Origin of the sequence: Mesorhizobium sp. M0074, from assembly GCF_040322975.1 — a bacterium.
Taxonomy (GTDB): domain Bacteria; phylum Pseudomonadota; class Alphaproteobacteria; order Rhizobiales; family Rhizobiaceae; genus Mesorhizobium.
In genome coordinates, this window is sequence record NZ_JAMYUM010000001.1 from 1 (window position 1) to 444,731 (window position 444,731).

General features: G+C 62.8%; 423 protein-coding genes, 4 tRNA genes and 8 pseudogenes (1 of these 435 running past the window's edge). 240 read left to right on the forward strand and 195 right to left on the reverse strand.

All coding sequences use genetic code 11. The features are described 5' to 3' along the window. Positions 1-171 precede the first annotated feature (171 nt). From rpoD to NKJ73_RS00015, 3 genes are all read right to left on the reverse strand, one after another. Positions 172-2,193: an RNA polymerase sigma factor RpoD gene (gene rpoD, locus NKJ73_RS00005; RefSeq protein ID WP_023678297.1), complete on the reverse strand. Its 2,022-nt coding sequence runs from the start codon at positions 2,191-2,193 to the stop codon at positions 172-174. A gap of 374 nt (positions 2,194-2,567) precedes the next feature. Beyond that, positions 2,568-4,529 (reverse strand): DNA primase, encoded by a 1,962-nt coding sequence (gene dnaG / locus NKJ73_RS00010; RefSeq protein ID WP_352567921.1) that lies wholly within the window; start codon positions 4,527-4,529, stop codon positions 2,568-2,570. A 157-nt stretch (positions 4,530-4,686) separates the two neighbouring features. Further along, positions 4,687-5,058 (reverse strand): RcnB family protein, encoded by a 372-nt coding sequence (locus tag NKJ73_RS00015; protein WP_352567922.1) that lies wholly within the window; start codon positions 5,056-5,058, stop codon positions 4,687-4,689. Positions 5,059-5,436: 378 nt separating this feature from the next. Between NKJ73_RS00015 and NKJ73_RS00020 the strand changes: the two genes are divergently transcribed. The 3 genes from NKJ73_RS00020 to NKJ73_RS00030 all read left to right on the forward strand — a co-directional run bounded on the left by NKJ73_RS00020 (position 5,437) and on the right by NKJ73_RS00030 (position 8,753). Beyond that, positions 5,437-7,101, forward strand: coding sequence for a Na/Pi cotransporter family protein (locus NKJ73_RS00020; protein WP_352567923.1), 1,665 nt, complete (start codon positions 5,437-5,439; stop codon positions 7,099-7,101). Between the two features lie 132 nt (positions 7,102-7,233). Continuing rightward, the gene (locus tag NKJ73_RS00025; RefSeq protein WP_023678301.1) at positions 7,234-7,443 is read left to right on the forward strand and encodes a DUF2061 domain-containing protein; all 210 of its coding nucleotides are present in this window, start codon (positions 7,234-7,236) and stop codon (positions 7,441-7,443) included. A 128-nt stretch (positions 7,444-7,571) separates the two neighbouring features. After that, entirely contained in the window at positions 7,572-8,753 is a 1,182-nt protein-coding gene (locus NKJ73_RS00030; protein ID WP_352567925.1) for an MFS transporter, read from the forward strand. Between the two features lie 2 nt (positions 8,754-8,755). On the opposite strand, the gene NKJ73_RS00035 is transcribed toward NKJ73_RS00030, so the two are convergent. After that, positions 8,756-9,313, reverse strand: a complete 558-nt coding sequence (locus tag NKJ73_RS00035) for a GNAT family N-acetyltransferase (RefSeq protein ID WP_352567926.1) — start codon at positions 9,311-9,313, stop codon at positions 8,756-8,758. Positions 9,314-9,369: 56 nt separating this feature from the next. Beyond that, entirely contained in the window at positions 9,370-9,819 is a 450-nt protein-coding gene (locus tag NKJ73_RS00040; RefSeq protein ID WP_352567927.1) for a GatB/YqeY domain-containing protein, read from the reverse strand. 318 nt (positions 9,820-10,137) lie between these two features. On the opposite strand from NKJ73_RS00040, the gene carA reads away from it, so the two are divergent. Next, positions 10,138-11,355 carry a glutamine-hydrolyzing carbamoyl-phosphate synthase small subunit gene (carA, locus tag NKJ73_RS00045; RefSeq protein ID WP_352567928.1) on the forward strand — a complete coding sequence of 406 codons (1,218 nt, stop codon included), beginning with the start codon at positions 10,138-10,140 and terminating at the stop codon, positions 11,353-11,355. 54 nt (positions 11,356-11,409) lie between these two features. On the opposite strand, the gene NKJ73_RS00050 is transcribed toward carA, so the two are convergent. The 3 genes from NKJ73_RS00050 to mntR all read right to left on the reverse strand — a co-directional run bounded on the left by NKJ73_RS00050 (position 11,410) and on the right by mntR (position 14,427). After that, positions 11,410-12,678 carry a TCR/Tet family MFS transporter gene (locus tag NKJ73_RS00050; RefSeq protein ID WP_352567929.1) on the reverse strand — a complete coding sequence of 423 codons (1,269 nt, stop codon included), beginning with the start codon at positions 12,676-12,678 and terminating at the stop codon, positions 11,410-11,412. Between the two features lie 150 nt (positions 12,679-12,828). Next, the gene (ypfJ, locus tag NKJ73_RS00055) at positions 12,829-13,746 is read right to left on the reverse strand and encodes a KPN_02809 family neutral zinc metallopeptidase (RefSeq protein ID WP_352567930.1); all 918 of its coding nucleotides are present in this window, start codon (positions 13,744-13,746) and stop codon (positions 12,829-12,831) included. A gap of 225 nt (positions 13,747-13,971) precedes the next feature. Next, positions 13,972-14,427 (reverse strand): manganese-binding transcriptional regulator MntR, encoded by a 456-nt coding sequence (gene mntR, locus NKJ73_RS00060; RefSeq protein ID WP_023678308.1) that lies wholly within the window; start codon positions 14,425-14,427, stop codon positions 13,972-13,974. Positions 14,428-14,663: 236 nt separating this feature from the next. On the opposite strand from mntR, the gene NKJ73_RS00065 reads away from it, so the two are divergent. After that, positions 14,664-16,031: an Nramp family divalent metal transporter gene (locus NKJ73_RS00065; protein WP_352450711.1), complete on the forward strand. Its 1,368-nt coding sequence runs from the start codon at positions 14,664-14,666 to the stop codon at positions 16,029-16,031. A gap of 153 nt (positions 16,032-16,184) precedes the next feature. After that, the gene (locus NKJ73_RS00070; RefSeq protein ID WP_352567931.1) at positions 16,185-16,838 is read left to right on the forward strand and encodes a dihydrofolate reductase family protein; all 654 of its coding nucleotides are present in this window, start codon (positions 16,185-16,187) and stop codon (positions 16,836-16,838) included. Positions 16,839-16,891: 53 nt separating this feature from the next. Here the strand turns inward: NKJ73_RS00070 and NKJ73_RS00075 are convergent, their stop codons facing one another. Then, positions 16,892-17,761 (reverse strand): LysR family transcriptional regulator, encoded by an 870-nt coding sequence (locus NKJ73_RS00075; RefSeq protein WP_352567932.1) that lies wholly within the window; start codon positions 17,759-17,761, stop codon positions 16,892-16,894. A gap of 92 nt (positions 17,762-17,853) precedes the next feature. Here NKJ73_RS00075 and NKJ73_RS00080 point away from each other — a divergent pair, with 92 nt between their 5' ends. Continuing rightward, positions 17,854-18,453: a LysE family translocator gene (locus tag NKJ73_RS00080; protein ID WP_352567933.1), complete on the forward strand. Its 600-nt coding sequence runs from the start codon at positions 17,854-17,856 to the stop codon at positions 18,451-18,453. Here NKJ73_RS00080 and NKJ73_RS00085 read toward each other — a convergent pair. Together NKJ73_RS00085 and NKJ73_RS00090 are read right to left on the reverse strand one after the other, a co-directional pair. Further along, complete coding sequence (locus tag NKJ73_RS00085) at positions 18,428-18,640, reverse strand: hypothetical protein (RefSeq protein ID WP_352567934.1); 213 nt, start codon at positions 18,638-18,640, stop codon at positions 18,428-18,430. The genes NKJ73_RS00080 and NKJ73_RS00085 overlap by 26 nt on opposite strands. Positions 18,641-18,786: 146 nt before the next feature. Then, the gene (locus tag NKJ73_RS00090) at positions 18,787-19,965 is read right to left on the reverse strand and encodes an MFS transporter (RefSeq protein ID WP_352457527.1); all 1,179 of its coding nucleotides are present in this window, start codon (positions 19,963-19,965) and stop codon (positions 18,787-18,789) included. Between the two features lie 193 nt (positions 19,966-20,158). On the opposite strand from NKJ73_RS00090, the gene NKJ73_RS00095 reads away from it, so the two are divergent. Together NKJ73_RS00095 and NKJ73_RS00100 are read left to right on the forward strand one after the other, a co-directional pair. Then, positions 20,159-20,512 (forward strand): ArsR/SmtB family transcription factor, encoded by a 354-nt coding sequence (locus NKJ73_RS00095; protein WP_352457526.1) that lies wholly within the window; start codon positions 20,159-20,161, stop codon positions 20,510-20,512. Between the two features lie 94 nt (positions 20,513-20,606). Beyond that, positions 20,607-21,353 carry a metallophosphoesterase family protein gene (locus NKJ73_RS00100; RefSeq protein WP_352567935.1) on the forward strand — a complete coding sequence of 249 codons (747 nt, stop codon included), beginning with the start codon at positions 20,607-20,609 and terminating at the stop codon, positions 21,351-21,353. Between the two features lie 66 nt (positions 21,354-21,419). Here NKJ73_RS00100 and NKJ73_RS00105 read toward each other — a convergent pair whose 3' ends face one another. Further along, a complete protein-coding gene (locus NKJ73_RS00105; RefSeq protein WP_352567936.1) occupies positions 21,420-23,804 on the reverse strand; it encodes a DNA/RNA non-specific endonuclease in 2,385 nt (794 codons plus the stop codon). A 263-nt stretch (positions 23,805-24,067) separates the two neighbouring features. On the opposite strand from NKJ73_RS00105, the gene NKJ73_RS00110 reads away from it, so the two are divergent. The 4 genes from NKJ73_RS00110 (at position 24,068) to NKJ73_RS00125 (ending at position 30,689) form a co-directional block, all read left to right on the forward strand. After that, on the forward strand, positions 24,068-24,958 hold the full coding sequence (locus tag NKJ73_RS00110; RefSeq protein WP_352567937.1) for an SH3 domain-containing protein: 891 nt from the start codon (positions 24,068-24,070) through the stop codon (positions 24,956-24,958). A 231-nt stretch (positions 24,959-25,189) separates the two neighbouring features. Beyond that, positions 25,190-28,693: a carbamoyl-phosphate synthase large subunit gene (gene carB, locus NKJ73_RS00115; protein WP_352567938.1), complete on the forward strand. Its 3,504-nt coding sequence runs from the start codon at positions 25,190-25,192 to the stop codon at positions 28,691-28,693. Positions 28,694-28,887: 194 nt separating this feature from the next. Continuing rightward, on the forward strand, positions 28,888-29,799 hold the full coding sequence (locus NKJ73_RS00120; RefSeq protein ID WP_352567939.1) for a potassium channel family protein: 912 nt from the start codon (positions 28,888-28,890) through the stop codon (positions 29,797-29,799). Further along, on the forward strand, positions 29,796-30,689 hold the full coding sequence (locus NKJ73_RS00125; RefSeq protein ID WP_352567940.1) for a hypothetical protein: 894 nt from the start codon (positions 29,796-29,798) through the stop codon (positions 30,687-30,689). The genes NKJ73_RS00120 and NKJ73_RS00125 overlap by 4 nt, the downstream gene beginning before the upstream one ends. 25 nt (positions 30,690-30,714) lie before the next feature. On the opposite strand, the gene NKJ73_RS00130 is transcribed toward NKJ73_RS00125, so the two are convergent. The 5 genes from NKJ73_RS00130 to NKJ73_RS00150 form a co-directional block, all read right to left on the reverse strand. Further along, positions 30,715-31,065 carry a Rid family hydrolase gene (locus tag NKJ73_RS00130; protein WP_352567941.1) on the reverse strand — a complete coding sequence of 117 codons (351 nt, stop codon included), beginning with the start codon at positions 31,063-31,065 and terminating at the stop codon, positions 30,715-30,717. Between the two features lie 68 nt (positions 31,066-31,133). After that, complete coding sequence (locus NKJ73_RS00135; protein WP_352567942.1) at positions 31,134-31,598, reverse strand: hypothetical protein; 465 nt, start codon at positions 31,596-31,598, stop codon at positions 31,134-31,136. After that, positions 31,599-31,982, reverse strand: coding sequence for a DUF6152 family protein (locus tag NKJ73_RS00140; protein WP_352567943.1), 384 nt, complete (start codon positions 31,980-31,982; stop codon positions 31,599-31,601). Between the two features lie 351 nt (positions 31,983-32,333). After that, complete coding sequence (locus NKJ73_RS00145) at positions 32,334-32,822, reverse strand: GNAT family N-acetyltransferase (protein WP_352567944.1); 489 nt, start codon at positions 32,820-32,822, stop codon at positions 32,334-32,336. Then, the gene (locus NKJ73_RS00150) at positions 32,815-33,591 is read right to left on the reverse strand and encodes a transglycosylase SLT domain-containing protein (RefSeq protein ID WP_352567945.1); all 777 of its coding nucleotides are present in this window, start codon (positions 33,589-33,591) and stop codon (positions 32,815-32,817) included. Before NKJ73_RS00150 ends, NKJ73_RS00145 begins: the two co-directional genes overlap by 8 nt. A 207-nt stretch (positions 33,592-33,798) precedes the next feature. On the opposite strand from NKJ73_RS00150, the gene NKJ73_RS00155 reads away from it, so the two are divergent. Beyond that, a complete protein-coding gene (locus NKJ73_RS00155; protein WP_352567946.1) occupies positions 33,799-34,368 on the forward strand; it encodes a methylated-DNA--[protein]-cysteine S-methyltransferase in 570 nt (189 codons plus the stop codon). 53 nt (positions 34,369-34,421) lie between these two features. Here NKJ73_RS00155 and NKJ73_RS00160 read toward each other — a convergent pair whose 3' ends face one another. Continuing rightward, a complete protein-coding gene (locus NKJ73_RS00160; protein WP_352567947.1) occupies positions 34,422-34,748 on the reverse strand; it encodes a hypothetical protein in 327 nt (108 codons plus the stop codon). 300 nt (positions 34,749-35,048) lie between these two features. Between NKJ73_RS00160 and NKJ73_RS00165 the strand changes: the two genes are divergently transcribed. Both NKJ73_RS00165 and NKJ73_RS00170 read left to right on the forward strand, forming a co-directional pair. Continuing rightward, positions 35,049-35,261 carry a cold-shock protein gene (locus NKJ73_RS00165; protein ID WP_023678332.1) on the forward strand — a complete coding sequence of 71 codons (213 nt, stop codon included), beginning with the start codon at positions 35,049-35,051 and terminating at the stop codon, positions 35,259-35,261. A 277-nt stretch (positions 35,262-35,538) separates the two neighbouring features. Then, entirely contained in the window at positions 35,539-35,739 is a 201-nt protein-coding gene (locus NKJ73_RS00170; protein WP_352567948.1) for a hypothetical protein, read from the forward strand. A gap of 177 nt (positions 35,740-35,916) precedes the next feature. Here NKJ73_RS00170 and NKJ73_RS00175 read toward each other — a convergent pair whose 3' ends face one another. The 3 genes from NKJ73_RS00175 to NKJ73_RS00185 form a co-directional block, all read right to left on the reverse strand. After that, positions 35,917-36,525 (reverse strand): glutathione S-transferase family protein, encoded by a 609-nt coding sequence (locus NKJ73_RS00175; RefSeq protein WP_352567949.1) that lies wholly within the window; start codon positions 36,523-36,525, stop codon positions 35,917-35,919. Positions 36,526-36,642: 117 nt separating this feature from the next. After that, positions 36,643-37,497, reverse strand: coding sequence for an EAL domain-containing protein (locus NKJ73_RS00180; protein WP_352567951.1), 855 nt, complete (start codon positions 37,495-37,497; stop codon positions 36,643-36,645). Then, the gene (locus tag NKJ73_RS00185) at positions 37,494-38,387 is read right to left on the reverse strand and encodes an EAL domain-containing protein (RefSeq protein WP_352567952.1); all 894 of its coding nucleotides are present in this window, start codon (positions 38,385-38,387) and stop codon (positions 37,494-37,496) included. Before NKJ73_RS00185 ends, NKJ73_RS00180 begins: the two co-directional genes overlap by 4 nt. Before the next feature lie 203 nt (positions 38,388-38,590). Between NKJ73_RS00185 and NKJ73_RS00190 the strand changes: the two genes are divergently transcribed. Next, positions 38,591-39,793 (forward strand): pyridoxal phosphate-dependent aminotransferase, encoded by a 1,203-nt coding sequence (locus NKJ73_RS00190; RefSeq protein WP_352567953.1) that lies wholly within the window; start codon positions 38,591-38,593, stop codon positions 39,791-39,793. Between the two features lie 6 nt (positions 39,794-39,799). Here NKJ73_RS00190 and NKJ73_RS00195 read toward each other — a convergent pair whose 3' ends face one another. Both NKJ73_RS00195 and NKJ73_RS00200 read right to left on the reverse strand, forming a co-directional pair. Then, positions 39,800-40,195 carry a (R)-mandelonitrile lyase gene (locus NKJ73_RS00195; protein WP_352567954.1) on the reverse strand — a complete coding sequence of 132 codons (396 nt, stop codon included), beginning with the start codon at positions 40,193-40,195 and terminating at the stop codon, positions 39,800-39,802. A gap of 30 nt (positions 40,196-40,225) precedes the next feature. Continuing rightward, on the reverse strand, positions 40,226-40,822 hold the full coding sequence (locus NKJ73_RS00200; protein WP_352567955.1) for a methyltransferase family protein: 597 nt from the start codon (positions 40,820-40,822) through the stop codon (positions 40,226-40,228). A gap of 147 nt (positions 40,823-40,969) precedes the next feature. Here NKJ73_RS00200 and NKJ73_RS00205 point away from each other — a divergent pair, with 147 nt between their 5' ends. From NKJ73_RS00205 to NKJ73_RS00215, 3 genes are all read left to right on the forward strand, one after another. Continuing rightward, the gene (locus tag NKJ73_RS00205) at positions 40,970-41,836 is read left to right on the forward strand and encodes an alpha/beta fold hydrolase (RefSeq protein WP_352567956.1); all 867 of its coding nucleotides are present in this window, start codon (positions 40,970-40,972) and stop codon (positions 41,834-41,836) included. 163 nt (positions 41,837-41,999) lie between these two features. Beyond that, positions 42,000-44,051, forward strand: coding sequence for an elongation factor G (locus NKJ73_RS00210; protein WP_352458409.1), 2,052 nt, complete (start codon positions 42,000-42,002; stop codon positions 44,049-44,051). An 817-nt stretch (positions 44,052-44,868) separates the two neighbouring features. Next, on the forward strand, positions 44,869-45,366 hold the full coding sequence (locus NKJ73_RS00215) for a methyltransferase family protein (RefSeq protein WP_352567957.1): 498 nt from the start codon (positions 44,869-44,871) through the stop codon (positions 45,364-45,366). 19 nt (positions 45,367-45,385) lie between these two features. On the opposite strand, the gene NKJ73_RS00220 is transcribed toward NKJ73_RS00215, so the two are convergent. Next, entirely contained in the window at positions 45,386-46,138 is a 753-nt protein-coding gene (locus NKJ73_RS00220) for an SDR family oxidoreductase (protein WP_352567958.1), read from the reverse strand. Between the two features lie 121 nt (positions 46,139-46,259). On the opposite strand from NKJ73_RS00220, the gene NKJ73_RS00225 reads away from it, so the two are divergent. Then, positions 46,260-46,904 (forward strand): TetR/AcrR family transcriptional regulator, encoded by a 645-nt coding sequence (locus NKJ73_RS00225; protein WP_352567959.1) that lies wholly within the window; start codon positions 46,260-46,262, stop codon positions 46,902-46,904. Between the two features lie 104 nt (positions 46,905-47,008). Here the strand turns inward: NKJ73_RS00225 and NKJ73_RS00230 are convergent, their stop codons facing one another. Continuing rightward, complete coding sequence (locus tag NKJ73_RS00230) at positions 47,009-47,905, reverse strand: LysR family transcriptional regulator (protein ID WP_023678345.1); 897 nt, start codon at positions 47,903-47,905, stop codon at positions 47,009-47,011. A gap of 98 nt (positions 47,906-48,003) precedes the next feature. Next, on the reverse strand, positions 48,004-48,978 hold the full coding sequence (gene trxB / locus NKJ73_RS00235) for a thioredoxin-disulfide reductase (RefSeq protein WP_352567960.1): 975 nt from the start codon (positions 48,976-48,978) through the stop codon (positions 48,004-48,006). Between the two features lie 255 nt (positions 48,979-49,233). On the opposite strand from trxB, the gene NKJ73_RS00240 reads away from it, so the two are divergent. Further along, positions 49,234-49,710 carry an Lrp/AsnC family transcriptional regulator gene (locus tag NKJ73_RS00240; RefSeq protein WP_023678347.1) on the forward strand — a complete coding sequence of 159 codons (477 nt, stop codon included), beginning with the start codon at positions 49,234-49,236 and terminating at the stop codon, positions 49,708-49,710. Positions 49,711-50,019: 309 nt separating this feature from the next. Here the strand turns inward: NKJ73_RS00240 and NKJ73_RS00245 are convergent, their stop codons facing one another. From NKJ73_RS00245 to NKJ73_RS00255, 3 genes are all read right to left on the reverse strand, one after another. Beyond that, complete coding sequence (locus tag NKJ73_RS00245; RefSeq protein ID WP_023678348.1) at positions 50,020-50,595, reverse strand: D-sedoheptulose-7-phosphate isomerase; 576 nt, start codon at positions 50,593-50,595, stop codon at positions 50,020-50,022. Positions 50,596-50,602: 7 nt separating this feature from the next. Beyond that, positions 50,603-52,081, reverse strand: coding sequence for a D-glycero-beta-D-manno-heptose-7-phosphate kinase (gene rfaE1 / locus NKJ73_RS00250; protein WP_352567961.1), 1,479 nt, complete (start codon positions 52,079-52,081; stop codon positions 50,603-50,605). 139 nt (positions 52,082-52,220) lie between these two features. Next, positions 52,221-52,853, reverse strand: coding sequence for a LysE family translocator (locus tag NKJ73_RS00255; RefSeq protein ID WP_352567962.1), 633 nt, complete (start codon positions 52,851-52,853; stop codon positions 52,221-52,223). Positions 52,854-53,030: 177 nt separating this feature from the next. Between NKJ73_RS00255 and rfaD the strand changes: the two genes are divergently transcribed. From rfaD to waaC, 3 genes are read left to right on the forward strand one after another with little or no spacing between them, the layout of a single operon-like run. Further along, positions 53,031-53,981, forward strand: coding sequence for an ADP-glyceromanno-heptose 6-epimerase (gene rfaD, locus NKJ73_RS00260; protein ID WP_023678351.1), 951 nt, complete (start codon positions 53,031-53,033; stop codon positions 53,979-53,981). Beyond that, positions 53,954-54,961, forward strand: a complete 1,008-nt coding sequence (gene waaF / locus NKJ73_RS00265) for a lipopolysaccharide heptosyltransferase II (protein ID WP_023678352.1) — start codon at positions 53,954-53,956, stop codon at positions 54,959-54,961. The genes rfaD and waaF overlap by 28 nt, the downstream gene beginning before the upstream one ends. Beyond that, entirely contained in the window at positions 54,958-55,941 is a 984-nt protein-coding gene (gene waaC / locus NKJ73_RS00270) for a lipopolysaccharide heptosyltransferase I (RefSeq protein WP_352567963.1), read from the forward strand. The genes waaF and waaC overlap by 4 nt, the downstream gene beginning before the upstream one ends. A 207-nt stretch (positions 55,942-56,148) precedes the next feature. Here waaC and greA read toward each other — a convergent pair whose 3' ends face one another. Beyond that, positions 56,149-56,622 (reverse strand): transcription elongation factor GreA, encoded by a 474-nt coding sequence (greA, locus tag NKJ73_RS00275; RefSeq protein WP_023719113.1) that lies wholly within the window; start codon positions 56,620-56,622, stop codon positions 56,149-56,151. Between the two features lie 328 nt (positions 56,623-56,950). Next, positions 56,951-57,502 (reverse strand): tetratricopeptide repeat protein, encoded by a 552-nt coding sequence (locus tag NKJ73_RS00280; protein WP_352567965.1) that lies wholly within the window; start codon positions 57,500-57,502, stop codon positions 56,951-56,953. A gap of 234 nt (positions 57,503-57,736) precedes the next feature. Here NKJ73_RS00280 and NKJ73_RS00285 point away from each other — a divergent pair, with 234 nt between their 5' ends. The 4 genes from NKJ73_RS00285 to NKJ73_RS00300 all read left to right on the forward strand — a co-directional run bounded on the left by NKJ73_RS00285 (position 57,737) and on the right by NKJ73_RS00300 (position 60,876). Beyond that, positions 57,737-58,162 (forward strand): DUF3775 domain-containing protein, encoded by a 426-nt coding sequence (locus NKJ73_RS00285; protein ID WP_023678354.1) that lies wholly within the window; start codon positions 57,737-57,739, stop codon positions 58,160-58,162. A gap of 427 nt (positions 58,163-58,589) precedes the next feature. Then, complete coding sequence (locus NKJ73_RS34200; RefSeq protein WP_023678355.1) at positions 58,590-59,135, forward strand: extensin-like domain-containing protein; 546 nt, start codon at positions 58,590-58,592, stop codon at positions 59,133-59,135. 112 nt (positions 59,136-59,247) lie between these two features. Then, on the forward strand, positions 59,248-60,102 hold the full coding sequence (locus NKJ73_RS00295) for an extensin-like domain-containing protein (RefSeq protein WP_023678356.1): 855 nt from the start codon (positions 59,248-59,250) through the stop codon (positions 60,100-60,102). A 66-nt stretch (positions 60,103-60,168) separates the two neighbouring features. Further along, the gene (locus NKJ73_RS00300) at positions 60,169-60,876 is read left to right on the forward strand and encodes an LssY C-terminal domain-containing protein (RefSeq protein ID WP_352567966.1); all 708 of its coding nucleotides are present in this window, start codon (positions 60,169-60,171) and stop codon (positions 60,874-60,876) included. A gap of 47 nt (positions 60,877-60,923) precedes the next feature. Here the strand turns inward: NKJ73_RS00300 and NKJ73_RS00305 are convergent, their stop codons facing one another. Then, positions 60,924-61,943 (reverse strand): zinc-dependent alcohol dehydrogenase family protein, encoded by a 1,020-nt coding sequence (locus tag NKJ73_RS00305; protein WP_352567967.1) that lies wholly within the window; start codon positions 61,941-61,943, stop codon positions 60,924-60,926. Positions 61,944-62,070: 127 nt separating this feature from the next. On the opposite strand from NKJ73_RS00305, the gene NKJ73_RS00310 reads away from it, so the two are divergent. The 3 genes from NKJ73_RS00310 (at position 62,071) to NKJ73_RS00320 (ending at position 65,196) form a co-directional block, all read left to right on the forward strand. Continuing rightward, complete coding sequence (locus NKJ73_RS00310; protein WP_352456967.1) at positions 62,071-63,012, forward strand: LysR family transcriptional regulator; 942 nt, start codon at positions 62,071-62,073, stop codon at positions 63,010-63,012. Between the two features lie 59 nt (positions 63,013-63,071). Further along, a complete protein-coding gene (locus tag NKJ73_RS00315; protein ID WP_352456966.1) occupies positions 63,072-64,382 on the forward strand; it encodes a hemolysin family protein in 1,311 nt (436 codons plus the stop codon). A 76-nt stretch (positions 64,383-64,458) separates the two neighbouring features. Then, positions 64,459-65,196, forward strand: coding sequence for a class I SAM-dependent DNA methyltransferase (locus NKJ73_RS00320; protein ID WP_352456965.1), 738 nt, complete (start codon positions 64,459-64,461; stop codon positions 65,194-65,196). Positions 65,197-65,329: 133 nt separating this feature from the next. Here the strand turns inward: NKJ73_RS00320 and arr are convergent, their stop codons facing one another. Beyond that, complete coding sequence (arr, locus tag NKJ73_RS00325; protein WP_502905361.1) at positions 65,330-65,737, reverse strand: NAD(+)--rifampin ADP-ribosyltransferase; 408 nt, start codon at positions 65,735-65,737, stop codon at positions 65,330-65,332. Positions 65,738-65,951: 214 nt separating this feature from the next. Between arr and NKJ73_RS00330 the strand changes: the two genes are divergently transcribed. Beyond that, positions 65,952-66,245, forward strand: coding sequence for a hypothetical protein (locus tag NKJ73_RS00330; protein ID WP_352567969.1), 294 nt, complete (start codon positions 65,952-65,954; stop codon positions 66,243-66,245). 52 nt (positions 66,246-66,297) lie between these two features. Here the strand turns inward: NKJ73_RS00330 and NKJ73_RS00335 are convergent, their stop codons facing one another. Then, a complete protein-coding gene (locus NKJ73_RS00335; protein WP_352450454.1) occupies positions 66,298-66,588 on the reverse strand; it encodes a hypothetical protein in 291 nt (96 codons plus the stop codon). A gap of 428 nt (positions 66,589-67,016) precedes the next feature. Here NKJ73_RS00335 and NKJ73_RS00340 point away from each other — a divergent pair, with 428 nt between their 5' ends. From NKJ73_RS00340 to NKJ73_RS00350, 3 genes are all read left to right on the forward strand, one after another. Then, complete coding sequence (locus NKJ73_RS00340) at positions 67,017-69,014, forward strand: ABC transporter ATP-binding protein/permease (RefSeq protein ID WP_352456961.1); 1,998 nt, start codon at positions 67,017-67,019, stop codon at positions 69,012-69,014. Positions 69,015-69,272: 258 nt separating this feature from the next. Next, positions 69,273-69,746 carry a VOC family protein gene (locus NKJ73_RS00345; protein ID WP_352450557.1) on the forward strand — a complete coding sequence of 158 codons (474 nt, stop codon included), beginning with the start codon at positions 69,273-69,275 and terminating at the stop codon, positions 69,744-69,746. Between the two features lie 95 nt (positions 69,747-69,841). After that, positions 69,842-70,612 (forward strand): class I SAM-dependent methyltransferase, encoded by a 771-nt coding sequence (locus tag NKJ73_RS00350; RefSeq protein ID WP_352568301.1) that lies wholly within the window; start codon positions 69,842-69,844, stop codon positions 70,610-70,612. A gap of 39 nt (positions 70,613-70,651) precedes the next feature. Here NKJ73_RS00350 and gcvA read toward each other — a convergent pair whose 3' ends face one another. Next, positions 70,652-71,545, reverse strand: coding sequence for a transcriptional regulator GcvA (gene gcvA / locus NKJ73_RS00355; RefSeq protein WP_352568303.1), 894 nt, complete (start codon positions 71,543-71,545; stop codon positions 70,652-70,654). A gap of 207 nt (positions 71,546-71,752) precedes the next feature. Between gcvA and NKJ73_RS00360 the strand changes: the two genes are divergently transcribed. The 5 genes from NKJ73_RS00360 (at position 71,753) to NKJ73_RS00380 (ending at position 74,881) form a co-directional block, all read left to right on the forward strand. After that, positions 71,753-71,938, forward strand: coding sequence for a DUF1127 domain-containing protein (locus tag NKJ73_RS00360; protein WP_352567970.1), 186 nt, complete (start codon positions 71,753-71,755; stop codon positions 71,936-71,938). Positions 71,939-72,010: 72 nt separating this feature from the next. Next, the gene (locus NKJ73_RS00365; protein WP_352567971.1) at positions 72,011-72,496 is read left to right on the forward strand and encodes a VOC family protein; all 486 of its coding nucleotides are present in this window, start codon (positions 72,011-72,013) and stop codon (positions 72,494-72,496) included. Positions 72,497-72,532: 36 nt separating this feature from the next. After that, positions 72,533-73,258 (forward strand): SDR family oxidoreductase, encoded by a 726-nt coding sequence (locus tag NKJ73_RS00370; protein WP_352567972.1) that lies wholly within the window; start codon positions 72,533-72,535, stop codon positions 73,256-73,258. Between the two features lie 234 nt (positions 73,259-73,492). Further along, entirely contained in the window at positions 73,493-73,927 is a 435-nt protein-coding gene (locus NKJ73_RS00375) for an FKBP-type peptidyl-prolyl cis-trans isomerase (protein ID WP_352567973.1), read from the forward strand. 225 nt (positions 73,928-74,152) lie between these two features. Further along, positions 74,153-74,881, forward strand: coding sequence for an HAD family acid phosphatase (locus NKJ73_RS00380; protein ID WP_352568304.1), 729 nt, complete (start codon positions 74,153-74,155; stop codon positions 74,879-74,881). Between the two features lie 49 nt (positions 74,882-74,930). Here the strand turns inward: NKJ73_RS00380 and NKJ73_RS00385 are convergent, their stop codons facing one another. Then, on the reverse strand, positions 74,931-75,911 hold the full coding sequence (locus tag NKJ73_RS00385) for a quinone oxidoreductase family protein (RefSeq protein ID WP_352567974.1): 981 nt from the start codon (positions 75,909-75,911) through the stop codon (positions 74,931-74,933). A 98-nt stretch (positions 75,912-76,009) separates the two neighbouring features. Between NKJ73_RS00385 and NKJ73_RS00390 the strand changes: the two are divergent. Then, positions 76,010-76,403: pseudogene (locus tag NKJ73_RS00390) on the forward strand (winged helix-turn-helix transcriptional regulator). Between the two features lie 74 nt (positions 76,404-76,477). Here the strand turns inward: NKJ73_RS00390 and NKJ73_RS00395 are convergent. Beyond that, positions 76,478-77,083 (reverse strand): NADPH-dependent FMN reductase, encoded by a 606-nt coding sequence (locus NKJ73_RS00395; RefSeq protein ID WP_023678377.1) that lies wholly within the window; start codon positions 77,081-77,083, stop codon positions 76,478-76,480. 91 nt (positions 77,084-77,174) lie between these two features. Here NKJ73_RS00395 and NKJ73_RS00400 point away from each other — a divergent pair, with 91 nt between their 5' ends. Continuing rightward, the gene (locus NKJ73_RS00400; RefSeq protein WP_352450465.1) at positions 77,175-77,543 is read left to right on the forward strand and encodes a winged helix-turn-helix transcriptional regulator; all 369 of its coding nucleotides are present in this window, start codon (positions 77,175-77,177) and stop codon (positions 77,541-77,543) included. Between the two features lie 49 nt (positions 77,544-77,592). Here NKJ73_RS00400 and NKJ73_RS00405 read toward each other — a convergent pair whose 3' ends face one another. The 4 genes from NKJ73_RS00405 to NKJ73_RS00420 all read right to left on the reverse strand — a co-directional run bounded on the left by NKJ73_RS00405 (position 77,593) and on the right by NKJ73_RS00420 (position 80,333). Further along, a complete protein-coding gene (locus tag NKJ73_RS00405; protein ID WP_352567975.1) occupies positions 77,593-77,913 on the reverse strand; it encodes a hypothetical protein in 321 nt (106 codons plus the stop codon). A gap of 143 nt (positions 77,914-78,056) precedes the next feature. After that, entirely contained in the window at positions 78,057-78,452 is a 396-nt protein-coding gene (locus NKJ73_RS00410; protein ID WP_023678380.1) for an acyl-CoA thioesterase, read from the reverse strand. A 139-nt stretch (positions 78,453-78,591) separates the two neighbouring features. Beyond that, entirely contained in the window at positions 78,592-79,254 is a 663-nt protein-coding gene (locus tag NKJ73_RS00415; RefSeq protein ID WP_352567976.1) for a hypothetical protein, read from the reverse strand. A gap of 125 nt (positions 79,255-79,379) precedes the next feature. Beyond that, on the reverse strand, positions 79,380-80,333 hold the full coding sequence (locus NKJ73_RS00420; RefSeq protein WP_352567978.1) for a LysR family transcriptional regulator: 954 nt from the start codon (positions 80,331-80,333) through the stop codon (positions 79,380-79,382). A 106-nt stretch (positions 80,334-80,439) separates the two neighbouring features. Between NKJ73_RS00420 and NKJ73_RS00425 the strand changes: the two genes are divergently transcribed. Further along, positions 80,440-81,231: an alpha/beta fold hydrolase gene (locus NKJ73_RS00425; RefSeq protein ID WP_352567979.1), complete on the forward strand. Its 792-nt coding sequence runs from the start codon at positions 80,440-80,442 to the stop codon at positions 81,229-81,231. Between the two features lie 106 nt (positions 81,232-81,337). After that, on the forward strand, positions 81,338-81,922 hold the full coding sequence (locus NKJ73_RS00430) for a GNAT family N-acetyltransferase (protein WP_036244776.1): 585 nt from the start codon (positions 81,338-81,340) through the stop codon (positions 81,920-81,922). A gap of 16 nt (positions 81,923-81,938) precedes the next feature. Here the strand turns inward: NKJ73_RS00430 and NKJ73_RS00435 are convergent, their stop codons facing one another. Then, positions 81,939-82,619 (reverse strand): hypothetical protein, encoded by a 681-nt coding sequence (locus NKJ73_RS00435; RefSeq protein WP_023719152.1) that lies wholly within the window; start codon positions 82,617-82,619, stop codon positions 81,939-81,941. A 322-nt stretch (positions 82,620-82,941) separates the two neighbouring features. Here NKJ73_RS00435 and NKJ73_RS00440 point away from each other — a divergent pair, with 322 nt between their 5' ends. The 4 genes from NKJ73_RS00440 to NKJ73_RS00455 all read left to right on the forward strand — a co-directional run bounded on the left by NKJ73_RS00440 (position 82,942) and on the right by NKJ73_RS00455 (position 87,446). Next, the gene (locus tag NKJ73_RS00440; protein WP_352567980.1) at positions 82,942-83,544 is read left to right on the forward strand and encodes an SMI1/KNR4 family protein; all 603 of its coding nucleotides are present in this window, start codon (positions 82,942-82,944) and stop codon (positions 83,542-83,544) included. 332 nt (positions 83,545-83,876) lie between these two features. After that, positions 83,877-84,479, forward strand: coding sequence for an SMI1/KNR4 family protein (locus tag NKJ73_RS00445; RefSeq protein WP_352567981.1), 603 nt, complete (start codon positions 83,877-83,879; stop codon positions 84,477-84,479). A 142-nt stretch (positions 84,480-84,621) separates the two neighbouring features. Then, a complete protein-coding gene (locus NKJ73_RS00450) occupies positions 84,622-86,238 on the forward strand; it encodes a GMC family oxidoreductase (RefSeq protein WP_352567982.1) in 1,617 nt (538 codons plus the stop codon). Further along, positions 86,235-87,446, forward strand: coding sequence for a mandelate racemase/muconate lactonizing enzyme family protein (locus tag NKJ73_RS00455; protein ID WP_352567983.1), 1,212 nt, complete (start codon positions 86,235-86,237; stop codon positions 87,444-87,446). The genes NKJ73_RS00450 and NKJ73_RS00455 overlap by 4 nt, the downstream gene beginning before the upstream one ends. 99 nt (positions 87,447-87,545) lie before the next feature. On the opposite strand, the gene NKJ73_RS00460 is transcribed toward NKJ73_RS00455, so the two are convergent. After that, entirely contained in the window at positions 87,546-88,484 is a 939-nt protein-coding gene (locus tag NKJ73_RS00460) for a diacylglycerol/lipid kinase family protein (protein ID WP_352567985.1), read from the reverse strand. Positions 88,485-89,219: 735 nt separating this feature from the next. Here NKJ73_RS00460 and NKJ73_RS00465 point away from each other — a divergent pair. The 3 genes from NKJ73_RS00465 (at position 89,220) to NKJ73_RS00475 (ending at position 91,467) form a co-directional block, all read left to right on the forward strand. Then, a complete protein-coding gene (locus NKJ73_RS00465) occupies positions 89,220-89,654 on the forward strand; it encodes a DUF4383 domain-containing protein (protein WP_023719157.1) in 435 nt (144 codons plus the stop codon). Between the two features lie 6 nt (positions 89,655-89,660). Next, positions 89,661-90,791, forward strand: a complete 1,131-nt coding sequence (locus NKJ73_RS00470) for a hypothetical protein (RefSeq protein ID WP_352567986.1) — start codon at positions 89,661-89,663, stop codon at positions 90,789-90,791. Positions 90,792-90,951: 160 nt separating this feature from the next. Then, positions 90,952-91,467 (forward strand): hypothetical protein, encoded by a 516-nt coding sequence (locus NKJ73_RS00475; protein ID WP_352567987.1) that lies wholly within the window; start codon positions 90,952-90,954, stop codon positions 91,465-91,467. 8 nt (positions 91,468-91,475) lie between these two features. Here NKJ73_RS00475 and NKJ73_RS00480 read toward each other — a convergent pair whose 3' ends face one another. Further along, positions 91,476-93,098 carry an FAD-binding oxidoreductase gene (locus NKJ73_RS00480; protein ID WP_352567988.1) on the reverse strand — a complete coding sequence of 541 codons (1,623 nt, stop codon included), beginning with the start codon at positions 93,096-93,098 and terminating at the stop codon, positions 91,476-91,478. 431 nt (positions 93,099-93,529) lie between these two features. Between NKJ73_RS00480 and NKJ73_RS00485 the strand changes: the two genes are divergently transcribed. After that, a complete protein-coding gene (locus tag NKJ73_RS00485) occupies positions 93,530-93,703 on the forward strand; it encodes a DUF2314 domain-containing protein (protein ID WP_352567989.1) in 174 nt (57 codons plus the stop codon). 26 nt (positions 93,704-93,729) lie between these two features. Here the strand turns inward: NKJ73_RS00485 and NKJ73_RS00490 are convergent, their stop codons facing one another. Then, positions 93,730-94,701 (reverse strand): hypothetical protein, encoded by a 972-nt coding sequence (locus tag NKJ73_RS00490; RefSeq protein WP_352567990.1) that lies wholly within the window; start codon positions 94,699-94,701, stop codon positions 93,730-93,732. Positions 94,702-94,762: 61 nt separating this feature from the next. After that, positions 94,763-95,803 (reverse strand): CapA family protein, encoded by a 1,041-nt coding sequence (locus tag NKJ73_RS00495; protein ID WP_352567991.1) that lies wholly within the window; start codon positions 95,801-95,803, stop codon positions 94,763-94,765. A 161-nt stretch (positions 95,804-95,964) separates the two neighbouring features. Here NKJ73_RS00495 and NKJ73_RS00500 point away from each other — a divergent pair, with 161 nt between their 5' ends. The 6 genes from NKJ73_RS00500 (at position 95,965) to NKJ73_RS00525 (ending at position 103,847) form a co-directional block, all read left to right on the forward strand. Then, positions 95,965-97,218 carry a hypothetical protein gene (locus NKJ73_RS00500; RefSeq protein WP_352567992.1) on the forward strand — a complete coding sequence of 418 codons (1,254 nt, stop codon included), beginning with the start codon at positions 95,965-95,967 and terminating at the stop codon, positions 97,216-97,218. A 113-nt stretch (positions 97,219-97,331) separates the two neighbouring features. Continuing rightward, complete coding sequence (gene uvrB, locus NKJ73_RS00505) at positions 97,332-100,631, forward strand: excinuclease ABC subunit UvrB (RefSeq protein ID WP_352567993.1); 3,300 nt, start codon at positions 97,332-97,334, stop codon at positions 100,629-100,631. 441 nt (positions 100,632-101,072) lie between these two features. After that, a complete protein-coding gene (locus NKJ73_RS00510) occupies positions 101,073-102,602 on the forward strand; it encodes an ABC-F family ATP-binding cassette domain-containing protein (RefSeq protein WP_352567994.1) in 1,530 nt (509 codons plus the stop codon). Between the two features lie 104 nt (positions 102,603-102,706). After that, positions 102,707-102,880 (forward strand): hypothetical protein, encoded by a 174-nt coding sequence (locus NKJ73_RS00515; RefSeq protein ID WP_352567995.1) that lies wholly within the window; start codon positions 102,707-102,709, stop codon positions 102,878-102,880. 128 nt (positions 102,881-103,008) lie between these two features. Further along, positions 103,009-103,437, forward strand: a complete 429-nt coding sequence (locus tag NKJ73_RS00520; RefSeq protein WP_352567996.1) for a VOC family protein — start codon at positions 103,009-103,011, stop codon at positions 103,435-103,437. A gap of 56 nt (positions 103,438-103,493) precedes the next feature. Further along, entirely contained in the window at positions 103,494-103,847 is a 354-nt protein-coding gene (locus NKJ73_RS00525) for a DUF1428 domain-containing protein (protein WP_023678403.1), read from the forward strand. On the opposite strand, the gene NKJ73_RS00530 is transcribed toward NKJ73_RS00525, so the two are convergent. The 3 genes from NKJ73_RS00530 to NKJ73_RS00540 all read right to left on the reverse strand — a co-directional run bounded on the left by NKJ73_RS00530 (position 103,834) and on the right by NKJ73_RS00540 (position 106,133). After that, on the reverse strand, positions 103,834-105,489 hold the full coding sequence (locus NKJ73_RS00530; RefSeq protein WP_352567997.1) for a tetratricopeptide repeat-containing sulfotransferase family protein: 1,656 nt from the start codon (positions 105,487-105,489) through the stop codon (positions 103,834-103,836). The genes NKJ73_RS00525 and NKJ73_RS00530 overlap by 14 nt on opposite strands. Before the next feature lie 184 nt (positions 105,490-105,673). Continuing rightward, positions 105,674-105,940, reverse strand: a complete 267-nt coding sequence (locus tag NKJ73_RS00535; protein ID WP_352567998.1) for a DUF1488 family protein — start codon at positions 105,938-105,940, stop codon at positions 105,674-105,676. Between the two features lie 10 nt (positions 105,941-105,950). Further along, positions 105,951-106,133, reverse strand: coding sequence for a hypothetical protein (locus NKJ73_RS00540; protein ID WP_023678406.1), 183 nt, complete (start codon positions 106,131-106,133; stop codon positions 105,951-105,953). Between the two features lie 367 nt (positions 106,134-106,500). Here NKJ73_RS00540 and NKJ73_RS00545 point away from each other — a divergent pair, with 367 nt between their 5' ends. Beyond that, positions 106,501-106,767, forward strand: coding sequence for a hypothetical protein (locus tag NKJ73_RS00545; RefSeq protein ID WP_023678407.1), 267 nt, complete (start codon positions 106,501-106,503; stop codon positions 106,765-106,767). Next, positions 106,764-107,009 (forward strand): hypothetical protein, encoded by a 246-nt coding sequence (locus NKJ73_RS00550; RefSeq protein ID WP_023678408.1) that lies wholly within the window; start codon positions 106,764-106,766, stop codon positions 107,007-107,009. The genes NKJ73_RS00545 and NKJ73_RS00550 overlap by 4 nt, the downstream gene beginning before the upstream one ends. 138 nt (positions 107,010-107,147) lie before the next feature. On the opposite strand, the gene NKJ73_RS00555 is transcribed toward NKJ73_RS00550, so the two are convergent. Then, entirely contained in the window at positions 107,148-107,549 is a 402-nt protein-coding gene (locus tag NKJ73_RS00555) for a Kazal-type serine protease inhibitor family protein (protein WP_352456930.1), read from the reverse strand. 491 nt (positions 107,550-108,040) lie between these two features. Between NKJ73_RS00555 and NKJ73_RS00560 the strand changes: the two genes are divergently transcribed. The 3 genes from NKJ73_RS00560 to NKJ73_RS00570 all read left to right on the forward strand — a co-directional run bounded on the left by NKJ73_RS00560 (position 108,041) and on the right by NKJ73_RS00570 (position 109,295). Then, on the forward strand, positions 108,041-108,253 hold the full coding sequence (locus tag NKJ73_RS00560) for a cold-shock protein (RefSeq protein ID WP_006202520.1): 213 nt from the start codon (positions 108,041-108,043) through the stop codon (positions 108,251-108,253). A 227-nt stretch (positions 108,254-108,480) separates the two neighbouring features. Continuing rightward, positions 108,481-108,693, forward strand: a complete 213-nt coding sequence (locus NKJ73_RS00565; protein ID WP_006202521.1) for a cold-shock protein — start codon at positions 108,481-108,483, stop codon at positions 108,691-108,693. Between the two features lie 191 nt (positions 108,694-108,884). Then, a complete protein-coding gene (locus NKJ73_RS00570) occupies positions 108,885-109,295 on the forward strand; it encodes a BA14K family protein (protein WP_352567999.1) in 411 nt (136 codons plus the stop codon). Positions 109,296-109,363: 68 nt separating this feature from the next. On the opposite strand, the gene NKJ73_RS00575 is transcribed toward NKJ73_RS00570, so the two are convergent. The 3 genes from NKJ73_RS00575 to NKJ73_RS00585 all read right to left on the reverse strand — a co-directional run bounded on the left by NKJ73_RS00575 (position 109,364) and on the right by NKJ73_RS00585 (position 111,532). Next, positions 109,364-110,005 (reverse strand): MBL fold metallo-hydrolase, encoded by a 642-nt coding sequence (locus NKJ73_RS00575; protein ID WP_352568000.1) that lies wholly within the window; start codon positions 110,003-110,005, stop codon positions 109,364-109,366. Positions 110,006-110,181: 176 nt separating this feature from the next. Continuing rightward, positions 110,182-110,493, reverse strand: a complete 312-nt coding sequence (locus NKJ73_RS00580; protein WP_023678412.1) for a hypothetical protein — start codon at positions 110,491-110,493, stop codon at positions 110,182-110,184. A 145-nt stretch (positions 110,494-110,638) separates the two neighbouring features. Then, complete coding sequence (locus NKJ73_RS00585) at positions 110,639-111,532, reverse strand: branched-chain amino acid aminotransferase (RefSeq protein WP_352568001.1); 894 nt, start codon at positions 111,530-111,532, stop codon at positions 110,639-110,641. Between the two features lie 249 nt (positions 111,533-111,781). Between NKJ73_RS00585 and NKJ73_RS00590 the strand changes: the two genes are divergently transcribed. The 4 genes from NKJ73_RS00590 (at position 111,782) to NKJ73_RS00605 (ending at position 115,710) form a co-directional block, all read left to right on the forward strand. Further along, a complete protein-coding gene (locus NKJ73_RS00590; RefSeq protein WP_023678414.1) occupies positions 111,782-112,309 on the forward strand; it encodes a MarR family winged helix-turn-helix transcriptional regulator in 528 nt (175 codons plus the stop codon). Then, complete coding sequence (locus NKJ73_RS00595) at positions 112,296-113,015, forward strand: response regulator (protein WP_023678415.1); 720 nt, start codon at positions 112,296-112,298, stop codon at positions 113,013-113,015. Before NKJ73_RS00590 ends, NKJ73_RS00595 begins: the two co-directional genes overlap by 14 nt. Before the next feature lie 51 nt (positions 113,016-113,066). Next, positions 113,067-114,482 (forward strand): ATP-binding protein, encoded by a 1,416-nt coding sequence (locus tag NKJ73_RS00600; RefSeq protein ID WP_023678416.1) that lies wholly within the window; start codon positions 113,067-113,069, stop codon positions 114,480-114,482. A gap of 205 nt (positions 114,483-114,687) precedes the next feature. Further along, entirely contained in the window at positions 114,688-115,710 is a 1,023-nt protein-coding gene (locus NKJ73_RS00605; protein WP_352568002.1) for a glycosyltransferase family 4 protein, read from the forward strand. 12 nt (positions 115,711-115,722) lie between these two features. On the opposite strand, the gene NKJ73_RS00610 is transcribed toward NKJ73_RS00605, so the two are convergent. From NKJ73_RS00610 to NKJ73_RS00620, 3 genes are all read right to left on the reverse strand, one after another. Next, complete coding sequence (locus NKJ73_RS00610; protein ID WP_352568003.1) at positions 115,723-116,082, reverse strand: tRNA-binding protein; 360 nt, start codon at positions 116,080-116,082, stop codon at positions 115,723-115,725. Between the two features lie 6 nt (positions 116,083-116,088). Next, on the reverse strand, positions 116,089-116,589 hold the full coding sequence (locus NKJ73_RS00615) for a type III secretion system chaperone family protein (RefSeq protein ID WP_023678420.1): 501 nt from the start codon (positions 116,587-116,589) through the stop codon (positions 116,089-116,091). 331 nt (positions 116,590-116,920) lie between these two features. Next, positions 116,921-117,223, reverse strand: a complete 303-nt coding sequence (locus tag NKJ73_RS00620; RefSeq protein ID WP_352469829.1) for an accessory factor UbiK family protein — start codon at positions 117,221-117,223, stop codon at positions 116,921-116,923. A gap of 131 nt (positions 117,224-117,354) precedes the next feature. Here NKJ73_RS00620 and lgt point away from each other — a divergent pair, with 131 nt between their 5' ends. The 6 genes from lgt to NKJ73_RS00650 all read left to right on the forward strand — a co-directional run bounded on the left by lgt (position 117,355) and on the right by NKJ73_RS00650 (position 123,249). Further along, the gene (gene lgt / locus NKJ73_RS00625; protein WP_352450498.1) at positions 117,355-118,206 is read left to right on the forward strand and encodes a prolipoprotein diacylglyceryl transferase; all 852 of its coding nucleotides are present in this window, start codon (positions 117,355-117,357) and stop codon (positions 118,204-118,206) included. Beyond that, complete coding sequence (locus tag NKJ73_RS00630) at positions 118,203-119,291, forward strand: class I SAM-dependent methyltransferase (protein WP_352568004.1); 1,089 nt, start codon at positions 118,203-118,205, stop codon at positions 119,289-119,291. Before lgt ends, NKJ73_RS00630 begins: the two co-directional genes overlap by 4 nt. Positions 119,292-119,361: 70 nt before the next feature. After that, complete coding sequence (gene pgeF, locus NKJ73_RS00635) at positions 119,362-120,234, forward strand: peptidoglycan editing factor PgeF (RefSeq protein WP_352568305.1); 873 nt, start codon at positions 119,362-119,364, stop codon at positions 120,232-120,234. After that, positions 120,234-121,385, forward strand: a complete 1,152-nt coding sequence (locus tag NKJ73_RS00640) for a M24 family metallopeptidase (protein WP_023678425.1) — start codon at positions 120,234-120,236, stop codon at positions 121,383-121,385. The genes pgeF and NKJ73_RS00640 overlap by 1 nt, the downstream gene beginning before the upstream one ends. Before the next feature lie 54 nt (positions 121,386-121,439). Continuing rightward, complete coding sequence (locus NKJ73_RS00645) at positions 121,440-122,060, forward strand: hypothetical protein (RefSeq protein ID WP_352568005.1); 621 nt, start codon at positions 121,440-121,442, stop codon at positions 122,058-122,060. 253 nt (positions 122,061-122,313) lie between these two features. Then, positions 122,314-123,249, forward strand: coding sequence for a ribose-phosphate pyrophosphokinase (locus tag NKJ73_RS00650; protein WP_023678427.1), 936 nt, complete (start codon positions 122,314-122,316; stop codon positions 123,247-123,249). Between the two features lie 97 nt (positions 123,250-123,346). On the opposite strand, the gene NKJ73_RS00655 is transcribed toward NKJ73_RS00650, so the two are convergent. Next, the gene (locus NKJ73_RS00655) at positions 123,347-124,228 is read right to left on the reverse strand and encodes an AraC family transcriptional regulator (RefSeq protein WP_023678428.1); all 882 of its coding nucleotides are present in this window, start codon (positions 124,226-124,228) and stop codon (positions 123,347-123,349) included. Between the two features lie 128 nt (positions 124,229-124,356). Here NKJ73_RS00655 and NKJ73_RS00660 point away from each other — a divergent pair, with 128 nt between their 5' ends. After that, positions 124,357-125,607, forward strand: coding sequence for an MFS transporter (locus tag NKJ73_RS00660; protein WP_352568006.1), 1,251 nt, complete (start codon positions 124,357-124,359; stop codon positions 125,605-125,607). Positions 125,608-125,730: 123 nt separating this feature from the next. Here the strand turns inward: NKJ73_RS00660 and NKJ73_RS00665 are convergent, their stop codons facing one another. Further along, positions 125,731-126,921, reverse strand: a complete 1,191-nt coding sequence (locus tag NKJ73_RS00665) for a glycerate kinase family protein (RefSeq protein WP_352568007.1) — start codon at positions 126,919-126,921, stop codon at positions 125,731-125,733. 1 nt (position 126,922) lies between these two features. Continuing rightward, a complete protein-coding gene (locus tag NKJ73_RS00670; RefSeq protein WP_245274752.1) occupies positions 126,923-128,347 on the reverse strand; it encodes an SLC13 family permease in 1,425 nt (474 codons plus the stop codon). A gap of 206 nt (positions 128,348-128,553) precedes the next feature. Between NKJ73_RS00670 and NKJ73_RS00675 the strand changes: the two genes are divergently transcribed. Beyond that, on the forward strand, positions 128,554-130,158 hold the full coding sequence (locus NKJ73_RS00675) for a sensor histidine kinase (protein ID WP_352568008.1): 1,605 nt from the start codon (positions 128,554-128,556) through the stop codon (positions 130,156-130,158). After that, positions 130,136-130,816 (forward strand): response regulator transcription factor, encoded by a 681-nt coding sequence (locus NKJ73_RS00680; RefSeq protein ID WP_023678433.1) that lies wholly within the window; start codon positions 130,136-130,138, stop codon positions 130,814-130,816. Before NKJ73_RS00675 ends, NKJ73_RS00680 begins: the two co-directional genes overlap by 23 nt. 212 nt (positions 130,817-131,028) lie before the next feature. Here the strand turns inward: NKJ73_RS00680 and NKJ73_RS00685 are convergent, their stop codons facing one another. After that, positions 131,029-131,706 carry an ArsR/SmtB family transcription factor gene (locus tag NKJ73_RS00685; RefSeq protein ID WP_031212133.1) on the reverse strand — a complete coding sequence of 226 codons (678 nt, stop codon included), beginning with the start codon at positions 131,704-131,706 and terminating at the stop codon, positions 131,029-131,031. 95 nt (positions 131,707-131,801) lie between these two features. On the opposite strand from NKJ73_RS00685, the gene NKJ73_RS00690 reads away from it, so the two are divergent. The 8 genes from NKJ73_RS00690 (at position 131,802) to NKJ73_RS00725 (ending at position 137,937) form a co-directional block, all read left to right on the forward strand. Continuing rightward, positions 131,802-132,296 carry a DUF2938 domain-containing protein gene (locus NKJ73_RS00690; protein WP_023678437.1) on the forward strand — a complete coding sequence of 165 codons (495 nt, stop codon included), beginning with the start codon at positions 131,802-131,804 and terminating at the stop codon, positions 132,294-132,296. A gap of 244 nt (positions 132,297-132,540) precedes the next feature. Further along, positions 132,541-133,185: a 50S ribosomal protein L25/general stress protein Ctc gene (locus NKJ73_RS00695; protein ID WP_352469743.1), complete on the forward strand. Its 645-nt coding sequence runs from the start codon at positions 132,541-132,543 to the stop codon at positions 133,183-133,185. A gap of 23 nt (positions 133,186-133,208) precedes the next feature. Continuing rightward, positions 133,209-133,934: an aminoacyl-tRNA hydrolase gene (pth, locus tag NKJ73_RS00700; protein ID WP_352568009.1), complete on the forward strand. Its 726-nt coding sequence runs from the start codon at positions 133,209-133,211 to the stop codon at positions 133,932-133,934. Between the two features lie 3 nt (positions 133,935-133,937). Beyond that, complete coding sequence (locus NKJ73_RS00705) at positions 133,938-134,501, forward strand: hypothetical protein (protein WP_352568010.1); 564 nt, start codon at positions 133,938-133,940, stop codon at positions 134,499-134,501. A gap of 77 nt (positions 134,502-134,578) precedes the next feature. Then, the gene (gene ychF / locus NKJ73_RS00710; protein WP_352568011.1) at positions 134,579-135,682 is read left to right on the forward strand and encodes a redox-regulated ATPase YchF; all 1,104 of its coding nucleotides are present in this window, start codon (positions 134,579-134,581) and stop codon (positions 135,680-135,682) included. Between the two features lie 217 nt (positions 135,683-135,899). After that, entirely contained in the window at positions 135,900-136,874 is a 975-nt protein-coding gene (gene corA / locus NKJ73_RS00715) for a magnesium/cobalt transporter CorA (RefSeq protein ID WP_352508136.1), read from the forward strand. 134 nt (positions 136,875-137,008) lie between these two features. Further along, positions 137,009-137,470: a MaoC family dehydratase gene (locus NKJ73_RS00720; protein ID WP_352568012.1), complete on the forward strand. Its 462-nt coding sequence runs from the start codon at positions 137,009-137,011 to the stop codon at positions 137,468-137,470. Continuing rightward, positions 137,467-137,937: a MaoC family dehydratase gene (locus NKJ73_RS00725; RefSeq protein WP_023678444.1), complete on the forward strand. Its 471-nt coding sequence runs from the start codon at positions 137,467-137,469 to the stop codon at positions 137,935-137,937. Before NKJ73_RS00720 ends, NKJ73_RS00725 begins: the two co-directional genes overlap by 4 nt. A gap of 43 nt (positions 137,938-137,980) precedes the next feature. Here the strand turns inward: NKJ73_RS00725 and NKJ73_RS00730 are convergent, their stop codons facing one another. The 4 genes from NKJ73_RS00730 to petA all read right to left on the reverse strand — a co-directional run bounded on the left by NKJ73_RS00730 (position 137,981) and on the right by petA (position 141,579). After that, positions 137,981-138,526 carry an adenine phosphoribosyltransferase gene (locus NKJ73_RS00730; protein WP_023679476.1) on the reverse strand — a complete coding sequence of 182 codons (546 nt, stop codon included), beginning with the start codon at positions 138,524-138,526 and terminating at the stop codon, positions 137,981-137,983. Positions 138,527-138,739: 213 nt separating this feature from the next. After that, the gene (locus NKJ73_RS00735) at positions 138,740-139,612 is read right to left on the reverse strand and encodes a cytochrome c1 (protein ID WP_023679477.1); all 873 of its coding nucleotides are present in this window, start codon (positions 139,610-139,612) and stop codon (positions 138,740-138,742) included. 88 nt (positions 139,613-139,700) lie between these two features. After that, on the reverse strand, positions 139,701-141,002 hold the full coding sequence (locus NKJ73_RS00740; RefSeq protein WP_352568013.1) for a cytochrome b: 1,302 nt from the start codon (positions 141,000-141,002) through the stop codon (positions 139,701-139,703). Positions 141,003-141,018: 16 nt separating this feature from the next. Continuing rightward, positions 141,019-141,579, reverse strand: coding sequence for a ubiquinol-cytochrome c reductase iron-sulfur subunit (gene petA, locus NKJ73_RS00745; RefSeq protein WP_023679478.1), 561 nt, complete (start codon positions 141,577-141,579; stop codon positions 141,019-141,021). 280 nt (positions 141,580-141,859) lie between these two features. Here petA and NKJ73_RS00750 point away from each other — a divergent pair, with 280 nt between their 5' ends. Next, on the forward strand, positions 141,860-142,216 hold the full coding sequence (locus tag NKJ73_RS00750; protein ID WP_023679479.1) for a cupin domain-containing protein: 357 nt from the start codon (positions 141,860-141,862) through the stop codon (positions 142,214-142,216). Positions 142,217-142,243: 27 nt separating this feature from the next. Here NKJ73_RS00750 and NKJ73_RS00755 read toward each other — a convergent pair whose 3' ends face one another. From NKJ73_RS00755 to NKJ73_RS00770, 4 genes are read right to left on the reverse strand one after another with little or no spacing between them, the layout of a single operon-like run. Next, on the reverse strand, positions 142,244-142,558 hold the full coding sequence (locus NKJ73_RS00755) for a DUF6665 family protein (protein ID WP_352568014.1): 315 nt from the start codon (positions 142,556-142,558) through the stop codon (positions 142,244-142,246). 24 nt (positions 142,559-142,582) lie between these two features. Further along, entirely contained in the window at positions 142,583-144,463 is a 1,881-nt protein-coding gene (locus tag NKJ73_RS00760) for an ABC transporter ATP-binding protein (protein ID WP_352568015.1), read from the reverse strand. Further along, positions 144,460-146,349: an ABC transporter ATP-binding protein gene (locus tag NKJ73_RS00765; RefSeq protein ID WP_352568016.1), complete on the reverse strand. Its 1,890-nt coding sequence runs from the start codon at positions 146,347-146,349 to the stop codon at positions 144,460-144,462. Before NKJ73_RS00765 ends, NKJ73_RS00760 begins: the two co-directional genes overlap by 4 nt. Before the next feature lie 26 nt (positions 146,350-146,375). Next, positions 146,376-146,918 carry a hypothetical protein gene (locus tag NKJ73_RS00770; protein WP_031212588.1) on the reverse strand — a complete coding sequence of 181 codons (543 nt, stop codon included), beginning with the start codon at positions 146,916-146,918 and terminating at the stop codon, positions 146,376-146,378. 283 nt (positions 146,919-147,201) lie between these two features. Between NKJ73_RS00770 and NKJ73_RS00775 the strand changes: the two genes are divergently transcribed. From NKJ73_RS00775 to NKJ73_RS00785, 3 genes are all read left to right on the forward strand, one after another. Further along, positions 147,202-147,660: a tRNA (cytidine(34)-2'-O)-methyltransferase gene (locus tag NKJ73_RS00775; RefSeq protein ID WP_023679484.1), complete on the forward strand. Its 459-nt coding sequence runs from the start codon at positions 147,202-147,204 to the stop codon at positions 147,658-147,660. A gap of 170 nt (positions 147,661-147,830) precedes the next feature. Continuing rightward, the gene (gene soxR, locus NKJ73_RS00780; protein WP_023679485.1) at positions 147,831-148,274 is read left to right on the forward strand and encodes a redox-sensitive transcriptional activator SoxR; all 444 of its coding nucleotides are present in this window, start codon (positions 147,831-147,833) and stop codon (positions 148,272-148,274) included. 119 nt (positions 148,275-148,393) lie between these two features. After that, complete coding sequence (locus NKJ73_RS00785; RefSeq protein ID WP_156937440.1) at positions 148,394-148,744, forward strand: hypothetical protein; 351 nt, start codon at positions 148,394-148,396, stop codon at positions 148,742-148,744. 36 nt (positions 148,745-148,780) lie between these two features. Here the strand turns inward: NKJ73_RS00785 and NKJ73_RS00790 are convergent, their stop codons facing one another. Then, on the reverse strand, positions 148,781-149,038 hold the full coding sequence (locus tag NKJ73_RS00790; protein WP_023679487.1) for a hypothetical protein: 258 nt from the start codon (positions 149,036-149,038) through the stop codon (positions 148,781-148,783). A gap of 103 nt (positions 149,039-149,141) precedes the next feature. Here NKJ73_RS00790 and hemF point away from each other — a divergent pair, with 103 nt between their 5' ends. From hemF to NKJ73_RS00805, 3 genes are all read left to right on the forward strand, one after another. Next, positions 149,142-150,056, forward strand: coding sequence for an oxygen-dependent coproporphyrinogen oxidase (hemF, locus tag NKJ73_RS00795; RefSeq protein WP_352456466.1), 915 nt, complete (start codon positions 149,142-149,144; stop codon positions 150,054-150,056). 257 nt (positions 150,057-150,313) lie between these two features. Next, positions 150,314-150,574 (forward strand): DUF1344 domain-containing protein, encoded by a 261-nt coding sequence (locus NKJ73_RS00800; protein WP_023679489.1) that lies wholly within the window; start codon positions 150,314-150,316, stop codon positions 150,572-150,574. A gap of 280 nt (positions 150,575-150,854) precedes the next feature. Further along, positions 150,855-151,040, forward strand: coding sequence for a DUF1059 domain-containing protein (locus NKJ73_RS00805; protein WP_023679490.1), 186 nt, complete (start codon positions 150,855-150,857; stop codon positions 151,038-151,040). A 3-nt stretch (positions 151,041-151,043) separates the two neighbouring features. On the opposite strand, the gene NKJ73_RS00810 is transcribed toward NKJ73_RS00805, so the two are convergent. Genes NKJ73_RS00810 through NKJ73_RS00820 form a run of 3 tightly spaced genes read right to left on the reverse strand, consistent with a single transcriptional unit; the run spans position 151,044 to position 153,584 of the window. After that, positions 151,044-152,312 (reverse strand): CCA tRNA nucleotidyltransferase, encoded by a 1,269-nt coding sequence (locus NKJ73_RS00810; RefSeq protein ID WP_352568017.1) that lies wholly within the window; start codon positions 152,310-152,312, stop codon positions 151,044-151,046. Continuing rightward, positions 152,309-152,941: a CoA pyrophosphatase gene (locus NKJ73_RS00815; protein WP_023679492.1), complete on the reverse strand. Its 633-nt coding sequence runs from the start codon at positions 152,939-152,941 to the stop codon at positions 152,309-152,311. Before NKJ73_RS00815 ends, NKJ73_RS00810 begins: the two co-directional genes overlap by 4 nt. 13 nt (positions 152,942-152,954) lie before the next feature. Continuing rightward, a complete protein-coding gene (locus NKJ73_RS00820; RefSeq protein ID WP_023679493.1) occupies positions 152,955-153,584 on the reverse strand; it encodes a DUF1285 domain-containing protein in 630 nt (209 codons plus the stop codon). A 146-nt stretch (positions 153,585-153,730) separates the two neighbouring features. Here NKJ73_RS00820 and NKJ73_RS00825 point away from each other — a divergent pair, with 146 nt between their 5' ends. From NKJ73_RS00825 to NKJ73_RS00840, 4 genes are read left to right on the forward strand one after another with little or no spacing between them, the layout of a single operon-like run. Then, complete coding sequence (locus NKJ73_RS00825; protein WP_023679494.1) at positions 153,731-154,735, forward strand: AAA family ATPase; 1,005 nt, start codon at positions 153,731-153,733, stop codon at positions 154,733-154,735. After that, positions 154,735-155,649, forward strand: coding sequence for a DUF58 domain-containing protein (locus tag NKJ73_RS00830; protein ID WP_352568018.1), 915 nt, complete (start codon positions 154,735-154,737; stop codon positions 155,647-155,649). The genes NKJ73_RS00825 and NKJ73_RS00830 overlap by 1 nt, the downstream gene beginning before the upstream one ends. Further along, the gene (locus NKJ73_RS00835; RefSeq protein WP_352568019.1) at positions 155,646-158,468 is read left to right on the forward strand and encodes a DUF4159 domain-containing protein; all 2,823 of its coding nucleotides are present in this window, start codon (positions 155,646-155,648) and stop codon (positions 158,466-158,468) included. Before NKJ73_RS00830 ends, NKJ73_RS00835 begins: the two co-directional genes overlap by 4 nt. A gap of 3 nt (positions 158,469-158,471) precedes the next feature. After that, complete coding sequence (locus tag NKJ73_RS00840; RefSeq protein WP_352456452.1) at positions 158,472-160,559, forward strand: hypothetical protein; 2,088 nt, start codon at positions 158,472-158,474, stop codon at positions 160,557-160,559. A 172-nt stretch (positions 160,560-160,731) separates the two neighbouring features. Here NKJ73_RS00840 and clpS read toward each other — a convergent pair whose 3' ends face one another. From clpS to NKJ73_RS00855, 3 genes are all read right to left on the reverse strand, one after another. Then, positions 160,732-161,037, reverse strand: coding sequence for an ATP-dependent Clp protease adapter ClpS (gene clpS, locus NKJ73_RS00845; RefSeq protein ID WP_023679498.1), 306 nt, complete (start codon positions 161,035-161,037; stop codon positions 160,732-160,734). Between the two features lie 257 nt (positions 161,038-161,294). After that, entirely contained in the window at positions 161,295-161,510 is a 216-nt protein-coding gene (locus tag NKJ73_RS00850) for a hypothetical protein (RefSeq protein ID WP_352456451.1), read from the reverse strand. A gap of 34 nt (positions 161,511-161,544) precedes the next feature. After that, positions 161,545-161,889 carry a hypothetical protein gene (locus tag NKJ73_RS00855; RefSeq protein ID WP_023679500.1) on the reverse strand — a complete coding sequence of 115 codons (345 nt, stop codon included), beginning with the start codon at positions 161,887-161,889 and terminating at the stop codon, positions 161,545-161,547. A 237-nt stretch (positions 161,890-162,126) separates the two neighbouring features. Between NKJ73_RS00855 and NKJ73_RS00860 the strand changes: the two genes are divergently transcribed. Then, positions 162,127-162,843, forward strand: a complete 717-nt coding sequence (locus tag NKJ73_RS00860) for a response regulator (RefSeq protein WP_352568020.1) — start codon at positions 162,127-162,129, stop codon at positions 162,841-162,843. Then, positions 162,840-164,249, forward strand: a complete 1,410-nt coding sequence (locus NKJ73_RS00865; RefSeq protein ID WP_023679502.1) for an ATP-binding protein — start codon at positions 162,840-162,842, stop codon at positions 164,247-164,249. The genes NKJ73_RS00860 and NKJ73_RS00865 overlap by 4 nt, the downstream gene beginning before the upstream one ends. A gap of 236 nt (positions 164,250-164,485) precedes the next feature. On the opposite strand, the gene choV is transcribed toward NKJ73_RS00865, so the two are convergent. The 3 genes from choV to NKJ73_RS00880 all read right to left on the reverse strand — a co-directional run bounded on the left by choV (position 164,486) and on the right by NKJ73_RS00880 (position 167,572). Next, on the reverse strand, positions 164,486-165,667 hold the full coding sequence (gene choV, locus NKJ73_RS00870) for a choline ABC transporter ATP-binding protein (RefSeq protein WP_023679503.1): 1,182 nt from the start codon (positions 165,665-165,667) through the stop codon (positions 164,486-164,488). Further along, positions 165,664-166,518 carry a choline ABC transporter permease subunit gene (choW, locus tag NKJ73_RS00875; protein WP_254819158.1) on the reverse strand — a complete coding sequence of 285 codons (855 nt, stop codon included), beginning with the start codon at positions 166,516-166,518 and terminating at the stop codon, positions 165,664-165,666. Before choW ends, choV begins: the two co-directional genes overlap by 4 nt. A gap of 118 nt (positions 166,519-166,636) precedes the next feature. Further along, the gene (locus NKJ73_RS00880; protein WP_023679505.1) at positions 166,637-167,572 is read right to left on the reverse strand and encodes a choline ABC transporter substrate-binding protein; all 936 of its coding nucleotides are present in this window, start codon (positions 167,570-167,572) and stop codon (positions 166,637-166,639) included. 237 nt (positions 167,573-167,809) lie between these two features. Here NKJ73_RS00880 and NKJ73_RS00885 point away from each other — a divergent pair, with 237 nt between their 5' ends. From NKJ73_RS00885 to NKJ73_RS00925, 9 genes are all read left to right on the forward strand, one after another. Continuing rightward, positions 167,810-168,421: a thymidine kinase gene (locus tag NKJ73_RS00885; RefSeq protein ID WP_023679506.1), complete on the forward strand. Its 612-nt coding sequence runs from the start codon at positions 167,810-167,812 to the stop codon at positions 168,419-168,421. Positions 168,422-168,548: 127 nt separating this feature from the next. Further along, a complete protein-coding gene (locus tag NKJ73_RS00890) occupies positions 168,549-168,938 on the forward strand; it encodes a c-type cytochrome (protein ID WP_023679507.1) in 390 nt (129 codons plus the stop codon). Positions 168,939-169,153: 215 nt separating this feature from the next. After that, positions 169,154-170,242: a hypothetical protein gene (locus NKJ73_RS00895; protein ID WP_023679508.1), complete on the forward strand. Its 1,089-nt coding sequence runs from the start codon at positions 169,154-169,156 to the stop codon at positions 170,240-170,242. Positions 170,243-170,277: 35 nt separating this feature from the next. Continuing rightward, positions 170,278-171,423 carry a hypothetical protein gene (locus NKJ73_RS00900; RefSeq protein ID WP_023679509.1) on the forward strand — a complete coding sequence of 382 codons (1,146 nt, stop codon included), beginning with the start codon at positions 170,278-170,280 and terminating at the stop codon, positions 171,421-171,423. Between the two features lie 24 nt (positions 171,424-171,447). Then, entirely contained in the window at positions 171,448-173,358 is a 1,911-nt protein-coding gene (locus tag NKJ73_RS00905) for an AAA family ATPase (RefSeq protein ID WP_352568021.1), read from the forward strand. A 137-nt stretch (positions 173,359-173,495) separates the two neighbouring features. Continuing rightward, positions 173,496-173,912: an endonuclease domain-containing protein gene (locus NKJ73_RS00910; protein ID WP_352568022.1), complete on the forward strand. Its 417-nt coding sequence runs from the start codon at positions 173,496-173,498 to the stop codon at positions 173,910-173,912. Between the two features lie 109 nt (positions 173,913-174,021). Beyond that, entirely contained in the window at positions 174,022-175,326 is a 1,305-nt protein-coding gene (locus tag NKJ73_RS00915) for a DUF6638 family protein (RefSeq protein WP_352568023.1), read from the forward strand. 15 nt (positions 175,327-175,341) lie between these two features. Next, a complete protein-coding gene (locus tag NKJ73_RS00920) occupies positions 175,342-176,466 on the forward strand; it encodes a DUF2333 family protein (protein WP_023679513.1) in 1,125 nt (374 codons plus the stop codon). Positions 176,467-176,773: 307 nt separating this feature from the next. Then, a complete protein-coding gene (locus NKJ73_RS00925) occupies positions 176,774-178,453 on the forward strand; it encodes a formate--tetrahydrofolate ligase (protein WP_023679514.1) in 1,680 nt (559 codons plus the stop codon). A gap of 78 nt (positions 178,454-178,531) precedes the next feature. Here NKJ73_RS00925 and NKJ73_RS00930 read toward each other — a convergent pair whose 3' ends face one another. After that, complete coding sequence (locus NKJ73_RS00930) at positions 178,532-179,179, reverse strand: cysteine hydrolase family protein (protein ID WP_352568024.1); 648 nt, start codon at positions 179,177-179,179, stop codon at positions 178,532-178,534. Positions 179,180-179,307: 128 nt separating this feature from the next. On the opposite strand from NKJ73_RS00930, the gene NKJ73_RS00935 reads away from it, so the two are divergent. The 3 genes from NKJ73_RS00935 to NKJ73_RS00945 all read left to right on the forward strand — a co-directional run bounded on the left by NKJ73_RS00935 (position 179,308) and on the right by NKJ73_RS00945 (position 181,470). Next, positions 179,308-180,297: a helix-turn-helix domain-containing protein gene (locus tag NKJ73_RS00935; protein ID WP_352568026.1), complete on the forward strand. Its 990-nt coding sequence runs from the start codon at positions 179,308-179,310 to the stop codon at positions 180,295-180,297. 187 nt (positions 180,298-180,484) lie between these two features. Continuing rightward, positions 180,485-180,964, forward strand: a complete 480-nt coding sequence (gene parS, locus NKJ73_RS00940; RefSeq protein WP_502898015.1) for a type II RES/Xre toxin-antitoxin system antitoxin — start codon at positions 180,485-180,487, stop codon at positions 180,962-180,964. After that, positions 180,961-181,470, forward strand: coding sequence for an RES family NAD+ phosphorylase (locus NKJ73_RS00945; protein WP_352568027.1), 510 nt, complete (start codon positions 180,961-180,963; stop codon positions 181,468-181,470). The genes parS and NKJ73_RS00945 overlap by 4 nt, the downstream gene beginning before the upstream one ends. Positions 181,471-181,528: 58 nt before the next feature. On the opposite strand, the gene NKJ73_RS00950 is transcribed toward NKJ73_RS00945, so the two are convergent. Then, positions 181,529-182,086 carry a sugar O-acetyltransferase gene (locus NKJ73_RS00950; RefSeq protein ID WP_352568028.1) on the reverse strand — a complete coding sequence of 186 codons (558 nt, stop codon included), beginning with the start codon at positions 182,084-182,086 and terminating at the stop codon, positions 181,529-181,531. A gap of 147 nt (positions 182,087-182,233) precedes the next feature. Here NKJ73_RS00950 and NKJ73_RS00955 point away from each other — a divergent pair, with 147 nt between their 5' ends. From NKJ73_RS00955 to NKJ73_RS00965, 3 genes are all read left to right on the forward strand, one after another. Next, complete coding sequence (locus NKJ73_RS00955) at positions 182,234-182,695, forward strand: membrane protein (protein ID WP_023679520.1); 462 nt, start codon at positions 182,234-182,236, stop codon at positions 182,693-182,695. Continuing rightward, positions 182,692-184,068: an FAD-containing oxidoreductase gene (locus NKJ73_RS00960; RefSeq protein WP_352568029.1), complete on the forward strand. Its 1,377-nt coding sequence runs from the start codon at positions 182,692-182,694 to the stop codon at positions 184,066-184,068. Before NKJ73_RS00955 ends, NKJ73_RS00960 begins: the two co-directional genes overlap by 4 nt. Positions 184,069-184,169: 101 nt before the next feature. Next, a complete protein-coding gene (locus NKJ73_RS00965; protein WP_352568030.1) occupies positions 184,170-185,219 on the forward strand; it encodes a M14 family metallopeptidase in 1,050 nt (349 codons plus the stop codon). A gap of 14 nt (positions 185,220-185,233) precedes the next feature. Here NKJ73_RS00965 and NKJ73_RS00970 read toward each other — a convergent pair whose 3' ends face one another. Further along, positions 185,234-186,004 (reverse strand): isocitrate lyase/PEP mutase family protein, encoded by a 771-nt coding sequence (locus tag NKJ73_RS00970; RefSeq protein WP_352568032.1) that lies wholly within the window; start codon positions 186,002-186,004, stop codon positions 185,234-185,236. Between the two features lie 320 nt (positions 186,005-186,324). Between NKJ73_RS00970 and NKJ73_RS00975 the strand changes: the two genes are divergently transcribed. Both NKJ73_RS00975 and NKJ73_RS00980 read left to right on the forward strand, forming a co-directional pair. After that, positions 186,325-188,514 carry an anthranilate synthase gene (locus tag NKJ73_RS00975; RefSeq protein WP_352568033.1) on the forward strand — a complete coding sequence of 730 codons (2,190 nt, stop codon included), beginning with the start codon at positions 186,325-186,327 and terminating at the stop codon, positions 188,512-188,514. 32 nt (positions 188,515-188,546) lie between these two features. Beyond that, a complete protein-coding gene (locus NKJ73_RS00980; RefSeq protein ID WP_502894484.1) occupies positions 188,547-189,476 on the forward strand; it encodes a cation diffusion facilitator family transporter in 930 nt (309 codons plus the stop codon). 230 nt (positions 189,477-189,706) lie between these two features. Here NKJ73_RS00980 and NKJ73_RS00985 read toward each other — a convergent pair whose 3' ends face one another. Then, positions 189,707-190,789 (reverse strand): hypothetical protein, encoded by a 1,083-nt coding sequence (locus NKJ73_RS00985; protein ID WP_352568034.1) that lies wholly within the window; start codon positions 190,787-190,789, stop codon positions 189,707-189,709. Positions 190,790-190,890: 101 nt separating this feature from the next. Here NKJ73_RS00985 and NKJ73_RS00990 point away from each other — a divergent pair, with 101 nt between their 5' ends. From NKJ73_RS00990 to NKJ73_RS01015, 6 genes are all read left to right on the forward strand, one after another. Beyond that, positions 190,891-191,349, forward strand: a complete 459-nt coding sequence (locus NKJ73_RS00990; protein ID WP_352456435.1) for a DsrE family protein — start codon at positions 190,891-190,893, stop codon at positions 191,347-191,349. 171 nt (positions 191,350-191,520) lie between these two features. Continuing rightward, on the forward strand, positions 191,521-192,318 hold the full coding sequence (locus NKJ73_RS00995) for an SDR family NAD(P)-dependent oxidoreductase (RefSeq protein ID WP_352568035.1): 798 nt from the start codon (positions 191,521-191,523) through the stop codon (positions 192,316-192,318). A gap of 49 nt (positions 192,319-192,367) precedes the next feature. Then, entirely contained in the window at positions 192,368-192,676 is a 309-nt protein-coding gene (locus NKJ73_RS01000; RefSeq protein WP_352450553.1) for a putative quinol monooxygenase, read from the forward strand. Positions 192,677-192,948: 272 nt separating this feature from the next. After that, the gene (locus NKJ73_RS01005) at positions 192,949-194,037 is read left to right on the forward strand and encodes an AbrB family transcriptional regulator (protein ID WP_352568036.1); all 1,089 of its coding nucleotides are present in this window, start codon (positions 192,949-192,951) and stop codon (positions 194,035-194,037) included. A gap of 186 nt (positions 194,038-194,223) precedes the next feature. Further along, positions 194,224-196,311: a TonB-dependent siderophore receptor gene (locus NKJ73_RS01010; RefSeq protein ID WP_352568037.1), complete on the forward strand. Its 2,088-nt coding sequence runs from the start codon at positions 194,224-194,226 to the stop codon at positions 196,309-196,311. Next, positions 196,311-197,525: an MFS transporter gene (locus NKJ73_RS01015; RefSeq protein ID WP_352568038.1), complete on the forward strand. Its 1,215-nt coding sequence runs from the start codon at positions 196,311-196,313 to the stop codon at positions 197,523-197,525. The genes NKJ73_RS01010 and NKJ73_RS01015 overlap by 1 nt, the downstream gene beginning before the upstream one ends. Before the next feature lie 257 nt (positions 197,526-197,782). Here the strand turns inward: NKJ73_RS01015 and NKJ73_RS01020 are convergent, their stop codons facing one another. Both NKJ73_RS01020 and NKJ73_RS01025 read right to left on the reverse strand, forming a co-directional pair. Continuing rightward, positions 197,783-198,859: a siderophore-interacting protein gene (locus tag NKJ73_RS01020; protein WP_352568039.1), complete on the reverse strand. Its 1,077-nt coding sequence runs from the start codon at positions 198,857-198,859 to the stop codon at positions 197,783-197,785. 204 nt (positions 198,860-199,063) lie between these two features. After that, positions 199,064-199,149, reverse strand: a tRNA-OTHER gene (locus tag NKJ73_RS01025). A 78-nt stretch (positions 199,150-199,227) separates the two neighbouring features. Between NKJ73_RS01025 and NKJ73_RS01030 the strand changes: the two are divergent. Beyond that, a pseudogene (locus NKJ73_RS01030) lies at positions 199,228-199,347 on the forward strand (IS5/IS1182 family transposase); the annotation flags it as partial. A 30-nt stretch (positions 199,348-199,377) separates the two neighbouring features. Here NKJ73_RS01030 and NKJ73_RS01035 read toward each other — a convergent pair. Both NKJ73_RS01035 and NKJ73_RS01040 read right to left on the reverse strand, forming a co-directional pair. Beyond that, a complete protein-coding gene (locus tag NKJ73_RS01035) occupies positions 199,378-200,154 on the reverse strand; it encodes an esterase family protein (RefSeq protein WP_352568040.1) in 777 nt (258 codons plus the stop codon). A 4-nt stretch (positions 200,155-200,158) separates the two neighbouring features. After that, positions 200,159-201,325, reverse strand: coding sequence for an ATP-grasp domain-containing protein (locus tag NKJ73_RS01040; protein WP_352568041.1), 1,167 nt, complete (start codon positions 201,323-201,325; stop codon positions 200,159-200,161). A gap of 810 nt (positions 201,326-202,135) precedes the next feature. On the opposite strand from NKJ73_RS01040, the gene leuA reads away from it, so the two are divergent. From leuA to NKJ73_RS01060, 4 genes are all read left to right on the forward strand, one after another. After that, positions 202,136-203,872, forward strand: a complete 1,737-nt coding sequence (leuA, locus tag NKJ73_RS01045) for a 2-isopropylmalate synthase (RefSeq protein ID WP_352568042.1) — start codon at positions 202,136-202,138, stop codon at positions 203,870-203,872. A 142-nt stretch (positions 203,873-204,014) separates the two neighbouring features. Beyond that, positions 204,015-205,811, forward strand: coding sequence for a tetratricopeptide repeat protein (locus NKJ73_RS01050; protein WP_352568043.1), 1,797 nt, complete (start codon positions 204,015-204,017; stop codon positions 205,809-205,811). A gap of 226 nt (positions 205,812-206,037) precedes the next feature. Further along, on the forward strand, positions 206,038-206,841 hold the full coding sequence (locus NKJ73_RS01055) for an alpha/beta fold hydrolase (protein WP_352568044.1): 804 nt from the start codon (positions 206,038-206,040) through the stop codon (positions 206,839-206,841). 134 nt (positions 206,842-206,975) lie between these two features. Beyond that, complete coding sequence (locus tag NKJ73_RS01060; protein ID WP_352568045.1) at positions 206,976-207,593, forward strand: hypothetical protein; 618 nt, start codon at positions 206,976-206,978, stop codon at positions 207,591-207,593. Between the two features lie 76 nt (positions 207,594-207,669). Here the strand turns inward: NKJ73_RS01060 and NKJ73_RS01065 are convergent, their stop codons facing one another. Then, entirely contained in the window at positions 207,670-208,614 is a 945-nt protein-coding gene (locus NKJ73_RS01065; protein ID WP_352568307.1) for a metallophosphoesterase family protein, read from the reverse strand. A gap of 53 nt (positions 208,615-208,667) precedes the next feature. Between NKJ73_RS01065 and NKJ73_RS01070 the strand changes: the two genes are divergently transcribed. Both NKJ73_RS01070 and NKJ73_RS01075 read left to right on the forward strand, forming a co-directional pair. Next, positions 208,668-209,168, forward strand: coding sequence for an NUDIX domain-containing protein (locus tag NKJ73_RS01070; protein ID WP_352568046.1), 501 nt, complete (start codon positions 208,668-208,670; stop codon positions 209,166-209,168). A gap of 91 nt (positions 209,169-209,259) precedes the next feature. Beyond that, positions 209,260-209,733: an ABZJ_00895 family protein gene (locus NKJ73_RS01075; protein WP_352568047.1), complete on the forward strand. Its 474-nt coding sequence runs from the start codon at positions 209,260-209,262 to the stop codon at positions 209,731-209,733. A 10-nt stretch (positions 209,734-209,743) separates the two neighbouring features. On the opposite strand, the gene NKJ73_RS01080 is transcribed toward NKJ73_RS01075, so the two are convergent. Further along, entirely contained in the window at positions 209,744-210,733 is a 990-nt protein-coding gene (locus NKJ73_RS01080; protein WP_352568048.1) for a glutathione S-transferase family protein, read from the reverse strand. 282 nt (positions 210,734-211,015) lie between these two features. On the opposite strand from NKJ73_RS01080, the gene NKJ73_RS01085 reads away from it, so the two are divergent. The 4 genes from NKJ73_RS01085 to NKJ73_RS01100 all read left to right on the forward strand — a co-directional run bounded on the left by NKJ73_RS01085 (position 211,016) and on the right by NKJ73_RS01100 (position 213,685). Continuing rightward, positions 211,016-211,570, forward strand: a complete 555-nt coding sequence (locus NKJ73_RS01085; protein ID WP_352568049.1) for a GNAT family N-acetyltransferase — start codon at positions 211,016-211,018, stop codon at positions 211,568-211,570. Positions 211,571-211,633: 63 nt separating this feature from the next. Then, entirely contained in the window at positions 211,634-212,395 is a 762-nt protein-coding gene (locus tag NKJ73_RS01090; RefSeq protein ID WP_023679551.1) for a 3-hydroxyacyl-CoA dehydrogenase, read from the forward strand. A gap of 16 nt (positions 212,396-212,411) precedes the next feature. Further along, a complete protein-coding gene (locus NKJ73_RS01095; RefSeq protein WP_352568050.1) occupies positions 212,412-213,173 on the forward strand; it encodes a HugZ family pyridoxamine 5'-phosphate oxidase in 762 nt (253 codons plus the stop codon). Between the two features lie 173 nt (positions 213,174-213,346). Further along, positions 213,347-213,685: an ArsR/SmtB family transcription factor gene (locus NKJ73_RS01100; RefSeq protein ID WP_023679553.1), complete on the forward strand. Its 339-nt coding sequence runs from the start codon at positions 213,347-213,349 to the stop codon at positions 213,683-213,685. A gap of 71 nt (positions 213,686-213,756) precedes the next feature. Here NKJ73_RS01100 and NKJ73_RS01105 read toward each other — a convergent pair whose 3' ends face one another. Continuing rightward, the gene (locus NKJ73_RS01105; protein ID WP_352568051.1) at positions 213,757-214,761 is read right to left on the reverse strand and encodes a L,D-transpeptidase; all 1,005 of its coding nucleotides are present in this window, start codon (positions 214,759-214,761) and stop codon (positions 213,757-213,759) included. A 311-nt stretch (positions 214,762-215,072) separates the two neighbouring features. Between NKJ73_RS01105 and NKJ73_RS01110 the strand changes: the two genes are divergently transcribed. Further along, positions 215,073-215,870, forward strand: a complete 798-nt coding sequence (locus NKJ73_RS01110) for a TrmH family RNA methyltransferase (protein WP_352568052.1) — start codon at positions 215,073-215,075, stop codon at positions 215,868-215,870. A 33-nt stretch (positions 215,871-215,903) separates the two neighbouring features. Here the strand turns inward: NKJ73_RS01110 and NKJ73_RS01115 are convergent, their stop codons facing one another. Beyond that, a complete protein-coding gene (locus NKJ73_RS01115) occupies positions 215,904-217,067 on the reverse strand; it encodes a coiled-coil domain-containing protein (protein WP_352568053.1) in 1,164 nt (387 codons plus the stop codon). 147 nt (positions 217,068-217,214) lie between these two features. Next, complete coding sequence (locus NKJ73_RS01120; protein WP_023679557.1) at positions 217,215-217,796, reverse strand: DUF1134 domain-containing protein; 582 nt, start codon at positions 217,794-217,796, stop codon at positions 217,215-217,217. A 339-nt stretch (positions 217,797-218,135) separates the two neighbouring features. Between NKJ73_RS01120 and chpT the strand changes: the two genes are divergently transcribed. Continuing rightward, entirely contained in the window at positions 218,136-218,765 is a 630-nt protein-coding gene (gene chpT, locus NKJ73_RS01125; protein WP_023679558.1) for a histidine phosphotransferase ChpT, read from the forward strand. A 240-nt stretch (positions 218,766-219,005) separates the two neighbouring features. Continuing rightward, on the forward strand, positions 219,006-219,374 hold the full coding sequence (locus tag NKJ73_RS01130) for a response regulator (protein ID WP_023679559.1): 369 nt from the start codon (positions 219,006-219,008) through the stop codon (positions 219,372-219,374). 104 nt (positions 219,375-219,478) lie between these two features. Here the strand turns inward: NKJ73_RS01130 and ctrA are convergent, their stop codons facing one another. Then, positions 219,479-220,174 carry a response regulator transcription factor CtrA gene (ctrA, locus tag NKJ73_RS01135; protein ID WP_006203583.1) on the reverse strand — a complete coding sequence of 232 codons (696 nt, stop codon included), beginning with the start codon at positions 220,172-220,174 and terminating at the stop codon, positions 219,479-219,481. Between the two features lie 451 nt (positions 220,175-220,625). On the opposite strand from ctrA, the gene NKJ73_RS01140 reads away from it, so the two are divergent. Next, a complete protein-coding gene (locus tag NKJ73_RS01140; RefSeq protein ID WP_023719275.1) occupies positions 220,626-221,003 on the forward strand; it encodes a flagellar export protein FliJ in 378 nt (125 codons plus the stop codon). Between the two features lie 62 nt (positions 221,004-221,065). Here the strand turns inward: NKJ73_RS01140 and NKJ73_RS01145 are convergent, their stop codons facing one another. Beyond that, entirely contained in the window at positions 221,066-221,461 is a 396-nt protein-coding gene (locus tag NKJ73_RS01145) for a winged helix-turn-helix transcriptional regulator (RefSeq protein WP_352568054.1), read from the reverse strand. Positions 221,462-221,554: 93 nt separating this feature from the next. Between NKJ73_RS01145 and NKJ73_RS01150 the strand changes: the two genes are divergently transcribed. Further along, complete coding sequence (locus NKJ73_RS01150) at positions 221,555-222,481, forward strand: NADP-dependent oxidoreductase (RefSeq protein ID WP_352568055.1); 927 nt, start codon at positions 221,555-221,557, stop codon at positions 222,479-222,481. Between the two features lie 57 nt (positions 222,482-222,538). Here NKJ73_RS01150 and sciP read toward each other — a convergent pair whose 3' ends face one another. After that, complete coding sequence (sciP, locus tag NKJ73_RS01155; RefSeq protein WP_023679563.1) at positions 222,539-222,814, reverse strand: CtrA inhibitor SciP; 276 nt, start codon at positions 222,812-222,814, stop codon at positions 222,539-222,541. A 261-nt stretch (positions 222,815-223,075) separates the two neighbouring features. On the opposite strand from sciP, the gene mnmA reads away from it, so the two are divergent. Then, a complete protein-coding gene (gene mnmA, locus NKJ73_RS01160) occupies positions 223,076-224,266 on the forward strand; it encodes a tRNA 2-thiouridine(34) synthase MnmA (RefSeq protein WP_023679564.1) in 1,191 nt (396 codons plus the stop codon). Between the two features lie 13 nt (positions 224,267-224,279). Here the strand turns inward: mnmA and NKJ73_RS01165 are convergent, their stop codons facing one another. Beyond that, positions 224,280-225,254, reverse strand: coding sequence for a Gfo/Idh/MocA family protein (locus NKJ73_RS01165; RefSeq protein ID WP_352452922.1), 975 nt, complete (start codon positions 225,252-225,254; stop codon positions 224,280-224,282). A gap of 236 nt (positions 225,255-225,490) precedes the next feature. Here NKJ73_RS01165 and NKJ73_RS01170 point away from each other — a divergent pair. Continuing rightward, positions 225,491-225,567 (forward strand) — tRNA-Met (locus NKJ73_RS01170). On the opposite strand, the gene NKJ73_RS01175 is transcribed toward NKJ73_RS01170, so the two are convergent. Continuing rightward, the gene (locus NKJ73_RS01175; RefSeq protein WP_352568056.1) at positions 225,562-226,032 is read right to left on the reverse strand and encodes a hypothetical protein; all 471 of its coding nucleotides are present in this window, start codon (positions 226,030-226,032) and stop codon (positions 225,562-225,564) included. The genes NKJ73_RS01170 and NKJ73_RS01175 overlap by 6 nt on opposite strands. 209 nt (positions 226,033-226,241) lie before the next feature. Here NKJ73_RS01175 and NKJ73_RS01180 point away from each other — a divergent pair, with 209 nt between their 5' ends. The 7 genes from NKJ73_RS01180 to NKJ73_RS01210 are packed head-to-tail and all read left to right on the forward strand — an operon-like array spanning position 226,242 to position 233,719. Continuing rightward, on the forward strand, positions 226,242-226,556 hold the full coding sequence (locus NKJ73_RS01180) for a helix-turn-helix domain-containing protein (RefSeq protein ID WP_023675522.1): 315 nt from the start codon (positions 226,242-226,244) through the stop codon (positions 226,554-226,556). Next, positions 226,553-228,574: a hydrogenase 4 subunit B gene (gene hyfB / locus NKJ73_RS01185; protein WP_502896717.1), complete on the forward strand. Its 2,022-nt coding sequence runs from the start codon at positions 226,553-226,555 to the stop codon at positions 228,572-228,574. The genes NKJ73_RS01180 and hyfB overlap by 4 nt, the downstream gene beginning before the upstream one ends. Further along, positions 228,565-229,521 (forward strand): respiratory chain complex I subunit 1 family protein, encoded by a 957-nt coding sequence (locus NKJ73_RS01190; protein ID WP_352568057.1) that lies wholly within the window; start codon positions 228,565-228,567, stop codon positions 229,519-229,521. Before hyfB ends, NKJ73_RS01190 begins: the two co-directional genes overlap by 10 nt. After that, positions 229,521-230,183: a hydrogenase-4 component E gene (locus NKJ73_RS01195; RefSeq protein WP_023675519.1), complete on the forward strand. Its 663-nt coding sequence runs from the start codon at positions 229,521-229,523 to the stop codon at positions 230,181-230,183. The genes NKJ73_RS01190 and NKJ73_RS01195 overlap by 1 nt, the downstream gene beginning before the upstream one ends. After that, entirely contained in the window at positions 230,180-231,631 is a 1,452-nt protein-coding gene (locus NKJ73_RS01200; protein ID WP_023675518.1) for a hydrogenase 4 subunit F, read from the forward strand. Before NKJ73_RS01195 ends, NKJ73_RS01200 begins: the two co-directional genes overlap by 4 nt. An 18-nt stretch (positions 231,632-231,649) precedes the next feature. After that, on the forward strand, positions 231,650-233,167 hold the full coding sequence (locus NKJ73_RS01205) for a hydrogenase large subunit (RefSeq protein WP_352568058.1): 1,518 nt from the start codon (positions 231,650-231,652) through the stop codon (positions 233,165-233,167). Positions 233,168-233,179: 12 nt separating this feature from the next. Next, positions 233,180-233,719, forward strand: a complete 540-nt coding sequence (locus NKJ73_RS01210; RefSeq protein ID WP_023675516.1) for an NADH-quinone oxidoreductase subunit B family protein — start codon at positions 233,180-233,182, stop codon at positions 233,717-233,719. Here the strand turns inward: NKJ73_RS01210 and NKJ73_RS01215 are convergent, their stop codons facing one another. The 3 genes and pseudogenes from NKJ73_RS01215 to NKJ73_RS01225 all read right to left on the reverse strand — a co-directional run bounded on the left by NKJ73_RS01215 (position 233,720) and on the right by NKJ73_RS01225 (position 236,168). Further along, positions 233,720-234,253: a hypothetical protein gene (locus NKJ73_RS01215; protein ID WP_352568059.1), complete on the reverse strand. Its 534-nt coding sequence runs from the start codon at positions 234,251-234,253 to the stop codon at positions 233,720-233,722. It lies immediately after the preceding gene. Positions 234,254-234,484: 231 nt separating this feature from the next. Beyond that, positions 234,485-234,739: pseudogene (locus NKJ73_RS01220) on the reverse strand (FAD-dependent oxidoreductase); the annotation flags it as partial. A 97-nt stretch (positions 234,740-234,836) separates the two neighbouring features. Then, on the reverse strand, positions 234,837-236,168 hold the full coding sequence (locus tag NKJ73_RS01225; protein ID WP_352568060.1) for a PQQ-dependent sugar dehydrogenase: 1,332 nt from the start codon (positions 236,166-236,168) through the stop codon (positions 234,837-234,839). 398 nt (positions 236,169-236,566) lie between these two features. Between NKJ73_RS01225 and NKJ73_RS01230 the strand changes: the two genes are divergently transcribed. Beyond that, entirely contained in the window at positions 236,567-237,526 is a 960-nt protein-coding gene (locus NKJ73_RS01230; protein ID WP_031211408.1) for a DMT family transporter, read from the forward strand. 68 nt (positions 237,527-237,594) lie between these two features. Here NKJ73_RS01230 and NKJ73_RS01235 read toward each other — a convergent pair whose 3' ends face one another. Further along, positions 237,595-238,614 (reverse strand): ROK family protein, encoded by a 1,020-nt coding sequence (locus NKJ73_RS01235; RefSeq protein ID WP_352568309.1) that lies wholly within the window; start codon positions 238,612-238,614, stop codon positions 237,595-237,597. A gap of 3 nt (positions 238,615-238,617) precedes the next feature. Further along, positions 238,618-238,833, reverse strand: a pseudogene (locus NKJ73_RS01240) (ArsR family transcriptional regulator); the annotation flags it as partial. A gap of 101 nt (positions 238,834-238,934) precedes the next feature. Between NKJ73_RS01240 and NKJ73_RS01245 the strand changes: the two are divergent. The 12 genes from NKJ73_RS01245 to NKJ73_RS01300 all read left to right on the forward strand — a co-directional run bounded on the left by NKJ73_RS01245 (position 238,935) and on the right by NKJ73_RS01300 (position 251,505). After that, positions 238,935-240,200: an ABC transporter substrate-binding protein gene (locus tag NKJ73_RS01245; protein WP_023675509.1), complete on the forward strand. Its 1,266-nt coding sequence runs from the start codon at positions 238,935-238,937 to the stop codon at positions 240,198-240,200. Positions 240,201-240,257: 57 nt separating this feature from the next. Further along, complete coding sequence (locus NKJ73_RS01250; RefSeq protein WP_352568061.1) at positions 240,258-241,196, forward strand: carbohydrate ABC transporter permease; 939 nt, start codon at positions 240,258-240,260, stop codon at positions 241,194-241,196. Then, a complete protein-coding gene (locus NKJ73_RS01255; protein ID WP_352568062.1) occupies positions 241,189-242,121 on the forward strand; it encodes a carbohydrate ABC transporter permease in 933 nt (310 codons plus the stop codon). The genes NKJ73_RS01250 and NKJ73_RS01255 overlap by 8 nt, the downstream gene beginning before the upstream one ends. A 10-nt stretch (positions 242,122-242,131) precedes the next feature. After that, positions 242,132-243,229: an ABC transporter ATP-binding protein gene (locus tag NKJ73_RS01260; protein WP_352454145.1), complete on the forward strand. Its 1,098-nt coding sequence runs from the start codon at positions 242,132-242,134 to the stop codon at positions 243,227-243,229. Between the two features lie 4 nt (positions 243,230-243,233). Continuing rightward, on the forward strand, positions 243,234-244,007 hold the full coding sequence (locus NKJ73_RS01265; protein ID WP_352454144.1) for an SDR family NAD(P)-dependent oxidoreductase: 774 nt from the start codon (positions 243,234-243,236) through the stop codon (positions 244,005-244,007). A 37-nt stretch (positions 244,008-244,044) separates the two neighbouring features. After that, complete coding sequence (locus tag NKJ73_RS01270; protein ID WP_352448127.1) at positions 244,045-245,046, forward strand: sugar phosphate isomerase/epimerase family protein; 1,002 nt, start codon at positions 244,045-244,047, stop codon at positions 245,044-245,046. Then, positions 245,043-245,855 (forward strand): SDR family NAD(P)-dependent oxidoreductase, encoded by an 813-nt coding sequence (locus NKJ73_RS01275; protein ID WP_352448128.1) that lies wholly within the window; start codon positions 245,043-245,045, stop codon positions 245,853-245,855. Before NKJ73_RS01270 ends, NKJ73_RS01275 begins: the two co-directional genes overlap by 4 nt. Positions 245,856-246,055: 200 nt before the next feature. Then, positions 246,056-247,303: an ABC transporter substrate-binding protein gene (locus NKJ73_RS01280; protein ID WP_352454143.1), complete on the forward strand. Its 1,248-nt coding sequence runs from the start codon at positions 246,056-246,058 to the stop codon at positions 247,301-247,303. A gap of 4 nt (positions 247,304-247,307) precedes the next feature. After that, entirely contained in the window at positions 247,308-248,261 is a 954-nt protein-coding gene (locus tag NKJ73_RS01285; RefSeq protein WP_023675501.1) for a carbohydrate ABC transporter permease, read from the forward strand. 7 nt (positions 248,262-248,268) lie between these two features. Beyond that, positions 248,269-249,084 (forward strand): carbohydrate ABC transporter permease, encoded by an 816-nt coding sequence (locus tag NKJ73_RS01290; protein WP_352568064.1) that lies wholly within the window; start codon positions 248,269-248,271, stop codon positions 249,082-249,084. 22 nt (positions 249,085-249,106) lie between these two features. Next, positions 249,107-250,441, forward strand: a complete 1,335-nt coding sequence (locus NKJ73_RS01295) for a sulfatase family protein (RefSeq protein ID WP_352568065.1) — start codon at positions 249,107-249,109, stop codon at positions 250,439-250,441. 68 nt (positions 250,442-250,509) lie between these two features. Continuing rightward, positions 250,510-251,505, forward strand: a complete 996-nt coding sequence (locus NKJ73_RS01300) for a LacI family DNA-binding transcriptional regulator (RefSeq protein ID WP_352568066.1) — start codon at positions 250,510-250,512, stop codon at positions 251,503-251,505. A 12-nt stretch (positions 251,506-251,517) separates the two neighbouring features. Here NKJ73_RS01300 and NKJ73_RS01305 read toward each other — a convergent pair. Continuing rightward, a pseudogene (locus NKJ73_RS01305) lies at positions 251,518-251,957 on the reverse strand (DUF2267 domain-containing protein). A gap of 120 nt (positions 251,958-252,077) precedes the next feature. Next, the gene (locus NKJ73_RS01310) at positions 252,078-252,392 is read right to left on the reverse strand and encodes a hypothetical protein (RefSeq protein ID WP_352568067.1); all 315 of its coding nucleotides are present in this window, start codon (positions 252,390-252,392) and stop codon (positions 252,078-252,080) included. Positions 252,393-252,692: 300 nt separating this feature from the next. Between NKJ73_RS01310 and NKJ73_RS01315 the strand changes: the two genes are divergently transcribed. Further along, positions 252,693-253,064, forward strand: a complete 372-nt coding sequence (locus NKJ73_RS01315) for a VOC family protein (protein WP_352568068.1) — start codon at positions 252,693-252,695, stop codon at positions 253,062-253,064. A 76-nt stretch (positions 253,065-253,140) separates the two neighbouring features. Here NKJ73_RS01315 and NKJ73_RS01320 read toward each other — a convergent pair whose 3' ends face one another. The 5 genes from NKJ73_RS01320 to NKJ73_RS01340 all read right to left on the reverse strand — a co-directional run bounded on the left by NKJ73_RS01320 (position 253,141) and on the right by NKJ73_RS01340 (position 258,578). Further along, a complete protein-coding gene (locus NKJ73_RS01320; RefSeq protein ID WP_352568069.1) occupies positions 253,141-254,337 on the reverse strand; it encodes a glycoside hydrolase family 172 protein in 1,197 nt (398 codons plus the stop codon). Positions 254,338-254,361: 24 nt separating this feature from the next. Continuing rightward, positions 254,362-255,204 (reverse strand): carbohydrate ABC transporter permease, encoded by an 843-nt coding sequence (locus NKJ73_RS01325; protein WP_352568070.1) that lies wholly within the window; start codon positions 255,202-255,204, stop codon positions 254,362-254,364. After that, a complete protein-coding gene (locus tag NKJ73_RS01330; protein WP_352568071.1) occupies positions 255,197-256,123 on the reverse strand; it encodes a carbohydrate ABC transporter permease in 927 nt (308 codons plus the stop codon). The genes NKJ73_RS01325 and NKJ73_RS01330 overlap by 8 nt, the downstream gene beginning before the upstream one ends. A gap of 21 nt (positions 256,124-256,144) precedes the next feature. Then, on the reverse strand, positions 256,145-257,500 hold the full coding sequence (locus NKJ73_RS01335) for an ABC transporter substrate-binding protein (RefSeq protein WP_352539309.1): 1,356 nt from the start codon (positions 257,498-257,500) through the stop codon (positions 256,145-256,147). A 73-nt stretch (positions 257,501-257,573) separates the two neighbouring features. Further along, positions 257,574-258,578 (reverse strand): LacI family DNA-binding transcriptional regulator, encoded by a 1,005-nt coding sequence (locus NKJ73_RS01340; RefSeq protein WP_352568072.1) that lies wholly within the window; start codon positions 258,576-258,578, stop codon positions 257,574-257,576. Between the two features lie 807 nt (positions 258,579-259,385). On the opposite strand from NKJ73_RS01340, the gene NKJ73_RS01345 reads away from it, so the two are divergent. Continuing rightward, positions 259,386-259,931, forward strand: coding sequence for a hypothetical protein (locus NKJ73_RS01345; protein WP_352568073.1), 546 nt, complete (start codon positions 259,386-259,388; stop codon positions 259,929-259,931). 39 nt (positions 259,932-259,970) lie between these two features. On the opposite strand, the gene NKJ73_RS01350 is transcribed toward NKJ73_RS01345, so the two are convergent. The 3 genes from NKJ73_RS01350 to NKJ73_RS01360 form a co-directional block, all read right to left on the reverse strand. Beyond that, positions 259,971-260,645, reverse strand: a complete 675-nt coding sequence (locus tag NKJ73_RS01350) for a LuxR C-terminal-related transcriptional regulator (RefSeq protein WP_352448141.1) — start codon at positions 260,643-260,645, stop codon at positions 259,971-259,973. Further along, complete coding sequence (locus tag NKJ73_RS01355) at positions 260,642-262,084, reverse strand: sensor histidine kinase (protein WP_352568074.1); 1,443 nt, start codon at positions 262,082-262,084, stop codon at positions 260,642-260,644. Before NKJ73_RS01355 ends, NKJ73_RS01350 begins: the two co-directional genes overlap by 4 nt. 148 nt (positions 262,085-262,232) lie before the next feature. Further along, positions 262,233-263,750, reverse strand: a complete 1,518-nt coding sequence (locus NKJ73_RS01360; RefSeq protein WP_352568075.1) for a S10 family peptidase — start codon at positions 263,748-263,750, stop codon at positions 262,233-262,235. Positions 263,751-264,029: 279 nt separating this feature from the next. Here NKJ73_RS01360 and NKJ73_RS01365 point away from each other — a divergent pair, with 279 nt between their 5' ends. Beyond that, complete coding sequence (locus NKJ73_RS01365; RefSeq protein WP_352469597.1) at positions 264,030-264,527, forward strand: hypothetical protein; 498 nt, start codon at positions 264,030-264,032, stop codon at positions 264,525-264,527. Positions 264,528-264,640: 113 nt separating this feature from the next. Here NKJ73_RS01365 and NKJ73_RS01370 read toward each other — a convergent pair whose 3' ends face one another. Beyond that, positions 264,641-265,975 (reverse strand): four-carbon acid sugar kinase family protein, encoded by a 1,335-nt coding sequence (locus NKJ73_RS01370; protein ID WP_352568076.1) that lies wholly within the window; start codon positions 265,973-265,975, stop codon positions 264,641-264,643. 4 nt (positions 265,976-265,979) lie between these two features. Further along, entirely contained in the window at positions 265,980-267,254 is a 1,275-nt protein-coding gene (gene oiaX / locus NKJ73_RS01375) for a 3-oxo-isoapionate-4-phosphate decarboxylase OiaX (protein ID WP_352568077.1), read from the reverse strand. A 183-nt stretch (positions 267,255-267,437) separates the two neighbouring features. Between oiaX and NKJ73_RS01380 the strand changes: the two genes are divergently transcribed. Together NKJ73_RS01380 and NKJ73_RS01385 are read left to right on the forward strand one after the other, a co-directional pair. Continuing rightward, on the forward strand, positions 267,438-268,151 hold the full coding sequence (locus NKJ73_RS01380) for a transcriptional regulator NanR (RefSeq protein ID WP_352454127.1): 714 nt from the start codon (positions 267,438-267,440) through the stop codon (positions 268,149-268,151). Positions 268,152-268,460: 309 nt separating this feature from the next. After that, on the forward strand, positions 268,461-269,429 hold the full coding sequence (locus tag NKJ73_RS01385) for a GlxA family transcriptional regulator (RefSeq protein ID WP_352568078.1): 969 nt from the start codon (positions 268,461-268,463) through the stop codon (positions 269,427-269,429). A 77-nt stretch (positions 269,430-269,506) separates the two neighbouring features. Here the strand turns inward: NKJ73_RS01385 and apnL are convergent, their stop codons facing one another. The 7 genes from apnL to NKJ73_RS01420 all read right to left on the reverse strand — a co-directional run bounded on the left by apnL (position 269,507) and on the right by NKJ73_RS01420 (position 277,847). Further along, entirely contained in the window at positions 269,507-271,414 is a 1,908-nt protein-coding gene (apnL, locus tag NKJ73_RS01390; protein ID WP_352568079.1) for a D-apionate lactonase, read from the reverse strand. Then, a complete protein-coding gene (locus NKJ73_RS01395; RefSeq protein ID WP_352568080.1) occupies positions 271,411-272,445 on the reverse strand; it encodes a Gfo/Idh/MocA family protein in 1,035 nt (344 codons plus the stop codon). Before NKJ73_RS01395 ends, apnL begins: the two co-directional genes overlap by 4 nt. Before the next feature lies 1 nt (position 272,446). After that, on the reverse strand, positions 272,447-273,511 hold the full coding sequence (locus NKJ73_RS01400) for an ABC transporter permease (protein ID WP_352568081.1): 1,065 nt from the start codon (positions 273,509-273,511) through the stop codon (positions 272,447-272,449). Next, the gene (locus tag NKJ73_RS01405; protein ID WP_352568082.1) at positions 273,508-275,052 is read right to left on the reverse strand and encodes a sugar ABC transporter ATP-binding protein; all 1,545 of its coding nucleotides are present in this window, start codon (positions 275,050-275,052) and stop codon (positions 273,508-273,510) included. Before NKJ73_RS01405 ends, NKJ73_RS01400 begins: the two co-directional genes overlap by 4 nt. After that, positions 275,049-275,702: a DUF2291 family protein gene (locus tag NKJ73_RS01410; RefSeq protein ID WP_023675476.1), complete on the reverse strand. Its 654-nt coding sequence runs from the start codon at positions 275,700-275,702 to the stop codon at positions 275,049-275,051. Before NKJ73_RS01410 ends, NKJ73_RS01405 begins: the two co-directional genes overlap by 4 nt. Before the next feature lie 112 nt (positions 275,703-275,814). Continuing rightward, the gene (locus NKJ73_RS01415; RefSeq protein WP_023675475.1) at positions 275,815-276,756 is read right to left on the reverse strand and encodes a D-ribose ABC transporter substrate-binding protein; all 942 of its coding nucleotides are present in this window, start codon (positions 276,754-276,756) and stop codon (positions 275,815-275,817) included. Between the two features lie 263 nt (positions 276,757-277,019). After that, positions 277,020-277,847 (reverse strand): phosphogluconate dehydrogenase C-terminal domain-containing protein, encoded by an 828-nt coding sequence (locus tag NKJ73_RS01420; RefSeq protein ID WP_352568083.1) that lies wholly within the window; start codon positions 277,845-277,847, stop codon positions 277,020-277,022. Positions 277,848-278,176: 329 nt separating this feature from the next. Here NKJ73_RS01420 and NKJ73_RS01425 point away from each other — a divergent pair, with 329 nt between their 5' ends. From NKJ73_RS01425 to NKJ73_RS01435, 3 genes are all read left to right on the forward strand, one after another. Next, the gene (locus NKJ73_RS01425; protein WP_352568084.1) at positions 278,177-278,851 is read left to right on the forward strand and encodes a DUF2161 domain-containing phosphodiesterase; all 675 of its coding nucleotides are present in this window, start codon (positions 278,177-278,179) and stop codon (positions 278,849-278,851) included. A 147-nt stretch (positions 278,852-278,998) separates the two neighbouring features. Continuing rightward, positions 278,999-279,424, forward strand: coding sequence for a hypothetical protein (locus tag NKJ73_RS01430; RefSeq protein ID WP_023675471.1), 426 nt, complete (start codon positions 278,999-279,001; stop codon positions 279,422-279,424). Positions 279,425-279,490: 66 nt separating this feature from the next. Next, positions 279,491-280,681: an NADH-quinone oxidoreductase subunit D gene (locus NKJ73_RS01435; protein ID WP_352568086.1), complete on the forward strand. Its 1,191-nt coding sequence runs from the start codon at positions 279,491-279,493 to the stop codon at positions 280,679-280,681. Between the two features lie 286 nt (positions 280,682-280,967). On the opposite strand, the gene NKJ73_RS01440 is transcribed toward NKJ73_RS01435, so the two are convergent. Further along, entirely contained in the window at positions 280,968-281,399 is a 432-nt protein-coding gene (locus tag NKJ73_RS01440; RefSeq protein ID WP_023675469.1) for a hypothetical protein, read from the reverse strand. 475 nt (positions 281,400-281,874) lie between these two features. Between NKJ73_RS01440 and NKJ73_RS01445 the strand changes: the two genes are divergently transcribed. From NKJ73_RS01445 to NKJ73_RS01455, 3 genes are read left to right on the forward strand one after another with little or no spacing between them, the layout of a single operon-like run. Beyond that, positions 281,875-282,843 (forward strand): HlyD family secretion protein, encoded by a 969-nt coding sequence (locus NKJ73_RS01445; RefSeq protein WP_352568087.1) that lies wholly within the window; start codon positions 281,875-281,877, stop codon positions 282,841-282,843. Further along, a complete protein-coding gene (locus NKJ73_RS01450; protein ID WP_352568088.1) occupies positions 282,840-284,453 on the forward strand; it encodes a DHA2 family efflux MFS transporter permease subunit in 1,614 nt (537 codons plus the stop codon). Before NKJ73_RS01445 ends, NKJ73_RS01450 begins: the two co-directional genes overlap by 4 nt. Before the next feature lie 60 nt (positions 284,454-284,513). Further along, the gene (locus NKJ73_RS01455; protein WP_084640998.1) at positions 284,514-284,681 is read left to right on the forward strand and encodes a hypothetical protein; all 168 of its coding nucleotides are present in this window, start codon (positions 284,514-284,516) and stop codon (positions 284,679-284,681) included. Positions 284,682-284,685: 4 nt separating this feature from the next. Here NKJ73_RS01455 and NKJ73_RS01460 read toward each other — a convergent pair whose 3' ends face one another. Together NKJ73_RS01460 and NKJ73_RS01465 are read right to left on the reverse strand one after the other, a co-directional pair. Continuing rightward, entirely contained in the window at positions 284,686-285,438 is a 753-nt protein-coding gene (locus tag NKJ73_RS01460) for a metallophosphoesterase family protein (protein WP_023675466.1), read from the reverse strand. Further along, complete coding sequence (locus NKJ73_RS01465) at positions 285,431-286,243, reverse strand: nucleotidyltransferase family protein (protein WP_352448162.1); 813 nt, start codon at positions 286,241-286,243, stop codon at positions 285,431-285,433. The genes NKJ73_RS01460 and NKJ73_RS01465 overlap by 8 nt, the downstream gene beginning before the upstream one ends. Positions 286,244-286,949: 706 nt before the next feature. On the opposite strand from NKJ73_RS01465, the gene NKJ73_RS01470 reads away from it, so the two are divergent. Further along, the gene (locus NKJ73_RS01470) at positions 286,950-287,813 is read left to right on the forward strand and encodes a hypothetical protein (protein ID WP_352568089.1); all 864 of its coding nucleotides are present in this window, start codon (positions 286,950-286,952) and stop codon (positions 287,811-287,813) included. A 59-nt stretch (positions 287,814-287,872) separates the two neighbouring features. Here the strand turns inward: NKJ73_RS01470 and amaB are convergent, their stop codons facing one another. The 16 genes from amaB to NKJ73_RS01550 all read right to left on the reverse strand — a co-directional run bounded on the left by amaB (position 287,873) and on the right by NKJ73_RS01550 (position 311,691). Then, positions 287,873-289,387 carry an L-piperidine-6-carboxylate dehydrogenase gene (amaB, locus tag NKJ73_RS01475; RefSeq protein WP_352568310.1) on the reverse strand — a complete coding sequence of 505 codons (1,515 nt, stop codon included), beginning with the start codon at positions 289,385-289,387 and terminating at the stop codon, positions 287,873-287,875. 183 nt (positions 289,388-289,570) lie between these two features. Then, entirely contained in the window at positions 289,571-290,845 is a 1,275-nt protein-coding gene (locus NKJ73_RS01480; RefSeq protein WP_352568090.1) for an RNA polymerase sigma factor, read from the reverse strand. Beyond that, positions 290,842-291,216, reverse strand: coding sequence for a YciI family protein (locus NKJ73_RS01485; protein ID WP_292663532.1), 375 nt, complete (start codon positions 291,214-291,216; stop codon positions 290,842-290,844). Before NKJ73_RS01485 ends, NKJ73_RS01480 begins: the two co-directional genes overlap by 4 nt. An 87-nt stretch (positions 291,217-291,303) precedes the next feature. Next, positions 291,304-292,422, reverse strand: a complete 1,119-nt coding sequence (locus tag NKJ73_RS01490) for a DNA topoisomerase IB (RefSeq protein ID WP_352568091.1) — start codon at positions 292,420-292,422, stop codon at positions 291,304-291,306. 118 nt (positions 292,423-292,540) lie between these two features. Further along, on the reverse strand, positions 292,541-293,425 hold the full coding sequence (locus NKJ73_RS01495) for a transglutaminase family protein (RefSeq protein ID WP_352448166.1): 885 nt from the start codon (positions 293,423-293,425) through the stop codon (positions 292,541-292,543). A gap of 7 nt (positions 293,426-293,432) precedes the next feature. Further along, entirely contained in the window at positions 293,433-295,844 is a 2,412-nt protein-coding gene (locus NKJ73_RS01500) for a circularly permuted type 2 ATP-grasp protein (protein ID WP_352454108.1), read from the reverse strand. A gap of 6 nt (positions 295,845-295,850) precedes the next feature. Further along, complete coding sequence (locus NKJ73_RS01505; protein WP_352568092.1) at positions 295,851-299,222, reverse strand: transglutaminase family protein; 3,372 nt, start codon at positions 299,220-299,222, stop codon at positions 295,851-295,853. 446 nt (positions 299,223-299,668) lie between these two features. Continuing rightward, positions 299,669-300,859, reverse strand: coding sequence for an acyl-CoA dehydrogenase (locus NKJ73_RS01510; RefSeq protein ID WP_352454106.1), 1,191 nt, complete (start codon positions 300,857-300,859; stop codon positions 299,669-299,671). A gap of 242 nt (positions 300,860-301,101) precedes the next feature. Beyond that, entirely contained in the window at positions 301,102-303,414 is a 2,313-nt protein-coding gene (locus NKJ73_RS01515; protein WP_023675457.1) for a Tex family protein, read from the reverse strand. Positions 303,415-303,533: 119 nt separating this feature from the next. Then, a complete protein-coding gene (locus NKJ73_RS01520; protein WP_352568093.1) occupies positions 303,534-304,715 on the reverse strand; it encodes a serine hydrolase domain-containing protein in 1,182 nt (393 codons plus the stop codon). Positions 304,716-304,741: 26 nt separating this feature from the next. Beyond that, positions 304,742-305,938, reverse strand: coding sequence for a serine hydrolase domain-containing protein (locus tag NKJ73_RS01525; RefSeq protein ID WP_352568094.1), 1,197 nt, complete (start codon positions 305,936-305,938; stop codon positions 304,742-304,744). A 62-nt stretch (positions 305,939-306,000) separates the two neighbouring features. Then, on the reverse strand, positions 306,001-307,029 hold the full coding sequence (locus NKJ73_RS01530; protein WP_352568095.1) for an extracellular solute-binding protein: 1,029 nt from the start codon (positions 307,027-307,029) through the stop codon (positions 306,001-306,003). A 27-nt stretch (positions 307,030-307,056) separates the two neighbouring features. Beyond that, positions 307,057-307,869 carry an ABC transporter permease gene (locus NKJ73_RS01535; protein WP_023675453.1) on the reverse strand — a complete coding sequence of 271 codons (813 nt, stop codon included), beginning with the start codon at positions 307,867-307,869 and terminating at the stop codon, positions 307,057-307,059. Beyond that, positions 307,862-308,791: an ABC transporter permease gene (locus NKJ73_RS01540; RefSeq protein ID WP_023675452.1), complete on the reverse strand. Its 930-nt coding sequence runs from the start codon at positions 308,789-308,791 to the stop codon at positions 307,862-307,864. The genes NKJ73_RS01535 and NKJ73_RS01540 overlap by 8 nt, the downstream gene beginning before the upstream one ends. Continuing rightward, the gene (locus NKJ73_RS01545; protein WP_352568311.1) at positions 308,791-309,885 is read right to left on the reverse strand and encodes an ABC transporter ATP-binding protein; all 1,095 of its coding nucleotides are present in this window, start codon (positions 309,883-309,885) and stop codon (positions 308,791-308,793) included. Before NKJ73_RS01545 ends, NKJ73_RS01540 begins: the two co-directional genes overlap by 1 nt. Positions 309,886-309,987: 102 nt before the next feature. After that, a complete protein-coding gene (locus NKJ73_RS01550; RefSeq protein ID WP_352568096.1) occupies positions 309,988-311,691 on the reverse strand; it encodes an amidohydrolase in 1,704 nt (567 codons plus the stop codon). Positions 311,692-311,832: 141 nt separating this feature from the next. On the opposite strand from NKJ73_RS01550, the gene NKJ73_RS01555 reads away from it, so the two are divergent. Together NKJ73_RS01555 and NKJ73_RS01560 are read left to right on the forward strand one after the other, a co-directional pair. Further along, positions 311,833-312,864, forward strand: a complete 1,032-nt coding sequence (locus tag NKJ73_RS01555; RefSeq protein WP_352448177.1) for a histone deacetylase family protein — start codon at positions 311,833-311,835, stop codon at positions 312,862-312,864. 231 nt (positions 312,865-313,095) lie between these two features. Next, entirely contained in the window at positions 313,096-314,739 is a 1,644-nt protein-coding gene (locus NKJ73_RS01560; RefSeq protein WP_352568097.1) for an MFS transporter, read from the forward strand. Between the two features lie 220 nt (positions 314,740-314,959). Here NKJ73_RS01560 and NKJ73_RS01565 read toward each other — a convergent pair whose 3' ends face one another. Continuing rightward, the gene (locus tag NKJ73_RS01565) at positions 314,960-317,260 is read right to left on the reverse strand and encodes a hypothetical protein (protein WP_023675446.1); all 2,301 of its coding nucleotides are present in this window, start codon (positions 317,258-317,260) and stop codon (positions 314,960-314,962) included. A 327-nt stretch (positions 317,261-317,587) separates the two neighbouring features. Here NKJ73_RS01565 and NKJ73_RS01570 point away from each other — a divergent pair, with 327 nt between their 5' ends. The 4 genes from NKJ73_RS01570 to NKJ73_RS01585 are packed head-to-tail and all read left to right on the forward strand — an operon-like array spanning position 317,588 to position 321,436. Beyond that, on the forward strand, positions 317,588-318,448 hold the full coding sequence (locus NKJ73_RS01570; RefSeq protein ID WP_352568098.1) for an FAD binding domain-containing protein: 861 nt from the start codon (positions 317,588-317,590) through the stop codon (positions 318,446-318,448). Then, positions 318,448-318,924 (forward strand): (2Fe-2S)-binding protein, encoded by a 477-nt coding sequence (locus NKJ73_RS01575; RefSeq protein WP_023675443.1) that lies wholly within the window; start codon positions 318,448-318,450, stop codon positions 318,922-318,924. Before NKJ73_RS01570 ends, NKJ73_RS01575 begins: the two co-directional genes overlap by 1 nt. A gap of 2 nt (positions 318,925-318,926) precedes the next feature. Next, positions 318,927-321,191, forward strand: a complete 2,265-nt coding sequence (locus NKJ73_RS01580) for a xanthine dehydrogenase family protein molybdopterin-binding subunit (protein ID WP_352568099.1) — start codon at positions 318,927-318,929, stop codon at positions 321,189-321,191. Further along, entirely contained in the window at positions 321,191-321,436 is a 246-nt protein-coding gene (locus NKJ73_RS01585) for a MoaD/ThiS family protein (protein ID WP_023675441.1), read from the forward strand. Before NKJ73_RS01580 ends, NKJ73_RS01585 begins: the two co-directional genes overlap by 1 nt. A gap of 274 nt (positions 321,437-321,710) precedes the next feature. Here the strand turns inward: NKJ73_RS01585 and NKJ73_RS01590 are convergent, their stop codons facing one another. Next, positions 321,711-322,604, reverse strand: coding sequence for a LysR family transcriptional regulator (locus tag NKJ73_RS01590; protein ID WP_352568101.1), 894 nt, complete (start codon positions 322,602-322,604; stop codon positions 321,711-321,713). A gap of 150 nt (positions 322,605-322,754) precedes the next feature. On the opposite strand from NKJ73_RS01590, the gene NKJ73_RS01595 reads away from it, so the two are divergent. The 8 genes and pseudogenes from NKJ73_RS01595 to NKJ73_RS01630 all read left to right on the forward strand — a co-directional run bounded on the left by NKJ73_RS01595 (position 322,755) and on the right by NKJ73_RS01630 (position 328,703). Beyond that, positions 322,755-323,945: an MFS transporter gene (locus NKJ73_RS01595; protein ID WP_352568102.1), complete on the forward strand. Its 1,191-nt coding sequence runs from the start codon at positions 322,755-322,757 to the stop codon at positions 323,943-323,945. Next, positions 323,942-324,412, forward strand: coding sequence for a cyclophilin-like fold protein (locus NKJ73_RS01600; RefSeq protein WP_023675438.1), 471 nt, complete (start codon positions 323,942-323,944; stop codon positions 324,410-324,412). Before NKJ73_RS01595 ends, NKJ73_RS01600 begins: the two co-directional genes overlap by 4 nt. 12 nt (positions 324,413-324,424) lie before the next feature. Next, positions 324,425-324,821: pseudogene (locus NKJ73_RS01605) on the forward strand ((R)-mandelonitrile lyase). 26 nt (positions 324,822-324,847) lie between these two features. Beyond that, complete coding sequence (locus tag NKJ73_RS01610; RefSeq protein ID WP_352568103.1) at positions 324,848-325,864, forward strand: zinc-dependent alcohol dehydrogenase family protein; 1,017 nt, start codon at positions 324,848-324,850, stop codon at positions 325,862-325,864. Positions 325,865-325,928: 64 nt separating this feature from the next. Beyond that, positions 325,929-326,351, forward strand: coding sequence for a lipocalin-like domain-containing protein (locus NKJ73_RS01615; RefSeq protein ID WP_352568104.1), 423 nt, complete (start codon positions 325,929-325,931; stop codon positions 326,349-326,351). A 40-nt stretch (positions 326,352-326,391) separates the two neighbouring features. After that, on the forward strand, positions 326,392-327,573 hold the full coding sequence (locus NKJ73_RS01620) for an arabinose transporter (RefSeq protein WP_352568106.1): 1,182 nt from the start codon (positions 326,392-326,394) through the stop codon (positions 327,571-327,573). A 6-nt stretch (positions 327,574-327,579) separates the two neighbouring features. Next, positions 327,580-327,939, forward strand: coding sequence for a GNAT family N-acetyltransferase (locus NKJ73_RS01625; RefSeq protein ID WP_352568312.1), 360 nt, complete (start codon positions 327,580-327,582; stop codon positions 327,937-327,939). A 200-nt stretch (positions 327,940-328,139) separates the two neighbouring features. After that, the gene (locus NKJ73_RS01630; RefSeq protein ID WP_352568107.1) at positions 328,140-328,703 is read left to right on the forward strand and encodes a GNAT family N-acetyltransferase; all 564 of its coding nucleotides are present in this window, start codon (positions 328,140-328,142) and stop codon (positions 328,701-328,703) included. A gap of 90 nt (positions 328,704-328,793) precedes the next feature. Here NKJ73_RS01630 and NKJ73_RS01635 read toward each other — a convergent pair whose 3' ends face one another. Both NKJ73_RS01635 and NKJ73_RS01640 read right to left on the reverse strand, forming a co-directional pair. Next, positions 328,794-329,192 (reverse strand): GFA family protein, encoded by a 399-nt coding sequence (locus NKJ73_RS01635; RefSeq protein WP_352568108.1) that lies wholly within the window; start codon positions 329,190-329,192, stop codon positions 328,794-328,796. A 238-nt stretch (positions 329,193-329,430) separates the two neighbouring features. Beyond that, the gene (locus NKJ73_RS01640; protein ID WP_352568109.1) at positions 329,431-329,883 is read right to left on the reverse strand and encodes an Lrp/AsnC family transcriptional regulator; all 453 of its coding nucleotides are present in this window, start codon (positions 329,881-329,883) and stop codon (positions 329,431-329,433) included. Positions 329,884-330,001: 118 nt separating this feature from the next. On the opposite strand from NKJ73_RS01640, the gene NKJ73_RS01645 reads away from it, so the two are divergent. Continuing rightward, entirely contained in the window at positions 330,002-331,012 is a 1,011-nt protein-coding gene (locus NKJ73_RS01645; RefSeq protein ID WP_352568110.1) for a nucleoside recognition domain-containing protein, read from the forward strand. Positions 331,013-331,069: 57 nt separating this feature from the next. Here the strand turns inward: NKJ73_RS01645 and NKJ73_RS01650 are convergent, their stop codons facing one another. Further along, positions 331,070-332,803, reverse strand: a complete 1,734-nt coding sequence (locus NKJ73_RS01650; RefSeq protein WP_502896705.1) for a chloride channel protein — start codon at positions 332,801-332,803, stop codon at positions 331,070-331,072. Positions 332,804-333,121: 318 nt separating this feature from the next. Between NKJ73_RS01650 and NKJ73_RS01655 the strand changes: the two genes are divergently transcribed. Beyond that, a complete protein-coding gene (locus NKJ73_RS01655) occupies positions 333,122-333,406 on the forward strand; it encodes an SCP2 sterol-binding domain-containing protein (protein WP_352524570.1) in 285 nt (94 codons plus the stop codon). 54 nt (positions 333,407-333,460) lie between these two features. Here the strand turns inward: NKJ73_RS01655 and NKJ73_RS01660 are convergent, their stop codons facing one another. Further along, positions 333,461-334,003, reverse strand: coding sequence for a GNAT family N-acetyltransferase (locus tag NKJ73_RS01660; RefSeq protein ID WP_352568313.1), 543 nt, complete (start codon positions 334,001-334,003; stop codon positions 333,461-333,463). Between the two features lie 283 nt (positions 334,004-334,286). After that, the gene (gene odc2 / locus NKJ73_RS01665) at positions 334,287-335,420 is read right to left on the reverse strand and encodes an ornithine/lysine decarboxylase (RefSeq protein ID WP_352568111.1); all 1,134 of its coding nucleotides are present in this window, start codon (positions 335,418-335,420) and stop codon (positions 334,287-334,289) included. Between the two features lie 563 nt (positions 335,421-335,983). On the opposite strand from odc2, the gene NKJ73_RS01670 reads away from it, so the two are divergent. The 4 genes from NKJ73_RS01670 (at position 335,984) to NKJ73_RS01685 (ending at position 339,993) form a co-directional block, all read left to right on the forward strand. After that, positions 335,984-337,183: an amidase gene (locus tag NKJ73_RS01670; protein ID WP_352568113.1), complete on the forward strand. Its 1,200-nt coding sequence runs from the start codon at positions 335,984-335,986 to the stop codon at positions 337,181-337,183. Position 337,184: 1 nt separating this feature from the next. Beyond that, positions 337,185-338,084, forward strand: a complete 900-nt coding sequence (locus NKJ73_RS01675; RefSeq protein ID WP_352568114.1) for a LysR family transcriptional regulator — start codon at positions 337,185-337,187, stop codon at positions 338,082-338,084. A gap of 86 nt (positions 338,085-338,170) precedes the next feature. Next, the gene (locus NKJ73_RS01680) at positions 338,171-338,839 is read left to right on the forward strand and encodes a DUF1007 family protein (protein ID WP_352568115.1); all 669 of its coding nucleotides are present in this window, start codon (positions 338,171-338,173) and stop codon (positions 338,837-338,839) included. After that, positions 338,836-339,993 (forward strand): nickel/cobalt transporter, encoded by a 1,158-nt coding sequence (locus tag NKJ73_RS01685; protein WP_352568314.1) that lies wholly within the window; start codon positions 338,836-338,838, stop codon positions 339,991-339,993. The genes NKJ73_RS01680 and NKJ73_RS01685 overlap by 4 nt, the downstream gene beginning before the upstream one ends. 174 nt (positions 339,994-340,167) lie before the next feature. Here the strand turns inward: NKJ73_RS01685 and denD are convergent, their stop codons facing one another. The 4 genes from denD to NKJ73_RS01705 form a co-directional block, all read right to left on the reverse strand. After that, positions 340,168-341,139, reverse strand: coding sequence for a D-erythronate dehydrogenase (denD, locus tag NKJ73_RS01690; RefSeq protein ID WP_352568116.1), 972 nt, complete (start codon positions 341,137-341,139; stop codon positions 340,168-340,170). A gap of 1 nt (position 341,140) precedes the next feature. Next, positions 341,141-341,347, reverse strand: coding sequence for a hypothetical protein (locus NKJ73_RS01695; RefSeq protein ID WP_352448198.1), 207 nt, complete (start codon positions 341,345-341,347; stop codon positions 341,141-341,143). 62 nt (positions 341,348-341,409) lie between these two features. Then, a complete protein-coding gene (locus NKJ73_RS01700) occupies positions 341,410-342,393 on the reverse strand; it encodes a cation diffusion facilitator family transporter (protein ID WP_352568118.1) in 984 nt (327 codons plus the stop codon). A 114-nt stretch (positions 342,394-342,507) separates the two neighbouring features. Further along, positions 342,508-343,194, reverse strand: a complete 687-nt coding sequence (locus NKJ73_RS01705; protein ID WP_352568119.1) for a GNAT family N-acetyltransferase — start codon at positions 343,192-343,194, stop codon at positions 342,508-342,510. An 83-nt stretch (positions 343,195-343,277) separates the two neighbouring features. Between NKJ73_RS01705 and NKJ73_RS01710 the strand changes: the two genes are divergently transcribed. Further along, positions 343,278-344,462 (forward strand): pyridoxal phosphate-dependent aminotransferase, encoded by a 1,185-nt coding sequence (locus NKJ73_RS01710; protein ID WP_352568120.1) that lies wholly within the window; start codon positions 343,278-343,280, stop codon positions 344,460-344,462. Between the two features lie 22 nt (positions 344,463-344,484). Continuing rightward, positions 344,485-344,865, forward strand: coding sequence for a YciI family protein (locus NKJ73_RS01715; RefSeq protein WP_352568121.1), 381 nt, complete (start codon positions 344,485-344,487; stop codon positions 344,863-344,865). A 22-nt stretch (positions 344,866-344,887) separates the two neighbouring features. Here NKJ73_RS01715 and NKJ73_RS01720 read toward each other — a convergent pair whose 3' ends face one another. Beyond that, positions 344,888-345,643: an SDR family oxidoreductase gene (locus NKJ73_RS01720; RefSeq protein ID WP_352568122.1), complete on the reverse strand. Its 756-nt coding sequence runs from the start codon at positions 345,641-345,643 to the stop codon at positions 344,888-344,890. A 221-nt stretch (positions 345,644-345,864) separates the two neighbouring features. After that, a complete protein-coding gene (locus NKJ73_RS01725; protein ID WP_352568123.1) occupies positions 345,865-346,611 on the reverse strand; it encodes a tellurite resistance TerB family protein in 747 nt (248 codons plus the stop codon). Between the two features lie 255 nt (positions 346,612-346,866). Between NKJ73_RS01725 and NKJ73_RS01730 the strand changes: the two genes are divergently transcribed. Continuing rightward, positions 346,867-347,226 carry a YybH family protein gene (locus NKJ73_RS01730; RefSeq protein ID WP_352568124.1) on the forward strand — a complete coding sequence of 120 codons (360 nt, stop codon included), beginning with the start codon at positions 346,867-346,869 and terminating at the stop codon, positions 347,224-347,226. 22 nt (positions 347,227-347,248) lie between these two features. Here NKJ73_RS01730 and trhO read toward each other — a convergent pair whose 3' ends face one another. Then, entirely contained in the window at positions 347,249-348,169 is a 921-nt protein-coding gene (gene trhO, locus NKJ73_RS01735) for an oxygen-dependent tRNA uridine(34) hydroxylase TrhO (protein WP_502894478.1), read from the reverse strand. 169 nt (positions 348,170-348,338) lie between these two features. On the opposite strand from trhO, the gene NKJ73_RS01740 reads away from it, so the two are divergent. After that, positions 348,339-348,977, forward strand: coding sequence for a 2-dehydro-3-deoxy-phosphogluconate aldolase (locus NKJ73_RS01740; RefSeq protein WP_352568126.1), 639 nt, complete (start codon positions 348,339-348,341; stop codon positions 348,975-348,977). Positions 348,978-349,028: 51 nt separating this feature from the next. Here the strand turns inward: NKJ73_RS01740 and NKJ73_RS01745 are convergent. The 3 genes from NKJ73_RS01745 to NKJ73_RS01755 form a co-directional block, all read right to left on the reverse strand. Beyond that, positions 349,029-349,102, reverse strand: a tRNA-Gln gene (locus tag NKJ73_RS01745). A gap of 84 nt (positions 349,103-349,186) precedes the next feature. Continuing rightward, the gene (gene mepK, locus NKJ73_RS01750; RefSeq protein ID WP_352568127.1) at positions 349,187-351,040 is read right to left on the reverse strand and encodes a peptidoglycan L,D-endopeptidase MepK; all 1,854 of its coding nucleotides are present in this window, start codon (positions 351,038-351,040) and stop codon (positions 349,187-349,189) included. 359 nt (positions 351,041-351,399) lie between these two features. After that, positions 351,400-352,977, reverse strand: a complete 1,578-nt coding sequence (locus NKJ73_RS01755; RefSeq protein WP_352568129.1) for a sigma-54-dependent transcriptional regulator — start codon at positions 352,975-352,977, stop codon at positions 351,400-351,402. 152 nt (positions 352,978-353,129) lie between these two features. Here NKJ73_RS01755 and NKJ73_RS01760 point away from each other — a divergent pair, with 152 nt between their 5' ends. From NKJ73_RS01760 to NKJ73_RS01785, 6 genes are all read left to right on the forward strand, one after another. Next, positions 353,130-354,965: a M3 family oligoendopeptidase gene (locus NKJ73_RS01760; protein WP_352454076.1), complete on the forward strand. Its 1,836-nt coding sequence runs from the start codon at positions 353,130-353,132 to the stop codon at positions 354,963-354,965. Positions 354,966-355,356: 391 nt separating this feature from the next. After that, the gene (locus NKJ73_RS01765; protein WP_352568130.1) at positions 355,357-356,145 is read left to right on the forward strand and encodes a helix-hairpin-helix domain-containing protein; all 789 of its coding nucleotides are present in this window, start codon (positions 355,357-355,359) and stop codon (positions 356,143-356,145) included. 155 nt (positions 356,146-356,300) lie between these two features. Continuing rightward, positions 356,301-357,452, forward strand: coding sequence for an aminodeoxychorismate synthase component I (locus tag NKJ73_RS01770; protein WP_352454074.1), 1,152 nt, complete (start codon positions 356,301-356,303; stop codon positions 357,450-357,452). Continuing rightward, complete coding sequence (locus NKJ73_RS01775) at positions 357,401-358,063, forward strand: aminotransferase class IV family protein (protein WP_352568132.1); 663 nt, start codon at positions 357,401-357,403, stop codon at positions 358,061-358,063. Before NKJ73_RS01770 ends, NKJ73_RS01775 begins: the two co-directional genes overlap by 52 nt. Positions 358,064-358,080: 17 nt before the next feature. Beyond that, a complete protein-coding gene (locus tag NKJ73_RS01780; RefSeq protein WP_352454072.1) occupies positions 358,081-358,368 on the forward strand; it encodes a YciI family protein in 288 nt (95 codons plus the stop codon). After that, positions 358,365-359,303 (forward strand): heme-dependent oxidative N-demethylase family protein, encoded by a 939-nt coding sequence (locus NKJ73_RS01785; RefSeq protein WP_352568133.1) that lies wholly within the window; start codon positions 358,365-358,367, stop codon positions 359,301-359,303. The genes NKJ73_RS01780 and NKJ73_RS01785 overlap by 4 nt, the downstream gene beginning before the upstream one ends. Positions 359,304-359,401: 98 nt before the next feature. Here the strand turns inward: NKJ73_RS01785 and NKJ73_RS01790 are convergent, their stop codons facing one another. Next, positions 359,402-359,845 (reverse strand): DUF6640 family protein, encoded by a 444-nt coding sequence (locus NKJ73_RS01790; protein WP_352568134.1) that lies wholly within the window; start codon positions 359,843-359,845, stop codon positions 359,402-359,404. Positions 359,846-360,003: 158 nt separating this feature from the next. Between NKJ73_RS01790 and NKJ73_RS01795 the strand changes: the two genes are divergently transcribed. From NKJ73_RS01795 to NKJ73_RS01825, 7 genes are all read left to right on the forward strand, one after another. Then, on the forward strand, positions 360,004-360,510 hold the full coding sequence (locus NKJ73_RS01795) for a substrate-binding domain-containing protein (RefSeq protein ID WP_352568135.1): 507 nt from the start codon (positions 360,004-360,006) through the stop codon (positions 360,508-360,510). Between the two features lie 391 nt (positions 360,511-360,901). Continuing rightward, positions 360,902-362,347 carry a homospermidine synthase gene (locus NKJ73_RS01800; RefSeq protein WP_352568136.1) on the forward strand — a complete coding sequence of 482 codons (1,446 nt, stop codon included), beginning with the start codon at positions 360,902-360,904 and terminating at the stop codon, positions 362,345-362,347. A 186-nt stretch (positions 362,348-362,533) separates the two neighbouring features. Next, positions 362,534-362,908, forward strand: a complete 375-nt coding sequence (gene omp10 / locus NKJ73_RS01805; protein ID WP_023720183.1) for an outer membrane lipoprotein Omp10 — start codon at positions 362,534-362,536, stop codon at positions 362,906-362,908. 189 nt (positions 362,909-363,097) lie between these two features. Beyond that, on the forward strand, positions 363,098-365,125 hold the full coding sequence (locus NKJ73_RS01810; protein ID WP_352568137.1) for a 5'-nucleotidase C-terminal domain-containing protein: 2,028 nt from the start codon (positions 363,098-363,100) through the stop codon (positions 365,123-365,125). Between the two features lie 150 nt (positions 365,126-365,275). Next, complete coding sequence (gene hemH, locus NKJ73_RS01815; RefSeq protein WP_352568139.1) at positions 365,276-366,340, forward strand: ferrochelatase; 1,065 nt, start codon at positions 365,276-365,278, stop codon at positions 366,338-366,340. 130 nt (positions 366,341-366,470) lie between these two features. Continuing rightward, positions 366,471-367,421, forward strand: coding sequence for an SPFH domain-containing protein (locus NKJ73_RS01820; protein ID WP_352568140.1), 951 nt, complete (start codon positions 366,471-366,473; stop codon positions 367,419-367,421). A gap of 10 nt (positions 367,422-367,431) precedes the next feature. Further along, positions 367,432-367,896 carry an NfeD family protein gene (locus NKJ73_RS01825; protein ID WP_352568141.1) on the forward strand — a complete coding sequence of 155 codons (465 nt, stop codon included), beginning with the start codon at positions 367,432-367,434 and terminating at the stop codon, positions 367,894-367,896. Positions 367,897-367,903: 7 nt separating this feature from the next. Here the strand turns inward: NKJ73_RS01825 and NKJ73_RS01830 are convergent, their stop codons facing one another. After that, positions 367,904-368,905: a KpsF/GutQ family sugar-phosphate isomerase gene (locus NKJ73_RS01830; RefSeq protein ID WP_352568315.1), complete on the reverse strand. Its 1,002-nt coding sequence runs from the start codon at positions 368,903-368,905 to the stop codon at positions 367,904-367,906. 150 nt (positions 368,906-369,055) lie between these two features. Here NKJ73_RS01830 and NKJ73_RS01835 point away from each other — a divergent pair, with 150 nt between their 5' ends. Further along, entirely contained in the window at positions 369,056-370,822 is a 1,767-nt protein-coding gene (locus tag NKJ73_RS01835; protein ID WP_352568142.1) for an outer membrane beta-barrel protein, read from the forward strand. A 132-nt stretch (positions 370,823-370,954) separates the two neighbouring features. Here the strand turns inward: NKJ73_RS01835 and galU are convergent, their stop codons facing one another. Continuing rightward, complete coding sequence (gene galU / locus NKJ73_RS01840) at positions 370,955-371,860, reverse strand: UTP--glucose-1-phosphate uridylyltransferase GalU (RefSeq protein WP_023675387.1); 906 nt, start codon at positions 371,858-371,860, stop codon at positions 370,955-370,957. Positions 371,861-372,067: 207 nt separating this feature from the next. On the opposite strand from galU, the gene NKJ73_RS01845 reads away from it, so the two are divergent. After that, positions 372,068-373,294 (forward strand): lytic murein transglycosylase, encoded by a 1,227-nt coding sequence (locus tag NKJ73_RS01845; RefSeq protein ID WP_352568143.1) that lies wholly within the window; start codon positions 372,068-372,070, stop codon positions 373,292-373,294. Between the two features lie 26 nt (positions 373,295-373,320). Beyond that, the gene (locus NKJ73_RS01850) at positions 373,321-374,568 is read left to right on the forward strand and encodes an SGNH/GDSL hydrolase family protein (protein WP_352568145.1); all 1,248 of its coding nucleotides are present in this window, start codon (positions 373,321-373,323) and stop codon (positions 374,566-374,568) included. 22 nt (positions 374,569-374,590) lie between these two features. On the opposite strand, the gene NKJ73_RS01855 is transcribed toward NKJ73_RS01850, so the two are convergent. Further along, positions 374,591-376,045 (reverse strand): glutamate synthase subunit beta, encoded by a 1,455-nt coding sequence (locus tag NKJ73_RS01855; protein WP_352448228.1) that lies wholly within the window; start codon positions 376,043-376,045, stop codon positions 374,591-374,593. Between the two features lie 143 nt (positions 376,046-376,188). Further along, positions 376,189-380,919 carry a glutamate synthase large subunit gene (gene gltB, locus NKJ73_RS01860; protein ID WP_352568147.1) on the reverse strand — a complete coding sequence of 1,577 codons (4,731 nt, stop codon included), beginning with the start codon at positions 380,917-380,919 and terminating at the stop codon, positions 376,189-376,191. A 475-nt stretch (positions 380,920-381,394) separates the two neighbouring features. On the opposite strand from gltB, the gene NKJ73_RS01865 reads away from it, so the two are divergent. Next, positions 381,395-382,447, forward strand: a complete 1,053-nt coding sequence (locus NKJ73_RS01865; RefSeq protein WP_352568148.1) for a threonine aldolase family protein — start codon at positions 381,395-381,397, stop codon at positions 382,445-382,447. A gap of 89 nt (positions 382,448-382,536) precedes the next feature. Here NKJ73_RS01865 and NKJ73_RS01870 read toward each other — a convergent pair whose 3' ends face one another. Next, positions 382,537-383,001 carry an Hsp20 family protein gene (locus tag NKJ73_RS01870; protein WP_023675381.1) on the reverse strand — a complete coding sequence of 155 codons (465 nt, stop codon included), beginning with the start codon at positions 382,999-383,001 and terminating at the stop codon, positions 382,537-382,539. Between the two features lie 474 nt (positions 383,002-383,475). Here NKJ73_RS01870 and NKJ73_RS01875 point away from each other — a divergent pair, with 474 nt between their 5' ends. Next, the gene (locus NKJ73_RS01875) at positions 383,476-384,447 is read left to right on the forward strand and encodes an alpha/beta fold hydrolase (protein ID WP_352568149.1); all 972 of its coding nucleotides are present in this window, start codon (positions 383,476-383,478) and stop codon (positions 384,445-384,447) included. 20 nt (positions 384,448-384,467) lie between these two features. Here NKJ73_RS01875 and NKJ73_RS01880 read toward each other — a convergent pair whose 3' ends face one another. From NKJ73_RS01880 to NKJ73_RS01890, 3 genes are all read right to left on the reverse strand, one after another. After that, a complete protein-coding gene (locus tag NKJ73_RS01880) occupies positions 384,468-384,659 on the reverse strand; it encodes a hypothetical protein (RefSeq protein ID WP_352568151.1) in 192 nt (63 codons plus the stop codon). A 419-nt stretch (positions 384,660-385,078) separates the two neighbouring features. Further along, entirely contained in the window at positions 385,079-385,852 is a 774-nt protein-coding gene (gene hisN / locus NKJ73_RS01885; protein WP_352568152.1) for a histidinol-phosphatase, read from the reverse strand. Positions 385,853-386,180: 328 nt separating this feature from the next. Further along, positions 386,181-387,122 (reverse strand): N-formylglutamate amidohydrolase, encoded by a 942-nt coding sequence (locus NKJ73_RS01890; protein WP_352488728.1) that lies wholly within the window; start codon positions 387,120-387,122, stop codon positions 386,181-386,183. Between the two features lie 153 nt (positions 387,123-387,275). On the opposite strand from NKJ73_RS01890, the gene cpdR reads away from it, so the two are divergent. Next, a complete protein-coding gene (cpdR, locus tag NKJ73_RS01895; protein WP_006199474.1) occupies positions 387,276-387,638 on the forward strand; it encodes a cell cycle two-component system response regulator CpdR in 363 nt (120 codons plus the stop codon). A 104-nt stretch (positions 387,639-387,742) separates the two neighbouring features. Next, positions 387,743-387,817: transfer RNA gene (locus NKJ73_RS01900), tRNA-Val, on the forward strand. A gap of 66 nt (positions 387,818-387,883) precedes the next feature. On the opposite strand, the gene fcl is transcribed toward NKJ73_RS01900, so the two are convergent. Next, positions 387,884-388,846: a GDP-L-fucose synthase gene (gene fcl, locus NKJ73_RS01905; RefSeq protein WP_352568153.1), complete on the reverse strand. Its 963-nt coding sequence runs from the start codon at positions 388,844-388,846 to the stop codon at positions 387,884-387,886. Between the two features lie 163 nt (positions 388,847-389,009). Next, complete coding sequence (locus NKJ73_RS01910; protein WP_352568154.1) at positions 389,010-390,164, reverse strand: dihydrodipicolinate synthase family protein; 1,155 nt, start codon at positions 390,162-390,164, stop codon at positions 389,010-389,012. A gap of 242 nt (positions 390,165-390,406) precedes the next feature. On the opposite strand from NKJ73_RS01910, the gene NKJ73_RS01915 reads away from it, so the two are divergent. The 13 genes from NKJ73_RS01915 to NKJ73_RS01975 all read left to right on the forward strand — a co-directional run bounded on the left by NKJ73_RS01915 (position 390,407) and on the right by NKJ73_RS01975 (position 405,088). After that, entirely contained in the window at positions 390,407-391,462 is a 1,056-nt protein-coding gene (locus NKJ73_RS01915) for a LacI family DNA-binding transcriptional regulator (RefSeq protein ID WP_352568155.1), read from the forward strand. Then, complete coding sequence (locus NKJ73_RS01920; RefSeq protein ID WP_352568156.1) at positions 391,459-392,475, forward strand: Gfo/Idh/MocA family protein; 1,017 nt, start codon at positions 391,459-391,461, stop codon at positions 392,473-392,475. The genes NKJ73_RS01915 and NKJ73_RS01920 overlap by 4 nt, the downstream gene beginning before the upstream one ends. Continuing rightward, entirely contained in the window at positions 392,472-394,073 is a 1,602-nt protein-coding gene (locus tag NKJ73_RS01925; protein WP_352568157.1) for an acyl CoA:acetate/3-ketoacid CoA transferase, read from the forward strand. Before NKJ73_RS01920 ends, NKJ73_RS01925 begins: the two co-directional genes overlap by 4 nt. Then, complete coding sequence (locus NKJ73_RS01930; RefSeq protein WP_352568158.1) at positions 394,066-394,842, forward strand: enoyl-CoA hydratase/isomerase family protein; 777 nt, start codon at positions 394,066-394,068, stop codon at positions 394,840-394,842. Before NKJ73_RS01925 ends, NKJ73_RS01930 begins: the two co-directional genes overlap by 8 nt. Positions 394,843-394,857: 15 nt before the next feature. Next, positions 394,858-396,369 carry an aldehyde dehydrogenase family protein gene (locus NKJ73_RS01935; protein ID WP_352568159.1) on the forward strand — a complete coding sequence of 504 codons (1,512 nt, stop codon included), beginning with the start codon at positions 394,858-394,860 and terminating at the stop codon, positions 396,367-396,369. A 59-nt stretch (positions 396,370-396,428) separates the two neighbouring features. Beyond that, positions 396,429-397,682 carry an ABC transporter substrate-binding protein gene (locus tag NKJ73_RS01940; protein ID WP_031194023.1) on the forward strand — a complete coding sequence of 418 codons (1,254 nt, stop codon included), beginning with the start codon at positions 396,429-396,431 and terminating at the stop codon, positions 397,680-397,682. Positions 397,683-397,826: 144 nt separating this feature from the next. Beyond that, the gene (locus NKJ73_RS01945) at positions 397,827-398,786 is read left to right on the forward strand and encodes a carbohydrate ABC transporter permease (protein ID WP_023675368.1); all 960 of its coding nucleotides are present in this window, start codon (positions 397,827-397,829) and stop codon (positions 398,784-398,786) included. Further along, a complete protein-coding gene (locus NKJ73_RS01950; protein ID WP_023675367.1) occupies positions 398,783-399,727 on the forward strand; it encodes a carbohydrate ABC transporter permease in 945 nt (314 codons plus the stop codon). Before NKJ73_RS01945 ends, NKJ73_RS01950 begins: the two co-directional genes overlap by 4 nt. A 4-nt stretch (positions 399,728-399,731) precedes the next feature. Then, positions 399,732-400,847 (forward strand): ABC transporter ATP-binding protein, encoded by a 1,116-nt coding sequence (locus tag NKJ73_RS01955; RefSeq protein ID WP_023675366.1) that lies wholly within the window; start codon positions 399,732-399,734, stop codon positions 400,845-400,847. 5 nt (positions 400,848-400,852) lie between these two features. After that, positions 400,853-402,367, forward strand: coding sequence for a GMC oxidoreductase (locus NKJ73_RS01960; RefSeq protein ID WP_352568160.1), 1,515 nt, complete (start codon positions 400,853-400,855; stop codon positions 402,365-402,367). Further along, positions 402,364-403,125 (forward strand): 3-ketoacyl-ACP reductase, encoded by a 762-nt coding sequence (locus tag NKJ73_RS01965; RefSeq protein ID WP_352568161.1) that lies wholly within the window; start codon positions 402,364-402,366, stop codon positions 403,123-403,125. The genes NKJ73_RS01960 and NKJ73_RS01965 overlap by 4 nt, the downstream gene beginning before the upstream one ends. 12 nt (positions 403,126-403,137) lie before the next feature. Further along, a complete protein-coding gene (locus tag NKJ73_RS01970) occupies positions 403,138-404,766 on the forward strand; it encodes a GMC family oxidoreductase (protein WP_352568162.1) in 1,629 nt (542 codons plus the stop codon). 10 nt (positions 404,767-404,776) lie between these two features. Further along, complete coding sequence (locus NKJ73_RS01975) at positions 404,777-405,088, forward strand: Dabb family protein (RefSeq protein ID WP_352448247.1); 312 nt, start codon at positions 404,777-404,779, stop codon at positions 405,086-405,088. Here NKJ73_RS01975 and NKJ73_RS01980 read toward each other — a convergent pair whose 3' ends face one another. The 15 genes from NKJ73_RS01980 to NKJ73_RS02050 all read right to left on the reverse strand — a co-directional run bounded on the left by NKJ73_RS01980 (position 405,089) and on the right by NKJ73_RS02050 (position 420,816). After that, entirely contained in the window at positions 405,089-405,934 is an 846-nt protein-coding gene (locus NKJ73_RS01980; RefSeq protein ID WP_352568163.1) for an EamA family transporter, read from the reverse strand. Positions 405,935-405,941: 7 nt separating this feature from the next. Beyond that, positions 405,942-406,856 carry an endonuclease/exonuclease/phosphatase family protein gene (locus NKJ73_RS01985; RefSeq protein WP_352568164.1) on the reverse strand — a complete coding sequence of 305 codons (915 nt, stop codon included), beginning with the start codon at positions 406,854-406,856 and terminating at the stop codon, positions 405,942-405,944. 89 nt (positions 406,857-406,945) lie between these two features. Further along, positions 406,946-408,496, reverse strand: coding sequence for a cation:proton antiporter (locus NKJ73_RS01990; RefSeq protein ID WP_352568165.1), 1,551 nt, complete (start codon positions 408,494-408,496; stop codon positions 406,946-406,948). 183 nt (positions 408,497-408,679) lie between these two features. Next, complete coding sequence (locus NKJ73_RS01995; protein WP_023675358.1) at positions 408,680-409,744, reverse strand: ABC transporter ATP-binding protein; 1,065 nt, start codon at positions 409,742-409,744, stop codon at positions 408,680-408,682. Positions 409,745-409,759: 15 nt separating this feature from the next. Next, positions 409,760-410,551 carry an ABC transporter permease gene (locus NKJ73_RS02000; protein WP_352568166.1) on the reverse strand — a complete coding sequence of 264 codons (792 nt, stop codon included), beginning with the start codon at positions 410,549-410,551 and terminating at the stop codon, positions 409,760-409,762. Further along, positions 410,548-411,462 carry an ABC transporter permease gene (locus NKJ73_RS02005; RefSeq protein ID WP_023675356.1) on the reverse strand — a complete coding sequence of 305 codons (915 nt, stop codon included), beginning with the start codon at positions 411,460-411,462 and terminating at the stop codon, positions 410,548-410,550. The genes NKJ73_RS02000 and NKJ73_RS02005 overlap by 4 nt, the downstream gene beginning before the upstream one ends. 64 nt (positions 411,463-411,526) lie before the next feature. Further along, positions 411,527-412,633 (reverse strand): ABC transporter substrate-binding protein, encoded by a 1,107-nt coding sequence (locus NKJ73_RS02010; protein WP_352568167.1) that lies wholly within the window; start codon positions 412,631-412,633, stop codon positions 411,527-411,529. A gap of 242 nt (positions 412,634-412,875) precedes the next feature. Next, a complete protein-coding gene (locus NKJ73_RS02015) occupies positions 412,876-414,048 on the reverse strand; it encodes an iron-containing alcohol dehydrogenase (RefSeq protein ID WP_352568168.1) in 1,173 nt (390 codons plus the stop codon). Between the two features lie 38 nt (positions 414,049-414,086). Further along, complete coding sequence (locus NKJ73_RS02020; protein ID WP_352568169.1) at positions 414,087-414,578, reverse strand: DUF2569 domain-containing protein; 492 nt, start codon at positions 414,576-414,578, stop codon at positions 414,087-414,089. Between the two features lie 42 nt (positions 414,579-414,620). After that, positions 414,621-416,057, reverse strand: coding sequence for an aldehyde dehydrogenase family protein (locus NKJ73_RS02025; RefSeq protein ID WP_352568170.1), 1,437 nt, complete (start codon positions 416,055-416,057; stop codon positions 414,621-414,623). Continuing rightward, positions 416,020-416,445, reverse strand: a complete 426-nt coding sequence (locus NKJ73_RS02030; RefSeq protein WP_352506370.1) for a type II toxin-antitoxin system VapC family toxin — start codon at positions 416,443-416,445, stop codon at positions 416,020-416,022. The genes NKJ73_RS02025 and NKJ73_RS02030 overlap by 38 nt, the downstream gene beginning before the upstream one ends. After that, complete coding sequence (locus NKJ73_RS02035) at positions 416,429-416,824, reverse strand: helix-turn-helix domain-containing protein (RefSeq protein ID WP_352568171.1); 396 nt, start codon at positions 416,822-416,824, stop codon at positions 416,429-416,431. Before NKJ73_RS02035 ends, NKJ73_RS02030 begins: the two co-directional genes overlap by 17 nt. A gap of 111 nt (positions 416,825-416,935) precedes the next feature. Then, complete coding sequence (locus NKJ73_RS02040) at positions 416,936-418,306, reverse strand: glutamine synthetase family protein (protein ID WP_352568172.1); 1,371 nt, start codon at positions 418,304-418,306, stop codon at positions 416,936-416,938. 100 nt (positions 418,307-418,406) lie between these two features. Further along, on the reverse strand, positions 418,407-419,969 hold the full coding sequence (locus NKJ73_RS02045; RefSeq protein WP_352568173.1) for an amino acid permease: 1,563 nt from the start codon (positions 419,967-419,969) through the stop codon (positions 418,407-418,409). A gap of 22 nt (positions 419,970-419,991) precedes the next feature. Beyond that, positions 419,992-420,816 (reverse strand): N-formylglutamate amidohydrolase, encoded by an 825-nt coding sequence (locus tag NKJ73_RS02050; RefSeq protein WP_352448256.1) that lies wholly within the window; start codon positions 420,814-420,816, stop codon positions 419,992-419,994. A gap of 145 nt (positions 420,817-420,961) precedes the next feature. On the opposite strand from NKJ73_RS02050, the gene NKJ73_RS02055 reads away from it, so the two are divergent. The 3 genes from NKJ73_RS02055 to NKJ73_RS02065 all read left to right on the forward strand — a co-directional run bounded on the left by NKJ73_RS02055 (position 420,962) and on the right by NKJ73_RS02065 (position 423,644). Then, positions 420,962-421,789: a MurR/RpiR family transcriptional regulator gene (locus NKJ73_RS02055; protein ID WP_352448257.1), complete on the forward strand. Its 828-nt coding sequence runs from the start codon at positions 420,962-420,964 to the stop codon at positions 421,787-421,789. A 505-nt stretch (positions 421,790-422,294) separates the two neighbouring features. Beyond that, positions 422,295-423,110, forward strand: coding sequence for an SDR family oxidoreductase (locus NKJ73_RS02060; RefSeq protein WP_352568174.1), 816 nt, complete (start codon positions 422,295-422,297; stop codon positions 423,108-423,110). A gap of 39 nt (positions 423,111-423,149) precedes the next feature. Further along, positions 423,150-423,644 carry a MaoC family dehydratase gene (locus tag NKJ73_RS02065; protein WP_031211357.1) on the forward strand — a complete coding sequence of 165 codons (495 nt, stop codon included), beginning with the start codon at positions 423,150-423,152 and terminating at the stop codon, positions 423,642-423,644. A gap of 41 nt (positions 423,645-423,685) precedes the next feature. On the opposite strand, the gene NKJ73_RS02070 is transcribed toward NKJ73_RS02065, so the two are convergent. Then, entirely contained in the window at positions 423,686-424,387 is a 702-nt protein-coding gene (locus NKJ73_RS02070; RefSeq protein ID WP_352469493.1) for a hypothetical protein, read from the reverse strand. A 189-nt stretch (positions 424,388-424,576) separates the two neighbouring features. Between NKJ73_RS02070 and NKJ73_RS02075 the strand changes: the two genes are divergently transcribed. Beyond that, complete coding sequence (locus NKJ73_RS02075) at positions 424,577-425,218, forward strand: TetR/AcrR family transcriptional regulator (RefSeq protein ID WP_352568175.1); 642 nt, start codon at positions 424,577-424,579, stop codon at positions 425,216-425,218. 180 nt (positions 425,219-425,398) lie between these two features. Further along, positions 425,399-425,638, forward strand: coding sequence for a DUF680 domain-containing protein (locus NKJ73_RS02080; RefSeq protein WP_352469490.1), 240 nt, complete (start codon positions 425,399-425,401; stop codon positions 425,636-425,638). Between the two features lie 102 nt (positions 425,639-425,740). On the opposite strand, the gene NKJ73_RS02085 is transcribed toward NKJ73_RS02080, so the two are convergent. From NKJ73_RS02085 to NKJ73_RS02110, 6 genes are read right to left on the reverse strand one after another with little or no spacing between them, the layout of a single operon-like run. Then, positions 425,741-425,953 carry a hypothetical protein gene (locus NKJ73_RS02085; RefSeq protein ID WP_352568176.1) on the reverse strand — a complete coding sequence of 71 codons (213 nt, stop codon included), beginning with the start codon at positions 425,951-425,953 and terminating at the stop codon, positions 425,741-425,743. Between the two features lie 53 nt (positions 425,954-426,006). Then, on the reverse strand, positions 426,007-426,585 hold the full coding sequence (locus NKJ73_RS02090) for a sarcosine oxidase subunit gamma (protein ID WP_023675340.1): 579 nt from the start codon (positions 426,583-426,585) through the stop codon (positions 426,007-426,009). After that, positions 426,578-429,571 (reverse strand): sarcosine oxidase subunit alpha, encoded by a 2,994-nt coding sequence (locus NKJ73_RS02095; protein ID WP_352568177.1) that lies wholly within the window; start codon positions 429,569-429,571, stop codon positions 426,578-426,580. Before NKJ73_RS02095 ends, NKJ73_RS02090 begins: the two co-directional genes overlap by 8 nt. Continuing rightward, positions 429,568-429,864, reverse strand: coding sequence for a sarcosine oxidase subunit delta (locus tag NKJ73_RS02100; protein WP_292519105.1), 297 nt, complete (start codon positions 429,862-429,864; stop codon positions 429,568-429,570). Before NKJ73_RS02100 ends, NKJ73_RS02095 begins: the two co-directional genes overlap by 4 nt. Positions 429,865-429,872: 8 nt before the next feature. Continuing rightward, a complete protein-coding gene (locus NKJ73_RS02105; protein ID WP_023675337.1) occupies positions 429,873-430,295 on the reverse strand; it encodes a hypothetical protein in 423 nt (140 codons plus the stop codon). Then, on the reverse strand, positions 430,295-431,548 hold the full coding sequence (locus tag NKJ73_RS02110) for a sarcosine oxidase subunit beta (RefSeq protein WP_352568178.1): 1,254 nt from the start codon (positions 431,546-431,548) through the stop codon (positions 430,295-430,297). Before NKJ73_RS02110 ends, NKJ73_RS02105 begins: the two co-directional genes overlap by 1 nt. A gap of 200 nt (positions 431,549-431,748) precedes the next feature. Between NKJ73_RS02110 and NKJ73_RS02115 the strand changes: the two genes are divergently transcribed. Beyond that, on the forward strand, positions 431,749-432,123 hold the full coding sequence (locus NKJ73_RS02115; RefSeq protein WP_352568179.1) for a YrdB family protein: 375 nt from the start codon (positions 431,749-431,751) through the stop codon (positions 432,121-432,123). Between the two features lie 48 nt (positions 432,124-432,171). Here the strand turns inward: NKJ73_RS02115 and NKJ73_RS02120 are convergent, their stop codons facing one another. Further along, positions 432,172-432,912, reverse strand: a complete 741-nt coding sequence (locus NKJ73_RS02120; RefSeq protein WP_352568180.1) for a hypothetical protein — start codon at positions 432,910-432,912, stop codon at positions 432,172-432,174. Between the two features lie 196 nt (positions 432,913-433,108). Between NKJ73_RS02120 and NKJ73_RS02125 the strand changes: the two are divergent. From NKJ73_RS02125 to NKJ73_RS02145, 5 genes and pseudogenes are all read left to right on the forward strand, one after another. Beyond that, positions 433,109-433,866: pseudogene (locus NKJ73_RS02125) on the forward strand (SDR family oxidoreductase). 110 nt (positions 433,867-433,976) lie between these two features. Beyond that, complete coding sequence (locus NKJ73_RS02130) at positions 433,977-434,363, forward strand: SET domain-containing protein (protein ID WP_352454023.1); 387 nt, start codon at positions 433,977-433,979, stop codon at positions 434,361-434,363. 264 nt (positions 434,364-434,627) lie between these two features. After that, positions 434,628-434,900 carry a 30S ribosomal protein S21 gene (gene rpsU, locus NKJ73_RS02135; protein WP_023675331.1) on the forward strand — a complete coding sequence of 91 codons (273 nt, stop codon included), beginning with the start codon at positions 434,628-434,630 and terminating at the stop codon, positions 434,898-434,900. Positions 434,901-435,061: 161 nt separating this feature from the next. Continuing rightward, positions 435,062-435,907 (forward strand): tetratricopeptide repeat protein, encoded by an 846-nt coding sequence (locus NKJ73_RS02140; protein WP_352469482.1) that lies wholly within the window; start codon positions 435,062-435,064, stop codon positions 435,905-435,907. A gap of 136 nt (positions 435,908-436,043) precedes the next feature. Then, complete coding sequence (locus tag NKJ73_RS02145) at positions 436,044-436,517, forward strand: DUF992 domain-containing protein (RefSeq protein ID WP_352469481.1); 474 nt, start codon at positions 436,044-436,046, stop codon at positions 436,515-436,517. 147 nt (positions 436,518-436,664) lie between these two features. Here NKJ73_RS02145 and NKJ73_RS02150 read toward each other — a convergent pair whose 3' ends face one another. Genes NKJ73_RS02150 through NKJ73_RS02160 form a run of 3 tightly spaced genes read right to left on the reverse strand, consistent with a single transcriptional unit; the run spans position 436,665 to position 440,086 of the window. Further along, the gene (locus NKJ73_RS02150) at positions 436,665-437,843 is read right to left on the reverse strand and encodes an ABC transporter permease (protein ID WP_352568181.1); all 1,179 of its coding nucleotides are present in this window, start codon (positions 437,841-437,843) and stop codon (positions 436,665-436,667) included. A gap of 37 nt (positions 437,844-437,880) precedes the next feature. Then, a complete protein-coding gene (locus NKJ73_RS02155; protein WP_352568182.1) occupies positions 437,881-438,624 on the reverse strand; it encodes an ABC transporter ATP-binding protein in 744 nt (247 codons plus the stop codon). A gap of 7 nt (positions 438,625-438,631) precedes the next feature. Beyond that, positions 438,632-440,086 (reverse strand): efflux RND transporter periplasmic adaptor subunit, encoded by a 1,455-nt coding sequence (locus NKJ73_RS02160; protein WP_352568183.1) that lies wholly within the window; start codon positions 440,084-440,086, stop codon positions 438,632-438,634. A gap of 1,177 nt (positions 440,087-441,263) precedes the next feature. On the opposite strand from NKJ73_RS02160, the pseudogene NKJ73_RS02165 reads away from it, so the two are divergent. After that, positions 441,264-441,971: pseudogene (locus NKJ73_RS02165) on the forward strand (MFS transporter); the annotation flags it as partial. Here the strand turns inward: NKJ73_RS02165 and coaBC are convergent. Further along, positions 441,968-443,425 (reverse strand): bifunctional phosphopantothenoylcysteine decarboxylase/phosphopantothenate--cysteine ligase CoaBC, encoded by a 1,458-nt coding sequence (gene coaBC / locus NKJ73_RS02170; protein WP_352568184.1) that lies wholly within the window; start codon positions 443,423-443,425, stop codon positions 441,968-441,970. The pseudogene NKJ73_RS02165 and the gene coaBC overlap by 4 nt on opposite strands. Positions 443,426-443,490: 65 nt before the next feature. Continuing rightward, positions 443,491-444,731: the 3' portion of a 2-polyprenylphenol 6-hydroxylase gene (gene ubiB / locus NKJ73_RS02175; protein ID WP_352568185.1), read on the reverse strand. The gene runs 334 nt beyond the window's last position; 1,241 of the gene's 1,575 nt are visible here — the last part of the coding sequence; its start codon lies off the right edge, out of view; the stop codon is at positions 443,491-443,493.

Here is a 444,731-nt window from a genome sequence, read left to right on the forward strand (position 1 = left end):
ACCGCTTCGACGCACCTCCTGCAACAAACAGAAGCGGACATCTGATGTGCTACAAAAACCGGACAACTTGAAAAGCTACCGACAGAGCGGCGCGTTCAATCGTGATCGCCTCTGCCCAAACGGAAAAGGGCGCCACCGGCGCCCTTGAAACTGCTTATCCGTCACCCGGCCTCAGCTGTCGAGGAAGCTTCTGAGCTTGCGCGACCGGCTCGGGTGCTTGAGCTTGCGCAGCGCCTTGGCTTCGATCTGGCGGATGCGCTCGCGGGTGACCGAGAATTGCTGGCCGACCTCTTCAAGCGTGTGGTCGGTGTTCATGCCGATGCCGAAGCGCATTCTGAGCACGCGCTCTTCGCGCGGCGTCAGCGAGGCCAGCACGCGCGTCGTCGTCTCGCGCAAATTGGCCTGGATCGCCGCGTCGATCGGCAGGATCGCCATCTTGTCCTCGATGAAATCGCCGAGATGCGAATCCTCCTCGTCGCCAACCGGCGTTTCGAGCGAGATCGGCTCCTTGGCGATCTTCAGCACCTTGCGCACTTTTTCCAGCGGCATTGCGAGTTTTTCCGCCAGTTCTTCCGGCGTCGGCTCACGGCCGATCTCATGCAGCATCTGGCGCGAGGTGCGCACGATCTTGTTGATCGTTTCGATCATGTGCACCGGAATGCGGATGGTGCGCGCCTGGTCGGCGATCGAACGGGTGATCGCCTGCCGGATCCACCACGTCGCGTAGGTCGAGAACTTGTAGCCGCGGCGGTATTCGAATTTGTCGACCGCCTTCATCAGGCCGATATTGCCTTCCTGGATCAGGTCGAGGAACTGCAGGCCGCGATTGGTGTATTTCTTGGCGATGGAGATGACGAGGCGCAGATTGGCCTCGACCATTTCCTTCTTGGCGATCGCGGCTTCGCGCTCGCCCTTCTGCACCTGGTTGACGATCTTGCGGAATTCCTGGATCGAAATCGCCGTCTCGGTGGCGAGGTTCTGGATCTCGGCGCGCAGGTCGCGGATGGCGTCCTTCTCGTTCTTGGTGAATTCCTTCCAGCCGCGCGAAGTCAAATTGCCGATCGAGCGGGTCCAGTTCGGATCGAGCTCCGAGCCCTGATATTCCTTGAGGAATTCCTCGCGGCGCACGCCATAGCTTTCGGCCAGCCGCAACAGCTTGCCTTCGTTCTGCACCAGGCGCTTGTTGATGTCGTAGAGCTGCTCGACCAGCGCCTCGATGCGCGCCGTGTTCAAGGACAGCGACTTCACCGCCTTGATCAGTTGGTCCTTCAATTCCTTCAGCCGGCGGTCCTGACTGGGCGACAGCGTGCCCGCGGCGGCCAGCCGGTTCTCGACCTGCTGGTCCTGCAGCTTGCGCAGTTTCTTGTAGGTGTCGGCAATGACGTCGAGCGTCTCCATCACCTGCGGGCGCAGTTCCGCTTCCATGGCCGCCAGCGACAGGCTCGCCTCGTCATCGTCTTCCTCGTCGTCGTCCACCAGGCCACGCGTGTCGCCGCCGACATTGGTGATGTCGTCCTCGTCCTCGCGCGAACGGCGCGACTTTTCCTCGGTCTTGGCTTCCTCGATACGCTCGACAACCGGCGCCTGCTTGGCCTCCGGCCCGGCATAGGTCGCCTCGAGGTCGATGATCTCGCGCAGCAGGATCTTCGATTCGTTGAGCTCGTCACGCCAGATGATGATGGCCTGGAAAGTCAGCGGGCTTTCGCAAAGGCCCGCGATCATCGTCTCGCGGCCGGCCTCGATGCGCTTGGCGATCGCGATTTCGCCCTCGCGCGACAGAAGCTCCACCGAGCCCATCTCGCGCAGATACATGCGGACCGGATCGTCGGTTCGGTCGGTCGGCTCTTTCTTGGTCGTGGTGGCGGCGACGGCGGTGCCGGTCTGCTCGGCGAGCTCGTTGGCGTCTTCCTCGGCATCAGCGGCGGTGTCGGCGGCTTCGGGCTCCTCGCCCTGCTCGTCGTCCTCGACCACGTTGATGCCCATGTCGGAAAGCATGGCCATCGTGTCCTCGATCTGCTCGGAGGTCACTTCCTCCGAGGGCAGCACCGAATTCAGCTCGTCCATGGTGACATAACCGCGCTTCTTGGCGGCCTTGATCATCTTCTTGACAGCATCGTCGGAAAGGTCGAGCAGAGGGCCATCGGTCGCGGCCTCGCGTTCGGTCTCGACTTCTTCCTTTTCTTTTGTCGCCATAGTCTTTATTTTCTCCAAGCGGCTGAGTATCAAAGCCGCGTAAGCTGCCGGTCCGGTCAAATTGGATGCGCTCCTTCCAGAACGCGCTTTACCGGGCCAGTAACTGCATCTCTCGTTAAGTCCAGATTAACCCTGATATCTGTGGCAAGCTGACTGCCTGTCCAGTGATCAGTACCTTACATCGCTGCATTCCCGTCGATGCCGGGGCGGGTTAACGTTTCGAATCGACCTGATTCCGCCATTCTGCCGGAAGGTCAAGCGCCTCTCGCATGATTCGCATGAAAAAAGCGAATCAATTACCCGACTTAGAGCACCGCACGCTTGATTCAACGCGCAAGCACGGCCTTACATTTCAGTCTTCTGGAGGCTTCGATCTAAACGCGCCCAGCTCTGCCCGACGATACGCCAAACCCTTCGATCAGCGCTTCCGTTGCCTGCACATCACGAAATTGCGCCTGGATTTCGACCAGGTGCCGGTAATTTTCGTCCGTGGGATCGCTGGCGAGCGCTGCTTCCGCCTGCTTCAGCTCCTTATGTAAGGTGCGCGCGCTGCGCTGCAAGTGGAGAGCTTGGCTGAACGCATCGCGAGCATCGTCGAGTGCTGCCGTTTCCAGCGCCGGCCATTGCCGCGCACGTTTGATCAGCGCCACCGCGCGCTGCCAGATCTCACCGCAGCCGGCCCGCTCGATCGTCGCGATTACAGCCTCGCGGTTGTTGGCCATATCGTGCGCCATGGCGTCGAGGATGGCCGCATGCAGCCGCTTCAGATCGGAATTGGCGAGATCGAGGAACTCGACATGGGCGAAATTCTCGTCGATCAGCACGGGATGGTTGACGAGGGCCGCAATGATCGTCGCCTCGCGCACCGACATGCCCTCGCCGCCGCGTTTGACCAGCGCCGAGCGGCCGAGGCTTTCGGTGATCGCGGTGCGCCCACCGGCACCGCCGCCACGTGCAAACTGTCCGCCGGGTGCTGAGACCCTGCCCGGGAAGCGCTCACCGGGCCGTCCGTCCTGACGTCCCTGGCGTCCGCGCTGGGCACCGAAGAAGCTCTGCACGCGCTCGCGCATTTCCTGTTGGTAGTGATAGCGAAGGCTCTCGTCGCGGATGCGGCTGGTCAGTTCGCGTAGCGTCTTTTCGAGCTCCGCCCGCCGTTCCGGCGTGTCGAAGATGCCGCCGGCGGTCTCGCGCATCCACAAGAGGTCGGCCAGCGGCCGCGCCTCGGAAAGCACGGCGCGGAACGCATCCGGCCCGTCACCCTTGACCAGATCGTCGGGATCCTTGCCCTCCGGCAGCAGGGCGAAGCGCACGGAGCGGCCTGCCTGGACCGCCGGCAGCGCCATGTCGGCGGCGCGCCACGCTGCCTTCAACCCGGCTTGGTCGCCGTCGAAGCACAGCACCGGCTCGCCAGCCATGCGCCATAGAAGTTCGAGCTGGTTTTCAGTCAACGCGGTGCCGAGCGGCGCCACCACGTTTTCGAAGCCGGCCTGCGCCAGCGCGATCACATCCATGTAGCCTTCGACGGCAATGACGGTGCCGCCCTTGGCCAGCGCCCCCTTTCCCAGTGCTTGCCGCGCACGGGCGAAATTGTAGAGCACGTTGCCCTTGTGGAAGAGCTCCGTATCGGGCGAGTTCATATATTTGGCCAGCGCATCCGGCGCCAGTGCCCGCCCTCCGAAGGCGATGATCTTGCCCCTGGAATCCGGGATCGGGAACATGATGCGGTCGCGGAACCAATCATAGGAAACCGGGACGTCGTCGCCATGGCGCACCAGCCCGCACGCCTCGATGTCGGCCTTGGGGACACCCTTGGCGGCAAGATGCTCCTTCAGCGCATTGCGGCTGTCGGGGGCATAGCCGAGGCGGAAAGACTGCTGCGTCGCCGGTGTCAGCCCCCGGTCGCGCAGATAGGCGCGGGCCTTTGCCCCTTCCGGTCCCTGCAGCCGTTCCTGGAAGAACGCCGTCGCCATCTCCATGACGTCAGTCAGGCTGGCGCGTTCCTTTTCGCGCCGCTCCTCCTGGGCATCGCGAACCGGCATCGGCACGCCGGCCATGTCGGCGATCTTCTCGACCGCTTCAGGAAAGCTCATCCCGTCAAGTTCGGTCAGGAACTTGAAATGGTCGCCCGAAACCGAGCAGCCGAAGCAATGGTAGCGGCCCTTCTTGTCCTCGCAGTGGAAGGACGGGCTCTTCTCGCCATGGAAGGGACAGCACGCCCAATAGTCGCCGCGCGGCGCGTTAGTCTTCTTCCTGTCCCACGCGACGCGCTGGCCGATCACCGAAGAAATCGGCACGCGGTCGCGGATCTCGTCGAGGAAAGCAGGTGGAAAGCGCATGGGGGGACAGCCCGTTTGGCCTCCATATAATCACACGGGCGAAGCCCGACGACTCCTAATGGCGATCATACCCGGTTTTCACAGGCCAAAAAGAGAAGGCGGCCCGCGGGCCGCCTTCTCGATCTAAACCGACGCAGCGCGGTCAGCCGTTCCGGGCTCATTGCGCGGCGATAGCACCGAAGATCAGGCCGGAGAGAACGCTGACCAGCAGATAGTCGTTGCCGACCCGGATCCATTCCTGCCCGGGACCCGGACGGCGCAGGCCATAGTGGCGATAGTCGCGGATCGGCTGGTGACGCTTCCAGCTGGAATATCTCTGGCCGTTGCGCCAATGGCTGCGCTTCACGACGATCTTTTTCTTCACTACGACGCGCTTGTTCACGTCGACATGCCTGCCGGGCCTTTGCCAGTCGACCTGGCTGTAGTTCGACTGCGGCGCGTTTGGTGTGTTCAGAGGTGCAGCCTGGCCCTGCCAGGTGGTTGCAGCCAGCATCGAGAAGGCAATGGCGGAAAGAACGACGCGTTTCATGGCGGGTACTCCTTGGTTGTCGATGCCTAGGGAATAGAGCCGGACGGATGAACCGAAACTGAACACCGAGATTACGTTTTCGTAATGATTTCTTATATTTAGAACGACTAATTCAGCGCTACCTTTAAAGCTGGCATCCGCGAATGGACGCATGACCCGCCGCAACTCCGCAGTCTATGCAACCATTTTGTCAGCCATCCATTTCCGACACGCTCCGTCGCGTGCCAACAGGCGTCGGAACCGGGCAAAATTTATTATTCGGCTAAAATAAATCGGAGTAATATCAACCTCTGCAATGTCCACGATTCGCGCCCACTTTTGCACCCTTGACGTCACGGCGCCCGCGTCGCTGGCATCTGTTGGGTTGCGGGGTCGGGCATGAGTGGCTCTGTCGTTTTGCTGCACCTTGCCGGTGCGGTCGCATTGATGCTGTTTGCCACCCGTTTGGTGAAGACCGGCGTCGAGCGCGCCTATGGCGATGTGCTGCGCCACAAACTGCGCGCCACAATGCGCAATCCGTTCATGGCGGTTCTGGCCGGCTGCGGCCTGGCTGTCGCGCTGCAAAGCTCGACCGCCGTCACCTTGCTGGTCGGCTCATTCGCCGGCTCCGGTATTGTCAGCGGCATGTCGGGCCAGCTTGCGGTGCGCGGCGCCGAGATCGGCTCAGCACTGGTGGTCAAGCTGCTCACCTTCGATCTGTCGCTGCTGGTGCCGATCTGCCTGGTCGCCGGCACCGTCATGTTCATGGCCACCGAGCGGCGCGACTGGCGCCAGTTCGGCCGCATCCTGGTCGGCATCGGCCTGCTGCTTCTGTCGCTGGAGATGATCGGCCAGGCGTCGGAGCCACTGCGCCAGAGCACGCTGATGCCGCTCATCGTCGATTACTTCTCCGGCGATCCGGTCACCGCCTATCTTCTGGCGGCGTTGGTCACCTGGCTGTTCCATTCCTCGATCGCCGCGGTGCTGCTGATGGTGACGCTGGCCGGCCGCGGCTTCATCCCGCCCGAACTCGGCATCGTGCTGGTGCTCGGTGTCAATCTCGGCTCTTCGATCATCGCGCCGCTTCTAACCCGCAACGCAGAACCCGGCGTTCGTATCGTGCCGATCGGCAATCTCCTGATGCGCGGCATGGGTTCGCTGATGATGCTGATCCTGTTCCTGACGTTCAAGCCGCCGGTCGCCTTCTTGGGCAGCACGGTGCCCGAGCAGATCGTCAATGCCCACATTGTCTTCAACATCCTGATCCTGATCGCCGGCCTACCGCTGGCGAGCCTGGTCTATCGCGCCTCGGAAAGGATCGTGGCGTTGGGCACCAAGCCCCAGGAAGCTAACGCGCTCGACGTCGTCGAGCTTTCGGCGCTCAACGAAAGTGCGCTCGACGTGCCGAGCCAGGCATTGGCCAACGCCACCCGCGAGGTGGTGCGGGTCTGCGAAACGGTCGAGATCATGCTGAAACGGATCATCGAGCTCTATGAGAGCGCCGATGCCGACAAGATCGGCGCGTTGGCCGCACTCGACGACCGTGTCGACAGGAAGCACGCTGCGATCAAGCTCTATCTGGCCAAGGTCACCAAGAACCCGTTGAGCGAGGACGAGGCGCTGCGTTGCCAGGAGCTGATCGGCGCCTGCGTCAAGCTGGAGCAGGTCGGCGACATCATCGTGCGCAACATGTTGGTCCACGTGAAGAAGAAATTCGAGCGCGGGCTGGAGTTCACGCCGGAAGGATGGCGTGAGCTTTGCGCCTTCCATGGCTTGGTGCTTGCCAATGCCAGGCTTGCCTTCAACGTGCTGGTGTCCCGCGATCCGGAGACCGCTCGCCAGTTGGTGCTGGAAAAGGACCGGCTGCGCGACCGCGAGAAGGAAACCAGCCAGAGCCATTTCGTGCGGCTGCGCGACGGCACCCCCAAGAGCGTCGAGACCAGTTCGATCCATCTCGACACCATTCGCGACCTCAAGCAGATCAACTCGCTGCTCGCCTCGATGGCCTATCCCGTACTTGAAGAGCGCGGCCTGCTCACCGGTTCGCGGCTGAAGGCTGGATAGATTGCGTCCACAGGCCGGGTAGCTTCAGAACATCGCCTATGAAAATTGCTGTGGGCCAATGCGCAAAAATTATCTTTGCGCCACCTCCTGTCTGTCGGCTAAAGATCGCCGCATCTACCGCAAGGAAAGTCGATGGACACCCATTCTCGCAGCTTCGCCAAAGCGCTTTCCTGGCGCGTCACCGGCACCATCGACACGATGATCATTTCGCTCGTCGTGACCGGAAGCATCAAGCTCGCCGCGGCCATCGGCCTGACCGAGGTCGTCACCAAGTCGCTGCTCTACTATCTTCACGAGCGAGCGTGGCTGAAAATTCCTTATGGAAGGAAGGCAGCCGCCTAGCTCTTGCCTCCGCGGCGGGCGCCTGACCGGCGATCAAGAAAAGCTAAAGCGGCGTCGACAATTTCTGGATTGCCCGCTGCCCTCATCCGTGGTTTGAGGCCACCTTATCCGAGGATCGCCTTTCCGCCATGCTCCCCCTCATTGCCCTGTTCATTGCCGCCTTCGCCTTCGGCACCACCGAATTCGTCATCGCCGGCGTGCTGCCGCAGGTGGCGGAGGGCCTTGGCGTCGCGATCCCGACCGCCGGCTATCTCGTTTCCGGCTATGCCGGCGGCATTGCAGTCGGCGGCCCGCTGCTGGCGCTCGCCACCAAAAGGTTCTCCCGCAAGGCCCTGCTGCTTGGACTGACTGCAGCCTTCACCATCGGCCAGGCCGCCTGCGCGCTGGCGCCCGACTTCGCCTCGATGCTGCTGTTGCGGATAGCGGTGGCCGTGGCGCATGGCGCCTATTTCGGCGTTGCCATGGTGGTGGCCGTCGGCCTCGTGCGCGAAGACCAGCGCGGCATGGCGGTGGCGCTGATCCTGTCCGGCCTCACCGTATCGAACGTAATCGGCGTTCCGGCCGGCACGGCAATCGGCAACATCTGGGGATGGCGTGCGACATTCTGGGTGATGTGCGCGCTCGGTGTGGTGGCCTTCACGACAATCGGCGCCCTGCTGCCGCGCAAGACGGGATCGTCGAGCCCGTCGGCGAGCCTTGGAAGCGAGGTCCGCGTGCTCGCACGCCAGCAGGTCTGGACCTCGCTCATTATTATGCTGATGCTGATGATCGGCCAGTTCGGCCTGTTCACCTACATCACGCCGACGCTGCTTGAGGTCACAGGCCTCGACGAGAAATGGATACCTTGGGTGCTCTTGCTCAATGGGGTCGGCGCAACGATCGGCGTCTTCGTCGGCGGGCGGCTCGCCGACTGGAAGCTGATGCCGTCGCTCATCGCCATGCTTTTCCTACAGGCGGCAATGCTCGCCTTGATCTACGCTGTCAGCCCTTACCCGCTGCCGATGGTGATAGCGATCTTCGTCTGGGGCGGCCTCAACTTTGCCATCGGCACGCCGATCCAGACCCGCATCCTGACCTGGACCGCAGACGCCTCCAACCTTGCCTCGTCGCTCATCCCGTCGGGCTTCAATGTCGGCATCGCGCTCGCCGCATCGCTCGGCGCGGCGATGCTCAATGCCGGCTATGGCTATCGCAGCCTGCCGGTGGTTGGCGCGATCGCCATGCTGGTCGCGGTCGCGGTTGCGCTTGCCTCGCATGTCTGGGAATGGCGAAGCCGGGCTGCGCCGCCGCTGCCGGCTGCCGCCGAATAGGGCTACAGATCGATCCGGTAGCGCAGGCTTTCCGCGCCGCCATAGGCGGCGTCCTCGAAGAAACGCCCGACGAGCCGGCCGCCATTGGCCAGAACGACCTTCTGCGAGGGCACATTGTGAGGCTTGCAGGTGATTTCGACGAAGGGCAGGCCAACCGCCCTCGCCTCCACCAGCATCAGCCGCAGCGCCTCGGTCGCATAGCCGCGTCCCCGTTTCCACGGCACCACCGCATAGCCGATGTGGCCGAGCACATGCGACGGCAGCGCCGCGGTGCCGTGCTGCCAGCGCAGGCCGATTGAGCCTGCGACTTCCCCGTCCCAGATCCAGCGCCGGAATCCGGGCAGCCGCGGCACCGTCGAACCGTCGGGCAAGGTGATCGGCGGTCCCTTGCCATCGGAATCGTCGAGATCGCCAAGGAAAGTCGCTGGATCCTTTTCGATAGCCGCAAGCTGCTCGCGCGTCGCGTCGAGCAGCCGCACATTGTCCGGCGACCAGCCGCGCTCGAGGGCCGCCTTGTAGGACGGCAGGTGTTCAAGCGCCGGTTTGACGAGTTTGATCACGGGCGCGAGCTTTTGGCTGCCGGATTGCGGGCGCGACGGCAAGGGCCTTCGGCAGCTTACTGAAGCAGGCTCTTGACGATGCCGCTCGCCTCGGAAAAATCCATCTGACCGGCGTATTTCTCCTTGAGCGCCGCCATCACCTTGCCCATATCCTTGACGCCGCTGGCGCCGGTCTCGGCGATGGCGGAACGGACGGCGCTTTCCGTCTCGGCCTGACCCAGTTGCGTCGGCAGGAAGTCGCGGATGATGGCCATCTCGTCGCGCTCCTGCGCTGCAAGCTCCGGCCGCTTGCCGTCATCGAACGCCTTGGCCGATTCTTCGCGCTGCTTCACCATCTTGGCCAGGATCTGCAGGATTTCGTCGTCGCTGGCCGGCTCCTTGCCGGCGCCGCGATTGGCGATGTCGCGATCATGAATGGCCGCCTGGATCAGCCGCAATGTCGGCAGCCGGCGCTTGTCCTGCGCCTTCATCGCACTCTTCAGGGATTCGGCGATTTTGCCTCGCATGGTGCTTTCTCCTTCGAATGCCGCGGACAATAGTCGTGCCGATAGCTCAAGGCAAATTCGATAGCGTCCGGCAAACCGCTGATATTATTCGACGAAATAAATCCAGGCACGCACGGCGCGGCATCATTGACCGCCTTGGCGCCTTCCCCTATGTACTGGGCCTTGCATGAATTGAATTCTAGTGCACGTCGCCCAAAAATGCGTAGCGGTTTTGGCAACGACAGGCACAAATGAAAACTTAGCGCGCCGAGGCTGTGAGATCGCCGCTTCGCGCCTTTTGTTGCGCCGACTGAGGGCGCAACCTTTAGGAGTGCCGCCATGGCAACGAAGACAGCCGCGTCGACCCCCCCTTGGGCCAGCGAGAGGCCGACAGCCCTGCTGGTGCTGGCCGACGGCACTGTCATAGAGGGCCGCGGTCTGGGCGCCACCGGCTCCGCCGTCGCCGAGGTCTGCTTCAACACCGCGCTGACCGGCTACCAGGAGATACTCACCGACCCATCCTATGCCGGCCAGATCGTCACTTTCACCTTTCCGCATATCGGCAATATCGGCACCAATGACGAAGACATCGAGGACCTCAACCCGCTGGCCCGCGCCGGCGCCGTCGGCGCCGTGTTCAAGGCCGATGTCACCAACCCGTCGAATTACCGCGCCGGAACCGGTCTCGACCAGTGGCTGAAGAAGCGCGGCATCGTCGCACTTTCGGGCATCGACACGCGGGCGCTGACCGCGCTGATCCGCGAAAAGGGCATGCCCAATGCCGTCATCGCGCACGCGCCCGACGGTATCTTCGACGTCGATGACCTCAAGCGCCGCGCCGCCGCATGGTCAGGGCTTATCGGGCTTGATCTCGCCAAGGAGGTGACCTCCGGCCAGTCATCGGTCTGGCGCGAGACGCCCTGGGTCTGGAACGAGGGCTTTGGCGAACAGGCTGATCCGTCGATGCACGTCGTTGCCGTCGACTACGGCGTCAAGCGCAACATATTGCGCCTGCTGGCCGGCCTCGGCGCCAAGGTCACTGTGGTGCCGGCAAAAACCGGCGCCGAGGAGATCCTGGCGATGCGGCCCGACGGCATTTTTCTATCCAACGGCCCCGGCGATCCGGAAGCCACCGGCGACTACGCCGTTCCGGTCATCCAGGATCTGTTGAAGACCGAAATCCCGCTTTTCGGCATCTGCCTCGGCCACCAGATGCTGGCGCTGGCGCTGGGCGGCAAGACCGCAAAAATGCATCAGGGCCACCACGGCGCCAATCATCCTGTCAAGGACCACACCACCGGCAAGGTCGAGATCGTCTCGATGAACCATGGCTTTGCCGTCGACGCCGACTCATTGCCGAGCGGCGTCGAGGAAACGCATGTCTCGCTGTTCGACGGTTCGAATTGCGGCATTGCGCTCACCGGCAGGCCGGTCTTCTCGGTCCAGCATCATCCCGAAGCCTCGCCCGGCCCGCAGGATTCGCACTATCTGTTTCGCCGCTTCGTCAATCTCATCCGCGAAAAGCGCGGCGAGCCGGCACTGGCCGAGCGTGTTTAGCGCATGCGCAAAAACGGATTTGATTGACGGCGCCGGCCGGGCTCCCGGCGCCGATCAAGCCCCGTCCGTCACCGCTTCCTGCGCGTGCATGCGTTTGACTTCCTTCGGCGTCGGCTTGGCCACCCTGGTGACGAAGACGACGAGCGCCAGCGTGAGGAAAATCGCGCCGAGCAGATACGGGGCACCGCCGAAAGCTACGGGCGCGCTCGGCCCCGTGAACCAGGAAAAGATCGCCGTATAAAGCAGCGGTGTGATGATCGAGGTGATCGAGAAGATCGAGGTCATTGCGCCCTGGAGTTCGCCCTGGGCGGAAGGTGGCACCTTGGCGGCCGCAAGGCTTCTGAGCGGCGGGTCGGCCAACGCCTCGAGACATCCGACGACGATCACTGCATAGATCATCCAGCCTTGTGACGCGAAGGCGTAGCCGAAGGCGCTGAGTGCGGTAAATGCCAGACCGATTACCGCCGTCTTCCACTCGCCAAGCTTAGGGATCACGCGCGGCAGGACTGTCGCCATGACGATCGCCCCGCACAGGCCGAAGGCGCCGAGCGAGAAGCCGATCTGTTGTTCGCTCCAGCCATAGCGATAACTGGAGACGAACGACCAGACCGCAGGATACATCATGTGCCCCAGCGTCATCAGAAAGAAGACAAGTCCGATCCAGCCGATACCTTCGTAGTTGCGCATCTGGACGAGCGTGCCGACCGGGTTCGCGCGTTTCCACTCGAAGCGGCGACGGTGCTTGTTATCAAGTGTTTCCGGCAACAGAAACAGCGCGATCAGAAAGTTTGCGAAAGCAAGCCCGGCAGCGAAATAGAACGGCACACGCGGCCCGAACGTGCCGAGCAACCCGCCCAGAACCGGCCCTATGACGAAGCCGACGCCGAAAGCAATGCCGAGCAGCCCGAAATTCTTCGCACGATTTTCGTCGGTCGAGATATCGGCAATGAACGCCGATGTCGTGGAATAACTGGCGCCGGAAATGCCGGCCAGCACGCGGCCGATGAACAGCATCGGATAGGACCAGGCGATAGCGCAGATCAGATTGTCGATAGCGAACGTCAGCACCGAGGCGAGCAGAATTGGCCGCCGCCCGAACCGGTCGCTCAACCCGCCCATCACTGGTGCGAAAACGAACTGCATTGCCGCATAGACGAAGAACAGCCAGCCGCCCTCGATAGCCGCCTCGCTGATGCCGACGCCGGTCAATTCCCTGAGATAGGCCGGCAGCACCGGCATAATGATGCCGAAGCCGATGACGTCGAGCAGCAGGGTGGTGAAAACAAGCGCAAGGCCCCGCCTGGCGGTTTTGGGGTCTATCATGATGGTATCTCCTCGGGCCGCCCGAGCGAACGGGAACACACCTTATAGGCGAGCACATCGCTGGGAACAATGAGGGAACGGGCCGAGTGCTTTCATCCTGACATCCCCTGACTGCGATCCAGTCTCTCGGATTACGAGAAAACCGGCGGCTCAGATCGGGTTGTTGAACGTGTCGCAGTCCGAAAGCTTGCCGTTCTGGAAGCCTCGCGCCAGCCAGGTCTGCCGCTGCTGCGACGTGCCGTGGTTGAAGCTTTCCGGCACGACGTAGCCCTGCATCTTCTTCTGCAGCGTGTCGTCGCCGATCTGCTTGGCGGCGTTCAGTGCCTCCGCCATGTCGCCCTGCTCCAAAATGCCCTTCTGACCGGTGAAATGCGCCCAGATGCCGGCAAAGCAGTCGGCCTGCAACTCGACCTGCACCGACATGTGGTTGGCGTCGGCTTCGCTCATATTCTGCCGCATCTGGTTGAATTTGGGCAGGATGCCGACCAGGTTCTGCACGTGGTGGCCGACCTCATGCGCGATCACATAGGCCTGTGCGAAATCGCCCGAGGCACCGAACTGCTGATCGAGCTGCTGGAAGAAGGTGGTGTCGAGATAGACTTTGCGATCGTTGGGACAGTAGAATGGTCCGGCCGCTGACGAGGCAGAGCCGCAAGCAGAGCCGATCCGTCCGCTGAACAGGACCAGTTTTGGATCTTGATAGGTCAGGCCCTCGGACTGAAAAATACCGGTCCACGTGTCCTCGGTCTCGGCCAGCACAGTCGACACGAACTGCTTCATCTCGTCGGAGGCGGGCGCACCGGTGCCGCCGCCTTGCGCACCGCTATTGTCGGTGATCTGACCGCCGCCGGGCTGCAAGCCGCTGTTATCGAGGATCTGACTCGGGTCGAAGCCGAAATACCACCCTGCCAGGAAAATCAACCCTACGATGATAATGCCCGACATGCCGCCGCCGCCGGCGCGACCGCCGATCGGGATGCGAAACTGCCCCGGCCCGCCGCCAAGCCCGCCGCTCTGGCCGCGCTCGTCCTCGACATTGTCACTCTGACGACGGCCCTTCCAGAGCATGGCAACCCCCGTGATGCAATTTTCCGGCCGATCGGGCCGTGTCCCGGTTCGATCGGACACGACAACAATTATCTCAACGGTTACGCCAAGTCACAGTATTTTTCGTGCGAACAAGCAATGCTTGCTGACGCTTGCCTGCTCTGGCCGAGACATCGCAAGGTCTGTGCCGTTCACCCTGCTCATGGGAAGCGAGAGTCGCGCGAAGAGATACGCTGGCCGTGCTTTTCAGCGGGCGGCGATTATTGCCTTGCGAAAGGCTTCGAGCGTCTCGGCGCTGACATGATGCTCGATGCCCTCGGCGTCGATGCGCGCCGTCTCGGCGCTGACCCCGAGCGAGCGCAGGAAGGCCTCGACGGTCTGGTGGCGAATGCGGCTCTCTTCCGCAACCTTGCGGCCGGCATCGGTCAGGAACACGCCGCGATAAGGCTTCCGGGAGACCAGCCCGTCGGCGCACAGCCGCGTCAGCATTTTCGCCACCGTCGGCTGAGCGACGCCGAGCCGTGCCGCGATATCGACCTGGCGCGCCTCGTTGCCATCCTCGATCAGGTCGGCGATGAGCTCGACATAATCCTCGACCAGCGCGCTGCGGCGCGCTTCACGCGTCTGCCTGAAGCCTTCCGAGTGGATTTCTGCGTCAGGCAGCGGCTTTTCGCGAGGAACCGGTCTTTTCTTCAGCGCCAATACGCGCTCCTCCCGGCAGTTTGAATCGACATTGCGGTCATAACACGGAACCCTATTGGTTCTGGCCGTTTATTTCCATTCGGTGGCCGGCGCAACCGGCGTTCACTGCCGTTCCGGCCGCACGGCCAAGCGGCCACAAGAAAAAGCTCAGACAATGAAATATAGCATATTGCATAATGTTCAGCCGTGGCATAGATAAGGAGACAACATCGATCGTTCCAGCGGAAAGCCATTTCATGTCGGAAGCCGAAGCCACCTCAGCCCCCCGGTCCATGTGGCGATTTGCCCGCCCGGAGGACGACGAGCAGCCCAGCCTTCGCGAAGTCAACGCAACGATCGCGGTGCCGCACTCGGGGATCTGGCTTCGCCGGCTGTTCGCCTTCATGGGGCCGGGCTACATGGTTTCGGTCGGCTATATGGATCCGGGCAATTGGGCGACCGACCTCGCCGGCGGGGCCCAATTCGGCTACACGCTGCTTTTCATCATCATGTTGTCGAACCTGATGGCGATCCTGCTGCAGGCACTCGCCGCCCGGCTCGGCATCGCCACCGGCCGCGACCTTGCGCAGGCGTGCCGCGCCTATTATCCGCGACCGGTCAATTTCATGCTTTGGGTCGCTTGCGAATTGGCCATCATTGCCTGCGACCTGGCCGAGGTCATTGGCACGGCGATCGCCTTGCAACTGCTGTTCGGGATTCCGCTGATCGGCGGCGCCATTATCACCGCGCTCGATGCCTTCCTGCTGCTGCTGCTGATGAACAAGGGCTTCCGTTTCCTCGAGGCCTTCATCATAGCGCTTTTGATTATCATCTTCGGCTGCTTCGCCATTCAGATCTTTGCCGCCGCCCCGCCGGTCGGCTCCATCCTGCACGCGATGTTCGTGCCGTCGTCCGAGATCGTCACCAATCCGGCCATGCTCTACATCGCCATCGGCATCATCGGCGCCACGGTGATGCCGCACAATCTCTATCTGCATTCCTCGATCGTGCAGACCCGCGCCTATGAGCGCACCGATCGCGGTAAGCGCGACGCCATCAAATGGGCGACGACCGACTCGACCATCGCGCTGATACTGGCGTTGTTCGTCAATGCTTCCATCCTGATCGTGTCGGCGGTGGCGTTCCACGGCACCGGTCATCATGACGTTGCCGAGATCGGCCAGGCCTTCGAGCTTCTGTCGCCGCTGCTTGGCCTCGGCATCGCTTCCATCCTGTTTGCCGTAGCGCTGCTCGCCTCCGGCCTGAACTCGACGGTGACGGCGACGCTCGCCGGCCAGATCGTGATGGAAGGGTTCTTGCGGCTGCGCATCCCGCAATGGGCGCGCCGCCTGCTGACGCGCGGCATCGCCATCATCCCGGTAGTGGTGGTCACCGCGCTCTATGGCGAGAAGGGAACCGGCCAGTTGCTGGTCTTCAGCCAGGTAATCCTGTCGATGCAGCTCCCCTTCGCTGTCGTACCGCTGGTGCAGTTCGTCTCGGACAAGCGCAAGATGGGCAATTTCGCCATTTCCCGCGCCGTTGCCGTGCTGGCCTGGGTGGTCGCCGGGCTCATCCTGGTGCTCAACTTCAAGCTGCTCTACGATACGGTCGTTGGCTTGGGCTGAGCGTTCTCGGCTCCAAGCTGAGACGATAAGGTCGGCAGTCATCCGCCCTTCCAACCCTGGAAATTTGCCGGCCGCTGTCGGATAAATGTCCGTTCGCCCGTCCTTGGCTCGAACTCCGGCCATGACGGCACGGATCAGGGAAAGGGAGCTCCAATGAGGAAGATCATCGCCGCAACATTCGTCAGCCTCGACGGCGTCATGCAGGCGCCCGGCGGCCCGCAAGAGGACCCTGTCGGCGGCTTCAAATTCGGCGGCTGGACGTTTCACTACTGGGACGATGTGATGGGCGCCGCGATGGGCGAGACGTTTTCAAAACCGTTCGCGCTGCTTCTCGGCCGCAAGACTTACGACATCTTCGCCGCCCACTGGCCTTATCAGAAGAATGATCCGATCGCCGACAGCTTCAACGCCGTCACCAAATATGTGGCGACGCACAGGCCGGATTCGCTGTCCTGGCAAAACAGCCAGCCGCTCGGCAGCGATGTCGTGGCGACGTTGCGCCGGATGAAGCAGGAGGACGGCCCCGACCTGCTCATTCAGGGATCGAGCGAGCTGATCCAGACCTTGCTCGCCAATGACCTGATCGACGAGATCAGCTTGCTGATCTTCCCGCTGGTGCTGGGCAAGGGCAAAAAACTGTTCGGCAGCGGCACGATACCTGCCGCCTTCAAGCTGACCCGTTCGCAGGCATCGACCACCGACGTCCTCATGGCGAGCTATGAACGCTCCGGCGAGATCAAGACCGGGTCATTTGCCACGGAGCAGCCGTCCGAAGCCGAGATCGAGCGGCGCAAGAACTGGAAGTAGATGCCGCGGGGCGATCAAGGACGGCTGAACACTGGCCGTCCTTTTTGCTGTTTTTAAGCCGCCTCTCGTCGCCCTGCCAACCCATCGCGGAGGTGGCCCGCGAATGCCAGTGCAGCCGGCGCGACGTCGTGCTTCGGCAAATGCAGATTGATCGAAAAATTCGGCAATGACGGCAGCTCCGGATCGTTGGCCAAAATGTCGAGGTCGACAGGCACGGTCGACGCCAACCAGGTGGTGACGGCCAAGTCCGAACGCACCGTCGCCGTCGTCGCGTCGATGCTGCCGTTTTCGAATACGGTGCGCCATTCCAGCCCATGCTCGTTAAGCGCCTCCAGCACCACCGGGCGGAACGCACAGGTCTCGGCGACCATCGAAACCGGCAAGGGCCGCTTGCCGCGGGCGGCGCCGCCTTTGGCGCCGACCCAGACCAGCCGGTCGACAACAAGGCATTCACCGGCCGACCGACCGATCGGCTCCTCGATCACCGCGAGCTCTATAGTGCCGGTCGCCAAGGCTGCGGCCAACTCTGGCGACGAAGCACAGACAAGCGAGATCTCGACCTGCGGATAGGCCTCGGCATAGGCCTTCAGCACCGGCGCAAGCAAGGTGCCGACAAGGTCGTACGGCACCCCGAGCCGCACCTGACCGGCAACCGCATCGCCCGCCATCTCCGCCAGGATCTCGTCATTGAGGGAAAGCAGGCGCTTGCCCTTGCCGAACAATCGCTCGCCGGAGCGGGTCAATCGCAATCCGCGCCGATCGCGATCGAACAGGCTGCAGCCGAGAACCTCTTCCAAACGCTTGATCTGCTGGCTGACGGCACCTTGCGTCAAATGCAGCGCGTTGGCCGCCGCCGTCATGCTGGCCTTGTCGGCAACGGTGACGAAGGTTCGAACCAGGGCAGTATCGAGGTTGCGGAGCATCCGGCTATTATATTTGCTAATACAGATCATAGCAAACATTGCATTTACTGATGAGCCAAACAGCCTACCGTGCAGGCTTCAAAGGAAGCAGCATGTTTGAAACCGTCCTTCCCCTCGTCCTGTTCGCGCTGGTCTCAACCTCAACGCCCGGCATGGCCACGACCTTATCGACGGCGTCCGGCGCGCAGTTCGGCTTTCGCCGCTCTATCCCGCTGATGGCCGGGAGTGCGGCCGGCTTGGCCACGGTGGCTGCGGCAGGTGCTGCCGGGCTCGCCAGTCTGCTGGCTGCCGCTCCTTCGCTGCAACTGGCAATGAAAATGGCCGGTACCCTCTATCTGACGTGGCTTGCCCTCAAGATCGGCCGCAGCGGTCCGCCCAACCTGGACGTGGCCATGGCAAAGCCGAACAGCTTTTTGGGCGGCGCCGGCCTGCAATGGATGAACCCAAAGGGCTGGGCCATGGGGCTGGGAGCGGCGGCATCCTTTGCCGCGCTCGCCAACGGGCCGCTGCAGCTCGCCGTGCTGCTCGGCACGGTCTTCGGCCTTGCAGCGGCCCTATCGCTGGCGGCGTGGTGCGTGGCGGGCACGCTGCTCGCCCGGTTGCTGCGAACCGAGCGGCAGTGGCGCATGCTCAACGCCGTGCTTGGCCTGCTGCTGGCCGCCTCGATCATCCCGATGTGGCGGACAGCGTAAGATCAGTCTTTAGCCATGTCAGGCAGCGTAACGCGCCGCCGGCTTGCCCGCCAGAAGACTGCCGAAGAAGCCTTGCGGACGCGAAGAAAGGCACCCCCCCGGCAATATCGGCAAGACCCGGTGCCGTGAATGCTTCACCTTTTTCCAGGCCAACCAGCGCTGCATCGACCAGATCGTCGGCGGTCATGACGATTTCTTGCGGAACGTCGGCGAGGTCGCTTCCGGCAACTTCCCAGAATTCGGCACTGGACGAAATCGCCGCGCTGGATTTTGACGCACCGCCGCCGCGACTTGAACTATCGGCGGCCGGCAGCCAAGCTTTGCTAACAAGCCTTACTCGGCCGGCATCGCCACCGGACGCGCCGCCAGGTGGCCCGCCAGCACGACGCCCAGACCGACGATCGGGAATGCCGCCGCGACCACGCCGAGGTCGGCCGGTGCGCCATAGCGCAGCACCGCGGCGCCGACCACGGCACCCAGTGCCACGCCGAGATAGAGCGCCGAAGCGTTCAGCGACAGCACGATTGGCGCGGCATCGGGCGCCAGCTTGATGATGCGGCTGGCCTGCGCCGGCGGGAATGCCCAGCCGACGATGCCCCACGGCACCATCATGGCCATCAATGCCGGCCCGGCGATCTCGCGCGGCAGGAACATCGGGATCAGCGAAAACGTGACCAGCATCGCGGCACTCAGCGCCAGTGACCAGCAGACGGTGCGCGTCGCGCCGAAACGGTCGGCGGCCTGACCGCCGCCGATATTGCCGATGACCGCGCCAACGCCGAAAGCGAGCAGCATTCCGGGAAGCGCGATCGGGTTCAGTCCGCCGCCTTCGATCGCGAGCGGCGCGACAAAGGCAAAGACGGTGAAGGCGCCGATCAGGGCCAGGATGGTCGTCACCAGGATAGGCATGACGCCGGGGCGAAGTGCCGCTGCCAACCGCATCCGGAGCGGCAGCCTGGTGCCGACGATGCCGCGCGGCAGCCGGTACCACAGGATCGCGCCGGCGAGCGCACCAAGGCCGGCGATGGCAAAGAAGGTGCCGCGCCAGCCGGCAACCGTCGCAACGAGCGCGCCGAGCGGTGCTCCGACCGCGACCGCAACCGTAGTGCCGCCGACGACCACGGCAATGGCGCGGGCGCGGTGATGATCGTCGACAAGCGCAACGGCCGTTCCCTGTGCGGTCGCCGCGAACAAGCCTGACGACAGCGCCATGACGATGCGCGCGATCAACAGCAATTCGAAGGAGGAGCTTAGCGCCGCGGCGACGTTGCCCAACACGAAGAACACCAGCGTCCACAGGATGACGCGGCGCCGGTCCCATTCGCCGGTCAGCGTTGCCAGGATCGGCGTGCCGATCGCATAGGCGAGCGCAAACGCGGTGATCAGCGTGCCGGCGAGCGGAACGGAGATGGCGGCATCCTTTGCAATGTCGGGCAAAAGGCTGGAGATGACGAAACCTTCGGTCGAAATCGTGAACGATCCGAGCGCAAGCCAGATGAGGCGCTTATCCATGGCAATTTCCTTAGTTCAAAGGTTATTGAACAATTGGACATAACAGGGCATGATGTCAATAAAGCCGCTGCAAAATAGCCGAACCATCCTGACAGCCCGGTGTCAGGACGGGGCGACGGGACGAAACTATGTGTCCATTAGCCACGAGAGAAGATGCGTTGAAATCGGCTCCGAATGTGCTTAATTCCTGGGCATGACCTTGCCCCATCCCACCGCCGACCAGATCAGCCTGCCGAACGTGCTTGCCGTGCTCGGCGACCCGACGCGACTGGCCATCGTGCGCTATCTCGCCAGCAAAGAGGGCGTGCCGCTGAATTGCAGCCGGTTCCTCGATCTCTGCTCGAAGACCAATCTGAGCTACCATTTGGCCAAGCTGCGTGAGGCCGGCGTCACCCGCACCGAGGCGGTTGGAACCAGCCGGCTGATCACGCTGCGCCGTGACGATCTCGACCGCCGCTTCCCGGGCCTGCTCGATAGTGTTATTGCCGCGGCCGGCGACGCATCGTTGCCGGCGGTCGGCGGCCACGAGATCGAAGTCCGCGCCTGAACGACCCGAAGCTGGGTTCCGCTCTCGCTCGCCTCGCGAGGCGAGCAAAGTAGCTTCACCCGCCCTCCAGCCATTCCAATTAACGGAGCCTGCCATGCGCATTGCCGTCCTCGCCGACATCCACGGCAATGTCCTGGCGCTCGACGCCGTGCTCGATGATCTGCGGCAGCGCGGCGGCGCCGACCTCATCGTCAATCTCGGCGATTGCGTTTCCGGCCCGCTCTGGCCGCGCGAGACCATGGAGAGGCTCGAGACGCTCGACCTGCCGACGGTGCGCGGCAACCACGACCGCCGCGTTGCCCGCGACACCGCCGACGAGACCATGTGGCCGTCCGACCGCTACGCGCAGGAACGGCTGACCGCAGGCCAGCGCAAGGCGCTGTTCGCGCTGCCCCTCACGCTGGAAGTCGCGCCCGGCATACTCGCCTTCCATGCCCGGCCCGACCACGACGAAAAATACCTGACTGACGCGATCGTCGACGGCCGGCTGGTGCGCGCGCCGCTGGTCGCAATCGGGCGGCGCCTCGGCGCGATCGATCCCGCCTGCCGCATCATGCTTTGCGGCCACAGCCATCGCAGCGAGCTGGTCCGCATTCCCGGCGGTCCGGTCATCTTCAACCCGGGCAGCATCGGCTGCCCGGCCTATCACGATGATACGCCGCCGGCGCATGTCTCCGAGCAGGGCTCGCCGCACGCCCGCTACGGCATCGTCGACTTGCACCCCGACAGTTTCGAAGCCATCGCCGTCGATTATGACCACGAGGCGGCGGCGCGCCAGGCCGAGCAGGCGGGACGGCCCGAATGGGCTCACGCGCTGCGCACCGGCTTCATGCCGGGCTGAGCTTGCTCATGCCTAGCTGAACGGATGACCGCCTTCGAGCGGCAGAAGTCGCGACCGGTCCAATCTTCAGTTGCCAGACGCGGATCGCTTCGATCGCTTGGCAGGACGTCGGGTGCTGGCCGCCGAAGTCTTTGAAGACTTTGGCCGTGACGTCTTGGGCGCCAGTTGCCTCGGGTTGAAAGTCTGTGCTGGAACCGATTCGGAGCCGGCCCGAATGTCGGCGTCGCGCACCTGCTGGCCAAAGTTCAGGCCGGTCAGCTCTTCAATCTCGGCCACCGTCGAAAGGAACTCCGATACCCTGGCAATTTCAAGCGGGTCATCGAATGCCTCGGCACGCTCGCCGAACGCTTCGGGCATCACTTCCAAAACCGGCTTCTGGTCCGCCAGCAGCGCGATGGCGCGCAGGCCAGCTTGATCGGACCACAGCGCGATCTTCCAGAACTTCAGCGGAACATGGCTGTCGAAGCGGTAGGGAGGATCGTCCTCGCCGAACACTGGCCCGGCAAACACCGTGACACGGCCTCGCGTCGTATAGGCGTTGCGCAGCACATAGGTTTCTACCGCGCGCCATCTCAACTTCCCTTTGGAGCCGGGATGGTTAAGCGAGCTTCCTTGATTGAAGAAGCCGACTTGCGGCGCAGCATTGGTATAAAAGAACGTGTCGCGTTCTGCCGCGACCGCCTCCTGATCGACGCCCCATGCGGGGTCGCCGCGAAGTGTAATATGGCCCTTCTGGAACATTCGAGCGATTCGTTCCTTGGATTTTGCGACGGGAAATCCAGGCACATTCTGGCTCGAATAGAATTCCTGGTTCATCTGCTCGCCAAGGTCGATGCGCCGATCCGGCCGGAAAGCATCGCTGGCTTCCGAACCGGAAATCGACTCCACCCCCAATTCGACAAGCGACGGGTTGTCGATGACCGTCTTGTCCTCACGATTGACCGCCTTGGTGCGGGATCCATCGATATTGCAGGCGGTGACGAAGGCAAGCCTGCGATCGGCGTTCATCAAGATCGAAAAATGATGGTAGCGCAATTCGTGTGGGTCCTCTCCCGGTTTGGCAAGAAGGTTCTTGGCCAACCGGTAGGGTGAATTGGTAACCGTCGGCATTGCCAGGACAAAGCCCGGTATGAAGCCGGGCTCATACCCTCCACGATCGTCGAAATCCTCTGTTTTCCAACCCGCGGCCTCGGCGATGGCCACCTTCCCGGGTTCGCTTGCCGGGCCTTTGCCGTCGTTTCGTCTCGCATCGCCTCCGTCGATCAGCGGCGCCCGGACATTTATCTCGACGGGAAAAGTCCAGGTGACCGAGCCATCGGCATTGTGTCTCGTCGCCGGCGGATTGCGATCCGGTTCCGGCCGCTGCACCGGCTTGTCCGGCACATCTTCGCGAATATCGGCGTTCAGCCGAACTGTCTCGTCCATCATGCGCGGCATGCCGGCCCAAATCGCCAGAGCTTGCGAAACCGCCGATGCCGAGGAGCCCGGCAGCTTGGACTTTCTAGCACCCAGATCGTCAACGATGGCGCTGATCCGTATGCCTTCATTGATCTCGCGGGCAAGCGCATAGCCACCTATGCCCGTCACCTCGTGGAACGGGCCGGCCCAATGGTGCAGGGCGATAGGTTCCCATTCATTGTTGAAGACCGGGGAGCCGGACGAACCCTGTTCGGTGTCGGCGACATAGTGCAGCACTTGCACCGTTTCGTCGCGGGCCACCAGCCGGTTTTCACGCAACACCAGTTCCTTGAAGCGGCCATCGGGATGCTGGACGATGTTGGCGATTTCGCCGAGCATATGCTTGTCGCGCGCATCCGACAGCGAGATAAAACCGAACTCCCCCAGTTCCTTTGGACCGGAACGCCGCTCGCCGACTCCGATCAGCGTATAGTCCAGACGCTCTATGCTATCGGTCACGAAACAGGATTCAGGATCGAACAGGAACGTCGTCGGCGTGCGCACGGCATTCGCACCGTCCTGCTCATAATCGAACTGGACCTGGAAGCGCCGGGAATCCGCCGGCGACGAAATCACATGGTTGTTTGTGAGGAACAGCCTTGGCCCGACCAGAAAACCCGATCCTTGTGGATTGCCGTTGAGAAAGGCAACGCGGCCAACCGCATCGGCAGCACGGCGCCCACGCTCGAGGAATGCGACCCCGATGAAATCGAGCGTTGGGCCGAGAATTGCCTCCGGCCCTGGCTGCTTGGCGGCGGCCTTTCTTTCCCCGGCAGACCTCATGTCGATCGCTGCCGATATCATCTCCGCTTCGGTGCGGCTGAGCGACGCCTTTACCTGCAACCTGTCGAGGCGCCTGGAGAGGGTCTGTTCGGCGGCCAGCGGATTGCCGTTGGCGATGTGGCCAAGTGAAGCCTCAATCTCGGCGCGCGTTTTCTTGATACGCTGGCGAACTATGTTTTCCACCTGCGCAAATGTTTCAAGGTCGACCATATTGCCCTCCTCAACCTTACTTGAGAGAGTGCATATTTACATGAAATGTGCAATATTTTGCCGGCTGTTAGTTCACGGAAGTGGCCTGGTCGCGATTCAACACGCGGCACCTTTTCGGGCTTACACAGCGCCGTCTCGTCGCCTATAAAAACCGGCTGGCGTGCGATGGCGCTTTCGTGCCTGGCCGCGCCTTCGGCAATTGAACCTACCGCCCATGGCAGATGATTAGGCGCACAGTAACACTCCCGACGACGCTGCTTGCGATGGTTGCCGCTCCGCTGATGCTGGCGGAGTTGCCGGCCAACGGCCAGGAGCCGGAGCCCATCATCTCGATTGTGACGGGTCTTGCTCCGGATGATCTCCTGAACGTGCGCGCCACGGCGTCGGCCATGGGCAAGGTCGAGGCGCGGTTGCCGAGTGGATCGAGCGTGAAAAATCTCGGCTGCGGCGACGTCAGCGGCCACAAGTGGTGCAAGGTCCAAGACATTGACGACCCGAAGCTGAGCGGATGGGCTCCCGCACGCTACCTCGACCCTATTAATCCCCAGCAAGTGACGCCCCAGGCGGCAGCCGATACGGAGAGCCCTGCCTCTCAACCGCTGCCCGACCTGACAACGCGCCTCGGCGCAACCGGTCCCGAAACGGCGCTGAACTCCGCTGACGCAATCGGCAAGGTGGCGATCGAGGATGCTTACCGCTTGGCCCTGGCCGCTGGAAACCCCTCGACTGGACAGGTTGATGGATCGCCGCCCGTGGCTGCGGACCCCGTCCGGAATTTCGGCGCGGCCAACGCGGCGCCCCCGGCCGACGCACAGACCGTTGCGCGGCTTCAGCCGCCGGGGACACCGGTACCCGGTGCCGGCAACGCCATCCCCTGCGCGCGCTATCTCGGCCAGCCGATGACCAGCTGCAAGGCAGACGTCGTGCGCACCGGCGACAAGACCGACGTGACCGTGACCTGGCCCGATGGCGGCACGCGCATCATCAGCTTCAAGGCCGGCAAGCCGGCCGGTGCGGACGCGCCCGGCGAATTCCGCTTCACCCGCGAGGGCAGCCTGAACATGATCCGCGTCGGTGCTTCCGAACGCTTCGAGATCACGGACCAGTTGGCGCTGGGGGATAGTGGTAAGGGGAATAAGGCAGTAGGGCAGTAGGGCAATATGCTTAAGGGCGCTCGAACCTCTGCCCTACTGCCCTACTGCCCTACTGCCCTACTGCCCTACTGCCCTACTGCCCTACTGCCCTACCCGCATTTTAGGGGGTTACATCCGGCAAAACTCTTCCCTATAAGGCCCTCCTAGCCTGATACCAGAATCGCGCGCACAACCGGCCGGGTCATCCCGTCCGGCTTTTTGTGCAAGCCGCCCGCCGAACGGACCCTCGACATGCCAAGACGCACCGACATCAAGTCGATCCTGATCATCGGGGCCGGCCCCATCGTCATCGGCCAGGCCTGCGAGTTCGACTATTCCGGCACCCAGGCCTGCAAGGCGCTGAAGGAAGAGGGTTTTCGCGTTATCCTGGTCAATTCCAATCCGGCCACCATCATGACCGATCCGGAACTGGCCGACGCCACGTACATCGAGCCGATCACGCCCGAAGTGGTGGCCAAGATCATCGCCAAGGAGCGGCCGGACGCGCTGCTGCCGACCATGGGCGGCCAGACCGCGCTCAACACCGCTTTGTCGCTGCGCCGCATGGGCGTGCTCGACCGCTATCAGGTCGAGATGATCGGCGCCGACGCCACCGCAATCGACAAGGCTGAGGACCGCGCGCTGTTTCGCGAGGCGATGAACAAGATCGGCCTGGAAACGCCGAAGTCGATGCTGGCCAACGCCACCGACGTCAAGAATGCCGACCGCAAGACGCACGAGGCCGAGCGCGCCGCGCTGAAGGCGGAAAAGCCCGAAAATCTCGACGCCGCGCTCGATGCTCTGGAAACGCGCTGGAACCTCGGTGAGGGCGACCGCAAGCAGCGCTATATCAGCCATGCCATGGCGATTGCAGCACAAGCGCTCGACCATGTCGGCCTGCCCGCAATTATCCGCCCCTCCTTCACCATGGGCGGCACCGGCGGCGGCATCGCCTACAACCGCGCCGAATTCTTCGAGATCGTCCAGTCCGGCCTCGACGCCTCGCCGACCACCGAAGTGCTGATCGAGGAGAGCGTGCTCGGCTGGAAGGAGTATGAGATGGAGGTTGTCCGCGACAAAGCCGACAACTGCATCATCATCTGCTCGATCGAGAACATCGACCCGATGGGCGTGCATACCGGCGACTCGATCACCGTCGCCCCGGCGCTGACGCTGACCGACAAAGAGTACCAGATGATGCGCAACGCCTCGATCGCGGTGCTGCGCGAGATCGGCGTCGAGACCGGCGGCTCCAACGTGCAGTTCGCCGTCAACCCGGCAGACGGCCGCCTGGTGGTGATCGAGATGAACCCGCGCGTCTCGCGCTCGTCGGCGCTGGCTTCCAAGGCGACCGGTTTCCCGATCGCCAAGATCGCCGCCAAGCTCGCTGTCGGCTACACGCTGGACGAGCTGGAGAACGACATCACCGGCGGCGCCACGCCGGCCTCGTTCGAGCCGAGCATCGACTATGTCGTCACCAAAATCCCGCGCTTTGCCTTCGAGAAATTCCCCGGCGCCGAGCCGGTGCTGACCACCTCGATGAAGTCGGTCGGCGAGGTCATGGCCATCGGCCGCACTTTCCAAGAATCGCTGCAGAAAGCGCTACGCGGGCTGGAAACCGGCCTGACCGGGCTGGACGAAATCGAGATCCCCGGCATCGGCCATGGCAGCACGGCCGCCAGCCACGTCGACGACCGCAACGCCATCCGCGCCGCCTTGGGCACGCCGACGCCGGACCGGCTGCGCATGGTGGCGCAGGCGATCCGCATGGGCACCTCGCTGGAAGACGTGCACGCGATGTGCAAGATCGACCCGTGGTTCCTCGAACAGATCGCCGGCATTCTCGACATGGAAGCGCGCATCCGCGAGCACGGAATTCCCGAGGACGCCGCCAATCTGCGCATGCTGAAGGCGATGGGTTTTTCGGACGCGCGCCTCGCGTCGCTGGTCAGGAAGGATGTCGAAGAGATCCAGAAGATTCGCGACAAGCTCGACGTTCATCCCGTCTACAAGCGTATCGACACTTGCGCCGCCGAGTTCGCCTCGCCCACCGCCTACATGTATTCGACCTATGAGGTGCCGTTTGCCGGCGCGCTCGCCAACGAGGCTCAGGTCTCGTCGCGCAAAAAAGTCGTTATCCTCGGCGGCGGTCCGAACCGCATCGGCCAGGGCATCGAGTTCGACTATTGCTGCTGCCATGCCGCCTTTGCGCTGCGCGACGCCGGCTTCGAGGCGATCATGGTCAACTGCAACCCGGAGACCGTGTCGACCGACTACGACACCTCCGACCGGCTCTATTTCGAGCCGCTGACGCCGGAGGACGTGCTGGAGATATTGCGCGCCGAACAGGCGGCCGGCGAGCTGGTCGGCGTCATCGTCCAGTTCGGCGGCCAGACGCCGCTAAAGCTGGCGGATGCGCTGGAAAAGGCCGGCATCCCGATCCTCGGCACCTCGCCCGACATGATCGATCTCGCCGAGGACCGCGACCGTTTCCAGAAGCTGTTGCACAAGCTAGGCCTCAGCCAGCCGAAGAACGGCATTGCCTATTCGGTCGAGCAGGCCCGCCTCGTCGCCGGCGAGCTCGGCTTCCCGCTTGTGGTGCGCCCGTCCTACGTGCTCGGCGGCCGCGCCATGCAGATCATTCACGACGAGAGCATGCTGCAATCCTATCTGCTCGACACCGTGCCCGGCCTGGTGCCGGAGGACATCAAGCAAAAATACCCCAACGACAAGACCGGCCAGATCAACACGCTGCTCGGCAAGAACCCGCTGCTGTTCGACACCTATCTCTCAGGCGCCATCGAGGTCGATGTCGATTGCCTCTGCGACGGCAAGTCGACCTACGTCTCCGGCATATTGGAGCACATCGAGGAGGCCGGCATCCATTCGGGCGACTCGGCCTGCTCGCTGCCGGTGCATTCGCTGCCATCGGAACTCGTCGACGAGCTGGAGCGCCAGACGGCAGCACTTGCCCGGGCGCTCAATGTCGGCGGCCTGATGAACGTGCAGTACGCGATCAAGGACGGCACCGTCTATGTGCTGGAAGTCAACCCGCGCGCGTCGCGCACCGTGCCCTTCGTCGCCAAGACCATCGGGCGGCCGATTGCAAAGATTGCTGCCCGCATCATGGCCGGCGAAAGCCTGGAAGACGCCTTCGCCCATTACGGCGCCATGCCCGACCCGCGCAATCCCGGCCACATCGCCGTAAAGGAAGCGGTATTCCCGTTCGCCCGCTTCCCCGGTGTCGACATCCTGCTCGGCCCGGAAATGCGCTCGACCGGCGAGGTCATGGGCCTCGACCGCGACTTCGCGCTGGCCTTCGCCAAGAGCCAACTAGGGGCGGGTGTTGATCTCCCCCGCGCGGGCACGCTGTTTGTCTCGGTGCGCGACGAGGACAAGAAAGGCATCTTGCCGGCGGTCAAGCGCCTCGCCGGCCAGGGCTTCAAGGTGCTCGCCACCTCCGGAACCGCGCGCTTCCTCGCCGAAAACGGCGTCGCCGCGGAGAAGATAAACAAGGTGCTGGAAGGCCGCCCGCACATCGAAGACGCCATCCGCAACCGCCAGGTCCAGATCGTCTTCAACACCACGGACGGCCAGAAGGCGGTGTCGGACTCGAAGTCGCTGCGCCGCGCGACGCTGATGCAGAAGGTGCCGTATTACACGACGCTGTCGGGTGCGGCTGCAGTGGCCGAGGCGATTGCCGCGCTGCGGGCTGGGAGCCTCGAGGTGAGGCCGCTGCAGGAGTATTTTGCGTAGCCGATTAGCCAATCTCCCTCCTTGTGGGGGAGATGGCCGGCAGGCCAGAGGGGGGCGCTGTCCCGCCAACATTGCGATTTCTCCGTGAGGCCTCTCGGCGCTGACGCGCTGATCCACCTTCTCCGACACCAGCCGTTGCGTGAACACACGTGACATGAGATGACTTAAGAATTCTGCCGTTTCGGACTACCAACTTGACGCACAGTCCTGATCCTTTCTTCACGCTTAAACCAGGCTATTCCGTAGTCACGACGGCGGCTGAGTTCTTTTCTATTATCTCAAACTCTAAATCTGGCGTGGTAAAAGACATACTTTTTGAGCCGAACCTCCTTAAGCCGGCGGACAAAAATTCCCGCAAAATTTCTGACTTGACGTTCGAAAACGTTAGTTTTTCGAAAAAGGAAATTCAAGACATAGTCTTCGACAATTGTACATTTGTTGAATGTTTGTTTATACATACCACAGTACGAAAGTGTGAATTTATTAAATGCACCTTTGTAAGAACTAACGTTAATAAAATAACCATCATAGATAGCTATTTAGATCCAGATTCATTCTTAAGATGCCTTGACAAACGAAGACATCAAAATATCGGAGTGCGCCTTTATCAACAACTAATGAACAACAGTGACGATCAGCGCCAGCCAATATTTGAAGCGAAGGCGCGCTTTATGTTCTTTCGCTGGAGACGATACGAACTAAAATATTTGCTGAATAAACCTCAAACATTCAAATGGAGACCGAAAGAGGTATATATTCACCGCGCGCTAATATCTCAGATAGCGTATAGCAAAATTTGGGAATTCGCTTTCGGATCAGGAATTCGACTTTCTTCATATGTGAGAACCGTGTTGTTTGTAATAATCTCTCTTTCGATAATTAATTGGCTCCTCGCGGAGAGGCTCGGACTGAAATTCGGCGATATTCAAGTTGAGAGATTTTCTGACGCTTTGTATTTTACAATAATTACCCTGACCACGCTTGGATACGGCGATATCACTCCCAAGACGGAAATCGGCCGATTAGCCGTGGCGGGATATGCCATATTGGGCTTCGCATTGTTCGCGATACTAGCGTCAATGATCACGCGCAAGGTAGCACCATGACACAAGTGGTCGAGTCCATCTGTGTATTTGGTTCGCACGCTCGTCGATCATCTGACGTCATCAGCGACGGCGACCTATTAATTATATCCTCCAACGATCATCAACTTGACAGGTTGAGTAGCGAATGGTCAGCCAAAGGCTGGTCCGTAGCCGCATACTCGCCGGATCGGTTCTTGAGGATTTGTGGCGAGGGAAGCCTTTTTGTTCAACACATCAAACAGGAGGCAATCTTCCTTCAAGATGATGGGCGTTGGTTGGCCAGTACACTTGAGACTTACAGGCCATGCCCATACTATTCTACCGAACGGGACGATGCCAAATGGATGATCTTTGCATTGCTGCGGGCGAGTCCGACGCTTGATTCACGATACTGCGACGCCGATATTCTCTTTAGCTTGTTTAGAAACGCAGCCATATATATGTGCGCCTCGGAAGGTAGATATGAGTTCGACTACGCCAATTTGGTGAGCGAGCTAAGTTCCAGGTTCGGATTATGCACAAGTGAGCAAGAGGCACTGCTTTCCCTCCGACAGCTCAAGTGGGAATATCGCCAGCGTCTCGCCGGACGATTCCGGATTTCTGCCGTGGCCGTCGCTCGGGAGATCGCCATCAATTTTTTCGCGCAAGAACCCATTGGAGCAGTTGACGAGACTAGCCCGCTCAGGCTCCTCGGGGCCGGCTACGCGACATTAAGGGATGTCGAAAAGAAACTAGTGGCATATTATTCCACCCGAGAACTTGACGGGCAGATCGGCCATCCGGAAATCGACCAGATCTGGCAGAACGTGTTGCAGCCTTCCGGCTACCCTCGCAAATTCTCCCAGATATCCTGCGCGCAACTGCGTGACATTGACTGCGTATTAGCCTCGAAAGGCCGCGTCATCGCTTAGATAGCACCATACAACAGCGCCTCCTCTATAGTGCAGTTGCTCCCGTCAACTCCGCGCCTTGCCCTTGCCGTAAAATCCATGTGGTTCCACAGGATCTCGCACGTGCCGATGGAGCATGGGTCCTGGCGTAGATGCGCACCATCACGACATAGTCCAGCGAGGTGCCCGCCGCTTCCAGGCAGTGTTTCAGCGCCTTCAGCGATGCCTCGGTCTGCGTTTCGATGTCACCGCGCACCAACTCGCCGGTCACCATATCCACCGGCGGCGTCGCCGAGATGAACACGAAACCGTTGACCCTGACCGCCGTCGTGCACGGCAGGCCGAGCGCCTGCACCTTTGCCGACATCACCGGCACCTCGATGACTTCTTTCTTCATGGCAAGCCTCCCTGGATTTGTCGGGAGCTCGCCAGTCCGCTCTGGAAGCGACAGTGCCGCCGCTCACCTCAGCCGAGAAACCCAATAAGCCGCCCCGCAAACAGCACAGCCGTCCACAGCACAAGCGAAAGTACAGCGAGCACGGTCCCGGCCCCACCGGCCGGCTCGTCACTGCCTTTTACGCGGCGCACGAAGACAAGGAAGTTGGCGCCGGCGAGGAGGATGAGTGTCATCTTGGTGAGGAAGATCGGCATCACCGCATACTCGCTCGCCCTGACTGAAAACAGCAGCGACCCCGTGACAAGCGCTCCGCCAAACGCGCCCAATGCCACGCGGCGCAGCAGCGCGACGAACGCCGCCTGCGGCAGCGCGCGGAAGGCGCCCAGGATCCTGAGATCCATGAGCCAGACGCTGGTCAGCAGCGCGCCGACCGACATGATGTGGAGCGCATTGACGATGGGATAGGCGACGAAGGAGGCCTTCAGTCCCCGCACCAAAGCGAGTTGCTCGATGCCGACAAATAACCCGTCCATTCAGGCCGGCGGCACGCGGTCGGGATAGACGTCATAGGTCTTGCCGCCGACGATGACGCGGACTGCCTTCATGCGTTTTTCGCTCTCGTCGCGCGAGCGGTGGCCGATCGCGGCCACCTCGTTGCCAACCTTGGCGACCTCCTCGGTGAGGCCGGCGGCGATCGTGCGGGACGGCGGCGCCATCTCCACCCGCCACACCTCGCCCTCGGCATCGACGTCCAGGGTGGCGTGCGGATTGCCGATATAGATGGCCGTTATCTTGCCCCGGAGTTCGAAAAACCCGTCCTGCGTCCACGACCAGCCGTGATGGGCATAGGCTGCGGTGGCGGCGGCCAGGATCACCGCCGCTGCGAGCGTGACGCTCCGGTTGAAAGGTGACTGCATCGCTCGTCTCCTCGGTACCGGCACTAGAGGGTAGGTCAGCGCGCTGCAGCGTCAAATCACATGAGGGCCTTTTGGTTCGCTGCGCTCCACAGCCATGGCAACGGCATGGATCCTAGGGTCTGCGCTCCGCTTCGCGTTCGCTCCGCCCTAGGACGACGAAGCGAGGGGAGGTTTCCAGCCAATCTCCAACGCCCGCGATTGGCCTTCATGCCACTGTGCCCTTCGTCATCCTAGGGCGGAGCAGGAGCGAAGCGACGTCGCGGAGACCCTAGGATCCATGCCGTTACCTTTGAGCGTCGCAGCCTCAGCTGAATATCAACACACTTATCCGAAGCCAGCTTTGCCCCGCCTTCACCCCGCCCAATCCACCTCGACCATCCCCAGCCGCTGATAGAGCCGGACGGCGGCGGCGTTCTCCACCGTATTGGTCTTGAGATCGACATGCTCGGCGCCCCGCGCGCGAAACTCGGCGAAGGCGTGGCGCATCAGCGCCTCGGCGATGCCCTTGCCGCGTGCCTCGGGGTGGACGGCAAGGTCCTTGACGAAAGCCCGCGTCCAGCAGAGCGCCGCGCCCGCCAGCCGGCCCTTGCCGTCGATGACCAGGAAACACAAAGCTGGGTCGAATTCCGCGTCGCCCGAAATGCGCGGCCACCATTCGTCGAACGGCCCGTCGGTGCCGTCGTCAAACACCGCGGTCAACAGCGTATGCAAAGCGAGTGCATCGGCGGCTTCGAAGGCGCGCATGAAAAAACCTTCGGGCCAGCGCGGCGCCAGAAGCGTGTCGTCGAGAATCTTGCGCAGGCGGATGTCGTTTGGCGCCGGCGGGCGCGGCTCAGGCATCGGGCTGCATGCGGCGGCGCAGGCTTTCGCTGCCGAGGCCGGTTTCGCCGAGCATCCCCTTGCGCTTGGCGTCGTAATAATAGCCGCTCTGGTAGAGCCGGTCGGCGCGCTTGGGGTTGCCGCCTGAGACCAGCCAGGCGCCGCGCAGATATTTCACCGCATATTTCAGATTGGTCTCGGCGTCGAACAGGCCGCTTGCCGGCCCGTCATAGCCCATGCCGCGCGCCGTCGCGTGCTTGATCTGCATCAGCCCCCAATGGCCGTGATTGTAGGCTTTCGGGTTGAAGGTGCTCTCGCGGTTGACGACATGGCGCACCAGATCGACCGGCACCTGGTAGAGCGCGGAATATTTCTCGATCAGCCGCTCGATCTCGCTGCGGCCGCCGGCGTTCGACTGACCCTCGGTGGGGTTGGTCGCCGCCAGAACGGCCGGGTTCTGCGGCACCGTATAGGAGACCGGCTGAACGCCGGGCATGGCCGCGGTCTGTTGGCTGACCGGCATGGCGACGGCTGGCGTCGCGGTAACAGGCTGGGCATTGGCGGTCATGACGGCGGGGGTAGTTGCCGCCAGCGGCGTCGGCCCGGCAAAGGCGGCGGCCGGCTCGACCGGCAGCGCCGCCGTCTGGGCGACGCCGGACGGTTCCGGCAGCACCGAAACCGTGTCGGGCAGCGCCATCGTAAAGCCGGCGTCGGTATTGGCCTTATTTTCGGTAAAGGCCGGCGCCGGGGTCACCGGCGAAGTCGAGGTGCAGCCGCTGAGAGCGGCCACGGCCAACACCGCCACTAGGACGGGAAAGAGAAATTTTGCTGGCAAGCCGCGCTCGGGTCCGGTTCGTCGGGTGTTAAGAAGTCCTTACACCAGCATCTTTCCCCGGGCAATCCGCGGCATTCGACCGTTTTCGGGTGGCGAGCCGGGCCGGGAAATGCGATATTGTTCTGGATTTGTACTTCGAAGGATTCCGGAAAGGAGCACGCCATGGACGCCTCTCATGCCACCGCCGGCCACGCGGTCTTCGAAACCGTGCTCGGCTTCATGGGCATCGCCTGGAGCGAAGCCGGGCTGACCCGGCTCTGCCTGCCGCAGCGCAATCGCGACGCGGTCGAGCGCCGGCTGCTACGCCGTGCCGCCGCCGACCAAGCAGCGAAGCCCGAGCCGCAATGGGTTGCCGAGCTGATCGCGTCGATCAAGGCCTATGCCGCCGGCGGGGATATCGATTTCTCCGGCGTGCCGGTCGATCTCAGCGGCGTCGACGAGTTCCGCCTGGCGATCTATGATGCCGCGCGAAAACTCGCCTTCGGCGAAACCACCACCTATGGCGAACTGGCCAAACGCGCCGGCCATGCCGGGCTGGCGCGTGAGACGGGCGCCGCACTCGGCGCCAACCCGGTGCCGCTGGTCATCCCTTGCCATCGCATCCTTGCCGCCGGCGGCAAGATCGGCGGCTTTTCCGCCCCTGGCGGCTCGGCCACCAAGGAAAAGATGCTGGCCATGGAAGGCGTGCGCGTCGGCCCGCCGCCCCCGGCGCAGGTGTCGTTCGGGTTTTAGGTGTGCTGATATTCAGGTGATGCCGGTACCCCGGCGCACCCATCTCGACCAGCCTAGTCCGGAAGCAGGCGCCGGCGGAAGCGCCGATCGAATTCCACCCGCTTGCATTTATAGACGGTGCACGAATTCGTATCGGCACTCGGCACGGAGGCCCGCGCCCTGACCTCGCCGATGTCGCAGAATTGCTGGCTCCGCACGTAACGGTCGTAGAGCGCCAGCCCCGGCACGCGCGCCGATCTGTAGCGCAGGATGACCGCGCCCTCGCGCGCGATCGTCGCCTGCACCTTGCCGCAGCTCATACGGGTCGGGTCGTAGCGCGAGACGGCCTGCGCCTCGGAAGCCACCAGCGTCAAGCACGCGGTAAGCAGAACGATTTTCATGGGCCCTCTCCCCAAAACCCGGTCGCGCCCGAAGCCGACGCGATCCTCCCGGGTCAGGCGCGCAACAACGACGCTCTCACGCGATTGGGGCGGCCGTTGGGCAGCGTTGCCGCCGCGCCATTTTCCGCCCCGTCTTGTTTTTTGCGCGAAAGCATATTATATGCGGTCCATTGATATTTCGGCCGATCGATCCGGGCCTCGCGATATTCGCGTTTGCTGACGTTCTATCTCCAAAATCTCGATACAAACCGGCTGGGTTTCGGTCCAGTCAAACTAAAGCAAACGTAAAGGACTATCGAAATGGCAACAGGTACGGTCAAGTGGTTTAATTCCACCAAGGGTTTCGGCTTCATTCAGCCTGACAGCGGCGGCGCGGACGTTTTCGTTCACATCTCCGCAGTCGAGCGTGCTGGACTGTCGACCCTGGTTGAAGGCCAGAAGATCAACTTCGAGATCGAGCAGGACCGCCGCACTGGCAAGTCGTCCGCTGGATCTCTGAGCAAGGCAGCCTGATTTTGCGAATGGCGCGCGCCGGGCTAACCCCGGGGGCGCGCGGCAAGTCACGGATGTACTGGCGGTCGCGCGAGAAGCGCGCCGGAGCGGAAGACCCCGACAAGCCGAAGCAGCAGATTGCTGCCGGCCCGGCCAAAACGCTCCCGATCAGGCTACCAAGCATGGGAAGGCGGGATTTTGTCCCGCCTTTTTGCTGTCTGGATTCCAGTGAACTGCCGCCTTGGTCCTATGGGCCACTTCGTGGTTGTTTTTACCCCGGTCATGGTACCATCGACCCGTGAGCGAGCTTGAACAGATTGAGAAATCCATCGCCGAACTAAGCCCCGAAGAGCTCAAGGCGTTTGCCGCATGGTTCGAGGCGCTGCAGGCCGACATGTGGGACCGTCAGTTCGAAGCCGACGCCAAGGGCGGCAGACTGGACAAGCTTGCCGAGCAGGCATTGACTGATCATCGCGCCGGCCGGACCCGGCCTCTGTGAATCATTTTGCCACTCCCTCGTTTTGGGAGGCCTACGCAAAACTGCCCTCGTTAATCAGAGCAAAGGCGTGCGAGCATTCACGCCACCGGCCGAAGGCCGCAAGCCCGACCGGGCGTCGCGCCTGTAGGCGCGCCCCGTCCGGAGCAGCCGCGAAGCGGCGACAGCGTGAGGACAGAACTACCCCACCCACTCCAGCGGCACATGCCCCGGGTCGGCCTCGACCCGTCGCAGCCAGGCGGCCACCGCCGGATAGGCGTCGAGCTGAAACCCGCCCGTCTCGGCCGTATGCGTATAGGCATAGAGCGCAACGTCGGCGACGCTGAGCGCATCGCCGGCGAAGAAGCTGCTCCCGGCCAGGTGCTTGTCCATGACGCCGAGCGCCTTGTTGCCGCGCTCCAGCGTCACCGCCAGCCGCTCGGGCGTTGCGTCCTTGGCTCTTTCAGGGAAGGTCAGCAGCGCCCTGCGCACGGCGATATAAGGCTCGTGGCTGTATTGCTCGAAGAACAGCCACTGATAGGCCAGCGCGCGTTCGTATCTGTCCGCCGGCAGAAACCGCGTGCCTTCGGCGAGATGGAGCAGGATGGCATTGGATTCGGCCAGCCGGCGGCCGTCGTCGAGTTCGAGCAGCGGCACCATGGCGTTCGGGTTTTTCGCGACATAGTCGGGCTTGCGCGTGTCGCCGGTGTGCGAGCTGACCTCGACATTGGTGAAAGCGATGCCGAGCTTGGCCATCAACAGGCGCGGCTTGTAGCAATTGCCGCTGTCGATCATTCCATAGAGTATCATCGGTGCTCCCCCTTGCTCGCAACCACCCGTCTCAGGGATTGATCCAGCCTCTATCGCGGCAGCGGCGGCTTCATCCAGTGATTTGTTTTGGCGTAACTATCAGCGCCGCTGATGCATTCATCCGAACAAGGGGATGACGTTGTTATCCCTGGCAAGCAGCCTGTCGATCGACAGAGGCTCCTCGTCGAACAGCGTACCGGCCAGCGCCGGCCGGGCAAGGTAAAAGCCCTGCAGCAGGTCGACGCCGCCATCCAGCGCGACGCGCAGATGCGTGGCGTTCTCGACGCCTTCGACCAGCACCTTGGCGCCACGGTCGTGCAGTGCCGAAACCAGCGGCCGGAAAAACCGCTCGGCGGCGGCATGGCGGCAGAATTCTGCGAACCAGGTGCCGTCGATCTTGACGATGTCGGGCTGCACCAGCGCTACCCTTTCTTCGGTCGAATGCCCGGTGCCGAAATCGTCGATGGCGATGCGGACGCCGTCGCGCCGCATCTCGCGCGCCAGGCTGACAAGCACCTTGTCGCCGGCCGCCTGCTCGGTGATCTCGCAGACCAGCATGCCGGGATGCAGGCCGAAATCCGTCAGATGCCTGGTCATCAGCCTGATTTCGGCCAGCGCCCGTGCGGGGTCATCGTTGATCAGCGGATTGTAGTTGAAGAAGAGGTCGAGCCCGTCGACGCCGATGTTGCGGAAGTTGCGCAAATGCAGCACCCGGCACATGGTTTCGACAAACAGCCGATCCGCTGCCGGCACGCCTTCGAAGAACATTTGCGGCGCCACCGGCCTGCCTGCACGATGCGGCTCGATCAGTCCCTCGACCGCGACGGCGGCGAGAAACCTGCCACGCGGCGCGAAGACCGGCTGGTAGGCGCTCCTCAGCCGGAATGCGCCGTAGACGCCATATTCAATGCCGACCTCGTCGGCAAAGGTCGCTTCGCCGACCTTGCGCCGCATGTCGGCCCGCCCGGTCACGATGCCACCCTGCGGCCAAAGGTCCGCATCGGCCGCCGCGATGGCGAAACGGCCGCGGGAACTTTTTCCTTATCGGGCGACACCGCTGATGCTTGCCCGGCCTTGTCGAAGACGTGAAAGCTGGTCGGTGCAAGCTCCGGGCGTGCCAGCACGAAGCCTTGCACCATCGAGGCGCCCGACTTTTCGGCAAGCTCAAGCTGCCAGCCCGTCTCGATGCCCTCGAATACCGTACGGATGCCTTGCTCTTCGAAGCTTGTCACCATAGCGGTCAGCAAGGCGAAGCCGGCACCGGACTCCATCAGCGTCATGATCCAGTCGGCGTCGAACTTGACGATGTCTGGCCTGAGTTCCTTGATGCGATTGATGTCGGATTCGTCCGCGCCGTAATCGTCGACGGCAATGCGCAAACCATTGCCCCTGAGCGCCTCGACGAAATTGTAGAGCGTTTCCTGCGACGCCGATTTCTGCTCGGTGACCTCGCAGACGACGCGGCGCGGATCGATGTCGGCCTCGTGCAGCACCAGCCGCATGTCGCGCAGCGCCTTGTCGGCGATGCTGCGGTCGGTGAACACCGATGGATCGAAATTGATGAAGATGGAGGCGTCTCGCGGCAGGCAGGCGCCGGCGTTCAGAAGGTGCAGCGTCCGTGTCAGCGCCTCGATATGCAGGCGGTCGACCGCCGGACAGCTGTTGAAGAAACTCATTGGCGGCTGCGGCTCGCCTTCGCGGAACGGCCGGATCAGCCCCTCGAACGCGACGACGGAAAGCTTGCCCTTGTTGAAGGCGAAGATCGGCTGGAACGCGCTTTGCAGCGTATAGACCCCCCAGACACCGCTGGCGGTGCCGTCATCATGGCGGATGATATGGGCAAGCCCGATGCTGCGCGTCACGGTTCCTCGCTATGCGAGACTGGCGGACCGGCCACGGTCCTGCCGTTCTAGCTTTTACCGATCGTTGGTGAATTTATTGTTGCCAGCATTGCGCGCTGGCTCATTCGACAATGCCTGCGCTGGGCTTGCGCTTGACAAGATGATGCGACATGAGAGGCGCCGCGGCGCCGTCGCCGCGCCGGTCTTTTCTGGAGATATCTGTCATGGCCTTTCTTGCCGACGCACTTTCCCGCGTAAAGCCTTCCGCGACCATCGCGGTGACGCAGAAGGCGCGCGAGCTGAAAAACGCTGGCCGCGACGTGATCGGGCTGGGCGCCGGCGAACCGGACTTCGACACCCCCGACAACATCAAGAACGCCGCGATCGAGGCCATCCGCCGAGGCGAGACGAAGTATCCGCCGGTATCCGGCATCGTGCCGCTGCGCGATGCGATCGCAAAAAAATTCAAGCGCGAGAACAATCTCGACTACCGGCCGGAGCAGACCATCGTCGGCACCGGCGGCAAGCAGATCCTGTTCAACGCCTTCATGGCGACGCTGAACCCCGGTGACGAGGTAATCATCCCGCGGCCCTACTGGGTGAGCTATCCCGAAATGGTGGCGATCTGCGGCGGCACCTCGGCCTTTGCCGACACCTCCATCGACAACGGCTTCAAGCTGACGGCGGCCGTGCTGGAAAAGGCGATCACGCCGCGCACCAAATGGCTGTTGATGAACTCGCCTTCCAACCCTTCGGGCGCCGCCTACACCGAAGCGGAACTCAAGAGCCTGGCCGACGTGCTGTTGAAGCACCCGCATGTCTGGGTGCTGACCGACGACATGTACGAGCACCTGACTTATGGCGACTTCGTCTTCAAGACCATCGCCGAGGTCGAGCCTAAGCTCTATGAGCGCACGCTGACGATGAACGGCGTGTCGAAGGCCTATGCCATGACCGGCTGGCGCATCGGCTACGCGGCAGGCCCGGTGCCGCTGATCAAGGCGATGGACATGATCCAGGGCCAGCAGACCTCCGGCGCCTGCACCATCGCCCAATGGGCGGCGGTCGAAGCGCTGAACGGCCCGCAGGATTTCATCCCGAAGAACAAGGCGATCTTCCAGGGCCGGCGCGATCTCGTCGTCTCGATGCTCAACCAGGCGCGCGGCATCACCTGTCCGTCGCCGGAGGGTGCGTTCTACGTCTATCCCTCCTGTGCCCAGCTGATCGGGAGGAAGACCAAGAGCAGCAAGGTGATCGACAGCGACGAAACCTTCTGCTCGGAACTGCTCGAGGCCGAGGGCGTGGCGGTTGTTTTCGGCTCGGCCTTTGGCCTCGGCCCGAACTTCCGCATCTCCTACGCCACGTCGGAGGCTCTGCTCGAAGAGGCCTGCACGCGCATCCAGCGCTTTACCGCCGCGCTGGTCTGAGACGTTTCAGCCGCCATACTGCTCGTCGTTCACCTTCTCCAGCCAATCGACATGCACACCCTCGAGCGCCTCCTGCATGGCGATGTGGGTCACCGCCGATTTGGGCGCGGCGCCGTGCCAGTGCTTTTCGCCGGCCGCAAAGGAGATGACGTCGCCGGCCCTGACCTCCTGCAGCGGGCCGCCCCAGCTTTGCACGAGACCGGCACCGGACGTGACATAGAGCGTCTGGCCGAGCGGATGCGTGTGCCAGTGGGTGCGGGCGCCGGGCTCGAAGCTGACCAGCGTGGCTCTGAGCCGCGCCGGCGCCTCTTTCTCGATGATCGGCGTCTGCAAAACCCGGCCAGTGAAGTATTTTTCCGGCGCAACAATCGTCGGCACGCTGCCGCAGGCAATAATCTTCATCGTCGCAAGTCCTCGATTCAATCCAGTGTCTTAGACCCTACCACTTTCGTCCGATGCCGGCTGCATCTCCTGCCGGCTGCGGGCAAAACGCGGCCAGAACAGACCGGTCCGCGTGCGGTAAACGTCGTAGGCATCGGCCAACCTTGTCCGCGAAAATTTACGCTCTTCGTCCAAGGCTGCGATCACGTAGATCGTAACGATGCCGGCGACCGGCACCACCGCCCAGACCGACCAGGTCGCGATACCCCATCCGATCCAGAAGATGATGTAGGACGTGTAGAACGGATGCCGGACATGGAGATAAGGGCCTTCGGTCACCAGGCTGTCGGGATTGTCAGGATCGAATGCGAACCGCAGCCGCGCCTTGCGGGAGACCGAGATCGCCCACCAGAACAGCGCCGAGCTTGCCAGTTCGATGGCGAGCCCGCCGATCTTCGCCGCCACCGGCTGCCGCTCGATCCACAGCAGCGCAAGAAAGAACAGCGCCGTGCCGACCACGACGGCCGAAATGATCATCGCGCCTTGAGACATGGTCTGCGACTGGAAATGCGCGCGCATCGACCAGGCATATTGCCCGAGCGTCGCGATGCTGCTGATCGAGAGGAGAAGGTCGAGCGTGGATTCCATCATCAGGGTCCCGGGGTTAGCTGTGGTGGATTCGTTCATCATACCCGGCGCAAGCCGAGAAATCATTTCTTAACCACCGTTCTAAACAACATGGTGACCTCGGCATGCGATGTTGACCTGGAGACAATCCCAAGGTCCAAACCAGATATGGCCGTTTCCCACCGCACGATCCGCACGCCGCAAGCGGATTTGCGCCTCAGCCAGTCGTCGGGACCCGGCATCCCGCTTGTCCTGATCCACGGCTCGGGCAGTTCGCGCGCCGTATTCGCCCGCCAGTTCGACAGCCCGTTGGCCGCTGCCCATCGGTTGATTGCTTTCGACCTGCCCGGCCATGGCGAATCGTCGGACGCCCGCGATCCGGCGACGGACTACACCATCGCCGGCCTTGCCCAATCGGCGGCTCAGCTCCTCGATGTTTTGGGGATCGGCCGCGCCGTCGTCTTCGGCTGGTCGCTTGGCGGGCACGTGGCAATCGAACTCGCGAGTTTTCACCGCGCCGTCGGCGGGCTGATGCTGACCGGCGCGCCGCCGGTATCGAAGGGTCCTTTCGGCATGCTGCGCGGCTTCCACGCGCATTGGGACATGCTGCTGGCGTCCAAAAAGACGTATTCCGAACGCGATGCCGAGCGCTTCGAGACGCTGTGTTTCGGCGACACCGCCGATCCGTCCTTTCGCCAAGCCATCCTGCGCACCGACGGCCGGCTGCGCGCCGCGGTGACGCGCGGCATGCTCACCGGCAAGGGCGCCGACCAGAGACAGGTGGTCGAGCAAGCCGCGTTTCCGGTCGCTATCGTCAATGGCGAGAACGATCCGTTCGTCCGGCTCGGCTATTTTGAGACGCTCGCATACGGCTCGCTGTGGGAGCATTGCCACATCGTCTCCGGCGCCGGGCATGCGCCTTTCTGGGAGCGTGCGGACCTGTTCAATCCGTTGCTCGCGCGCTTTGCCGAGACGGTGGCGGTGCAGCGCGTGGACGCACCCCCGCTGGCGTCGCGCCTGACCGGCACCGGCTGAACCGGCCCCAACTTCAAATCCCTTCAACCTCAAATCCCTTGCCCTCCCGGCCTGCCCGTGGGACGATGCCCTTTGGGTAGGTGGCAAATTGAAAAAAGCCTCGCCCGCGACGGCCGACAGGCCGGCCGCCGCTCACAGGGAAACGCCTGAGTGGAGGTCAGCCATGGGTACTCGCGCCGGAGGACGACGCACGGGACCGAAATGCATTGCCATAGTCGGTCCCTTCGCAAGCGGTAAGACGACACTTCTCGAAGCCATACTCGCCCGTACAGGCGCCATTCCCCGCCAGAATCCCGTTTCGTCCGGAAATACCGTTTCCGATCATTCGCCCGAGGCGCGCGCTCACGGCATGAGCGTCGAGGCGACCTTCGCCACCACCGATTTCATGGGCGAGCCGTTCACCTTCGTCGATTGTCCCGGCTCCATCGAATTCTCCTTCGAAGCCGAGCCGGTGCTGGCCGCCTGCGACGTCGCCGTGGTCGTTGCCGAGGCCGACGAGAAGAAGATCCCTGCCCTGCAGCTGATCATGCGCAAGCTCGACGATCTCGGCGTGCCGCGCATGCTGTTCCTGAACAAGGTCGACAAGGCGATAGCAGGTGTGCGCGACACGCTGAAGATGCTGCAGCCGGCAAGCTCGGTGCCATTGCTGCTGCGCCAGATCCCGCTGCGCAAGGACGGCGTCGTCATCGGCTCGATCGACCTCGCTCTGGAACGTGCCTACATCTACCGCGAATATGCCGAGAGCGAGGTCGCCCAGATCCCGAGCGACGACAAGGCGCGCGAGCTCGAGGCGCGCTTTTCCATGCTGGAGACGCTCGCCGACCATGACGACCGGCTGATGGAGCAATTGCTGGACGAGATTGAACCGCCGAAGGATGCGATCTTCGACGATCTTGCCGCCGACCTGCGCGACGGCATGGTGACGCCGGTGCTGATCGGCACCGCCGAGAAGGGCAATGGCGTGCTGCGCCTGTTGAAGGCGATCCGTCACGACGCACCCGACATCGAGGCGACGCGCCAGCGCCTCGGCGCTCCCGATGGCAATGCCACCGTGGTCCAGGTGATGAAGACCATCCACACCGCGCATGGCGGCAAGCTGTCTGTGTCGCGCATCCTGTCCGGCCAGGTCGCCGACGCCGCCGAGCTGTTCCTTTCCAATGGCGAAACGGCAAAGGTCTCCGGCATCTACAAGATGCTCGGCAAGGACCAGGTCAAGCTGACTTCGGCCAAGGCCGGCGACACGGTCGCGCTCGGCAAGCTGGACGCCGTCAGGACCGGCCAGACGCTGAGCTCGACCAAGGGCGGCATCCAGCCGCTGGTCACGCTGGCGCCGCCGCAACCGGTCTTCGCCTTCGCGCTGCGGCCGAAAGAGCGCAAGGACGAGGTCAAGATGTCGGCGGCCATCCAGCGCCTGGCCGAGGAAGATCCCTCACTCAACCTGCATCACAACCAGGATTCGGCCGAAACCGTGCTGTCCGGCCATGGCGAGATGCATCTGCGCGTCGTGCGCGAGCGGCTGGAAGGCAAGAACCAGATCCCGGTCGAAGGCCATGTGCCGGCCGTGCCCTACCGCGAGACGATCCGCAAAGCGACGCAGCAGCGCGGCCGCCACAAGAAACAATCAGGCGGCCACGGCCAGTTCGGCGACGTCGTGATTGAGATCAAACCGCTGCCGCGCGGGTCAGGCTTCCAGTTCACCGATACGATCACCGGCGGCGTCGTGCCGAAGACCTACATCCAGTCGGTCGAGACCGGCGTGCGTGACTACCTGAAGTCCGGGCCGCTCGGCTTCCCGGTCGTCGATGTTGCCGTCAACCTTTCCGACGGCTCCTACCATGCGGTCGATTCGTCCGACATGGCCTTCCAGATGGCGGCGAAGCTGGCGATGAAAGAAGGCATGGCCGCGTGCTCGCCGGTGCTGCTCGAGCCGGTGATGAAGGTCGAGATCGTCACGCCGTCCGACGCGACGTCGAAGATCATTGCGCTGATCCCGCAACGGCGCGGCCAGATCCTCGGCTACGACGCGCGGCCCGACTGGCCCGGATGGGACGTCGTCGAGGCGACCATGCCGCAAGCCGAGATCGGCGACCTCATCATCGAGCTGCGCTCGGCCACGGCGGGTGTCGCCAGCTACCGGGCCGTCTTCGACCACATGGCCGAACTCACCGGCCGGTTGGCCGACGAGGCGCTGAACGCCAACGGCAAGGCCGCCTGAGCTGCCTTTGCGGCCCAACAGGAAACGGCGCCCGGATCTCCGGGGCGCCGTTTCTTGCGGACCGTCTTCGTGGGAGGCGAAACGGCAGGTCCGCCGCATGCTTGCCGCCGGTGTTTTGGCGGAGGAAGGTTCGGACGCGGTAGCTGCCTGAGCCCGGGTCGTCCGAGTGATGCCCCCATCCCCCGGACGAGCCACACCGCGTCCTGTGCTCTGCTTAATCGATTTGGCGCGCCCGCGGGATGTTACCCGAGGTTACATGTCACTGTTACGCGACCGTTCCGGCCGATTTTCTGGCGATGTGTTGGTTTCGGGCAACAAAAAAGCCGGATCAATGAAGACCCGGCTGAGTTTGATTGGAAGTGCCTGTTAAGGCTAACCTCCAGAGGGGAACACTCGAGAGCGCTAATGGGAGGAGAACGCGCTCAGGAGATGATCTACATATGTGCTCTTCATGCCCAAGAAACAAGCATCTATTTTGCAACACTCACATGCAAAAAGGCGCCGGCTGTGGTCTAATCCGTCCCGAAGCGCAATAGGACCAGTTGAATCGCTGAAATACAGCCTGCGGCAAGGCAAAAATCGATCCGCGGCCGCGAATCAGCAGCGATTCCTGCTCGGAAAGTCGAAAAACGCAGGATGACGTGGAATCGTGCAGCACGCGTTTGTTTTTTCGGCAGCCAGACCTTGCTGGTGCATGCCGCCCAAAAGCCCGCCATCGAGCTTGACCTGAGGGTGCAGCGGTTTGGGTTACATGCCGGACAAGACCTGCAGCGCGTTGCAGGAGACCGTTCAAGGCCGCGCCCGTAAGGAGAGCTATATGCGAGCCACTTCGGCGATCGCCGGCAGCGTCATCTTCCTTGCTGTAGCGCCCGGCGTGGTCGCCGGACTGTTGCCTTGGCTGCTGACCGATCGCTATCGCCTGCCCTGGTCGAGACTGCCCGGTTTCGTTCCTGTGGGCTGGCTGCTGGTTGTCGCCGGCACAGCCATACTGCTGCACGCCTTTGCCCGGTTTGCCCTGGAGGGCCTGGGTACGCCCGCCCCGGTCGCGCCGACCGAAAGGCTGGTCGTCGGCGGCATCTACCGCCATGTCCGCAATCCGATGTACATCGCCGTGCTGTCGATCGTCCTCGGCCAGGCACTGCTGTTTTCGAGCTGGACGGTCGCCGCCTATCTAGTCATCGCCGCGGCCGCCATGATCTCCTTCGTGAGACTATATGAGGAACCGACGCTTGCCCGCCGCTACGGTGACGAATACGAGGCCTACCGCCGTGCCGTACCAGGCTGGCTGCCCCGCCTGACACCTTGGCGCGGCTGAAGCAGGCTCCAAGGCAACGTCACCACGGCAGCGGGCCGTCCTCGTTCGAGAACGTGCCCGTCGGACCGTTCGCGTCGAGAAGCGCGAGGCGCACGGGCTCCCGCGCGGCCTGTTCGACGGTGCGCGGACCTTCGAAGTTGTTGAGCTCCGTCGCGGTGTAGCCCGGGCAGGCAGCGTTGACCTTGATGCCGGTCTCCTCGAGCTCGATGGCGAAGGCGAGCGTCATCGCGTTGACGGCCGTCTTCGACGGGTTGTAAACGGCGCCAAACGACGTGCGGTACGGAAAGGCCGGATCCGCGTTCAATGTCAGCGAGCCGGCGCCGCTCGATACGTTGACGATACGCGCCGCCGGGGCCTCACGAAGGAGCCGCAGCATCGCTTGCGTGACGGCGACGATGCCAAACACGTTCGTCTCGAACACCGCGCGTACGTCGTCGAGAGACGCAACACTCGGGCGGCCCGAGTTGATGATCTCCTCGAGCGGCCTGCCCGGCTTTCCCGCATGGGAGATGCCGGCATTGTTCACCAGCACGTCGAGGCGGCCGAGTTCGATGCGGATGCGCTCTGCCGCGGCGGCGATCGACGCCTGGTCGGTGACGTCGAGCTGCAGAGCGTGGGCATCCTCTCCGATGCTATTTGCGGCTGCCTCGGCATGCTCGAGCCTGCGCGATCCTACGAGCACGGTAAGGCCGTTCGCCGCGAGGTCCTTGGCGATCTGAAGACCGATGCCCTTGTTGGCCCCGGTGACCAGGGCGACGGGTTTGTCCTGCATGGTAATCTCCTTTTGTGCACCGATGTGTGGCCAACACCGATTTGCCGTGCTAGATACAAGTCAAACGGAACCACGTTCCACATATATCCGGAACAAGGTTCCGTTTGCAAGAGGTAATTTGATGGGCGAAAAAACGCCGAACGGCAAAACGGATCAAGGCGATGGTCTGGAACCCCGCGACCGCGCGGATCGCAACGTGCGCGCCGACGCACGGCGCAACATCGACGCGTTGCTCCGGGCGGCCATGGCGGTGTTCGCGACCTCCGGCGTGGAGGCTCCGGTGCGAGAGATCGCGGAAAAGGCTGGCGTCGGCGTCGGCACCGTCTACCGCCACTTTCCACAGCGCTCGGACCTGATCGTGGCCGTCTTCCGTCACGAGGTTGACGCCTGTGCGGACGCCGCACCGGTCCTGGCCAGAGAGCATAGGCCCGGTGAAGCGCTCGCCCTGTGGATGCAGCGCTATGTGGATTTCATCACGGCAAAACGCGGCCTCGCGGCAGCCCTGTACTCAGGCAATCCGGCATTCGACACTTTGCCTGCCTATTTCAACCAACGGCTCCGGCCCGCGCTTCAAACATTGCTGGAGGCGGCGGCCGCGGCCGGCGAGGTGCGCGCCGATATCGAGCCGGGCGACCTGTTAGGGGCGGCCGCCAGCCTTGCCATGCCGGCACACGGCGGCGGCCCTGCCCAGGCGCGGCGCATGGTTGCCCTGCTCGTAGACGGTTTGCGCTACGGCGCCAGCACGCTGGCGGATACGCGTTCCTAAAGCGCGTTGCGTTCGACCGACGTCATGCGACGCGCTTTAGGTTCTTGTTTGATGCATGTCGTTATCGCAAAACCGCTGCACACTTTTGCGCGACATGCATTAAATCAGAACGACCAGCTGCGCGCCTTGGCGATGATGAAATCGCGGAAGACATGCAGCTTCGCCTGGTTCTTCATCGCGTCGGGATAGGCGAAATAGGTATCGAAGGACGGCACTTCGGTCTCGGGCAGCAACTGCACCAGCCCGGAATCCTTGCTGACCACGTAATCGGGCAGCATGGCGATGCCGGCGCCGCCCTGCACCGCCCGCTTGATCGACAATATGTCGTTGATCTGCAGCGTCGGCACCCTTTGCCCGCCTTCGAAATCGCCGACCGTCTCCAGCCAGTTCAGTTCCGACAGATGCGCCGGCACCGGCACGCCGAAGGTGACGATGCGATGGGTTTTCAGCTCGGCGATCGAATTCGGCTTGCCGTATTTGTTTACATAGGATGGCGCCGCGTAGAGATGAAAATGCACGGTGAACAGGCGGCGCTGGATGAGGTCGGGCTGCTGCGGCTGGCGCAGCCGGATGGCGCAGTCGGCCTGGCGCATCGTGAGATCGAGCTCCTCATTGGCCAGGATGAGCTGCAGGCTGACCTCGGGATAGAGCTCGATGAATTCCTGCACGCGCTCGGTCAGCCAGCCGGCGCCGAGGCCGACCGTGGTCGTCACCCTGAGCACGCCGGAGGGCCGGTCCTTGGTTTCGGTCAGTCGCGACTTGATGGTTTCGAGCTTCATCAGCACGTCGTGCGCCGTGCGGAACAGCATCTCGCCCTGCTCGGTCAGCACCAGGCCGCGGGCGTGGCGATTGAACAGCGGCACGCCGACGTCATGCTCGAGCGCGCTGACCTGCCGCGAGATCGCCGATTGCGACAAATGCAGTGTCTCGGCGGCATGGGTGAACGACCCCGCTTCCGCCGCGGCGTGAAACACGCGTAGCTTGTCCCAATCCAACGCCATGATTTCCCCTCGTCCTGTTTTCTGGCGTCCGCCTGTTTTCGGCGTCTGAATGAAAAATCAGGCTTTTGCGCGGCTTTTCTCAGCCGCTTATCGAACAATCACTCCGCCGCTTCGCGGTGAACCTCGATCCCCGCCAGATATTTTTCCGCCTCGAGCGCGGCCATGCAACCGAGCCCGGCCGCCGTCACCGCCTGGCGGTAGATGTCGTCGGTCACGTCGCCGGCGGCGAACACGCCCGGCATGTCGGTGCGGGTCGAATCCGGCGCCGTCCACAGATAGCCGTTCGGCTTCTGCTTCAGCTTGCCGGCAAACAGCTCGACCGCCGGCGCGTGGCCGATCGCCACGAACACGCCGTCGACCACCAGATGCATCTCCTGCCCGGTCACCACGTTGCGCAGCTTCAGCCCTTCGACCGAAGGCGGCAGCGGCGCCTTGCCGGGCCTGCCGGTGATCTCGTCGATCACCGTGTCCCAGATGACGCGGATATTATCTTTCCGCAGCAGCCGCTCGCGCAGGATGCGCTCGGCGCGGAAATCGCTGCGCCTGTGGATGACGGTGACGCTCTTGGCCAGGTTGGAGAGATAGAGCGCTTCCTCCACCGCCGAATTGCCGCCGCCGATCACCGCGACATCCTTGCCGCGATAGAAGAAGCCGTCGCAGGTGGCGCAGGCCGAAACGCCAAATCCCATGAAGGTCTGTTCGCTCGGGATGCCCAGCCATTTGGCCTGCGCGCCGGTGGCGATGATCAGCGCGTCGGCGGTATAGATCGTGCCGGAATCGCCCTTGGCGCGGAACGGCCGCACGTTGAGGTCGACCTCGGTGATGATGTCGTTGACGATGTCGGTGCCGACATGCTCGGCCTGCCTGAGCATCTCGCTCATTAGCCATGGACCCTGGATCGGTGCGGCGAAGCCCGGATAGTTTTCGACATCGGTGGTGATCATCAGTTGCCCGCCCTGCTGCAGGCCGGCGACCAGCATCGGCTTGAGCATGGCGCGGGCGGCATAGATCGCCGCCGTATAGCCGGCGGGGCCGGAGCCGATGATGAGAACAGGCGCGTGCTTGGTGATCATGAAAAACCTCTGCGGGGAGCAGCCATGGATTGTGGCATGAACTCTCATCGATTGTTGCGCGTAATGTAAGTGTTGCCTGCGACGCCAGCAAGGCAAGTTGCCGTTCGTCCCCGGAAAGCTTCGGCGCCGGCGACGGCGACAAGCAACCCGCAGCAAGATGATGCGAAAATCCTCGATCCAGCGGATGGAATAGACAGCAAAGTCGTTTAATTACAAAGTCGCGAAAGATTCTTTCGCGTCACCACGGAAGCCACCATGCCGATCAAGGCCGATCTCGATGCTATCGACTGGAAGATCCTGCGCGAGCTTCAGCAGGACGGACGCATGACCAACGTCGAACTGTCGAGCCGCGTCGGCATTTCGGCGCCGCCGTGCCTGCGCCGCGTCAGGCGGCTGGAAGAGGCCGGCATCATCCGCGGCTACCGCGCTTTGCTCAACGCTCCGGCGCTCGGCCTCGACGTCGTCGCCTTCTGTCTGATCGGCCTGCATCACCAGGCCGACGCCGAACTCAAGACCTTCGCCGAGCGCACCCGTGGCTGGCCGATCGTGCGCGACGCCTGGATGGTGTCGGGCGAGTCCGATTTCCTGCTGCATTGCGTGGCGAGCGATCTCGGCACCTTCCAGACCTTCGTTATCGAGGAACTGGCCTCGGCCCCCAATGTCGATACGGTGCGAACCGCGCTGACCATCCGCCGGGTCAAAGACGAAGGGTTGGTGGCGTTTTCGGCCTGAGAGACCAGGCAAAGCAGCTGCGAAACAAAAACCCGGAAACAAAAAACCCGCCTCGGCGGGCGGGATCGTCGGTGGAATCATCACCATACTGAAAATAGTAGCATAGCTGCCGGCACAAAGCAAGAACAAAATTGCCTGCCTTCATTCCAGCTTGGGTTCCTCGCCCCACGAAAGTGGGGAGAGGTGGCTCGGCGAAGCCGAGACGGAGAGGGGAACCGCGCTCTACGAAGCCCCCTCTCCGGCCGCTGCGCGGCCACCTCTCCCCCGCTTCGCGGTGGGCGAGGAACCCAGGTCCTGAGAGTTCGAGGATCACCCCGCGTCGCAGAGGCGCGTTTCGACCATTTCGCACAAATGGTGGTAGAGGCACAAATGCCCCTGCTGGATGATCGGCGTCGAGGTCGAGGGTACGTTGAGCAGGATGTCGGAGAGCGGCTTCAGCTTGCCGCCGGTATCGCCGGTCAGGCTGATCACCGTCATGCCCATCATGCGCGCTTGCTGGGCGGCGGCGAGGATGCTTGGCGAATTGCCGCTGGTCGAGATGGCGAGCAGCACGGCGCCCGCCGAACCATGCGCCTCGACCTGGCGCGCAAACACCGTGTCGAAGCCGTAATCATTGCCCCAGGCGGTCAGCACCGCCGCGTTGGCCGGCAGCGCGATGACGTTGTAGGCCTTGCGCTCCCTGAGGAAGCGGCCGACCAGCTCGCCGGCGATATGGATGGCGTCGCTGGCCGAACCGCCATTGCCTGCTATCAGCAGCGCCTTGCCCTGCGAAAGCGCGGCGACGACGGCGCTGACCGCCCGCTCCATCTCGCTGGTCAGGTCACGCTCGACCATCGCCGAAATCGCGGCCGCCGAGCGGGCCAGGTAATCGTTCAGTTCGGACATGAAACCCTCAGTTCCCGGCGCGCAATCTGCCGATGGTGCCGGTCGTGCTCTTGCCGGCGACGAGGTCGACCAGCACGACGCGCCCGCCGGCCTTCTGCACGACATCGGCGCCAACCACCTGATCGACCGTATAGTCGGCGCCCTTGACCAGTATGTCGGGGCTCAGCGCCTCGATCAGCGAAAGCGGCGTATCCTCCTCGAAGATGACGACGGCGTCGACCGAGGCAAGTGCTGCCAGCACGCAGGCCCGGTCATGCTGGTCGTTGACCGGGCGCCCCGGCCCTTTCAGCCGGCGCACCGAGGCATCGCTGTTGAGGCCGAGCACCAGCCGGTCGCACTGGCTGCGGGCCGCATGCAACAGGCTGACATGGCCGGCATGCAGGATATCGAAACAGCCATTGGTGAAGCCGACGCTCAAGCCCTCGTCTTTCCAGCCCGCCACCAGCCGCGCGGCGGCGGCGGCATCGAGGATCGCATCCAAGTGGGCGACCGGACCATGCGAGCGAAACAGCGCACCCGTGAGTTCCTCGATCGTCAGCCGCGCCGTGCCGCGCTTGCCGACGACAACACCGCCGGCGGCGTTGGCGATTGATCCTGCCATGACGCGGTCGGCGCCTGCTGCAAGTCCCAGTGCAAACGTCGCGATCACCGTGTCGCCGGCGCCCGAAACGTCGAACACTTCGCGCGCCTGCGTGGCGATATGGCGGGCGTCGTCCGCACCGATGACGCTCATGCCCTTTTCGCTGCGCGTCGCGACGACGAAATCGAAACCGTGCGTCGAAATCAGCTGGCGTGCCGCCGCCTCGATCTCGTCGTCGGCAAACACTGCGCGGCCGACCGCCTCGCCGAGTTCCTTGCGGTTGGGCGTGATTGCCGTCGCGCCGGCATAACGCGCATAGTCGCGGCCCTTCGGATCGATCAGCACCGGCTTGCCCGCTTGCCGGCAGATCGAGATCAGTTCGCCGGCGACACCGTCGAGCAGCACGCCCTTGCCATAGTCGGACAGGATGACGATGTCGGCCCGCGCCAGCGCTTCGCGAAAATGCCCGACCAATGCCGCGCGCTCGGCATCGCCCAGCGGCTTGATTTCCTCTTCGTCGAAACGCAGCACCTGCTGGTTGAGCGCGCTGAAGCGGCTTTTGGACGACGTCATGCGATCGGCATCCTGCGCCAGCCCGCCGGTGTCGACGCCAAAGTCGCCGAGCATGCGCATGAGGTTCTTGCCGGCCTCGTCAGCGCCGATCACCGAGACCGGTATCACGGCAGCGCCGAGCGAAACGATGTTGGCGACGACATTGCCGGCGCCGCCCATCGCCAGCGTTTCGCCGCGCCCGTGCAGCACGGGGATCGGCGCTTCCGGCGAAATGCGCTCGATCACGCCGTTGACGAAACGGTCGAGGATGAAATCGCCGACCACCAGCACGGTGGCGCCACCGAAGCGCGAAATGGCGCGGTGAAGAGGTTCGGGAGAGGGCAGCTTGATCATGTCAACGCGTGGGAGAGCCGATTTTCAGTGACGGGGGATTCGATTGGCAGGGCCGGCCGTTCATGGCGATGCCGATATACCGCAATTTCAGCCGACGCAACGGCAGGCCTTCGAGCGATCGCCGCGGCGAGACAGTGCGTCAGCTTTTCTGCAACGCGACATGCACGCCCAGCCCAACAAGCATCGTACCGCCGGCGCGCCGCATCAGGCGCTGCGCCCGGCTCGACTGCCGCAGCCTGGCGATCACCGCGCCGGCCAGCACCACGCAAACAATGTCGGCCGACGAGAACATCAAATTGACGATCGTTCCAAGCACGACGAACTGCAGCCAGACCGGAAACGCTGCCGAGGCATCGATGAATTGCGGCAGGAACGCCATGAAGAAAATCGCCGTTTTCGGGTTGAGCACCTCGACGGCAACGCTCTCGAAAAACGCGCGGCGGGCGGATTTCGGCTGAATTCCCGGCAAGACAACGTCGCCTTGCGCCTTGGCGCGAAACAAAGAAACACCGAGCCAGATCAGATACAGCGCACCGACCAGCTTGACCGCCATGTAAAGCACCGGCACGGCATGGAAAAGCACCGACAGGCCGACGGCGGCGGCGAAGACATGAACGTAACCGCCGAGATGGATGCCGAGCGCCGCCATCAGCCCGGACCAGCGGCCGCGCGCCATGGTTTGCGCGGCGGCATAGAGCATGGCGGGACCGGGGATATAGGCGAAGATCGCCGTGGTGGCGAAAAAGGCGACAAGCAGTTCGGTTGACGGCATTACCTTGCTCCTGTCACGCTTCGCCGGTGGTCACCGACTGAAGCGAGAGCTTTGCGGCGGCACTGTGGCGCTCATCCGGCCGCCCCGCCACCTGCTTTGTCGACAGCCCGGCCCGCCTCCCCTATAAGGCCAGAATCCCACAAGGGCTACAACCGGCACAAGGTACCAGAGGCTTTCATGATCATCGTCACGGGCGGCGCCGGCATGATCGGTTCCAACATCGTCGCCGCGCTCAACGCCGACGGTTTCAGCGACATCCTCGTCGTCGACGACCTCACCGACGGCCACAAGATCGCCAACCTCGCCGATCTCGAGATCGCCGATTATCTCGACAAGGACGATTTTCTGGCGCGGATGGAGGCCGGCGACCTCGGCCGCATCGAGGCGGTTTTCCACCAGGGTGCCTGCTCGACCACCACCGAATGGAACGGCAAGTTCATGATGGAGGTCAACTACACCTATTCGAAGCGCCTGCTGCACGCCTGCCTGGCCCTGCGCGTGCCGTTTCTCTATGCCTCCTCCGCTTCCGTCTATGGCGGCGGCGCCGAGTTCCGCGAGGAGCCGCAATACGAACGCCCGCTCAACGTCTATGCCTATTCGAAAAAGCTGTTCGACGACTATGTCCGCCGTACCGTGTTCGATACCGACCATTCGCCGGTGGCGGGCCTGCGTTATTTCAACGTCTACGGACCGCGCGAGGCGCATAAGGGCGCCATGGCCTCTGTCGCCTTCCATCTGTTCAACCAAGTCGAGCAAGGGCAGAACCCGAAGCTGTTCGGCGCCTATGGTGGTTTCGGGCCCGGCGAGCAGAGCCGCGACTTCATCCATGTCGGCGATGTCGCCGACGTCAATCTGTGGCTGTGGAAACGCGGCTCGAGCGGCATCTTCAACTGCGGCACAGGCAAGGCTCAGCCGTTCCGCGCCATTGCCGAAACGGTGATCGATACGCTCGGCCAAGGCCAGATCGAGTTCATCGAGTTTCCCGACCACCTCAAGGGCAGCTACCAGAGCTTTACGCAAGCTGATATGTCCCGCTTGCGCGCAGCCGGTTACAATGGCCAGTTCCGCACAGTGGAAACCGGCGTCAGAGACTATGTCGAATGGCTGAAAGCCCAACGATCCTCGTGATCGGCCCACGCTGGGTGGGCGACATGGTGATGGCGCAGTGCCTGTTCCAGGCGCTGAGGGAGCTTCATCCGAACGCCGCCATCGACGTGCTGGCGCCGGCGTGGGCAGCACCGCTGGTCAAGCGCATGCCCGAAATCCGCCAGCAGATCGACCTGCCGCTGCAATCCGGCACGTTCGAATTCCGCACCCGAAGGCGCTTCGGCCGCCTGCTGCGCGGCCGCTACGACATGGCCTTTGTCCTGCCGGGAAGCTGGAAGTCGGCGCTGATCCCGTTCTTTGCCGGCATTCCGCGCCGTGTCGGCCATCTCAAGGAAATGCGCTACGGGCTACTGACCGACATCGTGCCCTTGCCCGATCGCCTGAAACGGCGCACCGCGCAGGCCTATTTCAGCCTTGCCCGTGGTGGCGCCTTCCAGGCGCCGAAGCTCGCCGTCGATCAAGCCAGCCAGGCGGCACTGCTCAGCCGTTTCGGGCTGACAGCGGGGAAATTCGTGGCAGTCATGCCCGGCGCAGAATTCGGCCCGGCCAAGCGCTGGCCGAGCGAACACTATGCCGGCCTTGCCCGTGAGATGATGGCGAAAGGGTTTGGCGTCGCGCTGTTCGGGTCGAAGAACGACGCTGGGGTGACGGCTGAAATCGCCGCGCTGGCTCCGGGCGCCGTCGATCTTGCCGGCCAGACGCGGCTCGAGGATGCCATCGACCTGATCGCGGCGGCGAGGCTCGCCGTCTCCAACGACAGCGGGCTGATGCATGTCGCCGCCGCCGTCGGCACGCCGGTAGTCGCCGTTTACGGCTCGACCTCGCCGCAGAACACGCCGCCGCTCGCCGAGCGCCGCGAACTGCTCTGGCTCGGCCTGTCCTGTTCGCCCTGCCACAAAAAAATCTGCCCGCTCGGTCATCTCAACTGCCTGAACACGCTGGAGGTCGAACGCGTCGTGGCGGCGGCGGAGCGGCTGCTGGAAATGCCGGCCGCCGCATGAAAGTGCTGATCGTCAAGACATCGTCCATGGGCGACGTCATCCACACCTTCCCGGCGATCGAGGACGCGCGCCGCGCTCGGCCGGATATCTCCTTCGACTGGTGTGTCGAAGAGGCATTTGCCGGCATCGTGGCGCTGCATCCAGCCATCCAAACCATCCACAGCGTGGCGATCCGGCGCTGGCGCAGGAAGCTGCTCGAGCCCGGCACATGGCGGGAAGTGGTCGGCTTGCGCCGCGCCTTGCGCGATTGCCGCTACGACCTCGTCCTCGATGCACAAGGCTTGCTGAAATCGGCGCTGGTGGCGCGGCTGGCGGCAGCCCCGGTCGCCGGGTTCGATCGGTCGAGCGCCCGCGAGCCTTCGGCAAGCCTGTTTCATGGCCATCGCTATGCCGTGCCGCGCGGCCTGCATGCCATCGAGCGCACGAAACGCCTGTTCGGGCTGGCGCTCGGCTACGAGCCGGATTTTTCCAGGCTTGAATCGGGTATCGCGCCGCCAGCCGGAAGATCGACTTTTGCCGGTGAAAAGACCGCCTTCCTGCTGCACGGCACCAGCCGCGAGGACAAGAAATGGCCGGTCGCGGACTGGATCGAAACCGCCCGCCTGCTGGTGAACATGGGAATGACGCCGGTCACCACCTGGTCGAACGACCGGGAACAGGCGGTTGCCGAGGCGATCGCCCGCGCCATTTCGCAAACCGTGGTGGTTCCCAGGTCGCCGCTAGCCGAGATCGCCGCCGTCATCGGCGGCTCGGCGCTGGTCATCGGCGCCGACACCGGCCTGACCCATCTCGCCAGCGCTTTCGGCCTGCCGACGGTGGCGATATTCCTCGCTACCGAGCCTGGCCTGACCGGTCCGCGCGGGCCATTCTCATCGACGCTGCTAGCCAGGCCCGGCCACAGCGTCACGCCGCCGGAGGTGATGGCGGAAGCCGAAAGGCTTGTGGAGCGCCAGACGCTTGGTCAGGCCGGTGGCCGCTGATTTGCTCAATCAATTCAATCGGAAAGGTCAGCGTTGCCCCTTCCCTTCTCCCCTTGTGGGAGAAGGTGGATTGGCGCGCAGCGCCAAGACGGATGAGGGGTGTTGGACGGAGTGCGGAGGGAGCCAAGCTGGAACACCCCTCATCCGACCTCGCTTCGCGAGGCCACCTTCTCCCACAAGGGGAGAAGGCAGAGCAGCGCCAATCCCCTAGATGAACTGCACCTGGACGATCTCGTAGCCCCTGGCGCCGCCTGGCGCATTGACCTCAATGGCGTCGCCGACTTCCTTGCCGATCAGGGCGCGGGCGATCGGCGAGGAGATCGAGATGCGGCCGGACTTCACGTCCGCTTCCTGGTCGCCGACGATCTGGTAGGTCTTTTTCTCCTCGGTATCCTCGTCGACCAGCACCACGGTGGCGCCGAACTTGACCTTGTCGCCGCTGAGCTTGGTGACGTCGATCACCTCGGCCCGCGCGATCAGGTCCTCGAGTTCGTTGACCCGGCCCTCATTGAGGCTCTGTGCCTCTTTTGCCGCGTGATATTCGGCATTTTCGGATAGGTCGCCATGCGAGCGCGCTTCGGAAATCGCCTCGATGATACGCGGCCGCTCCTGTTGCTGGCGCCAGCGCAGTTCTTCCTTCAATGACGCGAACCCCTCGCCTGTCATCGGGACCTTGTTCATAATGCCTGACCTTTCCTGCCGCCGCCCCCGCAATCGGGAGCGACCTTGTCGATGGTACAAAAAGAAAACGGTCCGGCAGCCTCGGGCTAACGGAACCGTCTCACCACAATTTCGCAAGATATAGCAATCTTCGCGGGTTTTTCACGTCCAAAAAGTCGGTTTTTGAAAAATCATCCACCGATTGCACGGCTGACCCCACGTCAAGCGGCGGTTTCCAAGATCGTATCGTGTACCGTGATGCCAAATCTCGGTTGTGGCCAACATGTGCAGCACAGCAAAAAACCGGCTGCGATCGCTCACAGCCGGTTATGAGGAGCGTTCCGGAGGATCAGCTCCTCATGAAATGATCGATCTGCTCCGACAGCATGCCGTATTCGCGAGACCCCTTGCCCGTGCGCTTCTCGATCTCGCGGAGCTGTTCCTGGGCGCCGGCAAGATCGCCGATCTGCAGGTGCGCCTCGCCGAGATATTCGCGCACCAGCGTGTAATTCGGGTCGATGCGCAGCGCTTCCTCGTAATAGCCGAGGCCGACGGTGACGCGGCCGGAATGGCGGTGCGAATAGCCGAGATAATTGAGGATGCGCGGATCCTGCTTGTTGGCGGCGAGGCTGAGCACGCCGATCGCCTCGTCGTAGCGTCCATCCATCGCCAGCGCGCGACCGGCATCGTAGATGCTGTCGTCGTCCAGCATGCCTTGCTTCGGGGAGACGCATTTCTTCTGTTTCTTGTCCCACGCCTCCCCCTTCTTGCACTGGGACTGGCCGCCGCCATTGCCGCCGCCACCGCCACCTCCCCCGCCTTCACCAGCCGAAAACGCCGGAGCCACAATCAGCGGCAGGGCGGCGATGGCCATGGCGTAAATCAGCAATCGTCTGCGCATCGAATTCTCCTTTGAACCTGACAATGCAACACTAACGCCGGCCCAACGCCGTTTCGTCCCGGAAAATGTCATCCTATCTCAAAACCGCGATCTCTCCCAGCAAGGCCATCTTATCCGGGAAGAGAGGGCATCGAAATCATGCTTCACGATCAACGCCGCCGCGCAAGATAATGTGACGAGCGCTGCAAATCCGCTATCATCGGGCCGACCGAGCACGAAGCAGGGAGACGGCCGGTGCAGCAACGCGTTGAACGAGACTGGGAGCTTTCGATCGGTCCCGACACCGTGCGCCTGTTCATCCTGAAGGCGAAGGCGCTCAGCGCCGCCGTCAACGAAGACTATGCCGACGGCGCCGAGCACGAGGTAGAGCTCGACGGCAACGCGCACGACAACCACCATCATGACGGCCTTGCCGAGGAAAGCTCCGAAGATCTCACCGAAGAAGAACTGCGCGAGCTGATCGACGATCTCAATGTCGACGAAGCGGCCGAACTGATTGCGTTGGCCTGGGTCGGCCGCGGCGACTATGACGCGACGGAATGGACGGACGCGCTGTCCGCCGCCCGCGAGCGCGCCAACAAGCGCACGGCAAAATATCTGCTCGGCATGCCGCTGCTGGCGGACTGGCTCGAGGAAGGCTTGGAAGCGATCGGCGCGTGACGGCGCGGTTACCGATTGTGATCGGCCGCCCCCCTCGCTCAAGGCAACTTCCCTGCATTCTGGCCGTTGCGACGTAATGGCGGCGTTTGGCTTTTTCAGATTGGGCAGATTGCTGCTGGCCGTTGCGGCTACGCCGCTGGCGGGACCCGTTTTAGCCAAGGCACCCGACCTACCGCAAACTGCACCAGTTCCGCAGCTCAACCAGCAAGTCACTCCGCCGCCACCAACCGAGATCCCGGTCCCCGAACCGCGCCCGGAGGATGCTCCGGAGCCGCCGGCGATTGCACCGCAGCCGCCCGAAAAGCCGGCACGGGCTGAGCCGCCGGCAGGCCCACCAGGCGCGCCACCAAACCCGGCCGAGGCAGACGAGAAGGCGGAGCAAAAAATCCTTCCTGATCCTCGATCGGCCGCCATTGCCGGGAGAGAAATGCCGGCCGAGGAATTGGCCTGCCGCAGGCGGCTGAAGTCGATGGGCGTCGATTTCGAGGAGCGCAAGCCAGAGCATGATACGTCAGTCGGTTGCTCGATCCCCTACCCGATCGCGCTGAAGACGCTCGGCAAATCCATCGCCATCGGCCCGGAGCCCGAGCTGAATTGCCAGATGGCGGAAGCGGCCGCCCGCTTTGCTGCGTCCGTCATCCAGCCTGCCGCAAAGGCCGAGTTCGGCGCGGATATTAAATCGATCGGCCAGGCCTCCGCCTTTGTCTGCCGGTCGCGCAATGGCGGCGGCAAATTGTCGGAGCACGCCTTCGGCAACGCGCTCGACATCGCCAGCTTCAAGCTTTCGGACGGGAAGGAGATCGATGTCGGCCCGGCGCCGCCGGAAAAGGACGCGAAATTCCTGAACGCAGTGCGCAAGGCAGCCTGCGGACCGTTCAAGACCGTGCTTGGCCCCGGCAGCGACGCCGATCATTCGCAGCATCTCCACTTCGACCTCGAACCGCGCCGCAACGGTGGTACGTTTTGCCAGTGACCTTAGCCTATGGGGGCGCCGCAATTTGGCCGCAGGCGTGAACGGCGCCGCTGATTTTTCCTTTACTCTTCAGGTTTAGAGTCTGTGCCATCTGGGGACAGGAACCCTTCCGATGGCCGGGCTATTTCGCGCTGCGCTTGCCGCTGTGCGGCACACAGAATGCGCGCGCATAGCCGGCAGGCTTGCCGCCCTGCTTGCCATTGCGGCGGTCTCGGCCTGCAATACCGGCAGCGTGCTGTCGCTGCAGCCGGCCGTCGATGTCGGCAGCCAGACCGCTGCCGTCCCGCCCAATTCCGACCCGCAATATTCCGGCGCGCAAGATTCCGGGCCGCAATATTCGGGTATGCAGCGCCTCGTCCCGTCCAATCCCTTTATGACGGCCGCCTATCCGCGCCTGGACAACCCGATGTCGCCGGCCGAACAGATGCCGGCCACAGAGATCGATTGCCGCAAGGAATTGAAACGCCTCGGCGTCGTCTACACCGACGTTGCGCCGATCCATGAAGGCCAGTGCGGGATCGACTATCCGGTCAAGGTCTCGGCCATCGGCAGTGTCGAGATGAAGCCGGCCGCGACGCTGACCTGCGACATGGCCGCCACCTTTGCCGGCTGGACCAGGAACGAACTCGTGCCGTCGGCCCGCTGGCGCTATTTCTCAGGCGTCAAGACCATCCACCAGGGCTCGAGCTATTCCTGCCGCAGGATTGCCGGCGAAGGTGTTTTGTCGGAACACGGCAAGGGCAATGCGCTCGACGTGATGAGCATCGAACTCAACAATGGCGACGATATCGACGTCCGCAAGCCCGGCCTGTTCGCCTTCCGCACCCGCGGCTTCCTCAACAATGTCCGCGCCGACGGCTGCCAGTATTTCACCACCGTGCTCGGCCCCGGCTACAATTACGATCACCGCAACCATTTCCATTTCGACATCAAGAACCGCAAGAACGGCTATCGCGCCTGCCGCTGATTGCAGCCCCTGCCCAAGACTTGCTGCGCCGGTTAAGATGGTGCGCAGACGCTTGGGTGGTGCCTCTTGAGCCAACGAAGCCTGCGACGACGTGCAACGACCTGGCTGGTGGCATGCTGTGCCGCCTATCTTTCGCTCGCCTATTTCGCCGCGCCTGAGTTCTGGACGTTGCGGGACCGCAATTTTCGCAATCAGCAATTCGAGATGGTGACGCACACGCCGCAAGGCATTCCGGGCGATCCGATCAATGTCGGCCTTGTCGGCACCAAGAAGGAGCTTGTCCATGCTTTTGCCGTCGCCGGCTGGGATACGGCAGACGCCATCACGCTGAAGACGGCCATCGAAATCGGCGAAAGCGTGCTGTTTGACCGCCCCTATCCCGACGCGCCGGTCAGCCGGCTGCTGTTCGAAGGCCGCGCCCAGGACCTCGCCTTCGAAAAGCCGGTCGGTGACAGCGCCGACCGGCGCCACCATGTCCGCTTCTGGCAGACCGATGCGACCGGAGACGACGGCCGGCCGCTCTGGCTCGGCTCGGCAAGCTTCGACCGCGGCGTCGGCCTCAGCCATGACACCGGCGCGATCACTCATCACATCGGCCCCGACATCGACGCCGAGCGCGATGGGCTGATGCGCGACCTCTCCGCCGCCGGCATGCTGATCTCGACCAGCGAGATACCAGGCGTCGGCGCCACAAAGGCCGGGCGCAACGGCGAAGGCGATCCCTATTTCACCGACGGCAAGACCATCATCGGCGTCCTGCTGCAACTGCCGTAGGCGCGCGATCAGCCTTCCCGTCTGACAGCCATTTCGTCCCGACGGGCTCAGGGCACGGTGATCACGATCTTGCCGAACGGTCCCGTCTCCAGACGCTCGAATGCCTGCGGCACCTCGTCGAAGCCAAACACCTTGTCGATCACCGGCTTGATCGCGAGCGTCTCGATCGCCTGGTTCATTCGCTCGAAAGCGCGGCGGTGGCCGATCGATATGCCCTGGACGACGATCCGGTTGCGCAGGAACGGAATGATCGGGAAACTGAGCTCCATGCTGCCGAGAAGGCCGATGAGCGACAGCCTGCCGTCGGCGCCCAGCGCATTGAGCGAGCGCCGCGCATTGTCGCCGCCGACCATTTCCAGCACATGCCTGACGCCGGCCCCGTTTGTCAGTTCGCGCGCAGCCTCGTCCCATGCCGGCTGGCTGCGATAATTGATCGCCTTCCAGGCGCCGAGCGCCTTCGCCCGCTCGACCTTCTCGTCGCTGATCGAGGTGACGATGGCGCGCAGGCCGAAGGCGGCGGCAAATTGCAGCGCAAACAGCGACACGCCGCCGGTGCCCTGGATGAGAACGGTTTCCCCCGGGATCGGCTTGGCCGCCTCGACCAGCGCGAACCACGCCGTCAGCGCCGCGATCGGCAGCGTCGATGCCTCGACGTCGCTGAGCGACGGCGGCGCCGCCACGGCGGCATCCTCATGAAAAAGCACATGCTCGGACAGCATGCCGGGCAGTGACGAACCAAGCGTATGCTTGTGCAGCACCGGCGGGGCGTCGCCGTCCGGCCAGTCGGCGATCACCTGGCCGAGCACGCGCTGCCCGATGCCGAAGCGGCTGACTTCGCTGCCGGTGGCGACTACTTCGCCTACCGCGTCCGATGTCGGCACGAACGGAAAGCTGAGGTCCGGTATCAGCACGCCATCGACGATCATCCTGTCCTTGTAATTCAGCGATACCGCTGTGACGCGTACCAGAAGATCATGCGGCCCGGGTTGGGGCAGCTTTCCATCAGCCGGCTTCAACCTGGACAGGCCGAAACCGTTCATCTGCCAGGATCTGTTTTCGGTGCTCATTTGGTTCGCGCTCCGTGGTTGATGATTGCGCGAGACATTTACGCCGTTTCACTATGGAGAAAAGTGCTTCCATGTGGCATGTTCTGCAACAGATTAAGGAGCAAAACTCTACAATAGGAGCGCTTCATTGGAATCGGCCAATTTGCAAGGCATCGTCGCATTCGTTCACGCGGTGGAGGCCGGCAGCTTCACCGGCGCTGGCGCACGGCTGCATGTCACCAAATCGGCGGTCGGCAAGTCGATCGCGCAGCTGGAACAGCGATTGGGCGTCCGCCTGCTCAACCGCACCACCCGCAGCCTCAGCCCGACCAGCGAGGGCCTGAGCTATTACGAAGCCTGCGTCAGGGCACTGGCCGAGATCGAAGCCGCCCGGTCGCTGTTGGCATCGCGCAAGCAGGTGCCTTCCGGGCGGCTGCGCGTCGACCTGCCTTTGGCCTTCGGCCGGCGGTGCGTCGCCCCGCTGCTGTTCGACATTTCCAAAAAATTCCCGGACCTGACGATGGAAATCTCGTTCAACGACCGGCGCGTCGACCTGATCGAGGAAGGCATCGACCTGGCGGTGCGTATGGGCGACCTCGACGACAGCTTGTCGATCGCCGCGCGCCGCATCTATGCCCAACGTTCGGCCATCTGCGCCGCCCCCGCCTATCTCGACGCCCATGGCAGGCCGCTATCGATCGAGGACCTGGCCAGGCACAGCCTCATCGGCTACGGCCGCGACGGCACGGTCCATCCCTGGACAGTCAGGCATGTCGACGGCCGTCTCGAAAAATTCGCGCCCAAGGCGCGGCTGGTGCTCGGCCACGGCGAACCGATGCTCGATGCGGTACTGGCCGGCTGCGGCATCGTCTATCTGCCGACATGGCTGACGGCCGACAGCATCAGGCGCGGCGAGCTCGAAATGGTTCTGTCGGACTGTCTTGTCGAAAACACCGTGGTGCATGCCATCTGGCCGGTAACACGCAATCTCGCGCCAAAGGTGCGCGTCGTCGTCGACGCCCTGATCGAGCATTTTTCCGCGCCGCCCTGGGATGCGGCATGGGTGCCGCCTGATTGCCCGGCTCGCTAAATTTAAAAAGCGCGACCGTCCTATTTTCGAAAACCGCGCGGCAATGCTATGGACCCGGCATGCTTTATGCTGAAATTGCCATCGTGGTCGTCCTCATCTGCGTGAACGGCCTTCTGTCGATGTCCGAACTCGCCATCGTCTCGTCGCGGCCGGCGCGCCTCAAGACGATGATCGACCGCAACGTCAAGGGCGCCGGCCGGGCCCTGGCGCTCGGCGCCAATCCGGGAAAATTCCTGTCCTCGGTGCAGATCGGCATCACTTTGGTCGGCGTCTTGTCCGGTGCCTTTTCCGGCGCCACGCTCGGCGAGCGGCTGGCCACCTCCCTGGCGTCGGCCGGCATCCGCGAAAGCCTCGCCGATCCGCTCGGCGTCGGCATCGTCGTCGCCCTCATCACCTATGGCTCGCTGATCATCGGCGAACTGGTGCCCAAGCAGATCGCATTGCGCGACCCCGAACGGGTAGCCGTCAGGGTCGCCCCGGCAATGACCATCCTCGCCAGCGTCTCGGCGCCGCTGGTCTTCCTGCTCGATTTTTCCGGCCGCGCCCTCCTGTGGCTGCTTGGCCAGCGCGGTCAGAGCGAGGATAAGGTCACCGACGAGGAGATCAAGATGCTGGTCGCCGAAGCCGAGCACCACGGCACCATCGAATCCGACGAACGGCGGATGATCGCCGGCGTCATGCGGCTCGGCGACCGTGCCGTGCGCGCGGTGATGACGCCGCGCACCGAGGTCGACTGGATCAATCTGCAATCCGACGAGGCGGCCATCAGGAAGCTGCTGATGGACACCCAGCATTCGCGCCTGCCGGCCGGCGACGGCGGCGTCGACGCCATGATCGGCGTCGTCCAGACCCGCGACGTGCTGGCCGCAATGCTCGGCGGCCGCGCTCTCGACCCGCGCCGGCACGTGCGGGCCGCGCCGATCGTGCATGACCAGGCCGACGCGCTGGACGTGCTTGCGACGCTGAAGGAATCCGACGTGCCGATGGCGCTGGTGCATGACGAATACGGCCATTTCGAAGGCATCGTCACCCCGGCCGACATTCTGGAAGCGATCACCGGCGTCTTCCGTTCGGATCTCGACGCCGGCGAAGAGGAAAACGCCGTCAAGCGCGAGGACGGCTCATGGCTGCTCGCCGGCTACATGCAGGCCGACGAGATGGCAGAGGTCCTCGGCATCGACCTGCCTGAGAGCCGCGATTACGAAACCGTCGCCGGCTATGTGCTGTCGCATTTGCACCATCTGCCGGCGACCGGCGAATGTGTCGACGCGCAAGGCTGGCGCTTCGAGGTCGTCGACCTCGACGGCCGCCGCATCGACAAGCTCATCGCCACCCGCCTGCCCGGCCGCCACCGCGAGGTCGTGCGGTAACGATCGACGCGACTTATGGGCTATATGCTCGCGGCGACGCCGCTCGCACAGTCAAAGTTGATTGGGAATACCGCCTATGGTCGACCACCTTTTCGCCGACCCATATCTCGCTGCCGTCTACGACGCCTGGCACCCGAGATCTGCGCGCGACGACTATGATTTCTACCTGCCCCGCATTCTAACAGCAGACGCGGTGCTTGATGTCGGATGTGGAACGGGCACCCTCCTTCACGAGGCACGCCTGGCCGGACATTCAGGGCGGCTCTGCGGCATCGACCCAGCACCCGGCGTGTTGAATCGCGCACGAACGCGCGCGGATATCGAATGGGTTCTCGGCGATCTCCAATCGGCCGGCTGGACAGCCGAGTTTGATCTCATTGTGATGACGGGGCACGCATTCCAGGCCCTTGTCAGCGACGAAGACCTGAGGGATTTCATGGCGGCTGTCCGACACGCCCTTGTGCCAGGCGGATGCTTCGCGTTCGAAACGCGGAACCCTTCGGTGCGGGCGTGGGAGCACTGGACACCCGAAAATGCGGTCGTCGTTGAGCTGCCTGACGGGTCGCTGGTGCAGATCACAACAGAGGTGATCATGCGGTTCGATGGACAGACGGTGACATTCACCCACAGGTTCGGCGGAAAGCATCCGAGCCTTCCGCAAGTTAGTCGCAGCACCTTGCGATTCCTCGAGACGGACGCCTTATCGAGCCTGCTGGGGAACGCGGGGCTACGGATCGAACAGCAATTCGGCGGCTTTGACGGCAGCCCACTTGGCCCTTCGAGCCCAGAGATCATCACGTTCGCGACGAGATGAAAAGGAGCATCCGCTCTCCAGCCCTGCAAGCAACGACAACTCGCGGACCCATTGCGGACGTGGAGCCGTATTTCGCGGGGACTGCCGCCGACCGTAGGTCAGAGCCAAGCTTGGCAATCGCAGAACTCAGCGATCAATCGATTGCCTCGATACCTTGTGCCTTCAGCCGTTCGAGATGGTCCTTCATCTCTTTCAGCCGCTCGGGGGAGTGGCCCTGCCACTCGGTGACCTCGCCCGTGATCCTGAGCGGCTCGCGGCAGCGATAGGACTGCGTCGGATTGCCGGGAAATTTCTTGTCCGTAAGATTGGGGTCGTCCATCACCGGGCCGGTTGGTTCCACGATGTAGATCCTTTCGCGTCCGTCACCGGCGGCCAGTTCTGCACCCCAGATAGCCGCATCCAGAGTGCCGGTTAGATAGACCCAGGCTGCCTGCTTTCGCGCCCCGTAATTGGAGCTGTAACCGGCTTCGATCAGGTCTCCCGGTTTAAGGTCGGCCCGGGTGCCGTGGTAGAATTGGCGCGGCTGGTCGGAGGCTGTCATCGGCTCGCTACTCATCCTCGTTGTCTCAGGCATCATGGTGTCGTGGCGCGCACTATTTCATGCACGTCATCGAATCAAGCCTCCGGCCGCGCGGTTATCGGACGTCCGCGCTCAGCGCTCCCGACACCCATTCCGGTCATACCGCCCGATGCGCGCTAGCGGTCGGCTGCCGGCGCGGTTATTATCGGCGCCTGCACCGTCGCTAAGGTGGAAAATGGATCTGCAAGCCTTCAGGGAATCGATTGCGAAACCACAGCCGCCAGCCGGCTTGAGCCCTGCCCTGCAGGCGCTGTGGTGGGATGCAAAGGGCGATTGGGCTAAGGCGCACGAGTGCGCGCAGCAGCGCGACGATACGGCGGGCATGCACGTGCATGCCTATCTCCACCGCAAGGAAGGCGACCAGTCGAATGCGGAATATTGGTATCGCCGCAGCAACGCGGCGCCGTCGACCTTAACGCTTGACGAGGAATGGCAAGAGTTGGCACGTACATTTTTGCAGCAAAGCTGACGCTTGCTCAGTCATCGTAAAATAGCCGGTCCTGCATCCACTCTCCGGGGTTTCAGCTGGCGCCCTGTGGCTTGTCCCTGCCGTTCCATTCCGCATTGCGCGCCTGCGCCTCTTCGGCGATCAGCTTGAACTCCCGCATCTTCGCAGCTTCGATGGCGAATGCGCGGCTTGGCAGGACGCCAGGGTCCTCCTGACTGTTCTGAAACTGAAAACGGGCCTCCAGTTCGGCCCATATTCGCTCGGGTGCCGTATCCTTGCTGGCAAGCAGTGCAACGACCAGCGCCAGAGTCTCGCGCTGGGCGTTCAGCCGCCCTTCGATCTCTTCATTCGGCAATTCGGACATGCGGGTCGCTTCCAGTTTCTGGCTCAACGGCAAAATCGCACCCTTGTTCCGGAACTCGGGGCTGGCGCGGTCCGGCTGGGCAGCAGATGCTCGCAATCGCAATCGAGATGATCTCTCCTCCTCGATCCTGTTGACTCGGGCCGATGGCACTTCTCGCGCCGCTTGCGTCCAGCCTCTTCGAATGCAGCATGCGGACAAATCTTGAGAGCCTGAAGCGAATTCTCGAGACCGCAGCAGGTGATGCTTTGTTGCAGACTGACCCGCAGCCGACGCTCGGCGGTCTGCCCCGCAACGATCAAAGCCTGTCATCGAGAACGACCATAGGCTGCTGCGAGCACCGGAACAGCTGAGAAGCCTTGGCGTTGTTGGCATCTGGGATCTCGAGCGGACGCTATGAAACCTTCTGATTTTTAAGCCGTTATCGCCGGATGCCCGAGGCTAAATTTAAGCTGAAATCGGTTGACGGCGCCCAATCGCGCGATGCCGAGAAGTCGCGCCGCGAGAAACAGTCGACTGTCGAAGTCGCGTCCGAGGTCGTCGGCGAGCCCGCGCCGCCGCCGGATGTCACCGAACCCGATCCTGAGCTGACACCTGAAGAGGCCGAGCGGGCGCGCAAGAGATACCTGCTTAAGCGCTTCTGGATCAGCGCGCGCGGTTACTGGAGCGGCAGTGGCGACAGGGTCGCCTGGCCGTTGACGATCGGGCTGTTGGTCCTGATCGTCGCCAATGTCGGCTTCCAGTATGGGATCAATGTCTGGAATCGCGCAATTTTCGACGCCATTGAGCAACGCAATGCCCACACCGTATATTGGCTGAGCGCCGTATTCCTGCCACTCGTGATCGGAAGCGCCAGCCTTGTGGTGGCACAAGTCTTCTTTCGCATGAGGATACAGCGCCGCTGGCGGTCCTGGCTCACCACCGCGGTCATCGCGCGCTGGCTCGCAAGCGGCCGCTACTATCAGCTGAACCTCGTCGGCGGCGATCATAGCAACCCCGAAGCCCGCATCGCCGAGGATTTGCGGATTGCCACCGAATCGCCCGTCGATTTCATCGCCGGTGTCATCGTCGCATTTCTGTCGGCCTCGACCTTCATCGTGGTGCTGTGGACGATCGGCGGCGCCCTGACCCTGACGATTGCAGGTTCGACGGTCACCATTCCCGGCTTCCTGGTCATCACCGCAGTGCTCTATTCCGCGATCACGTCCACTTCGATGGCGGTCATTGGCCGCCATTTCGTCCACCTCTCCGAGGGAAAAAATCAGGCGGAAGCCGAGTTCCGCTACACGCTGACGCGCGTGCGGGAAAACGGCGAGAGCATCGCATTGCTCGGCGGCGAGGAGGAGGAGCGCAGCGGCATGGACAAGACATTTGCCCATGTGCTCAGGCAATGGGCGCTCCTTGCAGGCCAGCACATGCGCACGGCGCTGGTGTCTCAGGGGTCGAGCCTGTTTGCGCCTGTCGTGCCGGTCTTGCTTTGCGCTCCAAAGTTCCTCGAAGGCAGCATGACACTTGGACAGGTCATGCAGGCTGCCTCGGCCTTTGCCATCGTGCAGGGCGCGTTCGGATGGCTGGTCGACAACTATCCCCGTCTCGCCGATTGGAACGCCTGTGCACGGCGCATCGCCTCGCTGATGATGTCGCTCGACGGGCTCGAGCGCGCGGAACAGAGCAACACGCTGGGACGCATAAAGCGCGGCGAGACCGGCGGCGATGCGATGCTCAGCCTGAACAATCTCTCCGTGTCGCTCGACGACGGCACCGCCGTGGTCAAGGAAACCGAGGTCGTGATCGAACCAGGCGAGCGGGTGCTCGTCGCCGGCGAATCCGGCTCGGGCAAGAGTACGTTGGTGCGGGCCGTCGCGGGTCTGTGGCCATGGGGTAGCGGCAGCGTCAACATCCGCGCCGACAGACGGTTGTTCATGTTGCCGCAACGGCCCTACATCCCGACCGGGACGCTTCGCCGCGCTGTCGCCTATCCAGGCGCCGCCGACAACTGGACGCTGGATAAGATCAAGGCTGCCCTCGACAAGGTGGGACTCGACTACCTCAACGACCGGATCGAGGAGGACGCGCCATGGGACCAGACCTTGTCGGGTGGCGAAAAGCAGCGCCTCGCCTTCGCGCGTCTTCTGCTGCACCGCCCCGATATCATCGTGCTGGACGAGGCAACGTCGGCACTCGACGAGAAGAGCCAGGACAAGATGATGGAGATGATTATTCGCGAATTGCCGAAGGTCACCATCATAAGCGTAGCGCACCGCGCCGAGCTGGAGGCCTTCCACAGCCGCAAGATCACATTGGAGCGGCACAAGGGCGGCGCAAAACTTGTCAGCGATATCGAACTCGTCCCGCGCAAGGACAGACGGAACTTGCTCATGCGCCTTCTGAGGCAACGGCGCGCCAACGGAAAGCCAGCGCGACCTTGAGCAAAGCGGCGCTGCCCTACGCAAAGAGTGAGGCCGCCGGTCGGAGCAGGCGGACCATCGCCGATTCGAGTCACTGCCCGCATCTGGTCCTGAAAGCACCAGCCGTGGTACCTTGATTCCGGGCAGCTGCTGCTGCCGGAACGTCGATGGCACGAGCGCATTTCCATGTCCGGTGCAACGCCGAGGCCAGCTGTGAAAAACCCGGGTTGATTTCAAAAGCCCCGATTGATTTCGAAAGCAAAGGGACCAGCAATGACAATCGCCAAGAACACGATCTGCCTTTGGTACGACAAGGACGCCGAGGCTGCGGCCCGCTTCTATTCCGAGATTTTTCCCGACAGTTCGGTGAAATCCGTCCACCGCGCTCCCAGCGACTACCCGTCCGGCAAGGCAGGCGACGTGCTGACGGTCGAGTTCACGGTCGCCGGCATCCCCTGTCTCGGCCTCAATGGCGGGCCCGCGTTTAAACACAACGAAGCCTTCTCCTTCCAGATCGCCACCGACGATCAGCAGGAGACCGACCGCTATTGGAACGCCATCGTCGGCAATGGCGGCCAGGAAAGTGCCTGCGGCTGGTGCAAGGACAAATGGGGCATCTCCTGGCAAATCACGCCGCGCGTGCTGACCGAAGCGATGGCCGCCGGCGGCGATGAAGCAAAGCGCGCATTCGAGGCGATGATGGAGATGAAGAAAATCGACGTTGCAGCGATCGAGGCGGCGCGGCGCGGCTGACAGTTCGGGGGTGGCCCGACGCGAAAAGATCAGGGCAGAGCGGCCGGAAATGCTGCCGGCCCATCATCTCCAGGCAGGCGTGCGATGGTGCTGAACTGCGCTGCGTCTACGACGCCGAACTGCGACGGCACAACGAGGTCTTCAGGGCTGCGGTCAAGGTGGGAACGCGCGATCGCGTGCTCGATATCGGATGCGGTTCGGGACAATCCTCTCGTGATGCTGCCCGTGTCGCGGTGGAAGGCAGCGTGCTCGGCGTGGACGTATCGGCGCAGATGCTCGAGATCGCCCGGAAGTGTAGCGCGAAAGAGGGATTGCGAAACCTCGCCTTTGAGCGCGGCGATGCGCAATTGCTGGTATTTCCGCCTGCCGGCTTCGATCTGTGCATTAGTCGATTTGGAGTGATGTTCTTTGCCGATCCGGCGGCGGCGTTCGCCAATATCGCCCGGGCGATGCGACCAGGGGCACGTCTTGTGTGGATGGTATGGCGATGCCAGGACCGTAACGAGTGGGCAACTGCCATTCAGCGGGCAATTGCGCCGGGGACCGCCATATCGGGGGGCGCCGCCACCCCGTTTTCGCTTGGCGACCCCGCCATCACCGCGGAGATCTTGCGTGCATCCGGTTTTGTTTCGGTCGACTTTGCCGAAGTGCATGAGCCGGTCTTCTACGGCCAGGACGTCGATGTGGCCTATGACGCTTTGCTTGGCCTGCAACTGGTCAAGGATCCGCTCGCCCGCGCAGATGTGGATGTCGACGCGCCGCTGCGGCGGTTGCGCGATCTGCTCGACGCGCATTTGACCGCGGACGGTGTGCTTTTCGACTCGCGTGCCTGGATCGTCACCGCGTTTCGGGCGAGCCGATGGTGACTGCGCGATGTAGACGATCCTGTTCTCTCGGCCTTTCCGTCAGTCCATTTGCGGCGCGACTTCTGAGAGCAGCCAATCCCGAAAAGCCTTGACTTTGCGCTGACGGATCGCCTCTGGCGGGTAGACGAAATAGAAGCTGGAGGGGGATTTCAGGGCGTGGCCGAAGGGGCGGACGAGTCGCCCGGCGGCAAGGTCGGCCGCAACGAGCATGGTCCGGCCGAGCACCACCCCCTCGCCTTGTGCGGCCGACTCCATGGCAAAGGTGGCAGAGTCAAAGGTAATCCCGCTCTGCGGGTCAACGCCCTCGACCCCGGCGCTTGCCAGCCAGGTCGCCCAGTCGATCGGAAAGCTGTCACGGATCAGCGTGTGGTGTTTGAGGTCCTGAGGCGTGCGGAGCGGATGTGCACCCTCAAGAAGCTTTGGGCTGCACACTGGAAACACCTCCTCGCCGGTGAGGAACTCCGACGTGAGCCCCGGATAGTTTCCGTTGCCATAACGGACGGCGACATCGATGCCGTCGCCGAGGAAGTTGGTCAGCTTCCCGCTTGTCGAAACCCGCACATCCACGTCGCTATGCGCACGGTGAAAGCGATAGAGGCGCGGCACCAGCCATCTCCCCGCAAAGCCATCGGAGGTGCTGACGTTCAATGTCGAGCTCGAATAGCGGGCTGTTGCTGCAGCGGTGGCGGTGGCCAACTGGGCGAGCGCCTCGCGCACCGCCCGCACATAGGGTTCGCCGACGGCTGTCAGGCTCACCGAACGCGTACCGCGCTCGAACAGCTGCACACCGAGCTGATCCTCAAGATTCTTGATCGCCCGGCTGATCGCACCGTGGGTGACATGAAGTTCCTCTGCCGCCTTGGAGAAACTCAACAGGCGCGCCGCGGCCTCGAAACTTGGCAAGGTGGTGAGGGGAGGCAGCTTCCGGGGCATGGATCGATACCTGTACGTGTGAGTGATGCTCACACATTGTCGCCGATAAGTCGTTTGTCGTCCAGGCCAGAAGCCGGCATGTTTGCTCGCGTAATCAGTCATTCACCGCCGCTGCAAAAGGCGAGTTTGATGTGACTGATACTCTCGCTGACGAAAGTCGCGGGGCAACTGCTGAAACCAAAACTGCCGCCACTCTGGGAGAGCACCATGAACGCCAAACGAGTTGAACCCATCGTCGACGTCCTGACCGGCATGGCCGGCCGCATCCTCGCCTCGAGCAGCCGGCGCCGGACCGGGCGGCAGATTGCACGCTTCTCGACCCGCCGGCTCGAAGACCTCGGATTTGCCCGCGACTGGGACGGCTCGGTCTATCGGCCGTCGGACCACCGCTAGCCTGAACGAAAGCAACAGCGGACAGGCTCTTCGCCAAAGATCGCTGTCGCAAGGAATTAACGGAGAACGGACATGGCCACCATCCACCCATTCCTCTGGTTCAACACCGATGCGGAGCAAGCCCGCGACTTCTATCTCTCGGTCTTCAAGAACAGCAAAGCGCTCCAGACCATCGAATACACCGACTGGGTGTCCGGAACCAACAAGACGGTCCCGCATGCCACCTTCGATTTCGAGCTCGAAGGACTGCACCTTACTGCGCTCAATGCCGGGCCGCAGCCGCCCTTCAACGAGCGGCTCTCGCTCTACATCGAGACCAGGGACCAGGCCGAGACCGACTACTACTATGAGGCGCTCACCGCCGGCGGCGGCAGGGCACAACCCTGTGGCTGGCTCACCGACAGATACGGCGTCTACTGGCAGGTCATCCCGGAAATCCTGCCGCGGCTCAGTACCGATCCGGATCGCGAAAAGGCCAACCGCGTCCGGCAGGCGATGTATGGGATGCGCAAGATCATCATCGCCGAGCTCGAAGCCGCCTACGCCGGCAAGGCCTGACTCTCCCACCGCAATCGCAACGAACGGAGAACCCTCATGACATCGCTCGTGGACAGGAAAGTCATCGTCGTCGGCGGTAGTTCCGGCATCGGTCTCGGCGTCGCGGAAGCTGCTCTCAACGGCGGAGCGAAGGTCGTGATCGTCGGACGCTCGCCCGAGAAACTGCTGGCTGCCGAACGGACGCTCAATGCGGGCCGCGTGACAAGCGTGGTCGCCGACATGACCGACGAAGCGGACGTCGCTCGCCTGTTCGACGAGGTCGGTCCCTTCGATCACCTCGTATCGACCGCCGGAACACTGCCGCCCGGCGATCCCATCGGCAGTACCGACATGGAGGCTGTGCGAGGCTTCGTCGATAACAAGCTGATTGGCGCCGTCTTGCTCTCCAAGCACGCTGTGCGCACCCTGAAAGCCGGCGGCTCGATGACCTTCACCTCGGGAATAAATAAGGATCGGCCGCCGGTGCCGGGAGGCTCGGTCGTCTCCGCGATTGCCGGTTCATTCAGCTACTTCGCCCGCGCCCTGGCGCTCGAACTGGCCCCGACGCGCGTCAATGTCGTGTCGCCCGGATGGGTCGACACACCGATGTGGGACATTGTTGGAGAAGCCAAATCCAGCTTCTTTGCCGACATGGCTGCCCGGTTGCCATCGAGAAAAATTCCGACCGCTGCGGACGTCGCCGCCGCCTACCTCTACCTCATGGAAAGCGACTTCACCACCGGCGAGACGATCCGCATCGATGGCGGCCATAACCTGATCTAGCCGCCATTTGCACGCCGCCTGAATGGGTTGAGCCGGCATGACCGCTAGTCCGGTGCACTGCTGCCGAAGGCGACGAACGCCGGCGGGTCATGCCGGCGTCGCTCAATCGGGGTTTACATCGGCAGCCAGGTCCCTAGTTTTAGCGTTTCGCGCCGCGCACCTAAGTGCGTGGATGATCGAGGACGGGACCGTGAGCTTTGGCCGGCCCCTCGAAACTTTCAAAGGATGGCTATCATGACACAGGCCAAGAATGGCGACACCGTGCGCATTAATTACAATGGACGCCTGGCAGACGGCACCCAATTCGATTCTTCCGGCAACGAACCGCTGCAATTCACGCTGGGTGAAGGACAAGTGATCCCTGGTCTTGAAACCCATGTCGAGGGCATGGAGGTGGGCGCGAAAAGCACCGTGACTGTTCCCGCCGAGGCCGCCTATGGCCCCCACCGCCCCGAAGCGGTCATGACCATCGACCGCGGCCGCGTGCCAGACAACATCAACGTCGATATCGGCACTCGATTGCAGGTCAGAACCTCGGAAGGGCGCCCGATGCCGGTAACAGTCGTCGGCGTGGACGACACCAGCGTCAAGCTCGACGGCAATCATCCGTTGGCCGGACGGGATCTGGTGTTCGACGTTGAACTGGTCGAGATCGTTCAGGCGGCGTAGGACACGGCCAAGGCCGCGGTGGCTATGATTTCGGGTGACGCGCTTCTGCTGGCGGTTTCGGCGGTGCGTCACCTGTCGGAGGGAAAGACCGCGACGGCGGAAATCGTGTTACACCAACCCATAGAGACATTCGGCATCTGGAATGTCCAATTCAGCGTCGCAGTTTCGAGGACCTGTGGAAGACCTCGCTTGACAGCCGACTTCTCGTGACAGCAAAGTCTCGTGATGCGGGCGATTGGCTGGAATAGAATTGCGCGTGCCGGGGCAATCGTGCTGATGATCGGCACAAATGTTCCTGCGCCGGCGCGTTCCGACTCGCTCCTTCTCACAAGCCCGTCCCAGCCAGCCAATGTCGGCGATGCGATGCTGGCGGCTGCCAATTATCATGATTCCGGCGACTATGACCGCGACCTGGCCACTGTGGCGAAGCAGGCAGGCGACTGGGTCATCAAGCGCGCAATGGAGGTGCCTCGGCCCGCACTGGTGCTCGATATCGACGAGACGGCTTTGGCCAACTGGGAAGTGATCACACGTGACAATTTCGGCCGCCCGATTGGCGGCGCCTGCGACATCGCAATCGACGGTCCCTGTGGCTGGGCCGCCTGGGATCAGCTTGCGAAGGATCCGGCCATCGACGCCGTGCTGGAGGTCTTCCGGCAGGCACGAGCGGCGAAAGTCGCGGTGTTCTTCATCACCGGACGTCCGGAGGACCAGCGTCAGGCAACCGAACAGAACCTGCAGTCGGCCGGCTATGCCGGCTACGAGCACCTTTACATGGTCCAGCCTGGGGCCAAATACGGCTCCGCCGCAGATTTCAAGGCACCCATAAGGGCCGAAATCGAAAAGGCCGGCTACACGATAATTGCCAATGTCGGTGACCAGCCATCCGACCTGTTCGGTGGGCATGCCGAGAAGCTGTTCCTGCTGCCTAATCCGTTCTACCGGGTTCGCTGACGGCCGGAACGGCACAAGCCCGGATCCTCGGCTCCTTGCCGAGCACCTACTAAGGTATCAGGACAACTTTGCCGGTCGCGCCGCGCTCGTCCAGCAGGCGATGTGCGTGGCTGGCCTGGTCGAGCGGGAAGCGGCCACCTTTGGTCACCATAAGCTGACCACCAGCGGCCAGATCGAAAAGCTCCAAAAGGCAGTCACGGAGACCGTCCGTAGACAGCAACGGCAGCAGGGCAAAACCCTTCAGCGACTGGTTGCGACCGATCATCGCCTCCATCTCCGGGGCGCCGAGCGCGTATCTGCCAAGTGCTGCAAACACCAACTCTCCGCGAGGTGCCAGAGCCTCCAGCGCAACCGCCGTCAGCGGGCCGCCGACAATGTCGTAGATGATGTCGACGCCAGCGCCACCTGTCGCTGCCCGGACGTGCACCGGCCAATCCGTGTTGCTGTAGTCGACGGCAGCATCGGATCCCAGCGACAAAGCAAGGTCGAGCTTGGCCTTGCTGCCGGCTGCCGCGATGACACGGCTAGCGCCGGCGCGCTTGGCAAGCTGGACGAGCAACGAACCGACGCCGCCCGCGGCAGCGGCGACCAGCACCGATCTGCCGGCCGGCGGGCTTTGCCGCGATAGATACAATGCCGTCAGTCCTTGCACCATCAATGCCGTCGCGTTTTCGAACGAGAGCGAATCCGGCAAGGGCACGGTCAGGCTTGCGTCGATCGTCACATACTCGGCATAGCCGCCAAACGGGCGGCTCGAGGCGAACAACGGTGCGGCGACGCGCGTGCCGAGCAAGGAAGCGTCCGCCCCCTGGCCAAGCGCCTCCACGATCCCGGCGGCCTCGACGCCAGGGATCATCGGCAGTTGCGGCGTCACCGCATAGCGATCCGCGCGCATCAGCACTTCGAAGAAATTCACCCCGGCCGCATGAACGCGGACCAACACTTCGCCGGCTTGCGGCTCAGGCTTCGGCACCGCGACTATGTCGAGAACGTCGGGCCCGCCGAAGCGGCTCAGTTGAATGGCTCTCATCGCATGCACCGATCGCTGTTGGCATCGGCCGCTGTTTGCCACTATCTGCCTGGCTTCGACTACACACCGATTTGTCCGCTGCTGACCGGGAGGTGACCATGGCCAAGCTGATCAAGAGACTGCCGACGCTGCCGGCGGAGCGCGCGCTGAAAGTGATTTCGGGCCGCTGGAAGGCGGTCATCCTGTACCATCTCTTCGACGGCCCCCCGGCGGCTGTCGGCGCTGCAGGCGCTGATGCCCGATATCACCCAGAAAGTGCTGATCCAGCAACTTCGCGAAATGGAAGAGCACGGCCTCGTCCGCCGCGAGATCTTTGCCGAGATACCTTCGCGCGTCGAATATTCGGCGACGCGGCTCGGCCTCAGCCTCGAGCCGATCCTGCTGGCACTTTGCCAGTGGGGCCAGCATCACGCCGACGAGCTGAATGAGATGGACCGCCTTGCCGATTGCATCATCAGACCACGGCAAGCGCAGGACGCCCATGCCGTGTGAACAAAAAGGGCGGCGCATGCGCCGCCCCAATGCTTGGGAGAATTAATCCTTGGGAGGACTGCTCGAACCTGTGCTCAGGCCGCCTTGACTTCCTCGGCGACGGCATCGGCCTGACGCGCCGTCTTCAGCACCCTGGCCCACCATGCAATGTCGTTGACCAGCGCGGTTGCCGCCTGGTTGAGGTGCTCGAACTCATCGAGCTTCTTGTCGCCTTGCTTGACGGCAAGGAAATCGGCCCAGGCGATGTGTACGGCGGACTTCACCGGCGCCATCTGCAACTCGACCGCATGCAGCCTCAGCTGCTCGACCGCGCGCGCGCCACCGACGCTGCCATAGCCGACGAAGCCGGCCGGCTTCTTGTTCCACTCGTTGGCGGCGTAGTCGATGGCGTTCTTCAGCACGGCCGTCGGGCCATGATTGTATTCCGCGGCGGTGAAGATGAAGCCGTCGAATCCGGCGACCTTCTTTTGCCAGCGCTGCGCCACTTCGTTCTGCGACGGCACCCAGGCGGAGGATGCGACCTCATCGAAGAACGGCAGCGGGAAATCGCGCAGGTCGACGACTTCAACGTCGATGTCGGCGTGCGACTTGGCTATCTTGGCAATCCATTGGGTCGGGACGTCGGCAAAGCGGGCCGCGCGGGTTGAACCAATGATGATGGCGATTTTGGGTTTTGACATAGAGGGGGCTCTCCTTACGGGAATACTGGTATCGTTTAGATACCTGAGCTATATGAGTAACTGGCCGCTCAATGTGCAAGGAGGCACTTTTTTGTTACCAAGGCACCCGCACCGCACCGAGGACTGCCGCGCCATCTCGGAAATCCTGCAGCGCGTCGGCGACAAATGGACGGTGCTCGTGGTCGGCAAGCTTGGCAACGGGCCGCTGCGTTTCAACGAGCTGCGCAGCGCGGTCGGCGGCATTTCGCAAAAGATGCTGACCACGACCTTGCGCGGGCTCGAGCGCGACGGCTTCGTTACGCGCACCGTGTTCCCGACCATCCCGCCGCGGGTCGACTACGAATTGACCGATCTCGGCTACGAACTGCTGGTGCCGGTCGATGCGCTCGGCGAATGGGCGCGCAAGAACACCCAGCGCGTCAAGGCGGCGCGCGAGAAGTTCGACGCCATGCACAGCTGAACCCTTGTGCTGCAAGGGTTTGAACCTGTCGGAATCCTCCGGACGAGCCCTACTGCTGTAACTGCATCTTGCTCTTCGGCAGCTTCTCGATCCGATTCCATTTCGGGTTGGGACTGACCACCCTGCCGCCAATTGTGCAGGTCGTGGTCGTCTCCTTGCGGCAATTGCTCACCGTCGTGCCGCTGGTGTCGCATTTCGTCGCCGAGCAGATCTCGCACTTGGCCGCTTGCCCGTTGATGGTGCGGTTTTCCGACGTGCAGGTGGCGCCTGGATCGCCTTTTTTGACCTCCGCCAAAGCGCTTGCGGACGACAGGCAGAGCAAGGCTGCAAAGGCACCCGCCAGGGCAGCGTTCAGCATGTGTTGACGCATTGTCTTTCCTCCCAAGATCCCGTCGGTCGCGCTGCAGGCGCGCATGCGGGAACCCGTTAGCCAAAGACCACGCGGGATCGCTGTCCGCATCCCCCGCGCGGGTGAGACGGCTGTTTAAATCCGTCTTCTGGAATCAGGCCGGGTCAGCCTTCGGCCGGAACCGCCTTCGGCTTGCCTTCGCCGTCCAGCGCCACCATGACGAAGTCGGCATGGGTGACCTTCTCCATCAGGTCGGAGAGATAGCGCTGCGCCCAGGCCTCGACCTTGAGCGTCATCGAGGTGCGGCCGACGCGTTCGACATGCGTATAGATGCACAGCGTGTCGCCGATCTTCATCGGCTTGGCGAAGGACATTTCCTTCACCGCCGCCGTCACCACGCGGCCCTTGGCGCGCTCGGCGGCGCGGATGCCGCAGGCGAGATCCATCTGCGCCATCACCCAGCCGCCAAAAATGTCGCCTGCCGCATTGGCGTCGGAAGGCATGGCCAGCGTCCTGAGCGTCAGATCGCCGATCGGCCGCCCGTCCGCGTAATGCACCATGCTGAAAAAAACCTTTGCGATCGATTGTCCCGATCCGTATCGGCGGGACGATGATACGTCAACGCGCTCTCCGCACCTGGGTTGCCGGTATGGTGCGCGGCGCACGTACTAACGATAGAGTGCGTAATCGATGGACTTCTCACTTGCTTCTAGGGCGATACACACCGCCATCACGCGCCAAAGGCTCTATATCTTGACAATCAGGAGGGGCTTTAACGGCGGCCATCCTTGCCAACAGGTACGGGACTCGAAACTCATCCATATTATTTTTTTGCATTTTCTCCACAGCGTTCGAACTGACAGAGTAATCGGGGCAAGTGATGAACGCTTGGAGATATCCACCCCATGCCACCGCCGCTGCATAGATTTTGTACTGTGAACTGCCACGCGGCGCCGCATTGAGTAGACTTAGCATCTCGTCGCGGGGATTCGGGGTTCCAATATCTAAATCTAGAATTTCATAGCTGAGGTCATCGCACTCTGTTCCGGGTACCCCGCCGCCTTTGGTGCTCCAAGTGGTTTGTGCGTCGGAGTAGTGCTTTTGTACCAGCGCGAGGTCTGAAGGACTAAGGCTCCAAGTCAGCTTCTTGTAGTAATTTTCGAATGCCTTCATGTCTATCAGCGGAACCAAGTCGCACTTGTCGTCAAATTCTTTGTGTCTCGTCAGCGCGTTCATCATGCGGCCGAGTATGTCGGCACGAGCCAATGAATCTTGGCTGGCCACGTTGTGATAGACCTCCTCCGCCAAAACGGTCGACGACGCGAGAGATGCGAGAAGCGGCAATACAAAGATGAGGCGCATTTGAGACTCTTCACGTGAGCGTCGCCGATTTTGTCAGATGCAGCAGACCCTAACGAAGGACTGAGATAACAACAATATAGGAATTACGGTTCTACCTACCGATAGACTGAACGGCCTCGAAGAATTCACTCGATGCCGAGCCCTTGCTTTGCGTGCCGGACAGGTGTCCGACGTTCGAGCGCTCGGCGCAACGTCGGCGCCTCTTGCTCGATATGATCCCACAGACGGTTCGAGATCGGCCCGTGCGGCCGGTCGCGGCGGCGCGCCACCACCAACTCCTCGGTACGGCCTGGCAGATGACGGCCGGCAACGGATTGCAGGCGTCCGTCGCGCAGCTCTTCCTCGATCAGGAAGCGGGGCATGTGGCCCCATCCGAGGCCCTGCAGGATGATTTCCTTCTTCATCCCCTGATCGGCCACCATGCATTGAGGCGCACCCTCGATCATGAAGTAGTCTTGTTGGGGTGAATGGCGGGCCGTGTCGCGCATGACACATTGGGTGAACGCGTGCATCTGATCCGGCGTGATGGGGTGCTTGATCCGCTCCGGTAGAAAGCCCGACGCCACTACGGGAACGAACGGAACCTTGCACAGATCGATCCATTCCACCCGCGGATCGGTCTTGTCGATCCAGTGCAGGATCAAATCGGCTTCGTCATCGAAGAGGCGCTCCCACGGGCCGCCCACCGCCTCGAAGTGCAGATGCAGGCGTGTGCCCGGACACTGGGCGAAGAACCGTCCGAGCATGCCCAATGCCTGCGGACGCGGGCAAAGGTCGCCGATCACCACATGGATCTCGCTTTCTTCGCCCATTGACAGCTGAGCAGCATGAAGCCGCAAGCCCTCGAGCTCGCGCAGCAGCGATTGTGCCCTGCGATGGAACGACAGCCCTGCCTCGGTGGGGCGCACGCGATAGCCGCTGCGATCCAGGAGAACGAGGTCGAGTTGCCGCTCCAGCTTTGCAACGGCTGCGAACACAGCCGGGTGCGAGCGATGCAGCATGGCCGCCGCAGGCTGAAAGCCGCCGCAGCGGACCACGGCATCGAAGCATTGCAGGTCGTGCAGGGTGAATTCGGCCATGTCAGCTTCTATTACAGAGATAGTCCTATCTTTGTAATATCCTCAAAAGCGCGCCGCAGCTAGGCTTTGCCACATTCAACGCTCCAAGAAGGAAGGTGTATTCACCATGAATGAGCTGGATTTCGTGACCGTCGGCGATGGCACACGCATCGCCTACCGCATCGACGGCGACGCCGGGAAGCCCGTGCTGATGCTGTCGAATTCCATCGCCACGACGCTGCGGATGTGGGACATGCAGGTCGGCGAGCTGTCGAACCATTTCCGTGTTCTGCGCTATGATTTTCGCGGCCACGGAGGGTCGAGCGTTCCGGCCGGCGCTTATTCGCTCGACCGGCTTGGCCGCGACGTGATCGAGTTGCTCGACACCCTGGGCATTGAACGCGTACACTTCCTCGGTCTGTCGTTGGGCGGCTTCGTCGGGCAGTGGCTCGGCATCCACGCGCCCGAGCGGATCGAGCGCTTGATCCTGAGCAACACCTCGTCCTACCTCGGACCGGCAAAGCAGTTTGACGAGCGGATTGCCGCCGTGCTGCAGGCGCCGGATATGTCCGAAACCGCCGAGATGTTCCTGGGCAACTGGTTTCCTGCGCGTATGCTGGCGGCCAACGAGCCCGTCATCGAAGAATTTCGCGCCATGCTGCTGGCCATCGACCGGCAAGGCTTGGCTGGTCTGTTCGCGGCGGTTCGCGATGCGGACCTTCGCCGAACCGTAGCGCTGATTTCCAGGCCAACGCTGGTGATCGCCGGCCGGCACGACACTGTGACAGCCGCCAGCCATAGCGAGTTGATCGCGGCGATGGTGCCCGGCGCGAAACTGGTTGTCCTGCCCGCGGTTCACTTGTCGAACGTCGAGTACCCCGTAGAATTCATGCAGGCCGTGCTTGGTTTTCTGCGCTGAGATGGAGCACTGAGTGAAACCCCGTTTTCGAACATCCCCCGCATGGACCGCAACCTATGATGCACTAACACGTAGCTCAGGCTAGACTGGGCAAGGTAGGTAGCGGATGACGGCTGACATGGAACTTGGCTTTCGCCCACTGACGCCCGATCTGTGGCCGGCGCTCGAGGACCTGTTCGGTGACAGCGCCGTCTGCAGTCGCTGTTGGTGTATGCACGGACGGATCGGTCGTTCTTACCGAAAGAGACCCGGCGAGGAAAACAAGGCCGCGTTCCGGCAGGACGTCCAGCATGGTCCGCCTCCAGGCGTACTTGCTTTCGACGGCGATACGGCTGTCGGATGGTGTCAGGTGACACCGCGAGATGCCCTGCCCTGGCTCGATCGGCTGTGGCAGCTCAAGCGTGTGGATGATGCGCCGGTCTGGTCCTTGTCCTGCCTCTACGTGCGAAAACGATACCGCAGGCGGGGCGTAACATTCCAGCTGATTGCGGAAGCACTGGAAGTCGCAAGGCGCGCAAATGCTCCTGTGCTCGAAGCCTATCCTTTCGACGCCGACGTATCGCCGAGCGCTTCCGGCAGCGGATATGCCTCCACCTTCGCGCGCGCCGGGTTCAGGGTCGTCGCTCGCAGAACGCCGGCCCGCCCGATCATGCGCTATGATTTCAAGCAGATTGCCGATCATCGCCTGTGATCGCAGCTTGAAGTTGTCATCCAGCCGCTATTGCGCCCGCTTCTCTTCTCGCTTTTGCGAGGATGGTCGTCTCCGGCGCAACGGCAAATTGCTCACAAAATGCATCGATGTGATGCTGGCCCCGACCCGCGTCTCCAACGGCAACAAGGGCCAAGCCCCAGGCGAGGTCTGTTTGCACATAGTTTTCCAACGAAAAACGTCGAAATTTCATCTTGGATCGTCGTTCGAAACTAGCAGCAACGTCCTTTAGTGCGGTGATTCTGGACCAGTCCTGCTGGGCAGCATTGAGCGCCGCCAAAGCTGCGCGTTCAACCTGATAGGAGCTATCGCTACTATAGAATGAGCACCAGTTGGGAATCCGGCCCGATGAATCTATCGGGTCAATGCAAAGGTCAAAATTCGCTGACTTCGCCGTCCTTTTCCACCGGAGGCTTCCGCCTCTGAAAAGTGGCACAAAGTCGATCGAGACGCCCCAACAGGCGGAGAAGGTCATGCCTTTCAACATCTGAAATTTCAGCAGATAGCGTATGTGATCTGTTGGACGGCCAACCCAGAACAAATCCCCTACTCGTTGAAAATCGGATGCCAAGCCGCCTTCCAATGCTCCAGCGGCAATGTCGCCCAACGCTTTACCACGCTGAGGCGCACGACGGAGGTCTGGCTGCCGACGAAATCTTTCGATCAAGCGGGAGAACATCTAACCTCTTCAACGGCAATCGTAAATGTTGAGCGTCACCGGCGAACATTACTGAACGCAAACAGATTAATCAAAGCCGTAGCGAGGCTCACCGACATTGCAACAGCAAGACTAGACTTCCGCAGCGGATCGCAGCTTGGCAAGTCTCACGTCTCCGGCCGAACGAACTGGCTGGCGACCTTAGGTTGTAGGCGCGAAAGTCACCGTCGGGCGTGATTACCAACTCTGTGATGTTCGCCCGTTGTTTTCGATGTGATAGATCAGGTTGACAAGGTAGACCCTAGAACCCGTCAAAAGTGGGTAAATGGAGCTATTAGGGACAATGCGTTCGCAGGAAGAATGGTCAAGCAATGAAGACGCTCGTGCATACAGAGAGCTCCGAACCCTAGTCGATAAATGGAAACGCCTCGGGCAGAAGACCTATCCGGATGGAACCGAGTGGATTGGCCATACCCCACATCGAGCGCCTCAAGCGTATTTGCATCAGCTGTACGCACCACTTGACGCCATCGGAATTGGGCAGATGGAGTCTGAAATTTCGCGTCGACTCCCAGATAATTTCCGTTGCTTTCTCATGCTCCACAACGGGATAGGTCTGTTTGCGAATTATATAAACGTCTATGGGCTGCGACGTAGCTGGTCACGCACAAATTTAGTGGAGGCAGGTCAACAACCCTTCTCCATACTGGAACCGAATGTGCAGAGACGACCAAGCAATGCACCAGACGAAGTTCTTTTTATTGGTTCGCTCGGAAAAAATAGAAATTTAATTGGCATGAATCCGGACGGGAGGGTCTTTCGCTGGGAGAGTGATGATCCTCTGTTCGGTTCGATCAACTCCTACTCAAGCGTGTTCACCTTCCTGCTGGAAGAAGGCAATGAGGTTGCGGCCTTGTTCGACCCGGATGGGCGCAGACGCGACTGAACTCGGGCAGCAGGCGTCAGGCTGACATTCAAACTGAATATCCCCGGTCGCTTTTTTCACATCGGATGCCGGAAGACCCGGCGACGCCGCCTCGCGCCCAAGCCTAGGTTAGAGCCGAATTCCGGAGCCAGCCGCAGCCACCATGCAGACCTATGATTTCATCATCGTTGGCTCCGGTTCGGCCGGCTCGGTCCTGGCCGAAAGATTGTCGGCTTCCGGCCGGTCGCTAGAGCCACTTGGTAAAGTTTTCGATGCGATGGATGCGTTCGACAGGTTAGACCCTACGGACCCGTCGAACTGGGTAAATGGAGCCTATTAAGGATATTAAGGAAATGCCTAAGCAGGAAGAATGGTCAAGCGAAGAAGACGCTCGTGCCTACCGAGAGCTCCGAACCTTGGTCGATAAATGGAAACGCCTCGGATACAAGACCTATCCGGATGGAACCGAGTGGATTGGCCATACCCCGCATCGAGCGCCTCAAGCGTATTTGCATCAGCTGTACGCACCACTTGACGCCATCGGAATTGGGCAGATGGAGTCTGAAATTTCGCGTCGACTCCCAGATAATTTCCGTTGCTTTCTCATGCTCCACAACGGGATAGGTCTGTTTGCGAATTATATAAGCGTCTATGGGCTGCGACGTAGCTGGTCACGCACGAATTTGGTGGAGGCGGGTCAACAACCCTTCTCCATACTGGAACCAAATATAAAGAGACGACCAGGCAATGCACCAGACGATGTTCTCTTTATTGGTGCGCTAGGGGACAATGACGATTTAATTGGCATGAATCCGGACGGGGGGGTCTTTCGCTGGGAGAGTGATGATCCTCTGTCCGGTTCGACCAAGTCCTACTCAAGCGTGTTCACCTTCCTGCTGGAAGAAGCCAATGAGGCGGCGGCCCTGTTCGACCCGGATGGGCGCGAACACGACTGAACTCGGGCAGCAGGCGACAGGCTGACATTCAGACTGAATATCCCCGGTCGCTTTTTTCACAACGGATGCCGGAAGACCCGGCGACGCCGCGTCGCGCCCAAGCCTAGGTTAGAGCCGAATTCCGGAGCCAGCCGTATCCACCATGCAGACCTATGATTTCATCATCGTCGGCTCCGGTTCGGCCGGCTCGGTCCTGGCCGAAAGATTGTCGGCTTCCGGCCGCTTCTCGGTGCTGGTGCTCGAGGCCGGCGGCAGCGACCGTCGCTTCTACGTGCAGATGCCGCTCGGCTACGGCAAGACCTTCTTCGACCCGGCGGTCAACTGGAACTACAAGGCCGAGCCGGATCCCGGCCTGGCCGGCAATGCCGACCACTGGCCGCGCGGCAAGCTGCTCGGCGGCTCGAGTTCGATCAACGCCATGGTCTGGATCAGGGGCGCGCGTGAGGATTTCGACGCTTGGGCAGCGGCCGGCAATCCCGGCTGGGGCTTCGATGACCTGCTGCCCGCCTTCAAGGCGCTGGAGGATAATCAGGCCGGCGCCGACCAATGGCGCGGCGTCGGCGGGCCGCTGCATGTCACCGACTGCTCGACCTCCGTCCATCCGCTCACCAAGCGCTATCTCGCCGCCGCCAACCAGGCCGGCCTGCCGCTCAACCCGGATTTCAACGGCGCCTCGCAGGAAGGCGTCGGCGTCTACCAGATCACCACCAGGAACGGCCGCCGCATGTCGGCGGCGCGCGCCTTCCTGCGCCCGGCGATGAAGCGCAAAAATGTCCGCGTCGAGATCAACGCGCTGGCGACAAAGATCCTGTTCGAAAGCAAGCGTGCCGTCGGTGTCGAGTATCTCCAGAATGGCGCGACGAAAACCGCCCGCGCCGGCCGCGAGGTCATTCTCTCCGGCGGCTCGGTCAATTCGCCCCAATTGCTACAGCTTTCAGGCATCGGCCCGTCGGCGCTTCTTGGCGCGCTCGGCATTCCCGTCGTTCACGCCAACGAGAATGTCGGGGCAAACCTGCAGGACCATGTCGGCATCAACTACACGTTCAAGGGCAGGCTGCCGACGCTCAACCAGATCCTGCGCCCGTGGTGGGGCAAGCTGCTGGTCGGCATGCAATACGTGTTTTTGCGGTCGGGCCCGCTGTCGCTGTCGATGAACAATGCCGGCGGCTTCTTTCGCACCGATCCGGCCGCGGCACGGCCCAACATGCAGCTCTATTTCCAGGCGTTTTCGACCGTCATTCCGAAGAGCGGCGAACGGCCGATCCTGACGCCCGATCCATGGCCGGGCTTTTCCATCGGGCTGTCCAATTGCCGTCCGTCGAGCCGCGGCGAAATCATGATCCGTTCCGCCAATCCGAGCGATTATCCCAAAATCGTCGCCAATGCCTTTTCGACCGAGGCGGACGTCGCTGAAATGCTGGCGGCGGTGAAATTCGTCAGGAAGATCGCCTCGATGCCGGCGATGGCCGAGATCATCGAGGAAGAGGTTTTGCCCGGTCCGTCGATCACCTCCGACTCCGATTTGATCCAGGATTTCAGGAAGCGCTCGGGCACCGTCTATCACCCGGTCTCGACCTGCCGCATGGGGCCGGACGCGGCCCACGCCGTCGTCGATCCGCGCCTCAAGGTACACGGCATCCAGGCGTTGCGCGTCATCGACGCCTCGATCTTTCCGGACAACATAACCGGCAACACCAACGCCGCCGCGATCATGACCGGATGGAAGGGCGCCGAACTGGTTCTGGAGGATCAGAAATGAAAATCACCGACGTCAAGACCTGGGTGGTCGGCAATCCGCCGCCCGGCATCGGCGGCAAGTATTTCATCTTCGTCAAGCTCACCACCGATGGCGGCGTCGTCGGCTATGGCGAAGCTTACAACGCCACCTTCTCGGCTCATGTCACGGCGAAAATGGTCGAGGACATGGCCGAACGTTATCTCATCGGCCGCGACCCGCACGATGTCGAGACCTTCTTCCGCCGCGCCTATTCGTCCGGCTTCACCCAGAGGCCCGACGTGTCGGGCATGGGCTGTTTCTCGGCGCTCGAAATCGCCTGCTGGGACATTATCGGCAAAGAGGCCGGCAAGCCGGTCTACAAGCTGCTTGGCGGCCAGGTACACGAAACGCTGCGTTCCTACACCTACCTCTACCCGCACAGCGGCAGCGTCCATTCGGAGGACGCCCGCGGCAAGAACGTCTACAACGACCCCGATCTGGCCGCCGCCTGCGCGCTCGAATATGTCGAGCAGGGTTTTAACGCGGTCAAGCTCGACCCGGCCGGTCCCTACACCGCCTTCGACGGCCACCAGCCGCGCCTCGTCGACATCGACCTCTCCGCCCGTATGGTCAAGGCGATCCGCGAGGCGGTCGGCACCAGGGCCGACATCCTGTTCGGTACGCACGGCCAGTTCACCGCATCGGGCGCGCTGCGCCTCGCCCGCGCCATCGAGCCCTATGATCCGCTGTGGTTCGAGGAGCCGGTGCCGCCCGACATGCCCGAGGTGATGGCGCAGGTCGCCCGCGCGACCTCGATCCCGATTGCCACCGGCGAGCGGCTAACAACCAAATTTGAGTTCGCCCGCGTCATCGAGAACCGTGCGGCGACCATTCTTCAGCCCGACCTTGGCCGCTCCGGCGGCATTCTCGAAACCAAAAAGATCGCCGCCATGGCCGAAGCCTACCACATCCAGGTCGCGCCGCACTGCTACTGCGGACCGATCGTCGGCGCCGCCAACATCCAGCTTGCGGTGACGCTGCCCAATTTCCTCATTCTGGAATCGCTGAAACAGTGGGACGGTTTTCACGCGAAGCTGCTCAAGAAGAAGATCGAATGGCGGGACGGCAACGTCATCCCGTCGAAGGAGCCAGGCCTCGGTGTCGAACTCGACGAAGCCGTCTGCGAGGCGCATCCCTGGACCGGCAAGGACCTGCATTTGCAGATGCTGCAGACGCCGTTGATGCCGTGACCTGTCGAGCGGGCGACAATGTCACGCGATTTCAACGCGTTGGACGTGGGATCGGAATCACCGCCGAAAGAACTTGAATCAATCCCTCAATGCCTTGATTCAATATCTCAGCGTCAATGCGCCGGGCAGGATCTCGAAAGTCGCTGGTATGCGACCCGGCGATTCGCCGTCTATGTCGATCAGCGCGGCGTTCTTTTGCACATCGCCGAGCGGCTCGACAACCACTTTCTTGCCGCGCAGGATGGTGATCGCCGGATGGTTGCGGTGCCGCCCGCCATAGAGCAGGCGGATGTCCCAGATCAGCTTCAGCTTGCCGGCGGCGCGCAGGATGACGATGTCGAACTCGCCGTCGTTAAGCTCGGCGTCGGGCGCGATCATCATGCCGCCACCGAAGAATTTTCCGTTGGCCACCGCCACCAGCGCCATGCGCGCCTCAACCGGGGCACCGTCGTCGACGGTGATCGCAACCTCCTGGAACCGGTAGCGGAGGAACTCCCAGACCGTGCGCCAGTAGAACAGCGCCTTGGCCGAAACCTTGCCCTTGCGCTTGTCGGCGTTGACCGCGCGGTCGGTGGCGCCGGAAAGCCCGAGACTGGCGATGTTGATGAAATGGCGGCTGGCCAGTGCGCCATGGTCGTCGACATAGCTGATGCACCCGGCATCGACCTTGCGCGGCTTGGCCTCGGCAATCCGCTTCAGCGTCAGATCGACATTGTTCGACAGGCCGAGCCCGCGGGCGAAGTCGATGCCGGTGCCGCAAGGCAGCAGCCCGAGTTCGGCCGTCCGGCCGCTTTCCCGGAAAGCCTTCAGCAGCCCGTCGGCGACTTCGCTGGCGGTGCCGTCGCCGCCGGCCGCGATCACCAGCTCGAAGCCGATGGCGGCAAGGTCGAGCGCCAGCCGTTCGGCATCGCCCTCGGCCTGCGTTTCACGGAGCTCGAAATCGCCGAAATGTCTTTTCAGCGAAGCCGCAACCTCGGGCCAATGCCGCTTGAGCCTGCCGCCGCCGGCGATCGGATTGAGAACCACCGCGACCTTCAAGCCTGCCTCCCCAAGGCCATCGAACACGCCTTCCAATCATTTGCCGGCATTGAAGCCCGCGCCGGGCCGCGGGGCAAGATCGAATGTCCGACAATGCGGCTTCGGCATCGAGGCGGCAAATCCCGACCGGCGGCGGCAGAGATCGGAAAGTCGCTATTTTGGCAGGGTCAGTCCCCGATAATCCCGCTATCCACAGGCTCGCGGCAGTTTCGCCAAACGCTTATCCGACGTACGTTAAAACCCATCTCAGGCGGCTACCGATCGCCACGCCGAAAGGCAAAGCGGAACGGCGGATTTCCTGAGGCCCGTACGGCCCTGAACGAGAACAGGCTTGCTTGTTGGAGGGATGGACGCCGAGACCTACGGGGCCGCGGAAAGCGTGCGAACGCCGACGGCGGACCGATGCTGCCATGAAGGACGGCAAAAACCTTCGATGGCGCGCTGGGCAAAGCTCGCAAGAGCGGAGACCGGCGTGGTCCGGAACGGACGCTGCCCTAGGGTGGCGACTGGCAGGACCGTCAAAATCAAGGCCGGCATGGCGCGACATCTTTCGGGAGTTGCTGCCGCGACCGTGTCCTGATCTGACAGGGAGGCGCTGGGAGAAATCCCGGCGCCGACTGTCTTTGTGGCCCCGCCTGACGATTTTGCCGGCGACGCTTCACGCTGCGCCAAAATCAGCTACTATCCATTGCCGTCGGGGGCCGTTTAAAAGGGCTGACGGCAGGGGGACATTTCATGACGCTCATCCAAAAGCTTGCCGTTGCCTATGCTTTCCTGTTCTTCGGTGTCGTTGCCATCGGCTATGTGCCGGCTTTCAACGATGCCGGCGGCAATCTGTTCGGCCTGTTTTCGCTGCAATGGTATGATGATTTGCTGCACGCCTTCTCCGGCGTCTGGGCGCTGGCCGCCGCCTTCATCTCGCACCGCCAGGCGGTGTTCTATTTCAAGCTGTTCGGCTCGGTCTATCTGTTCGACGGCGTGCTCGGCCTGGTCACCGGTTCCGGCTGCCTCGATGGCGGCATCTTCATCAACGGCTTCCGCTCCCTGAACGACATCGAATTCCCGGCCCGCTTCTTCGCCAACCTGCCGCACATCGTCATCGGCGGCTTCGCCGTCTATGTCGGGTTCTGGTTGTCGAAACGTGTGTACGACCATTTCGCCACGGCCTGACCGGCCATGTTCCTGTTCCGCTGGCTGAAGCGCATCATCAAGGCGATCCTCTGGCTCGTCGTCATTGTCGTGTTGATCCCGATCGCCGGGCTGGCCTACGGCTTTCTCACCACGCCGTCGCTGGACACAACACCATTGCCGGGCATCGCCGAGGGTGCTCCGCCAAAGGCGCTGGCCGACAAGGTCCGTGCCGAGATCCCCGGCTACCAACGGCCGGAGGAATCGACCTTTCTCACCTATCCGGAATGGGCCATCGTCTACGCCGCCCGCGAATATGCCGGCTTTGTCGACAAGAACCAGCCGAGCGGCTTCCCTTATCTCTCCTATATCGGCCGCTTCTGGCAGGATTACGCGATGGTCACCCGCGCCAGCTCCGCCTACAAATTCAACCTCGACAATCACCAGATGCTGGTGGTCATCGGCACCAGCCACACGATCGAGCACGCCATCCAGTGGGCCTATGAAAATACGATCGGCCGCGTCACCGAAGCGACAGCCGGCAAGCGCACCGCCGTCGACATCTACCAGGCCAAGGTGGCGGCCGATTATGCCGGTTTTCTCGACCAGGTGCCGTGGTACCAGTTTCCCTATGCCGAAAAACGTGCCGGCCTGTTAGCCGTCCAGCCGGCGCCGGACGACAGCGCCTTCCGTACCGGCGAACGCAAGCTCGCCTTCGGCCTCGCCGACACGATCAAGCAGGGCTATGCCGATCTGATCAAGTCGGCGCTCGCCGCCACCACCGATCCCGCCTTGCTCGACATTCATGTCTGGGCCAAGGGTCCGGTCGGGGAAGTGACGCGCAACGAACCCGACACCTTGCTGGAGCGCGATCTCGGCGCCGACGGCACGGTCTTCGTCACCAGGCGCTATCAGGTGTTCACCGACATGATCCCGCGCTTGATCGACAAGGGCGTCTCCTTCGTCGAGATCGGCGGCAATGACGAGATCATGGTCACCATGCTTTCCAATGACGAGATCAATGTTCCCGAAGGTGCACGCACCTTGTTCAGCTACCCGCTTCCGGCGGAACCCTCCACGCGCCGCACTGCCCTGACCGTCGCCGTGCGCAAGCTGCACATCGTGCTGCCGGCGCTGATGACGGCAGGCGCCAGGCTCGAGCATGTCTATGATTACTGAGGCCTTTCGGTCACAGCCGGCCTCGGCAAGACGTTGCGTGATGCTCCGCCACGCTCATTCCACAATCGGGGCCAAATCCCGCCTTGTTCCGCAACGATTGATGATGCCGTAGACACGTTGTCTTGCGCACATGTGCCAGGCAACTCGGAGGGACAAGACCGTGATCAAGACCGCCCTTGTCGCCATGACCATCGTCGGCTGCGACTGCGACGCCAGGCTTTGCGAATATATCGGCGAGACGCCCGCCAAATGGTCGACCATCGCCGAATGCGAAGCGGCGATGAAAAGCCAGATGCTGCACGAGCGCAATTTCGACTATCCGTTGGTCTCCGGCATCTGCCGGACACAGAACTCGTCTTCGTCATCGCAGCTCGCTGCGACCGCTTCCGAGCCTGAATTGACGACGGCCAGCACCGCAGCGACAGACCCGCTGCCACCGGAACTGAGCCATCGGCCCAGTGCTGCGGTCGGAACGCAGGCCACGGCGACGGAAACGGAAGCCGTCCGGCCGGTCGCCTATGAAGCGGCGGTCGATGGCGGCCGCGCCGTGCTCTACCGCACGAAGGCCGGCTACGCCGTGGTCAAGACCGATCTCGGCCGCGCCGCATCGGCAACGATCGGCATCGCCAGGCGCTCGGCGGACTGGCTGGCGGCGAAGCTGCCTGACGGTCTGTAGCCGCCGCTTCAGGCCGTGCCGATCAGTGCCTTGACGGCGCGATAAAAAATCGACGAAAACAGCTCGCCCGGATCGTATTGCAGCTTCTTCGCCAGGAAGGACGGCAGTTCCGGATAGGAGGCAAGCAGCTCCTTGCCTGTGTAGTGGAGCTGGTAGGGCAGAAAAAAACGCCCGCCATGCTTGATCGTCACGTCGATCAGCGCCCTTGTCAGCGCCCGCATCCTGGCATTGCCGTCGGCGTCTGTCGGCTGATTGATGTAGAGCACCAGCGAATAGGCCGGCTCCGGCGCATAATTCAGCGCCACATCCTCCTTGTGGACGATGCGTACCGACGCGTTGAGCACCGGCAGGGTCTGGTTGCGCAGGATCCCGCGCGCTTCCGCGATGAACGGGTTATAGGCCGCCCGCGGGATGAAATACTCGTGCAGGATGTCGGTCTCATCGAGCAGATCGTTGAACAGATAGGGCACTGAATCGTGCATCGGATTGTTGCGCGTGACGAGGCAGGCCTCGCCCTCGGCCATTGCCGTCGTCCGCGCCACCGTGCAGTTCTCGAATTGCGGCTCCAGCGTCTTTTCGGTGAACCATTTCAGCTCCTGGAACAGGCTGCCCCATTTCGCCAGGTTGATGATCACCCGCTTGAGCCCGACCGAACCCGGTTCACCGATTGCCGGCTGGTCGGCCGGCGGCTGGTCGGCCACCTTGTCATAGCGGTAGACGATCATATCCTCGAGGAAATTGCCCGGCGCAGTCGACAGATGCCCATAAAACAGACCGATCGCCCTGTTTGGCTCCAGAACCTCGGCGAAGAACGTCGGGAAATCGTCCGATTTGATGATCTCGCGCGAGGTCCGGTAGACGGCGTTGTCGACGATGTCGAGTGTCGCCTCCAGCACCACGCCGAACAGGCCGTAGCCGCCGACGACGTGGCGGAACAGCTCGGTATTTTCGGCCGGTGAGCAGGTCGTCACCGAACCGTCCGCCAGCATCACCCGCATCGATCGGATCGAGCCGGCGACCGAGCCGGCCTGGTGGTCCATGCCATGCGCGTTGACCGACAGCGAGCCGCCGACCGAAAAGATGTCGGTCGACTGCATCGCCTTCACCGCAAAGCGCGGGTGCAAAAGGTTCTGGATGTCGTGCCAGCGCGCACCCGGCTGCAAGGTGATCGTCTTCGCCGTCGGGTCGACACTGACCTTGTTGAATTTGCGCATGTCGAGGACCAGCGCGTTGTCGTCGAAGGCGTGGCCGCCCATCGAATGGCGCACCGCCGCGACCGAGACCTTCAGGCTATTGGCGCGGGCAAGGGCCAGCGCGCTCGCGATGTGGTCTTCCTCGCTGACTTCGATAACGCCGTAGACCGGTGTCATCGACAGGCCGCTGGCATCGTTGATGTTGCCGCCCTTGGTCAGCCATGGCAGCGCCGGATCGTAGGCTGGCGGGCCCTCCAGCGGCTTCTGCGCCAGGTCGATCCCGTCAATGTCGGCGATGCGCCCGGAATTCTTCTGCCCCGACGGACCGCGCGCCAGCCGCGCCACGGTCGTCCCGCCCCAGAGCATCGCGCCGCCGACCACCGCCGCACCCAGCAGCAGCCGCCGCGACAGGCGAAACCCCTTGCGTTCCTCGATCATAGCCCCACCCCACTGTCCCAGGAATAGCGCCAGATGGAGACAAAAACCAGTTGCCATCAGACGTTCGGCAAATGATGATCACAGTCGTTCTGGCGAAAGCGTCGAAAGCAGCCGCACCATGAAGCTTGCCGTCCGTGCCACGATTGCCCTGGTACTCGCGTTTGCTCCGGTCTCAGCCGACGCCCAAAGCGGTGAAAAGGGAGTCCTCGGTGTGGCAAGGGACGATCCGGAGATGGCGGCGGCGATTGAGCAGGCCCGCGCCAGCCTGGATGACTTCCTGATCCTGTCCGAGGCGCCGCCGTCCGGAACAGCCACGTTCAAATTGAAGGTAAGGATCGAAGACGGAACCGCGACGGAACATTTCTGGATCATTCCCTTTCACCGAACGGCGAGCGGATTTTGCCGGAATTTTAGCAAACGAGCCGCAGGCAGTGCACAACGTCGTCGCCGGCCAGGAGATCGAATTCACCCGGGACGAAATTTCGGACTGGGGATACACCAAGAACGGCCATCAGGTGGGCAGCTTTACCGTCTGTGTGATGCTCAAGAAGATGTCGAAGGAAGACGCGGACTATCTCCGCGACAATTACGGCTTCGACTGCTGATGTCCGAGCGCGAGGCGCTTTAGCCGCTACCCCGCCTCCTCGTCCTGCGCCCCAATCTTGCGCACCAGCGCCGCGGTCGCCAGGATCGTGCCCATGTCGGCGATCATCGGCGCGACATGATTGGCATAGTCGAGCGGCACAGAGATGTCCGGCAGCTCGAAGAAGTTCTTCGTCTGCGGCAGCAGCAGGAAGCCGTCGCTGCCGTTGAGCGCGACGCGTGCCGGTTCCTTCGGCCATGTTTCGCCAAGCCATTCGAGCGCCTGCGCCAGCCGGCCGGTCACCAGCGGCCGCGCCGCTTCGATGTTGTCGGTGTGGAACTCATAGGCGGCGTCGAGTTCGGGTACGCCGCTGGATAGTTCCTGCATCTTGCTGCCGAAGATGCCGCGGAGGAAGCCGACGGCCTTGTTGGTCCGGCGCGCGGCCACCAATGTGCCGGGGAACGGCGCGATCGTCTCGAAGGCGACGATGACGCCCTTGAACACCGCCGTCATGCTTCCGCCCGTCCCTTCCCGGAGATCTGCTTCATAGAGCTCGAACGGAAACTCGTCGTAGCGGCCGGAGAAAACATCGTCGAAAGACTGCCGGTTGAACGGGCCAACCGTCTCGCGCGGCAGCCGGTCGAACGAATTCGGCTTGACGTTGTGCCGGTACCGCATCTCGTCGATGAAGCCGAAGATGATCGGCAACAGCGTGCTGCGAAACGACTGCTGCAATTTGCTCGCCGGCTTGATCGCCTGGAAATAGAGCAGGATCGCCGCCAGGAATCCGCCGATATAGAGGAACACATGCGGGGTCGAGAACCACTGCTCGTTGGGGTCGGCAACCCCGTTGAAGAGCCAGGCCACAAGCGCCACGAACACCAGCACCAGCCCGATGAAAAGTGGCACCCGCCAGCGCGTCCGGCGATGGGCCGAAGCTCGTTGCGCCTCATAGGCCTCGATGTTCTTCCTGAGGCCGGCGATCACCGCTTCGCTCGGCATGAAATCCGCAGTTTCCATCACCCACCCGCCGCCACAAGCCTGCCCGCGCTGGGCATGATAGCCGGTTTGGTGGACTGCGTCAGCGCACGGCACCGAAGACCGCATCGAGGCGGGCTAGAACCCTTTGCCTGGATTTTCCCGCCAGCGTTTCAACCGGGACCAGCCGCTCGTGATCGCCGGCGCGCAGCCGCATGAAGGCATGCAGCCGGTAGGCGGCGATGGCCCCGCGCGTGCCGGGATCGTCGCTGATGTCGACGACGAGAATGGCGCCGATGCGGCCGGGCCATGGCTGCCGCGCGAAGGCGGTGCCGATGAAATCGCCGAGCCCATAGGCAACGAGCGTCTTGCCGATCCGCTCGATCGGCTGCACGACATGGGCATGATGTCCGGCGATCAGGCCGACGCCATGTTCGGCCAGAAGTCGCGCCATTGCCCGCGTCTTCGCACGTGGAAAATGCCGGAATTCCCAATCCCAATGCGGCACCGCGCAGAGGAGGTCGACACCCGAAGCGGCAGCGTGCGGCCATTGCGTCGGATCGGCTTGCATCGAGACTCGGCCCGCGAACTGAGCCTCGTCGGTATTGCGCCACAAGGTAAAGGCGGCAAGGCCTATCGTCAGCGAACCAACCGCAAACCGCTCGACCGGAGCCGCGGCGCCTACAGTACGGATGCCGAGCCGCGCCAGCGCGGCGACGGTCTCATCGAAACCGGCGATGCCCTGGTCGAGCACATGGTTGTTGGCCAGCGACAGCACCAGTTTTTCACGCGAAATGCCGACGGCGGCCAGCGCCTCGGCAAGGAACCGCTCGCTCATCGCGTGGTGCGTGCCAAGCCTGGTGCCCAAAACAGCGCTCGGCCGTTCCACCACCGGGCTTTCGCAATTGCCGACCACGAGATCGGCCGAGGCGAACAGCGCCGCAATCGCCGGATCGCAGTCCGGCGCGCGGCGATTGGCCACCGCCGAGATATCGCCGACGAAAGCCAGCCGCACCGTCCGCGCCGGCGGTGGTTCGAGCAGGGCTGCAGCCGCCGGCGCAAAGCCGCGCGCGTCGCCATTGAGCGAAGGCCGGAGGAAGCGCGGCAGCCACGACAGTTTGTAGGAAAGCGGATAGTTCGACACGCGACGCCCAATGGTTTGCCCTGTGTAGACCGTCTGCCGGATTGATTGAAGCTTCGACTGTTAGCATAAATGAAATGATGACCGGCCCGTCCGAAGGTAACAGGCGCCGTGAGCCAAATGCGTGTATGATCCACTGCGGAGCGACAAAAGGGGCGATCACGATGACGCGTTTTTCCAGGCTGGTGGCGTGCGCCATCATTCTTCTCCTGCCGCTGGCTTCACCCAGCGCCGCGGCTCCCGAAGCGGCGGCCCTGTTCGAGGCAACAACCGCAGCCGAACGCGACCGCGCTCTTGCCGCTCTGGAAGCCACCGCACCAAGCGATCCGGCAGCCGCCTACGCCGCCGGCGCCGGCCAATTCTTCACCGCGCTGGAGGTCCTGGCCGGCGGTCTGCACCGCCACGGTTTCGACAGCCCGCAATCGTTCATGCTGCCGCTGATGCGGCTGCCGGTGCCGGACAATGCCAATCCCGAGCCGCTGACCTACGAACAATTCCGCGCCATTCTCGTCGCCTTCCGCGACCGGCTGGAGAAATCCGCAGCCACGCTGGGTTCGGTACCCGCCGACGCGGACATCGGCATGGTCATCGACCTCACCCGCCTCGGCATCGACCTCAACGAGGACGGCACGATCGCGCCGGACGAAAGCGCCGCGGCGATCATGGCGTCTCTGTCACGCGGCGGCGGTGCGCCAGACGCGGCCGCACCCGCCCTCATCTTCCGCTTCGACTGCGCCGACGGCTATTGGCTGCAGGGCTATGCCGAGTTCCTGATGGCGCAGGCCGACTTCTGGCTGGCGCATGACTTCAGCAACACCTTCGACGGCTCCTTCCATATGCTGTTCCCGCGCGCCAAACTACCGCTGCAGGACACGCTCGTTCCGCCGGACGGCGGCATGAGCGGCGGCATTCTGTCGTCCGAATGGCGCATCGCCGATTTCATCTCGCTGGTGCATCTCATCAACTGGCAAGTGGTCGAGCCGGAGCGCCGGCAGGCGGCGCGCCGCCATCTCATGGAAATGATCCGGCTGTCGCGCGAGGACTGGAAAGCCATCCGCGCCGAAACCGACAATGACCGCGAATGGCTGCCCGGGCCGCAGCAGAAAGGCGCCAGCCCGCTGACCGGTCTCGAAGTTGGTGAGCAGCAGGTACAGGCCTGGCTCGCCGCCCTGGCCATGGCCGAGGATCTGCTGGAGGGACGCACCTTGCTGCCGCATTTCCGCATCGCCGACAAAGGCATCAACATGAAACGCTTCTTTGATGAGCCAAAAACCTTCGACCTGGTGCTGTCGATCACCGGCCCGGCCATCGCGCCCTATCTCGAGCGCGGGAAGATTCTCACCAGCGAGGAGTTCAACCAGATCCAGCGCCAGTTCGGCGGCGCCGGGTTTCTGACGTTCGCGCTTTGGTTTAATTGAGCGGGAAACGTGGAGGGTGCTCCTGACACCCTTCTGTCAGCAGCTGGATTGCGCCTCGCGCCACCCGCCACTCCGCTCTTTCCATTTTGGCCGATACCTCCCATATTCGGGCCATGGCCAGACTGTCCGACAAGAAAACGCCTCCGCCGGCGAATGACGAGCGCGCTTCGCCGCCCAAGCGGCGCAGTCCGCTGACCGATTTCCTCGATGCGTCGGAGCCCTTGTACAAGGGCGGCTTTGCCGAGGCGCCGCAGGCCGAGTTCACCGGCGCGCCGCTGACCGGCTCGATCGCCGACTGGGCCGAGCAGATAGAGCAGGAAGCCGAGAAGGAAGGGCGCCAAATCTCCCCCCTCGAGGGGGAGATGTCGCCGAAGGCGACAGAGGGGGTCGCCGGAGGCAGCGCGGGACGCAAAGGAACGTCGAGTACTGCCGCACCGACCCCACCCGGCGGCTCCGCCGCCACCCTCCCCTCGAGGGGGAGGGAAGGCGCCAAGTCTGCCAAGAAAATCCCCGAGCGCTCCTCTTCCCCTGGCCGTACTGCACGCGGCACCTCGATGGGCGGCGCGGCTTCGGCGCGGGAGCGCACTGCGGCCGGTCTCAACCCTGTCGCTGGCCTCGATGTCTCCCTTGAAGAGGCCGAGACCATGGCCTCCGGCGGCGTCACCGCGACCGTCGCGGCGCTGTCGGCACTCATCGAATCCGGCAATCCGCTGCACAAGGACGGCGTGCTGTGGACGCCGCACCGTCCCGCCCGGCCGGAAAAATCCGAAGGCGGCATCGCCATCAAGATGGTCTCGGATTTCGAGCCCGCCGGCGACCAGCCGACGGCGATCAAGGATCTGGTCGAGGGCGTCAGCAGCAACGACCGCACCCAGGTTCTGCTCGGCGTCACGGGCTCGGGCAAGACCTTCACCATGGCCAAGGTGATCGAGGAGACGCAGCGCCCCGCTCTGATCCTGGCGCCCAACAAGACGTTGGCCGCGCAGCTCTATTCCGAATTCAAGAAATTCTTCCCGGAAAACGCCGTCGAGTATTTCGTCAGCTACTACGACTATTACCAGCCTGAGGCCTATGTGCCCCGGACCGACACCTACATCGAGAAGGAATCCTCGATCAACGAGCAGATCGACCGTATGCGCCATTCGGCGACGCGCTCGCTGCTCGAACGCGACGACGTCATCATCGTCGCCTCGGTGTCCTGCATCTACGGTATCGGCTCGGTCGAGACCTATACGGCGATGACCTTCCAGATGCAGATCGGCGACCGGCTCGACCAGCGCGCGCTGCTCGCCGACCTCGTCGCCCAGCAATACAAGCGCCAAGACATCAATTTCGTCCGCGGCTCGTTCCGGGTGCGCGGCGACACGATCGAGATCTTCCCGGCCCACCTCGAGGACCGCGCCTGGCGCATCTCGCTGTTCGGCGACGAGATCGAGGCGATTACCGAATTCGACCCGCTGACGGGACAGAAGACCGGCGAGCTGAAGAGCGTCAAGATCTACGCCAATTCGCACTATGTGACGCCGCGTCCGACCCTCAATCAGGCCATCAAATCGATCAAGGAGGAGCTCAAGCACCGGCTGGTCGAACTCGAACGGGCCGGTCGGTTGCTGGAGGCGCAGCGGCTTGAGCAGCGCACCCGCTTCGACCTGGAGATGCTGGAAGCGACCGGCTCCTGCGCCGGCATCGAGAATTACTCGCGCTATCTGACCGGCCGCCAGCCGGGCGATCCGCCGCCGACCTTGTTCGAATACATCCCCGACAATGCGTTGGTCTTTGTCGACGAAAGCCACGTCACCATACCGCAGATCGGCGGCATGTATCGCGGCGACTTTCGCCGTAAGGCGACGCTGGCCGAGTATGGGTTCCGCCTGCCGTCCTGCATGGACAACCGGCCGCTGCGCTTCGAGGAGTGGGACGCCATGCGCCCGCTTTCCGTCGCGGTTTCCGCAACGCCCGGCGGTTGGGAGATGGAGCAGTCCGGCGGTGTCTTTGCCGAACAGGTCATCCGCCCGACCGGCCTGATTGATCCGCCGGTCGAGGTGCGCCCGGCCAAGACGCAGGTCGACGATGTCGTGGGCGAAATCCGCGAGACCACCAGGGCCGGCTACCGCACGCTGGTCACCGTGCTGACCAAACGCATGGCCGAGGACCTGACCGAGTATCTGCACGAGCAGGGCATTCGCGTGCGCTACATGCACTCAGACATCGACACGCTGGAGCGTATCGAGATCCTGCGCGACCTGCGCCTCGGCGCCTTCGACGTGCTGGTCGGCATCAACCTGCTGCGCGAAGGCCTCGACATTCCCGAATGCGGCTTCGTCGCCATTCTCGACGCCGACAAGGAAGGCTTCCTGCGCTCCGAGACATCGCTGATCCAGACCATCGGCCGCGCCGCGCGCAACGTCGACGGCAAGGTCATCCTCTATGCCGACCAGATCACCGGCTCGATGGAGCGGGCGATGGCCGAGACCAACCGCCGCCGCGAAAAGCAGATGGAGTGGAACGCGGCCAACGGCATCACCCCTGAATCGGTCAAGTCGCGCATTTCGGACATCCTGGACTCGGTCTACGAAAAAGATCATGTCCGCGCCGATATCTCGCAGTTCACCGACAGCGCCGGCGCGATGATGGGCAACAATCTGAAAGCGCATCTCGACGCCCTGGACAAGCAGATGCGCGACGCCGCCGCCAACCTCGACTTTGAGAAGGCGGCCCGCATCCGCGACGAGATCAAGCGGCTGCGCGAGATGGAGCTGTCCATCTCCGACGACCCGCTGGCCAAGTATGCCGACATGGAAAGCCCAGTCTCGGGCCGCGAGAAGGGCAAGCACAACAAGGGCGTGGCCAAACATCGTACATCAGAGGAACAGGAGCGTTTCCGCAAGCTCGACGAGGCACGTGCCGCCGAAGAGGCGACCAAGGCTACCCGGTCCAACCTCTTCCACAAGCCGGCGCTCGACGAAATGGGCGCCGACGGCGCCGTGCCGGTGAAGAAGCCGTTGTTTGCCAAGCCGTCGCTCAACGCCATGGGCCCGGGCACCGACATGCCGACGCCGGCCGGCGCGGTGTCGCGTTCACTGTTCAAGAAACAGTCGGCCGAAGAAGCGCACGGCTCCGATTTCGGCATCCCCGGTGACTCCACCAAGCCGCTGTTCAAGAAGAATTCGCTGGATGAGATGACCGTGCGGCGCACAGAAAAGCCTGTTGAGGGAAGAGTGCCGGCGAAGCCGCAGCCGATCTCCCCCCAAGTGGGGGAGATGCCCGGCAGGGCAGAGGGGAGCGCGAAGGAACGCGACGATTCCGCCAAACCTGTTGCCCGCCAGCGCGCCGGCATCGGCTCCTACGAAGACCCCGCCGACGCCCGCCGTGAAAAGCGCCGGCCCGGCAAGACGGGTCGGCCGGGACGGTAGCGAGCTTCCCTTCTCCCCTTGTGGGAGAAGGTGGATCGGCGCGCAGCGCCGAGACGGTTGAGGGGTGCTGGACGGATCGCCGTCGGTGCCAAGCTGGAGCACCCCTCATCCGACCGCTTCGCGGCCACCTTCTCCCACAAGTGGAGAAGGGGGAGCCTAGCCACTTGCCATCGGCCCTACCCTTGGTGTAGCCAGTTTCTACAACTCGAACGTCTTGAAAGGAGGGCTGCGTGTTATTTTCTCACCACCGTCAGCGCGGCCCTGTCCCTGCCCTGCGAGCTTGCTTGCAGGGCTGACCAGAGACGGTCCGGGTTTTTCTTCCCGCTTCGATTTTTTTGGTCCGCCCTTCGTGGTGCTGCAACGCTGAGCCTGATGGCCAGCCTGCGCACCGTCAAAGTGCATTGAACCGGAATTCGCTCCGGACAGACCAGAGAAATCGACATGGCCCTGATCAGCCTCAAGTCTCTCGGCGTCACCATGAGTGCGCCGCTCTTCTCCAACCTCGACCTCACCATCGGCACCGGCGACCGGCTCGGCATCGTCGCCGCCAATGGTCGGGGCAAATCCACTTTGCTGAAGTGCCTGACCGGCGAGATGGAGCCGACATCAGGCGACATCACCCGCACGCGCGGCCTGCGCGTCGGCTATGTCGAGCAAGTCGTCCCCGCAGCCTTGGCCGGGCGTAGCTTTCATGAGGTGGTGGCCGACGCCTTGCCGGCCGAGCAGGCCGAAAGCGAGCAATGGCGCGTTGACGTGGTTCTAGACTCGCTCGACGTGCCGCAGCCGATGCGAGCGCGGCCGATGCGGGCCTTGAGCGGCGGCTGGCAAAGGCTGGCGCTGATCGCCCGCGTCTGGGTCACCGACCCCGACGTCCTGCTTCTCGACGAGCCGACCAATCACCTCGATCTCGGCAAGATCAGCCAGCTCGAGACCTGGCTGAACGCGCTGCCACGTGAGGTGCCGCTGGTGATTGCCAGCCACGACCGCGCTTTTCTCGATGCTACGACCAACCGGACGCTGTTCCTGCGCCCCGAACAGTCGCCGGTATTCTCGCTGCCCTATTCACGAGCCAGGGACGCATTGAGCGAAGTCGATGCCTCGACCGAGCGCAAATTCCAGCGCGACATGAAAGTGGCGCAGCAGCTGCGCCGGCAGGCCGCCAAGCTCAACAATATCGGCATCAATTCCGGCAGCGACCTTTTGACGGTCAAGACCAAGCAGCTCAACCAGCGGGCAGAGCGTCTGGAAGAAGCGGCAGCGCCGGCACACCGCGAAAGATCGGCGGGCGCGATCAAGCTCGCCAATCGCGGCAGCCATGCCAAGGTGCTGATCACGCTCGACGATTTGGTGGTCGGAACACCTGACGGCACGGTTCTGTTCAGCACCGGCAAGCGCCACATCTGCCAAGGCGACCGCATCGTCCTGCTCGGCCGTAACGGCGTCGGCAAGTCACGGCTGATCGGCCTGATCCGGAACGCCATCGTCGAGCCGGAAACGGCGGCGCAAAGCCTGAAGGTGACGCCGTCGACGGTGCTCGGCTATAGCGACCAGGCATTGTCGGGCATCGGCGGCGACGACACGCCGCTGGCGATGCTCTCGCGCAGATTCGATGTCGGCGAGCAGCGCGCCCGCTCGCTGCTGGCGGGCGCCGGCGTCAGCATCGACATGCAGGAGCGCAGGATCGGCGTGCTGTCGGGCGGACAGAAGGCGCGGCTGATGATGCTGGCGCTGAGGCTCGCCAATCCCAATTTCTATTTACTCGACGAGCCGACCAATCATCTCGATATCGATGGTCAGGAAGCACTGGAAGCGGAATTGCTGGAACATCAGGCGAGTTGCCTGCTTGCCTCGCACGACCGCTCTTTCATCCGCGCGGTTGGCAACCGCTTCTGGCTGATCGAGAAACGGCGATTGACCGAGATCGACAGCCCGGAGGAGTTCTTCCGGGAGGTTGCCGAAGCCGGCGGCTGAAGGCTTGCGGAAAAAAATTCCGGCGCTCTGTCGGATGATGATCGCATGCCACGTCCTTGGGTTGCCGACACGGTGATGCCGGCGCCAATCGAGGAGAAAGCATCATGTCTATTCTGTCATCCATAGGCCGCGTCGCAGCCCGTTACTCGGCGGCTCGCGCCCGTTATCGCAGCGAACGCGCCATCCTTTCATTGCCGATCGAATTGCGCAAAGATATCGGCTGGCCCGAAATCGTCGTTGACGCGCAAAACAGCCCGCGGATTCGCATCGAAGGTTGAAAGGTGGCAGTTGGCCGTCGCGGCAGGCGCCATTTCGAATCCAAAAAACCATCGGCCGTGTAGGATCGTCGCCGTTCCGTTCGTCCTGTGGTTCGCAAAGGCAAACCAGACGCAAAGAGGAGCATGACATGAATGACCAGCCGCAGACCCAGCCCGCCGCCAAAGTGCTTGGCGGATTGACGCCCTACCTTCAGCTGGACGGCGCTTTCAAAGCCGCCGAATTTTACCAAAAGGCCTTCGGTGCCGAGCAGGTCTTTGCCTATCCGCCGGACGAACAGGGCCGTACCATGCATATCCATCTCCACATCAACGGTTCGACCCTGATGCTTTCCGACTTCTATCCCGAGCATGGAATGGCCGTTGTGAAGCCGCAGGGCTACACCATGCAGCTCCATCTCGGCAGCGACGATGTCGACGCCTGGTGGCAGCGGGCCATCGAGGCTGGCTGCGAGGAAGTCGTGCCGTTGCAGGTGATGTTCTGGGGTGACCGCTGGGGCAATATGCGTGATCCGTTCGGCGTCGAATGGGCAATGAACGCACCGGTGAAGAAGGCGTAGCACGTTCTTTCCTTTGCCCTTTGCCGGAGAAGGAAACCTACCCAGGAGGAAATCAGATGTCCTATGTCGACGGTTTCGTACTTGCCGTACCGAAGGCAAAGCTCGATGCTTACAAGAAGCTGGCGGAAACCGGCGGCGCCGTCTGGAAGGAGCACGGTGCTCTTGCCTACGTCGAATGCGTCGGCGACGACGTCCCTTATGGCGAGCTCACCTCGTTCCCGCGCGCCGTACAGGCCAAGGACGACGAGGTCGTCATCTTCTCATGGGTGGTCTACGAATCGCGCCAGAGTCGCGACGCGGTGATGGCCAAGGTGATGGCCGACCCGCGCCTCAAGTCGGACTGGGAGACCATGCCGTTCGACGGCAAGCGCATGATCTTTGGCGGTTTTCAGCCCTTCATCGAGCTGTAGGCGCCCCTCGATCAAGTTTGTCGTGCAGCGGCTTCAGCCGGTCGCCATAGCGCTTCCACAGGTCGACCGAGCCCTGATACATCGGCTGGCGCACTTGCGCAGCCGACGCCGTTCGCACCGGCCGGTCGGTCTGGTGGAACGACAGCACGGCGTCGTCCCACGGCAGGCCGAGATGGGCGATCAGCGCCCGCGACTGGCCTTCCTGGTCGGCGACGAAATCCTCGTAGCGAACGTCGTGCACGACATCAGGCAGCACGGCGTGCCAGTGCGCCATGATGTCGGTGTACAGATTGTGGAAATCGGCGAGCTCGTCGAGATCGTAGCCGTAGCGATGGCTGTCGCCTCGGAAGTGCACCTTGTAGATCGACAGGCAGGTCGCCGCCGCATCGCGCGCGCAATGGATGATCTTGGCCTTCGGCAGCATCAAATGGATGAAGCCCACCAAGAGGAAATTGCCGGGCATCTTGTCGGTGACGTGCCGAGAACCCGGATAGCGGGCGTGCAGCATGTCGAGATAGGCCTGGCCGGCCTCGGCATAGGCCTTGTCGGGCATGTCGGCGATGCCCCAGGGAAAGCCGCCCTTCATGCTGAGCGGAAACTGCTTGCCGACCGCCGTCTTTAATATGCTGAGCTCGCCGGCGCCATAGACCTGCGGATGGCTGGCGATGATCTGCTCGACCAGCGTGGTGCCGGAACGCGGCATGCCGACGACGAAGATCGGCGTGTCGTCGGCTATCCCGCTCGGCCTGTGCCTTTCAAAAAAGGCCTTGTCGAACACCGCCTTCATCGCCTCGAACTCGCCGCGCGTCTTGCCGGCGTCGTAGTCGATGCCCTGGCGGCGGATCGCGTTGCCTTCGGCGAAATAGTCGAAAGCGCGACCATAATCCCTGAGGTCGTCATTGGCCTTGCCGAGGCCGAAGGAAAGCTGCATGCGCGCCAGGCTGCCTTGCGGCGCCTTGGCGTGCTCCGCCTCCATGCGGGCAAGCTCGGCGTCGCGCTCCTTCTGGCGCTTGACCTGGGTAAGCATCAGCCAGGCCCTCGCCATGCCGGGGTCCACAGCCAGCGCCTGCCTGAAAAGATCCGCAGCCTCGTCGAGATTGCCCTTTTCCATCAGCCCGACGCCCAGGCCATGCAAAAGATCGGCATCCTTCGGCCGGATCGTCAGCGCCTCGCGAAAAACAGCCAATGCCTCATCCAGCCGGCCCGCTTCCTGCAGCGTCTCGGCAAGCCCGACGCGGGCGCGGACATGGAACGGGTTGCGGCCGATCGTGCCGCGATAAATATCCTCGGCGCCTTCGAATTGGCCGAGCTGCTTCAGCGACGAGCCGAGATTGTCACGCGCCGCCAGCTGGTCCGGCCGAATCGCCACCACCTTGCGGAAGAGATCGGCGGCGGCCGCGACCCGGCCGAGGTCGCGCAGCACGGTGCCGAGATTGTTGAGGAAATCCGGATTGTTCGGTTGCAGACGCACCGATTGTTCGATCAGCGCCAGCCCCTCGGCGCTGCGCCCGGTCTGGTGCAGCAGAAGCCCGAGGAAATGCGCAGCAGCCGGGTGGTTGGCCTTTTGCGCCAGCACCTGTCGGTAAAGCGCCTCGGCTTCCTGCCGGCGCCCGGCCTGGTGCAGCTGCAGCGCCTGCTGCACGTGCTGGTCGAGCCCCAGCGGCGGCTGTCCGCCTGAGCCGTAACGTGCGCCTGCCGGTTGTCTCGGATCTCTGTTGATGGGAAACCTGCCGTGTTGTCCGCCTGCCGCGATCTAGGCCATCGCTGCGGCGCGTGCAAGAGCAGACGGCGGTCGCTACGAAGCAAAACTTCGAACCCGGGGGAGCCTACCGAAAGTCGGCCGGCGTCAGCACATACATGTTCCTGCGGCCGTGCGAGTAGGCTTGGCGCGCAATCTCGTGGATCGACGAACGCTTGGCGTCGAAGGCGCTGAGAAATTCGGCCTCGGCTCCGCTTGCTGCCGGGTTTGCCGCCGAAAGTGCCGCGACCTCGACAAAGAACGGGACTTCGAACATGCCGTCATGGCCGACGAAACGAATGCGCTTGGCCGCCGCGTCATAGGAGCGGCTGGGATTGGGAAAATTGAGCGTCATGGCTTGCGCGTCAAATCAGGCGGTTGCTTTCGGCAAGCTGGCGCGCCCGCCGCGCCGTGCCGTCGGTGTCGGCAATCCTTCGCCTTGCCGCCTCGTCGCTTCTTATCGTGAGACGCGGCGACAAGACCTTTATCGGCTTTGCGACAGGACTGACTGCAACTGTCGGGACATCCGGTGTTCTTGCGGAGTTCATGACTCTCTTCCTTCCATTGCTAGATAAATACAAATGCCGGAGGAATTTTTTCGGAAGTTCTTCAAACAATTTTTGAGGTGCACCGGGACCGTATCATCGTTCTGCGGATAACTATAGAAAAGTAATTTGACGTTGGTAGGGGTAAGAGGCCGAAAACTTCTTGAATAAGCCGTATTTTCAGACTATTGGTATGAAACCGTTTTGGGCCATGCTTGGCCCCGCGGTGTCAGGGATTCTCGGCCCGCCAAACTTATCCAAATCGCCGACACCTGGTACCGCAATGCAGGCTCCGCTTCCGGGGCAGGCCGGAAAGAAACTTCAAGGCACGAGAACTTCAAGGCACAAGCGAGAACTTCGAGGCACAAGAATGTCTGCTCGCACCACCCATTCCATAGCGCATTTCGCGGCACCTTTCGTGCTTGGCGGGCTGGATGGCGTGCAGCCGGCCGGCGACTATGACATCGACCACGACGAAGAACTGATCGACGGCATGTCCTGGCCTGCCTGGCGCCGCGTCGCCACTTTCATCCATCTGCCGGCAAGGACAGTGAAAAGCGCGACCAGCCAGCTTGTCGCCATTGACCATGCCGAGCTCGACGCAGCGCTTCGGCACGACCAGGAGAATGTCACATGATCCGCTTCCAGCAGAATGCGCGGCGCACGGACACGCCGGCGCATATCTTCACCGTCGGCCAGACCGTCCGCATGAAGAGCCGCACCGGCCTTGCCCAAAAGACCGCGGAGCTGTTCCAGATCAAGAGCCGGCTGCCGGTCAAGGACGGCTCGCCGCAATATCGCATCCGCAGCGATCAGGAGACCTATGAGCGGGTCACCACGGAAGACAATCTCGAACCGGTCGACAACCCGGCCAACTGAGCCGACGCGCCACAACGCTGCTTCACATGCTGATGATGCCGCAGATCCGCGTCGCCTGCGCATCTCCAACGGGAACGGCGCTGAGCTCTACGCCGGCCCCCAGATGGTGCTTATCCGGCCAGGCTGTAGGTCGGTGCGCTAGCAGGGCCCGTCATCGACGACGCGATAATCCGCCGCGCGGGCTTCGCATTCGTTGGGGAATGTGCGCAGTTCGCCATGGCGACGGGCACAGACTGGGCGGTATTCGCGGGTGCAGAATGTCTGCTCCTCACCGCCACCACCACCGCCGCGGCACTCGCCCTCGCGAATGATGCGGTATCCGGCCCGTTCGGCAAGGCAGGCATTGGCGAAGGTCTGGCGGTCGCCGCCGCGCCGGGCACAGACCGGGTCATATTGCCTAGTGCAGAATTGCGGCCCCGGCCGTGGCGGGCGCGGCCCCGGCCCCTCATCATCCACCACGACGGTGCAGGCTGCGAGAATTACCGACAGGAACAGGATGGAAAAAACCTGCCGCGGAAAGATTGCCGCAAGAAACCGCATGAATGTTCCCTCCCTCGAAACTCCTGCCTGCACAAATGGTGCCTGGGTCAGGCCGATCCTCGTCATTCCGCTGCCAGATGCAACCCCTGTTTGCAACTGGCGAGCCAGGGCGGTATGGCGGCGCAAGCCAAGACAGCACCTGCCCCGCTGGCTGGACCATGCCTGGGTGAAGTCTGGCCGATGACCGCGCAGAGAACCGGGACTATCGGTGCGATGCGTCGGGATGCGCCTGTTGGGGCCGCCCGCGGCTGTGTCTTGCAAGCATCACGTTTCCGTGCGATAAATTTTGTGTTCGGGCATTTGCGACCCGGAGAGCGGAACGTTTTGGACGACCTTTCCCCGATACTGTGAATCTCTGACAGCCCCGTTTTCGGCGGGGGGTTTTACCCATGCGCCAATGCATGACTGCCGAAGCAACCACCGGGACTTGCCCACGGCGCCAGGCGGCGGGCGGAACCACCAAGACTGACACGGGTGAAGGAGTTTCCCCAATGGCCCAGACCGGCACCGTTAAATTCTTCAACGCTACCAAAGGCTTCGGCTTCATCACGCCCGATGGCGGCGCCAAGGATGTGTTCGTCCACATCTCAGCGATCGAGGCTTCCGGGCTGCGCACGCTCGTCGACGGTCAGAAGGTCACCTTCGATGTCGAGCCCGACCGTATGGGCAAGGGTCCGAAAGCGGTCAATCTCCGCGCTGCCTGAAACCACAGCGTGCCGCGCGTCCTTTCGGGGTGAGGATGCTGCAAGGCTTTTGGAGTGAACTTGAATTCTGTAAAGGCGCGGCGGTTTTCGTCGCGCCTTTTGTGTTCCGGGATGCTTGCCCGCACCCGCAAAACTTTCTCTTGCCGATGGCACTAAAATAAAGGACAAATTTCCGTCCGGGCATTTGCCGGCCCGAGACTGGACTTGTGGGATCAAAGGAGCTTCCCATGCCGCAGACCGGCACCGTCAAATTCTTCAATCACGCCAAGGGCTTCGGCTTCATCACGCCGGACGACGGGGCAAAGGATGTCTTCGTCCATATTTCGGCCGTGCAGGCGTCGGGTCTTCCCGGTCTTGAGGATGGGCAGAAAGTGACATTCGACACCGAGCCGGACAAGCGCGGCAAGGGTCCGAAAGCCGTCAACCTGTCGATCGGCTGAACCACCCCCGGACAGAATGGACGTGGGCCGGTCTGGCCTGCGGTGTTGCCGCACGCTTGAACCGCCCAGTTAGATGAACCGCCTGGTCAAATTTCGTTCAGCCCCCGTTCAGCCACGGTCGCATATTAATCTTCGTTAAAGCCGGACCGCATCCCCCGAAAACGACCCGGGCCGGCACGAAGGAGACCGACATGAACCGAATTTTCAAGACTGCCATCCTGTCCGCCGCGGTCGTTGCGACCACGCTTGCGACCTTGCCCGCGGCCAATGCCGACGAATGGCGCCATCACCGCCGCCACCACGGCCACGGCGACGCCGTTGCGGCCGGCGTGCTCGGCCTTGCGGCCGGTGCCCTGATCGGCGGTGCTCTCGCCAACCCGCAGCCCCGCTATTACGACCCGGCCTATGATGATGAATACTACAGGCCTGCCCCGGTACGCCGTTATTACGTGCAGCCGCGAGTGGCCTATGCCGAAAGCTATGCGGAGCCGTGGACCCGCGGCTGGTACGAATACTGCTCGGACCGCTACCGGAGCTTCAACGCCCGTACCGGCACGTTCACCGGCTATGACGGCGAACAGCATTTCTGCACCACCAATTAGCGGAGGCAGTTTCCCGTCGGAAAAAGCGCGGTCGCACAGGCCGCGCTTTTTGTTTCCGGCAAGCGGTTTCAGACCAGAAAAGGATTGCTCCGCCGCTCCTCACCAAAACGGCCGCCGGGACCATGGCCGCAGATAAAGCCGATGTCGTCGCCCAACGGCAAAAGCTTCTCCTTGATCGAGGCGATCAGCGCGGCGTGGTCGCCGCCCGGCAGGTCGGTGCGGCCGACCGAACCGCGGAACAGCACGTCGCCGACATGGGCGAACTTCGCCGCCCGGTTATAGTAGACGACGTGGCCGGGTGCGTGGCCCGGACAATGGAGCACCTCGAACTCGTGTGAGCCGAACGAAACGGTCTCGCCTTCGGCAAGGAACCGGTCGGGGACACAGTTGCGCACGGGATCGGTGATGCCGTAGCGCTTTGCCTGGTTCTCGAGATTGGCGAGCAGCGGCCGGTCGGCGGCATGCGGACCGATGATCTCGATACCGAGCGCCTCCTTCAGTTCCATGGCCCCGCCGGCATGGTCGATATGGCCATGGGTAATCCAGATCGCGCCGGCAGTGATCGCATTGTCCTCGAGCGCCGCCAGCACCTTGTCGATGTCACCGCCCGGATCGACGACAACGCCTTGTCTGTCGTCCATGTCGAAGAGGATGGTGCAGTTCTGCTGGAACGGCGTGACCGGCACGATGCCGGCGTTGAGCTGACCCATATTCGTCCTTTCACGCTGTCGGAGTGCTGCGCGTCCCCTCGAACGCGTCAGGAGAGCTCCAACCTTGAACCAGGCCCTGATGTAGAGACACACGCGAACGGCGTCCACCGCTCCCACAAACGGCAAACGAAATGGGCGGCCGAAGCCGCCCATTTGAAAACCTGAAACGTCGAAGCTTATTTCTTCATCGCGTTCATGACCGCACCGATGATGCCGGTCAGGATGGCGCCGCCGCCGGCACCGCCAACGATATTTGAAATGTTCAACGCGCTGCCGGCCCCTGCCGCCGTGGCGGCTGCTGCCGGATCGACCGCGCCACCCAGCAGACTGTTGAGGATGGCCGCACCGCCGACGCCGCCGACAGCGCCACCCAGGATTTTGGTAAGCTGCCCCATCGCCGCACTCTTGATAGCCGCACCCACCGCCTGGCCACCGATGATGCCCGTAATCACCTGAATAATGATCGGAAGAAGCGTGTTCATATCCATATTTCCAGTCCCTCCATAGCTGCCAGCCTCCCAGGCCGACGCCATCATGAGACGCCGAATTGAATGAAAGTCAAATGCGCAAACGCTTAAATAAAAGGGGCGGCCCGAAAACCGCCCCTACTTGATAAAAAACCTGTGACTTTCGCTATTCTGCAGCAATCGCGTGGTTGGGTTGAACCGCCGCAGAATAGTCGTTCATCAATGTCTTGGCGATATCGCCGACCTCGAATCGGTACGGACCGATCTCCGAAACCGGTGTCACCTCGGCCGCCGTGCCGGTGAGGAAGCACTGGTGGAAGCCTTCAAGCTCCTCCGGCATGATGGCGCGCTCGATCACCTCCAAACCGCGGTCCTTGGCAAGGTCGATGACCGTGCGGCGGGTGATGCCGTCGAGGAAGCAATCAGGCTTGGGCGTATGGATCTTGCCGTCCTTGACGAAGAAGATGTTGGCGCCTGTCGCTTCCGCCACCTGGCCACGCCAGTCGAGCATCATGGCGTCGGCATAGCCCTTGGCCTCGGCGGCATGCTTGGACATAGTGCAGATCATGTAGAGGCCGGCCGCCTTCGATTTCGACGGTGCGGTGCGCGGGTCGGGGCGGCGCCATTCGGCCATGTCGAGCCGGATACCCTTGAGCTTCTGCGCCGGGTCGAAATAGCTTGGCCACTGCCAGATGGCGATGGCGCAGTTGATCCGGCTGTTCTGTGCGGAAACGCCCATCTGTTCACTGCCGCGCCACGCGATCGGCCGGACATAGGCGTCTTGGAAACCTTGCTTCTTCAACAGCGTGCGGCAGGCGTCGTCGATCTCGGCGACCGAGTAGGGTATCTTGAAGCCAAGCAGGCGCGCCGATTCATGCAGGCGTTCGGTGTGGTCGGTCAGCTTGAAAATTTCGCCCCCATAAGCGCGCTCGCCCTCGAATACCGCGCTGGCGTAGTGCAGCCCGTGGGTCAAGACGTGGATCTTGGCGTCGGCCCATTTGACGAATTCGCCGTTCATCCAGATAAAGCCGTCCAGTTGGTCGAAGGGAACGGATGCCATGGTAACCTCCCGCGGGCGGCGGCCCGCACATCATTGCGTCGTTGCGTGTTTCGTTTCGGCCGCTGTGGGCGGCCATTGTCTCAAAGCGTAGGCGGATATTTAAGGTCTGGCAAACTCAGGAAGTTCCGGAAAAAACGGCTTCGCTTGCCTTTTCGTTCGCAATCCGCCGAAAAGCTTGCCAAAAATTACCATCGCGCGGAAAATACGTCAATAGTGCTGACATAATTTCCTGCTTCACACGGAGAAAAGATGACGAGCCACGCAGCCGCAGAACCGATCAGGACGGCGATCACCGACGAGGACGGCATCGATTTCGCCATCATCGAGTTGTTTTTCTTCGCCTATCGCGACTTTACCTCCGATCCGGACCAGATCCTGGCCGAATACGGTTTTGGCCGTGCCCATCACCGGGTTCTGCATTTCGTCAATCGCCGGCCCGGGCTGACGGTCGCCGAGCTCCTCGACGTGCTCAAGATCACCAAGCAGAGCCTGGCGCGCGTGCTCAAGCAACTGATCGACACCGACCATATCGTGCAATTGCAGGGCCCTCGCGACCGCCGCCAGCGCGAACTCTACCCGACGGCCAAGGGCCGTGCCCTGGCGCTGGCGCTGGCGCGGCCACAGTCGCGCCGCATCCATGCTGCATTGGAAGATTCCGGAGCCACCGAACGCGCCGTTATCGAACGGTTCCTTGAAGCGATGGTCAATCCGGAACTAAGGGCGCAGATCGACATTGTGCCCGCAAAGATGTCAGGGAAAAACCATGGAGACCATTGAGAGGGTTGATCATCCGACAGCACCGGAAGACGACGCGCCGCATCTGCTGGTGGTCGACGACGACACCCGTATCCGCAATCTTCTGAAACAGTATCTGACCGAAAACGGCTTTCGCGTCACCGTCGCCGGAAATTCCGGCGAGGCGCGGCGCAAGCTCGCCGGCCTCGACTTCGATCTGATCGTGCTCGACGTCATGATGCCGGGTGAAAGTGGCGTCGACCTCACCAAGGCGCTGCGGGCGGAGAAAAACGTGCCGATCCTGATGCTCACCGCACTGTCCGAAACCGACAGCCGGATCACCGGGCTCGAGGCCGGCGCCGACGACTATCTGCCTAAACCGTTCGACCCGCGCGAGCTGATCCTGCGTATCAACAATATCCTGCGCCGCGGCGGCCCCGCGACAACGCCTAAGGTCGAACAGCTGGTCTTTGGCCCCTATACGTTCCAGATCGCCAGGCGTGAGCTGAAGCGCGGCGGCGAGGCGCTCAAGCTGACCGACCGCGAGCAGGAAATCCTGGCGATCTTCGCTGCGCGTGCCGGCGAAACGATACCGCGGCATGAGCTTGTCGGCGATGAATCCGAGGTCGGCGAGCGCACGATCGACGTCCAGATCAATCGGCTCCGCCGCAAGATCGAACGCGATCCGTCCAATCCGGTCTGGCTGCAGACAGTGCGCGGTATTGGGTATCGGCTCAGCGTGGAATAGAATGTCGCCGACAGCGGTCCTTTGCCGGGCCGCCGGTGAGCGAAAAGACGAATGGCGACCACGCAACTCGAACGGCCGGGAGATGGCGGCTTGAGCGCTCGCGCGACGCGGGCGCTCAAGGCCGTGCCGCGCGCCTGGAACCGTTTCTGGCGCCTGGTGTCGCTTTACATGCCGAAGCGGCTCTATGCCCGTTCGCTGATCATCGTCATCGCGCCGATGATCATGCTGCAGTCGGTCGTCGCCTTTGTCTTCATGGAGCGCCACTGGCAGACCGTGACGCAGCGCCTGTCGCAGGCCACGGTGCGCGACATCGCCGCCATCATCGACCTGATAGAGACCTATCCTCACGACGCCGACTACGCCAACGTCATCCGCATCGCCCAGGATCGCATGCAGCTGAAGGTCGACCTCCTGCCGCCCGACCCGCTGCCGCCTCCCGGGCCAAAGCCGTTCTTCTCGATCCTCGACGAGATCCTTTCGTCCGAGATCACCCGCCAGATCAACCGTCCGTTCTGGATCGATACGGTCGGCAATTCCAATATCGTCGAGGTCCGCGTCCAGCTCGAGAACAAGGTGCTGCGCGTCTTCGTGCGCCGCAGCCAGGCCTATGCATCGAACACCCATATTTTCCTGATCTGGATGGTCGGCACCTCGCTGGTGCTGCTGATGATCGCCATTCCCTTCCTGCGCAACCAGATCCGGCCGATTCTGACGCTGGCCGAGGCGGCCGAGAGCTTCGGCAAGGGCCGGCCGATGCCGCGCGATTTTCGCCCGCGCGGAGCCGAGGAAGTCCGCCGCGCCGGCTTTGCCTTCATACAGATGCGCGAACGCATCGAACGCCAGCTCGAGCAGCGTACCGCCATGCTGAGCGGCGTCAGCCACGATCTGAGGACCATCCTCACCCGCTTCAAACTGCAATTGGCGCTTGCCGGGACCAAGGCGGCCGATACCCAGGCACTCGACCAAGACATCGACGACATGCAGTCGATGCTGGAAGGCTACCTTGCCTTTGCACGCGGCGAAGCTTCGGAAGACGCAGGTCAGTTCGATCTCGAAGCCTTCTTCGACAAGCTTCGCGAGGAAGCCGCGCTGCGCAAGCGCAAGCTGTCGACCGTGCTTGTCGGCGATCCGCATGTGCACGTGCGCCCCAATGCCTTTGCCCGGCTGCTGTCCAACGTCGTCGGCAATGCATTCCGCTATGCCAAGACGGTGGAGATCAATGCCAATCATGGGCGCGGTTCGCTGCTCGTCACCATCGACGATGACGGTCCGGGCATTCCGCCCGAAAAGCGGGAGGATGTATTCAAGCCGTTCGTGCGGCTCGACGAGGCCCGCAACCTCGACGCCAGCGGCACCGGCCTTGGCCTCTCCATCGCACGTGACATTGCCCGCAGCCATGGCGGCGACATCGTCCTCGAACGCAGCCCGCTCGGCGGCCTTCGGGCGGTGATCAAGGTCCCCGCTTGACGGCAGCGACACCCGGCCTTCATCGGCCCGTCATGAAACCATGGTGAAGAGCGCCAATGAAGCGCGCAATCCTGATTGATTCGGCCCTGCGGCCTCATTTCGACCCCGCGCCTGCCCGGGTGCGCTGGTGCGACGCCAGAGCTGCGGCGTGGTCGCCGTTCAGGCATCGCGGCAAGCCAATCAAGCTTGCCGCCAAGGGACCGCCATGCGCATCCTGATGGTCACCGACGCCTGGCGCCCGCAAGTCAACGGCGTCGTCCACACGCTGGAGCGCCTCTCGGAGACCCTGAAATCCTTCGATATCGAGACGGACTTCCTGACGCCGAATATCTTTCGCACCCTGCCTCTGCCGACCTATCCCGATATCAGGCTGGCGCTGACGACGCCGCACCGCGTGGCGCGGCTGATCGAGGCGCGCAAGGTGGACCACATCCATATCGTCACCGAAGGACCGCTCGGCATTATGGCCCGGCGCTACTGCCGCAACGCCGGCCGCCCGTTCACGACCAGCTATCACACACGTTTTCCGGAATATCTGAGCGCACGCCTGCCGGTGCCTGAAGCATGGGCCTATCGCTGGCTGCGCGATTTCCACAATTCAGGACAGGGCACGCTGGTTGCCACACAGTCGCTTGCCAACGATCTTGCGGCGCGCGGTTTCACCAAGCTCCGGCCGTGGACGCGCGGCGTCGACACCGATCATTTTCGGCCGGACAAAAGAAAGGACCTGGGATTCCCCGGACCGATCTTCCTCTGCGTCGGCCGCGTCGCGATCGAAAAGAACCTGCCGGCCTTCCTCGACCTCGACCTGCCCGGCAGCAAGTTGGTCGTAGGCGAAGGGCCGGAATTGGCGAAGCTGAAGGCCAGATATCCCGATGCCCATTTCCTCGGCCATCGTCCGAACGACGAACTGGCCGAGATCTACGCCTCGGCCGATGTTTTCGTCTTCCCCAGCCGTACCGACACGTTCGGCAACGTCATCATCGAGGCGCTGGCCAGCGGCACGCCGGTCGCAGCCTATCCCGTCACCGGACCAATCGATATCGTCGGCGACGGCATCGGCGGCGCGGTGTCGGACGACCTGCGGCAAGCAGCGCTCGCCGCCCTTCACGTCGACCGCGCCGAGGCGCGGCAACGCGCGATGCGCTACAGCTGGAAGGCCTGCGCGGAAATGTTCATGGAAACGGTCGAAGAGGCGCTGGGTACCAGGCGTAAACTGGCTGCGTGAACAACAGCGCAGCTAGAACAACCTGCCGCCGTCCGGCACCTTGCGCTCGATCGCGCCAAGGACGACGGCGCCCTCCTCGTCAGGAAAGCCGAGCGTCAGCACTTCCGACATGAATGGCCCGATCTGACGCGGCGGGAAATTGACCACCGCGAACACCTGCCGGCCGATCAGGGTTTCGGGCGTATAATATTTCGTGATCTGGGCCGAGGATTTCTTCACCCCGATCACGGGACCGAAATCGATTTTCAATTTGATCGCCGGCTTGCGCGCCTCGGGAAAAGGCTCGGCCTCGACGATCGTGCCGGCGCGGATGTCGATGCGGTCGAAATCGGCAAAGCTGATCTCGGGTTTTCGCGCGTTGCTCGAACTCATCGACGGTCAGGCGTTTCCGTAGGTTTCGAACAGCACGCCGGCCAACGCATCCTTGGCCGAAGTGCCTGACCAGACGACGAACTGGAACGCCTGGAAATAGCATTCGCAGGCCTCCAGCGCCGACGACAGCAGCACCTCGACCTGCTGGCTCGACGGCTCGACCCCACCGGCCAGCAGCAGCGACTGGCGGAACATGATGGCGCCTTCCTGCTCCCAGAGGTCGAAATGGCCAAATAGCATCTGCTCGTTGATCAGCGAAAGCAGCCGCATCACCTCGAGCGCGCGCGCCTCCGGGACCTTGATGTCGAAGGCGCAGGCCAGGTGCAGCGCCTCATAGTCCTCCATCCAGGAGAATGAAACGTGGTAGTCGGTCCAGCTTCCGGCAACAGAGATCGAGATCTCGTCGTCGCCGGCCCGCTCGAAGGACCAATCGTTGTTGTGCGCCACCTGCTCGATAACATCCACCGGATGGATTTCGCGGGAGAATTCGAGTTCGAGAAGTTCCATGAAATGCTTCCTGTCGTTCTGGGAGCGCCACCACACGCTCCGCTGGAGAGGCACACTCGAACAATTCTGCCTAGAACTCGGACGGCCAGGACTTCGTCAACGCAAAGACCCCGGACCGGACCCCACCGCCCGGCGCATGACCCTGCTCCGAATCATGCAACAAATTCAGTCTATTGATCGGGAGTCGCGTGACCAGCCAAATTTTTCGCACTGCGTCATTCGCATGTGGAAAGGCGCTGTCACAAAGATTCACGCAGTACCGGTAAGCGATTCACGACAAAGCGCTTTTTGCGATCCGGCTTTGTGGAAAAGTTTAACGATTTATTTCTTGTTATTTTTTTGCACGCGGCTTTGACGCAGCCGCAGGCGCTGGTTGACCGGTCAATTCGGCAAGCCTGGCCTCAAGCGCCTCGATGCGAGCGGCGAGGCGGGTGTTTTCTTCCCTGGCCTTCGCCGCCATGTCGCGAGCGGCCTCGAATTCCTCGCGCTGCACCACGTCCATGGAGTTGAGTATGCGCTCGGCCTGGCCCCTGAAGGCGGTCTCCACCTCGCGCCGCACGCCTTGCGCGGCACCGGCTGCATCGGTCATCAGCTTGGCGAATTCATCGAGAATGCGGTTCGGTCCGGTCGCCATGGCAAATCCTCGCTTGGTCGAATTGACGTAGTGGCGCGCGATTCGGAATGCAAGCATATGCTTGCCTTGACCGCGCCAAAAGCCTGCCGCATGGTCCGCGCCCGAACCTGATTGGGAACCCGGAGACCCTGTTGAGCGAATATTTGCTGCCGCTGGCCGCCCTGCCCTTTCCCAACATCGACCCGGTCATCGTCCGGATCGGACCGCTGGCGGTGCATTGGTACGGCGTCGGCTACATCGTCGGCATTCTGTTCGCCTGGTGGTATGCCAAGCGCCTCGTCACCAACCCAAAACTGTGGCCCGACGGCACCCTGCCGATGAAGCCCGTCGACCTCGATGACTTCATCGTCTGGGCAGCCATCGGTGTGGTGCTCGGCGGACGCACCGGCTACGTGCTGTTCTACGACCTGCCGCGCTACATTGCCAATCCGCTCGATATCGTCGCCGTCTGGCAGGGCGGGATGTCGTTTCATGGCGGCCTGATCGGCGTCATTCTCGCAATGACGCTGTTTTCCCGGTCTCGTGGCATCCGCACATGGTCGCTGTTCGACGTGGTTGCCGCCGGCGTGCCGGTGGGGCTTGGCCTCGTTCGCCTGGCAAACTTCATCAATTCCGAACTATGGGGCCGGCCGACCGACGTTCCATGGGCATTCGAATTCCCCAATGGCGGCCCATTTGCACGCCATCCGAGCCAGATCTACGAGGCGCTGCTCGAAGGGCTGGTGTTGTTCCTTGTCCTGCGCTTCCTCACCCATTCGCGGCTCAAGCTGAAGGCGCCGCGCTTCGTCGGCGGCGCCTTCATCGCCGGCTATGGCGCCTCGCGCATCTTCGTCGAATTCTTTCGCGAGCCCGACCAGCAGCTTGGCTACCTCCTTGGCACGAGCTGGCTGACCATGGGAATGGTGCTGTCACTGCCGATGGTGCTGGCCGGCATCTGGGCGATGGCTACAGCCAAGCCGGTGACAAAACCGCAGCCGGCATGACGCGGCTGAAGACCCGCATCGCCGAGCTGATCGGTGCCGTGGGACCGATCCCCATCAGCGAATACATGGCGCTCTGCCTGTTCGATCCGCAGGACGGCTATTATACGACACGTGAGCCGTTCGGCGCCGCCGGCGACTTCGTCACCGCGCCGGAGGTCAGCCAGATGTTTGGCGAGCTGGTCGCCATCTGGCTCTATCAGGCGTGGCTGGCGATCCACCGGCCGACGCCGGTCGCCATCGCCGAAATAGGCCCCGGCCGCGGCACGCTGATGAGAGATATGCTGCGCACGCTTTCGCGGCTCGATCCGACGCTTACCGCCAGCGCATCGTTCGCCTTGATCGAGACCAGTCTGCGGTTGACCGAGGTCCAGAAACGAACGCTTGCCGGGACGTCGGCCACCATCGCCTGGCATGAGGCCGTCGACACACTACCGCAGGGGCCGCTTCTGATTGTTGGTAACGAGCTGTTTGACGCGGTGCCCATCCGCCAGTTCGTCCGCGCTGGGGCCGGCTGGCGCGAGCGGATGATCGGTCTCGACGATGCGAACCGGCTGCGCTTTTTCGTCGGCGCTGGCTCGCTTGACCCGATGCTGCTGCCGGAGGGTGCCGAGAATGCGCCGCAAGGTGCCATCGTCGAGGTGGCGCCAGCCCGCGCCGCCCTGATGGCGGCCATCGCCGGGCGACTTGCCGGATTTGGCGGCGCCGGCCTGTTTCTCGACTATGGTCACCTCCAGCCCGGGATCGGCGACACCTTGCAGGCCTTGCGCAAGCATGGTCATGAGGACGTGCTGGCCAATCCGGGGCAGGCCGATCTCACAGCCCATGTCGATTTCGCTGCCCTCGCGGCAACCGTTCGGGCACACAGCCTCGATGCCCACCTCTCAACGCAAGGTGAATTCCTGCTCAAGATGGGGCTTCTCGAACGAGCTGGCCGGCTCGGCGCCAATGCCGATGAGGCAGCTCGCGAAAAGATCGCGGCCGACGTCGAGCGCCTGGCCGGCCCGCTGGCCATGGGCGAACTCTTCAAGGTGCTTGCCGTCCTCCCCGCCGGCATTGCCGTTCCGCCGTTTCCAAGCACGGATTGACTTTTCGCTGCCGCCTCTCTCACTCTCCCGTCTCCGACTAGCGCCCGACATCAACTGCGCCAGCCTTCAACTGACCAGCCTTCAACTGACCAGCCTTCAACTGCGCCCCTTCAACTCGCTTGACGAAATCACCCATACGGACAACAAAGCCGCCATGCTGAATCAGACCAAACCGGATCCCGTTCGGTCGCCCTTGCTGGAAACGGCGCAAGGCATCCGCTACGGCTACTTCACGCGAGTCGGCGGCATTTCCAGCGGCATCTACCGGGGCCTCAACATCGGCACCGGCTCGAACGACGACCAGACGCTGGTGCGCGAGAATCGCCGCCGGGTCGCCGAATGGATGGGCGTGCCTGCAAACCATCTGCTGACCGCTCACCAGGTTCATTCGCCGGACGTCGTCATTACCAGGGAGCCTTTTGCCGGCGAGCGGCCCAAGGCCGACGCCATTGTCACCGACCGGCCGGGCATTGCCGTCGGTGCCTCGACCGCCGACTGCGGACCGGTCCTCTTCGCCGACGCCGAGGCGCGCATTATCGGCGCCGCCCATGCCGGCTGGAAAGGCGCTTTCACCGGAGTGCTGGAAAACACCATCGCGGCAATGGAAAGCCTCGGCGCCCGGCGCGACCGCATCGTCGCAGTGCTCGGTCCTTCGATCGGCCCACGGAATTACGAAGTCGGACCGGAATTCGTCGCCCGTTTCGTCGACGCCGATGCCGGCAATGCTCGCTATTTCGCGCCCTCCGCAAATGCCGGACACGCGATGTTCGATCTCAACCGCTACACGGTCGACCGGCTGACCAAGGGCGGCGTCAACGCCGAAGGACTTGGCCGCTGCACCTATGCCGAGGAAGAGCTTTTCTACTCCTATCGGCGCAGCACGCATCGCAACGAGCCCGACTACGGGCGGCAGGTTTCGGCAATCGTTTTGGAGGCTGACTGATGGCGCTGCATTTCGAACGCTCGGAATTCGACGCGCGGCGCGATCGACTGATGATCGAGATCGCCGAAAAGAAGCTCGACGCCGTCCTGCTGTTTGCCCAGGAAAGCATGTATTGGCTAACCGGCTACGACACCTTCGGCTTCTGCTTTTTCCAGTGCCTGGTGGTCAAGGCCGACGGCTCGATGGTGCTGCTGACGCGTTCGGCCGACTTGCGCCAGGCGCGCCACACCTCGATCATCGACAACATCGTTTTGTGGACGGACCGCAACGGCGCCAATCCGGCGGTAGATCTGCGCAATCTGCTCAACGAGCTTGACCTGCTCGGCGCCCGGATCGGCGTCGAATACGACACCCACGGCCTGACCGCCTATAATGGCCGGCGCCTCGACGAGCAGTTGCAGACCTTCGGGCAGATCGCGGATGCCTCCGGCATTGTCAGCCGGCTACGGCTGTTCAAGAGCCCGGCAGAAATCGCCAAGGCGGAAAAAGCCGCAAATCTGGCCGACGACGCGCTGGACGCAGCACTGCCGCTGATCAAGCAGGGCGGCGATGAGGCGCTGATCCTCGCCGCCATGCAAGGTGCGATCTTTGCCGGCGGCGGCGATTATCCGGCCAACGAGTTCATCATCGGCTCCGGAGTCGACGCCCTGCTTTGCCGCTACAAGGCCGGTCGCCGCAAGCTCACCAAGAACGACCAGCTGACGCTCGAATGGGCCGGTGTCTTCCACCACTACCATGCGGCAATGATGCGCACGGTGTTGACCGGCAAGGTATCGAAACGCCACCAGGAATTGTTCGATGCCGCCCGCGCCGCGCTACTTGCAGTCGAGAAGGCGATGACGCCCGGTAATACGTTCGGCGACGTGTTCGACGCCCATGCCCGCACCCTCGAAGCCCACAATTTGACCAAGCACCGGCTCAATGCCTGCGGCTATTCGCTCGGCGCCCGCTTCACCCCGTCCTGGATGGATATGCCGATGTTCTATCAGGGTAATCCCGAACCGATTGCGCCGAACATGACGCTGTTCGCCCATATGATCATCATGGACTCCGAAACCGAAACCGCGATGACGCTTGGCCGCACCTATCTGACCACCGAATCCCAGCCGAAGCCGCTGTCCCGCCATGATCTCGACTTGATCGTGCAGTGAATCCATAATGGAAAGAGTGTGAGGGGCGTTCGTCGCCAAGGAGTTTTCAGGCTAATGAGACGATCGCATGTGACGACCGTGTCATTGCTCGTGGCGCTGGCACTGGCGGCCTGCACCAATGCGAAGGACGTTCTCGAACCCTCGGCCATTGCCCCGCAATCGACGCAATCGCTCTCCGGAGCCGGAGGTGCCGCAACGCCCCCCGCAACTCCGGCTCAGCCTGCCGGCACCGCGCAAACCGCAGATACAGCGCAGCCTTCCGCTGCAGCAGCCGTGCCGCCCGCCAAAAGCGCGGCTGCCATTGCGCGGACCCGGCTGCAGGTGGCGCCGATCGTCGGCGCCTCAGTAGAAGCCGCGACACCGCTGACCGCCGAGCTTCAGACACGCGCCAGGCAGCGCGGCATCACCTTGGCCGGCAGCACCGACCAGACCCCTACGCATGTGCTCAAGGGCTATTTCTCGACCATGACGGAAGGCAAGGACACCACCGTCATCTACGTCTGGGACATCTATGACCCGGCCGGCAACCGGCTGCATCGCATCAACGGCCAACAGAAGGCGCCCTCTGTTGGCGGCGGCGAAGGCTGGGCGGCGGTCGAGCCGGCGACCATGCAGGCAATTGCCGACCAGACAATCGACCAGTTCGCCACCTGGCTTGGCGGCGGCGCCGGCTGACCTGGAGCGTGATTCCGAAAAGTGGAATCCGGTTTTCGGAAAAGAGCATGCTCAGACTGAAAGTTAGAAGCTATCCCGATTCCGTCGGCATGGAACTGGCTCTATCGCCGCATGCTCAAGCCGTAAGCGTTTATTGAGATTAGCCGGCGGATTCCCATTCACGACGCTTGCAATACCGGCGCGGGCCGCTAAAAGCCCGACTAAGAGGCTGGAGTGCTATCGGAGTCTCTCAATCCTTCGCCAGGAACGGTGCATGAAGCTCTTCGCGGGCAATTCCAACAGGGTGCTGGCCGAATCAGTCGCCCGCTACCTCAACATTCCGCTGGGCAAGGCCAGCGTCAGGCGCTTCGCCGATCAGGAAATCTTCGTCGAGATCCAGGAGAATGTGCGCGGCGAGGACGTCTTCATCCTGCAGTCCACCTCGTTCCCGACCAACGATCATCTGATGGAACTGCTCATCATGATCGACGCCTTCATGCGCTCTTCGGCCAAGCGCATCACTGCGGTTATTCCTTATTTCGGCTATGCCAGGCAGGATCGCCGTGCCTCGGGCCGCACACCGATCTCGGCCAAGCTGGTCGCCAACATGATCACGAGGGCGGGCGTCAACCGGGTGCTGACCCTGGATCTCCATGCCGGCCAGATTCAAGGCTTCTTCGACATCCCGACCGACAATCTGTTTTCCGTGCCGGTCATGGCCCGCGACGTAAAAGCGAAATACAAGCAGCTTGCCAATGTCATGGTGGTGTCGCCGGATGTCGGCGGCGTGGTCCGCGCCCGCGCGCTCGCCAAGCGCATCGACGCCCAGCTTGCCATCGTCGACAAGCGCCGCGAGCGCCCCGGCGAATCGGAAGTCATGAACGTCATCGGTGACGTGCGCGGCAAGGATTGCCTGTTGATCGACGACATCATCGATTCGGGCGGCACGCTGTGCAATGCGGCCGATGCGCTGCTTGCCGACGGCGCCACCAGTGTCACCGCCTATACTACCCATGGCGTTTTGTCCGGCGGCGCCATCGCCCGCATCGGCGCCTCGAAACTGCAGGAACTGGTCATCACCGATTCCATCCAGCCGACCCAGGCAGTGCTGGACGCCGCCAATATCCGCGTCATCTCCATCGCCGAATTGATGGGCGAGGCGATCTCGCGCACGGCGACCGAGGAATCGGTGTCGAGCCTGTTCGATTGATGCGTGTCGCGCAAAGTGCAGCGGTTTTGCGATAACGACATGCATAAAATCAAGAACCCAAAGCGCCTCGCATGAGGCCGGTCGAACGCGACGCCCTTCAGGGCTGCGACTCAGGCCGAGCCGGACCGCTTATTCGTCGCACACCTTCGCCAGCATCACGGGCGCCCCGCATGTAACCGCGTGGCGAGGCTCCCAGCATGCGCTTGAACATGGTGATGAACGCCGGCACGCTGTCATAGCCGAGATCGAGCGCCACCCTCGTGATCGGCTCGCCGTCGGCCAGCCGTGGCAGCGCCGCGAACAGACAGGCCTGCTGACGCCAGGTCGACAGCGACAATCCGGTCTGGCGGTGGAACGCGCGGGTGAAAGAGCGGCGGCTCATGCCGACGATAGCGGCCCACTCGTCGATCGTCGCATGCGGTGACGGTGCCGAGACGAAGCGCCGGCACAGCGTCGCCAGCCTTGCATCGGACGGGAACGGAAGGCCGAGCGGCCGTTCCGGCAGGTTCGGGATTTCGTGCAGCAGGAGCTTCATGATCAGCCCGCCCCGCCCCTCCAGCTCGGCGCCTTGCGGCAGCTTTTCCGATTCCACGATCAGGCTGTGCATCAGGTCGGTGATGCCGACGACACGCAACCCGTCCGGCAGGCCGGGAATGGCCTCCGGCATCACATAGACGGACCGCATGCTGACGTCGCCCAGCATCTCGACGGAATGTTCGGTGCCGGCGGGGATCCACATCGCGTGGTCCGGAGGCACCATCCAGCGCCCATGCCGCGTCGTCACCAGCACGACACCGACCAGCGCGTGCAGCAACTGGCTGCGGCTATGATGGTGCCGTGGCACATGGTAGCCGTCCGGATATTCGGTCGGCAGCGCCACTGCCGGCCCTACGGCCTGCTCCAGCCATTGCCAGCGACGCTCATGCAACAGCCCGAGATCGGTGTCGCCCGCTCTGAACATTTCCCTGCCATGCGGCATCAGCTATGGCCCACTTGCGAAACTATTGGACCAAACCACGAAAGAAGTCGCGTGACAAGCAACGTATAAGGCTGCGGCCTATAAGACCGCCTGCGGAAGCGCCCGCTAAAAAGACCACGGAGCCTGCCTTGACCGATACCACAGCAACCGCCGACGCCAAGCCGGCAGCGGCCAGCCACATTTCAGCTCAGGCGACGGCCTTCACCGTCATCCTGGCGGTGAGCTTCTGCCATTGCATCAACGACATCATGCAGTCGCTGCTGTCGGCGATCTATCCGCTGCTGAAGGACAATTACGGTCTCGATTTCTGGCAGATCGGCCTTTTGACTTTCACCTTCCAGGTGACGGCATCCTTGCTGCAGCCGGTGATCGGCATGATTACCGACAAGCGGCCGATGCCTTATTCGCTGCCCTACGGCATGGCTTCTTCGCTGATCGGGCTGGTCGTGCTGGCCTATGCCGGACATTACTCGCTGCTCCTCATCGGCGCCTCGCTGATCGGCATCGGCTCGGCGATCTTCCACCCGGAATCCTCGCGCATCGCCCGCTTCGCCTCTGGTGGCAGGTTCGGTCTGGCACAGTCGCTGTTCCAGGTCGGCGGCAATTTCGGCCAGGCCATGGGTCCGCTGCTGGCAGCTTTCATCGTCGTGCCCTTCGGCCAGACCAGCATCGCCTGGTTTGCCGGCGGCTCGCTGATCGGCATCATCGTGCTGTGGCAGGTTGGCGGCTGGTACAGCCGCCTGCGCGCCGCACAGGGCACCCGCAAGGGGGCAGGCTTCGTCTCGCCTTTCCCGCGCCGCAAGGTCCTGGGCGCGCTGGCGATGCTGACCTTGCTGGTATTGACCAAGAACGCCTACATCGCCAGCCTGTCCAGCTACTACACCTTCTATGCCATCCATAAATTCGGCGTTTCGGTGCAGATGTCGCAAGTCATGCTGTTCCTGTTCCTCGGCGCCTCGGCCCTGGGCATCCTGCTCGGCGGCCCGTTCGGCGACCGCTACGGACAGAAGGCGATGATCTGGTTCTCGATCGTCGGCGTGCTGCCCTTCACCCTGGCCCTGCCCTACGCCAATTTCGAGTGGACAATGGTTCTCACCGTGCTGATCGGCCTGATCCTGTCCTCGGCCTTCTCGAACATCGTCGTCTTCGCGCAGGAACTGGTGCCCGGCCGCGTCGGCATGATCGCCGGCATCTTCTTCGGCTTCGCCTTCGGCATGGGCGGCATCGCCGCCGCCGTGCTTGGTGTCGTCGCCGACATGAAGGGCATCGATTTCGTCTTCCAGGTCTGCTCCTATTTGCCGCTGCTCGGGCTGCTGACGGTTTTTCTTCCCAACATGAAGGAGGCGAGGAAGCTCAAGGCGGGGACCACGATCGGGTGAAGTTTGGGTTGGACTTCGGCTTCCCCGCCCACCGGGCAGCGCGAAATTCGGTTCTCGACATAGACTTCGAGCCGGTCAGGGCCGCCGCGTAGCGACATCGCGGCCATTGGCTGACACGCTCCGTCATCTGAACTTGAAAGCACGCGTCGCCCGCATCAGCCGGAATGCCTGCTCGGCAGCGTTCGCCAGCAGCGTGTCGGCGTCACGGATCGCGTCTTCGAGGGAACACGGTCGGCACAGAATGCTGAAGAAGGCATCGATGCCGATGTCGTGGGTCGCCTCTGCACCTGCTCCGATCGTTCCGGCCAAGGCGATGACAGGCAGATTGTGACGTTTCGCGCGCCGGGCAATCTCGGCTGGTATCTTTCCAAAGCTCGTCTGACCATCCAGGCCACCCTCGGCTGTCATGACGATGTCGGCGTTTGACAGCCGATGATCGAGATCCATATACCGCAGAATCAGGTCGAAGCGCGGATGCAGCCGGGCCCCAGCAAAGGCGTGAAGTCCGGCGCCGAGTCCCCCGGAAGCTCCTCCGCCGACAAGCGGCGTCACGTCGACGCCGAGGTCGCGGCGAACGACGTGAGCGACATTTTCCATGCCCTGCTCGAGCAAAACCACCTGGTCAGGTGTTGCACCCTTTTGCGGGCCGAACACCCGGGCGACGCCTCTCTCGCCGAGCAGCATGTTGTAGGGATTTACCGCGACGTCGATACGAACATTCGAAAGGCGATGATCACGACTGGAAAGATCGACACGAGCTAGCGATGAGAGGGCCGAGCCGCTCCCCGAAATGGGACGGCCGCCGCCATCGAGCAGACGCACGCCTAATGCTTGGGCCATGCCGGTTCCTGCATCGTTGACACCCGAGTCACCGCAGCCGATCAGAATTCTTTCCGCGCCAAGATCGAGCGCAAAACGAATCAACTCACCAACCCCATAACTTGTAGTGCGGGTCGGGTCACGCATGTCCGTGGGGACGAGCCGGATCCCTGCAGCCGCCGCGATTTCCAGAACTGCTGTCCGTTTCTTTCTTCGCCCGAGAAAACCGACATTGGCCGCCACGGGTTGTCCCACCGGTCCCGTCACTGTGACGGAATGCAGCTCGCCATCAGACAATTCAACAAGGGTCCGCGTAAAATCCTCGCCGCCATCCACCATTGGAAGGCCCAGGATCTTTGCTGTCGGAACGGCATTGCGAACGCCCCGCGCCAATGCAGCGATGACATCACGAACCCCGAGGCTCTCCTTAAAGCCGGAGGGTGCGACCAATACTCGAAGCCGTCTTCGTTTCGTCAATCCTTTCTTTTTCGACATTCTACGGCTCTCCAGGAAGTTGCAGATGGAGCGTGTTGAGCAGGGCTCCGGTGGCTGGCCACACGGCGACCGCGAACACGACGATGAGGATGAACTGCATCGGCAGCAGGATTGAGCTGAGCAAGGCGAGGTCTTTCGGGCCGTAGCCTTCCTCGTCGACCCCCGCGAAAAGCGCCACCGGTTTCGCGCAGATCGCGAGGGTTTGGCAAAAGCCAGTCGCCGAGACGAGGACAAACATTGCAAGGAGAGGGTCGAGCCGCGCTGTCGATGCGAGCATTAGCGCCGGGGGCAGCAGCACCGAGACACGCGCCGTGCGACTGTGGATCACGAGATGACTGAAAAGCCCAAGCAAGGCTAATAAGGAGATAAGCGCCAACGGGCCCAAGCCGGTGCCGCGCAGTGGATCGACCGTCGTCTCGATCAACCACCGATTGAGGCCTGATGCCGTCAGGCCGTCTGCCAAGCAGATCGTCGCCGCCAGAAACAAGAGCAGCTTCCACTCCGCACTCTTGATTGCATCGCCAAACGCCACGGAGCCGACTCCAGGAAGCGTGGCCAAGAGAGCGCCGCCAAGAGCGATAACGGTGGCATCAAGTCCGTGGACAGGTTCGGTCAGCCACGCGATGACAACCCCGCCGGCGATCCAGAGTATCGGCTGCCGTGCCAATCCGGCACCGCCACTAGTCACCGTCGTTGGCTGCAAAAGGGTCATCCGCCGTTCGACCGGCGACAGGAAAAGCCGGAGCAGGCATTCGACCGAAAGGAAGGTGCTCACGGCCGCAAACGGCAGGCCGAAAGCGATCCATTCCAGATAGCTTACTTTCACACCCCAGAGGCGGCCGACCATTTCGATCGCCAGCAGATGGGCACCGGCGCCGACGGGCGATGCAATGGCCGAGAGCAGGATAACAGTGGGGAACAGCAGCGCGAAGGCCCTTCGCAACCGGGCGCTTCCACAGCGTCCCGCGATCGCCTGATAGGCGGGGATCATCAAAGCTGCGCGACCTGAGGTCGACGGAATGACGAAGGCTGTGGCGATCATGACGGCCGTCAAGGAATAGGCGATTGCGCGAACCGATCGCATGCGCCCCGTCACGAGGCCGAGAACGCGATCTGCGACTCCACTCGCCTTGATGGTGGCCGCCAATATGAAGGAGGCAAGCAATAGCCAGATCAACTCATCGCCAAGCGCATGAAACAGCGCGCCTGGATCACGGTTGACCAGCAGCGCCATTGCCAATCCGGCGGCGATTGCAACGAAGGCATCGTCGAACCGCGTTAAGGTCCACCCGATGATCGCGACAAGCAGGATCTCGAGCGCTCGCCGGGCGTCGGACGGGAGCGCGGGGAGGCCGAATTCAATGATGGCCACACACAGGGATACACAGGTTCCGATCAGTGCGGCTCGCCATATCGGCCAGAGCACCGGCGATGTCCTTTCCCGAAGGGTGGCGTCACTGTCGGTCCGAAAATCTACTTGTGCCAACCGAAACCTCGTCTAGTTCGTCGCCAACGGCGATGAGGGCGTCGCACACCCTCCGCTCGAACTTAGGAGGTTCCGATTAGACGCTTGGGAGAGCTCCGGTTAGAATTTGGTGAGAGGCATTATCCGATCGCCGGCAGGATTACCGCATGACCGTTCGAGGCCGCATCTTCCTATTTCAAATCGTCATTCTCGCCCTTGTCGGACTGATTTCAGGACTGGCATTCGCAACACTCCAGCTGACAGAGGAATTCGTCCGCCGAATCGACAGCGTCCACGGGCGGTTCGAGGCGCTCGCCGAACTCAATGGGCATGCCAACAATTACACCGAGCAACTCGCTGAAGTCTTGCTGCTTGGGCCCGAGCAAATGCCGGATTTCGAAGCGGCACGAGAAGCAGTGAAATCCGGATTCTACAAGCTGGAGGGCGCCACTCGCGAGGAACTCGGCGCTCTCGGATATTGGAGCGATAGACACCAGGAGGAGGCCGAACTCAGATTCGTCGGCCGCATCAACGCGCTGTTTGAGGCGATCGATCGGGCCGCCCAGCGACTGTTTAGCCAGCGAACAAAGGGGGATCCAAAGGGCATCGTAGACGCCTTCCGCAACGATGTGGAGCATCGACTGGAGAACGATCTCGAAGAAATGATTGAAGCCGCTTTGCACGAGGAGCGCAGGGAGGTTGGAGAGGAACTCGCCGGCGTCCGTGGCGCACAATGGCGACTGCTACTGCTGACCGGCGGCTTCGCTACGTTGCTCATGCTAGGCAGTCTGGGGTTCGGCCTCGTCCTGCGACGATCAATCGCCACACCTGTGCGTGAACTGAACGAAAGCGCCAAAGCCATCGCTGCAGGCAAGCTCGACCATCGCGTTTCCGCGACCGGACGCGACGAGTTCGCTTCCCTCTCGCGAAGTTTCAACAGCATGGCCGAGGCTCTCGAGATCGAACGTGCTGCTCTGATTTCGGTACAGGACCGCTTGGAGGCGGAGGTTCAGTTGCGCACCCGTGAACTGCGGAAAGCCAATGAGCAACTGAGAGCGATCGATAGCCGACGCACACAATTTTTTGCGGAGGCAAGCCACGAACTCCGCACGCCGTTGACGATTCTCCGCGGAGAGGCCGACGTTGCCCTCCGCGGCCAACCGCGTGTTCGACCTTACCGCGAAGCTCTGAGCCGAATCCGCAATTGCGCTGAAGATATGGCTCGCAACCTGGGGGACCTTCTGGCATTCGCCCGCTCCGAAGCTGAAAATTTCAGGTTCTCCTTGCACAACATCGATACCGGTGAGGTTGTGAAGGCGGCCGTTCAGGAGGCTTCCGTACTCGCAGGTCCCAAGCAGATATCCGTTAATCTGTCGCTCAACACAGATCATTGCCTCATTCGGGGTGACGCCCTGCGCCTAAAGCAAGCGCTGCTGATCGGCTTCGACAACGCCATAAAGTACTCAAAGCCATATCAGACGATAGCAGTCGAGATGGCTGAGCGTCATGGAATGCTTGAGATCGCCATCCGCGACAACGGTTCAGGGATCGATGCCAACGATCTCCCGTTCGTGTTTGACCGTTATTATCGCGGGCGTGTCGGCGGGAGGTCCGCAGCCGATGGCCTTGGTGTTGGCCTCGCGATCGCCAAGGAGATTATAGACGGGCACAATGGCACAATCGGCCTTGAAGGAATTGAGCCTTCGGGAACCCTCCTCAGAATCAGACTGCCGCTGGTACATCGCACCCATGATTCGAATCCTGATCGTTGAAGACGACCGGCGTGTCTCCGACTTTCTCCGCCGGGGGTTGGAGGCCGAAGGCTTCCACGTGAGTGTCGCGGAGGATGGTCGCGAGGGACTAGCCATTATTCGTACGGATCCATTCGATCTCGTGATCCTGGACCGTCTGCTTCCCTACCTGGACGGCCTTGAGCTGTGCCGGATCGTGCGATTGGAGCAGCGGCCGGTTCTCATCCTGATGCTGACCGCGAAGGAGACAATTCAGGATCGCGTAGATGGGCTCAAGGGCGGTGCCGACGATTACCTGACGAAACCGTTTGCGTTTGATGAACTGGTGGCCAGGATTGACGCGCTGCGCCGACGCCGTCAGGGTGCAGTGGATCGGCAGTTGCTTCGAGTGAGCCGCCTCAATCTCGACAGGAGCGCTCGTCGTTTTACGGACGGCGACCGGGAAATCAGCCTTACCCGACGCGAATTCGACCTTCTGTATTTCCTCATGCTCAATGCGGGGAAAGTGGTTAGCCGCGAGCGCATCCTCAACAATGTCTGGTCATACAGCTTCGAACCCGGGACGAAGATCGTGGAGGTATACATTCGCTATCTACGTGCGAAGCTCGGGCCGGATGCATCGGCTAGCATTCAGACGGTTCGTGGGATCGGCTACATGCTGGTCGAGCGGAAGCCATAGAAGGTAGAGCGAACCTCTTTATCGCACCGTTCTCGCCACTCGCTGGAAGCCTTCCCTTCCGCAACGCCGCTTCCACCGACGAATAGGTGTTCATTGGCCTCCCTTCCATGCTTCCGGCGAGCGCCGTCCAGCCACCGTGGGCATTGCCCCGCCGGGGTCCCAGCTTTCCATTTATATTCGGGCCCGGCCCGGCGACGCCGATTTGGCGGCCGTTAACCGCTTTCGTAATTCACGCCCTCTACCCCCAGGCCTGCAGCCGCCCAGTCGGGCAAGCCGCCTTCGAACCGGCGCGAGGCCCAGCCTCGTGCCCTGAGGATTGCCAAGGCGTCGGCCGACAGAACGCACTGGACTCCACGACAATAGGCGACAACGACCTTCTCCCGTGGGAGCGCCGCAAGCCGCTGCTCCAACTCGTCGGCGGGAATGTTGATCGCACCCGGCAAATGCCCCGCTACGAATTCGTTCTGCGGCCTGACATCGAGCAGCACGACTTCGTCGTTTCGCATGCGGCGCACGAGTTCCTCGCGCGAGATGTTTTCCAACCTGTCCGGCTGGCTGATCCTATCGTTGATAAACTCACGGATCTGCTGGCGTCTGTGGTTTGCAAGATTTCGCAGCGCCGCAAGCACGTTTTCGATTGGGCCATCTGCAAGCCGGTACAGAACGCGTTTTCCGTCTCGCCGGGTCTGCACCAAGCCCGCTCGCTTGAGGTGCTGAAGATGCTGCGACGTATTCGCTAACGCGATCCCGGAAAGTTGCGTCAGTTGTTCGACGGCCAGTTCGCCATCGGCAATGTGACGCAACAGAACCAGCCGGTGGGCATGCCCCAAGGTGCGGGCGAGATCCGCTATTTCGTCGAAGATTGGGTGGTGAACGTCCGCGCTTTTCATGTGACATGGCTAGCATCACTCAATCAATCAATCAATATGTTGAATGATTGATTCTTTCTGGCTAGTGTCTGACAGGTGAAACAGGAGATGCCAAAATGTTGGAGTTCGTTGTCCGTGCGGCCGTCATTGGAATCGGCGCGACAGCCCTGATGGATCTCTGGGGATGGTTTCTGAAGCGAATGTTCGCGATTCCACCGCTTGATTACGCCTGGGTCGGCCGCTGGATCGGGCACTTTCCACATGGACGTTTTGCACATGCGAATATCGCACAAGCTGCCCGCGTTCGCGGCGAAACCGCCATTGGATGGAGTGCGCATTACGCGACCGGCATCGTATTTGCCGCAGCGCTGATTGGAGTGTGGGGCCTCGACTGGGCACGGCACCCGACAGTGCTTCCGGCCCTGTTGATCGGCGTCTGCACCATCGTCGCCCCGTTCTTCGTGATGCAACCGGCTTTTGGGATCGGCATCGCGGCTTCGAAAGTTCCCAATCCGCGCACTGCGCGCCTGCGCAGCCTTATGGCCCATCTGTCTTTCGGGGTTGGGCTGTACGTTGCAGCATTGCTTTCGGCACTGCTACTTCCGGCCTGATGGGACACGGTCCATCCCTGGCGCCCTTCCGCCCGCTTGCACCTCGCGCCGCCTTCCGCTATAGAGCCGCCACCCGCGTAGACACCCTTGGAGGCAACGCGGCGGAAGGCCGCCTTCCCGCATGATCCCGAAAAGTGGATTCCGGTTTTCGGACCAGGTCATGCGTTAGCTATGTCGGCTTTCGACGTTTACGGCCCAGCCACGCTGACCGTGAGCGCTCCAGAACAACGCGAAAGGAAATGCCATGAGCCACGATACTTACGAGCTCAAGGCCGAAGCGCGCGAACAGGTCGGTAAGGGGTCCGCCCGTGCAGTTCGCCGCAACGGTAAAGTGCCTGCAGTGATTTACGGCGACAAGCAGCCTCCCCTGGCGATTGCGCTGACCTACAAGGACATCTACTACAAGATCCATGGCGGCGGGTTTCTGACCACGGTCGCCACGATCGATGTCGACGGCAACAAGATCCAGGTTCTGCCCAAGGATTTTCAGCTCGACCCGGTCAAGGATTTCCCTGTCCATGTCGATTTCCTGCGCATCGGCAAGGATACCGAAGTCAACGTCGATGTGCCCGTGCACTTCATCAATGAAGACAAGTCGCCCGGCATCAAGCGCGGCGGCGTGCTCAACATCGTGCGCCACGAGGTCGAGTTCCACTGCCCAGCCAATGCGATCCCGGATTTCATCACCGTCGATCTCACCGGTACCGATATCGGCGATTCCATCCACATTTCGGCCGTCACCTTGCCGGCCGGCGTCAAGCCGGTGATCTCCGACCGCGACTTCACCATCGCGACCATTGCCGGCTCCTCGGCGATGAAGCCGGAGGCTGCGGAAGAGACGACTGAAGCGGCTGCGCCCGAAGCGGCTCCTGCCGCCGAAGAGAAGTAACCCCTTCCCGCCCGGAGGCGACGATGCTTGTCTTTGCAGGCCTCGGCAATCCGGGCGCGAAATACGCCAACAACCGGCACAATGTCGGCTTCATGGCGGCGGACGCGATCGCCCGCCGCCATTCCTTTTCGCCCTGGTCGAAGAAATTCCAGGGTCTGATCGCCGAAGGCACGCTTGCCGGCGAAAAGGTGATCCTGATCAAGCCGCAGACCTTCATGAACCTGTCCGGCCAGTCGGTCGGCGAAGCCTTGCGCTTCTACAAGCTCGGCCCTTCGGCGCTGACTGTCTTTTATGACGAGATCGACCTTGCCGCCGGCAAGGTGCGGGTCAAGGTCGGTGGCGGTTCCGGCGGCCACAACGGCATCCGCTCGCTCGACCAGCACGTCGGCAAGGATTTTCGCCGTGTGCGCATCGGCGTCGGCCATCCCGGCGTCAAGGAAATGGTGCACGGCCATGTGCTTGGCGATTTCGCCAAGGGCGACCGCGAATGGCTGGACGTGCTGCTCGACGCAATCGCCGATGGTGCCGGATTGCTTGCCAAGGGCGACGACAATTCGTTCATGAACCGCGTGACGCTGGCGCTGCGCGACAAGCTCACGCCGACGGACGACGACGATCGCCCGCCGCCCAAGGCGCCAAAGGCGCAAAGCCACGTCCGCCAGGCGCGGCCGCAGCAGCCGGCGGCCAAGCTGCCCGAAACCGGCCCGATGGCGGCCATGCTGAAGAAGCTTTTTGGCGGCAAGGACTGAGCCATGGATCTGGATGACATTCAGGAATTGGTCCGTCTCATCAGACAGAAGTATGTTGATTATTTCGTCGCCGCTGCCGGCGAACTTGCTCGCAACAGCCAAGGATCGCATGCGACCGAAATCAAGTTTTCGAACGTCGATTCCTTCTATCGAAATTTCATCGCGGTTGATTTCGTCAGTAATGACGGACAGCCAAATCCGCAATTCATCAACAGCGATTCCTATGTGAAATTCTCTCCGGATATTCACGCCGGGATGGGTGGAATGGATGTCCTCATCTCACCTTTCAGGTGGGATGAGGCTCATTTTAAATTCCCTATAAATGAGCTCGACGGCGATCTCTTCGACGAATGGTTTCGCGGCTGGTTCGATATCGATGGCGAGCGTGAAACATCAGAGACCGTCGGAAACGTCATTCACAGTGCGCAATTGCTCGACGGGCAACTGACCATCGATTTCGGAACCGCTGAGGTCGACGCGTTCTGGCATCTTCTACAAATACTGAGCAGGTCCGGCGTTCGTTCGTTGGCGATAGGCACCGATGACATCGCGCAGCGTCTGAATTGAATTGCGCCTTGACGATCATCGGCGCTTTCGCCCATAGCCCTGCTCAAATTTCGATTTCCCGATAGGACCAGACAAAAATGGGTTTCAAATGCGGCATCGTTGGCTTGCCCAATGTCGGCAAGTCGACGCTCTTCAATGCGTTGACCAGGACGGCGGCGGCGCAGGCCGCCAATTATCCGTTCTGCACCATCGAACCGAATACCGGCGAGGTGGCGGTGCCCGACCCGCGCCTGCAGAAGATCGCCGCGATCGGCAAGTCGAAGGAGATCATCCCGACCCGCATCTCGTTCGTCGACATTGCCGGCCTGGTGCGTGGCGCCTCCAAAGGCGAAGGGCTTGGCAACCAATTCCTCGCCAACATCCGTGAGGTCGACGCCATCGTCCATGTGCTGCGCTGCTTCGAGGATGACGACGTCACCCATGTCGAGGGCCGCATCGATCCTGTCGCCGATGCCGAGACCGTCGAGACCGAATTGATGCTTGCCGACCTCGACAGCCTCGAGCGCCGTATCGTGCAGATCCGCAAGCGTGCCGCCGGCAAGGACAAGGAAGCAGCGACCGTACTTCCGATGATGGAAGCGGCGCTTGAACTGTTGCAGGCCGGCAAGCCCGCCCGCATCCTGCTCAACGGCATCTCGGCTGAGGATCTGCGCATCCTGCAGGGGCTGAATCTCTTGACCTCACACCCGGTGCTTTACGTCTGCAACGTCGCGGAAGCCGATGCCGCCACCGGCAACGCGCATACCAGGGCGGTCGAGAAGATGGCCGCCGCGCAAGGTGCCCGCACCGTTGTGATTTCCGCGGCGATCGAGGCCGAGGTCGCCCAGCTCTCGGACGAAGAGGAAATGGAATTCCTGGCAACGCTCGGTCTGGACGAACCCGGCCTGAACAAGGTCATCCGCGCCGGCTACGAGCTGCTCCAGCTCATCACCTACTTTACCGTTGGCCCCAAGGAGACACGCGCCTGGACCGTGCACAAGGGCGCCAAGGCGCCGCAGGCGGCAGGCGTCATCCACACCGATTTCGAGCGCGGCTTCATCCGCGCCCAGACCATCGCCTATGACGACTTCGTCAGGCTGGGCGGCGAAGTGGCGGCCAAGGAGGCCGGCAAGGCGCGCGACGAAGGCAAGGAGTATGTCGTCCAGGACGGCGACATCATGCTGTTCAAGTTCAACACCTGACCCGGCGAGGGAGCCCGATGGTCACCATTGCCGTCGCTCGATGACAAACTTCAAAGCAGGGTGTCGCAGTGCCTCTTGCGCTGCTTGACGGGCCATCGTGCGGGGTCTAAGGGGCCTCTGCACCGGCCTCGCGCCTCGCCTGCCCGTGTCCGTGCGATGTGACTGACGCGCCCCCTCCAAACGAACGCTCTTTGGCAACAGCAAGGGAGACCCGGCGATGATCAAGGCCTTCGTCGTCGACAATGATCGCCTGCGCCTGGTCGACGATCTCTTGCAAAACAGCGACACTGTCGTCTGGGTCGACCTCTTCAACCCGACAAAGGAAGAAGAGACTTCAATCGAGACCTGGCTCGGCGTCGCCGTTCCGACCCGCGAAGAGATGGAAGAGATCGAGATCTCGAGCCGTCTCTACGTCGAGGACGGCGCCTACTTCATGACCGCCATTCTGCCTGCGCAGACCGAGGTGAACGATCCGTTGATGTCGCCGGTTACCTTCGTGCTCGCCGGCAGCAGGCTGATCACCGTGCGGTACCACGAACCGAAGGCGTTCAAGACCTTTCCGCTGCGCGCCGAAAAGGTGGCGACCGGTTGCACCAGCGGTGACACCATCCTGATCGGACTGCTGGAGGCGATCGTCGACCGCCTCGCCGACATTCTGGAGCGCGCCGGCCGCGACGTCGAGGCGATCTCGCGCGACATCTTCGAGGCACGCTCGACCAAGGTTTCCAAGCGCAACCGCGACTTCCAGGAGCTGTTGAAAGGCATTGGCCGCAAGGAGGACCTCGCCTCCTCGATCCGCGACAGCCTGATCTCGCTGCAGCGCCTTGCCGGCTTTCTCGCCCATGCCTCCACGCAAAGCAGGATGAGCAAGGACACCCGCGCTCGCATCAAGACCTTGTCGCGCGACGTGCTGTCGCTCGCCGACCACGCCACGTTCCTGTCGCAGAAGATCAGCTTCCTGCTCGACGCGACGCTCGGCATGATCTCGATCGAGCAGAACGCCATCATCAAGATCTTCTCCGTCGCCGCTGTCATCTTCCTGCCGCCGACGCTTGTCGCTTCGATCTACGGCATGAATTTCGACATCATCCCTGAGCTCAAATGGCACTTTGGCTATCCCTTCGCCATCGGCATGATGGTGCTTTCGGCAATCCTGCCCTTCTGGTATTTCCGCCGCCGCGGCTGGCTATAGGGTCGTCAATACCGCGCTGCGGCTTGGGCGCAGCGGGCTGGCGCAATAGAAATTGCTTGACCAAATGCCACGCTGCCTGCATCCGGGACCCGGACCCGTAGCGATCGTACAATCCTGAACAGGATTTCCAGACCATGACCGCAAAGACCTGGGCTTATGAGGATTTTATCGAGGGCGCTTCGCTCGACCTCGGCACCAAGCTGGTAAGTGCCGCCGAAATCATAGAATTCGCCGGTGAATTCGATGCCCAGCCGATGCATCTCGACGAGGCCGCGGGCCAGGCCAGCATTCTCGGCGGGCTGGCGGCTTCGGGCTGGCACACCTGCGCCATGTTCATGCGCATGCTGTGCGATGCCTTCCTGCTCGACTCGACCTCGCAGGGCGCGCCGGGCGTCGACCAGGTCAAATGGAAACGGCCAGTCCTGGCCGGCGACCTGTTGACCGGCAGCACCACCGTCCTTGCCAAGCGACTGTCCAGATCGAAACCCCGCCTTGGCTTGGTGACCATGCGCAGCGAGTTGTTCAACCAGCGCGGCGAAGGTGTTTTCGAGCTCGAAAACACCGTCATGTTCCTCACCCGCGAGGGCAGTGCGTGAGCCTCGACGAATTCTTCTGCATCGGTATCACCGTCACGCTCGGTTCACATCGATTCGAACCGGAGGCGATCAAGGCGTTCGCCCGCAAATACGACCCGCAGATATTCCATATCGACGAAGAGGCGGCGAGGAACAGCATATTCGGCGGGCTCTGCGCCTCGGGCTGGCACACCGCCGCCACCTGGATGAAATTGAACCTCGAGGCTGGCATAGAGGCAGAGGTCGCCCGCTGGCCCGGTCCTGGGCCGGTGCCGGAATTCGGCCCCTCGCCCGGCTTCAAGAACCTCAAATGGCCCAAACCTGTCTATGCCGGGGAAACCGTGACTTTCACCCGCACCGCGCTGGCCCATCGCCCCATCGCCTCGCGACCGGGCTGGCGGCTGCTGACGCTCCGCTCGGAGGCCTTCGATTCGACCGGCGACAAGGTCATCGAATTCGAAAGTGCCGTGCTGGTGAAGGTGGAATGAGCGGAGTTCTTTCCCTCTCCCACAGGGGAGAAGGAAGAAACGCTCAATGCCCCTCAAACCCGATCAGCGTCCTCACCGGTACGCCGAGCGCCTCTAACCTCTCTCGGCCGCCAAGGTCCGGCAGGTCGATGACGAAGCAGGCGGCGAGGATATCGGCGCCGATCTGCCGCAATAGCTTGACGGCCGCCTCGGCCGTGCCGCCGGTGGCGATCAAATCGTCGACGAGGATTACCTTCTCGCCTGGAGAAACACCGTCCTTGTGCATCTCCATCTCGTCCAGCCCGTATTCCAGGCTGTAGGCGACGCGCACCGTCTCGTAAGGCAACTTGCCCTTCTTGCGGATCGGCACGAAGCCGGCCGAGAGCTGGTGGGCGATGGCGCCGCCGAGGATGAAGCCGCGCGCCTCGATGCCGGCGATCTTGTCGATCTTGAGGCCGGCATAGGGATGCACCAGTTCGTCGATGGCGCGGCGGAAGGCCCGCGCATTGCCGAGCAGCGTGGTGATGTCGCGAAACAGGACCCCCGGCTTGGGATAATCCGGAATGGTGCGGATCGCGGCAAGCAGCGTCTCTTCGAGCGAGGATTTCATCAAGCGGCTCTCCGGGCCTTTCAGATTCGGCTGAAGACGTGAAGGGAATTGGCCAATCGTAACCCGGTGCAGCCAAGTCCGGCTACCGCCATGTGACGCCTGACGGAAAATTGTCCGGCAAAGGGCGTGCTCAGCGACGGCTGCAATAAATCGAAATGCCTGCAATGAAAAGGGCGCCTTTCGACGCCCTCCCGGTCTCGTGTGTTGCCGGGCTCAGTGCGCCACGCCGGCCCACACCTTGCGCTTGGTCAGGTAGACCAGTGCGCCGAACAGCAGCAGGAAGACCAGTACGCGAAAGCCGGTCTTCTTGCGGTCCTCGAGATGCGGTTCGGCCGCCCACATCAGGAAGGCCGACACGTCGCGAGAATACTGGTCGACCGTCTGCGGCGCGCCGTCATCATAGGTAACCTGGCCGTCGGAGAGCGGCTTCGGCATCTTCAGCGACACACCGGACAGGAAGTACGGATTGTAGTGCGTGCCTTCCGGTATGACCATGCCCGCCGGCGGCTGCTGGTCGTAGCCGGTCAGCAGCGAGTGGATGTAGTCGGGACCGCCCTGGGCATATTGCGTGAAGATGTCGAAGACGAAGCGCGGGAAGCCGCGTTCAACGCCGCGCGCCTTGGCCAGCAGCGACATGTCGGGCGGTGCTGCGCCGCCATTGGCCGCCGCCGCCGCTTCCGCATTGGGGAACGGCGCCGGGAAATGGTCGGACGGCTTGCCGGGGCGATCGAACATGTCGCCGGCATCGTTCGGGCCGTCGTGGATCGTGTATTCGGCCGCCAGCGTCTTGATCTGCGCATCCGAATAGCCAAGGCCTTCCAGCGTGCGGAACGCCACCAAATTCATCGAATGACAGGCTGAGCAGACTTCCTTGTAGACCTTCAGCCCGCGCTGCAACTGGGCCTTGTCGTAGGTGCCGAACGGCCCGGCGAAGCTCCAGTCCATTTCCTTTGGTTCGTGTATCGGGAAATGCGTCGGCGCCGCCTCGTTGTGCGCCTCTTCCTGGGCGCGCGCTCCAGTGCCTGTGGCCCCAATGCCCGCGGCCACAAGGCCAAGCAGCGCCAGCGAGGTGAGAATCTTCTTCATGCAAATCCCCTTGAGATTCTCTGACGCGCTGTCATCGTCTCGAGCATGATCTTGTCCGAAAACCGGTTTCCACTTTTCGGGATCATGCTCAGCCTTTGGTTTCCGGCGCGGCCGTGGCGCCGGCAGGATGTCCACCGCTACCCTTGTTCTTCCCGAGCACCGCCTCGGTGATCGAATTCGGCAGCCGCCGCGGCGTCTCGATCAGCCCAAGTACCGGCAGCGCTACCAGGAAGAAGGCGAAGTAGAACAGCGTCGCCATCTGCGCCATGAACACATAGCTGCCCTCGGCCGGCTGCGAGCCCAGCCAGCCGAGCAGGATGGCGTCGGCCACGAACAGCCAGAAGAACAGCTTGTACCAGGGCCGGTAGACTGCCGAGCGCACCTTCGAGGTGTCGAGCCACGGCACCAGGAACAGCATGACAATCGCGCCGAACATGCAGAGCACGCCGCCGAGCTTGGAGTTGATGGGCCCGATATTGAAGGTGATAGCGCGCAGGATCGCGTAGAACGGCAGGAAGTACCATTCCGGCACAATGTGGGCCGGCGTCTTCAGGGGGTTGGCAACGGTGTAATTGTCCGGATGGCCGAGATAGTTCGGCAGATAAAAGACGAAATAGGCGAAGACGAACAGGAACACGATCATGCCGAACCCATCCTTGATGGTCGCGTAAGGCGTGAAGGCGAGCGTGTCGGTCTTCGATTTGACCTCGATGCCGGTCGGATTGTTCTGGCCGACGACGTGAAGCGCCCAGATGTGCAGCACGACGACGCCGGCGATCATGAACGGCAATAGGTAATGCAGCGCAAAGAAACGGTTCAGCGTCGGATTGTCGACCGCGAAGCCGCCGAGCAAAAGCTGCTGGATCCAGTCGCCGACCAGCGGGATGGCGGTGAAGAAGCCGGTGATGACGGTGGCGCCCCAGAAGCTCATCTGGCCCCAGGGCAGCACATAGCCCATGAACCCGGTCGCCATCATCAAGAGGTAGATGATGCAGCCGAGGATCCACAGCAACTCGCGCGGCGCCTTGTAGGAGCCGTAGTAGAGGCCACGGAAAATATGGATGTAGACGGCGACGAAGAAGAACGACGCGCCGTTCGAATGCAGATAGCGCAGCAGCCAGCCCGAATTGACGTCGCGCATGATCTTCTCGACCGAATCGAAGGCGAGAGTGCTGTCGGCCGCGTAGTGCATGGCCAGCACGATACCGGTCAGGATCTGCGCCGCCAGCATGAGCGCGAGAATGCCGCCGAAGGTCCAGGCGTAATTCAAATTGCGCGGCACCGGATAGGCGATGAAGCTGTCATAGACCAGCCGCGGCAGCGGCATGCGCGAATCGAACCAGCGTCCGATGCCGGTCTTGGGCGTATAGGTCGAGTGTCCCTCGCTCATGGAAATATCCCTTGCCTCAGCCGATACGGATCTTGGTGTCGGAAATGAACTGGAACACCGGCACCGCCATGTTCTCGGGCGCCGGCCCCTTCCGGATGCGGCCGGCGGTATCGTATACTGAACCGTGGCACGGGCAGAACCAGCCGCCGAAATCGCCTTCCTGGCCGAGCGGGATGCAGCCGAGATGGGTGCAGACCTGGATCATCACCATCCAGGCTTCCTTGCCCGGCGTGGTGCGGTTGGCGTCGGTTGCCGGGGCGTCGGCCGGCAAATTGGCGTTGCGGGCGATTGGATCCTTGAGCTCGGCGAGATTGACCGCCTCGCCGTCCTTCATCTCTTGCTCGGTGCGGTTGCGCACGACCACCGGCTTGCCCCGCCACTTCACAACGAGCGACATTCCTGGCGTCAGCGAAGAGACGTCGACCTCCACCGAGGCAAGGGCCAGCGTCGAGGCATCCGGACGCATCTGATCGATGAACGGCCAAGCGACAGCGCCCGCGCCGACCACCGCCGCCATGCCGGTGGCGACGTAGAGAAAATCACGACGGTTGGGATCCTGGGTGTCGGTTGCGCTCACGGGTGCCTGATCCTTTCGTCTCTTCCGTGCCGGCGGCCGAGCCTGTTCCCCGCTCAATCACGCCGGCCCGACAGCGCATGGCGAACAGGCTAGCGAATTCCTCCGGCATTTGGGACTTGGGTTTATGCGTGAAGCCTGTTTTTGTCCAGACGGGTGAAGGCACAAGGGCAGATTGTCGCGGGGACGTAATTTGCCCAGCGGAACGATTGGAAAACAGCAGCAAAACCAAACGGCTGCGCTCACCTCGACAGCGGACGCTGGCCCGGTTTATCCTCGCCCTATGGCGCATGTCATAGACCGCGACAAGTGGGCCGAAGCGCCCGACCACTGGCCCGACCACTGGCAGGGCGAGCTGCAATGCGGCGCCTACGGCTCCAACAGCTGCCTGATCTTCAACTACCTGCCCGAGATCGGCGGCGGCCCCAGGCTGCACAGCCACCCCTATTGCGAGATTTTTATCATCCGGACCGGGACCGGCCTGTTCACCGTCGGCGACCGGCAGATCGAGGCCACAGCCGGCCAGATCCTGATCGTGCCGCCGAACACGCCGCACAAATTCACCAATCTCGGGCCAGGCCCGCTGGAAACCACCGACATACACGAGAACGGCAGCTTCATCACCGAGTGGCTGGAATAACGCTTCCCAAACCAGTTCCGGTTCGGATCATGCGCTAGCGCCGAGCCTGGCCAGCACGGCCTTGGGAATGTTGTATTCCCGGATCACCGCGTCGTGCTTGCGCAGGCCGCAGAGTTCGCGCTGGATGAAATACCCGTGCACCGCTTCGGCTGCATCCCTGAGCAGCCGGGCACGGTCGACACTGTCGCAATTCTCGCGCAGCCTCGTCAATGTTTCCTCGACGCGCCGGCCGGCGCGGCCGAGCGCTGCCGCCTTTTCACCGAGGATTTCATGGCCAAACAGGTCCAACGCGCTCTCCTGCGCGCCGGACCGTCCGAAATTCGATGGCATTCTCACCGCCATGATTTCACTCCGCTCTATATAAAACTACTCCGCCGGCCGGGTCTCGGCCAACGCGCTCTCTTCGTTGAACAGGAAGCCGCCGGACTGCCGCTTCCACAGCCTGGCATAGAGCCCGTCGAGCCCGACCAGCTCGTCATGCGTGCCTTGCTCGACGATGCGGCCCTCGTCGAGCACCACCAGCCGGTCGAGTGCCGCAATGGTCGATAGCCGATGCGCGATGGCGATGACCGTCTTGCCTTCCATCAGCCTTGCCAGATTTTCCTGGATCGCCGCCTCGATGTCGGAATCGAGCGCCGAGGTCGCCTCATCGAGCACCAGGATCGGTGCATCCTTGAGGAAGACGCGGGCGATCGCCACGCGCTGGCGCTGGCCGCCGGAGAGCTTGACGCCGCGCTCGCCGACATAGGCCTCGTAGCCGATACGATCGCGATTGTCGCGCAGACCGAGGATGAACTCGTGCGCCTCGGCCTTCTTCGCTGCCGCGACCACCTCGGCGTCGGTCGCTTCCGGCATGCCGAGCTTGATGTTGTCGCGCAGCGAGCGGTGGAAAAGTGCCGTATCCTGGCTGACGACGCCGATATTGGCGCGCAGCGAATTCTGCGTGACCCTGGAGACGTCCTGCCCGTCAATGGTGATCTTGCCGCTCTCGAGGTCGTAGAGGCGCAGGATCAGATTGACCAAGGTCGTCTTGCCGGCGCCGGACGGGCCGACCAGGCCGACCTTTTCGCCCGGCCGCACGACGAGGTCGATGCCGTCGAGCACGCCGGACCCCTTGCCGTAGTGGAACTCGACATTGCTGACGTCGATACGCCCGCCGCCGACGACAATCTCTTTCGCGTCCGGCGCATCAATCAGGCCGAGCGGCTGTGAGATCAGCGCCTTGGAGTTTTCCAGCACGCCGAGGTTCCGCAAGATGCCGTTGAGCTGCATCATCAGCCGGCCGAGCAGCATGTTCAGCCGCAGCACCAAAGACAGCGTGAAAGCCACGGCGCCGACTGTGATCGAGCCCTCGACCCAGAGATAAACGGCAAAGCAGGCGATCGCCGTGATCATAATGCCCGACAGCATCGTCAGTGCCATGCGCACGCCGGTCAGCCTGCGGGTGAACGGGCGCAGCGCGTCGAGATAGATGTCGAAGCCGTTCCTGATGTAGCGGTCGTCGCCATCGGCCGAGAACAGTTTCAGCGTCTGGACGTTCGAATAGGAATCGACAAGGCGGCCGGTGATCATCGAGCCGGCTTCGGCGGTGGCTTCGGCATGCTTGCGGATCGCCGGCAAATAGCGCCTGGCCAGCAAGCCGAAGGCGGTAATCCAGATCACCACCAGCACCGCCAGCCGGAGATCGAGCCCGGCGACCAGCGCCAGCGTCGTTACCGTATAGACGACCATGAACCAGACGACCTCGATGAAGCTTTCCATCAGATCGCCGGTCGCCTGTCCCGCCTGCCAGACCTTGGTCGCGATACGTCCGGCAAAGTCGTTCTGGAAGAAGGCGTAGGATTGGCGCGAGACATGGCGATGCGCCTGCCAGCGCACCAGATTATAGAAACCCGGCGTGATCGTCTGCTCGTCGACCAGCGCCGACAGGCCGACGACGATGGTGCGGATGACCAGCACCACCGCGATCATGAAGACAAGTTCCGGGCCGGCGGCAGTCCACAACGCGTGCCAGCTGCGTTCGCCGGGAAGCTGGTCGAGGATGTCGACCAGCCGCCCGACGAAATAGAACAGTCCGGCTTCGACTAACGGCGCGATGCCGCCGATCAGCAGCATGGCGAAGAAGGCGATCTTCGCCTGCCCAACATAATGCCAGAGGAAACCCCTGACGCCGGCAGGTGGCCGAAGGTCCGCAGGCTCCCGGAATGGATAGACCCAGTTCTCGAACCAGCGGTAGATGGCAGTCATTCGGCGGCTTCACCCTTGACGAGTGCATCGTTGGCGGCTGCATCGTTGGCAGAGGGGCCGTCGTCGAGCAGGAAGCCGCCCGACTGGCGCTGCCAGAGCTGGGCGTAGAGCCCGCCGCTGGCAACCAGTTCCTCATGCGAACCTTCCTCGATGACGCGGCCCTTGTCCATGACGACGAGCCGGTCCATGGCGGCGATCGTCGACAGCCGGTGCGCAATGGCGATGACGGTCTTGCCTTGCATCAGTCTGTAGAGGTTCTCCTGGATGGCCGCCTCGGCCTCGGAATCTAGGGCGGAGGTCGCTTCGTCGAGGATAAGGATTGGTGCGTCCTTCAGCATAACACGGGCTATGGCGATGCGTTGCCGCTGGCCGCCGGACAATTTGACGCCGCGATCACCGACATGCGCGTCGAAACCCTTTCGACCGTTAGAATCCGACAATCCGGCGATGAAATCCAGCGCCTCGGCGCGCCGCGCCGCCTCGATCAGCATCTGGTCACTGGCGTCCGGCCGGCCATAGAGGATATTCTCGCGCACCGAGCGATGCAGCAGCGAGGTGTCCTGCGTGACCATGCCGATCTGGGCGCGCAGCGAGTCCTGCGTCACCACCGCAATGTCCTGGCCGTCGATTAGGACCTTGCCGCTTTCGAGGTCATAGAAGCGCAACAGAAGATTGACCAGCGTCGACTTGCCGGCACCCGAACGGCCGACGATGCCGACCTTCTCGCCTGGCTTCACCGTCAGCGACAGGCTTTCGATCACGCCCTTCTGCTTGCCATAGTGGAAGCGGATGTCCTCAAAACGGATCTCGCCCTTGGTCACGGCGATATCCTTGGCGCTAGGCCGGTCTTCGACGAGGCGCGGCAGCGAGATCGAGGCGATGCCGTCCTGCACCGTGCCGATATTCTCGAACAGCGTGGACATCTCCCACATGATCCATTGCGACATGCCCCAGAGCCGAAGCACGAGGCCGATGACCAGGGCGACGGCGCCGATCGTCACGGCTTGGCCGAGCCACAGCCATAGCGAGATTGCGGTGACCGAAAACAACAGCAGCGAATTCAGGACGTAGAGCAGGCCGTAGAGCTGTGTCACCAGCCGCATCGACCGGTAGACTGTATCGAGAAAGCCGGCCATACCGTCCTTGGCGAAGGATGCCTCGCGCCGCGCATGCGAGAACAGCTTGACCGTCTGGATGTTGGAGTAGCTGTCGACGACACGGCCGGTCATGGTTGAGCGCGCATTAGCCTGCTCCTCGCCGACCTTGCCCAGCCGCGGGATGAAATAGCGCAACAGCAGGACATATCCGGCAAGCCAGACGGCAAGCGGCGCAGCCAGCCGCCAGTCTGCCGAGCCGACAATGAACAGCATGCCGAGAAAATAGACGACGATATAGTTGAGCACATCGATGAGCTTGATGACGCACTCGCGCACCGCGAGCGCGGTCTGCATCAGCTTGGTCGCGATGCGCCCGGCAAACTCGTCCTGATAGAAGCTCATCGACTGCTTGAGCAGGTAACGATGCACCTGCCAGCGGATACGCATCGGATAATTACCCATCAGCGTCTGCTGGTTGAGCAGCGAATGGAACCAGACCGTCGCCGGCAGCGCGAAAACCACGATGAAGGCCATGCCGACCAGCTTCAAGCCTTCGGTCTGCAGGAACGTCTCGCGATTCTGTCCGGACAGCCAGTCGACGATCCGGCCCATGAAGCCGAACATCCACACCTCGGCAAGGGCGATGGCCGTCACCAGTACCGCATCGAGAGCGATGTAGGGCCACGCGCCGCGCGTATAATGCACGCAGAAGGCGATCAGTGTCCGCGGCGGCTCGACCGGCTCCTTGGCAGGGAACGGATCGAGCCTTTTTTCAAACCAGCTAAACATAGAGATGCTCACAATACTGTTTCCGCTCACGCGGCACGCGAACGGACGAGGTGCCCAGACCGCATGGCGTCAAGGACCGGCGATACGGAATCGTCCGCCTCGCCGGTCCTGCTTCGCGCTATATAGGTTGTCGCGGGCCTTTCGCCGACAGTCTCGTTTGACGATGCTGACGACGTTTTGACGATCCGGATTTTCGCGCTGGTTTTTGCACCAGGCCGGATCAGCCTGATGATCCGGCGCACCAGCGACGGCCGGCTATAGTCCGGAACGGCGCGCGAGAAATCGACGTCCGGCAGCATGCCGCGATGCGGACGCCGGCGGGTCTCGGCGTGAACCGCCGACGAGTAGGTCTCGCCGATCAAAAGCGCCCAGGTCGCAGTCTTGCGCTCGTGCAGGCTTCTTGAGCCGGGTATTCTACATGGATCGAACATCGGTCCGTCCTCCAGTTGAAGATGCAGGTAGAAGGGTGAACCAACCCAGGCCGCGGGCACGCGCGGCGCGGCAAAGGTGGCATCGGTCGAAGCGTGTTCAGGTGGGGCGTTCAGCCCCTTCCACAGCTTGAAAAACATCGCAGGATTCCTTCAAAGGCCGAAAAAGGTTTCGGCGGGAATCGGTGCGATTGAAGTCTAGAAGGTCAGGAGAATCGTCGTACCGAAACCGCCGTCGGGCTGGTAAGCCCACGAGAGGGGTGGTGGATGTGCATGGCCATCATGAATTACCCCTCCATCGGTTCGGGTTGACAATGCTGGCCGTATAACCGACTTCGCAGAAAATGACCACCCGCCAGTCCAGGAATTTCCAAAACCGCGAGAGCTCTGTGGCTGATCTGCCACTTATTAGAAAGACGCGGAAATGAACGACCGTCTCCGCATCGCGCTCTATCAGCCTGATATCGCCGGCAACACCGGGACAATCCTGCGCTTCGCCGCTTGCCTCGGTCTCGGCGTCGACATCATCGAACCGGCGGGCTTCCCGCTCGGTGACCGGGCGCTGAAACGGGCCGGCATGGACTACCTCGAAATGGCGGCGCTGACCCGCCATGTCGACTGGCACGCCTTCGAGGACTGGCGCAAGCTTGCCATGCGGCGGCTGGTGCTGCTGTCGACCAAAGCAGCTGCCGCCTACACGGATTTCGCTTTTGCCGGCGACGACATTCTCTTGTTCGGCCGTGAATCCGCAGGCGTGCCGGACGCCGTTCACGAGGCGGCGGATGCGCGACTGATCATCCCGATGCAGCCCGGCGCGCGCAGCATCAACGTCGCGCTTTCCGTTGCAATGGTGGCGGCCGAGGCGATCCGGCAGCTCCGCTAGGATGTGTACGCGATCGCCGGCCGCAGCGACCAAGGCGTCATCCTCACGCAACACTGCGTCCTCTCCGGTCATTCTCATCCAGACGCCCATCGCCTTCTCCTGCCGTTTGCATCTTCGAGGCTTCTTCGCTACAAGCTCAACTTAACTTGAGGTCAAGCGGAAAATCGGAGATGGCTGCGGCAACGGAATTAACAGTCGGCCAGGTGGCGATGCGCAGCGGCGTGGCGGTGTCGGCGCTGCATTTCTACGAAGCACGCGGGCTGATCCGCAGCCACCGCACATCAGGCAACCAGCGGCGTTACGGCCGCGACGTGCTGCGACGGGTGGCGATCATCAAGGTAGCGCAGGAGGTCGGCATTTCGCTGGCCGAGATCGGCACAGCCCTTCGATCATTGCCTGAAGGCCGGACGCCGACGCGCGAGGATTGGAACCTGCTTTCGACGGCTTGGCGCGACGACCTCGACCAGAAAATTAGTCAGCTCAAGAAGCTGCGCGACGGGCTGAGCGACTGCATCGGCTGCGGCTGCATGTCGATCGACAAATGTCCGCTGCGGAATAAGAACGACAGGCTGGCAAGGGACGGCGCGGGCGCCCGCAGGCTGGTCGTGCGTTGAAGCCATGACGGTCTGGACGGGTTCAGCGAACTTATCCTGTCCGTTAGTCACTATACAGTCTTGTGAAGGTCATGTGCCCGTGCTTGATACGCCCCTGCAACTAACCTTGGGGGGCAGAATTGAAATTTGCATACAAGACTTACGCCGCGTTGCTTGGCGCCATTGTGTTGGCTGGATGCATGCCGAGCGAAGGTGAATGGAATACGGCAAGGACTTTGGTTCAGGGCAGTCCTGCCATGTATAAGAAAGTGCTTACGGAATGCATCAGGCATTCGGAGCAATCGCCTCTCAGTTCGAAGCAGGAAGCTGGCAAGATCATGAATGTCAGCGCAGCCGCGGCGCCACGTGTCTGGTGCGGAAGAACCGTGCGGGCCTTCGCGAATGGGCGCCTGACGTATGCCGAGATGAAACGAGCGCATCTTGGAACGGGCGACAGAAGCGTGTTTATCAAGATCGTTCAGGGCAGATGAACTAGCCCTGATACGTTCAGCCTCGAGACCGGAGCGTTAATCCGCCGCCGGCAGCCGCCTGATGGTGAATTCGATGACGTCGCCCGGCCGCTCGAACCAGCTTTCGATCTCGGTCCAATAGGCCTGCTTAGGAAAGCGCTCGAACCATTCCTTCGCCTTGAGACGAGCGTCCGAGCGCGGCAGCACGAAGGTCTCGCGCAGGAAGCCGTCGCGCGGCATGCGCGCGTTCTCGGCGCGCGAACGGTCGAGCCTCTTCTTCAGGCCATCCAGCGGCGGTCTTGCCGGGGTGCGCACGAAAGAACTCCATTCACACTTGACCCTTGCACCCAAGAGATTAGGGATCGCGGCCGGAAAAGACGAGTCATTTGTCGGGCGCGCCCGCAACCGGAGACAGGATTTGCAACGACCCGAGATACCGGCGGGGCTGCCAGCCGACATCGAACAGAAGAAGACGAAGGCACGGCTGTGGTTCGAGACGTTGCGCGAGCGCATCTGTGCCAGCTTCGAGCAGATCGAGCAGGACCTGCAGGGGCCGCAGGCCAGCTGGTCGCCCGGCCGCTTCGAAAAGACGCCGTGGCAACGCGATGCCGGCAAGGGCGGCGGCGGTATCATGTCGATGATGCACGGCCGCGTCTTCGAGAAGGTCGGCGTCCACACCTCGACCGTCCACGGCGAGTTCTCGCCCGAATTCAGGAAGCAGATGCCGGGCGCCGAAGAGGACCCCTCCTTCTGGGCAAGCGGCATTTCGCTGATCGCCCATCCGTGGAACCCCAACGTGCCGGCCGTGCATATGAACACGCGCATGGTCGTCACCTCGCGCCAGTGGTTCGGCGGCGGCGCCGACCTGACACCGGTGCTCGACCGCCGCCGCAGCCAGGACGACCCCGACACGATCGCCTTCCACAGAGCGATGCAATTTGCCTGCGAGAAGAACGCGGCGATCGCCGACTACGTGAAATTCAAAGCCTGGTGCGACGAGTACTTCTACCTGCCGCACCGCGACGAGCCACGCGGTACCGGCGGTATCTTCTTCGACTGGCTGCATTCGGATGAGGACAATGGCGGCTGGGACGCCGATTTCAACTTCGTCCAGGACGTCGGGCGATCTTTTCTCGTCGTCTACGGACATCTGGTGCGCGCCAACTTCAATGACAACTGGACCGATGGCGACCGTGACGAGCAGCTCATCCGCCGCGGCCGTTATGTCGAATTCAACTTGCTTCACGATCGCGGCACCATCTTCGGGCTGAAGACCGGCGGCAATGTCGCCTCGATCCTGTCCAGCCTGCCGCCAGAAGCGAAATGGCCGTAAAATCTCGGTGAGCACGACGTGAGCCGCAATCGGGTCCAAATCCCCAGAATTTGACGGCGAATGTGGCGCAAGGCGCGCCAGAAAATATCTTTTTCGTCTAATATACCATTGTAAAGATTGGGCTATTTGTCGCGTCGGGCCGGGAAACGCCGGCGGTTCTTTACTCCCGAGAGCCGCGACCCGACGTGACCGGACGGCCCATGATTGAATGGGGCACCTTTCCCAAGCGGTGCCCGCATTTTCCAGGAGAGCATGCCATGCGCAAGCTTATTATGACCGCAGCCGCCGCTGCCGTTCTCGCCTCTGGTACTGCCGCATTCGCTGCGGTCAAGCACACCACCGGCACGATCAAAAGCTTTGATGGAACGGCGATGAGCCTAGTTCTGGATAACGGAGCCACCTTTACGTTGCCCCAGACCTTCAAGGATCCTGGCCTGAAGGTCGGCGAAAAGGTCCGCGTCACGTGGGATATGAGCGGCAAGGATAAAATTGCCGAGGCAGTCAAGATCGTGAAGTGATGTCCTGCCCGCTGGAGCAAGACGAGGTCTTACTCCTGGGTAGCGTAAGAGGGCGGAGCAGCGATGCTCCGCCTTTTCGCAACCCGATCACTAGAGGGCCGCGTGTCGGCTTGGACGCACGGCACTCTAAGGCAACCAAAACCGTTCGATCGTGTTATGCTAAGCTGGCCAGCGTGTAGCCCGGATACCGGACGCGGTTTCCGGATCGCGCAGTCAAAGGTCTGGAGCTTCCGTGTCATTGCGCGGCGCGGCGCTCCAAGGAGGAAATGAGGAGAAGCCGATGAAGGAATTCCATTGCGGGTCGCTCGTACCCGGCTGCGAGTGGCACACACGCGCCGAGGAGGAGGCTGAGGTCATGCGCCGTGCCGTCGAGCATCTGCGCGAGACGCACGGCGAGACGGTGATCCGCGAGACGATGATCGAGGCGATCCGCTCGCGCATCGAAAAGGTCCGCGACGCAGCGTGACAGTCAGGATTCGAGTGCCTCCGCGGCGCGCTTGAGCAGCGCGCCGCGATCAAGCGCAAAACCGGACTCGACCCATTCCTTTTCGAGATTCTTCAACGTTGCACCAAGCTTCGGCCCCGGTGATGCGCCAAGCGTCGTCAGATCGGCGCCCTTGACCGGAAAAACAGGGTTTTGCCATTTTGCAGCGAAGGCAAGCAGGCGCGAGAAGCCGCCGGCTTCGAGCAGTGCGTCATTGTCCTCGATCGCGCGGGCTCGAGCGGAAGCGAGCAACAGCCGCAACCGATCGACAAAGCCTTGGCGGTCGCCAAAATAGAGCCTTTTCGCCAACTCTCCTTCGGTCGTTTTCGGATCGACGGCAGCTGTGATCGCCCAATTCCGCAGCCGGCTTGCTTCGCTCACGGAAAGCCTCAATCTCTCGGCAAGCGTTTTCATGCGCGCGGCATCCGGCGGCACGATGGCTTCCAGCCTGAGCAGCGGGTCCGGCGCCCAGGCCAGATCCTTCTCGGTCTTGGTCAGCCCGTGGATGGCATCGATGCCCCATTTCTCGCTTTCCGGCAAAACGGCGGTCAGAACGCCGGCCTGGCGCATCCACAGCAGCGCCCGCGACGGATCCGGCGCCGACAGCAATTTCTTCAATTCCCACCAGACGCGCTCGACCGAAAGCTGGTCGAGCCCCTGCTTCAGCCGGGCACAAGCCTTCAACCCTTCGGCATCCGGCCTGCCGTCGCCATACCATGCGAAGAAACGGAAGAAACGCAGGATGCGCAGATAATCCTCGCGGATACGCGCTTCCGGATCGCCGATGAATCGCAGCCTCCGCGCTTCGATATCGGCGATACCGCCGACCAGATCGACGACCGTTCCATCGGCCTCGGCATAGAGTGCATTGATAGTGAAATCACGCCGCTCAGCGTCGGCTTTCCAGTCGCGGCCGAACGACACTTTGGCGCGCCGGCCGTCGGTTTCGATATCGGCACGGAGCGTGGTGACCTCATAGGCCTTGCCGTGGCCGACCGCGGTGACTGTGCCATGCTCGATGCCGGTCGGTACCGTCTTGAAGCCTGCCGCCTCGGCGCGCCGGATGGTTTCCTCGGGCACCGTGGTGGTGGCGATGTCGATGTCGGCGACCGGCTGGCCGATGAGCGCGTTGCGCACCGCACCGCCGGCGATACGCGCCTCCTCGCCGCCATCAGTCAGAGCGGCGAGCAGGCGCTGCAGGTGGTGTTCGCCGAGCCACCCGGCCTTGCCCGCGATCGATACTGGATCGCTCACGAATAGAGCCTTTCATAAAGCGTACGGATGATGCCCGCGGTGACGCCCCAGATGCGCTGGCCGCCATAGGGCATCTCGTAATAGAACCATTCGAGGTCGTTCCACATGCGACTGTCTCTGGTGTGGTTGGCGGGGTCCATCAGAAAGCCCAGCGGCACCTCGAAGACGGCATCGACTTCGTCGGAATTCAGCGTCAGGCTGAAACCGGGCCGTACAATCCCGAGCACCGGGGCGATGCGATAGCCGCTGCCGGAAACGTAGTCCGGCAGACGGCCGATGATCTCGATGTAATCACTATCGAGACCGATCTCCTCGGATGTCTCGCGCAACGCCGCCGTTTCCGGGCTCGCATCGGTTGGATCGATGGTACCACCGGGGAAAGCCACCTGCCCCGAATGGTTGCGCAGCTTTTCCGCCCGCCTGGTCAAAAGGACCGTGGCTTCATGGCCATGATCGACCACCGGGATGAGCACGGCGGCATCGCGCAGCGCCTTGGCCAGCTTCAGCCTGGGATGGCCCGGATTGAAGCGGTGGTCGCCAAAATCGTCGCCGGCATGCGCCAGCGGCTGTGCCGCGACGCGCTGGCGAAACCCGGCAGCGGAAAACGGCAACGGCATCACCTGATCCATCATAGGCGGTCCATCATGCGCTCAGCCGTTTCAGTTTCTCAGCCGGCATGATTGGATAGACCTCGCCTTTGGAACGGACGGCAAACATCGTCTTGCCACCGATGTCGATCTCTTCGCCGTGCTCGACCAATTCGTACATCACCGGCCGTGCCACCAGCGCCTCCAGCCGCCCGCGCACCAGCACATAAGGCTTCAGGCCACCTGTCTCGTCCTCATCGACGAAGCGCAGCGGGTGTCCCGCCCCAGCCTCTACCACGTCGCCGACATTGGTGCGAAAGGTGACGATTTGTCCGTCGCCGGCGCCCGACACGTCCATCTCGACGGCAATGAAGGGCGCGTCGGCGACGCGGATGCCGACCTTTTCCACCGGCGTCACCAGGTAGGTTCTACCGTCCGCGTCCTTGCGCAGCACTGAGGAAAAAAGCTGCACCAGCGGCATCCGGCCGATCGGCGTTCCCAGATAGAACCAGGTGCCGTCCTGCTTGATTTCCATGTCGAGATCGCCGCAAAATGCCGGATTCCAGCGTTCCACCGGCGCCGGCCCCTTGCCAGCGCGCGTCGCGCGCGAGACCAGCGCCTCCAGCCCGCGCGCCTCGGTCGCGGCCGTCAGCCTCTCTTCACGATGGTCGGCGGCTTCCGTCATGGTCACGAAATAGTCACTGTTGTTCCGCTTGTCAGCCTAAGTCTGTGATTTAAGTTCATTGCAGGCGCCATGCGAGGCCGAATCGCGGCATTCTCTGCGGCACCAAGGTGCCAAGCGGAATTTCCAACCAGAAGGATCGATGCTGCATGAGCGTTATGATCAAGGAAAGCCCGATCAGCGAAAAGGACATGGTGGCGCAGGCCGAGAAAGCGCTGGCCGACATTTCGAGGGTCCGTGACGGCGTCGGCCGGGTCATTTTCGGCCAGGAAAGCGTCGTCGAGCGCACGCTCGTCGCATTGCTGGCCGGCGGCCATGCGCTGCTGGTCGGCGTGCCCGGCCTCGCCAAGACCAAGCTGGTCGAAACGCTGGGCATCGTGCTCGGCCTCGATTCGCGCCGCATCCAGTTCACGCCCGACCTGATGCCATCGGACATTCTCGGCTCCGAGGTGATGGAGCAGGATGAATTCGGCAAGCGCTCCTTCCGCTTCATTTCCGGGCCGATCTTTGCGCAACTGCTGATGGCCGACGAGATCAACCGCGCCTCGCCACGCACCCAGTCGGCGCTGCTGCAGTCGATGCAGGAATACCACGTCACCATTGCCGGCGTGCGCCATGATCTGCCGTCACCGTTCCACGTCCTGGCGACGCAGAACCCGCTGGAGCAGGAAGGCACCTATCCGCTGCCGGAAGCGCAGCTCGACCGCTTCCTGATACAGGTCGATATCCTCTACCCCGAGATCGAGGCGGAGCGCCGCATCCTGCTGGAAACCACCGGTATCGAGGATGCCAAGGCTGAAAACGTGCTGCAGCCGGCGCGGCTGAAGGACATCCAGACGCTCATCCGCCGTATGCCGGTGCCGGAAAGCGTCGTCGAGGCGATCCTCAAGCTGGTGCGCTCAGCGCGCCCCGGCCAGGGCAACGCCGATACCGACAAGTACGTCGCCTGGGGCCCAGGCCCGCGCGCCAGCCAGGCGCTGACGCTGTGCACCCGCGCCCGCGCCCTCTATGACGGCCGGCTGGCGCCGTCGGTCGACGACGTCCGCGCGCTCGCCGAGCCGGTGCTGCAGCACCGCATGGCGCTGACCTTCGCCGCCCGCGCCGAGGGCACCACGGTTCGCGATGTTGTGGCGAAGCTCGCGAAAGGGATTTGATGGCGCGCATCGGTGAAGCGCAGGCACCGGCAGCGACGCGCGATGCGCTCGCCAGAGGCCGGTTGCGGGCTTCGTTGGTGCCGGACCTGCTGGTCGAGGCGCGCCGCATCGTCAACACGGTAATTGCCGGCTGGCATGGCCGCCGCAAGCGCGGTATCGGCGAGAATTTCTGGCAGTTCCGGCCCTATGTCGAAGGCGATTCCTCGCGCATTGACTGGCGCCGTTCCGCCCGCGACGATCACACCTATGTCCGCGACCGTGAATGGGAGGCCGCCCACACGGTGTGGCTTTGGGCCGATCCCTCGCCTTCCATGCTCTACAAATCGACCGGAGCCAGCGTTTCCAAGGAATCGCGCGCCCTGGTGCTGGCGCTGGCCATGGCCGAGCTTTTGTCGCGCAGCGGCGAGCGCATTGCCTGGCCGGGCCTGACCGACCCGTTCACCGCCCGCAATGGCGCCGAGCGCATCGCGGCGCAACTGATGCACGCCGCCGACCTGCCGGCAAAGCCCGACCTATCCGGCATTCGCCGGTTCTGCGACATCGTCCTCGTCAGCGATTTCCTCGACCCGGTCGAGGACACCATGGCGTGGCTGGACGTGCTCGCCCGCCACGGCGTGCGCGCCCATCTGGTCGAGGTCGCCGATCCGGCCGAGGAAAGCTTCCCCTATGCCGGGCGCACCGAATTCACCGATCCTGAGACAGGCGACAAGCTGACCGCCGGCCGCGCCGAAATGCTGGGCGAGGAATATCGCCTGCTTTATGCCGCCCGCCGCCAGGAACTGGCCGCCTGGTGCAAACGGCTTGGCTGGAGCTTTACCGTCAATCATACCGATCGCCTTGCCTCCGAGGCGCTGGTGCGCATCCACATGGCGATGACCGCCGAGGGCAGCTTTGCCGGGAGGGCCCGCGCATGAGTTGGCTGCCGCTCTCCTTCGGGGCGCCGATGGTGCTGTGGGGCCTGCTGGCGCTGCCGGTGATCTGGTGGCTTCTGCGGCTGACCCCGCCCAGGCCGCAAGCCGAGGTGTTTCCGCCGCTCAGGATTCTCGCCCGCGTGCTGAGGCGCGAAGAAACGCCGCAGCAGAGCCCTTGGTGGCTGACGCTGCTTAGGCTGCTGATGGCCGCGCTTGTCGTGGCAGCACTTGCCGAACCGGTCTTCAATCCGCGCGAAAAGCTGCCGGCCGAGGGCGCTGCCCTGGCGCTGGTGATCGACAATGACTGGGCAAGTGCCGCCGACTGGGGCAAGCGCGTCGCCACCGCCGAGCGGCTGATCGCCGATGCCAATTCGAACGGCGTGCCGGTGCTCATCGCTTTCACCGCCGAGAAGCCGAATGCCGAGATCGGTCCCTTCGATGCCGCTGCCGCGCTCGACCGGCTGCGCGCGGCAAAGCCGCGGCCGATCCCGACCGACCGCCCCGCCGTCTATGCCCGCGTCGCTTCAGCCTTGGAGTCGCTGCCTGGCGCCAGCGTCGCGGTGCTCGCCGATGGTCTGGCGGCGCAAGGCGACGAAGCCGCGTTCAACACGCTGTTGTCGAAGAACGCAGCACGCGTTGTCTGGGCCGTCTCCGACCGGCTGTCGCTGACCGGCCTGACCGGCGCCGACAACCAGGTCGACGGCTTCGCCCTGACCGCCATCCGCGCACCGGGCGATCCGGCACCTGCACAGGTGACGGCCGGCGCCTTCGACGACAAGGGCCGCCGCATTGCCGACGCGACGCTGACCTTTGCCCCGGGCGGATCCACCGCCACCGGCACGATGGCCGTGCCGTTCGAACTGCGCAACGACTTCGCCCACGTCGCGCTCGATGGCGAGCGCCAGGCCGGTGCCGTCCGCGTGCTCGATGAGAGCTCAAAACGCCGCCGCGTCGGGCTGTTGTCGCAGGCCGAGGCCGACCAGGCGCAACCGCTGCTGTCGCCGCTCTACTACATCCGCCGCGCCCTGCAGCCGTTCGCCGATCTGGTCGAGCCGTCGAGCGTCGATCTCGCCGACGCGATCCCGCAACTGCTCGACCAGAAGCCGGCGATGATCGTCATGGCCGATGTCGGCACCATTCCGGAACAAGCGCGGCAAAGGCTGGTTGACTGGGTCGACAAGGGCGGCACGCTGGTGCGTTTTGCCGGTTCGCGGCTGGCCGCTGCCGGCAATGACGACGACCTGCTGCCAGTTCGGCTGCGCACGGGCGAACGATCGCTTGGCGGCGCGCTGTCATGGACGGCGCCGCAGCCGGTCACCGAATTCCCGAAAACCGGTCCCTTCGCCGACCTCGCGCCGCCCACCGAGGTCACCGTCACCAGGCAGGTCCTAGCCGAACCGACGCCCGACATCGTCGAGCGCACCTGGGCTACGCTTGCCGACGGTACGCCGCTGGTGACCGGGATGAAGAAGGACAAGGGTACCCTCGTGCTGTTCCACGTCACCCCCGAGGCGACGTGGTCCAACCTGCCGATCTCCGGCAGCTTCGTCGAGATGCTGCGGCGCATCGTGCAATTGTCGCGCAACCAGGGCGCGGCTGTCGCCAATGCCGAGGCCGCCGCCACGTCGCTGGCACCCTATCGCATGATCGCCGCCGACGGCACGCTGGTGCCGCCGACGCCGGATGCCAGGCCGCTGGTGCCCGGCGCCGGCCCGCTGCCGGTGACGCTGGAAAACCCGCCCGGCCTCTACGGCTCGGAAACGGGAGTGTTCGCTCACAATCTGCTCGGTGGCGACAGCGCGTTCACGCCGCTGGCCCGGCCTGATATCACGGTGCCGGTCACCACCATCCAGTATGCCTTCGACGAACAGCGCAACCTCAAAGGTCCGCTTGTCACGGCCGCCCTGGTGCTGATGGTGCTCGACACGCTTGCCGTATTCTGGATGGGCGGCCTGTTGTCGCGCCGGCCGCGCCGTGCCGGCGCTGCGGCGACGGCAGCCGTCCTGCTGATTGCGCTCGGCGCCTTGATTGGCCACGCGGACGTCGCGCGTGCCGACGACGCCAAGCCGGGAGATACGGAGGCGATCGGAGACATTTCAAAGACCCGGATCGCCTATGTGCTGACCGGCGAGCCGGGTGTCGATTCGATCAGCCGCGCCGGGCTCGAAGGCCTGACCCGCTTTCTTATCGAAAAAACCGCGCTCGAACCCGGAGCACCGGCCGGCGTCGACATCTCGAAGGACGAACTTTCCTTCTATCCGCTGATCTACTGGCCGATCGATCCCTCGGCCCCGATGCCCAGCGAGGCCGCCATCGCCCGCATCGACGCCTACATGCAGCAGGGCGGAACGGTCTTGTTCGACACCCGCGACCAGTTCGCCAATGGCATTGGTGCGGATTCGACCAGCCCGGCGACGGAGCGGCTGCGCGACATCCTCGGCAACCTCAACGTGCCACCGCTTGAACCGGTGCCGTCGGACCACGTGCTGACCAAATCCTTCTACATCCTTCCGGAGTTTCCTGGCCGTTTTGCCGGCAGCCCGCTTTGGGTCGAGGCATCGCTCGAAGCCAGCAACACCGAGAACCGCCCGGTGCGCACCGGCGACGGCGTTTCGCCGATCATGATCACCGCCAATGATTTCGCCGGCGCCTGGGCGGTCGACGAGAATGGCGACCCGCTATTGCCGACGGTGCCGTCGGATCCGATGCAGCGCATCTATGCGCTGCGCGCCGGCGTCAACATCATGATGTATATGCTGACCGGCAACTACAAATCCGACCAGGTGCACGTCCCGGTGCTGCTCGAACGGCTGGGGCAATAGACCATGAACTGGTCGCTCGCCTTCGAACCGCTCATCACCTGGCCGCTGCTCGCCGTGGTTCTGGTGCCGCTGCTGCTGCTGGCGCTGGCCGGCCTTTGGTTTCGCCAGCGCGGCGCGGTCTTCCGCCTGACAGCCCTGATTGCGCTGGCTGCGGCGTTGCTCAATCCGGTGTTTCTCAACGAAGAGCGCGAGCCGCTGAAAAGCATCGTCGCGGTCGTCGTCGATCGCAGCCAGAGCCAGGATATCGGCGACCGCACCAAACAGACCGATGAGGCGTTGGCCGGGCTTCAGCAGCGTCTCGGCCGCTTCAAGCAGTTCGACGTCCGTGTCGTCGAGGCCGGCAAGTCCGAAGCCGCCGACGAGCGCACCGAGACGCGGTTGTTTTCCTCACTCGAAAATGCTTTCCGCGACGTGCCGCCGTCGCGCATCGGCGGCGCCATCATGATCACCGATGGCGAGGTGCATGACGCGCCGCCCGGCGCACCCGACTTCAATGCCCCGCTGCACGCGCTGATTACCGGCAACGAGCATGAGAAGGACCGCCGCATCCGCTTCGAGAATGCGCCGCGCTTCGGCCTCGTTGGCAAGCCGCTCGACATGACGTATCGTGTCATCGCCACCAACAACGAGACCGGCCCGGTCGATGTCCGCGTATCGGTCAACGGCGAGCAGGTATCGGTCGAGCACGCCAACATCGGCCAGGCGATGCCGCTGCAGGTGACCATTCCCAGCGCCGGGCGCAACATCGTCGAACTCGCCATCAACCACGAGCCGGGCGAACTCACCGACACCAACAACCGCGCCATCGCGCTGATCGACGGCATCCGCGAAAATCTGCGCGTGCTGCTTGTTTCCGGCGAACCGCATGCCGGCGAGCGCACCTGGCGCAATTTGCTGAAATCCGACGCTTCGGTCGACCTCGTGCACTTCACCATCCTGCGCCCGCCGGAAAAGCAGGATGGCACGCCGATCAACGAATTGTCGCTGATCGCCTTCCCGACGCGCGAGCTGTTCGTCGAGAAGATCAAGGATTTCGACCTGATCATCTTCGACCGCTATCAGCACCGCGACGTGCTGCCGATCCTCTATTACGACTACATCTCCGAGTATGTCGAAAAGGGCGGCGCGCTACTGATCGCGGCAGGCCCCGAATATGCCGGCGAAAGCTCGATCGCCCGCACGCCGCTGATGTCGGCACTGCCGGCAATGCCGACCGGCGAGGTCATCGACAAGGCCTTCTACCCACGTCTCACCGATACCGGCCAGCGTCATCCGGTAACGCGTGGGCTCGACGGCTCCGCGACCGAGCCGCCGCACTGGAGCCGCTGGTTCCGCACCATCGGCGTCGAGAACCCCGAGGGCGAGGTGGTGATGAAGGGTGCCGACAACCGGCCGCTGCTACTGCTCGATCGCAAGGGCGAAGGCCGCGTCGGCATGCTTTTGTCCGATCAGGGCTGGCTGTGGGCGCGCGGATTCGAGGGCGGCGGCCCGCACGTCCAGCTCTACCGGCGCATCGCCCACTGGCTGATGAAGGAGCCCGAACTCGAGGAAGAGCGGCTGACCGCCGACGGCCGCGGCATGGTGCTGGAAATCCGCCGCCAGACGATGAGCGACGATCCCGGCCCGGCGCAAGTCATCACGCCGTCCGGCAAGGCACTGATCGTCAGGCTCGAGAAATCCGAGCCAGGCGTCTTCCTCGGCAGCGTCGAGACCAGCGAAATCGGTCTCTATCAGGTCGGCAATGGCGACCTGACGGCATTGGCCCATGTCGGGCCGGTCAACGCCCCGGAATTCACCGACGTCGTCTCCACCGAGAACCGGCTGAAACCACCGGCTGAGGCAACCGGCGGCAGCGTTCGCCGGCTGGCGCCGGCATCGGCCATTGGCAACCTGACCAGCACCGTCACGCTGCCATCCGTAGTCCCGGTCCGTTCCTCGGGCGCGGCTTCCGGCAATGACTGGATCGGCCTGCGCACCACCGACGACAGCGTGCTCAAGGCCGTCTCGCGCGTGCCGCTGTTCGGCGGCTTCCTCGGCCTCGGCCTGCTGCTTCTGGCGATGGGCTCGATGTGGTACCGCGAAGGGCGGTAACGCGGTTTATCCTTCTCCCCTTGTGGGAGAAGGTGGATTGGCGCGCAGCGCCAAGACGGTTGAGGGGTGCTGGACGGAGTGCCGTCCTTGCCAAGCTGGAACACCCCTCATCCGACCGAGCTTCGCTCGGCCACCTTCTCCCACAAGGGGAGAAGGAAGAAAGCGAACCGCCCTACTCCTCCGGCTCCGTCGTGAACATCAGCGGGTAGCCCTTGGCCTTGCCGGCATCGGTTGCCCGCGCCGCCTTAGTCTCGGCGACATCCCTGGTGAAGACGGCGACAACGCAGACGCCGCGCCGGTGCGCGGTGATCATTATCCTATGCGCCTGGTCTTCGCTGAGCTTGAACTCGGCCTTCAGCACCGTCACGACAAACTCGCGCGGAGTGAAATCGTCATTGACCAGGATGACCTTGTAGAGCTTCGGCCGTTCGACCTTCGGCTTCGTGCTGGTACGGGGTTTTGTCGTGATTTCAGGCATTGGACCGGCAATTGCGTACGACAGCTTTGCGGTCATTTTGACATGGGCAAAAGCGGTCGTCCATTCAACCGCGCGCGATCGGCTTCCCGGCAGGCGCAGTTCAAAAGTCCGTGCCTATGTGGGAACTGCCGTCTGGCGTTCAACGGGGGGTGTGGGCCGGGACTGGCCCTACTGTCTGCACGCAACAAAAAAGACGACCGCTCCAGGCAAATCGCAACTGGAGCGGTCTTCTCATAGGGTAGAAAGATGTCGCTTGATCAGGCCTTCGGAGTTGCCTTGACCGCGTGCTTCTTGTGCTTCTTGACGGTCTTCTTGGCAGCGACCTTCTTCACGGCCTTGGCCGGCGCAGCGGTCGTCGTTGTCGTCGCAGCCGGGGTGGTGGTCGCGGCATTGGCGCTGCTGGCGCCGAGAACCGGCATCGAGACGGCCAGCGCGATGGCGAGACCGAGGGCGGAGAGGAGGGACTTTTTCATGGCTTCACTTCCTTTTTGTGCAGATCGGATTGTGTCACTGAACGGGATCGATCGGTGTCACTCCAAGCAGCTTCAAAGCATTCGCGAGCATCCGGATTCCCTGTGCCTGTTTCTTGTTGGCGCAGAACCGGTTTCCCTTTCTTTGAAGTGCTTTCGCAGCGGTGACCTGCGTTGCCGCGGCATGGGTTTCGAGGGCTTCGTCAAACTGGCGGTTCAGATCGATGCAACGCTCGCTGCGGGTGGTCGCCACCTTTGCATCGGCCGCCTTTGCATTGGCCACCTTCGCATCGGCCAGTTTTGCATCGGCATGTTCGACCGCGGCCGTGACGAGCGAAATGGAAAGCAACGCACCCATCAGACTGATCGAGAACCTTTGCATTGGTCTGTCCGTAATCCCGTAACGCGTGTCGCAGCCGATGACCTGACCGCCACGGCACCACTTATGCCTTTGATTTTTTTCGGCAGTTTTTCCGGATTGTAGAATTTTGTTTCTGGATTGTTTCTGGGCAGCCCGGATCGAGCCGCCGATCTTCACTGGCCAACTTATGGCCTGAATTCTATCGTCTGGCTGACGGCCGAAGCAGCGCTTGGGCGATCCACAAATGACAGGTTCCCGGTGAAATCCGACCCCCACATACTGATCGTCGACGACGACAAGGGCATTCGCGACCTGCTTCAGGAATTTTTCCAGAAGCGAGGGCTGCATACATCGATCGCCGCCGACGGCACCGAGATGGAGACCATCCTGCGCCGCGCCCAGGTCGACCTGATCGTCCTGGACGTCATGCTGCCCGGCAAGAGCGGGCTGGAGCTCTGCCGCGAGTTGCGCGCCAATTATTCGACGCCGATCATCATGCTGACCGCGGTTACCGAAACTACCGACCGCGTGGTTGGGCTGGAGATGGGCGCCGACGACTACGTGCCGAAACCCTTCGATCCGCGCGAGCTGCTCGCACGCATTCGTGCCGTCTTGAGACGCAATGGCGCCGCCGAACCGCGACGCGCCGCCTCGCGGCAGATCTACCATTTCGCCGGCTGGACGATGGACTGTTCGCGCCGCCGGCTGATGGCGCCCGGCGACGTCAGGATCGAGCTGACGATGGCCGAATTCAATCTCCTGCAGACCTTCGTCAAGAGCGCGCAGCGCGTACTGAGCCGCGAGCAGCTGATCGAGCTGTCCGGCGGCGACAGCGGCTACAGCTTCGACCGCAGCGTCGACATTCTGGTCAGCCGGCTGCGGCGCAAGATGGAGGACGACCCGAAAACGCCGAAGCTGATCCTGACCGTGCGCAGCGGCGGCTACCAGTTCCTGCCTGAGACGACCTCCGAATGAGACGCATCCTGCCGCAAACGCTGCCGGTCTGGGTGCTGCTCATCGTCATCGCCGGCCTGCTGATCAGCCAGATCGCGACCCTTTACATCGTTTCGCGCGACCGTGCCGCCGCCAATGACGTCGTCGATCTCTACCGGCTGAACGACCGCGCCTTCTCGCTGGTGCAGCTGATGCATGATGCTACGCCGGAACAGCGCAAGGCGACGGCCTCCGGCCTGTTCAACGCCACTTATGCGCTCACCGTCTCCGACACGCCCGCCGTTACTTCGTCGATAGCCGGCGACGACGAACTGGCCGAATTGGAAGACATATTGGTCGGTCGGCTATCGAAGTTCGGCATCACCGACGCGCGGGTCCGCCGCGACCCGGCAACGCACGAAGCCGACGCTCCCGGTGGGACGGTCGCCGGTCCCGATATCGGCCAGGTCGAGCGCGACCTGCTGGTGCTGGCGGCCGATTTCGCCCAGAGCGACAAGCTGACCGCTTCGCTTCGCTTTGCCGACGGCCAATGGCTGAACTTCACCGAGCCGAACACACCGGCCGGACCGATACTGAGCTTCGATAGCCTGCCGCTCTATGCCTTGATCGCCGGGCTGGTGGTGGCTTCCTCGATCTGGTCGCTGCGCCGGCTGACGGCGCCCTACCGGATGATGGAGACCGCGGTGAAGCGGATCGGCGAGGACCTGAAAAGCCCGCCGATCGCCGAGAGCGGCAGCCGCGAGGTGCGTACCGCGGCAAAGGCGGTCAATGCCATGCAGGCGAGGCTGCGCGCCTACGTCGAGGACCGCGAGCATCTTGCGGCCGCACTGGCGCACGACCTGCGCACGCCGCTGACCAGGATGCGGCTGCGCCTCGAACTGCTGAGGAATTCGTCCGTGCGCGCCGCACTGGCGCACGACCTCGCCGACATCGAAGGCATTGCCAGCTCGGTCATCGACTTCGCCACTTTCGAGGTGACCGAGGAGAAGAGCGAGAGGATCGATTTCTGGTCGCTGGTAGAATCGATCGCCGACGGCTTCGACGAGGTCTCCTTCGACAATGAGGACGCGCGCTCGCGCGGCCTGATCTGCGTCGCGCGGCCGGTCGCGCTACGGCGCTGTGTCACCAACCTCGTCCAGAACGCGGTGACCTATGGCAAGAGGGCGCATCTCAGCCTGCGTCAATCAGGCAAGACAATCACGCTGGCGATCCATGACGAGGGTCCGGGCATACCGCAAGCCGAGCTCGACGCCGTGTTCGGCTCGTTCGTGCGCCTGGAACAGTCGCGCAACCGTCAGACCGGCGGCCTCGGCCTCGGCTTGACCATCGCCCGCAACATCGCCCGTAGCGCCGGCGGCGAAGTCAGCCTGTCCAACCATCCCGATGGCGGCCTGATGACGGAGCTGCGCCTGCCGCTTGCGGTTTAGCTTGCGGTATCGGGCTAAGCCGGCGTTCCTTCGCGCCCCCTCTGTTCTGCTGGACACCTCCTCCACAGGTGGGAAGATTGGCCGTCGTCGCCGATTTCGCCAATTACAAACGTTGGAATGTGAGAGCCGTCCGCGAAACCGCCGATCTCCCCCAAGTAGGAGAGATGTCCGACAGAACAGAGGGGGGCGCGACAGAACTCGGCGTTTGGTCTTGGTTCTCTCCCCAAGGAGAAAAACTACCTTCTCAACACCGCGCTCAGCACATCCCTGACGCCGATGGCGCCGACAAAGCGCGACTGGTCGTCGAACAGCGCCACCGGTGCCGTCTGCGAGCGATGCATGGCCAGCATCACGGTCTTCAGCGAGGTGCCGGGATTGGCCCAGAACACCTGCGCCGTCTCCTCCGGCTGGGCTTCGACATCGGCGCAGGACACCCATACCGCGGGCTTGCCGTCGCGCTCGGCCGCCGCCACCAGCCCATGCTCGTCGATCTTGAAACGCGTCGTCCTGCGCCGGTCGAGCCACACCCAGCCGTTCTCGCCGTGTTCGAGGTCGCGGCGGTCGCGCATGACGTTCCACGCGGTCAGCACCGAGAGCGGGTTCACATTGGCGATGAAGTCGCGGACATAGTCGTTGGCGGGCCGCAGCACGATGTCTTCCGGCGCGCCGGTTTGCACGATGCGCCCGCCTTCCATGATGGTGATATGGGTGCCGATCTTCAGCGCCTCCTCGAGGTCGTGGCTGACGAAGATGATGGTCTTCTTCAGCTCGGCCTGGAGCTGCAGCAACTCGTCCTGCAGCTTGGTCCGGATCAGCGGATCGAGCGCCGAGAACGGCTCGTCCATGAGCAGGATCGGCGCCTCGGTGGCAAAGGCGCGCGCCAGGCCGACGCGCTGCTGCATGCCGCCGGAAAGCTCATGCGCATATTTCTTCGACCACTGGTCGAGATGAACCAGCTTCAGTTGCCTGTTCACCCGCTCCTTGCGCTCGGCTTCGGGTACGCCGGCGAGCTCGAGGCCAAGGCCGACATTCTCCTCCACCGTGCGCCACGGCAGCAGCCCGAACTGCTGGAACACCATCGCCACCTGCTTCTGCCGCAGCCGCCGAAGCGTCGCCTCGTCGCAGGTGACGACGTCGACCGTACCGTCGCCGTCCTTGACCAGCACCTGGCCGCGCGAGACGACGTTCAGCCGGTTGACGGCTCTGAGCAGCGTCGATTTGCCGGAGCCGGAAAGCCCCATCAGCACCGAGATCTCGCCCTCGTTCACGGTGAGGCTGGCGCCGGCGCAGCCCAGTACGTTGCCGGTCTGTTCGAGGATCTCGGCTCGGGTGGCACCACTGTCGATCAGCGCCAGCGAGCCTGCCTGGTCGGCGCCGAAGACGATGTCGACATTCCTGAAATCGACGGCGACGGTCATTTCTTGCCTCCCACGCCGATGCGCGTCATCCGGTCGAGCACGATGGCGAGCACGACGATCGCCAGCCCTGCCTCAAGCCCGAGGTCGATCCTGCGCGAACCGAGCGCCCGGTTGATTTCCGTACCGAGGCCGCCGGCGCCGATCAGGGCGGCGAACACCACCATCGACAGCGACAGCATGATCGACTGGGTCAGCCCAGCCATGATGGTCGGCAGCGCCGAAGGCAGCTCGACCTTCCACAGCAGCTGGCGCTTGGTGGCGCCGAACGCCTCGCCCGCCTCGACGATCGATTTCGGCACCGAGGTGACGCCGAGATGGGTGAGCCGAACCGAGGTCGGGATGACGAAGATGATGGTGACGATCAGGCCGGGCGCGTTGCCGAGGCCGAACAGGGTCAGCACCGGGATCAGGTAGACGAAGGTCGGCAATGTCTGCATCAGGTCGAGCACCGGCAGCATGACGCGATACACCTTCGGCTTGTGCGCGGCCCAGATGCCGAGCGGCACGCCGATGGCCATCGACACGGCGGCGGCGGCGACCACCAGCACCAGCGTCTCCACCGTCTGCTTCCACAGGTTCTGGTTGAGGATGAACAGCAATCCGATGAATACCGCCAAAGCCAGGCCTTTCGAGCGCTGCAGGAAATAGGCGAGCAGAGCGATCAGCGCGATCAGCAGAACCGGCGGCAGCAACAGCAGCCCGTCGACGATGCCGTCGAGCAGGAAGTTGAGGCTGTTGGAAAAAGCCCTGAAGATGGTGTCGAAATTGTCGGTGAGAAAGCCGAAAAACGCCTTCCCCCATGCCCCGATGGGAATCTTGTAACTGACCAGGAATTTGGAGATCGGATCCATCTAGCCCCTCTTCTACCGGCGCCGTCCTTCGCCGGACGGTCATCTTGTCACAGGATATGAAAAAGGGCAGCCATTTCTACCGTGGCTGCCCCTTGTCTCGTCATGCCAGATGGTCGGGTCAGCTTCCGAGCGCCGTTTTCACCGCAGCCGCCGCATCGCCGCCGTCGAAGGTGGTGACGCCGGCGATCCAGGGAGCGACCGCGTCCGGGTGCTTCTTCAGCCAGTCGGTCGCGACCGTATTGGCGTCGCCGCCCTTCAGGATCGCGTCCATCATCTCGCCTTCCATGTCCAGGTTGAACTTCAGATTGGCGATGAACTTGCCGGCGTTCGGACATTCGCTCATGTAGCCCTTGCGTACATTGGTATGCACGGTGGCAGCACCAAAGCCGCTATCTCCCATCCCCTCGAGATAGGTGATCTTCATGGCGCCCATCACCGGATGCGGCGTCCAGCCGAGGAAGGCGATCCATTCATTGTTCTTCATCGACTGGTCGGCCTGGGTGAGCATGCCGGCCTCGGAAGATTCGACCAGTTCGAAGCCTTCGAGATTGGTCTTCGGATCCTTGATCATGTCGAGGATGATGCGGTTGCCGTCATTGCCGGCCTCGATGCCGTAGATCTTGCCGTCGAACTTGTCCTTGAATTTGCCGAGATCGGTCAGCGTCTTGACACCGGCATCGGCGACATAGGTCGGAACGACGATGCCGTAGCCGGCACCGCTGAGATTTTCACTGACGGTCTCGACCGAGCCTTCGGCGGCATAGTCCTTGATGTCGTTGGTCATCGACGGCATCCAGTTTCCGAGGAACACGTCGAGATCTTTGTTCTTCAGGGACGCATAGGTCACCGGCACCGAAAGCTGGATCACCTGCGGCTCGTAGCCGAGCGCCGTGAGCAGCACCGAGGCGACGCCGGTGGTCGCCTGGATGTCGGTCCAGCCGACATCGGACAGACGCACCGTCTTGCAGCTTTCCGGATCGCCGGCGAAGGCCCCAGTCGTGGATAGAAAAGCCGCCAGGCCGAGGCCGGCGACGAATGAACTCATACGCGACATGAAAATTCTCCCATTTCAGTTCTCGGTGAAGCGAAGCGACGGTTTTATCTCCGCCTTTGTTCCGTCAGCCAAACATCATTCTGCTGCGGTTTCAAGCACTAAGGCAATCACGAACAACGGCGCAGGCTGGCCGATCAGCGACACGCCCGCCGCTTTCCGGATGGAAGTCGCCTTTTCCCGGTGGAATGTAGGCGCTCCCCCTCCCCGCTTTGTTGCAACTCGGCTTAAAAGGACGGCATGGCCAAGCTGTACTTCCATTATGCGACGATGAATGCCGGCAAGACGACGATGCTGTTGCAGGCCTCGTATAATTACCGCGAGCGCGGCATGACGACGATGCTGTTCATCGCCGGCCACTACCGCAAGGGCGATACCGGGCTGATCTCGTCGCGCATCGGCCTGGAGACGGAAGCCGAGATGTTCCGCGACGGCGACGATCTGTTTGCCCGGGTCGCCGAGCATCACGACCACGCCACGGTCCATTGCGTCTTCGTCGATGAGGCGCAGTTCCTCGAAGAGGAGCAGGTCTGGCAACTCGCCCGCATCGCCGACCGGCTGAACATCCCGGTCATGTGCTACGGCCTGCGCACCGATTTCCAAGGCAAGCTGTTTTCCGGATCGCGCACCCTGCTGGCAATCGCCGACGACCTGCGCGAGGTGCGCACCATCTGCCGTTGCGGCCGCAAGGCGACGATGGTGGTGCGCCTCGGCGCCGACGGCAAGGTGGCGAAACAGGGCGAACAGGTGGCGATCGGCAAGGATGTCTATGTCTCGCTCTGCCGCCGCCATTGGGAAGAAGAAATGGGCCGCGCCGTGCCCGACGATTTCATCGGCTTCACCAAAACCTGACCAGCGCTATTGCTTTCATCCGACCTCCCGGCCGACATTCGTTCACCAATCGCGCCATCGTGCGGCGCTTGTTTAAGGCCTGCTTGCTATTTCAGAACCTCTCAGCCAGAGCCGTCGGGGAGTTCCCATGCTTCGAGCCATTTCGTCTGCCGCTGCTTTCCTCATCGCCGGCGCTCTTGCCGCGCATGCCGACGGCGATGCCGCTCTCGGCAAGAAAGTCTTCAACAGATGCATGGCCTGTCATGAGGCCACGAGCGACCACGACAAGGTCGGCCCGCATCTGCTGGGTGTCGTCGGCCGCACCGCCGGCACCGCGGACAGTTATCTCAGCCGCTACTCGCAGGGGATGAAGGACGCCGGCGCCGCCGGCCTGGTCTGGGACGAAGCAAACCTCGCCGAATACCTGCGGGCGCCGCGGCAGAAGGTCCCCGGCAACAAAATGGCCTTCTCCGGCCTGACCAGCGACGACGACATCGCCAATGTCATCGCCTACCTCAAGGCCGATCCCAAGCCCTGAGCGTCGCTCCCGACCTAAAGTCCAGCCGCGGTTGAAGCGGTGTCTGACCGGACGGCAGTTACACCGTAATCATTGCCTGACTATCCTGCGGTCGGCCTCCTGAAATTCTTTTGTTTTCCTGTAATCCCATGTCTTCCGTCTTTCATTCGCCAAACCCGGCACATATATTCGCGGCGGTTTGCGAAACGAAACCGATGCCGAAGCGGGAGGCCCCAATGGCGACATTGCAGAATTTCGATGCCGAGATTGCCAAGACCAAGCAGGTCGTAGAGGACATGCGCACCAAGATCGAGCAGTCCGGTACTGTGCTCGACACGCTCGCCACCGCCGACAAGAAGATCGGCGACGCCAATTTCGACATCGAGAATGCCCGCATTGAGGATGTGCTGAAGCAGCAGAAGGTGATGGAAGGCAATATCGCCGACCTGATTATCGGCCTCGAGGACGCCACCAACGTCTTCGGCGCCGAATTCGAGAGCATGAAGAACTACACCGGCTGGGAAAATTTCGTCGGTGTCTTCTCCAGCCAGCGCAAGCAGCGCCTGCGCACCGACCGCGTCCGCAACATGTCGCTGGCCGGCAATCTGCAGGAGCTGCTGGCGAAATCCGACACCATCGTCGGCATCCTCAAGGCTCAGAAGCAGGTTCTCGACACGCGCTACAAGACCTCCGAGGCCAGCCTGTCGCAGGTGATCGAGCGCCGCAAGACCACCATGTCCAATCTCGAGACCGTGCAGAAGCGCATCGAGGAGCTCAACCCGATGCTGCTCGACATCGAGAACAAGATCGCCGCCTCGACCAGCCAGAAGGTGCGCACGCAGCTGGAAGGCGAACGCTCGAAACTGGCCACGGAATACAACGAGAAGCAGGCCAAGGAGCAGGAATTGCTGGCCGAAAGCCAGACGCTGGAGCGCTACACCTCGATGTTCCAGACCTTCGTCGATTCGCTCAACAACCAGATCGCGGCGCAATCGACGCTGATCAACAAGCTGACCATCGATACCGAGCAGCGCATCGTTCTGTACAAGGCGCTGGAAGATTCGCTGAAGACCGCCGCCCAACAGGATGTCGCCCACAAGATCAACACGCTGGGCAGCCAGGTCGACAACACCGCCGAAGAGACCATGGCCGGCATTGGTGCCGCCTCGCAAAAGCACATCGGCGATCTGCTTGAAATGCACGAGAAGAACATGGTCGCCACCGCCGACATCCAGCGCCGCAAGAAGCTCGCCGACGATGCCTTCGCCCGCCGCTTCGACGATGTGATGAAGAAGCACAATTCGGCAAATTACGTGCAATCGTAATTGCTGCACGTGCACTGCTCCCAAGGGCTGGCAGCATGACCCCCGAAAACGAAGCTGCGGCGCGCTATTTCTCGGCGATCACGGCGGCACTTGGCGGCCTCGAAGTGTTCATGCGCGACGATCGCTCGCCGCTCTATCGGCACGGCATCGTCGCCAAGGTCGTCGCCGAATATATTGCGCGGCTCGACAAGTCGTTCTCGTGCTGGCGCAACCGGCTGGGCTTCACCGAGACGTTCCGCATCTCGCGCGCCGAAAGCGGTTTTCCGGTCTTCCAGAACCTGCTCGAGTTGGAGAACGACCGGCTCCAGGCCGATGCGCGCCTCGCCAACCTTCCGCTGGCCGATGAGCTGCGCGAGGAAATGGCGGACTTCATCCTGCGCCACAAGGAATTTCCCGAAGCGCTGCAGAAGTCGATGGCCGAGCGGCTTTACCTCGAGGACGTCAAGAGCGAGACCACCTTCGGCCCGTTCACGCTGGCCCAGACGGTCAAGGTGTCGGTCAATCCGAAGACGTTGCGCCCCTATTATCTGGTCCACTGGGCCTGCTTCGACGGCAGCGCCAACCTGCCGCTTGTGTATATGGTGACGGTCGAGGATTCCTCGGACGACATGATCCGGCAGCTTGTCGACTCCAGTGGCAAACTTAATGAGAGGGTCGACATTCCGCTGCCGGTCGACGGCTTGCTCAATCCCGAGCTTGCCCACCGTTTCGACGATTTCACCGAGAAGAATTCCGCCTACGCGCTGTCGCCGGCGACCATCGCGGTCAACCTCGACAAGGATTTCGAGCCGCTGCATCCCAAGCAACTGCGTCGCGTCGTGCTCGGCCCGTTCTATTCTGCAGGGATTACCGACAACAATTCGACGGTGAGCGAAGTGCTGGCCAAGGTGCGCAAGCCGGAAAACGCCTGGCTGCTGACCTGGACCATCCAGGAGGTCTTTTCCAAGGCCGAAAAGCCAGGCCGCAAGGGGCTGTTTTCGAGCGAAAAGACGACGCAGGAATTCTTCATCAATACCGACGATCTCGAGGCCGCGCGGCAAGGCGTGTCGAGCTATGAGAACCATGCGCTGATTCCGCACGAGGCCTATCAGGCGCTCTATGCCGCCGGCGAGGCGCAGAAGATCTTTTCGGGCTACAAGGTCCACATCCTGTCCAAAGGGCAGGTCATCAGCGACGTCTGACCGTCAAATCGCGGAGCATCCTCCATGGACACCGGCCTGACCACCATCCCGGAAGCGGCAATTGAAAAGCACCATGCCACTGCGCAAAGTTTCATCACTCGCATCGTCGTGCTGGAGGACCCATCGCGCGAGTCCGGCACCGCGCTTGCCGGCACCAACCGCCGCTTCGTCTCTACCGTCTCGGTCGGCTCGGTGCGCCGCACGCGCGAGGTCGAGCTCGCCAAAACCGTCGCCGCCGTCCATTCCGACGACCAGTTGCTGACCATCCCGCAGCACACGCTGTTGTTTCGCGCCCGGCGCGGCACAGCGATAGCGCTGGCCATATCGGATGTCTTCGCCGAGGGCTCGGACCTCGAAAGTCTGCAGGCGAAAAACGCCCGCGCGCCGCTCGAAGGCGATGAAGCTGCCACCTTCAAGAAGCTGCTGTCGGCCTCTGCCTACATCTCCGCCTTCAGCCTTGCCTCCTATTTGTTCCAGCTGATCGACAGCGACGGCGAGGCGCCGAACGACACGCCCGAGCCGGACTTTCTGTTCGACACGCCACAGGATGCGGTGAAGTCGATCGTGGCCGGGCTCGACAGGGCGATAGCAGGTTCGAAGGACGATGCCGACCTGATGACCCGCGCCCGCGCCTTTGCCCGCGTCGCCATCGACGGGCTGTTGGCGCGAAAGGGCCGCTTCGACGGCATCGGTCCGTTCGAGAACGCGCATATCCGCATCGACGTCGACGATTTTACCCTTGACGGCTTCGACGTCGCGCCGGGTAAGCGGGCAAAGCCGCTGGTGATGACCTTCAAAAAACCGGAAGAGGTCGTCGGCAACCACATCGCCAAATACCAGTCGGTCAAGCTTGCCAAGATGCTGATGGCCTACGACTTCGAGCGCGAGCTGAACCCGTTCGTCGAGCTCGGCGGCTTCCTGTTCACTTTTATCGGCGATGGCGCGCCCGGCACCGGCAAGACAACCTTGATCCAGATGATCGCCGGTCTTCTCAATGGTTATTGCCAGGTCGCCGGCTATCCCTTCGCCTACGAGAATTTCGGCGTCGACCAGATCTCCTCCTACCAGGGCAAGTCGGGCCAGAACTGCCGCCAGTTCATCAACAATGTGCTGAACCCGCGCGTCATCGGCTTCGGCACCATCGACGATATCGACCAGGTGGCGGCACGCCGGTCCGACGACCGCGCCTCGGCCGGCCAGCAGGAAATCACCGGCGTCCTGATGGACGCCTTTGGAGGTGCGGCGACCGTGGTGCGCGGCAACTGCTCGTTCGGCATGTTCTCCAACTATCCCGAAAACGTCGACGACGCGCTACGCCAGCGCGCCGGCGCGCGCTGGCTGGTCGACGGCCCGCAGAGCCGCGACGACTACATCGACATTTTCGTCCTGCTCGCCGGCAAGAACCACAAGATCCCGCTCGGCGACCACAAGCTCTATGCGGCGCAAGAGATCCAGCGCGCGGTGATGGAAGCTTACGAGGAGCATGAGAAGCCACAGGAAGACGGGTTGATGAAGGTCTATGAGCGCTACATGAAGGAGAATGGCGCGCCAAAGACGATGGCCGACATCGGCACTTATCTGCATATGATCAAGGATGCCGAGCCGCGCTTTACCGGCCGCGCCATCAAGAACGTTACCGATGCCATCAAGATGCGCGCCATGGACATCGAATTGCCGGACGAGTGGTTCGAAAAGCCGGAAGCCTTCATGCACAAGGGTTACGACGACAAGAAAGCGATGATCGAGGAGCTGCGCGGGCCATTCTCGATGGACATGATCATGCAGGAGATCAACCGCTACGCGGATTCCGAGTTCCGCTATTCCGACAAGTCCGATGATGCGGCGGTGACCAAGATGATCCGCGACACCCGTCTGCGGGAGCGTGCCGTGCGCGAGATCGAGGAGTTGAAGAAAAAGGGGCTGTGGAATGCGTGAGGTTTCTTCTCGCCGGATACCACTGCCCCTGGTGCGCTGCATAAGCTCCCACAGCAACGCTGAAAGACGTGGCTCAAAAGCTGACGCCCCCCTCTCCCCGTTCTTCACGGGGAGAGGGTAAGGGTGAGGGGCAGCGCATGCGTGGACCAGAAATAGACATAACCAAGCGCGCAAGGCGCCTGCGTCAATCCGACAACGATGCAGAAACCGCGCTCTGGATGGAGTTGCGCGACCGCAGACTGAACGGCCATAAATTCGTACGGCAGTTGCCGATAGGCTCTTACTTCGCCGATTTCGCCTGCAGAGACTGCCAGCTGGTCGTCGAAGTCGATGGCAGTCAGCATGTCGGCAGCCAATATGATCGAATCCGGGATCGCTTCATCGTCTCGAATGGCTGGTCCATGCTGCGCTTTTGGAACGTCGACGTATTGAAGGACCGGGAAGCAGTCCTTGAGACAATATTGGCTGCGATCGAAGGACGCCTCGAACGCCATATCGAAACGCATGATCTTCGATTTGTCGCCGCCAAAGGGTATGGAGAGACATGTCCTTGACCGTTCGCGCCGCCCCTCACCCTTACCCTCTCCCCGTGAAGAACGGGGAGAGGGGGGCGTCACCGCTGGAGCTCGATCCTCCAGCGCAAGATCCATTGGTATCGCGCACATGAGCCCCGCCAAGAAACCCGATCTGTTGCGCGACAATGAGCTGATCTACGGCCGGCTGCTGACGATCGACGAACCGCATCTGATCCAGCGCTACAACAAGGCGATGGTCGCGTTCGGCTTGAAGCCGACCAAGTTGAAAAGCTTCGAGATCGATCGCACTGGCTTCTCGCCGCAGGTCGCCGAGGAATGCGGCGACTACAGCTACCTCGATCCGAACGAGGTCAACCGCCGCTTCATCATCCTGACGCCGTCGCAGATCGACCTGCCGGTGGTGCACACGGCATTCTCCAACACTTCGCTGCTGATGTACGAGTTCATGTCCAAGAACCAGCGCGCCATCGATGCGCTGACGATCAAGGACGTCATCTACGGCGAGATCGAGGATTCGGTCCCCAAGGTCGACGACATCGAGGACCTGCTGTCGATCAATCAGGTCGAGTTCAAGGTGTTGTCGGCGGAGGATGTGCTCGGCAAGGCCGCCGAACTCGGCAAGCTGGTCGACCGGCTGAAGCAGGAGCCGGATGCCTGGCGCGACAACGCCATGCTGGCCCACATGGTCGAGCTGGCGAAGATCTGCGGCGACATCCGCGAGAATGCGCTGGTGCCGGACCAGGTGATCTTCCGCCACAATGCCTATTGGACCAGCCATTTCGGCGGGCTCTATGTGTTTGTCGATCCGGACGTGACGACGGTGATCAGCGACCCGGCAGCGCCGGGCTTTCGCCGCTCGCGGCCATGGCAGGTGAGTTACCTTTCGATCCACGACGCCGACAAGGTGTTCAAGTTCCTCGCCTCGACCGGCCGCATCGAGCTGCCGCGCGCCTCATGGATCGAAACCTCCGGTTATCTCGAGCATCGCGCCGAAATGGTGGTGCGCGCGCTGATCCGCGACGCCGATCCCGACCGCAATCTGACCGACGTCGACAAGGTCTGGCTGCAGACCTGGATCCACGGCCATACCGATCTGATTACCAGGGACGGCAATTTTCCCTTCCTCAACGCCGCCAAGCGCGAGATCGCCCAGCTCGGCCATCTCAAGATCGAGGACGTGTTCCCGCAGCAGCGCTTCCTGGTCATCCGCGCCAAGCCGGACCATCCGGACGCCTGGCTGACCAACCAGCTGATCTCGGACTTCGTGCCGCAGGACTTCGTTTCGCGTTACGTCTTCAACAAGCCGGGCTTCTACAGGGACTATGAAGGCTTCAGCGACGCCTGGCGATCGCATGTTGTGGACGTTCTGAAAACCACATATCTGAAGGACAAGGTGGCGTTTCGCACACGCCTCTACGGCTTGACTGACTGAGGGGGTGACATCGCCATGCTTGATCCGATCGTGAATTTCTTCACCCGGATTTTCCAGTGGATTGGCCGCGGCATCGGCCTGCTCATCGGCGCGATCCTGTGGCCGTTCCTGTGGGCGGGGCGCTGGTACACGCAACGCGGCTGGATCCTGAAGGCGGTGCTCGGCCTGGCTGTCCTCGTGCTGATCGGCCTCTATGTCAATTTCTTCTACGCCACCCAGTGGTGGAACAATTTCGACCCGAATTACGTCGACAAATACACGTTCGAAAAACGCAACAGCTCCGCCGGTGAACAGGTTTCCGCCGGCGCCGGCACCGACACGGCCAAGACCTGCGGAAATTCAGCCATTGCCCAGGTTGCGGCCGACCTGACCGACTTCAACGTCAACCAGAATGCCTGGGTGTCGTCGATGATCCTTTACAAGCTCGGCCTGTTCGGCATCGACTGGGACCACACGCCGTTCATGGACAACAAGGCGTCGTTCCAGCGCGGCATCAACCAGGCGGTGCGGCGCACGGCGACCGAGCTTGCCGACAATCTCGGCCGCGTCCGCACCACCTCGCAGATCGACGCCGACCTGCAGGACGCCCGCGGCAATCTGCAGTTCGATGAGGAAACCTGGTATTTCGGCTTGAACCCGTTCGGGCCCAAGACGCCGACGCCGAGCTACTATCGCGATGCGGTGCGCAAGCTGCGTTCCTTCAACGCCCGCCTCGCAGCCTGCCAGGCGACGTTCGATGCCCGCGCCGACAATCTCAAGCAGTATATCGACCGCATTTCGTCCGATATCGGTTCGACCTCGGCGATCCTCAAGGAGCGTGCCGAAAACCACAATAATGGCTGGTTCGACACACGCGCCGACGACCGCTTCTGGTTCGCCTATGGCCAGCTCTATGCCTATTACGGGCTGATGAAGGGCGCACAGGCCGACTTCGAGGACGTCATCAAGGAAAAGCACCTGCAGAACCTGTGGGATACGATGGACGCGCAATTCGTCTCGGCGCTGCGCATCCAGCCCTTCATCATCGCCAATGGCCGCGAGGACGGCTGGCTATTGCCGACACATCTGACGACGATGGGGTTTTACATACTCAGGGTGCGCTCGAACATGGTCGAGATCAGCAACGTGCTGACGCAGTAGCGGATCGTCCCGCACAGCCGGCGCTGGTGAATTTGCGCCGTTGCTTCTGTCGCTTTTCGCGTATTACGCGGCTGTTTTGAGACGGCGGAACCGCGCCTGCTCTGGCTTCTATACGGCGCGGCAACCGGCGCGAAAAGAACCTGTAGCAGGGCAGCCGGCCGCAGAGGCATTTTCTTCGCAGGAAACATAGTTGCATGAAAGTTGACGCCGCGGCAGCGACAGGGGTAGAACATGCCCGCGCCTGCAATGCCGGGCTATTCGTGCGACCACACTAGTCAAATCCGTCCAATTCAGAGGGAAGTCGTCCATGGCCGAAGTGAAGTCCGACATCGAGATCGCGCGCGGCGCCAGGAAGAAGCAGATCCAGGAGATCGGCCAGAAGATCGGCATTCCGAGCGAACATCTTCTGCCCTACGGCCACGACAAGGCGAAGATCTCGGCCGAGTTCATCAAGTCGGTGAAGGGCAACAAGGATGGCAAGCTGATCCTCGTCACCGCCATCAACCCGACACCGGCCGGCGAAGGCAAGACGACGACGACGGTGGGCTTGGGCGATGGCCTCAACCGCCTCGGCAAGAAGGCCATCGTCTGCATCCGTGAGGCTTCACTCGGACCGAATTTCGGCGTCAAGGGCGGTGCCGCCGGCGGCGGCTACGCGCAGGTTGTGCCGATGGAGGACATGAACCTCCACTTCACCGGCGATTTCCACGCCATCACCACCGCCCATAATCTGCTGTCGGCGCTGATCGACAACCACATCTACTGGGGCAACGAGCTCGGCATCGACACCCGCCGTGTCGTCTGGCGCCGCGTCATGGACATGAACGACCGGTCGCTGCGCGAGATCATCTGTTCGCTCGGCGGCGTCGCCAACGGTTTCCCGCGCGAGGCCGGTTTCGACATCACAGTCGCCTCGGAAGTCATGGCCATCCTGTGCCTGTCGACCGACCTGAAGGACCTGGAAAAGCGCCTCGGCGACATCATCGTCGCCTATCGTCGCGACAAGTCGGCCGTCTATGCCCGCGACCTCAAGGCCGACGGTGCGATGGCCGTACTCTTGAAGGACGCCATGCAGCCCAATCTCGTGCAGACGCTGGAGAACAACCCGGCCTTCGTGCATGGCGGCCCCTTCGCCAACATCGCGCATGGCTGCAACTCCGTCGTTGCCACGACGACGGCGCTGAAGCTTGCCGACTACGTCGTCACCGAAGCCGGTTTCGGCGCCGATCTCGGTGCCGAAAAGTTCTTCGACATCAAATGCCGCAAGGCCGGCCTGAGGCCCGCCGCGGCGGTCATCGTCGCCACGGTTCGCGCCATGAAGATGAATGGCGGCGTCAAGAAGGAGGACCTCGGCAAGGAGAACGTCGAGGCGGTCAAGAAGGGATGTGCGAATCTCGGCCGCCACATCGAGAACATCCGCCAGTTCGGTGTGCCGGCTGTGGTCGCCATCAACCATTTCTACTCCGACACAGAGGCCGAGATCCAGGCGATGAAGGACTACGTTGCCTCGATGGGCGAAGAGGCGATCCTGTGCAAGCACTGGGCCCAGGGATCGGCCGGCATCGAGGAACTGGCCAAAAGAGTCGTGGCATTGGCCGAATCCGGCGCGTCGCAATTTGCCCCGCTCTATCCCGACGCCATGCCGCTGTTCGAGAAGATCAACACCATCGTCCAGCGCATCTATCGCGGTTCCGAAGCGATCGCCGACAAATCGGTGCGCGACCAGCTCCACGCCTGGGAGCACGCCGGCTACGGTCATTTGCCGGTCTGCATGGCCAAGACGCAATATTCCTTCTCCACCGATCCGAATCTGCGCGGCGCGCCGACCGGCCACACCGTGCCGGTGCGCGAGGTCAGGCTGTCTGCCGGCGCTGGCTTCGTCGTCATCATCTGCGGCGAGGTGATGACCATGCCCGGCCTGCCCAAAGCGCCATCCTCGGAAAAGATTTTCCTGAACGAAATGGGCCAGATCGAAGGCCTGTTTTAGGGATAATCAATGCTCGAACGGCAAAGGGCGCCGCAACGCTGCGGCGCCCTTTTTGGCGACTTCGCGACGAGCTCGTCCCTAAGCCGCGCTTCGCGCCAGCGCGCGCTGGTTGGAGGCATAGGGTGTGTCGTGCTGGGGTACCACGCCGGTCTTCAGGCAATCGATCCACTCGGCGGTTTTGAGAACGGCCGCGAAGCGCGACTGCAATACGACCGTCACGACGCGATGGATTTCCTCCCCCGAAGCGTAGCCGGCGCTGTTGGCGTACGGCAACGATCCCGTTGCGTCCGACAGGAACTCGACCTCAAAACCCATATGCACGGCGTGGATGACCGTCGACAGGTCGCAATTATGCGTCATGTAGCCGATGACTGTGATCGTATCGATAGAGTTGGCGCGCAGCCACTCCTCGAGGTCCGTGCCGGTGAAGGCGCTGGGCAAGTTCTTTTCGATGTAGTGGTCGCGGTTTCGCCTGGCGATTTCCGGGTGCAACTCGGCTCCATGGCTGCCCTTGGCGAAGACCGGTGAGGTTTCCGGCGCCAACTGTTTGATGACCACCACCTTGACGCCTGCCTCGGTGGCCGCATCCATCGCTCGCGCCACATTGACGACGCTGTCGCGGAAGGGCGGATGCTGGATGGCGAGGTTGCCGCCGTCATAGTCGTTTTGAACATCGATGACGATGAGGGCGCGGCGTGGAGCTTTGCCTTTGGCTGGTTGCGACATGGGGTTTTCCTTTCCCGTTGGACATTGATGGGTGGACGATAAGCTCGGCACCGGATTGCAAAAAGTGTCCCGATTGACATTATTCGAAAGAATTGGGACAATCGGCCTCACCCGTTGCTGGAGCTCCCATGACCGATCCTGCCGTTGCCGCCATCGCCTTCGATGGCATCAGCCCGTTTCATCTCTCCGTGCCGTGTCTCGTGTTCGGCGCGGATCGCACGGAGCTCGGCCTGCCGCGCTTCGACTTCCGGGTCTGCGCGATTGAGGACGGGCCGATCCGCACCGATGCCGGGCTGACCATCAGCGTCCCGCACGGGCTTTCCACGCTCGATGACGCCGACATCGTCATCGTGCCAAGCTGGAAGGATCTCGGGAGCTCGCCTCCAGCCGCATTGATCGACGCGTTGCTTGGCGCGCACGAGCGCGGCGCGCTGATCGTCGGACTGTGCTTGGGAACGTTCGCTGTTGCGGCGACCGGACTGCTTTCGGGGCGGCGAGCGGCGACGCACTGGGCCTACGCGGATCAGCTGCAGGAACTCTATCCCGACATTCTCGTCGAACCGGAAGTGCTCTACATCGACAATGGCGATGTCGTGACATCCGCCGGTGTCGCCGCCGGGCTCGACTGCTGCCTGCACGTCGTACGGGCTCGTTACGGCGCGGAGGCGGCACTTCGCCTTGCCCGGCAGATCGTGCTTTCTCCGCACAGGCAGGGCGGGCAGGCGCAATTCATCGAACGTCCCATCGCCAGGACCGGCAATGCGGACCGCTTCACCCAGGCTCTCGAAGCGGTGCGCAAAACCCTGGGTGAGCCGCACAGTCTGGACAGCGTTGCCGGTCACGCCGGCCTCACCCGCCGGACGTTCACGCGCCGTTTCCAGAAAACGATCGGCACCAGTTTCGGCGACTGGCTGACCGACCAGCGCGTCCAGCTGGCGCAACGGCTGCTGGAAGCAACGGAAAAATCGATGGACACGGTTGCCTTCGAGGCCGGCTTCGGCAGCGCTACCTCGCTGCGCCAGCATTTCGCAGCGCGCCTCAGAACCTCGCCGGCGCAGTACCGGCGCGAATTCTCGAAGAGTGCTCAGGAGGAGCGCGTGGCGCACATGCCGAGGTGAAATTCGGCTCGCGCTCGATTCCAGGGCAATCGCTTCAGTGCCGACGTTGGACTGCCATCTGGCCCGAGTAGGCTATCTTTTCTCTCGAAGCGATTGCCCTGCTCTCGATCCTGTCGTGCTTGAAAGGCTCTGCGTCATCTGTCATATATTAAAGCGACAGATGACGCGAAGAGGGCTCGCCGTGGCGATGGCATTGGAAAAGGCTGCGCCAGCAGCAAAAAACAATGAACTTCAGAAGGTGGCGAAATTGCTAGGCGGCAGCCGCATTCTGGCAAGGCGCCTCAGCAGCGCATTGGATGCCCACGAGTTGCTTCTGCACGGCCTGCCGGCTTCAGCGCTGGACCATCTTATCGGGCAACTCGTCTTCATCCAGAAGACCGATTCGCTCGGAAAGGCCGTCGGCATGAGCCTGCGCACCTACCAGCGCCGCAAGGATGCTCCGTCCAAGCCTCTCAGTCAGGACCAGAGCGGACGCACCTGGAAGTTCGCGGAGATCCTGTCGAAAGCTACCGACGTGTTCGGTTCGCAGGCGGAGGCAGAGCAATGGCTGGAGCGCCCGGCGATTGGGCTCGACCAGCGTCGTCCAATCGACCTTCTGGCGACGCCGGCGGGGATCGAGCTTGTAGAAGACTATCTGGAACGGCTTGAATATGGCGTTTATGCATGACGCCGCTGCCGGCGGCGCTTGGTGGCTCCGACCTCATCGGATGGCGCCTCGATCAAGCCCCGTTTGCGCCTACATGGGATAGTGGCGAGGGCGCATACAGGGTGGGCGGACGCTGGAACAGCAAGGGCGTGCGCGCCGTCTACTGCTCGATCGATCCGTCGACTGCGATCCTCGAGGTTGCGGTCCATAAGGGCTTCAGGGCGCTCGACACGATTGCGCATGTCATGACGGCAGCAATCGTCAGCGATGTCGCGGATGTGCATATCGTCGACCCCGCCGCCGTGCCCAACCCCAACTGGTTGCGCCCGGGCATTCCGAGCTCCGGGCAACAGGCGTTTGGCGACGATCTTCTGCAACGGCACCGGTTCGTGGTGATTCCGAGCGCGGTATCGCAGCGTAGCTGGAACCTGATCTTCGACGCGAGCCTCGCCAGAGGGGCATACGCCATGAAGACCCAGGAGGCGTTTGCGCTCGACACACGGTTGCATCCACCTCCGGCCAAGTGACATAGCCGCCCCCATGTCCATCAGAACGAGGACGTGACCGGCAACAGAAGCACGGTGCTCAGTTGTTGCTGATTACCCGTGCCGGATTGCCGACCACCGTGGTGTTCGCCGCCACGTCGCGCGTCACCACAGCACCGGCGCCGACGATGGCGCCATCGCCGATCCTGACTCCGCCGAGGATGACGGCACTGCCGCCGATCCAGGCATTGTCGCCGATCTCGACCGGCCTGGCGATCTCCAGCCCTGCCTGCCGCCCCGCAGCCTCCTTGTGGTGCTCGGCGCAATAGATCTGCACATTCGGGCCGAGCAGCGTTCCCTTGCCGATGCGCACTGGCGCCGTATCGAGAATGATGCAGCCGGCATTGAGAAAAACGCGGTCGCCGAGAAAGATGTTGAAGCCATAGGCGCAGTGGAACTGCGCCTCGATCCGGGCGCCCTCGCCCGCAGCGCCGAGCAGCGTCCGCAATCCAGGCCCGATATCGCCACGCTGCCGGGGTGGCAGGCTGTTGTGCTCGAACACCGCGTCTCGCGCCGTGATGCGCAACGCCTCCAGTTCCGGATCGAGGCAGCAATACCACTCGCCCGCCGCCATTTTCATGCGTTCGCTTCCGGCCATGGCTGCAACTCCAGTTTCAACTTTGCCAAAGCACAAGTGGTGAAAAAACGGAAGCGCCGGCGGCGACACCACCTCTGGTCAAATACCGGACCTATGGTAGCTTGCCCTCTCGGACCTGTCCCAAGCCGGCCATCGAGGGGATCAATCATGCTGTACATTTTTGCACTCCTGATTGGCATCGTTGCCGGGCTTCGCGCCATGACCGCGCCCGCCGCCGTCGCCTGGGGCGCCTGGCTTGGCTGGTTGCCGGTCGCGGACACCTGGGCGAGCTTCATGGGCCACTGGATCGCCGTCGGCATCTTCACCATCCTGGCCATCGCCGAACTGGTCACCGACCAGCTGCCCTCGGCGCCGAGCCGCAAGGTGCCGCAGCAATTCGGCACGCGTATCGTCTTGGGCGCTTTCACCGGCGCGGTGATCGGCGCCACCGGTGGCGCCATCATCGGCGGCCTGATCGCCGGCGCCGTTGGCGCGGTGATCGGCACGCTGGGCGGCGCCGAGGCGCGTAAACGCCTGGCCGCCGCCTTCGGCAAGGACCCGCCGGCCGCCTTCATCGAGGACGCTGTGGCGATCGTCGGCGGGCTTCTGATCGTGGCGGCGGTGGCATGACGGCAAAGACATTCGACGCCATTATCGTCGGTGCCGGGCAGGCCGGCCCACCGCTCGCCGGCAGGCTGAATGCGGCCGGCATGAGCGTGGCGCTGATCGAGCGAAAGCTGGTCGGCGGCACTTGCGTCAACACCGGCTGCACGCCGACCAAAACGATGGTGGCAAGCGCTTATGCCGCGCATCTCGCCCGCTCCGCCGCGGATTACGGGGTGACGCTATCCGGTCCCGTCGGCGTAAACTACAAGGCGATCAAGGCGCGCAAGGACAAGGTCTCCAACGACGCCCGCGGCAATCTCGAAGACTGGATTGCCGGCATGGACAAATGCACGCTCTATCGCGGCCATGCGCGCTTCGTAAGCGCCAACACGGTGCGCGTCGGCGACGATCTGCTGAGCGCCGAAAAGATATTCCTCAACACCGGCGGCCGCGCCTCGGTGCCCGACCTGCCCGGCATCGACGGCATTTCTTACCTGACCAATTCCTCGATGATGGATCTCGACGTGCTGCCGCGCCATCTCATCGTTGTCGGCGGCAGCTATGTCTCGCTCGAATTCGCGCAGATGTTCCGCCGCTTCGGTTCCGAAGTCACGGTCATCGAAAAAAGCCCGCGTCTGATCGGTCGCGAGGACGAGGATGTCTCGGACGCCATTTTGTCGATCCTCGAAAACGAAGCCATTGCCGTCCATCTCGGCGCCGACGACATCCGCTTCGCCAGGCGAGGCAACGAAATCGCCGTGACCTTCTCGCCAGGCAAGGCGGCTGCGGTCGGCTCGCATGTGCTGCTGGCGCTCGGCCGCACGCCAAACACCGACGATCTCGGCCTCGACAAAGCCGGCGTCGAGGTCGACAAACGCGGCTTCATCGTCGTCGACGACCAGTTGCGCACCAGCGTGCCCGGCATCTGGGCGATGGGCGACTGCAACGGCAAGGGCGCCTTCACCCACACCTCGTACAACGATTACGAGATCGTCGCCGCCAACCTGCTCGACAACGATCCGCGCAAGGTCAGCGACCGCATCGAGGCCTATGCGCTCTATATCGACCCACCACTCGGCCGCTGCGGCATGACCGAAGCCGCGGTAAGGAAATCCGGCCGCCGCGCCTTGGTCGGCCAGCGGCCAATGACCCGCGTCAGCCGTGCAGTCGAAAAAGGTGAGACGCAAGGCTTCATGAAGATCCTGGTCGATGCCGACACCAACGAGATCCTCGGCTGTTCGGTGCTCGGCCCGGGCGGCGACGAGGCGGTGCACTGCGTGCTCGACCTGATGTATGCCAAGGCGCCGGTCAGCACGCTGGCGCGCGCCGTGCACATCCACCCGAATGTCTCGGAGCTTCTGCCGACCATCGCCCAGGAACTCAAGCCGCTGGTGTGACGGCCGGGTAGAATCGTGCGCCCATGGCGGCGCCGGCTGGACCAATCGACAGCCCAGCGGCAAAAGGGCATGTGTTCCGCCTCTTCTCCCGGAGGCATCCCATGCAGAAGTCCATCGAACGCGTCGCCGGCGACAGCGAAGGCGTTTCCTACGAATTCCCCGTCTTCCGCTTCGCCGGAACGGACAAGACGGCGCCTTCCGTCTATCTGCAGGCGGCACTTCATGCCGGCGAATTGCCGGGCGTCGTCGCCATCGACACGCTGATGCCGATGCTCAGCAAGGCGGAAGCCGAAGGCCGCATCACCGGCAATATGACCATCGTGCCCTGGGCTAATCCGATCGGCCGCGCGCAATATCTTTACGGCGACCATCAGGGCCGCTTTCATCTAGGCACGCGCACCAATTTCAATCGCGGCTTTCCGCGGCTCGCCGCGCCCGACCTCACGCTGCTGCCGGCGCACGGCACGGTCGACCAGCGGCTGAAAACGCGGCTGCTGCAGCTCTCCATCGGCCACGACATCGTGCTCGACCTGCATTGCGACGATGAGGGCCTCGCCTATCTTTACGTCCACACCAGCCTGTGGCCGGCCATGGCGGATTGTGCAGCGGCCATGGGCGTCGATGCGGTGATGCTGTGGGACGAAGACCCCGACGGCACCTTCGAAGGCGCCTCGATCATGCCGTATCAGAACGTTCCCGCCGACGTCGCGTGCCTCGACCGGCGCGTCGCCACCACCGTCGAATATCGCGGCATACTCGATGTCGACGGCGCCCACGCCGGCGCCGATGCCGAAGGGCTCTACCGGCTGCTGGTGGCGCGCGGCGTCATCCAGGACCAGGCGCTGCCCGCGCCTGGCAGCTTCGTTGGGCTCGTCGCGCCGCTCGAAAACATCGAGATGATGCCGGCGCCCCGCTCGGGCGCGATCCTTTACGACGTGAAGCCGGGCGACCGCGTCGCCAAGGGTGCGCGCCTTGCCACCATCGTCCACGCGCCCGGCGAGCCCGACGGCCGCACGGAAGTGTTGGCGCCGCAGGCTGGCCTCATCCTGACGCGGCGTTCCCGCCGCATCATCCGCGCCGGCGAAGACCTCTTGAAGCTGGTCGGCGACGGGACGAGCGCCGATGCAAGGTCGGGAACGCTGGACGACTGACGCACCCCGCCAGGCTACCCCGAAATCGCCTGTCGCGCCTTGGCCTCCAGCCATTCGGCCATCTGCCGGTACGGCACCGGACCATGGCTCACGCGGGCGACGCCGAGTTCGGCAAGCCTCTGGCGCGGCGGCACATGCGCCAGGGCAATGATGTTGACCGGCAATGCCGTTGCCTCGCAGAGCGCCTCGATCAGGCCTTCATCGGCAAGCCCAGGCGCAAAGAAGCCATGCGCTCCGGCCCTTTCGTAGGCGTGCGCCCGCTCGATCGCCTGATCGAGAAGAGCCTTGTCGTGCGCACTCGGTTTAGTCTTCAGGAAAATGTCGGTTCGGGTGTTAATGAAGGCCGGAATACCCGACGTCTTCACCGCCGCTGCAGCCGCTTCGATCCGCCTCACCTGTATGGCGATGTCGTGCAGCCCACTGCCGCCGACGATCTGATCCTCGAAATTAAAGCCGACGGCTCCAGCCTGCACGGCGAGCGTCACGCTGCGGGCGACAACCTCCGGAGCGACCCCGTAACCCCCCTCGAGGTCCATGGTTACCGGCACATCCACCGCCGCAACGATGCGTTTGATGTTTTCGAGCGCCAGTTCCAACGGGATTTTCTCGCCATCGGCGAATCCGAAAGCGGCCGCGACCGGCCAGCTTCCGGTGGCGATGGCCTTGGCCCCTGCTTTCTCGATGATCTTGGCGGAGCCTGGGTCCCAGGCATTGTAGAGGACAATCGGGTTTCCCTTGACATGGAGGGAATGGAACGTCCGTGCGCGGTCGAACTGCTGGGTCATTTGATGTTTTCCCGTCTTCCTGCTGTTTGATGCAGAGTCTAGGCAGGACTGCCGGTCTTGGCCATGTGCCATGGGTTGCGAAAGCGGCAGCCACCCCACAGACTTTCAAACCTGTTGCGCATACCGCTTTTCGCGGCTATGGATTTCGCCATGAATATGCGTTCGATCAAGACCATTTGGTGGTGGGCTCGCTGACAGCGGCCTGTTCGAACGCGTTCGCGTGACAATAGAGGGTGGCCGCAGCGGAATGTCCGGGCGGCCATTTGTTTTTTCAAGCCATTCCCGGGTCCGTTGCCCCAAAGACGCTGATGGAGACGGCAATGACGACGAAAATTCTGGAGAATGGCGCCGAGCGCTTCGTCACGGCGGGTGGCGTGGCGATTACCCGCCAGCGCCATGACCGGCCTTACGAGGGGGCTATCGACGGCTATGTCGATGGCCTGAATTCGCGCCGCGGCGCCGTGTTCTCCTCGAATTACGAATATCCTGGCCGCTATACGCGCTGGGATACCGCCATCATCGATCCGCCGCTGGTGATCTCGGCACGCGGCCGCGCCATGCGCATCGAGGCGCTGAACCGCCGCGGCGAGGTGCTTTTGCCGGTGATCGGCACGGTGCTTGCCGGCCTTGACGATGTCACGATCGCCGAGACGTCGAATAAACTCATCCGCCTCGAGGTCGCCAGGCCCGGCCGTGTCTTCACCGAAGAGGAACGCAGCCGCGTTCCCTCCGTCTTCACCGTGCTGCGCGCCATCACCGCTTTGTTCAAGACCGAGGAAGACGCCAATCTCGGCCTCTATGGCGCCTTCGGCTACGATCTCGCCTTCCAGTTCGATCCGGTCGACTACAAGCTCGAGCGCAAGCCAAGCCAGCGCGACCTCGTGCTGTTCCTGCCCGACGAGATCCTCGTCGTCGACCATTATTCGACCAAGGCCTGGACCGACCGCTACGACTATTCCGGCGATGGCTTCTCGACCGAAGGCCTGCCGCGCGACGAAATCGTCGAGCCGTTCAGGACCGCCGACCGCATCCCGCCGCGCGGCGACCACGAGCCCGGCGAATATGCCAAGCTGGTGCGCAAGGCGATGAAGAGCTTCGAGCGCGGCGACCTGTTCGAAGTGGTGCCGGGGCAGATGTTCTACGAACGCTGCGAAACCCAGCCCTCCGAGATTTCCCGCAAGCTGAAGAGCATCAACCCTTCGCCCTATTCCTTCTTCATCAATCTCGGCGAGGGCGAATATCTGATCGGCGCCTCGCCGGAAATGTTCGTGCGCGTCAACGGCCGCCGCGTCGAGACCTGCCCGATCTCCGGTACCATCAAGCGCGGCGACGACGCCATCTCCGACAGCGAGCAGATCCTGAAGCTGCTCAATTCGAAGAAGGACGAATCCGAACTCACCATGTGCTCGGACGTCGACCGCAACGACAAGTCGAGGGTCTGCGAGCCGGGCTCGGTGCGCGTCATCGGCCGCCGCCAGATCGAAATGTACTCCCGCCTGATCCACACCGTCGACCACATCGAGGGGCGGCTGCGCGAAGGCATGGACGCCTTCGACGCCTTTCTGTCGCATGCCTGGGCGGTCACCGTCACCGGCGCGCCGAAATTATGGGCCATGCGCTTCATCGAGCAGAACGAGAAGAGCCCGCGCGCCTGGTATGGCGGGGCGATCGGCATGGTCAATTTCAACGGTGACATGAACACCGGCCTGACGCTTCGCACCATTCGCATCAAGGACGGCATCGCCGAGGTGCGCGCCGGCGCCACGCTGCTCTTCGACAGCATTCCCGAGGAAGAAGAAGCCGAAACCGAACTGAAGGCATCCGCCATGCTCTCCGCCATCCGCGACGCCAAATCAGGCAATGCCGCCAGCACCGAACGCAGCACCGCGCGTGTCGGCGACGGCGTCAACATCCTGCTGGTCGACCACGAGGACAGTTTCGTCCATACGCTCGCCAACTATTTCCGCCAGACCGGCGCCAACGTCTCGACGGTGCGCACGCCGGTGCCGGACGAGATCTTCGACCGGCTGAAGCCAAACCTGGTCGTGCTGTCGCCCGGCCCCGGCACGCCGAAGGACTTCGACTGCGCCGCCACCATCAAGCGGGCCCGTGCGCGCGACCTGCCGATCTTCGGCGTCTGCCTCGGGCTGCAGGCGCTGGCCGAGGCCTATGGCGGCGAGCTGCGCCAACTGCACATCCCGATGCATGGCAAGCCGTCGCGCATCCGCGTGTCGAAGCCGGGCATCATCTTCTCCGGCCTGCCCAAGGAGGTGACGGTCGGCCGCTATCATTCGATCTTTGCAGATCCGGTGCGGCTGCCCGATGGTTTTGTCGTCACCGCCGAGACCGAGGACGGCATCATCATGGCCTTCGAGCACCGCAAGGAGCCGATCGCCGCAGTGCAGTTCCACCCGGAGTCGATCATGACGCTCGGCCACAATGCCGGCATGCGCATCATCGAGAACATTGTCGCGCACCTGCCGCGCAAGGCCAAGGAAAAGGCCGCTTAATTCGAGGGCTCAGCGTTGGGATCTTTTCCCCAGTGACCGCGGCAGAAATCAAAGCCGCCGCCAGGCAGAAGGTCGCCAGCCTCGCCTTCTGGTCGATCGTCGTCGCCTGCGTCGTGCTCGGCCTGAAGCTGGTGGCCTGGTACGTCACCGGTTCGGTCGCGCTTTATTCGGACGCGCTGGAATCGATCGTCAACGTCATTGCCTCGGCCGCCGCCTATTGGGCGATCCAGGTCAGCTACAAGCCAGCCGACCAGGACCATCCGTTCGGCCACCACAAGGCCGAGTATTTCTCGGCCGTCCTCGAAGGCGTGCTGATCGTGCTTGCCGCCTTGCTGATCCTCAATGAGGTCTGGTGGTCCTGGCAGCATCCTGCGCCGCTGGAACAGCCATGGACCGGCCTTGCCGTCAATGGCGTCGCAACGGTCATCAACGCCGTCTGGGCCTTGACGCTGATCCGCACCGGCCGAAGCGAAAAATCGCCGGCTCTCGTTGCCGACGGCAGGCACATCATGACCGACGTGGCGACCTCGGTCGGTGTGTTCATCGGCCTGGTCGGCGCCGTACTGACCGGCTGGCAGGTTCTCGATCCAGCTCTTGCGGTGATCGTGGCGCTGAACATTCTGTGGCAGGGCTGGCACGTCATCGGCTCGTCGATGAACGGGCTGATGGACCGCGCCGTCGACACCCAGGAACATATCCGCATACGCGACATCATCTCGGCCAATTGCAAGGGCGCGCTCGAGGTCCACGACCTGAAGACGCGCATCGCCGGCCGCGCCACCTTCATCGAGTTCCACCTGGTCGTCGACGCCGACATGTCGGTCGGCGCCAGCCACGTCATCTGCGACCGCATCGAGGACGCGCTGCAGGCAGAGATCCCTTCCGTCCGCGTCATCATCCATGTCGAGCCCGACGACGAGGCGAAACTGCCCAAGGGCACGACGGCCGTGCCCTTTGCGTGAGGTGGCGGCGGGACGCCGCCATCCAAAACCTTGAGATCGGCGGGACAGCACCCCCCTCTGTCCTGCCGGACATCTCCCCCTCAAGGGTGGAGATTGGATGTCGCTTTGGCTTTCGCCAATCTTCAAAGAAGAACGCTGTCGGTGAAGCTGCCGATCTCCCCCCTTGAGGGGGAGATGTCCGGCAGGACAGAGGGGGGGTGCTGTCTCGCCGGCATCGCGTCTCTGAACTGCTAAAGCCCGCAGGCAGCCTGCGGCATCGGCTCCAGCCGGTAGACCTTGTCGTCGGAGCTGGTGTCGTCCTCCGCCGAGCACAAATCGATGATCGGCAGGCCGCTGTTCGGGTTGGCCAGCATCATCGTGCCGTTGGCGCCGCGGCGAAGGAAGACCTCCTTTTGCGCGATATCGCAGGAGGCAGCACCCGTCTTCGCGCTCGCCGCGCAGCGCCATTGGTCGCCCTCGCCCTGGCAGTTGTAGACCTGCGTGACCTTGGCCGATTTCTGCCGCGTGGTAACCGAAACGGCGATATCGGCGCCGCTTGGCCAATTGGCCGGATCGCCCTCCTTGGCGAAAGACGCCAGCTCGACCGGTCCGCGGAACACCCTGATCGACTGGGTCAGTTGGTCTGGATGCGAGCCGAGATGCGCGGCGTCGTAGTCGCGTCCGTAGCAGAAGGGCTGGTCCGGCTTCAGCCGCTCGCGCAATGGCGGGCCAAGGGCCGGGTCGATCGGGTCGATGCGCGCGAACTCCGCCTTGCAGGTGGCGGCCGGCATCGGGTCGAGCCTGAAGCCGTTGTCGTCCTTGCCCAGCGCCTGCCTTTCGTACTCCGCCTTGCCGAGCTCGTCTTCCGATCCGGCGTCGAGATAGAGGTCGGGCTGCACGTCCGAGACGATCAGCCGGCCTTTGTCGTCGACCTTCAGCGAAGCCATGGTGCGATCGCAGTCCATGCCGCAGCGGATCGGGCCGGTCTTGCCGTCCTCCGACTCATGACTGCACCAGCCGCCGAGCCATTCAGGCGCCTCGGCGCCGCGCACCGTCGTCGCCATGAAGCCATTGTAGGAGGAATCGATGCCGGCGCTTGGCTCCTCGTTTGGCCGGCTGACCGGATCGCGGCCGTAATAGAAGAAGATGCGCGTCACCTTCTGCTGCGGATGCGACTTGAGATGCGCGGCGTCATAGACGCGGCCGAAGCAAGCGTCCTTGCCGTCGGGGCTGAGCTCGGTGAGTTTGAGCGTGTCGTCGGCGAAAGCAGCACCGGCGACGGCGGCAAGCAAGGCAACCCCAACTCCGGCGCCCATCACGGTCCTTGATATCATGCTGGCTCCCCCTGCCCCGACAAGACGTGGCTTCAATTTATGCTAGGATTGAGGCCGAGGCCACGCAATTTGCGCCGGCCGGATAAATGGGAGATGAAGCCATGCGACGCCGCGATATTTTCCGCGTCGGTCTTGCCGGGGCCGCCGGGCTTTTCGGGCTGCGCCCCATCAAGGCCGCAGCTAGTGAAGTCAAGCCGGCGGCTGCCGAAGAGGAAAGGCAAAAGGTCGCCTATCATCTCAGCGACCTCGACAAGGTCAATTTCGTGCTCGGCAACATCAAGAACCACTTCGAAGGCACCGACGGCAAGGTCGACATCGCGCTTGTCGTGCACGGCCCAGCACTTGCCGCCTTCAAGTCGAAGGGCATATCGGCCGCCATTTCCGGGCGGTTCGCCGGCCTTGTCCAGGATGGGCTTAGCCCGCACGCTTGCGCCAACACCATGCACGGCATGGATATCGGCCTGGCCGACCTGCTCGACGGCTTCCATGCAGCCGACAGGGGCGGCGTCGTCAAGCTCGCCGAATTGCAACGCCAGGGCTACGCCTATCTCAGGCCATAAGGCAATTCCAGGAAAAGTGTGAAACGGTTTTCCGTCCGGAATTGCGTCAAGACAAAGAGGGAGCGGTTCGCCGTTTCCGTGAAACGGTGAACCGCTCTAAACTTTTACGGACTTGAACGCGAGGACTGCGAGGGCCTACGAAGAGCAGGCAGAGTCCCCGGAGGAATAGACGTGCCAGCCACCACCACCCTTGTCAGCCCCTCTCTGGTCATCCCCGACCTTGCCGGAAAGGCGGTCCTGGTCACCGGCGCCTCGACGGGCATCGGCGCGGCGCTCGCACTCGCCTACGCCGCGCAGAAATGCCGCGTCGCGCTGCATTACAATTCGAGCCGCGCGGCTGCCGAAAACCTGGCCGCGACCATTCGCAACGGCGGCGGCGACGTGTTCCTCGCCCAGGGCGATTTCTCGATCCCCGCCGATGTCGAGCGCGTCGTCGAGGACAGTGCGCAACATTTCGGCCGGCTCGACGGCCTCGTCAACAATGCCGGCGGCATGCTCGGCCGCGTGCCCTATGCCGGGCAGACCGAGGCGCATTACGACGCGGTGATGGACCTCAACGCGCGTTCCGTGCTGACAGCTTCGCGCAAAGCAATCCCATGGCTGAAGCGGCAGGGCGGCTTCATCGTCAACACCTCCTCGATCGCCGCGCGCAACGGCGCCGGTGGCGGCGCCGGCCTTTACGGCTCGGCCAAGGCCTTCGTCTCCAACGTCACGCGCGGCATGGCCAAGGAGCTGATCGGTTTCAACATCCGCGTCAACGCGGTGGCGCCCGGCACGATCGCGACACCTTTCCACGAGCGCTACTCGACCGACGACCAGATGAAAGGCATGATCGCCACCATCCCGCAGGGCCGCGCCGGCACCGCCGAGGACTGCGTCGGCGCCTATCTGTTCCTCTCCTCCGATCTGTTGAGCGGCTACATCATCGGCCAGGTGATCGAGGTCAATGGCGGCCAGTTGATGCCGTAGGCGACGAACTGCATACTCCTGGTTGCGTCATCTCAACGGAGCAAAGCGAATGTACGGACTGATCGGCAAGATGCGGGCGATGCGCGGCCAGCGTGACGCAATGATGGATATCCTGCTCGCCAGCACCGGCGCCATGCCCGGCTGCCTGAACTACATCATCGCCACCGACCCGGCCGATGCCGACGCGATCTGGGTGACCGAAGTGTGGACCGACGCCGAAAGCCACAAGGCTTCGCTGCAGCTGCCCGAAGTCCAGGCGGCAATCGCCAAGGCACGGCCGATCATCGCCGGCTTCGAGTTCCAGGTGGAGACGCATCCTGTTGGCGGGTTCGGGTTGCCGGCGGTGAAGGCGGGATAGAGGGAGAGGCCGGCAGGACAGCGCCCCCCTCTGGCCTGCCGGCCATCTCCCCCTCAAGTGGGGAGATTGAATGTCACTTCGGCCTTCGCCAATCTTCAAAGAAGAGCGCTGTCGACGAAGCTGCCAATCTCCCCACTCGAGGGGGAGATGTCCGGCAGGACAGAGGGGGGCGCGAAGGATCGCTACGGATGGTTGGTGCCATTACCACCCAAGCCCTTTTCCGCGCAAAAAGGGGTTCGCATTTTTTCGCCACCGGTCTAAGAGCCCCATCTATGGATTCTTCCCCGAACCCGCCGGCCATCGAGCACCTGGCGCGGATCCACAGGGCCTGGCAGTGGCCGGTCCTGGTGGTGGTCTCGGTGCTGTTTGCCGGCGCGCTGGAACTCGCTGCCCTGCCCGCCGCGCTCTTGATCGGACCGATGCTGGCGGCCATCGCTGCCGGCACCAACGGCGCCACGGTGCGCGTGCCGCGGGTTCTGTTCGGCTCAGCCCAGGCGGTCGTCGGCTGCTTGGTCGCCAGTTCCATCTCGGCCGATATCTTTCCCGTCTTCTACAAGGAATGGCCGCTGTTCCTTGGCGTCGTGATGGCGACGGTCGCGGCATCCAGCCTGCTCGGCTGGCTGATTAGCCGCTGGCGCATCCTGCCCGGCACCACCGCGGTCTGGGGCTCGTCGCCGGGCGCCGCCACCGCCATGGTGCTGATGGCCGGTGCCTTCGGCGCCGACCAGCGCCTCGTCGCCTTCATGCTGTATCTGCGCGTCATCTGCGTCTCGATGACGGCAGCCCTGGTGGCCAAGCTTTGGGTCGACACCTCAGGCATCGAGGTGCCGGCCATCGTCTGGTTCCCGCCGGTCGATCCGCAGAGCTTGGCCGCAACATTCGGCGTGGCGCTGGTCGGCGGCCTCGCCGGAAAGCTTTTCCGGCTGCCGTCGCCGTTTTTCCTCGGCACCTTCATTTTCGGCACCGTGATCCATCTCGGGCTCGGCGTGACCATGCAGTTGCCACCCTGGCTGCTTGCCTTGAGCTATACGATGATCGGCTGGAGCATCGGCCTGAATTTCACCAGGGCCATTTTGCGCCACGCGGCCCGCGCGCTGCCGCAGATCGTCGGCTCGATCATTGCCCTGATCGTCTTTTGCGGCGGCCTCGCCTTCCTGATCAGCCGCCTCCTCGGCATCGATCCGCTGACCGCCTATCTGGCAACCAGCCCCGGCGGCATGGACAGCGTCGCCATCATCGCCGCCGCCGCGCAGCATGTCGACATCTCCTTCGTCATGGCGCTGCAATCGGCACGCTTCCTGATCGTGCTTCTGGTCGGCCCAAGCGTGGCGCGGCTGGTGGCGAGAAGCCTCAAACCATAGCAGCTTGCCTCTCCTTGATTCGCAGCCGGTTTTCCTGAAACCGGTCGCACTTTGCTGCCGCCGACCGTATCGGGCCAGCACGCGCACGAGCTCAAAAAATAACTTGACTCAAATACTCAGATTTGAGAGCCCCCTTCCGTCAATGTTGTACGGAAGAGTGGAGACGAGTTGATGCGGATAGGGACGATGACATGGCTCCTGGGGATATCATTGCCGGGCAGCATGACCCTGCTCGGCCTGTCCGCGCCGGCTCACGCCCAGGACCAGGGCGGCGTCACCGTTCTCAACAAGATCGAGGTCGATGCCGAGAGCGACGAGATCCTCGTGCAAGACGGCTACGTCGCCAAGAAGGACCGCATCGGCACCAAGACCGACACGCCGATAGTCAAGATTCCGCAAGCGGTTTCGGTTGTGACGCAAAAGCAGATCGAGGACCAGAAGCCACGCACGCTGAACGAATCGCTCGGCTATGTCGCCAGCGCCAATCCGAACAGCTTCGGCTTCGACACCCGCTATGATGCCTTCTTCCTGCGCGGCTTCCAGGCCTTTTACAACGGTATGTTCCGCGACGGGCTGCGCCAGTACAACGGCCCCTCGGCCTGGTTCAAGACCGAGCCCTACGGCATCGAAGGCGTCACCATCCTGAAGGGTCCGGCCTCCTCGCTTTACGGCATCAGCGGTCCGGGCGGCATCGTCAATCTGGTCACCAAGCGCCCCAAGGAAGAACAGTTCCGCGAAGTCGAAATGCTGCTCGGCGCACACAATCGCTTCCAGGCCGCACTCGACGCTTCCGGCCCGGTGAACGAAGACGGCAGCATCCTCTATCGCTTCACCAGCCTCGGCCGCACCAGCGATACCGACCTGCCCGGTTATCCCGACGACAAGATCTATCTGGCGCCGGCAGTCACCTTCAAGCCGGATGAGGACACCAAGCTGACCATCCTCGGGGAATATTCGAAATCCGTCACCGGCGGCACCGCTGCCTTCTACAATTCAGGTGGCGCTCTAACGAACCTCTACGAGGGCGATCCCGCCTGGAACGACTTCGACCAGACCCAGGGCCGTATCGGTTACGAGTTCGAGCACCGTTTCAACGACGTGCTGACCGTCCGGCAGAACCTTCGCTACAGCGCCGTCGACAGCGACATCGAGTACAGCGGCCATTACCCGGACGGCCCGGATCTGAAACGCTACTGGGGCCACTACACCGAGACCATGAAGAACTTCGTCGTCGACAACATGGCGCAGTTCGAATTCGATACCGGCCAAGTCAGGCACACGGCGGTAGCCGGCATCGACTACGCCTGGTCCAATTATGACGCCGGCAGCGGTATCTCCTATGTCTCCGTCGACGACATCAAGGCTGCTCCGGTTCCTTACTATGGCGGGCAGGAGATGAACCAGCTCGGCGCCTACCTGCATGACCAGATGGAGTGGAACGATTTCACCCTGTTCGCCAGCGGTCGCTACGACTGGGCCGACACCACCTCGACCGCCGCCGACTTCACCAAGTCCAAGCAGGACGACAGTGCCTTGTCCGGCCGGCTCGGCCTGTCTTACCAGACCGAATGGGGCATCACGCCCTATATCAACTATTCGACGTCGTTCTCGCCCAATATCGGCTTCGTCTATGACGATGTCAGCAGCCCTGTCGGTCGCGTCGCCCGTCCGACCATTGCGACGCAGAAGGAAATCGGCGTCAAATACGAATTTGCCGACTATAACGCCGCCGTCAGCGCCGCTCTGTTCGACATCGACCAGAAGGATGGCGTCGTCTTCGACGCCTCGACCGGTATTAACAAGCAGCGCCAGCTCGACCTGAACTCGCGCGGCGTCGAGCTGGAAGCCAGCGCTTCGCTCGACAACGGTCTCAGCATACTCGCCTCCTACACCTATCTGCGCGTGAAAATCGAACGCGGCGCCACGGGAACCGCAGGCAAGGAACTGTCGGCGACGCCAAATCACATCCTGTCGCTCTGGGGGCAGTACCAGTTCGAGGACGGCACGCTGCAGGGGCTCGGGCTGGGCAGCGGCGTTCGCGTCGCCGGCTCGAGCTATGGCGATGACACCAACACCTTCAAGAACGACGCGCGCGCCTTCGTCGACGCCTCGCTCTCCTACGATTTCGGCTACCGCAATCCCAAACTCGAGGGCGTGAAGCTGCAGGTGAACGCCAAGAACCTGTTCGACACTCAAAAATCCATCTGCTCGGCCGGCTATTGCTACCGCGACGAGGGCCGCTCGCTGTTCGCTAGCCTGCGCTACCGCTTCTGATGTCGATCGCCGTTTCCAGCCGGGCATCGACGCCTGTCGCGATCGTCCTGGCGATCGGCGGGCTCTATGTCGCGCAGAGCGTGATCGGCGGCATCACCTGGGCGGGCCTGCCGGCGGTGATGCGCGACCAGGGCCTGCCGCTCGACCGGATCGGCCTGGTCTCGCTGATCGCGCTGCCATGGGCGCTCAAGTTTCTATGGGCGCCGGCCGTCGAGCGCTATCGGCTGCCGCCGGTCGGCAAGAACCGCACCGGCACGATCGTAGCCGCCGGTGGGCTCGTGTCCATCGCCGGGCTGTGGGCCGTCGGCGCGCTCGGCCCGGAGGCCTGGTGGCCGGTTCTGGCCTGCCTGACCATCGTCGCCTTCGCCGCCTCGACGGTCGACATTGCCTGCGATGGTTTCGCCGTGCAGAGCCTGGCTAAGGAAAACCACGGCTGGGGCAATGCCGCGCAGGTCGGCGGCGCCTATCTCGGCTCGGCCATCGGCGCCGGCCTGTTTCTGTTTCTGGTCGACGCTTATGGCTGGCGCATCGCCGTTTGGGCGATGGCTTTGCTGCTCCTGCCGCTCGGCCTGCCCTTCCTGCTTGGCGTGGCCAACCGCGCGCGCGAGGAGACGCGCGAGCATGTTCCCAGCCTCCTCGACGCGTTGAAGCGTCACGAAATTCGGCGCGGCCTGGCAGCGTCGGCCATCTATGTCCTGGCCCAGAAGGCGGCACTCGCCATGCTCGGACCATTCCTGATCGACGCCGGGCTCGACCTCTCGATGGTCGGACTTGTCAACGGCGTCGGCAGCATGTTCGTCGGCCTGGCTGCCGCACTCGCCGGCGGCGCTCTCGTCAAATGGTTCGGCCCGCGCAACGTGCTCGTCCTGGCGCTTTTCCTGCAGGCCGGATCGCTGTTCTTCTTTTCGGTCTTCGATTTTCTTGGTGGCTTCTCGACCACCGCTTTGATGGCCATCGCGGTGCTCAGTTCGTCCGGCTTCATGGCTCTCGGTTTCGTCGCGCTTTACGCGCAGTTCATGCGCTGGTCAGATCCAAGACAGGCGGGCGTCGACTTCACGCTGTTCCAGTGCATGGACGCACTGGTGAGCATGGCCGGCGGGATCGCGGCCGGCTACGCCGCGCAGTATTTCGGCTATGGCGCGTTCTTCGCAGGCGCCGGCCTCGTCGCGCTTCTGGCCGCCCCGGCGATCGCCTTCGTATCCGACCGCCGGTGACCCCGCCCGCCCTTGTGCAGCAGGGGAATCGCATATGGAAGTTTGGGGCATTTGCCAGGCCGCGTACCCCCACCCCTAACCCCTCCCCACAAGGGGGTGGGGGACGATGCCGCTGCTGTTTCGGCTAGAATCGTCGAAGTTTGCCGCTGAGTGGCGCTGCCGCAAAAGTTCCCCTCCCCCTTGTGGGGAGGGGTTAGGGGTGGGGGTCTTCTTCGCAAGAATCCATATGCGATCCTCTGCCCCCGAGGGGCGGTGCACTATTCTTCGCCGCCGTCCGCCGCTTGCGTCCCGCGGCGCCAGTAGGCGGTGACCAGATGCCGGTCGCGCGGCACACACCATTCCTTGCGGACGATCCTGCGGATCTCGCGGAAATCGCCGAACTCGCATCCGGCCCAGACATAGAGATTGTCGGCAAGCGAGGTCCGGCTCCGCTGCCGCAGCACCGCCGGCAACAGGCTGGCTGTGCCAGCCTCGCGCCCATGCCGATATAGCCAGGTGACGGCAACGGTCTCGCCCGCGGCCAGCGCGATCCGGTCGTCCGGGCCGTCGACCTCAATGAACGCTTCGGCGCGGGTTGACGGCGAAAGCTGCTCCAGCATCCTGCCGATCGCCGGAAGCGCGGTGTCGTCGCCGAGCAGCAGCAGGTTTTGCGCCTCGGGCACGCCGCCCCCACCCGGTCCGATCATGCCGATGACCTCGCCGGCAACCGCCTTTTCGGCGAAAGCGGCCGCCGGCGTATCCATACCGGGGTGGAGGACGAAATCGACATCCAGCCAGCCACTTGCGGCGTCCAGCGCCCGGATCGTGTAGACGCGAACGACAAGCGCGTCCTCGCCCGACGGCCAGACCATCAGGCCGTCGGCGCCCATCGACGGCCACACCGGCAGCCTGCCGCGCGGCGGCAGCAGCAGCCGCACATGCAGGCCGCCACGGCCAAAGCGGCCGAGATCGTTGCCGGTGAAGCGGACGCGCTGCATATGCGGAGAAATCCGCGTCGAGGACAGCACCGTGATCTCGCGGAAGAACACCGGCGTGCCGGCATCACTGCCGTCGCCCTGCCAGGCGATGCCCCTGGTCGTGCCGAGATGTTGCGAAAAATGGCCGGCGACCGCCATCTTCATGTAGGACAGGCAGGTTTCATCCTCGGCCGCGACGCGGATCAGCACGTTGTCGTCACCGAGCGTCGCTTTCAACGAGCCGTAGTGCGTGCGAAATTCCCAATGATCGGCAAGGCCGGTATCGATCTCGGATTCGCCGTGCTCGGCGCGCAGCCTGTCCATCACCGACCGGATGACGGCACCGCTGATCCGGGTTTGCGCACTCAATTGCTCCATCGCTCAGCCTTTCGGTGCCATTTGAACCCGAGCTCGCCATACGGCGTCCTCGCCACGCCGGAATGCCACAGCCGGCCCGCTGTTTCCACTAAAAGATGATAAGTATAGTCATGTTTTGAAATCAGGCTGAAGGGAAGTCCATTTGCAGGCCGCATCACCTAAATATCGACATGCTCTAGGTCGTGAACTCGTAAAGCGGGGCGTCGCCAGCGGCAGGGATCGAACCCGCACCTGAGCCAAGAGGCTCAGGATCACTGTGGTGATACGTTTACCAATTCCGTCACGCTGGCACCTGCCTCGTAGCGCAAATTTGCGCGGATCGCCATTCGAGGCTTCTCTTGTGGCGTCCGAGCCGATTCAGCGTCGGCATGAGCCGATACGACCTGCCCGACTTCGAGTGGCGCGTGATCGAGCCGCTCCTGCCCAACAAGCCGCCAGGCGTGCCGCGTGTGGATGACCGCCGCGTGCTGAACGACATCTTCTCAAGGCGACTGTGGCTGCGCTTATGAGTCTACGGCCTAATCCAGCCGGTGCATCAGATCGTCGTCCAGCCAGCGGGCGAAGAAATAGACCAGTTGCTTGTGCCACCACGGCCATTCATGGGCGACATCGCCGCCCCAATAGTCGACCCAGGCCGGAATCGACTTGTCACGCAGGATCTGTTCCAGCGCCTGCGTATCGGCCAGCATCCGTTCCTCCCAGGCACCCTGCCCGCAGCAGAAGATCAGCCGCAGCGCCTTCAGCCTGACGAGCAGCCCCGGATCGACGATACCGGGCAGGTAGTCGAGCGGCGAGTTGAAGAAAATCTGTCCGTCGAGCGCGCTGCCGAAGAAATCGTGGGTCGAGTAAACCCCCGACAGCGCGATGACGCCGCTGGCCAGCTCCGGAAAGCGGAAGACGAAATTCGACGAATGATATCCGCCCATCGAGCAGCCGCAAAACAGCGGCTTCAGCGTACGCCCGCCATTGGCCTCGGCCGCGACAGACAGGAGTTCCGGCAGCGCCTCTTCGCGCACATAGCGGAAATACGCTTCATGCCGGGCGATGCGATGGGCCGGCTCGGCATGGCGGTCGAAGAAGGATTCCGCATCGATGCCGTCCAGCGTGAACAACTGGATGCGACCGGTGTCGACGAACTCGGCGAGAGCCGAGACCGCGCCGGAATCCTCGAACTGGTAGAACCGCCCTTGCGAAGTCGGGAACACAACCACGGGTCGGCCGGCATGGCCGTAGCGCTTGTATTCCATGTCGCGGCCGAGGTTGCGGCCAAAACCCTTGTGGTAGGAAACGTCCATCGCCTCACGCCTTTTCCGCATGGATGTAGTCGACCGCCCGGCGCAGCGCCTTCGGGTCGGTGGAGCGCAGCTGATAGGCGTAGTTTCCCATGGCGCGGCTGAAAACCTCCTCAATGGCGTGATGATGGACGATCATGCCGCCATGGGCGGCCAGCACGTCGGCATGGCTGTGCATATAGTTGAGGTGCCGCTTGCGGCTGGCATAGGCGGTGAAATACTTGCCCCTGTAAGGGCCGCCGGCGGCGTCCTTGACCACCATGTCGGCCCAGGCGGCATAGACATCGATATCGAAGGTGTAATTGATGGCATCGGTCATCCAGGCGCCAGGCGGCCGCATGTTGACCTCCAGCGCGATGACCCGGTCGTCCCTGGTTTCGAACAGCTCGATGTGGAAGAAGCGCTCGCGCACGTCGAACGCCTTGAGGATTTTCCTGCCGGCCTCCTCGACCGCCCGGCTGATCTCGGGAAAACAGACATAGCTCATATGGCGGTCGCGGTTGACCACCTCCATGACGCTCTGGTCGTAGCGGTGGCTGGCGGCCAGCACCACCTCGCCGTCGCGGTTGACCAGCCCGTCATAGGTCACCACCAGCCCTTCGATGAATTGCTCCATGACGAAGCTGACGCCTTCCGGCTTGTCCCTGAAGAAGCTGTCGAGTTCGCCGGCGTTGGAGATTTTGAAAGTGTTCGAGGCGCCGGAGCCGGAATCCGGCTTCACCACCACGGGATAGCCGACACGGCGGATGAAGGTCATGGCGCCGGCGCGGTCGGAGCACTTGCGTTGCGGGATGGTTTCGACGCCGCTCTTGCGGAAGAACGCCCGCATGCGGCTCTTGCGTTTCAAATTCTTCACGAAGTCGAGCTTGGTGCCGAAGATGTTGAAGTCGGTGCGGATATTGGCTTCCAGCTCCAGCCAATGCTCGTTGAGCGATTCGAACCGGTCGACGCGGCCCCATTTGTGGATGAAATGGCCGATCGCCCGGAACACCGGCTCGTACTCCTCCATGTCGTCGATGCGGTAATATTCCGAAAGGGCTGCCTTCAATTTGCCGTCCAGCGCATCGAACGGCGCGTCGCCAATGCCGAGCACGGTGGCGCCGGCCTTCTTCAGCCGGTCGCAGAAATCGGCGCCATTGGCTGGAAAATGCGGCGAGAAGAACACGAAGTTCATGGACGATCCCTCCCGGCGGCGAGCCATTGCACCCCCGCCGACAATCGACTCTGGCGCATTTGCCGGGCTCGGGGAAGAGCAACTGGATCAGGTGAGCGGCTGGGTCCGCGAAAGGTGACGCCAAAACCGTGAAATAAAAAACCCGCCTCGACGGCGGGTCCTCGGCGCCAGTCAGCACCATACCCAAATTAGTAGCATAGCTGCCGGCACAAAGCAAGAACAAAGTTGCTGTAATCAGGAAAAATCGCTTCATGTCGGCGCCGCGCCTTCATTGCAGCTTGGGTTCCTCGCCCCACGAAAGTGGGGAGAGGTGGCTCGGCGAAGCCGAGACGGAGAGGGGACTGCGCCCTACGAACGCCCCCTCTCCGGCCGCGGAGCCTGTCCTCGGGCTTGCCGAAGGCAAGACCCGTGGGCGGCCACCTCTCCCCCGCTTCGCGGGGCGAGGAACCCAGGTCTTGAGAGGCTGGATCGGCAGCTTCACCCACCTCCAATGCTCCCACTTGCCTCGCTTTGCCCGCTCCTGTATGAAATCCGCCATGAGCCCGCGCGCCACCTCTTTTGCGTCCCGTCCGACCGGCATTGCCGGCCAGACCGTCCGCGCGCTCGCCTCGACCCTGCTGCTTCTCGGCCTTATCGGCGATCGCCGGGTTCGCTGAAGGAGCGCCCGGCGGTCGAATTGCCGCTCACGCGCACGCTCCTTGGCCAGTCACAAATTGGCACGTCACATCAAGCGAACGAAATTCTGGTAAAGGCGCCGCTCGCCACCAATCTGCCTGAAGCTGGATCCGCGAGCCGCCGGGAGAAAAGACGATGAACGCACGAGAAGATATCCGTCTGAATGTAGAGGAAACCGCCAGGCCCGCGAGGGGCATGCCGGACGCTGCCCGCAAATACCAACCCTATCCGACCGTCGGCCTTGCCGATCGCACCTGGCCTTCGAAAGTGATCGACAAGGCGCCGATCTGGTGCTCGGTCGACCTGCGCGACGGCAACCAGGCGCTGATCGATCCGATGGGCCAGGAACGCAAGGCGCGCATGTTCGCCCTGCTGCTCGACATGGGCTTCAAGGAGATCGAGATCGGCTTTCCGTCGGCCTCGCAGACCGACTTCGATTTCGCCCGCTGGTGCATCGAACAGGGCAACGTGCCCGCCGACGTCTCGCTGCAGGTGCTGGTGCAGTGCCGGCCGGAACTGATCACCCGCACCTTCGAGGCGCTGAAGGGCGCCACCAACCCGATCGTCCATTTCTACAACTCGACCAGCGAATTGCAGCGCCGCGTCGTCTTCGAGAAGGACGTCGCCGGGATCAAGCGCATCGCCACAGATGCGGCCAAGATGATCACCGACATGGCGGCGAAAGCCGGCGGCGGCTACCGTTTCGAATATTCGCCGGAGAGCTTTACCGGCACCGAGCTCGAAGTGGCGCTGGAGATCTGCAACGCGGTCACCGAGATCGTCAAGCCGACGGCGGAAAACAAGCTGATCATCAACCTGCCCTCTACGGTCGAGATGTCGACGCCCAACATCTATGCCGACCGCATCGAATGGATGTGCCGCAACCTCGACGATCGCGAGAACCTGTTGATCTCGCTGCATCCGCACAATGACCGCGGCACCGGCATCGCCACCACCGAACTCGGCCTGATGGCAGGCGCCGACCGCGTCGAAGGCACGCTGTTCGGCAATGGCGAGCGCACCGGCAATGTCGACATCGTCACGCTGGCGCTCAACATGTACACGCAAGGTGTCGATCCCGGGCTCGACTGCTCCGACATCAACCGCATGAAGGACGTCTACGAATACTCCAACCAGCTGAAGATCCCGGAGCGCCACCCTTATGTCGGCGAGCTCGTCTACACCGCCTTTTCCGGCTCGCACCAGGATGCCATCAACAAGGGCATGAAGGCGCTGCGCAAGGCCAACACGCCGCATTGGGAGGTGCCCTATCTGCCGATCGACCCGGCCGATGTCGGCCGCAGCTACGAAGCCATCATCCGCATCAACTCGCAGTCCGGTAAGGGCGGCATCGCCTATGTGCTGCATGCGGATTACGGCCTCAACCTGCCGCGCAACCTGCAGATCGAGTTCAGCCAGGCTATCCAGGCGATCACCGACGCCGAAGGCAAGGAGGTGCCGGTCAAGCGCATCTACGAGCGCTTTCTCGACACCTATGTCGACCAGCCCGGCGCGCGGCTGAAGTTCCTCGACCACCACACCTACCCCGACACCGAGGTCAAGGGCCGGCGCGTGGTCGAAGCGGTGATCCTCGACAAAGGCAAGGAGGTGACCATATCAGGCACCGGCACCGGCCCGATCGACGGCTTCGTCGATGCGCTGTCGCGCCACGTCGGGGTGCCGATGTCGGTGCTGGATTATTCCGAGCATTCCATGCAGCGCGGCTCGAATGCCTCGGCCATTTCCTATGTCGAGATGGAACATCCGGGCGGCAAGCTGTTCGGCGCCGGCATCAACACCAACATCGTCGCCGCCTCGCTAGAAGCCGTGGTTTCGGCCGCCAACCGCATCGTCGGTCGAAAGCGCGGCTAGCCGAAACGGTCAGGCTCCCGCCATCGGCCCACCGGAATTTATCCGGTGGGTACGCTATCGCACCATAAGCACATGCTTGTAAGGCGCCGTCAGCGCGATATGATTGTACCTCAACCTGTGCCGAATTCGAAGGGATCGACACTTGCAGCATACCACGCCTGCCGCCCCCGCAGTGCGCGAAACGTTGGAGCGATTGCTTGCCAGCGAAACGTTCGGACGATCCGAGCGCGCGCGCAAGCTGCTCCGCTACCTGGTCGAGCGCGAGCAGGCAGGCGAAGCCGACAGGCTCAAGGGCTTCTCCATAGCGATGGACGTGTTCGGCAAGGACGGCGATTTCGACCCGTCGACCGATGCGGTGGTGCGGGTACAGGCCGGCAGGCTGCGCGAACTTCTGCAGCAGTATTTCGCCAATGAGGGCGTTGCCGAACCGGTCCGTATCGCCATTCCGCGCGGCGGCTATGTTCCGTCCTACGAACTCAACGCCATTCGCTTGCCGGCGGAGGTGGAGCCCAAGGCAGAAAGCAAGCCGGAGCTGGCAACAGAGGAAGCGGCGACGACCGCCCCGCCCGGATCGCTGGAGGGCGCCCGCAACCGGGCACATCCGGCTGCATTGCTGAGCGTTCCAGCCGTCGCCCCTGCTGCTCCTTCGCTGCAACGCCATTTGCAGTTCTTCTGGCTGGCGATCGCGCTGGTCATTCTCATGCTGGGTGTGCTGATCCTTCGCCAGGGCAGCGTGGTGTTGCTGACCGGCGGCGACACGGCGGTCGAGACCGCGGTGGCGACCGGCAGCATAGCAGCGCCTCCGGTTGAAAACCTCCCCCAGGTCTACATCGCCATCAAGGCCGACAGCGACCTGGCTCGCCGTGTCGCCGCATCGCTGCGCGCCGGCCTCAGCGGCTTCGATACCATCAATTTCATCGGCCGTGATGCCGACAGCCCGCCCGATCCAGTAACCGACGCCGCCAGCTTCGTATTCGATGTCCTGCCCGGGCCGCGTAGCGGCGACATCATGCTCGAGCTGCAAAGCGTTGCGACCGGCCGCGTGCTGCTCTCACGCAACCTGACCGCCGGCGACAGCGCGAACACCGCCATCGAGGACCAGATCTCCGGCATTTTGAGCTCGGCTCTTCCCGCCTCGGGCACGATCTACAACTACATCGAGCAGAGCGGCATCCAGACCGGGCTGACGGCGTGTCTGGTGCTCAACGGCAAATATTATCTCGACCAGAACGCCCAGACGCACGAAGCCGCTTACCGCTGCCTCGAAGATCTTGCCAACCGGAAGGCGAAGTCGTCGCTCGTCTATTCGGAACTCGCTTCCTTGCATCTCGAAGCGGTCACCGACCACTATCCCTACCCCGCCGACGCGACGATCGACAAAGCCATGACGTTTGCCCATCGCGCCATCCAGATGGGCCCGACCAGCCCCTACGCGCACCGCGCCCTTGGTTATCTCAACTCGCGCATGGGCGATTCCGCGGAATCGATCCGCTGGATGCGCAAGGCCTATGAGCTCAATCCCTACGATCTCGCAATGGCCGCCGCCTATGGCTACGGGCTGGTTTTCGCCGGCAGGTACAGCGAGGGCACCCCGATCATCGCTCACGCGGTGGACATCGCCAGCGCCCATCCGACATGGTGGGATTACGGGCTGTTCGCCGGAGAGTTCATGATGGGCGACATGAACAAGGCCACGCTCGCCAGCGACGGCTTGCGAACGACGGAAATGAAATCGCATTATCTGGCGGCGCGGCTGATCGGCGCCAAGGCTGCCGGCCGCGAGAAGCTGGCGAGCAGGCTGCTGCAGGAACTGACCGCCAAATTCCCGAAATTCGCAGCCGATCCGCGCGCAACTTTCGTCGAACGAAGATATCCCGCCGATCTGACCAACCGGCTGGTGGAAGCCCTGCGCGCCGCCGGCCTTGGCGGCGCCAGCTGACGTCTCCCGGCGCGTGCACGACGTCAGGTGATCGCGAAGATTTTACTGGCCATCCGGACGGCCAAAGCGCAATTCAGACACAATTTGAACCGGCCAATCTGATCCCACATAGGTCTGATCCCGCATAAGACTGATCTCCGCATAAGTCTGACCTCCCGCAAGACTGATCCGCATAAGACCGCCCCCGGCATCCTGACTGATCCCGGCACCAAGCCATAAAGTTTGCATGACCCCATCCCTTTACGCTGCCGAACGGGGCACCGGCCCGACAACGATTGCCTTCCTGCATGGTTTCGGTGGCTGCCACGACGACTGGCGCGATGTGGCCGAGTCTCTGGCGCCCGGCGCGCGGACCCTGGCCTATGATCTGCCGGGACATGGGCTGTCGCTCGATTTTCCGGGCGGCGGTCCGGCCAGGATTGCAGCCAGTGCCGTCCTTGCCGATCTTTCCGCTCGCGGGATAAAGCGGGCTCATCTCGTCGGTCATTCGATGGGTGGCGCCGTGGCCGCCCTGATGGCATTGAGCGAGCCCGAAAGAATGGCGTCGCTGACGCTGCTGGCGCCGGGCGGTTTCGGTCCTGAGATCAATGGTCCGCTGCTGCGTCGCTACGCCGCCGCTGCCGGCACGGATGAAATCCGCGCCTGTCTTGCCGCCATGTCGGGACCGCAAAGCCGGCTGCCGCAGCATAGGGTCGAACTCGTCAACGAGATGCGCCGGCGTCCCGGCCAGTTGCGGACACTTGTCGAGCTCGCAGCCGCCATGACCAGGGATGATCGGCAAGGCGTCATCCCGAACGAGGGGCTGGAAACGCTGAATATGCCAATCATGGTGGTTTGGGGAACCGACGACGCGATGCTGCCCGTCAGCCAGGCGGACGGCGTGCCGAAGCATTTTCATCTGCACCACGTGCTGGAAGCCGGCCATATGCTGGTCGAGGAAGCGCCCGGCCTGATCGTCGAGGCCGTCCGTCGCAATATGCGACGCCGCAGCAGGCGGCTTCGTCCGGGATTCGCCGCTGCGGCGAGCTGATCGGTCTTCGCGCAGGCACGGCGGCGGCACTGGTGCTGCTCCAGCGAATCCTTGCCCGCTCATCGATCTCGCAAGTGCAATTTGCCGGCCGCTGTGTTAATTCGGTGTTAACCAAACCCCGCGAGGCAACGCCGATGAAGGACGCAGGCGAGAACATCACCCAGATCGATCAGTCGCGAAAACTGTCCGATGCCATTCGCGACGTCAAGAACGCCTTCGCCGACCGCGACGACGTCGTCGTCGAGATGCGCGAAGCGCATCGCATGCGGCTCGATCTGCTTGCCGCCGAACTCGCGCCGGTCTTCGGCGACGTACCCACCGATATGGACAGTTTCGACTTCGCCGTCTCGTCCGGCCTGCAGCCACGGCTGTGGATCGACGCGATCAGCCATGTCGCCATGGGACGCGACCGCCGCACCTATCGCTTTCTCAAGGACACGCGCATCGGCCGCGTCTTGCTCGCCGAGTCGACAGAGATGAAGGTCGTTGCCGACCAGGTGACGCGCTATGTCGCCGAGCGCGTCGTCGAACGCCAGAGGATGATGGAAGGCGGCATCGAGCAAGCCGTCGCCGGCCTTAAACGCGCCCTGGTGGCGGAGGCTGAGCCGCCGCTGCATGTCCCTGGGCGCAGCAACGGCTGGTCGGCGTTCTTCTCGGGCCTCGGCCTGATCGCCGCCGGCGCCCTGGTCGGCCTGGCGATTTCGCTCGTGTTGTTCTGGGACCGCATCGTTGCAATGAAAATCAGCTTCTAGTGCGGTTCAGCGTTTCACGGAAACGCTGAACCGCACTATCTCTTTGTTTTGACGCAATTCCGGACGGAAAACCGTTTCACACTTTTCCTGGAATTGCTCTAGCCATCGACGCCTCGGCCCCCACGCCAAGCTCCATTGTCTGCAGGTCGCTGGGCGGCAATGCCGGCCCGGTCAGGCCGCGGCGCGTCAGCCTGATCCGCCAATTGTCCTTTTCACCGTCGATGTCGAGCAGATTGTATTGCGCCGGCGCATGCGGACTGCCGGGCGCCTGCCCGGCAGCGGCGACCCCGACCACCGGGATTTTGATCTTGCGGGCGCCGATGAAGAAGAGCGACGGCACATGCGAATGGCCGTGCAGCACAAGCTCGGCGCCGTGCCGGTGAAGAACCTTGTGGAAGCGGGAGATGCCGAACAGCCGCTTGTTCTGCGAAACGGCGCCGCGCACCGGCGGGTGGTGGATCATGATCACCCGGAACAGGCCGCGCTTGCCTGTGGCGTCGAGCATGTCGCGCAGCCGTTCCGCCTGGCCCTCCAGAAAGAAGCCGTTGGCCATGAATGGAGCCGTGGCGCGCGCCGTCGTGACGCCGACCAGCGCAACATTGCCGCGTACGCGCAAATAGGGAAAGGTGTTGCGGTCGACCGGCGTATTGACGCCGTCGCCGGTCATCCACGCCGCCCACGACCGGCAGGTCTTGTCGAAGGCGCCCGGTACATAGGCGTCATGGTTGCCCGGCACGACCGACACGTCATTGGGCGAGCCCAGCGTCTCCAGCCAGTGCTTGGTCATCTCGATCTCACCGTCGAGCGCCAGATTGACCAGATCACCGGTGATGGCGAGATGGTCCGGCCCGCTGGCCTTCATGTCGGCGACGATCGTGTCGATGACGGCATCGTGCATGTAGCGGCGGCGGTTGCGCTGCCAGTTGACGTAACCGACCACGCGCTTGGAGGCGAGATCGCGATAGGTTACATCGGGAAGCGGCCCCAGATGGACATCGGAAATATGCGCGAGCCTGAACATCTTTTCTTCATAGGCGAGGCGCGCGCGGCTTTCCACTCACGGTTTCGCGGACGATGACGACGCCGGATCCGGAGCAAGCCCTGCGCCAGACCGGCTGGCCGGGCTTCAGGGCAAGGCTGTTTCACCTGTACTTCGTACTGCGCCGGCCGATGACGCTCGGCGTGCGCGGCTTGATCCACGACCGCCGCTCCAATTCCGTCTTCCTCATCCGCCACACCTATGTCCCGGGCTGGCACCTGCCCGGCGGTGGCGTCGAGTTGGGCGAGACGATGATCGAAGCGCTGACGCGCGAACTGTTCGAGGAAGGCAACATCGCGCTGACCGGACCGCCGGTGCTGAAATCCCTGCATTTCAACCACCGCGCCAGCCGGCGCGACCATGTCGGCCTCTATCTGGTCGAGGAGTTCGACCAGCCAGCACCCAAGCTGCCCGACCGCGAGATCGCCGAAGCCGGCTTCTTCCCGCTCGACCGCTTGCCAGAAGGCACGACACCGGCGACGCTGCGGCGGATTGCCGAAGTTTTTGAGGGGAATTCGGCATCGCCTTACTGGTAGATCATCTCTTCAACAGCTTTGGCTGCGTCGGTATAGACCGGCAGCATCCATTGTTCTCAGAGAGATAAATGCTGAGCGATGAGGAGAAAAAATGCCACACAGCCAAAACGATAGATTTAGAATCGCGCTCTATGTATCACTGTACACGGGAATTTATGTGATAACATTTTCTGTGGTAGCCTTAATTTCTACAATAGTTCTTGCGATAGATCCATATATGTTAGCAAAAATTGGAAGATTCATCCAATTCGCAATACAATTAGTTGCGGCATTCATGACATATTTCGTTTTTATAAAGCGACATGCTCAGCTTTTTACTCGCACTGAATTCTGGAAAATGGTCGGCTTCTCAACCCTGATAGAAATGATTTTGGGAATGGCTGTGCTTCTGCCGTCGGGATTGTTACGCGCAATCCCGCCCCAGACGTCGGTCCTGGCCGTCATGATCGGCGGCATCGTTGCGTTCCTTGCAACGTCGCTCGGCTACTCCAATCGATTTGGAAATACCATATTGAAAGCTGAACTCGTTAGAAGGGCAAAGATGGACTCCGAAACCTTCCGCTAGGTCGCCGGTCTCACGCAGCCTTCCTGAAGCGCGCGCGGTCGTGCGGCGCGGCGTAGTCCAGCTCCGGCCCGACCGGCACGATGCGCGTCGGGTTGATCGTCTCGTGGCTGCTGTAATAATGCGCCTTGATGTGGTGCAAATTCACCGTGCCGGCGACGCCTGGCACCTGGTAGAGGTCGCGCAGGTAATTCGACAGGTTCGGATAGTCGGCGATGCGGCGCAGATTGCACTTGAAATGGCCGACATAGACCGGGTCGAAGCGGACCAGTGTCGTGAACAGCCGCCAGTCGGCCTCGGTAATGCGGCCGCCGACGAGATAGCGCTGCCTTGACAGACGGTCCTCCAGCATGTCGAGCGCCGAGAACAATTCGCCGAATGCCTCCTCGTAGGCTGCCTGCGTGGTGGCGAAGCCGGCACGGTAGACGCCGTTGTTGACCGCGGGATAGACCAGCGCATTGATCGCATCGATCTCGCCGCGCAGCGGTTGCGGATAGAAATCGAGCCTGGCATCTCCCCATTCGTCGAACGCCGAATTGAGCATGCGGACAATCTCGGCGGATTCGTTGGAAACGATGGTCTGCTCGCGTTTGTCCCACAGCACGGGAACGGTGACCCGGCCCGAATAGCCGGGATCGGCCCTGGTGTAGATCTGGTGCAGGAAATCAAGGCCGTAGAGCGTGTCGCCGGTGGCGCCGTCCTCGGCCAGGAACGTCCAGCCGTCGGCGCCCATGAAATGATGGACGACCGAGACGGAAATCACGTCCTCGAGTTTTTTGAGCACGCGAAAGATCAGCGTCCGATGCGCCCACGGGCAGGCGAGCGAGACATAGAGGTGATAGCGGCCGGGCTCGGCCTTGAAGCCGCGTTTTCGCCCTTCGGCCGGCGCGCCGTCGCGGGTCACCCAGTCGCGCCACTGCGACTGCGCCCGCACGAACTTGCCGCCGCTCTCCCCGGTATCGTACCAGCGGTCCTGCCATTGGCCTTCGACTAGCAATCCCATGCAATATCCTTTCGCGTTCCTACCCGATGTAGGGCACCAAGCGGCGCCGCGGAAATCCCCGACGCTGAACAGATCGTCAACGGCTGCGTCGTCGAGTGCGTGTCGGGTGCGCGGGCCGATTGCGGCGGCTGAAAATTGGTGCTAGCGGACAATCCGCATGTTTGACTTTGCCGTGATCCGGTTCGACCGACGACGAAAGAGCGCCCGCGCTTGATGAAGCGCTGACTGGCGAACGCTGCCGCTTGCAGCAAACCTTTCCTCGTATACCGGAACGCAAAGACCATGAGCCTTGCCGACTTGAAATACCTGGCCGACGTGAAATACCTGCCGGAAACTCCGGCGCATGATCCTGAAATCGAAGCCATCAACAACGAGGCCTTCGGGCCGGGCCGTTTCGTGCTTGCCGCCTACAAGATCCGCCAAGCTGGCCCGCATGAGCGGGCTTTGTCCTTCGTGGCTGTCGACGGCGCAATCGTCGTCGCCTCGGTACGGATGACGCGCATCGCCGCCGGTGCCGGCCGCGCGCTGATGCTCGGGCCGCTCGCCGTGCGGCCGGCCTTCAAAAATCTCGGCATCGGCCGCCGGCTGGTGGCAATCGCGCTGGAAGCCGCCGCCAAGGCCGGCGCGCCGGCGGTGATGCTGGTCGGCGACGAACCCTATTACGGCCCGCTCGGCTTCAAAAGGCTGCCGCGTGGGCAGATCTCGATGCCGCGTCCGGTCGACCCCGACCGGCTTTTGGCGCACGAGATCGTGCCGGGCGCGGTGGCGAGGCTGGCGGGCGAGGTTTGCCACGCCGACCAGGCAAGGATTGCCGCGCACATCGCCGCGATGGCATGACCGTGCCGGTGCTGTCGCACGGTGGCTTCGCGGCATAGTCTGGGCACGGAGGAGGACGTCGAGATGAACCCGAACGGCCAGATTGCGATCGTCACCGGTGGCGGCTCCGGCCTTGGCGAGGCGACGGCGCGCGCTCTTGCCGCCGGCGGCGCCAGGGTTGCCGTCCTCGATCTCGGCATCGAGCGTGCGGCCAAGGTGGCGGCTGACATCGGCGGCATCGCCGTCCGATGCGATGTGAGCGACGCCGAGAGCGGTGCCGCCGCAGTCGCGGAAGCGGCAGAGACGCTCGGCGCACCGCGCATCCTGGTCAATTGCGCCGGCATCGTTGTCGGCATGAAGACGATCGGCAAGGACGGACCGCATCCGCTCGATCAATACCGCAAGGTGATCGAGGTCAATCTGATCGGCACCTTTAACATGATCCGCCTGGTCGCCGACCGGACCGCCAGGCTCGAACCGCTGCAGGGCGGCGAGCGCGGCGTTATTATCAACACCGCATCGGTCGCAGCCTATGACGGCCAGATCGGCCAGGCTGCCTATTCCGCGTCCAAGGCCGGCGTCGTCGGCATGACGCTGCCGGTGGCGCGCGATCTCGCCCGCTCCGGCATTCGCGTCTGCACCATCGCACCCGGCATCTTCAGGACGCCGATGATGGCCGGCATGCCGCAGGAGGTGCAGGATTCGCTCGGCGCCGCTGTGCCCTTCCCTTCCCGTTTGGGCGAGCCTTCGGAATACGCGGCACTTGCCTTGCACATCATCGAGAACCAGATGCTCAACGGCGAGACCATTCGCCTCGACGGCGCCATCCGCATGGCGCCGAAATAAATGCGACGGTGATGCCTTGGACGAACCCACGAAAGACGTGATCCGCGCGACCGATACCGAGGCGATCAGGCTGGCAAAGACGCTGATCCGCAGCGCCCGTTTCGGCGCGTTGGCAGTGCTCGAACCGGGAACCGGTTCGCCGCTGGCCAGCCGGGTCGGCGTCGCCACAGACATCGACGGCACGCCGTTGATCCTGGTATCGATGCTGTCCGCCCATACCGGCGCCATCCTTGCCGACCCGCGCTGCTCGTTGCTCGTCGGCGAACCCGGCAAGGGCGATCCGCTGGCGCATCCGCGATTGACGCTCGTCTGCCGCGCCGTGCGGCTGGAACGCGGCTCGAACGAGCACGCCCGCGCCGAGCGGCGCTACCTCAACCGCAATCCCAAGGCAAAACTCTATGCCGGGCTCGGCGACTTCTCGATCTTCCGGCTCGAACCGGAGCGCGCCAGCCTGAACGGCGGCTTCGGCAAGGCCTATCTGCTCGACCGCACCGATCTGGTCGCGACGGGAGCGATCGTCGAAGAGCTTGCCGCCGGGGAGCAATCGGCGCTCGACCACATGAACGCCGACCATCTCGATGCGATTGCCCTCTACGCAAGTCATTTCGGCGGGGCCGAGAGCGACGGCTGGATCGTCACCGGGTTCGACGCCGACGGGATGGATCTGATATCGGGCGACAATGTCTGTCGGGTTTTCTTCCCCGAGCCGCTGAGAGCGGCGCGCGACCTCAGGCCTGTCCTGATCGACATGGCCAAGGCTGCCCGATCGGCAAAATAATCACAGCCGCACGGTTAATCGGCTTGCATGGAAAGCAAGCCTTGAGATTTGAGCGAAATGTTCTACCTTTGCGAGTGACGCTGAATCGCTGGCGTGCATCTATAGGGAAAGTCTATGGAATCCGACGCTATTGCCCCCATAGCGGCGGATGAGCAAGAAGGCATGGGGGATCTATGGTCTCGAACAAGCTAGTCGCCAACGCCGGAACCGCGGCTGCGTTTCTGACGCTGATGGGCAACGAAAAACGTTTGTTGATCATGAGCTATCTGGCCGAGGGCGAGATGTCGGTCGGCGCCATAGCCGAGAAGGTATCGCTCAGCCAATCCGCCCTGTCACAGCATCTGGCCAAGCTCAGGGCTTCCGACCTTGTCGAGACCCGCCGCGACCGGCAAATGATTTATTATTCCTGCAAGTCCGCGGCGGTGCGCGAATTGCTGCACATGCTGGACGGCATTTTCGGCGAAGGTGAACTGTCGCAGATGGCTCACCGGCTGCGTCGCGCCGGGACCTGAGCGGCCGGGCGGAGAATGCCCCGCCAAATCCGCCTTGCTGCCAAGTCCGCTTTGCTGCCAAGTCCGCTTTGCTACTGAACGCGCTCGTCGGCGGCCTGCGCAATCTCGTCCTTGAACTCGACCTTCGTGCCCGGCTGCACCATGGAGGCAAGGTCTTCGGCATCCCAATTGGTCAACCGGATGCAGCCATGCGAAAAGGTGGTGCCGATCTTGCCCGGTTCGGGCGTGCCGTGGATGCCGTAGCTTTCGATGGAGAGATCGATCCAGACCGATCCCACGGGGTTGTTCGGCCCGGCAGCGATGGTGAAGGGCCGCTTGGTCTTGACCCCCTTGAAAGCGAAGTCCGGATCGTAGTGATAGGTAGGGTTGTGCACCACGCGCCTGACCTCCGCCATGCCGCTTGGCGCCGGCTTCTCCTCGCTCCCAATCGAGGCGGGGTAGACCGCCAGCCATTTGCCGGCACGGTCGAGCACACGCACCAGGCGGGCGCCCTTGTCGACCTCGACGACGGCAACGCCGGCGGGAGGGTCGCCCCTGCTGACATCAGGCACCACCAACGTCCTGCCTGGTTTCCTGAGGCTGGTGCCCGGATTGAGCATTCGCAGCAATTGTTCGCTGACGTGGAAGCGCTCAGCCAACCTCTCCACCGCATTGCGATAGCCGAGCCGCCGCAAGCGGGCCATCCTCTCCAAGCGAGCCGGAATACGCCTGGTGAAAGGTCCGCGCACATCCTTGCGCATCACCTCATAGGTCACCAGCACCGGCTTGGCGGAGGTTGCGATGAGTTTGCTCCAGGTTTGTGGACTGAGCTTGCCATCGGGCGGAAGTCCGTTTGCCGCCTGAAACGCGGCGACGGCTTTGGCGAAGTTCTGGGAAAGGCGACCGTCGATGAGGCCCGGCGAGAAGCGGGCGCGATCCAGAAGGATCTGCGCCTTCAGCAGCATCGGATCGACACCCTTCGGTTCGCCGATAGTGAATTGGGCCTGATTGACGGTGGCTGGATCAAGCTTGGCCGCGCGAGCCACGCCGCATGCGAGGGCAAGCGTGGCGGCAAAGACGAGGAGGAGCCTGATCATCGATGTCCTCCCAGGACCGCAGCAGGAGCCCGCCTCTATGACGCGGCATGGCCCTGTGTGGTTCCTTCGCCCATCGAAATTCTGCATTGAAGCGGCTTGGCCAAAGAGCCGTGCCGCGGAAATCAAATATCGCCGTGCCGCCAGGAGGCCAGGCAGGGCGTCTCCGCCCGGCGCCTAGTGATTGGATTTGACCGTTAGAACGGCGTGCATCCATTTGGACGCTGAGATATATCAGAGCTTCGGATCCGGCATCGTGCCTTCCGAATCCGAATCCCGATTCGCGGCCGACGCCAGGGTCCGCCGAGGAAGCCATGAATCCGATCCGCATAGACGACCCGCAGGATCCTCGCGTCGCCGCCTATCTCGACATCCGGGAACGCGATCTTGCCGGCCGGCAGGGCCGTTTCGTCGCCGAAGGCAAGGTGGTGCTCGACACGCTGCTTGCCGCCCGTCGCTTCGAGGCAGAATCGGTGCTGGTGCTCGAGAACCGGCTGGCCGGCCTCGATGACGTCCTGCGCAAGGCGCCTGCCGGGCTTCCGATCTATGTCGCATCCGGCGAAGTCATCGACAGGATTGCCGGATTCCACATGCATCGCGGCATATTGGCGATCGGCCGCAAGGGCGCGGCCGTCTCCGCTGAAGCTTTGCTCGGCGCACTGCCCGCCCGCGCGCTGATCGTGGTGCTGGTCGGCATCGCCAATCATGACAATATCGGCTCAATCTTCCGCAATGCCGCCGCCTTTGGCGCGGATGCCGTGCTTCTCGATCCAACCTGCTGCGATCCGCTGTACCGCAAGGCAATCCGCGTCTCGGTCGGCGCCGCCTTGAAAATTCCCTTCGCCTCCTTTGCCGACGCCGCCGGCTGCACCGCAATGCTCGACCGGCAAGGCTTCAGCCAATTCGCCTTGTCGCCGCGCGGGCAGACCGACATTCGCGACGCCAAGAGAAACGGCCGGCTGGCGCTCTATCTCGGCACCGAGGGCGAAGGGCTGCCGGAAAGCCTGCTTGCCCGCCTGCAGACGCTGCGGATCGGCATGGCGCAAGGTTTCGACAGCCTGAACGTCGCCGCCGCGTCAGCCATCGCACTTCATCATTTTTCCGGAATTTGAGAGTCGGGCATTTTGCGGCCAAGTGGCGGCATCTCAGTCGGTCGAAGCGGCCTTCTGCAGCGCCCGCACCCGATCGGCAAGGCTGCGTCCGCCGCTCCCCGGCCGCGGATCCTCAGGCGCTGCAAGCGCCCGGGCGATCGGTGAATCCGGCCCGTCGAGCTTTGCCGTCAAGGCCACGACTTGCGCCGCCAGATCGTTCATCTCTTCGCGCAATGCGGCGCTGGCGCTGCCGGTATCGTCTCCGGTCCGCGATTTCGATGTTTCGACGGCAGCAAGATCTGTCTTCAGCCGCCTGTTCTCGCGTGCCAGCGACGTCAGCCTGGCCTCCAGCCGCTCGCGGTCGGCATCGAGCTTGGCGGTTGTCTGTTCGATGTCGCCGTTGGCGGCCACATTGACCTGACTGCCTGACACGCCGGCAAGACCCACCGCAGGCGTCCTTTCAGCGCCTTTCGGCTTTTCGCGAAGGCGCACCAGTTCCTTCTCGCGGCGCTCCAGCCTGTCCTCGCGATCGGCCAGCGAGGCGAGCAGGCGTTCGACCTTCTTTTCCAGGTCGCCGGTTCTTTTCTTCTCGGCCTTCAACGCGTCCCGCAAAACATTGCTTTCGGCTGCCAATTCCTGGCTGCGCCTGTCCGCCTCCTTGCGCTGGCCACGCAGCAGCGAAATGTCGCTCGCCAACTTCTGCAGCTCGGACTCGCGCGCCACCAGTTCGATCTGCCGGCTGCTGGATGAAAAACTGGCGTCGTCATACATGTGCTCCAGTTTCCGCAGTTCGAGCCCGCGCTTTTCGAGGGCGCGCTCGGTCTCCGCAAGCCGTTCCGACAGCTGCTGCAGCTGCTCATCGCGCTTGCGAAGCTCCTCGCCGCTGGCTGTAAGATCGGCGACGACCCGGTTCTTGTCCTGTCGCTCGGCCGCCAATTCCTTCAGGGCTTCGCGGTCGCGGCCGATCTCGACCAGCTGTTCGGCGGCCTTCTCGCGCAATGATTTGGCGGTCATTTCAAGCCGGCGCACCGAAACGGCGAACTCGGCGCGAATGCGATCCTTGTCCGCCTGGATCTCGGCCAGCGTCAACGGCATCGAGCCCTCGACGCGCTTGCGCGTCAGCGCCACCGCCCGCCGCCACACGGCCGGAGCAATCATCAGCGCCAGAAAGCCCGCGCAGAGAAAGCCGAGGACAAAGAACAGGATCGACTGGACCAAGATGACTATCCGTTGTGCATGGCAACCGCCAAAGGTCGACTTTGCCATCTTCGCATGACGGAAATCCGGCGCCACGGCAAGAGTATGCCGCGGCAAAGCTCAGACCGTGGGATCACAGGGCCAATCGCAGTGGCGCCATCATGCAGGTCAGAACGGATTCCAGGTCGCGCGCTGGGTGAGCTTGAGGTAGCCGAGATTGACGCCGAGACGAGCGCCGACGCCGGTACGGATCGGCACGAGCAGCACATTGTTGTTCTTCAGCACGTTGAAGCCGACGCCGGCGACGACATAGGCGGAGCCGGCGACGCCGCCAAAACGATTATAGAGGCTGCTCACATCGTCGAGATTGTAGACCAGCATCATGACGCGCGAGCCCTCGCCGCCGAAATCCCAGCCGAGCGACGGGCCTTGCCAGAACACTTTGTGGTCGCCGGCATTCTTGGTGTAGAGCGTGCCTTCGCCATAGGTCAGGCCACCGATCAGCGCCCCGGACCCCTCTTCGCCGAGCAGATAGCCGTTCGGCAGGCCATAGGTGGCGAAAATCTTCTCGACGACGGTGGCGAGCCCGCCCGATGTAGCGCCGAAGAATTTATGACCGGAATCGACGATCTCCTGCGCGGTGTATTCCTGCGCCCGCGCGGCCGATGCCGAAAAGGCGACAAGGCCGATGAGGGCGATCGTCATTGAGATGACACGGAAAAAAGTCCGGTCGTAGAATCGGGAAACCATGCTTCCAATCTCCGTCAGGGAGCACTTTCGCCGACGCCTCGCACCCGTACGGCTCTTTGGCGGCCGTTAAGGATGACTGTTAGGGGCAAACTATGCCGTAATCCTTTTTCAACCATTAAACTCCCACATGAAGATGGCGGTTCGAAGGCTGTTTCACATCGCCCGCGCAGCACCCTGCTGCGTGAACACGCCATTTTCGACAATCATGATTTCGGATTTGTTGCTGCACGCACAAGCGCTGTGTATTCAGAATGCTTGGGAGAGAGCGTGATTCGTGTGGACAGGCGTGATCATGATCGCCCGGTCATTGTGTTGTGAAATTTGCAGGGATTTTTGCCGATGGCCGAGCTTTTCACCCTTTCCGCACCCGATCTGGCAGCGCTGCTGTGCAGCCGGGTCTGCCACGACATCATTTCGCCGGTCGGCGCCATAAACAACGGGCTTGAGCTGCTCGACGAAGGCGGCGCCGACGAAGACGCCATGAAGCTGATCCGCCAAAGCGCCAAAAACGCCTCCGCCCGCCTGCAATTCGCCCGCATCGCCTTCGGCGCTGCCGGTTCCGCCGGCATGCTGATCGACACCGGGGACGCCGAGGCCGTGGCCATCGCCTTCCTGAAGAACGAGAAGCCGGAACTGATCTGGAACGGAACCCGCGCACTGTTGCCCAAGAACAAGGTCAAGCTGCTGCTCAATCTCATCCTCGTCGCTAACGCCGCCATTCCGCGCGGCGGCAGGCTGGTGGTCACGCTGGAGAACCTGGAGACCGAGCCGCGCTTTGCGCTCGCGGCGAGCGGCCCGATGCTCCGCGTGCCGCCCAAATTCCTGGAATTGCATTCCGGCCACAGGCCGGAAGAGCCGATCGACGCGCATTCGGTGCAGCCCTATTACACGCTGCTCCTGGCCCGCGAAGCCAACATGACGATTTCGATCCATGCGACCGCCGACGAGATCGTCCTTTCTGCAGTCTGAAGTTCTGCTAAGAGCCGGAAAAGTATTTTTCTCCAAATCATATTTGCGGCGTCGTCTTAACATCTGTGAGACCGGCTTGCAGATTGATTGCGTGAAGCATTGCGAAAGAATATTTCACTAAAAAACACCTTCAGGAAAATTTTACCTAACGGCTTTTCGGCTTCTTTACCAGATCGGCCTATGTTCCCCGGCAGATGCCACGACGCTGTCGGTTTGCCGCATGGCAAAGAGGGTCCGGGAATGAAACGCTGCATGTTCGTCGACAATTCGAGCGTCATCAGGAAGGTTGCAAGGCGTATCCTGGGCGGTTCCGGCATGATGGTGATCGAAGCCGCCAGCGGCCATGAGGCGATCGAGATGTGCGCGGTCGACATGCCTGATATCATCGTCGTCGACGGCGCCTTGCCGGACATGCAGGCGCAGGACCTCATCCGCCGCGTGCGCGCCATGGAAAGCCCGGTAGTGCCGCAAGTTTTGATTTCGCTGGTCGAGGTCGACGTCGGGGCGATCATGCGGGCAAAGCGCGCCGGCGCCCAGGGCTACCTGCTGAAGCCGTTCAACCGGCCGCAACTGCTCGAGTGCTTCCGCGCCTTGAAGATTGCCGCCTGATCAGAGCCTGTTCCATTCCGACGAAAATCGGATGAGCTCTATCTCGTTGTTTTACCAGGTTGTTTTCCGAAAGCCGGCGCCCATTTTGGGATCATGCCCTTGCTTCAGGCGCTGACCCGGATATCTTCAGGCTCACGCAGCACATAGCCGCGGCCCCAGACGGTCTCGATGTAATTCTGCCCGCCAGACGCGGCGTCGAGCTTCTTGCGCAGCTTGCAGATGAAGACGTCGATGATCTTCAGCTCCGGCTCATCCATGCCGCCATAGAGATGGTTGAGGAACATTTCCTTGGTCAGCGTGGTGCCCTTGCGCAGCGAGAGCAGTTCCAGCATCTGATATTCCTTGCCGGTCAGATGGACGCGCTGGCCACCGACTTCAACGGTCTTGGCATCGAGATTGACCACCAGGTCGCCGGTGGTGATGACCGACTGGGCATGGCCCTTGGAACGCCGCACGATGGCATGGATGCGGGCGACCAGTTCGTCCTTGTGGAAGGGCTTGGTCATGTAATCGTCGGCGCCGAAGCCGAGGCCGCGCACCTTGTCCTCGATGCCGGCCATGCCGGAGAGGATGAGGATCGGCGTCTTCACCTTGGAAAGGCGGAGTGTTCTCAACACTTCGTAGCCCGACATGTCGGGGAGGTTGAGGTCGAGGAGAATGATGTCGTAATCATAAAGCTTGCCTAGATCGACACCCTCTTCGCCAAGGTCGGTCGTATAGACATTGAAACTTTCTGATTTCAGCATCAGCTCGATGCTTTGTGCGGTTGCACTGTCGTCTTCTATCAGCAGAACGCGCATTTCATTCCCCTTTTCTGCTGCCGGACCATTTCACGACCCGTCCAGGACCGGAGCAGTGATTGCCCTGAGCAGAGGCTGCCATCGAATGGTTAATAAAACCTAATTCCCCGTCCGTGACGGTATCAGATTTTTTAACCCCTTTCTACACCTTGTTGAATCCAATAACGAATCACAGACCCAAACCGTTAATGCGGCACATTAATAAGCCAGACTAAGTGACTCTTCGGACTCGTTGGCCAGGTTTCGCGACGAGAAGCAGAATTTTTACCCGCCCTTAAGTCCTGAGCCGTATGATTAACAATGCCCGTAAACGAATGGTTACCGCCGGCAAAAAACTTTAGGAGTTTGTTTCCCATAGTTCGGGGAAAGCCGGTGGAAACGGGTCAAGCCTGGGCCTTGCCGGGTGAATTGGACGATATGTGCAGGTGTGCGTTTCCGGGAGTACCGAATCATGAAGTCACGTGAAAACCTCGTTCGGCTGAAGCAATTTCAGGTGAGCGAGAAGCGGCGGCAACTGCTGCAGCTCGACATGATGATCGCCGAATTCGAGCGCATGGCCGTCGAGCTGGAACTTCAGATCGCCGCCGAAGAGAAGAAGGCCGGCATCACCGACATCAATCATTTTGCTTATCCGACCTTCGCCAAGGCGGCACGCCTGCGCCGCGACAACCTTAGAAATTCGCAAAGCGACCTCGCCCAGCAGCGAAATGTCGCCGAATCATTGTTGAGCGAAGCCGAAGCGGAGCTTTCCAAGGCCGAGATGCTGGAATCGCGCGACACCAAGGCGCGCGACACGGAAGCCGGCGGCCGCAGCGCCATGATCGGCTGAAAACAAGACTTTAACGCGCGTCGCGCTTGCGCGCTATTGCTGCGCACCGAACTGTGCCCGCCTCAGGCATCCAGATCTTCTTGCTGTTCCGCCGCCCGTGCGCGCGCATTTTTGATGTCGGGCACATGCTGCTCCGACCAGGCTCTGATCTGATTGAGCAGTCCTGCCAGGTTCTGGCCAAGTTCGGTCAGCTCGTATTCGACCCGCGGCGGAATGACCGGGAAGATTTCGCGCCGCACAAGGCCGTCGCGTTCGAGGATACGCAGCGTCTGCGCCAGCATTTTCGGCGTGATGCCTTCGAGCTTGCGCGCCAATTCGCCGTTGCGGAGCCGGCCGCGGCGCAGCGCACAGATCACCAGGTAGACCCATTTGCTGGCGAGCGTCTCGAGCACGGCGTGTGACGGGCACGACCGCCGAAAGGCGTCATAGCCGAAAGGGGAAACATCTTCACTATCCATGAGGTGCGTATATATCAAAAAGGTACATACTAGACAAGAGAATGTAACTATCCAAATGATAGTGGTACATCAAAACCAGCAGGAGAGCCTTCCATGCGTGCCATTATCCAGAATTCCTTCGGCGGACCCGACGTCCTCGTCATTGCCGATCGCCCCGCGCCATCACCCGAGGCCGGCGAAGTGCTCGTCCGCATCGAGGCGGCCGGCATCAATCCGGTCGATGGTGCGGTGCGCGGCGGCCACTATCCGCTGCTCGGCGAGCCGCCTTTTGTCCTTGGCTGGGACGTTTCGGGAGTTGTCGAGGCGCTGGGCTCCGGCGTCTCCGGCCTCAAGGTCGGCGATGCCGTGTTCGGCATGACGCGCTTTCCCAAACAGGCGGCAGCCTACGCCGAACTCGCCGCTGTCCCGGCTGATGAGCTTGCGCCGAAACCTGAAGGCATAGATCACGCGCAAGCCGCCGCGCTGCCGCTGGCCGGCCTGACGGCCTGGCAAGGCCTTGTCCGCCATGGCCGGCTCGATTCTGGCAAGCGCGTGCTGATCCACGCCGGAGCCGGCGGCGTCGGCCATCTGGCGGTGCAGATCGCCAAGGCGCACGACGCTCACGTCGTCGCGACCGCCAGCCCGGAAAAGCTCGATTTCGTCCGCTCGCTCGGCGCCGACGAGGTGATCGACTACACAAGGGATGATTTCACCGGGAAGGCCCGCGACATCGATCTGGTTCTGGACCCGTTCGGCGGCGTGCATGCGGAGCAATCACTGAAAGTGCTCACGGCCGGCGGCGTTCTGGTGTCGCTGCTCGATGTCAGCGATGCCACCAAGGCAAAGGCCAGGACGCGAGGCATCCGCGTCGAGCGCATGTCCGTAGTGCCCGACCGTGCCGCTCTGGTGGAGCTCGGCAAATTGATCGACGCGAAAAAGCTGGCCGTCCACGTGGCAAAGGCGTTTCCGCTCGAACAGGCCGGTGCCGCCCATGCCTTTCTCGCCACCAGGCCGATCGGCAAGGTGGTGCTGACGGTCTGAAATTGCAGATCGTCGCCCCTCGCAAACGTAAGGGCGCTGATCAGCGCCCTTATCGGCCTAATGCCGGTATTGCTGGATGCGCGTGGTGCGCAGGCCGGCAAGGCCGTATTCGTCGATCGACGCTTGCCAGGACAGGAATTCCTCGGTGGTGAGCTTGTAGCGCTGGCATGCCTCTTCGAGGCTCAAAAGCCCGCCACGCACCGCCGCCACCACTTCCGCCTTGCGCCGGATAACCCAGCGACGTGTGTTTGTCGGCGGCAGATCGGCGATGGTAAGTGGGCTGCCGTCTGGCCCGATAACATATTTGACTCGCGGTCTAATTAGATCGGTCATCGTACTCTCTACAAAAAACTCAAAGACCCAATCCCCACCACATTACCGCCACAGCTTTAAAATTTGCCTAAGCAGACCCTAATGGTTAGGTAAGGATCATGAACGCGGCGTTAGCCTTTTCATCGGCATTTGAAACATCTGCCGGCAAGCGCATTGAACCCGGCAGGAAAAATGAGCCGGTCCGGCAAAGCTGGCGCAGCCGAGACGCTTGACCTATATTCCGGCCATTGGCATTGAAGCGCCGCGCAGAACGAAAGAACCATGAACAGCCTCGATCTTCCCGGACGCCCCGAAAACACCCGCGTCGTCGTCGCCATGTCGGGCGGTGTCGATTCGTCGGTCGTTGCCGGCCTCCTGAAGCGCGAGGGCTACGACGTCGTCGGCGTCACGCTGCAGCTTTATGACCACGGCGCGGCGACGCACCGGGCCGGCTCATGCTGCGCCGGCCAGGACATCGACGATGCCCGCCGCGTCTCCGAGACGCTCGGCATCCCGCATTACGTCCTCGATTACGAGGAGCGCTTCCGCAAGGCGGTGATCGACCCGTTCGCCGAGAGCTATGTCGCCGGCGAAACGCCGATCCCTTGCGTTTCCTGCAATCAGACGGTGAAATTCGCCGACCTTCTTGCGACCGCCAAGGAACTCGGCGCCGACGCGCTGGCGACCGGCCACTACATCCGTTCCGGCGCCAATGGCGCCCACCGCGCGCTTTACCGGCCGGTCGACGCCGACCGCGACCAGAGCTACTTCCTGTTCGCCACCACCCAGGCGCAGATCGACTATCTGCGTTTTCCGCTCGGCGGCCTGTCGAAGCCTGAGGTTCGCGCCATCGCCGAGGAGATGGGACTGACGGTTGCGGCCAAGCAGGACAGCCAGGACATCTGCTTCGTGCCGCAGGGCAAATATTCCGACATCATCGCCAAGCTGAAGCCGGCTGCCGCCAATCCGGGCGACATCGTCCATATAGACGGGCGCGTGCTTGGCCGCCACGAGGGCATTTTGCGCTACACCGTCGGTCAGCGCCGCGGCATCGGCATCGCCTCGGGCGAGCCGCTCTACGTCGTTCATCTCGACGCCGACCGGGCCCGCGTCGTCGTCGGCCCGCGCGAGGCGCTGGAGACCCACAAGATCTTCTTGCGCAACATGAACTGGCTGGGCGATGGCCCGCTGACCGCTATCCCGGCGGCCGGGCTTGAGCTTTTCGCCAAGGTGCGCTCGACGCGGCCGCCGCGCCCGGCCGTGCTGCATCACCGCGCCGGTGTCACTTCGGTGGAACTGGTCGACGGCGAATCCGGCATCGCGCCCGGTCAGGCTTGCGTGCTCTATTCCGACGATGGCAACGAGGCGCGCGTGTTCGGCGGCGGCTTCATCGAGCGCTCCGAGCGCGGCGCCGAGGCCGAGGCGATGCTGACGCGGCTTGCCGTCCAGCCGGCGCGGGTTCCCGCCGAATAGACGGCGTTTTCTTTTAGGGCCTTGTATGGGCGGGCCTTGTATGGGCGACGGTGCCGGCGGTCAGGATGCGCAGCACGCGGATGGCCTCCTCGCCGCTGGTGCGCGGTTCGGCCCGCGTCTCGATGCAGTGGATGAAATGCTCCAGCTCGCGCGTCAGCGGCATGCCCTCACCGACCGCGACATAGGACGGCTCGTTGGCGGTGAACGCCCATTGGCCGCTGTCCTGCCACACCGCGTGGCGATAGACGGCAAGCTTGCGCTCCCACGGCTCGACATCGTCGAACACCGCCATCGCCTTGGTGCCGACAACGGTCAGCCGCCGTTCGCGGTAAGGGTTGAGCCGCGAGGCGAACAGATGGCCGCGCAGGCCGTTGGGAAAGCGCATGTGCAGATGCGCAAAGTCGCTGAGATTGTCGAGAAGAGCAGCGCCTTCGCCGCGCACTTCGACCGGTTCGGTGCCGGTGATGGCCAGGATCATCGACAGATCGTGCGGCGCCAGATCCCATAGCGCGTCGTTTTCGGTGTGGAACTTGCCGAGGCCGAGCCGATGCGAATGGATGTAGCGGACTTCGCCGAGTTCGCCATTGTCGATCAGCGCCTTCAGCGTCTCGAAGGCGGGATGAAAGCGCAGCACGTGGCCGACCATGAAGACACGGCCATTATCGGCGGCCGCCTGCACCGAGCGTTCGGCATCGGCCACCGTCAGCGCGATCGGCTTCTCCACCAGCACGTCCTTGCCGCCGAGCACGGCGCGCACCGCCATGTCGGCATGGAACTGCGGCGGCAGCGCCATGACAATGGCGTCGACATCGTCGCGGGCAAACAGCGCCTCCGGCTCTATCGCCAGGCAATCCTGCTCGCTGGCAAAACCCTCCGCACGCGCGGGGTTGACGTCCGAAACCGCATGCAGCGCGCCGAGCGCCTTTAGGGTGCGGATGTGGTTGCTGCCCCAGTATCCGCAACCGAGGACTGCAATGCGCGGTTTCATCAATTCATGACCATGGCTTTCGTGGCCGAGACATAGCGACGTGCCTCGCTGAACTCAACCCCGGCCTGTGCGCCCAAATGTCTGCCCGGCAAAGCTTTAGGCGCCAGCAATATGCCGGCGCGGCAGCCACTTCGATGCTTGACAGGCTTGGCCTCGCAACCTTATATCCGCGCGACCTTGGCGAACGCGCCGATATGCCTGCCGATTTAAGCTGGATTTCGGGCCTTCGCCGCCTTGGCGGGGTAGCTCAGTTGGTTAGAGCACGGGAATCATAATCCTGGGGTCGGGGGTTCAAGTCCCTCTCCCGCTACCAAATTCCAAGAAAAATCAGATACATAGAGATGTACGGTGCCAGTCGTCTCATGTAGCGGGTCGCGCGATTTTGCAATTTTGACACCCGGTTTTGCAGCAGGGCGCTTCTCTCAAGACAGGGCGATCCGATAGCTGCGAGGGCCATGACGTTTCGGTGCTCTAGATTGCACTCCCGTACAAGCCTCGAGACAACATCCCATCGCAGCGGTGGCTCTCCTACGCTTTCTTCAGAAATTCCGTCCGCAGAACCAGATTGCCTTTGTGCATTCAGCCCGTTGAGGAGATCGGCGAGTTCCTCGGGATCGTGCTGGTTCATTCCAACGATGGTTCGGCTGCCCATCTCGGCGGGCCGCCCGGTACGAGCATCATTGACGGTCCAGGTGCCGGTCGGATCCTGAAAAGGCCTGTAGCCCGCGGCGGCTCCAATCGAGTGGCCGGCCGAGATAAGGCCCATCGCCGGCGCCATCACGCGCAATCCGAGACGGCTGGCGACAAGACTGGCAGTGACGGGAACGGCCGCATGGCTTTGGTTCGAGGCGCAGGGCGTATCGCCCGGTTTTCTACAGCCTCAAGACAGATGCGCCACGCATCACTAATTGAATGCGCCGCATTTTAATATATGCTGCAAGACGTAGAGATAATATCTCAAAGCTGATCAAAAAGGGGGATGCGACCGTGATAACTGCTCCACAGTTGCGTGCCGCGAGGGCGCTCCTTGGCATCGACCAGCGCAGGCTTGCCGAATTGTCCGGTCTTTCCGTGCCGACAATTCAACGCATGGAAGCCAGCGAGTCGATTATTCGGGGTAACGTCGATTCTCTCATGAAGCTGATCGGGGCACTTGACCTCGCCGGCGTGGAATTGATCGCTGAAGGCGCCTCCAGCCAAATCGGCGGGCGCGGCGTGCGACTGAAAGCGGATTTTGACCCCGCCAAAATCCTTGGCGGGGTCGATACGGATGCCAAACTCCCCGTGAGGAGCGTGGCGTGATTTCGGGGGCCGCGGTCCTCCTGTGGGGCGTCGCTGCGCTCCTGGGGACTGCGGTGCTTGCGATTGCGGAAAGCCGCAGATCCGACTCGGGAACACGCCTGATCTACGGCTTGACGCTAGGTATATCGGCGGCCGTGCTCATGGTTCTCGCGAGCCGCATCGCCGACAATCCCGTCACCCCGTCGACTGTGGTGTTGCCTCTTGGATTGCCATGGATTGGCGCTCATTTCCGTTTGGATGCGCTCTCGACTTTCTTCCTCATCGTCGTCAACTTCGGCGGCTCCATGGCCAGCCTTTATGGCCTCGGCTACGGCAGGCATGAGTCTGCGCCGCATCGGGTGCTGCCGTTCTTCCCGGCTTTCCTAGCCGGAATGAACCTTGTCGTGGTGGCCGACGACGCCTTCACTTTCCTGCTTTCTTGGGAATTCATGTCGCTCGCCTCCTGGGCGCTCGTCATGGCGCACCATCGCGAGCAGGACAATGCGCGGGCGGGCTACATCTATCTCGTGATGGCGAGCTTCGGCACACTCGCGCTGCTGCTTGCGTTCGGCCTGCTCGCCGGATCCGATGGAACCTACACATTCGACGCGATGCGAGCCGCCGACCCGACCCCGTTCGCCGCTGCTTTCGTCCTGGTTCTCATGCTGCTGGGCGCCGGCTCCAAGGCTGGACTCGTCCCGCTTCACGTTTGGCTGCCACTCGCTCATCCGGCCGCGCCAAGCCACGTCTCGGCTCTCATGAGCGGCGTGATGACCAAGGTCGCAGTCTATGGCTTCATACGCGTTATTTTCGATCTGCTCGGTGAGCCGGCATGGTGGTCGGGCGTTGCCGTGCTTTTCCTTGGCGGCCTGACGGCGGTTCTCGGCATCCTCTACGCGCTGATGGAAAAGGACCTGAAGCGACTGCTTGCCTATAGCACCATTGAAAACATCGGCGTCATCTTCGTAAGCCTTGGTCTCGCGCTCGCTTTCAAGGCGAACGCCATGCCATCGGCTGCAGCGCTGGCCCTCACCGCCGCGCTGTTCCACGTCCTCAACCATTCCTTTTTCAAGAGCCTGCTGTTTTTCGGCGCGGGCGCCGTTCTGACGGCAACCGGAGAGCGGGATATGGAGAAGCTGGGCGGTCTCATCCACCGCATGCCCTTTACAAGTTTTGCCTTTCTCGTCGGTTGCGTCGCGATCTCGGCACTTCCACCCTTCAACGGCTTCGTCTCCGAATGGCTGGCCTTTCAGGCCATATTGCAGAGCCCCGATCTGCCACAATGGGGACTGAAGGTCATGGTGCCCGCCGTTGGCGGTCTGCTGGCGCTGTCAGCGGCACTGGCCGCGGCCTGCTTTGTAAAGGCGTTCGGGATTACATTCCTCGGCCGGCCACGCTCGGCCGCGGTGGAACTGGCGCATGAGGTCGACCGCTACTCGCTGGCGGCATTGTTCATTCTCGCTGCCCTTTGTCTCCTGGCCGGCATTCTGCCCGGTCTTGTGATAGACGGCCTCTCATCGGTGACACTGCCACTGATCGGCAGTCGGATGCCTGTGCAGATGGCCCAGCCCTGGCTGTCTATCGTGCCGATTGCAGCGAGCCGCAGTTCCTACAACGGCCTGTTGGTGTTCCTGTTCATCGCCTTTTCCGCATCCGCTGCGGCATATGTGATCCATCGCTTTGCATCACATGCACTCCGTCGGGGTCCCGCCTGGGGTTGTGGCTTCCCGGATGTGGTCCCGAGCTCGCAGTACACGGCCGTCAGCTTCGCGCAGCCTATCCGCCGCGTCTTCGGCACGTTCGTATTCCGTGCAAGGGAAACCGTCGAAATGCCGGCACCTGGCGAGACCGGTCCGGCTCGTCTGAATGTCGAAATGCATGATGTGATCTGGGAGACGCTGTACCTGCCTATCGGCCGGGCCCTCGACTTTGCGACCGACCACCTCAACCATCTGCAGTTCCTGACGATCAGGCGCTACCTGACCCTCGTCTTTCTCTTTCTCATTGTCCTGCTCCTGGTGCTCGCACTATGGCCGTGATTCTCGAGTTGGCCGTTCAAGGCGCGCAGATGGCGCTGGTGCTTTTGCTGGCGCCGCTCCTGACCGGATTCGTGCGCAAGGTGAAGGCACGGCTCTTGCGCCGCCAGGGTCCTTCCCTGATCCAACCTTACCGCGATCTCTTGCGGCTGATGCGCAAGGAAGTCGTTCTGGCGGACAACGCATCCTGGCTGTTTCGCGTGACGCCCTATCTGATCTTTGCCACCACCTGGGTCGGCGCGGCGCTCATCCCGACATTCGCCGCCGGCCTTACATTCAGTTGGACCGCCGATCTCATAGCCATTGTCGCACTGCTGGGAAGCGCCCGGTTCTTCCTGGCGCTGGCAGGCATGGACGTCGGCACGAGCTTCGGCGGCATCGGCTCGAGCCGCGAGGTGATGATCGCTTCGCTGGCCGAACCCGCCATGCTGCTCATCGTGTTCAGCCTGGCGCTCGTCGCGGGTGCTACGCAACTCTCAACGGTCGCCGCCTTCATGGGGTCACCGGAGGTTGGCTTGCGGGTGTCGCTCGGGATGTCGCTCATCGCCCTCGTGATGGTGGCGATCGCCGAAAACGCCCGCATACCCGTGGACAACCCATCGACCCATCTGGAACTCACCATGGTTCATGAGGCGATGGTGCTGGAATATTCCGGTCGCCATCTGGCGATGATCGAGTTTGCCGCCTTCCTCAAGCTTCTGCTCTATGTGTCGCTGATTTCCTGCGTCTTCCTACCTTGGGGCCTGGCGAGCGCCGGGGCAGGACTGGAATCCCTTGCTCCGGGTGTCGTCGCCTATTTTGGCAAGCTTGCCGTATGTGGCGTTCTCCTCGCCGTGTTTGAGACTGCCATCGCCAAGATGCGCGTCTTCCGCGTCCCGGATTTCCTCGGGGCAGCGCTGATGCTGGCCCTGCTTGGCACGCTCCTGCTGTTCGTCTCGCGGAGCCTCTGATGAACGGCCTCACCTTCGACATCGCTCACCTGCTCGCCGGCGGCCTAGTGCTGGTCAGTTTCATGATGCTGTATCAGGATCGCCTCTTTGCTCTGATCAACGTTTTTGCGCTTCATGCAATCGTGCTGGCCCTGTCCGTAGCTTGGCAGGCATACATTCAGGACGCGCATCATCTCTACGTCACGGCGGCGATCGCCCTCGTCTTCAAGGCGATCGTCATTCCTGTCGGGCTTCATCGCATCATTCAGCGGCTCGGCATCCATCGTGACGTCGAGACCGCCGTCGGCATCGGTACGACGATGCTTGCGGGGATAGGCCTGGTGACCCTGTCCATGGTCCTGATGCTGCGCGTCACTCCCGAGGCTGATCCCCTCGCCCGCGAGGACCTGGCTTTCGCGCTGTCCATCATTTTGCTGGGGCTGCTGGTGATGGTCACCCGCCGCAACGCCGTCAGCCAAGTTGTCGGATTCATGTCGCTCGAGAACGGTCTGGTCCTCGCCGCCACGGGGGCCAAGGGCATGCCTCTGGTCGTCGAGATCAGTGTCGCCTTCTCGATCCTTATCGCCTTCATCGTCATCGGAGTCTTCCTGTTCCGCATCCGCGAGAGGTTCGACTCGGTGGATGTCGGCGCGCTCGACGACTACAGGGGAGAACACCGTTGACCGCGTTTTCCCTCGATGCGGTGGCCGCCATTTTGCTGATACCGGTCTTCGCGGCCGCACTTCTGGCGGCGCTGCCGAAATACCGGATATCGGCGGGCGTCAATGTCGCTGCGAGCTTGCTGACCTTGCTCGCCGCCCTGTCGCTTCTTGTCACCGACCGCCCGCAGCCTGGGCAGTATCTGCTCGTCGACGATCTCAATATCGTCTTCATCGTGCTCAACACATTCGTCGGCTTCACCACCAGCGTCTTCAGCGCTTCCTACATTGCCCACGAACTGGAGAGCGGGCGGCTGACAGTCCCGAACTTGCGGTTTTATCACGCAATGTACCAGGTCATGATGTTCGGCATGAACCTGGCGTTCGTGTCGAACAATATTGGCTTGATGTGGGTGGCGGTGGAGCTTGCCACGCTGACCACCGTGCTCATGGTCGGCATCTACCGCACGCACGAAGCGCTGGAGGCAGCCTGGAAATATTTCATTCTGGGCAGCGTCGGCATCGCGCTCGCACTGTTCGGCACCATCCTCGTCTACATGGCTGCACAGCCGGTTGTTGGCGAGGGGACCAATGCGATGGTCTGGACGGTGCTCATCGCTCACGCCGCGCGCTTCGATCCGGCTCTGCTCAATGTCGCCTTCATCTTTCTGCTGCTCGGCTACGGGACAAAGGTCGGCCTTGCGCCCTTACATGCCTGGCTGCCAGACGCGCATGCTGAGGGTCCAACGCCGATTTCCGCAGTGCTGTCGGGCTTGCTGTTAAACGTCGCGCTCTATGCCGTGCTGCGCTTCAAGCTATTGCTCGCGGCAAGCCCGGAAGCGATCGCACCTGGGCCATTGATGATCACGATGGGACTGACGTCGCTTGTCTTCGCGGCCTTCATGCTCTACCGCCGCCGCGACATCAAACGCCTGTTCGCGTACTCCTCGATCGAGCACATGGGCATCATCGTGTTCGCCTTCGGCATAGGAGGCCCGCTCGCCAATTTTGCCGGGCTGCTGCACATGGTCATGCACAGCCTGACCAAGTCGGCGATCTTTTTCACGGTCGGCCACATTGCCCAGGTCAAGGGGACACAGAACATCGCCGAAATCCGGGGACTGACGGAAACACATCCTGCCCTTGGCTGGGCGCTCGTCATCGGCGTCGTTGCCATTGCCGGCCTCCCTCCGCTCGGTATCTTCATGAGCGAATTCCTGGTCGTGAGTTCGACATTTGCAAGACACCCTCTTTTGGCGATGCCGTTGGTTTTCGGGATTCTGCTCGCTTTCGGCGCCCTGCTGCTTCGACTGACCGGCGTCGCTTTCGGCGAACCGCGCGGCAGCACTGCACCCGCCGAGGCGTCCTACATTCCGATGTATTCCCACTTGGCGTTGGTGTTTGCCGCCGGCATCTATCTGCCGCCACCGCTGGTCACATGGTTCCAGCACGTCGCAAGTATCCTGGGGTGAGCAGAGGAGAGAAAGAGCATGCCCGGGCTGATCGACCTCATCCTTGCTGGCCAACGTGTCGAAAATCATTTCCCGTGGTCGCGCGCCGTGGTGACTCCGAAAAAATGGGGCTTTGCCGTCGAGCAACTGGCCGAGGGCCACTGGAGCTTGCTCGGCCTATGGGGTGAGCCAGGCGCCGTCCACATGGCACTTCTCGATGAAAGCGCCGGGGACATTGGCGTCGTCAGCCTGGAATGCCCCAGTGGCCGCTACCCATCGGTCGGCCGGCTGCATCCGCCCGCATTGCGCCTGGAACGTGCGGCCGCTGACCTGTTCGGGCTCCTACCACAAGGTGCGCCTGATACACGACAGTGGCTTGATCATGGCCACTGGGGTGTCAGCTATCCGTTGAGTACCCGCGTCCGGACGTCTGCTGCGACTGCCTTCCCGTACAGTTTCCTGCCTGCAGAGGGGGAGAGCCTGCATCAGATCCCGGTCGGGCCCGTGCATGCCGGCATCATCGAGCCGGGCCATTTCCGGTTCACGGCGAGCGGTGAAACGGTCGTCCGGCTGGAGCAGCGCCTCGGATACGCGCACAAAGGTATAGAAGGCCTGATGGCGGGGTCCGACATCGACCGTGCGGCCAAATTGGCGGGCAGAACCTCTGGCGACAGTACCGTGGCATACTCCCTCGCTTTTGCCCGCGCGGTCGAGGCGGCGCTGGGTGTCCAGGTTCCCCCACGCGCGGTCTGGCTGCGAGCGCTCATGGCCGAGTTGGAGCGCCTGGCCAATCATCTGGGCGACATCGGCGCTATCTGCAATGATGCCGCCTTCGCGCTCATGCATGCCCACTGTGGGGTGCTGCGTGAGCGCGTATTGCGGGCAAGCGATGCTGCCTTCGGTCATCGTTTGATGCGCGACTGCATCGTGCCCGGAGGCGTGGCAAGCTTCCTGAGCGATGAGGGCACGACAGCGCTCAGGTCCCTGATCGCAGAGATCAGGCAGCGGTTTCCCGCGCTGGTCGAGCTCTACGACAACACGGCGTCGCTGCAGGATCGGACTGTCGCGACTGGCCGGCTGAAGGTGGAACTCGCTCGTCAATATCGCGCCGGAGGCTACGTTGGCCGGGCCTCCGGTCGGGACTTCGATGCCCGACGCAATCTCGCTTATCCACCCTATGGCGAACTCGCCTTCGATGTACCTCTCCTCCAGGAAGGCGATGTGAACGCCCGTGTATGGATTCGTATCCACGAGGTCGAACAGAGCCTGTCCCTGATCGAACAAGTCCTGCGACAACTGCCAGACGGGCCGATCCGCGTCGATTTCGCGCAGACAAACCGATCGCATGAAGGCATGGCGCTCGTCGAAGGTTTCCGCGGCGACATTCTGGCCTGGCTGCGCATTGGCAAGGGCGGCTTGGTCGAGCGCTGTCACCTCCGTGATCCGTCATGGTTTCAATGGCCGCTCCTTGAAGCGGCGATCGAAGGAAACATCGTTGCCGACTTTCCGCTGTGCAACAAATCGTTCAACTGCTCTTATTCGGGCCATGATCTCTGAAGGCACGCTGTCATGCGCAAGCTTCTTTTTGAAAGCCTGATACGCCCCCCTCTCACCGAGCGTCCGCCGTTGGCAAGCAGCACGGCAGTCGACGAACTCGCACGCGCGCTCGATGGGGCTGCTCACAAACGATTGGGGCGAAGCCTGTCGATCCGGGCGGTCGATGCCGGTTCCTGCAACGGCTGCGAACTTGAGATGCACGCGCTGAACAACGCCTTCTATGACATCGAGCGTTTTGGGATCCGGTTCGTCGCATCACCGCGCCATGCCGATGTACTGCTCGTCACCGGGCCGGTCACAAAAAACATGCGCGAGGCATTGAAGCTGACCTACGACGCAACACCCAACCCAAAATGGGTGGTCGCACTGGGAGATTGCGCAGGCAATGGCGGCTGTTTCGCCGGCAGCTATGCGGTGGTGCGCGGAGTGTCCGAGGCCTTGCCTGTCGATCTGCACATTCCAGGTTGTCCGCCGCCGCCAATCGAAATTCTGAAAGGCCTGCTCGCCTTGCTTGAGGGCGTGAATTCCAAGACTGGTGCTGCCCGAAGGTGACTATGTAGAGGCTTTGCCAAGGTTGGCCTTGTCGCTGCATAGATCCAACCAATGCGTAGCCGTGAGTTTAAGGGCATCAGCCAACCTCTGTCCCAAAACTGGAAGGCGCTCGGCGGCGAGAACGGCTAAAACGCCTGCTTTTTCGCCGGCAGCCCAGCACTTTCGATCGAAGGGGAACCCGTTCCCTAGTCCGAAATGGTTACTTGCGCTGCAGCTAATGTAGTTACAATCTTGTGCAGTCGGAAGCTGCATGGGCCGGCCAGGCGCGAATACCGCCTTCGCCGGCGTCTCAAAGCAGCCGACCACACGTTTGCGGTGCTCTAAGGGGGAATCAATGAGATTGACGATTGTTTGCGCGGCAATTGTGATGGCCGTATCCACCGCCGCCGTTGCGCACGAGAAAAAGAGAGTGGTCAGTACAGAAGTAACGTCGGCCTGCGCCGACCTGTCGGGCAGCACGATCAAGAAAAACAGGGAAACAAAATTGGATAGCAGTTCAACCGGAACTGTCTCCAGCGCGATTTCGAAAGACAAATCGGAGCCGCGCCTGGGATATGAAACGGTCAATCCTGCAATCATATCGATCTATTAGCTGAGGAAATAGCAGGCAGGTCTATCGGCGCTCAGGCTTCGGGAGCAGGGCATGGACCGACTCGCGGCCATTGCCTACGGAACATATTCAAGATCGATCAAGTCGGACGCCGCCGCGAAATCAGCCGTTAATCGCTTGGTGGCGGCGCTCGGCCTCATTGCGCATGCCTGCGCTCAATGTTTGATGCGGTCACGCATTGCGTACCAAAGCATGCCGAGCACATAGAGCGGGCCGCGCAGCGCCGTGCCGCCGGGGAACGGCAGCGGGCTTAGGGTCGAAAACAGATCGAGCCGCGAAGCATCACCGGTGATCGCCTCAGCGAGCAGCTTGCCCGACAGCGTCGACAGGATCACCCCCTTGCCCGAATAGCCATGCGCAAAATAGACGTCGCCATAGCGACCGACATGCGGCAGGCGCGATGTCGTCACCTGGCATTTGCATCGAAATCGCAGCCGAATGCAGCCATATCGGGCGTGGCGCTGTAGCCGAAGGCTGTGAGGTCGGAATCAGAAAGGCCACCTGCGCTCAACGGCCATTCGCTCGGCGGACCCGCCAGATGACATTACCGACGTCGTCGGCGACGAGCAGTGCGCCAGTCTGATCGATAGCGACGCCGACCGGCCGGCCCATCGCCTCGCCATTACGCCCGATGAAGCCAGTGAGCACATCTTCCGGAGGACCGCTCGGTTTGCCACCATGGAACGGCACGAAGATGACCTTGTAGCCGCTGTGCACGCTTCTATTCCACGAGCCGTGCTGGCCGACGAAGGCGCCGTTGCCGTAGGCCGAACCGAGCCGCGCGCCTTTGGAGAAGGTCAGTCCCAGCGAGGCGGTATGAGAGCCCAGGGCGTAATCGGGCTTGATCGCTGCCGCCACGAGATCGGGGCGCTGCGGCTTGGCACGTTCGTCGACGTTCTGTCCGTAGTAGCTGTAGGGCCAGCCGTAGAAAGCGCCGTCACGAACCGAGGTCATGTAATCCGGCACAAGGTCGTCGCCGATCTCGTCACGCTCGTTCACGGCGACCCAAAGCTGGCCAGTCTCAGGATTCCAGGAGAGCCCGTTCGGGTTGCGCAGGCCCGAGGCGAAGACCCGAGTGCGGCGGGTAGACCGATCCACTTCAAGGACAGCAGCGCGGTTCTTCTCCGCGGCTATGCCGTTTTCTCCAACGTTGCTGTTGGAACCAACGGTGACATAGAGCTTGCGTCCATCCGGAGTTGCGATCACGTCCTTGGTCCAATGATGGTTGAGGTCCCCGGCCGGCAAGTCGATGATCTTTTCCGGCGACGTGCTGACTCGGGTCTGGCCATTGGAGTAGGGGAAAGCGACGAGCGCGTCGGTATTCGCGACAAAGAGTTTGCCTTTGGACAGCGTCATGCCGAAGGGCGAATTGAGGCCTTCCGCGAACGTCGTGCGCACATCCGCAATGCCGTCGCCATCGGTGTCGCGCAGGAGCGTGATGCGGTTGGCGCTTTTGGTCGCGGCGCCAGCCCGCTTCATAGCTAGGTCCATGAAGACCTTTCTAAGACTGAAGCCTTCGTCATGCTTGGCAGGGGCATTGGTTTCAGCAACCAGCACATCGCCGTTCGGAAGCACATGTAGCCAGCGCGGATGGTCGAGGCCGGTGGCGAAGGCGTTCACTGTCAGCCCCTTCGCCGGGGTCGGCATACCTTCTTTCTGCCAGCCTTTCGCCTCGGCGATGTTAACAGTCGGGATCAGCGTCGGTCTTGGTTTCGGTAAAGTGGGGTTGGGGCCATAGCCGGATATTGCCCCGGTTTTTTGCGCCGGAATGCCAGCGCAGCTTGCCATGACGGTGCCCAACACCGCTACGAGTACGCTTCCTGGGAAGCCGGCATGCATCGGACGTCCTCCGCATGGATTTGTGTCGCGCTCTTTGTGCAAACGGAAGTCAGTGGCTTATTCTTCCAATTGCTTCGAAACAGCGGCGCTCGTAATCCGAGGGCCAGGAATTCGCGACAGATCTGCGCTCGGTAGAAATATGGCGCGAGAAGATTGTGGCAACCGCGCGAATATCTGTCGCGCAATATAAATCTCACATTTGTATCGCGCGAAATCGGTACGGCTTGCGCTTTTCGGTATCGAGTTGCTCATGGGCCAACATGCGTTCGAATGGAAGGAGACCGTGAACGGCGGGACCCACAATGACCCACCGATTGCACCAGCTGGTGAAACAGCTGTTGTTGCTGCTTAGCAAGACGCCGCAAATCTGCTAAAGTCTGCGGTGGGAGGAGACGGATATCCAATCGCTGCCGATAGCACATCCAAGTGTAGCGAAGGCGACACCCGGCGCATCACTTCCGCTCGCCTATTCCCTCGCGACGCTCTGCTGGCTCCTGTCGGCCGGCGTCTATATCGCCGCCAAGTGGGTTGCCCCCGAGATGCCGCCTTGGGCGCTCTGCTTCTGGCGGCTGACGCTCGCGTGCGCGATCCTGCTGCCTATCGTCCATCGTCATCACGGGGCGATGCTCGTGCTGATCCAATCCCGGGTGATCGAGGTGCTGGTCATCGGCACTATCGGGCTAACCTTGTGTCAGGGCATGATCTACACGGGCCTCAACTACACCAACGCGACAACCGCCGGCATCATCATGGCGCTGTCGCCGATCATGACCATGGTGCTTGCCCGCTTCGTGCTCGGCGAGCCCCTCGGTATCTGGAAAGCGCTTGGAGCGCTGGTCGCTCTGGCCGGGATGGTGGTGATCGTGGCGCGCGGCGACCTTGCCGCGCTGATGCAGCTGCAGTTCAATCCCGGCGAGTTGTGGATCGTCGGCAGCGCGTTTTGTTGGGGCCTCTACACCGTGCTGCTGCGTCGCGCCAAATTCGCTATCGAGCTTCTGCCGATGGTGGTCCTGCTGCTGGGAGCCGGCGCGCTGGCCGCACTGCCCTTCTATCTCTGGGAATTGTTTTCCGGGGATCGTTCGGCGCTGCATGCGAACGGCCTTCTGGCTCTCGCCTATGTTGCCGGCCCCGGCGGCGCTCTGATGTACTATCTCTACAACCGTAGCGTCGAGACGCTTGGTGCGGGGCGCGCCAGCATGCTGCTCTATCTCCAGACCGCCTTCGTCGCCGTTCTCGCTTATCTGGTCCTTGGCGAAAGCTTGCACGACTACGATCTCGCCGGCGCCGCCTTTATCATCGCCGGCCTGCTGCTCGCCACCGCGATCAAGCCGAGGCAGCGCACGGTGCGTGTCGCGTAGGCAAACATCAGTTCCGCTGCTTCGGCGAGCAGCTCGCAAAATCAGAGCGCCACCCGAAGCAAGCCGGGTCACTGAAGCCGGCTGTTGTGGCGCAGCACGAGGCCGACCGCGCCGAGCAATGCATCGTTCTCCGTGTGCTTGCCAACGATTATCCGCGTGCGCAGCGCCGGGGCCACATCGCGGGACTTGATGAGCGTGTGGCGTTCATATGATGCGATCAGTGGCGCCAGGAGAATGTCGCCCGCCAAGGCCATGCGGCCGCTGATGATGATGAGCGGCGGATTGAGAACCGAACCGATCAGGCCAAGGCCACGGCCGGCGAACTCGGCGGTGTCCTCGATCATCCGCAGCGCCCCCACGTCGCCCTCCTCGGCCATCATGATCACGTCGTCCATCGTGACCGGCCGCCGCACGATGCGCGAAATCTGCTCGAGCGGTCCGGCAAAGCTGGCATAGAGCTCCAGGCATCCTCGATTGCCGCACCGGCAAAGGTCGCCGCCGGGATCGATGCTAATGTGCCCGAATTCGCCGGCGCCGCCGGCGATGCCGCTCACCAGCCGACCGTGCTGGACAATGGCCCCGCCGACGCCCAGATCGACCTTGAACAGCACGAAATCGTCCTGGCCGACGGCCGCACCCCACATCAGCTCGGCAATGGCCGAGCAGTTGCTCTCATTGTCGGCGAAGATCGGCTGTTCAAGGACCGGCCCGAACACATCGCGGATGTTGACCCCGGCCCAGGTCGGAACGATACTCGCGCGCAGCACCACTCCTTCGCGGCTGACTGGGCCCGAGACGGAGACCCCAACCCCCAGGAGCCCCGCCATCGGCAGACCGTTCTCTTCGTAGCATCGGGCAATCACTGACTTGGCGAGCTGGGCCGCCTGTTGCGGCTGGTAGTCCAGACCCATGGGGATAGTTTGTTCGGCAACGAAAGAATGCGAGACGTCAGCGACGACACACCGCATCTCGTCGAGGCCCAGATGGATGCCGACGCAGGTGCCCGCAGCGGGATTGAGCGTCAATGTCGTGGCAGGCCTGCCGATACCCCTCGCCGCGTCATGATGGGCCGAGGATTCGATCACCATCCCAGATTTTCTCAAGCCGTTGAGCGCGGTTGAAACCGTCGACCGCGCCAAACCGGTAATGCGGGTAATTTGCGACGCAGAAAGCACGCCGCGCTCGCGCAGGCATCGGACGATCAGGCTCTCCGGCGACGCGGACGGCCTGTCGATCAGCCAATTTCTAAGCGAAGGTTTGTTCATGATGGGCACAAAGCACGTTGACTGATAGCCCAAATATGTCATCTTGGAAAGAACGGAGATTACTGAATCTCGCCGGCCACGACCTCAAATCGCGGGCCACAAGCGGTCGATACGAACCGTGCATCACATATGGGAGTGAAACGATGAAATACCTGAGGACGGCCTTTGCGGCCGCTACCGCCTTCACCTTGATTACCGGAACAGCCCTCGCGGAGCCGAAGACCAACCTCTTGCATCAATGGGCCACCGGATCGGACGCCCAGGCTATCGCCAAGCTCGGCGAGATGTTTACCGCCAAGGGTGGCACCTGGCAGCAGACCTCCATCGCAGGCCATACGGCCAATACCCTGGCCAAACTGCGTGCTGATGTGATCGCCGGCAACGCACCTCCCGCTGTGCAGCTCAAAGGCCCCGAGATCGCCGAATGGAACGAGACGGGCATGACAGCCAATCTCGACGACCTGGCGAAGGCGGAAAATTGGGAGAAGGTCGTCGCTCCCGAATTGCTGCCGGTGATGAAGCCGACCGGGAATTGGGTGGCCGCGCCGATGAACATCCACCGCATCAACTGGCTGTGGGCATCGCCGAAGGTCATGAAGGACGCGGGCGTCACCGAGATGCCGAAGACATGGGCGGAATTCAACGCCGCCTGCGACAAGATCGTGGCCAGCGGCAAGATCTGCATTTCGCACTCGACCGCCGACTGGACCGACTCGACCGTCTTCGAAGTGGTCGTGTACGGTCAGGACCTCGATCTCTACAAGAAAGCTTTCGTCGAGGGCGACGTCGATGCCATGCGCAGCGACGGCATGGTCAAGGCCTTCGAGCAGTTTCGCACCATGACCTCGAAGTACATGGACCCCGGCATGAACGGGCGTGACTGGGATACCATGTCGCATCTCGTCGGCCGCGGCGAGGCCGCCTTCCACATCATGGGCGACTGGACGATCGGCCTGCTGACGGCCGGCGGCTTCAAGGAGGGCACCGACTATGTCTGCGCTCAGGCGCCGACCGATTGGGGCAAGCCCGGTTTCATCTTGAATTCAGACTCCGTCGTGTTCTTCAAGCAGAAGGACCCGGACTATATCGAGGGACAGAAGCTGCTTGCCAGCATCATCCTGTCGCCCGAATTCCAGACCATTTTCAATCAGACCAAAGGGTCCATTCCGGCCCGCCTCGACGTCGATCTTTCGAACGGCTTCAATCCCTGCCAGCAACTCTCGCAAAAGGATCTGCAAGCCTCGATCGCCGCCGGCACGCTCGTGCGTTCGATGGCGCACAACATGACGGTTCCGCAAAAGGTCCGCGGCGCAATAATGGATAGCATCACGGAGTTTGTAGCAACGCCGGATATGAGTGCGCAGGACGCGGCCAATGCGATGGCGGATGCGGCCGAAGCGCAGAAGTGACGCTGCCGATGATGGCCGGGGGCGAAGCTCCCGGCCAGACCTCGCCGGAGCAGCCCGATGTCCACCCATGATCTGATTGTACCAGCCGCAGCTGCCGCGGCCCGTCCGTGGCGCGAGCGCCTGGGCACGATGGTGCCCATTCTGGTGCTGGCGCCGTCGATAGCGGCGAGTTTCATCTATGTTTTCGTCTTCACGCTCTGGACACTCTACATCTCGCTGTCCAATTCGTCGCTGTTGCCGACCTATGGGTTCGTCGGCCTGGACAATTACGCTTCGCTCTGGGCAAACCGGCGCTGGAACATCGCCTATACCAATCTCTTCCTGTTCAGCGGCTTCTATATCGTTGGCTCTATGGCGGTTGGCCTGCTGCTCGCGATCGCAATCGACCAGCGCGTCCGCGGCGAGGCGGCTTGGCGCACCATCTTCCTTTACCCGTTGGCGGTGTCCTTCATCGTCACCGGCACGGTGTGGAGCTGGCTCTATAATCCTGTCGACGGTATCCAGGCCTTCGTTCGCGGGCTCGGCTGGACCGACTTCAGCTTCGCCCTGACGGCCAACCGCAACACTGCGATCTATGCGGTGATCATAACCGGTATCTGGCAGTCGTCCGGCTTCGCAATGGCACTTTTCCTGGCCGGTCTGCGGTCGGTCGATCCGGATCTCGTCAAAGCCGCGCAAATCGACGGCGCGTCGGTTTTCCGGACTTATCGGAGGGTCATCCTGCCAACCATCGCTCCGATATTCCTGGCGGTGGCGGTCATTCAGATACAATTCGCCATCAAGACCTTCGACCTGGTGGCGGCGTTGACGCGAGGCGGCCCAGGTGTGTCCACCACCTTCCCCGCCATCTATGTCTACGATCTGATGTTCCAGCGCGGCCAAATCGGCGAGGGTGCCGCCGCGGCGATGATGATGCTCGCGGCGGTCGCAGTGGTGCTGGTGCCTTACTCGTTGTGGATCGTCTGGCGCCGGCGGGCGGAGGGCCGCAATGGCTGAAATTGCTCCCGATGTCAGCTTTGATCCGGCCCGCCCCAATCCGACCGGCTTTGATCCGGAAGCTGCCGCGGCCACGCGCCGGCATTTCTGGAGCCGCTTCCTTGTCTATGCCGTGCTGACGCTTTTCGCGATCGTCTATCTCGTGCCGCTACTGGTGGTGATCTTCAACTCATTGCGCGAGCAGTCGGAGATTGCCCGCAACGGCCTCATCTCCGTACCTCGCAGCTTCCGGTTCGATGCGTGGGCGCAGGCCTGGGGATCCTACTGCGTCAGCGGTACCTGCGAGGGCATGAAGCGCAATTTCTTCAACTCGCTGGCGATGACGATCCCCGCCACCATCATCTCCACCATTCTCGGCGCCATGAACGGCTACATCCTCTCCAAGTGGCGTTTCAGGGGTTCCGAACTGATCTTCAATCTGATGCTGCTCGGCGTATTCATGCCCGGCCAGATTTCGTTGATGCCGTGGGCGTTCCTGCTCGGCAAGCTCGGCCTGACCAATTCCACATACGGGCTGGTGTTGATCCACGTCGTCCAGGGCATCTCGTTCACCACCCTGTTCTGCCGCAATTTCTACGTCAGCATACCGGACGACCTGATCAAGGCGGCACGCATCGACGGCGCCGGCTTCTGGCGGATCTTCCGCAAGATCATCCTGCCCCTGTCGCCGCCGATTCTGATTGTCACCGTCATCTGGCAGTTCACCGGCATCTGGAACGAGTATTTGTTCGGCGTCGTCTTCACATCGGGCCAGCAGCAGCCGATTACGGCGGCGTTGGTCGCGCTCACGGCCGGCGGCACGACCGCGCGTGCTTACGATGTGATGAGCGCAGCCGTGCTGATCGGCGCGTTGCCTCCGCTGCTGATCTATCTGTTTGGTGGAAAATACTTCGTGCGCGGCCTCACCCAGGGCGCCATAAAATGAGGCGTCGCCGATGTCCGCGTTGATGATCCGCAACCTTCACAAGAGCTACGGCTCGCTCGAGATTCTTGCCGGCATCGATCTCGAGGCTAAGACCGGAGAATTCGTCGCCCTTGTCGGCCCGTCGGGTTGCGGCAAGTCAACCTTGCTCGCCATGATCGCCGGACTGGAAACCGTCACGTCGGGCGAGATATGGATCGGCGACCGGCTGGTGAACTCGGTGCAACCCAAGGACCGCGATATTGCGATGGTGTTCCAGTCATACGCCCTCTATCCCACCATGACGGTGCGCCAGAACATCACCTTCGGCATGGAGAGCCGCGGCGTGCCAAAAGCGGCGCAGGCGGAAGCTGTCCAGCGGGTTGCCGCACTCCTGCAGATCGAACAGCTGCTTAAACGCAAGCCCGGCCAGCTCTCGGGGGGCCAGCGGCAGCGCGTTGCGATGGGGCGTGCCCTCGTGCGCGACCCGAAGCTGTTTTTGTTCGACGAGCCCTTGTCCAACCTCGACGCCAAGCTGCGCGTCGACATGCGTACCGAAATCAAGAAGCTTCACCATCGCGTCGGCAAGACCACGGTGTATGTCACCCACGATCAGGTCGAGGCGATGACGCTTGCATCCCGCATTGCGGTGATGAACCAGGGCTCGGTACAGCAGTTCGACACGCCGAAGCGGATCTACGACCGGCCGACCAACATGTTCGTTGCCGGTTTCATGGGATCGCCGGCGATGAATTTCATTCCCGCCCGGCTTACGGGCTCGACCAGCATCTCGGTACGCGCCGCTGACGGCAGCGACGCCAGCCTCGCCCTTGCCGCGCCGATGCCCGCCGGTGCGCCACAGGACGTCGTGCTCGGTATCCGGCCGGAACACATCTACCGTTTCACGACCGATCTGAAGTCGCGCAAACCTGCTGTGGCGTCCATGCAGGCGCCGGTCGAATTGGTCGAGCCTACCGGGGCCGAGACGCTTGCCGTGCTCAGGCTGGGTGACCTGGAGATCACCGGCCGTTTCGAGCCGGATGACGCTCCCGTCATGGGCGAGACGATAACGCTCGGCATCGACATGTCGCGTGCCTGTCTGTTCGATCCAACAACCAAGGCGCTTCTGTAGTTTGATGTCCGTACAATTCGCGACTTATCCGAGCTTGACCGATCGGGTCGTGCTGATCTCCGGCGGCGCCTCCGGCATTGGCGCCGATATGGTCCGCGCCTTCGTGGCGAACGGCGCCCGGATAGCCTTTCTCGATGTGCAGGACGAACCAGCGGAGGCGTTGGTGCGCGAGCTCGCTGGTGCCGCCGGGCAGGCTCCGTTATATCTCCATTGCGATGTGACCGACGTCGATGCGCTAAAGGCGTCGGTAGCAGGCGTGCGCGCGCGGCTTGGTCCGGTCGCCGTCCTGGTGAATAACGCAGCCAATGATCAGCGCCATCCCATCGACGCGGTAACGGCCGACTATTGGGACCGCAGCTTCGACGTCAATCTGAGGCATCACTTCTTCGCCGCGCAGGCAGTGCATCCGCATATGAAGGAACTCGGCTTCGGCTCGATCATAAACTTCTCCTCCATTGCCTGGCGGTTCGGAGCGGACCAGATGGTGGCCTATGCCACCGCCAAGGGGGCCGTGGTGGCGCTGACGCGTGCGTTGGCGCGGTCGTTCGGACCGGATAACATCCGCGTCAATGCGATCGAACCCGGCGCCGTCATGACCGAGCGGCAGCGCGAGCTGTGGTTCAAGACGCAGGAGGCAGTCGACCAGACGGTGCAGCGGCAATTGATTCGCCGCGTCCTGCTGGGCGAGGAGATTGCACGCACCGTGCTCTTCCTGGCGGCCGACGACAGCCGCATGATCACCAAACAGTCCATAACCGTCGATGCCGGTCTGCGCTAGTGACGCCTCTCCGCTCTCCATTGGAACCGCCAAGCTGATGTTTCGTCTCGGCCTCAACCCTTACGGACTGACCTACTATCTCGGCCTGCAGGGCCGCGGCACGCCGCGGCACAATCCGGACGGCGTGGGGCTGGAAGGCTTCATCACGCTGGCGCAGGAACTGGGCGCACGCACGCTCGAGATCTACGAACCCTGGTTGACCGACTTGACTGACGCCGAAATCGTCGCCCTGCGCAGGCGTCTTGCCGCGCTGGACATCGTCCCGGTGGTGAGCGGCGGACTTCTAGTGGCAGGTCCGCTGGACAACGCCTTTCGGGCTGCGCGCCTGCTCGAGGCGACGACGATCCGTATCGCACTGACGCCTGTCCTGTGCGGCGACCGCAATGCGTGGGGTCCGAAATGGAGCGAGTTCAACGCAACGATTCGCGCTGCCTTGACGGAATGGGGGCCGCGTGCGGCGGCCGAGGGACGCGTGCTCGGCATCGAGAACCATCAGGACTTCGGCAGCGACGAACTGGTTGCGTTCTGCGAACTCGGCGGGCCGGGTGTCGGCATCACCTACGACACCGGCAACACCTTTCCTGTCGGCGAGGCGCCGCTTGCCTTCACGCGCCGGATCGCGCCCCATGTCCGCCACGTTCACCTCAAGGACTATCGCGTCCAGTTCACGGATGAGGGCTACCGCCTGGTCCGCTGCGCGATCGGCGACGGCGCCGTGCCTTTCGCCGAACTGGCAGCCATCCTTGGCGAGCACCACGACACGCTGACGGCGGTGCTTGAGCCCGGCGCGCTGGAGGCCCGTCACGTTCGCTGTCTCACCGACGACTGGTGGAACGGATATGCGCCGAAGACCGCCCGCGAATTCGCGGCCTGCCTGAGTGCTGCGCGCCTGAACCGCCTTGCGGACGACGCCGACTACCGCACGCCATGGGAGCGCGATGATGACGGTGCGCTCGTTTCGTACGAGCTCGACATGATCCGGCGCAGCGCCGCCAACATGATGAAATTCGATTTCATTGCAATGGAGAAATCAGCATGACTGCCCGAGAACTCAGCGGCCTGACCGCCTTCGTCACCGGCTCGGGACGCGGCCTCGGCCGCGTGATGGCCGACCGCTTGGCCGAACTTGGCGCAAACGTCGCGGTCCACGACCTCGATTGGGCCCGGCCATCTCAATATGGCGAATTCGCGGACCTCGGCGACTCTGCCAGGGGCTTGGAGAAGCATGGGACGCGCATCACCGCGGTCACCGGCAACATCGGCGACAAGCAAGCTGTCGCGGAAATGAAGAGGAAGATCGAGGCGGAGCTCGGCGACGTGCACGTCTTGGTAAACTGCGCCGGCGGCGACATCGGCGCCAAGGGCGTCAAGCCCAATCCCAACAACGCACTGGACATCGACTACGAAGACATCAAGGTTCTAACCGAGAACAACCTCATCGGCACGATGCTGGTCTGCCAGGCGTTCGTTCCGCCGATGGTCAAGCGTGGCTCAGGCTCGGTGATCAACATCGCCTCGGCGGCAGCGCATATCGGATGCTCGCCCGAGGTGGTCTACTCGACGCTCAAGGCGGCTGTCGTCCATTATACGCGCTGCCTCGCCAAGGAACTGATCGACGATGGCGTACGCGTCAATGCGGTGAGCCCCGGCGCCACCAAGACGGCACGGTTCCAGGCGAGCCGTGTGGTCGATCCGCAGCGCATGGATTCGAGCAAGAAATCGCTGAACCGGTATGCGGAGCCTGAAGAGATCGCCGAAGCGGTGGCCTTCCTCGCCGGTCCGCGCGCGCGCTTCATCAACGGGCAGGTAATCCGCGTCGATGGCGGTTTCACGATCTTTCCAGGTTAGGCCGCGATCGTCCATACCGGGTACCGGAAGCAACTTCGCCATCGCGCGCTGTAGATAGCTCCGCCCGAGTTCGGCCAGAACTATGCACTGCATTACAGTCTCAGCTTGACAAAAACTGAGGTATAGCGGGTATATTAATCGAATAATATGACGCCATCCATTGTGAGGAAGGCGGGTGGCAAACCAGGGAGGAGACCAAGATGAGCCGCTACAAGTCAGTCGGATTCCTGCACGGCATGGTTTTGGGCGTGGCCCTGACGACCGCGACTGCGGCCCATGCCGAGACCTTGACGCTCTATTGGAACGCCGGCCACGCCTATCAAGCTTATGCCGATGCAATAGCAAAGTTCGAGGCCGATCATCCCGGATGGTCGGTGCAGTGGGAGAAATTCCAGTGGCCGGATATGCGCACCAAGCTGGTGGCGGATTTTGCTGCGAAGAGCCCGCCCGATCTCGTCGCCGAACCCGGCGGCTGGGTGCAGGAATTCGGCCAGCGGAATCTGCTGCGGCCGCTGAACGACTTCATCGAACAAGACGGCAAGGCGATCGGCTATCCCGACGACTGGCAAGCCTATTCCGTCGAGCGCAACAAACTCGGCGACCAGTACTATGGCGTCCAGATCCACCTCACCTGCGCCACCCTCGTGTACAACGTCGATATGCTTAAGCAGGCGGGCTTCGACGCGCCGCCTGCGACCTGGGAGGAGTTCCTGAAGGTTGCCAAGGCGACGACGACCGGCGCCCGCTTCGGCTTCGCTCCCAACCCCAGCATCGGATATTATTCGTCGTGGCTGCTGCAGAACGGCGTAAGCTATTACGATCCCAAGACAAACAAGGTCAATCTCGACAGTCCTGAGGCGATCGAAGCGATCCAGTTCCTCGCCGACCTGATCCACAAGGAAAAAGCAGCGACCAAGCCGGCGGCGGGTGCTGACTATGAGGGTCCGCAAAAGCTGTTCACGGCCAACCGGGTCGCAATGATCATAACCGGCCCGTGGGACGTGAAGCCGATCCGCTCGGGCAACCCGAAGCTCAACTGGGCGGTTGCGCCATCACTCAAGCACAAGGTGCAGGCGACGTTCGCGGGCGGCGTCAGCGTGATGATCCCTAAGGACGCCAAGCACCCGAAGGAGGCCTGGGAGTTGTTGAAGCGGCTCGTCGCGCTCGACACGGAACTAGCGGCTACCAAGGAAGCGGGCATGACGATGCCGCGCAAATCCTGGGCCGAAAATGCCGAGGTTCAGGCCGATCCGGTCATCGGCAGCTTCAGCAAATGCCTGCCTTACGCGCAAGACGTCACCGCCGAGCTGCGCCTCACCGGCAAGCACGCGCGAATCGAGAAGCTTCTGCAAAGTGCGCTCGAGGATATCATCTACAATCAGAAGCCAGCAGCCGAGATTATGCCGAAATTCGCGGCCGAGGCCAACGTCATCCTGGCCAACAACTAGGCCGATGTTTATCAGCGGCAGCACCGATACGGCCGATACGGACATTCGCGTCGGCGCGATGCCGACCCGGCGAGCTGCCCGCTTCAGCCGGCGCACCAGACAAACGCTTCTCGCTTACCTGCTGCTGTCGCCAGCAATCCTCTATTTCTCGGTCTATTTCTTCTATCCGATAGGACTGGAGTTTTGGGCGAGCCTGTACAGCGGCCAGCCGCTGATCGGCGAGAGCCGATTCGCCGGACTGGACAACTACGTTGCTGCCCTCGGCGACGCGCGCGTTCGGCAGTCGCTCTTCGTGACGCTGGCCTTCGCGATAGGCGTCACCGCGGCCAGCATCGCCATTGGCCTCGGACTGGCGGTCGTGCTCAACCGGCCGATCCCGGGGCGCACTCTGATCCGCGCAATCATCTTCTTTCCCTACATCACCTCCTTCGTGATCGTCGCGTTGATGTGGCAGGCAATTCTCGATCCCTACACTGGCATCTTGAACAGCTTCCTTGCCGAGCTTGGGCTGCCGACCCAGAATTGGCTCGGCGACACCTCGACCGCGCTGCCGACCCTCATCGCCATCACGGTGTGGAAGGATGTCGGCTATGCCATGCTGATCTACCTCTCCGCGTTGCAGTCGATCCCGTCCGACTTCTACGATGCCGCATCCATCGACGGCGCCACGCCGACGCAGCAATTCCGCTATCTGACCTGGCCGTTGTTGACGCCGACCACGCTGTTCATCGCGGTCGTCAGCACGATCAGCCAGCTACAGGAGCTGGCGCCGGCCTACCTGATAACCAAGGGCGGACCGGCCGACGCGACGCGGTTCTTCAGCCTGCACGTGTTCGAGGCAGCCTTCTTCGAGCTCAACATCGGCTACGCCTCGGCGCTGTCTTTCCTGATGTTCCTGCTGATCCTGGCCATCACCTTCGTTCAGTTCCGCCTGCTCAACCGCGAAACCACCTATTGAGATTGGCATGACATTCGCAAAAACGCTCCCGTCCTACCTACTGCTGCTCTTCTGCGTGGCGCTGTCGATCTTTCCGTTCCTTTACATGCTTTCGCTGTCGCTGCAGAGCGATGCCGACGTCTTCAGCGGCATTCCGATTCTGATCCCCGAGACGTGGCAATTCACGAATTACATCGACATCTGGCAAAAGGCGCCGTTCGCGCGTTTCACGCTCAACAGCTTCATCATCGCCGGCGGGATTACCTTCCTCCATCTGATCTTCGATCCGTTGATCGGCTACGTCTTCGCGAAAATGGAATTCGCCGGTAAGCGCGTCATGTTTGTCGCGGTGCTGTCGACGCTGATGATCCCATTCTTCATCCGCATGATCCCGCTCTATGTGCTCACCGCGCGGATGGGATGGCTCAACACCTATCGGGGCCTTATCCTTCCATTCGCCATGAGCGCCTACGGAATCTTCCTGATGCGGCAGTTCATCCGTCCGATTCCCGACGAGTTGCTTGACGCTGCACGGATGGACGGCTGCTCGGAACTCGGCCTTTACTGGCGCATCGTGCTGCCGCAGGTCCGTCCGGCACTGGCGACGCTGGCCCTCCTCACCTTCGTGTTCCAGTGGAACGAATTCCTCTGGCCGCTGGTCGCCGTCAACACCACCGAAATGCGGCCGATCACGACGGGACTGACGCTTTTCAACCAGGAATTCTTCACCCAGTGGAACCTGACGGCGACGGGCGGGATCATTCTCTTCATCCCGAGCCTGCTGCTGTTCCTCTTCACGCAGCGCTACTTCGTCCGCAGCGTGATGCTGGCAGGCATGAAATGACCATTCGGAGTTATTGCATCCCATGACGTCTCGCCGACCGAACGTGATCGTCTTCTTCACCGACCAGCAGCGTTGGGACACCGTTGGCGTCCATGGCAATCCGCTCGAGCTTACGCCAAATTTCGATCGCCTCGCCGGGACCGGCACGTTCGTGGCGAATTCGTTTACCTGCCAGCCCGTTTGCGGCCCCGCCCGCTCCGTCTTCCAGACGGGGCGGTACCCGACCATCACCGGCTGCTACCGCAACGACATCCCACTGCCGAAGAGCGAGCGCACGCTCGCGCACCATTTCGCCGCAGCAGGTTATGACACCGCCTATATCGGCAAATGGCACCTGGGGTCCGCCGAGCCGGTCACCCAGGAAGAACGCGGCGGCTATCGCTACTGGCTGGCCTCCAACATCCTGGAGTTCACTTCCGGCCCCTTCGACACCGTCCTCCACGACAATGACGGCAAGGCGGTGAAGCTGCCGGGATACCGCGTCGATGCCCTCACCGACGCTGCAATCCGCTATGTCGCATCGAGGGAAGACGAGCCGTTCTTCCTATTCCTGTCCTTCCTCGAGCCGCATCACCAGAACCAGACGGACAACTACCCTGCCCCGCTCGGATACGAGGACAGGATCCGCAAGAAGCTCGCCATTCCCGGCGATCTCGCCGCACTTGGCGGCACGACAGCGGAACATTTCCCCGGCTATCTGGGCATGGTCGCACGCCTCGACGAGGCGTTTGGACGGCTGGTCGAGGCGCTCTACAGCCTTGGCCGGCTTGACGACACGATCATCCTCTTCACCTCCGACCATGGCTGTCACTTCAAGACCCGCAACAACGAATACAAGCGTTCCTGTCATGAGGCGTCGATCCGCGTGCCGACGCTATTCCACGGCCCCGGCTTCCAGCGCATCGGCACATATGAAGGCCTGGTCAGCCTCGTCGATCTCGCGCCGACCCTGCTCGCCGCGGCCGGCCTGAAAGTGCCCAATTCGATGCAGGGCGTCTCGCTGCTCGACGCACTGCAGGGCGAACGGCCGTCGCGCGACGAGATATTCATTCAAATCAGCGAGCACCATGTCGGCCGCGCGTTGCGCACCAGACGGTGGAAATATGAGGTCGAGGCGCCGGGAAAAGACGGCTGGCGGGATTCCGGCAGCGATTTCTATGTCGAGGCGAGGCTCTACGACCTCGATGGCGATCCGAACGAGCTAACCAATCTCATAGCTTCGCCCGATCACGCAGAGACGCGTGCATGGCTGCGAGGCCGCATCGTGGCCCTGATGGAGGAGGCCGGCGAAGCAAGGCCCGAGATCCTTGCCGCCGGGTATGGAAGCTGGAATGAAATCCGGCTGAGCGACAGCTGATCATGTCACGTCGCGCAGCGGATCCAACAATGCACGAGAGAAGTTCCGATCGCAGAAAGGCGCCGACCATGGCCGATGTCGCCCGGCGCGCCAATGTATCGACCGCTGCCGTGTCGTACCTGCTCAGCGGCGACAGCACGCGCCTGAAGTTCGTCGGCAAGGAGGCGCGGCAGCGCATCCTCGAGGCCGTCGCTGAGCTCAACTACGTGCAAAACCGCACCGCGCGGCAGCTGCGCCGCCAGCAGGCCGAGCGAATCTGCCTTGTACTGCCTCGTCTCGGCGTGCCGTTCAGCGACCGGATCGCGCAGGATATCCAATCTGCAGCGGCGCTGAGGGGATTTTCGACAATTATCACCGCGGGAGACGCCTTCGAGCGAACCGACCGGATCGTGAGGGAAATCGAGAGCGGGCTGGCAGACGGCATTATCGCCGACTGGCAGCATCTCTCCGAGCCCGAGGTGATGCTCTTGGCCGCGCGCCTGGCGGCCGCGGGCCGGCCAGCGGTGATCTTCCATCCGACCATCGAGCCGGCAGGCTTCTCGGTTGTGCGCCAGCATACCGGCAGGGCCGTCTTCGAGGCTCTCGACTACCTCTACGGAGCCGGCCATCGCTGCATCGCCTATATGGTGCATGAGCAAGCGGTGGACGCGAGCCGTCTCGCCGCCTATCGCAGCTTCCTGCAAGCACGCGCCCTTCCGCTGCGAGACGACCTGGTGATCGGCGGTGCAGAGGCGCGCAAGGCTGCGTTTGCCAATGCTACGGCGCTGGCCGCCCGCAAGGATCGGCCGACCGCGCTTTTCGTCGAATCCGATTTTGCCGCCGTGACCGCCCTGCACGCATTCGAGGAGGCCGGCCTCTCCGTGCCCGGCGACATTGCAGTCATCGGCTGCGGCAATATCGACGAGGGCGAATTCAGTCATCCGGCATTGACGACAATCGGCCCCGAAACTGCCCACTACGACCATCTTGCCGATCATCTGATCTCATTGATCTCAGCAACACCGGGCGCAATACCTACCCTTTTCAGCGTTTCGTGGCAGTTGGTCCGTCGCGCGTCCGCATGAGCAGGATCGCCGCTATTTGACGCCCACGCTTTCAGGCCAGAGGACCTGGATTTCCTTTGGCAGCGCATCCCGCACCTTTGCCGACTGGCCAAGGTCGATATGCCGTGCAAGCACACGCAGCACTGAGCGTGCCGCATCCTCGGGATCGACAGGACGAGTCGATTTCAATTCATCGGCGATGTGTTGCAGGAACTTCTCGAGCGAGCGTGTCTTGTCGGGCATGTCGGCGGGCCGATAGCGATCATAGTAGGCGCCGCGCACTAGCAGCGGCAGTTCCGCTCCCAAGTTGGCCCCAGTCCGATCTGCAGCCTGTCGCGAAGGGTTCGCAGAACGGCGCCCAATGTATGCCAGGCGACGTGTCGATCCGGACCAAGATCCGCCATGATCTCGTCAAGCCAGATGTTTGTTATTTGCAGCGTTTTGTCAAAAACGTCCAAGCCGGTTGCGCTCATCGTCGCCTCCTCGAAAGGTTCTGCGGGCGAAACGGCGACCGGAGATTATTGTTTCGTGGTCCTGTGAAAATCGTCCTGGCAAAGCGGCGGAAACCGGTTCGGTCGAAGAGCCTGTCGGCGTCAGGTCTGCTCTACACTCTGCATCTGCTGGATTTCGGCGATCTGTCGGAAGCGGCCGTTTTCCACCCCGTTGAGTGCAGTCACAGCGGCCAGATTGTCGCCCTTTTCATCCCACCGCACCGGCTCGCGATAGGCGATTCCCTTGAAACGGATATCGCGCACCGCCGCCAGAACGTCGCGCCGGCTCGGATATCCCTTGGATACAGTGCTGGCGTCTTTGATCGCGGCAAGGAGAAGGCAGGTCGAATCGTAGGCATTCACGGCATAATTGCGCTTCGGCTTCGCCTCGCCAGCTTCGGCGAGCGTCGCTTCCAAGCAATCCCTTCGCGCGTCAACGACGCCCGTTCAACCTTCCCACAGTTGTATTCGGCGCCCTGCGTTCCGATCATTAAAGTCGTCCTTGCTGATCCGAAAGGTGGTTGTCCTCCGCCTAACTGAGCTTGTGCTCATCGGTTCCGAACGCCGTCTCAGCAATGAGACCAGTCCTCACGTTGCCCGAGCCCGGGTATCTCTTGACTGACTGAGCGGCCCGCGCCGACAATGGCATTGGGAAGATGGCGGGATGGCGCCACGGTGTTCGGCACCACTTGGCGATCAAGCTGCGAAAGGGCTGTCATGGATTGGAAGCTGGAACTAGTCCCGGTCCCCGTATCGGACGTCGATAGAGCAATTGCCTTTTATGTTGGGAAGGTCGGCTTTCATCTCGATCACGACCACACCGTAAGCGACGAGATACGTTTCGTGCAATTGACGCCGCCCGGTTCGGCCTGTTCGATTGCCATGGGCAAGGGCCTCGTCGACAGCCCCGCGGGATCCATAAGGGGCCTGCAACTGGTCGTGCCCGATGTCGATGAGGCACACCGGTACCTGGCCGCTCAAGGTATCGAGGTCAGCGATATCAAGGATTTTCCCTGGGGCAGATTTGTCTTCTTTGAGGATCCCGACGGCAACACCTGGTCTGTCCAGCAACTTCCACCTCGCAGCTGAGGTGGCGCGCTGCGGCAGTGTCGTGCCCCGACGCAGATAGCGCGGGATGCACGGTTCAATTCGAACGCATCCCGGCCTAACGCCTCTTCTCGTCGAAGGCGGCATTCCAATTGTGATAAGGCGCGCGATAGGTGGGGATGCGGTCCTCGACATCGGCAAGCGCTTCGAACGGCTTGTGCGGTTCGGCCTGATACCAGAAGGCGACCGACGAAATGTCGTCCGAGCGGCGATTGGCGTGACCGTGCTCGATGGTCACCCGGATCCGTTTGTGGAAGATGACCGGGTCCTCTATGTGCCAGCGATAGAGCGTAACCGGCTCGGTCCAGTTCGGCCCGCCGGCGGCGATGATGCCGTGATAGGGCGCGCTGTAGTCCTGTGTCGGGCACCATGCCGTATTGAAATAATCTTCCGTGCCGGTGCCGTGCAGCGTCGGCGGCCAGGCATCGTTGGCGCCGGGGCCGGTCTCGCCGCGATCGTCGATCAGTTCGGCCTTCGGTCCGATGCGCGGATCGGGCTTGCGCACTGTATCCGGCACGGAAATGCCCGGCTCGCCATCGACGAAGATCATGTCGTCGCCCTCGCCATACCAGTCCCATAGTGCGGAACGCCGCCGCGAATAGACGGAATAGAGCACGCCGACATAGTGGCCATGACCTTCCGCCTCCAGGATGGTGTAGTTGCCGTTCCCGTCGGTGTTTTCCCCGCCAAACAGGACCTGCTCGTTGGCCAGCCCCGTCTCGTCTATGCCATCAGGTCGCTGCTGCCTGTATTGGGCGTGGAAGCGGCCCAGGCCTTCCTCGAGTTCCTCATGCAGTTCGAGATCGACATAGTAATAGAAAAGCAGGTCGTCCTCAGCCTCATTGGTGACGGTGAAGCGCATGTGGCTGGCAAACGGCATCGGAAAGTAGCAGTTGAAGGCCTTGCCATCCTCGGGACTTGCCTGCACCGGCAGGCTGGCAAAATTGCGCGTGCGGGCGTGGCCCATGCCGAAGAAATCGCCGATCGGCGTTTCGATGCTCGGATGTGCCTCACCATCCCAATAGGCGCGCAATACGATCTTGCGCAGGAACGCCTCGCTCTCGCAGGCGAGCGTCGCCCAGATATGCGTGACGATGCCGGCACCGTCATGCTCGGCAATCACCACCGTCTGGCCGGGTTCAATGTGCAGCCGGTCGTCATTGCCGCCGGTGCGGTCGTAGCTTGAGAACCGGCGGGTTTTGGCGTCGCGCAATTTGGCGAGCCCGCGAAGCGGCGACAAGCCGGCATTATCCATGTGTTTCTCCTCTTGCTTCAGCGGTTATTTCAGGCCGCTTGTCTTGATCGATTCCATGATCTGGCGTTGGAAGATCACGAAAAGAACCAGCATCGGCACGGCTACGATGGTCGAAGCGGCCATGACGTAGTTCCAGGCGGCGGCGTACTGGCTCTTGAAGTTCGCAATGGCTACCTGCACCACCCAGAGATCGAGGTCCGATGTGATCGTCAACGGCCACAGGAAAGCATTCCAGTTGGCGAGGAAGAACAGGATCGCCAGTGCCGACAGGATCGGCCGGCTGAGCGGCAGGATGATGCTCCAATAGATGCGCCAGTAGCCGGCACCATCCATGATCGCCGCTTCTTCCAGTTCCCTGGGCAGCGACAGGTAGTATTGCCTGAGCAGAAAGATGCCGAACGCGTTGAAGATCGCCGGAATGATCAGCCCGGCATAGCTGTCCAGCATGTGCAGCATCCGCGTCAGGATGAACAGCGGCACGATGATGACCGGCAGCGACACCAGGAAGGTCGAGAACATGGCAAGGAACAGCGTGTCGCGGCCCGGAAAACGGAGCCGTGCGAGCGAATAGCCGGCCATCGAATGGAAGAACAGCGCGGCGACCGTCACCGTCGCCGACACGAAGAACGAATTGAAGAGATAGCGCAGGAACGGCACCTCGGTCAGCACATAGAGGAAATTGCCGAGCGTCGGGCGTTCCGGAATGAGGCTCGGCGTGAAGACGTCGCTCGCCGGCTTGAGCGAGATGATCAGCATCCAGACAAGCGGGAATACCGTCATCAGGCCAAGTGCGGCGGTTGCCAGCATCCAGGCAAGTCTCGCCGCTCGTATCTGCGAACGGCCGGAAGGAGTTCGGCCGTCAGTCATGCTCGAAGCGTCCGCCGCGCGTCAGCACGAAGAAGAAGACCGTGACCAGCATCAGCGCCAGCACCAGCAGCGATGCCATTGCCGATGCATAGCCGAACGCGCCGAACTGGAATGCCTGCTTGTAGATATAGATGATCAGCACCGAGGTCGAATTGACCGGACCGCCTTTGGTCATCACATAGATCAGGTCGAAGACCTGGCCGCCGGCGACAGCCGCGACGAGCGAGACCAGGAGGACGAAGAAGCTGGTCGGCTTGAGCAAGGGCAAAGTAATGTACCAGAAGCTCGTCACCGGCCCGGCACCGTCGATCTTTGCAGCTTCGTAGTACTCTGCCGGGATGTCCTGGAGCCCGCCGAGGAAGATCAGCATGTAGAAACCCATCAGGAACCAGACGCTGACCAGCACCAGCGTGAACAGCGCCAGATTTGGATCGCCGAGCAGCGAAATTCCGCCGAGGCCGACGAGCGGCGCCAGCCGGCTGACGATGCCGACCTTTTCGACCAGCATGAGCTGCCACACGAGCGCCACCACGACCAGGCTGACCATCTGCGGCGCAAAGAACATCGAGCGCATGACCGCGTTGAAGCGGTTGGTCTTCTGCACCAGAAGCGCCAGTCCCAGTCCGGCGACGTAGAGCGCCGGCACCAGCATGACGGCATAGGCTACCGTCACCTTCACCGACGACCAGAACAGCGGGTCGCCCCACATGCGCCTGTAATTGACGAACCCGACGAACCTGTAGCCGCCGAAGCCGTTGACCTCGAAAAACCCGACGGCGAGCGACAGCAGCATCGGCACGCCGACGAACACCAGCAAGCCGAGCGCATCGGGCAGGACGAACAGCCATGCGGCGTAGCGCTCCCTTTGCTTGGCGGTGAGGCCGCGGGCGGAATTCGCGCCCGCGGCTGGCGGTTTCATCTGATCCATGCTGGAAAGGGCCTAAAGGATCGGCGCGCCGGAATAGGAAGCGAGGAACGCATCGAGTTGCTGACTGGCCGTCGTCGCCGCCTGCTGGGCATCAACCCCGCCAAGCTGTGCCGACTGGATGGCGTCGGAGATGATCTTGTAGGCCTCCGGCGGAACCCGCGGCTCGGCGCGCGTCCCCGGATGGATCTCCTTGGCGAAGGTGCCGAACTTGCCGGTGCTGAAGACATCGGCGCCGGCCTTCAGCGCGCTGTTGCGCGGCGGCATGTCGCTCTTGGCGACAGTGCACCAGTTGACGACCCGGTCGATCGATGCCGGATCCATTGAGGCCAGCGCCCAGGCGCAGAACTGGGCGGAAGCATCCGGGTTCTTGCCTCCGGCATTGGCGACAAAGGCCCAGCCACCGCCGACGGTGACGTATTTGCCATTGGCCGGTGTCGGCAATTTGAAGATGCCGTAGGGCACGTCCTTGGCGTTGTTGTCCATCGCCGAAATGCCCCAGATGCCGCAGTTCTGCATGGCGCACAGCCCTGCCCCGAGATTGGCGACTATGTCGAAGCCGCCGCCGACCACCTGACGCGGCGCCACGCCGGTATTGATGGCATCCTGCCAGAGTTTCAGCGCCTGGACGGTGGCCGGCGAATCGAAGGCGCTCTTGCCGTCCTTGCCCTGGAATTCGCCGCCGCCCTGCCACAGGAACGGATACCAGGTGAAGTTCTGGTAATAGCCGGGAGTCGTTTCGAACAGCACGCCGTAGCGACTGGGCGTCGTCAGCTTTTTGGCGACCGCCAACAGCTCGTCCCAGGTCTTCGGCACGTCGTTCTCGTTGAGCTTTGCATCCTCGAACGCTTTGACCGAATAGTAGAAGGCCATCGGCTCGACTTCCATCGGCACACCGTAGATCTTGCCGTCCACCATGCGGTTGGCGATGACGCTTTCCGGGAAATCGGCTTTGGCGGCATCCTCGATATGCGGCGTCAGGTCGGCAAGTACGCCGCCATTGTAATAACGCAGGAAATCGCCGGGGCTGATGAGGAAGATGTCAGGGCCCTCGCCCGACGCGAAGGCCGTTGCCAGCTTGGAACCGGAGATGTATTCGCTGTTGACGACATATTCGAGCTCGACCTTCTGGTCGTGGCCGTCGTTCCAGTCGGCCACCAGCTTCTCGAACCACTGGACCTGCGGCTTCACGTCTCCCCCAGGCGCATAGAACTGCCAGAATTTCAGCGGCGCTTCCTGAGCGCGCACGGCCATCCTGTTGATGAACGGGAAGCCTGTGAGGCCGGCGGCAGCGAAAGTGGCGCCGCCCTGGATCAGCCGACGGCGGTTCAGGCTGGCCAATGGCCGGTCGCGGGTCGTTTTGTCAGTCATCAATTCCTCCCTTGGATGTTGTTCGGTCGAACGTTGGCGAAGGGACCTCCGTTCCCTTTGCCGGCACCTGGCGTCACGCGCTGTCGAATGGGCTCAACACGCATGGGATCACTTCGGTGCGCGGCGCGCCCTCGACTTTGCCACCCAGCCGTTCGAGCAGCATTTGCGTGGCGCGCTTGGCAAGCATTGTCGGACTGTTGCCGACACGGGTCAGCTTCGGCCTGACATATTCCAGTTGAGGCAGGTCATCGAAGACTGCGATGGCGATATCCTGAGGGATATTGATCCCATGGTCGTAGAATTCGGTCAGCGCACCGGAGGCCATCAGATAATTGGCGAAGAACATCGCCGACGGCAGGTTTCCGCCGTGCTTCTCCCTGAGCCAGGTGACCGCTTCCCGCCCTGACGGGGCAAGATAGCTTCCCTCGAACCGCAGATCGGCGGAGATTGGCACGCCATTGTCGGCGAGCCCTTTTTCGAAGCCGGCGGCACGCGCCATCGCCTCCTTGAAAAAGGCTGGCCCGGTGACATGGGCGACGCGGCGATGGCCCCTCTTCGCCAGATACTCGCCCATCAGATAGCCGCCGCCGAAATCGTCCATCTGGACGCTGTCGACAGCATGGTTCGGCAGATGGCCGATGAAGACGGCGGGCAGATCGAGGCTGAGCAGTTCGCTGTGCATGCCGTGCAGCGCGAAGTCGGCAACGATGACGCCGTCGACCCGCTTGCGCCCTATCTGGCGCAAATACTCGCGGCCGTGATCCTGTGAATGTCCGCCCGGCACGTCGGTGTTGAAGATCAGCATGTCGAGGCCGACCACTTCGAGCGTCGACTGCGCCGTTTTCACCAGCTCCGGATAGAACGGGTTGCGGATGTCCGGGATCAGCATCGCGATGATGTTGGTGCGGCCGGTGCGCAGGCTTTGCGCCTGCGGGTTCGGCGTGTAGCCGAGTTCGTCGATCGCCGCTTGTACGCGCTCACGTAGCGATTTCGATACCCGGTCCGCATGGTTGATGACATGCGACACGGTCGTGCGCGACACGCCCGCTCGCGTGGCAACTTTGGAAATCGTGCTCATGGTGACAAGTTATGGGCACATGAATGCATTTGCAAATCGATTTTACCAATGTCTCGCAAATTAGGGCCGTCAGGCGGATTACACAAATGCCAAAAGAAAAGGCCGGGTTGTTAAGCCCGGCCAAGTGTGAAGGTCTATAACCTCCAGAGGGGAACGCGCCGGACGCAATGGGAGGAGACATCCGACGCAATTCGCATATGGGTCTGTATTGGTGGCGTTTCAACGATGCGGCAGTAGACCAACGGCGTTGCTGCCATAGAGCCAGAAACGCAAAGCATTCGAAGAGGGCGGTGGATCGCAGCTGCCAGTTGGACACAAAGGTCGCCGAATGCAGGGCGGCTCCTGGCATAGGGACTTCAGTCTGTAGGCCTATCGACCAAGGACCCGCACGGCCAAACTTTGGTCCGAGGCTGCTATCGCAAAAGCCCGAAATGCGAGAGTTTCAGGAACTGAGTTCCGAGGAGCCCCGTTGCGATGCCGACTGTTACAGGAGGCCGCCATGGACCCGAGCATTCACCAGGCACGTTGGCTGCTTTTTCCGTTATTTGGCCTGTGCTTCGGGGTCGCGGCCATTGGATTTATTGTTGGCTGACGGTGGAAGTCGGCGCTACCGCGGAGAGACGCAACCACGGGAAGGCAAAAGACTTGCGCAGTAAATAGTCCCTTCCTGCGCTAGCGAGACCCACCAGTTACCATCGTGGGACTGGTGGGTCTTGACGTTCCGGACGCAAACCATTGTTTTAAGCATCACACGAATTCGAACAGGAGGCAGTACGACAGAGCCGTATGATTAAGGGGAGTTCCGACATGCGACTGGCAAGTTCATTGATGACGACCCGGAAACGAAGGACCGGATCTTCACGAGGACGTCATGTCGGCATTTCTGTAGTCGTCTTGACCTTCATTCTCGTCGTGAGCCCCTATCGCGTCGTGGTCGATGGATCATCGCAGCCGCTCGGCCCGCAGGCTGCCTGGGCCAAAGATGGCGGGAACGGCAATGGCGGGAACGGGAACGGGAATGGGAACGGCAATTCGGGCAATTCGGGTGGAAACTCCGGCAATTCGAACTCGAACGCTGGTGCCGGCAAGGGCAAAGCAAAGTCGCAGGACGACAATCTCCCTGATCCCGCCCCTGCGGTAAACCCCGATAGCAAGCCAAAACTCTTTGTCAACGCATCCACAGGAGACCGGGTCGAGGTGAGCGGCCCGAGCATTGGCGTGGTGCATTCGAACGGACTCAGTGAGCGCATCGACAGCGACCAATATGAAATGCGGGATGCCGAGGGCCGCATCATCATTCGGCGCCTGGCGACGCGTTCCGATCGGGACAGGTTGCTTGGAATGATCAACTGAGGGCCAGTTCACATGGCCGCGCAGTGCGGCAATTTCGGCTCAAGCATGATCGCGAACAGGCGGATGGCGGCGCTCAGTCGCGTCGCGCAAGGTCATGGCGGCTTCGGTCCTGTTGCTGACGTTGAGCTTGGCCAGGATTCGCGTCATGTGGTGCTTTATCGTCTTTTCATGCAGGTTCAGCCGAAGCCCGATCCGCTTGTTGCTCAGTCCCGCGGCAACCAGCGTCAGGATCTCCCTTTCGCGGCTGGTGAGGTCGGCAAGTCCGTCAGCTTTCGCCGGCTCTTTTGATTGAGCCGAGAGATCGGCCAACAGGCGCGCCGACAATTGTGGACAGACATATCGTTCGCCCGACGCTACCGTGCGCAGGATCGCAGCCAACGTCCTCGACCCGACCCCCTTCAGAACATAGCCCCTTGCCCCGCTCTGCAACGCGGTCATCACGTGCTGGTTTTCTTCCGAAACGGTCAGCATCACAATTTTCAGTGCCGGATGCCGCTCAAGGGCCGGTCCGATCACGCCAAGGCCACCTCCAGGAACCGAGATGTCCATCAGCAGAATGTCGGGCCGCTGGTCTTCGATTATCCGCAGGGCATCGTCTCTGCTGCTTCCTTCACCGACGATCTCGAACCCGCCGATCTGATCGAGCGTGCGCACAACGCCTTCCCTGAACAGCGGGTGGTCGTCGACGATGGCGAGCTTGATGGCTACTGTCATGTCTGCCCCATTTCAACGATGTTGAGGGCCATTCTTACGACTGTGCCACTCTGTGAGGAAGTCACGGTAAACTGGCCCCCGAGGCTTTCCACCCGCTCGCGCAGCCCAACGAGTCCCAGCCTCTCGGGACGCACGATTTGCGGGTCAAAGCCAGCGCCGGCGTCGGCCACTTCGATACAAACGCGCTCGCCGTCGAAATGTTTCTCGACCGACTGACCTTCACCTCCGGCATGACGGAATCCATTGTTCAGCGCCTCCTGGACGAAGCGGAAGATGCAAATCTTGGCCGCCGGCGACAACGGCGCATGGCCGCCGGTCATCGATAATCTCACTTTGACGCCGGTTCGTTCTTCGTGCGCCTGTACGGCTAGCTGGAGAATTTCACCCAGTTCGGCATGCTCGATATGCGGCAGGACAAGGCCCTTGCTGATGCTCCTGATCTCGCGCATGGCATCGTCCAGATGTGCTTTGATGGCCAGCAAGTCCTGTGCGCGCTTCGATTGCGGCGTAGCGGGATCGGCAATGACGGGGCTGTCGATCCCCAGCGCCGCGAGAGCAACCAATTGCGCGGGGCCATCGTGCAAGTCCGCACCGATGCGCCTGAGATAGCGTTCGTTAAGTGCGGTGGCACGCTGCGAGGCACGCTGCACCCGCAGCCTCAACAGTCTGTTTTGCGCAAGCAGATCGGAAAGCTCGGCAATGCGCTGCTTCAACGAGCGGCTCTGCGAACTGATCATGCGGCTGCCACGGAACACGATTGCCGACAGCCCGAGAAAGAAGGCCGCTGTGACGGCGGCAACGTCCAGCCAGGTTCGAATGAGCGCCTGATGCAGGTTTCTTTCAAAATCAGTGGCGACCTCGTAGAATTCCGAAACGGCCACCACTTCCCCCGACCATGGCTGCAGCACCGGATTGTAGATCTCGAGGAGATGCAAGCCGCTGGCTCTTTCGGCCTCGCTGTCCGGATCGTCGAGCTTGTCGAACTCCGAGACCATTTGGCCTGCGAATGCCGCCCGGAGATTGTCGCTGGGTTCGAAGCGCTTGCCGATCAATGTCTTGTCGGTCGAATACAGGATGGTTCCGTCGCGACGCCAGAGCTTGAAGGATTCGAGCCTTGTGCCGAGTGCCCCTTGTCCCAGCGTTTCATCGAGCGCATGGGCGACGCTCTCGTCGAGCACTTCGCTCTTGCGCATATCCGGAAGCAGCGGCGCGATAACGCTGTCCACGTAAAGAGCCGTCGCGGAAGCCGAATTCTGCGTGACCACGGTTTCTATATGGTTCGTGACGGAAATCCCCACCACCACCATGGCTGACAGGGAAAATAGACCGCCCGCGAGCAGGAACTGCGTTGCCAGCGACAGCGCATTCCAACGGTCAACAAGGCTTGTCAGCCTGTGTGGCTTGGTGTTCCGAATGGCCCGCTCGGCAGCACGCCGCACCAGTGGCGCGATTCTGGAGAGCCGGCTAATCCGTTGTCGAACGTCGCTGAAAGACGCCATCCTAGGTGTGTAACCGATCAATCGCGATGGAACTAGGGCCTGATGAGAGGGCGAACAGCGTATCCGGCGCTTTTTTGGGCAAACCGTCTCATTGCGTCGTTCGGTAAAGCTCGGACGCGGCCTGCTTCAGTGCCGCCCGTCCATCCGGCCTCAGATACATCATGTGCCCGCCCTCCAGCACCTCGGTGCGAATGGGCTTTGCGCCGGCAAGCGAAGGAATTTGACCAAGCAGGTAGCGCGAGCCCATGTACGGCGTCACTAGGTCGCTGTAGCCGTTGACGATCAGCACGCCGAGGCTGGGGTTTAGCACGCGCGCCTGTTGAAGGTCGTCCATGACACCCGCATAGCCCTGACGCGTCGCGCTCGTCCCATAGTCCCAATTGCCGCTGACTTCACGGTTGAGAAGCCGATAGCTGATATCCGTGCGGAAGTTCAATTCATCACGCACATAGCCGACGAAAGCGGAGGTGAGCGCCGGCACGCTTCGGTCGAGCACCGGATCGGGACCCTCGACTCCCAGGCTCTCTGGCGCCACGTCCGCTGTCGCGATGTTGCCGTCATAGGCGCTGAGAACATTGCCCTTTGCCCGTGCAAACTCCTTGGCGAACAGCCCTATGGGAATGCGTGCAAAGTGCCGCTGGACGAGATCGAGTGGCAGACCGGTGATTGCGGCGACACGCTGGCTCGCCAGGCGCCCACCCTGCTCCAGCCCACCTGCCAGCGCGGCCAGATAATCGCCGAGCGCATAGCGTTCGACTTCCGCCAGCCGCTCCTGCAGGGCCGGGCCGGAAACGCCTTCGCTGTGTAGGCGCACTGCCGCCAGCGACGGCAGTTCCAGCGCCCAGTGGAGCGGCTGGAACTCGTCCGGGCGCACCAGCGTGAATTCGAGCGCCGGCGAAATCAGCACGACGCCACTCGGGCTGATGCCGATGTCTTCCTGAAGCTTCCTGGCGAGCAATGCTGCTCGAAAGCCGCCATAGCTTTCGCCAGCCAGGAAGACAGGCGATACCGTACGGTTCGTCTGCGCCAGATAGAGCCGGATAAACGCGCCTATCGACGCGGCGTCCTGGCTGACGCCCCAGAAGCTGTGTGCTTCCGTGCCGGGCGCTTCACGGCTGTAACCGGTTCCAACAGGGTCCACAAAGACCAAGTCGGTCATGTCGAGCCAAGTGTCGGGGTTGTCGAACAGCCTCTGCGGCGGCGGCAAGAAACTTCCATCGGCCGCCGTCGCCAGGACCCGCGGACCGAGCGCGCCGAGATGAAGATAAGCGGAAGCTGCTCCCGGACCGCCATTGAACACGAAGGTGATCGGGCGCCGCGGATCCGGTCCCGTTTCTTTCCCGGAATGCAGTGCATAGGCGACGTAGAAAATCTCGGCGGTGATATCGCCTTTGCCGGACGGCAATGACAGCGTGCCGGCCTTGGCCTCGTAATCGAGCGTGCGTCCGGCAATGACGATCGAATGATCGGAAGTCTGCGGCGGTGGCAGGAGCGAGAGAACCCCGCCTGTGGGCGGCGGCCGCTGGGCCGTCTCCGCGTGACCCACCCCAGTTCCGGCAACCAACAGCAGAAGAGCGAGGGCGATTTCTTGCAGCTTGATAGGCATGACGTCTCCGGAGCAATTGGCTGAAACTAGCACACCGTCGGCCGAACCAAAGTCACAGCACCGTGCGCCAGTACGTCTGACAAGAAGGGATCGGTTTGGGAAATCCGATGCCCAGGCGGAAGATAGGGCGCGAGGGTCACGGCGGCAGCCTCAACCTCTTCCAGCAGATGCGTGCGGCGGAATGGCGGACCAAACGACTTCGTGAATTTTCTGCCGGTTGACTCGATTGGCCCACTTCCTAGGTTGGCATTCGGGGCTCCCGTGCAATCCGAAGTTGGTATGACATCTTTCCACACCCGAAAGCTTGCCCTTCTCCTTCTATCGGCAAGCGCCGCCATCCTGTCTTCCTGCGTCATGCCCGATGACACGTCGAGCACTGCGAAGGAAGACGCCACGGCGGCGGCAGCCCGCAGGGAGATGGTCGGCCTTAGCGAGGCGGACGTTCGAATGTGCGCCGGCTTTCCGACCGCCACTGCCGATGTCGGCAAATCCGGCCAGATCTGGACCTATCAGCGCGTCGTTCAACGCGGCAATCTCAACATTGTCGTTCCGACCGTGGCCATTGGCCCCGTCCCGGCGCTGGGAGGTTCCGTCAACGTCGCCCCCGGCGGCTATTGCAACACGCAAATTCGAATGGTTGACGGTCATGTTGCCGAGGTTGCCTACGCCGGCGACAACAACCTGCCGAATAACCGCGATGCGCTCTGTGTCAGCACGGTAGACGCCTGTGTCGCCTACGCCCGTCAGTATCATCCAGGCAGGACAATGGGCAGATAGCGGGATGAGTGGCATTGCCGCTGATCTGAACGCCTGAGATTTCTGGTTTGCCGGCTAGTGACTATCCTCGATCCCGATCGAGCATCACCGATTTGACCTGACATTCCCCGCTCTCAACCGCCGACCCCATCGCGAATAGTGGAGAAATAGCGGTCGGTTCCGACCTGCCCGCCCTTGAGGGCAATTTCCAGCCCATCGATCGCCTTAATGCTTGAATGCGCCACACAAAGTGGCGAGCCCGGCGATGCCGGCAGCGGCATTCGCACAGTCAGCGCGTCGACGCCCATCTGGCCAAGTGCATGGCTCGACGTGTCGCCGCCGGCAATGACCACGCGCAGTAGCTTCTCTTGAAGCGTCAGTTCGCGGAGAACCTCGCCAAGGCCGCGGCCGAGCTTATGGCGGGCGCCTTCCCGGAGATCGATTTCTGCACCGCGGTCGGCCGCAGGTCCGAGCGCTGTGTAGAGGATGACGCTGCGCCCGGCCCGTAGGCTGGAGCGGCCGGTCGCCACCGCGCGCGCAATCGCATCGTTCGAAGCCTCAGAAACCAGTTCGACGGGGTCGAGCTCGATCCCGTCGAAGCCGTCGGCCAGAGCATGACGGATCTGTCGTTCCGTCGTCGGCGAGCAGCTCCCCGAGACCACGGCGATCCTGTCGGCAGCCCCCGGCGGCGAAAAGGCGGATTTGGTATGCACGATCCGGTTCGATGCCCATTCGACCAGCAAGGCATATTCGATGCCTGAAGAGCCGACGACGAAATAACCGCCCGGCTTGCGAGCGCGCCAAATCTCCTTGCCGGCAAGTGCCTGGGTTTCCAGGCTATCGACATCGACAAGCACGATACCTGAGCCATTCTCCACAAGCCGGTCGAATGCTTTCGACCGCGACGCAGACTGCAGCGTCGCCAGGTCGACCAGGCCCGAGGCGAGGCTGGTCTGGCGCGACAGATGGATCAGTAGGTCGGATTCGTCCATCGGCGTGGTCGGATGGCGGCTCATCACGGGATGGCGGTCGATGCGGAAATATTTTTCGCGATAGGCCGCGAACAGATGACCGAAGGCGGTGTAGCGCTTCAGCTGCGGCGCGCCGACCACCAGCGGCACGCCGTCTTGCCGGAAAACCGAGCGGCCGATTTCGATCGCCCGGCCGATGCTGCCGATTGCCGGGCTGGAATCGAAGGTCGAGCAGACCTTGTAGTGGCAGATCTCGGCGTTGACGGTCTTCAGCCAGGCGAAGGCATCTCGCAGATGCGTGTCCATCCACTGCGGCGTCTCGCTGCGGCTGGTGCCGGCCAGCCCAAGGGCGCGGCAATGCGCAAATTGCGAAAGCAGCGCCTCGTCCGGCTGGCGCATGAACAGGACGGTCGGCACGCCGCCGAGCTCGAGCGCCTCCATAACGTCGGTCGAGCCGGTCAGGTCGTCGCCATAGTAACTCAGAAGCAGGTTTTGCATGGCGTCAGGCCGCCTCGCCGCCGCCGAACTTCTCGATCGACCGCGCCAGCTCGACATGGCTCAAGGCATAATCCGCCAACGGAATGTCCTGGACCGCCGCCTGCCAGGCCTGCTGCACGGCGCGCACGCCGGCGCCCGGCCCGTCCGGGTGGCTGACGATGCCACCGCCGCAGAGATAGAGAAGATCGACCGTCCGGCCGGTTCGCTGGAAGGTTTCAGGCGCCTGCCCGCCCCACTGGCCGGAGCCGGCGACCGGCAATGCGCAATCGGCCGGCGAAAAGATCGGCGTGGTCACCGCCTTGAAGGATTCGACGAAGGACCAGTCGGGTTCCCAGTATTTCGAGGCGATGCCGTTGATCTGGAACTGGTCGACGCCGAGCAACCGCCAGAACTGCTGCCAGACCTTGAAATCCATGCCGAGGCCGGGATGGCGGGTGAGAATGTCCCAGCCATTGCGGTGGGCATGGAGCACCAGGCTGGAGCGCTTTCGGAGGTAAGCCATGCCACCAAAGCCGATCGAATTGATGTTGACCACCGCGCAATTGCCGCCGGCCTTTGCCACCAGATCGTGGTTTCGCATCATCTCGTCGGGATCGGCATGTGAAATGCCGAAGGCATACATGACCTTCTTGCCGGTCTTCTGCTCGTGGTCGAGGATCAGCGGCATGATTGCCCTCACCCGCTCCGACAGCGGTGAATAGGCCGGGCTCATCAGCTTCTCGTCGTCCTTGATGAAATCGACGCCGGCGGCAATCAGCTCTTGCACCATTGCGGCCGTCTCGGGCGGGCGGAGCCCCAGCGCCGGCTTGACGATGGTCCCGATGATCGGACGATCCGCGACACCGGTCAGCCTGCGGCTGCCCGTGACGCCGAATTGCGGGCCCGGATGCGCGCCCCGGTACTCCTCGGGTAGCTTCATGTCGACGACACGAATGCCGGACAGGCCCTTGATCGAAAAGGTGCCGCCGATGGCGATGGTCATCAGCGCCGACAGGTCGGTGCCGATGGCGTCCAGCGGAAAGGCGATATCGATGTCGGCGCGCTTGACCGGGCCGTTGCGTGCTTCGGGGCTTGCTCCGGAACCGGTTTCGGGAAGGGACGGCCGGTCCGCGTCCGGCAGATGCCGTATCGCCAGGACTCGCGCTGCGACCCTGGCCTTGAGCTCTTCGGTCTCGCCGGCCAGCGCGACGAAGGTTCCGGTCGACTGGTCGCTTGCAATCTTGGCCGCCAGCGCCTCGATATTGCCGGGCGTTTCGATGCGATAGGTAAGAACAATCATATTCGTGCGGCCTGCCGGGGAGGTTTCGAAAAAGGTTCCTTGGCCCTCGAAATCTGGTATAATGAGTACATAAGCATTGCAAGCCCTATCCGGCTTGGCGGTAAGGGCGAGCCGGCAACAGGCGTTCCGGAATTCACGGCGGAAATGCTAGGTATAGGCCGGTCAAAGGAGTGATTCGCGACGATGAACCGTTCGGAGCCGATCGTCCGGCGCAAGCTTTCCGACGAAGTATTCTTGAGACTGAAGCGCCTGATCACCAGCGGTGAATTGCTGCCGGGTGACGACATGCCGTCGGAGCGCGAATTGATGGAGCGCTTCGAGGTCGGCAGGCCGGCGATCCGCGAGGCGATGCAGGCGTTGAGCAATATGGGGCTGGTCGCGATCTCGCATGGCGAGCGTGCCAAGGTGCTGCAGCTGACCGCCAAGTCGATCATCAAGCAGGTCGACGGCGCAGCCAAGATCATCCTGTCGTCATCGAAGGACACGCTCGAGCACCTCAAGAACGCGCGCATCTTTTTCGAGCGCGGCATGGTGAGGGAAGCCGCGGAGAAGGCAACCGCCGAGGACGTGCAGCGGTTGCGGGCAACGGTTGCCGAGCAGCGCAGCCATCGTGGCGACTCGGAAGCCTTCATATCCGCCGACATGAAGTTCCACACTCAGATCGCGGCAATTTCCGGAAACCCGATCTATGTCGCCGTCAGCGAGGCAATGCTTGGCTGGCTAAAGGAATACCACACCGAAATGCTGATCTGGACCGGCAAGGAAAAGTTCACGCTGACCGAGCACGAAGAGATCGTCGGACGCATCGAAGCCAAGGATGCGGATGGCGCCGAGAAGGCGATGATCAAGCACCTCGAACGCTCGCGCGCGCTCTACGTGATGAATTCCGGCAACTGAAAATCAAGTGCAGGTCCCGACCGGCGTCGCGGTCGGACCTTGTTCTCGGCCTACTGGCTGACCACAGATCAGCCTGAGCCCGGACCGACGCAGTTTTATGTTGCCGTCTGAATCCGGTGTATGTGCCGCGTTGTTTTCATTCAGCGATTTCAGCATTTGCATCTTCCCAGCCATGGACTTCCACGGGCCGCTTCGTCCGCAGCCCTCATAGGCCCTCCTGGAGGCGCCGCGCTTGTTCTGGAATTGGCAATTCTTGCAAAGACTATGCTAGACTTGCCAATCGGCGAGAACGACACCGGGAGAACCGCAATGGCTGACAGGAGCCTCCACGTCGTGATCTGGCTGCCGTCGAATTTCTATTCGGCCGTCGTCTCGACGCTCGTGGAAATGTTTCAGCTTGTGAATGACGTCTGCCGTTCACAGGTTCTCTCCTGTGAATTCGTTTCAAGGAGCACGCCGTCGGCATCAAGTACAGGAATTTTCTTCCCGACGAAGGCTCAACCATCCCGGAAAATGGATGTCCTGATTCTCATTGCGATGCCGGGTGTCGAGATTCCGGAGCTTCTGCGCTCGCTCGACGAGGAGAGTGAACATTCAAAACCGCTGATCGCGCTCGCGCAGCAGCAGGACGCAATCATCGCAGCACATTGCGGCGCGTGTTATCTGCTCGCCAATTCGGGATTATTGGACGGCAAACGCGCAACGATATCCTGGTGGCTGAAAGCCGAGGCAAGCCGCCGGTTTCCGCAAGTGCGATGGGACGCTTCCCGCCTTCTCATTCGCCAGGACCGCCTTTACACATGCGGAGGCGGGTTTTCCGGACTCGAACTCGCCAGGGCTTTGCTGATCGATCTGGGCTTCTCGAAGGAGGAGCGGATCATTCGAAAACTTCTGGTTCTTCCTCCGCCGCGCAAATTCCAGAGTCCCTACGAATTTTCTCTCGACGAAATTTCGAACGAGGCCAGCCCATTCGAGAACAAGCTGCGCGAGCTCTCGAAAGACAAGATGTCGGAAATCGATCTGAAATTTCTCGCAACTGAATTGGGCATGTCTTCGCGAACCCTGTCTCGCAGATTTTTCGACGAACTCCAGACAACGCCGGGAAAATGGATCCAGGAACGGCGGCTGGAGTTGGCAAAATCCATGCTTGAGGAAACGAAACTGAGCGTTTCAGAAATTTGCTATCGGGTGGGATATCAGGACGTCGCCTCGTTCAGCCGTCTTTTTTCCAGGACAACTGGAATGGCACCAGGCGAGTTTCGAAAGCAGATCCGGTGACAAGTCGGCATGGAAGTGCTGCCGCTACGGGCAACCGCTGCCGAAGTGCGGCTATCCAAGAGCCTCGGCAAATGACTTCAGCCGATCCGGACGATTGCGTAGGGTGTCATCACAAGATGGTCTCGGCCCGACGTGTCTTGCGGAATCTTGCGCGACATTCGTCCATCCCAGATCTTCAGAGGACCCCGATCGGAGCCGAGCCCGGAAACATCGACCGGAAAATCGTCCGGGGTAAGGTTCGCCAGCCAGACGATGATCTTGCCTGTCTGGGAGCGGCCGGCCAGTGCCAATACCCGCGTCTCATCGGTCGTTGTCGCCGCCACATGCGCATGGCCGGCCAGATCGCAAAGTCCTTTCACCGCGTGGAAAATCGGCCGGGGTGCACCTTCTTCGACAGGTTCGCCCGACGAGGCCAGTACGCCGAATGGTCCGGTGAAGCTGCAGAGCGTCAGCATTTCGAGCCCGGCCGGCGCAACGCGCGCGGCATAGCCGATCGTCCATGCGGCCCCGAACAGCCCGGCATGGCGAGGGTCGCGGTCGGCCATGGCAATGCGCTGATTGTCGGGATTGGCCTTGGTCGCGCCGCCATAAGGGTTCTGGCGCATGGCAATGGTCGACGGCCCGATCCGATAAGGTATTGTTCCGAAGATCGTTCGTACTGACGCCGTGATGAAAGGCAGTGCCTCCAGCGATTGCATGACGCTGAGATCGTCGGCGGCGTGCACGATCGGGCAGGTGCAATGCGTGACGAAATCGAGCGGGTCAGCCGGCACACGCTTGCGATTGAGTTCGGTGAAATAACTGAACATGCCGCCGCCGAGGCGGGTGTCGGGAAAGGCGCGCCGCGCCGCGGCATAGACGTCTTCGAGCGGTGGGCATTGCGGCCATGCGCTGCCCGGCGGCGTCGACTGCCGGTCGACCGAGGGCGAGACGGCAATGGCCGAAAGCTTGAGCCCGGCCTGGCGCACCATGTCGGCGACGCCTGAAAGCTCGACGTCGAGATCGCCGTCGCCGGCAATGACACATTCGAGCGTTGTCCGGACCGGATAGGCGGCGGCGAGCCGGGCGTAAGCCCGCAAGGCGTCGAGCCCATGGCCACGCGTCGGGTCGTAATGGAACATCAATTGCTGCGGACCAAGCTCGGACAGCATCGGCAGCTTGCCCAGCGCCGCCTCGACCTCATCCGGATAGACGATCACGCCGATATCCGGCAGCCCCGGTCCGGCTTTGCCGAGCGTGACGCGAATTGGTTCGACGGTTGCCGCAGCCGCCGGCACTTTCCCGCGACCCTCTATCCGCAAGCTGATGGTCTGACGGAAGGTCTTGCCGGCGGGCAGCACATAGGGCCACGGCAGCGCCAGCGGCCGAACATAGGTCTTGTAGGAGGCATCCGACCAGTTGCGCTGGTCCTCCATCTCGAAAGTGTCGCCTTGCATACGGCATTCGGCGGTGACGCCCGGCCGGACCTCATGGGTGATCGCCCGCAGATCCTTGAAAGGCTGCCAGGCATCGATCAGCTCTGGAAGCCGCGTCGCGACCACGCTGCCATCGGTATGCTCGACCATGACCGGGCTGCCGGCCAGGCCGGCAATCGGATGCAGGATGCAGAAGCCGCAGCGATTGGTCTCGAAATCGTTGTCGGGAAGAGCGCTCACGTCGAAGATCAGCTGGCCATCAGCCGAGCCCTTGATGGTCGCACGGAAGTCGAGCCGGCTTCCCTCTGGTCCGAAACAACCTGCCGAATAGCTGACGAAGAAAGCGTCATCGCCCTGGTCGATGATTAAATCGGTGAGCGTCGGCTCGTAGGTGCCCCAGTCGCGATCCCTGACGATGTAGGCGATGGCACGCAGAACTTCGGTGCCGCCGTGGCGGATGCTGCGCAGATTGCCGTTGACGAAGTCCGCCGCCAGCGCGCCGGCGCGCAGCCTGACCGGTTCGGCTTCAACTGCACGTGTACCGTAGAGGAGGAAGGCGTCGGCTGTCATTTCAGCAAGGCGTCGAGTTGCACCGGCTCCCGGCTTGCGGCGCCGGCATAGGCTGCCTCGACCAGCGCTAATGTCTTGAGGTTGTCCGCGCCCGAGGTCGCGGGCTCGGCTCCGTTGGTCAGGCAATCGACCCAGTGCTTTTGAATGGCGACGACGCTTTCCTGGATGTTGTGCCACGGCCGTGATGCCCAGGCCAGCAGCGGTGGCGAGACGTTGCTCACGGCTGTCCCGCTCCTGCCGGTGACGGTGAGCCGGTAGCCCTGCGCCAGCCGGATCGTGCCGTCGCTGCCGTCGATCTCGATCAGCGTCTCCGGAAACGGCTCGGTAGCGAGCTTGCTCGCGTAGCTGCAGTCGACCACGGAAGTGGCGCCGCTCGTGTGGTCCATCAGCATCGTCGCAACGTCCTCGCCGGCAATGCCGGGATTGATGCGCGCCGTTCGCGCAGTGACCGTCGAGACGTCGCCCAGCAGAAAGCGGGCGATGTCGAGGATATGGATGCCGAGATCCTCGATAATGAAGCGCTTTCCGGTCGCCAGATAGGGCTGGCCGGAAAACACGTCATAGGCAGAGCGGAACGAGATCCGTCCGAAAAAGGGGGTGCCGATTTCGCCGCTGTCGAGCACGGTACGCACCGCCTGGATCGGCGACTGCCAGCGAAAATTCTCATGCACCATCAGCGGCACGCCGGCGTCAGCACAGGCCTTTGCCATCGCTTTGGCGTCGGCAAGCGTCGGCGCAAACGGTTTTTGGCAGATTGCCGGAACGCCGTGCTGCGCCGCCATCTCCACGAGCATTCTGTGGCTTGGTGCGGTGGTGGCGATGTCGACGAAATCCAGCCTTTCGCCGGCAAACAGCGCGGCCGCATCGGTATAGCGCCGCGCGACCCCGAACTGGTCACCGACGATCCGCAGCCGGTCCGGATCACGGTCGCAGATGGCGGCGATCGAGGCGCCCTCTATGTCGCGCCAGGCATGCAACTGGTTGACGGCAAAGAAGCCGCAGCCGATCAGCGCTCCACGCAGTTCCGCCATGTTAGCCGGCCTTTGCCATCTGCATCAGCGTGACACGGCTCTGCAGCCGGCGCTGTGCCTGGTCGACGACGACGGCGACGATGATGACGAGGCCCTTGATCACCATCTGCCAGAACGAGCTCACCCCCATCATCACCAGCCCGTCCGAAAGGATGCCGATGACGAAGGCGCCGACAATGGTACCGCCGATGGTACCGCGTCCGCCCGACATCGAGGTGCCGCCGAGCACTGCCGCGGCAATGGCGTTGAGCTCGAAGCTCTCTCCGGTCGCCGGATGCGAGGCCATCAGTTCGGACGAGATGATCAGCCCGACGATCGCCGCGCAGAAGCCGGAGAACATGTAGACGAACATCTTCACCATGTTGACGCGGACGCCTGAAATCCGCGCCGCCCGCTCATTGCCGCCGACGGCGAAGATGTGGCGGCCGAGCGGGGTGTATTTGGCGAGATAGGCCGCCCCTACCGCAACAACGACCAAGATCCATATGGAAACCGGCAAGCCGAGCAGCCGGCCGGCGCCGAGGTAGCCGAACCCTGTGGTGCCGAGCTCGGGCTTGCCGACGAGATTGGGGAAAGTACGGCCGTCCGACGACAGCAGCGCCAGGCCGCGTGCGACATAGAGCACGCCGAGCGTGGCAATGAAAGGCGCAACGTTAAGCCTGGTGATCAGCAAGCCGTTGACGGCGCCGATCAATATGCCGACGGCAAGCGTGATCAGCGCGATCTCGAAGACGTTGAAATAGATGGTGTAGCCGACCTGCAGGTCGATGCCGTTGAGCACGAGGTAGCCGGCCACCATGCCGCACAGGCCGACGATCGAGCCGACCGACAGGTCGATGCCGCCGGTGATGATGACGAAGGTCATGCCCATTGCGAGGAATGCGTTCAGCGCCACGTGCTTCGACATCAGGATAAGATTGGCGGCCGACAGGAAATTGGGGGCGGCTATCGAGAAGAATAACAGCACGGCGATCAGCGCGATGAACGTCCTCGCCTTCATCAGCGTCAGCAGGACCGAGCCGCCCGACATGGAGTTGACCGCCGCCTTGGCTGGGATGTCAGTCATGCGCCTTGCTCTCCGTGCGGGACCGGTCCGTGGCCGAAGGCGGAGGCAGCGACGAGTGCGGCCTCCGTCGCCTCGGCGCGGTCGAACATGCCGGTCAGTTTTCCATTGCTCATCACCGCGATGCGGTCGGACAACGCCATCACTTCGTCGAGATCGGAGGTGGCAAACAGAATCCCCAGGCCGTCGCGCGACAGCTTGCGCATGGTGCGGAACACGTCGGCCTTGGCGCCGACGTCGATGCCGCGGCTGGGCTCGTCCATCAACAGCACCTTCGGGCCGGTGAGCAGCGCCTTGCCGATCACCACCTTCTGCTGGTTGCCGCCTGACAGCGACGAGACTTCCTGCGCCGGATCGGCGACCTTGATCGCCAGTTCGCGCACCGTCCGGGCCACCGCCTGTCTTTCGGCGGCACCGCGAATGTGGAACAGGCGCACGAACCGCGACAGGCTGGCCAGCGTCAGATTGCTGGCGACGGAGAGGATCGACACCAGCCCTTCGCGCTGGCGGTCTTCGGGGATCAGCGCCAGGCCGCGCCGGATGCGCCGCGTCGTGTCGCGCTCGTGCACTTTTTTGCCGGCAATGAATATCGTGCCCGTCGAATGGCCGTGGCGGCCCATGATGCAGTCGAACAGCTCGCTGCGTCCGGCGCCCATCAGGCCATAGATGCCGAGGATTTCGCCGGCGCGCAGCGACAGCGAGACGTGGTCGACCGCAAGCCCGCCGGTGACGCGCGGCAGGCAGATGTCCTCGGCGCGGAATATTTCCTCGCCCGGCACATGGCCGTCGGCCTTGGCGAAGTCCTTGGCGTCCGAGCCGATCATCTGCCGCACGATCCACTGGGTGTCGACGTCTTTCATCTCCGCCTGGCCGGTGATGCGCCCGTCGCGCAGCACCGTGATGGTGTCGCCGATGCGGATCAGTTCCTCGAGCCGGTGCGAGATGTAGACGATTGCCACGCCGCGTGCCTTGAGGTCGGCAATCACCTTGAACAGGATCTCGACTTCCGCCGCGCTGAGCGCCGAGGTCGGTTCATCCATGATCAGGATGCGCGCATCGAGCGAAACCGCCTTGGCGATCTCGACCAGCTGCTGCTGGCCGATGCGCAGATCCTCGACCAGCATGTCGGGCCGGATGCCGGCTTCCAGGCGTTCAAGGAACTCCGCCGCGCGGCGCTCCTGCTCCTTGCGGTCGATCTTGTGGAAGCGGTTGGTGATCTCGCGGGTAGCAAAAATATTTTCGGCGACAGTCAGATTGCCGAACAGATTCAGCTCCTGGAAAACCATGCCGATGCCGCGGCTCACGGCATCACCGGAAGACGAGAATGAAACCTCCTCGCCGTCCAGCAAGATGCGCCCGAGCGTCGGCTGCTCGACACCGGCGATGATCTTCATCAGCGTCGATTTGCCGGCTCCGTTTTCGCCGACCAGCACGTTGACCGCGCCTTTGCGCACCTCGAAATTCGCCCGCTTGACCGCGACGGTGCCGGAATAGACTTTCGAGACGTCCTCCAGCTTCAGGATGACATCGTGATCGCCGGTCATGGCTTCGGCCCGATCTTTGCCTCCGCCGGCGTCACCAGCGGCAGGTCCTGGCCACTGCCCGGCGTATAGGCGCCAAGTACCTCGACGCTGCGGCCCTCGAGTGCCTCGCGCGGCAGCTTGGAAAGCACGGTCTTGTCGGCATAGGCATTGAAGGCCTTGCCGAACTGGGCGAAGTCGATCTGGTTGGTGAAATCGTTGAACTGGATGAAGTCGAGGCTGTCGCGCAGCGCGGTTCCGCGCATGGCGGGTCCGATCTGCACCCGCGCGTCCGCCTTGCCGTCGCCGTCGGCATCGATGTCCATCGTCGCCGCGCGTGACTGTGTATTGGCTGCAACGACCTTGCCCTCGAGCCGAACCGCGAAGGTCCATGGCGAATTCGCCTGCTTCTTCGGGTTGCCGTATTTGGCGCCGGCAGCGGCGGGATCGGTCTTGGCCAAGGCATGAACCTCGGGAAACGGCCCGGCCTTCTGCTGCAGATAAGGTATCACTTTCGCCGCCCAGATGTCCTCGACCATCTTGTCGGGATTGAACGCGGAGCCAGTGCCGCCGTTTTCCGCCGACGGCGTCGGCAAGATCTTGCAGGCGGTCAGGCTGCCTATTGCTGCGAGGAACAACGCGACAAAGATCGGCCGGGTCAGCGTGTTGAACATGTCGGCTCGTTCGGCATGGCAGTCAGGAGCACCCAAAGAAATGGAAGAAAGGGCGAAATGGAAGCAAGGGACGAACCGGAGGCTCGTCCCTTGCTGCTGATGTTACACCGGCTCAGTTGGTGAGCGCGAATGTCTCCAGCTTGGCGGCATTGTCCCCATTGACCAGGACGCAATCCATCAGCTGCTTTTCTTCGGCGGGAGACTTCTTGTTTTTGATGAAGTCGTTGGCCTGCTCGACCGCCATCTGCGCCTGCGCGAAGGCCGGCTGCAGGACTGTCGCCTTGATGCCGCCGGAGGTGATCGAGTCGCGCACGTCGTTCGACCCGTCGAAGCCGACGACGATGACGTCCTTGCGGCCGGCAGCGGCAAGTGCCGCATAAGCGCCCATCGCCATCGTGTCGTTGCCGGAGATCACGCCCTTGATATCGGGATTGGCCTGGAGGATCGATTCCATCTTTGAATAGGCCTCGGTCTGGCTCCAATTGGCCGACTGCTGCGCCACCATCTTCAGGTCCGGATAGTCGTCGATGACGTCGTGGTAACCCTTGGAGCGGATGCCGGCATTGGTGTCGGATTCCTTGCCGACGAGCTCGACGAAATTACCCTTCTCGCCCATCAGCTTGACGAATTCCTGTGCGCCGAGCTGGGCGCCCTGATAATTGTTGGAGACGATCTGCGCGACGGCAACGCCGGTGGCATTGATCTCGCGATCGATCAGGAAGGAAGGAACGCCCGCGTCCTTGGCCTTCTGCACCGCGGCGACGGTGGCGTCGGCGCCGGCATTATCGAGGATGATCGCCTTGGCGCCGCGGCCAATCGCCGTGTCGATCAATTCGGACTGCTTGTTGGCGTCGTCGTCATGGACGAGCACCAACGCCTCGTAACCGAGTTCCTTGGCCTTGGCCTCCGCGCCGACAGCTTCCGCCTTGAAGAACGGATTGTCATGCGAGGGCGTGATGATGGCGATCAAATCCGCCGCATAGGCGGGTGCGGCGGTGCCAAGCGCCAGCATACCGGCAAAAGCCGCAAGCGTCATTCTGCGTGTCAGTTTCATGTATTCCTCCCGTTGAAAATCCGTGCCTTATCCGAAGGCTATATGCATTCGATTTCGTTAGCCGGCCGTAGGCGGCGGGTCGCGTCAGATTCACAAGCCTTGCCGGCTTCACTTCGACGGATCGCTCCCCCTATCCTCCACTCATCCAGCGCCTGATCCTGCTGCGAAGCTTGACGGTCCGATCCATCGAACAGCTAAGCCAACTGGTATGATGAGTCAATGACAATTTCAGGTGACATGTTCCGGAAGACGCGTCGCTGCCCTCAAGTGATGCGCTGAATGCTCGCGGCAATCTCCTCCGGCTCGAACACCCGCTTCCAGTCGTCTCGCATCAGCACCGGCTTGCCGAACTCTATCGCCTTGTTGCAGGCGTCGGAGAACACGCCTTTGGTCTCGCCGAAGATGACGGCGCCAAGCACGTTCATATGGCCAAGCAGGAAGTCGAGCGCCGCCTGCTTGTCGACCCCGCGCGCCACCACCTCGTCAACGGCCTCCTTCATGACGACGAGCAGCGAAGCGCATACCGTTTCCGAAAGGCCGGGCTCGAGCAGCGCCATCTGATCGACGGTGACGCGATGCGAGCGCATGACCGGGGCCCAGATGATCTTGGCGATCGCCTCACCCTTGGCGAAATCTTCCTCGGGTCCCTGCATCAAGGCGCTGACCATGTGTTGCTTGGCCTTGACGCCGCCGAAATAGTCCTTCTTCGCCGCCATGTCGGTCTCGTCGTTGAAGATCGGCGGATGGCACGGGTGGGTGACGAAATAGGTCAGGTCCGGCCGCTTCGGCAAATGCCCGGCGAAAGGTGCCGCGGCGTCGAGCACGACGACCATCGTGCCTGATGCAAGCTTGCTCTCGATACTCGCCGCGACCTTGCCGATGTGCGTGTCCGGCACCGCCAGGATCACCACATCGGCGCCATCAAGCGCCTCATCGGCGCTGACGGCATCGATGCCGAGGCCCGACTTAAGCCGCTCGCGGCCGGCGTCGCTGACCTCGACATGGCGTATCGTATAGGGAGATCCGCGAAAATTGGTCGACAGGCGGTAACCCATTTTGCCGCCCGCACCAAACAGCGCAATCGTTGTCATGTGTCCGTTACTCCTGAATTCCAACGACGGCCCTGCCGATCGTCATCCCATTGACTTGTACGCACATTGCCGCCGGTTGGCGGATTAGAGAACGCAGGAGAGCCGCCGCTCAAATGACGATGCCGTGGACGATGTCTCGGGCGCCCGGATGTCCAGCACAGCGCAGCTAAACCTTAGGTACACATTATACCAGCATACCAAATTGGCAAGCGGCCATGGCACGGCTCTGACCACTTGTTTGGCCGTCGTTTACCTCCTGTTCAACGGCAAGGAGCGATCATCGCGCTGAACCGCCGATCGGCGGGATGATTCGCAGCCGACAAAGGCCCATGCTCGAAACGTCACTCTACAGCCCGGTCAAGGCCTTCCTGGAAGGCCTGGGATTTATGGTCAAGGGCGAGATCGGCGGCTGCGATCTGCTGGCGCTGAGTGCCGACTCTCCACCGATCGTCGTCAGCTGCGAGCTCAAGCTGAAGTTCAATCTCGAGCTCATCCTCCAGGGCGTCGACCGTATGGCGGCAAGCGACGAGGTCTGGCTAGCGGCATGCATGTCGGCCCGTGGCAAGGGCCGTGAGAGCGATGTGAGATACCGCAATCTCTGCCGTCGGCTCGGCTTTGGCCTGCTTGGCGTGCGACCGAACGGCGAGGTTCAGGTGCTGCTCAGCCCGACGGCATTGGCTCCGCGTCGCGATCCCCGGCGCCGCTCGAAGCTAATTGACGAACATCGGCGTCGGCAGGGCGATCCTGTCGCCGGCGGCGGCTCGCGTGCGCCGATCATGACCGCTTATCGCCAGCAGGCGCTGGCATGCGCCGCAGCCCTCGCCGACGGCCCAAAGCGGCCGCGTGACTTGAAGCCCAACCTGCCGAACGCGCCTAAGATCCTGCTGCACAATGTGTATCGCTGGTTCGCACGCACCGATCGCGGGATCTACGAACTGACCGCTCAGGGCCGTGAGGCGTTGCAGCGCTGGCCGCAGCCCGATCGCAGCCACACCGCTGCCTGAGACAGGCAACGCCGGATTTCGCGCCCTGCTTTCCGCGACAATCACGGCTTTCGGCAAGACATCACCTCGGTCACGGAACCATATTTCGACACGATGGTTTTGTCGTCACCGAATTGATCGTCCGCTGAGCAAACGGAAGGAACGGCCATGCGCCTATCGACGACAATTGCCACACTTTCGGCGCTGGCCCTTGCGTCGCCGGTCTATGCGCAATCCGTGGGACCAGAGCTTGCCCCTGTCCCGCCGACGGCCCCGCAAACCCTGCCAGAGCAAGCCACGCCCGAAGGGACCACTCCCGACCAGACTACACCTGACCAAGCCTTCTCCGCCCAGAATTTCACCGCAGTGACAATCGTGGCGATGGAGGATCTGCCTCCTGACATCAAGGCACAGGCGGAGGCCGTCGTCACCCAGACCAGCGCCGAGGATTTGCGCATCCTGCAAAGTTCGATCGACGCATCGCCGCAGGCGGCATCGGCGCTGGCGGCGAACGGGCTTAATTCCACGCAGGTCGTCGCAGCCAATATCGACGGCGACGGCACGCTGACGCTGATCATCCAGACGACGACGTGAGCGGCTGAAAGCGGACAAGCCGGCTCCGGCACGGAAACGAAGGCCGCCCGATCGCGGAGGACTGTCATGGCCGAGGCTGCAGTTCGCAACTTCACCATCAATTTCGGGCCACAACATCCCTCCGCTCACGGTGTCCTGCGGCTGGTGCTCGAACTCGACGGCGAGATCGTGGAACGCGCCGATCCCCACATCGGCCTGCTGCATCGCGGCACCGAAAAGCTCATCGAGTACAAGAACTACCTGCAGGCCTTGCCCTATTTCGACCGGCTCGACTACGTCGCGCCGATGAACCAGGAGCATGCATTCTGTCTCGCCGCCGAGAAGCTCCTCGAAATATCGGTTCCGAAACGCGGACAGCTCATCCGCGTGCTTTTCTGCGAAGTAGGCCGGCTGTTATCGCACCTCCTCAACGTCACCACGCAAGCCATGGACATCGGCGCGCTGACGCCGCCGCTCTGGGGTTTCGCCGAGCGCGAGAAGCTGATGGTCTTTTATGAGCGCGCGTCCGGCGCCCGCATGCACGCGAATTATTTCAGGGTCGGCGGCGTGCATCAGGATCTGCCGCCGGAACTCCTCGACGACATCTGGAAGTTCTGCGATCCGTTCCTCAAGGTCTGCGACAATCTCGAAGAGCTGTTGACCGAGAACCGCATTTTCAAGCAGCGCAATGTCGATGTCGGCGTGATCGGCCTCGACGATGCCTGGGCCTGGGGCTTTTCCGGCGTGATGGTGCGCGGATCGGGCGCGTCCTGGGACCTGCGCAAGGCGCAGCCATACGAATGCTATTCGGAGATGGATTTCGATATCCCGGTCGGCAAGCATGGCGACTGCTACGACCGCTATCTCGTCCGCATGGAGGAAATGCGCCAGTCGGTCCGGATCATGCGGCAATGTCTGGAAAAGTTGCGCTCACCCGAAGGCCAGGGACCGGTCGCGATCCCGAACCGCAAGATCACGCCGCCGCCGCGTGCCACGATGAAGCGCTCGATGGAAGCGACGATCCACCACTTCAAACTTTATACCGAAGGCATTCGCGTGCCGAGCGGCGAAGTCTATGCCGCCGTCGAGGCGCCGAAGGGTGAATTCGGCGTCTACCTCGTGTCGGACGGGGGCAACGTTCCCTACCGATGCAAGATCCGCGCACCTTCCTTCGCCCACCTGCAAGCGATGGATTTCCTGTCCCGAGGCCATATGATCGCCGATGTTGCCGCGATCATCGGCTCGCTCGACATCGTGTTCGGAGAAATCGATCGCTAGTTTAGCCAGGTCGCAGGATCTTCCCCGATCGCAGGATCATTCGTCGTTAGTAGCCGCGCAGGCAGGCCTGGACGGCGCTCGACCGCCGGTCAGACGAAGGCCCTCACCTGCGGCGGGCCAGCTCAAATTCTCACATCAAAGACGGACGCATGGCCGCGACAAGGCGCAGCCAAGCGTCGAGGAGTTTCACAATCTGCGCGGCCCGACGGGGCACGAGCCCTTCCAAGTTCGGAAGCGCTCTCCACGGCGCGGAAAGAACGCGTGTTCCGCCGTTCCTCGTACCGCCTCAATGCACGATCAAGCCCTTCATCCAGGCAACAAATCTGTTGCCGCGAACTATCCCGCGCACCCTGGCAGCGGCCCATCTCGCTTGCATCGTAGCGCCGACATGGCAATGGCAGACGATTTGGTGCAACTGCCGGTCGCTCAGTTCGAAGAAGCGCTTTGCCTCACCATAGGTATCATCGCTGAGACCCATGGCACGCAGAACCGGATCCTCGAAGGCGACAGTGAGCGGCGTCCCAGCGCCACGCGATCTGTCACGCGCTTCCCTGTTCATATATTCGGTGCCTGGAAGCGCCCCAAGGCATCGCGTCGGGTTTTGTTCGAGAAGTTCCGCCCAACGTTCAATCCGCTGGGTTCGAGTCATCGCCGGATACGCCGCGAAGGACTCAACTTCCGCGACGGCCTGCAGTTGGTCGAGTGTTTGATGTTTCATGGTCGGCTCCTGTCGACAGGTGAATTCGCCCACGCCTACATGAGCAATTATCGCGCCATGGAGCGCTGACAAGGCCGGACCGTCGCAACATGAGGCGTACGGATCACCTGCCCGGTGAAGCGGCGCTCGAATTCCGACGCGCCCCCGCCTGTGTTCGATGTCGACCCGTTAACCGAACCCGTTTCCGGACAGGAACTTTTGCGGAAGCTTGCCGTTTGGCTTTGCGTCCGCTTCGGCGGCTGCAATATCAGTCTTGAAAGCAATTCCGTTGGACACGAAGCCTCAACGCGTCGAACAAGACGTCGAGCCTGTAAATGAAACCCGGGAGCAACCGGCCCCGGTTCGAGAATCTCGTGAGCGATCGGCAGAGCCCCGGCAGGAAAAACCCGACGGGAATGCCTCGCAACGAAAGGCCGGTCTGCTCGGCTTTCCCAGGCGCCATCCCTATGCGGCCGCAGCCATCGCGCTTGCGCTGTTGCTCGTCGCGGCAGGTATCGCGATCTGGTGGCTGAACGCTCGCCAGTACGAATCGACCGACGACGCCTTCATAGATGCGCGCACAGTGACGATCGGTGCGCAAATAGCCGGCCGCATTACCGAGCTGGCGGTTACCGACAATCAGCATGTACAGGCGGGCGATGTCCTCCTGCGTATCGACGACAGCGACTATCAGGCAAACCTGAAGCAGGCCGACGCCGGCGTCGCCGCGGCCGAGGCCGAAATCGTCAATGTCGCCGCCCAGATCGAGGCTCAAAACGCAAAGGTAAACGCTGCCCAGAGGCAGGTTGCACAGGCCAAGGCAGCGCTGGATTTCGCCAAGGCCGAGGATCAACGCAATCGCGAACTCCTGGCCAGGGGCACAGCAACGCAGCAGCAGGCGCAGCAGGCGGCATCGATGTTGCGTCAGGACCAGGCCGCGCTGGACAGCGCCGAGGCCAATGTCGCCTCCGCAAAAAGCCAGGTTTCGGTCTTGCAGGCACAGGCCAGGAGCGCCGAGGCGCAGCTCGAGCAGGCAAAGGCCAGCCAGGAGCAAGCCCGCACGACGCTGTCGCGCACGACTATCACAGCACCCGCAGCCGGGCGCGCAACGAGCATTTCCGCCGCTAAGGGCACCTACGCCCAACCCGGCCAGGTATTGATGATGTTCGTTCCCGACGAGGTCTGGGTGAAGGCCAATTTCAAGGAGACGCAGCTCGATCTGATGCGGCAGGGACAGCCGGTCGACATCGACATCGACGCCTACCCGGACAAGTCCTTCCATGGCCGCGTCGACAGCATTCAGGCCGGCAGCGGCACCGCCTTCAGCCTCCTGCCGGCCGAAAATGCCACCGGCAATTACGTCAAGGTGGTGCAGCGCGTGCCGGTCAAGATCGTCTTCGACAAGCCGCCGGATGTGCTTCTCGGGCCAGGCCTGTCGGTGGTGCCGACGGTCAAGGTGCGATGAACGGCGAAACCGCCAGAAATCAGGGCGAAAGCCGATCCGCCGCCGGGACACACAATCCGTGGCTCATCGCCGTCGTCGTCTCCATCGCCACTTTCATGCTGGTGCTGGACACCTCGATCGCCAATGTCGCCCTGCGCGACATCGCCGGCAGCCTGGCGGCCGGAATGGATGAAAGCACCTGGGTGATTACCACCTATCTCGTTGCCAACTCGGTGATCATTCCGGTCAGCGGCTGGCTGGCAAGCGTCATCGGCCGAAAGCGCTACTACATGCTCTGCGTCGCGACCTTCACCGTCGCGTCGCTGCTGTGCGGACTGGCGCCCAACCTGGAACTGCTCATCCTGTTCAGGGTCCTTCAGGGCCTCGGCGGCGGCGGCATGGCGCCAAGCGAGCAATCGATCCTTGCCGACACCTTTCCGCCTGAAAAGCGCTCGCAGGCCTTCGCGCTTTACGGCATTGCCGTCATCGTCGCACCGACGGTCGGGCCGACGATCGGCGGCTGGCTGACGGACCATTTCTCCTGGCACTGGATCTTCTTCATCAACGTGCCGTTCGGCATCCTGTCGCTGGCCTTGGTGCAATGGCTGTTGGTCGAACCGGACGTACTCGAACGCGAACGCAAGGAACGGCTGGAAGGCGGCCTGAAGATCGACGGGGTCGGGTTCGTCCTGGTGGCGATTGCCTTGGGGTGCCTGGAGATCTTTCTCGACCGGGGCCAGCGCTACGATTGGTTCGCCTCGGATTTCATCACCACTTTCGCAGTGATTTCCGCGATCGCGTTCCTGCTGCTTATTCCATGGGAACTCAGTCGCGGCGATCCGGTCGTCGACATGCGCCTGTTGTTCACGCGCCAGTTCGGCACAGCCTTCCTGGTCATGATGGCGGTCGGTGCTATCCTGTTCAGCACCACCCAGATCGTGCCGCAGCTGCAGCAGACGACATTTGCCTATACCGCGACGCTCTCGGGCCTTTCGATGATGCCGGGCGGCATCGCCATGCTGATCTTGATGCCGGTGTCCGGATTTGTAGGCACCATCGTGCAGCCCAAATACCTGATCATGATGGGCATGTCGGTGGTCGCAGTGGCCCTCTGGCATATGACCTCGCTCACCCCGGACGCCAGCTTCCGCTTCTTTGCCTTTGCACGTGTTTTCCTGATGGTCGGGCTGCCGTTCCTGTTCATTCCCATCTCGACCGCGGCCTATGTCGGCCTGCCCCCGCAGAAGACCAACCAGGCATCGGCGCTGATCAACGTTGCGCGCAATATCGGCGGCAGCATTGGCGTCTCGCTGTCCAACACCGTCATTGCGCAAAGCTCCCAGATCCATCAAGCGAATCTGGTCGGCCACACCGTGCAGTCGTCGCCCGCCTATCAGCAGGCGCTTCGGCAGGCGACCGAGCATTTCGTCGCCCAGGGTTCGCCGATGGTCGAGGCGAAGCAGCAGGCGATCGGCTGGCTCGGCCAGTTGATCGCCCGCCAAGCCACGCTGCTCGCCTATGTCGATGTCTTCCGCTACTGCGCGGTGGCAACCGCCCTGCTCGTTCCGCTTGCTCTACTGCTGCGATCAAGCAAGTCGGGCAGCAGACAGGCGAATCCGGAGATGGGCTGACCAGAAGGCGGGAACCAGCTGACCCATTGCGTTGTTCTGCGCCAAGAGGAGATGATCACGATGGCCACTATTCCCACACCCGAGCCAACCCCGACCCCGGTGCCGCCGCCTCCCATCCCCGATCCCAAGCCCGTGCGTGAGCCGGACCCCGACAGGCTCCCCGACGAGGACCCCATTCCCAATCCGGATGAAAACGATATTCCGCCGAAGCGGGCGTTCAACATCTAGCCTATTAGATTTCGAGCACAGCGTAGGGGCGGCCGGTCGGCTTGGCGACATGCATGGCAACGTTATAGACCGACGCCCCGCCCGGTGTGCGGCCCTCGTAGGCGCCGCGATGCGCATGGCCATGCACCACCGCGCTAACCTGGAACCGGTCTATTGTCTCGGCCAGGCGTGACGAACCGAGAAACGGGAAGATCTCCAGCGGCTCGCCTTCGACCGTCTCGACGACAGGCGCATAGTGCAGAACGACAAGCGTGCGTTTGGCGCGGACCTGCCTCATCGCGTTTTCAAGCCGCATCGCTTCGTTCACGCTTTCCGCCACCATCGACTTGATGGCCGGTTCGCCGAAGGAGCCGAGCATGCGCGATCCAAAACCGCCAACGAAACCCTTGACCCCGACGAACCCGACCTCGTGAATCTCCGTCGCCTCGCCGTCGAGCAGGTGAACGCCCGCCTGGCGCAGAATGTCGGTGACCTGCTCGACGGCGCCTGACTCATAGTCGTGATTGCCAAGTACGGCGACGACCGGGATCGTGCAGGCACGCAGTTCCTCGGCAAGGATTTCGGCCTCCCGAGGCTTGCCGAGATTGGTAAGGTCGCCCGTCAGCACGAGAACCTGGGCTGCACGCGACATCTCGCCGAAAAGATCGCGGTACGAGGCCTGGTCCTCCTTGCCGACATGCAGATCGCCAATGGCGGCGACTTTGAGTGCGCTGCCGTTTTCCGCCTTCGGCGAAGCAGTTTCGAGCTCGTCAGCCATTGCTATGTTCTCCTTCACCGCCGACGTCGGCAAAACCCCAGTCGTTGACGTCGATCTCATAGTCAGTTCGTGAAAGCATGCGCCCACGGCAGATTTTCATCCGGGAAGGTGGCAATTCGCGCTGCTTGGCCAGCCGGTCAAGCAGCTCGTCGAGCAGCCAGGCGGGCACGCGGCCCCGCTCCGTCGGATAGATCCATCGGAAGTTCAAGAGATGCATCAGCAGAACTTCCCAATGAACTTCCATGTAGGAAAGCAGCCTTTGCCAGTCGATCTGGTCGTGGGCCTTGAGGATGGTGTGCGAGATGTCGGCACCATCGTGGCGACCGCGGTCCTGGATGAAACTTTTGGACCAGATAAGCTCGGTGGGCCCGATGATCCGCACCTGGCTGCCCAGCAATTCGCCCTGACGGGCGTGCTCCAGCCACTGGTCGTCGACAGGCATTGTGCCGTTCATCGAGGCGAAAATGACGTCGAAAAAATGGGTGCCCTTGAACACTTTGCCGAGCCACCGGTCGTCCTCGACCACGACGGCGTAGCCGATCTGCTTAAAATGGGCGAGGATGCGCGGGCAGTCGCCGGCCTTGCAGAAAATGTCGAGATCCTTGGTCTGGCGGATGATCCCAGTATAGGCGCTTACGGCATAGGTGCCGGCGACGAGAAAGGGGATGCCGGTCGCGACAAGTTCGCGGATCGCTTCGATATAAAAGACCTCCGCTTCGGCATTGCGAAGCGTCGGGGCGGCTTTTGGATCGACCGACGGAACGGATGCCGGGATGGCGCTTTCCGGTGGGGGATTAATGATCATAGCAATGGCTCCTGGCCCGGCAGACCAGCAGCCGCCTGTATCTAATAGCCAAGCATGCCCGATGGTTCCCGCCGTTACGCGGCACTGCCGCTCTCGCCTGCTGCATCAGGCGGACACGCCGCCGTGGCAGGCCTTCGAAGCGGTCATGGTTGTCGGCTGCGGCGCGGCCCTAAAAGGATATGTGAGCGGTCATTTTTGGCGTCAAGATCGCAGCGCGGTCAGCCTCAAGCGCGTCGAGGCGGAGTAGGCCCGCTGTCATCCTCGGGTCCGGAGAGGATTGGCTTCAACATGGTTCCCGAGCTATCGGAGGCGCTGCGCACCCGGCGCAACAGCCACCTGAGCGCCCGCGGCCAGACCGACTCTGTTTGCCGGAAAGCTGCAGGCGGCGTGGCGAAAAGGCCATTCTCCATTTTGTAGTCCCTCACTGTCTCAGTCCAATCAGCGTTCTTCAACGAGCAAAGCTTGTGTTGGTTCCGCGTCGCCATCGGCGGGAGCACGGGCTGGACAGGCGAAGTCATCATTGGTGGGTTCGAGCGGGCTGGCCCTCTGCAGCGAAATCAGTGGCCTCGGCGATCAAGTCGCGGAATTCAGCCCACTAGCCGGCGGGATTCAGCTCGTATCCTGATGCGCCGGCTCTGGACAGGACCCGCGAAGGCTGAAATTGTGATCGTATTTCCAGTTGCAAATTTGGTTGGGCTCGGCGGGGATGGCGCTGGTTTCTGAAGACATTGCCAGCCATCCGGCACTGCGTCGCCATGTCCAGGCTCAGTCGCGGACGTTTCTCCAGACCTATGAAGCGAACCCGCGGCTGGCTTCCGTATTCGCCACGCAACAGCGTTGGCTGATGGCCCATATCGGCCTTGGCTTGTATTTCAATCGAGAGCCGGACGATCATCGCAAGGGACTTACGTCCGCACGGTTCATGGACGACATCTGCCGGCATTCGGTGGCCAGCCGCAACACCGCCGATGCCTTCCTGAAGGAGATGCTGCATTACGGTTTCATCCGGCATCTGCCGATTAAATATGGGCGCATCCGCCCCTTTGAGCCGGCCGCGGGCACTCTGGAGACGGTTGCCGGCTGGGTCATGGCTCATCTGAAAACGCTGGACAGCCTGGACGGTGGATTTCGACTGCCTGCATTCGTCGCACAACCGGATGTGCTCGCCAAACTGCAGCCACTGGTGGCCGACGGACTGCTTTCGTCGCATGCCGTGCGCGAGCCAAGACAGACTTTTTCCTTGTTCACCTGGCTCGACAATGGCGGCATCGTCATGGATTGGCTGATGTCCGGCGTCGACCCCGATCATGCCGATCTGGACCGAATCCCGACCGGTGTCGTCTCAATCGGGGATTTCGCGAACTGGCTCAAGCTTTCCCGGACCCACCTGTCACGCAAATTGCGCGATGCCGAGGAACTCGGTAGCGTCGGCTGGTTGGGCCAGCGCGGTCACTCGGTCATGTGGGTGTCGAGCGAGTTCTATCAGGAATACATGACCGCCCAGGCGGTCAAGCTCGCCATCATCGATGCAGCCTTCGACAATTGTGTTGTAACTTCCGAAACCAGTTGAACCGCGAGCCGACCGCCGTCGTGGCAGCCTTGGCGCCGCCGCGACGGAGGTCTGGCATTTCAATCGATGTCGAACGACACGCCCTGCGCAAGCGGCAGCGCCTTGGAATAATTCACCGTATTGGTGGCGCGCCGCATATAGGCCTTCCAGGCATCGGACCCCGACTCGCGGCCGCCGCCGGTCTCCTTCTCGCCACCGAAGGCACCGCCGATCTCGGCCCCTGACGTGCCTATATTGACGTTGGCGATGCCGCAGTCCGATCCGTCGACGCTAAGAAAGCGCTCGGATTCCTGCAGGTCGCGGGTAAAGATCGAGGATGACAGCCCCGCTCCCACCGCATTGTGTTCTTCTAGCACGGTGTCGAAGTCCGAATATTTCATCACATAGAGGATGGGCGCGAAGGTTTCCTCCGTCACCGGCGAAACCTGCCGCGGCATTTCGACCAGCGCCGGACGCACATAGTAGGCGTCGGGGTGACCGTTCTCGACCCGCATTCCGCCGGTTATCTTACCGCCATGCGAAGCCGCCTCCTCCAGCGCCTTCTGCATATTCTCGTAGGCAGCCTTGTCGATCAGAGGGCCAACCAGAGCGCTTGTCTCCAGCGGATTGCCGACCGAGACGCTCTCATAAGCCTTCTTCAGGCGCGGAACGAGCTGGTCATAGACGCTCTCATGCACGAACAGGCGCCTGAGCGTCGTGCAGCGCTGGCCGGCCGTGCCCATGGCGCCGAAGGCGATAGCGCGGAGCGCCATGTCCAGATCGGCCGTCGGGCAGACGATGCCGGCATTGTTGCCGCCGAGCTCCAGCACCGCACGGGCAAAGCGCTTCGCCAGCCGTGGGCCGACATCCCTGCCCATGCGCGTCGAGCCGGTGGCCGAGACCAGCGGCACCCTGGGATGATCGACCAGGATCTCGCCGACGGCGCGATCGCCGATCAGCACGGGCGCCAGTCCCTGCGGCGCGTCAGCACCGAAACGCTTTACCGCGCGTGCAAAAATCGCTTCGCAGGCGAGCGCCGTCAGCGGCGTCTTCTCCGACGGCTTCCACACCACCGCGTCGCCGCAGACCAGCGCAAGTGCTGCGTTCCACGACCACACCGCGACCGGGAAATTGAAGGCGGAAATGACGCCGACGACACCGAGCGGATGCCAGGTCTCCATCATGCGATGGCCGGGACGCTCGGTGGCGATGGTCAGGCCGTACAATTGCCGGGAAAGACCGACGGCGAAATCGCAGATGTCGATCATCTCCTGCACTTCGCCAAGACCTTCGGATGGGATCTTGCCGACTTCGATCGATACCAACCGGCCAAGCTCGGCCTTGTGTGTGCGCAATTCCTCGCCGAGCAGCCGTACCAGCTCGCCACGCTTGGGAGCTGGTACCTGCCGCCACGCCAGGAAAGCCTTGTGGGCATTGTCGATGGTCGTTGCCGCATCGGCCGGCGAGATGGTCTTCAGCGCGGCGATCTGCTCGCCGGTCACCGGGCTGCGCACGATAAGATCGCCGCCCGTAAGCGCGCGCTCGGCAACGCCCAGTTTCGCCAGAAGCCCGGCCGTTTCCTTCGCAATCGTCATTTTCATCCCTTTCAGATCCCGTCGCTCATATGGCGTCGGTCCAAGCCTTGCGCCATACCCGCTCCCTGCCGGTCGGCACACCAGGCGCTGTCATGGCGTGGCATTACGCGTTTCAGGGAAAAATCGCCACCCCGGCATGGTCCAAGCCGGCGTCCGACTGTTGAACCAGCCAGATAGAGCGAATCAGTGTGCCGTCTTGGCGGTTTCCCGCACGGCGCTTTCTTTCATCAGCCGGTCGATATGCATGCGGATATGCGCTGCCTCGGCGGCCGTATTGGCGAGCGCGATGGCGCGGTCGAAAGCGACACGCGCCTCCTCGCCGCGGCCAAGCTGCATCAGCAGTCCGCCCTTGAGGCCGAAGAAATGGAAATAGCCGGAAAGCCTTCCCTCCAGCGGCTCGATCATGGCGAGTGCGGCTTCCGGTCCACGCACCTTGGAGACCGCGACGGCGCGGTTGAGCGTCACCACCGGCGACGGCTGCATCTGCTCGAGCAGCCCGTAGAGCAGGTCGATCTCGTTCCAGTCCGTGTCCTCGGGCTTTTCCGCCCGCGCATGCAGTGCGGCGATCGCCGCTTGCACCTGGTAGGGACCGGGCTTGCGATGGCGCAACGCCTTGTCGACCAGCGCCAGGCCTTCATCGATCATCTTGCGGCTCCACAGGCTGCGGTCCTGGTCTTCGAGCAGCACGATCTCGCCGTTCTCGTCGAAGCGAGCCGGCGAGCGTGCATGCTGCAGCAGCAACAGCGCCGTCAGCCCCATGATCTCCGGCTCGGTCTGGAATAGCCTGAGCAGCAGCCGGGCCAGCCGGATCGCCTCTTCGCAAAGCGGCGCACGCGCCGAAGCCTCGCCGCTGTTGCTGGAATAGCCTTCGTTGAAGATCAAGTAGACCATGGCGGCGACGGCGGCGAGCCGTTCGGAGCGCTCGACCGCTCCCGGCGTCTCGAACGGCACCCCGGCGTCGGCGATACGCGCCTTGGCGCGCGTGATACGCTGCTCCATGGCGCTTTCACCGACGAGGAAGGCGCGGGCGATCTGCTTGACCGTCAGGCCGGAGACGATGCGTAACGCCACCGCGATCTGCTGTGTGGCCGGCAGGTCGGGATGGCAGCAGATAAACAGCAGCCGCAAAATATCGTCGCGGTAATGCGCCCCGTCCAGCCGCTCGGCGACGTCGCTCTCGGCATCCTCCAGATCGGAGATCTGGTCCTCCTCCGGCAGCGGCGCCTGCTTGGCCCGCTTGCGCACCGCATCGATGCCGCTGTTGCGGCCGACGAAAATCAGCCAAGCTGCCGGATCGCGCGGAGGACCGTTTTTCGGCCAGTTGTTCAGTGCCCTCAGGCAGGCGTCCTGGAATGCTTCCTCCGCCGCGTCGAGGTCGCGGAAGTAGCGCAGCAATGCCCCCATCACCTGCGGGCGAGCGGTGCTGATTGCCGTGCTGATCCAGGCGAGTTCGGTCATGCGGAAACCTTGGCGGGATTGAAGAGCGAGACCGGCCGGATTTCATAGGAGCCGCCGCTCGGGTTGACTTCGGAAAGCTCGCGCGCGAAGTCGACGGCCTCATCGAGGTCGGCGCATTCGAGCGTGTAGAAGCCGAGGAACTGTTCCTTGGTTTCGGCAAACGGGCCGTCGATGACGATCGATTCGCCCTTGACCTTCCTCAGCGTCGTCGCCGCGGTCGTCGGCAAGAGCCGCGCCACCGGGCCAAGCCGGCCTGCCTGGGCATATTTTTCCTGCACACCGATAAGCTTTTCCATGACTGCGTCGTCCTGCTCCTTGCTCCAGGAGCAGACGACGTCTTCCGAGGCATAGCAGAGGATCGCGTAGAGCATGGGTCGTCCTTTTCTCTATCAAAGGACGAAACACTAGGACCGATGCCGACATGGCGTCGACAAAAAAAATACGCCCCCGGTCTGGCGTCATTCCCTCGCCTTCAGCCATCTCAAGACCAAGGCCTCCTCGTCGTCGAGCGCGGCGATCGAGCGCTTGCCTTTGTTGGCATCCGCCATTTCGTCCAGCAGCCGTCCTTCGGACCAGGCGCGGAACACTTCCGGATGGATGTAGCATTGGCGACAAACCGCGCGCGTATTGCCGAGCCGCTCGGCAACCTTGTCGATGACATTGTTCATCACCCGCTTTTGCTGCGCCTGGCTTTCCGGACGTTCGGTTTGCGCAAACAGCGACGCCGCATGGATGGTGCCGCCCCAGGTTCTGAAGTGCTTGGAGCTGAACTCCGCTCCGGCTTTTTCCCTGATATAGCGGTTGACGTCGTCTGAGCGCACCGGACGCCTGTTACCGTCCTCGTCGAGATACTGGAACAACTTCTGCCCCGGCAGGTCCTGCGCTCCACGCACGACCTTGGCAATCCGGCGATCGACAAGCTTCAATCTCCATTCCTTGCCGGATTTGCCGATGAAAGCAAAACGCAGGCTCGAGCCCTTGATGTCGACATGGCGGTCGCGCAGCGTGGTCAGCCCAAAACTCTTGTTGTCACGGGCATAGGCGGCATTGCCGACACGGATCATCGTGTTGTCGAGCAGCCAGACGATAGCCGCAACGACGCGTTCCAGCGGCAGGCCGTGACGGCGCAAATCGACGTCGATCTGCCGCCGCAGTTCGGGCAGGCTTTCGGCGAAGGCGATCAGGCTCGAATATTTGACGCCGTCACGCTCCTCCGCCCAGTGCGGGTGATAGCGGTATTGTTTGCGGCCGCGCTGGTCCCGACCGGTCGCCTGGATGTGACCGTCGGCATCCGGCGAGATCCACACATCCGTCCAGGCCGGTGGAATGGCGAGCGCCTTGATGCGTGCCAGCGCCTCCCCGTCGACAATCCGCCCGTCGGGTCCTTTGTACGAGAACCCCTTGCCCGAACGCAGCCGGCGAATACCGGGTTCAGTGTCGGTGACATAGTTGAGCGAGGCCCGAACGGCCGAGGCTTGCGCGCCGTTCTCCAGCGCTCCGTTCTGCGGCACCCCGTTTTTTGGTGCAGCTTTCCTCACAGCCAATTGGCCAGACGACGACCCGGATTTGTCCAGCATGTCCTCTCCACGGAATTTCCGTAGATAAGCCGCTTGCCGGCTGCGGGTTCCAACGCCTCTTGATCTCTTGGTTCCAGAACAGCCTATCGACGTCGCCGTGCAACGAAGACGTGCGTCGTCACGCCTTTTCGAGCACGACCGGAATGACGTCGACCGCCTGCTCGCCGACCTGTCCACCAGTGGTTTTCAGCACGCCGACGATCGGCGCCACATCGGAGTAATCGCGGCCGTAGCCGACCGTGATATGGTCGTTGCTTGCCCGCATGCCATTGGTCGGATCGAATTCCTGCCAGCCGGCATCGCGCCCGCACCACACCTTGACCCAGGCGTGCATGGCGTCGGCGCCTTCGAGCCGCGGCTTCCCGCGCGGCGGGATGGTGCGCAGGAACCCGCTGACATAGCCCGCGGGAATACCGAGGCCGCGCAGGCCGGCGATCATGATGTGGGAAAAATCCTGGCAGACGCCGCGCTTCAGCCCGAAGGCGTCGCTGGCCCGCGTCTGCACGGTGGTCGCCTCGCCGTCATAGGTGAAATCGCGGTGAATGCGGTTGCACAGAGCCATGGCCGTGCCGACTGTCGAACTGCCGGCACTGCCTTTCGCATAGGCAGTGATTGCCGCGTCGATGCCGGCATGATCGCTGGCGGCCAGAAAGTGATGCGGCGAAGCCGGCGCCAGCGAGTGCACTGCGCCGAGTTCTTCCCTCAGCCGGCGTATGTCCGGCGATACGTCGAGCCCGGGTTCGGGCCGCGACACTGAAACACGCGCGCTCATCCTGATGTCGAGCGCATCATGCGCGTCACGAAAGGCGATCGAGGTGACACTGTTGCCGAAAAAGTCGGAAAAGTCGGAACGTTCGCTGGGCGCCGGCACAAAAGACAGTGAAGCGGCGATGACGCGCTGCACGCCAGGGATGGTCGGCGGCAGCACGCGCACTTGATGGCGGCCGCCGCCGGCCGCCGCATCATAGTCGTAACGCAGGTGAAGCCTGATGTCGTAGAGCATGCTGTCTCTACCCGAAATAGGCTTTGGCGAGGCTGTTGTAGAGCCCGCCGATTTCATTGGCGAGATCGCCGAGGGCCTTGGCCGTCATGTCCGAGGGCTCCTTGATGGCGATCGACGTGTTGAGCTGCAGGATTTCCTTGGCCGCCGGCGACATATGGCCTTCAGCGCCGACAGCGGGCAGCAGCGCGATTTCGGCTTTCAGCCGTTCGAGCTGGAAAAGGATTGAGCGCGGGTTGAGCGGATCGAGCGCCAGAAGGTCGACCACCGTGCGCCGCCCCGCCTGCACCGGATATTGCCGACGGTGCGTCATGACGCTGTCGCCGATCTCCAGCATCATGTCGAGCGCGCCTTCCGGCGCCTGGGCTCCGGTCAGCCGGGCGAGCGTGCGGGCGATCTGGATGCCGCGTTCGAGCCTGCGGCCGATTTCCAGGAAACGCCAGCCGGCAAAGCGGTACATGTTCTCGTGCAGCAGGCCGGAAAACCCGGCCAGCTTGCGCAGGATGACCGTCATTGCCCTTGTCGCGTCGTCGCCCGGCGCCACTGTCGCGGCAAATTGATGGATGGTCTTCGACAGATCCTTCAATGCCAGCCAGCCATCGGGCGAGAAGCGGTCACGGATCTGCCCGGCGCTGTAAACGGCGCTGTCCAGCGTGCCGATGAGCCCCAATGGGATTGCCGTCTCGACGTCGATGCCGAACGGCGCGAGATAGTCGCTGATATCGGCGAGCAGCGGCATCTCGGGATCGGATGTCTCGGCCAGCCGCACATGGTAGGCGCGCAGGATGCGCACCGTGTCTTCCGACCGCTCGATATAGCGGCCGAGCCATGTCAGGTTCTCAGCCGCGCGGCTGGGCAGGCTGCCGGGCAAGGTTCGGGTGAAGCTGTCGTGCTCCTGCGGCAGCAGCGTCTCGCGCTCGACCGGCCTGTCGCTGACCACCCAGACATCCGCCGCCTGGCCGCCGCGCTGCATGGCGATGGCGGTCGGGTCGAGCGAGAAGCCGACACGGGCAAAGCCGCCCGGCATCACCGTCCAGCCTTCCGGCGTCCGCGCCAGATAGACGCGCAGGCTTGCCGGCCGCGGCTCCAGCCAGCCGCCGACATAGACAGGCGTGGTCGACAGCGTCACCGCTTCCTGGCCGACGAAGTCGCCGCCGTCCCGTTCGATCCTGGCGACGAGTTCGGCCCGTTCCTCGACCGACAGCGCTGACCCGAGCTTGGTCGAGCCGTCGTCCTCGAAGGCAAGCCGCGTCGACAGCGCCGGGCCGATCACCATGCTATCGATATTGGCGAGCACATGCTCACGCTCCGTCTCCTGCCCGCACCACCATGTCGCGACCGTCGGCAGCAGCAGTTCCTCATTGCGCAGGGCGCGCGAAATCTTCGGCAGGAAGGCGAGCAGCGCGCGCGTCTCCATCAGGCCGGAACCCAGTGCATTGACGGCCGAAACCGCCCCTTGCCGGACCGCTTCGACCAGCCCCGGCGTGCCGATCTGCGAGTCCGGCCGCAATTCAAGCGGATCGGCGAAGGCGGCGTCGAGCCGCCGCCACAAGACGCTCACCGGCATCAGCCCCGAAACCGTGCGCACCATCAGCCTGCCGCCCGAGACGGTCAGGTCCTCGCCCTCGAGCAGCATGATGCCGAGATAGCGGGCGATATAGGCATGTTCGTAATAGGTTTCGTTCAGCGGTCCCGGCGTCAGGATGGCGACACGGCCGCCGGCTTGCTTGGCCATGCCGATCAGCGCGTCGCGGAAGCGACGGAAGAAGCCGGCCAGGCGGTGCACATGCATCTCGCCGTAGATGTCGGACAGCGCCCTCGTAGTGGCGACGCGGTTCTCCAGCGCGAAGCCGGCGCCCGACGGCGCCTGTGTGCGGTCGCCAAGCACCCACCAGCGGCCGTCCGGGCCACGACCGAGCTCGAAGGCGCAGAAATGCAGGAAATGGCCGCTGGCCGGCCTGGTGCCGACGACCGGCCGCAAATATTCGGGGCTGGCCGCGATCAATCCGGCCGGTAGAATGCCTTTCTCGACCAGCCGGTTCGGACCGTAAATGTCGGCGATGGTCTCCTCGAACAGATCGGCGCGCTGGACCAGGCCGGCGCTGATACCAGCCCATTCCTGCTCCTCGATCAGCAGCGGCACATGCGCCAGCGGCCATTCCCGCTCGTTGGCGCCGGCCTTGTCGTAGACGCGGTAATAGACGCCGGCATCGCGCAGGTACTGGTCGGCGCGGGCGAAGCGCTGGGCAAGCTTTTCCGGACCCAGGTCCTCCAGCGCCTCGATGAAGTGCCGCCACGCCGGCCGCGGATTGCCCGACGCATCGACCATCTCGTCGACGACGCCTTCGATCGGCTGATAGTGCTCCAGCAGACTGTGGGTTTGCGGCTTGCTGCGCAGCCTTTTGTGATTCCCCTTCGCCATGGCTGATCAGAGTCTTTGCGGCCGCCGAAGGTCAAGGGTCATCGGGAAATCTTCAGAGGCTTCTTCGTTGCGCAGCACATAGCTGGACGGCGTATGGCCACGTGGTTCGAAGCGGGCGAGCCGCCGCGCCTCCGCTTCGTTGCCGTTGACCGGGAAGGTGTCGTAGCTGCGCCCGCCGGGATGTGCCACATGGTAGACGCAGCCGCCGACCGCGCGGCCCGACCAGCGGTCATAGATGTCGAAGACCAGCGGGGTGTTGACCGGTAGCGCCGGATGCAGGCCCGACGCCGGCTGCCAGGCCTTGAAGCGCACGCCGGCCACTGCGATCTCGCGGTTGTCGGTCACCTTCATCGGCACTACGCGGCCGTTGCAGACGACGGCGTGACGCTCCGGGTTGAGCCCATCGGTCTTCACCTGCAGCCTTTCGACGGAGGAATCGACAAAGCGTACGGTGCCGCCGATCGCGCCTTGCTCGCCCATCACGTGCCACGGCTCGAGCGCCTGCCTGAGCTCCAGCTTGACGCCGGCATGCTGGACCTCGCCGCAGAACGGGAAGCGGAATTCGAGCTGGGCGTCGAACCATTCCGGACGGAACGCAAAGCCGTTCAGCTTGAGGTCGTCCAGCACGTCGAGAAAATCCCCCCAGACATAATGCGGCAGCATGAAACGGTCGTGCAGCGAGGTGCCCCAGCGCACGAAGCGGCCGTCGAGCGGGTTCTTCCAGGCCCGGGCGATGATGGCGCGCACCAGCAATTGCTGCGCCAGGCTCATGCGCGCGTTGGGCGGCATCTCGAAGCCGCGGAATTCGACCAGCCCGAGCCGGCCGGTCGGCCCGTCCGGCGAAAACAATTTGTCGATGCAGATTTCCGAGCGATGCGTATTGCCCGTCACGTCGGTCAGAAGGTTGCGGAACAGCCGGTCGACCAGCCACGGCAGGGGTGCCGCGCCCTTGTCCGGATGTGGCACCTGCGCCATCGCGATTTCGAGTTCGTAGAGCGAATCGTGGCGTGCCTCGTCGAAGCGCGGCGCCTGGCTGGTCGGGCCGATGAACAGGCCGGAGAAAAGGTAGGACAGCGACGGATGTCGCTGCCATTGCAGCACCAGGCTCTTCAACAGGTCGGGGCGGCGCAGGAACGGACTGTCATTGGGCGTGGCGCCGCCGACGACGACGTGGTTGCCGCCGCCGGTGCCGGTGTGGCGGCCGTCGATCATGAACTTGTCGGCGCCAAGCCGCGTCTGCCGCGCCTCTTCGTAGATCGCCGTGGTCGTCGCCACGCAATCCTGCCAATTCGCGGCGGGGTGGATATTGACCTCGATGACGCCGGGATCGGGTGCGACACGGATGACATTGAGGCGCGGATCGTGCGGCGGGCCGTAGCCCTCGATGTGCACCGGCAGGCCGATCGCCCTTGCCGCCTTCTCCGCCGCCGCCACCAGTTCGAGATAGTCCTCCAGCGCCTCGACCGGCGGCATGAACACACAAAGCCGTCCGTCGCGCGGCTCGACCGAAAGGGCCGTGCGCACGGCGCCGCCGATCTCGGTAATCTCCTGTTCAACGCGGTCCTGCTGGCCAGTAACGGCCGTAAAGGAGACCGCCTGCTGGCGTCGCGCCATCTCGTCGGCGCCCTCCAGTTCGGCCGCAGCGGGCGACGAAGCAGAACCGGGCAAGATCGCCTCACGCGCCGGCAGTGGTCCGCGCGGCAGCGATGGATCGACCGGGACTATGTAGGGGAACTGCGCCGGCGGCACATAGGGCAGCGTGCCGAGCGGCAGGCGGTAGCCGACCGGCGAATCGCCGGGCACCAGGAACAGCCTGCCGCGCCGCGTCTTCCATTTCTCCGAGCGCCAGCGCGGTCCGGAAGCCTGGCTGTTCCAGCGCTGGACGGGCAGCACATAGCCCGACGGCTTGGTCAGCCCGCGTTCGAACACCCGCGCCATGCGGCTGCGCTCCTCCGGATCCTCCAGCTTCGAATTGGAAGGATCGACGTTGTCAGGCAGCTTGCCTTCCTTGAGCAGCCACTCGGCCGGATCCTCATAGGCTTCGCTGACCATGGTCTTGTCGATGCCGAGTTCGTCGGCGATCGCCGTCAGCAGGCCTTCGGCCTGCTTCGGTCCGACATCCGCCTCGCTCTTTTCATGCGCGATCAGCGACGGGTCGCTCCACACCGGCTCGCCGTCGGTGCGCCAGTAGAGCGAGAAGGTCCAGCGCGGCAGGCTTTCGCCGGGGTACCATTTGCCTTGCCCGTAATGCAGGAAGCCGCCCGGCGCGAAGCGTTCGCGCAGCCGGCGGATCAGCGCGTCGGCCTTTTCGCGTTTGGTCGGCCCGACGGCGGCGGTGTTCCACTCTGCAGCCTCGAAATCGTCGATCGAGACGAAGGTCGGCTCGCCGCCCATGGTCAGCCGCACGTCGCCGGCCTGGAGCGCAGCATCGACCTGGACCCCCAGCGCGTCCAGCGCCTGCCAGCTCTCGTCGGAGAACGGCTTGGTGATGCGCGGATGCTCGGCGATGCGGTCTACCCGCATGTCGAAGCCGAATTCGACATTGGCGAAGCTCGCCATGCCGGAGATCGGCGCGGCATTGCGGAAATGCGGCGTTGCCGCGAGCGGCACATGGCTTTCGCCGGTGAGCAGGCCGGAGGTCGGGTCGAAGCCGATCCAGCCGGCGCCCGGCAGATACACCTCGCACCAGGCATGGAGGTCGGTGAAATCGGTCGCCGTGCCGGGCGGCCCGTCGAGCGCAACGAGGTCGGGTTTGAGCTGGATCAGGTAGCCGGAGACGAAACGCGCGGCGATGCCGAGGTTCCTCAGTATCTGCACCAGGAGCCAGCTGGAATCGCGGCACGACCCCTTGCCGGCGGCCAGCGTTTCCTCGGGCGAGAAGACGCCGGTTTCCATGCGCACGATATAGGCGATCTCGCGCTGCAGCCGCGCATTGAGGTCGACGACAAAATTGACGGTGTTGGTCGGGTGGCGCGCGAGGGTTTTCAGGAATGCCTCCAACAGCGGCCCCGCCGGTTCCGGCGTTCGGTAGATGGTCAGATCGTCCCGGATCTCTTCGGGGTATTCGAACGGAAACGTCTCGGCCGACGGTTCGACGAAGAAATCGAACGGATTGTAGACCGTCATGTCGGCAACGAGATCGACCTCGATCTTCAACTCCGTCACCGGCTCGGGAAAGACGAAACGGGCAAGGAAATTGCCGTAGGGGTCCTGCTGCAAATTGACGAAGTGGTTTGCCGGCCCGACCTTCAGCGAATGGCTGAGCACTTTGGTGCGGGAATGCGGCGCAGGCTGCAACCTTATGACTTGCGGGCCCAAGACGACCGGCCGGTCGTATTTGTAGTGGGTCAGGTGATAGACGGCTGCCAGAATTGCCATGGTGCCCCTGAAGTCGGCGTTTCAAAAGGAGTTCGCTGAACCCTGACACGAATGCTGACCATTCTCCAAGCAGAGATGTTGCGCTGCACCTAAATTAAGCAGCTTTCACAGCTTCACGAAACGGAGCGCCGACCTGGGATTCCGTGGCGTGGCGGCAAGACGTTGCAACGGTGCAGAGCCGAAGGCCGGCGGGTCAGCACCGGGCGCTTCCCGCCGACATTGATGTCAGCAGCACGCGCGATGCTTGGTCGAAAAGAGCTGAAAAGAAAAACCCGCCTCGGTGAGCGGGTCGTCGGTGCGAATTAGCACCATAGCGAAATTAGTAGCATAGCTGCCGGCACAAAGCAAGAACAAAATGTGGCGCCGTTGGCGAAAATTGCCGATCTCCCGCCTTGCGAGGGGAGATGCCAAGCAGTGGCGCTGGAAGCGGAGGACACCTGCCAATGCTAAAAGAACGCCTGCAACCCGGTCTGCGCCCGCCCGAGGATCAGCGCATGCACGTCATGCGTGCCCTCATAGGTGTTGACGGTTTCCAGGTTCTGGGCGTGGCGCATGACGTGGTAGCCTATCTGGATGCCATTGCCGCCATGCATGTCGCGGGCCTGGCGGGCGATGTCGAGCGCCTTGCCGCAATTGTTGCGCTTGACGAGCGAGATCATCTCCGGCGCCATCTTGCCTTCATCCATCAGCCGCCCGACGCGCAGGCTGCCCTGCAGGCCGAGCGCGATCTCGGTCTGCATGTCGGCGAGCTTCTTCTGGAAAAGCTGCGTGCCGGCCAGCGGCTTGCCGAACTGCTTACGGTCGAGGCCATACTGGCGGGCGCGGTGCCAGCAATCCTCAGCCGCGCCCATGGCGCCCCAGGAAATTCCGTAGCGCGCCCGGTTGAGGCAGCCGAACGGTCCCTTGAGACCCGAGACGTTGGGCAGCAGCGCGTCCTCGCCGACCTCGACGCCCTCCATCACCACTTCGCCGGTGATCGAGGCTCGCAGCGACAGCTTGCCGCCGATCTTCGGCGCCGACAGCCCGTTCATGCCCTTTTCCAGGACAAAGCCGCGAATCTCGTTGTCATGCGCGGCCGATTTTGCCCAGACGACGAACACGTCGGCGATCGGCGCGTTGGAAATCCACATCTTCGAGCCGGAGATCCTGTAGCCGCTCGCGGTCTTCTCGGCCCGCGTCTTCATGCCGCCCGGGTCGGAACCGGCGTCAGGTTCGGTCAGGCCAAAGCAGCCGATCCATTCGCCCGACGCCAGCTTCGGCAGGTATTTCTTGCGCTGTTCTTCCGAGCCATAGGCGTGGATCGGATACATTACCAGCGACGACTGCACGCTCATCATCGAGCGATAGCCCGAGTCGATCCGCTCCACTTCCCGCGCGACCAGCCCGTAGGTGACGTAGTTGGCGCCGAGCCCGCCATATTCTTCCGGGATGGTGATGCCGAGCAGACCGGCCTCGCCCATTTCGCGAAAGATCCCGGCGTCGGTCTTCTCCTCGAGATAGGCTTCCTCGATCTTCGGAGCGAGCTTGTCGGCGGCAAACGCCGCGGCGCCATCGCGCACCATGCGCTCGTCCTCCGAAAGCTGGTCCTCGATCAGGAAAGGATCATCCCAGACGAATGCGTTCTTGTCGGCGGCCATGGCTCTCGGTCTCCCAAACTCATGCATGTCGCCCAAAGCTTGCCCGCGGGCCTGACCCGAGGGTGTTCGGCAGCTTGGAGATAACGACATGCATCGAAACAGAAATCTTGAAACGCGCGGCTTATCGGCTCCCGTCCTGAAAAAATCAAACGAAATAGCTTCGCCGATCCATGAGCATTGGTGATGGATGATCAATGTCGAGCGCCGCCGTCTGACCTGGCGGCGCAGCCCGGCTCGCGAAATTACTTCCGCTTCAACGCATCGGCCAAAGCGGCGCCGAACGCGCCCTGCTGCACCGGCCGCTCCGGCTGGCGTTGGGGCGCGGGCGCGCGCGGCACCGGCCTGCTGCCATTGTCGCGCGGCTTCGGTGCGCCAGCGTCGCCATCCTTGCGCATCGACAGACCGATGCGCTTGCGCTTGATATCGACGTCGACGACACGCACCTTGACCACGTCGCCGGCCTTGACCACCTCATGCGCGTCCTTGACGAAACGGTCGGCTAGTTGCGAGACGTGCACCAGTCCGTCCTGGTGCACGCCGATATCGACGAAGGCGCCGAAGGCGGCGACATTGGTGACAGTGCCTTCAAGCTGCATGCCGGGCTTCAGATCTTTGATGTCGTCGATGCCATCGGCAAAAGTCGCGGTCTTGAAGCCGGGGCGCGGGTCGCGGCCGGGCTTTTCCAGCTCCGCCAGGATGTCGCGCACCGTCGGCAGGCCGAAGCGCTCATCGACGAAGACGCGCGGATCGAGCGCCTTGAGTGCGGCGCTGTCGCCCATCAGCGAGCGGACGTCGCGCCCGCAGGCCGCAACAATCTTCTTGGCCACGCCATAGGCTTCCGGATGCACCGCTGACGCATCGAGCGGTTCGCTGCCGTTTGGAATGCGCAGGAAGCCGGCGCATTGCTCGAACGCGCGGGGTCCAAGGCGGGAGACCTTCAACAGTTCGCGACGGCTGGCGAACGGGCCGGAGGCATCGCGATGCGCAACGATCGCCTCGGCCAGCGATGCGCCGAGACCCGAAACCCGCCCCAGAAGCGGCGCTGAGGCCGTGTTGAGATCGACGCCGACGGCGTTGACCGCATCCTCGACCACCGCTTCCAGCGAGCGGCCGAGGCGGTACTGATCGACGTCGTGCTGGTACTGGCCGACGCCGATCGACTTCGGCTCGATCTTGACCAGTTCGGCGAGCGGATCCTGCAGGCGCCGCGCGATCGACACTGCCCCGCGCAGCGACACGTCAAGGCCGGGAAATTCCGCCGCCGCCGTTGCCGAGGCGGAATAGACCGAGGCGCCGGCTTCACTGACGATCACCTTGAGCGGCTTCGGCCCGGACCCGGCAGGCATGTCAGCCAGCATGTCGGCCACCAGCCTTTCGGTCTCGCGGCTGCCGGTGCCGTTGCCGATCGAAATCAGCTCGACCTTGTGCAGCCGGATGAGCTTGGCCAGTTCGGCCTGCGTGCCGCGGACATCGTTCTTCGGCGGGAACGGATAGACCGTTGTCGTCGCCAGCAGCTTGCCGGTGCCGTCCACCACCGCCACCTTGACGCCGGTGCGAATGCCCGGATCGAGCCCCATCGTCGGCCGCGAGCCGGCAGGCGCGGCAAGCAGCAAATCCTTGAGATTGCGGGCGAAGACATGGATGGCTTCTTCTTCGGCCCGCTCGCGCAGATCGCGCATCAGATCGAGCGTCAGGTGCAGCGACAGCTTTATGCGCCAGGTCCAGCCGGCGACCTCCATCAGCCAGCGGTCTCCCGGCAACTGGCGGCCGATGGCGTAGGCGTCGGCGATCATCCGCTCAACCGGTTTCACCGGAGAGGCGTCATCGGCATCGACTTCGACGTCGAGCGACAGAACCTCCTCGTTGCGGCCGCGCAGCATGGCCAGCGCGCGATGGCTCGGCACGTTGGCCCAGCGCTCGACATGGTCGAAATAGTCGGAGAATTTCGCGCCCGCCTCCTGCTTGCCGTCGACGACGCGCGACCGCAGGAAGGCGCGTTCCTTCATGTAGGTCCGCAATCTGCCGACCAGATCGGCATTCTCGGCGAACTGTTCGGACAGGATGTCGCGCGCACCCTCGAGCGCCGCCTTGGTATCGACCACGTCTTCGCTGATGTAGGCCAGCGCCAGCTCGGCGGGTACAGCCGTACGGTCGGCGAGAATAGCTTCCGCCAGAGGCCCGAGCCCGCGCTCGCGTGCGATCTCGGCCTTGGTCCGGCGCTTCGGCTTGTAAGGCAGATAGATGTCTTCGAGTTCGGCCTTGGTGCCGGCCGCAGCGATCTTTGCCTCGAGCTCGTCGGTCAGCTTGCCCTGCTCGCGGATCGAACCAAGGATGGTGTCGCGGCGCGCGTCGAGTTCGCGCAGGTAGGCCAGCCGCTCGGCAAGGTCGCGCAGCTGCGTGTCGTCGAGGCCGCCGGTGACCTCCTTGCGGTAGCGCGCCACGAACGGCACGGTCGCGCCGTCGTCGAGCAAGCCGATCGCCGCCGCAGCCTGTTCGGGCCGCGCGCCGATTTCGGCGGCTATGATGGTTGCGATGCGCTTGATGTCGGCTGCCATGTCGTACCTGTCGCTAGTCGAAACGAGCAGCGACCATAGGCGCAGAGCACTGCCGCGCCAACTGCGCCATTTTCAACCCGGCGAGAGGTCCACAGGAAAGGTCGGGCTGTCTGGATGGATCAGACCATCCGGCTCAGCGCCTCGAAGAAAGATATCATATCCAAATCGAGCGGATCGTCGACCGGTACCGGCTGCGACGACATCTTTGCGATTACCATTTCGGCCTTCGGATTGACGTAAAGCCACTGGCCGTGGATGCCGATGCCGCAGACGGCGCCGCTTGCCGCGCCCGTCTGGTACCATTTGTTGCGGTAGCGGCCACGCGGAAACAGGAACGCCATCGTGCCGCGCCGCCAGGCCTCGGCGTCACCGCCGGTTTCGGTCGTGTCGCGCACCCAGGCTTCCGGCACGACGCGGCGGCCATTGGCTGCGCCGCCTTGCCGCATCATCTCGCCGACGCGTGCAAGGTCGCGCGGCGTCACCGAAATGCCGCCGGCGGTGCGCGCCGTTCCTTCCGTGTCGACTGTCACCGAGGCATCGCCGACGGCGCCGAGCGGCTCCCATAATTTTTCGCGCATCAGATCGGCGAAACGCCGGCCAGACGCACGTTCGAGCAGGATGCCGAGCAGGTCGGAATTGGGCGAACGGTAGCGGAACGTCCGGCCATGCGGCTCGGCCAGACCCTGCAGCGTCATGAGGAAAGTGGCCAGGCTCTCGGTGCCCCCGCCCGGATTCCACAGCATGGCGCGGCGATAGCGGGCGAAGGCGCTTTCCGGATCGAGATAGGCCTCTTCGAAATCGAGGCTGACACTCATGTCGAGCACGTGCCGCACACGCGCATCGCCATAGGCCGAGCCGGCGGCTTCGGGCAGATAGCGGCTTACCGGTGCCTGCGGATCGAAAATCCCCTCGCCTTCCAATATGCCGGCAACAATGGCGGTCAGCGACTTGCTGATCGAAAAGACGAGGTGGCGCGCCCCAAACTCCATATGCGGCGCGGACCAGTCGCCGACGAATTTGCCGCGTTTCATGATCGTCAGCGCGTCGGTATCGGAGCGCCTGAGAAACGCCGCGACCGTCTCCGCCCCGCCTGCAAGAGCGACCTTTTCACCAAGTAACCCGCCGAAATCCTGGGCCGGCGCTTCGCTGCTGCCCGGCTTTGCCGCCACGGCAGCGCTCGGCACCAACTCGCCGACATTCTGGAACGACCACCGGCTGAACGGGCTTTCGCGCCAGTTGCCGAGCAGCACTTGCTTGCGGGCAAAGCCGTATCTGGTTTCGAACGCGGTCTTGCCGGTCATGGTGATCCTGCGGATTTCTTTGAGGTTCAGGCGAGCGCCGCGGCAATGGCATGCACGGCCTTCAGCGTCCCCACCGAATAGCCGATGTTGGTGAAATCCGGATAGCTCGAAAGCTTCACCACGACCATTTTCGTATCCCAGTCGATATGGATCAGCTGCCCGAACACGCCCCGGCACATCAGCGCGCGCGAGCGCGGGTCCTCGATCCAGAACTGGTTGCGGTAGCTGCCTTCCGGCAGGCTGGGACTGAAATCCGGCCCATGCCTGCCATTGCGTGTCGTCTCGATCCAGTCGGCCGGCACGATTTCGCCGCCATTGTCGAGGATCAGCTGGCCGAAGCGGCCATAGTCGCGCAGCGTGGCGTTGAAGCCACCGTCGGCGATGGCGTAGCCGGCGCTGTCGACGGTGAAGCAGGCGCTTTCATCCGCACCGAGCTTTTGCCAGAGTTCGTCCGAAACCAGCTGCGCCAGCCGTTTGCCGCTCACCCGTTCCATGATGAAGGCAAGCACGTCGGTCTCGATCGAGCGGTATTCGAAGGCGGCGCCGTGTGGCCGGATTTTCTCCTTGAGCCCCAGGATCAGTTCGAACATATGCGATGGCCAGCGGAAGGCCGGATCGCTGTCCGGTGGCACCGGCTTCCAGCCGGTGGCGACATCGACCTGGCCGATGTCGGAATAGGGGTCGGTGTATTCCTCGGAAAAGCGCACCCCGCTCGTCATGTCGAGCACATGCTGCACGCTGGCGCCTGCCCAGCCGGTCGCTTCCAGCTCCGGCAGATAGGTCGTCACCGGCAAAGCCGGATCGATCAGCCCGCGCCCGACCAGTATGCCGAACACCGAGGCGGTGACCGACTTCGCCATCGACTGCGAAAGATGCAGCGTGCGCTCGGTCATGCCGTTGAAGTAGCGCTCATAGGCGACCTTGCCGTCCTTGAGCACGAGAAACCCGTCGGTATAGGTCTCATCGAGCAGTCCGGCGAGTGTCGTCGGCTGACCCATGCTGTCGTTCACCGGCAGCGCGTCGAGATCGACCTCGGCGCGCTCGAAGCGATGCCGATGGCCATTGCCGCGCCAGACTTCGACGGTCGGCAGAAATTCGCGGATGTGCTGAAACGCCCAGCGGTTCCATGGCGGCCGGTCCCAGTCGAGCTTCGGCGGCACCATCCGCGGCGGCGAACCCTGCATGATCGGCGGCGCCGGTTCGCTGTTGCGATAAGATTTCATCCAATCCCCTTGTCGCAAAGAAGGGAGGCCGAAGCCTCCCTTCGATCGATCCCACGTCGAGCCTATTTGCGCAGATTGGTCCAGATCTTGTTGTAGATCTCGACCACTTCCGGTGGGCAAGGTGGCACGAATTCCGCAGTCGGCGCACCGGCCGGCGGATTGATTTCCGGCGCGCTGGCGAAGTCCGGCGGCAGGAATTTGTGGCTCCCGGTAATGCCGTTGTCGTAACCGGCGAATTCCGAAATCAGCGCGGCGTTTTCCGGAGCCATGACAAAGTCCTGGAACAGCTTGGCGTTTTCGAGGTTCTTGGCGCCCTTCAGCACGGCCACATTATCCATCCAGCCTTCGATGCCCTCCTTGGGATAGGCGTATTTGATCGCCGGGATTTTCTGGCGCGCACGATAGGTTGCGCCGTTCCACGCCTCCGTGACGATCACATCGCCCGAGGTGATCTTGGTGATGGTGTCGTAGCTGAAGGTCTTCCATGACGGCTTGGCGGCCATGAGAATGTCGTTGACCTTCTTCAGATTGGCCTTGTCGGCGCCGCAACGCGGCACACCGGCATAGCGCTCGGCCGCGTGCATCACGGTGTTGACATCGTCGAGCATGTTGATCTGGCCTTTCAACTCGTCCGGCGGGTCGAACAGGATTGCCAGCGTGTCGATGTCGCCCTTGTATTTGTCGGTGTTGACTTCGAACGCGGTGGTGCCGAACTGCCACGGCACGGTGTAGTGACGGCCTTTGTCCCAGTAGATGTCGACGAAGCGCGGGTCGAGGTTCTTGCCGTTCGGCATCGCATTGGGCTCGGTCTTTTCGAGCAGGCCCTCATCGATCATGATCTTCACGGTGTAGTCGGATGGGACGACGATGTCGTAGCCGGAATTGCCGGCGCGCACCTTCGACAGCATGGTCTCGTTGGAATCGTAGTCGTCCAGCGTCACCTTGACGTTGTATTGTTTTTCGAATTTCTCGATCAGCTTGGGGTTGGTGTAATCACCCCAATTGTAGATGTGCAGCTCACCATCGGCGAGTGCAGGTACTGCCCATAAAAGTGCTGCCGTCGAAACGGCAGCCATCAGTTTCCTAGACATCACAGTCTCCTTTGCCTTCCCATTGACTCACTTGGCGCGGCGGCGCGCGATCAGGAACGATATCGAGACGAACAGGATCGACACCAGCAGCAGGATGGTGGAGATGGCATTGATCTCCGGCGTCATCGGCCGCCTGATCTGGTTCCAGATGTAGAGGGGCAGCGTCGTCTGCCCGGGGCCGGCGACCAGCTGCGTGATGGTGAAATCGTCGAAGGAGACGATGAAGGCGAGCGCCCCACCCGACAGGATGCCGGGAACCAGCAATGGCAGCGTTATGCGCCTGAAAGCATGCCAGGGCGTGGCATAGAGATCGGCCGCGGCAGCTTCGAGCGTCAGATCCATGTCCTCGAGACGCGCCCGGATGGGCATATAGGCGAAAGGAATGCAAAAGACGGTGTGGGCGAGGATCAGATTGCCGATGCCGAAATTGAGCCCGAGAGTGCCCGCGATCAGCGCAAAGAACGAGAGCGTCGCCACCGCCGTGATGATCTCCGGAACCATCAGCGGCAGGTTGATGACCATGAAGGCGGCCGACAGCCCGCGCCACGGCTTGACCCGGGTCATGCCGATCGCCGCCAGCGTCGCGGCGATCGTCGAAATGATCGTGGCGGTGACAGAGATGATCAGCGTGTTCTTGGCGGCGTTGTGGAATTCCTGGTTGAGCAGCGCACTGCCATACCAACCGAGCCCGATGCCTTCCCAACGCGTGACCAGAGACCCGGTGTTCAGCGAGAAGATCATCAGGATCAGGATCGGCGCGTAGAGCACGCAGAGGCAGATGATGGCGATCGAGCGGAAGCCCGGTTGGTCCTTGATATCGGCGCTGCGGGGGTCAGCCATGCCTCATCTTCCCCGACGTGTTACGGACATAGAAGTAGAGCGCCACCAGCACCGCTGCCATCAGGATCAGCGCCTGCGCGCAGCCGAGCGGCCAGTTGCGCCCGGAGCCGAATTGCTGGGCGATGAGATCGCCGATCATCAGGTGGATACCGCCGCCGAGGATCAGCGGCGTCACATAGGCGCCGAGGGCCGGAATGAACACAAGCAGGCAGCCGGCGATGATGCCGGGCAGCGACAGCGGGATGATCACCCGCCATAGCACCTGCCGACGGGTCGCATAGAGATCGTAGGCGGCCTCGACCAGCCGGAAATCCAGCTTCTCCAGGCTGGAATAGAGCGGCAGCACCATGAACGGCAGGAACGAGTATAACAGGCCGAGCTGGATGGCGAAGTTGGTGTAGAGCATGGTGATCGGTTTCTCGATCACCCCCAGAGCCATCAGTGCGTTGTTGATGAGGCCCTCGTCGCGGATGATGAACATGATGGCAAGAGTGCGCACCAGCAGGTTCGACCAGAACGGGATGGTGATCAGCAGCACCCACCAGTTGCGCTGCGCCGGCGGTCGCGTGGCCATGAAATAGGCTGTCGGAAAGCCGAGCAGCAGGCAGATGACCGTCGTCACCACGGCGAAGACGAACGAGCGCAGATAGATGATCAGGAAATCCGGCGTGAACTGCAGCGTGTCGTCGAAGATGTCGCGCTGGAACAGGAAGTTCAGATAGGCGTCGGTCGAGAATTGCCACTGCACGCCGCCATAGGGTGCTGCGGCAAGAAATGAGTAGATGACGATGATGAGAAGCGGCAGCACGCCGAAAATGCCGATGATTATCAAAGCTGGCAACGAAAGCAGGCGGTGGCGCCTGGCGCTGGCCTTCTCCGCCTCTGCTTCGAACAATGCAGCTTGGGAAAACGCGCTCGCCATCAATCCCTCAGCACTTGCGCGGCGTCGTTGCCGATCGAGACGCCGACCTTGTCGCCTCGCTCGAAACCGCAGCCTGCGCTGCGCGTGTTCTGCTGGCGCACGGTGAAGGCTTCGCCACTGTCCAGTTGGACATGAATATGCGTGTCGGTACCGAAATAGACGATGTTTTCGATGGTTCCCGAAAGGTCGCCCTTGCCGCTGGTCAGCTTGGCGTGTTCCGGCCTGACCACCACGGTAGCATTATCCTTCGGCTGGAAGCCTTCAGCCACGGTCGCGTCGATCGTTGCGCCGGATTTGAGGGTCGCGCGAGCCTTGCCGTTGCCGATGTCGGTGATGGCTGCGGTCAGGAAATTGGTTTCGCCGATGAAGTCGGCAACGAAGCGCTCCGCCGGCTTGTCGTAGATGTCCCAGGGCGTGCCGACCTGCAGGATCTTACCGGCCGACATCACAGCGATGCGGTCCGACATGGTCAGCGCTTCCTCCTGGTCGTGGGTGACGAAGATGAAGGTGATGCCGGTCTGGTGCTGCAGCCGTTTCAGTTCGATCTGCATCTCCTTGCGCAGCTTGTAGTCGAGCGCCGACAACGGCTCGTCGAGCAACAGCACTTTTGGCTGCGGCGCCAGCGCGCGGGCCAGTGCCACGCGCTGCTGCTGGCCGCCGGAGATCTGGCTGGTGCGGCGGGCACTCAGCGCCTCCATTTTGACCAGCTTCAGCATCTCGGCGACGCGCGCCTTGATTTCGGCTTTCGGCTTGCCCAGCATCTCCAGCCCGAAGCCGATATTCTCGGCCACCGTCATGTGCGGGAACAGCGCATAGGACTGGAACACGGTGTTGACCGGCCGCTTGAACGGCGGCAGCGGCGCGATGTCGTGGCCGTGCAGCAGGATTTCGCCTTCGCTGGGGAAGTCAAAGCCGGCGATCAGCCGAAGCAGCGTCGTCTTTCCGCAACCCGACGGCCCCAGCAGCGTGAAGAACTCGTTCTCGCGGATCGACACCGAAACCGTGTCGAGAGCGGCGACTTGTGCGTCCCCGGTACCGAACACCTTGCGGACGCCGCGGACTTCGATTGCACTCTTACCCGGCTGATCCGGCACGCACTTCCCCATTTTCATGTCCGCTCTTGTTGGCGGATCCAGTTCCCATTCGATTGTCAGCATATGCCGGTCGGCTTGGCAACCATGCATCTGAATCTCGGTTCAGAACGCAAGCTCCGTGCCATCGTCAGCCCCATCATCAACCTGATGACTGATCTTGCCGCCGCAGATGGTAGTCACCGGATGCACCTTGTGTAACAAACCCGGTTCAGTTGTCTCGATATCGGCCGACAGCACCACCAGATCGGCCAGATAGCCGGTTTTCAGCCGGCCCTTGCGGTGCTCCATGAATTCGGCATAAGCGCCTTCGACTGTATAGCCCGCAAGCGCTTCCAACAGCGAGAAGCTCTGGTCGGGAACGCCGTCTGCCCAAGGTTTGCGCAGCATCGCCGCCTGAATGCCCAGGATCGGCTCGATCCGCGACACCGGCCAGTCGGAAGCGAAGACGACATGCGCACCCGCCTGCTTCAGCGTCCGCCAGGCATAGCTGAGCGGCCATCTTTCGCGGCCGATGCGCGAGAGCGTCGGCTCCAGCGGGAAGTCCATGGCGCCGGGCGGGTGCGGCGGCTGCATCGAGGCGACGACGCCGAGTTCGGCGAAGCGCGGCACGTCGGCGGCAGTGGTGACCTCGATGTGCTCGACCCGGTGCCGGCTGTCGCGTTTGCCGTTCTTCCGCTGCGCCGCCTCGTAACCGTCCAGAACCGCGCGCACCGCGCCGTCGCCGATCGAATGCACGGCGACCTGCAGCCCGCGCCGGTCGGCCTCCACCGCCACCTCGGCGAGATGCTCCGGCGTAAACAGCGGCTCACCGCGCCAGCCCGGCCGGTCGGCATAGTCGTCGACCATGACCGCGGTCCAGCCTTCCAGCACGCCGTCATAAAACACCTTGACCATGCCGGACGACAGCCATTCCGATTGGTAGGAGCTGGCCATGCTCGATGCCTTTTCCAGCCTGTCGAGCGACATGAAATTTTTGAAGTGGAACGGTATCTTGGTGCGGCAGAGCAGCCGGCCTTCCTGCTCCAACCCGGCAAGCAGTTCGAGCTGGTAGAGATTGCCGTCCATGTTCTGGATTGAGGTGATGCCGTGGCGGGCGCACCATTCCAGCCCGCGATGCATCAGGTCGCGGTCGGCCGCGATTTCAGCGGCGGAAGGGTATGGGTCGGGCTCACCGCCTGTCGCGAGGCCGAGCCGAACGCGATTCTGCCCGGAAAGCTCGAGGATCGGCCCGAACGCCTCGCCCTCGCGCAATTCGCCCGCCGCAAGGCCGTCGGCGCCCATGACGATCTCGTTGCCGGGGCCGAGTTGCTTGCCGTGCAGGATGCCTGCCAGTTCCAGCGCCTTGGTGTTGGCCCACGTCGTGTGGTGATCGGAAGCAGACATGGCGAACGGCCGGTCGGGGATAATGCGGTCGAGATGATGGCGGGTGACCGGCTCTTCCTTGGAAAGGATGGTGTAGTCGACGCCGGCCCCAAGCAGCAATTTGGCGTTCGGCCGTGCCGCAGCGTAGGCGCGGATCGCGTCGCTCAGCGCATCGAAGCCATGCACGCCCTGAAGATGCAGATTGTCGAGTTCGGCCGCGCCGCCGAAAAGGTGCATATGCGCTTCGATGAAGCCCGGCACCACCGAACCGCCTTGCGCATCGATGATCTTCGTGGCCGGCCCTTTCAGCGCCTCGATCGTCCGGCGATCGCCAACCGCCAGGATGTTGCCGTCCTTTATCGCCACCGCCTCGGCCGTCGGATTGCCTTCGTCCATGGTCAGCACACGGGCATTGGTGACGATCAGGTCGGCATTTGAACTCATGATTACCCGCGGTTCGGTTGCGCTGCCGGCAGGCTAGACGACCGGCTGCCGGGCCAGCAAGCCATGGCTGGTTGGCCCAGCGCCTTGTGAAAGGCAGTGCAGGACGGTTAGGGTTGCCGCGTCTCACCACGGAACAATTTCATGAAGACTGTTTTTTCGCCTTTCCATGCCGGCCATTCCGGCAATGTCGAATTGATCGCCGGCGCCATCGTGCCGGCTTTTGAAAAGCCTTCGCGCGCCGAGTTCATCAGGGCGCGGGTGGAGAGCGAGAAGCTCGGTCCGATCCTGCCGCCGGAAAGCCACGACCTCGCCGCCGCCAGGAAGGTGCATGCCAGCGACTACATCGATTTCCTACCGACCGTGTGGCCGCTCTGGGAAGCGTCGGGCCGCAGCGGTTCGGCCATTCCCTTCACCTGGCCGACGCGCGGCCTTCGCGGCGACGTGCGCCCGAAAGGCATCGATGCGCTGCTCGGCTTCTACTCCTTCGACGGTGGCGCGACGTTCGTCAAAGGCACATGGGATGCGATCAAGTCGTCCTATGACGTCGCGCTGACCGCCGCCGCGCTGGTCAAGGCCGGTGAGCCTTCCGCCTTCGCCCTCTGCCGCCCGCCGGGGCACCATGCAGGGGCGGCCTTCATGGGCGGCTATTGCTTCATCAACAACGCCGCCGTCGCCGCGCAATGGTTCCGCGACCATGGCGCCGGGCGCGTTTCGATCCTCGACGTCGATTATCACCACGGCAACGGCACCCAGGAGATATTCTATCGCCGCGGTGACGTTCAGGTGCTGAACCTGCATGGCGATCCGATGACCGAATATCCCTTCTTCCTCGGCCATGCCGACGAACGCGGCGAGGGCGACGGCGAAGGCTTCAACGACAATTACCCGATGCCCTTCGGCACCGGCTGGGACGTGTGGAACGCCTCACTCGAGGACGCTTGCACGAGGCTTTCGGCTTATGCTCCTGATGTCGTCGTGGTTTCACTCGGCGTCGACACCTTCGAGAAGGACCCGATCAGCCAGTTCAAGCTGAAGACCCCCGACTATCCCAGGATCGGCCGCCGGATCGCCAGGCTCGGCCTGCCGACGCTGTTCGTCATGGAAGGCGGCTACGCCGTCGAGGAGATCGGCATCAACGCCGTCGGCGTGCTGACCGGCTTCGAAGACCGCTAGAACCGCCGGTGCCTGCAATCACATGGCAGCGCTCGGCAAGCGGTACCGCCTGCCTGACCGATCGTTCAGTCTGCAGCGGCACGCGCTGACCTGCCCGCTATCTTGTTGTTGGACCATGATGTTTTTCCAGAATGCGTTCGCCCTTTGCGAAATGATGTTCTATTTTTTGAACCAGGCTTGCGGGGCCGATTGATCGGAAGAACAAACGCATTTGAGCCCGGGAAAGCATTTATGAACGACGACACACCGGAAAGCGAAAGCGCCTCGGCGCTGGCGCCGTTCCGGCACGGCATCTTCCGGGCGGTGTGGTCCGCCAGCCTCGTCTCCAATTTCGGTGGCCTCATCCAGGGCGTTGGCGCCGCCTGGATGATGACGACGATCGCCACCTCGTCCTACCAGGTGGCATTGGTCCAGGCCTCGACCACCTTGCCGATCATGCTGTTTGCGCTGCTGGCCGGCGCCATCGCCGACAGCTTCAACCGGCGCAAGGTCATGCTGATCGCGCAGATCTTCATGCTCGTCGTCTCGGCTCTTCTGACCGTCTTCACCTATCTCGACCTGATGACACCGTGGACGCTGCTCGCCTTCACCTTCCTGATCGACAGCGGCACCGCGCTCAATAGCCCGTCCTGGCAGGCTTCGGTCGGCGACATGGTGCCTCGCACCAAGGTGCCGGCGGCGATCGCGCTCAACTCGATGGGCTTCAACCTGACGCGCAGCGTCGGCCCGGCGATCGGTGGTATCATCGTTGCCGCGGCAGGTGCCGCCGCGGCCTTCGCCGTCAACACGCTGAGCTATGTGGGCCTCATCGTCGTGCTGGCCCGCTGGAAGCCGGAACTGCCGGCATCGACCTTGCCGCGCGAGACGCTGGGCGCCGCAATGGGCGCCGGCCTGCGCTATGTCGCCATGTCGCCTAACATCGGCAAGGTGCTGGTCAGGAGCTCCGCTTTCGGCTTCAGCGCCGGCGCGGTCCTGGCATTGCTGCCGCTGGTCGCGCGCGACGTCGTCAAGGGTGATGCCTTGAGCTACGGCATCATGCTCGGCGCCTTCGGCATCGGCGCCGTCGGCGGCGCGCTGACCAGCGGCAGGCTGCGGCAGCTGCTGTCCAGCGAAACCATGGTGCGCATGGCATTCGCCGGTTTCGCCGTCTGCGCCTTCAACGCCGCCGTCAGCAATCATGCCTGGCAGACGTCGCTCGGCCTGCTGCTCGGCGGCGCCTGCTGGGTGACGGCGCTGTCGCATTTCAACGTCACCGTGCAGATGTCGACGCCGCGCTGGGTGGTTGGCCGCGTGCTTTCGGTCTATCAGACCGCGACCTTCGGCGGCATCGCGCTCGGCAGCTGGGTCTGGGGTGTCGTTGCCGACGCGCATGGCGCCGAAGTCGCCCTGATGGCGGCCAGCGTCGCCATGCTGGCGGGAGGCGCCATCGGCCTGCTGCTGCCGCTGCCGCAGCAGGCGGTGCTCAACCTCGACCCGCTCAACCGCTTCCGGGAGCCGCATCTGGCGCTTGATCTCAAGCCGCGCAGCGGTCCCATCGCCATCATGATCGAATATGTCATCCGCAACGAGGACGTACCGGAATTCCTCGCCACCATGGCCGAGCGCGGCCGCATCCGCCGACGTGACGGCGCCCGCAACTGGACATTGGCGCGCGATCTCGAAAATCCGTCGATATGGATCGAGCACTACCACACGCCGACCTGGGTCGAATATATCCGCCACAATCGGCGCGCCACCTACGCCGACGCGGTCATCGGCGAGCGTATAAGGGCGCTGCACAGCGGCAACGAGCCACCGCGCGTCCGCCGCATGATCGAGCGCCCGACGACTGCCGGCACGGCGCTGGTCATGCCGAAGGGACCGATCGAGCATTAAAGCATTTTGCACCCAAGGGAATCACTTGACGTCGCAGAAATGCGGTTAAAACAAATAGATAAAGCGGGATGCACCGTTCAATTTGAACGCATCCCGCTCCAGCGCAATTCCAGGAAAAGTGTGATACGGTTTTCCGTCCGGAAGAGACAGAGCGGTTCGCCGTTTCCGTGAAACGATGAACCGCTCCAGCCACCCTGACGCCCTTCCGCTGGCGATTCGACTACATGAGCTCTATGACGAAATAATCGCCCTGCTGTATCCACTTTACCAGGAAGTTGATCGTCAGGTCGGTACCGCTCCAATACATCTCGACGGTTGATGGAGACGGCTTTATGAGGCCTCCCTCGATAAAGTCACTCGACCTCGTCCCAGATACGCCTGAGATGAAATTGAAATCCTGGAACTGGAATGTGACCTCGCAGCTGAGAGTGAACGGCGTGAACCCGCCGCCGGCCGGCTTGGGCAACGCGAACTGAACCAACGCCGGCTCTGCGTTCGGCTTTTCGGTCTTTGAAAAGCTGCCGGATGGCCCCTGCAGGTGCCAGGTGATTTCAGTGATTTCTTTCTTGGTGGCGTTGAACCAGAGACCCGTTGCTATCGTCAGCATCGCCGGCTTGACGACCGGCGCCGCAGTAAGGGGAATACTGATGGTCTCGGTCTTGTAGCCAACGGCTGCAACTTGCAAGCTGACCGATGCTTGGCCGGTCGGCGGAGATAGCGTGAACGCTGTGTTGGTGGCCCCGACCACCGCGCCCCCTTGCGATATGGTCCCTCCAACCGATTGGGACTTGTTATCGGCGTCGACTGCTTTGATGGTTATCGTCGCCGGCTGGCCCGCTATCAGGGACGGGGGAGCCGCGGAGAGCAGCATTTCCCCGAGGGTGACATTGACGGGAACTCTGGTGAGCGGAGACATCTTCGTGCACAATGTCTGCATCACCGTAATTTGGTCTTCTACCTTGAGCTTGCCCACGTAAATCCCGAAGAAGAGCGTCGTCCAACCAAGTGGCGTATCGCTGGCGCGCCACTTCCCGTTCACGAATACATGCACGCGCGCCCCGGGAATCACGCCTGATACGTAAATTAACCGCTGGAAGACCCGGACGGGCTGTTGAATATCCGGGGTCTTGAGTGGGGTCAGGTCGGACACTTTGATCGGGCCCCCGACCCGAAGTGCGAGGGGCTGACAAGTAAGCTCCAGCTCGGCGTGAATGTGCTCGCCGGCGCGCAACGGCCGAAATGTCTCGACCCAGACGAGGCCGCCAAAACTGAATACGGGCTTGCTGATTACAGGAGAATCTGGCGCATCCGAGTACAAACGTACGACCGCGTTGTCGACGCTGTTGACGAAAGCGCCGCTTGCACATTCAAATGCAGGCTCCATGACGGTCGGCGGAAATACGCTGCCCTGGTAAGACCCTACCACTAGCAACTTATCCGATGTGGCTGTCTTGCCGCATAGCTCCTGGATGACGACGAGCGATGGAAACGGTGGCGAGGCCGGGATCAGGGCCGACACGTCGGGAATCCAGTATTGGCCGGAACTCACATCCTCGCCGACTCCGATTCTCCCGAGCACGGTAGCTGCACCCGAAGTCGGATCGACAAGTTGGATCGTCAATGTCGCGCCGGGCTCGAGATTGGAGATAGGCAAAGCACGGGCTGCCGGGCAGGAGTACTGTGAGGCGTCGATTACGGGCTTTCTAACCGGCAAGGTTTCGTCGACGATCACCGGAGGGGCAGATGACGGACTTGATGCATTGCAGCGCTCGAAGTGCTGCGTGGCGCTGAAGACATCCGGATTGTGCGCGGCACGGCCAAGCAGCGCCAGGAGGTTGGCACCGACGAAAGGATATTCCAGCACGTCGCCATTGAAGTGGACCTTCGTGGTGGCGCCTTGAGCCAACCCCCTGACGGGTACTGCTTGCGCGCACCCAGGAACCGGGCCGACTGCTGGTGCCGGCATGGTATTTTCCCGATACGGCGTCTGTTCGGCGGGCAAGCTCGGGGTCTGACTGCTCTTCACCTGTCCGGCAGGCGTCTGAACGGACTGCACTGCGCTAAGCACATCGTTGGCCTGGATCGCCCCGCGAATGCGCACTGGTACGACATTTCCGCGTGCAGTATCGCTGCCAATCAATGCGCCGCCGTTGAAAATCTCGACCGTGGCGCCAGGATAGGCTGCGCCTATCAGCACCCAGTCGACGCACTCGTGCACCTGACTCAAATACACCAATGCGCTTAGCGTCGAGGGATACCCGAGCACGACGATCGGGACCGGGCTTGGATCACTGGTTTCGGCGCCGAGCGTCCAACGTGCGGTCAATGCATCCCCCACGTTGAGGGAGCCTGCGGCGACCGGCACAAAGGTACTGGTTGTGGCGCCGGCATTTACCGCAGGGACGGGTACGCCATTTACCAGGAGGGAAATGCTCGAGCCGGGAAGCGGCCCATCGATACGGACCGAGGTACTCAAGACCGATACGGGGCCAATCACAATTGGTGCAAGGAGCGTGCTCATGTTCGTTTCCCTCTCTGTACGGCGCAGACATGTCGCCTGGTTCGAAACAGGACATAGAGGGAGCGCACTTACGGATGACTTACGGATGGGTCGGCGCGGTGCTGGACTGCGCTCGCGTCCGTCGCATGATCGAGCGCCCGACGACAGCCGGCACCGCGCTGGTCATGCCGAAGGGACCGATCGAGCATTAGTGGCTGGCGGCGCGTCCAATTGGACGAGCAAATGAAATTGCGGCGCCTGGCCCAATCCGCGAATGCACGAACAGGATGGCCATTGTGGAGAGACGGTTATATCAGTTGGTGTGACTATGACCACTAAGGGGAGACGATGCGTTACATACGTCCGCTTTCAATTGAAGACGCCGCCGGCCTGTTGGCCGGTTCAGCCGCCACGGCCGCCATCCTCGCCGGAGGCAGCGACCTCTTGGTGCGAATGAAAGGCGGCTTTATCGAACCCGACCTGATCGTCGACATCAAGGCGATCGACGGGCTTGGCGAGATCAGGGAAACAGCCGAGGGCTTCAGCATCGGCGCCGCGGTCCCCTGCGCCGTGCTGGGCGAGAACACGGCCCTGCAGAAGGCATGGCCCGGCGTCGTCGAAGCGGCCAAGCTGATCGGCTCGAAGCAGGTGCAGGGACGCTGCACCATCGTCGGCAATCTGTGCAACGCCTCGCCGGCCGCCGACAGCGTGCCGGCGCTGGTGGCCGCTGGCGCCAAGGCTGTGGTCGTCGGCCCGGGAACCAGGCGCACGATTGCCGTGGAAGCGGTGCCGACTGGGCCGGGCAAGACGTCGCTGGCCAAGGGCGAGATCGTCGAGGCAATCCTGCTCGACAGCCGTCTGCCGCGTTCGGGCGATGCCTATCTGCGTTTCATTCCGCGCACGGAGATGGACATCGCGGTGGTAAGCGCCGGCGTGAACTTGACGCTCGATGAGCAAGGTCGCGTCAAATCCGCCCGTCTGGCGTTGGGCGCCGTGGCGCCGACGGTGATTCTGGTCGAGGAGGCCGCCGAGGTTCTCATCGGCTCCAAGCTGGACGAAGCCACGCTGGAGAGGCTCGCCAAGGTCTGCTCGGGCGCCTGCCGCCCGATCGACGACAAGCGCGGCACTATCGAATTCAGACGGAAAGTCGCGGGTGTGCTGGCCAAGCGGGCCGCCACGACCGCCTATGCACGCGCAGGAGGCAAATGATGGCTGGTGTGGCAGTATCAACGACAATCAACGGCGACAATGTCGAGTTTCTTTGCCAGCCGGACGAGACGCTGCTTGATGTCCTGCGCGATCGCCTGGGGCTGACGGGCGCCAAGGAAGGCTGCGGCACCGGCGACTGTGGGGCCTGCAGCATCATCCTCGACGATCGGCTGGTGTGCTCGTGCCTGGTGCTCGGCGCGGAGGCCGAGGGCCGGCACGTCGAGACCATCGAGGGCATGGCGCATGGCGACAGGCTGCATCCGCTGCAGCAGAAATTTCTGGAACACGCCGCACTCCAATGCGGCGTCTGCACGCCGGGCTTCCTCATGGCTGCCAAGGACCTTTTGGCCAAGAATCCCGATCCGACCGAGGAGGAGATCCGCTTCGGCCTCGCCGGGAACCTCTGCCGCTGCACCGGCTATGACAAGATCGTGCGTGCCGTTCAGGACGCCGCCAGCGTGATGAAGGGAGCATGACGATGAATTTCGATCCGCGTTACTCCGGACGCAATTTCACCTCTGTCGGCACGCGTCCCATCCGTCCCGACGGCGTCGACAAGGTGACGGGCCGCGCACGCTATGGCGCCGACTTCAACATGGCCGGGCAACTGGTCGGGCGCGTTCTCAGAAGCCCCCATGCACATGCCACGATCAGGAAGATCGACACGTCGAAGGCGGAGAAGCTCGCCGGCGTCAAGGCCGTGATCACCGCGGCCGACCTGCCCGACCTCACCGACGGCGATGCCGCCATGTACGACATCCTCGACAACTGCATGGCGCGCAAGAAAGCGCTCTATGACGGCCATGCCGTGGCCGCGGTGGCTGCGGTCGATGCCCGCACGGCGAGGCAGGCACTGAAGCTGATCGAGGTCGACTACGAGGTGCTGCCGCATGTCACCGACGTCGACGAGGCGATGAAGCACTCCGCACCCCTGATCAACGACGCCATCTTCACCGAGGGCCTCGAGCAAAAGCCCGTCAAGCCTTCAAACGTCACCAAGCGCACCCAGTACGGCCATGGCGACATCCATGAAGGTTTCGGCCAGGCCGACTTCGTTGTCGAACGCTCCTTCAAGACCGAGCAGACGCACCAGGGTTATATCGAGCCGCATGCCTGCGTGGCCAATGTCAGCTCCGACGGCACCGCCGACCTGTGGGTCTGTACGCAAGGCCATTTTGTCTACCGCCAACACTGCGCCCAACTGCTTGGCATGGAGGCCTCGAAGCTGCGCGTCACCTCCTCGGAGATCGGCGGCGGTTTCGGCGGCAAGACCCATGTCTGGGCCGAGCCGGTGGCACTGGCGCTGTCACGCAAGGCCGGGCGGCCGGTCAAGCTGGTGATGACGCGCGACGAGGTGTTCCGCGCCTCCGGCCCGACCAGCGCCACCTCGATCGATGTTCGGATCGGCGCCCGCAAGGACGGCACGATCACGGCGGCCGAGGCGACGCTGCGCTATTCCTGCGGCCCCTATGCCGGCATGTGGGCCGAGATCGGCGCCATGACGGCCTTTGCCTGCTACAAGCTCGAGAACGTCAGGACGGTCGGCTACGAAGTGCTTGTCAACCGGCCCAAGACCGCGGCCTATCGCGCGCCGTCGGCTCCGATGGCGGCGTTTGCGGTGGAAAGTGCGGTCGACGAGCTGGCCAAGGAGATCGGCATGGACCCCGTCGAGTTCCGGATCAGGAACGCGGCGCAGGAAGGCACCAGATCGTCCTATGGACCGGTATACGGCCCGATCGGCATCGGGCCGACGCTGGAGGCGGTGAAGAATCATCCGCACATGAAGGCGCCGCTCGGCAAGAACCAGGGCCGCGGAATGGCCTGCGGCTTCTGGTTCAATTTCGGTGGCCAGACCTGCACCGACCTCAACATCGGCATGGACGGCTCGGTCTCCCTTGCCGTCGGAACCGTGGACGTGGGTGGTTCGCGCGCGTCGCTGTCTCTGGTGGCGGCGGAGGAGCTCGGTATCCCCTATGGGCAAATCAAGGCGGTGGTCGCCGATACCTCCAGCCTCGGCTACAACGATATGACGGACGGCAGCCGCGGCACCTTCTCGTCTTCGATGGCGACGATCTCCGCCGCTCGCAACGCTATCAAGGTGTTGCGGGAACGCGCCGCACAGATGTGGGACATTCCCGTCGACGACGTGGTCTGGGAAAAAGGTCACGCGATTGCCAAGGGCGAGAAATACGGCAACCTTGCAGCATTGTCGCTGAAGGAGATCGCAGCCGCGTCAGGGAAGACGGGGGGACCGATCGCAGGCCACAGTGAGCTCGTCGCCGACGGCGCCGGCGTCTCCTTCGCCACCCATATCTGCGATATCGAGGTGGATCCCGAGACAGGCTCGACCAGGGTGCTGCGCTACACCGTCGTTCAGGACGCCGGCAAGGCGGTGCATCCGACCTATGTCGAGGGGCAATACCAGGGGGGTGCCGCACAAGGCATCGGCTGGGCGCTCAACGAGGAGTATATCTACGGCAAGGACGGGCGGCTGCAGAACCCTGGCTTCCTCGATTACCGCATCCCGGTCTGCTCGGACCTGCCGATGATCGACACACAGATCCTCGAAATCCCCAATCCCAACCATCCTTACGGGGTGCGCGGCGTCGGCGAGACCTCTATCGTGCCGCCGCTGGCGGCGATCGCCAATGCGGTGTCGAACGCCGCGGGCGTGCGGATGACGCACATCCCGATGTCGCCGCCGCGCATCCTGGCGGCGCTCGAGGCAGAACGGGAAGGCTGATGGTCGAAGTAACGCTCTGGGGATCGCTCGGCGCGATCGCCGGAGGCAAGAGCAAGGTCGAGATCGAGGCCAAGGACATTCGGGAGCTGTTCAGGAAGCTGGCTGAACAGTATCCCGGCCTCGAGCCATACATCGATCGCGGCATCGCCGTCGCCATCGACGGGACGATCTATCGCGACACCTGGTCGAAGGAGCTGCCGGAAGGGGCGGAGATTTTCCTGCTGCCGCGTCTTGCCGGGGGATAACTGAACAACCCTGTCCTACCCATTGACGACCAAGACATGGCCTAGGCTCGAGAAAAACCTCGGCTATCCACGAGAATTCTTGGCCAGTTCAGCCTGCGAGTTTGGCTCCTTTTCGATGACTGCTTCTGTGTCAATCACAGACATAGAGGCGAGCGAGCTACACGTCTGCTTTGAGGCGAAAGCAGCCGCCCGCAGCGTAGAAGTCAAATGGCTTGGGTCAGAACCTACCATTTACCAATGTCAGCTTCATGATTCATAGGCACAGTCTTGGGAGTCAGATGCGATGGCGGAGCGCCTCAATGATCACCGCCATCGCAGGCGAGAGCTGTCGCCTGCTCGGGTAGTAGAGGTGATAGCCCGCAAATGGCGGACTCCAGTCGTCAAGCACGAGCCTAAGGCATCCCTTGGCGATGTGGTGGCTGACGAGGTTTTCCGGGACATAGGCGATTCCGAAACCGCTTATCGCAGCCTCGATCATGGGAATGGACGAATTGAAGGTGAGTTGGCCTTCCACCCGCACACGAAGGTCGCGGCCATCCCTGGCGAATTCCCAGGCATATAATCCGCCGAACGTCGCCTGCCGCATATTAATGCAGTCATGATCGACCAGATCCTGCGGTGCGGTCGGAACCGGATGGCGGGAAAAGTACTCCGGCGAAGCCACGGCCACGAGCCTCCAATCCGGCCCGATGCGCACTGCAATCATATCCCTGTCGATGCTCTCACCAAGCCGCACGCCTGCGTCGAAGCGCTCCTCCACAATGTTCTTCATGCCGTTGTCGCTGTAGAGCTCGACGCACACGTCAGGATAGTCGCTGAGCAAGGGCTGCAACTTCGGCCAGACGGTCGTCTGGAGCGCATGGTCGGACAGCGTGATGCGGACCGTTCCGGAGGGCTTGTCGCGAAAGGCCACCAGACTTGCAAGGTCGGCTTCGATTTCCTCGAAGCGGGGAACAAGAGATTGGAAAAGTCGCTCGCCGGCCTCGGTCGGAGCGACGCTCCGGGTCGTACGCGTCAGCAGGCGGACGCCAAGACGAGCTTCAAGCTCCTTGATTGTCGAGCTCAGAGTCGACTGCGAGGTTCCGAGCTTGGCCGCCGCCTTGGTGAAGCTGCGCTCCCGGGTGACCGCCACGAACCAGAGCAGATCCTTCATCCCATCGCGCTGCATAGGGCACCTCCCGTCTGACATTTATATCATAAGCAGATAAGTCCATGCGAATTACTCAGTCTAACAGAATGGGTTCCTCTGCAATATCTTCCAGCATGGTGACGGGGATGGGCGGCTGATCCACCCCGTCGCCTTGCAAGGATGCCAATTATGGAAACGACCTACGACACAAGGCTTGTCGAAGACCGCGCCGCATGGGGCGCGGTGCTGTCGATGGCGCTGTGTGTTTCCGTGCTCATCGCGTCGGAATTCATGCCGGTCAGCCTGCTGTCGCCGCTAGCGGCCGATCTCGGCATCACCGAGGGCCGCACGGGACAGGCGATCTCGATTTCGGGCGCTTTCGCCGTCGTGACCAGCCTGCTGGTCACCGGCCTCACGCGCCGGACAGACCGCCGACTGGTCGTGACCGGCTTCACCCTTCTCCTGATCGTGTCCGGGCTCGCTGTCACCTTCGCGCCGAACTACGCGTTCCTCATGGTCGGCCGGGCGCTGCTCGGCATTGCGATCGGCGGGTTCTGGTCGATGTCGACCGCGATCGTCATGCGCCTCGTGCCGCAAGACATGGTTCCGAAGGGTCTCGCCATGCTTAACGCTGGCAATGCCATTGCGGCCACCATCGCCGCGCCGCTGGGCAGTTTTCTTGGCGCCTATGTCGGCTGGCGCGGCGCTTTCTTCCTCGTCGTGCCGCTTGGGGTCCTGGCGCTGGTCTGGCAGTGGACAAGCCTGCCGGCGCTGCCCCCGCGCCGGAGGAAGCGTCCAGGCAATCCGCTGGCGCTCCTCGGCCGTTTTCCTGTCGCCATCGGCATGGCGTCGATCATGATGCTGTTCATGGGCCAGTTTGCGCTCTTTACCTATCTGCGGCCCTTCCTCGAGAGCGTCACTAGGCTCGACATCGCCGCGCTTTCGGCGATCCTGCTGGCGATGGGGCTGGCCGGGGTGCTCGGCACCCTCTGCATAGGCCGGCTTTTGCGCACGCGCCTGTTCAGCATCCTCATCGTCATCCCGCTGGTCATGGCCGCGTTGGCCGTAGCGCTCATCGCCTTCGGTACGCTGCCGATTCCTACAGCGCCGCTGCTCGTTGCCTGGGGCTTCTTCGGCACGGCCGCGCCCGTTGGCTGGGGCACGTGGCTCTGCCGCACGTTGCCGGACGACGCAGAGGCCGGCGGCGGGCTGCAGGTGGCCGTCATCCAGCTCGCCATTACAGGCGGCGCCGCCATCGGCGGCACGCTCTTCGATACGGTCGGCTGGTGGGGAGCGTTCACTTTCGGCGCGGTGCTGCTCTGCGGATCGGCGCTCGCCGCTTTTGCCGCATCGCATATGGCCCGGAGGTCGCAGCCATGACGATCGACCGTCCGGACCTCAGCCGCCGCGCGTTGCTCGGCGGCGCGCTCGCGGCAACGGTCCTGCCGCGGGCCGCCCGCAGCCAGCAGGGCAGCGACCCAGGCAGCCAGGAGCCCACCGACATGAAGATCAAGATGATTTTCAATGGCCGGACCATGACCGCCACGCTCTACGACAATCCGTCGGCGCGCGACTTCTTCACCATGCTGCCGCTCGATCTCACCATCGACGACTACGCGCATAACGAGAAGATTGCCTATCTGCCGCGCAAGCTGACGGAGGAGGGCAGCGGCCCGTTCGGCAACGAGCGGCCATACGACCTTTGCTACTTCATGCCCTGGGGCAATCTGGCCATGTTCTACGCCGACTACCGCCATCCCGGGCTGATCAGGCTCGGCCGCTTCGACGCGGGCGAAGAGGCCCTACACGTAAGCGGCAAGTTCCCGCTTCGCATCGAACGCATCTGACAGGAGATCACCATGGATATTCTTCGCGCAGGCACCAGGTCGTCTGGCAACGGGCCTTCCGACTGGTTCACCGGCACGGTCCGGATCGATCCGCTGTTCAACCCGTTCGACGCCGCGCGCGTGCAGGGCGCGCAGGTGACGTTCGAGCCGGGCGCCCGCACCGCCTGGCACACGCATCCGCTTGGACAGACGTTGATCGTCGTCTCCGGCCTCGGCCTCGTTCAGAGCGAGGGCGGGCCGGTCGAGGAGATCCGTCTTCGGTGACGTTGTCTGGTTCGCACCCGGCGAGAAGCATTGGCACGGTGCCTCACCCGAGACGGCCATGATCCACATTGCCCTCCAGGAGGTCAAAGACGGCAAGGTGGTGGACTGGCTGGAACACGTCATCGACGCCGACTACGGCGCCTGACATCGATTGAACGAAAGGAAAGCAAAATGCTCGCAACCGTTCTTCATAAGCCCGGCGACATCCGCTGCGAGGAAGTCGAAGACCCAATGATCCTTCGCCCGACGGATGCTATCATCAAGCTCTCGGCGAGCTGCATCTGCGGCTCGGACCTGTGGCCCTATCGCGGGCTGCAGCCGGTCAACGGCCCGATGCATATGGGCCACGAATATTGTGGCATCGTCGTCGAGGTCGGCGCAGAGGTGCGCACGGTCCGTCCCGGCCAGTTCGTCGTCGGCTCGTTCTGCCTCTCCGACAATACCTGCCCGCATTGCCGCTTCGGCTTCCAGTCGTCCTGTGTGCAGCGCGAGTTCATGTCGGGCGCGCAGGCGCCTTACGCCCGCGTGCCGTTGGCGGATGGCACACTGGTCGCCACCGCCGAGGTGCCGCCGGCCGAACTCATCCCTGACCTGCTGGCTGTGTCCGATGTGCTCGGCACCGGCTGGTATGCGGCCGACGCAGCCGAGGTCCGAGAAGGATCGACGGTGGTGGTGGTCGGCGACGGTGCGGTCGGCCTGATGGGCGTGCTTGCGGCCAAGGAGATGGGCGCCGAGCGCATCATCGCCATGAGCCGGCACGCCAGCCGCCAAAAACTCGCCCGCGAATTCGGCGCGACCGACATCGTCGCTGAGCGCGGCGAGGAAGGTGTGGCCCGGATCAAAGGGCTCACTAAGGACGTCGGCGCGGACTCGGTGCTGGAATGCGTTGGCACGGCGGAATCCTTCGACCAGGCGCTGGCCTGCTCTCGCCCCGGCGGCACCATCGGCTATGTCGGCGTGCCGCATGGCGTGAGCTTCGATGGCCAGAATCTCTTCTTCGGCCAGAAGCGCATGCTGGGCGGCCCCGCGCCGGTGCGCCGCTTCCTGCCCGACCTCATGGACCGTGTGCTCAAGGGCAGGATCAAGCCCGGCAAGGTCTTCGACCTCAAGCTGCCGTTGGCCGAGGTCGCTGAAGGCTACCGCGCCATGGACGAGCGGCGCGCCATCAAGGTCATGCTTTCGGTGTAAGCGAAGATTGGGCGGACGGCCTGTCCGCACCCACAAACCAGAAAAAGAACAACGACATATGACGATGAGATTGAAGATCGCTGCGCTTGCGCTTTCGGTCGCCACGCCGGCTTTCTCCCAAGAGTCCCCGATCATCGGCGCATGGCGCATGAGGTCGCTCGAGGCCGGTGCCGAGGGAAACCTCAAGCCCGTGCCATATTCCGGCCAGGTCATCTTCACCGAGGCCGGCACCCTCTCGGTGCAGGCCCAGAACCCCGACGCTAAGGCGCCGGACACGCCTTACACGGCGAATGGCTACGAAGCCTATTACGGGCCGGTCGCCATCAACGACCAGGACAAGACCTTCGTCATCACGATCGAGTCCTCCCTGGTCCGCAACCTTGTCGGGAAGAGCATGAAACGCAAATTCGAAGTCTCGGACAACAAACTGGTCCTGACGCCGGACAATCCGGCCGAAGGCTGGCGCGTGACCTACGAACGTTACTGATCGGAACAGCCCGGCTGTCAAAGTGTTATCGGTGGCCACAATGGCGCGGACTTCTGACCGAAATGGCGCGATGGCGGAACTGGTGCCAATCATGGCGGCTGTCTTCGCCGGCTTCCTCCTGATCGGCTTGGCGCTACCCGTCCTGCCGCTGCATCTTCACCAGCAACTCGGCTTCGGCCCCTTCGCAGTCGGGCTGGTGACGGGCAGCCAGTTCGTCGCCTCGATGCTGTCGCGCATTGGAGCCGGAAATTATGCCGATGGGCGCGGCGGCAAGCGGGCCGTCGTCGTCGGCCTCATTGCCGCTGCCCTGGCGGGGTTCATTTACCTCGGCTCGCTGGCATTGCTCGACCGGCCGGCAGCGTCCGCATCGGCGCTCTTCGCCGGCCGGGCGGTACTGGGCGCGTCTGAGAGCTTCATCATCACAGGCGGCGTCGCCTGGGGCCTCTCCCTTGCGGGCGGACAGAACTCCGGAAAGGTCATAGCTTGGGTGGGCACGGCGATGTTCGCAGCACTCGCGCTAGGCGCGCCGATCGGATCTGCGCTTTACACGGCGAGCGGCTTCGCCGCGATCGCACTCGCGACGGTCGGCCTGCCACTTGCGACGCTGCTTGCCATCCTGCCTATGCGTGGCACCAGCCTCGCCGCGAGCGCCGCGCGACAGTCATGGACGAGCGTGGCGCAAGCGGTCTGGCTTCCCGGCGTCGGAGCTGCTTTCAGCAGCCTTGGCTATGGCGCAATCCTGTCCTTTGGCGCGCTGCTCTTTGCCGAACGCGGCTGGCAGCCGGTCTGGCTTCCCTTCACCACTTATGCCGCGTCGCTGATCGCGGCAAGGCTGTGCTTCGGCCACCTGCCTGACAGGTTAGGGGGCGCGCGCGTCGCCGTGATCTTCGTGGCGGTCGAGGCGGCAGGGCTGATGCTGATCTGGCTTGCGCCCGGGCCTGTTCTCGCCGCCATCGGAGCGGGCCTGACTGGCCTCGGCTACTCGCTGGTCTATCCCGGTTTCGGTGCCGAGGCCGTAAGCCATCTTCCACCACGCAGCCGCGGCCTGGCCATGGGACTCTACACCGTCTTCCTCGACATGGCGCTCGGCTTCGGCAGTCCGGCGCTCGGCTTGGTCGCTGGGTCGGCCGGGCTGCAATTCGTCTTCTTCGCCGTCGCGACGGCGACGCTTCCGGCGTTGGGCATCGCTCTGCTGCTGGGTCGCCGTAACGCTCCACTATAGAGCCGGATAGTCTGGGCTCGAGATGTCGCGCAACTACGATCGCTCCCGCTTCGCGAGAAGCTGAGGCATCAGCCGAACCTGCTTTTGGTGGCGATAGAGGCCGATCAGGTCGTCGGATCGATCATGGCCGGGTATGACGGCCATCGAGGGTGGATATCGCGCATCGCTACCTTGCAGTCCCATCGCCAAAAAGGGATCGGCGAGGCCCTCATCCATGAGGCCGAAAGGCGGCTCGCCGGCCTTGGTTGCATAAAGATCAACCTCCAAATTGTCGCTTCCAATTCGACGGTTCTTGGGTTCTACCGACAGTGCGGATACGAGGTCGAGGAGCGCATAAGCATGAGCAAACTGTTGCCGAAAGTTTGAGGTGCTCCGCCGATTAACTCGTCGTCGCGGCTCGACGGCTCAGGTCCATTGGAATCTTGCTGCCGGTCATTATTGTGGCAGGCGAACCTCTCCGGGTGAATCGCGCTGCGGGATACGGCCGACGGCCGAAGCCGGGCGAAGTCCAGCCAGCCGGAGGGAGCCCTACATACGGTCGAATTACTGGAGCAGTGAGGACATGCATGCAGATCGCATCCAAGCCACGCGTCCGCCTGGCAAGCCGTCAGGAACTGGATGGAATTGGGTTGCTCGTCTCGGAGGCTTTCGCATCGTTACGGCCCGTTCTGGCACCGCACATCTTCGAGCCCTACGTCAAGGATGCGCGGGATGTCGCGGGGCGATGGGCGAAAGCTAGCGTCGCGGTGCTCGAAGCCGAGGGACGCCTCGTCGGGACGGTCACCTACTACGCCGATGCCGCCTTTGACGGCATGGGCTGGCCGCCCGGGCTGGCAGGCCTCAGGACTCTCGCGGTTGTTCCCTCGGCACAGGGCCGCGGATATGGCCGCGCGCTTTGCGAATGGTGCGTCATGCAAGCGCGTCTGCAGGGCTCAGGCGGCCTTGCGCTTCACACTGCCTCGTCCATGACGTCTGCATACAAGCTGTATGAAAGCCTTGGCTTCGAGAGACGCCCCGCCCACGACCTTTTCGCCTCCGACATTATTGGCTTTGATCCAGCACTCGGCGATCAGCAGATCATCGCCTACCTGCTGCCGCTCAAGCAGGTCGAGAGCAGCCGCGATCGATAATGTTCGACCGCCGTTTGAACGGACGGAGGCATCATCTCGCTTCCGGATGCTGTCCGCAGCTTCCACCGTTTGTCTCGATGCGAGCAGATCCTAGCCTTTCGTATAGTCAGGCCCAAAACGAGTCGGCAGGTTGTCGGCGAGTTTCAACCAAGGGAGCTTCTCCTCAAAAGCGACATGCAGCGTAGGTGCAAAATTTTCTGGCTCTTCCATTGCTGCCGAAAAAAAATGCATGACATCAGACATGTTTTTTGAGCGGAAGGACAGCGGCGTGCCACAGTGATTGCAAAATGTTCTTTCCACACCGGGAGAAGAGTTGAATACCTTCGGTAGCTTGCCCAGCCATCGCCATTGGCCGTCCAAGACTCCAATATAGGAGGTCATCGGCGCAGAACATTGCCGCCGACAACTTTCACAATGACAGACCACGCAGGCCTGTGCCGGGCCATCGACTTCAAAAGCAATAGCGCCACATAAGCAATGACCACGCATGCAAATACTCCTCGAGTCAACAAGGACAGCTTCATGCCTGGGCGTGAGGGAGGCGCCATGAAATGCGTCGAGCTGGCCCCCAATTCCGACATTCGGCGCTGGCGATTGTCCTCGCGTGCGCGAGGCGTTGCCTCCAAGCTGCCTTCACTACCCCCCTTTCGGCATATAGAAATGTTCGTAGAGTTTCTCCGCCGGGCCGCTGAATTCACGGCCTGGCAGGTCTATCGCAACCCGAACACTACAGTGGAATTGCGGTCACTTCTTTGGCCGTTCGGATCACGAACATCGTGTGGTATCGCGCGACGTTACTTCGGTCTCGGAACAGTCGCTCGCACAGCGCATCGAACTCTTCCATATCCGTCAGGCGGAGCATGAGGACGGCGTCGGTTTCGCCGCTTACACTGTAGGCCTGAGTGACGGCCGGTTCCTGAGCGGCCAACTCGAGAAAGTCCCTCATATACTGCTCACCATGACGCTCCAGTTCGACGGCGACGATCGCCTTCAAGCCCCGGCCAGCCTTTGCCGGTGCGAGAAGCGCGACAACGCGGCTGATGACACCGCTTTTCTTCAGTCGTCGTATGCGGCGCAGGCAGCTCGAAGGGGAAAGCCCGACTAACCCCGCCAGTTTGGGGTTAGTTCGTGAGGCATCATCCTGGAGCAGGTTGAGAAGCCTTCTGTCGATCTTGTCCATGTCGGTCGCGCTCATCGTCGGTGCGTTGCAATTTTATTGCACGGAATCGCAAACTTTGACCGCAAATGCGAAGCGTCTCACGCTACTCAGACGGCTCCAGGAATGATGGAGCAGCATGATGGCAATTTGCGCCGCCTTCTATCGCAAGACATTGGAGACGCTTGAAATCTATTGGGAACTGGTTCGCATGATCGTTCCGGTTGCGATTGCCACGCGGCTGCTGCAGGACCTTGGCGTCATCCAGGCGATTTCTCCGTTCTTCTCCCCGCTCATGTTGCAGGTGGGGTTGCCACCTGAACTCGCCTTTGCCTGGCTGACGGGATTGCTGGTCGGGATCTGGGGCGCGCTTGTGATCGTATTCACCTTGGTTCCGGTTTCGGCGCTCAGCACTGCCGACATGACGGTTCTTTCGGCTCTCTTGCTGTTTGCACATGCCATTCCGATCGAGCAACGGATCATTCAGAGGGCCGGGCCGAGCTTCCTGGTCACCGCGGCGCTTCGTATTGGCGGGGGTTTGGTCTCTGCTGTCCTTCTGCATCAGATATTCGCCGCGACCGGATGGCTGTCAGGACCGGTGAAGCCGGCGTGGATGCCGACGAATGAAAGCACCGACTGGGGCGGCTTTCTCCTGGGTACGCTCAAAACCCTGGGCATCATGCTCGTTGTTCTGCTTGCGCTGAGCTGGGTGATCGAGCTTCTCAAGATGTCGGGCATTTTGGAGTGGATGAACAGAGGGCTTGCCCCGCTCTTTCGGCTCGCCGGCATCGAAAAGCAGACGGTACCTTTCGCCGCTGTCGGCCTGTTTCTCGGGATTTCCTATGGCGCAGGACTGCTGATCAGCGAGGCGCGCACGCCTAGCGCGGAGCCGCGTCAGATATTCCTCGCCTGCGTGTTCATGGGTTTTGCCCACAGCCTCATTGAGGATACGTTGGTCGTTGTCACACTTGGCGCTGATGTTACGAGCGTGCTTCTCGGTCGCCTGGCGTTTGCCGTGCTCGCGACCGCCGTGATCGCAAAACTAATCAAGGCGGTTCCCGACGCTCTTTTCTTCAAGACACTCTTCCACAAGGAAGAAGACAGTCCGCGCAATCGGATTTCGGAGCCGGCGATTAGCGGGCCGTTGACGTGAGCCCTCCTTACGCAGCAGCCGACATGTGTGTCGCATCGCAATCGGGACAGGACGCGGCTACCCCTCGCCCGACAGATCGCGCCGCGCCTTGTCGAGTTCTTCGGCATAGCGCCGCATCAGGTGGCCTTCGGTCAGCAGACCGACCACCTTGCGATCGGTGAAATCCTCGACCACCGCCAATTCCTCGGCGCCGGCGCGCTGGAAGGTCTCGGCCGCCGATTGCACGTTCATGCTCGGCACCAGCACCGCATCCCTGAATTTGGCGAAGGACAGCACCGGCATCTCGTCATCCGACAAATGGCTGTGCAATTCGGCGACGATCAGCACGCCGACATAATGCAGGTCGGCGTCAACCGCGATGACGCGCTGCGAGGCACCGAGCGGCACCTGCTTGCGGAATTCCGCAAGCGTCGTCGAGGCGTCGATGGTGCGGACATCCTTTCGCATCATCGAGCCGACAGTCAGGCTCCGCATCCAGCCGACATCATGCGCGCTGCGGATCGTTTCGCCGCGCAGGTGAAAGCGCCATGTCGAGAAGGAATAGCCGAACGTTTCGCGCACCAGGATCGCCGCCATGAGCGAGGCAGCCAGCACCACGCCGGTCAGCGTCAGGTCGCGGGTCGATTCCAGCGCCAGGAAGGTCATCGTCAACGGGCCGCCGACGACGCCGACGGCGAGCGAGGTCATGCCGACGACGGCGGCGACGGCAGGGTCGATGCCGGTCGCCGGCGAGACGAATGCCATCGCGCCGGCAAACATCTTGCCGAGCAGCGCGCCGAGAAACAGCGAGGCAAAGAACAAGCCGCCGCGGAAGCCGGAGCCGAGCGAGATCGCCGAGGCCGCCAGCTTCAGCACGAAGACGCTGGCCACCACGGCCAGCCCGTAATTCATCGCGAATTCGCGGTGCAGCGCGCCATGGCCGCTGGACAGGACTTGCGGCGTGACCAGCCCCAGCAGCCCGACCATCACGCCGCCGATGGCGGGGCGCAGCGAGGCGTCGATCGACAGCCGGGCAAAGAGGCGCTCGATCAGGCTCACCAGATGCATGATGGCGATGGAAGCACCGCCGCCCAGAAGCCCGAGCAGCATGAACGGCAAATACTGGCTGACGGTGAGCTGCGGCAGACCGGCGAGCTCCAGCGGAAACGGCACGCCGCCGAACACCTCTGCGGTCAGCGAGGCCGAGATCGCGGCGGCCATTACCGGCGCGACATTGGCGACCGAGTAGATGCCGATGACCAGCTCGAAACCGTAGAAGGCGCCGGTCAGCGGCGCGTCGAAGGCGGCGGCGATCGCGCCGGCGGCACCGCAGCCGACCAGGATGCGGACATCGTTGCGGCGCAGCCTGAACAAGCGCGCCAGCCGCGACGCCAGGCCCGAACCCACCTGCGTATAGCCGGCCTCGAGCCCGACCGAAGCGCCGAAGCCGCTCGAGATCATCGTCTGCCCGGCGATGATGAAGGTGTCGGTCAGCGACATGCGGCCGCCATAAAGCGCGTTGGCTTCGATCGGATCGACCGGCGTGCGGAACTTCCGCTTTCTCAGCCAGATCACCGTCAGCCCGAGCAGGATGCCGCCGATCGCCGGTATCAGCGCCTGCTCCGGCCTTTGCAGCGAAAACATCGCCGAAAGCCGACCGCCGGGCTGAACGCCGAACATAAGCCCATGCAGGACCTGCACCAGTCCGCTCATGCCGGTGACCAGCGCACCCGCCATCACCCCGACCAGGGCAGCCAGAATGACGACGGCAATACCGCGCGCCTCGAGCAGCGGGATCGATCTGATCAGCACCGCGCGCAACCGGCGGGCATAGACTTGCGGTTCGTTTCTGGGCGGTTCGTTTCTGGAAAGCACCGGGGCGGCTCGCCGATATTCGTGGGTGCCTGATACCCTCGGCAACATCGCATGGCAACATGCAGGCCGCCGAGGTGTCATGCCCGCGTGATGCTGCGGCGATAAAGCCCATCCTCAGCTCGGGGAACCGCGTTGACGTAAACGTCAACCCAAAGCTATATGCGCCAGCGACCGTGGCTGTAAAACCAGCCATGCGACTTCGGCCAGGTGGACGCGCCAAGGCGCGACAAACGCAACGAGACGAGGAGAACCGCCATGAGCGTTCAGGAGATTGCCGACAAGATCAGGTCGCGCGTGGCGAGTGCCGGGTTCGATCGCTCGGTGAAATTCGACACCGGCAGCGACGGCGTCATCGTCATCGACGGCGCCGATGTCTCGACCACCGATGCGCCGGCCGATTGCACCATAAAGCTGTCGCTCGACGATCTGGACTCGCTGATATCAGGCGACCTCAACCCGACCATGGCCTTCATGTCCGGCAAGATAAAGGTCGAAGGCGACATGAGCGTCGCCATGGCGCTCAGCCAGTTGATCGGCTGATCGCTTGAGGTGAAACAAGCCGCCGCACGATGGCGGGCGGCTTGCTTCGAACCATCAGGCAGCGAGCGGCAGCCGCTGCGCCTTCAGCTTGCGCCCGGCCGCCTTCAGCGTGCCTTGCGCGCCGTCGAGCGCGCCGACAACCAGTTCCCGCGCCAGCAGGCGGTGCCGCTCGTAAGGCCCCGGCATGGCCAGCGAGCCGGTCTTTGCGGCCGAAAACCCGAAGCGCTCGTAATAGGGCGCGTCGCCGACCAGCAGGATCGCCGCATGGCCAAGCCGCTCGGCCTCAGTGACCGCATGGCGCATCAGCGCCGAGCCGATGCCGGCATTTTTCAGCGCCGGGTCGACCGCAAGCGGGCCGAGCAGCAGCGCTGCCGTGCCGCCCTCGCCCAGGACCACGTCCCACAGCCGCACCGTGCCGGCAACAGTGCCCGACGCATCGCGCGCGACAAAGGCCAGGCCCTCCGCAGGCCGGCGGCCGCGCCGCAGCTTTTCCGACGACTTCTTCCGGCGCTTCGGCCCCACCGCGCGATCGAGCAAAGCCTCGCGCGCCGGGACGTCGGCGGCGGTTTCTGCAGTGATGACAAAGGCGCCAGCAATCTCCCCCCTCGAGGGGGAGACGGCCGCGAAGCGGCCAGAGGGGGTCGGTTCGGCTGCTGCGACCTCTCTTGGACCGTGGGAGGCCGGCGCTTCACGCGCGGCGACCCCCTCTGTCGCCTTTGGCGACATCTCCCCCTCAAGGGGGGAGATTCCTGCGGCGCCTTCAACAACGAAATCTACAATGTCCATTTCCGCGATCCTTCACGAGCGGATTGTTCCACAGGCGAGCCCGGGCGGGCGACAGGCGCCCACCGGGGATGATCTGAGCAACTCTTGCGAGCCCTCAGATCACGTAGGATCGGAGAGGCTCGAAGCCGTTGAAGGCGACCGATGCATAGGTCGTCGTGTAGGCGCCGGTGCCCTCGATCAGCACCTCGTCGCCGATGGTCAGCGACAAGGGCAGCGGGTACGGCGTCTTTTCGTACATCACGTCGGCCGAATCGCAGGTCGGGCCGGCGAGCACGCAAGGCGCGGTCTCGCTGCCGTCATGTGCGGTGACGATCGGGTAGCGGATCGCCTCGTCCATCGTCTCGGCGAGACCGCCGAACTTGCCGATGTCGAGGAACACCCATCGCACATTGTCGTTGTCGGCCTTCTTCGAGATCAGCACGACCTCCGACTTGATCACCCCGGCATTGCCGACCATGCCGCGGCCCGGCTCGATGATCGTCTCGGGGATGGCGTTGCCGAAATGCTTCCTGAGCGCCGAGAAGATCGCCTGGCCATAGGCCTGCGCCACCGGCACATCCCTGAGATAGCGGGTCGGGAAACCGCCGCCCATATTGACCATCTTCAGCACGATGCCTTCGTCGGCGAGCGTCGCGAACACCTTCTTGGCGTCGGCCAGCGCGCGGTCCCAGGCGGTCAGGTCGGTCTGCTGCGAGCCGACATGGAATGACACGCCATGGGCGTCGAGGCCGAGCGCCCTGGCATGGCGCAGCACGTCGACCGCCATCGCCGGCACACAGCCGAACTTGCGCGACAGCGGCCATTCGGCACCCTCGCCGTCTGTCAGGACGCGGCAGAACACGCGGGCGCCGGGAGCGACGCGGGCGATCTTCTCGACTTCCTCGACGCAGTCCACCGCAAACAGCTTGATGCCGAGCTGGTAGGCGCGCTGGATGTCACGCTCCTTCTTGATGGTGTTGCCGAAGGAGATGCGGTCCGCCGGCGCACCGGCGTCCATCGCCATCTCGACTTCGGCAATGGAAGCGGTGTCGAAGGACGAGCCCATCGCAGCAAGCAGGCGCAGGATTTCCGGCGCCGGATTTGCTTTCACCGCATAGTAGATCTTGGAATCGGGAAGCGCCTTCTCGAAGGCGCGGAAATTGTCGCGCACGACATCGAGGTCGACGACGAGGCACGGGCCGTTCGGACGTCGGGTGGCGAGAAAGTCAAGGATGCGCTGGGTAGCCATCGGGGTCTCTCCATCAGCGCCTTTCGGCGCGCACAAAGGCTTGCGGACGCGGGCTCTCGGCCTCGCGAACACGCGGTGGACAAAGGCGGGACGGAAATCCATGGAACCAGCCGGTGGAGACCCCGGAACCATGAAGCGCCGTCTCGCGGCGGTGAACCTTGGCCTTGCCCGGCCTCGGTTCGCTTTGTCTGCCTTGGCTTGGATGGGAGACCCGTCCGCACTGCCGGCAATGAAGGTGTGCCTCTTCAGTAACCCCGGTCTTTGGACGACCGGCAGAACACCAGAAAGGCCCGCACCGTCGTTGCTTCAAGGTGTCCTCGGTTGGCGGTTGGCCGCTAAACCGACTGGAGGGGTTGGCTCCAGTTACCTTACCGATTACCCTCACCATTCGAGGATCGGCGGACACCCACAGGCACGTGCGACTTTGGGCAAGCGCGATATAAGATCGAAAGATTTCACAATCAATAAAAATCGTATGGCAGATTGTAAAATTTGTGGCATCGAACAATGCTGCGGCAACCAGAAGAAAAATGCTGCGGCAAGCACATCCGGATATCGAACGCATGACAGGCACTCGCGGCCCGCTGAACGCTTTTCTCGACCTTGATCAAACCCCTGTAGCCAATGCGAAATCCGGCCCGCTTGCCGGCTTGCGGCTTGCCGTAAAGGACATCTTCGACGTCGCCGGCTACCGCACCGGCTGCGGCAATCCACAGAAATACCGGGACGCTTCACCGGCCATGGCGACCGCGCCGGCCGTCCAGGCGCTGCTTGATTCGGGCGCCCGCTTCGTCGGCAAGACGCAGACCGACGAACTCGCGTTTTCCCTGCTCGGGCTGAACGCGCATTTCCCGTCGCCCGTCAACCCGGCAGCACCCGACCGCGTCACCGGCGGCTCGTCCTCCGGTTCTGCCGCGGCAGTCGCCGGCGGGCTGGCCGACATTGCCACCGGATCGGACACCGGCGGCTCGATCCGAGCGCCGGCAAGCTTCTGCGGCCTGATCGGCCTCAGGACGACGCATGGCCGCATCCCGCTCGACGGCGCCATGCCGCTGGCGCCTTCGCTGGACACGTTCGGCTGGTTCGCAAGCGACATCGTCATCTACGAAAAGGTCGGCACGGTGCTGCTCGGCGACGATCCGCATTCCCACGAACTGAGACGCCCCGTCACTCTCGCTGCGCTGGACGGCCTCGTGCTCGGCCCGCACGAGGCCGACGAATATCGCGCCATGCTCCGCAGTGTCGCTTCGGTGCTGGGCGCACCGCGCAGCGTCGGGCCGCTGTCTCATTCGACCGACGATCTCTATTGGTGCTTCCGCAAGCTGCAAGGCTATGAAGCCTGGCAAAGTCACGGCGCCTGGATCGCCGGCGGCGACCGCATGCTGGGACCCGGTGTCAAGGAGCGTTTCGAGCACGGCGCGACCGTCGACGCGGCAACCGCGCAACGTGAAACGGAACGTCGCGTTTCGTTTCGCCTCGAACTGGCCGGCCTGCTTGGCGACGACGGCGTTCTTGTGCTTCCGACCGCTCCTGGTGCCGCGCCGCTCAAGGCCGCGTCATTCGACGATTTGCAGACCTATCGCGAGCGGGCGCTGAGACTGCTCTGCCTTTCCGGCCTGTCCGGTTTTCCGCAAATCACGCTGCCGCTCGGCAAGGTCGACGGGGCGCCGTTCGGTCTTTCGCTGCTCGGCCCGAAGAACCGCGACCGGCAGCTGATTGCGCTGGCCGCCCGCATCCTTTCGGCCCACCAAGGAGGCGCATGACATGGATACGCTGACCCGCATGCGCGCCTTCATCGACGTGGTCGAGGCCGAAGGATTTTCGGCGGCGGCGCGCAAGATCGGCCGCTCGAAGGCGCTATTGTCGAAATATGTGCGCGAATTGGAGGACGAGCTCGGCGCGCTGCTGCTCAACCGCACCACCAGGCAGTTTTCCCTGACCGAGGCCGGCCACACCTATTATCGGCGCGCCTCGGAGATCGTGCGCGAGGTCGACAGCCTTGCCGATGCGGTGCGCGAATCCTCCGGCGACGTGCGCGGCAGGATCAAGCTGTCGGCGCCGCGTACTTTCGCCGACGCGCCGATCGGCCAGTCGCTGATCGATTTCGCCAAGCAGCATCCCGACATCGTGCTCGACATCCATCTCGACGACCGTTTCGTCGATCTGGTCGAGGAGGGCTTCGATCTGGCGGTGCGCATTTCGCGGCTGGAAAATTCCTCGCTGATCGCCAGGCGCCTGGCGCCATTTTCGGTACGGCTTTGCGCGTCTCCCGAACTGATCGCCAGGCACGGCATGCCGGTCAGGGCGCAAGACCTTGCCCGCGTGCCCTGCATCATCGACACCAATGGCCGCTGGCTGACCAATTGGCCGTTCAAGGGCGACGGTGCCGATACTGTGAGCGTTTCGGTCTCTGGCCCGATCGAGGTCAACAGCCCGATGGCGGCGAGGGCGGCCGCCGTGGCTGGATTGGGATTTTCCATCCTGCCGGATTTTATCGCCGCGCCCGACATCGAAAGCGGCAAGCTGGTGACTGCGCTGGATGACCGCATACTGCCCGGCGGCGGCATCTTCGCCGTCTATCCGCACCGGCGCTATCTGCCTGCAAAAGTTCGTGTCTTTGTCGATTTCCTGGTGCAGTGGTTCAAGGCGCTGGACAACGCATGAGCTTTCAGCCGCCTTGCGGTCCCATTTTCGCCCCCTTTCTGGTAACTGTCGGCAATTCACCGAAGCCGATTGAATCGCGACCGAGAATGCACCTGAAACAGCAAGCCATCATGCTGGCCTCGGCCTTGACCGCGACGTTTGCCGCCGTCGGGCCGGCTGAGGTGCATCCCCACGTCTTCGCCGAAGCCCGCCTCGAAGTGGTCCTCGGCCCGGATCACCAAACCGTGAAGTCATTGCGCCATCTCTGGCGCTTCGACGATCTGTTTTCGAGCACGGTGATGATGGAGTTCGACAAGAATTCCGACCTGAAACTCGATGACAAGGAGTTGAAGGATGTTGCCGACACCGTCCATGCCTCGCTTGCCGAGTTCAACTACTTCCAGCTCGTCACCGTCGACGGCAAGGACGTGGCGATGAACCCACCGCCGCATTTGATGGCCAATTTCGACAATGACCAGCTCATCATCCTGTTCGAATCCGAACCGAAGACGCCGATCAAGCTCAGCGGTAAGATAGATATCGGCGTCTACGACCCGACCTTCTACACCGCGATCGATTTCACCGAGGATGCCAATCTGCAGGTCGATGGGTTGCCGCCGACCTGCACCAGCAAGGTTGTCCGCCCGAACCCGGACGAGGCGATCGCCCAGAACCAGAAGACCCTGACCGAGGCCTTCTTCAACGATCCGACAGGCACCGACATGAGCAAGATCTTTGCCACCAAGCTTGAACTGACCTGTCAGCCGGAAGGATAGATCCAGTGACCAAACCGTCCCTGCGTTTGGCATTCGGTCTTCTGGCCGTCGCCTTTGTGATGACGCACTTTCTCGGCTCCGCCCACGCCCAGAGTTCACTCGGCATCGGCACCAATGACGGCATGGCTCCAACCGCCACCGGCCCGTTCGCCCACATCCTGATGTGGATCAATCTGCGCCAGCAGGAATTCTATCATGCGCTTGCCGGCGCGATGAAGGCGATGCGCCAGGACGGTAGCAAGTTGTGGCTGCTCATCGGCCTGTCCTTTGCCTATGGCATTTTCCACGCCGCCGGCCCCGGTCACGGCAAGGCGGTGATCTCTTCCTACATGGTGGCCAATGAAGTGGCGCTCCGGCGCGGCATCATGCTGTCCTTCGTCTCGGCCCTGCTGCAGGCGCTGACCGCGATCGTGGTGATGCTGGTCGCCTATTTCTTGCTGCGCGGCACTGCTGTCTCGATGACAGACGCCGCATGGTTCCTCGAAATCATGAGCTATGTCTTCGTCACTCTGTTCGGCGCCTGGCTGCTTTGGCGCAAGGCCGGCCCGGCCATCCTTCGCCTGTTCGGCGCAAATCCCGGCTACAGCCTCTCGGCCGCCCATGCCGGCCATTCACATGCCGGCCATGCGCATTCCGCGCATGCCCATGCGGCACATTCCCACGCGCTTCATGCACATGACGATCACGACCATGCGCATGACCATCATGACCACGGCGCACACGACCACGCCCATGCTGCGCACGATCACCACAGCCATGCGGCGGGCGAGGTCTGCGAGACCTGCGGACACTCGCATGCCCCCGACCCGGCGCTGCTTTCCGGTGATCGCTTCGATTGGCGCACGGCCTGGTCGGCGGTGGCTGCCGTCGGTATCCGCCCCTGTTCCGGCGCGCTGATCGTGCTGAGCTTCGCCTTGCTGAACGGGCTGTGGTTCGGCGGCATCCTTTCGGTGCTGGCCATGGCGCTCGGCACCGCAATCACCGTCTCGGCCCTGGCGACGCTTGCGGTGACCGCGAAGAACTGGGCGGTGTATTTCGCCGGCGACGGCCGCATGGGCAACCGCATCCATTCCTTCGTCGAGATCGGCGGCGCCGCCTTCGTCTTCCTGTTCGGCCTGCTGCTGCTCTCGGCCAGCCTGACGACCGGCGGGTGACGTCCAGGCGCGACTCTCCCTTCTCCCCTTGTGGGAGAAGGTGTCGCCGAAGGCGACGGACGAGGGGTGTTCCAGCTTGGCGCCAACAGCGCTCTGTCCAGCACCCCTCAACCGTCTTGGCGCTGCGCGCCAATCCACCTTCTCCCACAAGGGGAGAAGGAAGACGGCGCCACGTTAAATCCTGCCGCCCAGCTCATCCTCAATATGGACGCGTATAATCTCATCAAAACTCGTCTCCGCCGCAAAGCCAAGCTCCCTCGAGCGCCGCGCCTCGAAGCGCGTCGGCCAGCCCTTGACGATCGCCCAGATCGTCTCGTCGGGCTCCTCGCGGATCAGTTTCACCGCCTTGGCGCCGGCGACACGTTCCAGCGCTTCGATCTGTTCGCCGACGGTGACGGCGACGCCCGGCATCGTCAGGTTGCGGCGCGGGCCGACGGCACTGCCGTCGATCTGAGCCGCATGGATCAGGAAATTCACCGCCGAACGCGGGCTGGCGTGTGTGTGGACGACCGAGCGCGGCACCGGCAGGATCGCTTCATGGCCGCTCAGCGGCTCGCGGATGATACCGGAGAAGAACCCTGAGGCCGCCTTGTTCGGCTTTCCCGGCCTGACGCAGATGGTCGGCAGCCTAATGCCGATGCCGTCGAAGAAACCGCGGCGCGTATAGTCGGCAAGCAGCGCCTCGCCGATCAGCTTCTGCGTGCCGTAGGAGGTCAGCGGCGTCGGGTGGAACTCGTCCGGAATGATGTCGGGAAACGGTGCGCCGAACACGGCGATCGACGAGGTGAAGACGACGCGCGGCGTATAGGCCGCCAAGCGGATGGCATCGAACAGCGCCCTTGTGCCGTCGAGATTGACGCGATAGCCGAGATCGAAATTGGCCTCCGCCTCGCCCGACACCACGCCGGCGAGATGGAAGATCACGTCGGGGCGCGGCGCGACCAGATTTGCCGTCGCGCCCGGCGCTGCAAGGTCGCCGGTGTGGACGCTAATGCCGACGCTGTCGAGGACCGGCGCCTGCGGCGGCACGATGTCGTGAAGGTCGAGCGCGGCGATCTTGCGGCCGCCGAGCGTCCCGTCCTTGGCCAACCTGGCGATGAGCTTGTGGCCGACCATGCCTGCCGCGCCGGTAATCAGAATGCGCATGTCACTTTCCCTTTTTGCGCTGGCTGCGGCTACGCAGCCAGAACACGACGAAGATTGCCACCATGAAGATCGCCGCGACGACGCCGGCAAGCACCGTCGAGACCTTGCCGACCGCCAGCATCACTGTTGGAAGATAATAGGCTGCGATGCCGAACAGCAGCAAAACCCAGGCGGCGCCGATCGCCGCATTGCGGGTGTCGCGGTCCATCACGCGGCGCCAGGGTGGCGAGAGTTCATGTCAATCGTTGCCAATGCCCAGAACTCCCGAAGTCAGTGATAATGGCCGCGGTGCGGTGCCGTATCATGCGCATGATCGTGCTCGTCATCATGCTCATGGCTGTCGGCACATCGGCCGAATTCCGGTTCGACCGTGGCATGGGCTATGCCATGTTCCGCCGCAAGCCGCTTCTTGATCGCGCTGACCGCCATATGCGCGTCGACGCCGTCATTGAGGCAGGCATGCAACGTCGCCATGTTGCTGGAACCGTCGATCGACCAGACATGCATGTGATGCACCTCGCGCACGCCCTTGATCGAGCCTTCGATGTCCCTGGCGATCAGGTCGCGGTCGAGGCTTGCCGGCACGCCTTCGAGCAGGACGTGGGCGGCCTCGCGCATCAGCGACCAGGCCGTGGACAGGATCAGCAGCGCGACAAGCACCGACAGGATCGGATCGATGGGCGTCCAGCCCGTCGCCAGGATCACCAGCGCCGCCACGATCGCCGCGGCCGAGCCTAGCAGGTCGCCGAGCACGTGCAGGATGGCGCCGCGCATGTTCAGGCTGCCGCGGTCGCCGCCATGCAGCACGTAGAACGAGCCGAGATTGACCAGCAGGCCGGCGATCGCGACGACCAGCATCGGCCCGCCGAGCACCGGAGCCGGCGCTTGCAAGCGGCCCCAAGCCTCGTAGACGATCCACAGCGCGATGGCGAAGATGGCGATGCCGTTGGTGTAGGCGACCAGCGTCTTGACCCGGCCGAAGCCGTAGGTGAGGCGCACGGTCGCCGGCCGGCTCGCAAGGTGAAAGGCATACCAGGCAAGGCCGAGCGCGACGCAATCGGCAAGCATGTGGCCGGCATCCGCCAGCAGCGCCAGCGATCCCGTCAAGAGACCGCCAAGCGCTTCGACGACCATGAAGCCGGCGGTCAGGCAGGCAGCGATCAGCACGCGCTTCTTGTCGGTCGAGCCGTGCACATGACCTGCGCGATGGCTGTGGTCGTGGACCTGCGAAGCGTGGTCGTGGGTATGCGCCATCTATAGCCCCTGCTAGAGCCTGATCCATCCCGGCAGACTCGGGATGGAGGCTCTATCTTTCTATTTGACCATGATCTTACCCGAAAAACCGGATACCACTTTTCGGGAGCATGGTCAGGCGCCGAACTCGGCGCGGAAATCCTCGAGCCGCCGCTTCTGCTGGCCATCGCTGTCGAAATTAGCCGGATCGAGCCACGCCTCATAGGCTCTGCGCAGATCAGGCCATTCCCTGTCGATGATCGAATACCACGCGGTATCGCGGTTTTCGCCCTTGACCACAAGATGCTGACGGAAAATGCCCTCGAACTTGAAGCCGAAACGTTCCGCCGCGCGCTTCGACGGCTCGTTGCGATTGTTGCATTTCCATTCGTAGCGGCGATAGCCAAGCTCGTCGAAGACATACTTCATGAACAGGAACTGCGCTTCCGTCGCGGCCGGCTTACGCGAGATCAGCGGGCCCCAATAGATGTTGCCGATCTCAATGACGCCGTAGGTGGCGTCGATGCGCATCAGCGTCTGGCGCCCGGCGACCTTGCCGCTGGCCTTGTCGATGACCGTGAAGAACAGCGGGTCTTCGCTGGCTTCCGCCTTGTCCAGCCATGGCTGGAAGGCGGCGCGGCTCTCCGGCGGGTAGTCTGGCAGCCAGGCAAAGCGGCCGTCGACATCGGCCACCGACGAGGCCTCAAACAGGCCGTCGCCGTGCTTTTCGGCGTTGAGCGGCTCCAGCCTGACAGTTCGCCCCTCCAGCACCTTGCGTTCGGGCCGCGGGCGCGGTTGCCAATTCTTGAGATTTTCCGACACCGAAAACTCCAATCCGTTTGACTTTTGCGGGCGGACGCTCACAAAAACGCACGCTCGCTGAAAGAACCACACGGACAGGAAAAATGCTCCACACGATTTCGGCCTTCGACCGCCTCGGCGAGGAAAATGCGTTCGCAGTGCTGGCGCGTGCCACGGCACTTGCCCACCAGGGCCGCGACATTGTCAATCTCGGCATCGGCCAGCCCGACTTCAAGACGCCGCAGCACATCGTCGAGGCCGCGATCAAGGCGCTGCGCGACGGCCATCACGGCTATACGCCGGCCAACGGCCTGCTGGCGACGCGCGAAGCGGTGGTCCGCCGCACGCTGGCCACTACCGGCGTCGAAGTCTCGCCCGAAGCGGTGATGATCCTGCCCGGCGGCAAGCCGACCATGTTCGCGGCCATCCTGATGTTCGGCGAGCCGGGCGCCGAAATTCTCTATCCCGATCCCGGCTTTCCGATCTACCGCTCGATGATCGAGTTCACCGGTGCTGCCCCCATCCCGGTGCCGATGCGCGAGGAGAACGGCTTTGCCTTTTCGGCTGCGGAGACCTTGGCGCTGATCACGCCGAAGACCAGGCTGCTGATTCTCAACTCGCCGGCCAATCCGACCGGCGGCGTCACGCCGCGCGCCGAGATTGAGAAGCTGGTCAAGGGGCTGGAAGCGCACCCGGACGTCGCCATCCTCTCCGACGAGATCTACGACGTGATGACCTATGACGGCGAGACGCACTGCTCGCTGCTCGCCTTCCCCGAAATCCGCGACCGGCTGATCGTGCTCAACGGCTGGTCGAAGACCTGGGCGATGACCGGCTGGCGCATGGGCTGGTCGATCTGGCCGAATGGCGACAAGGGCGCGCATCTCTACGACAAGGTGCGCAAGCTGGCGGTCAATTGCTGGTCCTGCGTCAACGCGCCGAGCCAGTATGCCGGCATTGCCGCCATCGACGGCCCGCAGGACGATGTCGACAAGATGATGCGCGCCTTCGACCGCCGCAGGAAGGTCGTGGTCGAGGGGTTGAATGCCTTGCCCGGCGTTTCCTGCATTACGCCGAAAGGCGCCTTCTATGCCTTCCCCAATGTTTCCAAGACCGGCTGGAAGGCCAAGAAGCTCGCCTCGGCGCTGCTCGAGGATGCCGGCGTGGCGCTGATCGGCGGCCCCGATTTCGGCATTCTCGGCGAAGGCTATGTCAGGCTGTCCTACGCCAATTCCGAGGAGAACATCCTGCGCGCGCTGGAGCGGATCGAGGCGTTCCTGGCGAAGTGAGGACGGCGAAAGGAGAAGCCAGATGTTCTATGCCATTCTTGCCTATCACGAGGAAGAAGCGATTACGGCACTGACGCCTGAGCAGGATGCGGCGCTGATGACCGATCTTCTCCAGATCAACGATCGGCTCTACCAGCAAGGCACCCTTGGGCCGGCGGCCCGGCTCGGCGCGACACAAGACGCCTGCACCTTGCGCGGGCCAGGCACCGGAATGGTTATCGACGGCCCCTTCGCCGAGACCAAGGAACAATTGCTGGGGCTCTATGTCGTCGACTGCGCCAACCGTGACGCCGCCATCGACATTGCGCGCGACCTTCGCCGCGTCAATCCGACCGCCGTCTACGAAATCCGCCCGATTTCGCTATATTTACCCGGCGTGCCGCTTCCGGTCACCCGGCCCTGATTTAGACCGGGTTGAGACTAATTTAGCCTCGCCCGACAAATGGCATCTTCGTCGCCATCACGGTCATGAACAGGACGTTCGCGTCGAGCGGCAGGCTGGCCACATGGAGGACGGCATCGGCGACGCGCTCGACATCCATCACCGCTTCGGCGGCAATGGTGCCGTTGGCTTGCGGCACGCCGACCGTCATCGCTTGCGCCATGTCGGTCAGCGCGTTGCCGATGTCGATCTGGCCGCAAGCAATGTCGTAGGGCCTGCCGTCCAGCGCCAGCGTCTTGGTCAGCCCGGTGATGGCGTGCTTGGTCGCCGTATAGGGCACCGAGCCCGGCCGTGGCGCATAGGCCGATACCGAGCCGTTGTTGATGATGCGGCCGCCCATCGGCTGCTGCCTGCGCATGGCGCCGAACGCGGCGCGAGCACACAGGAACGAGCCGGTGAGATTGACCCCGACGATGTCGTTCCACACGTCGACCGGGATGTCGTCGATCAACGTCGATTTGTAGCTCGTGCCGGCATTGTTGAAGAGCAGGTCGACGCGCCCGAAAGCCGCAGCCACCGTCTCGAACAGATCGTCGACCTGATCGGCCTTGCTGATGTCGCAGGCGAAGGCCAATGCCTTGGCCTGCGTCGGCCCGGCCGCGGCGATCGCATCCTCCAGCACCGGCTTGCGCCGGCCGCAGAAGACCGTATTCCAGCCGGCCTTGAGCAGCGCCGTGGCGACGCTTTTGCCGATGCCCGTGCCGGCGCCGGTGACGATGGCGGTTTTATAGTCGGTCATGGCTGTACTCCCTGAAAGGGATGAGCCATCGCAAATGACGGGAACCATGGCAAGCCGGCCCAAAGCCTGTGCTCACAAAAAGGGCGGCCGTTGGCGACCGCCCCTGATCCGAACCGGGCATGGGAGGAGGAAAGCCGATCCGACTGCCTGAAATCATGCGCTCACCGGATTAACGAGAAGCTAACGCCAACGGCGCCGAGCTCCGAGGCTTCCTCTTCGAGCTACCAGCGCGAGCCTGCGACCGGTTTGGCCGTGCTGCCCGCTGCCGGCACCTTCGCCGCCGTCACCGTCGCCTCGACATGGTCGACCAGCGCATCCGGCAAGCCGAGACGGCCGGCAAGCAGGTCGAGATAGCCGCGTTCGGCCCGCGTGTCCGGATCGATGGCAAGACGCGAGGCGGTGTAGAGTTCCAGCTTTTGCGCATCGGTCTTGGCCCCGGCGATCAGCACATCCAGATCGAGCGGCGCCTCCAGTTCCGACATCAGGAATTTCTCCGCTTCGGCGCCGACGCCCGCTAGGCTGAGCTTGCCGGCGATCTTCTGCCGCTCTTCGTCATCGACGTGACCGTCGGCCTTCGCCGCCGAGATCATCGCCCTGACCAGCGTCAGCGTGAATTCGTCTTCGCCCTGCGGCGCTTGCGACGGATGGAAGGCGGTATCGGCCGGCGGCGGCAGCAATTCCGGTTCGCCTGCAGCTTGCGTCTCGGCCGGCACGTTGCCGTTCTTGTAGTTCTGGTAGGCCTTGTAGGCGAGGCCGCCGATCGCAGCCAACCCACCAAGCTTCACCGCCGCACCGGTGACCTGGCGGCCTGGGCCGGTTCCGAGCAGCACCGCGGCCAGCGCACCGGCGGCAAGCGGATTGTCCTTGGCCATCTGCACCGCCTGCCCGGCCTTGTCGCGGACGGTCGATCCGGTGCCGGGAATTTGCGAGCCGAGCAGATCGTCGAGGAGCTTCTTGGGATCGAACATCTATGCCTCCAGAATTGGCCCGGCCGAAGGTGCGCGGGCAGGTTTGCACGTCGAAGACCTAGGTCCCGCAGTTTGACATTACAATGACGCGGTGCATCGTTTTGCCCGCTGCCACGCATGACCTCGAATGGAGGTCTGCTGGGATTTCACGCGGAAATTAAAGTGCTGCAGCCTCCTTCCGCGCCAAAAAACGCGTGTCGAAACCAGCTTCGACTTCGAGTAATGTCGCGGCACGTCGCTTGGGAGGAGCCTGGCATGACCAATGAGACAGCCCGCCAGCCGGCACGCGATCCCCAGGAGCTGGAGCGCCTGCTGATTTCACGGCAATGGGTCGGAGACATTGACGGCATGGCAGCGCTTTTCGAGCAGCATGCCGTCATCGACAGCGGTAGCGGACAACTGACGTTCGGCCGCGAAGCCATCCGGGGGCTGTTCGCGGAGATCACCGCAACCGGCCGAAAATTTCAGTCCGGAGATCAGCGCCCGGCTGTCGTCAATGGCGACCTGGCGCTCACCTCGACCCGGCTTCCCGATGGCACCATCACCACCGAGGTCGCGCGCCGGCAGAACGACGGGACATGGCTGTGGGTCATCGATCGCTTCTCTGTTGCTTGACGTGAAGTTGCTTAACGTGAAGCTAACTTCCGATATGGCGATCGCCGCGCGCTTGCGCCAGCTCGACCTGGTGCTGGCGCTCGGCGTAGCGGGCGCGATCTTCGTTCGAGCGGGCATCGAAGCAATGCGGGCATGAGATGCCGGCAGCATATTTCGGCGACAGCCGGTCTTCTGCAGCCAGCGGATGCCGGCAGGCGCGGCAGAGTTCGGCCTCGCCTTCGAGCAGCCCGTGCGATACCGAAACGCGCTCGTCGAAGACGAAGCATTCGCCTTGCCACAGGCTCTGTTCGCCGGGCACGTCCTCGAGATATTTCAGAATGCCGCCCTTGAGGTGGAACACATCCTCGAAGCCGAGCGACTTCACATAGGCGGTCGCCTTCTCGCAGCGTATGCCGCCGGTGCAGAACATGGCGACCTTGCGCCCCTCGAGCTCGTGCCGATGCTGCTCGACCCAGGCCGGGAATTCGCGGAAGCTGGTGGTGGCGGGATCGACAGCACCTTTGAACGTTCCGAGCGACACCTCGTAGGCGTTGCGCGTGTCGATGACGATGGTGCCCGTATCCGAGATCAGTGCATTCCAGTCGGCCGGCGCAACATAGGTGCCTGCACCTGCCGCCGGATCGATATTGTCCACGCCCATGGTGACGATCTCGCGCTTCAACCGCACCTTCATGCGGTGGAACGGCATCGTTGCGGCGCTGCTGTATTTGATCTCGAGACCGGCGAGACCGTCGATGGATTCGAGATGATCGATGAGCGCCGCGATTGCCGGTTCACTGCCGGCGACCGTGCCGTTGATGCCCTCACGCGCCAACAGCAGCGTGCCTTTGACGCCGCGCGCGCAGCAGAAGGCGGCGAGCGGCGCGCGCAGCGCCTCGAAGGTGTCGAGCCGGGCGAAGCGGTAAAGCGCGGCAACGCGGAAGGCTTGGCTGGGAAGTGTCATCACCAAGCCACTAGACGCTCACGACAGCCTGATCAAGGCAGAGCCGGGAGCGGTCTGATCGCGGAAGGTTTCGAACACCACGCGTGACATCGCGACACGCCGCGTTTCGTGGACAGAAAAACCGCCTTCTGCTAACCGGTCGACTTGATCAACAGAGGAGAGACGACGAATGCCCAGCACGACCGAAAAGCTCCTGTCGCTCCTCAACGGCCAGCCGGTCATACCGGTGCTGAAGATCGCCAATCCCGCCGACGCGGTGCCGCTGGCCCGGGCGCTGGCCAGCGGTGGCCTGCCGGTGATAGAGATCACGCTGCGCACCGCCGACGCGCTGGAGGCGATCCGCCGGGTGGCGGGCGAGGTCGAAGACGCCGTCGTCGGCGCCGGCACCATCCTGGACGCCCGCCAGTTCGGCGAGGCGGCGGCCGCCGGTTCGAAGTTCATCGTCAGCCCCGGCATCACCCGCGAGCTTCTCGCGGCAGCCAAGGACAGCGACGTGCCGTTGCTGCCCGGTGCCATCACGCCGGGAGAGGTCATGGCCGCCCGCGAAGCCGGCCTGCGCTTTCTGAAATTCTTCCCGGCCGAACAGTCGGGCGGCACTGCCTCGCTCAAGGCTTTCGCCTCGCCGCTTGCCGACGTGAAATTCTGCCCGACCGGCGGTATCACCGGCAAGAACGCCGCCGACTACCTCAGCCTGCCCAACGTCATCTGCGTCGGCGGTTCCTGGGTGGCGCCGGACGATCTGGTCAAGGCCGGCAAATGGGACGAGATCGAAGCCTTGGCACGCGCGGCAAGCAAGCTCGGGCGCTAGCATCTTCTGCATCAAAAGCCGCGGCCGATCTGGCCGATCTGGTTCGCCGGCTGGTTCCCGCTCATGGGCTCGAACCACGATTCACGCCTTCAAAGGGCGCTGTCCTACCATTAGACGAAGCGGGAGAATGCCGACCGCTGGTTAGCATCCCTGGATGAAGGAAGCCAGTGCCGGCGGTGGAGGTAGCCGCGCGAGGTGCCCAGCGCGGCCTACTCGGTCTTGAAGCGGGCCACCGACATGAACTTGACGGCTTTGCCGGTGAACCGGTTTGCGTCGGCCATCTCGTTGCCCGGCTGGAAGCCTATCGTATAGACCTCGCTCGGTGCCGTACGGACGAAGTCGTAGGCGTAGCGCGGCGCCGTTGTCGCATCTGAAACAGTTGCGACATACTCACCGCTGTGCAGCGCCCACCGGGCGGACTGCGGCGCGGCGGCGACCACCACCGGCTTGGGGCCGGGCTTCAGGTCGCGGGCGGTGGCCCTGGGTTCCTTGCGTGTGGTCTTCACGCCTGCACCGATGACGGCGGCCGGATCGGAGCCTGCCGGGCGGGCAACGATGGCCTCGCGCGGCGATGCCCCGTCGCTCGATGCCCCGTCGTCGCTCGCCGGTTCCTCGAACACCGATGCTTGCTCGGAAAGCGACGCGACCTTGTATTCGTCGGTCGCGCTGACCCGTTCCAGAACGGCCTTGACCTCGTCGGGCTGGGAACTGTCGGGCCGCGCCGACGGCAATACCGAGAATGCGTCGGTGGCGGTGTTGCTCCGCTCGGCCGCACTCGCCAGCGCCAGCAACACTTGCTTGTCCTGCGGCGCAAGACCCACCGACGAAAGATCGGCCGGCAGCGAATGATTGGGCCGCCAGCTCGGCACGGGAATGTTGTTTGCCGCGACCTGCACCGGGCCGGCCGCAGCAGACGGGTCTGCTATGCCGAACGGAACATTTGCCGGCGCCACGCTTGCCGGCGCTTGCGCGGTCGCCACCGCCTGTTCAGTCGATCCAGCCGCATCCGCCACGCCGAACGGAACGTTTTCAGGCGGCTGGGCGCCGACGTCGGTCTTCGGACGCGGAGCAAAATCCGGCAGCGGAATGCTGCGGGCAGGCAATGCCGCGATGATCGTCTCCGGCGTGTCGTTCTCCGGTTCAGGCGCAGGCGCCGGAGCATCGGCGACTTCCGGAATCTGAGCGCGCTTGGCATCCTGAGGCGCCACGATGGCAATGCCAGGCAGGTTGCTGCTCTTGGCGGACGGCGCCGGCTTCACGTTACGGGGCTTTGGCGCCGGCTCGGCCATCGCCACATCGGCGCTGTCGTCCGCCTCGTCGTCGCCACCGCCGAAGAGGGCTGCCAGGAACCCACGGGATTTTTTGGCACCGCCGCTTGCGCTGGCGAGTTCGATGGCCGGTGCGCCGGCGCCCTTGCGGGCTTTGTAGGAGGCGAGCGCCTGTTGATAGCCAGGCAGCGGCTTGCCGTCGCTCGGCACATGCAGCGTCTTGCCGTTGGGGAACACGCGCGCCAGTTCCTGGCGGCTGATGCCGGGCCAGTGGCGTACATTGCCGACATCCATATGCACGAACGGCGAGCCGGAACTGGGATAGTAGCCGACGCCGCCGCCCTGCATCCTGAGGCCGACGTCGCGCAGCTTCTTCAGCGGCACGCCGGGAATATAGAAATCCATCGCCCTGCCGAGCATGTGCTGGCTTTTTTCGGCGACGCCCCTGCTGCGGCTGCGCAGCATCGAATTCGTGGCCGGCGAACGATAGCCGCAGACGACCTGGATGTAGTCGGTCGCGCCGCTCTCCCGATAGGCCTCCCAGACCAGGTCCAGCAGGCGCGGATCCATCTTGGTCGGCTCGTTGCGACGCCAGTCGCGCAGGATGATGTTGATCTTTCGCAAGCCCGCCTGGTCGTAGCGCCCGTTGCGCTTGTAGACGATCTCCGCCTTTTCATGCGTGTGGAGATGATAGAGCTTCAGCGAACGTGTCTCGGCGCTGGCGCCGGTTGCCGCTGCTGCAAGGAACCCGACGGCAACAATCACCGCTGCCAGCCATCTCGGCCAGACGCTCATGTGATAATGCCGCCCGTTTTTGTGTCGTTCGATTCTGTTCAAATCAAAAGGCCTTGCAGGCTGCCGTTTTGTCCCCGGATTTGACCAAACGGATGCGTGGTGTGTGCATCCGAATATCGATCCTAATGGTTAATCATCGCTTATTGAAGCCGAAATGCGGTAACACGGTGGCGATATCCCGCCAAAAATATTGCGCAGGATATCTTGGTAAACCGCTGGTTTAGATCATGTTTTGGCGCCAGCTCGAAACACGATCTGTTACCGTCCGCCTTAATACGTGAACACTGTGGCGAACACCTCGTTTCGAGGCGCAGTTGCGTGGAATGATGTCCGGATGAGAACCGGCTTGGCCCTGTGACTCAGGAAGCGAGCCGTTCGACGCGGCCGGTTTCCGGGTCGATGCCGTATTCCTTGAGCTTGCGGTAGAGCGTCGACCGGCCGATGCCGAGGCGGCGGGCGACTTCGCTCATCTGGCCGTTATAGTGATCGATGGCGAGCTTGATCATTTCGAGTTCGACGTCGGCCAGCGCACGCACATTGCCGCGCTCGTCGAGCGCCCGCAGCGTGCCGAAACGAGGCTTGGCTGGTGCATCGGCGTCGGCGGCTGCGATGCCGCCAGCGGCCGATATGTTGTCGCGCGGCTGGCTGCCCGAAGCCACTCCGGAAGCTGGCCACCCTGGAGTTGGCCCCCCTGAAGCTGGCCACCCTGGAGCTGGCAAGGCGATACCCGAATCGAGATTGACCGTGCCCTCGACTTGCGCCCGGATCTGCGGGAATTCTTCTTCGGTCAGCATGTCGCCGTCGGCGAGCACCGAAGCCCGGAAGACGGCGTTTTCGAGCTGCCTTATGTTGCCCGGCCAGTCATAGGCCTGCAGCATGGCAAGCGCCGCAGCCGAGATGCCTCGCAGGCGGTGGCGCGGATCGGCGGGCGCCACCTTCTCCATGAAGTGCTCAACCAGATACGGGATGTCGTCGCGACGGTCGCGCAATGGCGGCACGAAGATCGGATAGACGTTCAGCCGATAGAACAGGTCCTCGCGGAACTTGCCGTCCTTGACCTGCTGCAGCAGGTTGCGATGGGTTGCCGAGATCAGCCTGATGTCGACCCTGACGGTCGAGCGCCCGCCAACCGGATCGACCTCGCCGTCCTGTACGGCGCGCAACAGCTTGACCTGCACGTCGAGCGGCAGGTCGCCGATTTCGTCAAGGAACAGCGTGCCGGTGTGCGCTTCGACGAACTTGCCGGTATGTTTTTCGGTGGCGCCGGTGAACGAGCCCTTCTCGTGCCCGAACAGGATCGATTCGACCAGATTGTCGGGGATGGCGCCGCAATTGACGGTGACGAAGGGTTTCGAGCGGCGGTCGCCGCTGCCCTGGATGGCGCGCGCCACCAGTTCCTTGCCGACGCCGGATTCACCTTCGATCAGGATCGGAATGTTGGACGCCGCCGCCTTGCGGCCGAGCCGGATCACCCGATCCATCGCCGGACTGTGGGTGATCATGTCCTTGAACGTCAGATGGCCGCCGCGCTGCCGTGACGAGCGCTTCACTTCGCCTTCGAGCGCTTCGACCTTGAGGGCGTTGCCGATCGACGCCTGCAGCCTATCGGGGGAGGCCGGCTTGACGACGAAGTCGAAGGCGCCGTGACGCATTGCCGAAACGACGGTTTCGATGCCGCCCTGCGCGGTCTGCACGATGACGGGAATGTGGATGCCACGCTCGCGCATCGCCTTCAGCACGCCGATGCCGTCGAGCCCGGGCATCATAAGGTCGAGGATGACCACCGACACGTCGCGCGCATTGGGTCCGTCGACAAACTCGAGACCCGCCTCGCCGCCATCGGCGACGATCGCGGTGTGGCCGAATTTCGTCACCGCCGCCTCGAGAAGCCTGCGCTGCACGGGATCGTCATCGACTATGAGTATGGAAGCTGCCATGACTGATCCGACCGTGCCCGCCCGAGAATGCGCCCTATGGATCATCTTGGCACAGGGTTCTAAATAAGCTTTCAAAAAACCCGGTGAATGAATTCCTTAGGATTTGACCGGCTTCTCGTTTCCTCGAATTTTTGTGTCTGGAAGGATCGGCAATGCGCATGGTTTTTGCTCGAAAGCTGGCGGCGGCGCCCGGTCAGGGCGTGGCGGAGCTTGGCGACCTGCCGGAATGGAATCTGGCCGATCTCTATTCGGGCATGGAAGCGCCCGAGTTGAAGCGCGACATCGCCAAGGCCGCCGTCGATGCCATCGCCTTCGAGAGCCGTTGGAAAGGCACGCTCGCCGCCGAGGCCGGGCGTGGCAGCGCCGGCAGGCTTGGCGAGACGCTTCAGGCCTATGAAGCGCTGGAGGAGCTGATCGGCCGCATCGTCTCCTATGCCGGGCTTGTCTATGCCGGCAACACGTCGGATCCGCAGCGCGCCAAGCTCTATGGCGACATCCAGGAAAAGATGACCGATGCCAGCGCGCACCTGCTGTTTTTCGCGCTCGAGCTGAACCTCATCGACGATGGCGCGATCGAAAACGCACTCGCGGCCGATCCGGCCTTCGCCCATTACCGGCCCTGGGTGCTCGATCTGCGCAAGGACAAGCCCTATCAGCTCGAAGACCGCATCGAGCAGCTCTTCCATGAAAAATCGATCACCGGGCGCGGGGCCTGGAACCGCCTGTTCGACGAGACGATGACCGATTTGCGCTTCGACGTCGACGGCGAGGAGCTGACGCTGGAGCCGGCACTCAATCGCCTGCAGGACGCAGACAGCGAGGTGCGCCGCCGGGCGTCCGAGGCGCTGGCCACGACCTTCCGCAAGAATTTGCGCGTCTTTACGCTGGTCACCAACACGCTGGCCAAGGACAAGGAGATTTCTGACCGCTGGCGCGGCTTCGAGGACATTGCCGATTCCCGCCACCTCGCCAACCGCGTCGAACGCAGCGTGGTGGATGCACTCGCCGCCGCGGTTCGCGACGCCTATCCACGCCTGTCGCATCGCTATTACGCGATGAAGGCGCGCTGGCTCGGCATGGAGGTGATGAACCACTGGGACCGCAATGCGCCATTGCCCGAGACCCCGCAGGCAGTCATCGGCTGGGACGAGGCCAAGAACACCGTGCTTTCCGCCTACCAGCGCTTTTCGCCCGACATGGCGGAGATCGCCAGAACTTTCTTCGACCGCAACTGGATCGATGCACCGGTGAGACCCGGCAAGTCGCCTGGCGCCTTCGCGCATCCGACCGTGCCTTCGGCGCATCCCTATGTGCTGCTCAACTACATGGGCAAGCCGCGCGACGTGATGACGCTGGCGCACGAGCTCGGCCACGGCGTGCACCAGGTGCTGGCCGGCGGCCAGGGCGCCCTGATGGCATCGACGCCGCTGACGCTGGCCGAAACCGCATCGGTGTTCGGCGAAATGCTGACCTTCCGCTCGCTGCTCGAGCAGACCACCGACAAGCGCGAACGCAAGGCCATGCTCGCCCAGAAGGTCGAGGACATGATCAACACGGTCGTGCGCCAGATCGCCTTCTACGAGTTCGAGCGCAAAGTGCATGCCGAGCGCAGGAGCGGCGAACTGACCTCCGACAAGCTCGGCCAGTTCTGGTTGGAAGTGCAGGCGGAAAGCCTCGGGCCGGCGATCAAGCTGCGCGAAGGGTACGAGATTTTCTGGACCTATATCCCGCATTTCATCCACTCGCCTTTCTACGTCTATGCCTATGCATTCGGCGATTGCCTGGTGAACTCGCTCTACGCGGTCTACCAGAACGCCGAGCGCGGCTTTCAGGAGAAATATTTTGCCATGCTGCGCGCTGGCGGCACCAAGCATCATTCCGAGCTTCTGGCACCGTTCGGCCTCGACGCGGCCGACCCTGCCTTCTGGCAGATCGGGCTTGGCGTGATCAGCGGACTGATCGACGAGCTGGAAGCACTGGACAATTGATGCGCAACACTGGGTGATGCGCAACACCGGATGACCGGGTTTTCCAGAACAGTTTAGCTGCAATGCATATTGGCGATGGTTCTATTCTTGTCTTGGATATTTGTTCTTAAATAACTTTCCATGGAAGTTTTCCGTTAGATTCCCGTAAGCTGTATGATAGCGTCCGCCCTCAAGCTCAGCCGGGCACGAATGGATCCGGTCGGAAAATCCCGACCGGTCATGGCGTGTCGGCGGATGCGACAACGGTTGTTGGCCAGGGGCAAACCGGTCGCCGACAGCTCGATCGAAGCCGGCTGTTCTGCAAATTGCGGAACCACCATCGAATGGTCCTTCGCCGAGGTCATGGCTCCACAGGCCAGGGCGGACGGATCGGACTGGAGAGAGAAAGACAATGGGCACTTTTTTCTACATGCTCCTGGCGTTCCTGGTAGGTGTGTTGGTTGGCTGGTTCATTTGGGGACGCCTGCGTGGCGAACTCGACAGTTTGCGCGGCGATCTAGACCGCACGCGCAGCGAACGCGACAGATTGCGGGCCGATAGCGACCGTCTGACCGGTGAGTTGGATGCATGCGGCCGCGCCCGCGCCGATCTCGAACGCCGGCTGGGCGAGGCGAAAACCACCCAGGCGCCAACCGCGAAGGCGGCAACAGCCAAGGCGCCAGCCGCCAAGACCGGCGCGACCAAAGCCGCGATGCAGGCGCCGTCAACGCTGATGTCGACATCCGCACCGGCTAAACCGGCGCCGAAGAAAGCTGCAACGGCGAAGGCCGCGACCGCGCCACGCGCAAGTGCCGCGAAAACGGCAACGCCGAAACCGCCTGCATCGAAAGCGAGCGCCGCGCCGACGACCGCGCCAGCGGCAAGCAAGGCTGCGCCGGCGGCAAAGAAAGCCGCGACCGGCAAGGCAACAGCCACCGCGGCAGGCAAAGCCAACGATCTGCGTCGCCTGATCGGCATCGGCCCCACCAACGAGCGGCTGCTCAAAGGGCTTGGGGTCACGACCTATGCCCAGATCGCCGCCTGGACGCCCGACGATGTCAAGCGGATCGAGGCGACGTTGAATTTCGACGGCCGTATCGAACGTGAACGCTGGATCGAGCAGGCGAAACTGCTTGCCGCCGGCGACGAAAAGGAATTTGCGCGCCGCTTCCCGACCGCGGGAGAAGCCAGCAACACCTGATCCATCGCAGGCGGCATCTGGAACAAGGCGGCGCCCTCTGGCGCCGCATTTGTTTTTGCCGCCGCGCCTTTGCGTCTTGAGACGCCGCTCCCTCGATTGCACACGGTCGAGCCCCCATATAGATCGATCGCTGGTGACCGCAGCATCCGAGCCTTATGTCCCTGCCCCTGCCCTTTGCAATTTTCAGGAACGACGAGACCGCGCGGCAGCTCGTTTTCGACCGGCCGGCCGAGATAATCGCAGCGCATGGCGAGGCGGACTTTTTGCCTGCCCTGGAAGCCGCGCAGGTAGCACATGACGGCGGCAAATGGCTGGCCGGTTATTTCTCCTACGAGGCCGGTTACCTGCTCGAACCCAAGCTCGTTCCGCTGCTGCCGGCCGGCCGCCGCGCCCCGCTTTTCTGCCTCGGCGTGTTCGACGCGCCAGTCGAGGAGACGATCGCGCCAGGCGATCTGCCGGCTAGCAACGGCCCAATCTTCGACGCCAAGGCAGCCTGGTCTTCGGACGACTACGCCAAACGCTTTGCCAGGCTGCATGACCATATTCGCAAGGGCGACTGCTACCAGGGCAATCTGACCTTTCCGGTCCGCGCGCAATGGTCGGGCGATCCGCTGGCCGCCTTCAACGCGCTGACCGAACGCCAGCCGGTGAAGTATGGGGCGCTGGTCGCGCTCGGCGATCCGATCGTCTTGTCGCGTTCGCCCGAACTGTTCTTCGAGGTGGACGCGGAAGGCATGATCGAGACGCATCCAATGAAAGGCACCGCGCCGCGCGGCGCCACCAAGGCCGAGGACGATCGCCTGAAAGCGTTCTTGCGCAACGACGAGAAGAACCAGGCCGAGAACCGGATGATCGTCGATCTCCTGCGCAACGACATCTCACTGATCAGCGAGGTTGGCACGCTCGATGTGCCGGAGCTTTTTCGCATCGAGAGCTATCCGACGGTCCACCAGATGGTGAGCCGCGTGCGGGCAAAACTTTTGCCCGGCCTCGCCATCCGCCAGATTTTCGCCGCGCTGTTCCCCTGCGGTTCGATTACCGGCGCGCCGAAGATCCGCGCCATGGAGATCCTGCGCGAGCTGGAAGGTGGCCCGCGTGACGTCTATTGCGGCGCCATAGGCTGGATCGCGCCCGGCGGCCGGATGCGCTTTTCGGTGGCGATACGCACCATCTCGCTCTTTGCCAATGGCGAGGCGGTCTACAATGTCGGCGGTGGCGTCGTCTTCGATTCGACAGCCGAAGAGGAGTACCAGGAGTGTCTGCTGAAAGCCCGTTTCGCGACGGGAACACTGCCGATTTCGAACTGATCGAAACAATGCGCTGGGAACCCGGCTCGGGTTTCGTCCGTTTCGACCGCCATCTCGCGCGGCTTTACGGTTCGGCAAGCGAACTCGGCTTCGCCTGCGACCCGCAAAGGGTCGGCGAAGCGCTGATGAATGCGGTCGGCCGCCAGCACATCGCATTGCGCACTCGCCTCGTCCTGTCGCGCAAGGGCGAAGTGGCGGTGTCGGTGCAGCCCTACGAGCCGCTCGCCGCAGACAAGGTCTGGACCCTGCAGCTGGCGCGCGTGCGGCTTGATTCGAGCGACATGCTGCTGCGCCACAAGACCAGCGGCCGACAAACCTATACGCGCGCCCGCGCCGAATATCTCGCCAGCCGCGCCAACGAGGTGCTGCTCGCCAATGAGCGCGGCGAAATCTGCGAGGGCACGATCACCAACGTCTTTGCCGATTTCGGCGACGGCGTGCTGGCCACGCCGCGGCTCGATTGCGGCCTGCTGCCTGGCGTCCTGCGCGGCGAACTGCTGGATCAAGGCCGCGCCGGTGAAGCGGTCTACACGTGGAACGAACTGCAATCGGCCAAGGCGCTGTTCGTCGGCAACTCGCTGCGCGGATTGATCCCGGCGCGGCTGGGCTGAAGCATCTGGAGACAACAATGTTCGTGGTTTCGCTGAACTACAAGGTGCCGCTGACCGAGATCGACTGCCTGCAGCAAGCGCATGTCGAGTGGCTGAAGGCCTGCTATGCGCAAGGTATCTTTGTCGCCTCCGGGCCAAAGCGGCCAAGGACCGGCGGCATCATCATCGCGCGCGGTCCACGCGAGGAACTCGATGCCAGACTGGCGGACGATCCCTTCGCCAAGGCAGGTGCCGCCGATTACGAAATCACCGAATTCACGGCGAGAATGGCCGCCGCCGCACTGGAAGCCTACAAAGAAGCATGAGTTTCCGCACACCGACCCACACACCCTATGACGGCTCGTCGAAACTGTTCACCATCGGGCTGAAGCCGCTCAATCTCGATAGCTGGATCGAGGTCGACGAATATCTGCTGCCCTATCTTGCCGAGAAACGCCGGCTTTACGCGGAAATTCCCGACAAGGTTTTTGTCGAGGAGCAAGCAACGCGCGACGCCCAGCGCGAAGTGCTCGATCTGCTCGGTGCGCATCTGGCGGCGAACTTTCCTGAGACCCACAGGCGTACCGACAATGCGATCGAGGCGATCGGCGGCACCGACGATCTCGAAGGCTCGGGCACCGCAGCTTCTTTCAGCGATGCGCCGCTTGTCGCGGCCTCGCTGCTTGTGCAGGAGGATTTGATCCTGATGCGCCGCGACGACAGCGGCTGGCGTCTGGCGGCCGGCTCGCTCTGCTTCCCCTCGTCATGGTCGCTGATCGAAAAATTCGGCAAGCCGCTGCAGCAGATCCACGCGCCGGTACCGGGTTTCGGCCCGGGCACACGCCCGGCCGATCTCATCAACCGCATGTTCGACGGCCTCCAGGGCCAAGCCGTCGAGCGCTACAACTGGTCGATCCAGGCGGGCGACGCGCTCTACCATCCGCTCTCCAACCTCGAACGTATCGACCGCGCCAGCAGTCGCCCGTCGAGATTCCCGGACGGCGACATCGACGCCCATGTCTTTATCCGGGTCGAGCGGCAGACGCTGAGAAAGCTCCCCGTTTCGGGCGACGTACTCTTCACCATCCGCATCCATCTCGACCCGCTCGCCGTGCTGGAACGCCACCCCGACCGCGCGGCGCTCGCGGCGTCCTTGGCCGAACAACTTCTGGCGCTGGACGAGGCACAACTCGACTACAAGGGGATGACCGCCGACCGTGACCGGCTGGTCGCGTGGCTCAGGGCGCTGGCGCTGTCCTAGAGCAGTTCATCGTCTCACGGAAACGCCGAACCGCTCTATCTCTTTGTTTCTGCGCAATCCCGGACGGAAAACCGTTTCACACCTTTCCTGGAATTGCCCTAAATCGCAGCCAGGCCCAGCAGCAGGATCGCGGACATCGCGGTAAAGACGGTGACGTTGACGTCCCACCGCCAGCCCGCCGGTCCAAACGGCGGCCGGAACGGCAGATAGCCGTTCTCGTCATACAGCACGCCGCCATAGATCGGCCGCGAGAGCATGGCCGCGAAGAATGCTCCATACATAGCCGCGGCCAATCCCCCGGCGAGATAGAGCCGCTCGGCTTCGAGTTGTCCCTTGATCCAGATAAGTCCGAGCGCAATCAGCGCCACTCCGGTGTAGCTCAGCACCTGCCAGACGACATGAAACCGGGCGTGTGGGGTCCACAACGGATTGGTTGCATGTGTGGCGTTCAAGTCGGCTTTGATCGTCGCTACACCGTAACCCACAGTCGCGACGCTTAGCAGAATTCGAGCAAGCAGATGACTGTCATAAGCGAGTTCCATCGCATTTTCCTCCCCTCACGCCGGAACGACTTGAATGGCACCCTGGGCACAGAAGAGCTGCCCATCGGCCAGCCGCGCATAATTATGGACGATCCCCTGCCATCCTTTCGGTGCGACGGACTCCCGGCCCACCGATTGTCCACGTGCCCGGACAGGCAATGCGCCCGCTTCTGGCCGGCTTCCCGCTCGACGATGAAAGGCTCGACGGTTTCAAACAGGGTTTGGCGGAGGCGAATTTGTCGATCGACGATGTCCCGATCCTCGAGACGATCCCAGGCGAGCCATCTGCCGGAGCAGTGGTGTTCGACAGGGCGCCTGAAGCAACCGCGATCCTGACCATGTCGGATTGGCAGGCGATCACAATACTGGACGAGGCGGTTCGCCGCGGCATCGGCGTGCCGGGCCACGTATCGGTCGTTGGCTTCGATGGGACTGCTGAATCCGCACGCACCACGCCTCCGATGACCACTGTGGCGCAAGACGTGATCGGAAAAGGCAGGCTTGCCGCCCGAATGGTTATTGACAATGAAGCCCCCCCGCCAGGTCGTTCTGCCGGTAGAACTGGTGGTTCGAGCCTCCACAGCCGCGCCGAGGGCAAAAATCCGCTGAAACGCGCGGATGCGCCATCCGCATCTGGGGCGGCGCTGGCAGCGTCTTTTCGCTGAGCAGCGTCTGGCACTGAACGGGGCACAACTTGACTATAAGGGCCTGACAGCCGACCGTGACTGTCGGCGGAAGACAACTGTAACTTGTGGCTTGGGGGAACAATGATCCAGCATCTTGGCAGGCCGGTCACGTTCATGGCCGCGATCCTGGTACTGTCGATAGCAGCTGAGGCGGAGCCGAGGCCTGCGCCGACGATCTGCTGGACCTGCCGGTCTCCGAGGCACGTGACCTCTTCAAGCCTGAATTCGCAAGACTGGTCGAGCCGTAGCCGGGATGGCGCGGTGTAACGCCGGCCGTCCGCTTTTCGCTTTATTGTGACAATGATCTATGGTTTGTCGCGCCGCGGCCAAGCCGCTGTTCCGAAGCGTTTTTTGAGGGAGTAATCGATAAATGGCGAATGAAAACTGGCCCGTTTACGGTGAGATCACCGGCCCTGTCGTGATGATCGGCTTCGGCTCGATCGGACGGGGAACGCTGCCGCTGATCGAGCGCCATTTCAAATTCGACAAGTCGCGCATGACGGTCATCGACCCGCGCGACGCCGACCGCAAATTGCTTGACGAGCGCGGCATCACTTTCATGCAGGATGCAGTGACCAAAAAGAACTACAAGAAGCTGCTGACACCGCTTTTGACCAATGGCGGCGGCCAGGGCTTTTGCGTCAACCTGTCGGTCGACACTTCCTCGCTCGAGTTGATGAAGCTCTGCCGCAAGCTTGGTGTCCTCTATATCGACACGGTGGTCGAGCCCTGGCTCGGCTTTTATTTCGACGAAAAGGCCGACAACGCCTCACGCACCAACTATGCGCTGCGCGAGACCGTACGTACTGAAATCGCGAAGAGCCCGGGCGGCACCACGGCGATCTCGTGCTGCGGCGCCAATCCGGGCATGGTCTCGTGGTTCGTCAAGCAGGCACTGGTCAATCTCGCCACAGATCTTGGCTTCGACTTCTCGGAACCCGCGCAGCACGATCGCGAAGGCTGGGCCAGGCTGATGAAGAAGGCCGGCGTCAAGGGCATCCATATCGCCGAGCGCGACACCCAGCGCACCAAGAAGCCCAAGCCGATGAACGTGTTCTGGAACACCTGGTCGGTCGAAGGCTTCATTTCGGAAGGGCTGCAGCCGGCCGAGCTCGGCTGGGGCACGCATGAGGCGTGGATGCCGAAGAACGCCAAAAGCCACAAGAACGGTTCGAAGGCCGCTATCTATCTGGAGCAGCCCGGCGCCAATACACGCGTGCGCACATGGTGTCCGACGCCCGGCCCGCAATACGGTTTCCTGGTGACACACAACGAAGCGATCTCGATCGCCGATTTTTTCACCTTGCGCGGCAAGAAGGGCAAGGTGCAATACCGGCCGACCTGCCATTACGCCTATCATCCCTGCAACGACGCAGTGCTGTCGCTGCACGAGATGTTCGGTGTCGCCGGCAAGGCTCAGCCCGTGCATCACGTGCTCGACGAAAATGAACTGGTCGATGGCGTCGACGAACTCGGCGTGCTGCTCTACGGCCACGCCAAGAACGCCTACTGGTACGGCTCGCAGCTATCGCTGGCCGAGGCGCGCAAGCTGGCGCCCTATCAGAATGCTACGGGCATGCAGGTCACGTCGGCGGTGCTGGCCGGCATGGTCTGGGCGCTGGAAAATCCCGAGGCCGGCATCGTCGAAGCCGACGAGATGGATTACAAGCGCTGCCTCGACGTGCAGAACCCATATCTCGGGCCGGTCAGGAGCTATTATACCGACTGGACACCGCTCGACAATCGGCCTGGTCTGTTTCCCGAGGATCTCGACACCAAAGACCCGTGGCAATTCCGCAACATCCTCGTTCGATAGCAGCGTTGCCTCGACACTCCGCCAGCTTGCAATCGCCCGGAAATCGGGCGATTGAAGAGGGGCGGCCTAGAGCGACGTGCGTCCATTTGGACGCACAAAGTACGCTCTAGCACTTTGAATGTGCGCATCGTGCTTTCCGAAAATCGGATCGATTTTGGGCCGATGCGAGAGGAGAGGATCTTGAAGATGACGATTGCGCAAAGACTGCTTTCGGCTGGCATTGCCGCGGCCGCTACGGTCGCGTTGGCGGCCTGCACGACAACCGGCCCAGGCGAGCCGCCGGTGATCACCGCCAAAGGGGTTGAAGGCTCCTGGATCGACGCGCAGGGCACGGGCTTGTCCACCTTCAAGGGCGGCAGCTTCGCGACCGTCGCAACCGACACCGGCCAGAAGCTTGCCGATGGCAGCTACACCATGACCGGCGGCACCTCGGTCGAGATCCATGGCACTTCGCTGATCCGCCAGACGCCAATCAGCTTCAACTGCTTGATGGTCTCCACCAGCCAGCTCAATTGCACCAGCGCGAGCGGACAGAATTTTGTGCTGACCAGGCGCACCTGAAATCCGATTCCGAATTTACTTTGCACAAGGGCGGCGGCTTCAAGCCGCCGTCTTCTTGCGCCGGCAAAGCTGATGCCGATTTCAGCTTGCATCGACTGAAACGCGATGTGAACATGGCCTGAGAGGGCTGTTACATCCCAGTCAAACAAGAGCGTTAACGCCACTGGTCAAGTCACCCGGGAGACGAGAATGAAGAAGATTGCTGCCATCGCCGCGCTGTCGGCATCGGCGCTTGGCCTGTCGGCTGGGGTATCCTTTGCCGACTACACGCTCAACATCCTGCACATCAACGACTGGCACAGCCGCATCGAGAGCAACAACAAGTACGAATCGACCTGCTCGGCCGAGGAGGAGACCAAGGGCGAATGCGTCGGCGGTGCCGCCCGCCTGGTCACCGCGATTGCGCAGGAGCGCAAGAAGCTGGAGGGCCAGAACGTGCTGCTGCTCAGCGCCGGCGACAATTTCCAGGGCTCGCTCTTCTACACGACCTACAAGGGCAAGACCGAGGGCGAATTCCTCAACCAGATGAAATTCGACGCCGAGGCGCTTGGCAACCATGAGTTCGACGATGGCGAGTCGGCGCTGGTGCCGTTCCTCGACATGATCAAGTTTCCGGTGCTCGGCGCCAATGTGAAGGCCAATGCGCAATCCAAGCTCGGCGACCGCGTCAAGCCGTCGATCGTGGTCGAGGTCGGCGGCCAGAAGATCGGCATTGTCGGCGCGGTCACCAACGACACGCCGGAGCTTGCCTCGCCTGGCCCGAACATCGCCATTGAAGATGACGTCAAGTCGATCACCGCCGAGGTCGAGAAACTGAAGCGAGAGGGCGTCAACAAGATCATCGCGGTCACCCATATCGGCTACAAGCGCGAGCGCGACGTGATCGCCAATATCCCGGGCATCGACGTGGTGGTCGGCGGCCACAGCCATTCGCTGCTGTCCAACACCGACCCCAAGGCGGAAGGCCCATATCCGACGATGGTCGACAATCCGGACGGTTACAAAGTGCCTGTCGTGCAGGCGGCGTCCTATTCGAAATATCTCGGCGAGTTCAAGGTCGTGTTCGACGACAACGGCGTCGTCAAGGAGGCAAGCGGCGATCCCATCCATCTCGACAAATCGATCACGCCCGACCCCGCCGTGCTTGCTCGCATCAAGGAACTCGGCGCGCCGATCGAGGCCTTGAAGAACAAGGAAGTCGCCGAGACCACCAAGGCGATCGACGGCAGTCGCGAAAACTGCCGCGCCCGCGAATGCGAGATGGGCAATCTGGTCTCCGACGCCGTCCTCGACCGGGTCAAGGGCCAAGGTGTCGAGATCGTCATCTCGAATGGCGGCGGCTTGCGCGCCTCCATCGACCAGGGCACCGTCACCATGGGCGAGGTTCTCACCGTCCTGCCGTTTCAGAACACGCTGGCGACCTTCCAGATCTCCGGCAAGGATTTGGTTGCCGGCCTCGAAAGCGGCCTCAGCCAGGTCGAGGACGGCGCCGGGCGCTTCCCGCAGGTTGCCGGCCTGAAATATGCGTTCGACAAATCGGCGCCGCCTAACGGACGCGTCAAATCGGTCGAGGTCATGGAAGGCGGCGCCTGGACGCCGATTAAGCCGGACAAGGATTACCTGGTCGCCACCAACAACTATGTCCGCCAGGGCGGCGACGGCTACAAGGTGTTCGCCGAGAAGGCCAAGAACGCTTATGATTACGGCCCGGGGCTGGAACAGGTCGTCGCCGACTACCTAGGCGCGCACCGGCCCTATACGCCGAAGCTCGACGGCCGCATCACCGAGATCGCCGCGACCGTGGCCCCGGCCGCAGAACCTGCCAACCCTGCCGAACCGCCAAAGCCTGCTGAGGCTGCGCCGGCAAAGCCTGCTGAGCCGGCAATGCCCGAAATGCCGGCCGGCTCTGGCGACATTTCCAAAACACCACCGGCCGTCCCGGCTGAAACAGCGCCGGCACCCGCACCCGCCGAGCCGGCCCAGCCGGCGGCACCTGCGGCTCCGGCCACACCGGCTCCGGCGACCCCTGCTCCGGCTGAGCCGGCACCGGCCGAAAGCAGCCATGTAATCGTCGCCGGCGATACCTATTGGGATCTCGCGGTGAAGGCTTATGGCGACGGCACCAAATGGAAAATAATCTCCGATGCCAACAAAGCCTACGAGCCACGCCGCCTTCCGGTCGGCGCAACCTTGACGATCCCGGCGGCCTCGAAGTAATCCAGCCGCAGGAACGCAATGCACCCGCCCGGCAGACCGGGCGGGTGTTGCATTTCTGGGATAAGGTGCGGCCAGACGCAGCATTTGAAAACCGGCGCGGCATCGCTACTTTCGCCGCGGCACCGTTGGTTCGCGGTGTTGGAGAACCTCATGACGCTTGCCAACCCTGCTGAAATCAAAGCCGAGAAGACTGCCGCCTCGCCGTCGGCAGGGCGCCCTCTGGTCAGGACCGGCAAGGTCGGCGTCATGCTGATCAATCTCGGCACCCCGGACGGCACCGGCTTCAAGCCGATGTGGCGCTACCTCCGGGAGTTCCTGTCCGATCCGCGCGTCATCGAGCTCAACAAGGCGATCTGGTATCCGATCCTCTACGGCGTGGTCCTCACCACCCGGCCGAAGAAATCAGGGGCCAATTATGCCAGGATATGGAACCGGGAGCGCAACGAGTCGCCGCTGCGAACCTACACCCGCGCCCAGGCCGAGAAGCTCGGGCTCGCGTTCGGCGAGCTACCCAATGTCGTCGTCGACTGGGCGATGCGCTACGGCAACCCTTCGACCGAGAGCGTGGCCGAGAGACTGGTCGAGCAAGGCTGCGACCGCATCCTGTCTTTCCCGCTCTATCCGCAATATTCGGCGACGACGACTGCGACTGCCAACGACCAGCTGTTTCGCGCGCTGATGAAGATGCGCCGCGCCCCGGCCATTCGCAGCGTGCCACCCTATTACAACGAGCCGGCCTATATCGAGGCGCTCGCCCGTTCGATCGAAAAGCATCTGGCGAGCCTCGACTTCGAACCGGAAATTGTCATCGCTTCCTATCACGGCATTCCGAAACCCTATTCCGACAAGGGCGACCCCTACCAGGCCCATTGCCTCGAGACGACCCGACTGCTGCGCGAAAAGCTCGGCTGGGATGAAAACAAGCTGATTACCACCTTCCAGTCGCGCTTCGGCGCGCAGGAGTGGCTGCAGCCCTACACCGACAAGACGGTCGAAAGACTAGGGCGCGAAGGCGTGAAATCGGTCGCCATCGTCAATCCAGGATTTTCCGTCGACTGCATCGAGACGCTGGACGAGATCGGCAGGGAAGCGTCCGAGACCTTCCATCATGCCGGCGGCGAAAAGTTCGCACACATCCCTTGCCTCAACGACAGTGCCGAGGGCATGGCGGTGATCGAGGCGATGGTGCGGCGCGAGCTGTCCGGCTGGGCCTGAACAGATCACCCGTCTATGCACCCGCAATCCGTGATCACCTGATTGTAACATTGCTGAAACACACTTAAGTGTTTGGTGGAATCGGTCGCGTGGAATATCCAACATGGCCGGCCTTTGAGGGGAGAGCCAAATGGGTTTCAGTGGTTTTGATATCGCGCTTCTTGTTCTTGTCGCCCTTGTCGTGCTGGTGCTTATCAAGGGCATCCGAACAATTCCGCAAGGCTATAATTATACAGTCGAACGTTTTGGCCGTTACACCAAGACATTGAACCCAGGCCTCAACCTGATCGTGCCTTTCGTCGACCGTGTCGGCGCCAAGATGAACATGATGGAGCAGGTGCTCGACGTTCCGACGCAGGAGATCATCACCCGCGACAATGCCACCGTTGCCGTTGATGGCATCGCCTTCTATCAGGTGCTCAACGCGGCGCAGGCCGCCTACCAGGTCTCCGGCCTGCAGAATGCGATTCTCAATCTCACGATGACCAACATCCGCACCGTGATGGGCTCGATGGACCTCGACGAACTTTTGTCGAACCGCGACGCCATCAACGAGCGCCTGCTGCGCGTCGTTGACGAGGCGGCGCACCCCTGGGGCATCAAGATCACTCGTGTCGAGATCAAGGACATCAACCCGCCGGCCAATCTCGTCGAATCGATGGGCCGACAGATGATGGCCGAGCGCAATAAGCGCGCGCAGATCCTCGCCGCCGAAGGCCTCAAGCAATCGCAGATCCTGGAGGCCGAAGGCCGCAAGGAAGCCGCCTTCCGCGATGCCGAGGCGCGCGAGCGCTCGGCCGAGGCTGAAGCACGCGCCACGCAGGTGGTGTCGGAGGCGATTTCCAAAGGCGACGTGCAGGCGCTCAACTACTTCGTCGCGCTGAAATACACCGAAGCGCTGACCAAGATCGGCTCAGCGACAAATAGCAAACTCGTGCTGATGCCGATGGAGGCCTCATCGCTGATCGGCACGCTCGGCGGTATTGGCGAAATCGCCAAGGAAGTTTTCCGAAGCGAAGGCACCGCCGGTGCCGCACGACAGGCCGCCCGCCCGCCGGTCGTTCGTCCGAGCGAAACCTGAGGCCACAGCCATGCTCGACCGCATTGTTTCTGAACTCGGCCCGTGGAGCTGGATGGTCCTCGGCTTCGTCCTGCTGGTAATGGAGGTCATCGCGCCGGGCATTTTCATGCTGTGGATCGGCATTGCCGCGCTGTTGATCGGCGTCGTCTCACTGCTCGTCTGGGATGCCGGTTTCTGGACCTGGCAAGTCCAGGTCCTCGCCTTCCTCGCGCTGTCGCTGGTCTCGGCCTATGTCGGCAAGCGGCTGGTGGGCGGGCGCCATGATGAAACCGACCAGCCCCTGCTCAACCGTCGCGGCGCACAGATGGTCGGCCGGACGGCGACCCTTGCCGAGCCGATCAAGGACGGGCGCGGCCGCATAAAGCTGGGCGACACGTTGTGGCGCGTCTCCGGCCCTGACCTGCCGGCCGGCACGCAAGTGCGCGTGACGGGCGCCGCTGATACCGACCTGGAACTGACGGTCGAGGCGGTCTAGAAGCCCGCTAGGCAGCACCGATGCGCAGCAGGTCGTGCAGATGGACGAGCCCGATCGGCCGCCTGCCTTCGACCACCATCAGGCTGGTGATAGCCGAGTCGTTGATCGTCTGCAGCGCCGTCGCAACAAGCGTGTCGGGCGCGGCCATTTTCGGCTCTTTGGTCATCACCTGATCGACGCTCATTGCCAGGAGATCGCTGCCGATATGGCGCCTGATGTCGCCATCGGTGATGATGCCGATCAGCTTGCCGTCCGCGGCAGTCACGGCCACGCAGCCAAACCCCTTGCGCGACAATTCGAGGATTGCCTCGCGCATGCCGGTACCTGACGACACCAGCGGCAGCCTGTCGCCGACATGCATGATCTCGCGGATCTGCGTCAGGTTGGCTCCGAGCTGGCCGCCGGGATGGAACGTGCGGAAATGGTCCGGGGTGAAGCCGCGTGCCTCGAGGAGCGCGATGGCCAGCGCATCGCCCATCACCATTTGCAATAGTGTCGAGGTCGTCGGCGCAAGCCCGTGCGGGCAGGCTTCCGGTGCTCGCGGCAGCAGAAGCACAACGTCGGCCGCGCGCGCCAGAGCCGATTTTTCACCCGCGGTGACCGCGACCAGCGGGATCGAGAAGCGCCTCGAATAGGCGATGATGCCCTTGAGCTCAAGGCTTTCGCCCGACCACGAAAGCGCGATTATGGCGTCGTTTCTGGCGATCATGCCAAGGTCGCCGTGATTGGCTTCGGCAGGGTGGACGAAGAAGGCCGGCGTGCCGGTCGAGGCGAGCGTTGCGGCGATCTTCGAGCCGATATGGCCGCTTTTGCCGACCCCGGTGACGATGACGCGGCCATCGATCTGCGACACCATGCCGACGGCTCGTGCGAACGGCTCGGCCAGCCCGTTTTCGAGAGCGTCTGCCAGTGCCGCGACGCCGGCCTGCTCCGTCGCCACGGTTCTCAGCGCCGAGGCAATCGCGGCCTGCCCGTCATGCCGCTTCCTGTCTGGGGATTTCACGTCCATGGACGATGCGATTAGCGCTTCGGCGCGCGCCTGTCCAACGGAATTGCCGTCCCGAACCTCCTGACGGGCCATGCCTCAACGCTCCGTTAACCATCCCCATTTACGGTTTCGTAAGTATGGCGCGCGTGCGCCGCGCAAGCAGTGGTGCCGATGTCCGGGTTTCAGCCTCAAAACAAAATGGGACGAAAGGGCAAGGCGGTTTGCGCTTTGCTGCTGGCAACCAGTGTCTTTGCGTTGTCGCGGCCGGCACTGCTTTGCGCCCAGGAAACCGAGCTGCGCGGCGAGGTTTCGGAATCGACAATCCTGGACGACCAGCAGTACAAGATCAGGCAATCGAGCATAGCCGGAACCCAAGCCGCACAGGCTGCTGCAACCGCCAACGACAATACGCCGCTGCCTACCTATCGCCCGGCCAGCCAAGGGGCGTTGCCTGACGACGGCACGGGCGAGGCGGCCAAAACCGGCGGCACTTTCGATCAACCAGCGGCCATCGGCGATCCATTTCCCGACAACCCTGCTCCGCCCCCCCGACGGCGGCCAAGCGCGACGCAACGCGCCGCCAATGCGGCCAACGCCGAAGACGAGACCGCTGACAGCCAGAAGCGCAAGAGAACCGCGACTGCAGCCGCGGCGGCGACCGACGACACCGATACCGCCGCCATAGACGAGCAGGATACGGTCAACCGCCGTGCCGTCACCATCGATTCCGCCGAGAGGCTCAAGCTCGACCCTGGCGCCGAGCGCACCGAAGCCATCGAAGGCCAGGACAACAAGAACGAGGACGACCCGTTCGCCGCCACCGGCATCAAGCTCGGCTCCTTCGTGATCCGGCCGACGCTCGAGCAAGGCCTGACGTCTTCGACAAACGCCGATTCGAGCAGCCTCGGCAAGCCGGCCTTGCTGTCGGAAACGACGCTGCGCTTCAACGCCGTCTCCGACTGGCGGGAGAATTCGGCGACGGTTGAGGGCTATGGCATCTTCCGCGAAACCTTGTCCGGCTATGACATTCACGAGGCGCAAGGCCGCGTCGACGGCACACTCAACATCGATCTCGACAATGATCTGCGCGCCATCGCCAAGCTGGGCTATGAGGCCTTGCCCGAATCGGCCTCGGCGCCGGACGCGGTCGTCGGCGCCGTTGGCCAGCCGGTGCGCCAGACCGTGAACGGCAGTCTCGCCGTCGAGAAGGATGCCGGCAAAATGCGCTTCGCGCTGACTGGCGCGGTCGAGCACGACATCTTTGGCGACGCCAAGCTTTCGTCGGGCGGATCGCTGTCGCAGAAGGGCCGCGACTCGACGCTCTACACGGCCATTTTGCGTACCGGTTACGAGATCTCGCCTGCCATCACCCCGTTCACCGAAATCGAGATCGGCCGGCGCGCTTATGATTTGCGCGTCGATCCAAACGGCTTCCAGCGCTCCTCGACCAGGCTTGGCGCACGGGCCGGCGTCGAGCTTGATCTCCGCGAGAAGCTTAGCGGCGAGTTCTCGGTCGGCTGGCTGCGCGAAGCTATCGACGACGATGCCCTGCCGGCTATTTCGGGCGCGACGGTCAATGCCGATCTCAAATGGTCGCCGGAACGCGGCACCACGATCGGGCTCACCGCACAGACGACCGCCGAGAACACGACGAATGCGGGCGAAAGCGGCGACATGCTCTATTCCGGCAGCCTCACCGGCGAGCGGCAGATCCGCGCCAACCTGACCGGAAATGCCGCTCTCGGCCTTGAATGGCGCGACTATACCGGCTCCGACGATCATGATTTGACGCTGAGCGCCGAGGCTGGGCTGACGTGGTGGCTGAACCGCTACACCGGGCTCACCACCCGCGCCAGGACTGAAAAACTGACCAGCAACCTGGTTGGGCGCGACTACACGGCCAACAGTATCTTCGTCGGCTTGAAGTTGCAGCGCTAAATGCATGTCGCGCAAAAGTGTGCAGCGGTTTTGCGATAACGACTTGCGTAAAACAAGAACCTAAAGCGCGTCGCATGAGGCCGGTCGAACGCGGCGCGCTTTAGCCGATCAGCGCGGCAACCGGTGTTGAAACTACAAGGCTACGCCGCGGCGTTCTGACGGCGCGAGTTCGTCGAGAAGCGTGCGAATGACACCGGCCATGCTGGCATTCATGTCTCTGCGCCACAGTGCGAAGGCAACGTTGGCCTCGACGAAGCCTTCGGGCGAGCCGCAGTCGAACGTCCGCCCGCGGTAGTGGTAGCCGTAGAAGGACTGTTGCTTCTGCAGCTTCAGCATTGCATCGGTGAGCTGGATCTCGTTGCCGGCGCCTTTTTCCTGACCTTCGAGTATCTTGAATATCTCCGGCTGCAGGATATAGCGCCCGTTGATGTAGAGGTTCGACGGCGCCGTGCCGGTCTTCGGCTTTTCCACCATGCCGGTGATGCGGAAACCGTGATGCGCGTCCTCGCCGCGGCCGACAATGCCGTATTTGTGCGCCTCGGCCGGATCGCATTCCTGCACGGCGACGATGTTGTTGCCGGTCTCGGCGTAAAGCTCGACCATGTCCTTCATGCAGCTTTTTTCCGACTGCATGATCATGTCGGGCAACAGCAGCGCAAAGGGCTCGTCGCCGACGAGCTCGCGCGCGCACCAGACGGCGTGACCAAGGCCGAGCGGTACCTGCTGGCGGGTGAAGCTGGTCTGCCCCGGCGCCGGCTGCAGCCGCTGCAGGCGGGCGAGCTGGTCGTCCTTGCCGCGCTGCGCAAGCGTGTCGTAGAGCTCGAACTGGACATCGAAGTGATCCTCGATGACCGCCTTGTTGCGGCCGGTCACAAAGATGAAATGCTCGATCCCGGCTTCGCGCGCCTCATCGACCACATACTGGATGACCGGCCTGTCGACGACAGTCAGCATTTCCTTGGGAATGGCCTTGGTGGCGGGGAGAAAGCGCGTGCCGAGACCGGCAACCGGGAACACTGCCTTGCGAACTCTCTTCATGTGCCAATTATCCATTTGCATGACTGTTCGGCAATCCCGATTCGAGACATTTTCATGCCGAAATCGAGGATTACTGAACGGCGGGTCAGAAATCTCAGCTGGTAAAGCATTGACGCATCTTTTCACCCCGGACGACACCTATGGTAAACCAAATGCTAACCGGGTTCGGCGATGAATAGTCTTCCTGAGATGAAGAAGGAGGAAAAGATGTCCGTTCGCAACGCCGCAAGGCGCTTCACCAGCGTCCTGACGGCCGCCAGCCTCTCGCTTGCCTTGCTCATGCCCAGCGGGTCGGCTTTTGCCGATGCCGGCTTCCGCCAATGGGTCGCCAGCTTCCGTGCTACCGCCGTGGCGAGCGGCGTTTCCGGCTCCGTCTACGACCAGGCATTCAAGGGCATCAACGATGCTGACCCGGTGGTGCTGGAAAAGGCCCGTACTCAACCCGAATTCACCGCACCCGCTTGGGATTATTTCGACAACCGCGTCCATGACCAGTCGGTCGCCGTCGGCCAGCAGATGGCAAGGAAATGGAAGCCTTGGCTGGACAGGATCGAGGCAAGATACGGCGTCGACCGCTACATCCTGCTGGCCATCTGGTCTATGGAATCTAACTACGGCGAAACCCTCAAGCGCGATGATATCATGCGCAATGTGGTGCGCTCGCTGGCGACGCTTGGTTATGCCGACCCGAAGCGAGCGAAATTTGCCCGCACCCAACTGATCGCGGCGCTGAAGATCCTGCAGACCGGCGACATCGACGAAAGCCATCTCAGCGGCTCATGGGCCGGCGCGATGGGCCATACCCAGTTCATCCCCACCAGCTACCAGTCCTATGCGGTCGATATGGACGGCAACGGCAAGCGCGACATCTGGAATTCGATTCCCGACGCACTGGCGACAGCCGCCAATTTGCTGAGGAAGAACGGCTGGCAGGCAGGCAAGACCTGGGGTTATGAGGTCAGCCTTCCGGACGGCAAGAAGCTGCCCGGAGGCTCGAAGTCGCTGTCGCAATGGCAGGCGTTGGGGGTCAGCCGTGCCAACGGCAGGCCGTTCAAGAACGGTGCGGACAAGGCGACGTTGAAGCTGCCCGGCGGCCGCGGCGGGCCGGCTTTCCTGATGATCAAGAATTTCTCGGTCATCAAGCGCTACAACAATGCCGACAAATATGCGCTCGCCGTGGGCCTTCTTGCCGACGAAATTGCCGGCTATGGCGGGCTTGTGCAGGACTGGAAACGACCGTTTACCAAGCTCTCCTTCGAGGAAAGGCAGGAGCTTCAGAAGCGACTTTCCGAGCACGGCTATTACGACGGCAAGTTCGACGGCAAGATCGGTGACGGATCGAAAACCGCCATCATGGCCTTCCAGGCAAAGGCTGGCTTGACCCAGGACGGGTATCCGAGCAAGGAAGTGCTCAAATGGCTCAGGCAGAACTAGAGCCGGTTGCGGGATGGAGAGGGTGATTGGTTTCGGCTGCGCGCATCCGGTTAATCGTTCGTCGCGTGCCGATCCTCGTTCTGGCGATCGCCGTTCTGGCAGTCGGCTCCGCCAGTGCCTTTCATACCGCGGCCATGGCGCAGGAGCCGGAAAGTCGTGGCTGGTCGCTGCGCGACCTGTTGTTTCCGCGCAGAAGCGAGCGGTTTGAGCAGCCGCCGCCCGAATTCCAGAGAGAATTCCAGAGAACAAAGCCCAGGCCCAAGCTGAGAAAGCCCCGGTCAGTTCGCCGGCCGCCGCCGGCCGAGCCGACAACCCCGGTGGCCGAGAAGGCGCCGGATGCACGCGTCGTTCTGGTGGTCGGCGATTTCATGGCGTCTGGGCTGGCTGAGGGGCTCGACGCCGCCTTTGCCGAGAACACCGGCGTCAGGATCGTCGTCCGTGCCAACGGATCGTCCGGCTTCGTGCGTGACGATGTCTACAACTGGCCAGACCAGGTCAAGTCGCTGATCGCCGCCGAAAAACCGGCAGCCGTCGTCGTCATGCTCGGATCCAACGACCGGCAGCAGATGCGCGTCGGCGATGTGCGCGAGCAGCCGCGATCCGAAAACTGGACCAAGGAATACGAGCGCCGGACCGAAGCGTTCGGCAAGGCCATCGCAGCAACCAAGGTGCCGTATCTGTGGGTTGGCATGCCGGCCTTCCGGGTCTCGAAAATGACCTCCGACATGCTGGCCTTCAACGACATCTTCCGCTCGTCCGCCGAAAGCCACGGCGGCGAATTCGTCGACGTCTGGGACGGGTTCGTCGACGAGAACGGCGCCTTCATCACCAGCGGACCGGACATCAACGGCCAATCGGTGCGCCTGCGCTCCGACGACGGCATCAACATGTCGAAGGCCGGCAAGCGCAAGCTCGCCTTCTATACCGAAAAGCCGCTGATGAAGATCCTTGGGCTGGCCGCGCCGGGAAGCGTGGTCCCGGCTTCTGCCCCGGCCGGCGCTCCCGTCGAGGCGCCGTCACCTGCTGCCGCACCGATAGCTGTCGATCGCACCGTGCCGATGCTGCTCAGCGATCCGGCGCTGGACGGCGGCTCGGAACTTCTCGGCGCCGCCCCGCCGGCAAAAGCGGACAAGCATTTGCCGGGCGAAAGGCTGGTAATCGAGGGCAAGGCGCCCGACGCCTCACCGGGCCGTGCCGACGATTTCTCGTGGCCACCCAAGACACAGCCTGCGACGGCGGCCGCATCCGATACGACGACGGCGATCCGCCAGTAAACAGAACCTCTTCGGAACGGGCTCAGCGCGGCAGCACGCTCGATCCCATCAGCGCCTCGTCGATGGCGCGCGCCGCCTGGCGGCCCTCGCGGATCGCCCAGACGACCAGCGACTGGCCGCGCCGCACGTCGCCCGCCGCATAGAGCCTTTCGACGCTGGTCCTGTAGTCCCGGTCATTGGCCTCGACATTCTTCGAACGGCGGCTGTCGGTGACGATCTTCATCTGCCCGTCGAGTTCCGAGACCGGCCCGCGAGCGGCTGGCCCGGCAAAGCCGATGGCGATGAACGCGAGATCGGCGCGGATGACGAATTCGGTGCCGGCGATTGGCTTGCGCTTTTCGTCGACCTCGCAGCATTTGACCCCGGTCAGCTGGCCGTCCTCGCCGATGAATTCAAGCGTCGCCACCTGGAATTCGCGCTCGGCGCCTTCGGCCTGCGACGATGACGTGCGCATCTTGGTCGCCCAGTAGGGCCAGACCGACAGCTTGTCTTCCTTTTCCGGCGGCTGCGGCCGGATGTCGAGCTGGGTGACGCGCACCGCGCCCTGGCGGAAGGCGGTGCCGACGCAGTCTGAGGCAGTGTCGCCGCCGCCGACGACGACGACATGCTGGCCGCCGGCGACGATCGGGCGCGACGGCCATGCGACCGACTGGATCGGCTCGCCGCCGATACGCTTGTTCTGCTGCACCAGATAGGGCATGGCGTCGTGCACGCCGTCGAGATCGTCGCCCGGGATGTTGGCCGGGCGCGGCGTTTCGGAACCGCCGCAATAGAGCACGGCATCATATTCGGCGAGCAGTTCGGCGACCGGCTTGTCGACGCCGACATTGACGCCGCAATGGAAGCTGACACCTTCGCCCTGCATCTGCTCGATGCGCCGGTCGATATAATGCTTCTCGATCTTGAAATCGGGGATGCCGTAGCGCATCAGCCCGCCCGGCCGGCTCTCGCGCTCATAGACGTGAACGTCATGGCCTGCGCGGCCGAGTTGCTGGGCAGCCGCCATGCCTGCCGGCCCCGAGCCGATGATCGCGACGCGCTTGCCGGTCTTCCGTTCCGGCGGATAGGGCCGGATATGGCCGGTTTCATAGGCTTTGTCGGCAATCGCCTGCTCGATCGTCTTGATGGCGACCGGAATATCCTCGAGGTTCAGCGTGCAGGCTTCCTCGCAAGGTGCGGGGCAGATGCGGCCGGTAAATTCCGGAAAATTGTTGGTCGAATGCAGGTTGCGGATCGCGTTTTCCCAGTCGCCATTGTAGACGAGGTCGTTCCAGTCCGGGATCTGGTTGTGGATCGGGCAGCCGGTCGGTCCATGGCAATACGGAATGCCGCAATCCATGCACCGCGCGGCCTGTTTCTCGACCTCCTTGTCCGACATCGGCAGCGTGAACTCGCGGAAATGCCGGATGCGGTCGGAAGCCGGCTGGTACTTGTGCACCTGCCGGTCGATCTCGAGAAACCCTGTTACCTTGCCCATAGTCCAGTCCCTACTGTCCGGAAGGCACGCCTGGCGACGCACCCGTTAACCTCATAAGGCAGCTGTGGCAACCTTCAGTCCGAGGTCAGGATTCTTGATGAAGATGGTTGCCGGGACGCACGGCCTCCCGGCAATTTCCAAATCTATTCCGCCGCCACGTTCATGCGCATCCGCTCCATCTCGATCAGCGCGCGGCGGTATTCGACCGGCATGATCTTCCGGAATTTCGGCCGGAAAGTCGCCCAGTCGTCGAGGATTTCGCGACCTCGTACCGAGCCGGTGTAGTGGACGTGGTTGGAGATCAGCTGATAGAGCCGCTCCTCGTCATGGCTGGTCATATCGCCGGATACGTCGACACGGCCCTTATGGTCGAGATCGCCGCCATGGTGGAGCAGCTTTTCCATCAGGTCGTCCTCTTCCGGAACCGGCTCCAGCTCGACCATCGCCATGTTGCAGCGTTCGGCGAAATCACCCGCCTCGTCGAGCACATAGGCGACGCCGCCCGACATGCCGGCGGCGAAGTTGCGGCCGGTCTGGCCGATGACGACGACGATACCGCCGGTCATGTATTCGCAACCATGGTCGCCGACACCTTCAACGACGGCGGCGACACCCGAATTGCGCACGGCAAAACGCTCGCCGGCAACGCCGCAGAAATAGGCCTCGCCCTCGGTTGCGCCGTAGAGCACGGTATTGCCGACAATAATGGACTCGGCAGCAACGATTTTCGTGTTCTCCGGCGGGCGGATGACAATGCGGCCACCCGACAGGCCCTTGCCGACATAGTCGTTGGCAGCGCCCACCAGTTCGAACGAGACACCGCGCGCCAGGAAGGCGCCAAAGGACTGGCCGGCCGTGCCGGTGAGCTTGACCGAGATCGTGTCCTCGCGCAGTCCCTTGTGCTTGAAGCGCTTTGCCACCTCGCCCGACAGCATGGCGCCGGTCGAACGGTCGACGTTGCGGATCGGCAGTTCGATACTGACCGGCTGCCTGGCTTCGAGCGCCGGCTTTGCGAGTTCGATCAGCTTGCGGTCGAGCACGTCGTCGATCGGATGCTTCTGCCGCTCGGTCCAGTGCACCGCCTCGTGCGGCGCATCGGGCTTGTAGAACATCTTGCTGAAGTCGAGCCCGCGTGCCTTCCAGTGCTGGATCAGCTCGCGCTTTTCCAGAAGGTCGGTGTCGCCGATGATCTGGTCGAGATGGGTGTAGCCCATCTCGGCAAGCAGCGCCCGCACCTCTTCCGCCACATAGAAGAAGAAGTTGATGACGTGCTCGGGCGTGCCCTTGAAGCGCTTGCGCAGCACCGGGTCCTGTGTCGCGACGCCGACGGGGCAGGTGTTGAGATGGCACTTGCGCATCATGATGCAGCCGGCCGCGATCAACGGCGCGGTCGAAAAGCCGAACTCGTCGGCGCCGAGCAGTGCGCCGATAATGACGTCACGCCCGGTGCGCAGGCCGCCATCGACCTGCAGCGCGACGCGCGACCTGAGGCCGTTGAGCACCAGCGTCTGGTGCGTCTCGGCAAGGCCCATCTCCCACGGGCTGCCGGCATGCTTGAGCGAGGTCAGCGGCGAGGCACCGGTGCCGCCGTCATAGCCTGATATGGTGATGTGGTCGGCACGCGCCTTGGCGACGCCGGCCGCAACCGTGCCGACGCCGACTTCCGAGACCAGCTTGACCGATACGTCGGCCGCCGGATTGACGTTCTTCAGGTCGTAGATGAGCTGCGCCAGATCCTCGATCGAATAGATGTCGTGATGCGGCGGCGGCGAGATCAGGCCGACGCCCGGCGTCGAGTGCCTGACCTTTGCTATGGTCGCATCGACCTTGTGGCCCGGCAGCTGGCCGCCCTCGCCGGGCTTCGCCCCTTGCGCGACCTTGATCTGCATCATGTCGGAATTGACCAGATACTCGGCCGTGACGCCAAAGCGTCCCGAAGCGACCTGCTTGATTGCCGAGCGTTCGGGGTTCTTGCCGCCGCCCGGCAGTGGCAGATAGCGGTCGGCCTCTTCGCCGCCCTCGCCGGTGTTCGACTTGCCGCCGATGGCGTTCATGGCGCGCGCCAGTGTCGTGTGCGCTTCCCTTGAGATCGAGCCAAAGGACATCGCCCCGGTCGAGAAGCGCTTGACGATATCGGCCGCCGGCATCACCTCGTCGAGCTTGACCTTCTTACGCCCGGTCTCTTGCGCAAGCTTGATCTTGAACAGGCCGCGAATGGTCTGCGCCTGCGCCGTCTCGCTGTCGATCTGGGCGGAATAGTCCTTGAACGTCTCCCACGAGCCTTGGCGCACGGCGTGCTGCAAGGTCGCCACTGCGTCGGGCGACCAGATATGGGCCTCGCCGCGCATGCGGAACATGTATTCGCCGCCGACCTCGAGGCTGTTGCGCAGCACCGGGTCGTTGCCGAAGCCGTCGGTGTGGCGGCTGACCGTTTCGGCGGCGATCTCGTCCAGCCCGACGCCTTCGATCAGCGTCGCCGTGCCGGTGAAGTACTTCTGCACGAAGTCCGACTTGAGCCCGATGGCGTCGAATATCTGCGCGCCGCAATAGGACTGGTAAGTGGAGATGCCCATCTTGGACATCACCTTCAGGATGCCCTTGCCGATCGACTTGATGTAACGGGAGACGACTTCGTAGGCGTCGACCTCCGCCGGCAATTCGCCACGCTTGTGCATGTCGAGCAGCGTGTCGAAAGCGAGATAGGGATTGATCGCCTCGGCGCCGTAGCCGGCGAGACAGCAGAAATGATGCACCTCGCGCGGCTCGCCGGATTCCACGACGAGCCCAACCGACGTGCGCAATCCCTTGCGGATCAAATGATGGTGCACGGCCGCAGTCGCCAGCAGTGCCGGAATGGCGATGCGGTCCGGGCCGAGCTGACGGTCCGACAGGATGATGATGTTGTAGCCGCCGGCGACCGCCGCCTCGGCGCGCTCGCATAGCCGGTCGATGGCGCCCTGCATGCCGGCCGCGCCTTCATTCGAACCGTAAGTGATGTCGATCGTCTTGGTGTCGAAACGGTCTTCGGTGTGGCCGACGGAGCGCAGCTTCTCCAGATCGCCATTGGTCAGGATCGGTTGGCGCACTTCGAGCCGCTTGCGGCGCGAATTGCCGACAAGATCGAAGATGTTGGGCCGCGGCCCGATGAAGGACACCAGGCTCATCACCAGCTCCTCGCGGATCGGGTCGATCGGCGGATTGGTGACCTGTGCGAAATTCTGCTTGAAATAGGTGTAGAGCAGCTTCGATCTGTCCGACATTGCCGAAATCGGCGTGTCGGTACCCATCGAGCCGACCGCTTCCTGGCCGGTGGTCGCCATCGGCGACATCAACAGCTTGGTGTCCTCCTGGGTGTAGCCAAACGCCTGCTGGCGGTCGAGCAGTGAGACATCCCTGCGCAGGGCGCGCGGCTCGACCGGGTTCAGATCCTCGAGGATGAGCTGTGTGTTGGCGAGCCAGCTCTTGTAGGGGTGCCTGGTCGCGATCTCCGACTTGATCTCCTCGTCGGAAACGATGCGGCCCTTGTCCAGGTCGATCAGCAGCATGCGGCCGGGCTGCAGCCGCCACTTCTTGACGATCCTTTCCTCCGGCACCGGCAGCACGCCGGCTTCCGAGGCCATGATGACGCGGTCGTCATCGGTGACGATGTAGCGCGCCGGCCGCAGCCCGTTGCGGTCGAGTGTGGCACCGATCTGGCGGCCGTCGGTGAAGGCAACCGCCGCTGGCCCGTCCCACGGCTCCATCAGGGCTGCGTGATACTCGTAGAAGGCCTTGCGGTCCTGACCCATCAGCTTGTTGCCGGCCCAGGCTTCCGGGATCAGCATCATCATGGCGTGGGCGAGCGAATAGCCGCCCTGCGTCAGGAATTCGAGCGCATTGTCGAAGCAGGCGGTGTCGGACTGCCCTTCATAGGAGATCGGCCACAGCTTCGAGATGTCGTTGCCGAACAGTTCGGAATCGACCGAGGCCTGCCGCGCCGCCATCCAGTTGACGTTGCCGCGCAGCGTATTGATCTCGCCATTGTGGGCGACCATGCGGTAGGGATGCGCCAGCTTCCACGACGGGAACGTGTTGGTCGAGAAGCGCTGGTGGACCAGGATCAGCGCCGTCTCGAAACGCGGGTCGGTGAGGTCCTTGTAGTAGGCGCCGACCTGATAGGCCAGGAACATGCCCTTGTAGACGATGGTCCGCGACGACATCGAGACGACATAGAAGCCGTTGTCGACGCCTTTGGTCTCTTCGTGGATACGGCCGGAAATGACCTTGCGCAGGATGTAGAGCCGCCGCTCGTAATCGTCGTCGTTCTCGATCTCGGCGCCGCGGCCCAGGAACACCTGCCGGTGCACCGGCTCGGAAGCGGCGATGTCGGGCGCCTTGGACAGCGATGAATTATCGACAGGCACGTCGCGAAAGCCGAGCAGCGGCTGGCCCTCGAGTTGCGCCACCTCGGCGATGATGCCTTCGATATGCGCCTGCAGCTCCGGGTCGCGCGGCATGAACACGTGGCCGACGGCATAGTGGCCGGGCTTCGGCAGTTCGACCCCTTGCTTGGCCATCTCCTCGCGGAAGAAGCGGTCCGGCAGCTGCACCAGCACGCCGGCGCCGTCGCCCATCAGCGGATCGGCGCCGACGGCGCCGCGATGCGTCAGGTTTTCGAGCACGGCAAGGCCGTCCTCGACGATCTGGTGCGACTTCACGCCCTTCATGTTGACGATGAAGCCGACGCCGCAGGCATCATGCTCGTTGCGCGGATCATAGAGGCCGTGCGCGGCATAGCCGGTGCTGGTTCGCCCAATATTGGTCAGGGACGGATTTTTGACGACTGCCGCTTTCGTCTGCGCGGCCTTCGTCGCAGATGGCGTCATGTCCGTCATCGTCCTGTCCTCCGTTCCGTCCCCTTCGGGCGCTGGTTTCCGTCGGGAAGCGCGTGGCTCCCCTTTCAATCTTGCGGCACGTCTTGCGAAATTCTTGCCGACCGTGCGGCTTTCCGCATGGTTCGCATATGGTATTCGTACAGGCCGGAGCCAGGCTGTCTAGCTGTCGCTCGCGGCAATGCCGCAGAGGCGCAATCATATGCCAATGCGGCCAGTTTTGTGCGACAAAATAAGACAGCACTACTGTCCTAAATTTTTATGACAGAAATTTTGGATGCACACAAGACCGATTCACAAAATTCTTGAGGCTTTCGCGATAGAAAATTGCGCGGAACGCCGTGTCAGCGTAGCCTTCAGTCGCTGCATCTACGCTCATGCGTTTCGCTGGCTTTAGCGGATTTTCGGCATCTGCCACTTGCGGCCGGCATGCGAAAGCGGCCAAGCTCGCATCGATTTCCCCAGCATAGGCAGACGCATGATTTTCGCTTCCGACAATTGGGCAGGCGCCCATCCCCGTATCGCTGCCGGCCTGTCGGGCCATGCCGACGGCTTCTCCACCGCCTATGGCGACGGTGCCCTCGACAAGGCCGTTTACCAGCGCTTCAATGAAATCTTCGAATGCGAGGTCGCGGTGTTTTTCGTCGCCACCGGCACCGCTGCCAATTCGCTGTCGCTGACTACCTATAACAAGCCAGGCGGCATTTCCTTCTGCCATCGCGAATCGCACGTCATCGAGGACGAATGCGGTGCACCGGAATATTTCACCGGCGGTTCGCGGCTTTATACAGTCGAAGGCGCACTCGGCAGGATCGATGCCAGCAATCTGGAACGGGCGGTGGACCGTTTCGCACCCGAAAACGTCCATTCCGGGCGGCCGGTTGCCGTTTCGATCACCCAGTCGACCGAAGTCGGCACCGTCTACACGCTGAACGAAATCGCCAGGATTTCGGCGATCGCAAAGCAGCACGGATTGCCGCTGCACATGGATGGGGCCCGCTTTGCCAATGCGCTCGTCGCGCTGGAAACGACGCCGGCCGAAATGACCTGGAAGCACGGTGTCGACATCCTCTCCTTTGGCGGCACCAAGAATGGCTGTTGGTGCGCCGAGGCGATCGTGCTGTTCGACCTCGAGCGAGCCAAGGAATTGGCCTTTTTGCGCAAGCGCGCGGCCCAGCTGTTCTCGAAATCGCGCTTCATCGCCGCGCAATTCGATGCTTATTTCAGGGGTGGGCTATGGCTCGACACAGCACGGCACGCCAATGCGATGGCGGCACGGCTTGCCGCGGCGATAGAAGATTCCCCTTCGGCCCGGCTGGCCTGGCTGCCGCAGGCGAACGAGGTCTTCGCAGTCATGAAAAAGGCCGAGGCCGAAAGAATGCAAGCGGCAGGGGCGGCCTTCCACGACTGGCACAGGCCGCTCGGCTACGACGGCTACATTGGCGAAGACGAAGCGCTCTATCGCTTTGTCACCAGCTTCGCGACCACGCCCGACGAGGTCGACCGTTTCGGCTACCTGCTCGCCGGATAGCAAGCCTTGCCCACCAGCAAAAGAGCGGCGCATTGCTGCACCGCCCTTTCTTCCCGGGGAGTTGGCGTCCCGGAGTTTAGCTGCCTGGCTTAGGCGGCAGTCTTGGCCTCGATCTGCTTGGCCTTGGCCGGAGCCGAGGTGATCGCGATCTTGCGCGGCTTCAGCTCTTCGGGGATGTTGCGCTTGAGGTCGACGAAGAGCAGGCCGTTCTTCAGCGCGGCGCCGACAACCTCGACGTGATCGGCAAGCTGGAAGCGGCGCTCGAAGGCTCGACTGGCGATACCGCGATAGAGCAGTTCGGAGCCTTCGCCATTGCCTTCCTCCTTGCGCTCACCCTTGACGGTCAGCACATTGCGGTGAGCTTCGATCGAAATCTCATCTTCCGAGAAGCCGGCCACAGCCATCGAGATGCGATAGGCATCCTCGCCCGTGCGCTCGATGTTGTAAGGCGGATACGTCTGGCCTTCCGGCTGCGCAAGCGAATCGAGCATGGTGAACAACCGGTCAAAACCGACGGTCGAACGGTAGAGCGGGGAAAAATCAACGTGACGCATGGTGTGTTCTCCTGTTGAGCAACAAGGTTGCGTATGGCCGGTGCGAAACCCGTGACGGCGTTCCGGATGGGCCAGCGGCCCCGACATTGGCGACCGCATGACAAATTTGGGAAGCCGGCGACGGCATTTCAAGATTTTCCCGCGTCCGAACGGAACCGGTCCCGGCCCACGTCCCGATGCCGATGAACGGCAGATGAACCGTGGCTTCGGCGAGCGTTCAGCCAGGCGGCACTAAAACTGTTCTCGAGATCACGAACAGGTCGCCGGAAAAGGCGACACGACGAGGCCGAACCGGGTGTAACGTCCCTTCCTCCCGGTCGACAGAGGCCGGAAGCACGCCAAGGCTGCTTCCGGCCTTACTTGTTCGCTGCCTGGGTCGACCTCCCCGGCGTCCCGAATTCCTTTTGCTTTTGGCGCATGGGCGTTTATGCCTGACTTGCGCCCACGCCGGCACCGACACCAACCAAACACCGTATGACCGATCTTCTCCACCAGCCCCCTCTCTTCCACGAAACTCCGGGCAATCCGCTGCCGGAAAACACGGCCGGCGGCTTCTTCACCACGCGCGACGGCAAGAAGATCCGCTATGGGCTGTTTGCCGCGGTTGCCCGCCCGATGAAGGGCACCGTCGTTGTCCTGACCGGCCGCAACGAGTGCATCGAGAAGTATTTCGAGACCATTCGCAACCTTACCGACCGGGGCTTGGGCGTGGCAACCCTCGACTGGCGCGGCCAGGGCGCTTCCGACCGGCTGATCGGCGACCGACAGCGCGGCTTCGTCCGGAGCTTCTTCGACTACACCGGCGATCTGGAGCAGTTCTTCGAGGAGATCGTGCTGCCCGATTGCCGAGGACCCTACTACATACTGGCCCACTCGGCCGGCGCGGTGATTGCGCTGCTCGCCGCGCCCTCGATGGCGAACCGCGTGCGCCGCATGGTGCTGATCGCACCGTTCTTCACCGTGCCGGACCTGCCGGTTTCGGTAAAAACCGTCCGCCGCATCTGTTCGCTGTTCTGCCTTCTCGGCCTTGGCCGACTCTATGCCGCATGGGGGCCGCGGCCCAAGGAATCGGTGCCCTTCGCCATAAACAAGCTGACCAGCGACCCGGAACGCTATCGGCGCAATACGCTGATCTACGAAACCTATCCGCAGCTGGCGCTCGGCGGACCGACGATCCGCTGGCTGAAGGCGGCGACGGAGGCGTCCTTGATCGTCAGCGACCCGGATTTCATGGCCAAGATCCACGTGCCCTTGCTGATGATCGCCGCCGGCGCCGACCAGGTCGTCTCGACCAGGGCAGTCGAGGCCTATGCGAGACGTCTGCGCGTCGGCTCGCTAGTGATGATCGACGGCGCCCGCCATGAGATCCTGCAGGAAGCCGATCTCTATCGCGAGCAGTTGCTAGCCGCATTCGATGCCTTCATCCCCGGAATCGGTGACGTCTGAGCCACATACCTTGTCCGGCTTCAGCTCGTGCGGGCGAAATCCATGATCCAGTTGGTCTCCCATGCCTTGCCGCCGTCCGGCGAAAAGGCCTGCTCCCAGCGCGCCGACCCGTCCGTGATCCGCGACCACAGGAAGCGGACCTGGATCGGCTGGCCGTCGAAGACGTCTTCGCACAGGAACGTGCCGACGCCCGCCACGAAAGTGCCGCGCATCGGAACATCGATGGTCGACGGATTGCGGCCGTCGATCCACCAGATCGACCATTGCCTCGCCGCAGGTCGAAGGTCCGCAAGGTGGCGGCGCGATAGGGCCCGCCGGGCAATTCAATCCAATTGTCGTCGACATTGCCGAGGCCGCCAAGGATCGGCCGCACCTCGCACGTGCCGCCAAACACATCCCAGTTGCCGTCGCCCTGCAGCCGCTTCTGCAATCTTCGATGGCCGACGGTCCAGCGCCCGAAAAAGAAATCGAAATCGCTCCGCCCGTCCGCCGGAGCATCGGAATGGCTGGCTGCTGGCTGCGTCGGCATCTATGGTCCTCCCCGGCTGACAGCGTTCCATAGCGCATGCCAACTGACATCATCCTGTCAGGAGGTATGGCAACGATCTTGCCTGGGCAGCAATGGCCAATCTCAGCCGCGCAGCGCCGCCATTGCTGCCGCGTGCAGCTCCGGTGTCGCCGCTGCCAGAATGTCGCCGCCCTTTTCCGCCGGTCCGCCTTCGAAAGTGGTGATGACGCCGCCCGCCTTCTCGATGATCGGGATCAGCGCGACGATGTCGTAGGGCTTCAATCCGGGATCGGCGACGATATCGACGCTGCCCGCCGCCACCATGGCGAAGGCATAGCAGTCGGTGCCGTAGCGGGCGAGTTGGACCTGTTGCTCGAACAGGTCGTAGCGCAGGCGCGCGTCTCCCTTGAACAGCGCCGGCGTGGTGGTGAACAGCGTCGCCTCGGCGAGATTCGTCGTCTTGCGCGTCGCGAGTTTTCGCGGGCCACCGGGACCTTCATAATGCGAGCCCGAGGCATTGGCGTAGAACAGCTCGCCGGTGAAGGGCTGCGACATCATGCCGGCGACGGCATCGCCGTCGACCGTCAGCCCGACCAGCGTGCCCCATACCGGCAGGCCGGAAATAAAGGCGCGCGTGCCATCGATCGGATCGATCACCCAGACATGCCGGCTGGAGATGTTTTCGCCGCCATGTTCCTCGCCGAGAATGCCGTGATCGGGGTACTGCGCTGATATCAGCGCCCGGATGGCGCGCTCGGCCTCGCGGTCGGCCTCGGTGACCGGGTCGAAGCTGCCGCGCTCCTTGTTGGTGACCGCGCCCTGGTTGCGGAAGCGCGGCAAGGTCTCGGCTGCGGCGGCACGCGCAATGCGCCGCATGAACTCGATGCTGATGTCCAACTGATTCTCCCGCTCCAGCATGTTTGGAGATGCCCGTTTGCCTACGGATTTATGCCGAAACAAAGGCGTTCGGAGCCTTTCGCATGGTGCCAACTGTTGCTCGAATGCAACGCCGCCGTCATGGAAATGCAATTTCCACTTCACAGTGAATTAAAAAAGCCGGAACGTGCCTTGACATTTGTGCAGCGCACAATACGTTTGTTCTCGGACAGGGGTTCCTGTCCATGCCCTCCTTGGGCGTTTCCTCCCTAGACTTCGACCGTGTCGTGCAAACGATGCGGTCTTTTTTTACGCTGCCGCATGAGCGGCGAGTACCGCGATTCCGCGGCTATTCGGCGGCCAGCGGCAGATCCATGAAATTGTGATCGGGCATCGCCATCAGTTCGGCCGAAAACCGCGCCAGATCGTCGGCCAGGGCGTCGAAACCAGCCGATCTCTGGAACGTCCGCTCATTCATGTAGAGCCCGCGATTGACCTCGATCTGCAGCGCATGCAGATGGCGCACGGGGCGGCCATAGTGCTCGGTAATGAAGCCTCCGGCATAGGGCTTGTTGTGGGCGACGCTGTAGCCCATGCCGGTGAGCAGGCCGATCGCCGTCTCGGTCAACGCCGCCGCGGCGGAAATGCCAAAGCGGTCGCCGACGATGAAGTCCGGCCGCAATCCGCTGTCGCCGACCCTTATGCTTGCCGGCATCGAGTGGCAGTCAATCAGCACGGCGTAGCCGAAGCGCGCATGGGTTCTGGTCAAAAGCCGTTTCAGCGTCTCGTGATAGGGCTTGTAGACCGCTTCGATGCGCGCCACGGCTTCCGCCAGCGGCAAGCGGCCGGAATAGATGTCGAGCCCCTCGCCGACCAGCTTGGGCACGGTGCCGAGCCCGCCGGCCACCCGCGCCGAGCGGATGTTGCAGAATGACGGCACCGGTTCGGCGAACATGCGCGGGTCGAGTTCCCACGGCTCCCGGTTGACGTCGAGATAGGCGCGCGGGAAGTTTGCCGCCAGCATCGGCGCCCCGAGCGCGACGGCGCCGCCGAACAATTCCTCGACATAGCAGTCCTCTGAGCGGCGGATGGCGTTGCGGTCCAGCTTGGCCATAGCCATGAACCGGTCCGGATAGTAGCGGCCGCTATGCGGCGAGTTGAAGAGGAAGGGAACGCGCTGTTCGGCGCCCGATCGGATTTCGAAGGGAGGAACGACCGAAAAATCCTCGGCTGCCGTTTTCAATTTGAACGAACCCGGGAATACCAATGCATCATGATAGGAAAGTGCCACCTCGCCGCCCGCATGTCCAGCCGCCGAAGCGCAAGCCAAAACAGGATTGTGCGCCCAACGTTCACTTGATGTTTACCGTCGCCTCCTCATATACAGCATGGTTAACGGGCTTGCCGCACGGCATTGTCGGTTGGGTGATTCGGACGGGACAAGATGGCACGCATTCTGCTGGCGGAAGACGACGACGACATGCGCCGGTTCCTCGTCAAGGCGCTGGAGCGCGCCGGTTATCAGGTCAGCGATTTCGACAATGGCGCCAGTGCCTATGAGCGGCTGCGCGAGGAACCTTTTTCGCTGCTTTTGACCGACATCGTCATGCCCGAGATGGATGGCATCGAGCTCGCCCGTCGCGCCACGGAGATCGATCCCGACCTCAAGGTGATGTTCATCACCGGCTTCGCCGCCGTCGCGCTGAACCCTGATTCCAAGGCGCCGAAAGACGCCAAGGTGCTATCGAAGCCGTTCCACCTGCGCGACCTCGTCAACGAAGTCGAAAAGATGCTGCAGGCCGCCTGACGCGCTTTTTGTCGCGTCTTGACCGACGCCGCAAGCCAGCCATTCTTTCCCCTTTCCCGCTATTGACGTGCAGAACCAAAAATGGTGTATGCGCGGCTTCGGATGGGCGTGTAGCTCAGCGGGAGAGCACTGCATTGACATTGCAGGGGTCACAGGTTCAATCCCTGTCACGCCCACCATCCAGACAATCCCTCAATTGGCCGTCGGTATTTTTCGTCGACTGACGTTCCCGGCCTATACCGGCCTCAGGCGGCGCCGAGGCGGAGATCGCCGCTCTCGACGTGCTCCAGAAACCACGCATAGGTCTGTTCCAATCCGCTGCGCAGCGAATAGCGCGGGCGCCAGCCGGTGGCGAACAGACGCGACACGTCCATCAGCTTGCGCGGCGTGCCGTCCGGCTTCGTCGCATCGAACGTTATCGCGGCATCGGCGCCGGCGACCGACACGATGGTGCGGGCAAGGTCGGCAATGGTGATGTCTTCCCCAGAGCCGACATTGATGTGGCTGTCGCCCGAATAATTCTTCAGCAGCCAGACCAGCGCGTCGGCGGCGTCGTCGACATGCAGGAATTCACGCATCGGCGTGCCCGATCCCCACACCTCCAGGCTCTTGCGGCCGGCGCGCCTGGCCTCGTGCGCCTTGCGCATCAGAGCGGGCACGACATGGCTGGAATTGAGGTCGAAATTGTCGCCCGGACCGTAGAGATTGGTCGGCATCGCCGAGATGTAGTCGACGCCGTACTGGCGCCGATAGGCCTGGCACAGTTTCAGCCCGGCGATCTTGGCGATCGCATACCATTCGTTGGTGGGCTCGAGCGGCCCGGTCAGCAAGGCGTCCTCGGAGATCGGCTGCGCCGCGAATTTGGGATAGATGCAGGATGAACCGAGAAACAGCAGCTTCTGCACCTCGTTGCGGAAGGCGCTGTCGATGACATTGTTCTGCATGACGAGATTGTCCTGCAGGAAATCGACGGGAAGCCTGTTGTTGGCCAGGATACCGCCGACCTTGGCCGCCGCCATCACCACTGCATCCGGCTTGCGGTCGGCCATCCAGCGCCGCACGCCGGCCTGGTCGAGAAGATCGAGCTCGGCGCGCGAGGCGGTCATAACCTCGCAATCCTCGTCGGCCAATCGGCGCAGGATGGCCGAGCCGACCATGCCGCGATGTCCGGCCACGAAAACGCGCTTGCCCTGAAGGTCGAAGGTCATCAGCTTACCCCAATGCAGAACGGCAGCTTTTTGCCAGTTGGCCGGCGGAGCGCCGGATCGGCTTCTCTGTTGCCGGACGCATACCGCATACAGATTTGCCCAGACAAGGCAAATCGCAAAGCCACCCGAAGCAACCTTTGATCGGATGCTGTAGCGCTCGCGATCAGACGCCCGCTACCGCGCAGAGGCTTGTCATTCTGGCAATGGCAAGCTCGGGGTCGGCCAGCAACCCTGCCTGGTCGGCAAGGCGAAAGACATCGGAATAGTGACGGATGCCGCGCGCCGATTGCATGCCGCCGATCATCGAAAAATGCTCCTGGTGGCCGTTCAGCCATGCCATGAAGACGATGCCGGCCTTGTAATATTCGGTCGGCACCTCGAAGATTTTGCGCGACAGCGGCACTGTCGGCGCCATCAGCGCGTCATAGCCGGCGCGGTCGCCGTCGGCCAGCTTTGCCAGCGCTGCATTGGCGACCGGCGCGATCGCATCGAAAATGCCGAGCAGCGCGTGCGAATGTCTGTCGCCGTCGCCGGCGATCAGCTCGGGGTAATTGAAATCGTCGCCGGTGAACATCAGCACGCCCTCGGGCAGCCGGTCCCTGAGCGCAATCTCCTTGCCGACATCGAGCAGCGATATCTTTATGCCTTCGACCTTGCCGGCATGGCGTTCGATGATCGCGACCACCGTCTCCAGCGCAGTTTCGAAGTCGCTGCTGCCCCAGTAGCCTTTCAGCGCCGGGTCGAACATGTCGCCCAGCCAGTGCAGGATGACCTTGCCGGAGGCCTGGGACAGGATGCGGTCGTAGACGCCGATATAGTCGTCGGGGCCTTTGGCGACCGCCGCAAGCGCCCGGCTGGCCATCATGATCGCCTTGCCGCCAAGCCCTTCGATGAAGCCGAGCTGTTCTTCATAGGCCGCGATGACATCGTCTAGCCTGCTGGCGCCCCCCGGCGCCAGATGGTCGGTGCCGGCGCCCGACGCAAGATCGGCGCCTTCGACGCTGCGCGCCTCGGCGATCGAGCGGCGGATCAATTCCTTGGCATTCGCCCAGTCGAAACCCATGCCGCGCTGAGAGGTGTCCATCGCTTCGGCGACACGGAAGCCAAGCCGCCAGAGGTGATGGCGAAACGCCATCGTCTTGTCCCAGTCGACCGCGGGCCTCGACCACGGATCGGTCATGGCGCGGGGATCGGCAACGACATGGGCGGCGGCGTAGGCGATGCGCGAGAAGCGAGCGCCGGCCACAGGCTGCACCGGCTGGCCGACAAGCCGGTAGCGGACACGGCCGGCGCCTTCCCCGGGCAAGGTGATGTCCATGGCTCTCTCCCTTACCAACGCCTATTAACTGGAACGTTCCAACAAATCAAGATATTTTGCCGCCCTGCCTCGTGCAGCAAAAATTGCTGCATCGCAGCAGCCGAAAGCCTGCTTGCCGGAGGATTGCGCCACCGAGCCGCATTTTTCCCGGGTTCGCAAAAACGCGATTGACTCAAATGCGCCCCAGGGATTAGATCGTTCCAATAAAATCGCACAAGAAACCACCGGGAGGACAGATCTGGATGGCCAGCCGGGCCAAGGCAACGATACTCGACATAGCCCGTGAGGCGGGCGTGTCCAAATCGACGGTATCGCTGGTGCTGCAAGGCAGCGGGCTGATCCGGCCCGAAACCGCGCTCAAGGTGCGCAAGGCGATCGAGGACGTCGGCTATGTCTACAACCGCGGCGCCGCCAATCTGCGCAAGGCCCATTCCAACGTCATCGGCATGGTCATCAACGATCTCACCAATCCGTTTTTCGCCGAGCTCGCGGTCGGCATGGAGCGCGTCTTCCAGTCGGCCGGCGTCGTGCCTTTCATCGCCAATACGGCTGAAAACCCGGTGCGCCAGGAAGAGGTTCTGAAATCGTTGATGGAGCAGGGTGTCGCCGGGCTCGTCGTGTCGCCGGCGCGCGGCTCCACGCCTGGCGCGTTCCGTCGCCTTGAGACCGCAGGCGTTCCGGTCGTCTTCGTCATGCGCCGGCTTCCCGAAAGCCGTATCCCGGTGATCACGCCCGACAATCATCGCGGCGCCTATCTCGCCACCGCCCATCTGATCGGCAAGGGCCATCGCCGGCTGGCCTTCTTCGGCGGCTCGTCCGACCTTGTCGTCTATCACGAGCGCCTGGGCGGCTTTCGCGAGGCCTGTGAAGCGCTCGGCATCGAACCGGCCGACAGGCTGGTCTTCGAGGGCGAAACCAGCCGCAAGGGCGGTATTGCCTGCCTGGAAACCGCACTTGCCATGGCCGCGCCGCCGACCGCGGCCCTTTGCTTCAACGATGCGGTCGCCTTCGGCGTCTTGCTGGCGCTGCGCAAGCGCGGCCTGGAACCCGGCGCGGACTTTGCCGTCGTCGGCTTCGACGACGTCGCCGAGGCCGAGCACTATATGCCGGCGCTGACCAGCGTCGCGGTGAACACCGCCGGCCTCGGCGAGCGCGCCGCCCATGTCGTGCTGAAGATGATCCAATCGCGCACCACGCGCGCCGAGGATCATATCGGCGCCGTCAACCTCGTGGTCAGGGAAAGCTGCGGCCCCGATCGCAACGAGCATGGCTGTGCAGGAATGGGAGACGCGGCATGACCGTCAGTTGGGGGCTGATCGGCGCCAGCACGATCGCAAGACAGTTCATGATCGGCGCCATCCGCGCGCAGAAGGACGGCGAGATCGCCGCGGTGATGAGCTCCAGCCCGGAGCGCGCCGCCACTTACGCCAGTGAAAACCGCATTCCGGCGGCGGTCTCGACGCTCGACGCCCTGCTCAAATCCGATATCGACGCCGTCTACATCTCGACCACTAACGAATTGCATCTCGAACAGGCACTCGCCGCCATCGAGGCGGGAAAGCATGTGCTGTGCGAAAAGCCGCTGGCGCTGACCAGCGCCGACGCGCGCAAGATGGTCGCGGCGGCCAGGGCCGCCGGCGTCGTGCTCGGCACCAATCACCATCTGCGCAATGCCGGCTCGCATCGGGCGATGCGCGAAGCGATCGCTGCCGGCCGCATCGGCAGGCTGATCGCCGCGCGCGTCTTCCACTCCGTCTATCTGCCGGAAAACCTGCAGGGCTGGCGCATCACCAGGCCGGACGCCGGCGGCGGCGTGGTGCTCGACATCACCGTCCACGATGCCGACACGCTGCGCTTCGTGCTCGGCGACGATCCCGTCGAGATCTCGGCATTCACGCAGTCGGCCGGCATGGCCGCCGGCGGACTGGAAGACGGCGCCATGTGCCTCTGGCGCTTCGCATCGGGCGTCATCGCCCAATCGCATGAGGGCTTCACGACAAAATTCGCCGGCACCGGCTTCGAGGTGCATGGCAGCGAAGGCTCGCTGATCGCCAAAAATGTGATGACGCAGAAGCCGGTCGGCTCGGTCTTGCTTCGCACGGCACAGGGCGAGGAGGAATTGAGCTTCGACCGCGAAGACCTCTATGCCCGTTCGCTGCGCGAATTCCACGCAGCGATCCGTGGCGACGGCCAGCCGTCCGCCACCGGCGAGGACGGCGTCTGGTCGCTGACATCAGCCGAGGCGGCATTGCAATCGGCCAGGTCCGGAAACGCCGTTGCCATCGACCCGAAGCTCGGGAGCGCCGCGTGAGCAAGCTCGTTTCAGCGGCTGAAGCTGCCGGCCTGATCAGGGATGGCATGGTCGTTTCCGTGTCATCGTCGAGCGGCCTCGGCTGTCCGGATGCGGTGCTGGCTGCCGTCGGCGAGCGCTTCGACGCGGAAGGCCATCCCAGGGACATCACGACGCTGCATCCGATCGCCGCCGGTGACATGTACGGCATCAAGGGCATCGACCATCTAGCCAAGCCCGGCCTGTTGAAGCGCACTTTGTGCGGCTCCTATCCGTCCGGGCCGTCATCGTCGGAACCGCCGCAGATCTGGAAGATGATCGGCGACAATTCGGTCGCCGCCTATAACGTGCCGTCCGGCATCCTGTTCGACATGCATCGCGAGGCCGCGGCCAAGCGCCCCGGCGTGCTGACCAAGGTCGGGCTCGATACCTTTGCCGACCCGCGCCATCAGGGTTGCGCCATGAATGCTGCCGCCAGCGAGCCGATCGTTTCGGTGCAGCAGTTCGACGGCGAGGAATGGCTCTATTTCCGCTCGATCGTACCGCAGGTCGCGATCATCCGCGCCACCACGGCGGACGAGCGCGGCAACCTTACCTATGAGCATGAGGGTGCCTATCTCGGCGGCCTCGAACAGGCGCTGGCCGCCCGCAACAATGGCGGCATCGTCATCGCGCAGGTCAAGCGCGTCGTCGCGAACGGCACGCTGAAGCCGCACGATGTGCGCGTGCCCGGCGTGCTGGTCGACCATATCGTGGTGGCGCCCGACCAGTTGCAGACGACGCTGACGCCTTACGATCCGGCCATCTCCGGCGAGATCTTCCGGCCGCTGTCGAGCTTTCGCAACGCCGAGATGAACGTCCAGAAGGTCATTGCGCGCCGCGTCGCCATGGAGCTTGCCGACGGCATGGCGGTCAATATCGGCTTCGGCATCTCGGCCAATGTGCCGCGCATCCTGCTCGAGGAAGGCCAGCACGGCAAGGTCACCTGGGTCATCGAACAGGGCGCGGTCGGCGGCGTGCCGCTGCTCGATTTCAAGTTCGGCTGCTCGTCGAACGCCGACGCCTTCATGCCTTCGCCGCACCAGTTCATCTATTTCCAGGCCGGCGGCTTCGACGCCTCCCTGCTGTCCTTCCTGCAGATCGACCGGCACGGCTCGGTCAATGTTTCGAAGCTTTCGGCGCGGCCGCATGTCACCGCCGGCGCCGGCGGCTTCGTCGACATCACCGCGCGGGCGAAGAAGATCGTCTTTTCCGGTTTCTTCAATGCCGGCGCCAAGCTGTCGCTTGCCGGTGGCGGCATCCGCATCGACCAGGAGGGCAAGGTCAAGAAAGTCGTCGGCGAGGTCGAGCATATCTCCTTCTCGGGCAAGCGTGCCGTCGCGCAGGGACAGGATATCACCTATGTCACCGAGCGCTGCGTGATGAAGCTGACGCCTGCGGGGCTGATGGTGACCGAGTTGGCGCCGGGCATCGACCTCGAGCGCGATGTGCTGGCGCAGGCCGAGATCCCGCTCGCCGTCGCCAACGACCTGAAAGTGACGCCGGATGCGCTCTACCGGGACCGGCCGATCGGCCTATCGCTCAATGGCGGCGTGTCGCTTGGAGCCGCACATGGCTGAGCGTCTGGTAACCTTTGAAACCGACGGCGCCATCGGCATTGTCACGCTGCGCCGGCCGGAGAAATTCAACGCGCTCGATATTCCGATGCTGCGGGCGCTGGAAGCGGCACTCGACGAGGCCGAGACAGCAACCGGCGTCCGCGTCGTGCTGGTCTGCGGCGAAGGCAAGGGCTTTTGCGCCGGCGGCGACGTCGAGGCTTGGGCAGAAATGAGCGCTGCCGATTTCCAGGTGCAATGGGTGCGCTACGGCCACCGCGTCTTCGACCGGCTGGCGCGGCTGCGGCAGCCGACGATCGCCGTTCTTGCCGGCCATGCGCTGGGCGGCGGGCTGGAACTGGCGGCGGCTTGCGACTTTCGCGTGGCGGAAACGCAGGTGAAGTTGGGGTTCCCCGAAACCTCGATCGGCGTCGTTCCCGGCTGGTCCGGCACCCAGCGCGCCGTGCGCCGCTTCGGTGCGCAGGCAGTGCGGCGGATGGCGCTCGGCGGCGAAGTGTTTCTGGCTACCGAGGCTCTTGCTCTGGGGATTGTCGACCGGGTGGTCGAGACCGGTAAGGCGTTCGCCGAAGCCAAGGCCTGGGCCGGCAAGATCGCCGAGCGCGGCCCGCTCGCGACCGAAGCCGCCAAGCTGATGATTACAATCGCCGAGGGCGAAGAGAGTGCTGCCGCGACCGAAGCGCTGGCCAGCGGCTTCATCGCGCTGACAAGCGATCTCAGGACCGGCGTCGAGGCTTTCAAGACCAAGCAGAAGCCGGCGTTCTCAAGATCTTAGGAACCTGGAAATCACATGAACGCACCCCTCAACATCGCCATGCCCGCCGAGGCAGCCGCAGCGCCGAAAAGCTACCGGCTGCTGATCGGCGGCAGGTTCATCGACGCCCAGGACGGCCGCACGCTGGAGCGCAGCAGCCCCGGCCACGGCTTCACCGTCTCGCGCTATGCGCAGGCCGGCGCGGCGGACGTAGAGGCGGCAGTTCAGGCCGCGCACAAGGCCTTCGACACCGGCCCGTGGCCGCACATGAAGGCCGCCGAACGCGCCACGATCCTGCTCAAGGCTGCTGACCTGATCGAGGCGCGGCTGGACGAGATTGCCCGGCTCGACGCGCTGGAATCCGGCAAGCCGATTGCGCAGGCGCGCGGCGAGATCGGCGGCGCCGTCGACATCTGGCGCTATGCCGCGGCACTTGCGCGGACGCTTCACGGCGAAAGCTACGCCAATCTCGGCGATGCCATGCTCGGCGTCGTGTTGCGCGAACCGATCGGCGTCGTCTCCATCATCACGCCGTGGAATTTCCCGTTCCTTATCGTCAGCCAGAAACTACCCTTCGCGCTCGCCGCCGGCTGCACGGCGATGGTCAAGCCGAGCGAGATGACCTCGGCCTCGACCTTTGTGCTCGGCGAGATCCTGATGCAGGCCGGCTTGCCGGATGGCGTCGTCAACATCCTTGCCGGGTTGGGCGCCGATGTCGGCGCACCGATGGTCAGCCATCCGCTGGTCGAGATGGTGTCGTTCACCGGCTCCACCCGCGTCGGCAAGATGACCATGGCGTCTGCCGCCAACTCGCTGAAGAAAGTCGCGATGGAGCTCGGCGGCAAGAACGGCCAGATCGTCTTTCCCGATGCCGACCTCGAGGCCGCCGCCGACGCGGCGGTGTTCGGCGGCTTCTTCAATGCCGGCGAATGCTGCAATGCCGGCAGCCGGCTGATCGTCCATGAGGCGATCGCCGACGAGTTCCTCGGTGCCGTCAAAGCCCTCACCGCCAAGGTGGTTGTCGGCGACCCGCTCGACGACCGCACCAAGGTCGGCGCGATGATCTCTGCCGACCATGTGGCCAAGGTCACCGGCTACGTGACGGCAGCGGAAAACGGCGGCGGCCGGATCTGTAGCGGCGGCAATCAGCTTGCTTCGAGCGCCGGCCAGTATCTTGATCCGACCATCGTTCGCGACGTCACCGAAGACATGGCCATTGCACGCGAGGAAGTGTTCGGTCCGGTGCTCTCGGTGCTGACTTTTGAATCGATTGAAAGGGCGTTGCACATCGCCAACAACACGCCCTATGGTCTGTCGGCGGGCGTGTGGAGCGCCAGCATCGATACCTGCATGTCGGTGGCGCGGAATGTGCGTTCGGGAACCGTTTGGGTGAACACGTTCATGGAGGGTTACCCCGAGCTGCCTTTCGGCGGCTACAAGCAGTCCGGTCTCGGACGCGAACTCGGCAAGCGCGCCGTCGAGGATTATACCGAGGAAAAGACAATCCAGTTTCATCGCGGCCAGCGCACCGGATGGTGGGTCGGCTGAGTTGGGAAGAACCCGGTGGGCATCCGCCGGTCGTGTAAGTTCAACAAGGGAGGAAGTACATGTTGCGCAAACTGCTTATCGGGACGGCTCTCGCATCGGGCGTTGCGTTCGCGGCCCATGCCGAGGACGTCAAGGAAGTCCAGATGCTGCATTGGTGGACGTCGGGCGGCGAAGCTGCCGCTCTGAACGTGCTCAAGCAGGATCTGGCCAAGGAAGGCTTTGCCTGGAAGGACGTGCCGGTGGCCGGCGGCGGCGGCGACGCCGCCATGACGGCGCTGAAGGCGATGGTGGCAGCGGGCAACTACCCGACCGCCTCGCAGATGCTTGGCTATACCGTGCTCGATTACGCCGCAGCCGGCGTTATGGGCGACCTGACCGAGACGGCGATAAAGGAAGGCTGGGACAAGTCCGTTCCCGCGGCCCTGCAGAAATTCTCCGTCTATGACGGCAAGTGGGTCGCGGCTCCGGTCAACGTCCACTCGGTCAACTGGCTATGGATCAACAAGGCGGTGATGGACAAGATCGGCGGCACCGAGCCCAAGACCTTCGACGACTTCATTGCGTTGCTGGACAAAGCCAAGGCGGCGGGCGTCATCCCGCTCGCGCTGGGCGGCCAGAACTGGCAGGAAGCGACAATGTTCGACTCAGTCGTGCTGTCGACCGGCGGGCCTGAGTTCTACAAGAAGGCCTTCAACGACCTCGACGAGGAGTCGCTGAAGTCCGACACGATGAAGAAGTCGTTCGACAATCTCGCCAAGCTCGTCACCTATGTCGACCCGAACTTCTCCGGCCGGGACTGGAACCTCGCCACCGCCATGGTCATCAAGGGCGATGCGCTGGTGCAGGTGATGGGTGACTGGGCCAAGGGCGAATTCAACGCCGCCAAGAAGGTCCCGGGCACCGACTTCCTGTGCTACCGCTTCCCGGGCACCGACGGCAGCGTCGTCTACAACTCCGACATGTTCGGCATGTTCAACGTTCCGGAGGACCGCAAGGCCGCCCAGATCGCCCTGGCCACCGCCACGCTGTCGAAGAGCTTCCAGTCGGCCTTCAACGTCGTCAAGGGCTCTGTTCCGGCCCGCACCGACGTGCCGGACACCGATTTCGACGCTTGCGGCAAGAAGGGCATGGCCGACCTGAAGGCCGCCAATGAAGGCGGCACGCTGTTCGGTTCGCTGGCGCAGGGCTATGGCGCGCCTCCCGCGGTTGCCAACGCCTATAAGGATGTCGTCTCGAAATTCGTGCACGGCCAGATCAAGACCTCGGACGAGGCCGTGACCCAACTGGTCAGCGCGATCGAAGACGCCAAGTAAGGCACCCGCCCATGTGAATGATCTCCCCGGCGCAAGCCGGGGAGATCCCCTGCGGCGAGGTTTTGCGGTTGCGCCGACCGGCACGCTTTCGTGCCGCAGAGCCCGAGACAGCAGAATTCCGGACCCGCCATACGGAATGGACAGATGAGCACAGTTGCTGAAACCAGTATCACGCTGACGCCGGAGCACGATGCCCGTCCGGGCGCCACGGTGCGCTCGCGCCTTCAGGACGCGCTGCCGAAGCTCGTGCTGGCGCCGAGCTTCGCCGCCACTATCGTCTTCGTCTACGGCTTCATCCTGTGGACGATCTATCTGTCCTTCACCAATTCCAAGACCTTTCCCTCCTATGCGATCACCGGGCCACGCGCCTATCAGCGGCTATGGCGCTGGACTTTCGAAAGCGATCCGCCGTCCTCCTGGTACACGTCGATCACCAATATGGGGATTTTCGGCTTCCTCTATATTTCCATCTGCCTGGCGCTCGGCCTGTTCCTGGCGATCCTGCTCGACCAGAAGATCCGCGGCGAAGGTGTGCTGCGGCCGATCTACCTCTACCCGATGGCACTGTCGTTCATCGTCACCGGCGTTGCCTGGAAATGGTTTCTGGACCCCGGCCTCGGCCTCGAGCAGACGCTGCACCAATGGGGCTGGACGAGCTTCCATTTCGACTGGATCAAGAACAAGGATTTCGTCATCTACACAGTGGTCATCGCCGGCGTCTGGCAGGCGTCGGGCTTCATCATGGCGATGTTCCTGGCCGGCCTGCGCGGCATCGACGGCGAGATCCTGAAGGCGGCGCAGATCGACGGCGCCACCACCTTCCAGCTCTACCGTCGCATCGTCATCCCGCTGCTGCGGCCGATCTTCCTGTCCGCCTTGATCGTCCTCGCGCATCTCGCCATCAAATCCTACGATCTGGTGGTCGCGCTGACCAGCGGCGGGCCGGGCGGTTCGGCCTGGCTGCCGTCCAACTTCATGTATGAGTACACCTTCAAGCGCAACGAGATGGCCGTCGGCTCGGCCAGCGCCGTGATCATGCTGATGACCATCACCGCGATCATCGTTCCCTATCTCTATTCCGAGCTTCGGGAGAAGCCGCGATGAGCGCCGTGGCCACTCCTGCTCGCCAGAGCACTGGCGGTATCAGCGCCAGGACGGTCAACCGTATTGTCATCTACGGGCTGCTGGCGCTGTTCGCGCTGTTCTACCTGATGCCGTTGTTCGTCATGCTGGTGACCTCGTTCAAGACCATGGACGAAATCCAGAACGGCAACATGCTGGCGCTGCCGCAGGAGCCGACCTTCGCACCTTGGATAAGGGCGTGGAGCGAGGTTTGCTCGGGTCTCACCTGCGTCGGCATGAAGGGTTATTTCTGGAACTCGATCAAGATGGTGGTTCCGGCCGTCATCATCTCGACCCTGCTCGGCGCGCTCAACGGCTATGTGCTGACGAAATGGCGCTTTCGCGGGGCGACGCTGGTGTTCGGGCTGATGCTGTTTGCCTGCTTCATTCCGTTCCAGTCCGTCCTCTTGCCGATGGCAACGATCCTCGGCAGCCTCGGCCGGTTCGGCGTCAAGCTGCAGAACGCGACCGGCCTCACCTTCGGCTTCGGCAATCCGACCGTGAACCTGGTGTTCGTTCACGTCGTCTACGGCATCGGCTTCACCACCCTGTTCTTCCGCAATTATTACGAAGCGTTTCCGAACGAGCTGGTGAAGGCGGCGCAGATCGACGGCGCCAGCTTCTTCCAGATCTTCCGGCGCATCATGCTGCCCAACTCGCTCCCGATCATCGTGGTGACGGTGATCTACCAGTTCACCAACATCTGGAACGACTTCCTCTTCGCTTCCGCCTATGCCGGCTCAGGCGACGTGATGCCGATGACGGTGGCGCTGAACAATGTCGTCAACACCTCGACCGGCGTCGTCGAATACAACGTCAACATGGCGGCGGCGATGATCGCCGCGCTGCCGACGCTCCTCGTCTACGTGCTCGCCGGCCGCTATTTCGTGCGCGGCCTGATGGCCGGCGCCGTCAAAGGATAATCGCATGGCTTTTCTGGAAATTGACGGGCTGAAGAAGCGTTTCGGAGCGGTCGAGATCCTGAAAGGCATCGACCTCGACCTGGAAAAGGGCGGCTTCCTCGTGCTGGTCGGGCCTTCCGGTTGCGGCAAGTCCACGCTGCTCAACACTATTGCCGGCCTGGAAACCATCACCGAAGGGGAAATCCGCGTCGACGGACGCACGATCAACGATCTCCACCCCTCCAAGCGCGACATCGCCATGGTCTTCCAGAGCTACGCGCTCTATCCGAACATGACGGTTGCCGGCAATATCGCCTTCGGCATGGAGATGCGCGGCGTGCCGGCCGGCGAGCGCCAGAAGGCGATCGACAAGGTGGCGAAGGTCCTGCAGATCGGCCATTTGCTGAAGCGCAAGCCAAGCCAGCTCTCCGGCGGCCAGCGCCAGCGCGTCGCCATGGGCCGGGCGCTGGTGCGCGATCCAAAGCTGTTCCTGTTCGACGAGCCTTTGTCCAATCTCGATGCCAAGCTGCGTGTCGACATGCGCATCGAGATCAAGCGCCTGCACGCCACCACCGGCACCACCATCGTCTACGTCACCCACGACCAGATCGAGGCGATGACGCTGGCCACCAAGATCGCGGTGATGCGCGACGGCGAGGTGCAGCAGTTCGGCACGCCAGCCGAAATCTATAACAATCCGGTCAACCTGTTTGTTGCCGACTTCATGGGCTCGCCGGCGATGAACCTGATCCCGGCGACGATCGGCAGCAACGGCAGCGGCTTCTCCGTCGTCATGGAGCGCGAGGCGCGCCAGCCGATCTCGCTGCCGCTGGGCAATGCGCCGGCCGGCCTGTCGGCATTCCAGGGAAAACCGATCATCTTCGGCGTCCGCCCGGAAGCACTGACCGATCCCGAGGGTGCCGAACGCAATGCCTCGAACATCGCCCGCGCCGACTGTCACATCGAGGTCATCGAGCCGGCCGGCTCGGATACGTTCGCGGTCACCAATCTCGGCGGCAAGGCGGTGGTGGCGCGGCTGCGCGCCGATGCCAAAATCCAGCCCGGCACGGTCACGCCGCTCGCCTTCAACCTGACCAAGGCGGTGTTCTTCGATCCGGCGACCGAGAAACGCATCGTCTGACCGCCATGACAAATCCCGACATCGTCATCATCGGCTCCGGCATAGGCGGCGCCACGATCGCCTCCGGCCTTGCCGGCAGTGGCGCCTCGATCCTGATGCTGGAGCGCGGCGAACCACTGCCAGCAACGCCGCACACACGCGACACCCACGCAATCTTCGTCGACGGCCATTATCGGCCGAAGGAGATGTGGCTCGAGGCCGGCGGAGCGCCTTTCAACCCGGGCAATTACTACTATGTCGGCGGCAATTCGAAATTCTACGGCGCTGTGCTGATCCGCTACCGCAGGGAAGACTTTTCGGAGATGGAGCACTATGGCGGCATCTCGCCGGCCTGGCCGTTTTCCTATGAGGAATTCGAACCCTGGTATTCCAAGGCCGAGCAGCTTTTTCGCGTGCGCGGTGCACTCGGCGAAGACCCGACCGAGCCGTTCCACTCTACGCCCTACCCTTTCGGGCCGGTACCAGACGAGCCGCCGATCGCGCGTGCGCGCGCCGAGTTGAAGAGCCTGGGCCTGCATCCGGCATCGCTGCCGCTCGGCGTCGACATCGAAGCCTGGCTGAAAGACGGCAGCACGCCGTGGGACGCGTTTCCCAACACCGGGACCGGCAAGATCGACGCGCAATCCGGGCCGTTGGCAGCAGCCCTTGCCGATCAGAATATCCGGCTTGAGACCGGCGCCCATGTCGAATATCTCGAGGCATCGCCGGACGCCAGGACGATCGAGACCGTCCATTACCGCCAGAACGGTGCGCTGAAGAAAGTCGCGCCGAAGCTGGTCATCCTATCGGCCGGCGCAGTCAATTCCGCCGCCATCCTGCTGCGCTCGCCCACCCCTCAGGGCAGAGGCGGTGGCAGAGGCCTGGCCAACCGCTCCGACCAGGTCGGCCGCAACTTCATGAACCACAATTCGAGCGCCATGCTGGCGATCGATCCACGCCGGCGGAACAAATCCGTCTACCAGAAGACGCTGATGCTGAACGATTATTATCTGTCCGACGGCAAGGGCGGCAAGCCGCTCGGCAATGTCCAGCTCCTCGGCAAGATCGACGGCAACATCCTCAAGGCCAATGTCAGGCGCGCGCCCAAATTCGCGCTGGATTTCATGGCCGGCCACGCCGTCGACTGGTATTTGATGTGCGAGGACCTGCCCGATCCCGAGAGCCGCATCATGGTGGACGGCAAGGACATCGTCATGCAGTGGCGGCGCTCCAACATGCAGTCGCTCGACGGACTGACCAAGGTGATGCGCGAGAATTTCCGCGCCTGCGGCTATCCGATCGTCCTGTCGCGTCCGTTTGACAAGCGCACGCCCTCACATCAGTGCGGCACGGTGAAGATGGGCAACGATCCAGCGACCTCGCCGCTGGATCCGTTCTGCCGCTCCTTCGACCACAGCAATTTGTTCGTCGTCGATGCCGGCTTCCTGCCGAATTCGGCCGCCGTTAATCCGGCGCTGTCGATCGCCGCACAGGCGCTGCGCGTCGCCGATCATATCCGCAAGACGGAGCTTGCAACATGAGCCGCCCAGCAGCGATCGTCACCGGCGGCGCGCGCGGCATCGGCCTTGCCTGCGCCGAGGCGCTGGCCGACGCAGGCTTCGACATCCTCGTCTCCGACCTTGCCGACGAAGCCGCCAACGGGCTCGCCGCCGACATCACCGGGCGCGGCGCGAAATTCGCCTATGTCAGTTGCGACATCGCCGACCTCGACGGCCATGCAGCGCTGATCGATGCCGCGACAAGCGCCTTCGGTCGCATCGACTGCCTGGTCAACAATGCCGGCATCGGCGCCGTCCTGCGCGGCGATCTGCTCGAGCTCAAGCCGGAAAATTTCGACCGGGTGCTCGGCATCAATCTGCGCGGCACCGTATTCCTCAGCCAGGCCGTCGCCAAAGCGATGCTCGGCCTGCCAAGCGATGGTGCGAGATCGATCATCACCATCACCTCGGTCAGCGCCGCCATGGCCTCGCCGGAACGTTCCGATTACTGCATCTCCAAGGCTGGGCTTTCGATGTGGGTGAAGAACCTGGCGCTGCGGCTTGCCACCGAAAACATCGCGGTGTTCGAGGTGCGCCCGGGCATCATCCGCACCGACATGACCACGGGTGTGACCGCCAAATATGACGGGCTGATCGACGGCGGGCTGGTGCCGGCGATGCGCTGGGGCGAGAGCGAAGATATCGGTGCCGCCGTGGCAGCACTCGCCGGTGGCAAGTTCGGCTTTTCGACCGGCTCGGTCATCAATGTCGACGGCGCGCTGTCGGTGCCGAGGCTATGAACAGGTGACGCCATGACCGACTACATCATCGTCGGCGCCGGCCCGGCCGGCTGCGTACTCGCCAACCGGCTGAGCGAAGATCCGTCGCATCAGGTGCTGCTGCTCGAAGCCGGCGGCAAGGACTGGAATCCGCTGATCCACATGCCGGCCGGTTTCGCCAAGATGACCAAGGGCATCGCCGCCTGGGGCTGGTCGACGGTGCCGCAAAAGCACATGCAGGACCGTGTCTTCCGATACACGCAGGCCAAGGTGATCGGTGGCGGCTCTTCGATCAACGCCCAGATCTACACGCGCGGCAACGCCCGCGACTACGACGCCTGGGAGAAGGAAGAAGGCCTTGCCGGCTGGGGCTATCGCGACGTGCTGCCCTATTTCAAGCGCGCGGAGAACAACCAGCGTTATGCCAACGATTTCCACGGCGACCAAGGCCCGCTCGGCGTGTCGAACCCGATCGCGCCGCTGCCGATCTGCGAGGCCTATTTCCGTGCCGGACAGGAGATGGGCATCCCCTTCAATCCCGACTTCAACGGGGTAGCCCAGGAGGGCGTCGGTTACTATCAGTTGACGCAGAAGGACGCGAAGCGCTCCTCCGCCTCGGTCGCCTATCTCAGGCCGATCCGGGAGCGCAAGAATCTCACCATCAGGACCGGCGTTCTGGTGACACGCATCGTCGTCGACAAGGGCCGCGCCGTCGGCGTCGAGATCGTCGACAGGCCGGGCGGCCAGCCAACGATCCTGCGCGCCGAACGCGAGGTGATCGTCTCGTCCGGCGCCATCGGCTCGCCGAAGCTTTTGCTGCAGTCGGGCATCGGCCCGGCCGACCATCTGAAGGCGGTCGGCGTGACACCGGTGCACGATTTGCCCGGCGTCGGCTCCAACCTGCAGGATCATCTCGACCTGTTCGTCATCGCCGAATGCACCGGCGACCACACTTACGACAACTATGCCAAGCTGCACTGGACGGCGTGGGCCGGCCTGCAGTATCTGCTCCTGAAGAAAGGCCCGGTGGCTTCCAGCCTGTTTGAGACCGGCGGCTTCTGGTACGCCGATCCGACCGCCGCCTCTCCCGATATCCAGTTGCATCTCGGCCTCGGCTCCGGCATCGAGGCCGGCGTCGAGAAGCTGAACAATCCGGGCGTGACATTGAACTCGGCCTTCCTGCGCCCGCGCTCGCGCGGCACCGTGCGGCTGAACAGTGCCGACCCGGCCGACCGCCCGCTGATCGATCCGAACTATTGGTCCGATCCCTATGACCGCGACATGTCGATCAAGGGGCTGAGGCTGGCGCGCGAGATCATGCGGCAGAAGGCGCTGCAGCCCTATGTACTGCGCGAGGTACTGCCGGGACCCGACCTGCAGAGCGGCGACGAGCTGTTCGACTACGCCTGCCGCAGTTCCAAGACCGACCACCACCCGGTCGGCACCTGCCGCATGGGCCACGATGCGATGAGCGTGGTAACGCCAGATCTCAGGCTGCGCGGTATCGAGGGCCTGCGCGTCTGCGACGCCTCGGTGATGCCGCGCATCCCCTCCTCCAACACCAATGCCCCGACGACAATGGTTGGCGAAAAAGGCGCCGATCTGATCCTTGGCCGCGAGCCGCTGCCGCCGGCGGTGTTTTCCACCAACCGAGCGGCATGAGGGACAAAGAATGATCAGGCACTGTGTCTTCGTCAGATTTCGCAACGATGTCGCCGACGCCGAGCGCGCGGCAATCCATGCCGATCTCGAAGCGTTGCGGGCGGTGATCGACGGCATGGGCAAGGTCGAATTCAGCGCCAATACCAGCCCGGAACCCTTCGCCCGCGGCTTCACGCACGGCTTCACCATCGACTTTCGCGACGCTGCGGCACGCGATGCCTATCTGGAGCATGAAGCGCATCAGCGAGCCGGCGCAAAACTGGTCGCGGCGCTCGAAGGCGGCACCGACGGGCTGATGGTGTTTGACCTGGAGATCGCGTGACTATCCCATTCTCAGCGCAACGACGCCGGCAACGATGCTAAGCACCGCGGCACCTCGCCATGCCGTCATCTTCTCGCCGAGCGCGAACACCGAGATCATCATGGCGAACAGGATCGATGTTTCGCGCAGCGACGCCACCGAGGCGATCGGCGCCTTGGTCATCGCCCACATTACGATCCAGTAGGCGCCGCCGCTGAGCACGCCGGTATAGATTCCGGCCTTCCAGTCGCGCGCCAGCACCGGCAGCGCCTGTGGGCCGCGAAAGACGACGCATAGCACCAGCGCCCACAGCGCATCGCAGACGAACAGCCAGGCGGCATAACTCGACGCGGTGGCGGCCAGCCGCGCGCCGCTGCCGTCCGACAGCGTGTAGCTGGCGATGAAGATCGATGTGCCCAGCGCGAAGCCGACGGCGCGCAGGTTCAATTTCTCCAGATGCGCGCCGCCGCGAAACGACAGCACCAGCGTGCCCGCCGACAACAAGAGGATGCCGAGAACGGCGAGCGGCGCCGGCATCTCGGCAACCACCACAACGCCCCCCAAAGCGGCCAGCAATGGCGCGGTGCCGCGCGCCAGCGGATAGGTCTGGGCGAAATCGCCGGCCTTGTAGGCGCCGATCAGGAACGTCCTGTAGCCCATGTGGAAGACAACCGAGGCGAGGATGTATGGCCACACTTCCGGCTTCGGCACCTCGACGAAAGGCAACGTCACCAGCGCAGCGGCACCCATGCCGAGCGTCATCAGTGTGATCGACAGGAAACGGTCGAGATGGACCTTGACCAGCGCGTTCCAGATCGCATGCATGGAAGCGGCGGCGAGCACCGCGAAAAAGACAAACAGGCTCATCGGCGCTTCATCCGCCGCCCGTCCCGATGACGATCGGCGTCTCCAGGTCGATATCGACCCAGAGCGGAAAATGGTCGGAAGCGATTTGGCCGATATCGGCGCTGACCGAGCGCACGCGCCCGGCAAACATGCCGCCGACGAAGCAATGATCGAGCCGGCGCTTTGCCAGCCTGCCATCGATAGTCTTCACATGGGTGTGGAAATCCGCTGTCGGTTCCATTGCGACGGCGGCGGCATCGACAAAACCGTCGAGATAGGCGGCACCGCGATGATAGGGCGCGCTGCCGACAATGCGCCGGTACTCGGCGCTATCCGGCTCCATGTTGAAGTCGCCCAACCAGATCGCCGCTACGGGGTTTTCTGGCTCCTGTTCGCCATTGCTCCAGTTGCGCGCCGGCTCGTCGTCGGCGCCGCTCCATGGGCCGCCCTCGGACGGCGCGCGGCGATGCTCGGCCAGCAAATAGTCGATCTGCTCCAGCCGCTCCTCGGCCGCGATATGCGCCAGATGCAACGACAGCACCCGCACCGGACCGGCAGGGGTGCGGATCATGCATTCGAGTGCGGCATTGCGGGTGTTGAGCGGCCGCAGCGTGCGCCTGAGCGGCAGCGTATGCAGCCGCGACCAGACGATCGGAAGCTTCGACAGAACCATGGTGCCGAATTGCCGCCGCCGGTTGACGATGCGGCCTTCACGCCGGTGGCTGGCATCCATGTCGAAGGCCGGCCCGTAGACCCAATGATAGTCGGGCAGCAATTGCGAAAGAAGTTCCGGCTGGTCGTCCTCGTTGCTGCGCAACCAGTGCCGTTCCACCTCCTGCAAGGCGACGATGTCGGCGCCGGCCACGACCTTGGCACAACGCGCCAGGTCGTAGCGGCCATCGCTGCCGAAGCCGTACTGGATGTTATAGCTGACCAGCTTCATTGCTTATCCGGCTCAGTTTCCTGCTGGCAGTAGCCGTTCGCTGACAGCCTTGCAATGTGCAGCCGGGCGGAGGGAGCTTGGGCCAGATGCTAAGTGGTCAGCGGCTGGAACCGACCGGGCGGGGATGCTGCCAGTTCCGACCAGTCGATTTCTTCCTCAAGGCGGTGGTAGGCTTCGTCGCCGATCGTTCCGTCGATGCGCAAACGCTCCAGCGCATCGCGCTGGCTCTTGATGGCGTAAAGACGCAATCTGTCATACTCGGTCGCCGCCTGGGCATCCTCCGGGTTTTCGGCGATGGCGCGCTGGGCGGCATATTGCTCTCGCACCGCCCCGGCCGCGCTGGATGTCTTGCCGCTGAGCACGTCCAGCGCCGCCTGCATGATGGCGACGCGCGCCTGCGCCACCTCCCGGTCGACCGTCCGGTCGAGGTCGAGATTGAGCAGAAGCAGCAACGGTTTCAGGCTGACGCCTTGCAGCACCAATGTGCCGAGCACGACCGTGAAAGCGGCGAGCACGATCGGATCACGGCCCGGAAAGTCGGCCGGCAAGGCAAAGGCTGCCGCAAGCGTCACCAGGCCACGCATGCCGCACCAGCCGATAAGCACGCCGCCGCGAAATGTCGGCGCGTCTTTTTGCCTGTCCTCGTCACCCAGACGTGCCAGCGCTCTGAGGATCGCGCCGCAGCCCAGCACCCAGACGAGCCGTGATACGATGACGACGGCCAGCACAGCCAGGGCAAAGACGAACGCCTCGCTTTGCCCTTGCTCGGCAAGTCGACCGACGATCGACCGCGCTTGCAGGCCCATCAGAACGAAGGCCAGCACGTTGAGCACGAACACCGCCGTCTCCCAGACCGAGTAGGAGCTGACACGATTCCTTGCCGGCATGCGGCGCGGCGATGTACGTGCGATCGTCATGGCATAGACGACGATCGTGATGATGGCAGAAAGCCCTATCCTGTCGGCCAGGATCCAGACGCCGAAGGTTGAGGCGAATTGCACCACGGTGCCGCTCGCCGGGTCGTCGATGCGGCCGAGTATGGCGAGAGACAACCGGCCGAGCACATAGCCTGCGGCAAGGCTGCCGACCGTCGACAGCAGGATCATTGGAACGGCACTGCTCAACAGGATGGAGCCGGCGGCTGCGGAAACCGACATCCTGTAGATCAGCAGCGCCGTGGCGTCGTTGAGAAGGCTCTCGCCTTCCAGGATGGCGGTGATGCGGTGCGGCACCTTGAACTGTCCGAGCACGGCCGCCGCCGCCACCGCATCGGGCGGCGCTACGATCGCGCCGAGCGCTATGGCCGCGGCAATGGGCAGGCCTGCCATCGTCCAGCCGACCAGCGCGACCGTCACGGTGGTGAAGATGACGGCGCCAAGCGCCAGCAGGATGAGCGAAACCTTGTAGCGGTTGAGATCGCGCAGCGACGTGTCATAGGCCGCGTCGAGCAGAACCGGCGCGATGAACAGAGCGAGCGCCAGCTCCGGGTCGATCTCGATGGTCGGGGCAAACGGCAGGAAGGCGATGCCGGCGCCGGCCAGCGCCAGCAATGACGGATAGGGAATCTGCAGACGCCGCGACAGCGCGGTCAGGGCGACTGCGATGAGAAGCAGGACAAGGGTGAGTTCGAATAGCGCCATGCCTTATCGTAGCGGTGAAGCCGGGCGATTGGCACTGCAAAAACGGCGACGGCTTTGGCTGCTCGTGAATGGTGAATGGTGAATGGTGAATGGTGAATGGCTGCGTGCAGAGGAATTTCGGCGCGTAAAGCGCATTCTTACTATTCACTATTCACTATTCACTATTCACCATTCACGCTTCTCCTAATGCAGCACCAGCATGTCGCCCGACGAGAACGAAATCTCGGCCTTTTCGCCGACGGCCGGCGGCGGTGTGGCCGGACTGTTGAACGTGTCGAGCGAGACCGTGCTGCCGCCGATGCCGACGCGAACCCGGATGACCGAGCCGAGGAAATGCACCTCGGCGATTTCGCCCGAAAGGCTGGAATCGCGGCCGGGGTGGCGGCCGAGCGAGATCGCCTCGGGCCGCAGCGCCAGCGACAGCGTGTCGCCGGATTTCGAGCCGTTGAGCTTGCCCTTGAGCGAGACCTCTTGCGAGTTGACGCGCACCTTGCCCGAAGCGGCGTCGGTGACCGTGCCTTCGAGCACGTTCAGCGTGCCGACGAAATTGGCGACGAATTTGGTTGCCGGCCGGTTGTAGATCTCGAACGGCGTGCCGACCTGCTCGGCCTTGCCGCCATACATGACGGCGATGCGGTCGGAGATCGACAGCGCCTCTTCCTGGTCGTGGGTGACGAAGATGGTGGTGATGCCGAGCTTCTTCTGGATCGAGCGGATTTCCTCGCGCAGTGACACGCGCACCTTGGCGTCGAGCGCCGACAGCGGCTCGTCGAGCAGCAGCAGTTTCGGCTTGGGCGCAATCGCCCGCGCCAGCGCGATGCGCTGCTGCTGACCGCCGGAGAGCTGATAGGGATAGCGGTCGCCCATCTGTGGCAGCTTGATGATGTCGAGCATCTCGGCAACGCGCCTGTCGGCATCGGCCTTCGGCATACCGGCGACCTTCAGCCCGAAGCCGATATTCTGCGCCACGGTGAGGTTCGGAAACAGCGCATAGGCCTGGAACACCATGCCGACATTGCGCTGGTTGGGCTTGAGCCGGGTGATGTCCTTGCCGGCCACGACGATCTTGCCGGCGGATGGCTCTTCGAAACCGGCGACCATGCGCAGCACCGTCGTCTTGCCGCAGCCCGACGGGCCAAGGAAGGAGACGAATTCGCCCGGCTCGACGTCGAGGTTGAAATCCTGCACCACGGTGATGGGGCCGAAGGATTTCCGCACATGCTGGATTGAGAGGAAGGGCTCGGTCATGGCTTTTCCTTCGGGTCAGTTCGGACGGTTCGCCGATCGCGGCGCGAAACGCGACAGGATCTGGATCAGCGACATGCAGCCCCAGGTGATGGCGAAGGCGATGATGGCAAGCGCCGCCGGCTCGTAGGCGCGATTGGCGCCGACGTTCTGCAGATAGGGTCCGAAGGCAGGCCGGTTGAGCAGGCTGGCCATGGTAAATTCACCGATGACGATGGCGAAGGTCAGGAAGGCGCCCGACAGCACCGCGATCAGCACGTTGGGCAGGATGACCCGGGTGATGATCGTGCCCCAGCCGGCGCCGAGGATCTGCGCCGCTTCGGTCAGTGTCCGCACGTCGATGGTGCGAAGCCCGGTGTCGACGGCGCGATACATATAGGGCAGCGCCAGTGTCGCATAACCGATGACCAGCAAGGCATTGGCTCCTGTGTCGCTGGCCAGGAACGGCAGCGGTGAATTTGACCCGTACATTCTGATGTAGCCGAAGACGATAACGATGGCCGGGATGACCAGCGGCAACAGCGTGATGAACTCGACGACGGGCCTTAGCTGCGGGAGCCGCAGACGAATCCAGTACGCCGCCGGCACCACCACCAGCACGCCAAGGACGATGGTGAAGATGGCGGCGACCACCGAATAGATGAAGGTCGCCTGGAAGCGGGGATCGCCGAGCACGACCTGATAGGCATCGAAGGAATACGCGCCGCGCCGCATGCGCATGGAGAATTCCACGGTCGCGATCAGCGGAATGAAGAAATAGGCCGCGCCCAGCGCGAAGACGATCCAGGCCCAGAATCTGCCGGACTTCATTTGAGCCACCTCTCAGAGCGCGTCCGGAACCAGATGTAGAAGACATTGGCCAGCCCGGTGATGACGATCATGCCGAAGGCGATGGCGTAGCCGAGATGGGCATTGTGCAGCACGTCACCGCGGATCTGCGCGTAGAGCAGGATAGGGACGATGTTAAGCGAGGAGCCGGTCAGAGCGTAAGCGGTGGCGATGGCACCGAAGGCGTTGGCGAACAAGAGGATGACGGTGCCGAGGAAACTTGGCCAGATCACCGGAATGACGACCATGCGCCAGAACTGCGCCTGGGTCGCGCCAAGCGTTGCCGCCGCTTCGCCCCATTCCTTCTTCAGCCCATCGATCGCCGGCACGATGATCACGACCATCAGCGGGATCTGGAAATAGACATAGGTCAGCGTCAGGCCCCAGAACGACAGGATGTTGAAACCATGGGCATAAATGTTGAAGCCGACCAAGACGTTGAGCAGCACCGTGGCGAGCCCGAGCCGGCCGAGCGTCGCGAGAAAGGCGAAGGCCAGCGGCACGCCGGCAAAATTGGAGGCCACGCCGGAAAAGGTCAGTGTCGCCGAGCGTATCCACTCCGGCAGCCCGCCGCGCACGATGGCGATGGCAATGGCAAGCCCCGCGAAAGCACCGATCAGCGACGAGGCGAGGCTGACCTTGATTGAGATCCAGTAGGCGGCAACGATCGACGGCTGCGCCAAGGCCGCTATGTTTTCGAAAGTGAATTCGCCGGCATCGTTCCGGAATGCGCCCAGCATCAGATAGAGCGTGGGCAGGATCAGGAACATGATGGCGAAGATGAAGAAAGGCGCAACGCCAAGCCATTGCGTCGGCAGCCTCATGCTGCGGGCGTCGGCAGGAGGCGCGGTCTTCCCGGCAACAGCGTGATCGGACAACGAGATATCGGTCATGCGCCGGCTACCGTCCTGGAGGTATGCCGGGCGGCGATCTAAGCCGCCCGGCTGATCTCAAGTCTTACTTGACGTTGGCGCCGACGACGGCATCCCAGTTCTTGGTGATGGCTTCCTTGGCCTTGCCCTGCTCGTCGAGCGTCGGGAACACCGCGGCTGCATAGGACTCGGCCGGCGGCAGCTTGGCCATCACATCAGCCGGGAGCTTGCCATTCTTGGCGAGGTCGTTGAAGCGGATCGGGTGACAATAGCCCTTCAGCCAGCCGATCTGGCCTTCGTCGGAATAGAGATATTCCAGCCATAGCTTGGCAGCATTCGGGTGCGGCGCGTAGGCACTAATCGCCTGAACATAGACGCCGGCGACGACACCGGTCTTCGGCACGACGACGTCGACCGGCGGATTGCCCTTCAGCGTATCACGGCCGGCAAGCGCGTTATAATCCCAGGTCACCAGGATTGGCGTCTGGCCTTGGGCAAGCGTCGCGGGCTTGCCGATGACCGGCACGAAATTGCCGGCGGCGTTGAGCTTCTTGAAGAAGTCGAGACCAGCCGTGCCGGCGGCTTCGCCGGCAGCCGCACCGCCGGAAAGGCCGGCGGCATAGACGGCCTGGATGGCCTGGTTCGAAGCGCGCGGGTCACCGGCGAGCGCCACGGTATTGGCGAATTCCGGCTTCAGCAGGTCGGCCCAGTCGGCCGGCGCATCCTTGACCAGGTCCTTGTTCACCAGGAACGAAAGCACGCCGTAATAGTCGCCGGTCCAGAAGCCATCGGCATCCTTGGCGCTGTCCGGGATCGAGTCCCAGGTTGATACTTTATAAGCCTGGATCAGGCCATCCTTCTTTGCGGTCGGACCGAAGCTCAGGCCGACGTCGATGACGTCGGGCGCCTGCGGGCCCTTGTTGTCCTTGTTGGCCTTGATCGCCTCGACCTCGTCGCCGGAGCCGGCATCGGGGTTGAGCTCGTTGACGGTGATTTCCGGATATTTCGCCTTGAAGCCGTCGATGACCGCGCCGTAGCCGCACCAGTCATGGGGCAGCGCGATGGTGGTGAGCTGGCCTTCAGCCTTGGCTGCGGCGACCAGTTCATCCATGGACTGGGCCGACGAGATGGCAGAGGTCGCCATCAGGGCGACGGCCGAAAGGGAAAGCAGTTTTCCCGTGAATTTGAACATGTGTTCTCTCCGTTGAACTGACGCCGTTGGACGCCTGCGATGCGGTATCGTTTTCGTGTGACAGCCAGATGAAAGCTTTGTGAAAGCGATGCCCCGCAGTATGAAAAAGTAAACTCTTTTTAACCGGCTGTAGCAATCGCTTCGCGATTCTTTTTCCGGCTAACTAGTTTCGATCTTGCCTTTCATCTTTCCCCCTTTCCTTTGCTTCTTTTCCTAACTCGATTTCCGATGCGAAAATTGTCTCAGACGGCGCCGGCGATGGCGTTTTCGAGCAGCGTCAGCGCCGCCTTTTTGGTCAGCTTGACCGGGTTGCCGCCGGCGGTCGGATCGACCACCGCCATGTCGGCGATCAGGCCCTTGCGTTTCTTGTCCATGTCGAGCCCCTTGATCAGGCTGGGCAGCGCATGCGGCACCTTGAGCTCCTTGCGCAGCTTGATGATCGCCTTGGCAAAACCGTCGAATCCGCCCTTGATGCCGCAATAGGCGGCAAGCCGGGCGATGCGCGGCTCGATCGCCTCGCGGTTGAAGGCCAGCACATAGGGCATGAACACGGCGTTGGTCATGCCGTGGTGGGTGTCGTAGAGCGCGCCGATCGGATGCGACAGCGAATGAATGGCGCCAAGCCCTTTCTGGAAGGCAGCCGCCCCCATGGCGGCGGCACTCATCATGTTGGCGCGGGCGACCAGATCCTTGCCGTTGGCATAGGCTTTCGGCAGGTTTTCGAAGACCAGCCTGATGCCTTCCACGGCGATGCCGTCGGCCATCGGGTGATAGCCCGGCGCGCAATAGGCTTCGAGGCAGTGGGCAAGCGCATCCATGCCGGTGCCGGCGGTGATGAAGCTGGGCATGCCGACCGACAGTTCCGGATCGGCAATGACGATCGCCGGCAAAAGCTTTGGATGGAAGATGACCTTCTTGGTATGGGTCGCTTCATTGGTGATGACGCCGGCGCGGCCGACTTCCGAGCCGGTGCCGGCCGTGGTCGGCACGGCGATGATCGGCGCGATCGCATCGGCATCGGCGCGTGTCCACCAGTCGCCGACGTCCTCGAAATCCCAGACCGGCCGTGTCTGCCCGGCCTGGAAGGCGATGAGCTTGCCGAGATCGAGCGCCGAGCCGCCGCCAAAGGCAATGACGCCGTCATGCTTGCCCTTCTTGAACACGGCAATGCCGGCGGTCAGGTTGGAATCCACCGGGTTCGGCTTGACCTCGGAAAACACGCCATACGGCACCTTGGCGTCGTCGAGGATCTTCAGCGTCGAGGCCACCACCGGCAGCCTGGCCAGTCCCGGATCGGTGACGAACAGCGGCCGCTTGATGCCGGTCGCCGCCAGCACCTCCGGCAGCTCCTTGATGCGTCCGGCGCCGAAGCGGACGGTCGTCGGGTAATTCCATTTGGAAACGAGTTTTGTCATTTCGACCTTCTTGACTGCTTTCGTGCTCTTGGATGTCATTAGTTCACAAAGGTGTTGGCCACACGTTCCGACCGCATCATGTACGGAACCCAGATGACTGCGGCCCATATCGAGCGCGAAATTCCGCCCACGGTGTCTGCGTCGTACGCGTCGGCCAATTCTGGAACGGCGGTGGAAAAAGCCAGATGCACAGCCCATGGATCGAGAACGGCATATACCGGCATCGCGAATGCCCAAATCATGTACCAGCCGGGGAATATCTGCCAGCGCTTGAACATGAAGAACAATAATAGGGCCGGGGCCGATAGGTTTAGTATGCCGGATATCAACAATTCGGCAAGAATCAGCACACCTTGGGACAAACTGAAGGCCTGCCAGTTCTGTAACATGCCGAGATAGTCGGTATTGTGCAGTTGTACCAACCCCAGTAGCGGCGTGAGCATCAACCCGAGCATCGGCAGGACAAGCCATCCGCCGATACCCTCGGGACCCTCACGATCTGGCAGCGCCGATTGTTGTGTATCCGCCATTACTCCCCCTCAACAGCGATCGCATGCTTGTCGATCGCCACCTTAGATCACCTCGCGCAGATGGTATGATTTCGGCCTGGTCAGATTATCGTAGCCGATGGCCGACAGTGCCGCGCCCTTGCCGGTGTCCTTGACGCCGGTCCAGACCAGCGCCGGGTCGAGATAGTCGCAGCGGTTCATGAACACGGTGCCGGTCTCGACGCGATCGCCGATCGCCGCCGCATGGCCGGTGTCGCGCGTCCAGATCGAGGCCGTCAGCCCATAGGGGCTGTCGTTCATCAGCGCGATCGCTTCCTCGTCGTTGCGCACCTTCATGATGCCGACGATCGGGCCAAAGCTTTCCTCGCGCATGACGCTCATCTGGTGGTCGACCCGGGTCAGCACTTCCGGCGCCAGATAGGGGGAACCTTGCCTGTCGTTGGCCACCTTCATATTGATGTGTGCCCTGGCGCCCTTGCGCAACGCCTCGGCCTTCTGCTCGCGGATCAGGTCGGCGAAGCGCGCCTGCGCCATCGGCCCCATGGTGGTCGCCTGGTCGAGCGGATTGCCGACGACGTAGTTCCTGGTCTCGGCAATGAAGCCCTCGACGAATTCATCGTAGACCTTCTCGTGGACATAGACGCGCTCGATGCCGCAGCAGCACTGGCCGGAATTGTAGAAGGCGCCGTCGACCAGATTGGCAACGGCATGGTCCATCTTTGCGTCCGGCAGCACATAGGCCGGATCCTTGCCGCCGAGTTCGAGGCCGAGCGTCATGAAGGTGCCCGCCGCCGCCTTCTCGATGGCGCGGCCGCCGGCGACCGAGCCGGTGAAGTTGACATGGTCGATCTTGCCGGAGCCGAGCAGCCTTTCAGTCTGCGCGTGGTTCAGGACGAGGTTCTGGAACAGGCCCTTGGGCAGGCCGGCCTTATCAAACGCCTGCTGAAACCGTTCGCCGACCAACAATGTCTGTGCCGCATGCTTGAGGATGACGGCGCTGCCCGCCATCAGCGCCGGGACGATGGTGTTGACGGCGGTGAGATAGGGATAGTTCCACGGCGCGATCACCATGACGACGCCGAGCGGCATCTTCTTCACATAGCGGCGAAAGCCGTCCTTCGGGTTGGAGGCCATGACCGGCTTCAAGGCCGCCTCGGCGATCTCGACCATGTAGCTGACGCGTTCCCTGACGCCGCCGAACTCGCCGCCATAGCGCACCGGCCGGCCCATCTGCCAGGCGATCTCCGGCACGATCTCGCCGGTCATGGCGACCAGCGCTTCCAGCATGGCAGGCATGTACTTGCCGCGCTCGACGACCGGCGTCTCAGCCCACTTCTCCTGCGCCGCCTTGGCACGTTCGACCGCGGCACCGATCGCCTGGTCGGTGGCAAGAGGCCGTTCGGCATAGATCGAACCGTCGACGGGGGATTTTATCTTCACGGTTTCCAAAGAGGTCTCCAAATCAACAAGGCACTGTTTTGACGAAGCCGGCCGCGCCATAGGCAAGGATTGCGCGATCGCGGGTGATGATCTCGAGGTTTTTCGAGCGCGCCGTGGCTATGATGATCCGATCCGTTGGATCGTTGTGAACGACGCCGGGCAGGAACGAAGACTCGACCAAAAGCTCACTGTCGATCCCCTCGACGCTCGCTGCCCCGGTCTGCACGAACCGTTCGAACCATGCGAGCGGTGACTTGATGAATGGCAACCGGCCTTTGGCTACAAGCATGCCGATTTCCCAGGCGGACATCACGGAAACGGCGATCACGCTGCCATTTTTGCGTGCGCTGGTCACCTTCTCGACCGCAGCCCTCGTGACCGGCTGCTCCGTTGACAGCCACAGCATGAAGCATGTGTCGAGCAGAACCCCCTCACTCGTCATAGACATTGCCCCAATCCGGATCGGCGGGCGCGGTATAGTCGACGTCCGGAAGCAGGGTGAGCGTCCCGGCCATGCATCCAAACAACGGATCGGCACCCCGAGGCGGCACGATGTACTCTTCCTTGTTGCCGTTCATGTCGTCCACGAAATCCACTTGCCCCTCCTTGAAACCAGACCGGCGATCAGGCTCCGGTGGCCTCGCCGCATCATTGGAACTTCCGAGGTGCACCAATATCTCGCTTTCCTGCCGGTCGAGAATTTCAGCAATCTTGCGTATCTCGTCGACCTGCATACGCCGCTCACCGTTCAGTGTCCGCGACAAGGCGCTGTAGTGTATGTTCATGCGGCCGGCCATGCTGCGTACCGTGAGCTTGCGCTCCTTCATTCGACTCATGAACCACGCCTTGTCGACATGGGCTCTACCTTTGGGCAAACGCTGCCTCCTGCGTGTTGCTGGTGCGATAACCGCAACAATATTGCGTAAAGCGCAACGCCGTCAATACCGCTCGAACCCCCTGTGCAGTTCCCAGTCCGTAATCCGGCGGTCGTACTCGAACTGTTCCCAGTGTGCCGTGTGGACATAATGTTCCAGCACATCGTCGCCGAGCGCCTGCCTCAGCATTTTCGATTCCGCCAGCGTCGCGGTGGCGTCGCGCAATGTCTTTGGAATTTCAGGCAGCTGCGAGGCCTGGTAGGCATCACCGACGAAGGGCTTCTGCAGTTCAAGCTTTTCATCGATGCCGGCAAGCCCGGCCGCGATCAGCGCGGCGAAAGCCAGATAGGGGTTCAAATCGGCGCCGCCGACGCGGCATTCCATGCGGATGCCCTTGGTGCCCTCGCCGCAAAGACGGAAGCCGGCAGTGCGGTTGTCTTCGCTCCACATGATCTTGGTCGGCGCGAAGGTGCCGGCCTGGAAGCGCTTGTAGGAGTTGATGTAGGGCGCCAGGAACCAGGTGAATTCCTTGGCATATTTGAGCTGGCCGGCCGCCCATTGCTGGCCGAGCGTCGACAGCGTCCACTCGGCATTCTTATCGTAGAACAGCGGCGTCTTGCCGTCGGCGCTCCACAGCGAATTATGGATGTGGCTGGAATTGCCGGCCAGCCCGTAATTGTACTTGGCCATGAACGAGATCGCCTTGCCTTCGGACTCGGCGATTTCCTTGGCGCCGTTCTTCAGGATGACGTGGCGGTCGGCCATGTCGAGCGCCTCGGCGTAGCGGACATTGATCTCTTCCTGGCCTGGCCCCCACTCGCCCTTCGAATTCTCGATCGGGATGCCGGCCGCCTCCATCTCGTTGCGCAGCCGGCGCATGACGCCTTCTTCCTTGGTGGTGATGCCGATCTGGTAGTCGCCGATGTAGGGCGATGCCGTCTCGAGGCCCTGCCAGTGCTTCTTGCGGGCGGAATCGTAGGTCTCGCTGAACAGATAGAATTCGAGCTCGGAAGCGAAATAGCCGATATAGCCGCGTTCCTGCAGCCGCTTGACCTGCTTCTTCAGCATGGCGCGCGGCGAATGCGCCAGATCGTCATGGGTATGGTGGTCGAGCACGTCGCAGATCACCAGCGCCGTCTTCTCCAGCCACGGAACGCGCCGCAGCGTCGCAAGGTCCGGCTTCATGACGAAATCGCCGTAGCCTTTCGACCAGCTCGCCGCCTTGTAGCCGGGCACCGGTTCCATATCGATGTCTGCGGCCAACAGATAGTTGCAGCCATGCGTCTCGTCATGCGCGGAATCGACGAAATACCGGGCCAGGAACCGCTTTCCCGCGAGCCGCCCCTGCATATCGACGATGCAGGCCAGCACCGTGTCGACCTCGCCGCTGGAGACCGCTTGCTTCAACTGATCGAACGAGAAATTTCCGGCCATTCCTTTGGCACTCCAGCGCTTGTCGTTTCGGGCTTGTCACTTTGAAAAGGAAACGAAAACCACGGCCGGCGCGAATGCCGGCCATGGTCATGAGAGGGCGTCAGGCGCCGGCTTCGCCTATGGCTACCTCGGCTGCCTTGATTGCCGCCTGGCGCTTTGCGATCTGGTCGCCAATGGGCGGACCCTGGAAGCGGCGGTTCTCGAAACCGAACCAAAGCACCGCGGTCAGCACAATGAAGCCCAGGGTGATATAGAGCACTTTGTCGTTCGGCGGCTGGATGGCGATGTAGAAGATGATCGCCATGCCGATGACCGACAGGATGCAAAACAGCTTGAACAGGCCGGCGCCGAGGTTCCATGGGCCGGGGTTCGGCCATTTTTCCGTTCCGAAAGCCATCATGCCGAGCACGATCGGAATGATGAAGGACAGAAACAGGAACACCAGTGTCGAATTGACGACGATGGTATAGATGTTCGTGCCGCCGACCGAGATGAACTGGGCAAGAAAGACATAGATGACCTCGAGCACAGCAGCCGTCCAAATCGCATTGACCGGCGTGCGCCAGGTCGGGCTGACCTTGGCTAGCGAGGCCGAGCCGACCGGCATGCCGCCGTCACGCGAGAAGGCGAAAAGCATGCGCGAGGCAGAGGTGACCGTTGCCAGACCGCAGAGGAACTGCGCGATCAGGATGCCCAGATAGAGCAGTGTCTTCAGCCACGCCGGCAAGATCGCGTCCATCGTGGCGAAGAACACGCTCCAGCCCTGCTTGGCGCCGGCCGCCAGATCCGGAATCGCCAGTACGATCGCGCACAGCATCACCCAGCCGATCAGCGACGACCAGACTACGGACGAAACGATTGCCCGCGGAACCGAGTGCGCCGCCCTCAACGTTTCTTCCGAAGTATGCGCCGACGCGTCATAGCCAGTGATGGTGTAAACCGGCAGTAGCAGGCAGAGCAGGAAGAGATACGTCATGGAATCGGACTGCGGGAAAACACCGCCGCCCGCGTCGCCCGAATAGTTCGTGAACGTCCACAGCCGCGTAATGTCGATCGCTGGAGCAAACATCAGGCAGGCGACGATCAGCACGGCTGTCGTTGCCAGGATCAGGAAGCCGGAGGCGTCCGTCAACATAGCCGTCAATTTGATGCCGAAATGATTGAGCAGCGCCTGCAACACGGTGATGAACGCGACAAACCCGACGATCTCACCAGGCGTGCCGGTCATGCCGAAGGCTCCGCCGAAAGTGCCGACGAAGAAGAAAGCAGTACCGATGTTGATGGCGCCGAGCACGGTGATCAGGCCGAGCAGATTGAGCCATGCGGTGAGCCAGCCAGTGAAACGGTTCCCTAGGATGGATGCCCAGTGATAGAGGCCGCCGGCGGTCGGAAATGCAGAGGCGATCTGGGCCATGGCGAGCGCGAAAAATCCCGAAACCATGCACCCGACGATCCAGCCGATGCCAGCGCCGGCGCCACCGATGGACGACGTCGCTTGCGCGAAGGAATTGATGCCGCCTGAGAGGATGCAGATGATCGAGAACGAGATCGCGAAATTCGAGAAGCGGCTCATGCTTCGCGACAGTTCCTGAGCATAGCCCATTCCGTGGAGAACTTTCAGGTCCTCCTTCTTGTCAACTTCGCTGTAACCCGGTGCTACCATTTTAAAGTCCCCTTTTGGTTTCTTAGCTGGCCGATTGAACTGACTTTCCGACTGCGCTTGGTCTGGAGGCCTTGGCCGCTTCGGGCTCCAGATTGAGAAAAATACCGGTGAGCAGATCCGCCCATTTCCGCTGCCCGGCCGCGCCGGCGATCTCGTCGTTGCGGATTTCAATCATTGCGCAGGGCAGCCCGCGCGAGCGCGCATGGCGTTCCAGCGTGAAATAGACCCGGTCGGCCGGCGAATAGGGTTCGTTGACGCCGACGCTGACGCCGGCAAGCCGCTTCAGTGTCGCGATCAGCGGCGCCGCCAGCCGGCGATCCTCGTCGTGGATGATGCCGATGTGCCAGGGCCGGCTTTTGCCTTTGTAGAGCGGCGTGAAGGAATGGATCGAGACCAGCCTGGTCTCCCGCCCGGCCGCCAGGCGCTCGTCGATGACCGTTGCGATCCGCTCGTGAAACGGTCGCCACGCCAGCGCGATGCGCGCCTCCCGCTGGTCGGCCGAAAGTCCCTGGTTGGCCGGGACCACGGTTTTTTCGCTGGCGCTGACCGTCACTATCAGGTCCGGCGCGTCGAGCGGGCGGTTGCAGTCGATGATGAGCCGCGAGATGCAGGTCTCGACCAGCGTCGCATCGAGCGCCTCGGCCATGCGGCGCGCCACCGGCAAGGCGCCGGGATCCCAGGCGATGTGGCGGGAAAGATCCTCGGCGGCAAGGCCGAGCGTTCCGAATTCCGGTGGCAGGAAATTGGAGGCGTGGTCGCAGGTCAGCACGAAGGGGCTCGATCCGCCGGGGTTCGTCACCCTTACGGTTTCAGGCGATGCAAGGCTGGCGGGCCGTGCTGTCTCCATTGTCTGCTGTCCCCGGGGAGCGCTGTATCGTATGTTACGTATTTTGCCTCATTGCGTCCCTGCGGATGATTTCATACAGTTTGGCCGGCTTTGTCAAACGCGATTTCGATAATGCGGTAACGGCACGGCCAGGGTGGGGAAAAACATGGTTTCCAGCATTGCCGAACTGATCTCCGACCGCATGGGCACCATGCCGGCAGGCGAGCGGCGCGCAGCACAAACGCTGATCGCCAGCTATCCGCTGATCGGGCTGAAGACGGTCGCCGAATTCTCGGCTGCCGCCGGCGTGTCGTCGCCGACGATCCTGCGTTTCGTCGCCCGGCTCGGCTTCCAGAACTATCCGGAATTCCAGTCGACGCTGCAAGACGAACTGGCGGCGCAATTGCAGTCGCCGGCCTCGCGCACGCTCAATCCGCCATCGCAGGGCGCCAGCGCCGTCTCGCCGATGCTGGAGGCGACGCTCGACAATATGCGCGAGACATTCCGGCATCTCTCGGACAAGCAGCTTGCCGACATCGTCGCCAAGCTGGCCGACCGGCGCGGCAAGACATTCTTGATCGGCGGCCGCTTCACCGACCCGCTGGCGCGCTACATGGCCGCCCACCTCGCCATCATCCAGCCCAACGTTTTTCACCTCGGCGGGCAGGAAAGCGTCTGGCGCGACCGACTGATCGACATGGGTAAGCGCGACGTGCTGGTGATCTTCGACATCAGGCGCTATCAGGACAGCCTCGTCCGTTTCGCCGAGACCGCCAACCAGCGCGGCGTGCAGATCGTGCTGTTTACCGACCAGTGGCTGTCGCCGATCGCCCGCTTCGCCCGCCACGTCATCGCCGGGCGCACCGCAGTGCCTTCGGCCTGGGACTCATCCGCCGCACTTTTCGTCGTTGCCGAAGCGCTGATCGGCGCGGTCACAAGGCAGCTCGAAGCCGACGGCGCCAAACGCATCCGCGAACTGGAAAGCCTGCGGTAGTGCCCCTCCGGAAAGGGACGCATTTCGCTTCGGTCTAGTCCACTAAAAAACTGATCATCTGCAGAATCAGGATCAGCAAAAAGACGCCAAATACAGTCGCAAAAACCGCTGCCAGCAGGACGGTGCGTTGCTTCTTACCCATGGCTTTCCCCCCGAAAGCATAGTCCCCGTCCACGAATACGAATGTCAGTCCCGCCCCACTGCTCGGCCACCTCCCAACTCCTCAAGACCCGCCTGCGGCTGGGGCGGAGGAGTAACGACGACTGGTTCACGCACGAAATGAACAGCTTACCAAGGTGCTCGCCAACGGGCACGGCCGCATCATTCATCCGACCCATGTCACGGCCGAATGACCACCTTGCATTTCGGGCTTAACCATTCAGCCGCTAAGCGTGCCCCACCCCAGCTACTTTACCCATGGCAAGCATGATCGAAGTTCGGCTAGCCTTGTCGACGTGAAGCCGCTTCCTTGAACCAAAGCGCGGTGAACTGCACGGAGGGTACGATGAGCTATCTGGACGAGCTGTTCTCAGTCGCCGGCAAGACGGCGCTGGTCACCGGCGCCGCGACCGGCATCGGCCGCATGGCGGCGACCGCTCTGGTCATGGCCGGCGCCTCGGTGATGATCGCCTCGCGCAAGAGCGAGGATTGCGTCAGGGTAGCGGGCGAGTTGAACGGCCTTGGCGCATCCGGCCGGGCGGAAGGTTTTGCCGGCGACGTCTCCAGCGAGGCCGGCATTGCGGCGCTTGTGGCCGAGGTCAGGGCGCGGACCGAGCGGCTGCATATCCTGGTCAACAATGCCGGCATCTCCTGGGGCGCGCCGCTGGAAAGCTTTCCCTACCATGCCTGGGCCAAGGTGTTCGGCGTCAACGTCACCGCGGTCTTCCACCTGACGCGCGAATTGCTGCCTCTGCTCGAGGCCGCCGCCAGCGACGCCGACCCGGCCCGGGTGATCAATCTTGGATCGGTGATGGGCACGCAGCCTTCGGCCGAAGATGCCTACTCCTACTCGGCCTCGAAGGCCGCGGTTCACCACCTGACGCGCATCCTGGCAATCGAGTTCGCCGCCCGCCGCATCACCGTCAACGCCTTTGCGCCTGGCCCTTTCCAGAGCCGGATGACGGCCTTCGCCACCGGCACCGAGGACCAGGCAAGACATATCGGCAACCGCGTTCCGATCGGCCGCATCGGCGTACCGGATGACATTGCCGGCGCAACGCTCTATTTGTGCAGCCGGGCCGGCAGCTATGTCACCGGCGCCATCCTGCCGATCGATGGCGGGCAGTCGGTGCAACACGGGCTGACATTGTTCAAGGAATGAGACGCACGCCATCCGGCGAGTGAAATGCCGGGGGTGAAGATGGAGGACATCAGCGTGGAACCGATCAGTCTCGATGTGCTTCTGGCCAACGTCGGCAAGGAAGTCGGCGTGTCGCCATGGCGGGTCGTCACCCAGCGCATGATCGACCAGTTCGCCGATGCCACCGACGACCATCAGTTCATCCATTGCGATCCGGAACGTGCCAGCCGCGAAACGCCGTTCGGCGGCACCATCGCGCATGGCTTCCTGTCGCTTTCGCTGTTGTCGGCGATGACCTTCGAAACCATGCCGCCGCTGGAAAACAGCAAGATGGGCGTCAATCACGGCTTCGATTCGCTGCGCTTCCTGGCGCCGGTGAAGACCGGCTCGCGCATCCGCACCCGTTTCGTGCTGGCCGACGTCAAGGTCAGGCCGTCGGGGTGGGTGCAAACGGCGCACGACGTGACGATCGAGATCGAGGGCTCGAAAAAACCGGCGCTGACCGCGCGCTGGCTGACGCTGACGCTGATCGAACGCCAGCCGGAAGCGGTCTGACTCTCGTCGGGCGGAGAAGCCCAAATCTATCTGTGCCAAATCTATTTAGCTTCGGCCGCGACGTACTTCATGTGACGGCTGACCTGCAGCGCAATGTAGACGACCAGTGAACAACCGATTGGGAACACGATCTCGTTGAGGCCGGTTGCGATCGCCTGTGGCATTGCGAGAGCAGCGTCGTTCGCCGCGGCCGTCTCGATGGTCAGCACCGTGATGCCGCCGCCGAATACCGCGCCTATCAGGGCGCCTGCCAGCGCGAAATGGAGCGGACGCGGTTCTTCCTTCGATGCCAACGACGCCAGTGCCCAGCCGAGCAGCCCGTATTCGATCGCCCGCAGCACACCGAGCGTCGTGAGCGACAGGATGGCCGGCTTTGCCGCCGCGTCCAGCGCGCTGACCATAACCTTTTGCGTCCCTTTGGCGATGCCCATCGCCAGTGGCGCCGAAATCGCACCGATCAGGCCACCGAGCGAGGCTCGCACCTTGGTGAGCGCCGTGCCGAGGCTGACGCCGGCGCAGACGAAGAACGACCAGGTCACGCCTTGCGCCAGTTCGATCAGAACCTGCGTCGTCGCCGGGTAGGCACCTGCCGCAAATCTGACGGTCAGAATGAGAGCTTCCATGGCGAAGCCGAGCGCGATCGCCAGCCATGCGACCATGACGACACGCCTGAGCGCCATCCTGGCGCGATGAGAAAGCGGGTCCACGTCCGGCACGCCGGACGAAAGCTCAGTTCCGGTCATAACGGCCTCCCGAAACGAAATTTTTGCAGAGCCGCGAATTAGTCTTCGTCTGTAACAGTCCGATGTTGCCGGCTTTATTGCCTGGTTACATCGTTTTGTGAGGTCAAGCCTCTGCTTCACACCGCCCTTGCCCGACGCCGTACAGCGTATATATGCTGCATCCAGCATCAGTCATAAGGCAGTAGAAAGTTGCAGCTAAGCGTCCAGGAGCGCCGCGAAAAACAAAAGGCCGAACTGCGTTCCGAACTTGTCGACGCCGCGCACAAGCTTGTCCAGGAAGAAGGCTATGACGGCCTCACCATCCGCAAGCTCGCCAAGCGCGTTGGCTATGCGCCGATGTCGGTCTATTCCTATTTCGCCGACAAGCAGGACATCCTGTTCGCGCTGGCCGAAGATGCCTTCGAGACCCTGGCCAGGCGCATCGCAAATCATACGGCCGACGACCCGATCGAGGCGCTCAAGGCGGTGCTTGTCGAATACGCCGCCTTCGGGCTGGAAAATCCCAACGAGTACCGCACCGTCTTCATGACCGAAAAAGTCAGGCCGCCGACCGGAAAGACTTTTGCCGAAATGGAAGGCGGCAACCCGGCGATGAAAGTGCTGATCGAGAGGGTCGAAGCCTGCGTTGCCGCCGGCAGGCTCAAAGGCGATCCACGCGCCATCGCCACCATGCTGTGGGCGGTCGGCCACGGCGCCATCTCGCTGCTGATCACCTTCCCGTTCTACCCATTCGGCGACCAGTCGACGTTCATCACACGGATCGGCGACATCATGCTCGAAGCCATCGCCGCGCACGAGATTGCGCCGCTCACGCCGCCGGTCAACTGCTGAAGAGCGGCGCTCCTCCCGATCTGTAATTTCTCCGAACGCTCCGGCGCCGAGCGTCCGGCAATTCCTGCGCTCAATTTCTCCGTACATGTACGATTTTGCTTGAACTCCCTAAGTCCTGGGCGTATCTGTACGCAATGCCGTACATGTACGAATCCAATAACTGGAAACCGGAGACAGACCATGAAGAAGGCAATCCTCACGCTCGCCGCCCTGCTGGCGCTCTCTAGCGCCGCATTTGCCGGCAGCAGTCAGACAGGCAAGCAAGAAGCGGCCTGCATCGACACCAAGGCTGATGTGAAGCTCGATTGCGCGCCGACCGGATCGCTTGAAAAGGCGGACGCCGCGGCCCACAAGGCCGGCAGCAAGGGCCCGAGGCTCGGCATCGGCATCGACCCGTGGATCGTGCCAAGCAGCTTCTGAGCCGACGGGCGACAACACGCGGTGATGAACCGAAAGGGCGGCAGCAATTTCCGGCCGCCCATCGTGCCGGCCTCAGCCCTGCTTTTTGTCACCCCGCGCAGATCACTTCTTGCGCTTCTGTCCCACCACGCTTTTGGGCTTGCCGGGTCTTGCAGGTGCGCCGGGAATGGCCGTTCCGGTGATCGACACCGGATCGCTGGCCGGGAATGTATCCTCGAGGCCTTCCTCGAGTTCCTCTTCGATATCCGTCCCAGTGCGCTGCTCGTCTTCGAAAGAGCGCACGGCCGGCGTCTTCGGCGCGGAGTTCGGCGGCATTTGCATTCTCCCTCGGCTCGCTGTCGCAGAAAGGTCGGGCGCGGCGAACATGCCTATGCTGCCGCGTCGCGCGCTGCCTCCGACAGAAAAGTAAAGACATAATCGGAAAAGGAACGCCAGCATTCGACGCGGAACGCGTCGGCCGCCGTGCGCAACAGCACGATTTCGACCTTGCCGAGAATGGTACGCGACGCCGCCCCGACCGGAAAGGCGTCGAGCGACAGATCCTGCGGGCAGCCGGCATTGATCGTCGCCGCGGCAGCCGGACCGGTAACCGATATGGCGACGTTGCGGTGCGAGATGCCGACCGCCGAATGCAGTACGGAAATGCTGGCGCAGTCGGCGAGCGGATCTTTTCCGCTCTCGTCGATGACCAGCCATTCGTCCGGCCCGAGCCACAAGGCCGTGCGTCCGGCCTTTGCCGCCGAGGTTTTCGGCCTTTGCGGCAGGACGACGCCGAGCGCTTTCGAAAGTGCGGCAATCGAGGCTTCCGGCGCGCGCAGCGATATGCGCTCGGCCGGCGGCAGCACGGCAAGTGTAACGCCGGCGGCGGAAAGCGACTGGCCGGCGAGAGCTGGACGGCGTTCGACTGAGGGTCCGGCGGCGTCGGTTTTCAAAGCGGCCTTAGCCATTGAGGCGCTCCCCCTTCTCGTCGAAGAACACCATGCTGGTGACCTCCACCTCGATCACCCGGTCCGGCATCGGCACATAGAGCGTCTCGCCCGTGCGACCGCGGCCGCCGGCGACCAGCCCCAGCGCGATCGAGCGGCCGCAATTTTGCGACCAATAGCTCGAGGTGACATGGCCAATCATCTTCATCGGGATTGCCTGCTTCGGGTCCGCCACGATCTGCGCGCCCTCCTCCAGCACCACCTTGGGATCCCTGGTCTTCAGGCCGACAAGCTGCTTGCGGCCCTTGGCGACCAGGTCCGGCCGCGCCATGCCGCGAATGCCGACGAAGTCGGTCTTCTTCTTGCCGACGGCCCAGTCGAGCCCGGCATCGTTCGGCGTCACCGTGCCGTCGGTATCCTGGCCGACGATGATGTAGCCCTTTTCAGCGCGCAGCACATGCATGGACTCGGTGCCGTAAGCACAGGCGCCATGCTTCTGGCCCTCGGCCCATAGCGCTTCCCAGACTGCCTCGCCGTAATCGGCCGGCACGTTGACCTCGAAGCCGCGCTCACCGCTGAACGACATGCGAAACAGCCTGGTCGGCACGCCGCAGATCCGGCCTTCGCGCACGGACATATGCGGCAGCGCCTCATCCGACATGTCGATGCCCTCGACCAGCGGCGCAATGATGTCGCGAGACTTCGGTCCCTGCACGGCAATCACCGCCCATTGCTCGGTGATCGAGGTCAGCCAGACGTTGAGATGCGGGAACTCGGTCTGGAGATAGTCTTCCATATGGTTCATGACGCGCGGCGCGCCGCCGGTCGTCGTCGTCACATGGAAACGGTCGGGTGCAAGCCTGCCGACGACACCGTCGTCATAGATGAAGCCGTCCTCGCGCAGCATGATGCCGTAACGGCAGCGGCCGGGCTCGAGCTTCTCCCATGGATTGGTGTAGAGCAGTTCCATGAATTTGGCCGCATCCGGCCCGACCACCTCGATCTTGCCCAGCGTCGAGGCGTCAAACAGGCCGGCTGTCTTGCGCACCGTGACGCATTCGCGGTCGACGGCGGCATGTGTGTCCTCGCCCGGCTTCGGGAAATACCAGGCGCGCTTCCATTGGCCGACATCCTCGAATACAGCGCCCTGGCGCTCGGCCCAGGGATGGATCGCGGTCTTGCGGGTCGGGTCGAACAGCGGACCCCGCGCGTGCCCGACGATCGAGCCGAATGTCACCGGCGTATAGGGCGCGCGGAACGTCGTCAGCCCGACCTGCGGGATCGGCTTGCCCAACGTCTCGGCGGCAATCGCCAGGCCGTGCATGTTGGAGGTCTTGCCCTGGTCGGTCGCCATGCCATTGGTGGTGAAGCGCTTGACGTGCTCGATCGAGCGCATGCCCTCATGCACTGCCTGGCGGATGTCCTTGGCGGTGACGTCGTTCTGGAAGTCGACAAAGGCCTTGACCGTCGTCTCCGCTCCGGCACCGGGTGCTGCACCCAGCATGCCGCGCGACCAGCTCTCGCCAGCGTCGACCTTCGGCTTGGTGCCCTTGGCCGGCCTGCTGCCGGCGTCCTTGGCCGCCTTGGCGCCCGCTGCATAGGCCTCGTCGATCGTCGCCGACAGCCCGTCGGTACCGTTGCAGGCGCCGACCGAGACGCAGTCCTGCGCATAAATTCCGGGCACGAAGCGCTTGGTCTCGTCATTGAAGGCGACCTTGCCGCGCGATTGCGAGAACAGATGCACCGATGGCGTCCAGCCGGCCGACATCAGAATCGCGTCAACCGGCATGGTGCGCTCGCCGCCGCCATTCTTCGGCTGCACAGTCATCGACGACACCCGCAATTTGCCGCCGGCGCGGATCACCGCGCGGCCGAAATTGACCTCGATGCCGAGCGCCCTCGCCTCGTCGATCGCCGGCCCGGTCGGGTTGTCGCGCAGGTCGACAATCGCCGCTATGTTGATGCCGGCCTTTTTCAGGTCGATCGCCGCCGCATAGGCGGAATCGTTCGCCGTATAGACGCCGACATTCCTGCCGACGGCGACGCCGTAATGGTTGAGATAGGTGCGCGCCGCCGACGCCAGCATGATGCCCGGCCGGTCGTTGTCGGCAAACACCATGTGGCGCTCGATGGCGCCGGTCGCCAGCACCACGCGTTTGGCGCGAATCTGCCACAGCCGCTCGCGCGGCAGGTCGCGGCCGGGGTTCTGCAGATGGTCGCTGACGCGCTCGACCAGGCCGACGAAATTCTGCGCGTAATAGCCGAAGGCCGTGGTACGCGGCAGCACGCGGACATTGTCCATCGCGCTCAACTTGGCGAGAGCCGATTGCGCCCAGGCAAAACCGTCCTGGCCGTCGATCCGGGCACCGCTCTCGAAGCGCAGACTGCCGCCGAATTCCGCCTGCTCGTCGGCAAGGATAACGCGCGCGCCGGTCTCGGCCGCGGCCAATGCCGCGGCGATGCCCGCGGCACCGCCGCCAAGCACCAGCACCTCGCAATGGGCGAAGCGCGCCGAATAGTGGTCGGGATCCGGCTGGTCAGGAGCGACGCCGAGACCGGCGGCGGCGCGGATCTTGGGCTCGTAGAGGTTTTTCCACGCGGCCTTCGGCCACATGAACGTCTTGTAGTAGAAGCCGGCCGAAAGCATCGGCGAGGCAATACTGCTGACGGCACCGATGTCGAAAGCGAGCGACGGCCAGCGGTTCTGCGACTGTGCGGTCAATCCGTCATAGAGTTCCTGCACCGTGGCACGCACGTTCGGCGTCTTGCGTGCCGCGTCGCGCTTGATCTCGACCAGCGCGTTCGGCTCTTCGGCGCCGGCCGACAGAAAACCGCGCGGCCGGTGGTACTTGAACGAGCGGCCGACGAGATGGACGCCGTTTGCAAGCAGCGCCGAGGCCAACGTATCGCCCTCGATGCCGGTATAGGGGCGGCCGTCGAAGCTGAAGCCAGCTATCTTTGCCTGTTTGAGCCGCCCGGCGCCGGCAATGCGGAACGTGGCGCTCATTTGGCGGCTCCCGGCAGCTTGGTGGGCTTCGGTTCACCGGCCTTGTAAGTCATCAGGAACCTGTCGCTGACGGTGTCGCGCACGGCATTGAAGAACCGCGCACAGCCATGCATGTGCCGCCAGCGCTCATAGATGATCCCCTTGGGATTGGAGCGGATGAAAAAGAACTTTTCAAAATCGTCGTCGCTCTCGCCGGCGATGTTTGGGGATCGCGCGATATGCGCCTCGCCGGCGTTGCGGAATTCGAGCTCCGGACGCTCTTCCTCGCAATAGGGGCAGCGGATGAGAAGCATGGTTGGTCCTACAGTTCGCCGTGGCCGACGCGAGCGCCGGCAGGTTGGTCGCAAAGCCTCTGGCCCATCGTCACGAAGGGCGCCACCAGCCGGATGCGCTCCTCGATGCTGGCTACCGGGCGGAAAAGGTCGCGATACGCCATATTGCCGACCGAAAGCGTCATCGGTTCGGTCGTCACGATGACGTAGCGCCGCTCGAATTTTTCGCCTTCCTCGAGATCGGCTGGCCGGTTCTCCATAAAGGTGACCACTCTCTGACCGGCGCTCCAGGCGCAGGCGAGTACACCCTCGTCGACGGAAAACGGCCAATCCGCTTCATTGCCGGCGCGGCTGATGGGCTGCAGGCGCACCTCCTCTGGCGTGGGGATATGGAACAGGCCTTGCTCGCCGGCGAGCATCAGCGGCATAGCGACGGCCATCTCGGTCATCATCAGTGCGCCACCGCTGCCGCCGCCGCCTCGTCGATGAGGCGGCCGGTGCGGAAGCGCTCGATGGTGAAGGGCGCGTTGATCGGGTGCGGATCGTCCCTGGCGATCGTGTGGGCAAAGACATGGCCCGAACCCGGCGTCGCCTTGAAGCCGCCTGTGCCCCAGCCGCAATTGACATAGAGGCCGGGCACCGGCGTCTTGGCCAGGATCGGCGAACGGTCCGGCGTCACATCGACGATGCCGCCCCATGAGCGCAGCATCTTCATGCGCGTGAAGATCGGGAACATCTCGCAGATGGCGTCCAGCGTATGCTGCAAAATGTGCAGCCCGCCGGTCTGCGAATAGGAGACATACTGGTCGGTGCCGGCGCCGATGACCAGTTCGCCCTTGTCGGATTGCGAGATATAGGCATGCACGGTGTTCGACATCACCACGCAAGGCACCACCGGCTTGACCGGCTCCGACACCAGCGCCTGCAGCGGATAGCTTTCCAGCGGCATGCGCACGCCAGCCATGTTCATGATCACCGATGAGTGCCCGGCGGCAACCACGCCGACCTTCCTGGCACCGATGAAGCCGCGCGTCGTCTCGACACCGGTGACCGCGCCGTTCGGCGCCCGTTTGACGCCGGTGACCTCGCAATTCTGGATGATGTGGACGCCGCGCGCCGAGGCGCCGCGCGCATAGCCCCAGGCAACCGCATCGTGACGCGCCGTGCCGCCGCGGCGCTGCAGGGAGGCGCCCATCACCGGATAGCGCGCACCGGGCGAAATGTTGAGCGGCGGGCAGAATTCCTTGGCCTGCTCCGGCGTCAGCCATTCATTGTCGATGCCGTTCAGCCGGTTGGCATGGACGTGGCGTTTCAGCACCTGGATGTCGTGGATGTTGTGGGCGAGCATCATGACGCCGCGCGGCGAATACATGACGTTGTAGTTGAGCTCCTGGCTGAGCCCGTCCCACAGCTTCAGCGCATGGTCGTAGATGCCGGCGCTCTCGTCGTAGAGATAGTTCGAGCGGATGATGGTGGTGTTGCGCCCGGTATTGCCGCCGCCGAGCCAGCCTTTTTCCAATACCGCAACATTGGTGATGCCGTGCACGGTGGCGAGATAATAGGCGGTGGCCAGGCCGTGGCCGCCGGCGCCGACGATGATGACGTCGTACTCCTTCTTCGGCTCCGGCGAGGACCACTGTTCCTCCCAACCCTTATGGCCGCGCATGGCCTCGCGGGCGATGGCGAATACCGAGTATTTCTTCAACGTTGCAGGCCTCGCAAATGGCGGCCGGGCAGATCAGCCAACCCCGGCGCGCGAGCTTGTATCACTAGCGAAACCGTGCTGCCAGCCTTGCACTGTTTGCGACGGCGCTTGCCGTTTTGCGCCGTGGTGAAAAAGCCGCATCCGGGCAGGTTGATGCAATTGCCTTCCACCGCTATCCGTCGCCTGACGATCGGAGGATTATGGCGGTGGGTAACGTCTGGTGGAATCTGACATTGCGCTTCTTGCTGGAGCTCGCCGCTTTGCTCGGCCTCGGCATGGCGGGCTGGAGCCTCTCAGCGGGCATGTGGCGCTGGATCCTTGCCGTGGCATTGCCGTTCGTTGCCGCCGCGCTCTGGGGAATCTTCGCGGTGCCGAACGATCCGAGCCGCTCGGGGCGGGCGCCGGTTCCGGTGCCGGGCGGTTTGCGGCTGGTGCTCGAACTCGTCATCCTGTTCGGCGGCGCTGCCGGATTCCACCTGGCCGGTTACACGACAGCCGGCATTGCCGTCGCCCTGCTGATCGCTGTCAGCTACGCATTTTCGCTCGATCGGCTCGGCTGGCTGCTTAGGCGATAGTCGCCTTGCCCCTGTTTGCGACGGCGCTTGCCGTTTTGCGCCGTGCTTTCACTGGTCGCTCTTCTGAGCTTCGCCTTTTGAGGGGTCAGCCGGAGCACGCTTCAGGATGCACGGCCCGATTGCATAGATCGGCCGCAAATAACCCTCACGGCAATCGGCGGCGATTTTACGAATTTCCGCATCGTCTGACTGCTCCACCATGGCCACGAAGCGCTCGACGATCACCTGGCGCGGCCTAATAGCCACTGCCGCAGCAAAGCGCCTCAACACGGCATCCGGATGCGCGAGCAACCGTGGCAGGTCCTTGGCGCTCGGCATGTTATATTGACCATAAGCATTGACCAGTGTCTTGAAAGCCGAGTCCGGACGCAGGGTAGCGGCATTTTCCACCGCAAGCCTTAGCTGCCAGCGCTCCGCAAGGCAGATGAACTGGACGACCCTCCACCGCACACCGGCATGTTCGTCATCCAGCCGCAGCATGAGGCGACCGAGAACGGCTCCATCGGCCGGCGTCGTGCATCCCAGAAGCGCCTCGATCGCGTCGAACCGGATACCCGAAGATTCACTGTCGAGCAGATCGGCGATCTCCGCGACGACGCAATTCATCTTGTAACTCATTTTGGAATTGGCTTCGGCCACCAAGTACGCGGCAGCGGCCTGTGTATGAAGGTTGCCGGACGTCACCAGCGGCCGGAGGTTTTCAAGGGGAAAGCCTTTGCCAAATTCCGATTGAAGGGCGATCGTCAACTCGCTGTCGCCCTCGAAGCCGGGGGCCAACAACTTGATCATTATGTCTTGGGGGGTCATTGGAATGGGTGGCGCGTCCACCCGCAAGGTTGAATGGTGACTTGGTAGCCCTCTGCCCCTCCGGCGTCAAGAAATCTTCGCAGATGCCTGCGCAAGTATCGGGTGGTCCGCACCGCCCCGATTTGCGACCAAGCATCCAATTGCCGGCCGGAGCCGGCGCGAAAAAAGAATGCAGAAAATGTTCACACTTGCCAACAAAGTCGCCATCGTCACCGGCGCCAGTTCCGGCATCGGCCGCGCCACGGCAAAGCTCTTTGCCGAGCAAGGCGCCAGGGTGGTCGTCGCGGCCCGCCGCCAGGCCGAACTCGATGCGCTCGTAGCCGAAATCGCGGACGCCGGCGGTACGGCCGTTGCGCTTGCCGGCGATGTTCGCGACGAAGCCCATGCAAAAGCCCTTGTCGAGGTGGCGGTCGAGAACTTCGGCGGGCTGGATATCGCCTTCAACAATGCCGGTTCGGTCGGCGAGATGGGTCCGATTTCCGACCTCTCGCTGGAGGGCTGGCGAGAAACGTGGATACCAACCTGACCAGCGCATTCCTTGGCGCGAAATATCAGGTGCCGGCGATGGTCGAACGCGGCGGCGGATCGCTGATCTTCACCTGCACTTTCGTCGGCCACACCGTCGGCATGCCCGGCATGACCAGCTATGCCGCCAGCAAGGCCGGGTTGATCGGACTGACGCAGGTTCTAGCCGCCGAATATGGCGCCAAGGGCGTTCGGGTCAACGCGCTGCTGCCCGGCGGCACCGACACGCCTTCGGCAACGTTCAAGACACCGGAATCGCGAGCCTTCGTCGAAAACCTGCATGCCTTGAAGCGCGTCGCCGAGCCAGAGGAGATCGCCCGCTCGGCGCTTTACCTGGCTTCCGATGCATCGAGCTTCACCACCGGCACGGCACTGTTCGCCGACGGCGGTGTCTCGATCACCCGCACGTGAAGCGTTTTCGCGGTCGGCGTCGGCCCGCCAGCCGCAATACCGGAAAAACCGGTCTTGCTTTTCCCGGCGATTTGACGATTCCGTCTTCTCCTCGAAAACGGGTTGGAAACATGCTGCTGATCAGGACCTATATCGCTGCAAGCGCAATCGAAGGCGTCGGCGTGTTCGCCGCCGAGCCGATCCGGAAAGGGGCGCAGATCTGGCGGCTCGATCCGGACTTCGACCGGCTGATCCCGATGGAAAGATACGAGACGGCGCCGCCGCACCTCAAGGAATTGCTCGACAGATATGCCTATCCCAGTCCGGACCGGCCGGGCTTCATGGTCTATGAGGTCGACAATGGCCGCTTCATGAACCACGCCGACAAGCCGAACACCGACTTTTCGCAATATGGCGGGGCCACCGCGACTCGAGACATCGCCGCCGGCGAGGAAATAACCTGCGACTACGGCGAGTTCTTCGAGGGTTTCGAGCAGCTCCACCTGGCCACGGCGTAGCGGCGCCTATCTGGCCCAAGGCGAATTTTGTTCTTGCTTTGTGCCGGCAGCTATGCTACTAATCTCGATATGGTGCTGATTCACACCAAGGACGGCCCTGAGGCGGGTTGTTCGTTTCGGGATCGGCACCGCCTCTCAATCGGCTGTGGACAGAGCCCCTTGATTCTGCTATCAGCCGCCCCAATTCGTGGTGTAACGCGCCGCGGAGGCTTGCGGCTGTAGCCGCTTGCCTGTTGATTTCAAACCCGAAAGACAGGATTGCACGTGCAGGTACTCGTCCGCGACAACAATGTTGATCAGGCGCTTCGCGCGCTCAAGAAAAAGATGCAGCGCGAAGGCATCTTCCGCGAAATGAAGATGCGCGGACATTACGAAAAGCCCTCCGAGAAGCGCGCCCGTGAAAAGGCGGAAGCCGTGCGCCGTGCCCGCAAGCTGGCCCGCAAGCGCGCCCAGCGCGAAGGCCTGCTGCCGATGACCCCGCGTCCGGTCGCGGCCGGTGCTGCCGGTGCCGGTGCTCCGCGTCCGCCGCGGTTCTGACGTCAATTTTTCGTCCTTTTCCAAGGATATCCAAGGTGGCGCGATGCGGAATCGCCGCCACCTTTTTGTTGTGAGTTCGACCCGGTCCGAGAGGACCGGTTGGGAGAGATGCCGGTTCGGAGGGGGAACGGACCAGACGGCGCAGTAAGGACAGGGCAGACATGGACGCAATCACCGTAGAGCGCAGAACCGCGTGGCGCGGCCTCGCCCTGACGGCAGCCCTGCTTTCCGGGATGGCGCTTGCCAGCTGCCAGAGCGTTCCGACCGGCGAGTTCAACAACATCGACAAGGCGCAAGGCTCGAGCGAGAACATCTCCTCGCTGTCGGCGGTGATCCAGCGCAACCCCCAGGATCCGGAAGCCTACAATGTGCGCGGCTCGGCCTATGGCCGCGGCGGCCAGTACCAGGCGGCGCTGAAGGACTTCAACACCGCCATCCAGCTCAATCCGAATTTTTACCAGGCCTATTCGAACCGTGCGCTCATCCAGCGCTTCCTCGGCGATCAGGCGAGCGCGCTCGCCGACTACAATCGCTCGATCCAGATCAATTCCAACTATGACGCCGCCTATATCGGCCGCGGCAATCTCTACCGCAGGGCGGGCCGGGTCCAGGAAGCCTTCAACGATTTCCAGAAAGCCATCCAGCTCGACACGACCGATGCGCGCGCCTATCACAATCGCGGCCTGATCTACCAGAGCCAGGGCCAGCACGCCTTTGCCATCGAGGATTTCTCGACCGCCATTTCGTTGGCGCCGGACGCCTCCGAGCCCTACAATGGACGCGGCCTCTCCTACCTTGCCATGAACGACGAGGACAATGCCTTCGCCGACTTCAACATGGCGATCAAGCTCGACGGCAAGAATGCCGAGGCCTGGTCCAACCAGGCGTTGATCTACGAGCGGCGCGGCGACAAGGTCAGGGCCGCGAAATCCTACCGCGAGGCCGTGCACCTCAATCCGACCTACCAGCCGGCCAAGGACGGCCTGGCCCGCACCAGTGCCGGCTGAGCGGCCGGTTAATCGGGCCTCCGTTTCCGCACTCCGACAACCCTGCGTTTAGCTTCGCCTTGCTGGCGCCAAGTTTTCGGCGGAACGCTCGGCGTGCTCAGCCGTTTGTACAAGGCAATTTCGAAAGGACCCTGCCATGATCAAGAAACTCGCTTGTGCCGCTGTTCTCGCCACGACCGTCGTTGCCGCTCCCGCCAGCGCCAGCAAACTCCAGCTCGGCGTGCTCGACTGCACCATCGACGGCGGCACGGCCTATCTCGTCACCTCCAACAAGGGTGTTTCCTGTGTCTTTCGTCCGCATCGTGGCGGCCCCTCCGAAGTCTATACCGGGGTGATTTCCAAGCTCGGCGTCGATGTCGGCCGGACGCATCAGGGCCAGCTGGTATGGGCGGTCCTGGCGGCGACCCGCAACCACGATGAAGGCGACCTTGCCGGCAGCTATTATGGCGTGAACGCCGAGGCCAGCGTGGTCACCGGTGGCGGCGCCAATCTCCTGGTCGGCGGCCTCGACAGCGCCTTTTCGCTGCAGCCGCTCAGTGTCCAGGCACAGACCGGCGTCAACCTGGCGGTCGCCGTCACTTCGCTGGACCTGATCCATTCGTTCAAATAGCGGCCTGTGGCAAATACGGCCCGTGGCCTTTCATCATGCGCCGGGATAGGACGGTTCCGCGCCGCGTAGTCGCCGGCGCGTGGCAGCCTTTTGATTGGGCGCCTTGCGGCTTCGAAATTGACCGATGATCGCGCGGTGGCGCCAAACTCATTCTGCGCGCAGCGCTTCGATCGGCTGTAGGCTTGCGGCCTTGCGGGCGGGATAGTAGCCGAAAAAGACGCCTACAGCCGCGGCAAAGCCGATAGCCAGCAGGACGGCGCTGAGATCGATGATCACCGGCCATTGAGCGATAGACCCAACGGCGATTGCAGCAACAATCCCAATACCAGCACCTAGAATACCCCCGAGCAGGGCAAGCGTTGCTGCCTCAACGAGAAACTGGGCAAGGATATCTCGCCGTCGCGCGCCCACCGCAAGCCGCAGTCCGATCTCGCGGACCCGCTCCGTCACCGTCGCCAGCATGATGTTCATGATGCCGATCCCGCCCACGACCAGCGAAATTGAGGCCACCGCCGAAAGCAGCAGCGACACCACGCGTGTGGTCGAACCTTCGGCATTCGCAGCTTCGGCGAGGTTGCTCACCATGAAGCTGTCTTCCTGACCTGTCCGCAACCGGTGACGCTGCCACAGGAGTTGGCGGATCGCTGCCATCGTGCCCTCGGCCGAGGTCCAATCGGCGAACTTGACGGTGATGTTGTGTACGAAGGTCGGATTGGCACGGCTCGTGCCAATGAACTGACGTCGCGCCGTCCTCAGCGGCACAAGTGCCACATCGTCCTGATCATCGCCCCACACGCTCTGGCCCTTCCGCTCCAGCAGTCCGATCACCGTGAACGGCACGTCGCGGATGCGGATCGCGGCGCCCAGCGGATCGGCTTTTCCGAACAACTTCTCCCGCATCGTCGTTCCGAGGAGCACCACGTTGGCGACGCGGTTGTTGTCCTCCGGGGTCATCTCCTGCCCGGCAACAACCCTCCACTCGCGCGCTGAGAAATATTCCGGCGTCACGCCGCGAAGCACGCCTTGCCAATTGGCGGAGCCGATCGTGAACTGCTCGCGGGCGTAGAGGAGTGGCGCCGCCACCACGACGCCGGGGATTTCCATTCCGATCGCCGCCGCGTCCTCTTCACTCAGCCGCGGCGCGCCACCGGCCCCAAGGCGGACGCTGCCCATCTTCGCACTGCCCGGACTGACGCTGATGAGGTTGGCGCCGAGGCTGCGGATCTGCGCAGTGATCCGTTCGCGCGCACCAACCCCGATCGCGATCATCACCACGACAGCGGCCACACCGATGATGATGCCCAACATGGTGAGCGCGCTGCGCATATGATGGGAGCGTAATGATCGCAGGGCGGTTCTTGTGCTACCGGACATTGTTGTACGCCAGCGCTAGACGGCGAGTGTCATCCAAAGGTCGGACCTGCTGTATGACAGGGGTGTCTGACAGAACGCGGCCGTCTCGAAAGGCTACAATGCGATCCGTATGGGCAGCTATCTCAGCCTCATGGGTGACCAGCACAATGGTCAGGCCCTCTCCATTGAGTCGGCGGAAAATTGCCATGATCTCCAGCCCTGTCTGGCTGTCGAGCGCACCAGTGGGTTCATCGGCCAGTAAAAGTAAAGGCTCCGTCACCAGGGCGCGGGCAATGGCAACGCGCTGCTGTTGTCCGCCCGAGAGTTCGGCAGGAGTATGTCTGGCCCGATCGGCGAGCCCTACCTTGGCCAGCATCGCCAGCGCTGCGCGCCGCCGCTCACCAGCCCACATGCGGCGATAGACAAGCGGCAGTTCCACATTTTCTAGTGCGCTGGCCCGCGGCAGCAGATTGAACGACTGAAACACGAAACCGATGTTCCTATTGCGGATCGCAGCGAGTTCATCGTGATGGAGTCCACCGACGTTTACCCCGTTCAGCCGATAGCGGCCTTCACTCGGACTGTCGAGGCAGCCCAGTATGTTCATGAAGGTAGACTTGCCCGATCCTGAAGATCCGATCACCGCGACGAATTCGCCTCGTTGAATCGTCATGCTCACCCCTTCGAGCGCCCACACCGGCTCTCCGCCAACACGGTAGCAATGGCGCAGCCGGTCGACGTCAATCAGAGCCATGAATACCTCACCACAACCGGAACTTGACCAGGACGGAAGACGCGTCATCGTCCCGACGCGGAGCAGTAGCAAGCCCCGTAATGACCTGCTGCCCCTCAGTCAGGTCGCCTGCCAGCACCTCTGTTGCACGACCGTCGGTGATTCCAAGCCGGAGCGAGACAAGCTTCGGCTCGCGGTCTGGCCCAAATACAAATACCTCGCCCGGGCTTCCCGCCTCTACGCCCGTTTTGGCAATGGCCGGCGCGGTTGATCGCGCCTCGTCCCCGGTATCACTCGGCGGCCGAAAACGCAGGGCCGCATTGGGCACTTTCAAGACCCCCTGTCGCTTGGCCATTACCACGCTCAGATTGGCGGTCATGCCGGGCAACAGCAGCTCATCGGAATTTTGCGTACCGACCACCACTATGTATGTGACGACGTTTTGAACGACCTGCGGTGCCTTGCGTATCTGTTTTACCGTGCCGGTGAAAATTCGGTCGGGATAGGCATCGGCAGTGAAAGTAACCGGCTGCCCGAGCGCAAAACGGCTAATGTCGGCTTCCACCACGGAAGCTTCCACCTGCATCTCAGTCAGGTCTTGAGCTATGGTGAACAGTATCGGGGTCTGCAGGCTAGCCGCCAGGGTCTGACCGCCACTGACGGCGCGATTGACCACTGTGCCGGTGACCGGCGCGCGTACATAGGTGCGGTCAAGATCAATTTGGGCCTGCTGAAGCACCGCTTCCTTCTGCTTCACCTGGGCAAGCGTGTTGGCGAGCTCCGCTTCTGCCATGTTGAGGGTCGCCTTGGCGGCTCGAACGACTGCCGATTGCGACAGTTCCTCGGCCTGGGCGGCAGTCGCCTGCGCCTTGGCAGAATTGTGCGCGGTATTCTCCCGCTCCCATTCTCCCACCGCGATGATCTTCTGCTTAGCCAGGGAACGTTTGCGGTTCACTTCCTGCGCCGCACCATCGAGCGCGATTTCGGCGCGTGTAGTCTGTGCGGCTGCAGAATCATATCTGGCCTCGGCGGTCTCCATCTCTGCCCTGGCCCGCTCGATCTGCGCCCGATGTACCGAAACCTGCGTTTGCGCCATCTCCCGTTCGGCAAGGGCTTGCGCTACTCTCGCTTCGTAAATCTCCGGCTCAACCCGGGCTATCACCTGGCCTTTGGTGACCTTGGAGTTGAAGTCGACATAGAGTTCCTTCACCCGACCCGAGAGCTGAGAACCGACTTCCACCATAACTAGCGCGTTCAGCGTGCCAGCCGCCTGCACCGTTGTGACGATATCGCCGCGCTCCACGGCTTGCGAGCGATAGGCGGGGGTATCGGGCCGGATGGAGGACGGCTCGAGGAGAGCTGAGAGCTGATTGAAGGCCGACAAAACCTGGCCGGAAGTCACCGATGGTGTCGGTCCCATGGAACTCCCGGGCGTTACCGCCGCGCCGAGGATTACCGTAACGAACAAAACGCTGCGCATCATGTTCTGACCACCTCTGAGCCGGAAGGGAAAGGTAGTCCCTTCCAGCTCTTTAATCTGCACTTGGCAGTGCCGCAGAGGAATTCTACGAACCTATAGAATAAACCCGTCAACAGCCAAATACATAGATGTTTATTCGAAAATTTCGGATATTACTACTTGCAGTGGCCGGGATTACCCTCGCAGGCCGTCTCGGTCTTGTTGCCAATGTTGCCTTGGCCTTCAGCCGTATCCTGCGTTGCCGTGCCGAACGCATTGCCATTCACATCCTTCGTGGTCTCATTGCACACGCAGTCCGGAACCGACCCCGTCTTTGTACAGGAGGCCACGCCAGCGGTGCCGCAGAAGTCCGTGCACTGTGTCTGCGATACGCCGGGACAGGTCTGCGCTAGCGCTCCGCCTGTTCCAAGCAACAGTGCCCCACCCATGAAAGCCGCAGCCGCGGCCACCTTTAAACCACTACATCTACATCCAATAATCATGTTTTCCTCCGATTTTGCCAGAGCTAGAGGGTGCTGCGCAGGCCATCTCTGGCACTGGTCGGCAGCATGAGGGCGCAACAAAGCCCTCGATTCGGTTCGATCGATTATGCTGTGGGGGATGCGGAAGTTATGAGGCCGCCAGCAACGGCTTTAAGCCGCCGGGCCTCCCAAGACTCTTTCGGGTGACAAGACTCTTTCGGATGAAGGGCCCTCTGCGGCGCACAGAATCGCCGCAATACTTGGCCTGCGCAAATCGGCAGCGCCCATTGTCGTGCTCCAGTACGACTGTAAGCGGGAATATTTCTTCTTGCTAATATATTAACCATATTTGCGGAAGCTGGCAACCAGTATCTGGGATATGCGTCGGTTGAGGTGCTGCTAAATCGATTGGTAGAACGGCGTGAACATCGCAATCGGCGTCAGCCAGTATCAGTTGCGCCGCAGAGCGGGTTGATCGTGGAGCCGAGATGCACGATCACCCTGGCTTCCGGCCTACATCATCATCTCAGCACACCGGAAACCGCTTGAACTCAACTGCGGTTGAGGTTTTACAAGCCGTCCCCGAAGCGCCGCGTGCCCATTTGGAGACGAAGAGCGCTCCAATATTTTAGACCAGCGTCTAGGGAAGCTCGGGGGGCTGGATGACCAAAACAAGCACAAACGGGGTCGATTGGCGCGCGCTGTGGGCGAGCGGCGACCTGGCGCTGTTTATCTATATCGACGCACTGAAGCCGCGCTCGCGCCTGTTCCCGTCGCGGCTGTTCTCATGGCGCTCGCCGGTCGGCGCGGGCATGACCATGGTCGCGGCGTTTTCGGTGGCGACCTGCTCGTTCGCGGTCTACGGGCCGCTGCTTCTGACCAGCCTGCAAGGCATTCCGATCCTGACCACCGGCTACATCATCGCCGCCGAATCGATCGCCTGGTCGATCCTGTCGATCCTCGTCGCCAATGCGCCGCCAGAGCGAGAGCGGCTGATCATCGTCGGCGGGGCGCTGATGATCGCCACGGGCGTCGCCGGTTTCGCCTATACGGTGCCGGCCGGCTCTATCCCGTTGATCCTGCTTTGTGCCTTGCTGCAAGGCGGCGGTTTCGGCATCGCCTGGCCGTTCGTCACGCGTGTGATCGTGGCATCGGCCAAGGAAGGCGAGCAGACGATCGCCTCGGCCGCTGTGCCGACCATGCAGCGCATCGGTTATGCCGTGGGTGCGGCACTGACCGGCATCGTCGCCAACGCCAGCGGCTTTTCCGAAGGCCTGAACCGCGAGGCCGCGGCGAACGTCGCCGCCTGGCTGTTCCTCGCCTTCATACCGCTCGGCATCCTGGGATGCCTCGCCGCCCTGCGGATTTCGGGGACGACCGACACGAAGCCGGCGAAGCTGTCAATCTCCGTGGGGGAGATTGACTAGACAACGACCGTCTTCAGCCGGTCGGCGATTAGTGCCGCGAGCCGCGTCGCCACCTCGTCCTTGCTCATCTCCGGCCATTCCTCGACGCCGGCCTTCGAGACGATTCGCACCTTGTTGCGGTCGCCGCCCATCACGCCCGGGGAACCATCTTCATGCGAGACATCATTGGCGACGATAAGATCGGCGCCCTTTTTTGCGAGCTTGGCCTCGGCATTCCTGACCAGATCCTGCGTCTCCGCGGCGAAACCGACCACCAGCATCGGCCGCTTTTTGTGGTGCCCGACACCGGCAAGAATATCGGGATTTTCCACCATCTGCAGCGAGGGCGGCCCCTCGCCCGCCATCTTCTTGATCTTTTCCCCGGCCGAACTTTGAGTGCGCCAGTCGGCGACAGCCGCGACGAACACCGCCGCGTCGGCCGGCAGCAACTGCTCGACCGCGTCCTTCATCTCGACGGCGGTTTCGACGTGCAGCGTGGCGACGCCGGCCGGATCGGCAATGCCGACCGGGCCGGAGACGAGACGCACGTCGGCGCCGAGCCTGGCCAGCGCCGCCGCGATGGCGTGGCCCTGCTTGCCCGACGAGCGGTTGGCGATGTAGCGCACCGGGTCGATCGGTTCATGCGTCGGTCCGGAAGTGACGATGATCCTCCTGCCTGCCAGCGGCTTTGGCCGGCTGTCGAGCAGCGCCTCGATCGCGGTGACGATCTTCAGCGGCTCGGCCATGCGGCCCTCGCCCACCTCGTTGCTTTCGGCCATCTCGCCTTTCGCCGGGCCGACGAATGCGACGCCGTCCTTGCCCAGCATCGCGCGGTTGCGGCGGACCGCCGGATGCGCCCACATTTTCGGGTTCATCGCCGGCGCCATCAAAACCTCCTTGTCGGTGGCGATGAGCACCGTCGAGGCAAGGTCGTTGGCGTGGCCGTTGGCGAGCTTTGCCATCAGGTCGGCGGTGGCCGGCGCCACGACCAAAAGGTCGGCCTCGCGCGACAGCCTGATATGGCCGATGTCGTGCTCGTCCTGCCGATCGAACAGTTCGGTGAAAACATGGTCGGCGGACAGCGCCCCGGCCGACAGCGTAGTGACGAACTCCTGCGCCGCCGCGGTCATCACCACCCGCACTGCCGCACCGCGCTCGCGCAGCCGGCGGATCAGGTCGAGCGCCTTGTAGGCGGCGATGCCGCCGCCGATGATCAGCAGGATGCGCTTGCCGGAGAGGATGCCTCGCGGGCTGGAGACGGCGACCACCGACGTTGCCGGACTCTGCGAACTCGTCAGTTCGCGCAGTGTTTTCTCGATCTGGTCGATGCGACCGGCCGAACCGAACTGACCTTCGACCGCTGCGCGGATCATCACCCGCGCTTGGTCTTCCATCGACCGGCCATTCTCCGCCGCCAGTCGGCGCAGCAGGTCCTTGACCTCGTCATCAAGGTTGCGGATCGTGATGCTGGCCATCTGATTGCACCTTGCCCGGAATTGCTGAGTGCAATGATAGCAATGCAATCACTTTGCAACAAGCGCTAGAATATACGCCAGGCGATATACACCAGCGTCAGCGCGATCACCCACAGCGCCAGCCGGCCGGAGCGGGTGTGGCGCGCCTCGGCTTTGCCGATCGCGTCCGCCGTCCCCTCGTCGAAGCGCAGGCCGTTTTCGGCCATCAAGTCGATTTCGCGCGACAGCCGCTCGGTACGGGCTGCGAGGTCCGGCGCCTGACGGGCCAGCGCCAGCAGCGCGTTGGCACCGTCGCGCGCATCGGCCAGCAGGGCGCGCGGGCCGAGATTGCGGGCAATCCAGCCGCTCACCACCGGCTCCGACGTCTTCCACATGTTGAAGGCCGGGTCGAGGGTGCGGGCGACGCCTTCGACAACGACCATGGTCTTCTGCAGCAGCACCAGCTCGGACCGCGTCGCCATGTCGAAGAGGTCGGTCACCTCGAACAGCAGCGTCAACAGCTTGGCCATCGAGATGGTCTCGGCCGGCTGGCCGTGGATCGGTTCGCCGATCGCCCGGATCGCCTGGGCGAAAGCCGCGACATTGTGCTGGCGCGGCACGTAGCCGGCCTCGAAATGAACTTCGGCGACGCGCTGGTAATCGCGCGTGATGAAGCCGTAGAGGATTTCGGCGAGGAACCGGCGCTCCTTCCTGCCGAGCCGGCCGGCAATGCCGAGATCGACGGCGACGATGGTGCCGTCGGCCTCTATAAACAGGTTGCCCGGGTGCATGTCGGCGTGGAAGAAACCGTCACGCAGCGTATGGCGCAGAAACGACTGAACGAGGTTGGCGGCAATCGCCTTCAGGTCGTGGCCGGCGGCGGCAAGGCCGGCAACATCGTTCATCTTGATGCCGTCGACCCATTCCATGGTCAGCACGTCACGACCGGTGCGCTCCCAGTCGACCGACGGCACACGGAAGCCGGGATCGTCCTTGGTATTCTCGCCGAGCTCCGAAAAAGCCGCCGCCTCCAGCCTCAAATCCATTTCGATTTTGGTCGTCTGGGCCAGTGTCTCGGTCACCTCGACCGGCCGCAGCCGGCGCGACGACGGGATGTATTTTTCCTGCAGCCGGGCGGCGAGGAAATAGCTCTCGAGATCGCGAAAGAAGCGGCGGCGCACGCCCGGCCGGATGACCTTTACTGCTACCCGGGTAATGACGCCGTCCTGCAGGGCTTCGGCGGTATGAACCTGGGCGATCGAGGCGGCGGCGACGGCCTCGCCGAAACTGACATAGAGCTCCTCGATCTTGCGTCCGAGCGAGGCTT

What these genes read in the sequence shown, in the direction of transcription:
- rpoD (WP_023678297.1), bottom strand. Translation starts at nt 2,193, where the DNA reads ATGGCGACAAAAGAAAAGGAAGAAGTCGAGACCGAACGCGAGGCCGCG.
- dnaG (WP_352567921.1), bottom strand. Translation starts at nt 4,529, where the DNA reads ATGCGCTTTCCACCTGCTTTCCTCGACGAGATCCGCGACCGCGTGCCG.
- NKJ73_RS00015 (WP_352567922.1), bottom strand. Translation starts at nt 5,058, where the DNA reads ATGAAACGCGTCGTTCTTTCCGCCATTGCCTTCTCGATGCTGGCTGCA.
- NKJ73_RS00020 (WP_352567923.1), top strand. Translation starts at nt 5,437, where the DNA reads ATGAGTGGCTCTGTCGTTTTGCTGCACCTTGCCGGTGCGGTCGCATTG.
- NKJ73_RS00025 (WP_023678301.1), top strand. Translation starts at nt 7,234, where the DNA reads ATGGACACCCATTCTCGCAGCTTCGCCAAAGCGCTTTCCTGGCGCGTC.
- NKJ73_RS00030 (WP_352567925.1), top strand. Translation starts at nt 7,572, where the DNA reads ATGCTCCCCCTCATTGCCCTGTTCATTGCCGCCTTCGCCTTCGGCACC.
- NKJ73_RS00040 (WP_352567927.1), bottom strand. Translation starts at nt 9,819, where the DNA reads ATGCGAGGCAAAATCGCCGAATCCCTGAAGAGTGCGATGAAGGCGCAG.
- carA (WP_352567928.1), top strand. Translation starts at nt 10,138, where the DNA reads ATGGCAACGAAGACAGCCGCGTCGACCCCCCCTTGGGCCAGCGAGAGG.
- NKJ73_RS00050 (WP_352567929.1), bottom strand. Translation starts at nt 12,678, where the DNA reads ATGATAGACCCCAAAACCGCCAGGCGGGGCCTTGCGCTTGTTTTCACC.
- ypfJ (WP_352567930.1), bottom strand. Translation starts at nt 13,746, where the DNA reads ATGCTCTGGAAGGGCCGTCGTCAGAGTGACAATGTCGAGGACGAGCGC.
- NKJ73_RS00065 (WP_352450711.1), top strand. Translation starts at nt 14,664, where the DNA reads ATGTCGGAAGCCGAAGCCACCTCAGCCCCCCGGTCCATGTGGCGATTT.
- NKJ73_RS00070 (WP_352567931.1), top strand. Translation starts at nt 16,185, where the DNA reads ATGAGGAAGATCATCGCCGCAACATTCGTCAGCCTCGACGGCGTCATG.
- NKJ73_RS00075 (WP_352567932.1), bottom strand. Translation starts at nt 17,761, where the DNA reads ATGCTCCGCAACCTCGATACTGCCCTGGTTCGAACCTTCGTCACCGTT.
- NKJ73_RS00080 (WP_352567933.1), top strand. Translation starts at nt 17,854, where the DNA reads ATGTTTGAAACCGTCCTTCCCCTCGTCCTGTTCGCGCTGGTCTCAACC.
- NKJ73_RS00085 (WP_352567934.1), bottom strand. Translation starts at nt 18,640, where the DNA reads ATGACCGCCGACGATCTGGTCGATGCAGCGCTGGTTGGCCTGGAAAAA.
- NKJ73_RS00090 (WP_352457527.1), bottom strand. Translation starts at nt 19,965, where the DNA reads ATGGATAAGCGCCTCATCTGGCTTGCGCTCGGATCGTTCACGATTTCG.
- NKJ73_RS00095 (WP_352457526.1), top strand. Translation starts at nt 20,159, where the DNA reads ATGACCTTGCCCCATCCCACCGCCGACCAGATCAGCCTGCCGAACGTG.
- NKJ73_RS00100 (WP_352567935.1), top strand. Translation starts at nt 20,607, where the DNA reads ATGCGCATTGCCGTCCTCGCCGACATCCACGGCAATGTCCTGGCGCTC.
- NKJ73_RS00105 (WP_352567936.1), bottom strand. Translation starts at nt 23,804, where the DNA reads ATGGTCGACCTTGAAACATTTGCGCAGGTGGAAAACATAGTTCGCCAG.
- NKJ73_RS00110 (WP_352567937.1), top strand. Translation starts at nt 24,068, where the DNA reads ATGGTTGCCGCTCCGCTGATGCTGGCGGAGTTGCCGGCCAACGGCCAG.
- carB (WP_352567938.1), top strand. Translation starts at nt 25,190, where the DNA reads ATGCCAAGACGCACCGACATCAAGTCGATCCTGATCATCGGGGCCGGC.
- NKJ73_RS00125 (WP_352567940.1), top strand. Translation starts at nt 29,796, where the DNA reads ATGACACAAGTGGTCGAGTCCATCTGTGTATTTGGTTCGCACGCTCGT.
- NKJ73_RS00130 (WP_352567941.1), bottom strand. Translation starts at nt 31,065, where the DNA reads ATGAAGAAAGAAGTCATCGAGGTGCCGGTGATGTCGGCAAAGGTGCAG.
- NKJ73_RS00135 (WP_352567942.1), bottom strand. Translation starts at nt 31,598, where the DNA reads ATGGACGGGTTATTTGTCGGCATCGAGCAACTCGCTTTGGTGCGGGGA.
- NKJ73_RS00140 (WP_352567943.1), bottom strand. Translation starts at nt 31,982, where the DNA reads ATGCAGTCACCTTTCAACCGGAGCGTCACGCTCGCAGCGGCGGTGATC.
- NKJ73_RS00145 (WP_352567944.1), bottom strand. Translation starts at nt 32,822, where the DNA reads ATGCCTGAGCCGCGCCCGCCGGCGCCAAACGACATCCGCCTGCGCAAG.
- NKJ73_RS00155 (WP_352567946.1), top strand. Translation starts at nt 33,799, where the DNA reads ATGGACGCCTCTCATGCCACCGCCGGCCACGCGGTCTTCGAAACCGTG.
- NKJ73_RS00160 (WP_352567947.1), bottom strand. Translation starts at nt 34,748, where the DNA reads ATGAAAATCGTTCTGCTTACCGCGTGCTTGACGCTGGTGGCTTCCGAG.
- NKJ73_RS00165 (WP_023678332.1), top strand. Translation starts at nt 35,049, where the DNA reads ATGGCAACAGGTACGGTCAAGTGGTTTAATTCCACCAAGGGTTTCGGC.
- NKJ73_RS00175 (WP_352567949.1), bottom strand. Translation starts at nt 36,525, where the DNA reads ATGATACTCTATGGAATGATCGACAGCGGCAATTGCTACAAGCCGCGC.
- NKJ73_RS00190 (WP_352567953.1), top strand. Translation starts at nt 38,591, where the DNA reads ATGGCCTTTCTTGCCGACGCACTTTCCCGCGTAAAGCCTTCCGCGACC.
- NKJ73_RS00195 (WP_352567954.1), bottom strand. Translation starts at nt 40,195, where the DNA reads ATGAAGATTATTGCCTGCGGCAGCGTGCCGACGATTGTTGCGCCGGAA.
- NKJ73_RS00200 (WP_352567955.1), bottom strand. Translation starts at nt 40,822, where the DNA reads ATGGAATCCACGCTCGACCTTCTCCTCTCGATCAGCAGCATCGCGACG.
- NKJ73_RS00205 (WP_352567956.1), top strand. Translation starts at nt 40,970, where the DNA reads ATGGCCGTTTCCCACCGCACGATCCGCACGCCGCAAGCGGATTTGCGC.
- NKJ73_RS00210 (WP_352458409.1), top strand. Translation starts at nt 42,000, where the DNA reads ATGGGTACTCGCGCCGGAGGACGACGCACGGGACCGAAATGCATTGCC.
- NKJ73_RS00215 (WP_352567957.1), top strand. Translation starts at nt 44,869, where the DNA reads ATGCGAGCCACTTCGGCGATCGCCGGCAGCGTCATCTTCCTTGCTGTA.
- NKJ73_RS00220 (WP_352567958.1), bottom strand. Translation starts at nt 46,138, where the DNA reads ATGCAGGACAAACCCGTCGCCCTGGTCACCGGGGCCAACAAGGGCATC.
- NKJ73_RS00225 (WP_352567959.1), top strand. Translation starts at nt 46,260, where the DNA reads ATGGGCGAAAAAACGCCGAACGGCAAAACGGATCAAGGCGATGGTCTG.
- NKJ73_RS00230 (WP_023678345.1), bottom strand. Translation starts at nt 47,905, where the DNA reads ATGGCGTTGGATTGGGACAAGCTACGCGTGTTTCACGCCGCGGCGGAA.
- trxB (WP_352567960.1), bottom strand. Translation starts at nt 48,978, where the DNA reads ATGATCACCAAGCACGCGCCTGTTCTCATCATCGGCTCCGGCCCCGCC.
- NKJ73_RS00240 (WP_023678347.1), top strand. Translation starts at nt 49,234, where the DNA reads ATGCCGATCAAGGCCGATCTCGATGCTATCGACTGGAAGATCCTGCGC.
- NKJ73_RS00245 (WP_023678348.1), bottom strand. Translation starts at nt 50,595, where the DNA reads ATGTCCGAACTGAACGATTACCTGGCCCGCTCGGCGGCCGCGATTTCG.
- rfaE1 (WP_352567961.1), bottom strand. Translation starts at nt 52,081, where the DNA reads ATGATCAAGCTGCCCTCTCCCGAACCTCTTCACCGCGCCATTTCGCGC.
- NKJ73_RS00255 (WP_352567962.1), bottom strand. Translation starts at nt 52,853, where the DNA reads ATGCCGTCAACCGAACTGCTTGTCGCCTTTTTCGCCACCACGGCGATC.
- rfaD (WP_023678351.1), top strand. Translation starts at nt 53,031, where the DNA reads ATGATCATCGTCACGGGCGGCGCCGGCATGATCGGTTCCAACATCGTC.
- waaF (WP_023678352.1), top strand. Translation starts at nt 53,954, where the DNA reads ATGGCTGAAAGCCCAACGATCCTCGTGATCGGCCCACGCTGGGTGGGC.
- waaC (WP_352567963.1), top strand. Translation starts at nt 54,958, where the DNA reads ATGAAAGTGCTGATCGTCAAGACATCGTCCATGGGCGACGTCATCCAC.
- greA (WP_023719113.1), bottom strand. Translation starts at nt 56,622, where the DNA reads ATGAACAAGGTCCCGATGACAGGCGAGGGGTTCGCGTCATTGAAGGAA.
- NKJ73_RS00280 (WP_352567965.1), bottom strand. Translation starts at nt 57,502, where the DNA reads ATGCGCAGACGATTGCTGATTTACGCCATGGCCATCGCCGCCCTGCCG.
- NKJ73_RS34200 (WP_023678355.1), top strand. Translation starts at nt 58,590, where the DNA reads ATGCCGGCCGAGGAATTGGCCTGCCGCAGGCGGCTGAAGTCGATGGGC.
- NKJ73_RS00295 (WP_023678356.1), top strand. Translation starts at nt 59,248, where the DNA reads ATGGCCGGGCTATTTCGCGCTGCGCTTGCCGCTGTGCGGCACACAGAA.
- NKJ73_RS00305 (WP_352567967.1), bottom strand. Translation starts at nt 61,943, where the DNA reads ATGAGCACCGAAAACAGATCCTGGCAGATGAACGGTTTCGGCCTGTCC.
- NKJ73_RS00315 (WP_352456966.1), top strand. Translation starts at nt 63,072, where the DNA reads ATGCTTTATGCTGAAATTGCCATCGTGGTCGTCCTCATCTGCGTGAAC.
- NKJ73_RS00320 (WP_352456965.1), top strand. Translation starts at nt 64,459, where the DNA reads ATGGTCGACCACCTTTTCGCCGACCCATATCTCGCTGCCGTCTACGAC.
- arr (WP_502905361.1), bottom strand. Translation starts at nt 65,737, where the DNA reads ATGACAGCCTCCGACCAGCCGCGCCAATTCTACCACGGCACCCGGGCC.
- NKJ73_RS00330 (WP_352567969.1), top strand. Translation starts at nt 65,952, where the DNA reads ATGGATCTGCAAGCCTTCAGGGAATCGATTGCGAAACCACAGCCGCCA.
- NKJ73_RS00335 (WP_352450454.1), bottom strand. Translation starts at nt 66,588, where the DNA reads ATGTCCGAATTGCCGAATGAAGAGATCGAAGGGCGGCTGAACGCCCAG.
- NKJ73_RS00340 (WP_352456961.1), top strand. Translation starts at nt 67,017, where the DNA reads ATGCCCGAGGCTAAATTTAAGCTGAAATCGGTTGACGGCGCCCAATCG.
- gcvA (WP_352568303.1), bottom strand. Translation starts at nt 71,545, where the DNA reads ATGCCCCGGAAGCTGCCTCCCCTCACCACCTTGCCAAGTTTCGAGGCC.
- NKJ73_RS00360 (WP_352567970.1), top strand. Translation starts at nt 71,753, where the DNA reads ATGAACGCCAAACGAGTTGAACCCATCGTCGACGTCCTGACCGGCATG.
- NKJ73_RS00365 (WP_352567971.1), top strand. Translation starts at nt 72,011, where the DNA reads ATGGCCACCATCCACCCATTCCTCTGGTTCAACACCGATGCGGAGCAA.
- NKJ73_RS00370 (WP_352567972.1), top strand. Translation starts at nt 72,533, where the DNA reads ATGACATCGCTCGTGGACAGGAAAGTCATCGTCGTCGGCGGTAGTTCC.
- NKJ73_RS00375 (WP_352567973.1), top strand. Translation starts at nt 73,493, where the DNA reads ATGACACAGGCCAAGAATGGCGACACCGTGCGCATTAATTACAATGGA.
- NKJ73_RS00380 (WP_352568304.1), top strand. Translation starts at nt 74,153, where the DNA reads ATGCGGGCGATTGGCTGGAATAGAATTGCGCGTGCCGGGGCAATCGTG.
- NKJ73_RS00385 (WP_352567974.1), bottom strand. Translation starts at nt 75,911, where the DNA reads ATGAGAGCCATTCAACTGAGCCGCTTCGGCGGGCCCGACGTTCTCGAC.
- NKJ73_RS00395 (WP_023678377.1), bottom strand. Translation starts at nt 77,083, where the DNA reads ATGTCAAAACCCAAAATCGCCATCATCATTGGTTCAACCCGCGCGGCC.
- NKJ73_RS00405 (WP_352567975.1), bottom strand. Translation starts at nt 77,913, where the DNA reads ATGCGTCAACACATGCTGAACGCTGCCCTGGCGGGTGCCTTTGCAGCC.
- NKJ73_RS00410 (WP_023678380.1), bottom strand. Translation starts at nt 78,452, where the DNA reads ATGGTGCATTACGCGGACGGGCGGCCGATCGGCGATCTGACGCTCAGG.
- NKJ73_RS00415 (WP_352567976.1), bottom strand. Translation starts at nt 79,254, where the DNA reads ATGCGCCTCATCTTTGTATTGCCGCTTCTCGCATCTCTCGCGTCGTCG.
- NKJ73_RS00420 (WP_352567978.1), bottom strand. Translation starts at nt 80,333, where the DNA reads ATGGCCGAATTCACCCTGCACGACCTGCAATGCTTCGATGCCGTGGTC.
- NKJ73_RS00425 (WP_352567979.1), top strand. Translation starts at nt 80,440, where the DNA reads ATGAATGAGCTGGATTTCGTGACCGTCGGCGATGGCACACGCATCGCC.
- NKJ73_RS00430 (WP_036244776.1), top strand. Translation starts at nt 81,338, where the DNA reads ATGACGGCTGACATGGAACTTGGCTTTCGCCCACTGACGCCCGATCTG.
- NKJ73_RS00435 (WP_023719152.1), bottom strand. Translation starts at nt 82,619, where the DNA reads ATGTTCTCCCGCTTGATCGAAAGATTTCGTCGGCAGCCAGACCTCCGT.
- NKJ73_RS00440 (WP_352567980.1), top strand. Translation starts at nt 82,942, where the DNA reads ATGCGTTCGCAGGAAGAATGGTCAAGCAATGAAGACGCTCGTGCATAC.
- NKJ73_RS00445 (WP_352567981.1), top strand. Translation starts at nt 83,877, where the DNA reads ATGCCTAAGCAGGAAGAATGGTCAAGCGAAGAAGACGCTCGTGCCTAC.
- NKJ73_RS00450 (WP_352567982.1), top strand. Translation starts at nt 84,622, where the DNA reads ATGCAGACCTATGATTTCATCATCGTCGGCTCCGGTTCGGCCGGCTCG.
- NKJ73_RS00455 (WP_352567983.1), top strand. Translation starts at nt 86,235, where the DNA reads ATGAAAATCACCGACGTCAAGACCTGGGTGGTCGGCAATCCGCCGCCC.
- NKJ73_RS00465 (WP_023719157.1), top strand. Translation starts at nt 89,220, where the DNA reads ATGACGCTCATCCAAAAGCTTGCCGTTGCCTATGCTTTCCTGTTCTTC.
- NKJ73_RS00470 (WP_352567986.1), top strand. Translation starts at nt 89,661, where the DNA reads ATGTTCCTGTTCCGCTGGCTGAAGCGCATCATCAAGGCGATCCTCTGG.
- NKJ73_RS00480 (WP_352567988.1), bottom strand. Translation starts at nt 93,098, where the DNA reads ATGATCGAGGAACGCAAGGGGTTTCGCCTGTCGCGGCGGCTGCTGCTG.
- NKJ73_RS00490 (WP_352567990.1), bottom strand. Translation starts at nt 94,701, where the DNA reads ATGGAAACTGCGGATTTCATGCCGAGCGAAGCGGTGATCGCCGGCCTC.
- NKJ73_RS00500 (WP_352567992.1), top strand. Translation starts at nt 95,965, where the DNA reads ATGACGCGTTTTTCCAGGCTGGTGGCGTGCGCCATCATTCTTCTCCTG.
- uvrB (WP_352567993.1), top strand. Translation starts at nt 97,332, where the DNA reads ATGGCCAGACTGTCCGACAAGAAAACGCCTCCGCCGGCGAATGACGAG.
- NKJ73_RS00510 (WP_352567994.1), top strand. Translation starts at nt 101,073, where the DNA reads ATGGCCCTGATCAGCCTCAAGTCTCTCGGCGTCACCATGAGTGCGCCG.
- NKJ73_RS00515 (WP_352567995.1), top strand. Translation starts at nt 102,707, where the DNA reads ATGTCTATTCTGTCATCCATAGGCCGCGTCGCAGCCCGTTACTCGGCG.
- NKJ73_RS00520 (WP_352567996.1), top strand. Translation starts at nt 103,009, where the DNA reads ATGAATGACCAGCCGCAGACCCAGCCCGCCGCCAAAGTGCTTGGCGGA.
- NKJ73_RS00525 (WP_023678403.1), top strand. Translation starts at nt 103,494, where the DNA reads ATGTCCTATGTCGACGGTTTCGTACTTGCCGTACCGAAGGCAAAGCTC.
- NKJ73_RS00535 (WP_352567998.1), bottom strand. Translation starts at nt 105,940, where the DNA reads ATGACGCTCAATTTTCCCAATCCCAGCCGCTCCTATGACGCGGCGGCC.
- NKJ73_RS00540 (WP_023678406.1), bottom strand. Translation starts at nt 106,133, where the DNA reads ATGAACTCCGCAAGAACACCGGATGTCCCGACAGTTGCAGTCAGTCCT.
- NKJ73_RS00545 (WP_023678407.1), top strand. Translation starts at nt 106,501, where the DNA reads ATGTCTGCTCGCACCACCCATTCCATAGCGCATTTCGCGGCACCTTTC.
- NKJ73_RS00550 (WP_023678408.1), top strand. Translation starts at nt 106,764, where the DNA reads ATGATCCGCTTCCAGCAGAATGCGCGGCGCACGGACACGCCGGCGCAT.
- NKJ73_RS00555 (WP_352456930.1), bottom strand. Translation starts at nt 107,549, where the DNA reads ATGCGGTTTCTTGCGGCAATCTTTCCGCGGCAGGTTTTTTCCATCCTG.
- NKJ73_RS00560 (WP_006202520.1), top strand. Translation starts at nt 108,041, where the DNA reads ATGGCCCAGACCGGCACCGTTAAATTCTTCAACGCTACCAAAGGCTTC.
- NKJ73_RS00565 (WP_006202521.1), top strand. Translation starts at nt 108,481, where the DNA reads ATGCCGCAGACCGGCACCGTCAAATTCTTCAATCACGCCAAGGGCTTC.
- NKJ73_RS00570 (WP_352567999.1), top strand. Translation starts at nt 108,885, where the DNA reads ATGAACCGAATTTTCAAGACTGCCATCCTGTCCGCCGCGGTCGTTGCG.
- NKJ73_RS00575 (WP_352568000.1), bottom strand. Translation starts at nt 110,005, where the DNA reads ATGGGTCAGCTCAACGCCGGCATCGTGCCGGTCACGCCGTTCCAGCAG.
- NKJ73_RS00580 (WP_023678412.1), bottom strand. Translation starts at nt 110,493, where the DNA reads ATGGATATGAACACGCTTCTTCCGATCATTATTCAGGTGATTACGGGC.
- NKJ73_RS00585 (WP_352568001.1), bottom strand. Translation starts at nt 111,532, where the DNA reads ATGGCATCCGTTCCCTTCGACCAACTGGACGGCTTTATCTGGATGAAC.
- NKJ73_RS00590 (WP_023678414.1), top strand. Translation starts at nt 111,782, where the DNA reads ATGACGAGCCACGCAGCCGCAGAACCGATCAGGACGGCGATCACCGAC.
- NKJ73_RS00595 (WP_023678415.1), top strand. Translation starts at nt 112,296, where the DNA reads ATGGAGACCATTGAGAGGGTTGATCATCCGACAGCACCGGAAGACGAC.
- NKJ73_RS00600 (WP_023678416.1), top strand. Translation starts at nt 113,067, where the DNA reads ATGGCGACCACGCAACTCGAACGGCCGGGAGATGGCGGCTTGAGCGCT.
- NKJ73_RS00605 (WP_352568002.1), top strand. Translation starts at nt 114,688, where the DNA reads ATGCGCATCCTGATGGTCACCGACGCCTGGCGCCCGCAAGTCAACGGC.
- NKJ73_RS00610 (WP_352568003.1), bottom strand. Translation starts at nt 116,082, where the DNA reads ATGAGTTCGAGCAACGCGCGAAAACCCGAGATCAGCTTTGCCGATTTC.
- NKJ73_RS00615 (WP_023678420.1), bottom strand. Translation starts at nt 116,589, where the DNA reads ATGGAACTTCTCGAACTCGAATTCTCCCGCGAAATCCATCCGGTGGAT.
- NKJ73_RS00620 (WP_352469829.1), bottom strand. Translation starts at nt 117,223, where the DNA reads ATGGCGACCGGACCGAACCGCATTCTCGATGAATTCGCCAAGCTGATG.
- NKJ73_RS00630 (WP_352568004.1), top strand. Translation starts at nt 118,203, where the DNA reads ATGACGCGGCTGAAGACCCGCATCGCCGAGCTGATCGGTGCCGTGGGA.
- NKJ73_RS00640 (WP_023678425.1), top strand. Translation starts at nt 120,234, where the DNA reads ATGGCGCTGCATTTCGAACGCTCGGAATTCGACGCGCGGCGCGATCGA.
- NKJ73_RS00645 (WP_352568005.1), top strand. Translation starts at nt 121,440, where the DNA reads ATGAGACGATCGCATGTGACGACCGTGTCATTGCTCGTGGCGCTGGCA.
- NKJ73_RS00650 (WP_023678427.1), top strand. Translation starts at nt 122,314, where the DNA reads ATGAAGCTCTTCGCGGGCAATTCCAACAGGGTGCTGGCCGAATCAGTC.
- NKJ73_RS00655 (WP_023678428.1), bottom strand. Translation starts at nt 124,228, where the DNA reads ATGCCGCATGGCAGGGAAATGTTCAGAGCGGGCGACACCGATCTCGGG.
- NKJ73_RS00665 (WP_352568007.1), bottom strand. Translation starts at nt 126,921, where the DNA reads ATGTCGAAAAAGAAAGGATTGACGAAACGAAGACGGCTTCGAGTATTG.
- NKJ73_RS00675 (WP_352568008.1), top strand. Translation starts at nt 128,554, where the DNA reads ATGACCGTTCGAGGCCGCATCTTCCTATTTCAAATCGTCATTCTCGCC.
- NKJ73_RS00680 (WP_023678433.1), top strand. Translation starts at nt 130,136, where the DNA reads ATGATTCGAATCCTGATCGTTGAAGACGACCGGCGTGTCTCCGACTTT.
- NKJ73_RS00685 (WP_031212133.1), bottom strand. Translation starts at nt 131,706, where the DNA reads ATGAAAAGCGCGGACGTTCACCACCCAATCTTCGACGAAATAGCGGAT.
- NKJ73_RS00690 (WP_023678437.1), top strand. Translation starts at nt 131,802, where the DNA reads ATGTTGGAGTTCGTTGTCCGTGCGGCCGTCATTGGAATCGGCGCGACA.
- NKJ73_RS00695 (WP_352469743.1), top strand. Translation starts at nt 132,541, where the DNA reads ATGAGCCACGATACTTACGAGCTCAAGGCCGAAGCGCGCGAACAGGTC.
- pth (WP_352568009.1), top strand. Translation starts at nt 133,209, where the DNA reads ATGCTTGTCTTTGCAGGCCTCGGCAATCCGGGCGCGAAATACGCCAAC.
- NKJ73_RS00705 (WP_352568010.1), top strand. Translation starts at nt 133,938, where the DNA reads ATGGATCTGGATGACATTCAGGAATTGGTCCGTCTCATCAGACAGAAG.
- ychF (WP_352568011.1), top strand. Translation starts at nt 134,579, where the DNA reads ATGGGTTTCAAATGCGGCATCGTTGGCTTGCCCAATGTCGGCAAGTCG.
- corA (WP_352508136.1), top strand. Translation starts at nt 135,900, where the DNA reads ATGATCAAGGCCTTCGTCGTCGACAATGATCGCCTGCGCCTGGTCGAC.
- NKJ73_RS00720 (WP_352568012.1), top strand. Translation starts at nt 137,009, where the DNA reads ATGACCGCAAAGACCTGGGCTTATGAGGATTTTATCGAGGGCGCTTCG.
- NKJ73_RS00730 (WP_023679476.1), bottom strand. Translation starts at nt 138,526, where the DNA reads ATGAAATCCTCGCTCGAAGAGACGCTGCTTGCCGCGATCCGCACCATT.
- NKJ73_RS00735 (WP_023679477.1), bottom strand. Translation starts at nt 139,612, where the DNA reads ATGAAGAAGATTCTCACCTCGCTGGCGCTGCTTGGCCTTGTGGCCGCG.
- NKJ73_RS00740 (WP_352568013.1), bottom strand. Translation starts at nt 141,002, where the DNA reads ATGAGCGAGGGACACTCGACCTATACGCCCAAGACCGGCATCGGACGC.
- NKJ73_RS00750 (WP_023679479.1), top strand. Translation starts at nt 141,860, where the DNA reads ATGGCGCATGTCATAGACCGCGACAAGTGGGCCGAAGCGCCCGACCAC.
- NKJ73_RS00755 (WP_352568014.1), bottom strand. Translation starts at nt 142,558, where the DNA reads ATGGCGGTGAGAATGCCATCGAATTTCGGACGGTCCGGCGCGCAGGAG.
- NKJ73_RS00760 (WP_352568015.1), bottom strand. Translation starts at nt 144,463, where the DNA reads ATGACTGCCATCTACCGCTGGTTCGAGAACTGGGTCTATCCATTCCGG.
- NKJ73_RS00765 (WP_352568016.1), bottom strand. Translation starts at nt 146,349, where the DNA reads ATGTTTAGCTGGTTTGAAAAAAGGCTCGATCCGTTCCCTGCCAAGGAG.
- NKJ73_RS00770 (WP_031212588.1), bottom strand. Translation starts at nt 146,918, where the DNA reads ATGTTTTTCAAGCTGTGGAAGGGGCTGAACGCCCCACCTGAACACGCT.
- NKJ73_RS00775 (WP_023679484.1), top strand. Translation starts at nt 147,202, where the DNA reads ATGAACGACCGTCTCCGCATCGCGCTCTATCAGCCTGATATCGCCGGC.
- soxR (WP_023679485.1), top strand. Translation starts at nt 147,831, where the DNA reads ATGGCTGCGGCAACGGAATTAACAGTCGGCCAGGTGGCGATGCGCAGC.
- NKJ73_RS00800 (WP_023679489.1), top strand. Translation starts at nt 150,314, where the DNA reads ATGCGCAAGCTTATTATGACCGCAGCCGCCGCTGCCGTTCTCGCCTCT.
- NKJ73_RS00805 (WP_023679490.1), top strand. Translation starts at nt 150,855, where the DNA reads ATGAAGGAATTCCATTGCGGGTCGCTCGTACCCGGCTGCGAGTGGCAC.
- NKJ73_RS00815 (WP_023679492.1), bottom strand. Translation starts at nt 152,941, where the DNA reads ATGGATCAGGTGATGCCGTTGCCGTTTTCCGCTGCCGGGTTTCGCCAG.
- NKJ73_RS00820 (WP_023679493.1), bottom strand. Translation starts at nt 153,584, where the DNA reads ATGACGGAAGCCGCCGACCATCGTGAAGAGAGGCTGACGGCCGCGACC.
- NKJ73_RS00825 (WP_023679494.1), top strand. Translation starts at nt 153,731, where the DNA reads ATGAGCGTTATGATCAAGGAAAGCCCGATCAGCGAAAAGGACATGGTG.
- NKJ73_RS00830 (WP_352568018.1), top strand. Translation starts at nt 154,735, where the DNA reads ATGGCGCGCATCGGTGAAGCGCAGGCACCGGCAGCGACGCGCGATGCG.
- NKJ73_RS00835 (WP_352568019.1), top strand. Translation starts at nt 155,646, where the DNA reads ATGAGTTGGCTGCCGCTCTCCTTCGGGGCGCCGATGGTGCTGTGGGGC.
- NKJ73_RS00840 (WP_352456452.1), top strand. Translation starts at nt 158,472, where the DNA reads ATGAACTGGTCGCTCGCCTTCGAACCGCTCATCACCTGGCCGCTGCTC.
- clpS (WP_023679498.1), bottom strand. Translation starts at nt 161,037, where the DNA reads ATGCCTGAAATCACGACAAAACCCCGTACCAGCACGAAGCCGAAGGTC.
- NKJ73_RS00850 (WP_352456451.1), bottom strand. Translation starts at nt 161,510, where the DNA reads ATGAAAAAGTCCCTCCTCTCCGCCCTCGGTCTCGCCATCGCGCTGGCC.
- NKJ73_RS00855 (WP_023679500.1), bottom strand. Translation starts at nt 161,889, where the DNA reads ATGCAAAGGTTCTCGATCAGTCTGATGGGTGCGTTGCTTTCCATTTCG.
- NKJ73_RS00865 (WP_023679502.1), top strand. Translation starts at nt 162,840, where the DNA reads ATGAGACGCATCCTGCCGCAAACGCTGCCGGTCTGGGTGCTGCTCATC.
- choV (WP_023679503.1), bottom strand. Translation starts at nt 165,667, where the DNA reads ATGACCGTCGCCGTCGATTTCAGGAATGTCGACATCGTCTTCGGCGCC.
- choW (WP_254819158.1), bottom strand. Translation starts at nt 166,518, where the DNA reads ATGGATCCGATCTCCAAATTCCTGGTCAGTTACAAGATTCCCATCGGG.
- NKJ73_RS00880 (WP_023679505.1), bottom strand. Translation starts at nt 167,572, where the DNA reads ATGTCGCGTATGAGTTCATTCGTCGCCGGCCTCGGCCTGGCGGCTTTT.
- NKJ73_RS00885 (WP_023679506.1), top strand. Translation starts at nt 167,810, where the DNA reads ATGGCCAAGCTGTACTTCCATTATGCGACGATGAATGCCGGCAAGACG.
- NKJ73_RS00890 (WP_023679507.1), top strand. Translation starts at nt 168,549, where the DNA reads ATGCTTCGAGCCATTTCGTCTGCCGCTGCTTTCCTCATCGCCGGCGCT.
- NKJ73_RS00895 (WP_023679508.1), top strand. Translation starts at nt 169,154, where the DNA reads ATGGCGACATTGCAGAATTTCGATGCCGAGATTGCCAAGACCAAGCAG.
- NKJ73_RS00900 (WP_023679509.1), top strand. Translation starts at nt 170,278, where the DNA reads ATGACCCCCGAAAACGAAGCTGCGGCGCGCTATTTCTCGGCGATCACG.
- NKJ73_RS00905 (WP_352568021.1), top strand. Translation starts at nt 171,448, where the DNA reads ATGGACACCGGCCTGACCACCATCCCGGAAGCGGCAATTGAAAAGCAC.
- NKJ73_RS00910 (WP_352568022.1), top strand. Translation starts at nt 173,496, where the DNA reads ATGCGTGGACCAGAAATAGACATAACCAAGCGCGCAAGGCGCCTGCGT.
- NKJ73_RS00915 (WP_352568023.1), top strand. Translation starts at nt 174,022, where the DNA reads ATGAGCCCCGCCAAGAAACCCGATCTGTTGCGCGACAATGAGCTGATC.
- NKJ73_RS00920 (WP_023679513.1), top strand. Translation starts at nt 175,342, where the DNA reads ATGCTTGATCCGATCGTGAATTTCTTCACCCGGATTTTCCAGTGGATT.
- NKJ73_RS00925 (WP_023679514.1), top strand. Translation starts at nt 176,774, where the DNA reads ATGGCCGAAGTGAAGTCCGACATCGAGATCGCGCGCGGCGCCAGGAAG.
- NKJ73_RS00930 (WP_352568024.1), bottom strand. Translation starts at nt 179,179, where the DNA reads ATGTCGCAACCAGCCAAAGGCAAAGCTCCACGCCGCGCCCTCATCGTC.
- NKJ73_RS00935 (WP_352568026.1), top strand. Translation starts at nt 179,308, where the DNA reads ATGACCGATCCTGCCGTTGCCGCCATCGCCTTCGATGGCATCAGCCCG.
- parS (WP_502898015.1), top strand. Translation starts at nt 180,485, where the DNA reads ATGGCATTGGAAAAGGCTGCGCCAGCAGCAAAAAACAATGAACTTCAG.
- NKJ73_RS00945 (WP_352568027.1), top strand. Translation starts at nt 180,961, where the DNA reads ATGACGCCGCTGCCGGCGGCGCTTGGTGGCTCCGACCTCATCGGATGG.
- NKJ73_RS00950 (WP_352568028.1), bottom strand. Translation starts at nt 182,086, where the DNA reads ATGGCCGGAAGCGAACGCATGAAAATGGCGGCGGGCGAGTGGTATTGC.
- NKJ73_RS00955 (WP_023679520.1), top strand. Translation starts at nt 182,234, where the DNA reads ATGCTGTACATTTTTGCACTCCTGATTGGCATCGTTGCCGGGCTTCGC.
- NKJ73_RS00960 (WP_352568029.1), top strand. Translation starts at nt 182,692, where the DNA reads ATGACGGCAAAGACATTCGACGCCATTATCGTCGGTGCCGGGCAGGCC.
- NKJ73_RS00965 (WP_352568030.1), top strand. Translation starts at nt 184,170, where the DNA reads ATGCAGAAGTCCATCGAACGCGTCGCCGGCGACAGCGAAGGCGTTTCC.
- NKJ73_RS00970 (WP_352568032.1), bottom strand. Translation starts at nt 186,004, where the DNA reads ATGACCCAGCAGTTCGACCGCGCACGGACGTTCCATTCCCTCCATGTC.
- NKJ73_RS00975 (WP_352568033.1), top strand. Translation starts at nt 186,325, where the DNA reads ATGACGACGAAAATTCTGGAGAATGGCGCCGAGCGCTTCGTCACGGCG.
- NKJ73_RS00985 (WP_352568034.1), bottom strand. Translation starts at nt 190,789, where the DNA reads ATGATATCAAGGACCGTGATGGGCGCCGGAGTTGGGGTTGCCTTGCTT.
- NKJ73_RS00990 (WP_352456435.1), top strand. Translation starts at nt 190,891, where the DNA reads ATGCGACGCCGCGATATTTTCCGCGTCGGTCTTGCCGGGGCCGCCGGG.
- NKJ73_RS01000 (WP_352450553.1), top strand. Translation starts at nt 192,368, where the DNA reads ATGTACGGACTGATCGGCAAGATGCGGGCGATGCGCGGCCAGCGTGAC.
- NKJ73_RS01005 (WP_352568036.1), top strand. Translation starts at nt 192,949, where the DNA reads ATGGATTCTTCCCCGAACCCGCCGGCCATCGAGCACCTGGCGCGGATC.
- NKJ73_RS01010 (WP_352568037.1), top strand. Translation starts at nt 194,224, where the DNA reads ATGACATGGCTCCTGGGGATATCATTGCCGGGCAGCATGACCCTGCTC.
- NKJ73_RS01015 (WP_352568038.1), top strand. Translation starts at nt 196,311, where the DNA reads ATGTCGATCGCCGTTTCCAGCCGGGCATCGACGCCTGTCGCGATCGTC.
- NKJ73_RS01020 (WP_352568039.1), bottom strand. Translation starts at nt 198,859, where the DNA reads ATGGAGCAATTGAGTGCGCAAACCCGGATCAGCGGTGCCGTCATCCGG.
- NKJ73_RS01035 (WP_352568040.1), bottom strand. Translation starts at nt 200,154, where the DNA reads ATGGACGTTTCCTACCACAAGGGTTTTGGCCGCAACCTCGGCCGCGAC.
- NKJ73_RS01040 (WP_352568041.1), bottom strand. Translation starts at nt 201,325, where the DNA reads ATGAACTTCGTGTTCTTCTCGCCGCATTTTCCAGCCAATGGCGCCGAT.
- leuA (WP_352568042.1), top strand. Translation starts at nt 202,136, where the DNA reads ATGAACGCACGAGAAGATATCCGTCTGAATGTAGAGGAAACCGCCAGG.
- NKJ73_RS01055 (WP_352568044.1), top strand. Translation starts at nt 206,038, where the DNA reads ATGACCCCATCCCTTTACGCTGCCGAACGGGGCACCGGCCCGACAACG.
- NKJ73_RS01060 (WP_352568045.1), top strand. Translation starts at nt 206,976, where the DNA reads ATGAAGGACGCAGGCGAGAACATCACCCAGATCGATCAGTCGCGAAAA.
- NKJ73_RS01065 (WP_352568307.1), bottom strand. Translation starts at nt 208,614, where the DNA reads ATGTTCAGGCTCGCGCATATTTCCGATGTCCATCTGGGGCCGCTTCCC.
- NKJ73_RS01070 (WP_352568046.1), top strand. Translation starts at nt 208,668, where the DNA reads ATGACGACGCCGGATCCGGAGCAAGCCCTGCGCCAGACCGGCTGGCCG.
- NKJ73_RS01075 (WP_352568047.1), top strand. Translation starts at nt 209,260, where the DNA reads ATGCCACACAGCCAAAACGATAGATTTAGAATCGCGCTCTATGTATCA.
- NKJ73_RS01080 (WP_352568048.1), bottom strand. Translation starts at nt 210,733, where the DNA reads ATGGGATTGCTAGTCGAAGGCCAATGGCAGGACCGCTGGTACGATACC.
- NKJ73_RS01085 (WP_352568049.1), top strand. Translation starts at nt 211,016, where the DNA reads ATGAGCCTTGCCGACTTGAAATACCTGGCCGACGTGAAATACCTGCCG.
- NKJ73_RS01090 (WP_023679551.1), top strand. Translation starts at nt 211,634, where the DNA reads ATGAACCCGAACGGCCAGATTGCGATCGTCACCGGTGGCGGCTCCGGC.
- NKJ73_RS01100 (WP_023679553.1), top strand. Translation starts at nt 213,347, where the DNA reads ATGGTCTCGAACAAGCTAGTCGCCAACGCCGGAACCGCGGCTGCGTTT.
- NKJ73_RS01105 (WP_352568051.1), bottom strand. Translation starts at nt 214,761, where the DNA reads ATGATCAGGCTCCTCCTCGTCTTTGCCGCCACGCTTGCCCTCGCATGC.
- NKJ73_RS01110 (WP_352568052.1), top strand. Translation starts at nt 215,073, where the DNA reads ATGAATCCGATCCGCATAGACGACCCGCAGGATCCTCGCGTCGCCGCC.
- NKJ73_RS01120 (WP_023679557.1), bottom strand. Translation starts at nt 217,796, where the DNA reads ATGGTTTCCCGATTCTACGACCGGACTTTTTTCCGTGTCATCTCAATG.
- chpT (WP_023679558.1), top strand. Translation starts at nt 218,136, where the DNA reads ATGGCCGAGCTTTTCACCCTTTCCGCACCCGATCTGGCAGCGCTGCTG.
- NKJ73_RS01130 (WP_023679559.1), top strand. Translation starts at nt 219,006, where the DNA reads ATGAAACGCTGCATGTTCGTCGACAATTCGAGCGTCATCAGGAAGGTT.
- ctrA (WP_006203583.1), bottom strand. Translation starts at nt 220,174, where the DNA reads ATGCGCGTTCTGCTGATAGAAGACGACAGTGCAACCGCACAAAGCATC.
- NKJ73_RS01140 (WP_023719275.1), top strand. Translation starts at nt 220,626, where the DNA reads ATGAAGTCACGTGAAAACCTCGTTCGGCTGAAGCAATTTCAGGTGAGC.
- NKJ73_RS01145 (WP_352568054.1), bottom strand. Translation starts at nt 221,461, where the DNA reads ATGGATAGTGAAGATGTTTCCCCTTTCGGCTATGACGCCTTTCGGCGG.
- NKJ73_RS01150 (WP_352568055.1), top strand. Translation starts at nt 221,555, where the DNA reads ATGCGTGCCATTATCCAGAATTCCTTCGGCGGACCCGACGTCCTCGTC.
- sciP (WP_023679563.1), bottom strand. Translation starts at nt 222,814, where the DNA reads ATGACCGATCTAATTAGACCGCGAGTCAAATATGTTATCGGGCCAGAC.
- mnmA (WP_023679564.1), top strand. Translation starts at nt 223,076, where the DNA reads ATGAACAGCCTCGATCTTCCCGGACGCCCCGAAAACACCCGCGTCGTC.
- NKJ73_RS01165 (WP_352452922.1), bottom strand. Translation starts at nt 225,254, where the DNA reads ATGAAACCGCGCATTGCAGTCCTCGGTTGCGGATACTGGGGCAGCAAC.
- NKJ73_RS01175 (WP_352568056.1), bottom strand. Translation starts at nt 226,032, where the DNA reads ATGGCGCCGGCGATGGGCCTTATCTCGGCCGGCCACTCGATTGGAGCC.
- NKJ73_RS01190 (WP_352568057.1), top strand. Translation starts at nt 228,565, where the DNA reads ATGGCCGTGATTCTCGAGTTGGCCGTTCAAGGCGCGCAGATGGCGCTG.
- NKJ73_RS01195 (WP_023675519.1), top strand. Translation starts at nt 229,521, where the DNA reads ATGAACGGCCTCACCTTCGACATCGCTCACCTGCTCGCCGGCGGCCTA.
- NKJ73_RS01205 (WP_352568058.1), top strand. Translation starts at nt 231,650, where the DNA reads ATGCCCGGGCTGATCGACCTCATCCTTGCTGGCCAACGTGTCGAAAAT.
- NKJ73_RS01210 (WP_023675516.1), top strand. Translation starts at nt 233,180, where the DNA reads ATGCGCAAGCTTCTTTTTGAAAGCCTGATACGCCCCCCTCTCACCGAG.
- NKJ73_RS01225 (WP_352568060.1), bottom strand. Translation starts at nt 236,168, where the DNA reads ATGCATGCCGGCTTCCCAGGAAGCGTACTCGTAGCGGTGTTGGGCACC.
- NKJ73_RS01235 (WP_352568309.1), bottom strand. Translation starts at nt 238,614, where the DNA reads ATGGTGATCGAATCCTCGGCCCATCATGACGCGGCGAGGGGTATCGGC.
- NKJ73_RS01245 (WP_023675509.1), top strand. Translation starts at nt 238,935, where the DNA reads ATGAAATACCTGAGGACGGCCTTTGCGGCCGCTACCGCCTTCACCTTG.
- NKJ73_RS01250 (WP_352568061.1), top strand. Translation starts at nt 240,258, where the DNA reads ATGTCCACCCATGATCTGATTGTACCAGCCGCAGCTGCCGCGGCCCGT.
- NKJ73_RS01255 (WP_352568062.1), top strand. Translation starts at nt 241,189, where the DNA reads ATGGCTGAAATTGCTCCCGATGTCAGCTTTGATCCGGCCCGCCCCAAT.
- NKJ73_RS01260 (WP_352454145.1), top strand. Translation starts at nt 242,132, where the DNA reads ATGTCCGCGTTGATGATCCGCAACCTTCACAAGAGCTACGGCTCGCTC.
- NKJ73_RS01265 (WP_352454144.1), top strand. Translation starts at nt 243,234, where the DNA reads ATGTCCGTACAATTCGCGACTTATCCGAGCTTGACCGATCGGGTCGTG.
- NKJ73_RS01270 (WP_352448127.1), top strand. Translation starts at nt 244,045, where the DNA reads ATGTTTCGTCTCGGCCTCAACCCTTACGGACTGACCTACTATCTCGGC.
- NKJ73_RS01275 (WP_352448128.1), top strand. Translation starts at nt 245,043, where the DNA reads ATGACTGCCCGAGAACTCAGCGGCCTGACCGCCTTCGTCACCGGCTCG.
- NKJ73_RS01280 (WP_352454143.1), top strand. Translation starts at nt 246,056, where the DNA reads ATGAGCCGCTACAAGTCAGTCGGATTCCTGCACGGCATGGTTTTGGGC.
- NKJ73_RS01285 (WP_023675501.1), top strand. Translation starts at nt 247,308, where the DNA reads ATGTTTATCAGCGGCAGCACCGATACGGCCGATACGGACATTCGCGTC.
- NKJ73_RS01290 (WP_352568064.1), top strand. Translation starts at nt 248,269, where the DNA reads ATGACATTCGCAAAAACGCTCCCGTCCTACCTACTGCTGCTCTTCTGC.
- NKJ73_RS01295 (WP_352568065.1), top strand. Translation starts at nt 249,107, where the DNA reads ATGACGTCTCGCCGACCGAACGTGATCGTCTTCTTCACCGACCAGCAG.
- NKJ73_RS01300 (WP_352568066.1), top strand. Translation starts at nt 250,510, where the DNA reads ATGGCCGATGTCGCCCGGCGCGCCAATGTATCGACCGCTGCCGTGTCG.
- NKJ73_RS01315 (WP_352568068.1), top strand. Translation starts at nt 252,693, where the DNA reads ATGGATTGGAAGCTGGAACTAGTCCCGGTCCCCGTATCGGACGTCGAT.
- NKJ73_RS01320 (WP_352568069.1), bottom strand. Translation starts at nt 254,337, where the DNA reads ATGGATAATGCCGGCTTGTCGCCGCTTCGCGGGCTCGCCAAATTGCGC.
- NKJ73_RS01325 (WP_352568070.1), bottom strand. Translation starts at nt 255,204, where the DNA reads ATGACTGACGGCCGAACTCCTTCCGGCCGTTCGCAGATACGAGCGGCG.
- NKJ73_RS01330 (WP_352568071.1), bottom strand. Translation starts at nt 256,123, where the DNA reads ATGAAACCGCCAGCCGCGGGCGCGAATTCCGCCCGCGGCCTCACCGCC.
- NKJ73_RS01335 (WP_352539309.1), bottom strand. Translation starts at nt 257,500, where the DNA reads ATGACTGACAAAACGACCCGCGACCGGCCATTGGCCAGCCTGAACCGC.
- NKJ73_RS01340 (WP_352568072.1), bottom strand. Translation starts at nt 258,578, where the DNA reads ATGAGCACGATTTCCAAAGTTGCCACGCGAGCGGGCGTGTCGCGCACG.
- NKJ73_RS01345 (WP_352568073.1), top strand. Translation starts at nt 259,386, where the DNA reads ATGCGACTGGCAAGTTCATTGATGACGACCCGGAAACGAAGGACCGGA.
- NKJ73_RS01350 (WP_352448141.1), bottom strand. Translation starts at nt 260,645, where the DNA reads ATGACAGTAGCCATCAAGCTCGCCATCGTCGACGACCACCCGCTGTTC.
- NKJ73_RS01360 (WP_352568075.1), bottom strand. Translation starts at nt 263,750, where the DNA reads ATGCCTATCAAGCTGCAAGAAATCGCCCTCGCTCTTCTGCTGTTGGTT.
- NKJ73_RS01365 (WP_352469597.1), top strand. Translation starts at nt 264,030, where the DNA reads ATGACATCTTTCCACACCCGAAAGCTTGCCCTTCTCCTTCTATCGGCA.
- NKJ73_RS01370 (WP_352568076.1), bottom strand. Translation starts at nt 265,975, where the DNA reads ATGCAAAACCTGCTTCTGAGTTACTATGGCGACGACCTGACCGGCTCG.
- oiaX (WP_352568077.1), bottom strand. Translation starts at nt 267,254, where the DNA reads ATGATTGTTCTTACCTATCGCATCGAAACGCCCGGCAATATCGAGGCG.
- NKJ73_RS01380 (WP_352454127.1), top strand. Translation starts at nt 267,438, where the DNA reads ATGAACCGTTCGGAGCCGATCGTCCGGCGCAAGCTTTCCGACGAAGTA.
- NKJ73_RS01385 (WP_352568078.1), top strand. Translation starts at nt 268,461, where the DNA reads ATGGCTGACAGGAGCCTCCACGTCGTGATCTGGCTGCCGTCGAATTTC.
- apnL (WP_352568079.1), bottom strand. Translation starts at nt 271,414, where the DNA reads ATGACAGCCGACGCCTTCCTCCTCTACGGTACACGTGCAGTTGAAGCC.
- NKJ73_RS01395 (WP_352568080.1), bottom strand. Translation starts at nt 272,445, where the DNA reads ATGGCGGAACTGCGTGGAGCGCTGATCGGCTGCGGCTTCTTTGCCGTC.
- NKJ73_RS01400 (WP_352568081.1), bottom strand. Translation starts at nt 273,511, where the DNA reads ATGACTGACATCCCAGCCAAGGCGGCGGTCAACTCCATGTCGGGCGGC.
- NKJ73_RS01405 (WP_352568082.1), bottom strand. Translation starts at nt 275,052, where the DNA reads ATGACCGGCGATCACGATGTCATCCTGAAGCTGGAGGACGTCTCGAAA.
- NKJ73_RS01410 (WP_023675476.1), bottom strand. Translation starts at nt 275,702, where the DNA reads ATGTTCAACACGCTGACCCGGCCGATCTTTGTCGCGTTGTTCCTCGCA.
- NKJ73_RS01415 (WP_023675475.1), bottom strand. Translation starts at nt 276,756, where the DNA reads ATGAAACTGACACGCAGAATGACGCTTGCGGCTTTTGCCGGTATGCTG.
- NKJ73_RS01420 (WP_352568083.1), bottom strand. Translation starts at nt 277,847, where the DNA reads ATGACAACGATTGCGCTGTTTGGTGCGGGCGGCAAAATGGGTTACCGC.
- NKJ73_RS01425 (WP_352568084.1), top strand. Translation starts at nt 278,177, where the DNA reads ATGCTCGAAACGTCACTCTACAGCCCGGTCAAGGCCTTCCTGGAAGGC.
- NKJ73_RS01430 (WP_023675471.1), top strand. Translation starts at nt 278,999, where the DNA reads ATGCGCCTATCGACGACAATTGCCACACTTTCGGCGCTGGCCCTTGCG.
- NKJ73_RS01435 (WP_352568086.1), top strand. Translation starts at nt 279,491, where the DNA reads ATGGCCGAGGCTGCAGTTCGCAACTTCACCATCAATTTCGGGCCACAA.
- NKJ73_RS01440 (WP_023675469.1), bottom strand. Translation starts at nt 281,399, where the DNA reads ATGAAACATCAAACACTCGACCAACTGCAGGCCGTCGCGGAAGTTGAG.
- NKJ73_RS01450 (WP_352568088.1), top strand. Translation starts at nt 282,840, where the DNA reads ATGAACGGCGAAACCGCCAGAAATCAGGGCGAAAGCCGATCCGCCGCC.
- NKJ73_RS01455 (WP_084640998.1), top strand. Translation starts at nt 284,514, where the DNA reads ATGGCCACTATTCCCACACCCGAGCCAACCCCGACCCCGGTGCCGCCG.
- NKJ73_RS01460 (WP_023675466.1), bottom strand. Translation starts at nt 285,438, where the DNA reads ATGGCTGACGAGCTCGAAACTGCTTCGCCGAAGGCGGAAAACGGCAGC.
- NKJ73_RS01465 (WP_352448162.1), bottom strand. Translation starts at nt 286,243, where the DNA reads ATGATCATTAATCCCCCACCGGAAAGCGCCATCCCGGCATCCGTTCCG.
- NKJ73_RS01470 (WP_352568089.1), top strand. Translation starts at nt 286,950, where the DNA reads ATGGCGCTGGTTTCTGAAGACATTGCCAGCCATCCGGCACTGCGTCGC.
- amaB (WP_352568310.1), bottom strand. Translation starts at nt 289,387, where the DNA reads ATGACGATTGCGAAGGAAACGGCCGGGCTTCTGGCGAAACTGGGCGTT.
- NKJ73_RS01480 (WP_352568090.1), bottom strand. Translation starts at nt 290,845, where the DNA reads ATGACCGAACTCGCCTGGATCAGCACGGCAATCAGCACCGCTCGCCCG.
- NKJ73_RS01485 (WP_292663532.1), bottom strand. Translation starts at nt 291,216, where the DNA reads ATGCTCTACGCGATCCTCTGCTATGCCTCGGAAGACGTCGTCTGCTCC.
- NKJ73_RS01490 (WP_352568091.1), bottom strand. Translation starts at nt 292,422, where the DNA reads ATGCTGGACAAATCCGGGTCGTCGTCTGGCCAATTGGCTGTGAGGAAA.
- NKJ73_RS01495 (WP_352448166.1), bottom strand. Translation starts at nt 293,425, where the DNA reads ATGCTCTACGACATCAGGCTTCACCTGCGTTACGACTATGATGCGGCG.
- NKJ73_RS01500 (WP_352454108.1), bottom strand. Translation starts at nt 295,844, where the DNA reads ATGGCGAAGGGGAATCACAAAAGGCTGCGCAGCAAGCCGCAAACCCAC.
- NKJ73_RS01505 (WP_352568092.1), bottom strand. Translation starts at nt 299,222, where the DNA reads ATGGCAATTCTGGCAGCCGTCTATCACCTGACCCACTACAAATACGAC.
- NKJ73_RS01510 (WP_352454106.1), bottom strand. Translation starts at nt 300,859, where the DNA reads ATGGCCGCCGACAAGAACGCATTCGTCTGGGATGATCCTTTCCTGATC.
- NKJ73_RS01515 (WP_023675457.1), bottom strand. Translation starts at nt 303,414, where the DNA reads ATGGCAGCCGACATCAAGCGCATCGCAACCATCATAGCCGCCGAAATC.
- NKJ73_RS01520 (WP_352568093.1), bottom strand. Translation starts at nt 304,715, where the DNA reads ATGACCGGCAAGACCGCGTTCGAAACCAGATACGGCTTTGCCCGCAAG.
- NKJ73_RS01525 (WP_352568094.1), bottom strand. Translation starts at nt 305,938, where the DNA reads ATGAAATCTTATCGCAACAGCGAACCGGCGCCGCCGATCATGCAGGGT.
- NKJ73_RS01530 (WP_352568095.1), bottom strand. Translation starts at nt 307,029, where the DNA reads ATGTCTAGGAAACTGATGGCTGCCGTTTCGACGGCAGCACTTTTATGG.
- NKJ73_RS01535 (WP_023675453.1), bottom strand. Translation starts at nt 307,869, where the DNA reads ATGGCTGACCCCCGCAGCGCCGATATCAAGGACCAACCGGGCTTCCGC.
- NKJ73_RS01540 (WP_023675452.1), bottom strand. Translation starts at nt 308,791, where the DNA reads ATGGCGAGCGCGTTTTCCCAAGCTGCATTGTTCGAAGCAGAGGCGGAG.
- NKJ73_RS01550 (WP_352568096.1), bottom strand. Translation starts at nt 311,691, where the DNA reads ATGAGTTCAAATGCCGACCTGATCGTCACCAATGCCCGTGTGCTGACC.
- NKJ73_RS01555 (WP_352448177.1), top strand. Translation starts at nt 311,833, where the DNA reads ATGAAGACTGTTTTTTCGCCTTTCCATGCCGGCCATTCCGGCAATGTC.
- NKJ73_RS01560 (WP_352568097.1), top strand. Translation starts at nt 313,096, where the DNA reads ATGAACGACGACACACCGGAAAGCGAAAGCGCCTCGGCGCTGGCGCCG.
- NKJ73_RS01565 (WP_023675446.1), bottom strand. Translation starts at nt 317,260, where the DNA reads ATGAGCACGCTCCTTGCACCAATTGTGATTGGCCCCGTATCGGTCTTG.
- NKJ73_RS01570 (WP_352568098.1), top strand. Translation starts at nt 317,588, where the DNA reads ATGCGTTACATACGTCCGCTTTCAATTGAAGACGCCGCCGGCCTGTTG.
- NKJ73_RS01575 (WP_023675443.1), top strand. Translation starts at nt 318,448, where the DNA reads ATGGCTGGTGTGGCAGTATCAACGACAATCAACGGCGACAATGTCGAG.
- NKJ73_RS01580 (WP_352568099.1), top strand. Translation starts at nt 318,927, where the DNA reads ATGAATTTCGATCCGCGTTACTCCGGACGCAATTTCACCTCTGTCGGC.
- NKJ73_RS01585 (WP_023675441.1), top strand. Translation starts at nt 321,191, where the DNA reads ATGGTCGAAGTAACGCTCTGGGGATCGCTCGGCGCGATCGCCGGAGGC.
- NKJ73_RS01590 (WP_352568101.1), bottom strand. Translation starts at nt 322,604, where the DNA reads ATGCAGCGCGATGGGATGAAGGATCTGCTCTGGTTCGTGGCGGTCACC.
- NKJ73_RS01595 (WP_352568102.1), top strand. Translation starts at nt 322,755, where the DNA reads ATGGAAACGACCTACGACACAAGGCTTGTCGAAGACCGCGCCGCATGG.
- NKJ73_RS01600 (WP_023675438.1), top strand. Translation starts at nt 323,942, where the DNA reads ATGACGATCGACCGTCCGGACCTCAGCCGCCGCGCGTTGCTCGGCGGC.
- NKJ73_RS01610 (WP_352568103.1), top strand. Translation starts at nt 324,848, where the DNA reads ATGCTCGCAACCGTTCTTCATAAGCCCGGCGACATCCGCTGCGAGGAA.
- NKJ73_RS01615 (WP_352568104.1), top strand. Translation starts at nt 325,929, where the DNA reads ATGAGATTGAAGATCGCTGCGCTTGCGCTTTCGGTCGCCACGCCGGCT.
- NKJ73_RS01620 (WP_352568106.1), top strand. Translation starts at nt 326,392, where the DNA reads ATGGCGCGGACTTCTGACCGAAATGGCGCGATGGCGGAACTGGTGCCA.
- NKJ73_RS01630 (WP_352568107.1), top strand. Translation starts at nt 328,140, where the DNA reads ATGCAGATCGCATCCAAGCCACGCGTCCGCCTGGCAAGCCGTCAGGAA.
- NKJ73_RS01635 (WP_352568108.1), bottom strand. Translation starts at nt 329,192, where the DNA reads ATGCGTGGTCATTGCTTATGTGGCGCTATTGCTTTTGAAGTCGATGGC.
- NKJ73_RS01640 (WP_352568109.1), bottom strand. Translation starts at nt 329,883, where the DNA reads ATGGACAAGATCGACAGAAGGCTTCTCAACCTGCTCCAGGATGATGCC.
- NKJ73_RS01645 (WP_352568110.1), top strand. Translation starts at nt 330,002, where the DNA reads ATGGCAATTTGCGCCGCCTTCTATCGCAAGACATTGGAGACGCTTGAA.
- NKJ73_RS01655 (WP_352524570.1), top strand. Translation starts at nt 333,122, where the DNA reads ATGAGCGTTCAGGAGATTGCCGACAAGATCAGGTCGCGCGTGGCGAGT.
- odc2 (WP_352568111.1), bottom strand. Translation starts at nt 335,420, where the DNA reads ATGGCTACCCAGCGCATCCTTGACTTTCTCGCCACCCGACGTCCGAAC.
- NKJ73_RS01670 (WP_352568113.1), top strand. Translation starts at nt 335,984, where the DNA reads ATGACAGGCACTCGCGGCCCGCTGAACGCTTTTCTCGACCTTGATCAA.
- NKJ73_RS01675 (WP_352568114.1), top strand. Translation starts at nt 337,185, where the DNA reads ATGGATACGCTGACCCGCATGCGCGCCTTCATCGACGTGGTCGAGGCC.
- NKJ73_RS01680 (WP_352568115.1), top strand. Translation starts at nt 338,171, where the DNA reads ATGCACCTGAAACAGCAAGCCATCATGCTGGCCTCGGCCTTGACCGCG.
- denD (WP_352568116.1), bottom strand. Translation starts at nt 341,139, where the DNA reads ATGCGCATTCTGATTACCGGCGCGGCAGGCATGGTCGGCCACAAGCTC.
- NKJ73_RS01695 (WP_352448198.1), bottom strand. Translation starts at nt 341,347, where the DNA reads ATGGACCGCGACACCCGCAATGCGGCGATCGGCGCCGCCTGGGTTTTG.
- NKJ73_RS01700 (WP_352568118.1), bottom strand. Translation starts at nt 342,393, where the DNA reads ATGGCGCATACCCACGACCACGCTTCGCAGGTCCACGACCACAGCCAT.
- NKJ73_RS01710 (WP_352568120.1), top strand. Translation starts at nt 343,278, where the DNA reads ATGCTCCACACGATTTCGGCCTTCGACCGCCTCGGCGAGGAAAATGCG.
- NKJ73_RS01715 (WP_352568121.1), top strand. Translation starts at nt 344,485, where the DNA reads ATGTTCTATGCCATTCTTGCCTATCACGAGGAAGAAGCGATTACGGCA.
- NKJ73_RS01720 (WP_352568122.1), bottom strand. Translation starts at nt 345,643, where the DNA reads ATGACCGACTATAAAACCGCCATCGTCACCGGCGCCGGCACGGGCATC.
- NKJ73_RS01725 (WP_352568123.1), bottom strand. Translation starts at nt 346,611, where the DNA reads ATGTTCGATCCCAAGAAGCTCCTCGACGATCTGCTCGGCTCGCAAATT.
- NKJ73_RS01730 (WP_352568124.1), top strand. Translation starts at nt 346,867, where the DNA reads ATGACCAATGAGACAGCCCGCCAGCCGGCACGCGATCCCCAGGAGCTG.
- trhO (WP_502894478.1), bottom strand. Translation starts at nt 348,169, where the DNA reads ATGACACTTCCCAGCCAAGCCTTCCGCGTTGCCGCGCTTTACCGCTTC.
- NKJ73_RS01740 (WP_352568126.1), top strand. Translation starts at nt 348,339, where the DNA reads ATGCCCAGCACGACCGAAAAGCTCCTGTCGCTCCTCAACGGCCAGCCG.
- mepK (WP_352568127.1), bottom strand. Translation starts at nt 351,040, where the DNA reads ATGAGCGTCTGGCCGAGATGGCTGGCAGCGGTGATTGTTGCCGTCGGG.
- NKJ73_RS01755 (WP_352568129.1), bottom strand. Translation starts at nt 352,977, where the DNA reads ATGGCAGCTTCCATACTCATAGTCGATGACGATCCCGTGCAGCGCAGG.
- NKJ73_RS01760 (WP_352454076.1), top strand. Translation starts at nt 353,130, where the DNA reads ATGCGCATGGTTTTTGCTCGAAAGCTGGCGGCGGCGCCCGGTCAGGGC.
- NKJ73_RS01765 (WP_352568130.1), top strand. Translation starts at nt 355,357, where the DNA reads ATGGGCACTTTTTTCTACATGCTCCTGGCGTTCCTGGTAGGTGTGTTG.
- NKJ73_RS01770 (WP_352454074.1), top strand. Translation starts at nt 356,301, where the DNA reads ATGTCCCTGCCCCTGCCCTTTGCAATTTTCAGGAACGACGAGACCGCG.
- NKJ73_RS01780 (WP_352454072.1), top strand. Translation starts at nt 358,081, where the DNA reads ATGTTCGTGGTTTCGCTGAACTACAAGGTGCCGCTGACCGAGATCGAC.
- NKJ73_RS01785 (WP_352568133.1), top strand. Translation starts at nt 358,365, where the DNA reads ATGAGTTTCCGCACACCGACCCACACACCCTATGACGGCTCGTCGAAA.
- NKJ73_RS01790 (WP_352568134.1), bottom strand. Translation starts at nt 359,845, where the DNA reads ATGGAACTCGCTTATGACAGTCATCTGCTTGCTCGAATTCTGCTAAGC.
- NKJ73_RS01795 (WP_352568135.1), top strand. Translation starts at nt 360,004, where the DNA reads ATGCGCCCGCTTCTGGCCGGCTTCCCGCTCGACGATGAAAGGCTCGAC.
- NKJ73_RS01800 (WP_352568136.1), top strand. Translation starts at nt 360,902, where the DNA reads ATGGCGAATGAAAACTGGCCCGTTTACGGTGAGATCACCGGCCCTGTC.
- omp10 (WP_023720183.1), top strand. Translation starts at nt 362,534, where the DNA reads ATGACGATTGCGCAAAGACTGCTTTCGGCTGGCATTGCCGCGGCCGCT.
- NKJ73_RS01810 (WP_352568137.1), top strand. Translation starts at nt 363,098, where the DNA reads ATGAAGAAGATTGCTGCCATCGCCGCGCTGTCGGCATCGGCGCTTGGC.
- hemH (WP_352568139.1), top strand. Translation starts at nt 365,276, where the DNA reads ATGACGCTTGCCAACCCTGCTGAAATCAAAGCCGAGAAGACTGCCGCC.
- NKJ73_RS01820 (WP_352568140.1), top strand. Translation starts at nt 366,471, where the DNA reads ATGGGTTTCAGTGGTTTTGATATCGCGCTTCTTGTTCTTGTCGCCCTT.
- NKJ73_RS01825 (WP_352568141.1), top strand. Translation starts at nt 367,432, where the DNA reads ATGCTCGACCGCATTGTTTCTGAACTCGGCCCGTGGAGCTGGATGGTC.
- NKJ73_RS01830 (WP_352568315.1), bottom strand. Translation starts at nt 368,905, where the DNA reads ATGGACGTGAAATCCCCAGACAGGAAGCGGCATGACGGGCAGGCCGCG.
- NKJ73_RS01835 (WP_352568142.1), top strand. Translation starts at nt 369,056, where the DNA reads ATGTCCGGGTTTCAGCCTCAAAACAAAATGGGACGAAAGGGCAAGGCG.
- galU (WP_023675387.1), bottom strand. Translation starts at nt 371,860, where the DNA reads ATGAAGAGAGTTCGCAAGGCAGTGTTCCCGGTTGCCGGTCTCGGCACG.
- NKJ73_RS01845 (WP_352568143.1), top strand. Translation starts at nt 372,068, where the DNA reads ATGTCCGTTCGCAACGCCGCAAGGCGCTTCACCAGCGTCCTGACGGCC.
- NKJ73_RS01855 (WP_352448228.1), bottom strand. Translation starts at nt 376,045, where the DNA reads ATGGGCAAGGTAACAGGGTTTCTCGAGATCGACCGGCAGGTGCACAAG.
- gltB (WP_352568147.1), bottom strand. Translation starts at nt 380,919, where the DNA reads ATGACGGACATGACGCCATCTGCGACGAAGGCCGCGCAGACGAAAGCG.
- NKJ73_RS01865 (WP_352568148.1), top strand. Translation starts at nt 381,395, where the DNA reads ATGATTTTCGCTTCCGACAATTGGGCAGGCGCCCATCCCCGTATCGCT.
- NKJ73_RS01870 (WP_023675381.1), bottom strand. Translation starts at nt 383,001, where the DNA reads ATGCGTCACGTTGATTTTTCCCCGCTCTACCGTTCGACCGTCGGTTTT.
- NKJ73_RS01875 (WP_352568149.1), top strand. Translation starts at nt 383,476, where the DNA reads ATGACCGATCTTCTCCACCAGCCCCCTCTCTTCCACGAAACTCCGGGC.
- NKJ73_RS01880 (WP_352568151.1), bottom strand. Translation starts at nt 384,659, where the DNA reads ATGCGCGGCACTTTCGTGGCGGGCGTCGGCACGTTCCTGTGCGAAGAC.
- cpdR (WP_006199474.1), top strand. Translation starts at nt 387,276, where the DNA reads ATGGCACGCATTCTGCTGGCGGAAGACGACGACGACATGCGCCGGTTC.
- fcl (WP_352568153.1), bottom strand. Translation starts at nt 388,846, where the DNA reads ATGACCTTCGACCTTCAGGGCAAGCGCGTTTTCGTGGCCGGACATCGC.
- NKJ73_RS01910 (WP_352568154.1), bottom strand. Translation starts at nt 390,164, where the DNA reads ATGGACATCACCTTGCCCGGGGAAGGCGCCGGCCGTGTCCGCTACCGG.
- NKJ73_RS01915 (WP_352568155.1), top strand. Translation starts at nt 390,407, where the DNA reads ATGGCCAGCCGGGCCAAGGCAACGATACTCGACATAGCCCGTGAGGCG.
- NKJ73_RS01920 (WP_352568156.1), top strand. Translation starts at nt 391,459, where the DNA reads ATGACCGTCAGTTGGGGGCTGATCGGCGCCAGCACGATCGCAAGACAG.
- NKJ73_RS01930 (WP_352568158.1), top strand. Translation starts at nt 394,066, where the DNA reads ATGGCTGAGCGTCTGGTAACCTTTGAAACCGACGGCGCCATCGGCATT.
- NKJ73_RS01935 (WP_352568159.1), top strand. Translation starts at nt 394,858, where the DNA reads ATGAACGCACCCCTCAACATCGCCATGCCCGCCGAGGCAGCCGCAGCG.
- NKJ73_RS01940 (WP_031194023.1), top strand. Translation starts at nt 396,429, where the DNA reads ATGTTGCGCAAACTGCTTATCGGGACGGCTCTCGCATCGGGCGTTGCG.
- NKJ73_RS01945 (WP_023675368.1), top strand. Translation starts at nt 397,827, where the DNA reads ATGAGCACAGTTGCTGAAACCAGTATCACGCTGACGCCGGAGCACGAT.
- NKJ73_RS01950 (WP_023675367.1), top strand. Translation starts at nt 398,783, where the DNA reads ATGAGCGCCGTGGCCACTCCTGCTCGCCAGAGCACTGGCGGTATCAGC.
- NKJ73_RS01955 (WP_023675366.1), top strand. Translation starts at nt 399,732, where the DNA reads ATGGCTTTTCTGGAAATTGACGGGCTGAAGAAGCGTTTCGGAGCGGTC.
- NKJ73_RS01960 (WP_352568160.1), top strand. Translation starts at nt 400,853, where the DNA reads ATGACAAATCCCGACATCGTCATCATCGGCTCCGGCATAGGCGGCGCC.
- NKJ73_RS01965 (WP_352568161.1), top strand. Translation starts at nt 402,364, where the DNA reads ATGAGCCGCCCAGCAGCGATCGTCACCGGCGGCGCGCGCGGCATCGGC.
- NKJ73_RS01970 (WP_352568162.1), top strand. Translation starts at nt 403,138, where the DNA reads ATGACCGACTACATCATCGTCGGCGCCGGCCCGGCCGGCTGCGTACTC.
- NKJ73_RS01975 (WP_352448247.1), top strand. Translation starts at nt 404,777, where the DNA reads ATGATCAGGCACTGTGTCTTCGTCAGATTTCGCAACGATGTCGCCGAC.
- NKJ73_RS01980 (WP_352568163.1), bottom strand. Translation starts at nt 405,934, where the DNA reads ATGAGCCTGTTTGTCTTTTTCGCGGTGCTCGCCGCCGCTTCCATGCAT.
- NKJ73_RS01985 (WP_352568164.1), bottom strand. Translation starts at nt 406,856, where the DNA reads ATGAAGCTGGTCAGCTATAACATCCAGTACGGCTTCGGCAGCGATGGC.
- NKJ73_RS01990 (WP_352568165.1), bottom strand. Translation starts at nt 408,496, where the DNA reads ATGGCGCTATTCGAACTCACCCTTGTCCTGCTTCTCATCGCAGTCGCC.
- NKJ73_RS01995 (WP_023675358.1), bottom strand. Translation starts at nt 409,744, where the DNA reads ATGACCGAGCCCTTCCTCTCAATCCAGCATGTGCGGAAATCCTTCGGC.
- NKJ73_RS02000 (WP_352568166.1), bottom strand. Translation starts at nt 410,551, where the DNA reads ATGAAGTCCGGCAGATTCTGGGCCTGGATCGTCTTCGCGCTGGGCGCG.
- NKJ73_RS02005 (WP_023675356.1), bottom strand. Translation starts at nt 411,462, where the DNA reads ATGACCGATATCTCGTTGTCCGATCACGCTGTTGCCGGGAAGACCGCG.
- NKJ73_RS02010 (WP_352568167.1), bottom strand. Translation starts at nt 412,633, where the DNA reads ATGTTCAAATTCACGGGAAAACTGCTTTCCCTTTCGGCCGTCGCCCTG.
- NKJ73_RS02015 (WP_352568168.1), bottom strand. Translation starts at nt 414,048, where the DNA reads ATGACAAAACTCGTTTCCAAATGGAATTACCCGACGACCGTCCGCTTC.
- NKJ73_RS02020 (WP_352568169.1), bottom strand. Translation starts at nt 414,578, where the DNA reads ATGGCGGATACACAACAATCGGCGCTGCCAGATCGTGAGGGTCCCGAG.
- NKJ73_RS02025 (WP_352568170.1), bottom strand. Translation starts at nt 416,057, where the DNA reads ATGGCGCGGCCGGCTTCGTCAAAACAGTGCCTTGTTGATTTGGAGACC.
- NKJ73_RS02030 (WP_352506370.1), bottom strand. Translation starts at nt 416,445, where the DNA reads ATGTCTATGACGAGTGAGGGGGTTCTGCTCGACACATGCTTCATGCTG.
- NKJ73_RS02035 (WP_352568171.1), bottom strand. Translation starts at nt 416,824, where the DNA reads ATGAAGGAGCGCAAGCTCACGGTACGCAGCATGGCCGGCCGCATGAAC.
- NKJ73_RS02040 (WP_352568172.1), bottom strand. Translation starts at nt 418,306, where the DNA reads ATGGCCGGAAATTTCTCGTTCGATCAGTTGAAGCAAGCGGTCTCCAGC.
- NKJ73_RS02045 (WP_352568173.1), bottom strand. Translation starts at nt 419,969, where the DNA reads ATGGTAGCACCGGGTTACAGCGAAGTTGACAAGAAGGAGGACCTGAAA.
- NKJ73_RS02050 (WP_352448256.1), bottom strand. Translation starts at nt 420,816, where the DNA reads ATGGAGACAGCACGGCCCGCCAGCCTTGCATCGCCTGAAACCGTAAGG.
- NKJ73_RS02055 (WP_352448257.1), top strand. Translation starts at nt 420,962, where the DNA reads ATGGTTTCCAGCATTGCCGAACTGATCTCCGACCGCATGGGCACCATG.
- NKJ73_RS02060 (WP_352568174.1), top strand. Translation starts at nt 422,295, where the DNA reads ATGAGCTATCTGGACGAGCTGTTCTCAGTCGCCGGCAAGACGGCGCTG.
- NKJ73_RS02065 (WP_031211357.1), top strand. Translation starts at nt 423,150, where the DNA reads ATGGAGGACATCAGCGTGGAACCGATCAGTCTCGATGTGCTTCTGGCC.
- NKJ73_RS02070 (WP_352469493.1), bottom strand. Translation starts at nt 424,387, where the DNA reads ATGACCGGAACTGAGCTTTCGTCCGGCGTGCCGGACGTGGACCCGCTT.
- NKJ73_RS02080 (WP_352469490.1), top strand. Translation starts at nt 425,399, where the DNA reads ATGAAGAAGGCAATCCTCACGCTCGCCGCCCTGCTGGCGCTCTCTAGC.
- NKJ73_RS02085 (WP_352568176.1), bottom strand. Translation starts at nt 425,953, where the DNA reads ATGCCGCCGAACTCCGCGCCGAAGACGCCGGCCGTGCGCTCTTTCGAA.
- NKJ73_RS02090 (WP_023675340.1), bottom strand. Translation starts at nt 426,585, where the DNA reads ATGGCTAAGGCCGCTTTGAAAACCGACGCCGCCGGACCCTCAGTCGAA.
- NKJ73_RS02095 (WP_352568177.1), bottom strand. Translation starts at nt 429,571, where the DNA reads ATGAGCGCCACGTTCCGCATTGCCGGCGCCGGGCGGCTCAAACAGGCA.
- NKJ73_RS02100 (WP_292519105.1), bottom strand. Translation starts at nt 429,864, where the DNA reads ATGCTTCTCATCCGCTGCCCCTATTGCGAGGAAGAGCGTCCGGAGCTC.
- NKJ73_RS02105 (WP_023675337.1), bottom strand. Translation starts at nt 430,295, where the DNA reads ATGATGACCGAGATGGCCGTCGCTATGCCGCTGATGCTCGCCGGCGAG.
- NKJ73_RS02115 (WP_352568179.1), top strand. Translation starts at nt 431,749, where the DNA reads ATGGCGGTGGGTAACGTCTGGTGGAATCTGACATTGCGCTTCTTGCTG.
- NKJ73_RS02120 (WP_352568180.1), bottom strand. Translation starts at nt 432,912, where the DNA reads ATGATCAAGTTGTTGGCCCCCGGCTTCGAGGGCGACAGCGAGTTGACG.
- NKJ73_RS02130 (WP_352454023.1), top strand. Translation starts at nt 433,977, where the DNA reads ATGCTGCTGATCAGGACCTATATCGCTGCAAGCGCAATCGAAGGCGTC.
- NKJ73_RS02140 (WP_352469482.1), top strand. Translation starts at nt 435,062, where the DNA reads ATGGACGCAATCACCGTAGAGCGCAGAACCGCGTGGCGCGGCCTCGCC.
- NKJ73_RS02145 (WP_352469481.1), top strand. Translation starts at nt 436,044, where the DNA reads ATGATCAAGAAACTCGCTTGTGCCGCTGTTCTCGCCACGACCGTCGTT.
- NKJ73_RS02150 (WP_352568181.1), bottom strand. Translation starts at nt 437,843, where the DNA reads ATGCGCAGCGCGCTCACCATGTTGGGCATCATCATCGGTGTGGCCGCT.
- NKJ73_RS02155 (WP_352568182.1), bottom strand. Translation starts at nt 438,624, where the DNA reads ATGGCTCTGATTGACGTCGACCGGCTGCGCCATTGCTACCGTGTTGGC.
- NKJ73_RS02160 (WP_352568183.1), bottom strand. Translation starts at nt 440,086, where the DNA reads ATGATGCGCAGCGTTTTGTTCGTTACGGTAATCCTCGGCGCGGCGGTA.
- coaBC (WP_352568184.1), bottom strand. Translation starts at nt 443,425, where the DNA reads ATGGCCAGCATCACGATCCGCAACCTTGATGACGAGGTCAAGGACCTG.